Origin of the sequence: Treponema denticola (genome assembly GCF_024181405.1) — a bacterium.
GTDB classification, from domain to species: domain Bacteria; phylum Spirochaetota; class Spirochaetia; order Treponematales; family Treponemataceae; genus Treponema_B; species Treponema_B denticola_D.
This window is the reverse complement of sequence record NZ_CP051302.1, coordinates 1-461,373: the sequence shown is the minus strand read 5'-3', so window position 1 is coordinate 461,373 and position 461,373 is coordinate 1. Positions and strand designations below refer to the sequence as shown.

General features: G+C 38.1%; 418 protein-coding genes, 5 tRNA genes, 7 pseudogenes and 1 riboswitch (1 of these 431 only partly in view). Of the genes and pseudogenes, 157 read left to right on the top strand and 273 right to left on the bottom strand.

Annotated elements, in window-relative coordinates; translation table 11 throughout:
* From HGJ18_RS02135 to HGJ18_RS02115, 5 genes are all read right to left on the bottom strand, one after another.
* A protein-coding gene (locus HGJ18_RS02135; protein ID WP_002670521.1) for an LptF/LptG family permease crosses the window boundary here: on the bottom strand, positions 1-716 show its 5' portion. 418 nt of this gene lie to the left of the window's left edge; the window shows 716 of its 1,134 coding nt (coding positions 1-716); it begins with the start codon at positions 714-716; the stop codon falls past the left edge of the window.
* 18 nt (positions 717-734) lie between these two features.
* Positions 735-1,169 (bottom strand): dUTP diphosphatase, encoded by a 435-nt coding sequence (dut, locus tag HGJ18_RS02130; RefSeq protein ID WP_253697460.1) that lies wholly within the window; start codon positions 1,167-1,169, stop codon positions 735-737.
* Between the two features lie 71 nt (positions 1,170-1,240).
* Positions 1,241-3,337 (bottom strand): polyribonucleotide nucleotidyltransferase, encoded by a 2,097-nt coding sequence (gene pnp, locus HGJ18_RS02125; protein ID WP_253698306.1) that lies wholly within the window; start codon positions 3,335-3,337, stop codon positions 1,241-1,243.
* Between the two features lie 116 nt (positions 3,338-3,453).
* A complete protein-coding gene (gene rpsO, locus HGJ18_RS02120) occupies positions 3,454-3,723 on the bottom strand; it encodes a 30S ribosomal protein S15 (RefSeq protein ID WP_002670516.1) in 270 nt (89 codons plus the stop codon).
* Positions 3,724-3,726: 3 nt separating this feature from the next.
* Positions 3,727-4,590, bottom strand: coding sequence for an FAD synthetase family protein (locus HGJ18_RS02115; RefSeq protein WP_366793564.1), 864 nt, complete (start codon positions 4,588-4,590; stop codon positions 3,727-3,729).
* Positions 4,591-4,735: 145 nt separating this feature from the next.
* Here HGJ18_RS02115 and HGJ18_RS02110 point away from each other — a divergent pair, with 145 nt between their 5' ends.
* Positions 4,736-6,307 (top strand): NAD-dependent epimerase/dehydratase family protein, encoded by a 1,572-nt coding sequence (locus tag HGJ18_RS02110; RefSeq protein ID WP_253697458.1) that lies wholly within the window; start codon positions 4,736-4,738, stop codon positions 6,305-6,307.
* Between the two features lie 34 nt (positions 6,308-6,341).
* On the opposite strand, the gene HGJ18_RS02105 is transcribed toward HGJ18_RS02110, so the two are convergent.
* The 10 genes from HGJ18_RS02105 to glmS form a co-directional block, all read right to left on the bottom strand.
* Positions 6,342-7,274: a magnesium transporter CorA family protein gene (locus tag HGJ18_RS02105; protein WP_253697457.1), complete on the bottom strand. Its 933-nt coding sequence runs from the start codon at positions 7,272-7,274 to the stop codon at positions 6,342-6,344.
* A gap of 80 nt (positions 7,275-7,354) precedes the next feature.
* Positions 7,355-8,701, bottom strand: coding sequence for a CCA tRNA nucleotidyltransferase (locus tag HGJ18_RS02100; protein WP_253697455.1), 1,347 nt, complete (start codon positions 8,699-8,701; stop codon positions 7,355-7,357).
* Positions 8,702-8,752: 51 nt separating this feature from the next.
* Entirely contained in the window at positions 8,753-9,628 is an 876-nt protein-coding gene (locus HGJ18_RS02095; RefSeq protein ID WP_253697454.1) for an Rpn family recombination-promoting nuclease/putative transposase, read from the bottom strand.
* A gap of 191 nt (positions 9,629-9,819) precedes the next feature.
* A complete protein-coding gene (locus HGJ18_RS02090; protein ID WP_366793311.1) occupies positions 9,820-10,668 on the bottom strand; it encodes a hypothetical protein in 849 nt (282 codons plus the stop codon).
* Between the two features lie 98 nt (positions 10,669-10,766).
* A complete protein-coding gene (locus HGJ18_RS02085; protein WP_002670499.1) occupies positions 10,767-11,207 on the bottom strand; it encodes an Hsp20/alpha crystallin family protein in 441 nt (146 codons plus the stop codon).
* 272 nt (positions 11,208-11,479) lie between these two features.
* A complete protein-coding gene (rnc, locus tag HGJ18_RS02080) occupies positions 11,480-12,220 on the bottom strand; it encodes a ribonuclease III (RefSeq protein WP_253697452.1) in 741 nt (246 codons plus the stop codon).
* Positions 12,221-12,243: 23 nt separating this feature from the next.
* Entirely contained in the window at positions 12,244-12,480 is a 237-nt protein-coding gene (acpP, locus tag HGJ18_RS02075; RefSeq protein ID WP_002670497.1) for an acyl carrier protein, read from the bottom strand.
* 12 nt (positions 12,481-12,492) lie between these two features.
* Positions 12,493-12,681, bottom strand: a complete 189-nt coding sequence (gene rpmF, locus HGJ18_RS02070) for a 50S ribosomal protein L32 (protein ID WP_002670496.1) — start codon at positions 12,679-12,681, stop codon at positions 12,493-12,495.
* Positions 12,682-12,827: 146 nt separating this feature from the next.
* Positions 12,828-14,207 carry a methylaspartate mutase accessory protein GlmL gene (glmL, locus tag HGJ18_RS02065; RefSeq protein WP_002677491.1) on the bottom strand — a complete coding sequence of 460 codons (1,380 nt, stop codon included), beginning with the start codon at positions 14,205-14,207 and terminating at the stop codon, positions 12,828-12,830.
* A 32-nt stretch (positions 14,208-14,239) separates the two neighbouring features.
* Positions 14,240-14,659 (bottom strand): methylaspartate mutase subunit S, encoded by a 420-nt coding sequence (gene glmS / locus HGJ18_RS02060; protein WP_002670492.1) that lies wholly within the window; start codon positions 14,657-14,659, stop codon positions 14,240-14,242.
* Between the two features lie 127 nt (positions 14,660-14,786).
* Between glmS and HGJ18_RS02055 the strand changes: the two genes are divergently transcribed.
* From HGJ18_RS02055 to HGJ18_RS02040, 4 genes are read left to right on the top strand one after another with little or no spacing between them, the layout of a single operon-like run.
* Positions 14,787-15,035, top strand: coding sequence for a hypothetical protein (locus tag HGJ18_RS02055; RefSeq protein ID WP_002671854.1), 249 nt, complete (start codon positions 14,787-14,789; stop codon positions 15,033-15,035).
* Positions 15,025-15,999, top strand: coding sequence for a TRAP transporter TatT component family protein (locus tag HGJ18_RS02050; RefSeq protein WP_253697451.1), 975 nt, complete (start codon positions 15,025-15,027; stop codon positions 15,997-15,999). The genes HGJ18_RS02055 and HGJ18_RS02050 overlap by 11 nt, the downstream gene beginning before the upstream one ends.
* Positions 15,996-17,024: a TRAP transporter substrate-binding protein DctP gene (gene dctP / locus HGJ18_RS02045; protein WP_253697450.1), complete on the top strand. Its 1,029-nt coding sequence runs from the start codon at positions 15,996-15,998 to the stop codon at positions 17,022-17,024. Before HGJ18_RS02050 ends, dctP begins: the two co-directional genes overlap by 4 nt.
* Before the next feature lie 15 nt (positions 17,025-17,039).
* Positions 17,040-18,887: a TRAP transporter large permease subunit gene (locus tag HGJ18_RS02040; protein ID WP_253697449.1), complete on the top strand. Its 1,848-nt coding sequence runs from the start codon at positions 17,040-17,042 to the stop codon at positions 18,885-18,887.
* On the opposite strand, the gene HGJ18_RS02035 is transcribed toward HGJ18_RS02040, so the two are convergent.
* The 3 genes from HGJ18_RS02035 to HGJ18_RS02025 form a co-directional block, all read right to left on the bottom strand.
* The gene (locus tag HGJ18_RS02035) at positions 18,884-19,312 is read right to left on the bottom strand and encodes a hypothetical protein (RefSeq protein WP_253697448.1); all 429 of its coding nucleotides are present in this window, start codon (positions 19,310-19,312) and stop codon (positions 18,884-18,886) included. The two genes, HGJ18_RS02040 and HGJ18_RS02035, sit on opposite strands and share 4 nt — an antisense overlap.
* Positions 19,313-19,407: 95 nt before the next feature.
* On the bottom strand, positions 19,408-20,604 hold the full coding sequence (gene xseA, locus HGJ18_RS02030) for an exodeoxyribonuclease VII large subunit (protein WP_253697447.1): 1,197 nt from the start codon (positions 20,602-20,604) through the stop codon (positions 19,408-19,410).
* Position 20,605: 1 nt separating this feature from the next.
* Positions 20,606-23,011 carry a Lon protease family protein gene (locus HGJ18_RS02025; protein WP_253697445.1) on the bottom strand — a complete coding sequence of 802 codons (2,406 nt, stop codon included), beginning with the start codon at positions 23,009-23,011 and terminating at the stop codon, positions 20,606-20,608.
* A gap of 34 nt (positions 23,012-23,045) precedes the next feature.
* Here HGJ18_RS02025 and HGJ18_RS02020 point away from each other — a divergent pair, with 34 nt between their 5' ends.
* Positions 23,046-24,143: a hypothetical protein gene (locus HGJ18_RS02020; RefSeq protein ID WP_253697444.1), complete on the top strand. Its 1,098-nt coding sequence runs from the start codon at positions 23,046-23,048 to the stop codon at positions 24,141-24,143.
* A 56-nt stretch (positions 24,144-24,199) separates the two neighbouring features.
* On the top strand, positions 24,200-24,613 hold the full coding sequence (locus HGJ18_RS02015) for a bacteriohemerythrin (RefSeq protein WP_253697443.1): 414 nt from the start codon (positions 24,200-24,202) through the stop codon (positions 24,611-24,613).
* 80 nt (positions 24,614-24,693) lie between these two features.
* Here HGJ18_RS02015 and HGJ18_RS02010 read toward each other — a convergent pair whose 3' ends face one another.
* Genes HGJ18_RS02010 through uvrA form a run of 3 tightly spaced genes read right to left on the bottom strand, consistent with a single transcriptional unit; the run spans position 24,694 to position 33,313 of the window.
* A complete protein-coding gene (locus tag HGJ18_RS02010; RefSeq protein ID WP_253697442.1) occupies positions 24,694-27,168 on the bottom strand; it encodes a helix-hairpin-helix domain-containing protein in 2,475 nt (824 codons plus the stop codon).
* A 49-nt stretch (positions 27,169-27,217) separates the two neighbouring features.
* On the bottom strand, positions 27,218-30,439 hold the full coding sequence (locus HGJ18_RS02005) for an LPS-assembly protein LptD (protein WP_253697440.1): 3,222 nt from the start codon (positions 30,437-30,439) through the stop codon (positions 27,218-27,220).
* A 9-nt stretch (positions 30,440-30,448) separates the two neighbouring features.
* Positions 30,449-33,313 (bottom strand): excinuclease ABC subunit UvrA, encoded by a 2,865-nt coding sequence (gene uvrA / locus HGJ18_RS02000; RefSeq protein ID WP_253697439.1) that lies wholly within the window; start codon positions 33,311-33,313, stop codon positions 30,449-30,451.
* Positions 33,314-33,493: 180 nt separating this feature from the next.
* Here uvrA and HGJ18_RS01995 point away from each other — a divergent pair, with 180 nt between their 5' ends.
* Positions 33,494-35,587 (top strand): methyl-accepting chemotaxis protein, encoded by a 2,094-nt coding sequence (locus tag HGJ18_RS01995; protein WP_253697438.1) that lies wholly within the window; start codon positions 33,494-33,496, stop codon positions 35,585-35,587.
* A 271-nt stretch (positions 35,588-35,858) separates the two neighbouring features.
* On the opposite strand, the gene HGJ18_RS01990 is transcribed toward HGJ18_RS01995, so the two are convergent.
* Genes HGJ18_RS01990 through flgF form a run of 3 tightly spaced genes read right to left on the bottom strand, consistent with a single transcriptional unit; the run spans position 35,859 to position 38,159 of the window.
* Positions 35,859-36,479, bottom strand: a complete 621-nt coding sequence (locus HGJ18_RS01990) for a rod-binding protein (protein WP_253697437.1) — start codon at positions 36,477-36,479, stop codon at positions 35,859-35,861.
* 51 nt (positions 36,480-36,530) lie between these two features.
* A complete protein-coding gene (gene flgG, locus HGJ18_RS01985; protein ID WP_253697436.1) occupies positions 36,531-37,325 on the bottom strand; it encodes a flagellar basal-body rod protein FlgG in 795 nt (264 codons plus the stop codon).
* Positions 37,326-37,346: 21 nt separating this feature from the next.
* Entirely contained in the window at positions 37,347-38,159 is an 813-nt protein-coding gene (flgF, locus tag HGJ18_RS01980) for a flagellar basal-body rod protein FlgF (protein WP_253698305.1), read from the bottom strand.
* A 283-nt stretch (positions 38,160-38,442) separates the two neighbouring features.
* On the opposite strand from flgF, the gene HGJ18_RS01975 reads away from it, so the two are divergent.
* Positions 38,443-39,303: a flagellin N-terminal helical domain-containing protein gene (locus tag HGJ18_RS01975; RefSeq protein WP_002677466.1), complete on the top strand. Its 861-nt coding sequence runs from the start codon at positions 38,443-38,445 to the stop codon at positions 39,301-39,303.
* Positions 39,304-39,359: 56 nt separating this feature from the next.
* On the opposite strand, the gene HGJ18_RS01970 is transcribed toward HGJ18_RS01975, so the two are convergent.
* The 3 genes from HGJ18_RS01970 to HGJ18_RS01960 are packed head-to-tail and all read right to left on the bottom strand — an operon-like array spanning position 39,360 to position 41,847.
* Complete coding sequence (locus HGJ18_RS01970) at positions 39,360-40,064, bottom strand: orotate phosphoribosyltransferase (RefSeq protein ID WP_253697435.1); 705 nt, start codon at positions 40,062-40,064, stop codon at positions 39,360-39,362.
* A gap of 11 nt (positions 40,065-40,075) precedes the next feature.
* Positions 40,076-40,954 (bottom strand): NAD(P)-dependent oxidoreductase, encoded by an 879-nt coding sequence (locus HGJ18_RS01965; RefSeq protein ID WP_253697434.1) that lies wholly within the window; start codon positions 40,952-40,954, stop codon positions 40,076-40,078.
* A 56-nt stretch (positions 40,955-41,010) separates the two neighbouring features.
* The gene (locus tag HGJ18_RS01960; protein WP_253697433.1) at positions 41,011-41,847 is read right to left on the bottom strand and encodes a formate/nitrite transporter family protein; all 837 of its coding nucleotides are present in this window, start codon (positions 41,845-41,847) and stop codon (positions 41,011-41,013) included.
* A 139-nt stretch (positions 41,848-41,986) separates the two neighbouring features.
* A riboswitch (cobalamin riboswitch) is annotated at positions 41,987-42,173 on the top strand.
* 308 nt (positions 42,174-42,481) lie between these two features.
* Between HGJ18_RS01960 and HGJ18_RS01955 the strand changes: the two genes are divergently transcribed.
* Complete coding sequence (locus tag HGJ18_RS01955; protein WP_253697432.1) at positions 42,482-43,723, top strand: Glu/Leu/Phe/Val family dehydrogenase; 1,242 nt, start codon at positions 42,482-42,484, stop codon at positions 43,721-43,723.
* 73 nt (positions 43,724-43,796) lie between these two features.
* On the opposite strand, the gene HGJ18_RS01950 is transcribed toward HGJ18_RS01955, so the two are convergent.
* Positions 43,797-45,230 carry an MGH1-like glycoside hydrolase domain-containing protein gene (locus HGJ18_RS01950; protein WP_253697431.1) on the bottom strand — a complete coding sequence of 478 codons (1,434 nt, stop codon included), beginning with the start codon at positions 45,228-45,230 and terminating at the stop codon, positions 43,797-43,799.
* Positions 45,231-45,347: 117 nt separating this feature from the next.
* Positions 45,348-47,294, bottom strand: a complete 1,947-nt coding sequence (locus HGJ18_RS01945) for a hypothetical protein (protein ID WP_366793303.1) — start codon at positions 47,292-47,294, stop codon at positions 45,348-45,350.
* Between the two features lie 55 nt (positions 47,295-47,349).
* Here HGJ18_RS01945 and HGJ18_RS01940 point away from each other — a divergent pair, with 55 nt between their 5' ends.
* The 4 genes from HGJ18_RS01940 (at position 47,350) to rpmB (ending at position 49,888) form a co-directional block, all read left to right on the top strand.
* Positions 47,350-48,783, top strand: a complete 1,434-nt coding sequence (locus HGJ18_RS01940) for a tetratricopeptide repeat protein (RefSeq protein ID WP_253697429.1) — start codon at positions 47,350-47,352, stop codon at positions 48,781-48,783.
* 7 nt (positions 48,784-48,790) lie between these two features.
* The gene (locus tag HGJ18_RS01935; RefSeq protein WP_253697428.1) at positions 48,791-49,435 is read left to right on the top strand and encodes a 5-formyltetrahydrofolate cyclo-ligase; all 645 of its coding nucleotides are present in this window, start codon (positions 48,791-48,793) and stop codon (positions 49,433-49,435) included.
* Between the two features lie 129 nt (positions 49,436-49,564).
* Positions 49,565-49,637, top strand: a tRNA-Asn gene (locus HGJ18_RS01930).
* Between the two features lie 59 nt (positions 49,638-49,696).
* The gene (rpmB, locus tag HGJ18_RS01925) at positions 49,697-49,888 is read left to right on the top strand and encodes a 50S ribosomal protein L28 (RefSeq protein ID WP_253697427.1); all 192 of its coding nucleotides are present in this window, start codon (positions 49,697-49,699) and stop codon (positions 49,886-49,888) included.
* 78 nt (positions 49,889-49,966) lie between these two features.
* Here the strand turns inward: rpmB and HGJ18_RS01920 are convergent, their stop codons facing one another.
* The 10 genes from HGJ18_RS01920 to HGJ18_RS01875 all read right to left on the bottom strand — a co-directional run bounded on the left by HGJ18_RS01920 (position 49,967) and on the right by HGJ18_RS01875 (position 65,871).
* Complete coding sequence (locus HGJ18_RS01920; RefSeq protein WP_253697426.1) at positions 49,967-51,886, bottom strand: ABC transporter substrate-binding protein; 1,920 nt, start codon at positions 51,884-51,886, stop codon at positions 49,967-49,969.
* Between the two features lie 49 nt (positions 51,887-51,935).
* Positions 51,936-52,895, bottom strand: a complete 960-nt coding sequence (locus HGJ18_RS01915; protein WP_253697425.1) for an ABC transporter ATP-binding protein — start codon at positions 52,893-52,895, stop codon at positions 51,936-51,938.
* Positions 52,895-53,884: an ABC transporter ATP-binding protein gene (locus HGJ18_RS01910; protein WP_253697424.1), complete on the bottom strand. Its 990-nt coding sequence runs from the start codon at positions 53,882-53,884 to the stop codon at positions 52,895-52,897. The genes HGJ18_RS01915 and HGJ18_RS01910 overlap by 1 nt, the downstream gene beginning before the upstream one ends.
* Before the next feature lie 166 nt (positions 53,885-54,050).
* Positions 54,051-56,003 carry an extracellular solute-binding protein gene (locus tag HGJ18_RS01905; protein ID WP_253697423.1) on the bottom strand — a complete coding sequence of 651 codons (1,953 nt, stop codon included), beginning with the start codon at positions 56,001-56,003 and terminating at the stop codon, positions 54,051-54,053.
* Between the two features lie 54 nt (positions 56,004-56,057).
* Positions 56,058-57,548, bottom strand: coding sequence for an ABC transporter permease subunit (locus tag HGJ18_RS01900; protein ID WP_253697422.1), 1,491 nt, complete (start codon positions 57,546-57,548; stop codon positions 56,058-56,060).
* A 1-nt stretch (position 57,549) separates the two neighbouring features.
* The gene (locus tag HGJ18_RS01895; protein WP_253697421.1) at positions 57,550-58,572 is read right to left on the bottom strand and encodes an ABC transporter permease subunit; all 1,023 of its coding nucleotides are present in this window, start codon (positions 58,570-58,572) and stop codon (positions 57,550-57,552) included.
* Positions 58,573-58,895: 323 nt separating this feature from the next.
* Complete coding sequence (locus tag HGJ18_RS01890; protein ID WP_253697420.1) at positions 58,896-60,848, bottom strand: ABC transporter substrate-binding protein; 1,953 nt, start codon at positions 60,846-60,848, stop codon at positions 58,896-58,898.
* Between the two features lie 212 nt (positions 60,849-61,060).
* Positions 61,061-63,013 (bottom strand): ABC transporter substrate-binding protein, encoded by a 1,953-nt coding sequence (locus HGJ18_RS01885; RefSeq protein WP_253697419.1) that lies wholly within the window; start codon positions 63,011-63,013, stop codon positions 61,061-61,063.
* A 110-nt stretch (positions 63,014-63,123) separates the two neighbouring features.
* Entirely contained in the window at positions 63,124-64,887 is a 1,764-nt protein-coding gene (locus HGJ18_RS01880) for a dihydroorotate dehydrogenase (protein WP_253697418.1), read from the bottom strand.
* Positions 64,888-64,908: 21 nt separating this feature from the next.
* The gene (locus HGJ18_RS01875) at positions 64,909-65,871 is read right to left on the bottom strand and encodes a hypothetical protein (RefSeq protein ID WP_253697417.1); all 963 of its coding nucleotides are present in this window, start codon (positions 65,869-65,871) and stop codon (positions 64,909-64,911) included.
* Positions 65,872-66,016: 145 nt separating this feature from the next.
* Between HGJ18_RS01875 and asnS the strand changes: the two genes are divergently transcribed.
* From asnS to radC, 3 genes are read left to right on the top strand one after another with little or no spacing between them, the layout of a single operon-like run.
* Entirely contained in the window at positions 66,017-67,438 is a 1,422-nt protein-coding gene (gene asnS, locus HGJ18_RS01870) for an asparagine--tRNA ligase (RefSeq protein ID WP_253697416.1), read from the top strand.
* A gap of 33 nt (positions 67,439-67,471) precedes the next feature.
* Positions 67,472-68,908, top strand: a complete 1,437-nt coding sequence (locus HGJ18_RS01865) for a D-alanyl-D-alanine carboxypeptidase family protein (RefSeq protein ID WP_253697415.1) — start codon at positions 67,472-67,474, stop codon at positions 68,906-68,908.
* A gap of 55 nt (positions 68,909-68,963) precedes the next feature.
* Entirely contained in the window at positions 68,964-69,641 is a 678-nt protein-coding gene (radC, locus tag HGJ18_RS01860; protein WP_253697414.1) for a RadC family protein, read from the top strand.
* Positions 69,642-69,644: 3 nt separating this feature from the next.
* On the opposite strand, the gene HGJ18_RS01855 is transcribed toward radC, so the two are convergent.
* The 6 genes from HGJ18_RS01855 to HGJ18_RS01830 all read right to left on the bottom strand — a co-directional run bounded on the left by HGJ18_RS01855 (position 69,645) and on the right by HGJ18_RS01830 (position 76,113).
* A complete protein-coding gene (locus HGJ18_RS01855) occupies positions 69,645-70,499 on the bottom strand; it encodes a ComFC family protein (protein WP_253697413.1) in 855 nt (284 codons plus the stop codon).
* A gap of 74 nt (positions 70,500-70,573) precedes the next feature.
* Entirely contained in the window at positions 70,574-72,346 is a 1,773-nt protein-coding gene (gene argS, locus HGJ18_RS01850; protein ID WP_253697412.1) for an arginine--tRNA ligase, read from the bottom strand.
* A gap of 209 nt (positions 72,347-72,555) precedes the next feature.
* Positions 72,556-72,762 (bottom strand): hypothetical protein, encoded by a 207-nt coding sequence (locus HGJ18_RS01845; protein ID WP_002671933.1) that lies wholly within the window; start codon positions 72,760-72,762, stop codon positions 72,556-72,558.
* 267 nt (positions 72,763-73,029) lie between these two features.
* Positions 73,030-74,289: a S41 family peptidase gene (locus tag HGJ18_RS01840; protein ID WP_253697411.1), complete on the bottom strand. Its 1,260-nt coding sequence runs from the start codon at positions 74,287-74,289 to the stop codon at positions 73,030-73,032.
* A 57-nt stretch (positions 74,290-74,346) separates the two neighbouring features.
* Positions 74,347-74,562: a hypothetical protein gene (locus HGJ18_RS01835; protein WP_253697410.1), complete on the bottom strand. Its 216-nt coding sequence runs from the start codon at positions 74,560-74,562 to the stop codon at positions 74,347-74,349.
* Positions 74,563-74,784: 222 nt separating this feature from the next.
* On the bottom strand, positions 74,785-76,113 hold the full coding sequence (locus HGJ18_RS01830; protein WP_253697409.1) for a S41 family peptidase: 1,329 nt from the start codon (positions 76,111-76,113) through the stop codon (positions 74,785-74,787).
* Positions 76,114-76,448: 335 nt separating this feature from the next.
* On the opposite strand from HGJ18_RS01830, the gene efp reads away from it, so the two are divergent.
* Entirely contained in the window at positions 76,449-77,012 is a 564-nt protein-coding gene (gene efp, locus HGJ18_RS01825) for an elongation factor P (protein WP_002677419.1), read from the top strand.
* Positions 77,013-77,075: 63 nt separating this feature from the next.
* Here efp and HGJ18_RS01820 read toward each other — a convergent pair whose 3' ends face one another.
* Complete coding sequence (locus HGJ18_RS01820) at positions 77,076-77,324, bottom strand: hypothetical protein (RefSeq protein ID WP_495573978.1); 249 nt, start codon at positions 77,322-77,324, stop codon at positions 77,076-77,078.
* Positions 77,325-77,344: 20 nt separating this feature from the next.
* On the opposite strand from HGJ18_RS01820, the gene HGJ18_RS01815 reads away from it, so the two are divergent.
* Positions 77,345-78,175 (top strand): TatD family hydrolase, encoded by an 831-nt coding sequence (locus HGJ18_RS01815; protein WP_253697407.1) that lies wholly within the window; start codon positions 77,345-77,347, stop codon positions 78,173-78,175.
* A gap of 32 nt (positions 78,176-78,207) precedes the next feature.
* Entirely contained in the window at positions 78,208-79,005 is a 798-nt protein-coding gene (locus HGJ18_RS01810) for a TIGR00282 family metallophosphoesterase (protein WP_002693083.1), read from the top strand.
* A 35-nt stretch (positions 79,006-79,040) separates the two neighbouring features.
* Here the strand turns inward: HGJ18_RS01810 and HGJ18_RS01805 are convergent, their stop codons facing one another.
* The 16 genes from HGJ18_RS01805 to HGJ18_RS01730 form a co-directional block, all read right to left on the bottom strand.
* Positions 79,041-82,460 carry a hypothetical protein gene (locus tag HGJ18_RS01805; protein ID WP_253697406.1) on the bottom strand — a complete coding sequence of 1,140 codons (3,420 nt, stop codon included), beginning with the start codon at positions 82,458-82,460 and terminating at the stop codon, positions 79,041-79,043.
* Positions 82,457-83,644 (bottom strand): DNA polymerase IV, encoded by a 1,188-nt coding sequence (gene dinB / locus HGJ18_RS01800; RefSeq protein WP_253697405.1) that lies wholly within the window; start codon positions 83,642-83,644, stop codon positions 82,457-82,459. Before dinB ends, HGJ18_RS01805 begins: the two co-directional genes overlap by 4 nt.
* Position 83,645: 1 nt before the next feature.
* On the bottom strand, positions 83,646-85,595 hold the full coding sequence (locus HGJ18_RS01795; protein ID WP_253697404.1) for a chloride channel protein: 1,950 nt from the start codon (positions 85,593-85,595) through the stop codon (positions 83,646-83,648).
* An 11-nt stretch (positions 85,596-85,606) separates the two neighbouring features.
* The gene (locus HGJ18_RS01790; RefSeq protein WP_002671946.1) at positions 85,607-86,020 is read right to left on the bottom strand and encodes a J domain-containing protein; all 414 of its coding nucleotides are present in this window, start codon (positions 86,018-86,020) and stop codon (positions 85,607-85,609) included.
* A 3-nt stretch (positions 86,021-86,023) separates the two neighbouring features.
* Positions 86,024-87,163: an N-acetylneuraminate synthase family protein gene (locus HGJ18_RS01785; protein ID WP_253697403.1), complete on the bottom strand. Its 1,140-nt coding sequence runs from the start codon at positions 87,161-87,163 to the stop codon at positions 86,024-86,026.
* A 90-nt stretch (positions 87,164-87,253) separates the two neighbouring features.
* Positions 87,254-87,604: a NusG domain II-containing protein gene (locus HGJ18_RS01780; RefSeq protein ID WP_002670373.1), complete on the bottom strand. Its 351-nt coding sequence runs from the start codon at positions 87,602-87,604 to the stop codon at positions 87,254-87,256.
* Positions 87,588-88,499 (bottom strand): patatin-like phospholipase family protein, encoded by a 912-nt coding sequence (locus HGJ18_RS01775; protein WP_253697402.1) that lies wholly within the window; start codon positions 88,497-88,499, stop codon positions 87,588-87,590. Before HGJ18_RS01775 ends, HGJ18_RS01780 begins: the two co-directional genes overlap by 17 nt.
* A gap of 44 nt (positions 88,500-88,543) precedes the next feature.
* Positions 88,544-89,287: a glycerophosphodiester phosphodiesterase gene (locus HGJ18_RS01770; RefSeq protein ID WP_253697401.1), complete on the bottom strand. Its 744-nt coding sequence runs from the start codon at positions 89,285-89,287 to the stop codon at positions 88,544-88,546.
* 1 nt (position 89,288) lies between these two features.
* Positions 89,289-90,083, bottom strand: coding sequence for a TPM domain-containing protein (locus HGJ18_RS01765; protein ID WP_253697400.1), 795 nt, complete (start codon positions 90,081-90,083; stop codon positions 89,289-89,291).
* Between the two features lie 5 nt (positions 90,084-90,088).
* Positions 90,089-90,697 (bottom strand): LemA family protein, encoded by a 609-nt coding sequence (locus HGJ18_RS01760; RefSeq protein WP_253697399.1) that lies wholly within the window; start codon positions 90,695-90,697, stop codon positions 90,089-90,091.
* A 71-nt stretch (positions 90,698-90,768) separates the two neighbouring features.
* A complete protein-coding gene (locus tag HGJ18_RS01755; RefSeq protein ID WP_253697398.1) occupies positions 90,769-94,014 on the bottom strand; it encodes a leucine-rich repeat domain-containing protein in 3,246 nt (1,081 codons plus the stop codon).
* A 33-nt stretch (positions 94,015-94,047) separates the two neighbouring features.
* Complete coding sequence (locus HGJ18_RS01750) at positions 94,048-94,275, bottom strand: hypothetical protein (protein ID WP_253697397.1); 228 nt, start codon at positions 94,273-94,275, stop codon at positions 94,048-94,050.
* Between the two features lie 183 nt (positions 94,276-94,458).
* A complete protein-coding gene (locus tag HGJ18_RS01745) occupies positions 94,459-95,799 on the bottom strand; it encodes a glycine/betaine/sarcosine/D-proline family reductase selenoprotein B (protein ID WP_253697396.1) in 1,341 nt (446 codons plus the stop codon).
* Between the two features lie 32 nt (positions 95,800-95,831).
* Positions 95,832-96,242, bottom strand: coding sequence for a hypothetical protein (locus HGJ18_RS01740; RefSeq protein ID WP_253697395.1), 411 nt, complete (start codon positions 96,240-96,242; stop codon positions 95,832-95,834).
* Positions 96,243-96,253: 11 nt separating this feature from the next.
* A complete protein-coding gene (locus tag HGJ18_RS01735) occupies positions 96,254-97,357 on the bottom strand; it encodes a hypothetical protein (RefSeq protein ID WP_253697394.1) in 1,104 nt (367 codons plus the stop codon).
* Between the two features lie 42 nt (positions 97,358-97,399).
* Complete coding sequence (locus tag HGJ18_RS01730; RefSeq protein WP_253697393.1) at positions 97,400-97,570, bottom strand: hypothetical protein; 171 nt, start codon at positions 97,568-97,570, stop codon at positions 97,400-97,402.
* A 432-nt stretch (positions 97,571-98,002) separates the two neighbouring features.
* On the opposite strand from HGJ18_RS01730, the gene HGJ18_RS01725 reads away from it, so the two are divergent.
* Positions 98,003-98,677: an NYN domain-containing protein gene (locus HGJ18_RS01725; protein WP_253697392.1), complete on the top strand. Its 675-nt coding sequence runs from the start codon at positions 98,003-98,005 to the stop codon at positions 98,675-98,677.
* 26 nt (positions 98,678-98,703) lie between these two features.
* Here the strand turns inward: HGJ18_RS01725 and HGJ18_RS01720 are convergent, their stop codons facing one another.
* The 8 genes from HGJ18_RS01720 to eno all read right to left on the bottom strand — a co-directional run bounded on the left by HGJ18_RS01720 (position 98,704) and on the right by eno (position 106,745).
* Positions 98,704-99,540 (bottom strand): ABC transporter permease, encoded by an 837-nt coding sequence (locus HGJ18_RS01720; protein ID WP_253697391.1) that lies wholly within the window; start codon positions 99,538-99,540, stop codon positions 98,704-98,706.
* A complete protein-coding gene (locus tag HGJ18_RS01715; RefSeq protein ID WP_253697390.1) occupies positions 99,537-100,601 on the bottom strand; it encodes an ABC transporter permease in 1,065 nt (354 codons plus the stop codon). The genes HGJ18_RS01720 and HGJ18_RS01715 overlap by 4 nt, the downstream gene beginning before the upstream one ends.
* Complete coding sequence (locus tag HGJ18_RS01710; RefSeq protein WP_253697389.1) at positions 100,598-102,136, bottom strand: ATP-binding cassette domain-containing protein; 1,539 nt, start codon at positions 102,134-102,136, stop codon at positions 100,598-100,600. The genes HGJ18_RS01715 and HGJ18_RS01710 overlap by 4 nt, the downstream gene beginning before the upstream one ends.
* Positions 102,137-102,159: 23 nt before the next feature.
* Positions 102,160-103,197, bottom strand: a complete 1,038-nt coding sequence (locus tag HGJ18_RS01705; RefSeq protein ID WP_253697388.1) for a BMP family ABC transporter substrate-binding protein — start codon at positions 103,195-103,197, stop codon at positions 102,160-102,162.
* Between the two features lie 113 nt (positions 103,198-103,310).
* On the bottom strand, positions 103,311-104,033 hold the full coding sequence (locus HGJ18_RS01700; RefSeq protein WP_253697387.1) for an MORN repeat-containing protein: 723 nt from the start codon (positions 104,031-104,033) through the stop codon (positions 103,311-103,313).
* A 111-nt stretch (positions 104,034-104,144) separates the two neighbouring features.
* Positions 104,145-104,405: a DUF3997 domain-containing protein gene (locus HGJ18_RS01695; RefSeq protein WP_253697386.1), complete on the bottom strand. Its 261-nt coding sequence runs from the start codon at positions 104,403-104,405 to the stop codon at positions 104,145-104,147.
* A gap of 237 nt (positions 104,406-104,642) precedes the next feature.
* Positions 104,643-105,302, bottom strand: a complete 660-nt coding sequence (locus HGJ18_RS01690; RefSeq protein WP_253697385.1) for a hypothetical protein — start codon at positions 105,300-105,302, stop codon at positions 104,643-104,645.
* Between the two features lie 141 nt (positions 105,303-105,443).
* Positions 105,444-106,745, bottom strand: a complete 1,302-nt coding sequence (gene eno / locus HGJ18_RS01685; protein WP_002693062.1) for a phosphopyruvate hydratase — start codon at positions 106,743-106,745, stop codon at positions 105,444-105,446.
* A 222-nt stretch (positions 106,746-106,967) separates the two neighbouring features.
* Here eno and HGJ18_RS01680 point away from each other — a divergent pair, with 222 nt between their 5' ends.
* From HGJ18_RS01680 to HGJ18_RS01665, 4 genes are all read left to right on the top strand, one after another.
* Positions 106,968-107,846, top strand: coding sequence for an Rpn family recombination-promoting nuclease/putative transposase (locus HGJ18_RS01680; RefSeq protein ID WP_253697384.1), 879 nt, complete (start codon positions 106,968-106,970; stop codon positions 107,844-107,846).
* Positions 107,847-108,012: 166 nt separating this feature from the next.
* Entirely contained in the window at positions 108,013-110,091 is a 2,079-nt protein-coding gene (gene fusA, locus HGJ18_RS01675; protein ID WP_253697383.1) for an elongation factor G, read from the top strand.
* A gap of 77 nt (positions 110,092-110,168) precedes the next feature.
* Positions 110,169-111,158 carry an ankyrin repeat domain-containing protein gene (locus HGJ18_RS01670; protein WP_253697382.1) on the top strand — a complete coding sequence of 330 codons (990 nt, stop codon included), beginning with the start codon at positions 110,169-110,171 and terminating at the stop codon, positions 111,156-111,158.
* A gap of 41 nt (positions 111,159-111,199) precedes the next feature.
* Positions 111,200-112,795 carry a uracil phosphoribosyltransferase gene (locus HGJ18_RS01665; RefSeq protein WP_253697381.1) on the top strand — a complete coding sequence of 532 codons (1,596 nt, stop codon included), beginning with the start codon at positions 111,200-111,202 and terminating at the stop codon, positions 112,793-112,795.
* Here the strand turns inward: HGJ18_RS01665 and HGJ18_RS01660 are convergent.
* Positions 112,786-113,580 carry a radical SAM family protein gene (locus HGJ18_RS01660; RefSeq protein WP_253697380.1) on the bottom strand — a complete coding sequence of 265 codons (795 nt, stop codon included), beginning with the start codon at positions 113,578-113,580 and terminating at the stop codon, positions 112,786-112,788. The two genes, HGJ18_RS01665 and HGJ18_RS01660, sit on opposite strands and share 10 nt — an antisense overlap.
* 124 nt (positions 113,581-113,704) lie before the next feature.
* Positions 113,705-115,432 (bottom strand): AMP-dependent synthetase/ligase, encoded by a 1,728-nt coding sequence (locus HGJ18_RS01655; RefSeq protein ID WP_253697379.1) that lies wholly within the window; start codon positions 115,430-115,432, stop codon positions 113,705-113,707.
* 79 nt (positions 115,433-115,511) lie between these two features.
* Here HGJ18_RS01655 and HGJ18_RS01650 point away from each other — a divergent pair, with 79 nt between their 5' ends.
* The gene (locus HGJ18_RS01650) at positions 115,512-115,985 is read left to right on the top strand and encodes a C40 family peptidase (RefSeq protein ID WP_253697378.1); all 474 of its coding nucleotides are present in this window, start codon (positions 115,512-115,514) and stop codon (positions 115,983-115,985) included.
* Here the strand turns inward: HGJ18_RS01650 and HGJ18_RS01645 are convergent.
* Positions 115,982-116,395 carry a hypothetical protein gene (locus tag HGJ18_RS01645; RefSeq protein ID WP_253697377.1) on the bottom strand — a complete coding sequence of 138 codons (414 nt, stop codon included), beginning with the start codon at positions 116,393-116,395 and terminating at the stop codon, positions 115,982-115,984. The two genes, HGJ18_RS01650 and HGJ18_RS01645, sit on opposite strands and share 4 nt — an antisense overlap.
* A 1-nt stretch (position 116,396) precedes the next feature.
* Positions 116,397-117,329: a TraB/GumN family protein gene (locus tag HGJ18_RS01640; protein ID WP_253697376.1), complete on the bottom strand. Its 933-nt coding sequence runs from the start codon at positions 117,327-117,329 to the stop codon at positions 116,397-116,399.
* 95 nt (positions 117,330-117,424) lie between these two features.
* Here HGJ18_RS01640 and HGJ18_RS01635 point away from each other — a divergent pair, with 95 nt between their 5' ends.
* Positions 117,425-118,615, top strand: a complete 1,191-nt coding sequence (locus HGJ18_RS01635) for a THUMP domain-containing class I SAM-dependent RNA methyltransferase (RefSeq protein ID WP_253697375.1) — start codon at positions 117,425-117,427, stop codon at positions 118,613-118,615.
* A gap of 101 nt (positions 118,616-118,716) precedes the next feature.
* Here the strand turns inward: HGJ18_RS01635 and HGJ18_RS01630 are convergent, their stop codons facing one another.
* Positions 118,717-119,577 carry a sigma-70 family RNA polymerase sigma factor gene (locus HGJ18_RS01630; RefSeq protein ID WP_253697374.1) on the bottom strand — a complete coding sequence of 287 codons (861 nt, stop codon included), beginning with the start codon at positions 119,575-119,577 and terminating at the stop codon, positions 118,717-118,719.
* A 341-nt stretch (positions 119,578-119,918) separates the two neighbouring features.
* Between HGJ18_RS01630 and HGJ18_RS01625 the strand changes: the two genes are divergently transcribed.
* Complete coding sequence (locus HGJ18_RS01625; protein WP_002670325.1) at positions 119,919-120,185, top strand: co-chaperone GroES; 267 nt, start codon at positions 119,919-119,921, stop codon at positions 120,183-120,185.
* A 98-nt stretch (positions 120,186-120,283) separates the two neighbouring features.
* Here the strand turns inward: HGJ18_RS01625 and HGJ18_RS01620 are convergent, their stop codons facing one another.
* A complete protein-coding gene (locus tag HGJ18_RS01620) occupies positions 120,284-121,477 on the bottom strand; it encodes an acetate/propionate family kinase (protein WP_002671982.1) in 1,194 nt (397 codons plus the stop codon).
* A gap of 168 nt (positions 121,478-121,645) precedes the next feature.
* Between HGJ18_RS01620 and HGJ18_RS01615 the strand changes: the two genes are divergently transcribed.
* The 7 genes from HGJ18_RS01615 to HGJ18_RS01585 all read left to right on the top strand — a co-directional run bounded on the left by HGJ18_RS01615 (position 121,646) and on the right by HGJ18_RS01585 (position 130,408).
* Entirely contained in the window at positions 121,646-124,456 is a 2,811-nt protein-coding gene (locus HGJ18_RS01615; protein ID WP_253697373.1) for a CHASE2 domain-containing protein, read from the top strand.
* A 26-nt stretch (positions 124,457-124,482) separates the two neighbouring features.
* Positions 124,483-125,829 (top strand): MATE family efflux transporter, encoded by a 1,347-nt coding sequence (locus HGJ18_RS01610; RefSeq protein WP_253697372.1) that lies wholly within the window; start codon positions 124,483-124,485, stop codon positions 125,827-125,829.
* Positions 125,830-125,903: 74 nt separating this feature from the next.
* Positions 125,904-126,749 (top strand): YitT family protein, encoded by an 846-nt coding sequence (locus tag HGJ18_RS01605; protein WP_253697371.1) that lies wholly within the window; start codon positions 125,904-125,906, stop codon positions 126,747-126,749.
* A gap of 107 nt (positions 126,750-126,856) precedes the next feature.
* Positions 126,857-127,873 (top strand): ornithine carbamoyltransferase, encoded by a 1,017-nt coding sequence (argF, locus tag HGJ18_RS01600; RefSeq protein ID WP_253697370.1) that lies wholly within the window; start codon positions 126,857-126,859, stop codon positions 127,871-127,873.
* Positions 127,874-127,950: 77 nt separating this feature from the next.
* The gene (gene phnC / locus HGJ18_RS01595; RefSeq protein WP_253697369.1) at positions 127,951-128,721 is read left to right on the top strand and encodes a phosphonate ABC transporter ATP-binding protein; all 771 of its coding nucleotides are present in this window, start codon (positions 127,951-127,953) and stop codon (positions 128,719-128,721) included.
* The gene (locus tag HGJ18_RS01590) at positions 128,718-129,587 is read left to right on the top strand and encodes an ABC transporter permease subunit (protein WP_253697368.1); all 870 of its coding nucleotides are present in this window, start codon (positions 128,718-128,720) and stop codon (positions 129,585-129,587) included. The genes phnC and HGJ18_RS01590 overlap by 4 nt, the downstream gene beginning before the upstream one ends.
* On the top strand, positions 129,584-130,408 hold the full coding sequence (locus HGJ18_RS01585; RefSeq protein ID WP_253697367.1) for a PhnE/PtxC family ABC transporter permease: 825 nt from the start codon (positions 129,584-129,586) through the stop codon (positions 130,406-130,408). The genes HGJ18_RS01590 and HGJ18_RS01585 overlap by 4 nt, the downstream gene beginning before the upstream one ends.
* A 69-nt stretch (positions 130,409-130,477) precedes the next feature.
* Here HGJ18_RS01585 and pepT read toward each other — a convergent pair whose 3' ends face one another.
* Positions 130,478-131,683 carry a peptidase T gene (gene pepT, locus HGJ18_RS01580; protein WP_253697366.1) on the bottom strand — a complete coding sequence of 402 codons (1,206 nt, stop codon included), beginning with the start codon at positions 131,681-131,683 and terminating at the stop codon, positions 130,478-130,480.
* Between the two features lie 229 nt (positions 131,684-131,912).
* On the opposite strand from pepT, the gene HGJ18_RS01575 reads away from it, so the two are divergent.
* From HGJ18_RS01575 to HGJ18_RS01565, 3 genes are all read left to right on the top strand, one after another.
* Positions 131,913-133,706 (top strand): ABC transporter ATP-binding protein, encoded by a 1,794-nt coding sequence (locus HGJ18_RS01575; protein WP_253697365.1) that lies wholly within the window; start codon positions 131,913-131,915, stop codon positions 133,704-133,706.
* A complete protein-coding gene (locus HGJ18_RS01570; RefSeq protein WP_253697364.1) occupies positions 133,696-135,435 on the top strand; it encodes an ABC transporter ATP-binding protein in 1,740 nt (579 codons plus the stop codon). The genes HGJ18_RS01575 and HGJ18_RS01570 overlap by 11 nt, the downstream gene beginning before the upstream one ends.
* Positions 135,436-135,551: 116 nt before the next feature.
* Positions 135,552-136,493, top strand: a complete 942-nt coding sequence (locus HGJ18_RS01565) for a helix-turn-helix domain-containing protein (protein ID WP_253697363.1) — start codon at positions 135,552-135,554, stop codon at positions 136,491-136,493.
* Positions 136,494-136,536: 43 nt separating this feature from the next.
* Here the strand turns inward: HGJ18_RS01565 and HGJ18_RS01560 are convergent, their stop codons facing one another.
* The 15 genes from HGJ18_RS01560 to cobT all read right to left on the bottom strand — a co-directional run bounded on the left by HGJ18_RS01560 (position 136,537) and on the right by cobT (position 152,204).
* Positions 136,537-138,282 carry an ABC transporter ATP-binding protein gene (locus tag HGJ18_RS01560; protein ID WP_253697362.1) on the bottom strand — a complete coding sequence of 582 codons (1,746 nt, stop codon included), beginning with the start codon at positions 138,280-138,282 and terminating at the stop codon, positions 136,537-136,539.
* Entirely contained in the window at positions 138,276-140,036 is a 1,761-nt protein-coding gene (locus HGJ18_RS01555) for an ABC transporter ATP-binding protein (protein WP_253697361.1), read from the bottom strand. The genes HGJ18_RS01560 and HGJ18_RS01555 overlap by 7 nt, the downstream gene beginning before the upstream one ends.
* A gap of 13 nt (positions 140,037-140,049) precedes the next feature.
* The gene (locus HGJ18_RS01550; RefSeq protein WP_253697360.1) at positions 140,050-140,646 is read right to left on the bottom strand and encodes an MptD family putative ECF transporter S component; all 597 of its coding nucleotides are present in this window, start codon (positions 140,644-140,646) and stop codon (positions 140,050-140,052) included.
* A 4-nt stretch (positions 140,647-140,650) separates the two neighbouring features.
* Complete coding sequence (locus HGJ18_RS01545; RefSeq protein ID WP_253697359.1) at positions 140,651-142,126, bottom strand: ABC transporter ATP-binding protein; 1,476 nt, start codon at positions 142,124-142,126, stop codon at positions 140,651-140,653.
* Positions 142,127-142,141: 15 nt separating this feature from the next.
* Entirely contained in the window at positions 142,142-142,984 is an 843-nt protein-coding gene (locus tag HGJ18_RS01540) for an energy-coupling factor transporter transmembrane component T (protein ID WP_253697358.1), read from the bottom strand.
* A 214-nt stretch (positions 142,985-143,198) separates the two neighbouring features.
* Positions 143,199-145,187, bottom strand: coding sequence for an ATP-dependent helicase (locus tag HGJ18_RS01535; RefSeq protein ID WP_253697357.1), 1,989 nt, complete (start codon positions 145,185-145,187; stop codon positions 143,199-143,201).
* Positions 145,188-145,260: 73 nt separating this feature from the next.
* Positions 145,261-146,886: a hypothetical protein gene (locus HGJ18_RS01530; protein ID WP_253697356.1), complete on the bottom strand. Its 1,626-nt coding sequence runs from the start codon at positions 146,884-146,886 to the stop codon at positions 145,261-145,263.
* A gap of 154 nt (positions 146,887-147,040) precedes the next feature.
* A complete protein-coding gene (locus HGJ18_RS01525; protein WP_253697355.1) occupies positions 147,041-147,685 on the bottom strand; it encodes a P13 family porin in 645 nt (214 codons plus the stop codon).
* Between the two features lie 201 nt (positions 147,686-147,886).
* Positions 147,887-148,840: a TP0910 N-terminal domain-containing protein gene (locus HGJ18_RS01520; RefSeq protein ID WP_253697354.1), complete on the bottom strand. Its 954-nt coding sequence runs from the start codon at positions 148,838-148,840 to the stop codon at positions 147,887-147,889.
* Between the two features lie 36 nt (positions 148,841-148,876).
* Positions 148,877-149,236, bottom strand: a complete 360-nt coding sequence (gene rplS, locus HGJ18_RS01515) for a 50S ribosomal protein L19 (RefSeq protein ID WP_010692350.1) — start codon at positions 149,234-149,236, stop codon at positions 148,877-148,879.
* A complete protein-coding gene (gene trmD, locus HGJ18_RS01510; RefSeq protein ID WP_002685697.1) occupies positions 149,229-149,960 on the bottom strand; it encodes a tRNA (guanosine(37)-N1)-methyltransferase TrmD in 732 nt (243 codons plus the stop codon). Before trmD ends, rplS begins: the two co-directional genes overlap by 8 nt.
* The gene (gene rimM, locus HGJ18_RS01505) at positions 149,957-150,496 is read right to left on the bottom strand and encodes a ribosome maturation factor RimM (RefSeq protein ID WP_253697353.1); all 540 of its coding nucleotides are present in this window, start codon (positions 150,494-150,496) and stop codon (positions 149,957-149,959) included. Before rimM ends, trmD begins: the two co-directional genes overlap by 4 nt.
* A 2-nt stretch (positions 150,497-150,498) precedes the next feature.
* Positions 150,499-150,732: a KH domain-containing protein gene (locus tag HGJ18_RS01500; RefSeq protein WP_002670215.1), complete on the bottom strand. Its 234-nt coding sequence runs from the start codon at positions 150,730-150,732 to the stop codon at positions 150,499-150,501.
* 36 nt (positions 150,733-150,768) lie between these two features.
* Positions 150,769-151,014 (bottom strand): 30S ribosomal protein S16, encoded by a 246-nt coding sequence (gene rpsP / locus HGJ18_RS01495; protein ID WP_002670213.1) that lies wholly within the window; start codon positions 151,012-151,014, stop codon positions 150,769-150,771.
* A gap of 110 nt (positions 151,015-151,124) precedes the next feature.
* Positions 151,125-152,204 carry a nicotinate-nucleotide--dimethylbenzimidazole phosphoribosyltransferase gene (cobT, locus tag HGJ18_RS01490; protein WP_253697352.1) on the bottom strand — a complete coding sequence of 360 codons (1,080 nt, stop codon included), beginning with the start codon at positions 152,202-152,204 and terminating at the stop codon, positions 151,125-151,127.
* Between the two features lie 234 nt (positions 152,205-152,438).
* On the opposite strand from cobT, the gene HGJ18_RS01485 reads away from it, so the two are divergent.
* Complete coding sequence (locus HGJ18_RS01485) at positions 152,439-152,861, top strand: type II toxin-antitoxin system HicB family antitoxin (RefSeq protein WP_253697351.1); 423 nt, start codon at positions 152,439-152,441, stop codon at positions 152,859-152,861.
* Here HGJ18_RS01485 and HGJ18_RS12825 read toward each other — a convergent pair.
* The 8 genes from HGJ18_RS12825 to HGJ18_RS01450 form a co-directional block, all read right to left on the bottom strand.
* Complete coding sequence (locus HGJ18_RS12825) at positions 152,858-152,956, bottom strand: ATP-binding cassette domain-containing protein (RefSeq protein WP_080612193.1); 99 nt, start codon at positions 152,954-152,956, stop codon at positions 152,858-152,860. The genes HGJ18_RS01485 and HGJ18_RS12825 overlap by 4 nt on opposite strands.
* Positions 152,957-153,661, bottom strand: coding sequence for a pseudouridine synthase (locus tag HGJ18_RS01480; RefSeq protein ID WP_253697350.1), 705 nt, complete (start codon positions 153,659-153,661; stop codon positions 152,957-152,959). It lies immediately after the preceding gene.
* 34 nt (positions 153,662-153,695) lie between these two features.
* Positions 153,696-154,247, bottom strand: coding sequence for an SMC-Scp complex subunit ScpB (gene scpB / locus HGJ18_RS01475; protein WP_253697349.1), 552 nt, complete (start codon positions 154,245-154,247; stop codon positions 153,696-153,698).
* A complete protein-coding gene (locus tag HGJ18_RS01470; RefSeq protein ID WP_253697348.1) occupies positions 154,231-155,007 on the bottom strand; it encodes a segregation and condensation protein A in 777 nt (258 codons plus the stop codon). Before HGJ18_RS01470 ends, scpB begins: the two co-directional genes overlap by 17 nt.
* 121 nt (positions 155,008-155,128) lie before the next feature.
* Positions 155,129-156,373 carry a recombinase RecA gene (gene recA, locus HGJ18_RS01465; RefSeq protein WP_253697347.1) on the bottom strand — a complete coding sequence of 415 codons (1,245 nt, stop codon included), beginning with the start codon at positions 156,371-156,373 and terminating at the stop codon, positions 155,129-155,131.
* A gap of 240 nt (positions 156,374-156,613) precedes the next feature.
* Positions 156,614-158,512 (bottom strand): bifunctional metallophosphatase/5'-nucleotidase, encoded by a 1,899-nt coding sequence (locus tag HGJ18_RS01460; RefSeq protein WP_366793632.1) that lies wholly within the window; start codon positions 158,510-158,512, stop codon positions 156,614-156,616.
* 115 nt (positions 158,513-158,627) lie between these two features.
* Positions 158,628-159,740 carry a YibE/F family protein gene (locus HGJ18_RS01455; protein ID WP_253697345.1) on the bottom strand — a complete coding sequence of 371 codons (1,113 nt, stop codon included), beginning with the start codon at positions 159,738-159,740 and terminating at the stop codon, positions 158,628-158,630.
* A gap of 69 nt (positions 159,741-159,809) precedes the next feature.
* Complete coding sequence (locus HGJ18_RS01450; protein ID WP_253697344.1) at positions 159,810-160,817, bottom strand: NADH:flavin oxidoreductase; 1,008 nt, start codon at positions 160,815-160,817, stop codon at positions 159,810-159,812.
* A 161-nt stretch (positions 160,818-160,978) separates the two neighbouring features.
* Here HGJ18_RS01450 and HGJ18_RS01445 point away from each other — a divergent pair, with 161 nt between their 5' ends.
* Complete coding sequence (locus HGJ18_RS01445; RefSeq protein ID WP_253697343.1) at positions 160,979-162,214, top strand: cation:proton antiporter; 1,236 nt, start codon at positions 160,979-160,981, stop codon at positions 162,212-162,214.
* Positions 162,215-162,285: 71 nt separating this feature from the next.
* Here the strand turns inward: HGJ18_RS01445 and HGJ18_RS01440 are convergent, their stop codons facing one another.
* The 7 genes from HGJ18_RS01440 to HGJ18_RS01410 form a co-directional block, all read right to left on the bottom strand.
* A complete protein-coding gene (locus HGJ18_RS01440; protein WP_253697342.1) occupies positions 162,286-164,064 on the bottom strand; it encodes a hypothetical protein in 1,779 nt (592 codons plus the stop codon).
* On the bottom strand, positions 164,057-164,977 hold the full coding sequence (locus HGJ18_RS01435; protein ID WP_253697341.1) for a hypothetical protein: 921 nt from the start codon (positions 164,975-164,977) through the stop codon (positions 164,057-164,059). Before HGJ18_RS01435 ends, HGJ18_RS01440 begins: the two co-directional genes overlap by 8 nt.
* A gap of 94 nt (positions 164,978-165,071) precedes the next feature.
* Positions 165,072-165,464 carry a PUR family DNA/RNA-binding protein gene (locus tag HGJ18_RS01430; RefSeq protein ID WP_253697340.1) on the bottom strand — a complete coding sequence of 131 codons (393 nt, stop codon included), beginning with the start codon at positions 165,462-165,464 and terminating at the stop codon, positions 165,072-165,074.
* 29 nt (positions 165,465-165,493) lie between these two features.
* A complete protein-coding gene (locus HGJ18_RS01425; protein WP_253697339.1) occupies positions 165,494-167,347 on the bottom strand; it encodes a phosphoglucomutase in 1,854 nt (617 codons plus the stop codon).
* 34 nt (positions 167,348-167,381) lie between these two features.
* Entirely contained in the window at positions 167,382-168,065 is a 684-nt protein-coding gene (locus tag HGJ18_RS01420) for an MgtC/SapB family protein (protein WP_253697338.1), read from the bottom strand.
* Positions 168,066-168,104: 39 nt separating this feature from the next.
* Positions 168,105-168,186, bottom strand: a tRNA-Leu gene (locus HGJ18_RS01415).
* Positions 168,187-168,545: 359 nt separating this feature from the next.
* On the bottom strand, positions 168,546-169,400 hold the full coding sequence (locus HGJ18_RS01410; RefSeq protein ID WP_253697337.1) for an Rpn family recombination-promoting nuclease/putative transposase: 855 nt from the start codon (positions 169,398-169,400) through the stop codon (positions 168,546-168,548).
* A 142-nt stretch (positions 169,401-169,542) separates the two neighbouring features.
* Here HGJ18_RS01410 and tyrS point away from each other — a divergent pair, with 142 nt between their 5' ends.
* Complete coding sequence (gene tyrS / locus HGJ18_RS01405) at positions 169,543-170,763, top strand: tyrosine--tRNA ligase (protein ID WP_253697336.1); 1,221 nt, start codon at positions 169,543-169,545, stop codon at positions 170,761-170,763.
* A 67-nt stretch (positions 170,764-170,830) separates the two neighbouring features.
* On the opposite strand, the gene HGJ18_RS01400 is transcribed toward tyrS, so the two are convergent.
* The 10 genes from HGJ18_RS01400 to HGJ18_RS01355 form a co-directional block, all read right to left on the bottom strand.
* Positions 170,831-171,568 (bottom strand): 16S rRNA pseudouridine(516) synthase, encoded by a 738-nt coding sequence (locus HGJ18_RS01400; protein WP_253697335.1) that lies wholly within the window; start codon positions 171,566-171,568, stop codon positions 170,831-170,833.
* Positions 171,565-172,491, bottom strand: coding sequence for an alpha-hydroxy-acid oxidizing protein (locus HGJ18_RS01395; protein WP_253697334.1), 927 nt, complete (start codon positions 172,489-172,491; stop codon positions 171,565-171,567). Before HGJ18_RS01395 ends, HGJ18_RS01400 begins: the two co-directional genes overlap by 4 nt.
* Before the next feature lie 9 nt (positions 172,492-172,500).
* Positions 172,501-173,073: a hypothetical protein gene (locus tag HGJ18_RS01390; protein WP_253697333.1), complete on the bottom strand. Its 573-nt coding sequence runs from the start codon at positions 173,071-173,073 to the stop codon at positions 172,501-172,503.
* Positions 173,073-174,278, bottom strand: a complete 1,206-nt coding sequence (locus tag HGJ18_RS01385; protein WP_253697332.1) for an LIC_12708 family protein — start codon at positions 174,276-174,278, stop codon at positions 173,073-173,075. Before HGJ18_RS01385 ends, HGJ18_RS01390 begins: the two co-directional genes overlap by 1 nt.
* Positions 174,279-174,292: 14 nt before the next feature.
* Positions 174,293-175,480 (bottom strand): class II aldolase/adducin family protein, encoded by a 1,188-nt coding sequence (locus HGJ18_RS01380; protein ID WP_253697331.1) that lies wholly within the window; start codon positions 175,478-175,480, stop codon positions 174,293-174,295.
* 5 nt (positions 175,481-175,485) lie between these two features.
* Positions 175,486-176,055 (bottom strand): response regulator, encoded by a 570-nt coding sequence (locus tag HGJ18_RS01375; protein ID WP_253697330.1) that lies wholly within the window; start codon positions 176,053-176,055, stop codon positions 175,486-175,488.
* Between the two features lie 54 nt (positions 176,056-176,109).
* Positions 176,110-176,778: a recombination regulator RecX gene (recX, locus tag HGJ18_RS01370; protein ID WP_366793630.1), complete on the bottom strand. Its 669-nt coding sequence runs from the start codon at positions 176,776-176,778 to the stop codon at positions 176,110-176,112.
* Positions 176,744-177,133: a 30S ribosomal protein S9 gene (gene rpsI / locus HGJ18_RS01365; RefSeq protein ID WP_002670148.1), complete on the bottom strand. Its 390-nt coding sequence runs from the start codon at positions 177,131-177,133 to the stop codon at positions 176,744-176,746. Before rpsI ends, recX begins: the two co-directional genes overlap by 35 nt.
* A gap of 10 nt (positions 177,134-177,143) precedes the next feature.
* Positions 177,144-177,572 (bottom strand): 50S ribosomal protein L13, encoded by a 429-nt coding sequence (gene rplM, locus HGJ18_RS01360; RefSeq protein ID WP_253697328.1) that lies wholly within the window; start codon positions 177,570-177,572, stop codon positions 177,144-177,146.
* A gap of 98 nt (positions 177,573-177,670) precedes the next feature.
* Complete coding sequence (locus tag HGJ18_RS01355; protein WP_002670146.1) at positions 177,671-177,904, bottom strand: hypothetical protein; 234 nt, start codon at positions 177,902-177,904, stop codon at positions 177,671-177,673.
* 207 nt (positions 177,905-178,111) lie between these two features.
* On the opposite strand from HGJ18_RS01355, the pseudogene HGJ18_RS01350 reads away from it, so the two are divergent.
* Positions 178,112-180,278: pseudogene (locus HGJ18_RS01350) on the top strand (methyl-accepting chemotaxis protein).
* Positions 180,279-180,359: 81 nt separating this feature from the next.
* Here HGJ18_RS01350 and HGJ18_RS01345 read toward each other — a convergent pair.
* The 7 genes from HGJ18_RS01345 to cfpA form a co-directional block, all read right to left on the bottom strand.
* Entirely contained in the window at positions 180,360-181,073 is a 714-nt protein-coding gene (locus tag HGJ18_RS01345) for a queuosine precursor transporter (RefSeq protein ID WP_253697327.1), read from the bottom strand.
* A 57-nt stretch (positions 181,074-181,130) separates the two neighbouring features.
* A complete protein-coding gene (locus tag HGJ18_RS01340; RefSeq protein ID WP_253697326.1) occupies positions 181,131-181,817 on the bottom strand; it encodes a YkgJ family cysteine cluster protein in 687 nt (228 codons plus the stop codon).
* A 6-nt stretch (positions 181,818-181,823) separates the two neighbouring features.
* The gene (locus HGJ18_RS01335) at positions 181,824-183,995 is read right to left on the bottom strand and encodes a DUF4954 family protein (protein ID WP_253697325.1); all 2,172 of its coding nucleotides are present in this window, start codon (positions 183,993-183,995) and stop codon (positions 181,824-181,826) included.
* Between the two features lie 131 nt (positions 183,996-184,126).
* On the bottom strand, positions 184,127-184,801 hold the full coding sequence (locus tag HGJ18_RS01330) for a TIGR00266 family protein (RefSeq protein ID WP_253697323.1): 675 nt from the start codon (positions 184,799-184,801) through the stop codon (positions 184,127-184,129).
* A 107-nt stretch (positions 184,802-184,908) separates the two neighbouring features.
* Positions 184,909-187,710: a putative PEP-binding protein gene (locus HGJ18_RS01325; RefSeq protein WP_253697317.1), complete on the bottom strand. Its 2,802-nt coding sequence runs from the start codon at positions 187,708-187,710 to the stop codon at positions 184,909-184,911.
* A gap of 10 nt (positions 187,711-187,720) precedes the next feature.
* The gene (locus tag HGJ18_RS01320; protein WP_253697315.1) at positions 187,721-188,746 is read right to left on the bottom strand and encodes a hypothetical protein; all 1,026 of its coding nucleotides are present in this window, start codon (positions 188,744-188,746) and stop codon (positions 187,721-187,723) included.
* Positions 188,747-188,831: 85 nt separating this feature from the next.
* Positions 188,832-190,877: a cytoplasmic filament protein CfpA gene (cfpA, locus tag HGJ18_RS01315; RefSeq protein ID WP_253697313.1), complete on the bottom strand. Its 2,046-nt coding sequence runs from the start codon at positions 190,875-190,877 to the stop codon at positions 188,832-188,834.
* A gap of 167 nt (positions 190,878-191,044) precedes the next feature.
* Here cfpA and HGJ18_RS01310 point away from each other — a divergent pair, with 167 nt between their 5' ends.
* The 10 genes from HGJ18_RS01310 (at position 191,045) to mnmG (ending at position 201,762) form a co-directional block, all read left to right on the top strand.
* Positions 191,045-191,707 (top strand): vWA domain-containing protein, encoded by a 663-nt coding sequence (locus tag HGJ18_RS01310; RefSeq protein WP_253697312.1) that lies wholly within the window; start codon positions 191,045-191,047, stop codon positions 191,705-191,707.
* A 41-nt stretch (positions 191,708-191,748) separates the two neighbouring features.
* Complete coding sequence (locus HGJ18_RS01305) at positions 191,749-193,224, top strand: pallilysin-related adhesin (protein ID WP_253697311.1); 1,476 nt, start codon at positions 191,749-191,751, stop codon at positions 193,222-193,224.
* 76 nt (positions 193,225-193,300) lie between these two features.
* Positions 193,301-194,005: a rhodanese-like domain-containing protein gene (locus tag HGJ18_RS01300; protein WP_253697309.1), complete on the top strand. Its 705-nt coding sequence runs from the start codon at positions 193,301-193,303 to the stop codon at positions 194,003-194,005.
* Between the two features lie 82 nt (positions 194,006-194,087).
* A complete protein-coding gene (rsxC, locus tag HGJ18_RS01295) occupies positions 194,088-195,530 on the top strand; it encodes an electron transport complex subunit RsxC (protein ID WP_253697308.1) in 1,443 nt (480 codons plus the stop codon).
* Complete coding sequence (locus tag HGJ18_RS01290; RefSeq protein ID WP_253697307.1) at positions 195,530-196,546, top strand: RnfABCDGE type electron transport complex subunit D; 1,017 nt, start codon at positions 195,530-195,532, stop codon at positions 196,544-196,546. The genes rsxC and HGJ18_RS01290 overlap by 1 nt, the downstream gene beginning before the upstream one ends.
* The gene (locus HGJ18_RS01285) at positions 196,543-197,112 is read left to right on the top strand and encodes an RnfABCDGE type electron transport complex subunit G (RefSeq protein ID WP_253697306.1); all 570 of its coding nucleotides are present in this window, start codon (positions 196,543-196,545) and stop codon (positions 197,110-197,112) included. Before HGJ18_RS01290 ends, HGJ18_RS01285 begins: the two co-directional genes overlap by 4 nt.
* Positions 197,113-197,772, top strand: a complete 660-nt coding sequence (gene rsxE / locus HGJ18_RS01280; RefSeq protein ID WP_253697305.1) for an electron transport complex subunit RsxE — start codon at positions 197,113-197,115, stop codon at positions 197,770-197,772.
* Between the two features lie 3 nt (positions 197,773-197,775).
* The gene (locus HGJ18_RS01275; protein WP_002670118.1) at positions 197,776-198,348 is read left to right on the top strand and encodes an electron transport complex protein RnfA; all 573 of its coding nucleotides are present in this window, start codon (positions 197,776-197,778) and stop codon (positions 198,346-198,348) included.
* A gap of 219 nt (positions 198,349-198,567) precedes the next feature.
* Positions 198,568-199,860, top strand: coding sequence for a M18 family aminopeptidase (locus tag HGJ18_RS01270; RefSeq protein ID WP_253697304.1), 1,293 nt, complete (start codon positions 198,568-198,570; stop codon positions 199,858-199,860).
* Positions 199,861-199,875: 15 nt separating this feature from the next.
* Positions 199,876-201,762 (top strand): tRNA uridine-5-carboxymethylaminomethyl(34) synthesis enzyme MnmG, encoded by a 1,887-nt coding sequence (gene mnmG, locus HGJ18_RS01265; protein WP_253697303.1) that lies wholly within the window; start codon positions 199,876-199,878, stop codon positions 201,760-201,762.
* A 474-nt stretch (positions 201,763-202,236) separates the two neighbouring features.
* Here the strand turns inward: mnmG and HGJ18_RS01260 are convergent, their stop codons facing one another.
* Complete coding sequence (locus HGJ18_RS01260; RefSeq protein WP_002672132.1) at positions 202,237-202,413, bottom strand: YegP family protein; 177 nt, start codon at positions 202,411-202,413, stop codon at positions 202,237-202,239.
* Positions 202,414-202,456: 43 nt separating this feature from the next.
* Positions 202,457-204,055: a UDP-N-acetylmuramoyl-L-alanyl-D-glutamate--2,6-diaminopimelate ligase gene (locus tag HGJ18_RS01255; protein WP_253697301.1), complete on the bottom strand. Its 1,599-nt coding sequence runs from the start codon at positions 204,053-204,055 to the stop codon at positions 202,457-202,459.
* A 142-nt stretch (positions 204,056-204,197) separates the two neighbouring features.
* On the opposite strand from HGJ18_RS01255, the gene HGJ18_RS01250 reads away from it, so the two are divergent.
* Positions 204,198-204,875, top strand: coding sequence for a CAP domain-containing protein (locus HGJ18_RS01250; protein WP_253697298.1), 678 nt, complete (start codon positions 204,198-204,200; stop codon positions 204,873-204,875).
* Between the two features lie 3 nt (positions 204,876-204,878).
* Here HGJ18_RS01250 and fabZ read toward each other — a convergent pair whose 3' ends face one another.
* Positions 204,879-205,310 (bottom strand): 3-hydroxyacyl-ACP dehydratase FabZ, encoded by a 432-nt coding sequence (gene fabZ, locus HGJ18_RS01245; protein ID WP_253697296.1) that lies wholly within the window; start codon positions 205,308-205,310, stop codon positions 204,879-204,881.
* A gap of 270 nt (positions 205,311-205,580) precedes the next feature.
* On the opposite strand from fabZ, the gene HGJ18_RS01240 reads away from it, so the two are divergent.
* The 9 genes from HGJ18_RS01240 (at position 205,581) to HGJ18_RS01200 (ending at position 217,280) form a co-directional block, all read left to right on the top strand.
* On the top strand, positions 205,581-206,162 hold the full coding sequence (locus tag HGJ18_RS01240; protein WP_253697295.1) for an MptD family putative ECF transporter S component: 582 nt from the start codon (positions 205,581-205,583) through the stop codon (positions 206,160-206,162).
* A 10-nt stretch (positions 206,163-206,172) separates the two neighbouring features.
* Positions 206,173-206,877 (top strand): energy-coupling factor transporter transmembrane component T, encoded by a 705-nt coding sequence (locus HGJ18_RS01235; protein WP_253697292.1) that lies wholly within the window; start codon positions 206,173-206,175, stop codon positions 206,875-206,877.
* Entirely contained in the window at positions 206,877-208,493 is a 1,617-nt protein-coding gene (locus HGJ18_RS01230; RefSeq protein WP_253697289.1) for an ABC transporter ATP-binding protein, read from the top strand. Before HGJ18_RS01235 ends, HGJ18_RS01230 begins: the two co-directional genes overlap by 1 nt.
* Positions 208,494-208,551: 58 nt before the next feature.
* Positions 208,552-210,291: an ABC transporter ATP-binding protein gene (locus tag HGJ18_RS01225; RefSeq protein WP_253697286.1), complete on the top strand. Its 1,740-nt coding sequence runs from the start codon at positions 208,552-208,554 to the stop codon at positions 210,289-210,291.
* A gap of 17 nt (positions 210,292-210,308) precedes the next feature.
* A complete protein-coding gene (locus tag HGJ18_RS01220; RefSeq protein ID WP_253683449.1) occupies positions 210,309-210,890 on the top strand; it encodes an MptD family putative ECF transporter S component in 582 nt (193 codons plus the stop codon).
* A 39-nt stretch (positions 210,891-210,929) separates the two neighbouring features.
* Positions 210,930-212,792 (top strand): ABC transporter ATP-binding protein, encoded by a 1,863-nt coding sequence (locus tag HGJ18_RS01215; RefSeq protein WP_253697283.1) that lies wholly within the window; start codon positions 210,930-210,932, stop codon positions 212,790-212,792.
* 150 nt (positions 212,793-212,942) lie between these two features.
* Complete coding sequence (locus tag HGJ18_RS01210; protein ID WP_253697280.1) at positions 212,943-214,679, top strand: ABC transporter ATP-binding protein; 1,737 nt, start codon at positions 212,943-212,945, stop codon at positions 214,677-214,679.
* Between the two features lie 180 nt (positions 214,680-214,859).
* Positions 214,860-215,354, top strand: coding sequence for a methyltransferase family protein (locus HGJ18_RS01205; RefSeq protein ID WP_253697278.1), 495 nt, complete (start codon positions 214,860-214,862; stop codon positions 215,352-215,354).
* Positions 215,355-215,558: 204 nt separating this feature from the next.
* The gene (locus tag HGJ18_RS01200) at positions 215,559-217,280 is read left to right on the top strand and encodes an ABC transporter ATP-binding protein (protein WP_253697276.1); all 1,722 of its coding nucleotides are present in this window, start codon (positions 215,559-215,561) and stop codon (positions 217,278-217,280) included.
* 70 nt (positions 217,281-217,350) lie between these two features.
* Here HGJ18_RS01200 and HGJ18_RS01195 read toward each other — a convergent pair whose 3' ends face one another.
* Together HGJ18_RS01195 and HGJ18_RS01190 are read right to left on the bottom strand one after the other, a co-directional pair.
* Positions 217,351-218,937 carry an ABC transporter transmembrane domain-containing protein gene (locus HGJ18_RS01195; RefSeq protein ID WP_253697274.1) on the bottom strand — a complete coding sequence of 529 codons (1,587 nt, stop codon included), beginning with the start codon at positions 218,935-218,937 and terminating at the stop codon, positions 217,351-217,353.
* A complete protein-coding gene (locus tag HGJ18_RS01190; protein WP_253697273.1) occupies positions 218,921-220,534 on the bottom strand; it encodes an ABC transporter transmembrane domain-containing protein in 1,614 nt (537 codons plus the stop codon). Before HGJ18_RS01190 ends, HGJ18_RS01195 begins: the two co-directional genes overlap by 17 nt.
* A 145-nt stretch (positions 220,535-220,679) precedes the next feature.
* Between HGJ18_RS01190 and HGJ18_RS01185 the strand changes: the two genes are divergently transcribed.
* From HGJ18_RS01185 to HGJ18_RS01135, 11 genes are all read left to right on the top strand, one after another.
* On the top strand, positions 220,680-222,047 hold the full coding sequence (locus HGJ18_RS01185; protein WP_253697271.1) for an MATE family efflux transporter: 1,368 nt from the start codon (positions 220,680-220,682) through the stop codon (positions 222,045-222,047).
* Positions 222,048-222,203: 156 nt separating this feature from the next.
* Positions 222,204-224,042, top strand: a complete 1,839-nt coding sequence (locus HGJ18_RS01180; protein ID WP_253697269.1) for a methyl-accepting chemotaxis protein — start codon at positions 222,204-222,206, stop codon at positions 224,040-224,042.
* Positions 224,043-224,060: 18 nt separating this feature from the next.
* Positions 224,061-224,255 (top strand): hypothetical protein, encoded by a 195-nt coding sequence (locus HGJ18_RS01175; protein ID WP_253697267.1) that lies wholly within the window; start codon positions 224,061-224,063, stop codon positions 224,253-224,255.
* Complete coding sequence (locus HGJ18_RS01170) at positions 224,245-224,715, top strand: GNAT family N-acetyltransferase (RefSeq protein ID WP_253697265.1); 471 nt, start codon at positions 224,245-224,247, stop codon at positions 224,713-224,715. Before HGJ18_RS01175 ends, HGJ18_RS01170 begins: the two co-directional genes overlap by 11 nt.
* A gap of 516 nt (positions 224,716-225,231) precedes the next feature.
* Positions 225,232-226,131 carry a leucine-rich repeat domain-containing protein gene (locus HGJ18_RS01165; RefSeq protein WP_253697263.1) on the top strand — a complete coding sequence of 300 codons (900 nt, stop codon included), beginning with the start codon at positions 225,232-225,234 and terminating at the stop codon, positions 226,129-226,131.
* Between the two features lie 73 nt (positions 226,132-226,204).
* The gene (locus HGJ18_RS01160) at positions 226,205-226,468 is read left to right on the top strand and encodes a hypothetical protein (protein WP_253697262.1); all 264 of its coding nucleotides are present in this window, start codon (positions 226,205-226,207) and stop codon (positions 226,466-226,468) included.
* Between the two features lie 130 nt (positions 226,469-226,598).
* A complete protein-coding gene (locus HGJ18_RS01155) occupies positions 226,599-227,909 on the top strand; it encodes a hypothetical protein (RefSeq protein ID WP_253697261.1) in 1,311 nt (436 codons plus the stop codon).
* A 38-nt stretch (positions 227,910-227,947) separates the two neighbouring features.
* Positions 227,948-228,757: a hypothetical protein gene (locus HGJ18_RS01150; RefSeq protein ID WP_253697260.1), complete on the top strand. Its 810-nt coding sequence runs from the start codon at positions 227,948-227,950 to the stop codon at positions 228,755-228,757.
* A 28-nt stretch (positions 228,758-228,785) separates the two neighbouring features.
* Positions 228,786-230,282: a CsgG/HfaB family protein gene (locus HGJ18_RS01145; protein ID WP_253697259.1), complete on the top strand. Its 1,497-nt coding sequence runs from the start codon at positions 228,786-228,788 to the stop codon at positions 230,280-230,282.
* A gap of 3 nt (positions 230,283-230,285) precedes the next feature.
* Positions 230,286-231,284: a hypothetical protein gene (locus tag HGJ18_RS01140; protein ID WP_253697256.1), complete on the top strand. Its 999-nt coding sequence runs from the start codon at positions 230,286-230,288 to the stop codon at positions 231,282-231,284.
* A 25-nt stretch (positions 231,285-231,309) separates the two neighbouring features.
* Positions 231,310-232,332, top strand: coding sequence for a hypothetical protein (locus tag HGJ18_RS01135; RefSeq protein ID WP_253697254.1), 1,023 nt, complete (start codon positions 231,310-231,312; stop codon positions 232,330-232,332).
* Between the two features lie 120 nt (positions 232,333-232,452).
* Here the strand turns inward: HGJ18_RS01135 and HGJ18_RS01130 are convergent, their stop codons facing one another.
* The 7 genes from HGJ18_RS01130 to HGJ18_RS01100 form a co-directional block, all read right to left on the bottom strand.
* Positions 232,453-233,202 (bottom strand): DUF4469 domain-containing protein, encoded by a 750-nt coding sequence (locus HGJ18_RS01130; RefSeq protein WP_253697252.1) that lies wholly within the window; start codon positions 233,200-233,202, stop codon positions 232,453-232,455.
* A gap of 149 nt (positions 233,203-233,351) precedes the next feature.
* Positions 233,352-233,987 (bottom strand): ImmA/IrrE family metallo-endopeptidase, encoded by a 636-nt coding sequence (locus HGJ18_RS01125; protein ID WP_253697250.1) that lies wholly within the window; start codon positions 233,985-233,987, stop codon positions 233,352-233,354.
* A gap of 45 nt (positions 233,988-234,032) precedes the next feature.
* Entirely contained in the window at positions 234,033-234,398 is a 366-nt protein-coding gene (locus HGJ18_RS01120; RefSeq protein WP_253697248.1) for a helix-turn-helix domain-containing protein, read from the bottom strand.
* A gap of 457 nt (positions 234,399-234,855) precedes the next feature.
* Positions 234,856-235,509: a hypothetical protein gene (locus HGJ18_RS01115; RefSeq protein ID WP_253697246.1), complete on the bottom strand. Its 654-nt coding sequence runs from the start codon at positions 235,507-235,509 to the stop codon at positions 234,856-234,858.
* A gap of 238 nt (positions 235,510-235,747) precedes the next feature.
* Positions 235,748-237,169 (bottom strand): DUF8370 family protein, encoded by a 1,422-nt coding sequence (locus HGJ18_RS01110; RefSeq protein ID WP_253697240.1) that lies wholly within the window; start codon positions 237,167-237,169, stop codon positions 235,748-235,750.
* A 20-nt stretch (positions 237,170-237,189) separates the two neighbouring features.
* Positions 237,190-239,421, bottom strand: coding sequence for a S8 family peptidase (locus tag HGJ18_RS01105; protein ID WP_253697238.1), 2,232 nt, complete (start codon positions 239,419-239,421; stop codon positions 237,190-237,192).
* On the bottom strand, positions 239,421-240,461 hold the full coding sequence (locus tag HGJ18_RS01100; protein ID WP_253697236.1) for an ATP-binding protein: 1,041 nt from the start codon (positions 240,459-240,461) through the stop codon (positions 239,421-239,423). The genes HGJ18_RS01105 and HGJ18_RS01100 overlap by 1 nt, the downstream gene beginning before the upstream one ends.
* A gap of 143 nt (positions 240,462-240,604) precedes the next feature.
* On the opposite strand from HGJ18_RS01100, the gene HGJ18_RS01095 reads away from it, so the two are divergent.
* The 7 genes from HGJ18_RS01095 (at position 240,605) to HGJ18_RS01065 (ending at position 249,214) form a co-directional block, all read left to right on the top strand.
* On the top strand, positions 240,605-242,287 hold the full coding sequence (locus HGJ18_RS01095) for a site-specific DNA-methyltransferase (protein WP_253697234.1): 1,683 nt from the start codon (positions 240,605-240,607) through the stop codon (positions 242,285-242,287).
* Between the two features lie 57 nt (positions 242,288-242,344).
* Entirely contained in the window at positions 242,345-242,614 is a 270-nt protein-coding gene (locus tag HGJ18_RS01090) for a hypothetical protein (RefSeq protein ID WP_253697232.1), read from the top strand.
* Complete coding sequence (locus HGJ18_RS01085; protein ID WP_253697229.1) at positions 242,611-243,006, top strand: type II toxin-antitoxin system death-on-curing family toxin; 396 nt, start codon at positions 242,611-242,613, stop codon at positions 243,004-243,006. The genes HGJ18_RS01090 and HGJ18_RS01085 overlap by 4 nt, the downstream gene beginning before the upstream one ends.
* Before the next feature lie 4 nt (positions 243,007-243,010).
* A complete protein-coding gene (locus tag HGJ18_RS01080) occupies positions 243,011-243,628 on the top strand; it encodes a DEAD/DEAH box helicase family protein (protein ID WP_253697227.1) in 618 nt (205 codons plus the stop codon).
* A 23-nt stretch (positions 243,629-243,651) separates the two neighbouring features.
* A complete protein-coding gene (locus HGJ18_RS01075) occupies positions 243,652-245,712 on the top strand; it encodes a DEAD/DEAH box helicase (RefSeq protein ID WP_253697224.1) in 2,061 nt (686 codons plus the stop codon).
* Between the two features lie 390 nt (positions 245,713-246,102).
* Complete coding sequence (locus HGJ18_RS12775; protein WP_301338928.1) at positions 246,103-247,860, top strand: McrB family protein; 1,758 nt, start codon at positions 246,103-246,105, stop codon at positions 247,858-247,860.
* Positions 247,847-249,214 (top strand): McrC family protein, encoded by a 1,368-nt coding sequence (locus tag HGJ18_RS01065; RefSeq protein WP_253697222.1) that lies wholly within the window; start codon positions 247,847-247,849, stop codon positions 249,212-249,214. The genes HGJ18_RS12775 and HGJ18_RS01065 overlap by 14 nt, the downstream gene beginning before the upstream one ends.
* A gap of 58 nt (positions 249,215-249,272) precedes the next feature.
* Here HGJ18_RS01065 and HGJ18_RS01060 read toward each other — a convergent pair whose 3' ends face one another.
* Positions 249,273-250,751, bottom strand: a complete 1,479-nt coding sequence (locus HGJ18_RS01060; protein ID WP_253697220.1) for a hypothetical protein — start codon at positions 250,749-250,751, stop codon at positions 249,273-249,275.
* A gap of 259 nt (positions 250,752-251,010) precedes the next feature.
* Between HGJ18_RS01060 and HGJ18_RS01055 the strand changes: the two genes are divergently transcribed.
* From HGJ18_RS01055 to HGJ18_RS01040, 4 genes are all read left to right on the top strand, one after another.
* Positions 251,011-251,646 (top strand): SDR family oxidoreductase, encoded by a 636-nt coding sequence (locus HGJ18_RS01055; RefSeq protein WP_253697217.1) that lies wholly within the window; start codon positions 251,011-251,013, stop codon positions 251,644-251,646.
* 120 nt (positions 251,647-251,766) lie between these two features.
* On the top strand, positions 251,767-252,201 hold the full coding sequence (locus HGJ18_RS01050; RefSeq protein WP_253697215.1) for an Rrf2 family transcriptional regulator: 435 nt from the start codon (positions 251,767-251,769) through the stop codon (positions 252,199-252,201).
* Positions 252,202-252,238: 37 nt separating this feature from the next.
* A complete protein-coding gene (locus HGJ18_RS01045; protein ID WP_253697213.1) occupies positions 252,239-252,865 on the top strand; it encodes a class I SAM-dependent methyltransferase in 627 nt (208 codons plus the stop codon).
* A 2-nt stretch (positions 252,866-252,867) separates the two neighbouring features.
* Entirely contained in the window at positions 252,868-253,302 is a 435-nt protein-coding gene (locus HGJ18_RS01040; protein WP_253697211.1) for a GNAT family N-acetyltransferase, read from the top strand.
* A 14-nt stretch (positions 253,303-253,316) separates the two neighbouring features.
* On the opposite strand, the gene HGJ18_RS01035 is transcribed toward HGJ18_RS01040, so the two are convergent.
* Positions 253,317-254,096, bottom strand: coding sequence for a glycerophosphodiester phosphodiesterase (locus HGJ18_RS01035; protein ID WP_253697209.1), 780 nt, complete (start codon positions 254,094-254,096; stop codon positions 253,317-253,319).
* 101 nt (positions 254,097-254,197) lie between these two features.
* On the opposite strand from HGJ18_RS01035, the gene HGJ18_RS01030 reads away from it, so the two are divergent.
* A complete protein-coding gene (locus tag HGJ18_RS01030; RefSeq protein WP_253697207.1) occupies positions 254,198-255,523 on the top strand; it encodes an MFS transporter in 1,326 nt (441 codons plus the stop codon).
* 33 nt (positions 255,524-255,556) lie between these two features.
* Here the strand turns inward: HGJ18_RS01030 and HGJ18_RS01025 are convergent, their stop codons facing one another.
* Positions 255,557-255,841, bottom strand: coding sequence for an acylphosphatase (locus HGJ18_RS01025; RefSeq protein WP_253697206.1), 285 nt, complete (start codon positions 255,839-255,841; stop codon positions 255,557-255,559).
* The gene (locus tag HGJ18_RS01020; RefSeq protein ID WP_253697203.1) at positions 255,834-256,643 is read right to left on the bottom strand and encodes a PHP domain-containing protein; all 810 of its coding nucleotides are present in this window, start codon (positions 256,641-256,643) and stop codon (positions 255,834-255,836) included. The genes HGJ18_RS01025 and HGJ18_RS01020 overlap by 8 nt, the downstream gene beginning before the upstream one ends.
* Before the next feature lie 132 nt (positions 256,644-256,775).
* Here HGJ18_RS01020 and HGJ18_RS01015 point away from each other — a divergent pair, with 132 nt between their 5' ends.
* Positions 256,776-257,162 (top strand): YbgA family protein, encoded by a 387-nt coding sequence (locus HGJ18_RS01015; protein WP_002670048.1) that lies wholly within the window; start codon positions 256,776-256,778, stop codon positions 257,160-257,162.
* A gap of 1 nt (position 257,163) precedes the next feature.
* A pseudogene (locus HGJ18_RS12820) lies at positions 257,164-257,388 on the top strand (pyrimidine dimer DNA glycosylase/endonuclease V).
* 48 nt (positions 257,389-257,436) lie between these two features.
* Here the strand turns inward: HGJ18_RS12820 and HGJ18_RS01010 are convergent.
* The 29 genes from HGJ18_RS01010 to tuf all read right to left on the bottom strand — a co-directional run bounded on the left by HGJ18_RS01010 (position 257,437) and on the right by tuf (position 271,830).
* Positions 257,437-257,652 (bottom strand): hypothetical protein, encoded by a 216-nt coding sequence (locus tag HGJ18_RS01010; RefSeq protein WP_002672198.1) that lies wholly within the window; start codon positions 257,650-257,652, stop codon positions 257,437-257,439.
* Complete coding sequence (rplQ, locus tag HGJ18_RS01005; protein WP_002682042.1) at positions 257,636-258,175, bottom strand: 50S ribosomal protein L17; 540 nt, start codon at positions 258,173-258,175, stop codon at positions 257,636-257,638. Before rplQ ends, HGJ18_RS01010 begins: the two co-directional genes overlap by 17 nt.
* On the bottom strand, positions 258,165-259,220 hold the full coding sequence (locus tag HGJ18_RS01000) for a DNA-directed RNA polymerase subunit alpha (RefSeq protein WP_002670041.1): 1,056 nt from the start codon (positions 259,218-259,220) through the stop codon (positions 258,165-258,167). Before HGJ18_RS01000 ends, rplQ begins: the two co-directional genes overlap by 11 nt.
* A 10-nt stretch (positions 259,221-259,230) precedes the next feature.
* Positions 259,231-259,611, bottom strand: coding sequence for a 30S ribosomal protein S11 (gene rpsK / locus HGJ18_RS00995; protein ID WP_002670039.1), 381 nt, complete (start codon positions 259,609-259,611; stop codon positions 259,231-259,233).
* 23 nt (positions 259,612-259,634) lie between these two features.
* A complete protein-coding gene (gene rpsM / locus HGJ18_RS00990; protein WP_002670034.1) occupies positions 259,635-260,000 on the bottom strand; it encodes a 30S ribosomal protein S13 in 366 nt (121 codons plus the stop codon).
* 16 nt (positions 260,001-260,016) lie between these two features.
* Positions 260,017-260,130 carry a 50S ribosomal protein L36 gene (gene rpmJ / locus HGJ18_RS00985; protein WP_002672206.1) on the bottom strand — a complete coding sequence of 38 codons (114 nt, stop codon included), beginning with the start codon at positions 260,128-260,130 and terminating at the stop codon, positions 260,017-260,019.
* A 47-nt stretch (positions 260,131-260,177) separates the two neighbouring features.
* Positions 260,178-261,494 carry a preprotein translocase subunit SecY gene (gene secY, locus HGJ18_RS00980; RefSeq protein WP_253697201.1) on the bottom strand — a complete coding sequence of 439 codons (1,317 nt, stop codon included), beginning with the start codon at positions 261,492-261,494 and terminating at the stop codon, positions 260,178-260,180.
* A gap of 13 nt (positions 261,495-261,507) precedes the next feature.
* Positions 261,508-261,960: a 50S ribosomal protein L15 gene (rplO, locus tag HGJ18_RS00975; RefSeq protein ID WP_002670029.1), complete on the bottom strand. Its 453-nt coding sequence runs from the start codon at positions 261,958-261,960 to the stop codon at positions 261,508-261,510.
* Positions 261,960-262,145, bottom strand: a complete 186-nt coding sequence (gene rpmD, locus HGJ18_RS00970) for a 50S ribosomal protein L30 (RefSeq protein ID WP_002670028.1) — start codon at positions 262,143-262,145, stop codon at positions 261,960-261,962. The genes rplO and rpmD overlap by 1 nt, the downstream gene beginning before the upstream one ends.
* 4 nt (positions 262,146-262,149) lie before the next feature.
* Positions 262,150-262,671, bottom strand: coding sequence for a 30S ribosomal protein S5 (rpsE, locus tag HGJ18_RS00965; RefSeq protein WP_002670027.1), 522 nt, complete (start codon positions 262,669-262,671; stop codon positions 262,150-262,152).
* A gap of 8 nt (positions 262,672-262,679) precedes the next feature.
* Positions 262,680-263,042, bottom strand: coding sequence for a 50S ribosomal protein L18 (gene rplR, locus HGJ18_RS00960; protein WP_002670026.1), 363 nt, complete (start codon positions 263,040-263,042; stop codon positions 262,680-262,682).
* A 10-nt stretch (positions 263,043-263,052) separates the two neighbouring features.
* A complete protein-coding gene (gene rplF / locus HGJ18_RS00955) occupies positions 263,053-263,592 on the bottom strand; it encodes a 50S ribosomal protein L6 (RefSeq protein WP_002670023.1) in 540 nt (179 codons plus the stop codon).
* 10 nt (positions 263,593-263,602) lie between these two features.
* Positions 263,603-264,001: a 30S ribosomal protein S8 gene (gene rpsH / locus HGJ18_RS00950; protein ID WP_002670022.1), complete on the bottom strand. Its 399-nt coding sequence runs from the start codon at positions 263,999-264,001 to the stop codon at positions 263,603-263,605.
* A gap of 11 nt (positions 264,002-264,012) precedes the next feature.
* Entirely contained in the window at positions 264,013-264,198 is a 186-nt protein-coding gene (locus HGJ18_RS00945; protein WP_002670020.1) for a type Z 30S ribosomal protein S14, read from the bottom strand.
* A gap of 11 nt (positions 264,199-264,209) precedes the next feature.
* Positions 264,210-264,761 (bottom strand): 50S ribosomal protein L5, encoded by a 552-nt coding sequence (gene rplE / locus HGJ18_RS00940; protein WP_002670018.1) that lies wholly within the window; start codon positions 264,759-264,761, stop codon positions 264,210-264,212.
* Positions 264,761-265,075, bottom strand: a complete 315-nt coding sequence (gene rplX, locus HGJ18_RS00935; protein ID WP_002672211.1) for a 50S ribosomal protein L24 — start codon at positions 265,073-265,075, stop codon at positions 264,761-264,763. The genes rplE and rplX overlap by 1 nt, the downstream gene beginning before the upstream one ends.
* 9 nt (positions 265,076-265,084) lie before the next feature.
* A complete protein-coding gene (gene rplN, locus HGJ18_RS00930; protein WP_002670011.1) occupies positions 265,085-265,453 on the bottom strand; it encodes a 50S ribosomal protein L14 in 369 nt (122 codons plus the stop codon).
* An 18-nt stretch (positions 265,454-265,471) separates the two neighbouring features.
* Positions 265,472-265,744 carry a 30S ribosomal protein S17 gene (gene rpsQ, locus HGJ18_RS00925; protein ID WP_002670009.1) on the bottom strand — a complete coding sequence of 91 codons (273 nt, stop codon included), beginning with the start codon at positions 265,742-265,744 and terminating at the stop codon, positions 265,472-265,474.
* Between the two features lie 11 nt (positions 265,745-265,755).
* The gene (rpmC, locus tag HGJ18_RS00920; RefSeq protein ID WP_002670007.1) at positions 265,756-265,965 is read right to left on the bottom strand and encodes a 50S ribosomal protein L29; all 210 of its coding nucleotides are present in this window, start codon (positions 265,963-265,965) and stop codon (positions 265,756-265,758) included.
* Between the two features lie 12 nt (positions 265,966-265,977).
* Positions 265,978-266,397, bottom strand: coding sequence for a 50S ribosomal protein L16 (gene rplP, locus HGJ18_RS00915; protein ID WP_002670003.1), 420 nt, complete (start codon positions 266,395-266,397; stop codon positions 265,978-265,980).
* A gap of 2 nt (positions 266,398-266,399) precedes the next feature.
* Entirely contained in the window at positions 266,400-267,119 is a 720-nt protein-coding gene (rpsC, locus tag HGJ18_RS00910; RefSeq protein ID WP_002670002.1) for a 30S ribosomal protein S3, read from the bottom strand.
* A 2-nt stretch (positions 267,120-267,121) separates the two neighbouring features.
* Entirely contained in the window at positions 267,122-267,484 is a 363-nt protein-coding gene (gene rplV / locus HGJ18_RS00905; RefSeq protein ID WP_002670000.1) for a 50S ribosomal protein L22, read from the bottom strand.
* Positions 267,485-267,488: 4 nt separating this feature from the next.
* Positions 267,489-267,767, bottom strand: coding sequence for a 30S ribosomal protein S19 (gene rpsS, locus HGJ18_RS00900; protein ID WP_002669999.1), 279 nt, complete (start codon positions 267,765-267,767; stop codon positions 267,489-267,491).
* A gap of 12 nt (positions 267,768-267,779) precedes the next feature.
* Positions 267,780-268,610 carry a 50S ribosomal protein L2 gene (gene rplB, locus HGJ18_RS00895; protein WP_002669998.1) on the bottom strand — a complete coding sequence of 277 codons (831 nt, stop codon included), beginning with the start codon at positions 268,608-268,610 and terminating at the stop codon, positions 267,780-267,782.
* 33 nt (positions 268,611-268,643) lie between these two features.
* Positions 268,644-268,928 (bottom strand): 50S ribosomal protein L23, encoded by a 285-nt coding sequence (locus HGJ18_RS00890; protein ID WP_002672216.1) that lies wholly within the window; start codon positions 268,926-268,928, stop codon positions 268,644-268,646.
* Between the two features lie 2 nt (positions 268,929-268,930).
* Positions 268,931-269,566 carry a 50S ribosomal protein L4 gene (rplD, locus tag HGJ18_RS00885; RefSeq protein ID WP_002677140.1) on the bottom strand — a complete coding sequence of 212 codons (636 nt, stop codon included), beginning with the start codon at positions 269,564-269,566 and terminating at the stop codon, positions 268,931-268,933.
* 14 nt (positions 269,567-269,580) lie between these two features.
* Positions 269,581-270,207 carry a 50S ribosomal protein L3 gene (gene rplC, locus HGJ18_RS00880; RefSeq protein WP_253697199.1) on the bottom strand — a complete coding sequence of 209 codons (627 nt, stop codon included), beginning with the start codon at positions 270,205-270,207 and terminating at the stop codon, positions 269,581-269,583.
* Between the two features lie 62 nt (positions 270,208-270,269).
* Positions 270,270-270,578, bottom strand: a complete 309-nt coding sequence (rpsJ, locus tag HGJ18_RS00875; protein ID WP_002669994.1) for a 30S ribosomal protein S10 — start codon at positions 270,576-270,578, stop codon at positions 270,270-270,272.
* Positions 270,579-270,642: 64 nt separating this feature from the next.
* Complete coding sequence (gene tuf, locus HGJ18_RS00870) at positions 270,643-271,830, bottom strand: elongation factor Tu (RefSeq protein WP_253697197.1); 1,188 nt, start codon at positions 271,828-271,830, stop codon at positions 270,643-270,645.
* A 256-nt stretch (positions 271,831-272,086) separates the two neighbouring features.
* Here tuf and HGJ18_RS00865 point away from each other — a divergent pair, with 256 nt between their 5' ends.
* Both HGJ18_RS00865 and HGJ18_RS00860 read left to right on the top strand, forming a co-directional pair.
* Entirely contained in the window at positions 272,087-272,236 is a 150-nt protein-coding gene (locus tag HGJ18_RS00865) for a hypothetical protein (protein WP_155117328.1), read from the top strand.
* A 161-nt stretch (positions 272,237-272,397) separates the two neighbouring features.
* Positions 272,398-273,873, top strand: coding sequence for a Na+/H+ antiporter NhaC family protein (locus tag HGJ18_RS00860; protein WP_253697196.1), 1,476 nt, complete (start codon positions 272,398-272,400; stop codon positions 273,871-273,873).
* A 63-nt stretch (positions 273,874-273,936) separates the two neighbouring features.
* Here HGJ18_RS00860 and HGJ18_RS00855 read toward each other — a convergent pair whose 3' ends face one another.
* The 6 genes from HGJ18_RS00855 to trxB form a co-directional block, all read right to left on the bottom strand.
* Positions 273,937-274,542, bottom strand: a complete 606-nt coding sequence (locus HGJ18_RS00855) for a hypothetical protein (RefSeq protein ID WP_253697194.1) — start codon at positions 274,540-274,542, stop codon at positions 273,937-273,939.
* Entirely contained in the window at positions 274,526-275,164 is a 639-nt protein-coding gene (locus tag HGJ18_RS00850; protein ID WP_253697186.1) for a hypothetical protein, read from the bottom strand. The genes HGJ18_RS00855 and HGJ18_RS00850 overlap by 17 nt, the downstream gene beginning before the upstream one ends.
* A 17-nt stretch (positions 275,165-275,181) precedes the next feature.
* The gene (locus HGJ18_RS00845) at positions 275,182-276,990 is read right to left on the bottom strand and encodes a S1 family peptidase (RefSeq protein ID WP_253697184.1); all 1,809 of its coding nucleotides are present in this window, start codon (positions 276,988-276,990) and stop codon (positions 275,182-275,184) included.
* A 141-nt stretch (positions 276,991-277,131) separates the two neighbouring features.
* Entirely contained in the window at positions 277,132-277,605 is a 474-nt protein-coding gene (grdA, locus tag HGJ18_RS00840; RefSeq protein WP_253697182.1) for a glycine/sarcosine/betaine reductase complex selenoprotein A, read from the bottom strand.
* Between the two features lie 126 nt (positions 277,606-277,731).
* Positions 277,732-278,049 carry a thioredoxin TrxA gene (trxA, locus tag HGJ18_RS00835; RefSeq protein ID WP_253697178.1) on the bottom strand — a complete coding sequence of 106 codons (318 nt, stop codon included), beginning with the start codon at positions 278,047-278,049 and terminating at the stop codon, positions 277,732-277,734.
* A 19-nt stretch (positions 278,050-278,068) separates the two neighbouring features.
* Complete coding sequence (gene trxB / locus HGJ18_RS00830; protein WP_010694724.1) at positions 278,069-279,022, bottom strand: thioredoxin-disulfide reductase; 954 nt, start codon at positions 279,020-279,022, stop codon at positions 278,069-278,071.
* 191 nt (positions 279,023-279,213) lie between these two features.
* Here trxB and HGJ18_RS00825 point away from each other — a divergent pair, with 191 nt between their 5' ends.
* The 5 genes from HGJ18_RS00825 (at position 279,214) to holA (ending at position 285,181) form a co-directional block, all read left to right on the top strand.
* The gene (locus HGJ18_RS00825; RefSeq protein WP_253697176.1) at positions 279,214-280,530 is read left to right on the top strand and encodes a hypothetical protein; all 1,317 of its coding nucleotides are present in this window, start codon (positions 279,214-279,216) and stop codon (positions 280,528-280,530) included.
* An 18-nt stretch (positions 280,531-280,548) separates the two neighbouring features.
* On the top strand, positions 280,549-281,871 hold the full coding sequence (locus HGJ18_RS00820) for an aldehyde dehydrogenase family protein (protein ID WP_253697174.1): 1,323 nt from the start codon (positions 280,549-280,551) through the stop codon (positions 281,869-281,871).
* 60 nt (positions 281,872-281,931) lie between these two features.
* Entirely contained in the window at positions 281,932-282,588 is a 657-nt protein-coding gene (locus tag HGJ18_RS00815) for a hypothetical protein (protein ID WP_002685565.1), read from the top strand.
* Positions 282,589-282,691: 103 nt separating this feature from the next.
* Positions 282,692-284,092 (top strand): LPP20 family lipoprotein, encoded by a 1,401-nt coding sequence (locus tag HGJ18_RS00810; protein ID WP_253697172.1) that lies wholly within the window; start codon positions 282,692-282,694, stop codon positions 284,090-284,092.
* 72 nt (positions 284,093-284,164) lie between these two features.
* Entirely contained in the window at positions 284,165-285,181 is a 1,017-nt protein-coding gene (holA, locus tag HGJ18_RS00805; RefSeq protein WP_002677113.1) for a DNA polymerase III subunit delta, read from the top strand.
* A gap of 5 nt (positions 285,182-285,186) precedes the next feature.
* Here the strand turns inward: holA and HGJ18_RS00800 are convergent, their stop codons facing one another.
* From HGJ18_RS00800 to loaP, 20 genes and pseudogenes are all read right to left on the bottom strand, one after another.
* Positions 285,187-286,032 (bottom strand): FAD binding domain-containing protein, encoded by an 846-nt coding sequence (locus tag HGJ18_RS00800; protein WP_253697170.1) that lies wholly within the window; start codon positions 286,030-286,032, stop codon positions 285,187-285,189.
* Positions 286,033-286,037: 5 nt separating this feature from the next.
* Positions 286,038-286,517 carry a (2Fe-2S)-binding protein gene (locus tag HGJ18_RS00795; protein WP_253697168.1) on the bottom strand — a complete coding sequence of 160 codons (480 nt, stop codon included), beginning with the start codon at positions 286,515-286,517 and terminating at the stop codon, positions 286,038-286,040.
* Positions 286,507-288,594, bottom strand: coding sequence for a xanthine dehydrogenase family protein molybdopterin-binding subunit (locus tag HGJ18_RS00790; RefSeq protein ID WP_253697167.1), 2,088 nt, complete (start codon positions 288,592-288,594; stop codon positions 286,507-286,509). Before HGJ18_RS00790 ends, HGJ18_RS00795 begins: the two co-directional genes overlap by 11 nt.
* Before the next feature lie 3 nt (positions 288,595-288,597).
* Positions 288,598-289,773, bottom strand: coding sequence for a DegT/DnrJ/EryC1/StrS family aminotransferase (locus tag HGJ18_RS00785; RefSeq protein WP_253697159.1), 1,176 nt, complete (start codon positions 289,771-289,773; stop codon positions 288,598-288,600).
* Between the two features lie 103 nt (positions 289,774-289,876).
* Positions 289,877-291,133 carry a S41 family peptidase gene (locus HGJ18_RS00780; protein WP_253697157.1) on the bottom strand — a complete coding sequence of 419 codons (1,257 nt, stop codon included), beginning with the start codon at positions 291,131-291,133 and terminating at the stop codon, positions 289,877-289,879.
* A 57-nt stretch (positions 291,134-291,190) separates the two neighbouring features.
* A complete protein-coding gene (locus HGJ18_RS00775) occupies positions 291,191-291,406 on the bottom strand; it encodes a hypothetical protein (RefSeq protein ID WP_253697155.1) in 216 nt (71 codons plus the stop codon).
* A 455-nt stretch (positions 291,407-291,861) separates the two neighbouring features.
* Positions 291,862-293,130 carry a S41 family peptidase gene (locus tag HGJ18_RS00770; RefSeq protein ID WP_253697153.1) on the bottom strand — a complete coding sequence of 423 codons (1,269 nt, stop codon included), beginning with the start codon at positions 293,128-293,130 and terminating at the stop codon, positions 291,862-291,864.
* A 64-nt stretch (positions 293,131-293,194) separates the two neighbouring features.
* Positions 293,195-293,383 carry a hypothetical protein gene (locus tag HGJ18_RS00765; RefSeq protein WP_253680778.1) on the bottom strand — a complete coding sequence of 63 codons (189 nt, stop codon included), beginning with the start codon at positions 293,381-293,383 and terminating at the stop codon, positions 293,195-293,197.
* Between the two features lie 292 nt (positions 293,384-293,675).
* The gene (locus HGJ18_RS00760) at positions 293,676-294,467 is read right to left on the bottom strand and encodes a hypothetical protein (protein ID WP_253697145.1); all 792 of its coding nucleotides are present in this window, start codon (positions 294,465-294,467) and stop codon (positions 293,676-293,678) included.
* Positions 294,464-295,606: an HlyD family secretion protein gene (locus tag HGJ18_RS00755; RefSeq protein ID WP_253697143.1), complete on the bottom strand. Its 1,143-nt coding sequence runs from the start codon at positions 295,604-295,606 to the stop codon at positions 294,464-294,466. Before HGJ18_RS00755 ends, HGJ18_RS00760 begins: the two co-directional genes overlap by 4 nt.
* Positions 295,603-297,240, bottom strand: coding sequence for a peptidase domain-containing ABC transporter (locus tag HGJ18_RS00750; protein WP_253697141.1), 1,638 nt, complete (start codon positions 297,238-297,240; stop codon positions 295,603-295,605). Before HGJ18_RS00750 ends, HGJ18_RS00755 begins: the two co-directional genes overlap by 4 nt.
* A gap of 163 nt (positions 297,241-297,403) precedes the next feature.
* On the bottom strand, positions 297,404-297,757 hold the full coding sequence (locus tag HGJ18_RS00745; protein WP_253697139.1) for a cysteine peptidase family C39 domain-containing protein: 354 nt from the start codon (positions 297,755-297,757) through the stop codon (positions 297,404-297,406).
* Positions 297,758-297,759: 2 nt separating this feature from the next.
* On the bottom strand, positions 297,760-298,383 hold the full coding sequence (locus tag HGJ18_RS00740) for a hypothetical protein (protein WP_253697130.1): 624 nt from the start codon (positions 298,381-298,383) through the stop codon (positions 297,760-297,762).
* A gap of 13 nt (positions 298,384-298,396) precedes the next feature.
* Complete coding sequence (locus tag HGJ18_RS00735; protein ID WP_253697124.1) at positions 298,397-299,566, bottom strand: PDZ domain-containing protein; 1,170 nt, start codon at positions 299,564-299,566, stop codon at positions 298,397-298,399.
* A 93-nt stretch (positions 299,567-299,659) separates the two neighbouring features.
* Complete coding sequence (locus HGJ18_RS00730; protein WP_253697122.1) at positions 299,660-299,956, bottom strand: hypothetical protein; 297 nt, start codon at positions 299,954-299,956, stop codon at positions 299,660-299,662.
* A gap of 151 nt (positions 299,957-300,107) precedes the next feature.
* Positions 300,108-300,710 carry a hypothetical protein gene (locus HGJ18_RS00725; RefSeq protein ID WP_253697115.1) on the bottom strand — a complete coding sequence of 201 codons (603 nt, stop codon included), beginning with the start codon at positions 300,708-300,710 and terminating at the stop codon, positions 300,108-300,110.
* A gap of 22 nt (positions 300,711-300,732) precedes the next feature.
* The gene (locus HGJ18_RS00720) at positions 300,733-301,065 is read right to left on the bottom strand and encodes a hypothetical protein (RefSeq protein ID WP_253697114.1); all 333 of its coding nucleotides are present in this window, start codon (positions 301,063-301,065) and stop codon (positions 300,733-300,735) included.
* 309 nt (positions 301,066-301,374) lie between these two features.
* Positions 301,375-302,118: pseudogene (locus tag HGJ18_RS00715) on the bottom strand (S41 family peptidase); the annotation flags it as partial.
* A 177-nt stretch (positions 302,119-302,295) separates the two neighbouring features.
* Positions 302,296-303,783: a polysaccharide biosynthesis protein gene (locus HGJ18_RS00710; RefSeq protein WP_253697112.1), complete on the bottom strand. Its 1,488-nt coding sequence runs from the start codon at positions 303,781-303,783 to the stop codon at positions 302,296-302,298.
* Positions 303,780-304,307, bottom strand: coding sequence for an antiterminator LoaP (gene loaP / locus HGJ18_RS00705; RefSeq protein ID WP_253697111.1), 528 nt, complete (start codon positions 304,305-304,307; stop codon positions 303,780-303,782). Before loaP ends, HGJ18_RS00710 begins: the two co-directional genes overlap by 4 nt.
* A gap of 209 nt (positions 304,308-304,516) precedes the next feature.
* Between loaP and HGJ18_RS00700 the strand changes: the two genes are divergently transcribed.
* From HGJ18_RS00700 to msrB, 3 genes are read left to right on the top strand one after another with little or no spacing between them, the layout of a single operon-like run.
* Positions 304,517-305,287, top strand: a complete 771-nt coding sequence (locus tag HGJ18_RS00700; RefSeq protein ID WP_253697110.1) for a threonine/serine exporter family protein — start codon at positions 304,517-304,519, stop codon at positions 305,285-305,287.
* A complete protein-coding gene (locus HGJ18_RS00695) occupies positions 305,287-305,739 on the top strand; it encodes a threonine/serine exporter family protein (protein ID WP_253697109.1) in 453 nt (150 codons plus the stop codon). Before HGJ18_RS00700 ends, HGJ18_RS00695 begins: the two co-directional genes overlap by 1 nt.
* Before the next feature lie 2 nt (positions 305,740-305,741).
* On the top strand, positions 305,742-306,806 hold the full coding sequence (gene msrB, locus HGJ18_RS00690; RefSeq protein ID WP_253697108.1) for a peptide-methionine (R)-S-oxide reductase MsrB: 1,065 nt from the start codon (positions 305,742-305,744) through the stop codon (positions 306,804-306,806).
* Between the two features lie 15 nt (positions 306,807-306,821).
* Here the strand turns inward: msrB and HGJ18_RS00685 are convergent, their stop codons facing one another.
* Genes HGJ18_RS00685 through HGJ18_RS00675 form a run of 3 tightly spaced genes read right to left on the bottom strand, consistent with a single transcriptional unit; the run spans position 306,822 to position 310,817 of the window.
* Positions 306,822-307,337 (bottom strand): nitroreductase family protein, encoded by a 516-nt coding sequence (locus HGJ18_RS00685; RefSeq protein ID WP_253697107.1) that lies wholly within the window; start codon positions 307,335-307,337, stop codon positions 306,822-306,824.
* Between the two features lie 39 nt (positions 307,338-307,376).
* Positions 307,377-309,689, bottom strand: coding sequence for an MFS transporter (locus HGJ18_RS00680; RefSeq protein ID WP_253697106.1), 2,313 nt, complete (start codon positions 309,687-309,689; stop codon positions 307,377-307,379).
* Between the two features lie 15 nt (positions 309,690-309,704).
* A complete protein-coding gene (locus HGJ18_RS00675) occupies positions 309,705-310,817 on the bottom strand; it encodes a DNA adenine methylase (RefSeq protein WP_253697105.1) in 1,113 nt (370 codons plus the stop codon).
* A 200-nt stretch (positions 310,818-311,017) separates the two neighbouring features.
* On the opposite strand from HGJ18_RS00675, the gene HGJ18_RS00670 reads away from it, so the two are divergent.
* Positions 311,018-311,947, top strand: coding sequence for an SPFH domain-containing protein (locus tag HGJ18_RS00670; RefSeq protein ID WP_253697104.1), 930 nt, complete (start codon positions 311,018-311,020; stop codon positions 311,945-311,947).
* On the top strand, positions 311,940-312,857 hold the full coding sequence (locus HGJ18_RS00665; RefSeq protein WP_002677091.1) for an SPFH domain-containing protein: 918 nt from the start codon (positions 311,940-311,942) through the stop codon (positions 312,855-312,857). The genes HGJ18_RS00670 and HGJ18_RS00665 overlap by 8 nt, the downstream gene beginning before the upstream one ends.
* A gap of 35 nt (positions 312,858-312,892) precedes the next feature.
* On the opposite strand, the gene HGJ18_RS00660 is transcribed toward HGJ18_RS00665, so the two are convergent.
* Positions 312,893-313,258 (bottom strand): TIGR02328 family protein, encoded by a 366-nt coding sequence (locus HGJ18_RS00660; RefSeq protein ID WP_301338927.1) that lies wholly within the window; start codon positions 313,256-313,258, stop codon positions 312,893-312,895.
* A gap of 184 nt (positions 313,259-313,442) precedes the next feature.
* Here HGJ18_RS00660 and HGJ18_RS00655 point away from each other — a divergent pair, with 184 nt between their 5' ends.
* The 7 genes from HGJ18_RS00655 (at position 313,443) to HGJ18_RS12770 (ending at position 317,424) form a co-directional block, all read left to right on the top strand.
* Positions 313,443-313,667 carry an AbrB/MazE/SpoVT family DNA-binding domain-containing protein gene (locus HGJ18_RS00655; protein ID WP_002669948.1) on the top strand — a complete coding sequence of 75 codons (225 nt, stop codon included), beginning with the start codon at positions 313,443-313,445 and terminating at the stop codon, positions 313,665-313,667.
* Entirely contained in the window at positions 313,664-314,389 is a 726-nt protein-coding gene (locus HGJ18_RS00650; RefSeq protein ID WP_253697103.1) for an ABC transporter ATP-binding protein, read from the top strand. The genes HGJ18_RS00655 and HGJ18_RS00650 overlap by 4 nt, the downstream gene beginning before the upstream one ends.
* Entirely contained in the window at positions 314,386-315,135 is a 750-nt protein-coding gene (locus HGJ18_RS00645; protein WP_253697102.1) for an ABC transporter permease, read from the top strand. Before HGJ18_RS00650 ends, HGJ18_RS00645 begins: the two co-directional genes overlap by 4 nt.
* A 98-nt stretch (positions 315,136-315,233) precedes the next feature.
* A complete protein-coding gene (locus tag HGJ18_RS00640; RefSeq protein WP_253697101.1) occupies positions 315,234-316,301 on the top strand; it encodes a hypothetical protein in 1,068 nt (355 codons plus the stop codon).
* 78 nt (positions 316,302-316,379) lie between these two features.
* Positions 316,380-316,613 carry a hypothetical protein gene (locus HGJ18_RS00635; protein ID WP_253697100.1) on the top strand — a complete coding sequence of 78 codons (234 nt, stop codon included), beginning with the start codon at positions 316,380-316,382 and terminating at the stop codon, positions 316,611-316,613.
* Entirely contained in the window at positions 316,597-317,010 is a 414-nt protein-coding gene (locus tag HGJ18_RS00630) for a PIN domain-containing protein (RefSeq protein WP_253697099.1), read from the top strand. Before HGJ18_RS00635 ends, HGJ18_RS00630 begins: the two co-directional genes overlap by 17 nt.
* A gap of 132 nt (positions 317,011-317,142) precedes the next feature.
* Positions 317,143-317,424 carry a CC/Se motif family (seleno)protein gene (locus tag HGJ18_RS12770; RefSeq protein ID WP_301338926.1) on the top strand — a complete coding sequence of 94 codons (282 nt, stop codon included), beginning with the start codon at positions 317,143-317,145 and terminating at the stop codon, positions 317,422-317,424.
* 39 nt (positions 317,425-317,463) lie between these two features.
* Here the strand turns inward: HGJ18_RS12770 and HGJ18_RS00620 are convergent, their stop codons facing one another.
* The 10 genes from HGJ18_RS00620 to HGJ18_RS00575 all read right to left on the bottom strand — a co-directional run bounded on the left by HGJ18_RS00620 (position 317,464) and on the right by HGJ18_RS00575 (position 328,793).
* Positions 317,464-318,630: an ABC transporter permease gene (locus HGJ18_RS00620; RefSeq protein WP_253697097.1), complete on the bottom strand. Its 1,167-nt coding sequence runs from the start codon at positions 318,628-318,630 to the stop codon at positions 317,464-317,466.
* A complete protein-coding gene (locus HGJ18_RS00615; RefSeq protein WP_253697096.1) occupies positions 318,617-319,672 on the bottom strand; it encodes an ABC transporter permease in 1,056 nt (351 codons plus the stop codon). The genes HGJ18_RS00620 and HGJ18_RS00615 overlap by 14 nt, the downstream gene beginning before the upstream one ends.
* Complete coding sequence (locus tag HGJ18_RS00610) at positions 319,672-320,604, bottom strand: ABC transporter ATP-binding protein (protein WP_002672287.1); 933 nt, start codon at positions 320,602-320,604, stop codon at positions 319,672-319,674. The genes HGJ18_RS00615 and HGJ18_RS00610 overlap by 1 nt, the downstream gene beginning before the upstream one ends.
* Before the next feature lie 242 nt (positions 320,605-320,846).
* Positions 320,847-321,656 (bottom strand): bifunctional hydroxymethylpyrimidine kinase/phosphomethylpyrimidine kinase, encoded by an 810-nt coding sequence (gene thiD / locus HGJ18_RS00605; protein WP_002692777.1) that lies wholly within the window; start codon positions 321,654-321,656, stop codon positions 320,847-320,849.
* A gap of 234 nt (positions 321,657-321,890) precedes the next feature.
* Positions 321,891-323,477: an ABC transporter transmembrane domain-containing protein gene (locus HGJ18_RS00600; RefSeq protein WP_253697095.1), complete on the bottom strand. Its 1,587-nt coding sequence runs from the start codon at positions 323,475-323,477 to the stop codon at positions 321,891-321,893.
* A gap of 47 nt (positions 323,478-323,524) precedes the next feature.
* On the bottom strand, positions 323,525-324,625 hold the full coding sequence (gene mnmA, locus HGJ18_RS00595) for a tRNA 2-thiouridine(34) synthase MnmA (protein ID WP_253697094.1): 1,101 nt from the start codon (positions 324,623-324,625) through the stop codon (positions 323,525-323,527).
* Positions 324,626-324,630: 5 nt separating this feature from the next.
* Positions 324,631-325,833, bottom strand: coding sequence for an S-methyl-5-thioribose kinase (mtnK, locus tag HGJ18_RS00590; protein ID WP_253697093.1), 1,203 nt, complete (start codon positions 325,831-325,833; stop codon positions 324,631-324,633).
* A 12-nt stretch (positions 325,834-325,845) separates the two neighbouring features.
* Complete coding sequence (locus HGJ18_RS00585) at positions 325,846-327,348, bottom strand: hypothetical protein (RefSeq protein WP_253697092.1); 1,503 nt, start codon at positions 327,346-327,348, stop codon at positions 325,846-325,848.
* An 18-nt stretch (positions 327,349-327,366) separates the two neighbouring features.
* Positions 327,367-327,846, bottom strand: coding sequence for a phosphoribosylaminoimidazole carboxylase (purE, locus tag HGJ18_RS00580; RefSeq protein ID WP_253697091.1), 480 nt, complete (start codon positions 327,844-327,846; stop codon positions 327,367-327,369).
* Positions 327,843-328,793: a phosphoribosylaminoimidazolesuccinocarboxamide synthase gene (locus tag HGJ18_RS00575; protein WP_253697090.1), complete on the bottom strand. Its 951-nt coding sequence runs from the start codon at positions 328,791-328,793 to the stop codon at positions 327,843-327,845. Before HGJ18_RS00575 ends, purE begins: the two co-directional genes overlap by 4 nt.
* A gap of 156 nt (positions 328,794-328,949) precedes the next feature.
* On the opposite strand from HGJ18_RS00575, the gene HGJ18_RS00570 reads away from it, so the two are divergent.
* Positions 328,950-329,747, top strand: a complete 798-nt coding sequence (locus tag HGJ18_RS00570; RefSeq protein WP_253697089.1) for an SDR family NAD(P)-dependent oxidoreductase — start codon at positions 328,950-328,952, stop codon at positions 329,745-329,747.
* 80 nt (positions 329,748-329,827) lie between these two features.
* Here HGJ18_RS00570 and HGJ18_RS00565 read toward each other — a convergent pair whose 3' ends face one another.
* Positions 329,828-330,223, bottom strand: coding sequence for a single-stranded DNA-binding protein (locus HGJ18_RS00565; protein ID WP_253697088.1), 396 nt, complete (start codon positions 330,221-330,223; stop codon positions 329,828-329,830).
* A gap of 269 nt (positions 330,224-330,492) precedes the next feature.
* Here HGJ18_RS00565 and yajC point away from each other — a divergent pair, with 269 nt between their 5' ends.
* The 3 genes from yajC to secF are packed head-to-tail and all read left to right on the top strand — an operon-like array spanning position 330,493 to position 333,965.
* Positions 330,493-330,906 carry a preprotein translocase subunit YajC gene (yajC, locus tag HGJ18_RS00560; RefSeq protein ID WP_002672297.1) on the top strand — a complete coding sequence of 138 codons (414 nt, stop codon included), beginning with the start codon at positions 330,493-330,495 and terminating at the stop codon, positions 330,904-330,906.
* 52 nt (positions 330,907-330,958) lie between these two features.
* A complete protein-coding gene (gene secD, locus HGJ18_RS00555; RefSeq protein WP_253697087.1) occupies positions 330,959-332,722 on the top strand; it encodes a protein translocase subunit SecD in 1,764 nt (587 codons plus the stop codon).
* Position 332,723: 1 nt separating this feature from the next.
* Positions 332,724-333,965, top strand: coding sequence for a protein translocase subunit SecF (secF, locus tag HGJ18_RS00550; RefSeq protein ID WP_253697086.1), 1,242 nt, complete (start codon positions 332,724-332,726; stop codon positions 333,963-333,965).
* A 71-nt stretch (positions 333,966-334,036) separates the two neighbouring features.
* Here the strand turns inward: secF and HGJ18_RS00545 are convergent, their stop codons facing one another.
* The 11 genes from HGJ18_RS00545 to lon form a co-directional block, all read right to left on the bottom strand.
* Complete coding sequence (locus HGJ18_RS00545) at positions 334,037-335,185, bottom strand: aminotransferase class V-fold PLP-dependent enzyme (RefSeq protein ID WP_253697085.1); 1,149 nt, start codon at positions 335,183-335,185, stop codon at positions 334,037-334,039.
* A complete protein-coding gene (locus HGJ18_RS00540) occupies positions 335,172-335,516 on the bottom strand; it encodes a putative Se/S carrier protein (protein ID WP_253697084.1) in 345 nt (114 codons plus the stop codon). Before HGJ18_RS00540 ends, HGJ18_RS00545 begins: the two co-directional genes overlap by 14 nt.
* Before the next feature lie 40 nt (positions 335,517-335,556).
* Complete coding sequence (gene yedF, locus HGJ18_RS00535) at positions 335,557-336,150, bottom strand: sulfurtransferase-like selenium metabolism protein YedF (RefSeq protein WP_253697083.1); 594 nt, start codon at positions 336,148-336,150, stop codon at positions 335,557-335,559.
* Positions 336,151-336,248: 98 nt separating this feature from the next.
* Positions 336,249-336,668, bottom strand: coding sequence for an Rrf2 family transcriptional regulator (locus HGJ18_RS00530; RefSeq protein WP_253697082.1), 420 nt, complete (start codon positions 336,666-336,668; stop codon positions 336,249-336,251).
* Positions 336,669-336,676: 8 nt separating this feature from the next.
* On the bottom strand, positions 336,677-337,534 hold the full coding sequence (locus HGJ18_RS00525; protein ID WP_253697081.1) for an SIR2 family NAD-dependent protein deacylase: 858 nt from the start codon (positions 337,532-337,534) through the stop codon (positions 336,677-336,679).
* Entirely contained in the window at positions 337,518-338,339 is an 822-nt protein-coding gene (locus HGJ18_RS00520; RefSeq protein WP_253697080.1) for a protein-ADP-ribose hydrolase, read from the bottom strand. The genes HGJ18_RS00525 and HGJ18_RS00520 overlap by 17 nt, the downstream gene beginning before the upstream one ends.
* A 130-nt stretch (positions 338,340-338,469) precedes the next feature.
* The gene (locus HGJ18_RS00515; RefSeq protein WP_253697079.1) at positions 338,470-339,513 is read right to left on the bottom strand and encodes a DMT family transporter; all 1,044 of its coding nucleotides are present in this window, start codon (positions 339,511-339,513) and stop codon (positions 338,470-338,472) included.
* Between the two features lie 58 nt (positions 339,514-339,571).
* The gene (locus HGJ18_RS00510; RefSeq protein WP_253697078.1) at positions 339,572-340,396 is read right to left on the bottom strand and encodes a hypothetical protein; all 825 of its coding nucleotides are present in this window, start codon (positions 340,394-340,396) and stop codon (positions 339,572-339,574) included.
* 98 nt (positions 340,397-340,494) lie between these two features.
* Positions 340,495-340,794: a HigA family addiction module antitoxin gene (locus HGJ18_RS00505; RefSeq protein WP_253697077.1), complete on the bottom strand. Its 300-nt coding sequence runs from the start codon at positions 340,792-340,794 to the stop codon at positions 340,495-340,497.
* 13 nt (positions 340,795-340,807) lie between these two features.
* Positions 340,808-341,089: a type II toxin-antitoxin system RelE/ParE family toxin gene (locus HGJ18_RS00500; protein ID WP_253697076.1), complete on the bottom strand. Its 282-nt coding sequence runs from the start codon at positions 341,087-341,089 to the stop codon at positions 340,808-340,810.
* A 115-nt stretch (positions 341,090-341,204) separates the two neighbouring features.
* The gene (gene lon, locus HGJ18_RS00495) at positions 341,205-343,580 is read right to left on the bottom strand and encodes an endopeptidase La (protein WP_253697075.1); all 2,376 of its coding nucleotides are present in this window, start codon (positions 343,578-343,580) and stop codon (positions 341,205-341,207) included.
* A gap of 158 nt (positions 343,581-343,738) precedes the next feature.
* Here lon and HGJ18_RS00490 point away from each other — a divergent pair, with 158 nt between their 5' ends.
* Positions 343,739-344,653, top strand: a complete 915-nt coding sequence (locus tag HGJ18_RS00490; protein WP_253697074.1) for an Rpn family recombination-promoting nuclease/putative transposase — start codon at positions 343,739-343,741, stop codon at positions 344,651-344,653.
* Between the two features lie 65 nt (positions 344,654-344,718).
* Here HGJ18_RS00490 and sufD read toward each other — a convergent pair whose 3' ends face one another.
* The 3 genes from sufD to sufC are packed head-to-tail and all read right to left on the bottom strand — an operon-like array spanning position 344,719 to position 348,076.
* Positions 344,719-345,870: a Fe-S cluster assembly protein SufD gene (sufD, locus tag HGJ18_RS00485; protein ID WP_253697073.1), complete on the bottom strand. Its 1,152-nt coding sequence runs from the start codon at positions 345,868-345,870 to the stop codon at positions 344,719-344,721.
* Between the two features lie 2 nt (positions 345,871-345,872).
* Positions 345,873-347,339, bottom strand: coding sequence for a Fe-S cluster assembly protein SufB (gene sufB, locus HGJ18_RS00480; RefSeq protein ID WP_253697072.1), 1,467 nt, complete (start codon positions 347,337-347,339; stop codon positions 345,873-345,875).
* Entirely contained in the window at positions 347,336-348,076 is a 741-nt protein-coding gene (gene sufC, locus HGJ18_RS00475) for a Fe-S cluster assembly ATPase SufC (RefSeq protein WP_253698342.1), read from the bottom strand. Before sufC ends, sufB begins: the two co-directional genes overlap by 4 nt.
* A 192-nt stretch (positions 348,077-348,268) precedes the next feature.
* Here sufC and HGJ18_RS00470 point away from each other — a divergent pair, with 192 nt between their 5' ends.
* The 5 genes from HGJ18_RS00470 to HGJ18_RS00450 all read left to right on the top strand — a co-directional run bounded on the left by HGJ18_RS00470 (position 348,269) and on the right by HGJ18_RS00450 (position 355,009).
* Positions 348,269-349,435, top strand: a complete 1,167-nt coding sequence (locus HGJ18_RS00470) for a dicarboxylate/amino acid:cation symporter (RefSeq protein ID WP_301338943.1) — start codon at positions 348,269-348,271, stop codon at positions 349,433-349,435.
* A 133-nt stretch (positions 349,436-349,568) separates the two neighbouring features.
* Positions 349,569-350,342 carry a phosphatidylethanolamine N-methyltransferase family domain-containing protein gene (locus HGJ18_RS00465; RefSeq protein ID WP_002673495.1) on the top strand — a complete coding sequence of 258 codons (774 nt, stop codon included), beginning with the start codon at positions 349,569-349,571 and terminating at the stop codon, positions 350,340-350,342.
* Positions 350,343-350,360: 18 nt separating this feature from the next.
* The gene (locus HGJ18_RS00460) at positions 350,361-352,004 is read left to right on the top strand and encodes an outer membrane protein assembly factor BamB family protein (RefSeq protein WP_253697070.1); all 1,644 of its coding nucleotides are present in this window, start codon (positions 350,361-350,363) and stop codon (positions 352,002-352,004) included.
* Positions 352,005-352,024: 20 nt separating this feature from the next.
* Positions 352,025-353,692 (top strand): P83/100 family protein, encoded by a 1,668-nt coding sequence (locus HGJ18_RS00455; RefSeq protein WP_253697069.1) that lies wholly within the window; start codon positions 352,025-352,027, stop codon positions 353,690-353,692.
* A gap of 12 nt (positions 353,693-353,704) precedes the next feature.
* Positions 353,705-355,009, top strand: a complete 1,305-nt coding sequence (locus tag HGJ18_RS00450) for a 2-hydroxycarboxylate transporter family protein (RefSeq protein WP_253697068.1) — start codon at positions 353,705-353,707, stop codon at positions 355,007-355,009.
* Positions 355,010-355,080: 71 nt separating this feature from the next.
* Here HGJ18_RS00450 and HGJ18_RS00445 read toward each other — a convergent pair whose 3' ends face one another.
* On the bottom strand, positions 355,081-356,979 hold the full coding sequence (locus tag HGJ18_RS00445; RefSeq protein WP_253697067.1) for an MFS transporter: 1,899 nt from the start codon (positions 356,977-356,979) through the stop codon (positions 355,081-355,083).
* Positions 356,980-357,162: 183 nt separating this feature from the next.
* Between HGJ18_RS00445 and HGJ18_RS00440 the strand changes: the two are divergent.
* A pseudogene (locus tag HGJ18_RS00440) lies at positions 357,163-357,558 on the top strand (Rpn family recombination-promoting nuclease/putative transposase); the annotation flags it as partial.
* 108 nt (positions 357,559-357,666) lie between these two features.
* Here HGJ18_RS00440 and HGJ18_RS00435 read toward each other — a convergent pair.
* The 5 genes from HGJ18_RS00435 to HGJ18_RS00415 are packed head-to-tail and all read right to left on the bottom strand — an operon-like array spanning position 357,667 to position 361,389.
* On the bottom strand, positions 357,667-357,924 hold the full coding sequence (locus tag HGJ18_RS00435) for a helix-turn-helix domain-containing protein (protein WP_253697066.1): 258 nt from the start codon (positions 357,922-357,924) through the stop codon (positions 357,667-357,669).
* A complete protein-coding gene (locus HGJ18_RS00430; protein WP_010696348.1) occupies positions 357,863-358,219 on the bottom strand; it encodes a hypothetical protein in 357 nt (118 codons plus the stop codon). Before HGJ18_RS00430 ends, HGJ18_RS00435 begins: the two co-directional genes overlap by 62 nt.
* A 14-nt stretch (positions 358,220-358,233) precedes the next feature.
* Positions 358,234-358,653, bottom strand: a complete 420-nt coding sequence (locus HGJ18_RS00425; protein WP_253697065.1) for a hypothetical protein — start codon at positions 358,651-358,653, stop codon at positions 358,234-358,236.
* A 19-nt stretch (positions 358,654-358,672) separates the two neighbouring features.
* Positions 358,673-359,566 carry an AAA family ATPase gene (locus HGJ18_RS00420; RefSeq protein WP_253690128.1) on the bottom strand — a complete coding sequence of 298 codons (894 nt, stop codon included), beginning with the start codon at positions 359,564-359,566 and terminating at the stop codon, positions 358,673-358,675.
* Complete coding sequence (locus HGJ18_RS00415) at positions 359,557-361,389, bottom strand: Mu transposase C-terminal domain-containing protein (RefSeq protein ID WP_253697064.1); 1,833 nt, start codon at positions 361,387-361,389, stop codon at positions 359,557-359,559. The genes HGJ18_RS00420 and HGJ18_RS00415 overlap by 10 nt, the downstream gene beginning before the upstream one ends.
* Positions 361,390-361,466: 77 nt before the next feature.
* On the opposite strand from HGJ18_RS00415, the gene HGJ18_RS00410 reads away from it, so the two are divergent.
* Genes HGJ18_RS00410 through HGJ18_RS00380 form a run of 7 tightly spaced genes read left to right on the top strand, consistent with a single transcriptional unit; the run spans position 361,467 to position 369,427 of the window.
* The gene (locus tag HGJ18_RS00410; RefSeq protein WP_253697063.1) at positions 361,467-361,820 is read left to right on the top strand and encodes a hypothetical protein; all 354 of its coding nucleotides are present in this window, start codon (positions 361,467-361,469) and stop codon (positions 361,818-361,820) included.
* Positions 361,821-361,822: 2 nt separating this feature from the next.
* Positions 361,823-362,296 (top strand): DUF1833 family protein, encoded by a 474-nt coding sequence (locus tag HGJ18_RS00405; protein WP_253697062.1) that lies wholly within the window; start codon positions 361,823-361,825, stop codon positions 362,294-362,296.
* Entirely contained in the window at positions 362,296-362,724 is a 429-nt protein-coding gene (locus tag HGJ18_RS00400) for a C40 family peptidase (RefSeq protein ID WP_253697061.1), read from the top strand. Before HGJ18_RS00405 ends, HGJ18_RS00400 begins: the two co-directional genes overlap by 1 nt.
* The gene (locus HGJ18_RS00395) at positions 362,687-366,397 is read left to right on the top strand and encodes a glycine zipper family protein (protein ID WP_253697060.1); all 3,711 of its coding nucleotides are present in this window, start codon (positions 362,687-362,689) and stop codon (positions 366,395-366,397) included. Before HGJ18_RS00400 ends, HGJ18_RS00395 begins: the two co-directional genes overlap by 38 nt.
* A 13-nt stretch (positions 366,398-366,410) precedes the next feature.
* Entirely contained in the window at positions 366,411-367,514 is a 1,104-nt protein-coding gene (locus HGJ18_RS00390; protein ID WP_253697059.1) for a hypothetical protein, read from the top strand.
* 3 nt (positions 367,515-367,517) lie between these two features.
* The gene (locus HGJ18_RS00385; protein WP_253697058.1) at positions 367,518-368,687 is read left to right on the top strand and encodes a LamG domain-containing protein; all 1,170 of its coding nucleotides are present in this window, start codon (positions 367,518-367,520) and stop codon (positions 368,685-368,687) included.
* Positions 368,687-369,427: a hypothetical protein gene (locus HGJ18_RS00380; RefSeq protein WP_253697057.1), complete on the top strand. Its 741-nt coding sequence runs from the start codon at positions 368,687-368,689 to the stop codon at positions 369,425-369,427. Before HGJ18_RS00385 ends, HGJ18_RS00380 begins: the two co-directional genes overlap by 1 nt.
* Here the strand turns inward: HGJ18_RS00380 and HGJ18_RS00375 are convergent.
* A complete protein-coding gene (locus HGJ18_RS00375; protein WP_253697056.1) occupies positions 369,414-370,088 on the bottom strand; it encodes a hypothetical protein in 675 nt (224 codons plus the stop codon). The genes HGJ18_RS00380 and HGJ18_RS00375 overlap by 14 nt on opposite strands.
* A gap of 152 nt (positions 370,089-370,240) precedes the next feature.
* Between HGJ18_RS00375 and HGJ18_RS00370 the strand changes: the two are divergent.
* Positions 370,241-370,771 (top strand): annotated as a pseudogene (locus tag HGJ18_RS00370) (PD-(D/E)XK nuclease family transposase); the annotation flags it as partial.
* Between the two features lie 229 nt (positions 370,772-371,000).
* Here HGJ18_RS00370 and HGJ18_RS00365 read toward each other — a convergent pair.
* A complete protein-coding gene (locus HGJ18_RS00365; protein WP_253697055.1) occupies positions 371,001-380,084 on the bottom strand; it encodes an Ig-like domain-containing protein in 9,084 nt (3,027 codons plus the stop codon).
* 222 nt (positions 380,085-380,306) lie between these two features.
* On the opposite strand from HGJ18_RS00365, the gene HGJ18_RS00360 reads away from it, so the two are divergent.
* On the top strand, positions 380,307-381,554 hold the full coding sequence (locus HGJ18_RS00360; RefSeq protein ID WP_253697054.1) for a PcfB family protein: 1,248 nt from the start codon (positions 380,307-380,309) through the stop codon (positions 381,552-381,554).
* Between the two features lie 4 nt (positions 381,555-381,558).
* Here the strand turns inward: HGJ18_RS00360 and HGJ18_RS00355 are convergent, their stop codons facing one another.
* Positions 381,559-386,226, bottom strand: a complete 4,668-nt coding sequence (locus HGJ18_RS00355; RefSeq protein WP_253697053.1) for an Ig-like domain-containing protein — start codon at positions 386,224-386,226, stop codon at positions 381,559-381,561.
* Positions 386,227-386,441: 215 nt separating this feature from the next.
* Between HGJ18_RS00355 and HGJ18_RS00350 the strand changes: the two genes are divergently transcribed.
* The gene (locus HGJ18_RS00350; protein ID WP_253697052.1) at positions 386,442-387,806 is read left to right on the top strand and encodes an MATE family efflux transporter; all 1,365 of its coding nucleotides are present in this window, start codon (positions 386,442-386,444) and stop codon (positions 387,804-387,806) included.
* 66 nt (positions 387,807-387,872) lie between these two features.
* Complete coding sequence (locus HGJ18_RS00345) at positions 387,873-388,400, top strand: TDE2712 family protein (protein WP_002676187.1); 528 nt, start codon at positions 387,873-387,875, stop codon at positions 388,398-388,400.
* On the opposite strand, the gene HGJ18_RS00340 is transcribed toward HGJ18_RS00345, so the two are convergent.
* Positions 388,372-389,139 (bottom strand): TrmH family RNA methyltransferase, encoded by a 768-nt coding sequence (locus HGJ18_RS00340; RefSeq protein WP_253697051.1) that lies wholly within the window; start codon positions 389,137-389,139, stop codon positions 388,372-388,374. The two genes, HGJ18_RS00345 and HGJ18_RS00340, sit on opposite strands and share 29 nt — an antisense overlap.
* Positions 389,140-389,231: 92 nt before the next feature.
* Here HGJ18_RS00340 and HGJ18_RS00335 point away from each other — a divergent pair, with 92 nt between their 5' ends.
* Positions 389,232-389,888, top strand: coding sequence for an HAD family hydrolase (locus tag HGJ18_RS00335; RefSeq protein ID WP_253697050.1), 657 nt, complete (start codon positions 389,232-389,234; stop codon positions 389,886-389,888).
* Positions 389,889-389,907: 19 nt separating this feature from the next.
* On the opposite strand, the gene HGJ18_RS00330 is transcribed toward HGJ18_RS00335, so the two are convergent.
* The 4 genes from HGJ18_RS00330 to HGJ18_RS00315 all read right to left on the bottom strand — a co-directional run bounded on the left by HGJ18_RS00330 (position 389,908) and on the right by HGJ18_RS00315 (position 394,580).
* Complete coding sequence (locus tag HGJ18_RS00330) at positions 389,908-390,534, bottom strand: diacylglycerol/polyprenol kinase family protein (protein WP_253697049.1); 627 nt, start codon at positions 390,532-390,534, stop codon at positions 389,908-389,910.
* A gap of 4 nt (positions 390,535-390,538) precedes the next feature.
* Positions 390,539-391,897: a magnesium transporter gene (gene mgtE, locus HGJ18_RS00325; protein WP_253697048.1), complete on the bottom strand. Its 1,359-nt coding sequence runs from the start codon at positions 391,895-391,897 to the stop codon at positions 390,539-390,541.
* A gap of 73 nt (positions 391,898-391,970) precedes the next feature.
* On the bottom strand, positions 391,971-392,807 hold the full coding sequence (locus HGJ18_RS00320) for a 16S rRNA (uracil(1498)-N(3))-methyltransferase (protein WP_253697047.1): 837 nt from the start codon (positions 392,805-392,807) through the stop codon (positions 391,971-391,973).
* On the bottom strand, positions 392,808-394,580 hold the full coding sequence (locus tag HGJ18_RS00315) for a DNA repair helicase XPB (RefSeq protein WP_253697046.1): 1,773 nt from the start codon (positions 394,578-394,580) through the stop codon (positions 392,808-392,810).
* A 169-nt stretch (positions 394,581-394,749) separates the two neighbouring features.
* Between HGJ18_RS00315 and HGJ18_RS00310 the strand changes: the two genes are divergently transcribed.
* Together HGJ18_RS00310 and HGJ18_RS00305 are read left to right on the top strand one after the other, a co-directional pair.
* Complete coding sequence (locus HGJ18_RS00310; protein ID WP_253697045.1) at positions 394,750-395,070, top strand: type II toxin-antitoxin system Phd/YefM family antitoxin; 321 nt, start codon at positions 394,750-394,752, stop codon at positions 395,068-395,070.
* A 3-nt stretch (positions 395,071-395,073) separates the two neighbouring features.
* The gene (locus HGJ18_RS00305) at positions 395,074-395,388 is read left to right on the top strand and encodes a type II toxin-antitoxin system RelE family toxin (RefSeq protein ID WP_253697044.1); all 315 of its coding nucleotides are present in this window, start codon (positions 395,074-395,076) and stop codon (positions 395,386-395,388) included.
* Between the two features lie 5 nt (positions 395,389-395,393).
* Here the strand turns inward: HGJ18_RS00305 and HGJ18_RS00300 are convergent, their stop codons facing one another.
* The 6 genes from HGJ18_RS00300 to HGJ18_RS00275 all read right to left on the bottom strand — a co-directional run bounded on the left by HGJ18_RS00300 (position 395,394) and on the right by HGJ18_RS00275 (position 402,184).
* Entirely contained in the window at positions 395,394-396,602 is a 1,209-nt protein-coding gene (locus tag HGJ18_RS00300) for an FGGY-family carbohydrate kinase (protein WP_253697043.1), read from the bottom strand.
* A complete protein-coding gene (locus tag HGJ18_RS00295; protein WP_253697042.1) occupies positions 396,599-397,855 on the bottom strand; it encodes a ribose-phosphate pyrophosphokinase in 1,257 nt (418 codons plus the stop codon). The genes HGJ18_RS00300 and HGJ18_RS00295 overlap by 4 nt, the downstream gene beginning before the upstream one ends.
* A gap of 111 nt (positions 397,856-397,966) precedes the next feature.
* On the bottom strand, positions 397,967-398,935 hold the full coding sequence (locus HGJ18_RS00290) for a GGDEF domain-containing protein (RefSeq protein WP_253697041.1): 969 nt from the start codon (positions 398,933-398,935) through the stop codon (positions 397,967-397,969).
* Positions 398,928-399,896: a GGDEF domain-containing protein gene (locus HGJ18_RS00285; protein WP_253697040.1), complete on the bottom strand. Its 969-nt coding sequence runs from the start codon at positions 399,894-399,896 to the stop codon at positions 398,928-398,930. Before HGJ18_RS00285 ends, HGJ18_RS00290 begins: the two co-directional genes overlap by 8 nt.
* A gap of 81 nt (positions 399,897-399,977) precedes the next feature.
* Positions 399,978-401,072: a ribosome small subunit-dependent GTPase A gene (rsgA, locus tag HGJ18_RS00280; protein ID WP_253697039.1), complete on the bottom strand. Its 1,095-nt coding sequence runs from the start codon at positions 401,070-401,072 to the stop codon at positions 399,978-399,980.
* Positions 401,073-401,482: 410 nt separating this feature from the next.
* Positions 401,483-402,184 (bottom strand): lysoplasmalogenase, encoded by a 702-nt coding sequence (locus tag HGJ18_RS00275; protein WP_002667037.1) that lies wholly within the window; start codon positions 402,182-402,184, stop codon positions 401,483-401,485.
* A gap of 169 nt (positions 402,185-402,353) precedes the next feature.
* Between HGJ18_RS00275 and HGJ18_RS00270 the strand changes: the two genes are divergently transcribed.
* The 5 genes from HGJ18_RS00270 to HGJ18_RS00250 all read left to right on the top strand — a co-directional run bounded on the left by HGJ18_RS00270 (position 402,354) and on the right by HGJ18_RS00250 (position 408,396).
* Complete coding sequence (locus tag HGJ18_RS00270; protein ID WP_002667034.1) at positions 402,354-403,127, top strand: TatD family hydrolase; 774 nt, start codon at positions 402,354-402,356, stop codon at positions 403,125-403,127.
* A gap of 3 nt (positions 403,128-403,130) precedes the next feature.
* Positions 403,131-404,135, top strand: coding sequence for a tRNA dihydrouridine synthase DusB (dusB, locus tag HGJ18_RS00265; protein WP_253697038.1), 1,005 nt, complete (start codon positions 403,131-403,133; stop codon positions 404,133-404,135).
* A gap of 51 nt (positions 404,136-404,186) precedes the next feature.
* Positions 404,187-405,917 carry a M3 family oligoendopeptidase gene (locus HGJ18_RS00260; RefSeq protein ID WP_253697037.1) on the top strand — a complete coding sequence of 577 codons (1,731 nt, stop codon included), beginning with the start codon at positions 404,187-404,189 and terminating at the stop codon, positions 405,915-405,917.
* Between the two features lie 166 nt (positions 405,918-406,083).
* Positions 406,084-407,487 carry a restriction endonuclease subunit S gene (locus HGJ18_RS00255; protein ID WP_253697036.1) on the top strand — a complete coding sequence of 468 codons (1,404 nt, stop codon included), beginning with the start codon at positions 406,084-406,086 and terminating at the stop codon, positions 407,485-407,487.
* A 129-nt stretch (positions 407,488-407,616) separates the two neighbouring features.
* Positions 407,617-408,396 (top strand): tetratricopeptide repeat protein, encoded by a 780-nt coding sequence (locus HGJ18_RS00250; RefSeq protein ID WP_253697035.1) that lies wholly within the window; start codon positions 407,617-407,619, stop codon positions 408,394-408,396.
* Between the two features lie 158 nt (positions 408,397-408,554).
* Here HGJ18_RS00250 and HGJ18_RS00245 read toward each other — a convergent pair whose 3' ends face one another.
* Positions 408,555-409,364, bottom strand: coding sequence for a tyrosine-type recombinase/integrase (locus HGJ18_RS00245; RefSeq protein ID WP_253677988.1), 810 nt, complete (start codon positions 409,362-409,364; stop codon positions 408,555-408,557).
* A 60-nt stretch (positions 409,365-409,424) separates the two neighbouring features.
* Between HGJ18_RS00245 and HGJ18_RS00240 the strand changes: the two genes are divergently transcribed.
* Complete coding sequence (locus HGJ18_RS00240) at positions 409,425-410,018, top strand: restriction endonuclease subunit S (RefSeq protein WP_253697034.1); 594 nt, start codon at positions 409,425-409,427, stop codon at positions 410,016-410,018.
* Here HGJ18_RS00240 and HGJ18_RS00235 read toward each other — a convergent pair.
* The 4 genes from HGJ18_RS00235 to HGJ18_RS00220 are packed head-to-tail and all read right to left on the bottom strand — an operon-like array spanning position 409,989 to position 416,673.
* A complete protein-coding gene (locus tag HGJ18_RS00235; protein ID WP_253697033.1) occupies positions 409,989-411,584 on the bottom strand; it encodes a restriction endonuclease subunit S in 1,596 nt (531 codons plus the stop codon). The genes HGJ18_RS00240 and HGJ18_RS00235 overlap by 30 nt on opposite strands.
* A 27-nt stretch (positions 411,585-411,611) precedes the next feature.
* On the bottom strand, positions 411,612-412,427 hold the full coding sequence (locus tag HGJ18_RS00230; protein ID WP_253697032.1) for a Fic family protein: 816 nt from the start codon (positions 412,425-412,427) through the stop codon (positions 411,612-411,614).
* Complete coding sequence (locus tag HGJ18_RS00225; RefSeq protein ID WP_253697031.1) at positions 412,424-413,866, bottom strand: type I restriction-modification system subunit M; 1,443 nt, start codon at positions 413,864-413,866, stop codon at positions 412,424-412,426. Before HGJ18_RS00225 ends, HGJ18_RS00230 begins: the two co-directional genes overlap by 4 nt.
* 2 nt (positions 413,867-413,868) lie before the next feature.
* Positions 413,869-416,673 carry a type I restriction endonuclease subunit R gene (locus tag HGJ18_RS00220; protein ID WP_253697030.1) on the bottom strand — a complete coding sequence of 935 codons (2,805 nt, stop codon included), beginning with the start codon at positions 416,671-416,673 and terminating at the stop codon, positions 413,869-413,871.
* A 222-nt stretch (positions 416,674-416,895) separates the two neighbouring features.
* Between HGJ18_RS00220 and HGJ18_RS00215 the strand changes: the two genes are divergently transcribed.
* The 7 genes from HGJ18_RS00215 to HGJ18_RS00185 all read left to right on the top strand — a co-directional run bounded on the left by HGJ18_RS00215 (position 416,896) and on the right by HGJ18_RS00185 (position 421,555).
* The gene (locus HGJ18_RS00215; RefSeq protein ID WP_253697029.1) at positions 416,896-417,354 is read left to right on the top strand and encodes a GNAT family N-acetyltransferase; all 459 of its coding nucleotides are present in this window, start codon (positions 416,896-416,898) and stop codon (positions 417,352-417,354) included.
* A gap of 96 nt (positions 417,355-417,450) precedes the next feature.
* Positions 417,451-417,762: a type II toxin-antitoxin system RelB/DinJ family antitoxin gene (locus HGJ18_RS00210; RefSeq protein WP_002673438.1), complete on the top strand. Its 312-nt coding sequence runs from the start codon at positions 417,451-417,453 to the stop codon at positions 417,760-417,762.
* Positions 417,731-418,177, top strand: a complete 447-nt coding sequence (locus tag HGJ18_RS00205) for a putative toxin-antitoxin system toxin component, PIN family (RefSeq protein ID WP_253697028.1) — start codon at positions 417,731-417,733, stop codon at positions 418,175-418,177. The genes HGJ18_RS00210 and HGJ18_RS00205 overlap by 32 nt, the downstream gene beginning before the upstream one ends.
* A 20-nt stretch (positions 418,178-418,197) precedes the next feature.
* A complete protein-coding gene (gene hflX, locus HGJ18_RS00200) occupies positions 418,198-419,373 on the top strand; it encodes a GTPase HflX (protein ID WP_253697027.1) in 1,176 nt (391 codons plus the stop codon).
* Between the two features lie 65 nt (positions 419,374-419,438).
* Positions 419,439-419,511, top strand: a tRNA-Ala gene (locus HGJ18_RS00195).
* A 55-nt stretch (positions 419,512-419,566) separates the two neighbouring features.
* Entirely contained in the window at positions 419,567-421,279 is a 1,713-nt protein-coding gene (locus tag HGJ18_RS00190) for a DUF8510 domain-containing protein (RefSeq protein ID WP_002667010.1), read from the top strand.
* A gap of 3 nt (positions 421,280-421,282) precedes the next feature.
* Positions 421,283-421,555: a glutaredoxin domain-containing protein gene (locus HGJ18_RS00185; RefSeq protein WP_253697026.1), complete on the top strand. Its 273-nt coding sequence runs from the start codon at positions 421,283-421,285 to the stop codon at positions 421,553-421,555.
* A gap of 116 nt (positions 421,556-421,671) precedes the next feature.
* Here the strand turns inward: HGJ18_RS00185 and HGJ18_RS00180 are convergent, their stop codons facing one another.
* The 3 genes from HGJ18_RS00180 to HGJ18_RS00170 all read right to left on the bottom strand — a co-directional run bounded on the left by HGJ18_RS00180 (position 421,672) and on the right by HGJ18_RS00170 (position 425,680).
* Positions 421,672-422,763 (bottom strand): peptidoglycan DD-metalloendopeptidase family protein, encoded by a 1,092-nt coding sequence (locus tag HGJ18_RS00180; protein ID WP_253697025.1) that lies wholly within the window; start codon positions 422,761-422,763, stop codon positions 421,672-421,674.
* Between the two features lie 160 nt (positions 422,764-422,923).
* Positions 422,924-423,943, bottom strand: coding sequence for an ornithine cyclodeaminase (gene ocd, locus HGJ18_RS00175; RefSeq protein ID WP_002667007.1), 1,020 nt, complete (start codon positions 423,941-423,943; stop codon positions 422,924-422,926).
* Positions 423,944-424,060: 117 nt separating this feature from the next.
* Positions 424,061-425,680, bottom strand: coding sequence for a peptide ABC transporter substrate-binding protein (locus HGJ18_RS00170; protein WP_253697024.1), 1,620 nt, complete (start codon positions 425,678-425,680; stop codon positions 424,061-424,063).
* 139 nt (positions 425,681-425,819) lie between these two features.
* Here HGJ18_RS00170 and HGJ18_RS00165 point away from each other — a divergent pair, with 139 nt between their 5' ends.
* From HGJ18_RS00165 to HGJ18_RS12910, 3 genes and pseudogenes are all read left to right on the top strand, one after another.
* On the top strand, positions 425,820-426,398 hold the full coding sequence (locus HGJ18_RS00165) for a histidine phosphatase family protein (protein WP_253697023.1): 579 nt from the start codon (positions 425,820-425,822) through the stop codon (positions 426,396-426,398).
* Between the two features lie 146 nt (positions 426,399-426,544).
* A pseudogene (locus HGJ18_RS12915) lies at positions 426,545-426,676 on the top strand (BrnT family toxin); the annotation flags it as partial.
* Between the two features lie 50 nt (positions 426,677-426,726).
* Positions 426,727-426,837 (top strand): annotated as a pseudogene (locus HGJ18_RS12910) (antitoxin); the annotation flags it as partial.
* Positions 426,838-426,888: 51 nt separating this feature from the next.
* On the opposite strand, the gene fliP reads toward HGJ18_RS12910, so the two are convergent.
* The 11 genes from fliP to HGJ18_RS00105 are packed head-to-tail and all read right to left on the bottom strand — an operon-like array spanning position 426,889 to position 436,269.
* Positions 426,889-427,704 carry a flagellar type III secretion system pore protein FliP gene (gene fliP / locus HGJ18_RS00155; protein ID WP_253697022.1) on the bottom strand — a complete coding sequence of 272 codons (816 nt, stop codon included), beginning with the start codon at positions 427,702-427,704 and terminating at the stop codon, positions 426,889-426,891.
* Complete coding sequence (fliO, locus tag HGJ18_RS00150; RefSeq protein ID WP_010693139.1) at positions 427,701-428,360, bottom strand: flagellar biosynthetic protein FliO; 660 nt, start codon at positions 428,358-428,360, stop codon at positions 427,701-427,703. Before fliO ends, fliP begins: the two co-directional genes overlap by 4 nt.
* A gap of 27 nt (positions 428,361-428,387) precedes the next feature.
* Positions 428,388-429,596, bottom strand: a complete 1,209-nt coding sequence (gene fliN, locus HGJ18_RS00145; protein WP_253697021.1) for a flagellar motor switch protein FliN — start codon at positions 429,594-429,596, stop codon at positions 428,388-428,390.
* A complete protein-coding gene (fliM, locus tag HGJ18_RS00140; RefSeq protein ID WP_002666990.1) occupies positions 429,589-430,623 on the bottom strand; it encodes a flagellar motor switch protein FliM in 1,035 nt (344 codons plus the stop codon). The genes fliN and fliM overlap by 8 nt, the downstream gene beginning before the upstream one ends.
* Positions 430,624-430,637: 14 nt before the next feature.
* Positions 430,638-431,183, bottom strand: coding sequence for a flagellar basal body-associated FliL family protein (locus HGJ18_RS00135; RefSeq protein WP_253697020.1), 546 nt, complete (start codon positions 431,181-431,183; stop codon positions 430,638-430,640).
* Positions 431,184-431,225: 42 nt separating this feature from the next.
* Positions 431,226-431,945 (bottom strand): flagellar motor protein MotB, encoded by a 720-nt coding sequence (gene motB, locus HGJ18_RS00130; RefSeq protein ID WP_253697019.1) that lies wholly within the window; start codon positions 431,943-431,945, stop codon positions 431,226-431,228.
* Between the two features lies 1 nt (position 431,946).
* Complete coding sequence (locus HGJ18_RS00125; RefSeq protein WP_253697018.1) at positions 431,947-432,726, bottom strand: motility protein A; 780 nt, start codon at positions 432,724-432,726, stop codon at positions 431,947-431,949.
* 21 nt (positions 432,727-432,747) lie between these two features.
* Entirely contained in the window at positions 432,748-432,945 is a 198-nt protein-coding gene (locus tag HGJ18_RS00120; RefSeq protein WP_044978474.1) for a flagellar FlbD family protein, read from the bottom strand.
* 25 nt (positions 432,946-432,970) lie between these two features.
* Entirely contained in the window at positions 432,971-434,362 is a 1,392-nt protein-coding gene (gene flgE / locus HGJ18_RS00115) for a flagellar hook protein FlgE (RefSeq protein ID WP_253697017.1), read from the bottom strand.
* A gap of 12 nt (positions 434,363-434,374) precedes the next feature.
* Positions 434,375-434,884: a flagellar hook assembly protein FlgD gene (flgD, locus tag HGJ18_RS00110; protein ID WP_253697016.1), complete on the bottom strand. Its 510-nt coding sequence runs from the start codon at positions 434,882-434,884 to the stop codon at positions 434,375-434,377.
* 11 nt (positions 434,885-434,895) lie between these two features.
* Positions 434,896-436,269, bottom strand: a complete 1,374-nt coding sequence (locus HGJ18_RS00105) for a flagellar hook-length control protein FliK (protein ID WP_253697015.1) — start codon at positions 436,267-436,269, stop codon at positions 434,896-434,898.
* A gap of 217 nt (positions 436,270-436,486) precedes the next feature.
* On the opposite strand from HGJ18_RS00105, the gene HGJ18_RS00100 reads away from it, so the two are divergent.
* Both HGJ18_RS00100 and HGJ18_RS00095 read left to right on the top strand, forming a co-directional pair.
* A complete protein-coding gene (locus tag HGJ18_RS00100; protein ID WP_253695307.1) occupies positions 436,487-437,611 on the top strand; it encodes an ISAs1 family transposase in 1,125 nt (374 codons plus the stop codon).
* Positions 437,612-437,796: 185 nt separating this feature from the next.
* On the top strand, positions 437,797-439,791 hold the full coding sequence (locus tag HGJ18_RS00095) for a hypothetical protein (protein ID WP_253697014.1): 1,995 nt from the start codon (positions 437,797-437,799) through the stop codon (positions 439,789-439,791).
* A gap of 110 nt (positions 439,792-439,901) precedes the next feature.
* Here the strand turns inward: HGJ18_RS00095 and HGJ18_RS00090 are convergent, their stop codons facing one another.
* On the bottom strand, positions 439,902-440,816 hold the full coding sequence (locus HGJ18_RS00090; protein ID WP_253697013.1) for an Rpn family recombination-promoting nuclease/putative transposase: 915 nt from the start codon (positions 440,814-440,816) through the stop codon (positions 439,902-439,904).
* 246 nt (positions 440,817-441,062) lie between these two features.
* Complete coding sequence (locus HGJ18_RS00085) at positions 441,063-442,133, bottom strand: DUF2871 family protein (protein WP_253697012.1); 1,071 nt, start codon at positions 442,131-442,133, stop codon at positions 441,063-441,065.
* A 199-nt stretch (positions 442,134-442,332) separates the two neighbouring features.
* Here HGJ18_RS00085 and HGJ18_RS00080 point away from each other — a divergent pair, with 199 nt between their 5' ends.
* Positions 442,333-443,187, top strand: a complete 855-nt coding sequence (locus HGJ18_RS00080; RefSeq protein ID WP_253697011.1) for a DUF4300 family protein — start codon at positions 442,333-442,335, stop codon at positions 443,185-443,187.
* 4 nt (positions 443,188-443,191) lie between these two features.
* On the opposite strand, the gene HGJ18_RS00075 is transcribed toward HGJ18_RS00080, so the two are convergent.
* Positions 443,192-443,821, bottom strand: coding sequence for a TetR/AcrR family transcriptional regulator (locus HGJ18_RS00075; RefSeq protein ID WP_253697010.1), 630 nt, complete (start codon positions 443,819-443,821; stop codon positions 443,192-443,194).
* 119 nt (positions 443,822-443,940) lie between these two features.
* On the opposite strand from HGJ18_RS00075, the gene pip reads away from it, so the two are divergent.
* The gene (gene pip / locus HGJ18_RS00070; protein WP_253697009.1) at positions 443,941-444,882 is read left to right on the top strand and encodes a prolyl aminopeptidase; all 942 of its coding nucleotides are present in this window, start codon (positions 443,941-443,943) and stop codon (positions 444,880-444,882) included.
* Positions 444,883-444,933: 51 nt separating this feature from the next.
* Complete coding sequence (locus HGJ18_RS00065; protein ID WP_253697008.1) at positions 444,934-445,950, top strand: alpha/beta hydrolase family protein; 1,017 nt, start codon at positions 444,934-444,936, stop codon at positions 445,948-445,950.
* 49 nt (positions 445,951-445,999) lie between these two features.
* On the opposite strand, the gene HGJ18_RS00060 is transcribed toward HGJ18_RS00065, so the two are convergent.
* From HGJ18_RS00060 to HGJ18_RS00045, 4 genes are all read right to left on the bottom strand, one after another.
* Entirely contained in the window at positions 446,000-446,233 is a 234-nt protein-coding gene (locus HGJ18_RS00060) for a PspC domain-containing protein (RefSeq protein ID WP_253697007.1), read from the bottom strand.
* A gap of 23 nt (positions 446,234-446,256) precedes the next feature.
* Positions 446,257-447,201: a hypothetical protein gene (locus HGJ18_RS00055; protein WP_253697006.1), complete on the bottom strand. Its 945-nt coding sequence runs from the start codon at positions 447,199-447,201 to the stop codon at positions 446,257-446,259.
* A 66-nt stretch (positions 447,202-447,267) separates the two neighbouring features.
* On the bottom strand, positions 447,268-449,097 hold the full coding sequence (locus tag HGJ18_RS00050; RefSeq protein ID WP_253697005.1) for an ABC transporter ATP-binding protein: 1,830 nt from the start codon (positions 449,095-449,097) through the stop codon (positions 447,268-447,270).
* Between the two features lie 17 nt (positions 449,098-449,114).
* On the bottom strand, positions 449,115-450,905 hold the full coding sequence (locus HGJ18_RS00045) for an ABC transporter ATP-binding protein (RefSeq protein ID WP_253697004.1): 1,791 nt from the start codon (positions 450,903-450,905) through the stop codon (positions 449,115-449,117).
* Positions 450,906-451,087: 182 nt separating this feature from the next.
* On the opposite strand from HGJ18_RS00045, the gene HGJ18_RS00040 reads away from it, so the two are divergent.
* The 4 genes from HGJ18_RS00040 to HGJ18_RS00025 all read left to right on the top strand — a co-directional run bounded on the left by HGJ18_RS00040 (position 451,088) and on the right by HGJ18_RS00025 (position 455,225).
* Positions 451,088-453,205, top strand: coding sequence for a methyl-accepting chemotaxis protein (locus HGJ18_RS00040; protein WP_253697003.1), 2,118 nt, complete (start codon positions 451,088-451,090; stop codon positions 453,203-453,205).
* A gap of 65 nt (positions 453,206-453,270) precedes the next feature.
* Positions 453,271-453,341, top strand: a tRNA-Gln gene (locus HGJ18_RS00035).
* An 18-nt stretch (positions 453,342-453,359) separates the two neighbouring features.
* Positions 453,360-453,431: transfer RNA gene (locus tag HGJ18_RS00030), tRNA-Glu, on the top strand.
* A gap of 84 nt (positions 453,432-453,515) precedes the next feature.
* Positions 453,516-455,225, top strand: a complete 1,710-nt coding sequence (locus HGJ18_RS00025) for a DUF5312 domain-containing protein (protein ID WP_253697002.1) — start codon at positions 453,516-453,518, stop codon at positions 455,223-455,225.
* 3 nt (positions 455,226-455,228) lie between these two features.
* On the opposite strand, the gene HGJ18_RS00020 is transcribed toward HGJ18_RS00025, so the two are convergent.
* Both HGJ18_RS00020 and dnaE read right to left on the bottom strand, forming a co-directional pair.
* Positions 455,229-455,810, bottom strand: a complete 582-nt coding sequence (locus HGJ18_RS00020) for a YggT family protein (RefSeq protein WP_253697001.1) — start codon at positions 455,808-455,810, stop codon at positions 455,229-455,231.
* 39 nt (positions 455,811-455,849) lie between these two features.
* Positions 455,850-459,299: a DNA polymerase III subunit alpha gene (dnaE, locus tag HGJ18_RS00015; RefSeq protein ID WP_253697000.1), complete on the bottom strand. Its 3,450-nt coding sequence runs from the start codon at positions 459,297-459,299 to the stop codon at positions 455,850-455,852.
* A 204-nt stretch (positions 459,300-459,503) separates the two neighbouring features.
* Between dnaE and HGJ18_RS00010 the strand changes: the two genes are divergently transcribed.
* Entirely contained in the window at positions 459,504-459,959 is a 456-nt protein-coding gene (locus HGJ18_RS00010; protein WP_253696999.1) for a hypothetical protein, read from the top strand.
* Positions 459,960-459,963: 4 nt separating this feature from the next.
* Here the strand turns inward: HGJ18_RS00010 and dnaA are convergent, their stop codons facing one another.
* A complete protein-coding gene (dnaA, locus tag HGJ18_RS00005; RefSeq protein ID WP_253696998.1) occupies positions 459,964-461,373 on the bottom strand; it encodes a chromosomal replication initiator protein DnaA in 1,410 nt (469 codons plus the stop codon).

The following is a 461,373-nucleotide window of genomic DNA, read 5'->3' as shown; positions in this document are numbered from 1 at the left end:
TAGGTTATACTTTCCCCATAGACAACATCAAATTTAGATCTATTGTTTAAATCCAAATTTAAAAGACGAGGATTGAGCATTTCAAGCTGCATGATAATCGATCTGTCGTTGGATTTTTTTACATCGGTTTGAGATGAAGATAAAAATCTTTTTGCCCCCCTCTGACTTGAATCGATTATTAAAAGATCATGGATTGAATTATCCTTTATCAAACCTGAAACAACTATCGAATTTTCATTACGCTTAACCGAATAAGACTCAAGTTCAAGAGCAGGAGTTGAAGAAGCAATATTGTAAAGCACCTCATTAAATTTTATCGTCCCGCGCGGAATCAAAATATCGTTTGTTATAAACGAACCTACTGAAACAAAAACACCGAGAGCAAAAACCGGAATCAAAATAAAAGAAGTCGAAATTCCTAGAGCATTCATCGAAATAAATTCATGGTCTGCCGAAAAGCGGCCCAAGCACATGAGGGTTCCGATTAAGGCTGCATATGGAGCTGTTGTAGCTATTATAAACGGAAGAGAATAAAACAAGAGCAATAAAACATCTTTTGTGGGAGCCTTTTTAGATAGGATTTCTTCTGCCATTAAAAGAATCTGATTTACAAAAAAAATAAAAAAGAAGAACAAAAAAGAAACTATAAAATATAAAAGGAGTTCTTTAAAAACATATACAAAGATTGTTTTATGATTAAACGACAGACCTCTCATAAACTACGCTCTTTTTAATCATGCTATTCCCGTAGAACCGTAGCCCCCTGCTCCGCGTTCGGTATTGGAAAGCTCATCCTTTTGAACAAAATCAGCCTGAATAGCTTGGGCAATAACGGCTTGGGCGATGCGGTCCCCATTTTCTATTTTAAAGTCTTCATTTCCGAGATTTATTAAAAGAACGGCGAGCTCTCCGCGGTAGTCCGAATCTACGGTGCCGGGAGTGTTTAAGACGGTAATTCCGTGTTTTAGGGCAAGCCCCGATCGGGGACGCACTTGAAGCTCAATTCCCTTAGGTAATTCAACCGAAAGACCTGTAGGAATTAAGCATCTTTGCATGGGTTTTAAGATAACGGGTTCTTCAATAAGGGCCCGCAAATCAGCTCCGGCAGATCCGCTCGTTTTGTATTCCGGTAAAAGGGCTCCTTCTTTTAACTTTGTAAAAACTTCCATTTACAATCTCCTAAAATCACCATGCGCAAAATTTAAAAGCATGGGCCGAACAAACGGCTCCATGCTCCTTTTTATTTGGAACGCTCTTCAAGAGCATCGACATAAGAAAGGTTGAGCCTTCCGAGTTTATCGATTTCCAAAAGTTTAACGGGTATTTCCTGTCCTTCTTTAAGCACATCCGAAACCTTTTCGACTCTGGAGCGTGAAAGTTTTGAAATATGGCAAAGGCCTTCTTTTCCGGGAAGGATTTCGACAAAGGCACCGAAGTCCATAATTTTTTTTACGGTTCCGTCATAGATCATTCCGACTTCGGGATCGCTTGTGATTCCCTTAACAATACTCTTTGCGCCTTTAATGTCCGAAGTTCCGTCCTTGCCGTAAATGGTTACGGTACCGTCGTTTTCGGTATTGATTGTTACATTATATTTATCGGAAATAGCTTTTACATTCTTTCCGCCGGGGCCGATTAGGGCACCTATCTTGTCTTCGGGTATTGTCATCATCTCAACCCTTGGAGCATATTGGGAAAGTTCCGCATTGGGAGCGGAAATACACTGATTCATTATGCCGAGGATGTGCATTCTTCCTTCTTTGGCCTGTGCAAGGGCATTTTTCATAATTTCAGGCGAAACACCTGCAATCTTTATGTCCATCTGGAAGCCCGTAATTCCATCGGCCGTACCTGCAACCTTAAAGTCCATATCGCCTAAGTGATCTTCTTCTCCAAGAATGTCTGAAAGAATGGCGTAGCGGTCATTTCCTTCGGTGATAAGCCCCATGGCAATACCGGCAACCGGCTTTTTCATGGGAACGCCTGCATGAAGCATAGAAAGGGTTCCCGAACATACGGTAGCCATCGAAGAAGAACCGTTTGATTCCAAGACCTCCGAAACAACACGGACCGTATAGGGGAATTTTTCCCTTTCGGGAACCATCGGATAAAGGGAGCGGTGTGCAAGGTTTCCGTGCCCGATTTCTCTTCGACCCGTTCCGAGCCTTCCGACCTCTCCTACAGAGAAGGGCGGGAAGTTATAGTGAAGAATAAAGTTTTCTCTTCTGTCGCCCTCGATGTCATCATATATCTGTTCGTCAAAGACTGTTCCTATCGTTACAACACCCAAGGACTGGGTTTCGCCTCGTGTAAAGACGGCCGAACCGTGGGGACGGGGAAGGACTCCGATTTCGCAAGTTATGGGACGAATGTCCTTAGTGCCTCTTCCGTCAACCCTCAAGCCCTTGTCCAAGATATTGGTTCTTAAAATATTATACTCCATCTCTTCAAAGAGGGCGTTAAAAAGTTTAAGCTGAATTTCATCTTCAAGCTGTTCGGCATATTTTTCGGCCAATTCTTTTTTTACCTTGTCCGATTCTTCGCGGCGCTCCATCTTTGTTGAAAGATAGAGGGTTTTGCTTAAACGTGGGAAGGCTTCGTCATAAATTGCCTGCTTATTTTCAAGCTCGGCTTCAAGGGGAACGAGGGGAAGTTTTTCTTTTCCGGCAAGTTCGCGTAAATCTTCCTGCATCTTGCAAAGAGCCTTGATCATTTCATGGGCTTTTTCCAAGGCTGTAAGCATGACCTCTTCGGAAACCTCGTTAGCACCGCCTTCGACCATCGTAATGCCCTCTTTTGTTCCGGCAACTACAATTTCCATATCGGCAGTTTCGATTTGACTAAATGTCGGGTTTATAATGTATTCGCCGTTTTTATAGGCAACACGGGCAGCTGCAACGGGGCCGTCAAAGGGGATATCCGAAATATGAACGGCTGCAGAGCTTGCGATAACTGCAAGGATGTCGGGCGGGTTTATCATATCCGTTGAAATACAGGTAGGAACCAACTGGATTTCACGTCCGAATTCTTTGTTAAATAAGGGGCGCATGGGCCTGTCTATAAGACGGGAAACAAGGATTTCCTTATCCTTTGGTCTACCCTCTCTTTTTATAAAGCCTCCGGGGATTTTTCCGGCTGCATAATATTTTTCGTTATAATCAACCGTTAGGGGGACATAGTCTAAACCTTCCTGAGCCTGTCCCGAGGCACAGATTGTAGCTAAAATTGCGGAACCGGCATATTCCGCATAAATAGAACCGTTGGCCTGTTTTGCCAAATAACCGGTTTCTAAAATTAAATCATGTTCGCCGATTTTATAAGTTACTCTTTTTCTCATCATTTTTTCTCTTTGAAAATTTCTTCTTTAAAATTACGTTAATTTTAAAACTCAATAAATAAAGATAAAGGCGCAAGGACAAGAATTCAGTCTTTCTGCCCCTGCACCTTATCAAACTACTTTCTAAGGTTAAGCTCTTTAAGAATAGTTCTATAACCTTCAATGTCTGTTCTGCGGTAGTATTTAAGCAAACTGCGTCTATGACCTACCATGCTGATCAAACCTCTTCGGCTGCCTGCATCTTTAGGATGCTCCTTGCAGTGATTTGTCAACTGGTTAATTTTTTCGGTCAATAAGGCAATCTGCACCTTTACATCGCCTGTGTCTTTTTCGCTTGCACCGAATTTCTTTACGATCGATGCTTTTTGTTCTTTAGTAACTGCCATTACTTACTCCTTACAAATAAATTCTATAGTGTCAAAATTATTAAGGTCTTTTAGATCAAAAGCTTTTGAATCCTTTTCAGGAAAACCCAAGAGCAGCCCGTCGTCATTTATAAGACAATGAGCTTCTTGTTCTTGTCTGTCTGTTTTTTGAACTAAGACCCTATATTTCCCGCTCTGCGGAAGAATCTGCGATATATATGCCTTGGGAGCAAAAATGGTGTTTTTGTCCTTTACCTCCCACGGCAAACTTACGAAATCAAATAAAAAAGGATAACCCAAAAGCTCTTTTGCAAGGGAAAAATCCCCTAAACGTACAGCCTCCCTGATAGCACTGGAGCTAATCTTAAGGGAACCTCGATTCACGGGATCGATGGAATCAAAGCAAAAGCCTTTCTGAGGGGCGATTTCTTTTAAATCGTCGACCCCCAATCCTCGGCGATATCCGCAGAAAAAATCACTGCCTACAGCCAAATACTTCATACGGATAGTCTTTATAAGAATATCAAAGAACGCAGTTCCTTCTATTTTAGCAAAACTTGCGGAAAAGTCAATAAGTACAATGAAATGAAAACCTAATTCCTGAAACTTTTTTAATCTTAGCCTGAGCGATGAAACATCGCCCGAATAAGCCTTATTTTTTACTGCTGCCGGCGAGCGGAAAAAAGTAACAAGCCCCGGAACAAGGGTATTTTCGGCTGCATAGGTCAACACCTGCCGTAAAAGCTTATCATGGCCTTTATGGGGGCCGTCAAAACCGCCCACACTAATCGCTGTTTCTTTTCCTTCGGGGAAAAAATCCGAACCCGTTAAAACGATCTGAGCTGCTTCAACAAGCTCTTCCCACGAAATTATCTTAAAATCATCCATTACTACAGAGCGGATTATATCTTTTTTTCTATTTTGTTTCAAGAGGAGGACTTATACTTATTCCCGCTTTTGGGCTTAGATTGGAGTTTGAATATTTTTCTTGATTCCTATTGCAAAAGTCAAAAAAGTTTTATACTATAGACATATGAAAAAGACTATTTTAATTACCGGAGCTTCAGGCTCCATGGGCTCTGAAGTTTTAAAACAAATTGCCGAAACCGGAAAACACGATATTACCGTAATTTTACGGGAAAAAAAAGCCAATATACGTTTAGCTAAATCTTTGCAAAAAAAATATCCTGATATTTTAAAAATTATTTTCGGAGACTTATCAATCTTTGCCGACTGCGAAAGAGCCGTCGAAAATGCCGATTATATAATCCATTGTGCTGCGATAATTCCTCCCGTAATAGACCATAATCCAGATGCAGGCTATAAATCAAACTTTTTAGGCACCTTAAATTTGATAAATGCCGTAAAAAAACAACCCCAAAAAGACAGAATAAAATTCATTCATATAGGAACTGTCGCCCAATACGGAAACAGAACCTTTAAACACCCATGGATAAGAACCGGGGACCCTTTAATAGGTTCTGCCTTTGACTTTTACGGGGCCACTAAGATTATGGCCGAGCGTGAAGTAATAGAATCGGGCTTAAAGTATTGGGTTTCTTTAAGGCAGTCGGGAGTTTTATACGATGATATTATGCTTAAAAACATGGATGACGGACTTATGTTCCACACAGGCTGGAATACTCCGATAGAATGGGCAACAGCCCGCACCTCAGGCCTCATGCTTAAAAACCTCATCGAAAAAGATACAGGCGGCACCTTGCCCGAAGATTTTTGGAAGAGGGTCTACAATATAGGAAACGGAAAAGAAGCACGGGTTACCGGTTATGAAACCCTAGACCGAGGCTTTAAACTTATGGGCAGATCGGCAAAGGAAATTTTTAAGCCCCACTGGAATGCGGCCCGCAACTTTCACTGCGGCTGGTTCTATGATTCCCGTATTTTAAATGATTATCTTGACTTTCAATATGAAGGCTTTGAGGACTTTTTTAAAAAACTCGATAAAAAGTTTTGGTATTTTAAGCTGGGAAAACCATTTCCGCGTCTTATCAGAAAATTTGCCATAGAACCTCTTTTAAAAACAAGCAATGCTCCTCTTTATTGGATTAAGCACAATTTTGAAGGCAGAATAAAGGCTTTTTTCGGCTCGAAAGAAGACTTTGAAAAAATCCCTCAAAACTGGAAAGAATACAAGCTTTTATCGGAAAACAAAAATCCGAAAACGGGAGAAATGCTGAACTATTCCGAATTAAAAGACGAAAAAAAAGCCGCTTCTTTTTTGCTGAATCACGGCTATGACGAATCCAAAAAAGAAAACGAACTCGATATAAGCGATGTACGTGAGGCTGCCCGTTTTAGAGGCGGCGAATGCTTAAGCACCGAAATGAAAAAGGGAGACCTCTACACTCCGCTTGAATGGAGCTGTTCTTACGGCCACAAATTTAAAGCGAGCCCCTTCCTCGTTCTAAAAACAGGGCACTGGTGTCCCGAATGTGCATGTCCCCCATGGAATTTTGATGAACAGACAAAGAATGTCCCTTTTTATGCACAAATTTGGTATGACGATCACAGCTCCGATGAAAACAATTTTTATGATAAGGACTGTTTTAGGGATATTTTAGCTTCTAATTCTGCAATCTCCTGAAACGGTTTTTATAAAAAGCCGCGGGCTGTCCGTTTTATATCAGTTTTTTCTTTTTAAACCAGCAAAGTCCTAAAACAACGATGGCAATACTCAGTATTATAACCGTAATATAGCCGTACTTCCATGAAAGCTCGGGCATGTGGGTAAAGTTCATACCGTACCAGCCCGCTACAAGAGTCAGAGGAAGAAAGATTGTAGTTACAACCGTAAAGATTTTCATAATCTTATTGAGGTGCAGGTCCAGCTGAGCTTGATAGGATTCCCGTAACTGATTTGAATACTCCCTTAAAATACGGATGTTTGCTCCATAACGCTCTACCCTTTTGGAAAGCAGATTTATGATTGTCAACTCTTCTTCGGTAAAAATTTCGTTTTCGTTTTCGGCCAGCTCCTGGCAAAAATCTTCCAATTGATCATAATAGCTAAATAGGGTTAAAAGCTCGTTGTTTATATTCGAAAGCTCCGATTCAAAGTTACTGTCTTCTTCTATTTTTTCCCAAACCCGCATTTCCAGCTCGGATATTTTTTTTCTAAAACGGTAATAGACGCCGGCATGGGACTTGATAAGCTCTTTAAAAAAACGGTTAAGAATACGCGGAATATTTCTTTCACGAACTATAGTTTGCTGTAAGGCAGCTTCAAAAGCTTTTTGAGCGGAGTAATCCTTGTCGATAATTTCTATGGCCAAAAAAAGATTTTTCGATATATAAAGCCCTATCGTATCGCGGTCTTTAAAAATGTTTTCCATTTCGACTATATTTATAACGCCGAAACTGTAGTCTTCCCAAACACCCAGGGTATTTTGTTGGGAAAAATCGCTGCATTGCTCGATAAAAAGAGGATCTAGGCCTAAAAGCCCTTGAAGCTCGATGAGTTCTTTAAATTTTATATAGCCCGCAACAGGTCCCGTTATTTTTTCGGTCCGAGGATCAATCGGTGTCAATTCTGCATCTAATTTTACAAACATAGCTTAGCCTATCATATTTTTTATATTATGGGAACCTCTAAAAACTTCAGTTTTTTGAGGTTTTCCTTAATATCAATAATTTAACTCAAATTGGAATTTATTGCAGCCGCAATTTTTAAAAGTTGGGCTTTGGTATTTTGTGAAGGGTCTTCAAGAACAGCTTCAAATAGCTTTTGTAAGATTATGCCGAGCTTAGGCCCTGCAGGAATTCCGATTTCCATCAGTTCTCTGCCGCCGACGGCCAGATCTTTTAAGCTAAGAGCAGAATCTTCGGCTATGACTTTTTCAAGCCTCTTTTTAAAGGCCGCCAAATTGCTTAAATCGGGAGCCTGTCCCGTCATGCCGAAACCGTCGGCCCTTCTTAAATCGAAGAGATTCGGAATATTTTCTACACCGGCTCTGACTATAAAGCGGCGGACGGCGGCATCGGTCCAATCTTCCGTATAATGAAACATGTGAAGCCCCACAAGATGAGAAACCTCTTCAATTTCCTTATTCGGGAATTTTAAACGCTGCATTATCTTTTTGGTAAGTTTTTCCGAAACCGCCTCATGCTTATAAAAGGTATAATCGCTGTATTCATTTTTTTCCCTAGTACTTACCTTTCCTATATCGTGGAAAAGGGCAGCCAATCTCACAATCAAATTATCTTGCGGAGCGGCATCACAGCTTAAAAAGCTGTGGTCAAGCACATCGAAGGAGTGCATTCCTTTTTGCTCGACCCCGCGGCAATCCGAAAGCTCGGGCAAAAAGATTTTTAAAAGCCCTGTATCCTCCAAGAGCCTTAAAGAAATTATGGGATGCTCACTTAAAAGCATTTTAACGAATTCGTCCCGAAACCTTTCTATCGAAACTTTTTTGCAAACTTCAATACTTAAAGGAATTGCTTTTAAGGTTTCTTCTTCTATCTTAAAGCCCAGCTGTGAAGCAAAGCGGATTGCCCTGATAGGCCTCAAACCGTCTTCTCCAAAGCGGTCAAGGGGAGAACCGACGGTCTTAATGGTTTTTGATTTTATTGATTTTACGCCCTCAAAAGGGTCTACAATGGAGCCGTCCTTTAAAGAAACTGCTATTGCATTCATAGTGAAGTCTCTGCGGCTCAAATCTTCTTCGATTGAACGGACGTAATTAATCTTCTGAGGCCTTCGGCCGTCGGAATAATCAGCCTCGCAGCGGAAGGTGGTACATTCTATTTTTTCGCCCTTGTAAAGAATAGTAACCGTACCGTGGGCTATCCCTGTAGGAATAGTCTTACGGAAAAGGGCTTGAACTTCCTTGGGTTCGGCATCGGTAGCTATATCGTAATCCTTGCACGGTTTTCCTAAAAACCAGTCCCGCACAGCTCCGCCCACAAGGTAGGCCGAAAAACCGGCATTGAAAAAAACGGAAGCGATTTCACTCATTTTTTTTGAAACAGGATAGCGCATAGGAATAAAGTTTACACAAAAATTTAGGACCTGTCTATAGGCGTTTTTAAGCTACAGCGCTTCTATTTTTTCTCGGCTCAAGCCTGTACCTTCAGCTATTTTATCAATATCAACACCAAGTCTCTTAAAAGAGACAGCCACTTCCACTTTTGCTTGATATAAGCCTTCGGCTCGGCCTTCTGCTAAACCGGCAGACCGGCCTTCGGCCAAGCCCTCTCTTCTAGCTTCACTGCGTTCATCTTCCACATACATCCGGTATTTTTCATCAGAGAGTTCTATTGCCATTCGCCTCTCTTCATCCGTTACCCTAAAGAGTGTTGCTTCTGCCATTTTTATACCCTCCTCTAATTTACACAATTCTTCCAACATTCCGCTTTTTTTGTCTTCTTCATAGTTGGCTAAAAATCTTATCCAAAAGTCTTTTAAGCTATACTCTTCCAATCTCTTTTTCATAGTATAAACTATTAGCTCGTTTAATTCAACATAAAGATATTGAATTATCGAGCTCTCAGACATCTTTACAAGCTCTGCGTTTTTAGGAACATCGCAGCCAAAAACGGAAAGACTTATAGCGTACAAAAAATCGTCTTCCCTGGGCTCCGTCTTTAAAAAGCGGGAAGCGAGGCGCATGAGGTACATTTGACTTCTGCGAGTATAGTTTGTTTTCCAAAACTGCTGCATTTCAAGGTCTACAATAAGGCCGTTGTCGGTTCTAATCAAAAAATCGAGGCGGTATGTTTCTCCCGAAGGCCTATCGCGGATAAGCTCGGTGTTTATGATTTCTGCCTTATTGATTTTACCGTAAGAATCTTCCAAAAAGGCGTTTAGAAAACTTATAAGAGCCTTGTTGCCTTCTTCGCCTTTGGAAAACATCAGCTTAAAAACCCAATCGGTTTTGGGGTTTAAAATAGTTTGTTCATTTGACATAACTTTTCTCCTTAAAACAGCAAATTATCCTTGCCTGTCTTCACATAATTATAGGGTTATAAGCTGAATAAATAGTAAAATTTTGAAAAAAAATTGTTTATTTTATAGCGACGGGATTATAGAAAAGTTTTTAAGAACTTAAATTTTTACATTTTATTTATTTTTTTTGAAACAGGATAGCGCATAGGAATTCACTCATACATCGAAGGAACTAAAAGGTTAAATTCCAAGATTGTCTTAGCACCGGATATTGTGATTCTATATATACCCCTTTTCAACCTTTTGGTAAAATTTACTTTGGAAAGATCTATGTTTTTTATACAAGAGACATCATCTACATAGATTTTTTTTCCTCCGTATTCGGGAAAAATTTGAATGAACTTTTTCTGAAAAACATCTTTATCGATTTTTTTGATCTGAAAAACCGGAATCGAAAGGATTAGATTTTCTTTTTGAAACAACAAGATGTTTAGATCCAAATTTGCAGCAGAATATTTGCGTATTTCGGAAGCCTCATTTAAAAGACTTCGAGAGCCTTTTTTTAGGCTTTTTTCCAAAAGACCGCCTTTTTTATTCTCCAAAAGGACAGCCCTATGCTCAATAAAAAGAGAAATTAAAAGATGGTTTGATTCGGAATTTACTCCTGCGGGTGAAAAAAACGGGATCGGCTTTTTTGTCAGTGCCTCTTGAGAGGCCGATTCCAAATAGCCTTCAGCCTGAGTCTTATAAAATTCTTCGATAACCGCATTCGGAAGGATATTTTTTACGGTTTCAGAAAAAACTTGAGGAGGCAGAATCGATGAGCATAAAACAAAGAGGTATGACAGGTTTCCGTCGGTTTGAATATAGGCGTCAATAACCACAGCTCTGGCTTCTACGCAGGCCAAAGAAATCCTCATACGCAATACAGCGCCTTGCTCGCTCATAAAATTCTCTTGTACGGCAAAAAATTTTAGGCCGTAAAGAAATTCCCTGCGCAACAGCGAATTGGTTAAAACCGAGGAGTTGGAATTTTCATATTGTCTATATACGGAAACCATCGATAATTTTATCGGCAGTTTTTACACAAAGCATTATAAAAAAACTGCGCCCTGCCCTAAGGCAAGACGCAGGTAAGCTGGTGAACAGAGGTAGTTTTTTATGCAGTTTTGATTTCTATTTGTTTTGGCTGGGTATCAGGTTTTCTCGGAATATTTACAACCAAAACACCGTTTTCAAATTTTGCAGAAACTTCATCGGAGTTTATATCCTCAGGCAAGGTAAAACGCCTCATAAAATGCCTTGAACTTCGCTCCTTTATAATGTACTCTGCTCCCTTATCTTCCTTTTCTTCTTTTTTGGAAGATGAGATTGTCATAAGCCTATCTTTTAAGCTGATTTCAACATCTTTTTCGCTGTAACCCGGAAGATCTACTTCCATAACATAGGCTTTTTCGGTTTCGCGGATATCGACACTCGGCATTCCGCAGCTTGCATTCTTGATCGGAGCAAAAACTCCAAAATTGGGACCCAAGCTCCTATCAAGGGCATCAAATACGCTGTCCGTAAAAGACGGACTAAAAAGACTTAAACTATTCATAAAGCACCTCCTGCTTATAAGTTACTATTTCAAGCTCAATGAGCGGCTCTGTGAGTCGGCTCTTTAAGCTGTCACTTATATACAAGCAATTTATATGCCAATCTATAAAAAAAGAGGCGGTTTTTGACACAATTTTATAATTTTATATTGGATATAGAATTATAAAATCGAAATAATTAAAATAAACAGATTTTTGATTTTTAAACACAGAAATATATAAGTAAAATCGTAACAAAAAGCACTATTGTGCCAAAATTTCATTTTAAATAGAGTTATTTTGACACAGTAGACTCTGAACACAGGTTTTCATAGGCCACTTTTGCTACAGACTGTTCAGCTTCTTTTTTTGTTTTACCTGAAAGAGGTCCATAAACCTTACCGTTTATTGAAACCGAGAACCAAAAAGTACGGTCATGGTCGGGTCCGCTAGCCTTTTTAAGCTCATACTTGGGAACCGTTTTAAATTTCTTTTGTACCAATTCCTGAAGGAGGGATTTATAGTCGCTTATAAACTTCTTTTCCAGGACTGAATGGATGGTAGATTCCAAAAGTTTTAGAACAAATTTTTGAGCTGTTTTAAAACCCGAATCAAGATAGTAGGCACCGATAACGGCTTCAAGGGCATCGGCAAGGATGGCCTTTTTCTCTCTTCCGCCGGACATTTCTTCACCCCTTCCTAAAACCAAGTAATTACTTATATTCAGTTTAGAAGCAGTCTTTGAAAGAGCATCTTCGGAAACAGCGGAAGCCTTTATCTTTGCTAGCTCTCCCTCCGGCCTGTCTTCAAAAGACTTATAAAGATAGGAAGCAGCGACAAGTCCGAGTACGGAGTCCCCCAAAAACTCGAGGCGTTCATTATTTGCGTGGAAATTATTATGTTCGTTGGAAAAAGATCTGTGATGGAAAGCAAGATCAAGCAAGCGTAAATCTTTAAACTTCAATCCCGCTTGCTTTTGGAACTCAAGGAGCTCCTGCTTCCTCTTGGGCTCAAGACCGCTTTTTATCGGAAACAAAGAGCTGCTCCTTAAAACAAAACTTATTTTTGCTGCGATTTGATAAATTCATAGGCGTCGCGGACAGTTTCAAACTCATTAGCTTTTTCGTCCGGGATCTTAATACCCATATCTTCTTCGAGAGCATAAACAAGTTCATAGGTGTCAAGACTATCGGCACCTAAATCTTGTCGGAATGAAGAATCCAATGTAACCTTGTCTTCATCGATTTCCAACTTTGCTGCAATTAATTGCTGAATCTTTTTGAATAAATCATCCATAAACTATCTCCTTTAGTCTAATTTATCGGGGTTAATAACCTGCTTGCCTTTATAAAACCCGCATTTGGGGCATACATGATGAGGCATAATCAAATTACCGCATCCGGAACACTCAACAAGATTTGGCGCTTGTAAACGCATATTAACACCGCGTCGGCGTCTTGTTCTAGCTTTTGATGTATTCGCTCTTGGTACAGCCATACTCAATCCTCCACTACAAAATATCTAAAATTAAAAAAGCGTATCTGCCGCACCATTATGCGGCCTTACCATACATTTAAGGGTTCATACTACACTAAAATGCATAAAAAGTCAATACAAAATTGAAAAGATGATAAAATATTGGTTTATACCAGATGTTTTTTCATTATCCTTATAGCCATATCGGGATCTTCGGTGGCCAAAAGTCCCATAGCCGATAGTATATACTCCTTATCAAGAAGGAACTGGGGATTTTTAGGTTTTAAGCTAAAAGGATCATCCTCGCGGAATTTGCAGGCCTCCATAATTTCCTTATAATTGGGATTATAAACCAAAATTCCGCCCGTCCCTATTATATAACTCAGCCGGGTTAAATCCTTTCCTTCTTGCTGAAAGCTGGCACCGCAGCCCGTATAGACAGGTGTCAAAACCCCTACGTGACGGCCCATAGAAACATCGGCACAAACCTTGGCAACGGCACAATCAAAGGCAAGGTCTTTTGCGTTTTCAGAAATAAAATCGGTGTGCTCATTTCTTTTTTTAACTTCTTCTTCAATATTGTACTTATACTCTTTTGAAAGATAATGGCGAAGCCCATGGGGACCTTGAACATCAGCAACTGTCGGAAGGGAGTAGCGCATACCGAGGTCGCCTTCCACTGTGCGCTTTAAAAAAGCTTCAGGGAGACCGTACAAAAAGACAGAGCCTTGAGTCGGATCTCCTTCAGCAGCAGAATGAACGTCGGTTGTAGCCCCGCCTATGTCCAAGATAACGAGATCTCCTAAACCGGCTTCATTGTCAGTACCCTCAGACAGGGTTTGGGCTGCCTTTAGGACGGCAGCAGGAGTCGGCATCAGGATATTATCTATATTGTTTTCTACATGGGTCATACCCTTTGCATGCACAATATTATTCATAAAGATGCTGCGGATTGTTTCGCGGGCACTTTCAACATTGAGCTTGTTTATCTTCGGCATTACGTTCTCGGCCAGATGAAAATCTACCTTATCTTTGAAGATTTCGATTATTTCGTCTTCGGCGCTCTTGTTTCCTGCAACAACGACAGGAACCCGTACTCCGTAATCGGCAAGCATCTTTGCATTGTGGATTATACAGCGCGAATCGCCGCCGTTTGTACCTCCGGCCAATAGGATTATATCCGCATTTGAGTTTACGATCGCTTCAGCTTCACTCTTGTTGAGATTGTGGCTGTAAGTGTGAATTACCTTGGCTCCGGCACCTAGGGCCGCCCGTTTTGCTGCCTCGCTTGTAAGTTCAGGCACAAGGCCGATGGCAATTATCTTTAAGCCCCCTGCTGCGGAGGAGCAGGCAAGGCTTTTTACCACCGTATAATCCGTTCCGGTTTTTTTGTGCAGAAGCTCAAGGGCATTATTATAGCCTATCATAACATCGGTTTCAACAGTCGTATAGGCCTTTGCCGTACCGATTATGTCTTCTTTTTCGATATCCACAAGGGTTATCTTTGTGTTCGTGCTTCCAAAGTCAACAAATAAATAACAGTTCATTTTAAGTAAATCTTAAAGTTCGATCTTAAACCCTATGCATGATCCGGAAAGTCGGCATGTAAATCTTTAATAGTCGTTTCAACCGGTGTTCCCGGCGGATAAACGTGATCAAAACCCATTGCGGTAAAACGTTTATGTACCTCATCAAAATTTTGTTTTCCTACAACTATGTTTCCGCCGACAAAAAGCTTAATACCTTTTAAGCCTGCTTCATCGCATTTTTCGCGTAAACCTTTACAGTCCAGCTCTCCTTGACCGTAAAGAGAAGATACTAAAATCGCATCCGCATTCGTTTCAAGGGCAGCATTTATAAAGTCTTCTTGGGGACTCAAAACGCCTATATTGGTTACTTCAAAACCGGCTTCGGTTAAAGAGTAATCCAAAATTTTATTACCGACAGCATGACAATCAGAGCCTATTACGCCCAGTACAAGTTTAATTTTTCTTGCCATATTCCGCCTCCTAAAAAATTTATCGTGTTGAGGCCTAGTCTATTCTTAAAATGAAGATGTGTCAAGTACACTAAAAAGGCAAAGAGTACTTCTTGTAAAAAGTATCAAAATCGAGTATATTGTCTCTATGTCAGAAACCACAGACTGGGAAATAAAAAAATTTAACGAACTCTTTGATGACGAAATAAGGGTTTTGACCAGAAGAAGGGAAAATTCCAAAGATTGCTCCATCGAAGACCTGCAAGGCACCTTAGATGCTCTATATATATTGGAAGGAAACAATATTGGCGGCCGCAGCAAGGTACATGAAATAGCTCTTTCCGCTTCAATTGCAGCCTACGAAAAATTTATAGAGGACTGGAAAAATGAAAAATAAGATTATCTTTACCCTCGTCATTATTATCGGCCTGATTTTTTCTTCTTGTTCGATAAAAAAAATGGCCTATAATTCGGCAGCCAATGCAATGGCTCCTCTTCCCGAAAAAAAAATAAAACCGGATCCAGATGCCCCGAATCCCATTACGGCTTTAACCGGAGAAGATGATGTAGAACTAGTCGGAGAGGTTTTTCCCGTTATTTTAAAGCTCTATGAGGGAATGCATATTGCAGACCCTGCACATAGGGGGCTTGCCATAATGACAGGCGAACTTTATATAATGTATTCGAATGTATTTGTAGAAGGTCCTGCCAATTATCTTTCAGATAACGAGTACGATAAAAAAGACAAGGCTTTTAATAGAGCTAAAAAGTTTTATAAAAGAGGTTATAACAAAATTCTTTCAGCCTTGGACACGGCCTATCCGGGATTTACCGAAGCTATAAACTCCGATAATGAGGAAAAAATAGAAACAATGCTTAAAAAATGCAAGCCCTATGACACGGAAGCTCTGCATTGGGCAGGCGCAGGTATTTTAGCTGCATTTTCCCTTGATCCCTTGGATGTTCAATGTTTACAAACAGTTCAAGGAGCAAGGCTTATGCTCGAAAAGGTTTGCAGCCTTGATCCCGGCTATTCTGACGGGGCAACATGGGAAATTTTAACAAAATTCTATGCATCCGCACCAGACAGCCTGGGCGGTAATATTGAAAAGGCCGAAAAGGCCTATAAAAAAACTCTTGAGCTCTCTCAAGGAAAAAGTCCTTCAATATATGTAACCTATGCCCTCTCTTTTTGTGTACCTAAGCAGGACAGTAAGGGATTTGATGAAGCAATAGAAAAAGCTTTGGCAGTCAATCCCGAATCTGATCCGGATAATAAGCTGGTCATCAGCATTTCACAAAGATATGCGGAATGGCTAAAAGAAAATAAAGACATGTTTATATTGGGAGATATAGAATGAAGAAAAAATTATTGTTTGCTTTTTTTGTACTTGTAATGGTTTCAGGCATCTTTGCTCAACAGAAGATTGTTTTAAAGATTGCAAGCAGTGCCCCGGCTAGGACTCCTTGGGATATTGAATTAAAAAAGCTGGCCCAAGAGTGGAACAAGATAACAAAGGGTCTTGTAAGCGTCAGGTTTATGGATATGACTGTGCTCGGAGGAGAAAAAGCAGGGGTTGTAAAGATGAAGCCTTCACGTCCCGGACAAAGGCCGCAAATAGACGGAGCCATATTAAGTCCGGTAGGCTTAAATGAACTTGCACCTAATGCTAAAATTTTCACCCTTTCCCTCCCCTTCTTAATACAGAATCAAGAAGAACTTGATCTGGTTTTAAGCGAATACGGATATGCCTTTGAAAACGAAATACAAAAAAACGGATGCAAGCTTATAACATGGTCCAATGTAGGATGGCTTTCATTTTATACAAAGGATTCATATTCAACCCTTAACGAATTAAAAAAGATAAAAATGCTATGCTCAAACGACACAAAGGACTTTACCGATGTGCTAAAAATTTCAGGTTTTAATGTACTACCCGTAGACCCTGCAAAATTCACTCAAGAATTAAAGGCTTCGGCAGGAGCAAGGAGCTTCGCATCGGTTTCTATTCTTGCTTATACGCTAAGGCTGTACAAGGACGTATCCTACATGCTTGATGCCCGTATATGCCCTATAATGGCAGGCTTTGTTATGTCGGATGAATCTTGGGCACTTATCCCTGATCAGTATAAACCTGCAATGCTGGAAGCAATGAATAAAACAACAAAAAATCTAAATGCAGCCCTTGAGGATATGGAAAGGGAATATGTGAAAGAAATGAAGCAAGGCGGTATAAAAATAATAAGCCTTAACTCTCAACAAAAAAAGGAATGGACAAAAGAATTCCAGGAAGATATGAAAAGAGTTCAAAAAACACTTCCTAATATCATCAATGCGGAAATATACGAAAAAATAACAAAACAACTTGAAGCATACCGAAAATAAGTATATTATATTGAAATGAAAAAGTTGGTTAATGGTTTTATTTTAGCTCTTGCGGCAGTACTTATTGTACTGCCTTTTGTAAGCCATATACTTGCAAGTTTAGGTGGAAATAGTTTAGAGTATGAGCGGTTGATTGTTCAGCTGGCCTTTGTTTTTGCCTGTCTTGCAGGTCTTATCACAACAATAGAAAAAAAACAACTGAATATAGAAGTTTTTACTTCCAAATTGAATAAAAAGTATCAATCAATTATACATGGTACTTTATCCTGTGTAGATATAGCAGTCCTTACAGCGGTATTTTTCTCCGTATTTCCAAACTACAATATGCTCTCTTCAGAAGATCATGTTTTGTATATTCCGATAAAAATTTTCTTCTCAGCACTCCCTCCGATGTACCTGATAATGCTTGCATTGGAAATAAAGAGAAACAAGTGCATAGTTTCAAGCATAGCAGGTATTTTAATAGGACTTCTAATAAGTACGGGCTCTATTTTGGGACTCTTAAATTTGGTATTCGGTTCATGGTACCCTGAAATAAACGATTCGGGTCTTGCAGTTCTTTTAAGCGGTATTTCCGCTTCCGTGCAAATTTTTTCTGAAAATGCTATTTGGCTGATTGTATTAATTTTTACCGTATTCAGCCTTTTCGGTATGCCGCTTTATATTGTACTCTCAGGTCTGGCATATTTTGCCTTTATGACCACCGGAGGCTATGTAGAGAGCATCCCCATGGAAACCTATAATATCTTAACGGATACCTCCATAGCTGCAATCCCGCTGTTTACGATTGCAGGCTATCTTTTGGCAGTAGGAAGTGCCGGAAAAAGGCTCTTGGATTTTGTCAAAAGCTCTGTCGGCTGTATAAGAGGCGGGGTTGTAATTTCAGCAGTATTGGTTGCAACTTTTTTTACAACCTTCACGGGAGCATCTGGAGTAACCATATTAGCCTTGGGAGGGATTTTAAGCGTAATTTTGACAGGCTCGGGCTATTCGGAAGATGATTCGGAAGCCCTTATAACGGCATCAGGTTCCATAGGTCTCTTATTGCCTCCAAGTTTGGCTGTTATAGTCTATGGAGCAACTAACTTTATGACCGTAAACATATTTGACCTTTTTAAGGGGTCTGTCCTTCCGGGAGTTCTATTGGCCTTGTCGATGATGACCATAGGAATCATAAAGGATAAAAAATCAAAAAGAATCAGGTTTTCAAGGGAGGCTCTTGCTCAAAGTTTTAAAGCAGGTCTTTTAGAGCTTCTTCTTCCCATGTTAATAGTGATTGTATATTTTGGAGGCTATTTTACCCTTTTTGAAACCGCAGCCTTTACGGTTTTATATTCGTTTGTGCTGGAAGTTTTAATAAGAAAGGACTTGAGCATAAAAAAAGCTATCGATGTTATTTTGCAAAGTATACCGGTCGCAGGAGGGGTGCTCGTAATAATAGGAGCCGCAAAGGGGCTTGCCCTCTTTTTAGTTTATGCAGGAATTCCCCAAATGCTTTCGGACCTTGCAATCACCTTTGTAGGCTCAAAGGTTTTATTTTTACTGCTGTTAAACATTGTGCTGTTGATAGTAGGCTGTATCATGGATTTATATTCGGCTATCCTGGTAGTATCGCCCCTTATAATTCCTGTTGCCGAAAGCTTCGGTATACATCCGGTACATACCGGAGTAATATTTTTAACTAACCTGGCTCTCGGCTTTTTGACACCGCCTATCGGAATGAACCTTTTTATAGCAAGTTATACATTTAAAAAGCCAGTAATAAAAATAGTAAAGAGCATATTGCCCTATCTGGCAGTTCAATTTGTTATATTGCTTTTAATTACGTACATTCCGTGGTTCAGCACTGTTTTTGTAGATTAAACCCGGCTCTTATATTTTACGGCTATTATTGCACCCAAAATCATCAAGTGTCTTGAAAGCTGAGAAAGATAATTTAACACGGACATTGTGCTTGTAAAGATATTGCCGTTGATAGGGCCGATAATATCGATTAAGACAATATTTACAATCCATAAGATCATAAAAACAAGCAAAATTACATTGGTTAAACGAATCTCTCTGGAAAAAAACTCTACAATCAAAAATACGCCGGCAATAAGTTCGGCTACAGCCAATGTGATTATAATAATCGTTGTTATTGTCTGGCTTCTAAAGACGGCATCCAAAAGAGCAATAGTCTGGCCTAATTCTCCTGCAGTTGAGCGGATTAAACCTAAAACACCTGCAACAATCAAAAAGAAAGCCAAAGCAATCTGAAGCACAACAAGACCTACAGTTCTTTTCATAAGAACCTCCCATAAAGTAAAAAATAGGATCTGTAAAACAGTCCTTCTTATTGTATCGGAATAAGGGGCTGCTTGCTATAGAGCAAAATCCGATTTTAACCGCTTGCCCTTTTTACCTCAGCCTCTATAGTTCCCTTTGAAGGCTGAATTAACAGAGTCTCTCCTTCTTTAACTTGGGAAAAGGAGCGGATAGTTTTACCTGTTTGGGCATTGCGGACAATGGAGTATCCCCTATCCAAAATACCCTGAGGGTTTGCCCCTTCCAAAATCTTGTTTAAAACTAAAAGTCTTTGCCTAAGATCCTTACATCGCTCCTGCATACCGGATAGGATTTCTTCCTTTGCATTGTCGAATCTTGCAAGAAGGGGCTGCTGAATGTTTCTAAAGCGCAGTTCCAAGGAATCGGGCTTAAAATTATTTAACATGAGCCTTATTTTTTCGATGCGGTTTTCAATATTTTGTGTAAGGTCTTCCCGATTTACGGCTATGGAGTACATAATATCGTTTAAGATTGGAGCGGCCAGCTCTGCAGCGGCGGATGGGGTGGGAGCCCTCATGTCGGCTGCAAAATCGGAGAGAGCCCAATCTATTTCGTGGCCTACAGCCGAAATCACAGGAGTTTTGCAGGCAGCTATTGCCCTGACAAGATCTTCATCCGAAAATGGAAGGAGGTCTTCCAAAGAGCCGCCTCCCCTTCCTATTATGATAAGGTCGCCTAAGTTTTTTTCGTCGGCAATTTTTAACTGTCTGATTAAGACAGGTGCAGCCTCTTCCCCCTGAACGATTGCAGGAAGAACAACTATGCCTATTTTTTCGTTCCGTCTTTTTACTACATTTATAATATCCCGAACGGCAGCTCCCGTGGGACTTGTAATTACGGCAATTCGTTTCGGAAAATAAGGCAAAGGTTTCTTTCTTTCAGAATCAAAAAGCCCCTCTGCGGCAAGTTTTTTCTTGCGTTCTTCCAGCATTTTTAAGATATTTCCCTCGCCTGCAAGGCTCATCTCTTCTATTATAATCTGATAGGAACCGCGCTGCTCATATACCGAAATTGCCCCTTCAGCTTTTACGGTCATCCCGTCCTTGGGCACAAAGCTTAAAGAGCGGGTCTTTCCCTTAAACATTACAGCTTGAATCGAGGCCTTTTCATCTTTTAAAGTAAAATAAAGATGTCCCGCGGCCGAAGGACGGAAGTTGGAAATTTCTCCTTCAATCGAGACATATCCGAAGCCTGATTCCAAAAGCTCTTTTATCTGTAAAGTAATTTCATAAACGGAATAAGTTTGTGCCATCTTAATCTTTCCTCAAAGAAATCTCGTTAACCTTTTTGTAAAACTCTTCAAGTCTTTGAGAAATCATCCATGTGTAAACTTCTTCTTGAAGACCCGATAAAAGTTTTATACCCTCACCTATAGTCTTGATTGTCCAAATATTAAACTTACCTTCATTTACGGCTTTCTTAACCTCCTTAGATAAAAACAAATTGTTTTTATTGCTGACCGGAATCATAACGCCCTGAGTTCCGGTAAAGCCCAGTATTTTACACGTATTAAAAAAGCCTTCTATCTTTTCGGTTATGCCGCCGACAGGCTGCACCATACCGTGCTGGTTTAAACTTCCCGTAACGGCTATATCCTGCCTCATTTCAAAACCGCCTATTGCAGAAATAAGGGCCAAGAATTCGGCACAGGAAGCGGAGTCTCCGTCAATGTAGCTGTAGGACTGCTCAAAACAAATACTTGCAGAAATTGAAAGAGGAATATCCTTCGAAAATTTTTCCCGTAAAAGAGAGGTTATTATAAGGTGTGCCTTATCGTAGATTTCGCCCGAAAGGCCGGCTTCTCTTTCTATATTTATAATTCCGCCTGTACCTGGCGAAGCTTGGGCCGTAACAGAAACCGGTACACCGAAGGAATGATAACCCCGTTCCTCTACAGCGAGGCCGTTTATTTTTGCAAGTTTTCTGCCCGATACATCTATCAGTATTTCTCCCAAATGAACCATCTCGGCAAATTTTTCTTCAGGCAGCGAATGAAGATAACGTCTTTTTTCGATTGTGCCGTTTAATACGGCTGCACAAATGGTATCCTTTTTTTGCTGTTTTGCATTAAAATCGGCTTCGATGATAAGGTCGGAAATTTTAGTAAATTGAGCCGTAAGCAGATGGCGGGAACCGGCAAGCTCCGAAGCATAGGAAATTAAGCGGCTGTATCCCGAATCATCGAAGTTAAGAGCTTTTTTTTCTTTACAAAGATACTCGGTCAAATGAATCAGGGAAGCTATATTTTTATCGTTTTTTTGCATAACCGAATCGAATTCCGCACAAACTTTAAAGAGTTTATAAAAGTCCGGATCTTCCTGATAAAGAATATCGTAGGTGTATTCTCCTCCGATTATGATTATCTTAAAATTTGCAGGAAGAGCTTCGGGCTTAAAAACACTAGGACTATGGTTCCCGGAAGGAGGTATCTGCACTTCGATTTTTCCCGACTGCAAAACTCTTTTTAAATAAGACCACGAATCGTCCTCTTCAAGTAAATCGTGTAAACGCACTATAAGATACCCGCCGAAGGCTCTGTGGACTGCCCCCTCTCTTATGCGTAGGTGTCCGTTAATTTCGGGAGCATCCGAATCGGAATGAGATTCGATCGTGCCGAACAAATTTGTAAAACTCGGCAGGTTTTCATTTATTACATAATTTTTATCCTTATTGTTTTCGCAAATAAGATTGATAAGATAGCGCCCGAAAAAATTTTTCTTTATTCTCGAAGATTTAAATTCTGAACTATAGATATTCATTCTGCTGATTAGATCTTCTTCGGCCTTTTTTAAGAATAAAAGAATCGTTTTATTATCTTCAATTTGTTTCGGGTTATCGGATTTTGCTGTATAGGAATCTACCAGCTTTCTTAAAGGATCGAGGGCTTCTTTAATTATCGGCATAACGGAATCTTTTTGATGCTTTATCAGTTTTTCATCCATTTCAATTCTTTTATCCCGCAAAATAGAAAAAAGCTCGGACATTTCATCGAGAGATGCATAGTATTTTTCTCGTAAGGCTGCGAGTTCTTGTTCACTGAATTTTTTCCGGGCAGCCTTGGATTGAAGCTCGCTAAAGGATATTTCCTTTCCCTTTATGATAGGAATTAAATCCAATGATTGGTTGTTTTCATCCTTTATCTGCAATACCTTAAAACCGGCATGAAGCATCTTGGATTCAAATTCCATCAAAAGAAGATTTTCTTCATTGTCGGTTTTAGTAACAATTTTTTTCTGCTCGGCTAAAAAGCCCTCCGACTTTAAAAGGGCCAGAGTCTGTGTATGAATATGCCCTACGGCTTTTTTTATCTTTTTGCGGAAAAGCCTTCCTTCACCGGCAGGGAAAAAAAGGGCTATGGGTTCAATCGGGCGGCTAAAGTTGTAAGCATAGGCTATATCTTGAAGTTTTGCAAAATTTGGTTTATAATTCTGCAAGAGAGATGATATAACGGTTCTTCGGCCTGTTCCGGGTGCACCCATAACAAAAATGTTATAGCCTTCACCCTCGATACCGAGGCCCAGTTCAATAGCCTTAAGAGCACGGTCTTGACCTACTATGGTTGAATCGGCTCCGTTATTTTTTAATTCCCGAATCTTGGATTCGGGAAAAGAAAATTCCAGTTCATCAAGGTTTAATTTTTCTGCAGCACCGTCTGTCATGTAAGCTCCTTAAAATCGTACTTGTGAGGATTCTATGTCTGATTTTTTTGTCAGCGAAATACTTGTTTTAATTTTGTTGATTTTACCCTTAATTCGTCCGTTCTCAAAAGCTCTTAAAACAGCTGACGCAATTCCGCTTTTACCCCTTGCCTCTTTAATCGTCTTAATTCTTTCAATCATCGGCCAAGGTCTAATCTTTTCGCTAATCCCCACAGCACTGATAGTAATAATCTGTATTATAACAGAATTTTCAAGATTTGTAATGTTTTTAAGGCAAGTTCCTAATAATTTTTACACAATTCCTTCGATTTTGTTAAGAATTTTCGTCCTTATCCTGCTGAGCGGAGCTTTTTTTGCAGCTTTTTATTTTTCGCCTGAAAGAGAATATCCCGTTTTTACATCTCTTGCCGAAAAAGAGAGGGTTTCTTTTATTGCCGATGAAAAAGAAAAAACGGCCGGAGTTTACTATAAACCGGAAACTTGCCGGAACGAAAGAGAAGCAATTATAATAGTTCCGCCATTTCCAAATGAAGATGCCGGAACCTTCGACCGCTATCTTTTAAATGAAGGGTATAAGATTGCAAGCCTATCCCTTCCTAAAAAGACGGGATATAAATACAAGCTGAAAAATTCCGAAATCTTTTTTTCCGTTTTTGATTCCGTGTTTAATACAAAGACAGCAGAGGCATCAAAAAACGCCGATAATGAAAACTTAGGTACAAGTCTATCCTCTCTTATTCGATTTTTTTGGGATACGGAACTCTTTTTAATAGGAGAAGGAGATCAAGTTCAAGACCTTTTAGACTACTATAACAAAAATCCGAATGCCTTTTCGGGTGCTTTTTTTATAATTTCCGAAGGCTCTCCTCTTCCTCATGGCTTAAAGGAAGGTACATACACTGTTTTAAACGAAAAAGATTTAAAGTTTTCGGAAAACATCGCCCTTTTTCCTATTTGTTTTTTTATTCAATCAGAGGAAAGTTTAACCGGCTTCGGAGACATAAGAGGAAACGACATTTTTGCAAGCCTCTTACTCGGATCTTCAAGAGATTTAGGCAGGCAGGACCGAGTCAACACAATAAAGGCCTTTGAAAAATGGTTAAACTTAAGGGCAAGCCGTACAATAAAGTAATTTAAATTTTACTTATAAAGATATAATGACGATAATTTTTCTTGAGGTGGTTTTTTATGGATGATTTTGTTTCATGGGATGCAAGTTATGATTTAGGAGTAGAGCATGTAGATAAACAGCATAGGCATTTAGTTGAGCTTATAAATAATTTATACCGTGCGTGTTTAGGCGAAAAAGGAGCTTTAGACGAAACGTTCCGCAATGTGATGAAGGACCTTGTCGATTACGTAATGATTCATTTTAAGGATGAAGAAAAACTGATGGCCGAAATTAATTATCCTAACATACAGGAACATAAACAACATCATGAAGATTTTGTACGGGAGATACTGCATTCCGTAAGAGATTATCAAAACGGAAAACAATTCGTTGCAAACACCTTTGTGCGTTTTTTAAGGGATTGGCTTTTTAATCATATCTTAATTTCGGATAAAGAATGGGCAAAATTCTATTTTGCAAATAAAAAGTAAACCGTTTTAATCTTTCTTTGAAGCCTTTGAGGTTAAATCAAAAAACCGCCTAAGCAAATTGCGCTTGGCGGCTTTTTGATTTACTTTTTGCCCTGCAATAATATTGCAAAGGGATTGTACTTTGTACCGTCATCATCTTTGCGGGAGCGGGGTTCACCCACCTTTCTATCGCCTCGATGTGCAGGAGATCTTTCTCCTCTTGCAGCGGGGCTTCTTTCTCCTCTTTCGGAAAGCTCCTTGCCTCCCTGTACCGTCGGAGATCCTGCAGCGGTTTTAACCGTAAGCGTTTTGCCGTCCTTGGTTTTGACTACAAGTTTTTTTACCTCAGCCTTTTGCTTTGCGGTAAGACGGGATGCACCCCGGGCTTTGCCATCGGCACCGCCTTCTCCCGTTTTTCGGCTTAAAGAAATTCGGCGGCGGTCTTCGTCAAGTGAAATGATTTTACACTCTACAATGTCGCCTACCTTTACGGCCTCAAGCGGATCCGAGATAAAAGAATCGCTCATCTCCGAGATATGTAAAAGAGCCGTTTCTTTAATTCCCAAATCGACAAAGGCTCCGAAGTCTACTACATTTTTGATTTTTCCCTTTACGGTCATTCCGACTTTTAGGTCTTCAAATTGAAGAACACCTTGCTGCATGATGGGCTTAGGACAATCTTCGCGCGGATCACGGTTAGGCTTTTTTAATTCTTCGATAATATCGTTTATGGTTTGATCTCCGATATTGTACTTGGTTTTTATTTCGCTTCGGAGTTCGCCTGAGACTTCTTCATTTTTATGAATTACATCGTAAATGATTTTTCCGGTTTCATAGTTTTCGGGATGAACCCAAGAATTGTCCAAGGGGTTCGAGCTTTCGGGGATTTTTAAAAAGCCGGCACACTGCTCAAAGGACTTAGGCCCCATTCCGCTCACTTTTTTTAATTGCTCCCTGTCGGTAAAAATCCCTTCGGCTTCACGGCGGGCTACAATTTTTTTTGCAAGAGAGGAGCTTACACCCGAAACGTATTTTAACAAAGAGGCACTTGCAGTGTTTAAGTTTACGCCTACATTATTTACTACGGAACCTACAACAGCATCAAGCTCTTCGCTTAATTTTTTTTGGTTTAAGTCGTGCTGGTATAAACCGACACCTATGGATTTTGGATCAATCTTTACAAGCTCTGCAAGAGGGTCCTGCAATCTTCTTCCGATAGAAATCGCCCCTCTTATCGTTAAATCCAAATCGGGGAATTCTTCGCGAGCGACATCGCCTGCAGAATAAACTGAAGCTCCGTCTTCATCGACTACCGTAAACAATACATCGGGACAAGATTCTTTTATAACGGCGGAAACTATTTCCTGAACCTCGTGGGAGCCCGTACCGTTCCCGACAGCGATCAGCTGAACATTGTATTTTTTTACGGCTTCCAATACCAAGAATTTTGCTTCTTCGGCCTTATGCTGATAAATCACAAAAGAGCCTAGGTATTTTCCTGTTTCATCGAGAGCGGCACATTTAGTTCCCGTTCTTATACCGGGGTCAACTCCTAAAACCCTTGTACCCTTGATGGGCCGGGTCATCAAAAGATGCTTTAAGTTTTCGCTGAAAATATTTATACCGTGCTCGTCAGCCGTGTCGGCAAGGTCGCTTCTGATTTCGCGTAAAACGGCAGGAGCAAGCAAACGAACAAGTCCGTCGGCTATAGCTTCCTTATGGTAGTCGTTATTTAGTGTATACTTATTTTGCAAAAGAGAAATTGCATCTTCGATGCTTACATCTATTTTTACTTCCAAAACCCCTTCCCTTTCTCCTCGGTTAATCGCAAGCACGCGGTGGGGTTTTATTTCGTTTAAGTTTTCGGAATAGTCCCAGTACATCTGATAAACTGAAGTCTTTGCAGCCTCCTCATCGCCGAGTCCCTTGACCTCAAACTTTCCGGTTTTTATAAAATAATCATGAACGGCTTTGCGGTTTTCGGTATCTTGAGAAATTTCTTCGGCAATTATATCGGCCGCACCTTGGAGGGCATCCTCGACTGTGGGAACATTTAGCTCTTCAGTTTCGGCATCGGTTACAATAAATTCTTTAGCCTTTTCTTCAAGGGGAGCGGCTTCAAGCTCTTTCATCAAATCGGCTAAAGCCTGCAGGCCTCTTTCAACAGCAAGCATACCACGGGTCTTCTTTTTCTTTTTAAAGGGAAGCCAAATGTCTTCAAGCTCGGTAAGAGTTCCGGCCTTCATTATATTTTCATAAAGAGAATCAGTTAATTTTCCGGCAGCAAAAATACCCCGCACAATTTCGAGGCGGCGGGTTTCCAAATTTGTATAAGATTTAAACAGGCGGTCCGAATCTCTGACTTGAACTTCATCAAGAGAGCCGTGCATTTCTTTTCGATAACGGGAAATAAAGGGGATGGTGCATCCCTCATTGACCAAACTTATAACTGCAGAGACTTGAGCAACTTTTATGTTAAGTTCTTCTGCAATCTTCTTCATAATATCGGCCTCGTTTACACTGAGGCCTTCGATAAATTCATTTGTAAATTCCATAATGCTGTGAGTATATACCATAAAAAAAAGAAAATCAAGGGCTTAAAATCAGGTATCGGATTTAAGCCATTTACTTTATTTCGCCGCTTGTTACCGAAAAAACATTGTCTTCTTTTTTTGTCTGAACCTTTATATCTCCTATCGGATTCCACTGAACAAAAAATGTTACGGTAGGCACAAGTTCATAATATTTTCTTGACGCACCCGTACGCAACACAGGTTTTACGGAATATGAAAATTTCATTAGCCAATCTTTTAAATAGTGGGTCAAATCAAGGCTAAGAGATTTTAATTTAAATCCTGACTGCAATCTTGCATTTTCATCCCAAAAATAGAAAGAAGAAATCAGGTCCTTAAAAATATTTTTTTCACCGGGGATAACAATCGGAAGATTAAGCGAGTCTTGAAAATATCTTGCAATAACATCATTGCGGGAAACAGCACTAAAACTTATATCCAAAAATTCGTGTATTTTAAAAACGAGTTTAGGAGAAAATGAAAATGAAGAATCCGTTACTCTTATCAAATTAAAATTAAGAGACGAATTAAATGAAAATTCCAATTTAATTCTGTTTTTCCAAGCATAAATTTCAATAGGTTGTGATGAGTTGGAAAAATTTATATCCAACGATCTCGGAATAAATTTTTTATAAGGTAAAGCTGTCCACCCCGTACCCAAAATTAATTTATAAGGATTCTCATAATTCATTGCATAAACTGCCGACATATATTTCCATGAAAAAGAAGCGGCATATCTCTCACTTCGTTTTTCTTCAATATTATAAACATAGGATTGACTTAACGAAATATTATAAGGCAACGAAAAACTTAAACCGATATTGAACGGATCCCAAAACCATTTTTTTGCATTATTTTCTTTTTCAAATAGTCTTGTAGAAATATTAAGTTTGCCGTAAGGAAAAGCAAAGCTCCCGGCAAAGGAATAGGCTTCCAAAAGAGGATTTAAATTCATGGAGGAGGTAATCAATTGGATATAATTTTTTAAATTGATTCCAAAACCAGCAGATGCAACATGAGTTTTAATATATTCCTTGTCCCATTTTACAGGAACAGTTTTCCATTCAGGATTGTCAACTGTTCCGATAAATTTATTTTGAAGAAGGGTTTCCGAAATAGACCATTCAACAAAGGTTGGTTTAAATAAATCGTTGGAAATAAACGGGCTAAATTTTAAACTGTTCGAATTATTTATGCTATAAACATTTAATTTATAATTATTTAACTGAAGCCTATCAAGCTCCGTATTGTCCTTATGCCATATATGTTTTTGATTATTGCCGTTTAATTCAATTGAATTTGATAGATTTAAAAAACCTTGATTATACGAAAGACGGCTGTCAATTTTAGCCTGTCCGCTTAATTTATAATAGGATGAATAAAAATCGGACCAGTTAATGTCAAAAGGCTTTTTCCAATCTTCATGATTAAAAACTATATCTTGAGATGCAAAGCCGTTTAGTTTATAGGTTAAATCATAGTTTATTAAATTCGAAAAACGATTGCTTTTTACACCGTCAATTTTATATTCAGGAAACAGGTCAACGGAAAAAGCAGGAGCTTCATTCGTTGCTTTATCGTTTTTATCCTTGCCTGACTCTTCTTCAAAAGGATTTTTAATACCTGTTATGTTTTGTGTTTGTTTTCTTTCTTTTTTTTGAGACAGCATAGACGTTGAAAAAATAGTACCGCCAAGGCCGGCTCTTAATTCCGGTAAAATATTTTTAGGGTAATAAAATAATCTGTCCGGAGCATATAAAGCATCGTTTCCGCTAAGGCTTTCATTTTTCTTTGATTCAAAATTAAGCTTCCCTGAAAAAGTCTCAAGAGACATATAACTTATCCAAGGTTTTAATACGGAAAAACTCGGATTAATCGAACCGTCTACCTTCCATGAATAAAAATTTTCCAATACAGTGTCTTCGGCAGCTGCCAACTTTTCCTTGTTTAAAAAATATTTAAACCAGTTCATATCTTCGCTTCTGCCCATAAAATCTTTTTTAAAAAAAGGATCCGAAATAAACGGAAATAAAACCGAAACATTGAACGGGCTTTTTGTCATACTCATATTAAAGCTGAAATTATATCTGAAGGGTACGATTGCACCGAAAAGGTTTGCCTTATTTATAGCTTTTTCTTTACCGGGATCTCCATATTGGCTAAACAGAAGGCCGGTTCTCGGATACAGGGTATAAGAAAAACCTAAAAATCCATGAAAATCAATTTGTTTTACATATCCTTTTTTGGGAGTAAATTTTCCTTCAATGCCGGTCAGATACCCGAGCCCCGAATAAGCATCCGCTATCAGTTTTAAATACGAACCTCCGGTATCGGAAGCCGGCTCATCCAATTTTTTAAAAAACAAACCTTCCAGTTTTTGTTTTTTTACCGTGTCGCTTTGCATAAAATTGGAAAACGAAGTCGCCTCATCGCTTTTAGGTGCAGGCTTACGCCCCAGAATATAGGTTGTAGTTTGCACAAAGGCACCTTCCCTATTTTTAAAACCGAAGACAGGATGAAAAAGCATCTCATCAGCCGGATAATAAAAAAAAGGAAAGTACATGATGGGTACAACTCCGACAGATAAAAAACCGTTAAAAAAAGCCATTTCGTTTCCGGGTAAAATCCAAAGGCGGCTTGCCCGAATAGACCACAAGGGGTATTCTTCTTTACTTGTCGTAAGCAGGGCATCCTTAAAAGTTATGGCACCGCTTTCATTTCTTCCGGCAAGGCCGGTATGAATTCTAAAAGGGTCTTGATTTTTTTTTGCAGGAGCCTGCGATATAATTCCGTCAACAAAGACTCCTTCCAGTTTTTGAATATTAAAAATAAGAGCATCCCCTCTAAAACTCTCACCTTCATCGGATCCGATCTTTCGGGTATAAACAACATTTCCGATTGCAGTCAAGGTTTCACGGGTCTTGTTATGAATTATTTTATCGGCAGTAATTGTCGAAACGGAAGTTTCATCCGAAACGGAAATTGAAACAAAGCCTGTAAAAATAATCAATTCATCTTTTTTTATATTCTTTTCTTTTGAAGAATCTGTTTCGGGTTTATTTCCAAGTTCGGAATTTTCAGCCTTATCTATATCGTCTTTAGAATCTGCGTTTGGAAGCTCGGTTATAGGAGCAGACGGAACCTTTACATACTCGGTAAGTTCTGCAGAGTTAATAGTAACCTTTATTTTCTTTCCGGTTTTTTCATCAGCCTGTAAAATATTTACCGAAAAGAGAAATACAAAAAAGATTAAACCCTGCAAAGCTTTTTTCATTATTCCGTCTTACCTGACTCTTTCAAGCATTTCCTTTATATAATATCCGGTATAGGATTTTTTTATCTTTGCTACTTCTTCAGGTGTTCCCTCGGCTATGATTTGTCCTCCGTTGGTTCCGCCTTCGGGGCCAAGGTCAATAATCTTATCGGCCTGTAAGATAACGTCAAGGTTGTGTTCAATCATAATGACGGTGTTTCCCTGATCTATGAGCCGGTGAATAACCTGCATAAGCTGCTTGACATCCGCAAAGTGTAAGCCCGTTGTAGGCTCGTCCAAAATGTAGAGGGTCTTGCCTGTAGATCGTTTGGCAAGTTCGTTTGCAAGTTTTACCCGCTGGGCTTCTCCGCCCGAAAGGGTAAGAGCCGATTGGCCTAACTTTATATAACCCAAACCGACCGATAAGAGGGTTTGAAGTTTTCGGGCAATGTGGGGAATGGGAGCAAAAAATTCCGAAGCTTCCTCGATGGTCATATCCAAAACATCGGCAATGTTTTTTCCCTTATAGCGGACATCGAGGGTCTCTTTGTTAAACCGTTTCCCTCGGCAAACATCGCAGGCTATATAAACATCCGGCAAAAAGTTCATCTCGATTGTGAGGGTTCCATCACCCTGACAATGCTCGCACCTTCCGCCCCTTACATTAAACGAAAAGCGGCCGGGCTTATAACCTCTCGCCTTCGATTCGGGAAGGCTTGCAAACAAGTCCCTTATCCCGGTAAAAACGCCTACATAGGTTGCAGGGTTTGAGCGTGGTGTTCTCCCGATGGGGCTTTGATCGATATTGATAACCTTGTCTATGTGCTCAAGGCCGCTCAGCTTTTTATAGGCCCCTTCAGGAATAGAAGAACGCATAATCTTGTTTGAAACTGCCGGATACAGAACATCGGTTAAAAGGGTTGATTTTCCCGAGCCAGAAACTCCGGTAATACAGGTAAAGGCTCCCAAAGGAATTTTTATAGAAACATCTTTTAGATTATGCTCGCTCACCCCTGAAAGCTCCAAAGCATTTCCGTTCCCCTTCCGCCTTTCTTTAGGAATATCCATTTTAAGCGTACCTGCAAGATATTGACCCGTTAAACTGTTTTTTACTTTTGCAACTTCCTCGGGCGTACCTTGGGCAGTTATGTTTCCCCCGTGAACGCCTGCACCCGGACCGAGGTCGACAATGTAGTCGGCCGTGCGGAGGGTTTGCTCGTCATGTTCTACAACGATGAGGGTGTTCCCCAAATTACGCAAGTACAAAAGAGTATCAATCAGCCTTTGGTTATCCCTTTGATGAAGCCCTATCGAAGGTTCGTCCAAAATATAGAGAACACCTATCAAGCTTGAACCTATCTGGGTCGCAAGCCTGATGCGTTGGGCCTCGCCGCCTGAAAGGGTTGCAGCCTTTCTTTCTAAGGTTAGGTAGTCAAGGCCGACGTTTTTCATAAATTCCAAGCGGGCCTTAATTTCTTTTAAAATCTGGAAGGCTATGTGTTCTTCCGTTTCAGTCAGCTTCAATTTTTCAAAAAACTCGATAGAATCCCCGACGGAAAGGCAGGTAAGGTCATGAATGTTTTTATTGCCCACCGTTACGGCCAGCACTTCGGGTTTAAGCCTCATTCCTCCGCAGGTTTTGCAGGGCTTTATCGACATAAACTTTTCATAATATTCTCTGATAGAAGCCGAGTAGGATTCGTTATATTTCCGGTTCATGTCGGCCATTATCCCCGGCCAAGGGCGGTTATAAGAATATTTACCCGTTCCGCTTTTGGCCGTATAAGAAAACTGAATCTTCGTATCGCCCGACCCATCCCAAATGATAGTCTGGATTTTTTTGGGAAGCTTATTCAAGGGTGTATCAAGAGAAAAATCGAATTGGGCAGCGAGGGCTTCAAAGCGAACCCTGTTCCATTCTGATTCGGGATTATACGGAACGAAAACGCCCTCATTAAACGAAAGACTCTTATCGGGGGCTATCAGGTCTTGGTCAAAGTGCTGAGTCATTCCGAGTCCCGTACATTCGGGGCAGGCCCCTATCGGGTTATTAAAAGAAAAAAGGCGGGGCTGCAATTCGGGCATCGAAATGCCGCAATCAGAACAGGCATTTTTTTGCGAAAAGAAAACCTCGGTTACGGGAGAATCCTTACCGTCCTGCCTAGTAGCAAGCAGGGTTCCGCCTGAACTTTCCAAGGCTGTTTCGACGGACTCGGAAAGGCGTTTCCGCACATCTTTCGACAGCTGAATTCTGTCTACGATTATTTCGATTGTGTGTTTTTTTTGTTTATCGAGCTTTACCCCGTCTTCGAGGTTTACAAGGAGGCCGTCTATACGGGCACGCACAAAACCTGAGGCTATTGCATCACTTACTATCTTTTGGTGTTCTCCCTTTTTTCCCTTTATAATTGGAGCGAGAATCTGAACGCGGGTTCCTTCCGGCCAGCTCATAATCGTATCTATAATTTGGTCAACCGTCTGCTCCTTAATTTCTTTTCCGCAAGAAGGACAGTGGGCATGTCCCGTACGGGCAAAAAGGAGACGATAGTAGTCATAAATTTCGGTTACCGTCCCGACCGTGGAGCGGGGGTTTCGGTGCGTCGTTTTTTGTTCTATAGAAATAGCAGGCGAAAGCCCCTCGATGTAATCCACATCGGGCTTATCCATTCTGCCTAAAAACTGACGGGCATAAGCCGAAAGGGACTCTACATAACGGCGCTGCCCCTCGGCAAAAATGGTGTCAAAGGCGAGGGAGCTTTTTCCCGATCCTGAAAGGCCGGATATAACGATGAGCTTATCGCGGGGAAGCTCCACATCAATGTTCTTTAAATTATGTTCACGGGCACCTTTTACGATGAGTTTATTTAGGTGTCCGCCTTGATTTTTATTGTCCATAAGGCAAGCATTATACACAAAAAATGAGGTTTTGTGAATAAGTATCACATACTTAGAATTTTTAAAAATTTATACTAAGCACCGTGTAACTATTAAAACTTTTAAGTATTTATGTTGATACTTCATACATATTTTACAACTCACACATTCAAAATTATTTTACTTGAAGGAGAAACCTATATGAAAAAAAGGGGATCAATAAGAAATAAGCTATTGATTATAGTCGGTGCTTTGATTTTTACGGCAGGCTTTACGCTGGGGGTTTTGGGAGTACGCACGGCGCGGAAAACCGTATCTGAAAAGGTGGTAACTCATCTAAAAGATAAGGCAACCGACACGGCAGAAATTATTAATGGAAGGGTTACGGCTTTTTTCCAATTTTTGGAGGGAATAGCCCGTATGCCTATCTTAACCGATAAAAGTCTTTCACATTCTGAAAAAGCAGCCATATTGGACAAAGAAGTCGCTTTTAATGAAAGATTGGAGGAGCTTAATCTGTATAATGTTTCAGAAATAAGCACTGCAAATGACGACCAATTTATATCGATAAAGAATAGTACCTGGTTTAAATCCGCTGCAAGCGGCAAACGGTTTGCATCCGAGCCCATTTTATCCCATTCGCTTAATAAACTCGTTTTCGTCTTTGCGGTTCCCGTGTACGGCAAAGATAGGGATGTTGTTGCCGTATTAAACTGTACAATCGGCGCAGAGCATCTATCCAACGATATTGAGGATATTATAGTCGGAGAAACAGGATATTGCTATATTTTAGGTATGACCGGAACAACAATAGCACACAAAAAGTTTGAATTGGTCAATTCTCAGGATAATATTTTAAATAATGCAAGATCAAATAAAGACTTTGCCTCTTTAGCAAAATTTACGCAACAAGCTTTAAGCGGCACAAAAAGTGAAGTAGGATTTTATGAGTACAAGGGAGAATCATGTATAGCCTCTTATGCAAAGATTGGCAACACGGATTGGACTGTCATTATAAGAGCACCTATAAAACAGTTTATGGGAAGTATTGATACTCTGCGCAACAAAATGCTGTTTATAGGCTTTACTATTTTAGCAGTAAGTTTGGTTATACTCTTTATTGTTTGCTATAATATGCTAAAACCCATAAATGTTGTGGTGTCCGCACTCAAGGATATCGCCCAAGGAGAAGGCGATCTGACGGTCCGTCTGCCTTTGGTCGGAAATAATGAGGTAACCAACTTATCGGAATACTTTAATCAGACAATCGAAAAAATCGGAACATCAATTAAAATAGTCGGGGAAAGCAGCGACGAGATGACAAACACAGGTTCGGAACTTGTAAGCAATATGACGGAAACAGCCAGTGCCGTACATGAGATTAGCGCAAATATCGACGGAGTAAAAAAACAGGCTCTTACCCAGGCTGCCAGTGTCAGCGAAACGGCAACTACCATAGGAGATATTATCCGAACAATAAAAAATCTTAACGGAAGTATTGAAAATCAGGCAGCAAGTGTTGCAGAGTCTTCTTCGGCGATTGAACAAATGGTAAGTAATATTACTTCAATTACACAAACTTTGGATAAAACAAACGATGTTATAAAAACTCTTGCGGCTGCCACTGCCGACGGAAAAGAAACTGTTGTCGGAGCAAACAGTGTAACACAACGCATAGCTGAAGAATCGGGCGGTCTTTTAGAAGCCAGCAATGTTATTCAGCATATTGCAAGTCAGACAAACCTATTGGCTATGAATGCAGCTATTGAAGCCGCCCATGCAGGCGAGGCAGGAAAGGGCTTTGCCGTTGTAGCCGATGAAATACGCAAGCTGGCAGAAGAATCCAGTACTCAGGGAAAAACCATTACCTCAACCCTTAAAATACTTTCGGGAGAAATTGAAATGCTTTCGAATGCTGCAAAGACAACAGAGGATAAGTTTAACACTATCTTCAACTTGTCCGAGCAGGTAAAAACAATGAGCCAAAATGTAATGAATGCCATGCGGGAACAAGAAAACGGCAGCCGTGAAGTACTCACCGCAATCCGTGACATAAACATAGTAACAAACCAAGTAAATGACGGCTCTGCCGAGATGCTAAAAGGCGGCGAAAATGTTGCAATTGAAATGCAAAAGCTTGATGCTCTGACACGCGTTATAACTGACAGCATGAACGAAATGGCTGCAGGTGCAGTTCAGATAAGCAATGCAGTACAGGATGTAAGCGAGATTACCCAAAAGAATAAACGCAGCATAGACAGCCTATCTACCGAGGTCGGAAAATTTAAGGTATAAAACTAATTTAACCGCAAGGAACACAAAGGACACAAAGAATTTTTTAATGCTTTCATAATAACGCATTACTTCTGACTAGCTTAATTTTTAAATTTAACCCAAAACTTTTATTGTCATCTCGACTAAAAAGTAAGCTAGAAATTATATAACAATGCGGGTTCTTAGTGATTGCAAGCCGGCGTAGCAATCCAAGCCCTAAGCGGTTCTTTTGAAGATAGGAGGGGTTATAGGGGAGGTCACAACCAACGAAGTTTCGAGGTCAAGAAATCTTTTATCCGAAAAAGTGTCTTTCCTCCCCTACACCTGAAAGTTCCAGATAGATTTGATCGGCGAGGCCGAAGCCTGCGTTTTTGGTCATGCTGCGGCCGAGCTCATCATACATCATGTCTTGGTACATCTTGCCCGCAAAAGATTCGTCTCCTGCAAGAGTTTTTCCCGTCAAGGTATTCCGCATAGAGTCGAGCATTATTTTTACAAAGTAGGATTCAAACTCAAGAGCCTGCTCATAAAGCTTACTCGTCCTGTCAATCGAATATTTTGAATGAACCGTTTCGCCGGATTTTCCGAAGGAGGAGGCCATGCCCTGAACCTCCCTGTGAGTGTCGGCCGGAACGGGGTTTTCTATCTTCATGGATTTTAAAATATCGCCCGGGAGGCGGGTATCAAAGAGGACTTCTGAGGAGCCTGTTTTTAAGCCTGAGACGGAAGCAGAACTTTCGCCTTGAATATTGGAAATAATAGAAGACGCTCTTTCAGAACCTCGCAGAGCTTCAAGCATTTGAGTAAAATTTTGTTGAGATTTTGCCGATGCAGGGACTTCACTTTTATTTATCAAAGAATTTTTTACCTCTTCCCTGCCCGCTTGATTTGTTCCTATTTTGTTTACTTCCATTTCTTTCCTCCCAAGCCTTAACTAAAAATTATCTTTAAGAATTAACTAAAACTATCGCTTTAAACTTACCGCAGTGCCAAGCATATTGTCGCTTGTCTGGATAGCCTTAGAATTAAACTCGTAAGCTCTTTGAGCCACAATCATATTTACCATTTCGCTTACGGTTGAAACGTTTGACATTTCCAAAAACTTGTGCTCGGTTCTTCCGAAGCCGGTAAACCCGGGACGCCCCGGAATAGCCGTGCCTGATGCAGGAGTCTGCCTAAAAAGGTTAGAACCCTCGGCTGAAAGACCTGCGTTGTTCTGGAAGCGGTAAAGCTCTATCTGGCCTACTTCGATCGGATCGTCTATATCGCCGACCTTAACGGTAACCCGGCCGTCCCTGCTGACTGCAATCGTATTTTCACGATAGCCTTCGGGAAAAATAATTTCGGGCAAAACGCGTAAACCGTTTGAGGTTACAAGCTGGCGGTCTCTATCAATCTTAAAAGAGCCGTCCCTTGTATAAGCATAGGTTCCGTCATATTGAAGAACCCTAAAAAAACCTTCACCTTGAATAGCTATATCGCTTGTTACACCCGTATTTTGCAATGAGCCTTGTTCAAATATTCTCTGGGTAGCGGCAAGCCTTGCACCGTGTCCCATCTGAACTCCTACCGGAGTAATCGTATCCTCTGTAGCAGGTGTACCCGCGGTTTTTACCGTCTGATAGATGAGGTCTTCAAATTCCGCTCTCTGCTTTTTAAAACCGCTTGTATTTACGTTTGCCAAGTTGTTTGCAACCGTGTCGATGTTTGCCTGTTGAGTGTTCATGCCTGTTGCGGCCGTCCATAAACTTCTAACCATAACTTAACCTACCTTTTAACCTTATTTTTTAACTGCTTCGTTCCATAGTTTGGCCATCATTGTATCTTCGGCCTGAATGGATTTTTGATTGGCCTCATAGGCCCTGTTTACTTCTATCATCCTAACCATTTCGTTTACGACATTTACATTGGAAGCTTCGATAAAGCCCTGCACTACAACGGGACGGGACGGGCCCTCGGCAGCAATAGCTTTTCCCGAAAGAGGTGTATCCAAATAAAAGCTTGATCCGTTTTTGCTTAAGTATCTGTCATTTTCAAATTCCACTATTTTTAAGCGGTCCAGATAAGAGGAATCGCTTTCGGGCTCGGTGATTGGGCGTACGTAGATTTGTCCGTCTTGGTTGATCTTATATTCCATGTCCTGTAAAAAGATGCGGCCGTTTTCTCCCATAACGGGATAGCCTTCCTTAGTCATAAGGTAGCCTTCAACACCAATCATAAAATTTCCGTTTCGGGTATACTTTTCTCCATAAGGAGTTTCAACGGCAAAAAAGCCCTGTCCTTCCAAGGCTAAATCGGCCGGAGAGCTTGTCTGTTTTAAAGAGCCTTGCTCAAACTCGGTAAAAATCTCGTTAGTTTCAACGCCGAGCCCCAGTTTTCCTATAATGGGAGCTATGTCCGATGAGCCGAAGGGATTTTTTATTACGCCGTCATCATTCAGCCTTCTTAAAAGCAATTCGGGAAAAGACTTTTGAATGGAAACATCTCTTTTAAAACTGGTCGTATCCAAGTTAGCCAAATTGTTTGAAATAACATCCAACTGACGCTGTTGAGCAAGCATTCCGCTCGCCGCAGTATACCAACCTCTTACCATATAACCACCTCTTATATGATTTTCGGCATTGTAAAATTTTTTTTTAGAAAAAGAAATATAAAATTTTTGCAAAATTTCGTTAATCAAAAACACTCCGCACGAATAAAAAATCCTAACTTTTTTCTTAAGTCTTTTTTTAGTTCTCCGATAAATGAATTAAGCACAGCTTAAATTTTAATGTGCTTCCGTCTTCTGCGGAATGACAGAGGATCCGGAAATGACATATCGGCAGGGATGCCGCGGGAATTTTAAAATTGCCGAAAATCACCAAAGGAGTAGGAATATGATCATTAATCACAACATGAGCGCTATGTTTTCACAGAGGACATTGGGTCACACCAATTTGATGAACCAAAAAAACATAGAAAAACTTTCTTCAGGTTTACGCATTAACCGAGCGGGCGATGATGCATCCGGTTTGGCCGTATCAGAAAAAATGAGAAGCCAAATCCGCGGTTTGAATCAAGCAAGTGCCAACGCGCAAAACGGCATTTCTTTTATTCAAGTTGCAGAAGCTTTCCTTCAGGAAACTACAGATGTTATCCAGAGAATCCGCGAACTCAGCGTTCAGTCTTCCAACGGTATTTACTCGGCAGAAGACAGATTGTACATTCAGGTTGAAGTATCTCAGCTCATCGCTGAAGTAGACCGAATTGCAAGCCACGCACAGTTTAACGGTATGAATATGCTTACCGGAAGATTCGCTCAAGAAACCGGAGAAAATACCGTAACTGCTTCTATGTGGTTCCACATCGGTGCCAACATGGATCAGAGAACTCGAGCTTACATTGGAACAATGACAGCTAAGGCTCTCGGCGTTCGCAATGTCGGAGATGAATCGATTATGACAATCGATACACCCGAAACAGCTAACCGCGCTATCGGTACCCTTGATGAAGCCATCAAGAAGATCAACAAGCAAAGAGCCGACCTTGGTGCATACCAGAACAGACTCGAACTCACTGTTGTAGGTATCAATATCGCAGCAGAAAACCTCCAAGCCTCCGAATCACGAATCCGTGACGTAGATATGGCTAAGGAGATGGTAGATTATACCAAAAACCAGATTCTCACACAGTCCGGTACAGCAATGCTTGCACAGGCAAATCAGGCAACTCAGAGTGTCATGACCTTGTTAAGGTAAGCTGTAAACAGTTTGACGGAAAAGCGGTTCTTTTTAGAACCGCTTTTTTTTATTTTTTAGACCTTGGGAAAACCATGTTTTTCGCCCCAACCGAAGGGATCGAGCCTCCATTCGGCAAGGCTCTTTTTATTTTCTTCGCTTATATAGTTTTGCTTTACGGCCTCATCCAGCATAATATCATAGTTTAAAATAGTAACCGGAATACAGGTAGGATTCAGTTCGAAAAAGGCTTTTTCGGCTTCTGCAAATCCGTAAGAAAAGATAGCAAAACAAAATGGAACCTTTCCGTTTGCATTACGCACGGCCTCAACAGCCTTGATGGAGCTTCCCCCCGTCGAAATTAAATCTTCAACAACAAGAACATCGGCACCTTTATAATCCGCATTGGCACCTAAACCCTCAATCTGATTTTTTAGGCCGTGATCTTTTCCGCCTGAGCGTACATAGGAAACGCTTTTTTGCAAGAGGTCACCCAAACTTACGGAATGAGGGATTCCTGCCGTTGCTGTTCCTGCAAGCCATTCGGGGTCAAAGTCAACCGCTTTTAAAAGCTCTGCGAAGGCTTCGGCTATAGTACGGCGCATCTCAGGCAGGGCTAAAAAACGGCGGTTGTCGTTATAAATGGGCATACGGTAGCCTGATGCCCAAGTAAATGGATCATTGGGAGAAAGCTTTAAGGCTCCCAACTCAAAAGCCGTTTTAGCCAAAAGCGGCCCATATTTTTTTTGAACCTCTGCAATTTTCTTTTCATCTTTGTACATAAGAGCTTCCTTTAAATAGTTTTATAGTACTCGTAGATGGCCTGTGTTCCTTTTTCGGCATAGCCTTCTTCATTCATCTTGCTAAAGAAATTTTGTGCAAGTTCCAAAACGGGAATGTGCAGTTTGAGTTCTTTTGCAACATTTAAGGTTATGTTTAAATCCTTTAAAAAGTGCTTAATATAAAAACCGGGAGCAAAATCTTTTTGAAGCATCTTAGGCCCGTTGTTTAAAATCTGCCAACTTCCTGCAGCACCGCCCCCGATAGCCGAAAGCATTTTTTGAGGGTCAAGGCCTGCGGCCTCTGCATAACAGACAGCTTCGACCGTACCGAAAAGGTTTGCGGCGACGGCTATTTGGTTTGCCATCTTAGTGTGCTGCCCTGCCCCTGCACCGCCTTGAAGAGCCCAAGTTTTTCCCATGCAGGCAAAAAAAGGTTCAAGCTCTTTAAAGGCTTTTTCATCTCCGCCTGCCATAATCGAAAGGGTGCCGTTTTTAGCTCCTATATCTCCGCCTGAAACGGGAGCGTCTACAGAAAAACATTCTTTTTTCTTTGCCTCATCATAAATCTTTTTTGCCAAAATCGGACTTGAGGTCGTCATATCGGCAAAAATCGTTCCGGGCTTTGCGGTTTTTAATAAGCCCTTTTCTCCGAAATATGTTTCTTCAACATCTTGCGGATAGCCGACAATCGTAAAAATGATTTTACAATTGGGAGCAAGGCTTGCCGGATCATCATACCAAACAGCCCCCTTTGAAAGAATCTCTTCGGCGGATTTTTTTGTACGCGTAAAAACATGCATCTTAGCACCGGCCGCTCTTAATCTTTCGGCCATGCTCTTTCCCATAACTCCAAGGCCTATAAAGCCCACATCGCAATTTTCAACATTCATAATTTAAATTCTCCTTATAAAATTTTTTGCAGGAAGCGGCAGCTTCCGAAAAAAAGTTATTTTTTCTTATAACAAATCCAATAAAACATTCCGACAAAAAAGGCTCCGCCTATTATGTTTCCGAGAGTAACGGGCATTAAATTCTTTATAAAAAAATTAGCCCAATTTATATTTGAAAGAGCCTCGGCAGAAAGGCCTGAAGCGGCAGCATAGGCCGGAACGCTTTTCGAGAAAATCCCCGCAGGGATATAGTACATGTTTGCAACACTGTGCTCAAAACCGGAAGTTATAAAAAGCCAAATCGGGAAAAAGGCGGCAAGCATTTTTCCGGTCATATCCTTAGCGCCATAGCAGAGCCAGACCGCAAGGCAGACCAGCCAATTACACATAATTCCTAAAAAAACAGCCTGCACAAAAGAAAGCGAAACCTTGCCGTAAGCAATTTTTATTGTAATCCCGCCCAAAAGACTTGCACCGCTTGAAAGCTGTCCGCTTTTTACGATTAAAAAAGCAATAAAAATAGAACCTATAAGGTTCCCGATATAAACGGCAAGCCAGTTTTTAAGCATTGCAGTAAGACTTACTTTCTTTTCTAAAACGGCTGCAATTATCAGGTTATTGCCCGTAAAAAGTTCGGCTCCGGCAAGGAGCACCAAGATAAGCCCTACAGGAAAGATAAGCCCTGCAACGAATTTTCCAAGGCCGTAAGTTTCAGGCTTGGCAAAAAGTCCGCAGGCCGCCATATTTGAGCCTTCCGAAGCAAAGGCAATAAAAACCCCTGCCAAAAATCCTAAACAAAGCAGCTTCCACACCGGAGTTGAAGCCTTTGCAATACCCTTTTGCACCGTAACTTCCAAAATCTCGGCCGGATCACAATACATTTTTTCAGACATACACGCCTCCCTAATACCACTATAGCCTGATTATATCATAGAATAGAGTATTTTTCAATTATCAATGTGTTGAATCTAGATTGGAATACCGATTTTGGTATCTTGACTTATTTTTTATAAAAGTATAGAATTACGATTAAATAACGGTTTCGGTCTTGGTGCTCCTTTTAGCTAAGGAGTGAAAAGGGAATCAGGTGAAAGTCCTGAGCAGTCCGGCTGACGTAAGTGAGAGAGTTGGTTTTCAAAATGCCACTGGTTTATTCCGGGAAGGCGAAAATCAATGATGACCTCCGAGCCGTAAGACCTGCCAATGACTATGAGGGTAAAATACAGGTTTTGCCCGTGCCGCACTCTGCTTGGACTCATGAGTTGCAGCAAAATTTATCGTGTTAATCATATTTATTTCCTCTATTGCTCCTTGAGCTGTTTGAAGATTTTGTCAAGTTTTCTTCATTTTGGCTTTGAGTACATCCGATTGATACCCTTGGGTGTACATTTTGAGGAAATCTAAATCCCTTTGCGGACCGAAATCGTTTTTCTTTTTTAGCTCAAAATTCGAATTTTTCCCCCTATAACTTTTAAAAATACAGATTTTAATGTATAATCATCATAAACTATTTTTAAGAAGGATTTTATGGCGAGTACATATGAAAAACTTTTAACCACAATAACGGAAGCCGCAAAAACGGCTAATCTGGAAGAGGACGATTACATATCCCTCTTAAGCCCTGAAAGAGAGATGCATGTTTCAATACCCGTAAAAATGGACAACGGAAAAATCAAGGTTTTTAGCGGATACAGGGTTCAGCATTCTACACTAAGAGGCCCTGCAAAGGGAGGAATAAGATTTCACCAAGATGTAAATATCGATGAGGTACGATCCCTCTCTGCATGGATGACCTTTAAATGTGCAGTTGCCGACATTCCCTATGGAGGCGGAAAAGGAGGCATTTGCGTAAATCCTTCAAATCTTTCAGAAACGGAACTTGAAAAGCTGACAAGAGGCTACACAAGGCGGATTGCATCTTTTATAGGCCCTAAAACGGATATACCGGCCCCGGATGTCGGAACAAATGCAAAGGTTATGTCTTGGATAGTAGACAGCTACAGTGAATATGCAGGAGAATTTACTCCCGCAGTTGTTACGGGAAAACCTCTTCCTCTCGGCGGGTCTAAAGGACGAGTAGAAGCCACAGGCCGGGGAGTTCTTTTTGCAACGAGGGAAATTTTAAAGAAACTTAATAAAAACTTAAAATACCAAAGCGTAGTTATTCAAGGTCTTGGAAATGTCGGCGGCGTTACTGCAGATCTTTTTTATAAAGAGGAAGCCAAGATAATTGCCTTAAGCGATACAAGCAGTGCAATATACAATGAAAAAGGCTTAAATATTCCTCAAATACTCAAACATAAGAAGGAAGGAAAAAAACTGAATTCTTTTGAAGGCGATTTTACAAGACTCTCCAATAAAGAACTATTGGAACTTAAAGCCGATATTTTGATTCCGGCTGCCCTCGAAAATCAAATTACCGAAAAAAATGCATCAAATATTAAGGCCTATATAATCATCGAAGCAGCAAACGGCCCCGTCACCCCTGAAGCCGATAAAATCCTCGAAAAAAAGAATATTATAACGGTGCCCGATGTTCTTGCAAATTCGGGAGGCGTAATCGTTTCATACTTTGAATGGGTGCAAAACCTGCAAGGCTTTTATTGGACGGAAGAAGAAGTCAACAAGCGCCTTGAAGATAAGATGATTGAAGCCTTCAAACTGGTATGGAACGTAAAAGAAACCTATAAGGTCAGCATGAGAAAGGCCGCCTATATTAAGGCCTTAAAAGAACTTGTAGAAACTCAAAAAGTAAAGGGAATTAACTAAACCGTCAATAAACAAAAAGCAGCCTCGACATTTTAAGGCTGCTTTTTTAATTTAAAATCGAAACAAATTCAATTTAAAGTTTATCTATCAGCATTGAACACTTACCCGACGGAATCGGCAAGGTCTTCTTCTTTTCGTTTAGGATATTTATGGTAAAATAATAGAGCTTTTCGCTTTCCATATGTATTTCCCATCCCCTCTGGCTCTTGGACGAAAGAATAGTGATCAGGTTCCTTTTAAGGCTTAAATTTTCGATACCCATGACTTCAAGATTGGGAACAGTCCAGTTGACAGTCTTACGCGGAAGACTTATCGAAAGACCTATAACGTTTTCTATCATCAGGCTGATTGTAGAAAGGCCTACGCTCAAAAGGTATTGTTTACGCGGAAAGGCAGGTTTTCCCTTCCATTGGGCGGGGCCTTCTTTGACAGGAGAATAGGCCTCCCATAAAAAGCCCTGTTTTTTTGAGTTTCCTGCGGGCGAAAGGGTTTCAAGCACATAGTAAAGGTGCCTTATAACGCACTCTCTCGCTATCTCCCAGCGGTTATATTTTTCCAAGCCCTTTACGACAACAAAGTTCAAAATAGGGAAGACGCTGCCGCAGGCACCGTTTCCGTTTTCGTCATATTCAGGCTCATTTGCAGCAAGACTGGGAAAGGGATGATCAACCCCGAAAGTTTTAGGATTGGATAGGTGTTCTACCAGACGGGCAGCCTTATCCTCATTGGGAATCTCGGCAAGCATTGGCCAAAAACCGGCAAGGGTCTTCTTCTTTATCTGCTTACCCTCAGCATCGAGATCATAATAAAAGCCGTCTTCTTCATTCCACATCATGGAATTAATTCTGGTTTTTATCGTAAAATACAACCTCTTATACTGAAAATCTATTTCTTTGTCGTTTAGTATATCTCCCAAGGCAGACATATAAAGGGCATTTACCGCAAGGGCCGAATTAAAATCGGTTAAAAAAACGGACTCTTTTCGGGGCGTATTAGGCATATTGACTGTTTCAAGGGGGCTTTTGTACAGACCGTTATCCGACTTAAACATTTTGTCAATCCAGTCCATGTACTTAATCAAAACAGGCATAATATCCTTTACACGTTTTTTGTTTCCCGTCTTATGATAAATATTGTACTCAGCCCATGCAAATAGGGGCATACCCAGCCCTTCCGGATTATCCCTCTTTAAAACAGGTTCCTTTGTATCAAAATCATATCTATTGCGTATGGCTCCGTTTTCTTCCTGCCTGTCATAAAAAAAGTCGAGAGCAGAATTCGGTGTATAATTCTTATTGGAATAAACAAAGAAAAAAGAAGAAAATATAGTTTCATATTGATTCAAAAAATTGCCGTCCGCTTCGGGATAAATAAAAAAGCCCTCGGTACCCTGTTTGCCGTCGCCCGCCGAATGCCAAAAATCATGAACCCAAGCCCATGTTCTATCATAAATGTCCACGAAATCTTGATCGTAAAAATGAACGCGCGGAAAATCTCTTTTATTCACCTTAACTCCTTATTTTTTTGCAAGACAATATATAGTATATCATATTTTTACAAAAAAGGGTAGTTTTTTAGCAATATTTATAAAAAAAGTTTTAAATCTGAAAAAACTCTCGTTTAATTAATTACCGGCATTGGAAGTTTCTTCTTTTTCCTCGGCGGAACCTGAATTTTCAGCCGGAGTACCATCTTCAGTACCGATTCCGCTTTCAGCACCCTCTTGAACTGAAGGCATCACAGGGATCGGTTCAGGCGGGCGGCCTAAAAAGAGAACAATATCTTCATCATCCTTTTTATGCTTCATTTTTAACAAAAGAGTACGGGTTCTTTCATCATAAACATAGCCTGAAGAATTATATATCTCAAATCTGGGATCCGTTCTAAAATCGATTTCATGGATTTGTATCCTATAAAATGGACGGATACCCCTTATAATCATGTAATGAGTATCTCCTGCCTTAGCCGAAATTCTAAAACCGAATATTTTTGCATCGTTTTTAAGCACATTTATATCGCGTGCAGATGTCCAAGCCCAAATACCGGGCTCGGCCTTTAAAGCCAAGGACTCTTCATGGGGATAGTAGGGGTTATCCTTAACAGCGGCAGGGTACAGTTTTTCGGCATGGAGAATCAAGGCATCATTAGCCATAAGCCCTAACTTCTTTGCTTTATCGCCTTGAATATCGAAGGAAGCAGGTAAACTTGAAGAATTTCCTCCAAGAGAAAAGATGGAAGAATACAGTGCCTGACCTACAGCCTTCCATGTCCCCTTATCGGGATATGAACTTCCATAACGGATTAAAATAGAAGCAGCTCTCAGAGTTTTTTCGGTATCTATGGTCTTTTTATCGGAAGAAATATACAGTCCCTCATCTATAGAAATCAGAGAATCTTTTAATACCGTCTCACATTGTTCGGAATTTTTCATAAAAAGATTTTGTTTATTAGGAAAATAAAAAGCGTAATCCATTGCAGCTTCCAAAAAGCCTGCGGCAAGAAAAGAGTTTAAATCCTCTTGCTTTGCATTAGAAGCTATCTTTTCCAAGGCAGAAATTAAATTTGCCCTTGAGTTGTTTATCAAAAACGGAATAAGGGCTTCCCTCTCAAATACGGAAATTTCAGCCCTTGCTATGCCCGATTCAATACCGGATAAGAGCTTTCTTTGGTAAGCAGCAAGGCTGTTATCGTTTTGTGCAAGATTACCGTAAAATGTAGACGATATATAGCTGCGTTTTTCCTTAGACAAAAGAGAAGACGGAGCAGAGACAAGAGCCTTTGCGTATTCGCCGTTAAAGGCTTTTTCGGCTATATATGCCGTCAAAAGCTCTTCATTATAATTTCTTGACGAGATCACGCTTGAAAAATAATCCAAAGCCTTTTCTCGAAATAATTGCTTCGTTTTGCCGTATTCTTCGTCACTTGCAATAGGGATACGGCTGATAGAATCAAAGTCTAAACTTTCAGATTGAATATAGGTTTCATACAGGGCTGTTTTTTTTGAACTTGAAAGAATAAGGTGGGGAAGTTCCGATGTATCATCGGAATTTCCAAAACCGTAACCGCCTCTGAAAATAAACCGATCTTTTCCATACCTTAAAAATATTTGTTCATCCTGCCTTTCAAGACGGGCCGATTGAGTCAATTTCCAAGGAAAATAAACGGTTTCTATCTCTGACGGCATAGAAACGGAAATTCTTACCGTTTCAACTGTTTCCGAAATGTATGAGGTAAAGTCTATCAAAACATCGTTAGAACAGATAACACTAAAGGAATCTTCGGTTCTTTTGTACTCCAAAACCTTCAGGCTAAGCTCTTCGTTATTGCTCGTTTTTGCAGTAATGGGAGTCTGATCCGTAATGTAAAAATCCAAACCGTTTGCAACTATATGGAGAGGTAAAAGAGGCGTTCTGTTTCCTGTTTCATCAACCTCATCCCGTCCGGAAACGGACATGGCTCCTATTGTATAATAAAAAGTCTTACCTATGGTAAACTGAATGACAAAAATGCCGAAAATAATTAGTATATACAATATAGTTAATGCAATCATCCTACTTGATTTGTGCTTCATAATGTTATAGTTTATATAAACTAAGGAATAATTGCAATACTTATAAGGAGTTATTATGAAAATAACCAAGCAAATTTTTATTTATTTTAGTTTTTTGATGGCTGCCGCCCTCTTTTTTTCATGCAAAACAACTGAAAAGGCCGTAAAATCCCCTGAGATTGAAGAGACAAAAAAAACCGAAAAACCCGGCAAAAAAAGTCCGAGAGAAGAATTTAATGATAAACTTACTCAACTTTCTAAAAAGGGAGATTTAGAGGGCATTTTAAAATTGATAGATGAATCGGACCCTGAACTTACCAAAGATTTTAAGATACAATATCTAAAACTTTCCATACTCATTTCTATGAGGAAAACAAAGGAAGCGGAAACTTTTGCAAATGAACTTTCCAAGGCCTATCCGAATAATACCGACATTCTTTATGCCCAAGTTATGCTGGCCCAAGCCGAAAACAATCTACAAAAGAAAGATCAATATTTGAAAAAAATATTGGCAATAAACCCTAAAGATTCAAGGGCCTTAACCGAACAGGGTTTGGATTTTTACTCTGCCAAAAGATACAATGATGCCAGAAGAAAATTTATAGAAGCTTATAAGGCTGATCCTAAATGTACTGAAGCCCTTATAGGCCTGGGACGCATAAACTATCTTGAAGGAAAACTTGACCAAGCAGAAGCAAATCTAACGGCAGTTTTGGAGCAAGAACCGAATAACAGCACAGCCCTTGCAGAACTTGCCCGTATAAAGTCGGAAACAAACAGAATGTATCAAGCTCTTCAAGATATAAATAAGGCGGCAGAACTTGAGCCTAATAACCCCGGTCATTGGAATGATATAGGCTCTTATAATCTTACAATAGGCAGAAAAGAAGAAGCAAAAAAAGCTTATGACAAGGTTATAGAGCTTACGCCCGATTCCTACGTAGCCTATATCTACCGTGCCGGCATAAACGATGAACTCGGCTACAAAGAAGACGCCCTCGCTGATTACATAAAGGTATGCAACCTTTATCCGCCTTATTATTTTGCACTGGAAGGAGCCGGTATCTTGCTTTGGGAAAAAGAAGACTGGCTAAATGCAGGAACTGCATTTTTAAAAGCCTTAAACAAGGCTCCGGCCTCTTATCAATATGCGCTTTTGTATACAATAAGCCTCTATAAACAAAATAAAAACGTGGATGCAAAAAAATTTATGCAAAACTATCTAAAATCAATCAATCGTACCGAAAAAGAAAACGAATACTTTTTATGCCGCCTTTTTATAGATTTTTCAGGAGATAGTGAGCTTATAAACAGGGCAACAGCAGAAACCGACATGGTAAAAAAAGGGAGACTGTTTTTTTATCTCGGAGAATTTTACAATCTGACCAAAAAATACACTCTTGCAGAAAAGTGCTATGTTCAAGTAATGTCGATAGAAAATCCTGCCTTTTTTGAATACCGTTTTGCAAAAAAAGCCATGGATGAATTTAACTCAAGCACCGGGAAATAGGCTAAAAATGCTTAAAGAAGAAAAAGCCAAGGTACGAAAACTCATAAAAGAATATTTTAAAAGCCCTAAAGTTAAAAGCCTGATACAAAAAGCCGAAGAGCTTCAAAATACCGAAGAATATTGTAAGAATTTTTTAAATAAAATACCGAAATACAGCGAAGCCAAAACCGTTTTTGCTTATCATCCCATAAAAGAGGAATTCCCTACATTGGGGCTTTTAAGGCAGGCAGCAGAGGACAAAAAGACTATAGGCCTCCCCCTCGTTTTAGGTAAGGATTTGGTATTCAAAAAAATGGAATTTAGAAACGGTAAGATAGAGCCCGTTCAAATCGGAACCTTCGGTATTATGGAGCCTGCCGAAGACGCCTTAAACCTCTTTCCTCAAACACAAGAAGAAAAAAACTTTCCTTTGGAGCTTCCCCTCTTGATTTTGGTTCCCGGAAGGGCCTTTTCAAAAAAAGGAGAGCGGATGGGTAGAGGAGGAGGTTTTTATGATCGGTTCTTTGAAAAGCTTTTTAAAAGCATAAAAAAGGAAGAAGTCTGCCTTGCAGGTCTTTGTTTTTCGGGACAAATTTTAGACACAATCCCCATGGGAGAATTTGACCATCCTGTAGACCTTGTCGTAACGGAAGCGGAGGTTTATTCGTGCTGAGGTTAATTTTAATCAGAACAAATAGCTCTGCTTAAAATAAAATTTGATAAAATTATAAAAAATACGGTTTTTCTATTGACATTTTATAAGAAATAGTGTAATATCCTAAAACTTCCTAATTGGAAACATTCCCCTGTAGCTCAGTAGGCAGAGCAAGTGGCTGTTAACCACTGGGTCCGTGGTTCGAACCCGCGCGGGGGAGCTATTCGAATGACGGCTGGCCTTTCCAAGGTCAGCTGATTTTTTAAAGGTAGGTGCGATATGTCAAGAGTATGTGAAATTTGCGGAAAAGGCTCTTTGTCAGGAAATTCGGTAAGTAAGTCCAAAATTCACACAAGAAGAGTTTGGAAGCCCAATCTAGTGAATGTAAAAACAGAAATCGGCGGCAGAACTCTAACCATTAAAATGTGTTCTCGATGCTTAAAAAGCGATTACGTTACAAAGAAAGTTTAGTTTTTTCTTAATTTACTCCTTTTTATTTACATTTCGAGTCCGCCTTTCGGCAGACTCGATTTTTTTTTGCCTTGAAATTTACCTGTATCTTTCACTTAAAAAATAAGCTCTCATTTGAAGGATTTTATTTTCATCTTTTGCTTTTAGACACTCTTTTTCTATATCGCCGTCAAACCACATATAACCGAACATGGGGTCATCGAGGTATTTTTGATACTTCATATTAAGCCATGCGGGGAAGCAAATCCACTTCCAAGCCATAACATCTATTGTATCCTTGTAAAATGAAGGAATCATAAGGGCATCCTCATCTACAATTTTTTCAATCTGTCGATTTACGGCAGCTTTTTCTACATAGGATAAAGAGCCTTTTTCATATTTTTCTAAAAGAATGTCCATTTCAGGATTTGAATAGCCGAAAAAATTATTAAAACTCTTTGATTTAGCAAATGAAGAATGCAAAAGGGTATAATTATCAGGGAGGCGGTAAGAATTAAGACTACCCCACCAAGCTTGGAAGTCTCTGCTTTCAATCTTATCAAAGAGTTTACCCCCTATTTGCCTAAATTCAAGCTTAAGGCCTGCAAGCAGGGCCTGAGCATATAGAAGCCCGAAAGCTTCATATAATGAGGGATCGTCATATAGAATAACAAAACTCAATTCTTTTCCTTGAGAATTTACCAAGATACCTGAAGAGTTTACCCTATCATATCCGGCCATTGAAAAAAGCTCACGGGCTTTTTTAGGATCAAAAGACGGTTTTTTTATATCCGGATTATTAAATTCAGCACTGCCCCATGTTTGACCTGAACCGATTGTGTGAAGCCTGACTCTTTTATCGGCATAGACCCTGCTGATCATCCCATCGATATCAACCGCATAATAAAGCCCCTTTCTTACAAATAGATTATCGAGGGGAGGAGCCTGTGTATTAAAAAATAGGCCCGCCGGCCCTTGTACCGGAACATGACGGCCCCGCCAAAGGTTTATAAAACCGTTTTGTACATCTGCAGAGGCCTCGGCCTTGGCCCATTCTCCCGGATCGTCTATATGAATTACATCGAATAGACCTCGGGCAAATTTTGTAAAAGCAGGTCTTTTATCGCCGGTAATTATCCTATAAAAAATCTCATCAAAATTAGCAATAGCCTTAAAATGAGGATAGGTTTGGGCCCACCAATTTCCAACTTTAGCAAAATGGAGCCCGTTATTATAGTCATACTTTTTAAGAATATAAGGTCCTGTAGTAGGTTCAACCGTACGGTTATACTTTGCAACCCAGTCATCAGGAATTTGCCCCTTATAAAAGTGTTTTGCTATGGGCTTAAAATTACTTATATCTAAAAGTTCCTGTTCAGTATAAATTTGATTATCTAAAACATGTACGGATAAACAAAAGTCATTAATCTTTTTTACTTCAAGATTATTATGCTTTCTGTTTTTTGCAGGATCAACGATTTTTTTGGATTTACAAAATTTGTCAGCAAAGATCCAATCGTCAGCCGTACAAGGCTCGCCGTCCGACCAGAAAATATTTTCGTTGAGCTTATAGTATACCGTCTTAGAAGAAATATCGACAGCCCAAAATACGGCGGAACAGGGCATAAATTCAAAGGTTTCAAATGAGGTCCATAAAAGAGGCATTTGAGTATTAAAAAGCTTTTCACAAAGCTCATCGGCACCCGGCCCCATATAGCGGAAAGTATTCGGTATATCGCCTAAAAACCCATAAAAAATACCGCCTTTTTTTAAGGCCTTAGAAGAAAGGTCTTTAGGATAGGATGTATACCATTTCAAATCGGAAGGAGTTCCGTCAATTCTGAGGTCTTTAACTAAGACGGCCGGAGCTGAAAAATCAGGAAGATTTTCCATTTCATCCTTTAAAATTTTATCGTAAGCATCGGAAGCCGGCTGATCAAGATAAGATACGGTTTTAGAACCGCATGAAGCAAAAAAAAGAGTGCATAAAGCACAAATAAAAAAAAACTTAATTTTCAATTTTTATTACCAAAAATTAAAGGTGCCGTAAAAACGGCACCTCTTATAATTATACCAGATGGCAGGCACACATATGCCCTTCTTCAACTTCTCTAAGCACAGGTTTTTCAACCGCGCACTTATCAATTTTCTTTGAGCAGTTTAAATGGAAAGGACAACCCGTAGGAAGATGAATCGGTGAAGGTATTTCACCTGTAAAAGGAATTCTTCTGCGTCTGTTATCGGGATCAGTATCGGGAATAGCCGCTATCAGGGCCTGAGTATAAGGATGTAAGGGATCTTTATAAATATCCACCGAAGGAGCCATCTCCATAATAGAGCCCAAATACATAACTGCAACCCTATCCGACATGTGCTTAACGACATTTAGGCCGTGCGAAATAAACAAAAGGGTTAGATTTCTTTCTTTTTGCATATCCAATAGGAGGTTTAATACCTGCGATTGAACCGAAACATCTAGAGCACTTACAGGTTCATCGCATACAACGACTTCAGGATCCAAAACAAGGGCTCTGGCTATAGCAATACGCTGACGCTGGCCCCCTGAAAATTCGTGGGGATATCGGTAATAAGCATCTTCCGGAAGACCTACATATTTTAAAAGCCCCATAACCTTTTCTTTTCTTTCGTGCGGAGCCATTTTTGTCTGAATAAGAAGAGGTTCTTCAATGATATAACCGACATTCATTCTGGAATTCATGGAGTCGGCAGGATCTTGGAAAATCATCTGAACATTTCGGCGTACATCCCTCAACTTTCTCTCAGGCAAACTTTCGATGCTCTTGCCTTTATAAAGGACTTTACCTGAAGTGGGCTTATAAAGACGCATCATAGCTCGGCAAAGAGTACTCTTTCCGCAGCCTGTTTCGCCTACAAGACCGAGGGTTTCTCCGGGGTATACTTTTATATTTACCCCGTTTAAGGCATGAACAACATTTTTAGTATATTTTCCCTGAGAAAATTCTTGAACTAAGTCTACTGCTTCAAAAATAGGTTGTCTTTCGGCCATTAGTCTAACTCCTTTGCCCTAAAGCATCTGATAAAATGTCCGGGTTCAAATTCCTCAAGTTGAGGCGTATTTGATCGGCAATAATCGGTTGCATAAGAACATCTTTCTGCAAATCGGCAGGTAGCAGGATAGGCCCTTGGAGAAGGTACTGCACCTTTAATATATGGTAGATGCGTCTTCGGCTCAGAATTCATCTTGGGCATGGACGCAATTAATCCTCTTGTGTAAGGATGACGAGGGTTTTTAAAAATAGTATTAACATCGGCGGTTTCCACAATTTGTCCGGCATACATAACCGCAACATCATCACTGACTTCTGCAACAACACCCATATCATGCGTGATGTACAGAACACTCATATTATTTTTTTCTTGTAAGGCCTTTATTAGGGCCAAGATTTGGGCTTGAACGGTAACGTCCAAGGCCGTTGTAGGTTCATCTGCAATAAGCAGTTTAGGATGGCCTGCAAGCGCCATAGCAATCATAACACGCTGTCTCATTCCGCCCGAAAGCTGAAAAGGATAGTTTTTTAAACGCTGTTCTGCCGACGGCATTTCTACATCTTTTAAAACCTTCAAAACGTGTGTTTGTCTTTCGTCCTTTGCTATTTCCGGACGGTGAAGTTCAAAGACTTCTCCAATTTGCTTTTCAACAATGTGCACAGGGTTTAAAGCCGTCATAGGTTCTTGGAAGATCATCGCAATCTCTGCACCGCGTTTTTTATACATCTCTTCGATGGGCAGATCCAAAATATTTTGACCCTCAAAAAGAATTTTTCCATTGGTAACAATTCCGTATGGTTGAGGTAAAATACGCATAACCGAAGAAGCTGTTACACTTTTTCCGCAGCCTGACTCCCCTACAAGGGATAAAGTCTTTCCTCGTTCCAATTTTAACGATACTCTGTCTATTACCTCTACAGGAGCCCCTGCACCGCTTTTAAAAGCAACGGAAAGGTCCTCAATCGTGAGAAGGTTTTCTCCACTCATAAATACAACTCCGAATTCCGGCGCAGGGGACAATCCCCCGCACCTCAAGATTAACTTTGATTTGGAGGTTTTAAGCTGCAGCTTTAGGCCTGCTTTCCGGCCTCCAAACCTTATTGATTTTTATAATCCTATAACAAAAAGGTCATAGGATTATAAAACTTACAAATTATTCCGAGATATAGCGGGTTGAAGGAGTCCATACACGGGGTTCAAAGGTTTTGCCTTCAGCTTTTGCCTTAAGAACCTCTTGACGGATATCTTCATCAATCCACATATAACCCCAGTACTCTAAGAAGTCGGCCTCAACATCGAGCTTTCTGTTACCCCATGAAGGCATTCTTATCCACTTCCAAACACCGCTTCTCAAGAAGTCGAGGTAGTAATGGGGAAGAACTAAGGCTTCTTCGTGTACAAGGCGTTCAATCTTCTTGTTGTTTTCAGCTTTTGCTTCCAAGGGCGGTCCCGACTCTTCAAATTCAAGGAGTTTTTCCATCTCTTCGCTCCACCAGCCGAAAGAGTTGTTTGTACTTACCTTTTCGGCATTAGCTTTTGAGAAGTACTGCCAATATGAGGGCTCATAACCTGTGCTCATACCGCCCCACCAAGCCTGATGTTTTTTGTTAAGAACAGTATTAAAAGCTCCGCTTTCCATCATCTTAAGCTCAATTTCTACACCGGCTTTTTTAGCCTGTTCTTTAAGAATTGACAATCGCTCTGTGTGGTGAGGCCATGAATACAAAAGCTCAAAGGAAACTCTTTCACCCTTCGAATTCTGTAAGATTCCGTCAGAACCTACAACAGTGTAGCCTGCTTCACCGAGCATTTTTCTTGCCGTATCGGGATTAAAGTCAGGCTTTCTAATTGTGTGGTCATTAAAATCTACACCACCCCATACCTGGCCTAAACCGATGTTGTGATTTCGCTTATATTCGCCATAGAGGGCCTGATCGATCATACCCTGAATGTCGATGGCATAGTACATAGCCTGTCTAACTTTCTTGTTGCTGAACAAGGGGAACTTGGTATTAAAGAAGATACCTTGCATACCCTGTAGGGGGAGATAGTTTACAACCCAGCGGTCTACATAACCTTTGGTAATGTTTTCGTTTGTTGCACATCTTCTCCATGTTGCAGGAATATTCATAGCAAAGAAGTCGAGTTCTCCGTTCCAGAAGTAGTTTTCAACCATGTCCTGTCCGCCGGTGATAACCTTGTATTCGACTGTATCGATATTACAGCGGTTTTTCCAGTGCGGATAAACATTACCCCACCAGTCCTTAACTTTTTCAACGATGAGCATTTCACCCTGAACACTCTTATCAGGATTTACGACATAAGGACCTGTTGTAGGCTCAACTTTCCAGTTATATTCGTTGTACCAGCCTTTTTTAACTTCTCCGTTATGGAAGTGCTTGGGCCGGGGATTAAAGTTAGTAACATCTACAAGAGATACCTTGGGTAACTGGTCCGATTCCAAGTACTTAACGGAAACACAGTAGTCGTTAATTTTTTTAACTTCGAGTTTGCTGTAGTAGTTATTGTACCAAGGAGCCTCGAGGTTGGGAGAACAGAAAGATTCCCAGGCAAAGACAAAGTCATCTGCCGTACATGGAACACCGTCAGACCATTTTGCCTTTTCATTGAGTTTGTAGTAAACAGTCTGATTATCGGCACCGAATGCCCAGTGAGTTGCAGCATAGGGCATGTACTCCTGTGTTTCAGGGTTTGTACTTAGGAATACGGCGTGGGGCCACATTAAACCTCTTGTACCTGTGTTTGATTCGGGACCGACGTACCTAAATGTCGTAGGATACTCGCCCAAAGAAAGATGCAATGTTCCGCCCTTCTTTGTATCTTTTGATGATAAGTCCTTAGGATTGCTTGTAATCCAAACTACTTCCTCAGGCATACCTGAAACCTTGAGGTTCTTGTCCTCTACGGGCGGTGAAGTAAAATCGGGTACACCGGCCGCAGTTTCCTCTGCCATAATTGCTTCAGCCTTAGCGATGGGGCCCTTTGCAGCAGCTCCGCCGTCAGCTCCTGTACCGCCGCAAGCGATGATTCCGAGAGCAACTGAAACCAAAAGAATTAACATAGTTAATCTTTTCAATGTTTTCATAAAATTCCTCCTAATAAAGAATTATCTTATTTTTTATATAATTAACCTAAAAGGCTATTTATATACCGTAAATCTGCGCGGGTCAAAGGCATCCCGCAAGCCCTCACCTATAAAGGTGATCATAACCAAAACAAGTACAAAACCTGCCACAGCCGAAGAAAGAATCCACGGAGCTTCCAAGTATGTAGAAGTTCCGACGCTTAAAAGTTCTCCCCAACTCGGTGTAGGAGGCTGTAAACCGTAACCTAAATAGTCAAGAGAGGTTAAAGCCCCTATATTTCCAGATATTACAAAGGGTAAAGATGTAACGATTAGAACTATAACGTTGGGCAAAATATGCACGGTAATTATACGCCATACACTGGCTCCCATCGACTTTGCAGCCAAAATATAGTCTCTTTCTCTTTCTCTGTATGTCATAGCCCTCATATCCCAAGTTTTTCCTGTCCAGCTGAAAGCTATATTTATTAAAACAAACATGGTAAATGTAGGCTTAAATATTGAAGCTAAGATCATAACCATGTAAAGATAGGGTATGCGCTCCCATATTTCTATAAATCTTTGGAAAATAGTATCAAAGGTACCTCCAAAGTAGCCCATTGCAATACCGATAATAGTTCCGATAAAGTAGGTTGTTGCAGCTACCAGCAAAGCAAAAGACATAGCAATTCTGTACCCGTAAATAAGACGGGCAAATATATCACGCCCGATTCGGTCGGTACCCAAAATATGACGAGTCTTAAAAGAAGGAGAAAGCGGATGGAACATCTGTCCTTTATCGCCTTTTGCAAAACGTATAGTTAAAATCTTTCCGTTTCCAAGGTCAAGTCTGTTATCTTTTGAACCTACCTTATGCCAAATATAGTCCGAAGCATTTACAGATTCATTCGGATGAGAGCGGCCGACAGAAATACCGACCCAATTTCTTGAAGCTGAAGGAAAGTCTGATAAGGGCTGTTTGGATGAGGCAGAATCGGCAAATTTAATCCAAGTATAGTCTTTTTCTGCCATTTTTATTCCGTTTATAACACCTACCGGTATCCACTTATAATCTGCCGGATCATCCATAGGCAGATTATCCTTAGATGTAATTGCAATACCCATACTGGGGGTTCCATCGAAAGTAAGAGCCAAAGGGGCAATAGCTGTATCAGCCTCATAAGGGTTGTATGGAATAAAGGGAAGAAGAACCCAGCCTCTTTTTTCGGCCTTAACATGTTTTTTAAACTCTCTGTAATTTAATTCAAGTTCATTTTCGACTCTGAAACCGAAATCTTCGGCCAAAAGCATTTTACTATAGGTTGGAAAATAGAGTTTACCGTCAACCCACATCATAATGGGCCTGTTTGAAATAAATAACTCGGCAATAAGGGATAGGAGATATAAGACTCCGATAAAAATAAGGGCAAATTTTGCCTTTTTAATTTCTCCAAAGCGTTCAAAACGCTTTTTCATAAGGGGATCCATTCTAAATCTGTTTCTAAATGCTCCCCAATATTCTTTTACAGTATCTAAAAAAGTTTTTGATTTTACATCATCGCTCATACTATTCACCTAACCTTATTCGGGGATCTACCACCGAAAGAATAAAATCGCTTAAAATATTACCTATTAAGCTCAAAAGAGAGGTCATTACCAAGGAACCCAATACTACCGGATAATCTCTATCAACAATTGCTCTAAATGAAAGAAGTCCCATACCGTTTATATTGAATATCTTCTCAATTAGGAAAGCTCCTGAAAAGAAAATGGTTATAAGACCGCCCAATCCGGCAGCAATAGGGATAATACTGTTTCTAAAGGCATGCTTCCACATAGCATCTTTAAATGTTCTACCCTTTGCAACAGCGGTTTTAATATAATCTGCAGCCATATTTTCCATGAGGTTGTTTTTCATAACCATAGTTGTAACTGCAAAAGAACCTATAACATAGGCTATCATGGGTAAGAACATGTGCCAAACATTGTCTATGACTTTTTGGAAAAAATTCATATCCATGTAACTTCGTGAATAAAGGCCGCCTGAGGGGAACCAAGGAATAGTAAATGCAAAAATTTGCAATAAGATAATAGCAACTATGTAGCCCGGGAGAGCGTAACCTATAAATATAAACACCGAGGAAACGTTATCAAAAAGACTCCGGTGTTTTAGGGCTTTTTTTATACCCAGTGGAATACATATTGAATAAATCAAAATAACCGAAATAATACCGAACCTCAAAGAGATCGGAAATTTACTTACAATCATCTGAAATACCGGATCGTTATATTTTGTAGAACGCCCCATATCTCCCCTTAAAAGGCTTCCCATCCATTCGAGATAAGCGATCGGCCAAGGTTTGTCAAAACCGTAAAAGGCTGCAAGTTCAGCCAAAGCTTCAGCATTAAGGGGCTGAGAGTCCTGTCTGCTTGTTTTTCCTGTTTTGCCTTCTTGGGCCATCATTCTCTGCATAATAGCCCTTTCAATCGGACCTCCGGGAACGATGCGGGTTACTGCAAAGACCACCAATGTTATACCTATAAAAGTCGGAATAATCAAAAGCAATCTTCGTACGAAATAGTTATTCATCATAAAGCTCCATAAAACCAAGATACTAATACTACACAGCCGAACCAAATTATATCAGGTTGATTATCTATAAGAGGGAAAGGACGTGCATACTTAGATGTTTGGGATTTTAACATAATGTAAAAAAAAAGTCTAGAGTCTCGGTAAATTTCTATAGTATAATTTACAGTAAACGGCAGGTAATAAACTACAGAAATTTAATCAAAACACCATTTAGCAGATCAAGATGTTTCCGGAAGAGCATTCCCCGTAAATAGCCTGCCTGCACATCATGTTAATTTTCAAGATTCGGTGCAGGGGAAATCCCCGCACCTTAAGATTAATTATTCAGAAACATAGCGGGTTGAAGGAGTCCATACACGGGGTTCAAAGATTTTGCCGTCGGCTTTTGCCTTAAGAACCTCTTGGCGGATATCGTCATCAATCCACATATAACCCCAATAATACATGAAGTCGGCATCAATATCGAGCTTCCTGTTACCCCAGGAAGGCATTCTTATCCACTTCCAAGCACCGCATCTCACAAAATCGGTGTAGTAGTTAGGTACAATCAATGCTTCTTCATGAACAAGGCGCTCAATCTTCTTGTTGTTTTCAGCCTTTTCTTCCAAGGGCGGTCCTGACTCTTCAAATGCAAGAAGTTTTTCCATCTCTTCACTCCACCATCCGAAAAAGTTGGTTGTATCTACCGTTTCGGCATTAGCCTTTGAGAAGAGTTCCCAATATGAAGGCTCATAATCCGTGCTCAAACCGCCCCACCAAGCCTGGTGTTTTTTATTAAGAACGGTATTAAAAGCACCGCTTTCCATCATCTTAAGCTCAATTTCTACACCGGCTTTTTTAGCCTGTTCTTTAAGAATCGACAAGCGCTCTGTGAGACTCGGCCTTGAATACAAAAGTTCAAAAGATACTCTTTCACCCTTCGAATTCTGTAAAATTCCGTCAGAACCTACAACAGTGTAACCGGCTTCGCCGAGCATTTTTCTTGCCGTATCGGGATTAAAATCGGGTTTTCGGATTGAATGGTCATTAAAATCTATACCTCCCCATACATTGCCTAAACCGATATTATGACTTCTCTTAAATTCTCCATAAAGAGCCTGATCGATCATACCCTGAATGTCGATAGCATAATACATAGCCTGCCGAACTTTCTTATTGCTGAACAAGGGGTACTGGGTATTAAAAAAGATACCCTGAATACCCTTCAAGGGTAAATAGTTAGCAACCCAGCGGTCTACATAACCTTTGGTAATGTTTTCATTTGCAGCACATCTTCTCCATGTTGCAGGAATGTTCATATCAAAAAAGTCGAGTTCTCCGTTCCAGAAATACTTTTCAATTATGTCCTGTCCTCCGGTAATAACCTTATATTCTATTGTATCAATATTACAGCGGTTTTTCCAGTTAGGATATTCATGTCCCCACCAGTTTTTAACTTTTTCAACAACCAGCATTTCGCCCTGGACGCATTTATCGGCATTTACAACATAAGGACCTGTTGTAGGCTCAATCTTCCAGTTATATTCGTTGTACCAGCCATTTTTAACTTCGCCGTTATAAAAGTGCTTAGGTCTGGGACTAAAGTTTGCCTTACCAATAAGAGATACTTGAGGCAGTTTGTCTGATTCCAAGTACTTAACGGAAACACAGTAATCATTAATTTTTTTAACCTTAAATTTATCGTAATAATTATTACACCAAGGGTCATCGAGATCGCGGGAACATAGAGACTCCCAAGCAAAGACAAAGTCATCTGCCGTACAGGGAACTCCGTCAGACCACTTCATATGCTCATTAAGTTTGTAGTAAACAGTCTGATTATCTGCACCTAATGCCCAGTGAGTTGCAGCATAAGGCATAAATTCCTGTGTTTCAGGGTTTACTTCTAAAAAGGCTGCATGAGGGTTCATTAAATATGTTGTACTCAAGTTTGATTCAGGCCCTACATATCTAAATGTTGTGGGATATTCATCTAAAGAAAGATGAAAGGTTCCGCCCTTCTTTGTATCTTTTGACGATAAGTCTTTCGGATTACTTGTAATCCAAACTACTTCCTCAGGCATACCTGAAACCTTGAGGTTCTTATCCTCTACAGGCGGTGAAGTAAAATCGGGTACACCGGCTGCAGTTTCCTCTGCCATAATTGCTTCAGCCTTAGCGATGGGCCCCTTTGCAGCAGCGCCGCTACCGGCTCCGGTACCGCCGCAAGCGATAATTCCGAGAGCAACTGAAACCAAAAGAATTAACATAGTTAATCTTTTCAATGTTTTCATAGAATTTCTCCTAATAAAGAGTTATATTAGCTTTTTATATACTTAACATAAAAAAGGATAAAGTTCAAGAAGAGTTATTTATATTTTTAATTATTTATTAAATTAATTTGGAGGCTTTAAGCTAAGGTTTTAGCCCAGCTTTCCGGCCTCCAAACCTTATTGATTTTTATAGTTCTATAACAAGAATGTCATAGAACTATAAAACTTACAAATTATTCCGAGATATAGCGGGTTGAAGGAGTCCATACACGGGGTTCAAAGGTTTTGCCGTCGGCTTTTGCCTTAAAAACCTCTTGACGGATATCTTCATCAATCCACATATAACCCCAGTAATCTAAGAAGTCGGCATCAACATCGAGCTTTCTGTTACCCCATGAAGGCATTCTTAACCACTTCCAAACACCGCCTCTCGTAAAGTCTAGGTAGTAGTGAGGTATAACCAATGCTTCTTCATGCACAAGGCGCTCAATCTTCTTGTTGTTTTCAGCTTTTGCTTCCAAGGGCGGTCCTGACTCTTCAAATTCAAGGAGTTTTTCCATCTCTTCGCTCCACCAGCCGAAAGAGTTGTTTGTACTTACCTTTTCGGCATTAGCCTTTGAGAAGAATTCCCAATATGAGGGCTCATACCATGTGCTCAGGCCGCCCCACCAGGCCTGATGTTTTTTGTTAAGAACAGTATTGAAAGCACCGCTTTCCATCATCTTAAGCTCAATTTCTACACCGGCTTTTTTAGCCTGTTCTTTAAGAATTGACAATCGCTCCGTATGGCTGGGCCATGAATACAAAAGCTCAAAGGAAACTCTTTCACCCTTCGAATTCTGTAAGATTCCGTCAGAACCTACAACAGTGTAACCGGCTTCGCCGAGCATTTTTCTTGCTGTCTCGGGATTAAAATCGGGTTTTCGGATTGAATGGTCGTTAAAATCTACACCGCCCCATACCTGTCCTAAACCTATGTTGTGGTATCTCTTATATTCGCCATAGAGGGCCTGATCGATCATACCCTGAATGTCGACGGCATAGTACATAGCCTGTCTAACTTTCTTGCTGCTGAACAAGGGGAACTTGGTATTAAAGAAGATACCTTGAACACCCTGTAAGGGAAGATAGTTTACAACCCAGCGGTCTACATAACCTTTGGTAATGTTTTCGTTTGTTGCACATCTTCTCCATGTTGCAGGAATATTCATATAAAAGTAGTCAAGCTCTCCGTTCCAGAAGTAGTTTTCAATCATGTCCTGTCCGCCGGTGATAACCTTGTATTCGATTGTCTCAATGTTACAGCGGTTATTCCAATGAGGATATTCATGCCCCCACCAGTTTTTAACTTTTTCAACAACTACCATTTCACCCTGAACGCATTTATCGGGATTTACGACATAAGGACCTGTCGTAGGCTCAATCTTCCAGTTATATTCGTTGTACCAGCCTTTTTTAACTTCTCCGTTATGGAAGTGTTTGGGTCGGGGATTAAAGTTAGTAGCATCTACAAGAGATACCTTGGGTAACTGGTCCGATTCCAAGTACTTAACGGAAATACAATAGTCGTTAATTTTTTTAACTTCACGTTTGCTGTAGTAGTTATTGTACCAAGGTTCCTCAATGTTGGGGGAACAGAAAGATTCCCAGGCAAAGACAAAATCATCTGCCGTACAGGGAACACCGTCAGACCACTTCATATGCTCGTTAAGTTTGTAGTAAACAGTCTGATTGTCGGCACCGAATGCCCAGTGAGTTGCAGCATATGGCATAAATTCCTGTGTTTCAGGGTTTACACTTAGGCATACTGCGTGGGGCCATACCAGGCCTCTTGTGGATGTGTTCGATTCGGGACCAACGTACCTAAATGTCGTAGGATACTCACCCAAAGAAAGATGCAATGTTCCTCCCTTTTTTGTACCTTTCGACGATAAGTCTTTCGGATAACTTGTAATCCAAACTACTTCCTCAGGCATACCTGAAACCTTGAGGTTCTTGTCCTCTACGGGCGGTGAAGTAAAATCGGGTACACCGGCCGCAGTTTCCTCTGCCATAATTGCTTCAGCCTTAGCGATGGGGCCCTTTGCAGCAGCTCCGCCGTCAGCTCCGGTACCGCCGCAAGCGATGATTCCGAGAGCAACCGAAACCAAAAGAATTAACATAGTTAATCTTTTTAGCGTTTTCATAGAATTCCTCCTAATAAAGAATTATCTTATTTTTTTATATAATTAACCTAAAAGGCTATTTATATACCGTAAATCTTGCGCGGGTTAAAGGCTCCCCCTCAAGACTTCGTCTAAATTTGGTCAAGACCGACAAAGGTTCCCTTTTTGCAGGTCAAGATATTTCCGCAAGAACATTCGCCGCAAATACCTACCCCGCACATAGTGTTCATCTCTAATGACATAAAAATCTGATTTTTACGCACACCCAATTTTAAAAGAATTTCGGAAGCCCGCCGCATAAAAATCATGGGCCCGACCAGATAGGCTGTAAAAAAGTCAGGCTTACCCATATTTTCGGCTTTTTCTTGAATCGGGAGACCGGTATTTCCTTCAATATTGTCTTTTTGGAATTGATTCAGCACCCTTCCGATAACGCCTTTATCGACAACTTTTTTATAGGCACCGCATTCAATAAGAATTTTTTCGATACCGTTGGGCTCCTTCTTTTTAATTTCTTCGGAAGTTCCTATGTATGTAGAAATTAAGGCTCCTTGCTTTTTTAGGCGTTTTGCAAGGGCAGGAAGGACAGCAATACCCGTTCCGCCTGCAATTAAAAGAGCATTTTCGGTTTTAGGAGGCTTTATTCCTTTGCCGTAAAGCCCCCTCATATAGATTGTATCCCCTTCTTTTAGCTCAAAAAGGGCCTCGGTAAAGGGGCCGCGTTTTTTTATGATAAGACTTATAGGATCGGCTTCAGCAAGGGAAAAAGGCTTTTCCCCGACTTCCGGAATCCATAAGAAGACAAACTGCCCTGCTTCGAATTTACACTTTCCGTTTAGGGTAATTATAATGATATCTTCGCTTTCTTTTTCGATTTTGACGATGGTCTTAGCTTCATATTTCAAGGCTCTTGTTTTACGCAAAAAGGAAGAAGTTTTGTCGGTTTCTTTGCCGCGTATGCAGTTTAGAGTATCCGAGGCAAGGTTTTGAAAAAAAGGCTTTAAATCGTCTTGTTCAAGCATACCGCAGGCAGAGCCTATGCCTATTATATCGGCACCGGCCCTAACGAGTTCGGCAGCTTGAGAGCCCGTCATAACGCCTCCCATTCCGATTATAGGAATTTCTTCTCCTACAGCCTTCCGTATTTGCCCTATACATTCCAAAGCCCTTGGAAAAACCCATGAGCCGCTCATACCGCCCTTTCCGCCCAGTTTATTTTGTAAGATGGGCTTTCCCGAATGGGGCTCAATGTAAACCTTGGGGCCTACGGTGTTGATAGCCGTTATGCCGTCTGCGCCTGCTTCGATTACGGCGGAAGCTATGGCTCCTATATCTTCTACATTTGGGGTAAGTTTTACAAAAATCGGCACGGCACAATCGGGTAGGGCTTTTTTTATCGTTTTTATGTACTCCGAGGCAATCGTAGGGTCGCAGCCTATGGAAGCACCGAAGCCGGCCGAAGCATGGGGACATGAAAAGTTAAGCTCAAAGCAGTCGGCTAATTCTTCAAAGCCCTTCACAAGGCTGATAAAATCTTCAGGGTTTGAGGCCGAAAGGGAAACATTTAAAATAGAATCGGTTTTCCATGAGGAGCGGAGCTCTTTAAGTTCTTTTACGGCCTGTTCCATTCCGCAATTACGAAGACCGACGGAATTACCGAAACAGCCCAATTCGGGCTCGCAAAGGATGGGCTCCCGGTTTCCCGGATTGGGAAGCACCTGAAAGCTCTTTGTGGTTACAAGACCGAAGCCAAGCTCATCGGCACAGAACCTTATTAAATTAGGTTTTGTAGAAAGAACGCCGGAAACGGTTGCAAGGACAGGAGCAGACCTTCCTTCCCTGGCTGCAAGCCCTGCATTTTTAATTTTTTGTATTATTTCAGCCTTATTTTTCATTCCCATTTCCTGCCGATTTTCTTATCTATTGATATTCATATAAAAAACGATACCGACCTGATAAAATTTAACTTGAGTTTTTTTATCGGTATCAATAATCTTCGTTTGGTAAAAACTACCCTCAACCTCATTTTTATAAACCGGATAAGTATACCATTGGGCTAAAAGCATTATATTATAATCTTTTTTAATATTAAAATTAATGATGGGGCCGAAGGTGGTTAGGAATAGATCTTCACCCCATTTTTTATTATCCAGTCCTTTGGGAGAAGCAAACAGTTTTTTTTCTACATCTATTTTCATTGCAATTAAATCTAAAAATAACGGCATTTTGTACCCTATTACATAGGAACTCATGTATCGCCAACCATTGCGGTTTTCTCCGGAATCGGCTTGATAAAGCCATGAAGTTTCGGAATTTACTCCGCTCATAGCCTTATAAAGAGCATACTGATCCGTTTTAAAAATAACATGGCTCCAATCATGGGGTATGACGGCTCCTAGGTCAAACTGAAAAGTTCCTCCTAATGTAAATGAATATACAGCTTTACTAAAATTTATAGGGATCTTGTTTGTCTTTCCTCCCTTATCCTCGTTAATAGCCGTACCTAATAACTTATCTGAAAGTTTCCAACCTGATCCGACACGGGACTCGGTATAAAATTCCAAAAAAGCAATAGGCGTCCAAACAATGCCGAATTTTCCTTCAAAACTTATGGGACTCAATTCCGCCCCGATTTTAAAGTTGATATTATTATCTTTTGTCAAAGGATTATCAAACTGCATAAGCGGAACTTTAAAATTCTGAGTTACGCCTACCAAGGCTTGAGGCGGCCATGTAACAATAGCATTTATGGTTGTAGTATAGGCAAGTTTTTTATTACTATGATGTTCTGAAGAATGGCTTTTATGTTCCTCTTCATGGGCAGTCAAAGGTAAAAATAAAAACGAACACAAAGCGATACCGATAAAAAGTTTTTTCATAAAATGTAACTCCTATTTTTTAATCTTAAAGTTTTATGATTTTATCACATAGCAAGTATAGGGTCAAGATATTTTATAAAATCTTATCAATCCATTTTTAAAGACTTGCTTGACAGAATCGGAATTTACCATATAATATATCTATATGATACATTTAATTAAAGATATTTTAACCTCCGAACCTAAAGGCCAGGCAATCGATGTTTACGGCTGGGTTCGCACAAAGCGGGAAACCAAGAATTTGGTTTTTATCGAGATCAATGACGGCTCTTGTTTTGCCTCCATTCAGGCAACATTTGACAGGGATAAGGGTCTCGATAATAATACTGAAGCGCTCTTAAAAAAAGCCGGTACCGGGGTTTCGGTAAAGGCATCGGGCAATCTCGTTCCCTCCCCTGCGGCAGGACAAAGAGTTGAGCTTCAGGCCAATAATATCCATATCTTCGGTGATGCTGATCAGGAAAAATATCCTTTACAAAAAAAGCGTCATAGCATGGAATTTTTAAGGGACGTAGCTCACTTGAGGGCTCGTACCAATACCTTCGGAGCTGTTGCCCGTATGAGAAGCCAGATGGCCTATGCAATCCACACTTTTTTTCAGGAAAGAGGTTTTCAATATGTGCATACTCCGATTATTACCGGCTCGGACTGCGAGGGTGCAGGCGAAATGTTCCATGTTACAACCTTCGATATAGAAGAAACAGTAAAAAAAGCTTTAAGAGAAAAAAAGGATCCCGATTCTTTTAAAATAGATTATTCTCAAGATTTTTTCGGCAAGCAGGCTAACCTGACCGTTTCAGGCCAGCTTGAAGGAGAAACCTATGCGACGGCTCTTTCGCGCATTTACACTTTCGGCCCGACTTTTAGAGCGGAAAACTCGAACACAAGCCGCCACCTTGCAGAATTTTGGATGGTTGAGCCCGAAATGTCCTTTTTTACCATAAAAGAAAACATGGAGCTGGCAGAAGACTTTATCGTCTATCTTTTAAAATGGGCCTTGGAAAAATGCAAAGAAGATCTGGAATTTTTTGATTCAAGAATCAAAAAAGGGCTTATCGAGATGCTCAACAATGTTGTAAACACGCCCTTTACTCGTCTTACTTACACGGAGGCTATAGCCGAGCTTGAAAAGCACATTGACCGCTTTGAATTTAAACCCTACTGGGGCTGCGACCTCCAGAGCGAACATGAAAGGTTTTTAACCGAGGAAGTGTATAAGGGACCGGTAATAGTTACAAACTATCCCAAGGAAATTAAGTCCTTCTATATGAAGGTGAACGAGGACGGAAAAACGGTGCGGGCAATGGACGTGCTTGTACCGGGCTTGGGCGAAATAATCGGGGGCTCGGAAAGGGAAGAAAACCTCGATATTTTGCAGGGCAGAATTAAGGAATTAGGTTTAAGGGAAGAAGACTATTGGTGGTACCTTGACCTCCGCCGATACGGTACGGTTCCTCATTCTGGATTCGGGCTCGGGTTTGAGCGGCTTCTCCTCTATGTTACGGGTATGGGAAACATAAGGGACGTAATTCCCTTCCCCAGAGCACCAAAATTAGCCGAGTTCTAATTTTTTAGTAAAAAAATTTAAGACTTAAAAAAAATGAAGCACAGCACAAACGGAATTATAAAATTTATTTTTGTTCTATTTGGGGCTGTGCTTTTTTGTGTATTGAGCCTTGCAGGCTTTATTTTTTTCCATGTTTCGGAATTAAAAAAAGCTCAGCCTCTTGAGGTTTCACAAAAAGAAAAAACGGCAGCTCTTAAAACCTTTTACAGCCGGAATAAGATTAATAACGAGTTTCCGCCCCTTAATTCCATAGAAAATTTTTTGCCCGTAAAATCATCTTCTTCTGAGATTACCCCCTCGGCCCAAAAAATAGAATTACCTAAAATCGATGCCGAGTCCTACATTCTTATTCACGCAAACACCGGCACAATTTTAGCCGAATCCAATGCCGATAAAATAATCCCTCCGGCTTCCCTTACAAAGCTGGTAACAATTTATACCATGCTTCAAAAACCTGAATTTAAAGATTTGAAAAAGGTCGTTTTTCCGCCTAAGGAAGCTTGGGCAATTTTTCTTCCAAAAGGAGCGGCGTGGATGGGCTTGGGAGAAAATCAAAGTTTAAGTATAGAAGAGCTGATAAGGGGAATGGCGGTTTGCTCGGGGAATGATGCGGCCCTTGCAGCTGCCCTGCTTACGGAAGGAAATCTTAAAAAGTTTACGCTTAAAATGAACGAGGCCGTTAAAACGATGGGCTTAAAATCCACCCGCTTTGAGGATTCTTCGGGCTTAAGCGAAAAAAATCAAACCACGGCAAGGGACTTTGCCTTATTTTCCCTCCATTACTTAAAACAATATCCTGAAAACTTAAAAAAGTTTCATTCGGTAAATGAGATAAGCTATCCCCAAAAACACAATATTCTTATCAAAAAAAGCTCCGAAGGTTTAAAGGAGTTTCAAATTAAGCCTGCCACCAATACCCTCCTAAAAAAAATAGAAGGCTGTGACGGTTTAAAAACGGGTTTTATTTACGAGTCCGGTTTTAATATTTCGCTTACGGCTCAAAAAAACGGAGAGCGTTTTATTGCGGTCATCCTCGGCGGTCACGGCAAAAACTTTACCGAAGGAATTTTTAAGCGGGAGCAAAATTCCATCAAGCTTATGAATTTTGCATTCGACAATTTTAAAAGTTTTGACATAAGGGAGCACAACAAAATTAAAAGAAGTGTAAGAGTCCTAAGTGCAAACCTAAATGTAAAAACTTCCGCCTTTATACCTCTCCTCGCCGATAAGGACTTTTCGCAAGACTATCTTACGGTTTTTAAAAATGATGAGAGGCATATAGAACAAGTTATAATTTTACCTGATACAATAGCGGCGCCTCTTTTTGCAGGTCAGCAAATCGGCCGTATAGAATATAGAATTAAAGATTCAGACATTGTGCTAAAAACCATTCCTCTTATCTGCCCGCTAGATATAAAAGAAGGTTCATCTTTTAGAAAATTTATGGACGGCTTTTACCAAAAGTTTTAATCGATAGTTTTATAAAAAGTAGTAAATCTTTCAAATAATACATACAACATAATTGATGATAGACTATAAAAATTCGTCCAATACGGACAAACCCGATATGAGGGAAAGGCTTTTAGAGTACGGGCCTCAAAACTTAAGCGACTCCGATTTGGTGGCCATTCTTTTACGGACAGGCATTAAGGACAAACCTGTAAAAGAATTGGCCGATGATATTATTCTGCACATAGATAGAGCAAGGCCTGAAAAAATCGAGGGCTATCTGCGTTCTATCCGCGGGATGGGAGATTCAAAGATTTCAACGATTCTTGCTGCCATGGAATTGGGAAGGAGGTATTATGACAACAAGAACCGCACGATTTCACACCCGACCGATGTAGTTCCGCTTTTACAGCACTATGCAGATAGGGATAGGGAGCATTTTATCTGCGTCTCGTTAAACGGAGCAAACGAAATTATTGCAACCCGTGTTGTGAGCGTCGGCACTATCAATAGAACAATCGTGCATCCTCGTGAAGTGTATTCAGACCCCTTAAAAGACAGGGCTGCTGCAATAATTGCGGCTCATAATCATCCTTCGGGAAATTTGGAACCCTCAAGCGAAGATATGGAATTGACAAGACGCCTTTACGAGGCCGGGAAAATTTTAGGTGTCAAACTTTTGGATCACATAATCTTAGTCCCTAACGGAAATTTTTTCAGCTTTGTACAAAGCGGAACGAGGTTCGATATTTAAAAGCTAATCAAAAAAGAGGCAGAGGCCGATCACTTCTTTGCAGCCTCCCTCTTTTAATGCCGCCGCACAAAAGTTAAGGGTTGCTCCCGTAGTCATAACATCGTCTAAGATTATGAGCTTTTCCGGTAAGGCGGTTTTTAAATCTTCCGATTTTGAAAAGGATTTTTGCTCTTTTAAAAAAATCTTCCCTTTTAGATTGCTTGCCCGTTTTTCACGGGAAAGGCTTTTTTGGGAAGCCCCGTCCTTTCGTTTTAAACAACGCAATATTGGAAGATTATAAATCCATTCCAAATAAAGGGACAAATCTTCTATTTGATCCCAGCCCTTGCTTTTAATCTTTTTAGGACGGGGCGGAACCGGCACCATCGGAAAGTTTTGAAGTTCAGGAAGTCCTTCGATAAAGGAAGCAATAGCAGAAGCATAAATTTCCGCAAAGCCCCTCATGTTTTGATTCTTCCATAAGCGTAAAAGCTCTCCTCCCCTGCCCTTGTAAGGATAAATGGTGTAAACCCTTTTCACAAAATCGGATTGAACTGAAATCGGTTTTGCACAATCTTCCTTTTCGGTCTTTTCCCTTTCTTCTGTTTTTAGTTTTTCTTTTTCTTTTAATTTAGCCCTGCACCCCGTGCAAAACTCTTTTTCGGAAATCAAAATTTTTCCGCAAGATGAACAAAACTTTTCAGGATTTTGAAGCCGGAATAGAACAGGCTCGGTAATTTCTTTTTGTAAACATTTGCTGCACAGCGGAATACCCGTTCCGGTTTCTTCCCCGCAAAAGAAACAAACTTGCGGACAAATTATACGAGCATAAATATTCCGCAGATAAGTCAAAGCTCTTAGTTTAATTCTTTTTATCATGATAATACTCCTATTAGTATTATCATAATTTTATAAATCGTTTAGTAATTTTTAAAAAATAATTTATAAAAAGTTTACATTATTTCCATAAAAGGAATGAGTACCAAGTTCATTGCATTTTGAAGCACTATCCTTGTAGCCCTTGCCAATTCCATTCTTGTATAAGAAAGGTCGGCATCATCGCCTGAAAGAATGGGGCAATCGCGATAGAAGCGGCTGAATGCCTTTGAAAGCTCATAAAGATAGGCCGTAAGGGCACTCGGGTCTTTACGCAAAGCAGAGCGTTCAACCTGTTCGGGGAAGTCCTCTAAGGTCTTTAACAGTTCCCATTCGGATTCATTTGTCAAAAGGGAAGCATTGAGTTTTCCGTTCTTTAACTTTTCTTTGCCTTCGGCTGTTTCGGCCTTTCTTAAAATGGAAGAAATTCTGGCACCCATGTATTGAAGATAGGGGCCTGTATTCCCGGTAAAGGAAAGGGACTCTTTAGGATTAAAAAGCATATCCTTTTTAGGGCTTACCTGCAAAAGAAAATAATGCAGGGCTCCTACGGCAATGTTCTCGGCTGCAACTGCGGCATCACCCACTTCTTTTTCTCTTCCGTTTTCTTCAATCTTTTTTAAGGCTTCATCTTGAAGAGAATTGATAAGGTCATCGGCATCCACAACCGTACCTTCGCGGCTTTTCATTTTTCCTTCAGGCAGGTTTACCATTCCGTAAGAAAGATGATAGAGGTCGTCGGCCCATTCGAAGCCGAGCTGTTTTAAAACATAAAAAAGCACCTTAAAGTGATATTCCTGTTCGTTTCCTACAACATAGATCATCTGATTAAAGGGCCAATCCTTGTGGCGGGAAATTGCCGTGCCTATGTCCTGTGTCATATAAAGAGAAGTTCCATCGCTTCTAAGCAATACTTTTTTGTCTAGCTTGATGGGAGCGAGATCAACCCAAACGGAACCGTCCTCTTCTTTATAAAAAACTCCGGCCTCCAAACCTTTTAATATCTGATCCTTTCCTTTTAAATAGGTTTCACTTTCAAAATAAAGCTTATCGAAAGAAATGCCCGTTCTCTTGTAGGTTTCCTTAATACCGTTTATTGCCCAACCGTTCATCTTTTTCCAAAGCCCGATTAGTTCCTTGTTTTCTCCGGCTTCCCAATCCAAAAGCATCTGCTTAGCTTCGGCCTCTGCCTTTTCGGGATTTTCCTGACTGTATTTATGGAAAGCAACATACATGTCCCCGACAAAGCGGTCGGACTTTATATTTTCGCTTTCGGGAGTTTTTCCTTCGCCGAATTTTTGATAGGCTATCATGGACTTACAGATATGAACGCCTCGATCGTTTATAATGTTTACCTTAAAAACATCGGCCCCGCAAAATTTTAAAATACGTGAAATACTTTCACCCAAGGCATCATTACGCAGATGGCCAAGGTGAAGGGGCTTATTTGTATTCGGGCTCGAAAACTCAATCATAATTCTTTTACCGGAAAGAGAAGAAGTTTTTCCGTAGTTTTCTTTTTCCTTTAGAACCTTATCCAAAACATTCGAGGCTAAATCCCCTTTGGCAAGAAATACATTTAAATAAGGGCCGATCGCCTTAGGCATTCCGTATTTTTTTATATCCTCGTTTTCTAAAAGACGGGCACAAACATCGGAAGCAATCTTTGCAGGAGAGGATTTAAAGCTCTTTGCAAAGGTAAAAAGAGGAAAGGCCACATCCCCCATCTCGGGATTAGGAGGAGTTTCTATATTTATCTGTTCAGGTAAAATCTTATCGCATGTTTCGGGAGCTATCCCGTTTAAGGTGTCGGCAATAATTTTTTGCCACATAGTTTTAATATCTTCCATAATAGGCGGATTATAACAGATTTTTTGAAAGTTTTCAATCGGGCTTGAGCGGTTAAATTAATCATCAATCAAATAAACCGCAGCGAGCGCCAAGCGTTGAGCTAACGCTCAACTTCACAAAGGGATATTAAAAGTCTGGCTATAAAACATCCTAAAAATTCTTTGCGTCCTTAGCGGGCTCCGCGGTTAAATTAAGCAGTAAAAAAAAATCAACGGTCGTTTTTTTTATTATTTATTTTTTCAACGGCAAAAGCATAAAGAGGCCCGCCAATCAACAAAACTATGGGAATGGCTAGCAAATACCAGTCATATCCATAAAGTTTTTGCACACGAAGATAATGAATAAGACTTAGTATTATTATAAATGATAGTGACCATAATAAGCCTTTCTTAACATATAAAAAATATTTTTTCATATAACCCCCTTCTTGCAAGTATTTTTTAAAAACCATACTAAAATTTTAAGAATTATGCAATAAGACTAATTTTTCTCGGTTAAATTAATCATCGATCAAATAAACCGCAGCGCACGCCAAGCGTTGAGCTAACGCTCAACTTCACAAAGGGATAATTTAAGAATTGATTATAAAAACATCCTAAAAAATTCTTTGCGTCCTTTGCGAGCTTTGCAGTTAAATTAAACAGATAAAAACTTTTGCTCCATCAAAAGTTTGTCCTCTCCCCTAATTTGTCTTTTCCCCTAATTTTCTTATTTCTTCCAAACATGTCTCTAAAGCATCTTTACCTGGAAGATTATAAATATCGGGAACTGTACCTACTTCATCTTGGCAATAACCTTCAGTGTTTAGTCCGTAAACATAATCAAAAAAGAATATTAATCCGCTATTGGGTAAAACGAAGTGCATGGGGTAAAGCCCATTCATTCCTGCCCCACCTGTATTCTCTCCTACCAACACAGCAAAACCTATTCTTTTACAAGCACTTGCTAATTTATCGCTTGCAGAATAACATCCGTTATTTATAAGAAGCCAGAACTTTTTATCTTTACGAGGTTTATATCCCATAATCGGTCTTAAAGCAGCATATTCGGTTATAGCGTAAGCTTTATCATTTTTAATAGTTCCGCAATTTTGAATATTAGGTATATTTGATTTTTCTATAGACTCAATACTCTGATGGCGTGAACACATAAAATCCAAGTAAGGCTTTGTGTATTTGTTTTCATTATATAACACATAGCGCTTATAATAAGTATTTTCTTTTAAATGGGGTTCTATAAGAAGTAGAGCATCTTCATAAGCTCCACCGCCATTATCCCTTATATCTATTATTATATGTTTATAACCGGATGTTTCGAGAAAAAATTTATCTATTGTATCAAGATATTTTTTTCTTTGACCTATACCTGTAATTAAAAATGAATTTACCTTTATATAAGCTATTTTTTTATCTTCAATTATTTTTTGTGAAACATAAATTTCAGTCGGAGAATCTTTTGCAGGATACACAGAATGTCTAAGATTTAGTCCGGATTGTTTTGCAAAATTAGAATAAAAATTATGTACCAAAGAACGGTAATCATCAAAAAGTTTTGATGAAAAATTGCCGTCAAAATATGTAGAATAAGATACATTATTAGGGTATAAATGTCCAAAATATTTATCTGATGTAATAGCTCTGCAAAGCAGGTTATAAAACTCGTAATAATCTTTTTCGGTATAAACCTTTTCTAAATTAGAAAAGGAAGTTTCTTTTAAGTATTTTAAATCGACACCTTGTCTTTCACACACTTCAGTAAAAGGATAACCTATATAAATAAAATCCCAAAAATATTCATAATCAGTCTTCATTTTTTCAAAAGAAATAAACCGTTTCGGTTCTTCTTTTTTCTTCGATAATATTATAGCCGAAATAAAAAAAGCTGCTAAACAAGAATATAGTAAAAACTTAATAATGAATTTTTTATTAAAAGTTATTTTCATATTCACATCCTTAATGCTTGAGGTAAGAATATATAACCCCAAGCATAGAAACTTTAATTATCGGTTACCGGCATTTCCATTATTAGTATCATGACCTCCGCCGCCTTTCTTAGGATGGCCGGGACGCTTCGGATATCCCATTATACGATATTGTCCTGCATCATCAGGAGCAGGACCGGGCTTAACTCCCGGAGGTGTAGGGCTTCCTCCCTCAACCATTACCATCTCTGTTTCAGACACAGGCTGAAACCCTTTTCTTAATAAATTGTTCATGTAAACTCCTTTGTCTAGGCTCCTACACCTTAGCCTCAAATAAATTTTAGGCTAAGGTAGCATACTTTATTTAGTTTTAATAACCGCGGCGAACGCAAAGGAAAAAGATTACTAAGAAAAACAGTAGGTTTGTCTTAATGATAATCCATACCTCTAAATCAGGGGAGAAGAAAAACTTTTGCTCCATCAAAAGTTTGTCCTCTCCCCTAAATTTTTTATCTATCAATTCCTTTTTAGCTGACTTTCAATTAAATGTATTTCAGCTAAACAAGTCTCTAAAGCATCCTTATCGGGGAGATTTTTTATATGAGGAGATGTTCCCGTCTCACTGTTACATGAACCGTCAGGATTAAATCCGTAGCCCATATCGCTTTGAATGAGCATGTGACTCTGGGGAAGTTTTAAGTAAAGGCGATTTGGTAAAAGATTGAGACCCTCGCCTCCAGTGTTAGCACCGACTACTGTAGCAAAATTTATATAGGCATCATTTTTATATCTTGCAAAATACGCAAACTGATCTCCAGCAGAAATAGTATCAGGCCCTATCAATATCCATACTCTGCCTTGGAAATTTATTCTTTCTTCAGAAGGCCTTATAGTACGGACATAATCAATATATGAATCAAATTCTTTTCTATCTTCCTTATTTAAATTAGCAAAATCACTATCATCTATATTGTCCTTTGTTCCGAAAGGTTTTTCAAAAAAATTATCTTCAAGTATTTTATAAAATTTATTTTTACTGTTATAAGCAATTCGAATAAAATATTCAATAGGCTCTTTAATAAGAGGAGCAACTATATACTTGCGCCATAGATAGGAATGACCGCCTGAATTTTCACGCAAATCTATAATAAGATGTTTATATCCTTCAAAGGCTTTTAATATACCGGTTAAATTTTGGATATAAGCATCATGAGCTCCATAGGGTGAAAAACTTTTTACATTGAGATAAGCTATTGCTTTATCTTCAATTATTCGGCTTTCAAGCATTGCGGCATTTGCCTCGTCAAAGCTGCGTTTATCTACAGGTATCTCGACTCCATATTTTTTTTCTAAGCCTCCGAGCTTATCTTGTTTTAGAGATTGAACCATATTCATTACAGCTTTTTCATAAAAACGGTTTACTTCATCATCCGTATCGTAAATACGTGTGTTTTGAACTTTTCTTGTTTTAGTATCTGTTTGATTAGGGTCATAAATGCTTAGATGCCCTATCTGTCTATTGCCTGTTATTCTATTAAACATACCGAGATAAAATAAACAATACTCATATTCATTTCTAGGTTCGTTAAGACGATTCAAATACTCTTCCTTAATGGTTTTTAAATCGACCCCGGCTCTGATACATACATTTTTAAAAGGATAACCGTTTTCAACGAAGTCCCAAACATAGTCAAAATCATCTTGCATCTTTTGTTTAGGCATAAAAGTACCTTTATATAAAGCATATTCTTTTTGATACGGAATATAATAAATAAAGATAATACAAGCTGAAATTCCGGCAAGAAGTAAAACTGTTATGAGTGTAAATAATGTTCTTTTATTCATATAAAGCCTTTTTTTTATAGACTGCTAGACCTATAAGCAAATAAATTCAATATTATTTTCTATAAAAAAGTATAGCATACTTTATTTATTTGTCAACTAATGTTTATAAATATGTTTTATTTATTTTTAATAAACCGCAAGGAACGCAAAGAACCGCAAAGACTATTAAAGGTTTGGCTATAAAAATATCCTAAAAATTCGTTGCGTCCTTTGCAATCTATGCAGTTAAAGCTGAGAGCTAAAAGATAAATTAACGAAAAATTTTTAAAATCAAGACTCTTGCATAAAAACATCAAAAATGCTAAAATATCGCACAATTTTAAATGAGGTGAAAAATGATTAGAGGCGGAGATATAGCTAAGGGCACGGTTTTGCTCAATAAGGGAACTCCCTATTTAGTTGTTGAGAGGGAATTTGTCAACCCCGGAAAGGGCGCGGCCTTTGCCCGTGTTAAAATGAAAAATCTGAGAGACGGTTCTGTTTTGATGCAGACTATCAAAACGGCAGACACCGTTGAAGATGCGGTAGTAGATACACACAAGAGTCAGTATCAATACAAGGACGGCGACCAGTTTATGTTCATGGATACGGAGAGTTTTGAATCCATTTCCGTACCCGCCGAAACAATAGGCGACAAGGAACATTATCTAAGAGAAGGCGATGAATACGATATTCTCATCTGGGAAAACGAACCTATCGATGTAAGGATTCCCACAAAGATGATTTTTATTGTAGAGCAAAGCGAAAACTATATAAAGGGAGATACCGTTTCGGGAGCAACAAAACCCATAGTTACCGAAACAGGTCTTGTAGTTCGTGTTCCCCTATTTATTAAACAGGGCGAAAAAATACTTGTAAACACCGAAACTAACGAATATCAGGAAAGAGTTAACAGCTAACCTTTACGGAAAAGGACGGTAATTACGAGACTAAGCCATAATTACCGTCTTATTAAATGAAGCCTAAGCTACGACGGAAGCTGCTTCCGAAAGCTCGTGAATGTAGCCTGTGCGGATGCACATATCAAAAAGATCTTTTTCTATAAAATCTTCACTTACCTTTTGATAACCCTCTTTATCCATACAAATACGCAGGATGTATCCGGCATCGGTTTCTTGCAAAATAGAACAATATGAGGCATCGCCTTGAGTAGTTTTTATCGAATATAATTTCATACTTTCCCTCCGTATAGTACTATTTTCGGTATACAAAATAATACCTTTAGTATATAATGACTCCCATGTATACCGATGCCCACGTTCATATTTTAGATACGATAGAAGAAATAAATTCTCAAAATATAGAAAATCCGATTTTAAAAACCTTTGATAAGGAGATATTTTTTTGTGCTTCTGCAAATGAAGCCGGCCGTTTTGAAATTCAAGAAAAAATATGCAGAGAAAATTCCGAACATTTTATCCTTTCTTTCGGCATACACCCTCAATGCCCGATAGAAGACGAAATACCATATTTAGAAAAACTTTTAACCGAAAAAAGAATAGCAGCTATTGGAGAATGCGGTTTTGACCTCTTTGACGAACATTATAAAAGCACATTAGAAGCTCAAAAAAAAGTATGGAAGGCCCAACTGGGTTTTGCCCAAAAATCTAATCTCCCCATAGTTGTACACTGCCGAAAAGGAATGCACCTCATATTCGATGATGTAAAAACTCTAAACAAAATAAATGCGGTTATCTTCCACGGATGGGCAGGCTCCGTAACGGAAGCAAGGTCATTTCTAAAAAAAGGAGTAAATGCCTATTTTTGTATCGGTAAGGGCTTGCTCCGAGGACAAAAAGCTCAGCTTGAAACGGCGGCAACTTTAGAAAAGGATAGAATCTTAACCGAAACCGACGCCCCATACATGAGTCTAAAAGAAGAAAAATTTTCACTTCCTACGGATATAAAAAAAGTGTTTTCGGTTTTTACAAAATTAAGGTCACAAACCGAGGGACTTTCAAACTATGATGGAAAAACTTATAAAAATTATGCGGAAGAATTAAAAGATTCAATCTTTGAAAATTTTAAAAAAGCATATAGTATCCGTTTTGACGGCAATTGATTTTTTTTTAATCTTATTCTAAAATAAACCTTATGAAACAATTTATAAGAATTTTTATGGGCGGAGATGTTTGCGGCAACTTAGGTCTTGAAACTTTGCAAAAACATTTGCCCTTGATAATAAAAAAAGAAAAAATAGATTTTTGTGTGGTAAACGGAGAAAACACGGCCCACGGTGTAGGAATAAAAGACGATCAAACGGAAGCCTTTTTTAATGCAGGCGTTGATATTATAACCGGTGGAAATCATACTCTGGAAAGGTTTGAAATCCGTATGAATTTCGGCAAAGACAAAAGAGTTTTGCGGCCTCATAATTTTCCATTTGCGCAAGGTTCAGGTCTCGCCATTATCGAAAAAAACGGAATCAAATACAGCGTAATAAATCTTCAAGGAAGAGAAAACATGAGAGCTATCGACTGTCCATTCCAGTCCATTGATTTTCTTTTCTCTTCACAAAATGAAAATAATTTATCCGAGTCGATTAACATCATAGACTTTCATGCAGAATCCACAATGGAAAAAGAAGCTCTGGCCTTCTACGTTGACGGCAGGGTTTCTGTTTTTGCAGGAACTCATACTCATACCCAAACGGCGGACGAAAGAATCTTACCGAACGGCACAGCCTATATTACCGACCTCGGAATGATCGGCGCCAAGGAGTCCGTAATCGGAGGAAGTCCTTTTACCGCGATTACAAGAACAAAGAGTCAGGTACCTCAGCGTGTAGAAGTGCTTGAAGACGGAGTTGCAATATTTTGCGGTCTAATCGCAGAAATAGACATCGAAACAAAAAAAGCCGTTTCGATAAAAAGAATCCAAATCAGCTCATAGAGCATCATAGGTACGTTAAACAAATACTGAAACTTTTAAAAATCTACTTTTCCTGAAATTCCTGCATTTATGTTGAGTAAAAAAGAATTCGATGTTGTAGAAGCCCCTTCCAATTCTGCAAATATTTTTATCTCGCCATGAGAACCTATCTTTGTAGATTGTAAATGCTTAAAAGAAAACTTATAGTTAAGTTTTGGTAAACTCTTATTTTGCGAGAACTCCACAGAAAGTCTTTCTTCCCTGCTGTCGGACAGAGGTATTTTTGAAAAAGTTTCTATTATCAAACGGGGAAGAGATGTTCCACCTTTGTAAGAAAAAATCAAGCTGAATTTTTCTTTCCATTCATCCGTTAAAAATTTTTGCATACCTATTTTTGAAGCCGTATATAAAAATTCGTTTTCAAAACCCAATCTATTATTTGAGTTAAAGAAAAAATAAAGACTATGATTTGAATTAAAGTTAAATTTAAAAAAGTCTTTTCCAAACGAAAAGCCGAATTTATAAAGCCGGTTTAATTCATCTTCATCATAAAAATCGAACCAACTAAAATAACCGTATTTACCTGAAATATTTAAAGCCGTATACCTAAAAGAAAAATCAAGTCCGTATATATTGCTTTGTCCGGAATTTAATTGAGAAGACTGTACTAATCTTGATACAGCCGTACCGAATTCCAAGGGAGTATATACATCTTTAATAGTCCCGCTTATCAACCTTGAAAGGTTAAACCCGTAAGAATTAAAGAAGCTGTAAAATAAGTTTTTATTCTCGGTTTGAATCTGACTGTTTATTTTTTGGTCAAACATATCATAAAAAAACGGTTTTGAAAAAAGCCAATATTGTTCGCCTAGGCCTGTAAACAAAGAATTCAAATCTAAGGCATAGGATTCAAGTTTTTCAGCTTCTATAGCTTTTTTCTCTTTTGTAACTTTCCTTTTTATAATCGGTGAAAAAAACATTTTGCCGGTATTAAATGGTATGGAAATTTCAATACCCGTTTCATCACCGGATTCTTTTTGCTTTTTATTTTGAAAATTCGTTTTTGAAAAAGCTTCAAAATTTAAACCCGATAACCTGATACCTGTTTTATCTTCTTCATTTGCAAAATAATTAAATAAAAATTTTATATCTGCGGTTCTGTTTTCGGCATTTTTTTCACCCGGCGAATACATATCGATTAAGCTTTTTTTCCATGCCTCATCATAAGATAAAGATGAAGGATTAAAAATAGTTTTATATTTTTGTCCCACGGAAAAATTTATCTGAGTATATATTGTTCCGAATTTTGCCTGAGGAATAATAGGTGCAATTGATGTAAATATTTTTTGAGACGTATAGTCTTTATTGTAATCAATAGCGGTAATATAATTTACATCTATATATTTTTGAAAATCTATTTTACATTCACGCCTTAATATAGAATCATATATGTTAACAAAAAAATCTTCTGAAGCACTAAAAAAATAAATCGGTATTATTACGGAATGACCGTAACTTTCAATAATATTCAATCCCGATTTTTTTGATAAAAAGTCAGCCTTTAAAGATATCAAGCCTGCCAATTTTATCTTCCAAATATCAAGAGCGGCATTAGTTTTTGTATGAAGATTTAAAGATGTTTTATTGCTTATAAAATTTTCTTCAAAATTAAACAAAAGATTAGAAAAAATAGGCACATCATTTTTAGAATATAAAGACCCGGCAAAACTATAATTAAAATATGCTTTGTTTTGAAAAGAGTAAATTTGTTCTCTTGCCTTTTTATTACGATCAACATCGGCTTCAAAGCCTACGGCTGTTCCCGTTTTTATTTTTTGATTTTGATAATCTATACCGCTTGAAAGTTTATATATATCAATAGGATTAGTTTTATTCGTATTTTCCCAATCGCCGGAACCTGCAAAAAAGATATTCAAACCTTTAACCGGCTTCCAATGTGCTCCTGCTGCAAACCTTGTAGTACCGGAATCCGAATATGTCAAACCTTCCTTCCATTGAATTTCTATAATATCATTTGAAAAAACAGGTTCATTTATTGTCAAAGTATGATTAGATTCATTATAAGAAAAGTTAAATATCCTTATTTTATTTTTTAAAACACGAATACTTCCCGGAATAGCCGTATCCGGCAAAATAAAACCCGCCGTTGGCGTATAATTTTTACATAATATTTGTAAACTTAGATCGGTCTCATCGGAATTGTCAGGAAGATATATCTTATAATCCGTCTTGCGGAAAGGAAACATTTGTTGAGGATTAATAAAATCATAATCCTTACTTGAATCCAAAACCTGAACAAATTGTAACTTTTGAAAACCGCTTAAAAAATTATCGGTTGTTTCTATATTCGCAGTAAAATCATTATTGACGCTCTGATTATGCGTATCAACAACGGATATGGAGGAATCGCCTTTGACTTGAGGTTCATTATACCGCGATGCAATTTCAAAGGGCGAAAATTTTTTCTCTTTTAAAATCAAACAATCTTTACCAAAAATAGTTTTTTTATAACCGATAACATTATAAAGAATAGAAGAAACCACTTCAGTTACCGCAGGAATAGAGCCCAAGATTGAAAAATAGGTTTTGACATTATCTAAATGCTTATTTGCAGGATTGTTCATATCAGCAGGATTGCTCTCTAAATCAAAATAATTTATAGCCACTCCTTCGGGGTAAGATTTTTTTAACGATAAAACTTTTAAACGAGGGTCAATCGAAAATTCATCAGGACTTAACGGCCGCCATTGTGCTCCTGCAAAATCTTTAACAAAAACCAAGACGGGTTTTCCATATAGGCTATCTACAGGTATATAAAAATGTCTCGCTCTTTGCCAAGCATTAATCGAAATTTTATTTTCTATAACTTCCGTACTGCCGTAATATGTTTTTGAATTATATTCGGAGCTTTCATATCGAAGCATAGCATCGGCATTCCATTTATCCCCTGCAAAAGTCCCCATGATACCGGGACTTATGAACTTACCGCCTCCCGTATTTATATACCCATAATTAAACGGAAATTTTATATTACTATTACCTGCACGAATATGTTTTATAGGAGAATCTTCTTTTCCAAAATAACCTAAAGCTAAAGTACTTTTTTTATAATCGTCTTTATAAAGAGTTTCAAAATAAAATGCATTGTTCAATAACAGCAATAACGATAAATTGGCTTTTTGTTTAAATACGCCTTGAAAAGAATTTACTTTTGCATAACCGTCAAAAAATTCAAAGCTTGAAAGTCCTAAAAATTCAAGATCCCAAAATCCGTCCAAAAAAAGAACAGTATTTTCTTTATCGAAATTTTTAAAATATTGACCGGCCTTATTTTCTCCTGTTCTATTCTTAATTAAATCAATACCAAAATCTACATTTGGGTTTTCATCATTTTCAAAACCGTGTGCAAAGCTTAACAAAAAAATACAGAACGCAATTGAAAATATTTTTTTCATTCAAGGCCATCCTTATCTTTTTTTAAAAGACGCGCAGGCTTTAAAATATTCTTTCCCTCTTTTTTTGTAAGGGCATACATAGTTTCTTCAATCTTTCTTTTTTTTATATTTTTTTTGCTGTAAAATAATTCTGTTTGTGCTTCGGGAAGATCTGATTCAATATTCATAATGCATAAGCCCAGCAGCCTTATGGGCGTTTTATTATCGAATTTTTTGTAAAAAAGCTCTCTTGCCCGCTCAAACAAATCCTGAGTATCGTTAACAACCGCTCCTGTCAATTGAACTGAAACAGTAGTAAAATCATTATAGCGTATTTTTACTGAAACGGTTTTCCCTTTTACCTTCTCATCAAATATTCTATACATAAGCTCAGATGCAAGATAAAACATAACATCATCTATCTCAGCATGAGAAAATAAATCATGCTCAAAAGTTCGCTCCGTACTTATCGAATGAGATTTGACATCGTCGCTAAAAACATCATAAAGCTCCCCCCGTACAGCCCGGAACAAAAAACTGCCGGATGCATTTCCTAAAATACTCTGTAAAAGATGTTCGCTTGAACTAAAAATTTGGGGTACGGTAGTCAAACCTGCAGCAATAAGTCTTTCTCTGGTCTTTCCCCCTACTCCCCATACATCTTTTAAGGGAAGACTTTTCATAAAATCAATTTCTTCACCGGCAGGCACAATAAAAAGTCCGTCAGGCTTTGAGCGTCCGGATGCTATTTTTGCAATATATTTATTTTGAGCACAACCCACAGAAACGGTTAAACCCGTTTCTTCCTTTATAGTCTTTTTTAATAGAAGTGCGGAATTTTTAGGCATGCCGAATATTTTTTCCATTCCCGTCATATTTAAAAATGCTTCATCTACGGAAATTTGTTTTATTTCGGGAGTAAAATCTTTAAAAATAGACATAACTTCTTTTGATTTTTCATGATACCGATCCATGCGGCCTCTTAAAAATATACCGCTTGGACAAAGTTTTCTAGCCTGTAAAATAGGCATCGCTGAATGAACTCCAAATTTTCTGGCCTCATAGGAACAAGTTGAAACAACACCTCTTTCAGATTGGCCGCCGACAATTACAGGTTTACCCATATACTCCGGATTATCAAGCTGTTCAACGGAAGCGAAAAAGGCATCGATATCAACATGAAAAAAAACTTTTTCTGTCGCCATCTTAAGACTCCGCTTTGGGCAGCAAATCAAATTCTTTTATAACATGAAAAATGATTTTTTTATTCTTTAAATTATCGTTTAAAAATTCAAAATCAGGATTTAGCGGATTGTCATAAAACCATGCAAGAATTTGTACATGCAATACGGCATTTTTCTCTCCCGAAAATTTTATAGAAAAAGGTTCCGTCAAGTTAATAGGCGAAATAAATTCCGCATTCTTTCCTTCATTTGATTTTTTAAAATCCATATTTGCTTCATAAACCGGGAATCCGGCACTGCGGCTTATAATAACCTGTATAACTGCTGCTTTAATAAGCGGATTTATATTCACTTCGCCTATAATACGCTCAAGATAATTTTGTGTACGGGCCTGAACTTTTATAAAATCTTCTTCCTTAATATCTGATAATCGATAAAGCTCGTTATCGTCATCTATTATTTCGGTTTCATTTTTTATATCGGAAATAAAAGAGATATATTGATGACCATTTTCAATATTATATAAAACAAATTCCTTTTTATTTTTCGGGTGCAAAAATGACGGATAAGTTAAAATCAAACCAATAAAAACGAAGGTAATCAATGTTATTGATCCTATAATCTTGTGGTACATATATTTTATCCCCGGCCGTTCTTTTTTTAACTGCATAAATAACCGTATAAACATTAACATATATGGGAGGATAAACATTGCAGCCAACGTATTATTTGCATAAAATAAAATATCAATAAGATTGTCTTTAATAAATAACACATCCTCAAAATAATAAACCAACAATAAGATATTTAAAATAAGGAAGAGTATTTGAGCGAATAGTCTTTTAAAATGATAAGAAAAAAAAGATAAAATATAAATTTCCAATACTATAATTGCCAATGATAAATCTACTCGCGAAAAAATAAATATATTAAAAAAACAAGCGATACTTGCCAAGTACCCATAGATAAAAATATTATTGGGCAGTTTTAAATATCTGTTTACATATGCAAATAAAGAAACTATTATAATGGAAAATAATATTTTTAATAAAATAGCCGTGACAGGCAGAAATTTAATAGAATCTTGAAAACCGAATTTAATAGAAAATAAAAGGGTTGTAAGATATTCCCCCATGTATAGGGCAAATAAACTAATTATAAAAAAGAAAACAGGAACTCGCCACAACAACAGAAGATCCCTTATATTCTTTTCTCTTCTTTTGTCGAATAAGAAACTGAATATAAAAATATAAAAAAGGCCTAATAAAGTTACTCCTATTACTAAAAGCACTAATATTTTTTCACTTATAACTCTAAGACCAAAAAAATTTTTTATATTATAGTGTTTATCCCATTCCGATGAAATCCCTTGGGTGTAAGTATTTATTAAAGAGAGTAAAACAGGGCGTATATCGGCTCCATAAGATATTTTTATCGCAGGGATATCTTCTTTTAAATACTCTGCCAACATATTATCACTGATGATACCAAGACGATAAAGGATAATATTATTATATTTAAAACCGACGGGAATATTCTGCTTTTGTAAAATAGCCTGTAAATCTTTTAACATCCATGGAGGTGAAGTCTTTTTTACAGCCCCTACACTTAATACGGCTCTATCGGAAGGACCATCCGATAAAACGAACACAAGGCGTGATTTACTTTCATTTATTTTTGAAATAAGTTTTTTTGTGTTTTGAGATTCTATTATATTGATACTTTCAGGCAGATCAGGAAAATCATTATCGGTAATTGCAATTATAACACTTATTTGGAGAGGTAATTCCTTTAGCTCTTTTGCAAAATTTTCTAAAAGTTCTGTAGAAAAGGTTGACTCATTATTTTGGTTCCTTGCAGCAGTAAAAACAATTATGTCTTCACTTTTAGGTCCCAGCTCATAAATAGTATTTTCGGAATACACAGTCTGCAAGAAAAAAAATAATAAAATTAAAAAAAAAGCCCTTTTCAATTTGTAAACCCTTATGAGTTTAAGTCTTTTTCGGATAAAATCTTTCCTGTCTTAAACCAAGTTTCTATTTTACGATAAGAATTATTTATGCGTCTTATTATCATATTTGCTTCAGCCTGCTTTGCAGGCGAGCTTTGAACATCAGGATGATGCTTTTTTATTAAACGCTTCCATGATCTTTTACATTCATCAAGAGGCACTCCCGATAAAACATTTAAAACGGCAAAATCTTCTATAAGTTCAGGAGGAACAGGAATTCTTAAAGCCTCTTTATTTACTTTAGGCGGCGGCCGCCTCTCCATCCGTCCTCCAATTGTACGGTAGCGTCCGGTTGATCTTTGAGCAGCCGCTTCAAAAGGATCGTCATCAGAGGTAAGAGCATCCCGTAAAATATTCCCCATATCATTATAATAGTTTTTACTCATATCTTATTTCCTTGTAAGAAAATCTTCCATTAATAAGCCTTCACCGGACTTAACGGCTCTTTGTAAAACGGCTCCAATAAAACTATCGAACATCTCAGGAGCCTCCCCCGGCGATAAAATTTTTTCCGTTCTTAAAACGGCAATATCCTTATCGGTCATTACATCTCCCTTTTTTAAATCGTGAAGATAATGAATAGATCTGTTTGTACGGCCGTAGTTTTTAGTTTCAGCCGGACTCAATTTTTTTTCTCCCGATCCTATAACTTCGTTTATAAGCTCAAGGGAATAGTTTAATTTTGTTAAGCCCTCTATAATTTCATCATAAGTTTTTTTAGAAAAGGAATTTAAGGCGGAGCACATTTTTTTAAACATATCAGGTTCTAAAGCAACAGGATCATCCAAGCCTTCTTCTTTACGGGAAAGACAGATATGTTTTTCTATTATAAAACCGCCTGCTGCGAGCGTTAAGACCGGAACTAAAATCGGATCTAAAGAATGATCGCTTACTCCGCATGAAATACCGAAGATACGGCTCAAGTTTTTTATTACCGAAACATTGTATTCCTTTTCGGGTGCGGGATAAGATGTAATACAGTGAAGCAAAGCCAGAGGCAAATCCTTATTTTCAGAACGTAAAAAACTGACAGCCTTTTCAATATCTTTTAAAATGGAAACCCCGCTCGATAAAATCATAGGGATATTAAAACCAGCGCAGTATTTTAAAAGCTGTACATAATTAAGTTCTGGTGAAGCTATTTTTATAAAATCGGGTTTTAATGCGGCAAGTTCTTCAGCAGATCTAAGCCCGAAGGGGCTGGCCGAAAACAAAAGTTTTTTTGATCGGCTGTATTCGGCAAGCTCTTTGTAAAAACTTATAGGAAGTTCCAAACTTTTAAAACGATCATATAGAGGAATTTTTCCCGTAGGCAAATCAACATAGCCCGTATTCGGATGAAGAATTTCATCGGCATAAACAATTTGAAATTTTACAGCCTTTGCTCCAGCTTCCGCAGCCGCATCTATTAAATTCATTGCTTTTTGAATAGATCCGTTATGACTTGTTCCTATTTCGGCAATCGTAAGAGGATTTTCTACTGAAAAAATTTCCGAACCGAGTTTAAAGTATCCGTATTTCCCGCACATAATATGGAAAATATTACATCAAATCTTAAAAAAAAACAAGGGAGCCGATATGCTAAAATGCCGGCATATTAAAAAAACATTAAGAAAGCTTTATTTTTTCTCGACGGATAAAAATACCTTATTCGGCAGGCAGGCATTCCAATCACCGTGATTTTTTAATTTCGGAGCCGTTATACAGGTTTTATTCGAGCAAGTTGAGCTGACAACAAAGGCTTCATTGTTTTCAATTCTTATACTTACAGGCCCTGTTTCACCCTCAACAACAAAAGATATATCCGTATCCATAGGGTATATCCAATCTCCTTTTGGTGTCCGCACCGATAGATAAAGAGTAGAGCTGTCTGCCGAATATATAAAAAGAGCTGTCGAAGTTATAAATACAATAATTACAGCAAGTATTATAACATCAAGAAGCCTAATTCTTTTAAAAAACTTTTTCATTTTTCAGCCTTTTAGCAGTTTTTTTGGTCATGCGCCTACGGTTCAAAAAGCCGGAAAGTCCTTTTTGGAAAAATTCAAGAAGCTCTTTTTTATTATTCATAGTTATGGAATATCCCATTTGAATTTGTGAGAGCGGATCCGAAAAGTCATGAGAAACTGTGTCGGTATCAATATCAAGGATATGGGTTGGAGTATTGCATACACTATAATCGGATCTTATCGCAGCCACTTCCAAACATCTTGTTAAAACTGAAATTGAAGAATCCAGATCATCATTATTTATCGTCTTAAAAGTCCCAAGCGTTACAGCCAAGATATTTTTAAAACCTTTCTCCTTGGCAATCCAAACAGGCGTATTGTTTTTTACACAACCGTCTACAAAAAGTTTTCCGTTATAATTAAACGGAGCAAAAAAACCGGGATAGGAGTATGAAGCTCTCATCGCATCAGCCAAAAAGCCCTTATCAAAAACTACTTCATTCCCTTCACATAAATCGGTTGCATTACAATAGAAAGGAATCTTAAGCTGATCAAAGGTTTGATAACAGGAAAGTTTTTTAAAAAGAGTTAAGCTCCTTTCACCGGAGTCTGCTCCCTGATGAGAAATTAAATTGTTTAAACTTGCACCTATTTGTAAAAACCTTGTCAGCTTAGTCAGCCCAAAACCCAAATGCGATACATCAAGATAATCGGTCAATTCAAAATTTTTTGAAAAGAAAGAAATCATCTCATCTACGGTCATGCCTGAAGCATAGAGCCCGCCGATAATTGCTCCAATGGAACATCCGACAATACAATCAGGAAGCGGATATTCCAATTCTTCAAGAGCTTTAAACATTCCAATATAGGCAAGGCCCTTTGCGCCTCCGCCCGATAAAACCAATGCCCATTTCATAATATAATTATATCTATATTTTAAAATTTATACTAGAGGAACCTTTATAATAAAGCGGCAATCTTATCGGGATAGTCCGTTATAATCGAATCCAAACCTGTGCTTAAAACTTGGGTATAGTCCGTTTGGATTGAGCCGAACCAAGCATTGACCCTAAGATCTTCATTATGAAGCTCATCTACGAATTCTTTTGTAAGCCTATATGCAGGGGGATGATAACATTCTACGCCGTACTTCTTTAAATACGCGGCCGGGTGCAAATCCCAAGAATCAACCAAAAAGCCGCATACAAGAGAAGAATCTATCTTTTTCATTCTCAAAACACTTTCATGATTAAAAGAAGAAATTATACATTTGTCTTGCAGATTATATTTCTTTAAAAGAGCATATACCTTTTCTTCTATTCCAGGATATTCAAAGACACCTGTCTTTAATTCGATGTTGGAAATAATATCCTTATTCTTTATAAAATCAAAATACTCTTCAAGAGAAGGAATCTTTTCATCCAAATGTTTTATTCCGCTTGCAGCTTCCGAACTTTTAAAATTTGCTGCGGCATTTATCTTTTTTAAATCTGCAAAGGAAAAATCTTTTACAAGACCTGAAGCATTACAGGTTCTATCCAATGATTCATCATGAATAATAACGGGTACACCGTCGGAAGAAAGATGAACATCAAACTCTATACCGTCAACACCCAAGTCCGCTGCTTTAGAAAAAGCAAGCATCGTGTTTTCGGGATACTTACTTCTGAAACCTCTGTGAGCAAAATTAAGAACCTTACTCATACTACCAACCTCCCGAGGCACCGCCTCCGCCGAAGCTGCCGCCTCCTCCTGAAAATCCTCCGCCCGAAAAACCGCGGCCTGACGATCTTCCCATCGAACCGCCGAAAAAGGAACCTCTTGAAGATGATCTTCCGTTAAAAGAACGCCCCGCTCTGCCGCTTCGGGAAAGCAAGTAGAATATCCAAAAAAGCCCGCCAGGAGAAAATTTTGAAATCATAAGATAGACAAAAAGAAAAAACAATAAGGCTTGTGGGAATCCGCCTTCATCATCTTCATCTGAGACAGCGATTTCTTTTAATAGGCTTTCGTCTTCTGAGGCATAAGCCGCCATGGCCTTAATTCCGTCATAGATTCCTTCACCGTAATTACCCGAACGGAATTGAGGAGCGATAAAGTTTCGGATTATTTGACCGCTTCTGGAATCGGTTAGATTTTCTTCAAGACCGTAACCTACTTCAATACGAAGCTTTTTATCCTTAACTGCAACCACCAAAAGAGCGCCTGAGTCTTTTTCTTTATCACCCAACTTCCATTCTTCGGCAACCTGCATAGAATAATCTTCGATAGATTCGCCTTCTAAGGACGGAATTATCAGAACCGCTATTTGCACTTTAGACTTTCGATCCAAATCCAAAAGAAAATTTTCTATTTTTTCGAATTCACTCCTCGAAAGAATTCCGGCCTTATCAACTACAGGGCCGGAAAGCAAAGGAACGGCTAAGCCGAAAGAATTAAAATTATAAAAGATAAAAAAACATAAAACAATTATCTTTTCTAAGATTTTATCTTTTTGCATACTCTTTAAAAGTTGACTTTAGGAGCGGTCGATGCTTGATCATCAGCCTTAAAATAAGCCTTTTCTCTAAAGCCGTTCATGTTTGCAATGATGGAACGCGGGAATTGTCTTATATAAACATTGTATGATTGAACGGCTTCGTTATATCTTTTACGTTCAACGGCAATACGGTTTTCCGTTCCTTCAAGCTGGGTTTGTAAATCCATAAAATTTTGATTTGCCTTCAATTCAGGGTAGTTTTCGGTGATAACCAACAAACGCTGTAAGGCTGATCCAAGTTCACTTTGGGCCTGTTGAAATTTTGCAAAGGATTCCGGATTATTTAAAATCTCATCGGAAACCTGCATAACCCCGCCGGCCTTTGACCTTGCTTCTGCGATATCCGTAAATACCTTAGATTCATGGCTTGCATAGCCTTTTACAGTATTTACCAAATTAGGAATTAAATCAAAACGTCTTTGATAAACATTTTCTACCTGACTCCATGCAGACTTTACACCTTCTTCTGCTTTAACAATAGAATTATATGTTCCTACAAAAAAATTATATAAGCTGAAAGCCAAAACAAGAACAACAGCCACAATAATCAATCCGATTTTTAAACCCTTACTCATAACGCCTCCATAAATGCTAAAATAAGTTATATTTAATTTAACAAATTACAAATAAAAAAACAAGAGCTTAATCAGACATCTTCATATAAAGTCCATTTTTCCTTTTCATGCATGTATGAGCAATTGCAGTCATAAACATTCCAGCCTTTTAGATTTGCGGATTTTACCTGCTCCGTTGTACATAGGTTTTCATTTTCGGAAGAAGGCTTAGCACTGTTTTTGATTATAAGCGAGCCTTTAAGTTCGGCAGACGAAACTGCATCTGCCTCGTTAAATGCCGAGTTTCGGTTTGTCTCTTTGTTTACCGAAACATCGGGTAAGGATGAAATAAGGGCATCCATTTTACTGCCTCTTATGCCGTTAGCATAGCAAAAAACAAGATTCAAAAACTTATTATTTTTTATATTAAGCCTATCAAGTCCCGTACGGCTGTAAGATAATTCCGTTAAAACCTTATTTTTACTTATATCAAGACTTGTAAGCTTATTTTCATCACAATATAATTCAATTAAATTCAGATTTTTACTTACATCAAGTTTTGTAAGTTTATTTCCATGACAATACAATTTAGTTAAAGCCTCGTTTTTGCTTACATCAAGTTCGGTAAGCTGATTTTCATCACAATATAATTCAATTAAATTCAGATTTTTACTTACATCCAGTTTTGTAAGTTTATTTTCATGACAATATAATGTTATTAAAGCTTCATTTTTGCCTATATCAAGTTCGGTAAGCTGATTTTCATTGCAACCGATGATCAGCAAGTTCATATTACTTGTTAGATCTAGTTCTTTCAATCTATTGTTAAAACAAGCTAAATGAATTAAATCTATATTATTACAAATTATAAGCTCTTCTATTTTATTATCACTACAGACTAATTCTTTTAACCTTACATTCTCACATAAATTAAGAGAATTTAATAAGTTATTCTCACACCAAAATTCAGTCAAAGAAATTAAATTAGAAATATTTAAGTTTTTTATTTTATTTTCACCACAACGTAAAATTTCTAATTTCTTATTTTTACTTACACTAAGTTTAGTTAATTGATTTTGCACACAATTTAGTTTAGTTAGATGTTTATTTTTGCTTATATCAAGCTTAGTAAGCTGATTTTGACCGCAATATAATTCAGTTAAAGCTATATTTTTACTTACATCAAGTTCTGTGAGCTGATTATCCCAACAAATTAATTCGGTCAGAGATTTATTTTTGCTTACATCAAGCTTACTTAACTTATTTTTGGTACAATACAATTTTAATAAATCAGTATTTTTACTTATATCCAGTTCAGTCAGCTGATTTTCATGACATCCTAATTCAGTCAATGCAATATTTTTCCTTACATCAAGTAAGGTAAGCTGATTTTGACTACAACCCAATTTTAGTAAATCGATATTTTCACTTACATCAAGTTCTGTGAGCTGATTATCCCAACAACCTAATTCTGTCAGGGATTTATTTTTGCTTACATCAAGACTCGTAACTTGATTTTGATTACAATATAATTTAGTCAAAACCAGATTTTTACTTACATCAAGTTCCGTGAGCTGATTATCCCAACAAATTAATTCGGTCAGAGATTTATTTTTGCTTACATCAAGCTCTTTAAGTTTATTTTGACTGCAATATAATTCAGTTAGAGCTATATTTTTGCATATATCAAGACTTGTAAGTTGATTTTGAATGCAACATAATTTTATCAGAGACATATTTTTACTTACATCCACTTCAGTCAGCTGATTTGCATCACAGTATAATTCAGTTAAAGCTATATTTTCACTTACATCAAGTTTGGTAAATTGATTTTCACTGCAATCCAATTTAATTAAAGCTGAATTTTCACTTATATCAATACAGCTAAGTTGATTTTCCCAACAATATAATTCAGTCAAAGCAATATTTTTACTTACATCCAACTTGTAAATAGGATTTTCAATACAAAATAATCTCTTTAAGTTTTTATTCTTACTTACATCAAGAAATTCAAGTTTATTTTTATTACATTCTAAGATTTCTAATTTTTTATTTTCATTTAAATTAAGCTCGTTTATTTCATTTTTATAGCAGTATAATTCAGTCAATGCAATATTTTTGCTTATATCAAGCGCAGTAAGCTGATTACCACAACAACCTAATTCAGTCAATACCTTATTTTTATTTACATTAAGCTTCTTCAATTGATTTTCACTGCAATCCAATTTAATTAAAGCTGAATTTTCACTTATATTAATACAGCTAAGTTGATTTTCCCAACAGTACAATTCAGTCAAAGCTTTATTTTTGCTCACATCCACTTCAGCCAGCTGATTTTCACTACAATCCAATTTGATTAAAGCTGAATTTTCACTTATATCAATACAGCTTAGTTGATTTTTCCAACAGTATAATTCAGCCAAAGCTTTATTTTTACTTAGGTCAAGTTCTGTCAGCTGATTTTCACTACAAGATAATCTTTCTAACTCTTTATTTTTACTTACATCAAGAAATTCAAGCTTATTTTTATTACATTTTAAGATTTCTAATTTTTTATTTTCATTTAAGTTAAGTTCGTTTATTTCATTTTTATAGCAATACAATTCAGTCAATGCAATATTTTTGCTTACATCAAGTTTAGTAAGTTTATTTTCATTGCAATATAATTCAGTTAAAGCTATATTTTTACTTACATCAATCTTGCTAAGCGGGTTACCCCAAGCGTATAATTCAGTCAAAGCAATATTTTTACTTACATCAAGTTCTGTGAGGTGATTTTGGCTGCAATATAATTTTGTTAGAGCAGTATTTTTACTTACATCAAGTTCCGTAAGCTGATTTTCATCACAGCCTAACTCAGTCAATGCAGTATTTTTACTTAGATCAAGCTTTATAAGATTATTTGTTCTAAAACTTAACCAAAGCAGTTTTTTATTTTTACTTAAATCGATGGTTTCAAATTCATTAAACTCCAAAAAAAGCTTAGTTAAAAATAAATTTTTTCTTAAATCAAGCTCTTTAAGTTTATTTTGATTACAGTTCAAAAAAGTTAAAGAAGTACAGCCTTGGGTATTTAGGGCTTGGATTTCATTATTTCCACAATAAAATTCGGTTATTTTACCTGTAAATATGACTATATTTTTTTCGGGATGTAAAATGATTTCTTCATCATTTGATATTTCTTTTTCGGCACAGCCTTCTACCTGTATTTTACTTTTATCGTCTGTTATTGCCTTAATTTTTATTTCTTTTTTACCTAATGGTAAAACAATAGAAATCCCGTTTTTAACTAAAGGAGCAGATAAGATATTTTTATCTTCAATTACGATTTTCTTCATAGATACTCTCTTTTTAAAATAAACTTAATTCATCTATTGTAAGGCATGTTTACCTGTCGGGGAAGCCTTGCATCTTTCTCCATAGCTTGTAATAAGTTTTCCGGCTATGATTCTAGGTTTTTCGCCGCAATACACACAGACAGAACCGTCGGATAAGGCTACGTGTTTTCCCGTTTGACTTGCCTTACAAACGCCCCCGTAGGAACTGATTAATTTTTCTCCCGAAGAGCGGATATCCTGTCCGCAAAATCTACATTTCATAAATCTTCTCCCATAAAAACTTTTTGCAGCAAATATCAATTTGCAAAAAAAGTTTTTCCCGTGTTTTTGCAACGAAGTGAAAAAGCACATATAATAAAGCGACGTTTGCCGAAAGGCAAACTCGGCAGATAAACAGTGAGGCTGTATTTCTGCCGAACTGTTTATCATACCTCCTTTATGTTTTTACAACAAATCTATCAACTCTTTTTTCTTTGCCTTGTACTCATCCTCATCTAAAATACCTTTATCAAAGAGTTCTTTTAGTTTCTTTAAGCGGGAAGATATGTCATCTACATCATTTGATTCATTTTTATATTCTATTTGTAAATTATCTTCTTCAAAGTCTTCTTGAAAGGCTTTTTCAGAACTCCATCTATTAACTACAATAGAATTTATAGAATCAGTAAAATCAAATGTTTCTATGATGCGATTCATAGAGGCTGTAAATTTTGCTTCAATTTCATCATACTCTGTATTATTACCAAAAATACCTCGGACACCATCAGCTATACAGTCAACCCATCCTGTTTCAGGATTTGAAATTATATTTTTTGCACTATGAGACAATCCTTTTACCAGACCATCAACAACCATGCTTGCACCTGAACCAACAAATTCTTTAATAAAATTTTTAGCAGGCTCTTTTAATGCTTCTAAAGCAGCTAAAACTTCATTTATATCATTTTGCAGAGCCTCTTCAAGCCAATTTACTTCTCTATTAATAAGCCACTTATCAAGACTTGAATCTTTTAATTCGATTATTAATGCTTCTCTATATTTTTTCTCATACCATTCTTCAATAACTTTAAACTTCTTAGAAATTTTTTTTATAAAACTTCCATCGGTAAAAATTTCTAAAGCCGCATAAGCTTTTGATTTATCACCATCCAACAAACTATCATTAAAACTTTCATAAGCATTAGACAGTATATCAAAAACTTCGTTTAGATGTACATCTAATTCATCCCGCCATGAAGCTAGGAATTCTTCAACTTTATTCTTATCACCGGCATTATCTATATTATCATCTTGTAAAATTACTAATCTATTGGATAAAATATATTTTACTTTATTAGCTATTTCAGGAATTGCATATCTCATACTTGCAGCACTATTGCCTGTTTTTACTATGTGCATAAAATGTTTAAATTCATCATACAACGGATTTTCTTCACATAAATCACTAATGACAGAAATTTTCATCCTATGAGCAAGTTTTGAAATTTTTCCACAGGCTATTCCATAGGAAATATTATTAAGAGAAGGTCCTGCTATAAAAACATCCGGATTTATATTGGTAAAAATATTCTCAATAAATTCTAAACACTCATTTTCATTTTTACTAAAATAATCATCACCACAAATAATTGTTTTTATAATTTTACCGGTATCACCAATGGCTGTTTGAATTCCAATACCCGGGCCTATAGCTCCATCAACAACTTCAATTTTATAATCAGCCCTATCTTCTCCACCTTTACCGGCAAAAAATTGATTTACATAATGAATAATAATTTTACTCATTTTATTCTCCTTATATATAAGTTTTATGTATTTTATTCCGTACCGGAACTTTTTTTATAGCCTTGAGATTTTAAAAGCTCTAAATAACTATGATTCGGATAAAATTCGCTAAGCTCATCAAAGGCTTTTTGAAAATATATTTTACTTTCAGTATTTTTACCCAGTTTTGCTAAACAGTCCGCATATAGATAAAGATCAATTCCGTCTATCCATCCCTTATTAATTGCAATTTCAAATTTCGATAATGAAAGATCATATTTCTTTACATTATATGCGGTATGTCCGGCTCGCAATGTAACCGATACCTTGGGCTTGAGTTTTGTTTGTTCTCTTATTTTTAGTGTTTTTGAATCAGGCGGGATTAAATAATCTTTTGTCTTAGTGTATAAACCGCACGAAGTAAACAATATACTGCAAAGTAAAAATAATATAATTTTTTTCATCTTAATCTCCTTTAATATCTATACATTTTAGCAAGTTCAATAAAATATTGATCATTTACATTATACATCCATTCGGCCTGTAAAATTTGATACTTTTGATAGGCTCTATCACTTAACTCTGTAATACCTTTAAATCCCATGCCGGATAATCCTATCAAGAAAACTATAATCAATAATTTAATTAAAAAATGTAAATTCAAAAAACCGAAGTGAAAATTAAATAATGGGTAAAATAAAGCAGATTCACCAAATGATTCCAACCAGCCGTCACCTGCAATCCAATTAAAAACAACAAAAAGTGTAAACAAGGATAATAAAATTGATGCACCTATCAATGTATATTTAAGCATCATATTCTCTTTAAAATCGGGAAGAGGTTTTAGAACAGGACTATCGGGATCAAGCTCTTTTAATTTTTTACTTCTGTCATCAGCACGGATAATAAGTTCATCTTTATAGCGTAGGATTAATTCACCTAAAAGAGCTTGATTACCATATATAGAATGATATTTATGAAGTTTATCGGATAAATTGAGTAAAAATTTATAAAATTCATCCTCATATTGCTCAATCCGTTGCGATTTTCCAAACCAATCTATAACCTTTGAGAAAAAACCGCCTACATTACTCATTAAATTTTCAAACATTTCAATTCCTAAGTCTGAAGACAATAGAACCGATCCTGTTTTTATTTTTAACAGAGCCGACGACGATTCTGCTACAAGATTACAAGCATTTTTTAAGAGCTCCTGCCCTGTCTTGCTCCATTTGTCTTCTTCCCAATGCAGTTTTGCTTCCATAAAAAAGACCATACTGTTGGTCATAATTGCAGCACTGCGTTGATACTCTTCTTTTTCTTCAGTACTTTTAGCTTTCTCTACGGCTTTTTTTAAAGAATCAAGCATTAGATCATAAACACTGCAAGATAAGCTTGGACTATTAATTGCGTTTAAAACTTGAAGCTGGGCATTTAGAGCATAAGCCAAAGCCGTATCACTGTTTTCATTTTCTTTTACCTCAGCTAAAAATCCTGACAATTGCTGAATTGTGCTTATGTTTCTACTTTGTAAATCGGCATCAAATTGTTCAGCATTTTGTGATAATTCATTATCCATATCATTACCTCATAAGTTATATATTGTTAATTAAAAAAAATACTATTGCTTTGCACAAGCAACAATTTTATACTTTTTTGTACTTGTCGGAATATGGGTTGCTAAAAATTTTTGTTTAGCTTCCATTACGGAATTTGCACTTACAGTTGTATTTGCAGTTCCGATAATCTTTCCGTTTTGAATAGTTTGTACTACCAATCTGTACGAATTCATTGTTCCACCTCCATATATTGACGGTATCTATTTTCAAGTTTTTTTTGAGAAAAAATAAAATATGTATTGTAGGTATTAAAGAGGATGATTGATTGATTGATTGAGCAAAAAGCGTGCCAAGTAAATATACAAAGCGGCATAGGGCTTTATAGAATTGTACCAAGAGAATCCATTACTATAAGACACAATATGCACGTTCATAAAAGTATACTACCATAAGAACATAAAAAAAACAAGTGCGGATTTGAATTTTTTGTACTTTTTTAATATTTTATCCTTACAAAAGAACTAAGAATGCAGATTTTTCAGCCACTGCCTTGACAAAAAGCAAATATTATAGTATTATAATAATAGCTAAACGCAACGCCCTTTCTTTCTTGAGGGGTAACAGACCGCTCATGTAGCGGTCTTTTTTTATGGATGGAAGACAAAATGCCTGATAAAAAACGTATTACTTTTTATGTTGATGGTTTTAATTTTTACTATGGTTTAAGAAGATCTGAAACAGCCGATAAAAAATGGGGAAATGCATATTGGATTAATATCGTAAAATTATTTCAAGGCTTTATATCCAATGATGAAGTTATTGAAAAAGTTATTTATTTTACCGCTACACCTTTGAATTCGCAGAAAAGCAGCAGACAAAGTGCCTTCTTAAATGCAAATAAGATACTAAATACTAAACAATTTGAGATTGTACGGGGTAAATATCTTGAGAAACATATACAATGTCCTTACTGTAACAGTGATATATCAAAACCTGAAGAAAAGAAAACGGATGTAAATATATCCATACGGATGATTAGCGATTGCATAAACAAAAGCACTGATTCATTAGCATTAGTAAGTGCAGATAGTGATTTAATACCTCCGCTTGAATTAATCAAGGAAAATTTTCCATCTATGAAAATAAAAGTACTATTTCCGCCATCAAATTATAGTAATGATATTGCACATCTGCTTGCAGCATGGAATAAGAAACCTATTTTAATGAAAAAAAGCTACAAACGATTTGAAAATTCTATTATGAATGATTGTATAAATATAAATTCAAAAAAATATGAAATTCCCAAAGAATGGAAATCAAAGCAAACTAAATTTTTATAATATATCCCTTGTTATACGGTACTTATTTATTTTTTTCTAACGGAAGGTGCTGCAATAAAAAATATAAGGGCTGTAATGTAAGGAACAGACAATAAAATTCCTGATGGAATTTTAACGGTACCCTGCATGATATTTACAGCGTATTCAGCTGAAGAAAAAAGCAAGACAGCGAGAGTGCATAAAAGAGGATTTTTATTTCCTAAAAAAATTGCGGCTAAGGCAGTCCATCCTCTTCCCGCACTTATATTCGGAGTATAGGCGGCAAGACGGAACACAAGAGTCGATCCTGCACAGGCTGCAAAAAAACCTGCGATGGTCCATGAAAATATTTTATAATTATTGGGATTTATTCCGTGAGCAATTAATACGTCGGGAGCTTCACCTGAATATTTTAAACTGATTCCTTTGGAGCTGTATTTTAACAGCACAAAGATTACAATGGCCAAAATTAAGCCTGCAAAAAACGGATTAAGGTTATTTACGGGAACAAGATGGGAGGATTCTTTAAAGTCTTCAAAGGAAAGCACTCCGCCTTTTTTTAAAAAGAGTTCCGATGCCCAAGGCACAAAGCCGGCTGCAAAGAGGTTTAAAGAAAGGCCGGTTAAAAAAGAGTTTGCCCTTGTTTTAACGGTAAACAATGCAAGCAAATAAAGAATAAAAGAAGTTAAAAGAACGGAAACTATAAAACCCAAAAAGGGATTGCCGCTTATTATTGTTATAAGAGCACAAAAAAATGCAGACAAGATAACGGCGCCTTCCATAAAAACGGCAAGGGAACCTGCATGTTCGGTAAGGAGGGCACCTAAAACCAAAAACAAAAGAGGAGCCGACATTTTTAAGATAACCAATGCTGCTTCAATCATATTCCCTTCCTTTTTAAAAGAAGCGTCTTTATCCGTGAAATATTTTTACTTAATCCTAAAGTAAAACGTAGGCTCAACAGGTTTGCAGAAATAAAAAGAAAAACTACGGCCTGTAAAAATACAGCCGTATCAAAAACCAATGAGCCGGACATTACTGCGGCATCGGAAGCGCTTTGTATCCATGAGTATAAGAAGGCGGCAGGAATAATTGCAAAGAAACTATTTTTTGCAATTAAGGCTATCGCAAGGGCAGCCCATCCCATTCCTGAAGAAAAAGAAAGATGACAAATATACCAAGTTCCTGTAATTGCAAAAAATCCGGTTAAGCCGTGAAGCCCTGCAGAAATACCCATTCCTGCAAGAGGCGGAGCATAAACCGAAAAGCCTGCAAACTTGGAAAACTCAGGAGCCGTTCCCGAAAGCCGCAAGCGGTAACCCCACTTTGTTTTAGCAAAAAAAAGAATAAAAAACAAAACCAAAATAATCGAAAACACAAAAGAAATATTTAATGATGATGGAGGTAAAAAACTTTTAAGTTCAAAGCTTTCTGCTATTGGAGGCAGGGCAAGTAAATTTCCCGATGTATCCCGCAGAGGATTGCCGATAAGATAGTTTACAACAGGCAATATAGCTGCAGAAATTAAAAAAGAAGTTAAAAGCTCATCGGCATTAAATTTAATTTTTAAAAATCCTGAAACAAGACCGATTAAGCCCGAAGCAAAAAAAACAATTAAGCCCGTAAGGATAAGTTGTATTACGGGCTCCGTCCAAGTATTTTGTAAAAGTATTCCGGTTAAAAGCCCAGCAAAATATATTTGGCCCTCCCCGCCCAAATTAAAACAGCCGCACTTAAAAGCAAATAAAGAACCTGAAGCAGCAAACAACAAAAGAGAAGTTTTGTTCAGCATGTTTCCAAAATACCAAACGGAAGAAAAAGGTTTTAAAAAAAATTCGGATAAGGCTTCTTTAGGATTTTGTGAACCCAGAGAAATAAAGATAATTATTACCAGAGTGCCGAGAAAAAACGCAGCTCCCGAACTTAAAAATTTATACCTTCTCAATTTTCTTTTCCTAAAAAATAAACGGCATCAAAAGCGTTTTTATAAGAAGCCGTATCAAATTCTTTTGTTAATATTATAATGGTTCTACCCTGCTCGGCAAGAGCCCTAAATTTATTCATAAGAAGTTCCGTGCTCAAAAGATCCAAACCCCATGCAGGTTCTGCAGCTATTATGATTTCAGGATTTTCAGCAAGACAGCGTGCCAATATCAGACGCTGGAGCTGTCCGCCTGAAAGCGTACCCGCTAAACGGTTTTTATCGGCAGCTATATTTTCAGTCTTCAATAACGATAAAATAAATTCATCGGATTTTTTTTTATCAAAAAAATTATTTTTAAAGCGGTAACAATTTAAAACTTCTTCAATTGAAAGATTTGCATCAGCACCGCGTAAATTTCTATCCGAGGGAATAAAACCTATTTTATTTTTTAAAAGAAGAGATGGAGTAATTTTTTCGCAGCTAAAAACTTTTTTTTCTGTCCCAGGATTTTCAATTACAATGCTTCCGGTATAGTATCTTTTATTTATATCGTTACTCTTACCCATAGCCATTCCTGAAAGAATATCCTCCAAGTATTCGATAACGCTGTTGGGAAAGCCTACAAGTCCGGTAATCTTTCCTCGTTCGGCTTTAACCTGAAATTTTTTTATTTCGGAACCGAATCCCGAATTAAAAGAAATACAAAATTCAAAACCGTAATCCGATTTTTTTTCTTCCATATTTTTATCATGGGACTTTTCTTTTTTGCCCTTTAAAAATTTATCTCCTGAAAATATTTGTTTTTTTATAAAAAGCTCGGCTTCATCATCGGTTCCCAAATCTTCAGTTAAAAAGGAGCCCTGCATCTTTCCGTTTTTTAAAACCGAAATCCTATCTGCAAAGTTTAGGGCTTCTTCGACCTTATGAGTAATTAAAATAACGCCTATTTTTTCTTCCGTACATGTTTTTTTTAATACCGAAAAAAAAGTTTGCCGCTCTTTATCCGTAAAAACGGAAGCAGGTTCATCTAAAATTAAAAATTGCGGATTAGTATAAAGAGCCGAAAACATTGCAGTATAAAATCTTTTATCTGCAGATAGATTTTTTATCTTGGCATTTAAATTCAAATCCAAATTCCATTTGGATTTTAAAGTTTCTATTTTTTGTTTTTCGGAATGAAGATTTATAAGCGATAAAAATCTTTTGTGTTTTGTTCCTATCATTATGTTTTCAAAAACGCTTGCATTTGCGGCAAGGCGTGGGCGCTGATGAACAATCGCAACGCCGGCATTTAAAGCATCATTCGGGGAATTAAAATTAAAAACCTTATTCGCTATTTTTATTGAACCCTTTGTCGGAGAAAGAAGCCCCGAAAAAATATTTACCAAAGTAGATTTTCCGGCTCCGTTTTCTCCGAGAAGGGCATGAATTTCGGAAGTGTAAAATTCTATGTTCACATTAGTTAAAGCGGCATTTTTATAGACCTCGCCGGTTTGATTATTTTCCGTTTCATAGATCTTATAAATGCCGCTTAACTCAGCCCTAGTCTTTTTCACTTCACAAAATCCGATTTTAAAATTTATTTTACCGACAAGTCCAAAGAACCGTCAACTATTTTCTTTAACATCTCATCTTGTTGTTTTCTGATTTCTTCGGGAACTGTTTGAATATAAATCTCATCATCCGAAACAAAATTTACATAACCTTCTTTGATACCTAGGGTAGAAGCTGTTCCTTCCTGTAATTTCCCGTCGATGAAGTTTAAAATTTGCTCGTAGGCAAGTTTTTTTTGCTTCATTTCGGAACTTGAAATCACATAGCCTTTCGCTTTTGCATAACCGTTATCGTCAAACCATGAAACATAAAAGCCCAACTCCTTGGCAGCCGCAAGAACACCTTGATTTGCACCGCCCGAAATAGGCATAATTACATCCGCTCCGTTTTTATACATTGCACGGGCAAGCTCGGCTCCCTTTGCTGCATCATACCAGTTTCCTACAATTTTAAAATCGACTGTAAATTCGGGATCGACGGCCTTAGCTCCTTCAATAAAAGCAGGCAAAATTATATTCATCATTGCAGGGTATTCTTGTCCTGCTATAAGTCCGATTTTCTTTTCGGGATTTGCAAATTCCATCTTGCTTAAACTTACCAAGGCAGAAATATGTCCCGCTATATAAGCCTGCTCTCTTTGATTGTATCTAAAGGTAGTAATCATAGGATTTCCTTCAGAGTATGCATCCAAGAGTAAAAATTTTTGATTGGGGAATTGTTTGGAAATAGGAGCTGCGATGCCGGGCATAGCGGGATTGGAAGAAACAATCAAATCATATTTTCCGTCCACGGCCAGAGAAGTAAGTTTTGTTCCCCATTCCGCCTGATTGGTTCCGGCTTCCAAAATCTTCAAGCTTACTTTTTTGCCGTTTCCGATTGCAGAAGCAACAGCTTCTTCTACGCCGGAAGACAACATATCATAGACAGGACTTTCAGCCCTGACACCGGGAACAAAAACCGCAATAGCGATTTCTTTTTCTTTTTGCAGATTTTCAGTTTTTGCACATGAAAAAACAGCTAAAAGAAAAGAAGCAAATAAAATAAAATTAATAATCTTTCTCATGGCTGACAATATAGCAAAAAAAAAAGGAGAATTCAAGATGGGAAGATTATTTTTATAATACGCATTTATGCTAATAAAACTTTTTCATACTCCTCAACTCTATTTTAAATTAATTATTTGCTTCTCTTTTTAATCTTGATTATAAAAACAATATTTAAAATAAATGAAATCAAAAGCAAAGTTGTTGTTATATCCAATAGTACGGAACTCATTTTAGTTTTCCAAATATATTTATAAGGCAAGTCTCCATTTGAAAATTTTCCCTGATATATTTTACCGTTTTGTTTTGTTAAAGTTCCAAAACCGTCAAATTTACCATTCACAAAATTACCAATATAACTATCTCCATTTGAAAATTTATAAACACCTTGGCCTTCAAGTTTTGTATTTATAAAATTACCTGAACATACAGCCCCGTCATTATATATTATTTTACCTTTCCCATTTAAAAAACCGTTTTTAAAGACACCTTCAAAAATATTTCCTACTGACGTTTTTAATATACCATTTCCTTCATATATACCAGCATTAACTTCCCCCTCATATGAAGATCCATCACTGTACAAAATAAAGGCTTTGCCGGTTTGTATTCCATTAAAATAATCGCCTTTGTAAGTATATGCATTTGTTGTCATTTCACCATAACCATGAAACAATCCATTTTGATATTCTCCTTCATACTTATCTCCATTTGACCATATCCGAACCGCCTTACCTGAAAATAAGCCATCTTTTAAATTACCATGATAAATTGAACCATCAGGTAGTAAAACGTCAACAGCAAATAAAGCTGCATTTAAAATAAACAATATAATCATTATAATATTTTTTTTCATTGTATATTCTCCTCATATATAATAACATTGTAGTATAGATTATTTAATAATTCTTAACCACGCAAATATAAAGAACCTTATAAACCCCATTTCAACAAATTTAATTTAATCTTAAATTTTCCGGTACATAAAACTCATCACACAGCCTAATAAACTGACTATATTCCAATGGGCCGAAAACTTTTTTCTCTTTTTTTTAATAATCCAATAATACTCCGAATCCAAGCCTTTAGAATATTTATAGCCCTCATTATAAGTATAATTGAACTCTTTATACCGTCTAGGTTTTTGTTTTGCAACTATAAAATTATCATCATACTGATACATAAGAACTTCGGGCGGGATGTCAGGTAAATTCAAATAATCACTCATAATAGCAAGTAATTCTTCATTATAATGAAAACCATATCCTAGTTCAATAATATTATTGCCCTCAAAAAAAGAAAACATTGAAATAACAATAAAACATATAATGAAAATATAAATTAATACTTTTACAATACTACACATCTTTTTTCGTTTTCTAATAAAAAGAACAAGAAATACAGATATAATACATCCAACAATAAATAAATCATAATATCCGGTACTCATTATTTTTCCCTCTTATTAAAATTGACTAGTCCAAAGCCAAATATATTTGTTATCGATTTTACTTTGCACAATATAACCATTATGCTTATTTTTAGTTCCCAAATTTACTAAAGAGTCAGTATAATCCAAATAATCTTTCTCCTCAATTTTATTTAATATTTTATCGAGAGTTTCATTACTGCCGTATATAGTTTCTTGTTTATATAAGATATTATCTTTTGAAAAAATAGTACAGTCTTTCTTTAAGTCCGAATCAAAATATGTCATCAAATAAGCTGCAACATCATCTTTTGCATCAACAATAAATTTATCATCATACTCAGTAAAGTTCTTTACATCAAAAATAAACACTTCTATCTTATCTTTTCGCCCTTCAGTAACAGGTTCATAAATCTGTAAACACAAAGGCATTTCATATTCATAACCTACATAACTATAATTATGAGGAATATAAATATGATTATTCTTTTGAGGCGTTAAATTGAATTCTTTTATATCGGAATGATTATTATCTACAAACAGCAATTTTATTTTATCAAAATTCTGTGAAGAACTGTAATTTCTCCATATAATTTCTCTTTTACTACAAGCCGAAAAAAAGAGAGCTACAATAATCAAGCATATCAGCAATCCAACGATATTCTTTTTTCTTTGATGATAAATCTTTGTTTTCATATATTTTTTAAAATTTTCATATTTTTTTTGGGGGAAATGTAGAACATGAAACCATCATTATCGATAAAAATATACAATCCCCATATAATAAAAATCCGGCAAGGCTTTGATAAACCATGCCGGTTAAAAGTTTGTACCCTTTTATTTTTTTATCAGGTTTGCAAAGGTTGCCATACCTGCATAGCGGGCGTTGTAGCCTAGCTCATCTTCAATCCTCATAAGCTGGTTATATTTTGCGATGCGGTCGCTGCGGCTCATTGAACCGGTTTTAATTTGTCCGGTCTCAAGGGCAACGGCCAAGTCTGCAATAAAGGCATCTTCGGTCTCGCCTGAGCGGTGCGAAATAACGGCAGTGTAACCGGCCTTTTGAGCCATTCTTACGGCATCGATTGTTTCGGTAACGGTTCCGATTTGGTTGAGCTTTATCAAAATAGAATTGCAGGCGCCTTCTTCAATACCGCGGGCAAGCCGTTTTGTGTTTGTTACAAAAAAGTCGTCACCCACAATCTGAATCTGATTTCCCAATTCCTTTGTCATCTTTGCATAGCCTTCCCAATCGTTTTGATCGAGCGGGTCTTCAATAGAAACAATCGGATATTTGCTTATCCAGTCCTTAAAAAGGTCAACCATCTCATCGGCATTTAAAATTTTAGAAGGCGCCGACTTCCAGAACTTGTAGCCCTTTCTGTCGCCTGCATCAAAGAGCTCCGAAGAAGCGCAGTCCAAAGCTATCACCACATCCTTTCCGGGTTTGTAGCCTGCCTTTTCGATAGCCTTCATTATATAATCCAAAGCTTGAACATTTTCGATATTGGGAGCAAAACCGCCCTCATCGCCTACAGCCGTAACATGACCTTCCTTCTTTAGAATATCCTTTAAGGCATGGAAAACTTCGGCTGTCATTCTTATGCCTTCACGGATTGACGGAGCTCCTACGGGCATAATCATATACTCCTGAAAATCTATTTTGTTGTCGGAATGGCGGCCGCCGTTTATGATATTAGCCATGGGAACGGGCATCTGCATTGCATGAACGCCTCCCAAATAGCGGTAAAGCGGTAAACCTAAACTGTCGGCAGCGGCACGGGCTACAGCCATGGAAACACCGAGCATAGCATTTGCTCCGAGCTTGGATTTATTTTCGGTGCCGTCAAGATTTATAAGCATATTATCTATTTCGGCCTGATCCAAAGCATCGGCCCCGTCAAGTTCTTCAGCAATAACCGTATTAACTTGGTCAACAGCCTTTAAAACACCCTTTCCCAAATAGCGGCTCTTATCGCCGTCCCTCATTTCCAAAGCTTCATATTCTCCCGTAGAAGCTCCCGAAGGAACACAGGCCCGGCCGTAGCTAAAATCGCTTAACTGAACCTCAACTTCTACAGTAGGATTTCCCCGCGAATCCAAAATCTCGCGGCCTTCAATATAAATAATATCAGACATATTAACCCCCTTAAGATAAGCCGATATTTAATTCTACTCTTATTCCAAAATAAAATCAAGGTCGAAAATGTTTATTCAAATCCAAGTTTTTTACACACAATTCATGATATCCCTCACCGTTTTCAAAAGAAAAGGGGGTGAAAATCCGAGGTCAAATAAAAAAAATATTCTCTTACAAAATTGCTGCAAGTGTGATATAATACAACCAATGAGGAAACAGTTATGAGTACTTCAAACAGAAAATACAAAGATTCAGTATTTGTAGACCTTTTTAGTGAAGACGAAAGGGCTAAGGAGAATTTTTTATCTCTTTACAATGCTTTGCATGGTACAAATCTACCGATGTCTTGTCCTGTAGAAAATATAAGGCTCGATAATGTTATGTATATGAACATAATAAACGATGTTTCCTGCCTTGTAGATGGTAAAATTATTATTCTTGCTGAACACCAGTCTACAATAAACGAGAATATGCCTTTGCGTTTTTTAGAATATATAGCAAGGCTCTATGAAAAACTGCAAGCACCTACAGACAGGTATTTAAAAAAGCTATCTAAAATACCTACGCCTGAGTTCTATGTCTTTTATAACGGCAAGGAAGACTACCCTGAAACTACAGCTCTAAAATTATCTGATGCCTTTATTACAAAACCTGAACAAGCGCCGTTGGAACTGACAGTACAGGTTTTAAACATCAATACGGATAAGGCAAACAAAATTCTAACGGCGTGTAAACCGCTCGAAGAATACAGCCTATTCGTAGAAGAGGTAAGAAAGCAAACACAACTCGACCCTGAAAATGGTTTTACCAATGCAATAAAAATATGTATAGAAAAAGGGATCTTAAAAGAATACTTAATGAGAAAATCACGGGAGGTAATAAACATGTTAGTAGCAGAATATGATTATGATACGGACATTGCAGTACAAAGAGAAGAAAGTCTAAGAATTGGTATAGAACAAGGAATACGGCAAGGCTTTTCTGATGGAGCGTACCAAAAAGCCATCGAAACAGCTAAGGCTTTTAAGCAGTTTGGATTTGATATTGATAAAATAGCTGAAGGAACCGGCTTAAGCCGTGAAGAAATCGAAAAACTGTAACAAAGTGCAAATGTCAAAGTATGAGGTTCAAATGCTGTGGGCATTTTTTGCAATTTTATATTCTTAACCTTGCAATTTTTAAAAATATAGTGTATCCTTATTCTGTGATCAAACTTATTCTGTGATCAAATTTAAGCTTTTAGGCTTTATATAAAAAGGAGTTTTTATGGGATTTACAACGGATAAAATCAGAACCATCGCCGTTGCCGGACACGGACAATCGGGCAAAACCAGTCTTGTGGAACACTTGCTCTATGTTTCTGGCCTTATCGCTAAGGCAGAATCGGTAGACTCGGGAAAGACCGTGACGGACTACAGTCAGGAAGAAATCGATCGAAAAATATCTATTTACTCAACCTTAGTTAATTTACAAAAAGACGATAAGCTCATAAATATTTGGGACACTCCCGGAGCTTCTGATTTTATCGGTGAGGTAATAGCTGCTTTCCGCTCATCCGAAGCAGCCCTCATAGTTTTGGACGGAAGATCGGGCGTACAAATTGAAACAATCAAGTACTGGCGCGACCTTGACAGAAGAAACAAGCCCCGCTTGGTTTTTGCAAACAAGATGGATGAAGGCAGAGCCGACTTCGATAACTGTATAGCCGATGTTAAAAAGCAGTTTCAAGTAGATGTCTTCCCTGTAAGCTTTCCCATGGGAACAGGAGATAATTTTAAGGGTGTTGTAGACGTTCTTCACGGCAAGGCCTATAAAATCGAAGATGGAAAAGAAGTAGAAACGGAAATCCCTGCCGAATATCAGGACAAATACAAGGATGCTCTGGAGGTTTTGGCCGGAGCTGCCGCCGAAGGCGATGAAGAACTACTCGTAAAATTTATAGATGAAGGAGAGCTTTCTCCTGAAGAAATAAGCCGAGGTCTTACCCTCGCCATGGCCGATAATAGAATTGTTCCTCTTTTTGCAGGCTCTGCAATAAATAATTCAGGCCTTAATTCTCTTTTACGCTTTATAAGCGAAATTCTTCCCTCACCTGAAGGAGCCCTGGAAAGAGGAGTTACAAAGGAAGGAGAAGAAATCTCAGTTAAACTGGACTCTTCAGCTCCTCTTTCGGCCATTGTAGTAAAAACCTCCAACGACCAATTTTCAGGCAGACTTTCCTATGTAAAAGTTATTACGGGAACTCTCTCAGCCGATTCAGAGATCTACAATCTTAGAGAAGAAAAAAAGGAAAGGGTCGGTAAAATTTATAAGACCCTGGGTAAAAAGCTTACGGAAGTAAAAGAGCTTTCAGCAGGCGATATAGGAGTTTTGGTAAAGCTTACCAGCACAAAGACGAACGATACCTTAGCTGCATCAGCCGATATAATACCATTTGTAAGGCTTAGAACTCCCGAACCCATCTATTCGTTGGCTGTTTCCGCAATCGACAAAAAGAATGACGATAAGGTCAGCGAACAGCTTTTTAAGGCATGCGAAGAAGACATGACCCTCTCCTTTGCTTTTAATGCCGAAACAAAGCAAAACGTTCTATCAGGCATGGGCGATTTACATACGAGCATAGTTTTGGATAAGGTTAAAAATCAATCAAAGATAGAAATTCAAACCTCCATTCCCCGAATTGCCTATAGAGAAACGATTCAGCGCAAATCCCAAGCCGAATACACGCATAAAAAGCAGTCGGGCGGCCACGGGCAATTCGGCAGGGTTGTTTTGGCAATCGAACCCCTCCCCAGAGGCGAAAAATACAAATTTACCAATGCGGTTTTCGGAGGAGCTATCTCCAAGGGCTACATACCCGGTGTTGAAAAGGGCGTTATTGAGGCTATGGAAAAAGGCGTTTCTGCAGGCTATCCCGTAGTCGATGTTGCCGTAACCGTTCTCGACGGTAAAGAACACCCCGTAGACTCATCGGAAATGGCCTTTAAGATTGCAGCTCGAAATGCCTTTAAGGATGCAATGCGAAATGCAGGCCCCATCCTCCTTGAGCCCATTATGAACCTGACCGTCTTTGTTGAGACCTCATATCTCGGAGATATAATGAGCGATCTTTCTTCACGTCGAGGAAGAATCCTAGGCCAGTCCTCGCCCGCAAGCGGCATTGAAGAAATCAGAGCTCAGGTTCCCCACAAGGAGCTTTTGCGCTATGCAATAGACCTCCGCTCGATGACAAGCGGTACGGGTTCTTTTGAAATGTCCTTTGATCACTATGATCCGATTTCAGGTAAGATTGCCGACGAGATAATAGCCGAAGCCAAGGCCTTCATGGAAGAACAAGAAGAATAGATACGTAAAAAGCTATAGGAACCTTCTAAAAATAAAATTTTATGAGGTTCCTATAGTATCTCCCTATGAGCTGTAAAATGATTATTAATGACTACAAAAATTCAGCAGTGATTCCCGATACTTCTGCCCTGTTAAAAAATATAAACATTATAGATAATTTGTTGTCTGACTTTTCATGTGTAATAATAACACAAACAATAATTGATGAGCTAAATTATCAAAAAGATAAGAAAAAAAATAATGAGGCATGGCTTGCTATGCAGCGCATTGAAAATTTAAAAGACAAAATATATATTCATAATGACCGTAACTTTACAGGTATCAATGATGAAAAAATCATCTTATTTGCAAAAAAATATTCAAAAGAACAAAGACATAATGTTTACATACTTCATGATGATATTGGTTTTTCTTTAAAATATGAAAAATCTCTACTATTAAGAGATTATATCGGTTATCAATACATCAAAAAAAACGATTATAACGAAATCGAAAAAATAGATTCTTTATTTTTGGAAGATTGGAACAATTATCCTGCTATCGAAAATATCGATGACTATTTATCCGGAGGATATACCTTACTTATCAGCTGCATAAGAAGTAAAAATATATTAAAATATAAAAAATTGGAATTTCTGATAAAAAAATGTAAGGCAAATGTTAACAAAACGGATAATTATAAATACTTTTTAACACCGTTAAGCCACTGTATTCAAGTTAATGATTTTAAATCATTTTGCCGGTTATTAGACAATAACGCAGACTACAATAAAGGAAGTGTAAAAGAAACACAAAAAAATTATATTAAATGTAGAAACGAAGGTAATACACCTTTAATGATTGCTTGTTGGCATAATAGAACAAAATTTGTAAAGAGGCTATGTGAATACCACGATATTGGTTTAAATCAACAAGATAGTAACGGTTTTACACCTCTATTTAAATGTGCAATAAAGAAAAACTATGATCTATATAACTATCTCCTATCATTACCCAGAACGGATAAATATATTAGAGATAGAAATAATCATTGTGCTGATTGGTGGTTAACACATACTAATATTTAGAAAAATTATCATCAATAAAATAATCAAATTGGAGTATTAATATGAAAATTGCTTTGTACGGTTTACCATGTGCCGGAAAATCAACATTATTGGAAACAGCCTCCGGTTTTATCAAAACTATAAGCGGATACAAATTATTGCAAAACATACAAGGGGATATTTTCGAAAAGCGCAGAACTCTTTTAAATCAATTAAGTCAAGAAACCGAATTTCTTATTGACGGACATTATCAATTTATAACCGAAAAAGGTAAAGAAACGGTTTTTACTTTTGAAGATAAAGTATTTGATGTTTTTATGTACTTATATCAAAAACCTGAACTTATCTACGAAAGAATGAAAGAATCCGAAAAAAATCAAAAATATATTCCCCAAAATATCAGTACAATTATAGAATGGCAGCTTGAAGAAATAAATTCACTTCGTGAAATATGTCATAGAGCAGATAAGGATTTCTATGTTATTGATGATTATGAAACAAATTATAAAAACTTTACTCCTTTTTTAAAAGATATTCTCAACGGATATAGCAATGTTAATTTTGCAAGAACAATTTTCGAATCAATAAACATAGTATCGGATTCAATAAATATATTTGACGGAGACAAAACACTTATACCATATGATTCATCAAAATATTTACTGAACTTTACCACAAATATTTTTGATAATAATATATATACCGGTTATCAATTTTGGCTTCAAGATAAATATATAAAACCCTTCTTACAATCGGCAGATTTACAAAATATAAAAAAAATAGAATATACAAGTTTAAAGGAACAATGTATAGAAAACAAAAGTATTATTTTATCGTCAGGTATACCTGAAATATGGGAAGACAATTTGGGAAAGGAATTAGGAGTAAAAACATTTGCCGGTAAATACATATCGGCTGACACAAAATATTTTGTTGTAAAATTCCTAAAGAAAAAATATAATGTAACAGCCTATGGAGACAGTAAAAATGATCTATATATGCTTAAAGAAGCCGATAAAGGTTTTTTAATTATAAATGAGCACTTGAGCAGAAGCCTATCATATTCGGAAATTGAAAATTTGAATATTATTAACTTACAAAATAATTTACATATTTTAGATCAGGATAAATCTATAAACAGCGATGAGATTGATGAAATAAATTCGTTAATCAAAATTACAAAATCCGACTCAGGAATTATCGGAAATCGTTTAGCAGAAGCTCATTTTCAACTGGGAAAAAAATTATGTAGATATTTACAAAAATATAAACCTGAAGAAACAACAATTCTAAGCATAGAAAGAAGCGGAAGATTTCTTGCAGACGGCTTGTATATGTCGTTTAATGCAAAATTTGAATCATATAATTCTTCCCATGATATGCCTAAAATAGAGACAGATAATATTATCTTAGTCGATGGAGTAATAAATAACGGAAAAACAATAATCGATATTATAAAAAAGATAGAACATAACTCAAAAGTTAAAAGGATAATTATTTTGACAAATGTTATTAATAAAGAAGCAGTATCTCTTTTTAAGGCATATAAACTTATTGCCGTTAGAATATCCGAAAATAAATATACAGGCAGAAAGGTAAAAGTCCAATCCGGTAATATAGGACCGGATACTTCAGATAGACTATTTAATCAGCTGTAACTATTTAGATAATCTATAGCAGTATTCATCATAGCCTGAATTGAAATAGTATTAGGCTGATGACCTCCTTGTACTTTTCCTAATTTCATAGATGGAACACAAGTTTGACATGATGATAAACATTCATCTCTTGTTAAATAATTTATAATATCCGAGGATTTTGTATTATCGGTTAATAACAATCCGTCAAAATCATTTTGCAGCTTTGCAGCACGGGAACAAATAAATAATCGGGAACGTTCTAATGTTGCACAATGCATTTTATACCAACATTCTTTGTAGAATGTTTGGGCTCTATCTTTTGGAACAAAATAATTTCCCGTAGTTTTATCCCAAAGCTTTTCTATTCTGAATTCAAGCTTCACATCAGGAGCATTTTTTATTACAAAATTTTTCCATGCATAGATAAAGACTTCATCCTTTATATATACACTTATCGAAAGCTTATTTATTGATTTTAAAGTATTTAGTGTAAGCCCTTGAGGATATAATCCATTAGAGACAACTTCTATATTTTTAATATTTCCTAGTTTTGAAAATGTACAAGCCGCTTTTTCCAAATACAAAGATGTAAGAGTAGGCTCTCCTCCAAGAATTGCAAGACTAAGAATTTCAATTTTTTCCTTTTCAAGAATTTTTAAACTATTTAGATGTTCGCCGATTATATCATCTGTCATAGCAGCCTTAGGTTGATTGGGAGTAAAGAAGCCGCACTCTCTACAACGCAAATTACATACCGAATTTATAGATAATTCCAGTTCCCGAATAGTATAAGAATATGACATTTATTCAATATACAAAAAGAAAAGAAAAATAACAAGATATTTAAGATATAATAAAAAATTCCCCGAGCTTTTCGGGGAATTTTTTATGTCTTAAAAACTTAATCCAAGAAGTTTTTACCAATACCTACTTCTTAAAACGCTTTACTTTTTTGGTAGTAGTCATTTCCAAGGGTTCGGACAGATAGGTTGTCTTTGTAATCCGCTGATAAGGTAAAAGCTTTTTATTTACGGTTTCGATAATGGCATCGATTTCTTTTTGAACGGCTGCATCGCCTTCGCTTGTGCCGCGCGTCATATTAAGCTTTTTGTAAAGTTCATCGGCAGGATAAACAAGGGCTTCGACTTCTTCGCCTTCTTCAGCCTGATAACCTGCAGCGGTAATCTGTTCAATTTCATTATAATAAAGCTGGAACATATTTTCGATTTCTTCGGGGAAGACGTTTTTTCCTCCGGCGGTAACTATGAGGTTCTTAGCCCTTCCGCAGAGGTAGAGATAACCCTCATCGTCAAGCCAGCCGAGGTCTCCCGTCTTTAACCAGCCGTCGGGAGAAAGAACTTCGGCTGTTTCTTCGGGCATATTGTAATAGCCCTGCATAACCATCGGCCCCTTTACGGCAACCTCACCTATTCCCTTTTCATCAGGATCGAGAATCTTCATTTCCATACAAGAAATAAAGTACTGTCCGACACTGGCGATTTTAAAGCGTTCTTTCGGATTAAGAGCAATAATGGGAGAGGTTTCGGTCAAACCGTAACCTTGAACAAAGTCGATACCGAATTCGTTATAAGCCCTGCATACGTTGGGCGCAAGGGGGCCGCCTCCGCATATGGCGATACGGACATTTCCTAAACTGGCCTTATCCAAAATACCGTGAAAGAGCTTGCTTCCGATATTAGCCTTAAAGACCTTTTTAAAGAAGTAAGAAATACCCATCAAGGCCTTGATAATACCGAAAACTACAATACCTTTTGCCTTAATGCCCTTAAAAATACCTGCAAGAAGCTTGTTAAACAAGAGAGGAACGCCCAAAAGCATTGTGATTTTTCCTGCCTTAAGCTCGGCAAGCATTTTTGATACGGCAAGGGTCTTACCGAATACCAATTCGGCACCTACCGAAAGGGCTTCGATAAATACGGCAAGCATCGTATAAGAGTGATGAAGCGGTAAAAGAGCATAGAATACGTCCGTATGGTAAATGTTAAGGTTGGACTGGGCTATATAGCAGTCCGAAACAAAGTTTTTGTGACTGAGCATAACCCCCTTGGGATTTCCTGTAGTTCCTGAGGTAAAAAGAATTGCAGCCGTATCGTTTTCTTGGGCCTTTGCAAGCTCAGGATTTCCGGAAGGCTTTAGATTATAAACATAAATTTCAGGATGTTTTTTACTTAATGAATAAAGGGAGCCTATGTAGCTTTCGGTTTTTGCTTTTTCTGCAAAAAAGTCGAATTTTTCTTCATCCACAAAAAATAATTTAGGTTTCGCCGTTTTTAAAAGAGTTTCAATCTCTTCATTATGAAGACCATAATCTATCGGAATTATTATTCCTCCTGCAAAAAGTGCTGCCAAATATACGACAGCCCATTCCGGAGAGTTTTTGCCCGAAACGGCAACATGAGTTCCCTTCGTAACACCGTTTTCGGTCATCCAATAAGCCAAGTCTTTTACTACTTTTAGACTTTCCGAATAAGAAAGGGTAATACGATCCGGTTCAAAGACCGTAAAACAATTCCTGTCAGGGTACCGCTCCGCAGTAATTTCAAACATTTCGGGGAGGGTCGGCCACTCGCCTTTAAATTTTGATCCTCTCCATTCATCTAAAAATGCCCAGGGCTTTTTATTAAGATTTGCCATAAGATCTTCCTTTTATAAATAAATTTAGCTAAATTCTCTTATAGTTAGACCCGATAAGAGATAGGAGGTTGCAGAATTTATGAAAAAAATATTTATTTTTGTTCTTTTAAGCTTTTTTTTAAACGGATGTATGACTTTTGGAGCTCAGCCGCCCGAATCTCCGCGTCTCGATTTTATAAATGCTGCATATAAATACCTAAAAACTCCATATAAATATGCAGGCACTACTAAGGCCGGAATGGATTGTTCAGGTTTTGTATATAGGGCAGCTCTTGACGCTCTCGAAATTAGCGTCCCCAGAAGCACAAAGGGGCTTGCAGACTTTGCTAAACGGATTTCAGACAAAGAAGTTCAACCCGGCGATCTTTTATTTTTCTATACTGTGGGAAACAAGGTATCACATGTAGGAATTTACATAGGGAACGGGGAATTCATCCATTCCGCTTCGCAGGGTAAACATACAGGCGTAATAATTTCTTCCCTTGATGAAAAATATTGGAAAAACACATACCGTTTTGCAGGCCGCATTTTGGATCCTGAAGATATTTTTTAGATATCAAAAACATCCAAGATTATTATAAGCTGCATTCCTTTACGCGGCTCAATATTTATATTAAAGGCTTGTATCAGAGATTTAGGTTTTGTTTTAAATTTTTTTATTATTGAAAACTCTTCCTTTGCCAAAAGCCTTCCCTTAGGCCGCCTATATTCCGAAAAATCATAGACAACCTTGGTTATTACACGGCCCTCAATAACTTGAACCACAATCTTACCGTCTTCATTTGTAAGATATTTTTCTTGAGTGCCGTCCGAAAAAAAGACCGTGCATGGAAGGTCCTTAAAAGAGATTTGAGCCTTGTCGGTAAGCTGGATATAAGCTCCTTCAATTTTAGGCTGAATTTGCTTTGTCTTGCATGACAAAACGCAAAGCATTAAAACTACAAAAACAAGCAACTTTTTCATTCTATTCCAAAATTCCTTTTGTTCTCATCAGCTCAAATACGCTGTCCTTTCCTAAAAAGTGAGCAAGACCTGCAAATACAAAGGTTGTTCCGCCTTTATTAAGATATTCTTCAAATTTGCCAGCCCAAACAATATTTCGATCTTTTAAAAGAGCATCTTTAGATATACCGTCGCTCATATCCAAAAGAGAACCTATGAAATCTTTTAATTCCTCGCTATTGTTTTCCAAATAAAGTTTTTTTAGCTTTGTAAGCAGGTCAATAGTTTTATCCGTATTTTGTAATTCTTTTATAGTTTCTTTAAGAGCCTTTAACTGTTCTTCAAAAGTTCCTGAAGATAAGAGATCCAGCTGTTCTTCAATGCTTTCAAGGGCTTCAATTTTTTTCTTACCGGCACGGTTTAAAAGATGCATATCTATACCGTTTTGAGGATCTAATCCGGCCTTTGTATACAGTACTTGATTTAAAGCGATTGTAAGAATCCATGGATTAAATTTAAATAGAGGAGCAGCAACGGTTCCCAATTCTTGTATAACAACGTTTATTTCATCTTCGGACAAAAAATTAGATAAATCTTTTTCGGGACTAATATTAAAATGTTGAAGCATCCTAATTTGTAATTTTTCCTGCAAGGTTTCCATTTCTTTTTTTCCGCCTAATTCACTGACCAGTCTATCGGCCCTATCAAAGGCTTCCAGTATCTTATCTTCCAACGGATAAAAATCCTTGTCTGCAACATGGATTGTACCCAAAACATAGATTGAAGCATCTCCTTTTTTTATTTCCCAAAACATCCTTTCAGGATGTTTTATTAAAACGGCTTTCGATTCGCCGTCAGCCTGCGAATTTGAATCCTTTGTTTTACAAGAGACTAAAAAAGAAAAAATAAGCAAAAAAGCCAAAGCGGCTGTCAAGATTTTTTTAAGGTTCTTCATATATTCTCCAATTTAATTTAGATTATTTTATAACGATTATTTTATAATTTACAGTATATAAAAAATTTTAAAAAAATGCTATACTGTAAACAATTATGAATGATTTTATTGCACTATGCGCCGTAGGTGCAGAACCTGTACTTACAAGGGAATTAAAAATTTTAGGTTTTAAGCCTTACAATAGGTTACCAGGAAGGGTATTTTTTACTTCAGCCGAAACCGAGCCTCTTTTAGCTTTTTTTAAGGCAAATTATTTTTTACGCACAGCCGACAGGGTTTTTATGCTTATAAATACCGCAAAGGCCGAAAATTTTGATGCTCTATTTGATTTGGTCTTTTCGATAGACTGGCATAACTATTTTCCGCGTGATGCCCGAATTACAATCGACAAGGTGCGTACCTATAAGTCCAAGCTTTCTTCGGAACATGCTGTTCAATCTATCGTCCACAAGGCTGTCTGCGACAAGTTGTGCAAAAAATGGAATATGCATTCCCTGCCCGAAACAGGAACCCGCTTTATGATCCGCATTTACATAGAAAACAACAATGTCTATGTCTGTCTGGACTTATCGGGGGAACCTCTTTATAGAAGGGGCTATCGTTTAAGCGGAGGAGCCGCCCCCATGAGGGAAACATTGGCAGCCGTACTAATTCAGCTCATGCAATGGAAAAGAAAGATTCCCCTCCACGATGCTTTTTGCGGCTCCGGGACTATCCCGATTGAAGCCGCCTGGTATGCCTATAATATTCCGCCCGGGATTGCCCGTCACTTTGCCTTTGAAAACTTTATTTGTTTTGAAAAAGAAAAAATAGAAGCCGTTTTAAAGGAAGAAAAAGAAAGGGCTGCCTCGGAGGTACGCACCGACTGTCTTGCAAGGATAACGGGCTCGGATATTTCGGAAGAAGCCGTCTCTCTTTCAAAGGCCAATGCCGAAAGGGCATGCATCATCGCAGGAAGGGAACTTCATGCAGCAGGCATTACCCATCACATAGAGCGTCCCGACTTTATTCAATCGGACTTTTCGGAACTGGAAGCCCCATACGACAGCGGCATCCTTTTATCGAATCCGCCCTACGGCGAAAGGCTCGGAAGCGAGGAAGAAGCCTTTGAGCTTTATAAACGAATGGCCGAAATACCTCAGCATTTCCCGGACTGGAAGCTGGGCTTTATCACAAGCAAAAAAGAATTCGAAAAAATATTCTGCAAGCAAAATAAGGATGCCGTCTTAAAAAAACACAGCCTGCGCGGCGGCAACATGGAAACCGTCTTGTACATTACTGAGTAAAAAATCCGGTTTAGTTTACAAAAAAGGGCTGCTTTTCAGCAGCCCTAAGTTAATCGCATGGAACCAATTTTTATATAAATCGTTTACGCAACGTAAATCGTTTACGCAACGTAAACGGCAAGCTTTTGTTTTTCGGCAGGCTTTTTAAGCTGCTGCAAGGCCTTTTTTTCAATCTGGCGTATTCTTTCTTTTGTAAGATTAAAGATAAGCCCTACTTCTTTTAACGAAAGAGGAGCATAACCGCCAAGCCCAAAACGATAACGGATTATTTCCGCTTCCCTATCGTCAAGGTTTTTCAGAAGCTCGTTTACTTCATCTCTAAGGCTCATATCCATTGCGTAGTCTTCAGGCATCTGATGAGTTTCGTCCTGTAAAAAGTCGTTTACACTGGAGCTTCCGGGCTCATCAAAAACGGAAGCATCTATGGAAATAGGCTCTCTGGCAGCATTCATAATTGTGTGAACCATAGAATTATCCATATTTAAGATACCTGCAATCTCATTGAGTTCCTTGGTTTCGTTTCCCGAAAAGTCGATTTCTTTTTTAGCCTTTTCTATTTGAACAAGCTCGTTCGCCCTGTTTAAGGGAAGGCGTATCATCCTTGATTTTTCGCAAATAGCTTTTAAGATAGATTGTTTAATCCACCAAACAGCGTAAGAAATAAATTTATAACCCTTTGAAACATCAAATCTTTCGGCGGCATTCATCAAGCCTATATTGCCCTCACTAATAAGATCCATAAGGGGAAGACCCTGGTTTTGATATTTTTTTGCTACATTTACAACAAAGCGTAGGTTTGAATTTACCAACATGTTTTTGGCATCTTCATCTCCTTTTTCGGCTAGTTTAGCATATTTTATTTCTTCTTCAGCTGTTAAAAGCGGTATCTGATTGATTTCTTTTAAATAAGTAGCCAACGAGTTCATTTCTGCGTCATAATTATTTTTTGTCCTGTTATACATAACTTAACTCCTTGTATAAAATTGGGAAGTCTTTTTGGCCTCCGGTATATACAAGCAAAAACTATGCTAAAAACCGAATATTCAAAAAAAATATTTTTAAAACATCAAAAAAAAGGTACTTAAAACTATAAGTTTATATTCGATATAGACTTATAAAATTCAACATCCGGCACCAAAAATGAGCAAAACCTATTGCCTTTTTAGCTCTTTTTTCTTATATTTTATGGTATTCGGGACTTATGTATTGAAATGACACAACCCGAAATAAAACACAAAAAAGAGTGCCAAAAAGGCACAAATACTGCTTTTTGTGTTCTTTTAATTTTTCAGGAGGTCTTTTGATGAAAGTTAAACCCTTAGGAGACAGAGTTTTAGTAAAACCGGATGCCGTAGAAACAAAAACTGCCGGCGGAATCATCATTCCCGACACAGCTCAAGAAAAAACACAAAGAGGTGTTGTTGTAGCTGTAGGTGACGACAAAGAAAAGATTAAGGTTTCAGTCGGTCAAAAAGTTATTCACGACAAATATGCCGGAACTCAAATTCAAATCGACGGTGTAGATCATTTGATTTTAAAATCAAATGATTTGGTTGCTGTTGTAGAATAAGGTTTAGCGTTTTTATCTTACAGATAAAAGCTGATTAGAAAAGGCGGGGCTTTAAACAAGCCCCGCCTTTTTTTGTCTTTAGTTAGTTTTAAAGAACTTTATTTTACCAAAGCCATCGTATCCTTAGCAATCATAAGCTCTTCATTTGTAGGAATAATAAGAACCTTGACCTTTGATGAGGCCTTGCTTGCATCAGTAAGTTTTCCTCTTACCTTGTTTTTCTCGGAATCGAGTTCAACACCGAGGAATTCCAAACCGTGACAGATTTTTTCTCTAAGCTCGATAGAGTTTTCACCTATACCGGCTGTAAATACCAGAGCATCCACTCCGCCGAGCTGTGCGGCATAAGAAGCTATGTATTTTCTAACTCTGTTGCAGAATACATCTAAGGCAAGCTGAGCCCTCTTGTTTCCTTCTTTTGCAGCGGTTTCAATATCACGGAAGTCGCTGCTTACACCGGAAATACCAAAAACGCCGGATTTTTTGTTTAAAACATTGCTCATTTCATCGGCTGAAAGTTTTTCCTTGTTCATTATAAAGGGAAGAATTGCAGGGTCCAGGTCTCCTGAGCGGGTTCCCATGACTAAACCTTCAAGGGGGGTAAGTCCCATCGAGGTATCTACACATTTCCCGCCCTTGATAGCGGCCAAGCTGGAACCGTTTCCTAAGTGGCAGGTAATAACCTTAAAATCGGCCGAATTATTTTTGAGGGTTTCGGAGGCTTTTTCAGAAACAAAGCGGTGCGATGTTCCGTGGAAACCGTAGCGGCGTATCTTATATTTTTCGTAATATTCGTAGGGAAGAGCATAGATATAGTTTTCTGCCGGCATTGTTTGATGGAAGGCCGTATCAAAAACCGCAACCATCGGAGTTTTCGGCATAAGAGCCTTACAAGCCTCGATTCCCATAATATTTGCAGGGTTATGTAAGGGAGCAAGGTCGATACATTCTTTGATACCGGCCATTACCCTGTCATCCAAAAGAACGGACTTATTGAATTCTTCTCCGCCGTGAACTACCCTGTGACCTACAGCCGTAATCTCATCCATGGATTTTACAACACCGTGATTTTTATCGATTAGGGCTTCCAAAACAAGCTGAATGGCTTTTTTGTGGTCATTCATTTTTTCTTCAATTAGAACGGCATCCATTCCTTTTTTTTCATGCTTAATACGCGAACCTTCAATACCGATTCTTTCGACAAGGCCTTTTACCAAAACATCTTCGTTAGTCATATCAATGAGCTGATACTTTAAAGAAGAGCTTCCGCAGTTGATAACCAATATCTTCATTATATATCTCCTTAAAAATGTGAAGTAATCTTACTTGGTATCATACCCTAAAATATAAGAAAAGTCTATCGATATAAAGGCTTGTTTTTTAATAATTTTTAGATTATAATTGAACTTGCCGGTTTTATGTAAACAAAGGAAATATGATAAACAGCTCGGGAGAAATTCATGGTCGAAAAAGAAAAAAATAAATCTGCATTTGTAGGATTTTTACAAAAGAATCTTAATTTTATAATAGCAATAGCCGTATTTTTAATTTTTACTGCCTTTAGTTTTATTAAATTGGGAAGAAATATAGAAAACCAAGTCTACGATGCCATGCTAAAACTTAAGCCCGAAATCAAGGAAAAAAGCGAAATTCTTCTTTTAAATGTCGATGACTTTTCTATAGAACAAATCGGCTCTTGGCCATGGTCAAGGGATGTCTTGGCCGATGTTTTAATCCGCTTAAAAGAATCAGGCGGTAAGGCGGCGGTTTTCGATATTGAGTACCTGTCTGCAGGAAGGGCGGGTGCAAATAATGCCTATGTAGAACATGATCTGCCCAAAGAATATGCAGCCGTACGTCAGGAATTAGGAGAATATATAAAAGAGTTTTCGGATGCAGTAGCAAGCAAAAACATACCGCTTTCGGAGGTAAAAACAATAGGACAGGATATGTCCAAGTATTTTGAATCACGGATTGATGAACTTTCCGATTCAATTAAAAACAATGTATTTAGAGATAATGATGCCTACATGGGAGCCGCAGTAGGCTTTTTTGAAAATGCTTTTTTAACCATAAACGCAGTAAATATAAACATAGGCGGCGAAACAAAGGAACTAAAAGACTTTGCCTATAATAATTTTTTGTTTACCAATGTAGAAGATAAAACAGGGCTTTTTAAAAAGGAAACCCTAGCAAACCGTAAGGCCGCAAATGAAGAATACGGAATGGCTCCGGCGATTATGTCCATACTACAGTACGCAAAAGGAGCAGGTTTTCCGAATGTGGTTATAGATGAGGACGGGGTACGCCGCCGCATTTCTCTTTTAACCGAATACGAAGGAAGGTACATAGGCCAGCTGGTCTTTACCCCCATTCTTCACATCCTTGAACCCGAAAAAATTATCCGGTCGGGAAGGAAACTGATTTTAAAAAATGCCAAAGACCCTTCCGATTTGGAAAAAAGAAAAGACCTTACAATTCCTCTGGATGAAGAAGGCAACCTTTTAATAAACTGGCTAAAAAAACGCTTTGCCGACACTGAAAATCCGGAAAATGGCAGCTTTAAAAGCTTATCGGTTTATGCCCTAACCTACGCCGACATAATGGAAAAGAATTTAATTTCCATTTTAGAAGCCATAAAAGATCTACAAATCAGAACTGCAGAAGGCTACCTTTCTTATCACAATGCGGTTACTTCTTTAGAAAGTGAATACGCAAGGCTTGACCAGTGGAAGAGAGAACTTCTGAATAAGGACAAGCAGGACTTTAAAGAATACTTTGCGGCACGTAATTCCTTTTTTGATAATTACAGCAAATTTTTAAGCGGGAACTTCGATAAAGAAATACACAGCCTTTTTGCAAAAATAAAAGAACAAAGCGGCTCAAACCAATATGATGACATAGATGCCTATGTTACCGAACTTTTTAAAAATGCAAAAGAAGAATATAAAAACTATTCGGAACACATTAACTATATAAACGGCTTTTGCAACAACGCATTTGCAATTATAGGATACAGCGGCGTAGGCACTTCCGATTTAGGCGTAAACCCTTTTTGGAAATCTTATCCCAATGTAGGTACCCATGCCAATATTTATAACACAATTATGAATGAGGACTTTATAAGACCTCTTCCAAAATGGGTTTCAATAATACTTGCCTTTGTAATAGCAATATTTACAGCCTTTATGATGAAAAAGATAGAAAGAGGATTTATAAAGGTTCTTCTTGGAATCGTTTTATTGAGCTTAACTCTTTCTATAGGAATTCTTTTATTCGTATTCGGAAAAATATACTTACAGCTATTTCTTCCGGTTGTAACGGTAGTTATAAGCTTTATAGTTATCCTCTTACTAAACTTTATTTTTAGCGAAAAAGAAAAGGGCTTTTTAAGAAAGGCCTTCGGTGTTTATCTTTCGGACGATGTCGTAAACGAAATTATTGCCGACCCCGACAAGCTCACTCTCGGAGGAGAACAAAAAAGAATTACGGCTCTGTTTACCGATATAAAATCTTTTTCTACCCTTTCGGAAAAAATTACGCCCGAACACTTGGTTTCGGTTTTAAACGTATACCTCACACAAATGAGCGATTTAATTCTACAAGAAAAAGGCACGATTGACAAATACATAGGAGACGCTATCGTTTCTTTTTTTGGAGCACCGACGGATTTGCCCGACCATGCATACAGGGCATGTCTTGCGGCCATCAGAATGAAACAGGCAGAAGCCGAACTCAATAAACAGCTTTATGATGCAGGCGATATTCCAATGCCCATCTTTACACGCATAGGAATAAATACCGGAGAAATGGTTGTCGGAAACATGGGTACCGAAAAAAAAATGAACTACACAATTATGGGAAATGACGTAAACCTTGCAGCCCGCCTTGAAGGCGTAAACAAAAAATACGGCACATGGATTTTGGCTTCCGAATCTACATGGAGCGAAACAAATGATGCCTTCCTTGGACGCCGCCTCGACCGCGTAAGGGTTGTGGGTATCAATACCCCTGTTCAGCTTTACAATGTTATGGCAGTCAGATCCGAAGCCCCTGCGGAAATGGTACAGCTTGTAGGCATATTTGAAAACGCAATAGATTTTTACCGGCAACGAGAATATCAAAAAGCCCTTAATCTTTTTAACAAATGTTTGGAAGTCTCTCCCGATGACGAGCCTTCAAAGATGTATGTTGAAAGAATGAAGATGCTTCTTGCAGATACTGAAACGGCAGCAACACACAGCGACATAGTAAACATGACAAGTAAATAAATCTCTTAATTTATAAGGACAATAATATGAAAAACTTAACTCAAGGAAATGAGCTAAAGCAAATAACGCTTTTTTCCTTACCGATGCTATTAGGTAATATCTTTCAGCAATTATATAATGTTGTTGACAGCATTGTAGTCGGAAAAAGCATAGGCGATCATGCTCTTGCTGCCGTAGGTATTTCTTTCCCTGTATGGTTTATTTTTATATCCCTTGTCATAGGTTTTACTATGGCTTGTAATATTTTAATAGCTCAATTTGTCGGAGCAAAAAAAGAAGAAGAAATAAGTAAGGTAATTCAAACAAGTATATTAATACTATTTTGGGCAGGGCTTATCGCTACGGCTATAGGCATTGTTTTTGCGCCTTATATCTTAAAAATAATGAACACACCTTCCGATGTCTTTGAGGAAGCCCTTATCTATTTAAGACTCATCTTTACAGGAATTATTTTTTTATTTATATATAATGCCTTTACTGCAATGCTGAGAGGATTTGGGGATTCAATGACACCCCTTTATGCCCTAATCATCTCTACAATAATAAATATAGGTCTTGACTGTCTTTTTGTAATAGTATTCAAATGGGGTATTGCGGGAGCTGCAATAGCAACCATAATAGCCCAATTTATTTCTTGTTTTTGGCTTATATTTTATTGTCGAATAAAATATAAGGATTTCAGAGTAAACTTTTTTAAATTAAAATTCGATAAAACTATTTGTATTCAGTCCATCAAAATGGGCTTTCCATCAGGAATACAGCAAGCCTTGGTCGGAGGAGGTTTTATGGCCCTTCTTTCGATTGTAAATACCTTCGGTACACAAACGGCAGCAGCCTATTCAGCCGCAGGTAAACTTGACGGCTTTATTGTAATGCCAGCCCTAAATATAGGCGTTGCCCTTTCATCCTTTACAGGCCAAAACATAGGAGCCGGAAGATTAGACAGAGTAAAAAAAGGTTTGCGGGCTTCATTATTTTTAGGACTCGGAATTACAATTACGGCTACTACGGCAATAGTTATTTTCGGTAAGGCAGTTATGTTCCTTTTTGTAAATAATCCGGAAGTAATTGAATTGGGCGCAAGATACTTAATAATAGTTGCACCTGCATATTTTTTTAATACAATAACATTTACTCTAAACGGAGTTATACGAGGAGCAGGAGAAACGGTTTTTCCGATGATTTCAACATTATTGGCTATGTGGGTGTTTAGAGTACCGGCAGCAGCTGTTCTGTCTCGATATTTAGGCTCGGATGGGATCTGGCTTGCCGTTTCGGTTGGATCAGCTGCAGGCTTTCTTTTAACACTCTTTTACTATTGTTCAGGAAAATGGAAAAAAAAGGCAACCGAAATTCTTAACTTAAAAAAATAAGCAAATGATCTAAATTGTAATTGTTTACTTTTTCAAATTCAAATAAATTCTATTTTTGTTATAAGGGAAAAAAAATGAAAGAAAAATTATTAAGTTTTTTTTACATTGTTTGCGGAGTTTTGATGATAGCATCAGGTATTCATTTTTTCTTGTTGCCTTCAAAATTATCCTTGGGCGGGGCCACAGGAATGGCCTTGGTATTGTCAAAATACCTTCCGCTTTCTACAGGAGCCTTACTTGTTGTAGTAAACATTTTTCTGTTTGCTCTCGGCTTTTTAATCATCGGAAACAAATTCGGTCTTAAAACGGTTTGTGCGAGCCTTGGGCTTTCAGGAGCCGTATGGCTTTTGGAAATCTTTGTTCCATTGCAGGGGCCGATTGTAAACGACAAATTCTTACAGCTGGTAATTGCCGTCATACTCTACGGGGGAGGCGTAGGCATAGTTTTAAATCAGTATGCATCAACCGGAGGAAGCGATATCTTTGCAATGATACTACAAAAATATTTCGGCCTCGACTTGGGAAAGGGCTGCTTAATTACGGACTTTACCATTACAGTTTTTGCGGGCTTTGCTTACGGAACCGAAATAGCCTTGTTTTCGTTGGTGGGCGTAATAATAAACGGACTTGTCATAGACTCTACAATCGACGGTCTAAATGTAAGCAAATACTGCGTTATAAATACGGATAAGCCCGATGAGCTTTGCCGCTTTATGGTGGAACTAGGCCGTTCGGCAAACGTATATAAGGCAACGGGAGCTTACACAAGAGCCGAACGCTCGGTCATTCAAACCGTTATGAGCCGCAGGGACTTTGTAAAGGTAAAAAGCTATCTTGCCGCAAACGACCCGGAAGCCTTTATGGTTGTAACAAACGCCCACTCCGTATTCGGCTGGCATTGGAGAAGGATAGGAGAATAACCACAGCTTAAAACAAAAAAAGTACAATCTTAAAAGGTACTGGATTATTTTTGCAAAAGCTGATATATTGTTCCCATTCATCAATAGCATCTTAAGGAGTTAAAACTATGCTTAAAGAAATTCGCGGAAAGAGCGCAAAAAACTTGCGCGGAAGAAGCTTTCTAAAATTGTTGGATTTTACTACAGACGAAATCCGCTATTTACTTGACCTTTCAAAAAATTTTAAAGACATGAAAAGGGCCGGAATTCCTCACAGATACCTAGAAGGAAAAAACATCGTTCTTCTTTTTGAAAAAACCTCTACAAGAACACGATGCTCTTTTGAAGTTGCAGGTTATGACCTTGGAATGGGCGTTACCTACCTTGATCCCAATTCTTCACAGATGGGACATAAAGAATCTATCGAAGACACAGCCCGTGTTTTAGGAAGAATGTATGACGGTATCGAGTACAGAGGCTTCAGCCAAGAGCTTGTAGAAACATTGGCCGAATATTCCGGTGTTCCCGTATGGAACGGATTAACCGACCTTTTCCACCCGACTCAAATGCTTGCAGACCTTCTTACAATCGAAGAAAAATTCGGTTATTTAAAGGGGCTTAAATTTACATACATGGGAGATGCCCGAAACAACGTAGCCAACTCCCTCATGATAGCCTGCGTGAAAATGGGAATGCACTTTACAGCGTGTTCGCCCAAGCACCTCTTCCCCACTGAAGACTTGGCAGCCGAAGCAAAGAAAATCGCAGCCCAAACAGGCGGAAGCGTAACCCTTACCGAAAATGTAAACGAAGGCACAAAGGGTGCTCATGTTCTTTATACCGACATTTGGGTATCTATGGGAGAACCCGACAGCGTATGGGAAGAACGCATTAAGCTCTTAAAGCCCTATCAGGTAAACAAGGCTGCTATGGACAATGCAGACAAGGATGCAATCTTCTTGCACTGCCTCCCCTCCTTCCATGACCTAAAGACAACTAAGGGTCAGGAGATTCACAAAAAGTTCGGTCTTCCCGAAATGGAAGTTACAAACGAGGTTTTTGAATCTCATAAATCCGTTGTTTTTGATGAAGCCGAAAACCGCATGCATACAATCAAGGCTGTTATGTATGCCACAATGTGCTAATCTTTTTTATATTTGCTAACCTGAGACTCTTTCTAAAAACTTTAGGAAGAGTCTTTAATTTTTTGGAGGGAAGCCTTGTGATTCTTGAACTTAAAAATATTTCAAAAACTTATCCTTCGGGACGAAGGGCCTTACAAAGCATTTCTTTTAAAATAGAAGAAGGAGAAATCCTTGCAATAATAGGCCTATCGGGAGCCGGAAAATCTACAATGCTTAGATGTATAAACCGCTTGGTTGAGCCGGATGAAGGAGAAGTTATTTTTTTAGGAGAAAAAATAAACAAGCTTAAAGGAAAAAAATTAAGACAATACCGCTCAAAGATAGGAATGATTTTTCAAAATTATAATCTGGTCGAGCGTCTTAATGCCGTCGAAAATGTTTTGCACGGCTGCCTCGGCTCAATTCCTTCTTACCGCGGAGCCCTAGGCCTTTATACCGAAGAAGAAAAAGAAAAAGCTTTTTCTCTTTTACAAACCGTAGGCATGGAAGAATTTGCCTTTCAAAGATGCAGCGAATTAAGCGGCGGTCAAAAACAAAGAATAGGAATTGCAAGAGCCTTAATGCAAAACCCGAAGCTTTTATTATGCGATGAGCCCATAGCCTCCCTTGACCCCCAGTCGGCAGAAACGGTTTTAAATTATATCAAAGAATTCGCAGTAAACAAAAACATTGCCTGCCTTATAAGTTTACACCAAATGGAAGCTGCAAAAAAATATGCCGACAGAATCATCGCTCTCAATAACGGGAAAATAGTTTTTGACGGAAGACCCGATTCCTTAAACGATGAAGTCTTGCACAAAGAAATTTTTACAAATGTTTCTATGGACAGCGGAGAAAAAACTCTATGAAGTTTGATTTAAAAATTTACTCTGATGACAAAAAAAAGAAAAGACATTATCATAAAAAAGAAACTTCATACTCTTGGGAAAAAAAACAAATCTTTTTTGCGAAGAAAAAACTAAAGGCAAGTATTATTCTTTTAAGTCTTATTTTAATATATTATTTTGCATCAAATATAACCGGCTTTAAAGACCTTAAAGCAGTTTTTAAATTTCCCCTTGCAATAGCTTGGCTTATAAAAAACTTTATACCCGACAATGAAAGTTTAAAACATATCCCGATTATAATAAAAACCTTAGGCGAAACCTGTGTAATAGCAGCCTCGGCAACTACCGCTGCGGCTTTTTTTGCCCTTATCTTAGCCCTCCTCGGTTCTCAAACCACAGGAATAAATAAACCCTTTCAAATAATCCTTACCCTTATAGCTTCGTTTTTAAGAAACATTCCGCTGGTGGCATGGGCAATGCTTTTATTATTTTCGTTTAAACAAAATAATTTTACCGGTTTTTTAGCTCTCTTTATAATTACCTTGGGTCATCTGGTAAGAGCTTTTAAGGAAATGATAGAAGAAACAAGCGAAGAATCTTTTACGGCGTTACGGGCTGCGGGCGTTCCATATTTTTCTGCCCTCTTTACTGCCGTATTCCCAAGTATAGCACCCGGCCTTGTTTCGTGGCTCTTATACACGGTTGAAACAAATGTGAGGGACTCGGCTCTAATAGGAATTTTAACGGGAACGGGAATAGGTTTTTTATTTAACCTTTATTTTAAAAGTTTCCGTTATAACAGTGCGGGCTTAATTATTCTATGCCTTGTAATCATAGTTTTACTCATCGATATTCTTTCAAATAAAATAAGGCGGATTCTTTTATGATTGAGCGAGCAAACAAAATTAAAAAAATAAAAATAAGAAGATTCTCAAAGCAAAGAGTATTAATTTTATTTGTTCTTATTTTTTTATCAAGCCTTACACTTATAAGCTTATTTAAAATGGAAAAGCCCGACTATGGAATTCAAAAGGCTTTTTTGCAATTTACGGAATATTCAAAAGATTTATTTTTTTACCCTAAGCTGTCGCAAAAATATTCTTATGCGGACATATTTTTTTCTCTTTTGGTAAGTTTAAGCCTTGCCCTTTTAACTACCGTTTTCGGAGTGGTGCTTGCTTTCTTTTTAGGGATAGCCGCCTCGGAAAATCTTTCAAACAAGTATCTTGTAAAAATTATAAGAACGGCAATGTCCCTTATCCGCTCCGTGCCTACAATTATTTGGGTTTTAATATTTTCGGTAGTTGCAAACATAGGAGCAGAGGCCGCCGTCCTAGGCATGAGCTTCCACAGCACAGCCTATCTCGTAAAAGGTTTTTCGGAAAGCTTTGACGGCATAGACAAAAAAACGATTGAGGCCTTAAAAGCCTGCGGGGCAAGCTATATCGAAATTATAAGTCAGGCAGTTCTCCCCGCTTCGATAAACAATCTAATCTCGTGGAGCTTTTTTAGATTTGAAATTAACTTCGGAAATGCTGTTGCCGTAGGAGCTGCGGCAGGAGCCGGCGGAATAGGTTACGAGCTTTTTATGGCAGGCTCTTTAAACTTTAATATGAGTGAAGTCGGCTTTATATCCTATCTTATTTTCGGAACGGCAATTATTTTGGAAATATCTTCGACAAGGATAAGAAACAGAATTAGGCATTAGACTTTTAAATTTAACGAGACAGAAAGAATCAAAATAATTCTTACTGCCCCGTTAGCATTGAAGCAAAAACTATTTTGCGTTATTTTCGACAATTTTTACTACAAGTTCAATTCCCTTTTTGATTGATTTTGTGGGGATGAGCTCGAAGCGGCCGTGAAAATTATAACCGCCTGCAAAAAGGTTCGGACAGGGAAGCCCCATAAAAGAAAGGCGGGCTCCGTCAGTACCTCCCCTAACAGGAACTATATGGGGTTCAATACCGACATCAGTCATAGATTTTTTTGCAAGCTCAATTATTTCCATGTGCGGTTCGATTTTTTCTTTCATGTTGTAATAGGAATCTTTTATTTCCATCTTGATTATGTTGCCGTATTTTTTATTTAAAAAATCGACCGCAGCCTTCATAAGTTCTTTTTTGTGAAGGAAGCTTTCCATAAAGTGATCGCGGATAATGTAAGACATCTTTGTAAAATCAACGCTTCCTTCAATCGAGGTTAAATGAATAAAGCCCTCATAGCCTTCAGTGTATTCCGGCTTTTGTTCTTCGGGAAGCATATTCTCCAATTCTCTCGCAGCGGAAAGAGAATTAACCATCATATTCTTTGCAGAACCCGGGTGCACATTCTTTCCTTGAATTTCTATCTTAACGCTTGCGGCATTAAAGTTTTCGTATTCGAGTTCACCCAAGGGGCCGCCGTCTACGGTATAGGCAAAGTCCGCTCCGAATTTTTTTACATCAAAAAGATCGGCGCCTCTTCCGATTTCTTCATCGGGAGTAAAACCGATTTTTATTTCGCCGTGTTTAATTTCGGGATGAGCCAAAAGATATTCTATAGCACCCATGATGATTGTAATACCGGCCTTATCGTCTGCACCCAAGAGGGTCGTTCCGTCGGTTGTAATAATCTCCTGACCTTCAAGCTCTTTTAAGAAGGGAAAATCTTTGACGGTCATGGTGTACTCATCATTGAGTTTAATATCCCCGCCCTTGTACACAAAAACTTTCGGATTTACGCACTTGCCGTCCAAATCGGGAGCCGTGTCCATGTGGGCTATAAAACCGATTGCAGGAACCTTTTTATCGGTGTTTGCAGGAATGGCCGAATAAACATAACCGTGCTCATCCTGCTCGGCCTTTAAGCCCATCTCGGTCAATTCTTTTACAAGGTATTTTCCCAGCTCAAGCTGTCCGGGAGTACTGGGACAACATTCATTTTCTTCGTTGGACTTAGTGTCCATCGAAATGTATTTTTGAAATCTTTTAAGATAATCCATAATATCTCCTGTAAAAATGTTATAGTTTACGATGAACAGCCTAGCACTTTTAAGGGCTTGTGTAAAGTGGGGAGAAGTAGAACAATGTGTATGTCTTGGAGAATTCTGAGGTAAATGTATAAAATTCCTTTTAATAAAAAATATCTAAACTATTGACAATATTGGTTCCGATATATTATACTCTTTTGTAAGATTAAGTTTACAATATTTTAGAGACATCGGAGTAGTTATGTTTAAGATACAAAAGGAAGCCGAAGAGATTTTTAAATCTATCAGGCTTAAAAGAATGTTTGGAGGTTTCTTTTTACTTTCGGATGAGTTTTTGACGGTCGTGCCGGGATACTACATAGGTCTTGCCGTAGATGAATTAAAAAATGCTACTATGACACAAAGTGCCCTTATTGCGTATGTGGTAAAAATAATTTTTTTCACCTGTATGGGATATTTTTTTTCTTCCATGTTTATGTTCTTTATTCACAATTCTGGAAACAGGGCGGCTTATCTTTTTAGAAAAAAAATAATTTCGTCGGTTTTAAAAAAGACTCCGCCGTTTTTTAAAAAATATACTTCAGGCGATATTTTGGCTCGCACCTCAAATGATGTCACGGCCGTAGAAAATTATTTTGCTAACGGTTTTATAATGCTGATGGATTCCTTTGCCTATCCCGGAGCTGCAATTTTTATGATGTCGGTTTTAATTTCATGGAAGTTAACCCTTGCAGTTGTCCTCCCAATACCGCTTATAACTATTATTTATTTTTCGTTAGGTAAAGCAATAAAAGATAGAACGGGTAAAACCTATGCGGAATTTTCCAAGGTCAACCAAGGTATTTTGGAGCTCGCTGAAGGAATAAAACTTATACGCTGTTACGTGAATGAGCAAGTCAGGTTAAAAAAACTTTCTTCCATTGTTAAAAATTATTTTTCGGTTCTTTATGCACAAGTTAAACTAACCTCTATTTTGCAGCCATGTACAGCCTTTATTACAAATCTTTGTATCATAATAGCTTTTTGCTACGGCGGTTACCTTGTACACATAGGAGAAATTACTTCAGGGAATCTTGTTTCATTTTTTGTTTTTGTCGGAATGATTGCATGGAGCGGAATGGCAAGCGGCTTTTACTTACAAATTCAAAAGTCGGCAGATGCAGCTATCGACAGAATAAATGCTCTTATAAGAGATAACAACGAATTTCCGTCCATGGGAAACAAAGAAAAAATCGAAAGAATAGAAAAAATTTCTTTTAAAAATTTCAGCTTTGCATATTCCGATTCCGAAAAGAAAGTTTTACAGGATATTTCCTTTGAAATTTCACAGGGAGAAATTTTAGGAATTACCGGAAAAACCGGTTCGGGTAAAACAAGTTTGATAAAACAATTTTTCAGCCTCTATCCTCAAAATGAAAATATCTTCATAAATAATATTCCCTTAAAAAATTGCGATATTTTTTCTTTTAGAAACAAGACCGCTTATGTAAGTCAGCGTCCTCAACTTTTATCGGGAATCGTTTGTGAAAACTTATGCTTTTATGAAAAGGAAATTGAAAAAGAAAAAATATTAAAGGTTTTGGAAGCGGCTGATGTAAAAAGCGACATTGAAAAACTTACAAACGGGATCGATACAAAAATAGGAGAAAAAGGTGTTATGCTTTCAGGAGGGCAAAGGCAGCGAATTGCCCTTGCCCGTGCTCTTCTTAAAGAACCGGAAGTTTTGATTTTGGATGATGCCATTTCTGCCGTCGATGCGGACACTGAAGTTAAGATAATCGAAAACCTAAAAAAATCTTCTTCATTTAATATCTGCATTATATCGGCACACCGTCTTTCGGCTGTTCAGCATGCAGACAAAATAATTGTGCTGGATGACGGTAAAATTATTCAGCAAGGAACGCACGAAAAACTTATAAAGGAAGGCGGCTGGTATGCGGAGCAGTTTGAATACCAGCACAGCCATTCTGCGGAACTTATGCAAGCTGAAGATGCTGACCTACAAATTGACGGAGGAAAAAAAGATGAAAGATAAGACCAATAAACTCAAAGTAAATTATAGATTTTTTCTCTCATATTTAAAATACTGCAAGGCTTATGTGTTAGCAGCCTTTGTTGCAGTAGGAATTTTTATTGCATCTTCAGCCTATCTTCCTACAATTACGGCAAGCGTTATAAATGCCGATCTTGTAAATATGCCCGGCTTAAAAGATTTTTTAATTAAACATGCCCTTTTGTTTTTGGGTACTGCTTTTTTATTTTTTTTATCGATGTATGTAAAAACATTGCTTTTTAGAAAAATTGCAAATACCGTCTGTGAACATATTCAAATGGATATGGCCGGTCATCTTTTAAATTTAAAGATGAAACATTTTGATGAAATGACTTCGGGAAATATAATGAGCCGTTTTTCTTCCGATGTAAATGCAGTAGGCGATTTATACTTTTTGGTTTTGGGCGAGGTATTTAGTGTAATTTTATTATGCATAGTTTTATATATCCGTTTGGCATTTATGAGCCCCTATCTTTTTGGGGCTAGTTTTGCCTATCTGCCGGTTGTTTATTTTCTTGCTCGGTATTATTTAAAAAAGAGCGACAAGCCGACACGGGATTATAGAAATTCAATCGGAGAATTAAACGGATTTTTTAACGAAAGTATTAATTCTATTGAAAGCGTGCAAGCTTTTTGTGCAGAGGAAAAAATAGAAAAAGAATTCGATAAATTTAATCTTCCGGCATATACTTCAAAACGAAAAATGGTTTTACTCTCGGGGCTTTTTTCTTGGAATATTATTGCAAGAATTAGAACCTTAATTTACGCCGCCCTTTTGGGAGTGTTCGGTTATCTGTATTTTCAGGGAGCTCATTTTCTTGTCGGTACTCTTGTAATCGCTATAAGTTATAACAAGGAAATAACAGATGTCTTTTTAAAATTATTTATGCAGATAAATATTTACAAAAATGCCTTTGTTGCGGCGGGAAGAGTCTCGGAGATAATCAATTTTGAACATGAAAGAACAAACGGTACTCCTCATTCTCCCTTGGGTGATATAAAATTTTCAAACACTAAATTTGAATACAAAGAAGGTATTCCAATTTTAAAAGGACTTGATTTTAATGCGGAAGACGGGATGACCATAGCCTTTGTCGGAAAGACCGGCTGCGGAAAATCTACGATTATGAATTTGATTTTAGGTTTTTATGAAAATTCCGGCGGTAAGGTTTTAATTGACGGACAGGATATACGCTCTCTTGAATTAAAAACCCTGCGTTCCAAGATTGCAGTGGTCTTGCAGGAACCCTATCTTTTTAGCGGAACAATTTTTGACAACATAAGTTTAAACGATCCTTTTATAAATAGAGAATCTTGCGAAAAAGCTTTAAAGGCTGTAGGCGGCACAAATCTTATAGAACGTTCGAAAAAAGGTTTGGATGCCGAAGTGAGCGAAAACGGAAAAAATTTTTCGGAAGGAGAGAGGCAGATTATCTGTTTTGCCCGTGCCATGGTGAGGGATCCTAAAATTCTGATCTTAGATGAGGCTACGGCAAACATTGACACCGAAACCGAAAAACTTATAAATGCAGGTATCGAAGTTTTAAAGAAAGGACGCACAACACTTATAATCGCGCACCGTCTTTCTACAGTAAAAAATGCCGATATAATAAACGTAATCGATGACGGCAAATTATTGGAATCGGGCACTCACGAAGAACTTATTGCCCTAAATTCCAAATATGCCGAATGGTATAGACTGCAAAAGTAGGAATAAATTTTCTGAAAATGTAAGCCATAGCTTAAAATTTATTTTTATTGTATACTAGGGCATTTCTAAAAACTAAAGTTTTTAGAAATGCTCACTAATGATTGGAGTGTTAAATTATGCAAAAAAGTTATTACGCTTTTTTAAACCATACTAATTCTGATATCGTAAAAAAAGATAATCCGTATCCGCATTTTAAAACCTATGCATTTTCTTCCGAAATAGGAAAAGGCTATTCTGCTATTTATGATGTAGGCTCTTATGCACATATTTGTATTGCCGATCATCTTTACTATGAGGATTTTAAATATACGGTACCATCGGATGAAGGTATTTATCTTCAGCAATATGATTCTATTGCCTCCGACAAAAAATATCCTGCAGGAAGGGTATATGCCGGAATGCAATACATTCAACATTACACTAAAGTCAAAGCTATTCAGTATGTTATAAAAAAGGAAACCCCTGCATGTATTATCGGGCTTCAATTAAACCCTGAATATTACGGTGCATATTTAAAAAACACTTTCGGCATTACGGAAGAAAATTTTTGCACAAAAATTTCTCTTTTGCCGAAAGAAAACTATATTCCTGAAATTTCTTTTATATTGAATCAGATACGGAAATTCTCGGGAACCGAAGCGAGTGCAAAACTTTTTTTTAAAAGTAAAGTTGATGAAATAGCCGCCCTTCTTTTACGAAGAACCGAAAACGTACAAAAAACGGAACACTCCGTTTTTTCAGCCGATCATGCAGCTATTATGCAAACGATTGAGTTCATAAATAAAAACTTACACAAAAGACTTCCGCTTGAAACGCTTGCAAAAATGTCGTATATGAGTCCTTCAAAATTTAAATATGTTTTTAAAGCCGTTACCGGTTTCCCGCTTACCGATTATCTTGTTAATAAAAAAATGGAAAAAGCCTGCTCTCTGCTTTTAAATACTAATATGTATGTTGCAAACATCGCCCAAAGCCTCGGCTACCGCAGCACCGGCTATTTTTCCGGCTGCTTTGAAAAGTACACAGGTATGCTTCCAAATGAATATAGAAAGAGGTGAAAGGTTAGTTTTCTTCGATGTATTTACAAACAAAAAACTGCCGTCAGTTCTTGGAATCTTCCCACAATTTTCTATATAAACCTTCTTCTTTTATCAGCTCCTCATGCCTGCCGCACTGAACAATGTGCCCGTTTTCGAGAACAAGAATTTGGCCGGCGTTGCGGAGACTTGTCAGCTTGTGGGCAATCATGATGACGGTTTTATCTTTGAGCAATTCCTGTAAGGCTGCTTGTATTTTGGCTTCGTTTTCGGAATCGACATTGGCGGTAACCTCGTCCAATAGTACAATCGGAGCATTTTTAAGAAAAGCACGGGCAATCGAAATGCGCTGTTTTTCTCCGCCCGAAAGCCGCAAGCCCGCCTCTCCGATAACCGTGTCGTAGCCCTTTTCACTTTGCATAATAAAATCGGTGCAGCCCGCACGCTCAGCCGCCTGATACACTTCCTCCAAAGAAGCGTCTTCCCGGCCGAGTTTGATATTATTTAATATCGTGTCGTTAAACAAAAATACATCCTGAAACACAAAGCTGATATTGTGCAAAAGGTTTTCGTAATTGAGTTCTTTAATATCGGTGCCGCCGATACTGATTTGCCCCTTCTGTATATCCCAAAAACGGGCAAGCAGATTCACAATAGTCGTCTTGCCGCTTCCCGAAAGACCTGCAAGAGCGGTTACCGTTTTTTCGGGAACTGAAAAGCTGATATTGTGCAGCACCTCTCTTTCGGTGTAGGCAAAAGAAACATCTTCAAATTGAATATCGAATGCGTGCTGTTTTTGAGGATCGAGCAGCAGATTCCCTGAAAGGTTTTGCATTTCCGGAACCGCTTTGATGGCATTCATACGGTCGATTGACTGCTGAGTCATTTTAGAAAAGATACTGAAAATCCCCATCGCTTCAATACCGCTGAATAAACTGAAAGAGGCGGTCATCAGCAAAAAGATTTGTGCAAAAGAAAGTGTTCCCCGTAAAAAAAGCAGGGCGGAAGAAAAAACTATTCCCGCCGTAACAAGCCGTAAGCAAAACTGAAAAAGAGAGACGACAGGAATATGAGCGAGTTCCGCGCGGACAGAAAAATCCCGTAAATTCTTTACCACTTCAGCCGTTTTTGAAAACCGCTTTTCCGCCATGTTGTATATTTTAAGCACATGGATCCCGTTGATAAATTCAACAATATCGGCGGTAACTTTTCCGATAAAGTCCTGCCGGTTTATTTTTAACTTGTCTTGCAATGTAGATAATTTTCTGTACATGTACCATACCGGAATAAACAAAAAAACGGTGAGCAAAAAGATGCGGTAATCGAAGACAAGCAAGACAGTAAGTCCGATAGCAAAAACAGGAATGCCCACGGCGATTTTTTCGATAACGACCATGCCTTCAATTTCCAAAAACGCCGCATCGGAAGTAATGGTCGAAACCAAGTCGCCCGTGTTTTTTTCATTGAGAAAGCCGAGCGATACCTTGCGTAATCGTGTCCCTAAGTTTTTACGCTCGCGGCACATTGCCTTATAACCTGCCCCGCCGCGGAAATAGAGCGTAAAGTAACGCAGTACAATTCTGATAAACACCGCTGCCGCCATAATGCCGATGTACCGGTACATAGTACGGACATCAAGCGTTCCCGAAGCGGCGGGATTAAAAAGCGGTACGGCGTTTACGATTTTAAAGGCGATGATAAAAGGTATCATAATAAAAAAGCCGTCGATAAAGCTTAAGACAACGGAAAAAATAATTTCCTTTTTTTGATTTTGCATAAGGGCCAAAAAAGCCCGCACCGTTTTTAGCATACATTTCCTCCCTGTCCTTGATAAAGCCGTTTATACACTACCGAATTTTTTAAAAGTTCCGTATGTGTACCTTGAGCCTCTACCCGTCCATTTTCCATAACGATGATTGAATCACTTTCTTTGACGGTGGAAAGGTTGTGGTCTATCGTGATAACGGTTTTATTTTTACACAGTTCCTGTAATGAAAGCTGAAGCTGCCGGCGGTTTTCCGCATCGGTGTGAGTAGTCGCTTCGTCTAATATAAGCACCGGTGAATTCCGCAAAATTGCACGGGCAATGATAATGCGCTGCCGCTGCCCGCCGGACAGTTTTGTTCCTTCATTGCCCGCATAAGTGTTCCAGCCTTTTTCAAGCCGTTCAATAAAATCCGAACACTGTGCAAGACGGGCAGCTTCTTTTACTTCTTCATCGGAGGCGGCGGGCTTCCCCATTCGAATATTTTCCAAAATACTCATATTGAATAAAAAAGTGTCCTGCGTAACATAGTTGACATGTTCCATTAATTGCGCAAGAGACATATCTTTGTAATTGATTCCGCCGATTGTAATGGAACCCTTTGAAACATCCCAAAAGCGGGCAATCAAATTGGCTATTGTTGACTTACCCGAACCGGAGTGCCCGACAATCGCCGTCTTTTTCCCCTCTTTAAAAGTGAGCGATACATCGTGAAGCACATTTCCCTCAGGAGCATTGTTCTCATTGCCGGTTTTATCGGCAGCCGTAATTTCATTGTATGAAAAGCACACATTATGAAACACAATTTGGTTATTCGGAATATGCAGAGCAGCTGCTGCGGCAGTTTCTTCCAATTCGGGAGCGGACAGCACTTCTTCAATCAGCTTTTTACCGTTTCTTATGTGATAAAAGTTGTCCATAAATTCGGTGAACTTTAAAAGCGAAACTCCCAAGCCCTCTGCAATGATGACGGCAAAAAGATAGAGCGGCGCTTCAATCAAACCGGAAGTAAAAAGCAGTCCGCCGACTGAAAGCACGCTCACCGTAATCGACGACAAAAGTACAAAGGCCGGAGCGCTTACAAAATACATTTTATTGTAGAGCTTTAAGGTTGACTTTTCGTAATTGTCGATGGAATCTTCAAACTGAGAATAGGCCCTTGCTTCGGTGCCGAATATTTTAATTTCTTTATTTCCGCGGATATATTCGATAACCCTGCCGTTCATGTTTTCGAGGGCGGCATAATAGGTGTTTGCAAAATCGTTCATAATGCCGATATACATCGGAAGATAAAAAATCAAGGTTGCTGCAGCAGGTACCAAAACGGCAAGAGCAAGCCGCCAATCGGCTGCAAAAAGTATCGCAGTAATGCTCAAAGGAATGAGGATATTCGAGGTGGTTTCAGGCAGTGCGTGTGCAAGCGGAAATTCAAGCCGTTCAATACTATCGATGAGCATTCCGTGAAAATAGCCGGCGCCCTTGTTCCGCGTAAAACCCAGCGGCATCTTTATCATCTTTTCGGTAAGGGCAAGCCTTATTTTTTCCAAAACGGAAAAGGCTGTCTTGTGCGAAATCGCCGTCGATATGCTGTGCAGCACCAGTTGAAAAGCAAAGGCTGCAATGATAACGCCTACATAAGCCGACACTTCGGCAACGGAAGTTCCGCCTTTTGCCAAACGCATAAGAAGACGGTGCACCGTGATATACGGCACCATACCGCAGCCGACACCCAGTACCGCAAGACTTACGGACGCCGTATACGCGGGAATATTCGGCACAATAAAATCTTTAAATCTCATGGTTTCCGTTCCTCTACTCCATATCCTTAAAATGGCGTTTTAAGATGAGCTTTCCGATATAGACGCCTGCAATACCGAAAACGATAGCGGATACTATGCCGATAACGGCGAAGGTTCCGGTAAAATATTTCACATATTCAAGTATCTCTTCCCGGCTCATTCCCATTTCCTGCCACTTTGCCAATTCCCGTTCCAAAAAGAAAAGGAAAGGGAACACGCCTCCGGTAAAATATGCAGCCTGCGTAAGTCCGTGACCGATACCGACCGAAAGCGTTTTGAACCTTGTTTTTGTAATAATCACATCGGCTATCAAACCTCCAATTACAACAAAAATCAGACAGTTAATACTTCCCATTCCGGTCAGCGTAAAAAGCGCAACGCCCAAACCGACAAGCAGCGTCAACACGCCGAATCTCCGCACAGTCTTTACAACAAAAAGAACAATAGGCCCCATCAAAAGCCCCGTCATACCGGGCGCAAACACATGCATAACGGGGATAGTAACGGCTGTCAGCATTCCGACCCCATAAATAACGGCTGCATAAATTGCGGCCATTAAACCGATTAAAACAAAGTGACTGATTTTCCAGTGATTGGTTTTTGTTCCCATACCTTTATAACCTCTCTTTAAAAATATATTCCAACTGCATCGAGCCGTTCAATTGAAAATCTTCGGCTATCCGTCCGTCTTCCAAAAGAACCGCTCTATTGCAGGTGTTTAAAATGAATTCATAATCATGCGTGATAATAACGGAGGCGTTTGTCTTGCCCGTTATCGAATCGATTAACGCACAGACATTTTGCATACTGCCGTAATCCAAACCGCTTGTCGGTTCGTCAAAAATAGTGAGCCGCTTCTTTTGTAAAAATGATGCGGCGACTACCAAGCGCTGTTTTTGCCCCATCGACAGTGTTGTCGGGTGTTGTTCTTGCAAATCCGAAAGACCGAGCTTTGTAAGCACTGTTTGTATTCGGTTTTCTTTGTCGGGCAGCGCTTCGTTACCGAGCAGTAAATCATCATATACGCTGCACCCGAAAAGCTGAAACTCAACATTTTGCATCACATACCTGGCGGTCTTACTGCGCACCCTTGCAGGGAATGCTCTTCCGTCCAGCAAAACAGTACCGCTCTGTTCCTTTTTTAATCCGCACAGGATTTTCCCCAGCGTTGTTTTTCCGCATCCGTTTTTACCGATTAAAGCAATCTTGTCTCCGGGATATATTGAAAGATGTATTCCTTTTAAAACCTCAATGTTTTTCCGATATCCAAAATGAATATCGTGCAGTACAACCAACGCTTCGCTTTTCTTCTGAGGCTTTTGACTGTACGGAATATCGATGGTGTTTTGAAATAAATGCAAGCCGCGAAGTCCTCGTTTGTGCAACTCATCATTACCGATAGTGCGTAACGAATCTTTTTCATATTCCCGTACTATTGATCCGTTTTCCATTACGATGAGCCGGTCGCAGAGTTCCGCCAAATAATGCAGCCGATGTTCGATGATGAGTATCGTGTAACCTTTTGATTTTAGCTGTGCAAGTATTTGTGTAAGCAATTCTATGGATTGATAATCGAGATTGGAAGACGGCTCGTCCATCAGTACAACGCGTGTGTCCAACATTAAAACCGAAGCGATTGCAATTTTTTGTTTTTCACCTCCGGAGAGTTCCGAAAGCTTTCTATTCAAAAGCGGTTCCAGCGATAGCAGTTTTGTAACATGGTGCAGCCGCTCTTGTATTTCTTCTTTTTCTATACCGTAATTTTCGCACGGATATACAAGGTCGGAAAGTACATCGGTTGTAAAAAACTGGCTTTCGGGATTTTGAAAAACGGATGCCGCAATGTTCGATATATCGCATATACGCATCGACGAAAAATCAGTGCCGTTTAATGTAAGCGTTCCGGTTATTTTTCCTTCATAAAAACGGGGACACAGCCCATTCACACAACGAAACAGGGTCGTTTTTCCGCAGCCGCTTTTTCCGGTAATAACAACCAGTTCTCCTTTTTTTACGGACAGAGATACGTGTTGAATTGCCTGTGCTGCAGCATCGTTATATTTGTAGCTTACATCATTCAAGTTGATCATACGCGAGGCTCTCATTCAAAATAATTTTGCGTACATACTTGCCGTCAACACTGTGATTGCAGCAAGCGAAAACACGGCATCTATCGGACGAAGTTTGACATCAAAGTACGATGTTTTTTTACCGGTGTTTTCAATACCCTTAACCAAGGCCGCACAGGAAAGTTCTTCCGCAGTCTTTAGGCTTTTAAACAACATCGGCACGATTATAAATTCCATCGTCCGTATCGGATGAAGCATAGCCGTACATTTTGAAGTGTATAGACCTTTCAGTTTCATCGCATCGATGATAATCAGAAAATCATCTTTTATTGCAGGAAAATAACGGAACATTACCGCTATGCTGAGGATAACGCCTCGCGGCAGCCGCATACGGTCGAGCGCCATTGTAATTTCCGAAATATTTTTTTGCTTTTGAATTACCGTTCCCAACAGCATAAAGGGAATAATCCGCTGCACGATAAAAGCAACTATTCCGATAACGGAAAAGACCGCGGATTGAAACACCGGAAAATGCACATGCAAAATCAGTTGATAATAGGAAAAAAGCACTGCAAACAAAACAGTGTAGCACAATAAGACACCGTATAATAGACCTGTTCGATAACTTGCATTATCGAACAGGTCGACGAGTTCTAAATCGTGCAAATAGCACGATTTAGAACATCGCATTTTAAGGCAGCCTGTTCTGAAACTGAAGTTTCCGAACAGGTTTAATTCCGTTATGACCGGCACTGCCGCCGCAACGATAAAAGAGCAGAGCGTTACCTCCGCCTTCCCGGAAATCAGCATAAAAACCATAATCAACATATCTAAAAAAAGAAGCGTTCTAACATCAACAGCGGTTTTAATCTTTTGCATATAGTAAAACTTTCCCTTATTTGTATGAAGATTTTACAACATCGATAGGTTTTTGTCTTAAAAACAGCTAAAAGATTGGCTAAGATTGACGGCTTTTGGCTTGAATTTTCATCGTTTCTTATACAAAAGTTTCTGCTTATAAAAATGTTCCCAGCTTACCGAAAAAATATGTTGTGATTATATCGCAGACCGGAGCCACGTAGATTGTTCTCCCCTACATCGAAAACTTTTTTTTCATTTGGCTGAAGATATCGGCGATGCGTTCTTCTTCGGCTTGGGCATCGGGCTCGTGGTATTCGACGAGGTCTGCAGGAATCTCATCCAAAAAAGGAGATGGAGCACATTCGGTTATGCCGCCCTGTTTCCGTCTTTGCCTGCAGCTTGTGATAAAAAGTTTTTGCTGGGCTCTGGTGATAGCCACATAGAAAAGGCGGCGCTCTTCTTCGACATCTCCGTCATTTTCTTCGACACTCCTTGCGTGGGGAATAAGACCGTCTTCCGCTCCCGCAATAAAAACCACAGGAAACTCCAAGCCCTTTGAAGAATGAATGGTCATAATGTTTACTTCGCCTTTTTCTTCTTCAGTATCATCGCGGGTTAAAAGGGTAATGCGGTTAAGATAATCGTAAAGGCTTCCGTCCCAATTGTCGGGATTGTTTTCCCAATCGTCCATCGAGTGCAAAAAACTTTCGATATTCATTATTTTAAATTGAGCAGCCTTTTCGCTTTTTTGGTATTCGGCGATAAGGTATTCGTTATAGGCGATGTCATCCAAAAGTTTTCTTACCTTTTGAGCAAGCCCCTTCCCCGAAAGAAGCTGGGTGCGGTGTGCGCTTATAAGTTCGGCAAATTCTTTTAAATCTTCAATGCTTTTTCCCCTCATATCCTCAGGCGGGTTTTCAAGAAGAAGACGGATTGCAGTCCGCATTGAACAAGAATTTTCCATTGCAAGAGCGGAAAGGGTTTCAAGAGTTTTTTTGCCTATGCCTCGCCTCGGCGTGTTGATAATGCGCAGGAGGTTTACATCATCGTCGGGATTTGCAACAACGCGCAGATAGCTTATAAGATCTTTTATTTCCTTCCGCTGAAAAAAACTTGTCCCTCCCGACATTCTATACGGAATGTTTACTTCCAAAAAGGATTCTTCCAATGGGCGGCTTAAACTGTTGGCACGGATTAAAACTCCGAAGTCGGAATACTTAAAACCTTCTCTTTGCTTTAAGCTTAAAATCATGTCCGAAATAAAATCGGCTTCCGCTGCCTCGTTTTCGGGAATAAAAATTTCGATGGGGCGGCCCGAATCTTTTTCTGACCAAAGAGCTTTTACCTTGCGGTTTACGTTATGAGAAATTACACCGTTTGCAGCAGCCAAAATTGTCCCTGTGGAACGGTAGTTTTGTTCAAGTTTTATTTCAATCATTTCGGGAAAGTCTTTTTCAAAGTTGCGGATATTTTCAAAACTGGCACCCCGCCAAGAATAAATAGATTGATCGTCATCGCCTACTACGCAGATATTTTTGTCGGCGATGAGCTTCATAAAATTATATTGCTGTGTGCTTGTATCCTGAAATTCGTCAACCATTATATATCGGTATCTTTCGCGGTACTCCGCCAAGACTTCGGGATGTTCTTTAAATATTTTTATGGGAAGCATTATAAGGTCGTCAAAGTCTACTGCATTATAAAGTTTAAGCCCATCCTGATATTCTTTATAAAGAGCCTTGTACGAATCATGTTCGTTTGTCCAATCCTTTCTTCCCATTTTGATATTGGAAAAAAGAATACCTACCTTGTAAACATCCAAGGCATCTGCCGAGAATTTAAGTTCTCTTCCGCATTCTTTAATCAGCTGGTTGCGGTCGGTCTCGTCATAAATACTGAAATTACTTCTCCAGCCTATTTTGTCTATATGAGAACGCAGAACCTTAACTCCAAAAGCGTGAAAGGTGCTGACAGTCAGGTTTTGAAGTTTTTTGCCGGTAAGCTCTTTTATTCGATCTGCCATTTCCTTGGCAGCCTTGTTGGTAAAAGTAAGAGCCAAAATCTGAGACTGAGGAATTCCCTTGTCGAGCATGTGTGCAATTCTAAAAGTGATAACGCGTGTTTTCCCCGAACCGGCTCCCGCTATTATAAGCACGGGCCCGTTAATCGTAGTAACGGCTTTAAACTGTTCGGGATTAAGACCTTCAGTAAATTCATTCATAGGAGGGGTGAGTATACCAAAAAACAGGAAATTTGGCAAGAAGCGGTAGGTTAAACAGTTTTATCTATCTTTGCTAAAACTTAAGCCCCTTAATCCAATCTGCTATAATCGGTTCCAAGGTTTTTATGTCGAAGCCTAGTTTTAATACTTGAACCCTCTGTTCTGAGATACCCCAATTTTGGTAGGGGTTATCGTAGTTTTGATCAAAGAAATCGTAGATATAGTTCTCGGCATCGTTTTGCTCATTACCGAACATGGAAATCTTTTGAACGGCGGACTTTTCGAGCACCTTCCTGATTGAAGGTCTTATCCCTTCAAAAAAAAGACCTTTATGAATTTGATATTTATCTCCCCTCATAGTCTTAATCATTTCCGATATTGAACCTGAAGGATTCATCTCAAGTTTAGGCCTTTCAAAATAAGCCTCCGATTTTGATTCTTCTTTTGGAACTTCTACAAGGTTTTCTTTTTTTATGCTATCGTTTTTAAGTTCTTCATTTTTAAGTTTGTTTTTTTCAAGCTTAGGCTTTTTAAGTTTATCCGTTTTTTTGTCGGGTAAAGACCCTTTGTTTTGTGATTTATTTTCTAAATTTAATTCTTCCGTTTTAGCTTTCTTTGTTTCAAAAACAGCATCTTTTTGAATAAGATCTACATTTTCAGCTTTTTTACCGGAAGTCTTTTTTTCTTTTTTCGGTTTTACTTTTTTTTCTAAAACAGCCTCTGCATCGGAATTTCCATCAATAAGTTCTTCTTTCTTTTTTACAGGTTCTATCGAAACTTTTACCCTAGCCCATTCCCTTTGAAGATAAAGATCGCCGCTTATGCTGTAGTAATAACCGTTTACCAAATTCAATAGGACGGCCTGTAAAATTTCTTCATCCCTCCAGCTTCTAAATCTTCCGATTTTTACGGCCTGAAAAATATTAAAGTTATTGGTCCTGTATTTCCGGCTATACAATAAAACGATATTTTCAAATCCGCCGTCAGCATAAACAGGCCAATACTTTAAAGTGTAAGCAATAACTTGATCTTCAACCCGTTTAATATCGGGAGAAATAATTATTGAATCTACTTGCTCTTTTGTAAAAATAATCTTAGAAAAGTCAAGGGTAGCGGGAGGTCTGTAGGCAGCCCGTTCTCTTTTTTGGCGGGATAATATTTCATCCTGTTCATCTCTATAAGCCTTTACCGATGAAAGGGTATCGGTAACATAGAGGCGGATAAGCTCTGCCGATTTTTTCATTGCAGCCTGTTTAAACCCTATGATGTCGGCATAGCGTGCATATTTTTCGGTAAATGAAATAGAAGCAAATCTATCGGAAGAAACAGCCGATACTATTTTTTCGCATTCTTGAATAACATTGTAAACATCATTTGTATCGAGGTTGGCTATCTTTTCGGTAATAAACCCTATAACCTGCTTAATCTGCATTATAGTTTTTTGAGCAAGGCTGATTAAATTTGCAGTCAACAATTCCTGAAATCTATGCGACCTTCGTCTATACGAAGACATCAGTTCATACCGCATAGAATCATCCGGATATTTACGCTTTAATTTTCCATTGTATAATAAAAGGGCTTCATTTAGACGCCCTGTTTTTCTCAGTTCAAAATACCTTTCAATATCAAGATCATCCGAGAGGCTCACCTGAGGATATTCTTGTTTTAAGACTTGTTTTTCAAGTTCCGTTATTTCCATAAAAAGCCGCCGATTTTAGGTAAAATCATAATACAATAATATAGCAAAAAAAGGAAAAAAACAAGAGCAAAACAGGATAAAAGAAATTTGGGAGATTTTAAATCAGCAAGAGTTCAAGCCTGCACGCCGGAACAATACTTTATACCAAAATAATCTAAAACCTTATATTCAAAGCAAGCCCCATTCCTTCAGGAGTAAGGATAGGTATCGGAGTAAATGAAATCTTAGGTGCTTTTTTTATTAACACATCATTTAAGGTTTGATTGTACCTTTTTACATATAAGCTCGCTGTAATTAACGAAGTAATACGATTAACAAGCATAATACTTCCGGCTGAATACATCACATAACTGAATAACTTCAATCTCCTGTCAATAGCGGCTATAGATGTCGGCGGGTCTGAACTAGTAGTGGAAAATAGATCTGCCAAATTGATAAATTGTATAGTAAGCATCGATAATACCGATAAACCGTCAATAGCGGTATGAATGCCTCCGCCCAGCATATCGCCGCAAGCAAAATTACCGCTGCCGAACCCGACAAACCCATTTAACAAAAGAGGCACAGCCAAGTCTTTTTGGTATTTTTTTTGAATCAATAAAATTTGCTCATTATTTAATTTTTGAGAATATTCAGAGATTAAATCTTTGTTTTTAAAAAGGTTTTTAGTTATAAGCTGATTCACAGTTAAATAATAAGAAAAACTTTCATCATCTTCCTTAGTTTGTTTCACATTATCTTCGGAATACAAAGAAAAACCTATGAGCAAAAGCACTGTAAACATAAACATCTTTTTCATAACTTTACCTCCGGTTATAGTATAATTCTAAGCCAACCCTAAGATTTTGTCAAGCCTACGAAAATAAATCTGACAAAAATACGATCAAAAAAGTTATCCCTAGAATAATTTTATATTGACTATATAATTTCAAGAAATCTAGGCGATTTTAAATCGGCAAGAGTTCAAGTCTTTACACCGGAACAATTTTTTATAAAAGAATCAAACTCTTACATCGACTGAAAGAGGAGGTTCGTATTTTGACGGCTCTCCATAGCGGACAAAAACGGAGGCGGTATCCGAATCGAAAAATCCTGCTTCCGTTAGGCAGGAAGTAAAAAGTTTTTCCAAATCCGTTTTTTCTTTTTGGGAAAGCTCGATGTCTTCACGCATAAATGTAAACTCTTTATCCTGCAAAGAAAAAATCCAAGATTCGTCTTCGCCGGAACTTTTAAAATTGCATCGAAGTACCAGAGACTTAAGTTCTTTTAAACTTATATCCAATAGAAGAGCCAATGAGCCTGAGGCCTTGGAAGAATCAAATTCTCTGTCAAAGGGAAGGATTATCCAATGAAGGCCATCACCTTTTAAGTGATTTATCATCTCCAAAACTTCATCATCATTTTTTTCACTGTCGCCTCCGAAAATGGCTTCATAGATTTGCGAAAAAAGCTCATCAGAAAGTTCAATGCCCTTGCTTTCGATAAGAGAGGCGGCAAAGGCGCTTTTTTCCTTTTCTTTTAAAGAAGTTCGGCCTGATGCCTTACCTGCCGTTTTTTTGTGCAAAAAGTTAAAAATGCGGTTTATCGATTTTTCATCAAGGCGGCTTTCTATCGCCGTAAAAAAGGCAAGAATACTTGAAGTCAATTCGTTTTGCGGAAGTCCAAGTTTAGAAAAGATGTCCTTTGAAGAAGAAGCGTCATCTCCTTTTTCGGGAATGAGAAGAACTCTATCAGAGTCGATGACAACTCTCATTTTCAGACTGTCACCTTCCTTTAGGCTTCCTGAAACATTACCCTCAAAAATATTTCCGTTAAAAAAAATACGGGCTGCCCCGTCCGTCTTTAAGCTTAAAATTTTAGCGTTTACAATATCGCCGTTTTTTAAGCTCATCGAACCTGAGGCAGCCCGTCTTGAGGCGGTAAAAAAAACTTTTGTACCGTCCGTATAAATCACAAATTTTTTGCCGATTTAAAAGTTTAAACTCAAAGTTTACGAGTCTTTTTTGGTGATAAGGGTCTTAATCTTAGCGGCCTTACCTACCTTATCCCTGATATAGTAAAGTTTAGCTCGGCGTACTTTTCCGGGTCGTACAACTTCAACCTTAGCAATTCGAGGTGAATGAAGGGGGAAAACTCGTTCAACCCCTACACCGTAAGAATTTTTTCGTACGGTAAATGTTCTTCCGATTCCGGAATTTTTAAAACAGATTACCAAGCCTTCATAAACCTGAATTCGCTCGGTCTTTCCTTCAACGATTTTAAAGTGAACTTTAACCGTATCTCCTACACGGAAAACGGGAGGGTTTTCAGCCTTTTGCTGAGCTTCAATTTTCATAATCAGATCACTCATTTTCAAACTCCTTAAGTATTTTTTCTGCTTCCTTTGTCCACATCCCGCAATTTCTTGCCTTTTCGATAAGGTCGGGCCTCGTTTTAAGCGTTTTTTCGATACGCTTTTTTAGCCTCCACTTATGGATATTTAGATGGTGTCCTGAAAGGAGCACTTCGGGAACCTCTTTTCCCTTAAAATTTCTTGGTCTTGTATATTGCGGGTACTCAAGCAAAAATCCCGAAAAACTTTCTTCTTCAAGCGACTCGCCGGAAATAACTCCGTCTATCAGGCGGTAAACCGCATCGATTATCACTAGGGCTGCAAGCTCGCCTGAGGACATAACATAGTCGCCGACCGAGATTTCATCATCAACATACTCGTCAATAATTCTCTGATCGATTCCTTCATATCTTCCGCAGACAAAGACGAGAGCCTCTTCTGACGAAAGCTCTTTTGCCAGCTCTTGGTTAAAAGGCTTCCCTGACGGGGTAACATAGATTACCCGTTTTGAAGAAGCATTAACCGAGTCCAATGCGAGGCTCAAAGGTTCCGGCAAAAGTAACATTCCGGCCCCTCCGCCGTAAACGATGTCATCGCATGAGCGGTGCTTGTCAAAAGCAAAGTCTCTGATGTTTACCAAGTTGCAGCTAATAATTCCCTTTTCTACAGCCTTGGCCATAATCGAAGTTTTAAAAAAAGCTTCGGGTATTTCGGGGAATAAGGTCAGCACATCGAATCTCATTCAAGAATCCAGCGGTGCATGAGCTCCACGGTTTTGGCTTTTAAGTCGATTTTTCCGATAAATTCCTTGTTAAATGGGACATAAAAGCTCGATTCCGCAGCAGCCTCGGAGGTTTTGCCGGCTATTTCTAAGAGGTAACCGCCTCCGCCTTCTGCTACACTTGTTATTTTTCCAACAAGAGTTCCTTCGCATACAAGATTACAATTACAAAGATCATGGACATAAACCTCGCCCTCATCAAGGGGGGCAGCCTTGTCCCTAGGAATAAACAATTCCGAACCCGTCAAACACTTGGCGGCTTCGGGGTTGTCTATCCCCTTAAATTTTACAAGAGCATCGGCCTTTCTTAAATTAACTTCTTCAATTTCAAACCAGCCGTCTTTATATTTTTGCTCTCTTAATTTTTCCTTAAGAATACTTAAAAAAACTCTGTCAAAACCTAAAAAATGCCCGTATTCCCCGGAAAAACTTTCAACTTTTACAAATCCTTCGACCCCGAAGGTGCCGCGGATTCGTCCTGTTGCAAGCAAATCCATTATTAGTCTACAATTTCAAGCGAATAACGCTTTCCCGACTTTCCTGCACTTGCGCTCAGCAAGGTTCTGATCGACTTTGCGATTCTTCCCTGCTTTCCGATTACCTTGCCGATGTCGCCTGAGGCTACTTTAAGCTCAATGACCGTTCCTTTTTCGTTTTCACTTTCCGATACCGTTACGGCGGAAGGATCGTCAACGAGGGATTTGGCAATGTATTCTATTAAATCTTTTTGCATTTTGTTTTCCTTTTCACCTGTCAAGTGATTTTACACTTATAGAGTGAATTCTTTTTTATTAAGTAAGCGTCTAACTGTGTCGGTAGGCTGTGCACCTTTTCCCAACCAGTTTCTAACCTTATCGGCATCAAAAGAAATCTGTTTTTCTGCCGTTTCGATCGGATGATAAATGCCGACTTCATCGATGGTTTTGCCGTTTCGGGGTTCTCTTACATCCTGAACAACAATTCGATAATAAGGGCGTTTTTTAGTTCCGAGTCTTTTTAGTCTGATTTTTACCACGTAAACCTCCCGGGATTAACCCAAAATTTCAATATAAAACCCGTGTTTTAATTAAAATACGAGTAAGAACTCATAATACTATAAAGAAGAGAATTAGTCAATAGGGAATTTTAAGGATTCTGTTTCCTGATATCCACTAAATCGGCTCCGTCTATCATGGTTTCGGTAAATTTTCCCATATTCTGCATGGTGAAGACTGCCCCTTCAAGCATCTTAAATAAGAGAGGACAGCCGCTTCCTTCTCCCAAACGCATTTTCATACTTAAGACTGGCTCGATTCCAAGCTCAGAAGTACATATCTTAGCTCCCCTTTCTTCCGACTTATGAGAAGCAAAAAGATAACCCCTTATAAGAGGATTCAAATTTACGGCACAGAGGGCTGCAAGGCTCGAAATATAGCCGTCGATTACGGCAGGAATTCCGCGGGCGGCAAGACCTATGTAACAGCCGCACATTGCCGCAATATCAAAGCCCCCGACTTTGTAAATACAATCGATTGAATCGCCTTTTTTGGGGGCGTTTATTTCGATAGCTTTTTTTACGGTCTTAATCTTGAGCTCATACATAGCCTCTGTCGTAGAAGCCCCGCGCCCTACAGTCAGCTCAGGCTCTACCCCGCAAAGGCCTGAAAGCACAGCCGCCGTTGTGGTAGTATTACAAATCCCCAGCTCCCCTATTCCTGCAATATCGAAGCCCTCATCAGCTATTTCAAAGGCCGCCTCTATTCCGGTTTCAATCATGCGGATACAGTCTTCCCTGCTCATCGCAGGGCCTTGGGCTATGTTTTCCGTACCGAATTTTATCTTTTTATTGATGACATCTTTCCGTGCACTTGTTTTTATCATTCCGACATCGTAAACCCTGATACCGCTTTCTGCCCATCTTGAAATTGTTCCTAAACCTGTTTTTCCTGTGTGCATAATCTCGGCAAGCAAAAAGGTGGTTATCTGGGGCTGGGAGGTAATTTTTTCTGCATAAACTCCGTTATCCGCACAAAAGACAGCCGTTATTTTTTTATCGATTTTTACATTGTCAAAGCCCTTGATTTTTGCAAGTCTGACCGTCATCTCTTCAAGAGCCCCCAAAGAGCCTGGCGGATGAGCAAGGCTGTCCCAAAAAAGCTTGGCCTTTTTTCCTTCTTCTTCCGAAACGGGTTTAATCGAATTCAATGTGTTTTCTAAAATATTCATAAAGGTCTATCTCGTATATCCATAATAAATTTATCTGTTTTTTCTTGAAGATTTTACATATATTATTGCGTAAAATCAAGTAATCATCGGGCAAAAAAAATACTTGACAATACCAAATATATTTGGTATTATAAACTATGCCGTTAAGCGGAAAAGATATGCTCCGCCTTTATAAAAAAGCTGGATGGAAAGTGATTTCACAAAAAGGTTCTCATGTCAAAAGGGAGGTACACAATGAAATATCATTTTCTGGTACACAAAGAAGAAAACGGTTTTTGGGCAGAATGTATTGAGCTTTCAGGCTGCCTTACTCAAGCAGAAACAGCCGAAGAACTAAAATCAGCCTGTTTTGAAGCTCTTAATCTATATCTCGAAGAACCTCAATCCTCACACATTGTTTTCCCTTTGCCGCAGGACATAACTACCTGCAGTAAGAACATACTGGAAATTCCCATAGAGCCCGAAATAGCTCTTGCCGTTTTATTACGCCATAACCGCTCAATACTAAATCTAACACAAAAACAAGTATCTGAAAAACTCGGAATGAAAAATGTATACAGCTATCAGCGTTTGGAAAAAAAATCAAATCCGTCTTTACAAATGATAAAAAAAATAACCTCAATTTTTCCTGCAATAAAACTTGAAATGCTTTTTTAGTTTTTATCTATGCCTGCAATTATATTTAAAAGACTCGATTTTCCGCAGCCCGATGGCCCCAAAATAAAACTTATTTTTCCGGAATAAAAGCACAACTACCCCAATAGTCCTTTAATCTCTTCATGAGTTAAGGGGCGGTGTTTGCCGGAGGGAAGGTCTGCCAGGTGCACGCAGCCTATTCTGACCCGTGTCAGTTTTTTTATTTTAATATTGAAGAATTTTAAGACTCGGCGGATTTCGCGGTTTTTGCCTTCAATTAAAACTATGCGCATTTTGTTTTTTGCTATACGTTCTGCCGAAAGAGCCTTATAAAAAACACCTTCGATACGCACCCCTCTTAAAAATTTTTGGAGGACCTCATCAGGGTATTCAAAAACGGTTATTACCTCATATTCTTTTTCGATTTCGGAAGAAGGATGCTCAACCTTTGCAGAAAAATCTCCGTCATTTGTAAAAAGAATGGCTCCGCCGGAAAGCATATCCAAGCGACCTACATTGTAAAGCCTTTCGGTATAGGTATCCTTTAAAAGGGAGGCGGCGATGGGTCTATCTTTTTCATCAGCCAATGAGCAAACATAGCCTTCAGGTTTATTCAACAGAATATACCGTTTTTCGGCCTCGGGGAAAATTTGTTTTCCGTCAAGACAGATTTTTTCTCTACCCGAAACTTTTGTACCGAGTTCGGTTGCTATTTTACCGTCAACGCTTACCCTTCCGTTTAAGATGAGATTTTCAGAGGCTCTTCTTGAAGCAACTCCGCAGCGGGCTAAATAAACTTGAAGTCTTATTTCGTCTATCATAAAAACTAAAAGATTCTCTTAATCGAAGGTTCTCTTATCGAGCAAGCTCGAACCGTTCTCTTTCGGTTTCATCGAGTTTGGGAAGATCTGCAATGCTGTTAAGTCTGAATATTTTTAAAAATTCCTTTGTGGTACCGAACATTGCAGGCTTACCGGGGACATCTTTTTTGCCGACTTCTTTTATAAGGTCCTTTTCAATAAGGAGGCGAATCATATTGTCGGCGGAAACGCCGCGGATAGCTTCGATTTCGGCCCTTGTTACCGGCTGGGAATAAGCGATTATAGAAAGGGTTTCCATTGCGGCACGGGAAAGCCGGCCTTCATTTTTTTTGCCGTAACGGTCTTTTAAATGTTCCCACAAATCTTTTTTAGGCATTATCACCCAGCCGCCCATCATTTTAGCAAGTTCGATTCCGCTTTGGGGAGAAGCATAGGATTCCTGCAAGGCCTTGATGGCATCGCTCACTATTTCGGGCGAAAGCCCTGAAATTTTACAAAGAGCTTCATCGGTTAAAGGGTCTCCTTCCAAATAGAGGATAGCTTCAATCAAGGAGATTTCTTTTTCCAAATTATAATTCTGAACCATTATCCTGCTCCCATGGGCGTATTTTTATATCGCCGAACATTCTGTTTTGCCAGATGCTTGCCATTTTAAATTTAACGGCTTCCAAAATTGCCATAAAGGCACAGACCACATCCATTAAATTCCCCTTGCGCACAATCAAGTCGGTAAACATACACTCACCCTTTTTTTCTAAAAATTCGTTCATAAGGGTAATCTTCTCGTTTACCGAAACTTCTTCATAAAGGTCTAAGATGTGTTCGGCCTTATAATTGGACATAAGCTGAGAAAAGGTTTTTAAAAGATCCCAAGTATCTACCCGCTCCCAAAGTTCTTCTTCTCCAAAAGGCAGGGCGTGCTGAATCTTTTTTCTTTCAAAAAACCATTCCGCTTCGCTTTCTTTTTTTTCCATCAATTCGGAAAGTTTTTTATACTTTTGATATTCGATGAGCTTATCGACCAGCTCGGAACGCGGGTCTTCGATGTCTTCATCATCAACCGAAACCTCAACCGGCAAAAGCATTCTGCTTTTTATATAAATTAAATTAGCGGCCATCGAATAAAAATCGACAAGGTTATCCAAATCGGGTTCAATTGCATAATCAAGGTATTCCAGATATTGTTCGGTTATTTCTGCAATCGGAATATCGTAGATATTTACCTCGTTTTTATTTATCAAAAAAAGAAGAAGATCCAATGGGCCTTCAAAGTTATGCACCTTAAATTCCGTATTGGAATAGCCTACTTCCTGTGTATCAATATGACTTAAAGTTTGTGTACTCATAATGCCGCTCCTCTTTTATTGTTCGGCATTTTTTTTAAAAACTCAAGTTTTTAGGCGGTTTTAAGCGATGCCGTCTGCACCGCTTAAAATAAATCTTCCTATAATCTTTTTCTTTTAAAACTTAAAAAAGACTGTCGTCCGCCGGAAGGCCTACAACTTCAGCTTTTTTTGTCTTTGAAGCGGTAGGTTTTTCTTCGGCAGTATCATCTGCTTCTTCTTTTTTGGCTTTGGAAGCTGAGTCCTTTGAGCCGTCTTCTTTTTTAAGAGCTTCTACAGCCTTTTCTTGAGCTTCTTTTTGTTCTTTTGTTTTTTCTACAAAACTTGAAACATAAGGTCTGCCCGGGAAAAGTTTTTCTCTCAATTCTTTTTCAATCTTTTGAGCTATGTCGATGTTTTCTTCTAAGAATTTTACGGCATTGGGTCTTCCTTGGCCGATTTTATCGTCTCCGTAAGAATACCATGAGCCGCTCTTGCCTATTATTTCTTGTTTGACAGCAGAATCCAAGAGGCTTCCATAGGGACAAACACCTTTCCCGAAAAGGATTTCCATTTCTACCTTTCTAAAGGGAGGAGCAACCTTGTTTTTTACAACCTTTACACGTATTTTATTTCCCCATGCTTCATCCTCGTCCTTACCGAGAGTTTCAATTTTCCGTACATCCAATCTGACGGAGGCGTAAAATTTAAGGGCATTTCCTCCCGTGGTTGTTTCGGGGCTTCCGAACATAACGCCTATCTTCATTCGGATTTGGTTGATAAAGATTATCATACAGTTGGACTTGCCTATAATGGCAGTAAGTTTTCTCAAGGCTTGGCTCATCAAGCGGGCCTGTAAACCCATGTGAGAGTCTCCCATTTCTCCGGCAATTTCTGCTTGAGGTGTTAGGGCTGCTACCGAGTCAATTACTATTATGTCAACTGCTCCGGAGCGTACAAGACTTTCTGCTATTTCAAGGGCCTGTTCACCCGTGTCGGGTTGGGAAACCCAAAGCTCATCAATATTTACTCCCAAGGCTTTTGCATATTGAGGATCCAAGGCATGTTCGGCATCGATAAAGGCGGCTATGCCTCCCTGCTTTTGTGCCTCGGCGACGGCATGAAGAGCTATAGTAGTCTTACCCGAAGATTCGGGGCCGAATATTTCGATAATTCTGCCGCGGGGATAACCGCCGATTCCCAGAGCTTCATCCAAAAGGATGCTTCCCGAAGGAATAATTTCTATGTTTCCGATAGCGGAATTATTCCCCAGCTTCATCAAAGAGCCTTGCCCGAATTGTTTTTCGATTTGAAGGCGGGCCGCCTCCAGAGCCTTTAACTTATCATCCGGGTTTGCAACTGCCGGTACTTCGTTTTTTGCTTTTGCCACAATATTCTCCTATAAAAAATTTTCTTATTCTACTAATATTGTATAAATAAAAAAGATTCTTTCTCCTTTTTTTAAAAAAAAGTTTTAATTTTTTGACCAAATGCGGCCAACATGAAGAACCGCTAAAGGATTATTTATTATATAGAATTTTTAGGCAAAAAGCAAGAAGCCTTTATTGTTTTGCAGCAGAAAAAAAGCTCCGGCCGCCCAAAAGACAGCCGGAACTTTAAATAAGTTTATTTATTTTAATTCATAGATATTTATGGATTTTACATTCGGGGTTCTTCCATCCTCCGATTTAGGAATCTGTATCTCGCCCGATCTAATCTTGTTTAAGATTTCTTCCTTGCCCTTGACATCGGGATCAAAGCCTATAATCTTCCAGTTATTGTTTGTTACAGGCTTAATAACACCCTTTGAAACTTCCTTAACATATTTTACTATCAAGTCTCTTATACGTCCTGCATCCTGCATTTTCATATAGGAGTCGTAATAAACATCTTTTTCGCTTATAAGGCCAAGTTTTGTCAAAGTTCCGAAACGGTAGTTATTTACAGCCAACTTATAGGTCTTTTTCGGATCGATGGGCTTTCCTTTTATCTTTGCATTTTTAATCCTGTTTTCAGGTGCTTGAGAGATATCAATATCATAGGTCAGACCCTCAAACATATCGTAATTATAGCTTCGGATCTTAGGATCAAAAGAAATTGTTACATCACCCTTTTTGGTAGTATTATAATAGGAAGCTGACCATTCCATATATTTTAAAAGGTTCTCACCGGTTATATTTACTCCCATCAAGGTATTTGCATACTTATAAATAAAGGCTACATCTTTTTTCTTAAAAAGGCCTGCCTTTAAATTCATATCCGAACGGAAGGCCGCAGCAGACGATACATCGGCCTTGGTATAATACAGCTGAACGGTATTTATAAGGTCTATTAGGGCAGTATCCTCCAACTGTATTGTAGGCATTGTAGTAACCTTATCCTCGCCCGTAATATAATCGACACGCTTTATAAAATCCTCGGTTATATTCCCTATTACGGTATTTGCATCGCTTAAAGAAGTTTGATGAACAAATTTGAATTCTTCTTCCATCGGTTTATTAGGCAGAACATTTTTTGTTTCTCTGTTCTCAGCCCTTACCGAAACAACCTTCCACTTGTCCTTTTCTCTTTTAACTTTTATCTCTCCGACAGCCAAGGCCCAACCATAGGCACCGGGCTCTATTATCCATGTCTTATCTCCGTCCGCGCCGTCAACTATACTTGCATACCTTGCATGTTCATGGCCTCCGAAAATTATATCGAATTCGGGGATTTGTTTGGCAATTTCGATAACTCCGCCGGCAGAACCATATTCGGCATTTCGGCCTAAGTGAAAGGCGCCAACCAAAACATCATACTGCCCTTTTAAAGAATCAACGGTACGGCGGGCAGCATCCAAGGGTTCTTCAAATGTCAGCCCTTTGAAGTGAGAAGGCGAAGAAGATTCCCACATCGGAATATGGGGCGGAATAAGACCTACAACAGCGACCCTAACCCCTTCAACTTCCAATAACTGGTAAGGCAGTACAAAAAAGCTCTTATCCTTTTCATTCCTGATATTTGCACTCAAAACTGCCCCATTAAAATTGCGGATATTACGTGCAAGAAATTCTTTTTCAAAATTGAATTCGTGATTACCTAAAACCCAAATATCATAGTTCATGTAGTTCAAAGCCTGAATCATTGGATGGGTTTCCAAATCGTTAAAAAGCTCGGCATTGTTATCCTGAACGGTATCGCCTACATCAATGAGAACAGTGTTTGGATTTTCCTTTCTTAGCTCTTGAGCCAAGGTAAATGTTTTTGAAAAACCCGCACCCGGTACCTCTTCACAAACGGCATATTCAAAAGGATAAAGTCTGCCGTGAACATCTCCGGTTACACCGAAGGTCAAGGTTACATTGTCCTTTCCCGCTTCACCCTTTCTAATTACTGCATGAGTTAACTTAACCTCATCCGACTGCTTGCCTGTTGCAAGCATTTCCCTCTTTGACCTTATACCGCTCTCTTTTACACGGGTCTCCAAACACGAGGTAAAAGAAAAAATAACAAAGACGGAAATCAAAATACACGTCAATCGTTTTTTCATAGGTTCTCCTCCCATAAAAACTTTTTTCGAGAAGTCTTGCTTTTGCAAAACTACATACAACCACGATAAACAGCGGGGATAAATTTCTACCGAACTGTTTATCATGCCTCCCTGCTTATTTACGCGGAAGCACTGCCGCAAAAAATGCCGTACATGGAACAGATGTTATTATACCCATACTGCCGGCAAGCCCTTGTACAATATGTATTACAATTTTTGGTATATTTGTAAATTGCCTTAAACTCATGCCATATCCCCATATCATCATTATCAGGGGTAGAGATGTCCCTGCAAAGGCCAGAATAAGAGTATTACTCATAGTGCCGGTTATATCCTTTCCTACATTTAGGCCTGATTTAAATAATTTCTTTTTTTCGATTGTAGGATCTATTGTTAATATTTCGTGCATTGAAGAGGAGACGGACATACTTACATCCATTACAGCCCCAAGAGAAGCAATTAAAATAGAAATAAAAAGAAGCCCGTTTAATTTTAGATTATAATCAGGGGCAATATTCAAAAGCTGTTCTCCTCCTTCCATATTCACACCCGAAAGATTTGCCGTATAGGAAACTATTATCGAAATAAGCCCTGCTATACTTATTCCGCAAATGGTACCGAGTATTGCCGCATAGGTCTTACGGGAAAAACCGCTTACCAAAATAAAACTTACGAAAGTGACTACCGAAACAAGTAAAATGGAAATAGGAATAGGCTCAAAGCCCGCAAATAGAGCAGGAACTAAAAGGCTCACAATAACTGTACATGTAAAGACCAAACCCAGTAAAGACTTAAAGCCCTGCCTTTTGCCGAGAAAAATTAAAGAAAAAGCAAAGAGCAAGACTAAGATATAAATATGGGTATCCCGTTTTTGATTGTACAACCAAATACTTTCTTTTCCGTCTTGAACCCTGATTGTAAAGACAGCCTTTAAATTCTTATAGGCCCTTGTATTATGCAGAGCACTTAAAGTGTTATATGTTTCATAAACATTATTTTTTTTACTGCCATCCAAAATTTTCACTGAAATTTTTTGTATTCCTCGATAACGTCCGCTAACTATGGGATCCTCAGTAAGATCTTCTTCTAGGACATCTTGAACCACTCCTACAGCAAACTCCTGACTAAACATAGGCCTTTGCCCTAAGCTGTCCCGAATTTGAGGCATAAATATAAATAAAAGGATAGTAATTAAAAATATAATTACCGCAAAGATTTTATCGCGCATACTCCGATAAAATTATACTATGGGTATGTACATCTGTCAATGATTAATAATTTATTCTCAATAATTTATTTAGCCTTCCAATTTTTGTTTTGCCTTTTTAGGCCAGTCGGAATCATTTAGAAGAGCCCGTCCTACACCGATTAGATCGGCTTTTTCTTCCTGTAGAATTTTTTCGGCAGCTTCAGGACTTACAATTCCTCCCGTAAGAATTACAGGTACCTCTACTTTTTCCTTTACGGCTTGAGTTATGCGGCTGAACCATCCTTCTTCTTCAAGTTCGGGATTGGTATATCCGCAAAAACCTCCCGAAATATCAAGTAAGTCAACTCCGACTTTCTTAAAAAGAAGGCAAGCTTCTACGGAATCTTCAAGGGAGCTTCCTCCGGAAATATAATCACAGGCCCCCAAACGGACTCCAAGTAAGAAATCAGGGCCGGTTATTTTACGAATGGCCTCTATAATTTCTATATGAAGTCTTGTTCTGCCTTCAATAGAAGATCCGTTGTATTTGTCTGTGCGTTTATTCATAATAGGTGAAAAAAACTGGTTCAATAAATAGCCGTGGGCCGAATGTATTTCCACGCCGTCAAGGCCGGCTTCTTTTGCACGCCTTGCAGCCTGAACAAAATCGTTTATAACCTTATTTATATCTTCCTGCGTCATCGCACGAGGCAGTTCATAATCAGAAGCTTTACGCGGAATCATAACGGAACTTGAACTTAATACATCATATCCTGTTATTTTATGTCTTGCAGCAGCACCTGCATGGGAAATCTGGGCTATTACCTTCGCTCCGTTTTTATGTAAAACGGAAGCCAGTTTTTTAAAACCTTTTATTGTAGAATCATCCGAAATAGAAAGCTGACCGGCACTGGCCTTTCCTTGGGGACTCACATAAGAGTGTTCTATTATTACAAGCCCTATATAAGAACCTTTCGTTTTTTCATCATAATAATCGCAAAGGGCTTGGCTCACAATTCCGCCTTCGTCTGCCTTTTCGGAAGCCATAGGAGGCATTACCAATTTTGTGTTAAGCTCTATATTTTTAATTTTAAAACTAGAAAACAATAAAGACATTTTAAAGCCTCCCTAAAATTATATTCGGTATTCTATCATAGTTTTCAAAGAATTGTAAGGTCCCTTATTACATGACGTAAAAATTTAATTCAAGTATAATAAGTCTAATAAAACGGCCCTCTTGTATTCCATGGAGGTATGCCGTATACTTATTAATTGATATGAATATATTGGATTTTATTTATAATATAGTTGCAGACCTTGATTTACCCACTACAATCCTCATCTCGTTTGCATTGATACTGATAAGCGGTTTTTTTGTAACACGTTTTACAAAAAAGATACAGCTGCCTAAGGTTAGCGGTTATATTTTGGCTGGAATTATTATAGGCCCAAGCGGGCTGCATCTTATTCACAGGCGGTTTATTATAAATTTGGACGTTATTTCCATTATTGCGCTCAGTTTTATCGCTTTTGATATGGGGCGGTATTTTAAACGCAGCAACGATAAAAAAGAGATACGGAATATCGTATTTATTACTCTGTGCGAATCGCTGCTTGCGGGTTTGCTGGTTACACTCTCCATGCTTTTCGTATTTAAAATGGAACTTTCTTTTTCTTTTTTGCTTGGTGCAATCGCAACTGCTACAGCTCCGGCAAGTACCATCATGACGATAAAAGAATACAACGGCAAAGGGCGCTTTGTCGATTTATTGTTACGGATTACCGCTTTTGACGATGTCGTATGTCTTTTTGTATTCAGTATAATGGTTACAGTGGTTAATGCGCAGGAAAGCAATGGTTTCAATATTATGAGTATTATAAAACCGATCGGACTAAATACTGCGGTGCTGATTTTAGGCTATTTTACTGCTCTGTGTATGGAATTTATGATAACTGAAAAAAGAAGTTTTGATAATAGATTGATATTGGCAGTCGCATTTCTGTTTTTTATTTCGGGAGTGTGCTCGTATTATAAGGTGAGTCCGCTTCTTGCCTGTATGGTGTGCGGAGCCGTTTATTATAACCGTACAAACGATAAAAAATTATTTGAGCAAATGAACAGTTTTTCTCCGCCGGTTATGAGTAGTTTTTTTATTATTTCCGGTATGAATATGGATTTAAGTATCATTGTGACTGCAGGCATCATAGGCGTTGCTTATTTTGTCATCCGTATTATAGGAAAATATATCGGAGCCTTTGCATCATGTAAAATGTTATCAATCGATAAAAAGATTACAAACAATATGGGGTTTGCCTTAATGCCGCAAGCCGGTGTTGCGATAGGCCTTGCTTTTATGGGAAAAATGCTGTTACCTGAGAAAGAAGGTTTGATTTTATTTAATATCATACTGGCATCATCGGTATTATACGAACTCTTGGGACCGGTAACTGCAAAAATTGCCTTAATACGTGCCGGAGCAATCGATCCTAAACAACTTAAACAGAAGACATAACTTCGGCTGCCGGCATACCTCAAGCTTTACAAAAGCTATTTGAAAAACGCAAAGCAAACTTATCAGACATTTTACTCCGAACGCTGATAAAGAAGCGTAATAATCAGAAAAATAAGGGCTATGACAGGCAAACCAAAAACTATAAGAGATACATAACGCGGTGTCAAACAAACAAAAAAGGCGATTTGAAGTTTAAAAACATATCTAAGAGTTTCCATTAAGATGTAAGACAAAAACGGACAAAGGGGTGAAAATAAAAATAAGCGTTTATTTAACCGCCTGCCCGGCGAAACTCTAAACCGCCAAGCCAATATAAGCACAAGTAAAGAAACTATCAATAATAAAAGGGGTTCAGTCAAGCGGTATAGCACCTCGCTCAAATAGGCTTCTTTTTTTAAACCGTACTTTTCGGCTATCAAACTAAAATAGTACAAATCCGATATCGTCATAGCCGAAGGTCCGCTCACAGACTTTTCAACTAAAATAAAATCGGTCATGGTCATGGGAAGCAAAATATTATGAGCATTTTCCCTTGGGAGTTCTCCGGACAAAACCTTGGGATAAACATTTTTTTCTTCAGAATATCTATCAACCGAGCAAATCTGAAGCATTAACCTGTTTTTTCCTTCATCGTCTACAACTTCTATAAGTTTTGCATAAGGAATAATTATAGACCATTTTTCGGTATTGGATATTCCTAAACGTGTATATAAAACATTCATAAGATATATTTCATTACGTAAAGTGGAACTTCCATGAGAGATTCCGTGTATTTTTATTACGGCACACTCATGGCTATGCTCTCCGACAGTAAAACTTATGTCCCCCCGCATTATAAAGTTGGGAATATTTTTAAGCTCATCGGTAAAAAAGACTTTTTTTTCAAGCTCAACCCTAGATAGATTTAAAAACCATTCAACCTCAGGATCTTTTTTATCGGGATTTGAAGCCCGCATAGACGAGTCAATTTGCAAAAAGGAATAATAAGCCTTTATATAATCTCCTCTCTGTAAAGCTTCATAGGCTGCCTTTTTACTTTTATATAAGGCAATGGAGGGAGCATCTTTATATGAAGCCAAACCTTTTTCGACCTCGGCCCAAGCCCGCACCGCAAGATTTTCGGCATCAATTTTTAAAGGATTCCCATCCTGAAAAGTTTGCATAGCAAGTTTTGCATAATAGTGAGCCGTATAAAAATCGAATGCTAAAGCTGCTCTTTCCGCTCTTTTTAAGGCCGCCTCGGCAGTCATGCTTATATTATCTTCCTCTGAAATATTTTTCCTTAAAGCGGAATCGGTCTTATCAAGCGAAAGTTTTTCTCCGGCAATCTTAATCATCTCGTTTAGTTTCATGGCATCTTCCGACTGGGGCCATATGCTTAAAGCCCTTCCGATATGATCTCCGGCCTGGCTATAATCATTCCTGTCATAGGCTTCTTTTGCAAGTTTAGTATATTCTTTATGTGTAAGAGCTTGATAAACGGATCGCGATTGGTATTCCATTAAAATAGGCTTAACGGCTTCGGCCAAAACCACATAGAAAGATAAAATAACAAGAGAAAAAATAAAAAAATGCTGAATAAAGCGAATCATAGCGGATGACCGCCTCTGCATTTTTGCAGGTCCGAATTTTCCGAAAATGATAGGATAAGCAAAAATTAATGAAGACGTATAGATAAAGGGAAAATAAAAAATAAACAATAATATCGATTCACGAATCTTCCATGAAAATAAAGATACCGGCAGAACGGTTTCTTTTATAGGCATAAAAAAAACATAAGCAAAGGAAGCGACCAGACCAAGTAAAAAGTGAACAAAAAAGTAAGGAAAAAATTTTGAAATTTTATGCATCAATATCCCCCTCGCTAAAGTCCCCTAAGCTATCGGGAATAAAGGTATCAAATTCTTCGTTTATTTTCTCACCTTTTTTAGGCTTAACCGGTTTCGGCATTTTAATTTTAGGAGCCTTAGGTTTCTTCACTTTAGAGACCTTTATTTTTTGTTTTTTAGGCATTTTTTTTGCACGCCTTACAAGCAGCAATATCGATGTATAAATAAAAAACACTAAGGCTGAAAGACAAAACAAAATAGGCCTTATCCAAAACCTCAGGACTTCAAAAGGAAGTACTTCCTCTATACTCAGGATAAAGTCCTCAGTCCGTATATAAGTATAAGCATAAAGTATTAAGATTAATAAAAGCGGTAAAAAAGTAAAATTAACTATTTTCCATTCCGTTATTGTTGTAAATATCCAAAGAGAAAATATAAGCAAAAAAATCGAACCCGAAAAAATAAGGTAGGATGTGTAAGAATCTTTATACTGTTCATATATATCATGAACAAAGGGGCGGACTATGTTGCCTGCTGCCTGAACAAAGGCAGGCTGTTCTATAAAAGTTTCCAGGTGTTTATCGTCAATTAAAACCTTTTCTTTTAAGTTAAAGGTCTGATTTATTTTTTCTCCTTGAGAGTACACGAGAGGAATAATTAAGGCAAAAAATAAAGCAAATGTTATAACCAAGGCTAAAAAAGACAGGCCCCGCTTTTCGGAATGTCTCATCATAAAAACATAGACTGCGAATATCGAAATAATACAGGCTATGGGAAGTATCAGATAAAGGCAATGTAAAAAGGAAGAGAAAAACATGCCCGATACATCTCCATACATCAGCGACTGCCAAATTCCAACCGATATAGAAAATGCTAAAACAGCTAAAATAAAATTTGAGATAAACACTAAAGGTACAAGCAGCCAATTTTTCATATAATGTTTATTTTATCATAAAACAGGCTATATAACAAGGTGCAAACAACTCAAATACAAAATTACAGACCAACTTTCTGTTAGCTTAACAGCCTCAGCGGGGCTTCTTTTTTATTATTTTTTTTACCCTTGATTTTTCCCCGTCCTTCTTTTCAGTACTTTGACCCTTGGAAGCACGAGGCTTTGCAGGCTTATCGCTTTTTTCGGCAGTCTTTTTTGCATCGCTAACCTTCTTCGCCTTAGCCTTTGCTTTTTCCTTTCTGTTTTTTTCGATAAATTCTATACATTTATCCAGCCCCTGCAAAAAAGGCCTCATTTCATCTTCAAATACGACAACGGCATGGCGGTCAAAGCCAAGCCCCTCAGAAACCTTGCTTTCGACAACCTGTAAAAAAACGTCACCCTTTGTATTTTCTTTAACATTAAAAAAATAAGTCCGGTTTTCCGCCGAAACCTGAGTTGTAAAAAGTTCACCTCTAATTCCCATAATTTTCTCCAATAATAATTCTTTTTAAACTATGCGCCTAAATCGGCACGCCTTACCATTTCACCCTGCCATTCAACCAAGTATTTTTCATCTTCAAGCGACAAGCCCTTTATATCGGCCATTATTCTGAATATGGGTTCCGTTCCAGAACCCCTCATCCAGATAAAACCTAAAGGCTCATCTTTTGAATTATAAAACTGAATTTTAAGGCCGCCCTTACCCGAAACGGAAAAGTCTTTAAGGTCTTCAGTCTGCTTTGTTCCGTTATTTGAAAAACTGCGGAATCTTACAATACCGAACCTGCTTTTAAGTTCATCTTTCTTTTTAGCCCATTCTTCTTCAAATATTTTTTGATACCTGCCTTTTAGAATTCCGTGATCCATTGTATTGATTTTTAAAATAGCTCTTTGTTCTCCGGTGGGAGTTGTTGTATATTGAGGCAAGGTTTTTAGAATATCGGTCAAGGTAAAATCGGGTTTATATTTATCCATTTGTTTTGACTTTTCGCACCAAATATGAAAAAGACCTTTTTTCATAAATTCCGTCTTTATTAAAAGGAGTTTTAAAATTGCAAAAATGGTATTTATCGGATCCCTTACCTTTGCAGGGTGAGTAATGTTTCCTCCGTTCGACCCCTCTCCTAAAATTCGGACATCATAATTTTTTTCCCGCAATTCGGCGGCTAAATTAACTACATTAGCCTCGCCTACTTCAGCCCTAAAAACTTCAGCGCCAAAACAGGCTGCCGCTTCTTCAATCCGCAAAGAAGTAGGGCCGTTTACAACAATAGCAGGCTTCTTATTACCTCTTTTACAATAGAAAGAATAAGCCGTCTCCGCAATCACCGAAAGAGCAAATACCTCTTGAGCCTCAAGAGGAACAGCCTTATTAAGCTCTTCATTCCAATAGATTATGTTTCCGCGGTCTCCGTCACAATCGGGCATATAACCTAAAAAGCAGTTTTTATCCAACGGACTTGCATCCGGATCCAAGTGAAGATGTTCCATTTTTTTTGCACAAAAATCCAGATTAGCTCCTTCAGGCAATATCCCGTGTACGATATTTCCGGGTACTTCGTTTATACCGATTAATGCTATTTCATTGTCCGTAAAAAACTGCCTGTCAATGGATGCAGCTCTTGCACTTCCGTTAAAATCGGCAACTATAGAAATAGGATGATCTTCTTTTTTTGCAGCAGTAGCCGTTTTTTTTAGTTTATCAAAAAATTTGTTTTGTCTTTTGGGGTCAGCCGAATTTGTAATTACAGCCTTAGAATAACTATAATAAGCATCCAATGCTTCTTTTTTTACATATACTGTCTGCATTTTTATATCTTGCAATTTTTTTAAATCATAATCATGCAGGAATTTTAAAGCAGTATCTTCGGCATCATCGGCTGTAAGTCTTTCTTTAAACATGTTGATTAAGGTTTTAGCTTGATCTCCGTCAAGAACGCCCCCTGATTCCAAGCCGAATTTAAGACCGTTATGTCCTATCGGGTTATGACTGGCGGAAATATAGGCAAAGGCTGCACCTATCGATCTTGAATAAGCCATGATTTCGGGAGCAGCCGTACAGCCTATAACCTTTAAATCATAAGAAGTTGAAATAAGAGTTTTTATAAACACTTCTTTGATAGCAACGCCTGTAGGCCGGCTGTCCCTGCCGATTACTATCGTCTTTATTTTAGGAAAATTTGTCTTTAAAAATTCAGCGAAGGCCAAGGCTGCATGGCACAATAATATGGAATCTTCATATTTTATGTCGGGGCTTTCGTCTTCCTCTTTGCCTGAGTCGGCAAAAACCTTTCTCCATCCTGAGGCGGATAATATCATTTTTGATAATTCGGCATTTATACTTATGCTGTTGTTTGTGTCTTTCAATTAACAATACCTCTTGTTTTACCTTAAGAATTTTTTAGGTTATTTTTTCTCGGAGTACTATTGTATCTACTTCTTCTATTTTTTGAAAGTCTTCGGTCATCTTGGAAATATCCAGCCTCTTAGGAACATTTATAAAAAGAACGACCTTAGAATGTTCCTTGGACGATTTTGACGAGCGGACATTTGTGGATACAATGGATGCAGAGTAATCCGATAAAACATTTATTATCTCCGTCATTGGAGGTTTATTTCCGTGAAAATATATTTCTAAAAATTTATTTTGCCTTACAGGGAAAATTTTAAGTTCAAGCCTATTGATAAGTGAAAGAGTTACTAAAGAAATAACGGTCATCACTATTCCGGCCGTATACAGCCCGCTTCCTATAGCCAAGCCTATTCCTGCAATTACCCATATCGAAGCTGCTGTTGTGAGCCCTTTTACGTTGGCTCCTATCTTTAAAATAGCTCCGGCACCTAAAAAACCCATACCCGAAACAACCTGAGCGGCGATTCTGGCCGTATCGCCCTTGCCGCTGACTTGAGGAAGCCAGATGGATATCAGCATCATCCCGCATGCGCCCACGCAAATTAGGATATGAGTACGTAAACCCGCCACCTGTCTTTTACCGGAACGCTCCATCCCTATACAACAACCGGCTAAAAAACTTAAAAGTAAACGAATAATAATTATTTTGTCTGTTAAAGCTCCGGCATCCATAAAAAATCCTTATGACGGTCATTGTAGGTTTTGAAGTTTTGCCCTGAGGGGGACTTGAACCCCCATGCCGTTAAGCACTAGTACCTGAAACTAGCGTGTCTACCAATTCCACCATCGGGGCAAACAAAGGTTTATTATAGCAAAAAAGGCGGAGAGTGTCAATTATATTGAATTTAATATCATGCTCTGAAACATTATAATTATTTGCATATTTTATATATGGCAATTTTTCGCAATATACTTCAAAAACAATAAGCCATATAAATACAAAATATAAAATATTTTTTTTCATTTTATCACACCAATAATTATTCTTTTTGGCTTAACCCTCCGTCCGAAAAAGGTAATTAAACCCAGCAAATAAAGGTTAAGTTTTGGTTTTAATCTTTTTCTAATACATCTATTAAGCGGTGGAAAGACAATCCAACAGAACGGCTTTGCCTTGAAGCTGCATTGGTTGTAGTCCATTCCCAAAATTTATTATAGTTTCTTTATCTCTTCTTTGCTAAGACCGGTCATTTGTATGATAAAGTCAATTTCACAATTTGCTTTTTTCATAAGTTTTGCCGTTTCAAGTCTTGCTTGATAAGCACCTTTATCAACACCTTGCCGATACCCTTCACTTATACATGATGCCCTGTCATGTTCATATTTCATACGGGAATCATAAAGCCATTTATCTCTAGGACTCATTTCCATTATGTTTATTGTTGTATTTGCCTTTCTCATCATAGGGGATTCTTGTTCCAGCATACTACGTACCTCCTCATCATCAGTTTCAATAAATTTTAGCCAGTTTAATAAGCGTTTAGCTTTATTATCCTTGTATTGAGATTCTTTTAACAGCTTTGCTTTTTCAAGGTTTAGTATATGAATCTCAAGTTTTGAAACTAAAGGCTCTTTTGTGTCTTGTTCTAAAACAAGATACTTGTTGTGCAAACGCTTATTTTTATCAAAGCCTTTTCCTATCAAGTTTATTGTAATACACTTTGGCAGTTTTGTATAGTCTTGACCTTGTTTTATATTTTCGTTGTACATTTTAGACCAATAATACAAGGTTCTTTCAGGAAAATCAAAATGCCAACTGTTTTGAATTTCAATATCGACAAAGGTTCCATCTTTTAGCCTTAACTTGATGTCCAAAACACCGAGCTTTTCACTTAAAAGCTCCTTATGAAACTCCTTATCCAAGAGCTCCAAACCTGCGATATCCTCAGGCGGAATGTCCAAGATACACTCCAGCAAGTCCTGTAGAACATCTTTGTTTTCCTCTACTCCGAAGACTCGTTTAAAAGCATAGTCGTTGCGGAGAGTAATTTTAAATAGTTTTTCCATATCAAACTCCATGACAAATTATTTACAAAGAGAAATTTTTTCCCCTTTCATAATTATTATAGAAATTGTTTGCAATAAATAGTAAAATTTTAATCCTAATAAATCTGTTGACCTAAGCTAAAAATTATTGTATAGTCAAAACATGAACAAAGCATTAAAAATATTACAGGAGAGGGGCTTTATCCAGCAATGTACAGATTTGAAAGCCCTTTCCGATAGAATGGACAAGGGGCAAATCGCCTTTTACACAGGAACCGACCCGACAGGGCCCAGCTTGCACATAGGGCATATGGTTCCGATTTTTGCCTTAAAGCATTTATGCCGTGAAGGGCACAAGGGAGTTGTTTTAGTCGGCGGAGGCACTTCGCGAATAGGCGACCCGTCGGGCAAAACAGAAATGCGTAAGATGCTTTCTTACGATGAACTCGATAAAAATGCGGCCTCAATTCAAAAACAGATTGAAAAATTTTTAGCGGAAGATATTAATAATGTACGCTTTGTCAACAACAAGGATTGGCTTGCCGATTTAAACTACATCGATTTTTTACGCGATATAGGTTCTCACTTTTCAGTCAACAAAATGCTCAGTTTTGAAGCCTACAAAAAAAGAATGGAAACGGGGCTTTCCTTTTTGGAATTCAATTATCAGCTTTTGCAAAGCTACGACTTTTTAATGCTCAATCAAAACTACAATGTCGAACTCCAGATAGGCGGTGATGACCAGTGGGGAAACATGGTTGCAGGAAGCGACCTTATCCGCAGAAAGGGAGGCGGCGAGGTTTTTGCCCTCACCTTCTCTCTGGTTACAAGAGCCGACGGACAAAAAATGGGAAAGAGCGAAAAAGGAGCTTTGTTCTTGGATCCTGCCCTTCTTTCTCCCTACGATTTTTTTCAATATTGGAGAAACACAGCCGATGCCGATGTCGAAAAGTTTATGCTGCTTTTTACATTCCTTCCTATAGAAGAAATAAAATCGGTTTGTGCAGGAGACATAAACAAGGCTAAAGAAAGATTAGCCTTTGAAGTTACAGCTCTTATTCACGGAAAAGAAGAAGCGGAAAAAGCCTTGGAAGGAGCAAGGGCGGCTTTTTCGGGCGGAGGAAATAAGGATGCCATGCCCACGGCAAATTTGAGTCTTTCAAAATTAAATGAGGGTATCGGAGTTCTTGACCTCTTTGCCGAAGCAGGACTTGCCTCCACCAAAAGCGATGCCCGCCGTCTTGTCGAGCAGGGAGGAGCCTTTATAAACGAAGAAAAAATTTCGGACATCAAGGCTCTAATTGGAAAAGAAAAACTTGACAAGGACAAGGAGATGATTTTGCGTGCCGGTAAAAAACGATTTATGAGGATAATTTTCAGCTAAAAGGATTACTCTCTAAAAACCGATGTTTTTAGAGACTCTATAAAATCCGATGCTTTTAGCGAGACCCTCAATAATCTCTGAGCGAATCTATCTCTTCGGCGGAAAGCTCGCGGTATTCTCCGACCTTCAAGTTCTCATCTAAAACTATTGAACCGACCGCAATACGGCGCAGGTAACAAAGTTCGTTCCCTGCGCTTAAGCACATTTTTTTTACTTGATGGAATTTCCCTTCGGTTATGTGCATTAAAAATCCGCTTCTAAAAGAACCGGTTTTGTTTTCACATTTTTCGAATTTTGCAGGGAGACACTTATATCCGTTTTTTAGCATAATCCCTTTTTCAAACTCTTTGCAGTAAATTTTAAACTCTTCATCGGAGGGCTCTCGGCTTAATTCCAGATAATAAGTCTTTATCGTTCCCGACTTAGGCGAGGTAATCTTGTGGGTAATCTCGCCGTCATCGGTAATAATCAAAAGGCCTTCGGTGTCTATATCCAGCCGGCCGATGGGGAACAGCTTCATCCTGTCAAAGGGAGCTTTTATATAATCCATTACGGTTTTATGTATGGGATCGCTTGTCGAAGTTACACAGCCTTGAGGCTTATTAAACATAAGATAAACATTTGTCCTCAACACAAGAGGCTCCCCGTCTATAGTTATTTTATTTAGGTCAGTGTCCAAAATAAAAGAAGGCGAAACAATACGCACCCCGTCCACGCAGCAGTTTTTTTTGCGTATCATTTTTTTTACATCACTTCGGGAGCCTAAACCGCTGAGGGCCAATATTCTATCTAAACGGGTTTTCAAGGTTTTTCAAAGCTCCTTAAAGGGCTGCTCCCTAAGGAGCCGCAAGCTTCTTTATTTAAATCTTTACCTAAAATAGAATCGATAAAATTTTTTATGCCGTTCTCCTTGTCTCTAAGGAGGGCGGTAATACAGGGACGGCCTATTAAAACTTCTTCAATACCTAAAGAAGAAGCGGCCATAAAATCTTCTCTTTTCCGTAAGCCGCCGTCAGCCCAAACTTCGCCTGAATATTTTTTTATCTCTTTTAAATGAGAGTGAGCAAATGCGGCAACGCTCCCCCTATCGGTTTCGATACGGCCGCCGTGATTTGAAATTATGGCAATGTCGGGTTTTAGCTCCTTCACAACTTCAATATCATAGGAGGTAAAAATACCCTTCACAGCAAAGGGGAGCTTTGCATATTTTTTTAAATCAGCCAAATCTTTTGCAGTCTTTTTTTCAAGGTGAACAAGATTCCGCATAGTTACAATATTATAAGCATCCGTATCTACCCCGATAATTTCCGCCGCCTCCATTGAGGCCTCAATTCTTTCAAAAAGCTTCATCTGCGGATATGGTTTTAAAAAGACCGCTCCCTTTTTTTTAACATCCCTTAAGGCTTCGATCCCTGAAAAAAGTTTTAAGTCGGGATAGCCGTCCCCAATGCTTAAAGCCAAGCCGGCCTTAACCGATGCCCCTATAAGGTCAAAATAAAATTGCCTTTCGTCTTCATAGCCGACATTTTCTACGGCTCCCGTCATAGGAGCAAGACGGAGCCTCGGCAGAGGATAGGAATCAGATGTATAATAATTTTTCCACTCGGCACAGTTTAAAATAAAATTAGCACTTTCAAAGACTCCGCCCATTCCGGGAAGCTCTCCTATGCAGGCTTTTCCGTTACATTCCTTACATAATCGGCACTTATATTTTTTGTTCACACTCATTTTATTTTCTCATTTTATTTTTGACGATAAAACCAAAAGTTTTTCTTTAATATAAATTTCGGCTTGAACTTTTTTTGCATTTCCGGATTCATTTTGAGAAGAAAACCTAAGCTCTCCTCCCGTATAAATACCGGTCTGCAGCGAAGACGATAATTTGTTTCCGTTATCATCCAAAAAAATAAAGTTTACTCTTACCAAGGCTCCGTCTTTTTCTTCACTCTCTTTTAAGCTTTCTAAAAATTTAGTATTTTCACTCAAACGCAAATTTGCCAAGGCCCTATCCTGATAAATAAAGGACTTTAGCTCAGTTTTTATTCCATAAATCCTGCCGCTATTTCTGTCGGAACGGGTAATAAAAAAGGCTATGTTAATACTTACAAGAACAACTATAACAAAAAACACCGACCTTAAGCCCCGGTTTTCGGTTACACTTTTTATAAAACTTCTTTTTCTTACAAAATCCGGATCGTGTAATTGCCTGACCTTTTCTGAGGCATTTTTAATTCTATCTTCTCTATTATAGCGGGTAAAAACTTCACGCGGAGAAGAATCCCTTTTTTCGAATAGATCATCATCACTCATTATTTATCCCCGATAATTTTATCGGCACGCCACCATACAATTAAGGCCTTGTCGTCTCGGGCAAGAATGGCCGAAATAATTCCCTTAGAGGAAACATGGAAGGTATTGTAAAATGTTTCATCACTTGAAACAATCAAATCTTTTTTATATTTTTTTTGAGATTTTAAATTCATCATTTCAAGTGCATAACCTTTAGTGGTAGGAGTCAATAAGTAACACCAATTACTTTCCGTAATGCCCATTATCTCATAAACCTTTTTAAAAGTAAAAGTTTCGGTTCCCGATGTTTCAATTTCCTCATAAGCATCTATATCCATTTTTTTATCATACTTACCGGTTTTAATATTTAAAAAATACAAACAGCTTTTATCGTAACTTACCCCAAGGTTTGCCCTAGTTGCAGCATCCTTTTCTTCAAGATAATAATCAATTTTAATATATAAATAAAGATCATTAAAGTCGGGAATTATCTTATCTATCGAAGAAAATATTTTATTAGAACTTTCATATGGATTAGGTACTGCATTAAAAAAGATAGGTATCTTATACAGCAAGTCTCCCTTCCTGTTATACCAATAAATTTTTAAACTCGTCTGTGTTCGGCAAACGACTATTATATCGTTGGAAGAATTTGTATGAATCCCCTCAATAGACGGAAAAGGCGTTCCGCCAAAACCTTCCTGTCCCAGATAATCTATAAAAGTTCCGTTTTCGTCGAAATGCAGGATTATATCCCTTAAGGCCAAATTTTCCTCATGATCGTACTCGATTCTTTCATCCAAAACGGAATCTACAACAAAGAGATGCTTGGAAGAGTTTACGGTTAAAAGAGCAGGATGATTAAAGGGATATTTTATGGCTCCTCTTGTAGTTGCCTTAACATCCTGAGAATCGTTTTGCATAAAGGAAGGCTCCATGTTTGACTCGGGGTTATAAAAAAAGGTAAGTAAGTCCCCGAATGAAGAAAGCTTTAAAATTTTTTGGCCGCCCGAATTAACTATGTAGAATATACCTTCTTTCATCAAAATCTGTGTATCAGGACGTGAATAAGTACTGTTTAAATTAAAAAGATTGAGCTCGTTTTCAAAAAGCCCGTAATTAAGGGTAAACTTTTCTTCTCTCTCAAGCTCTAAAGACGTTTCGCGTCTACAGCCGAATAAAAGGCCGACAAAAACCACAAGCAATATTTTTTTTATATTTTTCATCTTAATTTAATCCCCTAAATTTGTAAATTCATTTTGGAATATCCTCCGATATAGCCTCTTCTCATTCTTTGAGCACTCCTACGGCTTATCGGAAAATAATTTTTAAATTTCCATGAAAGAACAAGGGCCAAAAGATTTTTTTCCAAGATTTCTTTTAAGGCGCCGATATCATTCTTATCGGAAACACAACAAAGGGCTCCGCTTTCATTTACCAAAACGCAAGAGCGGTTTTTTAAAGCATCTACAATTTCCGCACTCATTTCTTCAGCCCGGTTTTCAAAAAATGGAAACAAAAAAACGTTTTCGCCGGCAATCTGAGCAAAATCATCCAAAAAAGCCGGTATGCAGTTATCTATGTTCATTTTTTTTGAAACAAAAAGAGCTGCCGGCAGAGAGCTTTGCTCTATAAAATTAATATCCGGATAGGTACCATATATATGTCTATGTAAATCGGCTTGAAAATCAAAAAGGCCTTCAGTTATATTTCCGGATTTTATATCCATCTTACAAATGGTAATATCGGTATTTTTATCGTAAACAGTACATGAATCTCCTTCACGGCAGCTTGCATAAAAATTAATCAAAGGCTGAAAGGCCTTTCTTTCATATCGCCGGTAAGCAAGGGCCAGGGCCGGAACTTCAACAAAAATCAAATTACGGCAAAGGTCTTCCAGAGCCTCGGCTTGCCTAAAGGCCTCTTCTGCATCTGTGCCGAAACAGACAGCCCCATGTTGAGCCATTATTATTGCTCCGGCAGGTTTTGTTAAACATTTTACAATATGGCGGGCTATTTTTTTTGTGCCCGCAGGAGCATACCTTGCAACAGGTACGGCTTCTCCTAAGACGGAACGAAGCTCCTCATTTTCAACAGGTATGGAAGAAAAGCAACCCGAAACGGCAGAGGCAAATTTTTGATGTGTATGGATTATAAACTTTATATTTTCATCGGCCTTGTAAAGGCTTGCATGAACAAAACGCTCTGAAGAGGGTTTGACTGGTCTGGAACTTTCAGGCCTATTTATTTTAAGAACAACTATATGTTCAGGCTTTAAATTCTCATAACCATAGCCGGAAGGGGTAATAGCAAAAGTATCGGCATCTATACGGGCGCTTACATTTCCCCATGTACGTACCGTCAGACCGGACTTTAAAAGCCTCTTTCCCGTCTCTATTATGATACTTTTTGCTTCATCAAGGGTCATCAGCTCTAGCTCACAACCTCATTGATCTCTCTTAATATAGCAGTAAAATCTATGGGCTTCCTAAAGAAAGAGTCGACACCCAAATCTTTCATCTGCTTTTCTAAAGATTCGTCATCCAGTCCTGTAATAACGATTATATAAGGCTGCCCAAAAAAAGGATCGGTTTTTATTTTTTTGCATATTTCCTTGCCGTTGACTCCGGGAAGGTCTATATCCAAAATCACAAAGCCCGGTTTATGCTTTACAAGTTGAGTTCCTGCATCAAAGCCGTCAAGGGATTTGTATACAGTCAAGTTAGGAAGATTTTTGTTTAAAAATGAAGATATAGCCTCATTTAAAACCGCATCATCATCTATAACTATGATAGAATTCCAATGAGCATCATCCAATGAATCCTGCAGCTCAGGGGGAATCTTCATTCCTCTTTCTTTTATAAAGAGGAGCAGATCTTCATAATACACCCTATATTGGCCGCCCGGCGTATTAAAAGCTTTTAAATAGCCGTTTCTAATCCAGTTAATGGCAGTCTGATTTACGACTCCGCAGATGTTAGCGACCTCAAGGGCGGAGTACATTTTAACTCGTCTTCTACTTTCGCTTTTACCCATAGTATAACAATTAAACAAACCTCAAAAAGAGTCGGTTATGTTTTCAAGTTCCTCCAAACATATATTCACAGTGCTAACGGAAAAACCCAGTCTATACATTTTACGCATCAACCGAGGCTTATCCACCCCATTTATCAGTTGTTTTTTCAAAGCTTCTCGGCAAATATCTTCTTCCGAATGCTCCGAAAAAAACTCATTAAGCACATCTTGCACAATTTTAAAGCTTACTCCTCTTTGAGCAAGCTCGGAGGCCAATCTATTACGGCCTTCTTTTTTACTTATAACTCTGGTATTAAGCCAAGCTTCGGCAAACCGCTCATCATCAAGCAAACCTATCCCCATAAGATAGTCGAGTGCCGGATTAATCTCAAAAGCTAAAAAGCCTTTTTTTCTGAGCTTCAATTCCAACTGAAAACGGGAATGCTCAGCTCTGTATAAATAGGCTGAAGCAGTACACTCAGCCTCATAAATTCTTACAGCATTAAGCAGTGCCTCAAGCGATTCATCGCTTATAGGACAACCGCACTCACCAACAAGGCCGTCAAAATCATCTTCATCAAAATAATCAGGCCGTGTTACAAAAGACACCCCTTCAGAATTGATGATTTTCACCAAATCTGAAGAAGTGCTGCATATATCCGCAATAGAAAAAGGATTAACGTTTGCTGAACTGGAATCTTCGTCTTGCACCGCGCTGACCGAATTTTTTTCGTTCAACCATTCGTGAATCACGTGTAAGCAATCCGTTAGCCTTTAAGGATGCATGATTTGATGCATCGACTTGGGCTAAAGCTCTTGCAATTCCGTGAGAGCACGCACCGGCTTGGCCTGTAAGACCTCCGCCTCGTACAGTGATTATAATATCATACTTAGATTCACCCGCAGTAACCATTAATGGTTCTTTTGCTTTTTGGACTTGTTCCGGAGTGGCAAAGTACTCGTTAATGTCCTTATCATTGACCATTAACTGACCTTTTCCATCCCGAATGTATACTCGCGCCACTGAAGTTTTTCGTCGGCCTGTTCCCATTCCAATATTTTTCACTTTACGCTCCTTATACTTCAACCGTTATGGGGTTCTGTGCTTGGTGAGGATGTTCGGGGCCTGCATAGACCTTAACATTCGTTAAAAGCTTTCTTCCAAGGGGTCCCTTAGGAAGCATACCTTTAATTGCAATCATCAAGGGCTCAGCCGGTTTTTTAGCTATTAAGCCGTTAAAGTTGATGGACTTTAAACCGCCTACATAACCGGAGTGAGTATAGTACATCTTATCCTTAGCCTTATTTCCTGTTACGGCTACTTTTTCGGCATTAATAATAACGACATAATCACCGATTTCCTGATGAGGTGCAAAACCTACCTTGTGCTTTCCTCTCAGCATAGCTGCAGTCTTAGCAGCAACGCGTCCAAGCGGCTTCCCGGCGGCATCAATAACGTACCAAGAGCGCGGCGCTTCATGTTCTTTTAAAAAAATAGTTTTCATTTAATGTATACCTTCTACAAACAATATATGCAGATAATGTGGGTTCTGATATTATAACTAAATATGGAATAAGTGTCAATAACTTAAGATGATGACAATTATTCGGCTTTATTTTCGGCAGCCTTCATAGCTGCTTCTTCTTTTCTTGCATCTTGCTTGTCTTTAATATCGGCAATTCCTATAAATACGGAAATAAGGCCGACAAAAGCTGCAAAAATAGGTAAACCGCCTCTTAAAAATAAGAGAATATCCTGTCCCCAAGCCAAGCCCATGGGGAGGGCTGCAATAACCGTAAAAGCGATTAAAACGATACCGATAATAAGTGCTAGCATTTAAAGCCTCCTAGTATGAATTTATTATTACATATTTAAACACTTTCGTCAACCGGAGTGTTCGTACTCAAAAAATAAGCGAAATAAGGTTTTTAGAGATAGCCTATAAATCTTTAAAAATTTAAAATATAAATCTTGCATTATTTATAATACTGATGTAAACTATTTATAAGACATAATATAAAGTGTATTTTTAGGAGGAAAAAAATGAAGGATAAAGAATTGGTTGTTGCAAACCCCACCGCAAAAAAAGAATTAGTTATGAGAAAGAGTGTCTCGGAAGATAAGATTTTTTCAATAGGCAAAAAACTTCTTATTCTTTTTGCCGCAATCATTGTTATCTCCGTATCGACACAGGGAATAATAGGAGCCGTTATGTCAAAAAAGGCAATCCTTGAAAAGGTAGAAACACATTTGAAGGACAAGGCCAAAGACACTGCCGATCTGATAGATTCAATGGTCAACTCTTTTTTGAATTTTGTTTCGAGTGCTTCCAGAGCATCCGAATTAAGAGATATAAATGCGTCCTACTCAGACAAGATATCCTATTTAAAAAAAGAAGCGGCTTTTAATCCCAGAATATCGGAGTTTTCTATAACGGATATAAACGGAAATTGTCACACACTTGACGGACGAATATTTGATGTAAATGATAGAGAATGGTTTAAAAGAGCTTTATCAGGAGAACAATTCGTAAGCGGAGCCCTATGGTTCAAAGGCCGACGGAACGCTGGTGAATACCATCTCAGTTCCCATATACGACTATGAAAATAGAATCATAGGTGTACTCGCAGCGGATACACCCGGAACAAAGCTTTCAGAAGACATAGATCATATCACAGTAGGAAGAAGCGGATATTGTTTTATCTTAGGCAAAACAGGAAATGCCATAGCCCACCGCAACAGGGATCTGGTTCTGAATCAAGACAATTTTCAAGAAAAGGCCAAAACAGACCCTACATTGGTATCAATTGCAAACTTTGCAAAACAAGCCATGCAGTCAAAAAAAACATCTGTAGGTTACTATACTTTTAACGGAGACCAAAATATCGGTTCATATGCTATTATGCAGTCAACAGGCTGGATAGTAGTAATAAGGGCTCCTGTCAACGATTTTTTGGATACCGTAGCAAGTCTGCAATACATGATGGTTGTAACAGGTTTTACTCTTTTGGGTGTTGCCTTAGTATCGACATTTGTTGTAACACGCAGAATGATCTTGCCACTGCAAAAAGTTGTTCTGGCTTTAAAGGATATTTCTCAAGGAGAAGGCGATTTAACGGTAAGGCTGCCTGTAACAAGCAATGATGAAGTTACACTCTTGTCAAAATATTTTAACCAGACTATTGAAAAGATAGGCAATTCCATTAAATCTGTAGGAACAAATACAAACACCATGCAGTTTATCGGAGATGAACTTGCAAGCAATATGACCGAAACGGCAAGCGCCGTAGAAGAGATCAACTCAAATATCGATAACATAAAAGATCAGGCCTTAACTCAGGCTGCAAGCGTAACCGAAACGGCAGCAACAGTTGAGGAAATCATACGCACAATAAAACAGCTTAACAACAGTATAGAAACACAGGCAGCAAGCGTTGCCGAATCCTCTTCATCTATTGAACAAATGGTTGCAAATATTGCATCGATTACACAAACATTGGGTAAGAGCGATAATATCATAAGGGAACTGGCCGATGCTACAGCAGAGGGAAAAGGCAAGGTTTCTACGGCAAGTGAGGTAACCCAAAAAATAGCCGAAGAATCGGGAAGTTTGATGGAGGCTTCCAATGTTATACAGCATATTGCAAGCCAAACAAACCTCTTGGCGATGAATGCGGCAATTGAGGCGGCACACGCAGGAGAAGCCGGAAAAGGTTTTGCGGTAGTAGCTGACGAAATAAGGAAGCTTGCAGAAGAATCAAGTGCACAAGGAAAGACCATTACCTCTACCCTTAAAAATCTTTCGGGAGAGATAGAGCTCTTAGCTGAATCGGCTAGAACAGTTGAAGGAAAATTTAACTCAATTTTCACCCTTGCAGAAAACGTAAAAGAGATGAGTAACACTGTCATGGAAGCAATGAGCGAACAGGAAAACGGCAGTAAAGAAGTCTTAACTGCAATCCGAAATATCAACACTGTAACGCAGGAGGTCAAACAAGGTTCATCAGAGATGCTAAAAGGAGGAGAAGGTATAGCTCAGGAAATGAGTAAACTTGATGAGCTTACCCGTACAATTACAGATCGTATGAATGAAATGGCCTCAGGAGCATTACAAATAAATAATGCAGTTCAAGAAGTTCAAGGTATAACCCAAAAGAATAAAGAAAGCATAGAAGGCTTGGCTGATGAGGTAATGAAATTTAAGGTTTAACATAAAATTAAAAATCATCAAGTAAGAAAGTTATGAGTTTAACCCATCCTTAAAAAATTAAGGGTGGGTATTTTTTTTAACCTATTTTCCCGGAAGGGGATTATAACTTACATTGTAGTCATAAATATCTATCTTTTCATGTTTTTTTACAAAGGCAACTATCTTGTAAGTGAGAGGCGTAAATATAACTTCGATAAAAGTTTTAAAAAGATAGTTTGAAAAAGCCATTATAATAAGAATATCTATGCTGTAAAGGCCTAAAAAAGAAATAGCAACAAAAACGGCACTGTCCAAAAATTCTCCAACCAATGTCGAGCTTATAGTTCTAAGCCATAAGTACTTGCCCTTTGTTATTACTTTTAACTTAGACAAAACAACCGAGTTGGAATACTCTCCAATAAAATAACCGAAAAGGCTGCCGGCGCAAATGCGGGGCATCTGTAAAAGAATGTTATCAAAGTCTTTTTGAAATAGCCACTCTGCCTCGGCAGGAAGAACACTTATAAGCCAGATATTCAGGCTCATAATAAGAAGCATAAAAAAGCCGGTCCAAATAACCTTTCTTGAAGCCTTATAACCATAGACTTCAGCCAAAACATCTCCAAAAATATAAGAAAAAGGAAAAAGAAGAGTACCTCCGTCAAAAACGAAGGGCCCAAGCTGTACCATCTTTGCCGCAAGAATATTCGACAAAACCAAAATGCCTACAAAGAGTCCGGAAATTACCGGCAAGAAATTCGTTTTCTTAATGGAGTCCGTTTCAGGGGCTCCTTGATTTAACTGTGAATTTTCCATGACCGCGATACTAACACAAAGAGTAAAAAAAGGGAATAAGGTTCCAGCCGATTTATTTTAAGAAGCCAGAGGCGGAGTTTCAGGATCCGTATCAGGCTCAAATTCCGGATTGTTGGAATATCTTTCAAGCATGAGAATTTTAGAAATTGCAGCAGGTAAAGCCTCCCGAAGCGGAAGGGTATGGGATGCCCTTTCAGTCATAAAACACAATATCCGTGAAGAAAAATCGCTCATAACCGGAGGCAGTGTACCAAAAACATTGAGCAAATCTTCTTGTGAGTATTGTTTAATGGTTGAAGCAGAAAGATTTTTATCCATGGAAACCAGATATTTGCACGGACGCCAGCGCACGGTTCGGTCTTTGCCGTGATCTCCGGAATAACCGAAAAGACGGCATATTAAACAACGGCCGTCATATACGGTACAATGATAAGGATTATCTATATCGAATAGGAGGCATCCGTTTTTTTTATCTAAAACATTTTCATTAAAACGGCCTTCCAGTATTTGCAAGGCCCGTTCTCTTTGATGAAAGAGAAGCCAAGATGCAAGATAAAGAGCCTCAACCTCATAAACATCCGGTTCAAAATGAACACAGCAGGCTCCGCACCCGTCTATACACTTAATAGGACATTTTGACATCCACTCCTTCTCGGCTTCTTCAATTTCTTTATAGACCTTGTCCAAGAGCAAAATCATTTCGGCTGTTTTTGTTCCTTTAAAACTTTCAACTTCTTTTTCCATTTTTATCTAAGCCTTATGCCTTTCAAAAAGTTTAAGATAATATTCCGTATCTTTTTTTGCTTCAATAATTAAGGCGTTATCTTCTACGCTTCCCAAAACAGCTTTTCTTTCTTCAGAATTCCGGTAAGTTATATCCCTAAAATGATTATTATAATCCTTATTTTTTGTATAGAATATTTGTTCTTCAATATATTTTCTTATTGTTGCAGCTTTTTCCAAGAGTCTATTCCAAAGGGCCGCATCTATCTTTTCAACCTTCATAAGCTCGCAAAGAACAGCATAAGCATTTTCAGCCTTATCATGGCAATAAGAATCATGGGCATAATCATAAGATTTATGAATATCTTGCCAAGTGTTAAGTTTACCTGCCTTTATGTCTTCTTTAATTGAATTGAGTTTTTTTTCGGGGATTAACTGACCGCCCATATTTACCCAGTTAAAATCAAAATCACTTGAAAGTTTAAACTCTTCAATACTCATTCCAATCTTATCCAAACCCTTATCAAAATACTCGGCTAAAGTTGTAACCCCATACCATATCAGCATATCTTGATAAGCCGCATAAGATTCTACCGCCTTGATTATCTTTACCCTGCGTTTAGACCTTTCGATATTTTCACCCTTTACAAAAAGATTCTTTGCCTCATCTTTTTTATCTTTTAAAATTGTGTCAATGCTTAAAGCTTTGTTCCCTGCCTCAATCCAAGCTGCGCATATCCATTTTTCAAGAAGAGTGCGGGCATGTAAAATTTCGGCAGCTGTATCGGGAGCAAGATAGGCGGTTTCAATGTGCTGGGTCTTTGTTATTCTCTTATCCCGTTTTAAGAATTTTTTATTGTTGCGTTCAAGAGCGTACATATTGTACATCCAATAATAGGCCGGCATAATTTCAAGCCTATCCTCATGCGGATCATTTAAAACCAAACTAAAAGGAAAAGGAATATCAAGCTCTGCCGGATAATTTGCCTTTGCCAAAATAACAAATGAAGCAAAACGGCAATTATGTTTTAAAGTTGAAGAAAGTCCGGGCCAAAAACCGCGGCCGGCGATAATCTCGCCATCGTTTCCTCTTGTGTTGTGATTGGAACCTACAGTAGCCCCTGCAGCCATATTGGACTGCCCCTGAATCATCGCTGCAACCAAAAAAGAATTATTGTGATGCTGCTCATGGTACGGGAAGATAAGAGCATTGAGAACTTCACAGCAGGAAATGGTAGAGTTATCTCCAACTATGGAATGAATAAGCCGTGTACCATATTTTAATTCGCAGTTATTGCCGAGAACAAAGCGGACAGCCTTTACTCCATAAAACACTCTGGAGCCCAAGCCTATTATACCGTTTACAAGCTCTACACCCTCCCCTATCTGCGAAGGCTCTTCAGCCGTTGATTTTACGGTTAAGTTTTTAAGCTTATTTGCTCCCTTCACATATACCGAAGAACCGAAATTAACGTCCTTTATGATACGGCAGCTCTTTATTGCGGAATCGGAACCAACCTCACCGTAATAACCTCTTTTTGAGTCTTTAGAATTTTGAGTTATTTCTTCACACTTTTTTATAAGCTTGTCATCATCCCTATACCTTGCCCATAAAAATGCATCAGCCGTAATCATATCATAAAAGGGATAAACCTCCCTTCCGCCGGCCTCATTGACCGTGTCTATCGTTACCCTAACCTGTTCATCTTCTCCGTCTTTTACTAAACCTTCGCCGAATTTTGAATGGTTGGTCGTACACATCTCATCAATGCGGCTCAAGATAACCCTGTCGCCTATTATATAATGTGAAAGATAGGCACAATAATGAATTGCACAGTTTTCCCCTATATCGCAGGAAATAATCTTGCTGTTTGTAATCCCGACCGGAACCGTAAAATCATGATATTTTAAGTAAAAATTTTGAGTTGAAGCAATTCGAACCAAACCGGCAAAAAGACTGTTTGTTATTAAATCGGTGTCAAAGGGATCTTCAACCAAGACCATCGACCAATCGGTACTGGAATTTCCGTTTTTTATCAGACGCTCAATTTCATCCGAATTCAATTGACGGTATTTACGATTTTGGTGATTAGTTTGATTAAATCTTATATAATACTCGTCTTTATCATCAGGTAAATATTTACCATCAATAAAATCATAGCCGAAATCTTCGGCTTTTATTATTTGCATTTTAGCCATAGGATTCTCCAAATTAAGCGTTTGTAAAAACACAAAGATTAAGTTAACGTTACAAAATAACTATAAGGACATCTCTCGGCAAAGCCGATGAGCATTTCTCACCGGCTAATAAAAATGGGCTTTAAAGCCGGTTATTTTCCATGTGGTAAAAACGGAATCAAAGATTGAGCAACCGCATGAATAGGCATTGTCTGTATAATTATTTTTCCGGGACCGGTAACTTTTGTGTTAAATAACCCCTCTCCGCCGAAAAGGATATTTTTTACACCCTTTATCATCTCTACTTCCATCTTACAGGTTTCTTCCATTGCTGCAAGATATCCCGTATCCAAAAGCATTGTTTCACCGGCACCTAAAGTATATTCTATCGCAGAACCGTCAATCTCAAGAAAGACCGTTCCGTTGCCTGAAAGTTTTTGCATTATAAAGCCTTCACCGCCGAAAAAGCCGGCACCCAGTTTTTTCTGAAAGTAAATCGAAAGATCGACTCCTTCAGTTGAAGCTAAAAAAGCGGTTTTTTGTGCAATCAGGGACGAGCCCGAAGTGATTTCAAATGCTTTTATAGCACCGGGGAACCTTGAGGCAAAAGATATTTCCCCGTCGGTATTTGCCGTATATTTATTTAAAAATAAACTTTCTCCCGAAAACATCCTTCCGAGAGCTTTACCGACTCCGCCGGCAGATGTTTCCATAGAAATCCCTGAACTCATCCATGCCATTCCGCCGGATTGAGTTATCATCTTTTCTCCTGCTCTAAGTTTACAAGCAACGGCGGGAAAAGCATCTCCAATAATTTTATATTCCATAAAAAAACTCCTTAAAAAAGATTAAGATAAGAATACCTGCAAAAAACTTATGTTTTTTGCAGGCTGTCATAAACCTCTAAAACGGCTCCAAGCGGAGCCGTATAAAACTACTTGGATTTTTTTGCAGTCTTCTTCTTGGCAGAAGAAGCTTTTTTAGCTGATGCAGGCTTTGCCTTTACAGCTTTTGCCGATTCATTTTTTTCTGCCGATTTAGGTGCTGCCGAAGAAGGCTTTCGCGAAACAAGAGCTTTTGGCTCAAGCTTTATCCCTGCTTTTTCCGCATTCTCCAGTTCAGCCTGTGCAATCGAAAGGAGGGCAATAGGTACGGAATATGACGAACATGAAACATAATCCAGTCCGGCATCCATACAGAAGCGTACGTTTTCGGGACGGGCACCGTGTTCTCCGCAAAGACCGAGATGCAAATCGGGGCGGGTAAGTTTTCCGCGCTGAATTGCAATTTCGATTAAGTCCCTTACCCTGCTGTCAAGCACGGCAAATGGGTTTCCGTCGATAAGGTCGTACATGGTGTAGTCCGGCATAAAGCTGTTAAAGTCATCGCGTGAAAGGCCTAAAGTAGTCTGAGTCAGGTCATTTGTTCCAAAAGAGAAGAACTGTGCATACTTTGCAATTTCATCGGCACTTAGGGCAGAAGCCGGAAGCTCGATCATAGTTCCAACCTTGTAATCAAGGTCTCCGCCTTTTACGGCAGCTTTAACCTCGTCGGCAATAGCATCAATACCTAAATAGGTATGACCCTCAATCTTCTTTCCGTAAATAATTTGCTTTAACTCTCTAAAGTTCATTATAAGAGGAATCATAATTTCAGGTTTTACATCTACTTTTTCTTTTTTAAGCTTGTATGCGGCTTCAAAAATAGCCCTTATCTGCATAGCATAAATTTCAGGATAGCTTATGGCAATTCGGCATCCCCTGTGACCAAGCATAGGGTTGATTTCGGAAAGTTTTTCGATTTCCGCAGTTAAATCCTTTTTGCTTACTTTCTTCTTTTGAGCCGTCAAGTATTTTACAAAGCCGTCAAGCTCAAGATCATTATGAGGCAGGAATTCGTGGAGAGGAGCATCCAACAATCGGATAGTAACTTCTTTGCCGTTCATAGTCTTAAAGATTCCGTAGAAATCTTCCGTTTGTACTTTTTGAAGTTTATCAAGCACCTTTTTTCTTTCGGCTTCGCTTGGAGCTAAAATCATTTCGCGGAAGGTATTTATTCTCTTTTCATTAAAGAACATGTGTTCGGTTCGGCAAAGACCTATACCCTCAGCACCGAAATCCAAAGCAAGCTGAGCATCACGAGGACTGTCGGCATTGGCTCTTACATGGAAATTGGACAGGAAGCTTTTTGCAAGGCCTATAAAGTCCAAAAGACCTGATGTTTCGGGATCAGGTTCAATCAGTTTTGCTTCACCGAAATAAACCGTAGAATCTCCGTAATAAGGGACATTGAGCGTAATATAATCGCCTTCATTGATTGTAACACCTTCAATAACGGCCTTGTTTCCGCTTATTTTCATATCGGGGCGTACAAGAGATATTTTACCGTACTGTCGGGCAACAACGGAAGCATGGGCCGAATAGCCTCCTTCGTTCGATATAACACCTGTAGAAACCTCTATGCCCTTTACGTCTCCTGCATAGGTTGCAGGCATACATAGAATGCATCTTGTGTCCAGCCCCTGAAGTTTTGCAGCTCTTTGAGCTTCGATAAGGGAATCGGCAGTAAAATAGACTCTGCCCACTGCGGCTCCCGGAGCACCGGCTATACCGCCCTTTGATGATTTCATACCCTTTGTACTCATGATGTCTATAACGGGGTGAAGAATCTCATTCAACTGACCGGGCTTAACAGCTCGAACAACGTACTCGGCATCTACTATTTTTCTGTTGTATAAATCCAACAAAATCTGAACCATTGAGATGGTGCTCTTAGCTTCAACCGATTTTTGTTCGATAAGCCAGAGTCTTCCGGCCTCGATTGTAAAGCGGATATTGCGGATATCCTTTGTATAATCTTCAAGCTGCCATGCAATCTGCTGGAGGTGCTTTAGGTATTCGGGCTTGATGGAGTTTATATCCTTACCTTCGGCATTTACCTCATTGAATTTTTCGGCAAAGAACTGACCTTGTAATTTCTTTTCACCGTTTACAATATTTCGGCTAAAGAAAGAACCGGAATATGAGTCTTTACTGTAATTTCCATAAACCATGGGCTGAATCAAAAGAGCCACATCATGATCCGTATCTTCTTCAAGGGTTAAAAGACGGGCGATAAGATGGATTGACTCTTCAAGCTGGACTTTGCAATCATCAAAAAAGTGTTTTGGTAAGAACTTGGAATATTTATCCATGATAGCACCGGGTTTTAACCCGATTTTACCCATCTTCATTGATTCTTTTATTTCATGCAAGGCCTTTTCCAAATCTTTAACTTTCTGTTCATTTTTCTCTAATTCTTCGATTTTTAGCACAACGGTTAAAATTCCATTAAGCAAAAACAGAACTTCATTTGCAGCAAAATCTTCGCCTACATTCTCTTGAAATCCTATTACCGTATCTTTGGTAAGACCGAAGTTGTGAAGAGTGGGATAGCTTGTAATAAGCATATTGGGCGAAATAACTAATTTTAAAAGCAATGGAGAATCAGTGTCGCCGTATGTTTTTTTTACTTCTGACCCGAATTTGCTTAAATAGGAAGATATCTCGGAATATATCTTTACATCGCCCAGATCCTGTACCACAGAAGCATCAATTATAATACCCGGCAAGATTGGAAGCTTTAGTTCTGCAAATTCGTTTGCCTGTCTTCCTCGGATACCCAATAAATTCTTGTCAACTTTTTTACTGACAGTCTCTTTACTATTAAAAAAGTGTATATTGTTTGAAATTTTCATTTTTTACTCCTTAAAATAGATTTAATACGGTATCCGGAGATCCGCGCAAAAATGCTTCAAACATGGGACTGGCTCCCTGCCTAAAATATTTTGACAACTTTGAAAGGTCATTAATTTCTGCTGCAGAAACGGCAAATTGGATTGTACTTCCGTGTTTAACCTTTCCCCACTTAAATAAGGTATTTATATCTACAATACGCTCTCCGTCATAGTATACCATAACTTCGGCATCTTGGTATTTTGCAGTATAACTTCGTATAATTCTCTTCCATGCTTCAACATTTCCGTTATGGAATAATTCGTTCGAAACAGGAACAGAAACAAGCTGCGACATCTTTTTAGGTCCTGTGGACACGGCAGATGGGCGCTCCAAATGTGAGGGAACGGAACTTGCCTGAACCTTAACAGGAGCTGCAGCAGCCTTAATTTTTTTAACAGTTTTTTTGGTAACAGTCTTTTTAACTTTTACAGGAGCAGCTTTTTTGGGTTCAACATATATAAAAGGCCCTGCTTTTACGGATGCAGGAACCGAGCAAGCCTTCTTTTCAAATAGTTTATGAATAGCAGAAATAACGGAATCGGCAAGACCGGCATCAACAGATCCCCTGTCTTGTTTTCCGACAAATATTAGGAGAAGCTCATTTTTTCTAAATCCCTGAATAACTTGGGCAGCAGCAGGATTTTTCGGGTTTATAACGATAAAACCCAAATCCGGATGATCATAGCCGAAAACCAAATCAATACCGGTCCATTTGGCAACCTCAGCGACAAAAGAGGAGGCGTCATCCAAAATAAATTTCAAATTTTCAGATACAACTCTATAATTCCATTTATCAAGCAGGGAAACCGAAAGAATGGATCTAACCTGCTCCGGCTTTATTGTCTGTTCTCTTATCATAAGATTTATCTTGTCCGCAATATTTTCTTTGGGATCACAATCCTCCAAAATTTCTATAACAGACTGAATATGTTTAACGGAAACATTAAAATCAGTCTTTTTAGCAAGCGGAACAAAAAAATTAGTCATATTAACCATAATTACTCCTTTTTTAAGCAAAAGCCCCCGAAACGGGGTTGTTCCAGGGGCTTAATTTTGAATCAGTTAAGCTCTAAAATCCTAATTAAATTTCTTTAATTCCTGACTTAGCCTTTCGTCGGCCTCGTCCTGCATCAACAGAGCCTGTCTTTTTTGCCTTAGCGGCACTCTTTTTGGGTCCTCTGCGTTTAGCCGGAGCGCTTACAGACTCGGCTGCAGGAGCCTCAATGGCAGGAGTGCTGTTCAGCATATCGATAAACTGAGAGCGGCCTGCAGCTCCACTGGCTTTGGGATCATCATCAACAGTTGCGAAACTCTGTGCGATATCGGCGCGGACTGTGGATCGTCGGCGGCTGAACGAAGCAAATGCTGCGTCAGCAAAGCCTTTTGATACACCGTGCAAGAATTCGTTGAGCACGTTGGCCATTCCGTCCAATGTAGCCTTCTTTCTCTTGATAGATGTAATATCGATATCAAGCAAGAGACCGGGCTGGATATGGAAAGGATTGATTAAATAATCGAATTTGTTGAATTCTGCTTCTAAGAACGAAAGTCTGTCTTCGATAACGCGTCTTTCGATAGGATATTGATAATCATAGAGATCCTTCATCCTGCGGCGCATAATGATGAGCTTCTTGCGGAGCTTATCTTTTTCGTAGACATAGGTTCTGTTCATCTTTTCAACTTCAGTTTCCGGAGCTTTAACAAAGGAGATTTCATCCCAAACCTTAGCGGTATCTTCGTATACGGGTTCACCGGACTGATCCTTGTACTTTCGTTTGATGAATTTCTTGTAATTTGCAGCCAAATCGTTAAAGTCTGTGATTTTGGTCATAAACTTGGATTTGTCGTATGTAGCGCGTACTACATCCCACAAGTGCTGAATTTCAGTTTCAAAAGAGCTCATCATTACTTCATAAGCCTGTCTTTCCGAAATTAATTGAGCATTGTCGTAGTACTTGAGGCGGATTTGATACCTTTCATCAGGAAGGTTAGCGATATCCGTATCATCATATTCGCGCAAGATAAGCTCGCGGGCATTCTTTAAGTTTTCGATATACTGATATCCCATCTTTGAAGTGTCAAGGATTGAAGTAATCGAGTTGATAGCCGTGTTAAATCCGCGGTTTCTGATGTTTTCAAGGTCGATGATCTTTTTGATGTTTTCTCTGATGTTGAGCTGATCAAATGTTTCAGGATCGATTTCAGCTCTTAAGTTGTTGATTCTTTCCATGAGCTGCTTGGATACTACATCATATCTCTTGCTCTTGGGATTCTCAACATCATCATCAGTGATATCTTTTACCTTATCGATTTTTGCAAAAACGATTTCACCGTCAGACAATTCATCCAATCCCTGATCAATTCTCTTGTCCTTTATCTTCTCAATTTCCTTGTCAATTACATCCATATAGTGATTTGACAAGAGGTCTTTGATAAGATATTCGACTGTTGATTGATACTGGAAGATCGGGCTGATAAGTTCCGTATCAAGAATGTTTACGGAAAGCTTAACATCGGTTACAGTCTTTGGTTTGTAAAGGTTGTCTTTAAATGCACACTTTACGATTGAGTATGCGTTTTCACCTCGAACGAAGGCTCCTACGTCCGTCTTCTGCCTTAACAATGAGTTTGTTAAGGTTTCCAAATCATTAACACCGCGTTGTACGTGGCCCTGTAAGTGTCCGTACATGTTTACAATCGATTTTTCGATTTCGCCTGTGTTAAACTTGTCAGCACCGCCGACTGCATCAAGAAGGTTTGCGATTTCTTTCGGAGTATAGCGGTCTAAAACCTTCATTTCTTCCCGATCGATAAATCCTCGTACCTTTTTGAGCATTTCATCTTCAGCCGTTACCATGTATCGGTTGAACATGTTCTGGTAGTTCTGGTTAAAGTAGTTATACAACTTTTCCTTAACGCCGCCCATTACGTCTAATCTTTCAAGAACTTCTTTGGGAAGCTTTGTGGTCAAGTGGTGTAACACTTTATTTGTTTCTTCTTCAATCAGCTGATTAACTTCTTTCTGCTGATCTCGATAGTCTTGAGCTAACGAGTTCCTAGAACCGACAGCACTGGGCTTCTCGGGATGGAATACATTCGGGCTCTGTGGTAGATCTAAATTTGCCATTCCTAACTCTCCTTACTTTTAGCAATTTTGTTTAATTACAATATATATCACTATTATATAATTATAAACATATTTTGCATAATGTAAAGAGTTTTTATTTAAAGTTGATGATTTTTTTTCAAATATGTTATATAATAGTGTGTATAAAGCATAAAAAAGGAGTATTTATGAAAATTAAAAAACTTATTTTTATATTTTTACTGTTAGCGGGAGTTTTATTTAATTTAAATGCAGGTGAGAGGACAATGCCTGTTGATATGATTATTATGATTGACAAGTCATTATCTATGCAGGATCCGGGCAAATTCGACAGCCTAAAGCGATGGGTTCTTGATGAATTGATAGACCAAATTATCATCACCGGCGATTGGATAAGCATTTATCAGTTTTATGAAAGTCCCGAACATTTGGTTTCAATTGAAATAAAAAGCAAAGAAGACACCGACAAGATAATCAAAACGGTAAATAAAATAAGCCCGAACGGAAGATTTACCGATGTAGGAAGAGCTCTGGATAAAATACAGGAAGCCATAAACCAAAGAGGCGAAAACGGAAGGTATAAGGTTCTTTTTATGTTGACTGATCTGGAACAAGATGCTCCTATAACCTCAAAATACAGCGGTAAACAAAAAAAGTTTTCAAGTCCTTATTTAGTTGAGTCAAGAATTATAAAACACGATAATTGGTATGAAATTACTGTTGATATGGGACTTGATGAGAGGGTTGTAAAAACAAGCAAGGCTCTTTTTTCCGATATAATAAAAAATAACGATAAAGAAAGGGTTCAATCCGACGAAAATACAGCCTTAATCAAAAAAGATAATCCGTAATCATACGTAACCATAATTACGAATAAGGATTTAAACAAAGTATGTTCAAACAGATAATGTATGTTATTTCGGTTCTTATTGTTTTGGTTTTGTTAAGCTTTTTAATTTATTTAAAGTTTATACGGTCAAATACAAAAGGTGAAGAAAAAATTGTTACACAAACAATAATTCCCATAGTTTCTTCACAAATCGATAATGAAAATAAAAAAAACGAAAATTATTCCGCGAATACTGAAACAAGAATATTCTTGGAGTTATCCAATGATGAAACCTTTGTTGATGCTATTTCGGATGATTTAAATGAAGACGGTGTAGAAGACCAAATTATTGCCGTAAAAAAACTATTGGATCCTTTTTTATACCTGATTATTTCAATTCAAAACCCGATAACTCAAAAATGGGAGAGGGTTGAAGAAATAAGAACAACGATCACACAACCTAAGTCTCTTACGTTCTACATTATGAATTTAACGCAAGACCCCAAATCCCTTATTTATTCCGGAATGACATCGGATAACAGGCAGGTCTTATCCATACATACTATCAAAAAGGACAAAGGCGGAAATGTTGAGCTTGCCCAAATAGCCGACTTACATGCGGATATGCAGATTCAAATCAAAGAAATTGAAACTCAAGACGAAACCCCTGTTAGTCTATCTTCATATCGTATATACACTTACGACTCCGATCCATCGGCTCCCAATACTCTAAACCAAATTGAAACCGAATATACATGGAATTCAAAAACAAAAAAATATGAAGGAGGTTTAAAAAAGACAATTCCGGGTGAAAAAATAGAAGTTCAGCTTTTAAGAAAACTTCAAAGCGGAAATATGGAATCCTTTATAGACTTTTTGTCCGGACTATGGTTTCAAGAAGAAGGGAATAAAGAAACAGGCAGAAGTGTTTATTTTGATAAAAACGACAGTCATATTATTTTTAATTTAGACAATGTTGAAGAAATCTATGAAATAAAAACAACCTTTCCTCGAAGGTACGGTTTATTTTTTACAACAAACAATAAGTCGATTCCGAATATAATAAGAAGAGTCGAAATTGAAATTAAGGGACTTGATGAAATACAGATACGTGTAATAGAAGACGTTTTAAGAATTAAATTCGGAACTGCCTCTCTTTGGAACGGAAAGTATAAAAAAAACACAAATTTACTTTTAAATAACACAAACGAAAAAGAAAATAATGCGGAAAAAGCAAAAAGAATTTTATCAAAATCGTCAAATCAGTGGAAATCGGCAAATAACGTTTTTTTAAATCTTTCAGGAAATTCTTATACTCTTCAACAATCTGAAGATATTGAAAAAGGTTATTTTAACATATTGGAAATAAACGAAAAAATCGTAATGCAGATGAAATCCGAAAAAGATACAACTAAATTTTATCTGCTTGAAATAAGCGAAAAGAAAAATATACAGCGGATGGTTCTAACAAAAATTAAGTTGAGTATAAACGATGCAATACCTACAGGAGATGAACCCATTGTCTTTGAAAGAGAATAAGCATCATCCTTTTGACAGTGGGAGTAAAAATCATTATAATAAATTCAGAGTATTTAAGTTTTTTGGAGATTAAATTATGAAAATAAGGTTTTTGCTTTTTATAGTTTTAATTGTGAATATATCGTTAATTTCGTGCGGTATAGAAGTAGAAGTTGAAGATGTTAAAGGCTCAAGACTTGAATATTTAAATTCCGATTCAAATAAAGATTCTATATTGGTAATTGATGTCAGGCCCTATGATAAATATAAGCAAGGTCATCTTTTACACGCTATAAATATACCTACAAACCAAATAAAAAAACGCCTAAGAGAAATAACCGATTGGAAAGACAAACCGGTATATGTATATGCCGAAACTAACGATGAAAGTTTTAAAGCAGCAGAGATATTGGTAGGAAACAGATTTTCTCAAATTTATAACGCAGAAGGAGTTAATCAATATAATTATAAAACCGTCACTTATAACTCTGTAAGGGGAATAGTTTTTGAAGAGATGCTAAAAGACCCCGATGCTTTAATCCTTGACTGCAGAACCAAATCGTTTTATGACATAGGACACATAGAAGGAGCCATATCGTTCCCCATATTTGAAATAGAAAATAATCTTAATAAAATACCGGACAAAAATAAAAAATTGCTTTTATATTGTAATGTAGGTACGGCATCTTCAAGAGCAGCCTATGAACTGTCGAATCTGGGCTACACGGAAATTTACAGCTCTATTGACGGAGTTGCCGAATATCCTTTTAAGCTTGTAAGAGAAGAAGAAGATAAAAATTAATTTTATATAAGGTGCAAAATGTATTGCCCTAAAATGATTTTATCCTCTTGAAAGTTTCATTACTTATGTATAAAATACAGGTATGGGTATAAAATCATTTAAAGGCGGAGTGCATCCGCCCGAGCGAAAGGCGGTCTCACCTAGCGACAGCGTCATTAGGGTATTACCGTCAAATAAATCAGTTTGGATTCCTATTACGCAGGGAGGCATGCCTAATACACCTCTTGTAAGCGTAGGGGATTTAGTTGCCAGAGGGCAAAAGATAGCCGAAACCGATAAATTTATGTCGGCTCCAGTCCATTCCTCCGTTTCAGGAAAGGTAAAAAAGATTGAACCTCATCTTGTAACCGGAAATACGGAAAATCTTTGTTTTTTAATCGAAATCGATGAAGAAAATAGGGAAGAATTTATGCCTCCCATTGATCCTTTTACATGCACAAAGGAAGAAGCTCTTAAAAGAGTACGGGATGCAGGCATTACGGGCATGGGAGGAGCATCATTTCCTACTCATGTAAAATTAAGCCCTCCTCCCGATGCAAAAATCGAGTATGTAATTGCAAACGGAGCGGAATGTGAACCCTATCTTTGCACGGATGCCGCAACCATATTCAGCGATTCGGATAGCATTGTTGACGGACTCGCCATCACTATGAGGATAGTAGGCGCAAAACAAGGAATCATAGCCCTTGAAGACAATAAAAAAGATTTGGTTCCGGTTTTGGAAAAGGCTATTTCAAAAATCAAAGCAAATCCGATTGCCGCAGGTGCCTACGATATAAGCGTTCAGCTTTGTAAAACAAAATATCCGCAGGGCGGAGAAAAAACTCTTACGGATGCAGTCGTAAACAGGGAAATCCCTTCAGGAGGCCTTCCCTTCCAGATAGGCTGCGTTATCCAAAACGTAGGAACCTTAAAAGCGATCTCCGAAGCCTTCCGTTTGGGTAAACCCCTTATCGACAGAGCCTTAACCATAGGTGGCGGGGCCTGTGAAAAGCCCTTAAACGTAATAGCCCCTATAGGAACCTGCGTCGGGGACCTTATTCCAAGCGTAGTTTCCCTTAAACCGGGAGTCGTAAAAATAATCTCAGGCGGCCCGATGATGGGCTTTGCCATGAAAAATGCAGACTTCCCTATTCAAAAAAATACCTCAGGTGTACTTTTTTTGACAAAGGAAGAAATTTCCTTAGAAGAAGAAAGCCCATGTATAGGTTGCGGTAAGTGTATTGACGTATGCAGCTGTCACCTTTCTCCCGTTTTAATCGTTAGAGCATTAAATGCCGGAAATACCGAAGAAGCTATCCGCTGCGGTCTTTTAGACTGTGTAGAATGCGGAACCTGCGCTTATACCTGCCCTGCCCGCATTAAACTCGTTCAAAGAGTTAAGATTGGTAAGCAGATAGCAAGGGAAGAAAAGCAAAAAAGAGATGCCAAAGCTGCAGCGAAGGCCGCAGCAGCAGAAAAAAAAGCAGCTGAAGCTCAAAAACAAGAGCCTGAGGCTAAAAAAACCGAAGAAGGAGGCAAATAATGGCAGAATCCGATAAAAACGAAATTTTTATGTCTCCGGCTCCCCATGTTGTAACACCGGTCAAGACTCAAACCTTAATGCTGGATGTAATTATAGCCCTGCTGCCTTTAACAGCCTATGGAATCTATCTTTTTTCAATCCCTGCCTTGATTAGAATCGTAGTTTCGGTTCTTTGCTGTGTAGGTTTTGAAAGCTTATTTAGAAAAATATGCAAGCTGGATGTAAGAGTAAAAGACCTTTCAGCCGTTATTACAGGCCTTCTGCTTGCCCTTGTATGTCCGCCGAATCTTCCGATATGGATGCTTATTTTAGGCTGTTTTTTTGCAATAGTTGTAGGCAAGGAATTTTTCGGAGGGCTTGGAGCAAACGTATTTAACCCTGCCTTGGTAGGAAGAGCCTTTATGTTTGTAAGCTTTTCGGGAGCAATGACCAGCTGGATACAGCCCGGAAACTCAATCTTTGATGCGGTGAGCACGGCAACACCTCTAAAGCTCATAAACGCAAAAGAAGGAATCGCAATGAGTGCTTCGGAAATAGCAAAGAGTTTAAACTTGAGTTCAAGCACTGACCTTTATACTCAGCTTATTTTAGGAAACCATGCAGGCTGTATAGGCGAAACAAGCATACTCCTGATTCTTTTAGGTTTTGCGTATCTTCTCTTTAAAAAAGTTATCGACTGGAGAACGCCCATTACTATGATGGCAACAGCCGTTGCAATTACCGCAATCGGAGGTATAAATCCTATTTTAACCTTGACTTCGGGAGGTTTAGCCTTCGGAGCCGTCTTTATGGCAACCGATTATGTAACAAGCCCCGTAACTCCAAAAGGTAAACTTCTTTTCGGTGCAGGCTGCGGCCTTATAACCGGCCTTATCCGCTTATTTTCAGGTATGCCCGAAGGTGTTATGTACAGTATTCTTATAATGAATGCCGTAGTGCCGTTTTTAAACAAAATTATACCCGTAAAATACGGCTATGTAAAACCGCCCAAAAAGAACAAGGAGGCTGCAAAATGAAACAGATGATAAAGTTAGCCCTTACCCTTTCAGCCTATGCGGTCATAGCGTGTTTAGCCCTTGCGGCAGTTTACAGCTTTACAGCCCCGCGGATTGCTGAAGTAAAGGCGGAAAAAACAAACAGGGCATTAAAGGCCGTTTTTCCTGAAGCTGAAGACTTTAAAGAAATAAGTGCGGAAATTCCCGAAGGCTTAAATAAAACCAAGTTTTTAAATGCTTATACGGCAGTAAAAAGCGGAAAAATAGTAGGCCTTACCATAACAGCTAAGGGGCCCACCTATGCAAGTGCAACCATATTGATAGCCATAGACCTAAACAAGACAATACGCAAGATAGAATTCTTAGAGCTTACCGATACACCCAGCTTAGGAAGCAAGGCTGCAGAAGAACCATTTGCGGGACAATTTAACGGAAAGGCACTTGATTCAGCCTTTGAGGTAAAGGCCGATATAAATGCAATCGGAGGAGCTACAATAACATCAAAAGGTGTTGCTGCAATTTTAAAAGATGCCTCCGTTACGGCAATAGAATATATGGCCAAAAATAACTTGGAGGAGGGAAAATAAATGAAAAACTTAAATATTTTCACAAACGGAATTATCCGAAGCAATCCCCTTTTGGTTTTAATGATAGGCCTCTGTTCTTCTCTGGCAGTTACAACAAATGTCCTAAACGGCCTTGGAATGGGACTTGCGATGACCTTTGTTATCGTTATGAGCGAGTTGATAATAAGTATTTTTAGAAAACTAATCCCTCAGGACATAAGAATTCCGGTTTTTATCATAGTAATAGCCTCCTTTACGACTATTGTAGACCTATTGATGCAGGCCTATACCCCTGCCCTATCGGATGCAATGGGGCTTTTTATTAAGCTGATCGTTGTAAACTGTATTATTATGGGAAGAGTCGAATCCTTTGCTTCAAAAGAAAGCCCCGGAAAATCCGTTTTAGACGCTCTGGGAATGGGAGTCGGTTATACGATAGTTCTTGTGCTTATTTCGGCTATAAGAGAAATATTAGGTTCGGGAGCCTTGGCAGGAAACGTCTTTATACCCGAAGCCTATCATATACGCTTTTTTGCAAATGCACCCGGCGGCTTTTTTGTATTCGGTATTATGATTTCGATAAACCTCTTTGCAAAAAAGCTTTTAGAAAGACCTAAGAAAAAAATTCAAAGTTCGCCTGCTCCGCAAACCGAGCCGGAAGCTAAAAAAGAGGAGGAGTAAAAAATGCCCGAAACACTTAGTATTTTTCTTTCTGCAATCCTTGTAAAAAACGTAGTTTTAATGCGCTTTTTAGCCCTTTGCCCCTTTATAGGAATGTCCTCCGACGTAAAAAAATCGGTAGGCATGGGCTGGGCCGTACTCTTCGTTACTCTTTTGGCCACAGCCGTAACCTATCCCATATACAATTACGTATTGATAGGAAATCTCGAATTCCTTCAGACCCTTATCTTTATCTTGGTAATTGCAAGCTTGGTTCAGTTGGTAGAATTCTATCTAAAAAAAGCGGCTCCTGCCCTTTACAGCTCGATGGGGGTTTATTTGGCCCTGATTACGACAAACTGTGCAATCCTTGCAGTTACAATCGATGCCATTGATGAAGGCTATACCTTTGTACAAGCCCTTGTTCATGCTGCAGGTTCAGCTTTCGGCTTTATGATTTCGCTCCTGCTCTTAGCAGGCTTAAGACAAAGAATAGATAATGCCCCTGTTCCGAAATTCTTAAAAGGAACGCCCATTCTCTTTATTGCTGCAGCCCTTCTATCCATGGCATTTGAAGGTTTCAAAGGACTGATTTAAAAGATCAAAGTTCAAATGTCGAGGAACAAATTACAATTTCCTCGGCATTTGACACTTGATTCCCCATATTGTAGTGTATTTTTTAGAGGACGGAAAGTCTATTACCTTAATCACACATCCGTATATTCCTAAGAATTAGGCTAAAATTTAAGTACGATATTGCCTTGAATTCCATATTCTGATATAATCTTCAATACATCAGAATAAGGAGCTTAGAATATGAAAAAAGCGGAAGCATTGATGAAGTTCATCGACAAGAGCCCATCGGTTTACCATGCAATAAAAAATGCAGGCGAATTTTTAGAAGCAAAGGGCTTTGTTCATTTAAAAAGAGAAGACAGCTTTGAGTTAAAACCTCAAGGAAGATATTTTGTAACAAATAACGGGAGTGCTTTAATAGCATGGCAGATGCCCAAGTCCGGCAATGCCGAAAACGGTTTTAGGATCGTAGGAAGCCACAGCGATTCTCCTACTTTCCGAATAAAGCCTAATCCCGAAATTAAGGTAAACAATCACTATCTAAAACTAAACACCGAAGGCTACGGAGGAGTAATTCTTTCAACATGGTTTGATAGGCCCCTTTCGGCTGCAGGAAGGGTTATCATAAAAACCGATGACCTTTTAAAACCGGAAGTAAAACTTATCAACTTCGATAAAAACCTTTTGACAATTCCGAGCCTTGCCATTCACATGAATAGGGAAATAAATGACGGCTATAAATTCAACAAACAAAAAGACACCCTCCCCCTAATCGCTTTAATAAACGAAAAACTTGAAGAAAAAGGCTTTTTGATGAACCTTATAGCCGAAGAAGCCGGAGTAACGGTTGATAAGATTTTGGACTTTGACCTCTACCTCTATGACAGACAGCCCGGCTGCTTTATCGGAGCAAACAACGAGTTTTTCTCCGTAGGAAGAATAGACAACCTTGGAATGGCCTGTGCCTCCATCGATGCCCTAGGCGATGCCCTCCCTTCAAATTTTGTGCAGGTTGCCGCTATTTTTGACAATGAAGAAGTCGGCTCAAGGACAGCTCAAGGCGCGGGCAGCCCCTTCCTCCACGATACCTTGCAAAGAATAATTGTAAGCGCCTCAAAGGGAAATGCTTTTGAAGAATTGCAAAAAGCCTTGGCAAAGTCCTTTTTAATCTCTGCGGATCAGGCTCATGCCCTTCATCCCAACTATACAGAAAAAAATGATATTACAAACTTCCCGCTTATGAACAAGGGACCCGCAATTAAGGTAGCAGCTTCCATGAGCTATACTACCGACGGTATATCGGCTGCAATCTTTAGGGATATCTGTGCAAGGGCGAAGGTTCCATGTCAAAACTTCGTAAACCGCTCCGATATGGCCGGTGGCTCGACGATAGGCCCGATTTCCGTTTCTAACCTCAACATAAAGAGTGTCGATATAGGAAACCCCATATTGGGTATGCATTCGGTGCGGGAATTGGGGGGCACCGAAGATCAGGAATATATTACAAAGGCCTTTGCAGAATTTTACAAATAAGAGTTTTACAAGAAAATGTATAGATTTTCCGATTATGATGTAATAGTCGTAGGAGCAGGACATGCAGGCATTGAAGCCGCCCTAGCTTCCGCCAGAATGGGGGAAGCTGTCCTCTTGATTACCCAGACTCTCGACAGCGCGGGCCGCCTTTCATGCAACCCTTCGATAGGAGGCATCTCCAAGGGAAACATAGTCCGCGAGATAGATGCCCTCGGCGGCGAAATGGGGAAGCTCGCAGATGCCTCGATGATTCAGTACAGGCTTTTAAACAAGAGCCGAGGGCCGGCAGTTCAAGCGCCAAGGGTTCAAGCCGACAAATTCCTTTATTCTCAGCTGGCAAAGCACGCAATAGAGCTTGAAAAGAACCTCCATGTTTTTCAGGACACTGTTATCGATATAGTTTCTTCAAACACAAATGAATCGGGCTATGTAGAAAAGGGAAGTGTTCAGTATGTAAAGACGGAAAGAGGTAGGGAATTTTCGGCTAAGGCGGTAGTCCTTGCAACCGGCACCTTTATGGAAGGCAAGATTTACATAGGCGAATACGAATCTCCCGACGGAAGGCTCGGTGAAAGAGCAGCCATAGGTCTCGGCCCCGCCCTTGCAAAGAAGGGCTTTACCGTGGGCAGGCTTAAAACTGGAACGCCCATGCGTATCCTCCGCCGCTCCTTCGATTCTTCCCTTACCGAAGAGCAGGAAGCCGATGAGATTATGCGTCCCTTTTCTTTTTCAAATGCGGAAATACACAGGCCCTATGCAAAATGCTATATAACTCATACCAATCGGGAAACCCACAATATAATAAGGGAGAACCTTCATAGGGCAGCCCTTTTTTCGGGCAAAATCACAGGGACGGGAGCCCGCTACTGCCCCTCCATCGAAGATAAGATTAAAAAATTCCCCGAACGGGACCGCCACCATGTCTACATAGAACCGGAAGGTTTAAACACGGAAGAGCTTTATATAAACGGGCTTTCTTCCTCGCTTCCAGAAGACGTGCAGGACAGAATGATAAGAACCATTCCCTGCTTTAAGGATGTAATAATTACCCGTCCCGCCTATGCCGTAGACTATGCCTATGTTTCGCCGATCCAGCTTTCATCGGATCTTCAGACACGGAGGATTGAAGGCCTCTTTTTGGCAGGGCAGATAAACGGAACCTCGGGTTATGAAGAAGCCGGAGGTCAGGGCATAATCGCCGGTATAAACGCAGCCCTTTTTTCGCGCTCTCTAAAATTTAAGGACGAAAAATATGTTCCATTTGTGCTAAAGAGGGATGAGGCCTACATAGGCGTTATGATCGACGACCTTGTAACTCAGGGAGTGGATGAGCCTTACCGAATGTTTACGGCCCGTGCAGAGTACCGACTGAACCTGAGGCATGACACAGCCGATGAAAGGCTTACGGAAAGGGCTTATCAAATAGGACTTCAAACCAAGGAGGCATCAAACCGCCTAAAGGAAAAACTTTTAACCAGAGAAAAAATAATATCGCTATGGAAGGATATAAAGATTACGAGGGATCTCATTGCAAAAAATCCCGAACTTAAAAACCATATCGGGAAGAGCCTTGCCGATGCCCTCCATGACCCTCAAGTTTCCCTTGAATGTATATGCTCAATAGATGAAAATTCCAAGGATTACAGCGCAGAACTTTTAGAATCGGCCGAGCTTGAAATAAGGTATGAACACTATATAGCCGTTCAAAACAGGAAGATAGCCAAGGTGAAACGTATGGAAAACACTAAAATTCCGGCCGACTTTGACTATGATGCAGTTTCGGGCCTTTCTACCGAATCACGCGCCCGCCTAAAAGAAGTACGCCCCGAAACCATAGGGCAAGCAAGCAGGATTAGGGGGATTAGGCCTTCGGATATTATGTTACTATCCATACTCTTATAAATAATTTAGGGGAAAGGACAAACCCCCGTTCAGAGCAGGGGTTTTTCCCTTCCCCTATAACCCCATCCCTTTTTACCTTGAAGCTACGCTGGTTGTACTCGCGCTGCTTAGGGCTCTGCCCTAAGAACCCGGACTATTGTGCAATGTTTAAATACGTTCTTTAGTTAAGTATTAAAAACAAATGATTTAAGCAAATTTAAAGGTTGGGATATGCAAAGTAGTATAAAAATATATTCTGCAAAAAGCACGACTGCGGGTGTTTTTTGTTCGTGCCTTGTATCTGCCTCGCCTATTTACAAGAGGCTGATTCAAAACTGCCAAAAGGCTTGCCGCCCTTTGGAATCTGGCGTTGTTACGAACTTTTTGGTTTATTCTTTAGACAAGGTAAAAAAAAATGGATTGGGATAAATTTAAAGGGGCTGCCGTAAATAGCCTAACTTTTAAGACAGCCCGTGGGATTAAAAATCAGTCGTTTTAAACTTCAACAACTGCAGCATCAGGTGCATTTTTGCGTACGGATTCTATGCCGCTTAAACAACCGGCTTTTGATTCATAAGCTTCACCTACAGCAATTACTTCACCGTTTCCTGCTTTTAATCTAAAGCGGAATTTGTTTGATTTGTCTTTGTAAATTTCAAATTTTCCTGCCATAATAAACTCCTTATAATTATGTTACTATTATTGTATCCAATATTTACGGATTTGTACAGTCTGCGCCGATTAATAATTTTCTTGCCGTTGTTTCTTCATCGTAGGGCATGGTTCTATCTTTAAAGATGATGGAGTTTTCATGTCCCTTTCCCAAAAGGAGGACTGCATCGTTTTTACCTGCAAGACTGAAGGCTTTTTTGATTGCAGAGGGACGGTCTGGTATTATAAAGAGTTCTTCTCCGCGTTTTTTTTCGGGACAGCCTGCGGCTATCATTTCCAAAAGTTCAACGGAGTCCTCTCCGCGAGGGTCTTCGTCTGCAAGAATTACAATATCGGAATATAGGGCTGCAATCCTTCCCTGTTCGGGTCTCTTTTTTACGTCTCTTTCTCCGCCTGAACCGAAAAGACTTATAACCTTCCCTCCCGATTTTTTTATGCGTTCTTTTATTGAAGGAAAAATTGTCATAAAGGAAGAAGGCGTGTGAGCATAATCGATAAGCACTTCAAAATCCTGTCCCTCATCTATCAGCATCATTCTTCCCTTTACAGGTTTTACAAGAGGAAGTTTTTCGATTATGCACGCGATATCAAGCCCCGTAATTCTTTGTACTGCCAAGACCGAGGCGAGAATATTTTTTACATTAAAGATTCCTGCGAGTTTTAATTCGCACCCATATTCTTTTTTATCTGAAAAATCACAAAGCGTAAATTTAATTCCGCTTGAGGACTCTTCAATATCCTTTGCAAAAAGGCCTTTATATTCTTCAATCTTTTTTAGGTCTTTAAGCTCGGTACTAAAAGGGTAGACATTTTTTTGAGTTGCTTCCATAAAATAAGGGGCGGACGGGTCTTCATAATTTACTATTCCGAATATGGGGAATCCTTTTCCCGGATTTTTATCCAAAGCCCTAAAAAGATTGGCCTTATCATATCGGTACTGCTCGATGGTTCCGTGAAATTCCAAGTGCTCCTGAGTTACGTTCATAAAAACACCTGCATCAAAGATCACATCTTCAAGACGGGAAGTCCTAGGGGAAAGACCGTGCGACGAGGCTTCAACTACAGCATAGCCGCAGCCTGAATCTCTCATTTGAGCCAGACGCAGCTGAACGACATTAGATTCGGGAGTGGTCTGATGTTCCGGGTTCGGAATTACATTTCCGTCTATGGAATATTCGACGGTAGAAAAAAAACCGGCCTTTTTTCCGCAAAGGTTTAAAAGCTGAAAGATAAAAGAAACAGTGCTGCTCTTCCCTTCGGTTCCGGTAACGCCTATTAGGCCTAATGTCCTTGAGGGCTCATCATAAAGAAGGGCAGAAACCTTGGACATGGTTTTGCGTACATCATTCACCTGAACATAACAAATTTCATCACAAGAATGATTATTTAAATCTCCCTCATAGAAAACACAAACGGCTCCGTTTTCGATTGCAGAATTTATAAATTTTTTTCCGTCGGTATGAATTCCGGGAAGAGCAAAAAAGGCGTCTCCTTTTTTTAAGCCCGTCTTATCATCATAGCTGTAAGGCCGAACCTTACGCGAATCATACTCCGTAGAATTTATAAGAGATTTATCGTTTCCAAAACAATTTACAACTTCAATAGCCTTGATGCATTCCGCAATCGATTTTGTATATTCCATATTAAAAAGTATAATTGATAAAATAAAAATTATCAAGTAATATTGATGGGCATATTGATATTAAGATATAATCCATGCTACAATTATTTGTTTAATTCACTACGTTAAATCATACTTAATTCAATTCTGCGGAGGTAAGGATATGAAAAACAAGTTATTTGCACTTTGGCTCTTTGCAATCTTTATTTTGTTAAGTTCATGCGAAAGTCTTTCTTCGCCGGCATCCAAGCATGTCCCTTCAAATGATAATGCAGCACAAAGCCCTATCATAAGAGATATTCTAATTGAACTTAATAGGGTAAGACGCAATCCTAAAAAATATGCCGAAGAAGAAATTAAACCACGACTGAAATATTTTGACGGAAAACTCTATAAAGCTCCGGGACAAATTCCTATATTAACAAATGAGGGGGCATCGGCAGTAAAAGAATGTATCAATGTTCTGATGAAGACGAATCCCATGGATTTTTTAGAACTAGAAAAAGGCCTGTGTCTTGCGGCCCAGTGGCTTGCCGATGACCAGGCTAATACGGGAAAAACAGGTCATTACGGCAGCGACGGATCTTCTCCCTTTGACCGTATGAACCGTTATGGAAAGGTGCTTATAACTGCCGGAGAAAACTGTGCATACGGCCCTAAGACAGGGAGAGAAATTGTAGCTCAGCTTTTAATCGACGATGGAGTGGCAGATCGCGGACACCGCATAAATATCCTCAAAACTGAATTTAAGAAGGTAGGTATCGGTTATAACGATGAAGGCAAAGCCCCCTACGGTGCCGCAAGCGTTATGGACTTTGCAGGGGGCTATGTTTCAAAATAGGCTTTAAGCTTCCTTACCGACGAGGCACATCCATTCAGCTTCGGCGGCAAGGGTGTCTCCTACATAGGCCTTTCCCGCCTGTTTAATCATTCGGGGAGATACGCGTAAATTTGTAACTTCCATTCTAACCTTGTCGCCGGGCTTAACCTGAGAGCGGAATTTAACCTTATCGACTGTAGCCAAAAAGAATAAAGAGCCTTCTTCAAAAATCTTTTGAAAACTCAAAGCAGCTCCTCCGGCTTGCGCCATTGTTTCTACAAGGATAACCCCCGGCACAACAGGGTATTCGGGGAAGTGTCCCTTAAAAAAGAATTCGTCTTGGGTAAAGATGTGTTCACTCACACTCCCGTTTTCGTCTGCACTGATAATCTCGTCCACAAATAAAAAAGGCTTTCTGTGGGGGATTAAGCTTTCAATATCTTTTGTAACACTCATATATTTCTCCTTATCTTCCATAAAAATAATATCTTAATATGGCAATCAATATTTGTAATACCTCAATTTTACACAAAATACCAAGATTAAACAAGGACTACAAGAAAACGGCCGTACAGCTTACCGGTTATAATCGGCATACGCCCCGAAAAAAGTTACCGATAGTTGACTAAAGTTTTATTTTTTGTATAATGTTAGTCGTTGATGACAGTCCCGTCACTTTAAGCGGCGGCTGTATTTTCCGGTAATAAGAAAATAAGGAGATTGTTTATGAACAACAAATTGGCTTTAAAGGATTTAATCAATATCGGTATTTTTTCCGTTATTTATTTTGTAGGACTTTTTGTAATAGGTATGCCCCTAGGTTTTTTGGTTATAACCTATTTGGCACTCCCCTTTACCGTAAGTTTGATTTTAGGAATTGCGGTGATGTTTTTGCTTGCAAAGGTGCAAAAGCCATTCGGCCTTTTTATCTTTGCAGCAATTCCCGGATGTCTTATGACGCTTATGGGACACACACCGGTAGTTGCAATCCACAGTCTAATCGTTGCAGCCCTTGCAGAAATCGTACGAAAAGTACTCGGCTATAATACCGCAAAAGGCAGTATCGCAGGATATTCAATAATGTCCCTATGGCTTTGCGGAGCATTTTGGCAAATCTTCCTTTTAAAAGATCAATATTTTGCTCTAACCGAAAAAATGTTTGGAACTGATTATGCAAGAGAATTAACAAATCTTCCATGGTGGATTATGCCTATACTTTATATTACAACATTTTTAGGCGGACTCCTCGGCGGGCTTTTGGGTAAAAAGGTTTTAAAGAAACACTTTGAAAAAGCAGGTCTTCTGTAAAAAAAATTTAATGGAAAAACGAGCAATATTGATCCTTGATCCGCGGACAAAAATATTTTTAGTTCTGGCAATGGGAGCATCTATCACAATTCTTGTTCCCATATATGTAGAAATTTTAAGTGCCGCTCTTTTAGCCTTTTTATTTGTGATGAACAGACAAGTTAAATCGGCAATAAAATTGATGGCGGTCTTTTTATTTCTTGCAGGACTTACCTATCTGCCTCAAGATATTCCCGGCGTTACAAGTATTGTAATGCCGGTAGGTTTTATGGTCCGCAGATTTATGATGCCCATTGTTGCCGGAAACTATTTAATTTCTTCAACGCCTGTCGGTCTTTTGATGAACGCTCTTGAAAAATTAAAACTGCCGTTTTCGGTTGTGATTACCATTGCAGTTATGTTCAGATTTTTTCCGACACTTAAAGAAGAATACGGGCATATTAAAAATGCAATGAAGATGAGGGGAATCGGTCTTAATGCGGTAAATGTAATCAGTAAACCTATTTTGACACTTGAATATATGATGGTTCCCCTCCTTTCATCCGCTTCAAGAATCGGAGATGAACTTGCTGCTGCGGGACACACCAAGGGCGTAGACGCTCCGGCAAAAAAAGTACGCTATAAAACCTCCCGCTTTACGGCGGCCGATGCTTTTATTTTTCTTTACATAATAGCGGTCTTTATCGCTGCAGGAATAACGAGGATACATGCATAATGGAAACGGCAGTCAATCTTCAAAACCTCTGTTTTAATTATCAAGCTTATGAAAATACGGATAAAACAGACACAAAAAACTTATCCGCACTAAACGATATTTCCATTTCGATAAAAAAAGGAGAATGTATTTTACTTACAGGAATTTCAGGCTGCGGAAAAACAAGCGTGCTGCGTACAATAAACGGCCTGATTCCAAACTATTATGAAGGAAAACTTTTAGGTTCAATTGAAGTTCTAGGAGAATCGATAAAAGAAAAACCTATTTACGATATTTCAAAAAAAGTTTCTACGGTTTTCCAAAACCCCAAATCCCAATTTTTTAATTTGGATACCACTTCGGAAATTCTTTTCTTTCTTGAAAATATGGGAACGCCTTTTGAAAAGATGCATCAAAGGCTCAACTTTATTTCGGAATTTTTGAATATTAAACATCTGCTTGACCGGAATATTTTTAATCTCTCAGGCGGAGAAAAACAGATGATTGCTATAGCCTCTGCTCTTGCGGCCGATACGGATATTATTGTTATGGATGAGCCGACTTCCAATTTGGACTTATATTATATAGAAAAAATAGCTGAGGTTATTAGTCTTTTAAAAAAGTCGGGTAAAACTTTAATCATAAGTGAACACCGCCTGTATTTTTTAAATGAACTTATAGATCGGGCTTTTTTAATAAAAGAAGGTAAGGTTGAAAAAGAATTTTCCCAACAAGAATTTCTTGCTCTTTCGGAAGAAAATAGAAAAAAACTCTTGCTTCGTCCCATAACAATGAACAAAAATGTTTTTAACCGTTTGGAAGATTCGGATTATATACAGATGCAAACCTCGGAAACAATCTGTAAGAATAAAGAATATAAAAATACGGAAGACACAAAATCGGCTCATCTGACTGTAGAAAATTTATTCTATCGTTTTAAAAAAGAAAAAGATGATTTTCTCCGTGTACAAAATTTAAAAATGGAATTCGGCAAGGTTATCGCTCTTACCGGAAAAAACGGTCAAGGCAAAAGCACTTTTGCCCAATGTCTTACCGGCTTACTCAAAGCAAAAAAAGATTCCGTTTTATTAAACGGAAAAAAGATTAATGCCGAACGGCGGCTTGAGCTTTCGTACATGGTATTGCAGGATGTAGGCTATCAGCTTTTTACCGAAAGCGTTGAAGATGAAATAGCTCTCGGTAAAAATAAAAAGATTAAACCCGAGCAAGACACCAAAGATAAAAACAAGGAAAAAAGAGTTCCAGATGTTGAAGCTATTTTAAAGGCGATGAATTTGACGGAGCTAAAAGATAAGCATCCACTAAGTTTATCGGGAGGACAAAAACAACGAGTTTCGATAGGAGCTGCTATCAGTTCAGGTGCGCGTATCATCATCATGGATGAGCCGACCTCAGGAATGGATTACTTTCACATGAAAGAAACAGCCAAGTTAATTAATTCGATACGTTCGCATAAAACTCTTATTTTAATTATCAGTCACGACTTTGAATTTTTAAGTCTGGTTACAGACGAAATAATTTTAATGGAAAAAGGAGCTGTGATTTCTCATTCGGAATTTACAAAAGAAAAAGCCGAAGAGGTTTTTAATTATTTGAAAGATGGAGTACTTAATTAGGAGTTAATTCAATTCCTAATTATGAATTAAAAATTATGAATTAGTTATAGGGGGAATTATGTTAAAGAATTATTTTGCGCTGTCAGACAAGGGAGCGCGGGATCTAAACAAGGCAGTAGTTGTTACTACCTTCGGGAATTTGTTTTTGATTGTTCCGTTGGGACTTTCATTTTATGCACTGCAGGAACTTTTAAAGCCCATTCAAGGCGGTTCCCTTGCAGCTTTTAATCCGTGGATTTATCTAGGGATTTGTGTACTGATCATTATTGTGCTTTTTTTAATTGAAAAACTCAAGTACCGCAAAACCTATACAACCTGTTACGACGAATCGGCTAATGTGCGTATTTCCCTTGCAGAAAGTATCAGGAAGCTGCCCCTCTCGTATTTCGGAAAAAAGGACTTATCGGATTTGACGGCAACGCTTTTAAACGATGTTGCTACAATGGAACATGCACTCAGTCACACGGCATCCGAGTTGTTTGGAGCGGCAATTTCAATTATTGTATCGGCGGCAATGCTTGCTCTTTTTGATTGGCGAATGACGATTGCTCTTTTCAGCTGTTCCGTTTTCGGATTTTTGCTTGTATACTCATCACGCAAACAAGCCCGCCGTTATGCAATTAGAATTAACACAGTACTGCTCGGCGTTTACAATTCCATTCAGCAAATGCTCGACAATATCAAGGTGCTTAAATCCTCCGACAAAAAAGAAAGCTATGTACAAAAGGTAAAAGACGATATTGCACACAGCACAAAGGAAGCGGTTAAGGCCGAATTATTTGTCGGCTCGACTATGATAGGTTCCATCATAATTATCCGCTTCGGATTTCCGTTGGTTATTGCAGTCGGAGCGGTTTTATATGCACAAGGAAGTCTCCCGCTTTTTACTTACCTCGTCTTTTTACTGATTGCCGGAAGAATTTTTGAACCCCTTACCGCAGTTTTTATGCTGCTCGGCGAGTTTTTCCACGCACGCACGGCAGTCGAACGCCAAATGGAAATCATAAACTACCCCAAGCAGAAAGGAAGCGAAACTTTTAACCCCAAGGGCTACGATATTCAATATGACAATGTTTCGTTTTCATACAATGATAATGCAAGCCGCGATACGGTAAGCAATATCAGCTTTACTGCCAAACAGGGAGAAATCACTGCCCTCGTCGGACATTCAGGCTGCGGCAAGTCAACAATTACCCGTCTTGCAGCCCGCTTTTGGGATGCTGCTTCCGGCACGGTGAGTGTGGGCGGCACGGATGTTTCTACCGTAGACCCTGAAACCCTTTTGACCGCTTTTTCAATCGTCTTTCAAGATGTAGTGCTTTTTAATGACACAGTCTACAATAATATCCTTGTCGGAAATAAAGACGCTGCAAGGGAGCAGGTTCTTGCCGCTGCAAAGGCTGCAAGGTGCACCGACTTTATCGAAAAACTGCCGCAAGGTTATGACACGGTAATCGGCGAGAACGGTTATACCCTTTCAGGCGGAGAAAGACAGAGGCTTTCTATAGCCCGTGCTCTTTTAAAAGATGCACCTATAATTCTCCTCGATGAAGCGACGGCAGCCCTCGACCCCGAAAACGAAACCTTAATTCAAGAAGCATTGAGCAAGCTCGTTAAAAATAAGACAGTTATAGTCATAGCTCACCGTTTAAGAACAATCGAGAATGCCGATAAAATCGTTGTTCTCAAAGACGGAGCGATAGAAGAAATAGGTACACATGAAGAGTTGATGAAAGGAAAGTCATCGTATCCAATGATGTATAAGCTGCAAAAAGAAAGCGAAAGCTGGAGTGCTTGATTTTTAAGGAGGTTGTTATGAACAACAAATTGGTTTTAAAGGATTTGATAAATATCGCCATTTTTTCCGTTATTTATTTTGTTGGGTTGACTGTAATTGGAACTCCCCTTGGTTTTTTGGTGCTGACTTTTTTAGCGGTTCCTTTTGCCGTCAGTGTAATGTTGGGAATCTCAGTACTGTTTTTACTTGCCAAGGTGCAAAAGCCTTTTGCACTTTTTATTTTCGTCGCTATTCCTGGCTGTTTGATGACGCTAATGGGACACACTCCGGTCGTTGCAATCCATTCGCTTATAGTTGCCGCCATTGCGGAAATTGTACGTAAGGTGCTCGGTTATAATACCGCAAAGGGAAACATAGTAAGCTATGCTGTTATGTCGTTAGCATTGTGCGGAGGCTTTTGGCAAATTTTTATTTTAAAAGAGCAATATTTTGCTCTCACCGAAAAAATGATGGGAACCGCCTATGCCGCTGAATTAACGGGATTGCCTATCTGGATTATGCCGATTCTCTACGCGACCTCTTTTGCAGGCGGATTACTCGGCGGGCTTTTGGGTAAAAAGTTCTTAAAGAAACACTTTGAAAAAACAGGGTTGGTTTAAGTAATTAAGAATTAAAAATTATTTTAGAGGATGTACATAATGAATAAAAATGAAGAGAAAAAGAAGGCTAAAAAGGAAAAACAGGCGGGGGTCGTAAGCCGCATTCTATCTTATGCGGGGAAGCATAAACCCTTTATCTATGTGTCGCTTTTTTTATCGAGCTTGAGTACGGTTGCACTGCTTATTCCGTATGCAGTTGTGTTTTATGTTATGCGCGATATTATTTCAGCTTATATGTCGGGTGTGCCGATCGATATAAACCGGATGATTTTTTACGGAGCGGCGGCTCTTATTTCTGCTGCAGCAGGTTTCCTTTTGTACTTCGGTGCTCTTATATGTTCGCATATTACCGCATTCAATTTAATGGGGAATATGAATATGCGCTTGGCGGAAACATTTGCCCGCCTTCCCGTCGGCTGGCACACATCACATGCAAGCGGTTCTGTGCGAAAGGTATTTGAAAAAAATGTCCATTCGCTTGAAGGGCTTATTGCACACATGCTGCCCGATGTCGTACAAAATATAGTTAGTCCGATTGCCGTTTTGTTTTTACTTTTCTTTTTTGATTGGCGGTTCGGCCTTATTTCATTTTTGACACTTGTTATCGCCTTTGTTCTTCAAGGTGTGATGATGGCAAAGGGCAAAAAAATGGGATTTATGGAAAGCTATGAAAACTCACTTGAAAAAATGAACAGTGCCGGTACGGAATATATCCGCGGTATTTCGGTTATTAAAACTTTTAATCAATCGGTACACCGCTTTAAGGATTTTTACAGTTCGATTATAAACTACCGCGATAATGTTTTAAAGTATACCGTTGCTTGGGAAAACGGCTTTGCAGTTTTTCTTGCTCTATTAAAAGCGGGCTTTATCTTTTTGGTTCCCGCCGCATTTATCTTTGCCGGAACGGCAGGAGATGGCGAGCCTTATGCAAAGTTTTTGTACGGCTTTATTTTTTATCTTTCTCTTTCGCCTGTTTTATTTAATATGATGATAAAAATCGTGTACGGTTCAACTTTAAATCTTCAAGGAGGAGATGCTCTCAACCGCATTGAAGCTATCTTAAATGAAAAGCCTGCCCCCGAACCGGAACATTCGGTTATGCCGAAAAAATTCGATATTGAGTTTAAGGATGTTGTATTTTCTTATAAAGAAGAAGGAACACAAGAGACACAAACCGCCGAACAGTCTTTTAAAAAGGCTATAAGCGGCATATCGCTTAAACTTCCCGAACATTCGTTGACCGCCCTTGTCGGACCTTCGGGCGGCGGAAAAACCACCCTCGTCAATTTACTCGGACGCTTTTGGGAAACCGATTCCGGAGAAATTACCATCGGCGGCATAAATATCAAAGATATCAAAACAGATGACCTTATGCATCTTATCAGCTTTGTGTTTCAGGAAAATAAACTTTTTAATGAAAGCATTTTTGAAAATATCCGCTACGGTAAAAAAGATGCAACACGCGAAGAAGTCCTTGCAGTACTGCAAAAAGCAGAGTGCATGGATATTATCGAAAAGCTGCCTGACGGAATAGACACGGTATACGGTACTAAGGGAATATACCTTTCCGGAGGAGAAGCACAGAGGCTTGCGATTGCCCGCTCCCTTTTGCATGATGCTCCGATTATTGTTCTCGATGAGGCCACCAGCTTTGCCGATGCAGAAAACGAGCATAAAATCAAAAAAACATTAAGTCAATTACTTAAAGACAAAACGGTAATAATGATTGCTCATCGTCTTTCTTCAATTGTCAATGCAGATCAAATCTGCGTTATCAATGAAGGCAAAATTGAAGAGGCCGGAACTCATGCAGAGCTTTTAGCAAAGACCGGCATGTATAACAACATGTGGAACAACTTCCAATCGGGCATAAGCTGGAAACTTGCAGCGGAGGAATAATTGGTACACAACCTTTTGAAAATAGGTGGAGCAGATGCTAGGAGCAAGCAAAAAACACCCGCAGGCGTACTTTTTGTACGTCGAGGACTGTTTTTTGTGAAGCGACAACGCAGATGCCCACCTATTTTCAAAAGATATAAGGAGGTCTGAATGGACACATACAAAAGATTATTGAAATATACGCCGGAAAAAAAACACTGCGTGTATATTTCCATTATTTGCTCCGCTTTAGGCGTTGCTTGCCAAATGGGAGCATTTTGGTACTTATGGAAGTTTTTGTACGCCTTTTTGGTTACAAAAAGCGTTACGGACGGATCGTTTTATGCAACGGTGATTGTCGCTCTTATGCTCGGTTACTCGGTTGTGTATTTCGCGTCCCTATGGGCATCGCATGTCTTGGGTTTCCGTCTTGAATCGAATTTACGAAAAGAGGCAATCAAACATTTGATGAATGCATCCTTTGCTTTTTTCGATATAAACAATTCGGGAAAGATTCGCAAAATCATCGACGACAACGCGCAGGAAACGCACATGATTGTCGCTCACCTTATTCCCGACAATGTAGCCGCCCTTCTTACTCCGATTTTAATGTTCGTCATTGTTTTTATGGTAGACATAAAACTAGGTATCTTGCTTAGCATTATCGCGATAATCGGCGGTGTGCAGATGATGTTTATGATGGGCAATAAGAACTTTATGCAGAAATACATGGCAGCCTTGGAAAGGATGAACAGCGAAGCGGTGGAGTACGTACGCGGTATGCAGGTTGTAAAAATCTTTAATAGCACGGTAGAATCCTTCAAATCGTTTTACACGGCAATTATCGACTATTCCGATTTGGCATACAAGTACACGCTCAGCTGCCGAAGCCCTTATGTTATGTTTCAAGTGCTATTCAATTTGTTTGCCGCCTTCACAATTCCTGCAGCAATTTATTATATGAATAAGGGTGCGGACGGAAATCTCATCATCGCAAAAATAGTATTTTATGTATGTTTTACAGGAATTCTCTTTGCTTCTTTTATGCGTGTTATGTATGTCGGCATGTACAACTTTCAGGCAAAGAGCGTTGTAGACAAACTGGAAAATCTTTTTACCGAAATGAGTAAGGATAACATAACCCACGGAACGGAAGAAAAATTCGACAACTTCGGTATTGAATTTAAAAATGTTTCGTTCGGCTACAATGAAGAAAAGATTTTGAAAAACGTGAGTTTTAAACTTGAACCGAATAAAACCTACGCCCTTGTCGGCTCATCAGGAGGAGGAAAATCTACAATAGCAAAACTTATCTCAGGTTTTTATAGAATAAATGAAGGCGAAATTCTAATCGGCGGAAAAAATATTGCCTCGTACTCCAAAAACGCCTTAATGAAAAATATCGCCTTTGTGTTCCAAACATCTAAACTTTTTAAAACCAGTATTTTTGAAAATGTGAAAATGGGAAATAAAAACGCAAGCGACAAAGATGTCATGAACGCACTCCGCCTTGCCAGATGTGAAGACATCTTGGATAAGTTTAAAGATAGAGAACACACTTTAATCGGTTCAAAAGGAGTGCATTTATCCGGCGGAGAAATTCAACGTGTTGCAATCGCCAGAGCCATTTTAAAAAATGCCGACATCATCATCTTGGACGAAGCTTCAGCCGCTGCCGACCCCGAAAACGAATATGAAATTCAGCAGGCCTTTTCCAATCTGATGAAAAACAAAACGGTAATCATGATTGCTCACCGCTTAAGCTCGATTAAAAATGTCGATGAAATTTTGGTTGTCGAAGACGGAAACATAATCGAACGCGGCAGCGACAAAGAGCTTATGGAAAAAGGCGGAAAGTACAGCAAACTGCAGAAACTGTATTCGCAAGCAAATGAATGGCGCTTTTGAAAATATGCGGGCATCTGCGTTGTCGCTTAATAAAAAACAATCCTCGACGTACAGCAAGTACGCCTGCGGGTGTTTTTTATACGCTCCTAGCATCTGCTCCGCCTATTTTCAAAAGACTTGGCAGTGACGTAAATCGAAATTACTTAAGTTAATTACAAATTAAATTGGAGGATTGAAGTTATGAGTGAACAAAAAAATCATTTGCCGCTTATCGGTGTGGGGCCTATCTATGTTGGGCCTACCATAGCCGTTACAGTTGCAAGTATTATTCTGACTAAGCTCAAAATTATTCCGCCTACGGTAAGCGAATTTGACTTGGTATTCCGTATTGCAGGGATTCTGTTAATTGCAGCAGGTATATATCTTTGGTGTTCGGCGGTATTTATATCACGAATTGACAGCAAAATAAAAACGAATACACTAGTTACTGATGGAATATATGCCCATGTCCGCAATCCGATTTATTCTGCCTGTTTATTTATTTGTTCGGGAACACTTTTGCTAGTCTGCAATTTATATCTGCTTATTCTGCCGCCCGTATACTGGCTTTACCTGACCATATTTATAAAACTTACGGAAGAAAAATGGCTTTTAAATCTATACGGCAAAGACTTCGAAGACTATTGCAAACGAGTAAACCGCTGTATTCCGTCAATACGGGCAAGGAAAAATTAATGTGAAACGGGTAATTAAGTCAAATGATAAGATGCAAAATTCAAATGAACCTTTGCAATTAGTAAATCGGATGTTGAAGTCTGCGGCTAAATAGCACTTCAACCTAAAAATAAACCCAATCCTAGCAATAAAAGTCGGGGTTCTTAGGGGCAGAGCCCCTAAGCGGTTCTTTTGAAGATAGGAGGGGTCATAGGGGAGATCTATATGAAACGAAAATTACAAAAATTATTTGCAGTTACCGAGCAAGGTGCTCGGGATTTGGTTACGGCTTCGGTATGGTCGGTGTTTTCTAACATCGCCTATATCCTGCCGATGTTTTTGATTATGTTTTTTTTGCAGGGCTATTTTGAAGGCTCGCTTAAAACGGCTTACTTTTATACAGGCCTTATTGCTGCCATTGCGGTGGTAATGTACATTCTTTTACATGTAAATTACAACACACTATACACGGTAACTTTTAAAGAATGTAAGGAACTGCGAATCGAAATTGCTAACCGTCTAAAAAAATTGCCTCTTGCATATTTTTCCAAGCACGATATTTCAGATTTGTCGCAAGCCGTTATGGCGGATGTTGCAACTCTTGAACATGCGTTGAGTCACGCCATTCCGCAAACAATAGGACTGGTAATTTATCTTGTAATTATCGGCACAATGATGATTATAGCCCATCCTGCACTCGGACTTTGTGTCTTTGCGCCGATAGTAGTCAGTTTTATCTTGCTCATTTTATCAAAGAAGATTCAAGTACGGGAAACCACAAGAGACTTCCACAAACAAAGACAGCGTTCCGAATTTTTCCAAGAAGCGATTGAGCTTCAACAGGAAATTAAAAGCTACGGCCGCACGGATACGGTTGCAGAAAAATTAAACCGCAATGTCGATGAGGCTGAAAAACTTCACCTATCGGTTGAAGCCCATCAAGCGATTCCGCTCAATATTGCACTTGCAGCACTAAAATTTTCTGTCGGGATAACGGTCTTTTTCGGTTTAAAAATGTACTTAGCCGGAACAGCCTCTCTTCTGTACTTTATAGGCTATGTCATTGCAGCTTCACGCATTATCGACGCAGTTGCAGCTGTCGAAGCAAACCTTGCAGAGATTATGTACATCGATTCACGCGTTAAGCGTATCAATGAGCTGCGCGAAACCGAAGTACAGGAAGGCTCTCCTGCAAACTTACAAAAATACGGCATCGAATTTAAAGATGTTGAGTTTTCTTATAATGACGGGCAAAAAATTATCGACGGCATTTCTTTTACCGCCGAGCAAAATCAGGTTACAGCTCTTGTCGGTCCTTCAGGCTGCGGAAAGACAACCGTGCTCCGTTTGGCTTCTCGCCTTTACGATTACAATAAGGGGCAGATTCTTATCGACGGAAAGGATATTGCAAAAATCGACACGGACAGTCTTTTTGAAAAGATTTCGATTGTATTCCAAGATGTAGGTTTATTCAATACATCGATTATGGAAAATATCCGTGTCGGAAATAAAAATGCAAGTGATGAGGAAGTAAAGGAAGCCGCCCGCCTTGCAAACTGTACCGAGTTTATCGAAGCTCTGCCCGAAAGCTGGAATACCTTTGTAGGAGAAAACGGCAGCCGTCTTTCAGGCGGAGAACGCCAGCGGCTTTCGATAGCCCGCGCATTCTTAAAAAATGCGCCCATCATTATCTTGGACGAAATCAGCGCGTCGCTTGATGTCGAAAACGAAATGAAAATTCAGGAAAGCTTAAATAAACTTATCAAGAACAAAACAGTTATCATCATTTCGCACAGATTAAAGTCCATCGAAAATGCGGATAAAATTATCGTCATGAACGAAGGCAAAATAGAAGCTGAAGGCAAACACTCGGATCTTTTGCAAAAATCCGAATTGTACAAAAACATGATTGATAAGTCTACAGCCACGGAAAAGTGGGTTTATTAGTTTAATTAGTTAATATTTAATTCGTAATGGATAATTACAATAAGACTGTAATTATCCATTACTCCAACCATCAAGCTCCTATCTTCCAGAGGGAAGCGGCTTTTTCTTTGATCCTCTCGTTAAGCTGATGGGTTACGATAAAAACTTTTTTATCATCTAGACTTAAAATAAGGTCTTCGACTCTTTCTATATTTTGAGCATCTATATTTGCAAAGGGTTCGTCGAAAATTACGACAGGCGTATCCCTCAAGAGGGTACGCACAAAGCTTAACCGCTTTAACTCGCCGCCTGAAAATTTGTTTTCGATGTGGGTAAAGTCCATATTTAAGGCTTCTGTATTTGCGAATTTTTCCAAGCCTAATTTTTCCATTAAGCCGAATATTTTTTCTTCTGCAATATCTTCGCCTAATGTTAAATTGTTTTTTAAGGTATCATCAAAGAAAACGGCTTCTTGGGCTAAAAACGAAATAAGGTCTGACCTGTTTTTTATGGAATGAATATTTTTTCCATCCAATACTATGTTTCCGCCTTTAGGCTTTAATAGACCTAAAAGAATTTTCATCGCAGTAGATTTTCCGCTTCCGCTTTCTCCGTAAATGATATGTATTCCCTTATCGGTAAATTTTTTATTTACATTTTGAAGAACAGGCAGCTCGCTATAAGAATAACTTACATCATTAAACAATATATCGCCCGAAGAAATTTCAGCTTCAATCTTTTCTTCTTCCGTTTCCTTAACTATCAAGGTCTTATAACCTTCAAGGGTAACCTTACTCATAATAAAGCGGTTCACATACATAGAGATATAATAAACTTGAGACCTTAGCTGTACAACCAAGCCGTTAGCCATCATAAACTCCGCTATGCTTAATTCATTTTTATTAATCATATAAACGCCGTAAAAAGCAACTGCAATTATACTTAATTGAGATGCAAAAAATGAAAGACTCTGTGATGCATCATTTGCTGCTGAAACCGAAAATTGTTTTTTTGCCAGCTTTTCTACCGATTTATTTAAGAGGTTTTGAAAATGGCCTTCGCTTCCGTAATTTTTTATTACCTCAAAACCTTTTAACCAATCGGAAAATTCTCCCATGTGCTCATTTACACTTTTTATGGATTCGGATTGAGTTTTATCCAAGAGTTTTTTAAAAACTTGAGGAATAATCGAAGTAATAAAAATAAAAAAGAGTCCCGCAATAGCCAATTTTATATTAACATATAAAAATAAGGCAGAAGCAAAAACCGTTTCCATAAGAATCTGTCCCATTCCATAGAAGGATTGATAGTATATCCCTTCGAGAGAAGGAAGCTGCTGTTGATAATAAGAAATTTTCTTCCCTTCTTCAATATTATAGAATTCTTCATAGTCGGCTTTTACCCAAGAATGGAAAAGACCTTGCCGTAAAAGTTTTAAACGGTTTGTTTTAAATCTTCCGAAAAAATAGGAATAAAGACCGTGCGCTCCTCCCCTCACCAGTATTGCAACAAAATATGCAGATACAAAGATAATTATTTTTTCGATATCCTTGCTTACGGCAGCATCGGCTATTTTTCCGCTTAACCATGAAAAAGCCGTAACGGCGGCTGCCGAAAAAATTAAAAATAGAAGAGCAAAAAATATAAACGATTTTTCAAGATTAGACAGCTTCTTCATATAATCTCCTTTCGGTTGTATCAAATTTATAAATTCGATCAAACATTTTTTTTGTTTCTGCATCTGCAATGTGCGAAATAATTATTACGGTAGAATCCTTTATACCGAAAATTATTTTTTTTACCCGTTCAATATTTTCATTATCTATATTGGCAAGAGGTTCATCGAATATCATTATCGGGCGTTTATGCAAAACAGCTCTTGCAATACTTATGCGCTTTTTTTCTCCGCCTGAAAAACCGTAAGTTTCCCCTATGACGGTTTCTTTTAAATATTTATCTTGCGTGTACTTATTTAAACCTAAGGAATCAAGAACCTCTTTCACCCTTTCTTCGCTTATGTCTTTATCTAAAAACAAATTATCCACGAGATTCATTTTAAAGATATAGGCTTCTTGCTGCTGAATCGAAATTATATCGGCAATATTTTTTATTTTTTTCGGAGCAGCTCCGCCTATTGTAAGCGAACCGGAATCCGGAGCATACATTCCCAAAAGGAGCCGCATTATCGTAGACTTTCCTGAACCCGATTCTCCTAGGATCAAAATTTTTTCGTTTTGCTTAAATGTAAAATCGGTATTATTTAAAACCTTCTTTTCATTATATGAAAACGATAAGCCTACAGCATCAATGTTAAATTCGTTTAAGTTTCCTATTTCGCCTGTTTCCGTTTTAGCATCTATAAATTCAATCATTGCATCACGGACAGGACGGGAAGAAAAGAAAGTCTTTAATAAATTCGCTGTCCAATACATTGGTCTGGACAGAATTCCGATTAGGCTCATTATGGTATAAAATTCTCCGATAGAAAAAACACCTTTATAAACATAATATGCACAATAAGCCGTCATAAGCAAATTAACGATAGCCGATACAAAAAAACTTACCCCTATTTCAAGACAACTTACATTTATGGCATCCATTTGTTTTTTTCTTAAAAATTCGTTTATCTTATCGTATCTGAAAATTATATATTGTTCACAAGAAAAAACTTTTATAATATCAATTCCTTTTAACCAAGTTCTCACGGCTGAAAAATGTTTTTCGACGGCCTCCATCTTTTCCTTTGAAACCTTAGCCAAAATCTTTTTTAAAACAGTCGGAACAATAAGAGGAATCATTAATAAGAGAACGGTAACAATGGCCGCCTGTATATTTATTGTCAAAAGGGTTATTACCGTTACCGAGAATATCAAGGCATTGTCGGTCAAAGCCATCCAAACATAAAAATACTGGCTGCTTATAACATCTATCTTATCCGTATAATCGGCACTTATTTTTCCTTCAGGGATGTTGATATACTCTCCCATCGTTTTTTTAAGAAGGGCATCAAAATAAGTTTTCCGTAAATCGGCCTCGGCAGTTACCACGAGTTTCGATTTTACAAGACTGTAAAGATAAGAAAATAAAGAAGCAAAGATCATCGCTCCTAAACACAATAACATCAAGGTAAAAAGTGAATAAGCGGTTTTCCCTAAGGCCGTATCAAGAAGCTGCCCCTTCCATAGTTGAAGCTTCATCGTAAAAAACAAATCGATTCCGCTTAAAACAAAAAAAAGCACAAAATATACTTTTCGTTTTATGATAAACCTAAACAATTAAGGCCTCCTTTAGTAAGAATAAGCTAACATTTAGAATTATAACAGCTTACCTGACTATTGTCAAGAATTGATTTGAGAATAGAAAAAACTATTGACAAAGACAGCTAAATTCCGCATTATATGATTTAGGATTTTTTTCAATATGGAAAATGAAAAGCAAAAAGAATTTATTTTAAACGGAAACTTGTGGAAGGTTATTTTTGATCTTTCATGGCCTGCCGTTATTGCAATGATTTTACAGGGAGCAAACAATGTACTGGACGGAATCTTTGTCGGACATTTTGCCGAAGAAGGAGCTTTTGCGGGTATCTCGGTAGCCCTGCCTCCAATCATAATAATAATAGGTTTAGGTATTCTCATAGGCTCGGGAGCCGGAACTTTGTTAAGTATTGCAATCGGTGCAGAAGATAAAAATATTCAAAAAAAGATTTTAGGCAATGTCAATTTTTTGACACTTATAATAAGTGTAATCGTAATGACTTTAGGATTTCTTTTTTCGGAACAAACTCTTTTTTTAATGGGCGGAAGAGGCAATGCCCTAATACATGGAGGCGAATACTACCGCACCATTTTATGGGGCACTCCGATTTGGATATATGCCATTGCTCTTAATAACCTCATCCGTTCCGAAGGAAAAATGAAAACCGCAGCGGCAATTATGGGGATAAGCCTGATTGTAAATGGATGTGCAAATTATACACTCATGGTGATTTTTAATTTCGGCATAAAAGGTGCCGCCATAGGAACAAATATCGGTATGGCGGTACAAGCTATCATCATTACCCTTTATTTTGCAAAAAAGAATCCTGATTCTCCGGTTTCAGTATTTACAATCAGAATGGACGGAGAAATTATATCTAAGATTATTTCGATGGGATTGGCAAGTTTTATAATGCAGTTTATGGGAACTATTCAAATGCTTTTAGTTTTAAATGTATTAAACCACTACGGCTCACAGGACGACATTGCCTTTTACGGAATCATTACCCGCATTTTTTCATTTATACTACAGCCGATAGGAGGCTTCATGATTGCCCTCTCTCCCATGATAGGAATAAATTTCGGAGCAGATAAAACGGAACGTCTTATTTCAGCCTTTAAGAGATTTGTATTTGCAGCCCTTGTTTTGATAGCTCCATTATGGATTTTAATACTTATCTTCCCTCAAACATCGGTTTCCTTGATGATGAAAAATCCGCACTTGAGCATTCAAAATATTTCCTATTTTAGGATTTACATGGCTCTTCTTCCGGTTATGCCCCTAGTCTTCTTTGCCCTAGCTTTTTTTCCTGCCGTCAACAAAGGAAAAATCAGCTCAATATTAGGGATTTTACAGCAAATCGTGTTTTATATTCCGGTAATGTTGATTCTTCCTATATTTACCGGTATTGCAGGGATTTATTATGGTACATTTCTAATTGAAATATTGAGTGCAATACCCATATCTATTTTGATAATACGGGAATTCAAGCTTTTGAGATCAGGCATAACAAAATGGCAAAAAAATTGAAAATCTACCTATTTTCAAGTAACTTACCTATTTAAAATTTATTTATATGGTAACCTAACAAAACTACTGAATCATGCTCTTTTTTCCCAATAAAATTTCACAATTATGCATTTTACAGTAAAGTTAAACGTCTCAAAGATATAGAAGGAGTATGCTATGCACAAAAATAATGGAGACACTTATAGTCCGCCTAAAAACATATTGATATTTGATTTATTAACCAACTTGGCATGGATCTTATCGACCATTTTAACCAACCGCATTGTAGGAAGCTCAGGAAACATTATGAATATTCTCAGCACTAAAACTTTTGCAGTTATAATGCTCAGCTCAACTTTTGGGCCCATCCTAAGGTACAAGTTTTTAATTCCTGCAATAATACGGCACAGGAAAGACCCGATAAAAGCGCAAAAATATATTTCGTTATATGTAAAAATTGCATTTGCCATTCCGCTGATGATTGCTGTTTTCGGACCGTTTTTTACTTCAGTGGAATCCGGTCTAATTTCTCAAACAAGAACATTCATTTCATATATGAGTATAACTATGGGGAATATGTTCTTAATGGGAACATTCTTCGGTTCTTTTATGATAAGAGCATTGGAAAAATGGGCAGCCTTTTTACCCTTTGAAGAAAAGCATTTAGACCTTTCGATGACACGAAGAACTGCGCTTGTAAGTATTTTAAGTATTCTTTCAATTGCCTTCTTTACAATAGCTCCTTTAGTTAGGACACAAAGCGATGATATTTATATGCAGCTTTTAACAAAGGTTCTTCCGCTTTTTAGCTATGGAATGAGTCTTTCAATAATAAATATAGTTCTTATAACCAAGTCGACCAAAAAGAAAATCTCAAGCCTTCAGGCTGCAATAAAAAATTTATCTTTAGGAAATTATAATCAAGATTTTCTTATGGCTGATTCGAGAGATGAGGCAGCTCTTTTAATAAAAGATTTTAATATACTTTTAGATTTTAATAAAAAATTTTTTAATGATGTAAAAACCTCAGGTCAGACCTCACAGGATATTGCCCATAACCTTTTATCGAATATGACAACAGCTTCAAATGTAGTGGATCAAATTACGGGGAATATTTCTTCAATAAATAACAGCATTCAAAACCAATCTTCAGGAGTTTTACAAACTCAATCCACGTTGGAACAAATTGCAAAAAATATTGAACAGCTTGACAAAAATATTATAAACCAATCTTCTGCCGTAACTGAATCTGTTTCTGCTATTGAAGAGATGACGGCAAATATAAAGTCAATTACCTCTGTTTTAAAAAATAACTTAGGTTCTATGGAAGAATTAAATATCGCAGCCGAAAAGGGAAGAAAATCAATTTCGGAAACAAACGAATTTGTTAAATCCCTAAGCGAAAAATCCGAAGGTCTTTTAGAAACTACTTCGGTCATACAAAACATAGCAAGTCAAACAAACCTACTGGCCATGAATGCAGCCATTGAAGCCGCTCACGCAGGAGAAGCGGGAAAAGGATTTGCTGTTGTTGCTGATGAAATAAGAAAACTCGCCGAAGAGTCCGGTACTCAGGGCAAGGTAATAACAACCGTTTTAACGGAATTAAAAAATCAGATAGAAGAAGTAACCAAATCTTCCTCAATGGGCGAAACACAGTTTACGGAAGTGATGCGTATTCTTAACCTTGTCAATAACAGAAACAGCGAAATAATGAATGCTATGAATGAGCAGGACTCGGGCAGTTCTCAAATACTTAGAGCAGTAAAAAATATTATGCAGATAACTTCTGAAGTAAGAAGCGGGTCTGAAGAAATGCTTATAGGAAACACCGAAGCAGGAAAAGAAATGACGAGGCTTGTAGACATTTCTAAGAGCATAAGCAGTAATATGAATGAGATCAATCAAAAATCGGAACTTATTGCAAGCGAGATAGACAGAGCTATGAACATGACCGAAGAAAACAAGCAGGCTGTTTCTAAAATATTTTCATATCTGGATAAACTGGTTATATAAAGTTTTGCCGACTGAGGAATGAAAGTTGACCAAACAATTTATTTTAACCAACGAACAAAGAAAATATCTGGGCTTACATCTTTTTATCCCGCAGCCGGCGGCAGCTTAAATAATCCGGCAAACAAAAAAGATAAGAATGCAATTTTCAAAGCCTTCGGTTTGGACGGCGATCTTGATTATGAAGGAAACTTAAAACTGTCACATGAAAACTAATCACCCTGCTCCCTATAACATTGAATTTAAAGAGATTACTCCCGATAATTGGAGAATAATCAATTCTCTTTCCATAAAAGAAGAACAAAAAAATTTCGCAGCCTCAAATGTTACAATCCTTGCAAGAGCCTTTGTTTACAGAAAAGAAAATGCGAAAGTTTTTGCCGTATATTATTCGGATAAACCCATAGGGCTTATAATGCAGAGAGATTGGATTGATGGTGAAAAAATTGTCTGCATCATGGATCAATTTATGATAGATAAAAACAGTCAAGGAAGGGGTTTTGGAAAAGCAGCTTTACAAAAATGGCTTTCAATGATAGAAGCCGAAAAAAAATATTCATGTATTCAGCTTTGCTATGTTGAAGGCGATATAGCAGCAAAACACCTCTATGAAAATTTCGGCTTTTATGAAATCGACAAAGACGACGATGAGATTATAATGCAGAAGGATTTATAAATAAAAATTAATTTACACAATACTTATTCACACTGATTGACAGAATAGATATTTTATGCTAAGGTCAATTTATGATAGATTTTTTGAGTTTATATTTTTTTAAAAATTTCTCATTAAATGCTTTAGATAAGGTAGAAAAACGCAGTGGTCTTATAAGCAAAACACTGTGCCATTTTTACCCCCCCCCGTGTGTCAAAACGACATAGTTTATAAACTAAGTCAAAATCTTTTATATCATTATTTTTTTCTCTTTTGTAATAAACGCATAAGACGATTGGCTTCTTTTGTCTTGTGCGTTTTTTTATATATTTACAGCTTTGAAATTAAATCAATATTTTTGTTTTACAATTTAACAGGGCGGTTTAGCTTAGGTTTTTACGGTCAATCTGTACGGAATGACAGCCGGCTTTTCTTTTCAAAATCCGTCTGTGCGGAACCTTTTCGGTTATGGGTTGGGCGGGGAAATAGAAAGATATAGTTGCAATAAAAAAAATATTGCAAAAAGGAAGGTTAAAAATGAAACATAAAAGAATAGTTTCAATGATTGGAATGGTGGTCTTATTATTTGGTACAGTTGCTTGTTCTAAAAATAATAAAGTTGCATTATCAAAGGCCTTAGAAAAAAACGATATTGCTGCTGTAGAGAAAATATTTTCCACTATTGATAAAGATAGTCTTAATAAATTGACTACTGAAAACCCGTCTTCTATTGGAGATTTTTCTTATGAGCTGAATAAAGACAACACAGGAGTCGTAATAACAGGCTATAATGGTCCTGGAGGTTTGGTTATTATACCTTCAGAGATTGAAGGATATCCTGTTAAACGAATAGATAGAGAAGCTTTCAAAAAAAATAATTGGATAACTTCTGTAATAATTCCACTTAGTGTTGAAAGTTTAGGAGGTGAATGTTTTTATAAGTGTGATAATCTTACATCTGTTTTAATACCTGGCAGTGTGTCAATTATAGAAGTTCAAGCTTTTTTTGGATGTGATAGTTTATCTGTTGTAAAAATTATGCCTGGTGTTAAAAAAATAGGCGGAGAAAGTTTTGCACGATGTAACAGCCTTGTAAGCATTGTACTTCCAGAATCGACTGAAGGAATTTATCAGGCTGTTTTTCAAGAATGTGAAAATTTACTTGAAATTCATCTTGCAGATACGATTGAATATATTAAACAAAATGCGTTTTTAGGGTGCACAAATTTGCAAACTGCTAATATCCCAAAAAACATAAAAAATTTTGAGGGCGGTTGTTTTAAAGACTGCTCAGAATTATGTAATCTTTCAATACCAGAACAAATAGGAAAAACAGATGTTTTTAAGAATAGCACTTCAGCTTTTAGAGGATGTAAAAAACTACCGATTACAACAAGAAAACGGTTACAAGAACTTGGTTACAGCGGTCAGTTTTAAAATTTATTTTTAAAGCTATAATTATTTTCAAAATTGACTGGCAAAATAAAAATAAGAATTAAGGGGGGTATTTATGCAGAATTTTAATCAAAAACAAGAAGCTGAATTATTGGTTTTAGAAGATATTACTTTTTCCAGCAATCCACAAGGCATGGGCGTATATAGCTTTTTAGCAAATATAGAGTTCCCTGGTAAATCTCTTATGGAGAAGCAAACAATATCAATTATAAAAGAAATGGTATCTGAAAAAAAAATCGCAACTATAAAAAAGGGAGTAAAAATAAAAGCACTTATCTCAAAGTCTGATGCTTCATATTTTGTTTATAAAATATTATAAAACATAGTTATGCAAATAGTTTAGAGTAATACCGTTTATTCTAAACCATTTGACTTTATCATAAATATTGAGTCATCGATACAACAATTAAACAAAGCAATGTTAAGCATTGCTAAAAGGAAGGTTAAAAATGAAAAAAATTATAGGAATTATGTTTGTATTTTCAGTCAGTTTAAATTTACTATGGGGAATTATACTCCCAGATGGAACTGATGCCATTATCAATTATGTGGATAAATATGATAATGGTTCAATTCGGCGTATAGAGCTCTCGGAAGATACCGAACTAAAAACAAAGTCCGGTAAACTCATATTCAAATCAGATAAAATGATAGAGTTTTATAAAAATGGATTCATAAAAAGCGGAGAATTAAAAAATGGAAACACTATAGAATTTTATGAAAACGGCATGATGAAACAAATTGAACTTGTAAACAATCTAGAGTTGAAAACTAAAACTGGTTTACTAATATTTGAAGGTGATGCACACAATAAAAATAAAGTAGAATTCTATGAAGACGAAATAGTAAAGACCGGATGGTTAAAAGACAATCAAATAATAAAAACTAGTATTGGAGATATTAAAACTGATGGAAGAATTAATTTTTATGAAAATGGCAGTATATCATCAGTCAAAATTAAAACAAAAGAAATCAATACTCCTATAGGAAAAATAGAAGCCACAAAGCTTTTTTTCGATAAGAAAGGGTTATTATCAAGTTGCGAAATATTATCAAAGAATGTATCCGCCGGTAAGCACTTCGGACTTGAATTTTTTTCAAATTTTACAGTATATGATAAAATAGGATTTTATGAAAATGGAAAAATAAAGAATTTATTTCTAAAATCCAATGATTGGATAAAAACAAATATAGGTAAAATTAAAACCACAAAAGAAGGAGGTTTGTTTGAAGTATATGAAAATGGAAATTTAAAAAAGGCATCTATACAAACACAGATATTCGATACTCCTTTAGGACTCATTCCTTCAGGTAATATAACTTTATATGAATCCGGAAAATTTGAATCAATATTTATGGCAGATGATAAAATAGAATTACCGGAACAGTATTTCATGTATACAGAAGTAAATGAAGATGGATTTGGTCAATCAGAGAGAGTAATACCTGAATGCACATCAATAAATTTTTATGAAAATGGAATAATTAAATTGGCAGAAATTTATTATTCACGCAGCTTTTCAATATGGAATATCAATGCCAATAAGACTTATGCCCTTATAGAGCCATGGTTTTATGAAAATGGTAAACCTCTGGGAGGTAGAATTAAGTATCATTTAAATACTCCTTATTACATTATCTTTAGTCAAGATGGAGAATTTTGGGGCAGAGCCGTCATAGATGAAGTAACAGGTATTTTAAGAAAAGCTACTCAAGATGAATTACAGGAATTTAATTCAGAAACAGAACCCTACTATTAATTTATCTTAAAATTTTTTTATCTATGGAGGTATAAGACATGTCTGATTTTAGTGATAGTATTGCTTTTTCTGACTTAACACTTACAAGTAAACTAATACTACTTTTAGGTTGGTTAATAAAAAGTACGATTTTATTCTGTATCTTTTTTGCTTTAGTGGTTTTAAAGCAAAAAATGATTGTAAACGGAAATTCTCTGTCTGATATTGCACTCGGCATAGCTTTTGTAGTCGTTGCTTATAGTATGATCTTTTTGATTTTTTACATTATCACAGAGCATATTATAAAAAACATGATTATTGGAATGATTATTTCTATAATAGGAGCTGTGCTGGCAATTATTTTTCCTCCATTGGGAATCATAATCGCTATTATTGGAATCATATCTATGATTTCAAAAATAATTTCCGTTATAAAAATGATACCTATGCTTTTATTGGGTATTTTATTTGCCGCCTTACTTTTTGCAGATATTTTAATTCTAGAATTTAATCTATATGATCTTTTTGATTTTATGTATGGAACTATAAAAGTATCTATTTTTGGATTCAATTTTACTTTTTCAAAAATAATGTTGGGGTATATAAGCCTTTCAGCACTAACTTCACTTGTCCTGGCGTTTAAGTATAGTCTAAAAAATGCAATGATGCGTCAAGTAGTCATTTTTATGGCGATACCGATAACAGCTTTAATTGTTTGGCTTGCACATACATTAATTTCAAATGCATTTTATCAGCCGTACGAAGTGCAACAAGTGGATATGCATAAAGGAGAGATTTTTATCAAAAGCTACCCAAGAAGTAATGGTACTATAGTTTCTGGTTATTGGAGACACTTACCACATAAATAAATATGCTATAACTAAAGGAGAAAATTTTATGAAAAGATTTCTTGTGCTTCAAATACTCATGGTAAGTATTACAATATCGGCAGTACTTTTGTTTAATAGCTGTGTTTTATTGGATGCACTTTTGAGTGATACACAAACATCTAATGAAAAAACAACCGGTAATACAAATAAAGATTTCAGTCTGACAATGATTGAAGATCCTCTTGATAAAAAAAGCCGTAAAAATAAAGAAGATAAAGTTATTAATCACAAAAATACAAAATATAAAGATAAAACTATCGCAATCCTTGCTCCTCAATTTGAAAAAGCACCTAAAAATGACATTTGGATGTCTCAATTTTTACAAGATTCGCTTACAGGACAATTTGCAAGACTTTCTGATATGAAGGTATTGGATCGAAAGAATGAAAGTGTAATTATTGCCGAGCAAAAACTTTCTGAAAGCGGGCATTATTCTTTTGATAATGCAGCAGCTTTCGGACAACTTACAAATGCTGAATATGTTTTAACCGGAACAATACAAAAACTGCCTACTCTTTATTCGTTAACCTTCCGTGTAAATGATATTTCAACCAATGAAATAAAGGCCTCTTTTAACGGTCAATATGCACCGATTGACATCGAAAACGGAAAAGCTATTTCGGAAATTATTCAAGATTTGTTTACCGGGCTTGAAATTCCGCTTAGTGAAACAGAGCTAAAAAGCATTACAAAGAATAAATCGGAAACATCAAATATAAAAAAATTGGCTCAAGGTATGGCAGCCGAAAAAAACGGAGACCTTGTCACTGCACTTTCTTTTCTTTCCACTCCTTATACATCAGGCAATATAGAAGCAGCTACCGTCATATCCGAAATATTATCAGTTTCTACGCCCACAAATATTAGAGAGCGAGCAAATTATTACAAAGAACAAATAGCAAAATGGAATAAAATATGGAAAGATTTAGAAAAATATATGAATAGAAATTACCCAATAATTATATATGATTTTTCTAAAATGAGTGATAAAATAAATAGCCGTAAAAATACGGTAGACATAACATTGAAAGCAGGAATAAAACTTGTTCCAAACAGAAAAGCTCTTGTAGTATTTAATACTATATGGGATGAATGGAAACAAATAAAAGCTAATAAAGAAAACTACGAATGGGTACGAAATGTTAGTGAATATCATGATTACGAAATGAGTTTTCATATACAACTAGGTTTATATAATAAATACGGTGAATTATTAGGTAATATTTGGTATGGAAGTTGGAAAAATATACATAATCTTCAAAATATGCATTATAAAGATGTGCGGTTTGAAAATCAGGCAATACCTCCTCAGTTTAGATTATTTAATAATGCAGAATTTTATCAAGTAATTTTTTCTGATATCCAAATAGATGACAAATTTACTGAAATATTAATACCACGTATTATAGACTTTCAATTTTTTGAGAATCATAAAAGACATTCTAACATGTCAGGAATTTTTTCTCTTGAAGAATGGGAAGCATATCTTGAAGAACAGGAATAAAGCATGAAAAAAACTTTTAAAAATATTGTTATATTTTTAATATCGTGCATCCTTTGTTCATGTGCTTCTAATCAAAAAGTTAAAACTGCAAGTTTAATGGAAGATGAACTTTTTTCTTCCGCTTATATTGCAGCACGAGGGTATGGGGAAACTGAAGATGCATCTTGTCAAAATGCTATTGCTGCTCTTTCACGATATTTTTCTTCTCAAATAAAAATTGAAACTGCTCAAAAAACTATTGTTCAAGAAAGCGGCAGTCAAAGCCGTCTTGAAGATATTACAAGGGTGCTGTCGGATACGGAACTTTTTGCCGTTCATTATACAAAACCGAAATTCAATAAAACGGCAAAACAATATGAGGTAATTTCTTACATCAACCGTGCTGAAGCTCTGAAAATATACGAACCTAAAATAAAAGAAGCGGTAAAACCGTTTTTAACTATTTATTCACAGGCAGAAATACAAAGAGATTTATTTAAAAAAGCTATTTTTTATTTACAGGTAAAAAGTATATTACAAAATAATTCGGCATTAAAAGTTCTGCAATTCTTACATGTTTTATCTCCTGATGAAGCGGAAAATTATGCGGATGTAGAAGATAAAATCATTACCCTTAATGCAAAAATAAAGGAAATACAAGCAAAGTGTACGGTTTCGGTTAGTTTAACCGGAGCGATCCCGGAACAAATAAAAACTTCGATAGAAGAGGTTCTTCTAAATTTAGGATTCTCTCTCAGTAATAAGAACACACAAGCAGCATATATTTGTAAAACCAAGTTAACTGAAAATAAAAGCGAATTGCAAGCAGGTGTATTTTTTACGCCGGACTTGAGTATAGATATTGTATCTCAACAAAACGATGAGCTTGTGTTTTCTTATAAAAAAAGCTTTGTCAGGATGGGAGCCAGCACCGAAGTTATGGCAAAAAAACGCATGGAACATAACATTTGTTCTGAAATAAAAATGTCATTACCGCCTGCCCTTAAAAAGGCCGGTGAATGAAATATGTAAATTTTAGGAGGGTGATATGAAAAGGAATATCATCATAATAAGTACAGCAGCCGTACTTATGATTTTTACAGGTTGTGTATCTTTACCGGAAAAAGAGAATAAAACTTCGGCAAAGCAATACAACGAATCAGGTGTTAAAGTTGAAGCTAACAAGACCTATGTTAGAGATTGGTCGGGACGCTCTCTTGGAACTGAAGCCAGACCTGAGTGGTTGATGGAAGCATTTCAAAATAACTATGATAAGGCTAGGGCTAAATTCGGTATTTCGGATAACGATATTGTAAAGGTATCTATGGTAAGTGCAAGTGATGTTAGAGGAGCACAAATGTATGCCGATATGAATTATGCCAGATTAGTAGCTACAGAGCTTCAAAGAAGCATTTGTGTAACAGCAGCGGAAAAAGCACGTAATGGAGATATATCCGAAAAAACAAGACAAGCTATTGAAGAAGTTACAACCTCGCAGTCTCAAGTCGAAATATCGGGGCATGAAAAAAAAGCCGAATTCTATCACATAGTCGATGAAGAGGATGCTCTAAGCGGTAAGATTACACGCAAGTGTATTGTATATCAAGTTTATGTAATCCCGGAAAAAACATGGGTAAGAACCAGTGCCTTTTATTTAAGAAAGGTCCTAGGCGATATACCAGAAGATTTAAGTCCTGAACAAGAAGATGTTAAGGACTTAGTAAAAACAATGATGGAGGATGCACGCCATCCGACTGTTATGAGCCAGCAAGAAAAAGCATTTGAACTTGAAGCTAAACGCCGTATGCTCACAGTTCAGGAAAATCTTGCACCTGAACAACAAAAAGCACAAGCTAAACAAGAATTACTCAAAATTGCTCAAGAAGGAAATACCGAGCGTACAAAAATAAAAGCAGATGCAAAAACAAAACAAGTAGAAGCAAATGCAGATGCAAGAACAACTGCTTATCTATCAGGTAATAAAATAGTTCAAACCGCAGCTTTTGTTACTCCTGAAGATGCAAATAGAATTGAAGCTGAAGAATTAGCCATGTCAATTTTATTCCCGTAATGATTTAACTTACCCTATTTGTTAAAAACAAAAAATCCGGCTAATCCTTTTGCAGATTAGCCGGAAGAGTTTAACAGTTAAAAGATTAAGGCGGAACAGCAAACAGCTTTTCCGCCAAACCTACACCGCTTTTAGATAAAAATCCGTTTCCGTAGTGCGGAGATCCTTGACGGTTATCTGTCCCGACGAGAATTGTGTGCAAATACGGATGGCGTATTGTTTATCCTTTTCAAGTTCGGGAGGAACAAAAAATTCTACCAACGATGGAGTGTTGGTAAAAATGTGTTCTTCTTTTACCTTTATAGGCTCCGAACCGTCTTGAGGCACACAGTATATACCGCAGTCTTCCAATGTACCGAGGATGCGAATTCGGTTTCCCGAAACTCTAAGCGATTTTCCGCAAGTAATAATTTCATTGTCTTTTTGACTGAATAAATCTCTTACCGCATCGATTTGAGGATCGTGCTGAGACTGTACTACAAGCGAAACCGAAAGCTTTTTTAAGCTTTTGTTTACTTCAGCAGAAGGAGTAAACCGCAGGCACAGAGGCGGAACATCGGCAGGTGTCGGGTTTTTGCCCTTCACTATACCGTCAGCGGCAAGATAAAAAGTACCTATGCCAAGCACATTTACAGCCTTTCCTTGTCTAAGCTGCCTCATAATTTCTTCATGCAGCAGCTGTGCACTATGCTGTACCAAATGTGCCGATATGCCCGTATCCCGCTCATCAATCAAGCTTATAAGATTTTCAAGACTGAGCGTCTTATTACTGCGGTGTACCCGCCCATAAAATGATTCTCCCGTTTTATCAAAACGGTTCTTGTACAACATCATACTTACCCGGTGTTCAGGTATTTGAAAATTCATCATAGAATTTCCTCCTTAAAAATTGAAATAGAGAACGATGAGCTATAAAATTTCTTAATACAGCTCTTGACTTTATTTTTAAGGAGTGCTACCATGTTCTTATGCTTAAAAGAGATGGTAACATCCTTAAAAAATGAGCTCAAAGCCGAATGCTATGCTGCCGGTTTTGAGCTCATTTTGTGCTTGAACAGCACTGTCTTGATAATAAAAACTATTTTCGCTATACCCTCCTTATATTCTTTTTGTACCGATACGGCATCCTGCTCACTTAGGCCGCATTCGGCGGATAATTCTGCAGAACTCATATTTTGAACAAGACCGCAGACCGACAATAAAAACCTAGCCAGCATATCTGCAATTGCTTCAGGGTCTTCATACTTTGAGCAGACCTCCCCATCCTGCAATTCACTGACGGGTATTTTCAAAATACCGTGCAATATGTAGTGAGCAAGTTCATGTGCCAAGGTCATCCTATCCTGAAAGTTACCTGTACAGGCACCATCATACACATCGGAAGGCACAACAATGGAGTGAACCGCTTCATTACTCTGCGGAATAATCTCGGTAAAAGCCTGAATATTCTTGTCTTTTACTTCGCTGATAAACTCGTCCTTTTCAAGCACAATAAATTGAAAATGTTCATCAAACTTTTGCAGTTTCAGCTCTATAAGAGCCGGGACATTTACATACATTGTGTCCGTTTTCAAAATGCAGTGTACAATTACGGCGATTATCAATAAGTCGGCCTCACTGATGCACACCGTTTTTAGTCTTTTTATCTTTTTCAATAAAATTTCTCCTTCTATCGGACAGAAGTATGCTGTTCCGATAATTTAGGGTTTCTGCATCATACTTTGCAGTTTTTTACACTTTTCAGTGTCAAAGTTTTTTAATAATCGTGCAAAAACGAGAGCCGTTTCTGCCTGATATTCTTTCATCTCATTAAAATTGAGCTTTAGTTCACTTGCGGATTTATATTCGGCTTCCTTTAACTCGTTATATTCCGCCTCACTAAGCCCCAATTTTTCCTTTACTTTGTCGGAAAGGTTTTGAGGTATCGCCCTCTTACCTATCTCTATTGCAGATAAGTACGCCGGTGATAATTCCCAATCTAACTTCTCCGACAGTGCTTTAAGCGTAAGCTCATGTTCTACACGAAGCTTCCTTAAAGCCTTACCATACAATGTAACTACTCCCATAAATCGTCTCCCCATGTTTATATAATACACAAAATAAAGAATAAAGTCAACAAATTTTACAAAAAATTCTACAAATTTTGTAGAATTTATACTAATTTTATTTAAAAAATGTATAACTTCGGCAGCATACATACCGCTGCCTCGTTAACCGCCGAGTTTGCATAAAGCAAACTCGCTTTAGTGTGTGCCGTTTCTCGCTTTCTCAAAACGGCGGAATTCATCAAGCCTCAACTTTTGATAAAGTCTGCGGTTGATGAATTTATGGGATCATTTTTGAGGTATTTCACGAGGGTGCCTAGTGTAGTGCTGAAACATGTCATCTATTACGGCTGTAATAGGGCATCGATTCTAGCCGTAATAGGTGTCCTATTGCAGCACTAATAGAGCATCGATTGTAAGCAGTAAGAGAGCGAGTGGAATGGGGGGAGGATAATATCATCAGTTAAGCAAGTATCTGCTACAGATTCCTAAAAGATGTTTTTTTGTCGAAACCGTGATTAACTATCTTTTCGGAATCTGTTAAACCCTTTGATTCACAGTTCTTATCATTTTTAAGTGAAAATAAGTAGGTTTCCATACCATAATAAATTTGTTCGGGAGGAATAAGAGAAGGAATGCCGATATTTTTTAAAATATAAAACTCATCCGATAAACCCATATTTTCAATAACTAGTTCTGAAAGTTTGACATTTTCAAGCCTTTTTTTATTTATTGCAGTAACAAGGATATCTATATTCTCAACTGAAACTATATCCAAAATTTTTCCTCTATAATCAAAATCTTCAAAGGTTTTTATAAGTTCCATTTTATAAGATTTTAAAATACAGTTCCGAAAATCAGATTCATCAACTTCCAATTTTAGACCGATCAAAAATAACTTAACTCCTGCACGGACCGCAAAAAATTTATTGTATTCTACCGGTTCTTCTTCCCAAAGCCACCAATATCGGCGGTAATATTTATGATTTTTGACATGTTCACTTAAAATATTAAAAAAATCTTCATTCCGTAAAGGAATAGAACCTCGTCTATCAAATGTTACTCCATCATCACTATCCGGCTGATGAGCCAAATAATCATAATAATCTTTGTTTTTATCTATAATTCGCAAATGAAACAACCTCTTATAAACAATATTATAGTAAGGTTTATTTTATATTTATTAGTATACACAAAGTAAGAAATGTATCAAGAATGTAAAGTCAAAAAATATTACTTGGTGTTTTTCCTGTTTTTCTCGGCATAAAATAATTCTTTTAATAAATTAACATTGATATTGGGCAAAGCACCGAATTTATCTGCATTATATAGTTTTTTACGGGAAGTTTCTTTTATTTATGAAATACTTATTACAATTTATAGACACTAGCACTTGATTTTATAATACCATCTATAATAATTAACTCACAATTCGTTATTCCATTATTTTGTAACTCATTATGGTGTTTAATCAAATCGTCTAACCTTTTATCATTAAATCCTGTATCAATCACTAAATAAATGGCTTTTGTGGTTTTCTCAGCTTTTTTATATTCTTCAATTTGTGTATTATAACCATGTAATAGCTGGTTATTTTTGCTCAGCTTTATTTCAACTACAACTTTCAGCTGATTGCCAATACTTAATTTGAAATCAACTGCACCTCTTCCAGAATTTGTTTCAGGACTTATATCTACATTATTTGCCTTACAATAAGAATCAGCAATTCCATAAAACAAACGTTGTGCTATTCTTTCTTTGCGAGGTTTACCATTTGCATATAGTATCTCTGTCAGCCCATTATTTTCGATTAAATATTTAAAGCGATTACAAATTTGTATTACCATATCAAATAAATCTTCTTTTGTTTGAATATTGGTATTTTTGAATTTTAATGGTACAAGCTGAGTAATATTTTTTGCGGCTTGATACCATGAAGCCTCTCCTAGAGGATCAGTTTCAAAATCATAAGTATCAAGATGAAAATTTTGATAATCGTCTACTAAACTATATATAAGACTAGGATCATTAAGTATGATTTTACGTGCACTCTTTTTCTTTTCAGAAATACTCATATCATACCATTCTTTGCCAATCTGCTTATTAATTTCATCACGAACCCTGCGATTTATTTCACACACCCTTGCTATATCTCCCCAGTCAGATGCAATAGGTAATTTATGCAATATTTCTTTAGGAAGAAAATATAAGAGCTTATGGTTAAAAGGATTAATTATCAAGCCATTTTGAAATCTCATATTCTTTCTTGTTTCAGGCGTTATCCCAATGTTTTTTAAAACCCTCAATTTATAGTTTTTCAAATAAGCCCTAATTGTACGTGCAATAAAATCACTGATTCTATCCGGACCGATAGTATCATCAAATAATCCTACAAGTTCAAATATCTCAGGTTCCTGTATACCTGCATTAATAATCTTTTGTGCAGCTCTTAATATCTTTAACTTCAATTCTTTACCTGATCCAGAACCTGCAGTACCACTCTTGGAATAACCAAGGCATACTTCTTCAAATTCTGTCATTAATAAAAGATTTTCAGCTTTACGCCAAAAAGGGTCATCTTCTGATTGCGACACACTCAATAATTTTTTTATTTTCCTAAAGGTTTCTAGGATTGCATTATATGCACCATCCAGTTCAGGAGTAATGCTATCTTTGATACGAACAAAGTTAACAAACATAAGAGAATCAAGATCAAGAATCGTATCAAAACAACCTTCCGTATCCAGTACTTCTTTTGGAACATTTAAATAATCACTTAATGACGTAGGCACTTTCTTTCTCCTTGTTGATTTTATTCTTCGAATTGAATATCTACTTCTGCTTGATTATAAATATCAATATGCTGTTGAACATTAACTCTGCTAACAAGCCAATTATTTACAATACAATTTTTTATAAATTCATCAATTCTATTGACACCATTAATTTCTTTCAATGTTATTATAAGTCCAAACTTAACTTTTTCCTTTTTATTTTTATTTATACGCTCTTTCAGTTTTATACTTATTCCCCAAAATGGATTAGTGTATCTAGTACGAGCTTTATTCCGAGTAGAAATTTTTTCACATATAATTCTCGTATTATCCCACTTACGAAAATCTTTTCTAGCTTCTTTTTCATTTGTAAACTCATTACTTTTTTCTGAACTTTGTGTATTACTATTTATAGTTTTGATTCCTTTTCCTGCATTTTGTATTCGTCCAAAGTAAAGATCAAGTTCAGTATTAGTATAATCAACTCCTTGATTTCTATCACAGTTTGAAAAATAACACAGTACCGCTTTTGCAACATAAGGATAAGCATCCTTAACCAAGGGAACCGGAAATCTATAATTATACATATCATAAGTGTCTGATGTATCATAGATCATACATTTTATTTCATCATTTTTTGTTTGAACAATATCTTGAATATGTTTAGGAACAACCCCAAAGCCCATATAGTCAATATCTATTTTTTTTTCGCGCCAGTTTGCCGCTGAATCTATAATAAGAGCCTTAGCAAGTTCTCTATTTACACCAAGCATATGGATAAGATAAGCTAACTTTCGGGCAATCCAAGGAGCAGCAAATGAAGAACCGACTACAGACGTATCTCCTTTATTTGTATATGCTTGCATAGGTTCATCTTTATCACCACCATAATAACATACATCCGGCTTTGCAAAAAAAGAAAGCACAGGCCCTTTCCTTGAATATGATGCAGGCTGATTATTAAAGTCAACAGCGTTGACAACTAAAGAATTTATTGAATCGGCCGGAGCTCCTATATATTTAATTTTTCTATCAGAAACATTTTTATTTGTACCAGCGATAACAAAAATCACATCATTTTCGTATTGAATTTTATCAAGAATAGCAGCTTCCGGTGAAATAAAATTTTTACTAATTTCCATTGCCGAACCCAATGAGAGGTTCCATACTTTTATATCTTTATTAGCAATTACTATTTCCTTTATAGCACGAAGAATTGAAAATGAGCTAAATGCTTTTGCAATTGTAACTCCAAAATGCCTTACTTTAAATCTTCCACATCCATCATCCAAACTTGGGTTTAATGCAGGTCCATCTACTATAATAGAAGTAACGGCTGTTCCGTGTTGCATATCCTCTTCTTTTATAGGTATTTCGGTAGGTAGCATATTTTGATATTCGACCCAATCTGAGAAATAAACAGAGGAATCAAAAAGAGTATCTATAACACCTATAATAGGCTCATTTGAAGGAGGCGGTATAGTTCTTTTTGTAACTGTTTTAGGACTTATACTAGGTTGTGCAATATTCCTCATATCGGACACAGTCATAGCAATCAAAAAAGGAGCCTTTGCATATAAAATTTTATATTGATCAGGACTAAGCAGTAGAGTGGTGTTATCTATAGACTTTTCTTTTATATATGTTATACCTATATTTTCTAATAATATATCTACAGGTATTCCTGTATCATAAATTGTTATCAATGAATCAGATGCTATATCAGCTTGTAAATTTACATTTTTATGATCTTCTACACCAAAATGCTCTATATAAAATGAATCAACAATCATTGAAACAAATTTCGTTTTGCTCATTGTTTTTGATTTATCAATCTTTTCTATTCCTTTATTTATATTATCTATCAGAACATAACTAAAAATAGTCCATCCTTTTTTGATAGAAATATTTATACAAGTTTCAAGACCATCAATAGCTTCCCTTATTTCCTTCAAACTAAAGCAATATGTGATAATGTGTTTTTGTATACCCTTATTTTCAAATTTTGCACCGATAATTGAAGCATTCGGATGCGGCAATATAACCTGTATACGATTACTCTTTGCAAGAATTCTATCGTGATATACGGTTAAAATTTTTTTATCGAGAATTTTATCGTTTTTCCAATAGTCATAAACATACTCAAGCTCTCTTTTTAAAAGCTTTAAATGTTCAAGATAAACGGTTTTTCCTTTTGGAATATTTTTAAACCCGGGAGACTTTCCTCCTCTTTGTTCAAAATGACCTTTTAACATTAATATATCATTCATTATTCTTTACCCCTTAATTCTCTTGATACAGAACTTTTAGGTATATCTGTGAGTATTTCAATTTCCCTAACCGTAAAACCTTTTTCCTGTAAAATTTTAGGTTCAGGAACATCATCACCGTAGCAGTTTTTATATAAGCGTTTAAAATAATCAAATTCATCCGAAGGATTACTAAAGGCTAGCGAAGTTTTTATAATATTTTTTAACACTCCCGGATAAGGAAGACTAGGCATCAATTCAATGATTTTTCTAAACAGCCTTTTGTTTTTTCCCATTGATTTGAATTGGGTAAGATAATAATCAAGTAGCATTTCAGCAATATCATATAAATCATCTTTTGTATATCTATCAAAATCAATTACTGAATCAAAGCGTCTAACTAAAGCTTTATCAAAATTGTTATATAAATTTGTTGTAGCAACAAGCACAACCTTATTATTTAAATTATCGAATCCTTTTAAAATTGAAGATGTAGCTCTTCCCATTTCACGCAAATCATTGGAGTTAGTCCTATCCAAAGCGATAGCATCAATTTCATCAAATAGAATCATTATGTTATCAGGGCATATAAGATTATTTATTTCTTCAAAAATATTTGCAATATTTTTTGATGTTTGTCCAAGCTTGCTATCAATAAGAGAATCAAAATTAACAGCATATAGTTCACGCCCTAAAAGTCTTGCAAATTGTTTTACGGTTTCAGTTTTACCGGTTCCAGGCGGTCCTTGAAATAAAAATTTATTTACACCGATATTATAGCCAACGGCATTTACTGCACCAACAAGATCATTTTTTATATCTTCAGGTAACGGAAGAGGATCATTGTTAAATAACACTTTTACAAAAAAATCCGATTTACTTTCAATCATTTGCGGAATAAATGTATTTGCATTGGAAAGAAGAGCCATAACATATTCTGCAAGCTGAAAATCACCATTTTTATCAAAATCATGTGCAATATCGTAAGCCTCTGCCCTAAAGGCAGCATCATTGTGTTCAGTATAGTATTTGATTAGATTAATGACATTCTTTTTTTTCATCACAATCTCCTTATCTTAGGACAGATTATAATATAATTTGCAATAATTGTCAATACTAGGACAACTATATTTATATTGGGACATATATACAATATATTTATACCCTCCTCCCCCTTTTCCCGCTTTTATGCTATACTATCGACATGTCCCAAAAACTTGAACTAACGTGGTACGGCAAGGATAAGCCTATAAAGCCGGAACCGCGTATCTTAATCAAAGACGATAAAAACTCAAATCTCGGAAAAGACGGCACAGCCGAAAACCTCCTTATTCACGGAGACAACCTTCTTGCACTCAAAGCTCTGGAACAAACATATACCGGCAAGGTAAAATGCATCTATATCGACCCGCCCTACAATACGGGAGCAGCCTTTGAACACTATGACGACAACCTTGAGCACAGCACATGGCTCAGCTTGATGTATGATAGATTAATAATATTAAAAAAACTCTTATCAGAAGATGGCATTCTATGTTGCCAAATAGATGATTCTGAAGGCTTTTATTTAAAAATTATGCTTGATGAAATTTTTGGTAGGTCAAACTACCTCATTACATTATATATTCAAGTAAGATATTCAAATAAAACTCTAGCAGAAGATAGTGATTATCAAAAAGTTATTGAACAATGTCATGTGTATGCAAAGAATAAAAAATATGTAAATTTAAATCGTCCAACTGAAATGTATAATCTTGATAAATTTAAATGGGAAATAATAGAAAAAGAGAAAGGGGAGGTTATCAATATTGGTAATAAAAAAGTAGAAATATTAAAGCAAAATCAATATGAAATAAAAGAAATAAAACCAAATATCAATGGACTAAAAGAAACATGGGCTACAGGTTCGTTAGCTCGTGTAAAAGCGAGTGCCGGGGAATTCTTTGAACTGTATTTATCAAAAAGAAAAGAACTTGATGGATTGGGCTGCTTGTATAAGGTGTATGATATTGGAGAAGATGGCTTAGGATTCAGATACATCAGCGGACCTAAAAAAGAGACAGCAAAAAAAGGAAAATTTTATTCAGGGGTACCATTAAAAAGAAGGATAGAATTAGAAAAAGGAGTTAGCATCAAACATCTACCAGTTCCTAATTTCTATGATTTTTCCGGTCAATTTGGAAATTGTAGATTAGAAGGTTCAGTTAGTTTCAAAGCTGGGAAAAAACCAGAAACACTGTTATATCAAATATTAAAATATTATACCTCTCCCAATGACATCGTGCTTGACTCCTTTCTCGGTTCGGGAACAACCGCTGCCGTTGCTCATAAAATGGGACGGCGATGGATCGGTATCGAAATGGGCGAACACGCCTATACCCATTGTAAGGTCCGGCTCGATAAGGTTATTTCGGGCGAAGACCAAGGCGGCATTTCAAGAGACGTAAACTGGCATGGAGGCGGAGGCTATACCTTCTATACGCTGGCCCCTTCCCTTATCAACATCGATTCTTTCGGACAGCCGGTCATTAATGAAGAATACAGTCCCGATATGCTCAGTGCCGCCGTTGCCCTGCACGAAGGCTTTACCTATAAGCCCGATGATAGCCTTTTTTGGAAGCAGTCCGTTTCAAGCGAAAAATCATTTTTATTCGTTACTACCCGCCATGTAACCGCCGCGTACCTGCAATCCATTCACAACACCATGCAGGAAGAAGAATATCTTACCATCGCCTGTACCTCATTTGATTCCACAGCGGCAAAAGCATATACAAATATCACAGTCAAAAAAATCCCCCAAATGCTGCTTGAAAAATGCGAATTCGGCAAAACCGGCTACAGCCTCAATATTGTGCACCCTCCTGTATATGAAGAAGATGATGAGTGATAGGCAGTTCAAATAAATCGCAAAATGTGATATAATGGGAATAGGATGGAGGTATGTATGAATGAAGTAATGTTACATCAATATAATTTACTTTCAAAAGAATTGCAGCAGGAAGTACAGCACTATATTGAATATTTATTTCTAAAAAATAAAAAGCTGAGTAAAAAAACAGATGAAGAGAACGCAAAAGAAACTCAAGCAGATAAATTATCGGATACTTCATTATTTGGAACAAAAGCTGAAATTGTTTCGGACAAAAAACTTTTTGAAGTTTCCAATAATCTTATACATAAAAATCTTGACGCATATAAGGAACTTGCACAGTGATTTTCTTTACACAACAACAGGTTAAAGAAATGCACCGTAGCCTTATCAGTACAACCGGCGGAACAGACGGCATAAGAGATGAAGGACTTCTCGATTCAGCATTACAATCTCCATTCCAAACATTCAATAGAAAAGAACTATATTTTGACATTATTGACAAAGCGGCGCAGCTTTGCTATGCACTCATTAAAAATCATCCGTTTATTGACGGCAATAAAAGAATAGGAGTTCATGTAATGCTTGTGTTTCTTGAACTCAATAATAAAAAAATGACATATACTCAAAACGAATTAGTAGATTTAGGCTTAGGAATTGAATCAGGCAATATCACTAGTGAGAAAATCAAAAAATGGATTTCATTACATACCGAAAACAAGGAAGAAAAGGAATAGACCGATGATTAACCGTTTTCCCGAATACACAACTGACTACATTGCAGGAATAATGAGCCTCAGAAAACCTCAAAAAGAATCTCTTGAAATACTTGCAAAAATAGTCAATTCGGTAAAACCCGATAAACAAAGCGATAAACAAGCTGCCCTCAAAGCGGTACATAACAGCTATCCTACCTGCAGCGATTTTGAAAGAGATTTTATTTCGCTTACCTTTGCTCTTGCAACAGGAGTCGGTAAAACCCGTTTGATGGGAGCCTTCATTGCCTACCTTTATACAAACTACGGCATCAAAAACTTTTTTGTAACGGCACCCAACACCACCATCTACTCAAAATTAAAACAAGACCTTGGAATGCCTCATACCGAAAAATATGTTTTTAAAGGACTCGGCTGTTTTTCTTCTCCTCCGGTCATCATTGCAGATGAAGACTACCGCTATAAAAATCTTGAACTCTTCGGCTCCGATATCCGCATCTTTATTTTTAACATAGATAAATTCAACAAAGAGCGGGCAAAAATGCGGAGCCTTTCCGAATATCTTGGTACCTCTTTTTTTGAAAGTCTTGCTTCTATGAACGACCTTGTACTGATAATGGACGAGTCTCACCACAATCGCTGAATGAACTTAAGCCGATTTTAGGCTTGGAGCTTACGGCGACACCTTACACAAAATCGGGAACAAAGCAGATCAACTTTAAAAATGTTGTGTATGAATATCCGCTTTCAAAAGCGATTGCAGACGGCTACACTCGTACCCCCTTTGCAGTAACCCGTCAGGATATTCAATTTTTCAATTTCGGAGAAGAAGAAATTGACAAGGTTATGCTCAATGACGGTATTCTCTGTCATGAACGGGCAAAACTGAAACTTGAACAGTATGCCCAAAACACCGGTAAGCGGAAAGTAAAACCTTTCATGCTTATTGTCTGTAAAGATACGGCCCATGCCGAAAAGGTTCAAAACTACCTCGGTTCGGATTTTTTTAAGGACGGAGCTTACAAGGGAAAAATCATTACAGTACATTCAAATCAAAGAGGCAGCGAAAGCGAAGAGAACATGAAGCTATTGCTTGAAGTCGAAAAATACGAAAATCCTATTGAAATTGTTATTCATGTAAATATGCTCAAAGAAGGCTGGGACGTTAATAACCTCTATACAATCGTTCCCTTGCGGCAAGCAGCTTCAAGAATATTAAGGGAACAAATGGTCGGCCGCGGTTTACGCCTTCCCTACGGCGAGCGGACAGGCAATAAAGAAATTGACATGGTAATGCTTACCGCTCACGATAAATTTGCCGAACTTTTAGAAGAAGCACAAAAAGGCGATTCCATCTTTAAAGCCGAAAATATCATAAAGGCGGAAGACATTACTCAGGAAAATCTTAGGTACACTCAAGTATCCATTCAATTCGATGAAGATGCGGAATTGGAAAAAGCCTATCGGATAACAGGAATGCAAAAAAACGAAGCACATGCCGCATTGTTCAAAGACACCCGAACACTCATACAAAAAACGGTAGGGACATACATTCGCCGGCAAACCGGCACGGATATAAAGTTGAGTTTCTCAAGCGGCCAAAAAACGGAAATCACACAGACCATTAAAAGGGAACTTTCATCGGATAAAGATTTAAGTGCAATCTATACAGAGAATGTAGACCCGCTTGCTTCGTGGATTAGCGAAACCGTTTCCGAATATTGCGAAACACTTTCTTCAAAATACATACCCATTCCGCATATTACTGTTACCGATTCGGGCTTACCGGAATATCATTTTGCGGATTTTGATCTTGACCTTGAACCCTTTAATCATACGGTAACGGGTGAAGATATCCTTATACAAAATTTGGAAGATCAGGGGGACAGGCTTCATATCAAAGGTTCCGCCATTGACTTTGATGCTTACAACCCGCTTGCAGAGATTATGAACTGCCTATGCGAAAAATCTGAAATTGATTATCGGCGTTCTGCAGCACTATTACAGAAGCTGGTTACTCAAGTTTGTTCTCATTACAGAAATAAATATTCCGAAAACGGTATGAGAAATATCGTAATGATGAATAAAAAAGATATTGCCGATAAAATTCACTCACAGCTTATGAAGCATTTTTATTGTGAAGAATCTTTCCTTGAAGAAAAAGTTTCGTTAGTACAGCCCTATAATCTTGAACAAGCCTACAACTACTCGACTGCTTCCCGTTTCTTTGATTCTTACGATAAAGACATACAATCAGTTGTATTTACCGGTATAAAAAAAGGAGTATTCGAGGAAGCAAAGTTCGACAGCAAACCCGAACTCATTCTCGCCCGTATCATGGAACAAGATCAGACGGTTCAAAAATGGCTTCGTCCTGCAAAAAAAGAATTCAACCTGCAATATAATGGAGGAAAGCATTACGAACCTGATTTTGTAGCTGAAACATCTTCTTGCATTTATTTGATTGAAGTAAAAGGAGAAGACAAACAGGACACACCCGATGTCATTGCAAAGAAAAATCGGGCAGTCCGCTACTGCAAAACCGTTTCCGAATGGAGTACCGCACATAAAGGTAAACCATGGAAACATCTTTTTATTCCATCAATGCAGATAAGTCCATCAGCCTCTTTTACCCGCCTTGCAAAAACCTATACTATCGAAACGGAGTCTAGCGATATCTACAAAACCGATCCCGGATATGGGACACAGATTGCTGCAGATAGATAAAATCTTCAATTTTTTCCTGCCGATTTTTCTTATATAATAGTCAGCATAATTGTTTTTTAAGGAGCAAAAATTGATTAATAATGCCGGTAATATTTACAATGCTTATGACGGAGAAAATAATGCAGAGCTTTTAATCCGCCTATCCGCAGATGAAGACTTTGACATTTTGTCTTATATTGAATTGCAAAAAAGGCACATCTGTAGCTTATGTCAATATTTTCCATAATAGCCGTAATTTTCAATCAAGAATTTAACGAAGTCAAAGAGTTCTGTGTGGATAAAAATTTACCCCTTGACGAAATAAAATATTGATTATATAATGATGTGTGTAGATATAGCAAGTTATTCTTTCGCATAAAGAAATTGAATTAGAATAAGGAAGAATTAAAAATGAACTATTGGAAATTGGGAGACCAGTGGGGCGAAAGAGATAACTCAGATGTACCTCATAATTATCCGCTATTACGTGAGAAAGAAATTGTGATTTGCAGCGGCAATAATATGAAAGAAGGAGATTACGTTGCAATATGCCAAGGATTTACCGTTATTGCTCTTGCTGTAATAACGGCTCCACCATTTTCTGTTACTGATAGAAATGATCTAAAAACCGATTTCGATAAATATAAAATACTATATGATAAAACAAATAAAATAGCACCAGCACTGATATATGAGTTAGCTCAGCATGAACAGTTTAACTATGAAACGCAACAAGGAATATGCCAAATTCAAAAATGTAATACACAAAACATAATAAATCATTTGATCAATAAAAAGAGGAAAGATATGAATTTACAAAAAATCTCTGACTTACTTAAAACAAAAAAGAATATCATAATGCAAGGTGCACCTGGTACAGGAAAAACATACACTACAGCTAAAATTGCTCTCTCGCTAATAGGAGAAAAAATAGATTATTCCAATCATTATAAAGTAATGGAAACATATCAAAAATATGTTGATGAAGGACAAATTGCCTTTGTCACATTCCATCAATCAATGGATTATGAAGATTTTATTGAAGGATTAAAACCTCAAATTTTAAAAGATGAACAAGATAATCCGAACGGTATTAATTATATTGTTGAAGAAGGTATATTTAAAACGATATGTAAGTCAGCAATTGAAAACTATTCTAATAGTAAAAAAACGCCAGAACAGTTAAACAATGATACAATGATTAAAAATATCCGCACATATCTTAATGAATTGGATATATTTGAAAGACTTTATGATTCCATAATTAGAGATATAAAAAATGGCAGCATTACAAATTATCAATTTGCCAATAGTAAAAACATCCCCATTACTTGGGATGAAGATCGAAAAAGAATTGTCTTTAGAGAACAAGCTGCTAGAACAGAAAAAAAAGAAAATATTAAACTTTTGTTTGAGTATTTTATTAGTAATAATATTAGCGATATATCATCATATAATAAAGATCAATGGTTTAAATTAATTTCAAACTTAACTGCTGGAAATACAAAAACCATTGATTATATAGAATACGGATGGATAATAACTGAATTAATTACTCGTTTTAATAAAAACAAATATAAAGATGATTTACAAAATAACCATAATGAAGCAACTGATACAGTCATGAAAAAAAATTATATTCTCATCATTGATGAAATTAACCGAGGCAATATCTCAAAAATATTCGGAGAATTGATTACCTTACTGGAATCAGATAAAAGGTTAGAAGCAACACATCCGATAACATTACAGCTTCCATATTCAAAAGAAAAATTTGCAGTCCCTCCCAATGTGTATATTATAGGCACAATGAATACTACTGACCGTAGCACAGGATCAATCGATTATGCTCTCCGTAGACGTTTTGCCTTTATTACCCTCAAATCGGATAAACACACTATCGAAGATTTTTATGACAACAATAGAAGTAATAAAAACAATATTCTAAAAAATAAAGCACTCGAAATGTTTAATAAAATAGAAACTTTTATTAAAGAGCATAAATCAGAATTGGATTTTGATGATTTAATGCCGGGTCATAGTTATTTTATGGCAACCACGGAAGAAGAATTACAACAAAAAATAGAATATGAAGTAGAACCGCTATTACAAGAATACTATAAAGACGGCTTACTTTTAAAATCATTCAATTTAAATGAAGCAAACTAAAGTCTTATATTTTAAAGAACATCAAACTCCTCATCAAGAATCGGAAGATGAAAAAATATTATTTCAGGAGGTACGAGAGCTTACTCAAAAAGAAAATTCTGAGATTAAATTTTTAGGAAATCCTAATATAGATGAAGAGCCTGCCTATCTAGGTATTAATCGAAGCATAACGGCAAGCTACTATATCGGAACCTGTTGGTTAGTAGAAAATAAAATAGCGGCTGCAGTTAGTCCGAAAATCCAAGAGCTTGATTATTTGGCAATGCTTGATGCAGCCTTTTCAATTGGAAGCAGCAATGAAATAGCATATTTTTCAACTTGTTACGGTATTGATTTTGATAAACCTTTAATCAAACTTAATCAAGAAATGTCAAACTATCTTACACCGCTTCTAATTACACAGTTTGTTGCATTAGTTGAAAAAATTGTACACAAGGGCTTAAAAAAAGGATATGTATACAAAGAAGAAAATCTTACCGGTAAAATAAAGGGGCGAATATCAATTTCAAAAAATATTAAGGAAAATATTTGTAAAAAACGGCTTCATAGGAATATTTGTGTCTTCCAGGAATTTACTCCTGATATTCCGGAAAATCGGTTGTTAAAAAAAGCTTTTCTCTTTTGCAAAAAAATACTTGCACATAATAAAAGCCTTCAAGCTCATTCTATAGGCAAAAAATTACAAGAAAGGCTTACACGTATATTAACTAGCTTTGAATCTGTTTCCGATTATATTGATACTACCGAGATAAAACATTTCCGTACAAACACCTTATTTTTTCATTACAATTCTGCCTTAAAATTAGCCAAAATAATTTTACGACGTTATGATTATGCTATCAGTAATACAGTAAAATCAGAACAGGAAACACTGCCCTATTGGATTGATATGTCCCGCCTATATGAATTATATGTATATAAAACGCTTGTTGATAGATATGGATTAGACACTATCTGTTTTCAGGTAAAAGGACACGGAAAAACCGCAGTAGATTTTATCAAAAAAGATGAACAGCTGATTATCGATGCAAAATATAAACCCCGCTATCGTGATTCAAATGCAAAAATGCTTGAAGATATACGCCAAATAAGCGGTTATGCCAGAGATAAAAAAATACTTAAAGCACTTGGAGTTAATTTAGATGAAAACACAGAAATAAAATGTCTCATCATTTATCCGGAACCTCAAAAACTCAATTCAGAGATTTCTGAAAATAATGAAGAGAATGATGAAGACTGTACAACATTTGAATCTAAAAATAATCAAAGTATAGTTGAGCAAGCCGCTAATATTACATGGTTCAGAAACTTTTATAAAATAAGAATTCCATTACCCACCATAAACTCAATTTAACTTTTTACTTTACTTATACTAAAAAACTGTCGTTTTTCAACTTGTAATATACAAAGACTTACCTCCGCTCTATGTATTGAAGATTTTTAATTACATCACATAGCTCCTTACCGCTTGAACTAAGACGGCCGTTACTGTTAATCAAATTAATAGAATTATTCTCAGTCATTAATTCAGGGAAGAATTTTTTATATTGTCCCGCTTCATATAAGAAACCGGGATCAAAATCAGCCGGTTTTGCTTCAGGAGCTCCGCCATAATATCTCACTATAAACTTTTTAGAGAATTTTTTTGTTTCATTGCTAAAATAACGCAGTTCAGTTTTTCTCCATGTTCTAATATCATATAAGACAAAATCGTTCTGAGCATAAACGGTAACAAGCTGACTTTGTTCCGTTACCGTACCACTATATACGATTCCGTTTATAGTCTTCGATACATCTTTGTTTACCGTATTTACAGGTCCATATGTTTCTTTCACCTTTCCATAACTTTCATAAGGCATTAGCACCAAATCAGCATCTCTGATATCGAGAAAATTAAAAATAGAATTTATTCCGCCTTTGATAAAATTCACTTTAATAATTTCAGGTCCCAAATTTGAAGAAGTAAATTCTGAATTTATCGCCCTACGTATTCTATCTCCATCATTATAATTATCACCCGGCAGCACAATAGTAAGTCTGAGGATAAGTCTTTGGTCCACTTCTGCAAGTTCTTTTGAGGCTATACCCGGAATTATTTTTTCTGCTTTTTGAAAATAGGCTTTTGCATGGCGAAAGGCTGTATAATTGTTCAACCGTAGATTATAACGCCCCTCTTCGATATAAAGATAAGCAGCCTTTTCTTTTGCAAGACGACTTTTTTCCAAAGAGCCCCTATATCCCGAAATCCATGAATTTGCAAGTATATAGTATTCGGAGGCTTGAAGAAGATTATCCGGTTTATTAGTATAAGCAAGAGTTTCGGCCGCATTATAAGCCGTCTCTGCACCCAGTAAATTTATCTCATCATCCAAATGGCGCGAGTATTTTTTTGCACGCTTTAAATTATCCAATACTTTAGAAATATTTTTAGGATCGTTTCCCTGCATTTGTACAATACGCAAGGCCTCATTATAAAGAGCTTCCGTTGCCCTTGTATAAGAAATATCCTTTAGCCCGCTGTAATCTCGAGCTTCAAAAACAACGATTTCTTTCTTTCCAACTAGACCTTCGGGGTACATCATTTGAAGAGTAGAAACGCGACTATAAAGCAGCATCCAATCGGAAATATTATCTGCAATATCGGCATAGTATATATCGTTTCTCTCAGCCTTACCGATCATATCCATAATAGAGCGCTCAGCCTTAGCGGACTCGGCTTTATATACTCTTATGTAGCCGTCAGATACATTGCCTGCAATAAGAAGGTCGGCAGCGGATACAGCCCTTTGAACCGGAGTTGAACCGTGAATATACATACTCGCACAGCCTGTCAATAAAGCAAACAGGCTCACCAAAATTAAAAATAAAGAAAATAGTTTAGTAGTTTTCATATATACATTATAGTAAAAAAATGAGGATTAGTATACTACCATTGAAAATCGGACATCCGTGTCCGATTTTCAACTTCGACATACCCGTGTAATTCATAATTTGTAAATAAAAAAAGAACTATATATAAATCTCAAATAAAATCTATAAAAGAATTTAGAAAATTTTGGTTGTAACCATTGACATTACATCTAAAAAAGCTTATACTATAGATGTAACAATAATAGTTACAACTATAGTATTAAAACATTGGAGGTTCTAATGAAAAAGATTGCAATTATTGGAGCAAATGGAAAACAAGGTCATTGTCTTACAAATGAAGCTGTAATGAGGGGCTTTGATGTAACGGCCATCATCCGTCAGCCTTGTGCTAAAAACGAAAAGGCAAAGGTTCTACAAAAAGATTTATTTGATCTAAAACCTGAAGATTTGGCAGGTTTTGATGCGGTTATCGATGCTTTTGGAGCGTGGACACCTGAAACCTTTGACAGGCACATCACTTCGTTACGGCATTTATGTGATTGCGTAAAAAATACTAAAATCCGGCTTTTAATAGTCGGAGGAGCGGGTTGCCTCTACACAGATAAGGAGCACAAAACAATCTTACTTAATGCGCCCAATTTCCCTGAAGAATTCCGTCCTCTAGCACAGGCAGAAACGAATGCATTTCTTGAATTAAAGGAAAGAAAAGATGTTTTGTGGACTTATTTATCGCCGCCCTTAGATTTTAAAGCAGAAGGTAAACGTACCGGAACATATAAACTTGCAGGTAAAGATCTCCCATTCAACTCGAATGGAGAGAGCACAATAAGCTATGCCGATTACGCCATCGCTATGATTGATGAAGTAGAAAATGGAAAATTCATTCAAGATAATTTTTCGGTTGTAAGTTTATAAAATAACGATTCAATAGCCGTCCTATTGTGAGTATCTAAAAACATCAATTTTTAGAAATGACCTATTGTATCTTATATAGTTTTAGTATAAGATGAAAAAGATATTCGGTTAGGACGGCTTATGCAAATAGGAACAAAATTCTCGGTTTCAATTCATATCCTACTCTGTGTTGAATTCTTTAAAGATAAGTGCAAGGTAACGAGCGATTTTCTTGCTGAAAGTGTAAAGACAAATCCTGTAGTTATACGCAAACTTATGAGTGCATTAAAAAATGCAGGCCTCATAGAGATTACTCAGGGAACAGGCGGTATTGCATTAAAAAAAAAGGCAGCTAAAATCAGCTTCCTCGATATCTTTAATGCAGTAGAATCAATAAAGGACGGAAGACTATTTAAAATACATGACACACCGCCGAATGAATGTCCTGTTGCACAAAAAATAAATCTCTTGCTTGACGGCTATTTTTTGGATGCTCAAACCACCCTCGAAAAAAAATTAAATTCATTTACGCTACAAAGTATTTTAAACAAGATTAAAGACATCCAAATATCTTAATTGAGGCAAGTAACAGTTAATTTTAAGGAGAAACAAGATGTTGGACAGTAAAGGCTTTGACCTATGGTCAGATAATTACGACACACAAGTAGAAATATCAGATGAAGAAAATGTTTATCCCTTTGCCGGCTATAAAAAAGTTCTAGGTACGGTATACGAAAAGGTTCGCAAGCAAAATTCTAAAAATATTTTGGACATAGGATTCGGCACAGGTATTTTAGCAAAAAAACTTTATGACGACGGATATAATATTTACGGAATAGACTTTTCAAATGAGATGCTAAAAAAGGCAAAACAAAAAATGCCTAATGCGGAACTTTTACAATTTGATTTTACCGATGGTCTCCCTAAGGAATTTAAGCAAAAACAATTCGATGTTATACTCAGTACCTATGCAATTCATCACATAGATGACGAAGCAAAAAAATTATATATTCTGAAGCTGTTAAAATCCTTAAACCCAAAGGGTATTCTTATCTTCGGCGATGTTGCATTTGAAACGGAAAAAGATATGGAAGCCGCAAGAAAAAAAGACTATGAAGAGTGGGATGATGAAGAATATTATTTAATTGCCGAAAGATTTAATTTATGGTTCCCGCATCTAAAAACGGATTTTATAAAAATATCTTATTGTTCCGGTGTATTTACAATTTATAAGGAATAAAAATGCAAACCTGGATTAAATATAGAATACCTAAAAAACTTTTAGATAATAAAAATAAAAACATTAAAATCGAAGAATTTAGTGAGTCTGAACACAAAGATATTATTCCTCAAATATATGCCGATGCCTTTTGCGATAAGGCATGGGAAAGTGATTGGTATAAAATAGATCTTTTTAATCCCGCCTCTTGTTTTATTGCAAAATATAATGAAGAGCATGCAGGTTTTATTATTTCTTTTATAAAAGAAAATTCGGCTTATATCAGTGTTATTGCGGTTCTAAAAAAATATCAAAAATGCGGAATCGGAATATCTCTTATAAATAGAGTTATAAACTATTTTAAAAATCAAGATTTTGAAATTTATCTTGATGTCGAATCAAAAAATAAAACGGCAATAAATTGGTACAACAAACGCGGATTTATTCAAATTATTTAGGAAAAATGGAAGTCTTAATCTTGGTTTAAATCCTGAGGGCGATTGGATATAATCCCCGTTACTCCTTTTTTAATAAGGACCTCGGCTTTTTCTTTATCGTCAACTGTCCAACACCAAGATTCTTTATCTTTCTTTTTCGTAAAGCATTTATAAGAAGGCTTTAAAATATCCGGCCTACAAAATAAAAGCCCCCTGCCCTTTTTTAAAAAAAAGAGATTATCGGGATGATTATCATAGATTAAGGCTGTAGGAATATCGGAACATATCTTTGAAAAATATCTTATAGCAAATGGATTAAAAGAAGAAACCAAAAACCTCTGAGGATTTTCGGGTAAAACTTTTAAAATATCCTTTAAAACCTGATAAGTTTTTTCTACAACTCCCTTATATTTTAAGTTATCTATTTTTATTTCTATATCGACATAGATATCGGAGCCTAGAAGTTTTAGGACATCATAAAGTAAAGGAAGTTTTTCACCTTCATATTCTTTTGAAAACCAAATACCGAAGTCATATTTTTGTAATTCTTCCCAAGATAAATCTTCAACTTTTAGATCAGGAGCTTCAATAATCTTTCCGTTTTCATAAATTCTTCCTGTACGCTTAATTGAGGAATCATGAATAACCGCAAGTTCTCCGGTTTTGGTTAAATGCACATCCAGCTCCACTCCGGGGATTCCCAGCTCTACAGCCTTTTTAAATGAGGCAATCGTATTTTCAGGAGCTAAACTTGAAACTCCTCGATGACCAAAAAGAAGAGGTCTTTTTGCATTAGGCAAAATTTTTTTATGCATATTCCTTTTCCTCATAAATTAAATAATCTTTATTTTTACTATAGCTATTATAGCAAATATAGTTTATACTGTTAAGGTATTAAATAAATATTGGAGAAGCTATGAAACAAAAAGAAGGATTTAGAAAATACCTTCCGATAACTTTTTTAATCGGAGCAGGTTTTTTTACGATGGGACTCATGGATCCATTGTATGACAGTTATGTAACGATTTTTTTAAGCCGTTATATTCCTTTTAAATGGCTTGTCGGAATATTGATGTCTATCGATAATGTTCTGGCAATATTATTAATCCCCATCGTTTCGGCATGGTCGGATAGAACCCGTACAAAAATAGGAAGACGAATGCCGTGGATTATAATTCTGCTTCCATTGTCGGCAATTACTTTTAGCTTTATTCCATATGCAGCAAAAAATTCTTTGGCGGCATTGATAATTATTCTTGCCCTTCTGAATTTATTTAAGCAATCGGTGCGGGGTCCAGTAATTGCTTTAATGCCGGACATTGTTCCTGCCGAATTCCGCTCTCAAGGGAACGGAGTTATAAATACCATGGGAAACATTGCCGCAATAGTAGGAACCTTATTTTTAGCCCGCCTAATGGATGTAGATACTGTCCTTCCAATTATAGGGCATACAAAGGATGTCCTTTCATTTCCGGCAGCGGGTCTTTTGGTCATCCTTGCAACCCTAATGCTCTTTTTCTTTGTAAAAGAAAAAAATGCGCCCCTACACGATTCTTCTGAAAATGAAGAAGAAAAAGTGCCGTTTCTACAGGCAATGAAAACCGTATTGGCAGGCAGAAAAATCGAAGACGAGGAAAAACCCGATAAGAGCGCCTTATTTGTTCTTGTTTCTCTTTTCTTATGGTTCCTAGGCTATCAGGGAATGCTGCCATACATCGCCGAGTACAGTATAAAACATTTCGGCGTATCGACAGGACAGGGAGCATTTGCCGCAGGAATGGTAGGAATAGCCTCAGCCCTATCAGCCATTCCAATGGGATATGCTGCAAGTAAGTGGGGACGAAAAAGAATGATAAGAATCGCATTGGTAGTTGTTGCGAGTTTGTGTTTGGCTCAATTTTTCTTAACCGAAATTGCAGGTATACTAGGTCTTGCCGGAGGACAATTAAAATACCTATTTTGGGGCTTAATGTTTGTGTTCGGTATTTTTTGGATCTGTATAATAGCCAACTCCTTCCCCATGCTTTGGCAGATGGCTGGCTTTTCGCACATAGGACTTTACACAGGCTTATACTATACCTTTTCTCAAGGAGCGGCAATAATAGCCCCCTTCCTTGCAGGTCTTATAATCGACTTTGCAGGACACAGAGCTGTCTTTGTATACTGTGCATGTTTTTTTCTCCTCGCATGGCTTATGATGGGAAAGGTTACCAGAGGGGAAAAACACGATAAGGTAGAATAATTTTTTAAACTTTATAGGGCAGTTTTAGTTTTGTTATACTTCAATCCGAAAGTCTGTATAACCTCTAGCCCTTACCTCTTCGGAATTAAGGCCTTCAACACGGGCATAAGGATGCTCGTGCTTGAGAGCATAAAGGAATTCTCCCAAAGTATCGGTATCGGCTTCGGCAATAATTTCGACAGAGTAATCGGCAAGGTTTCGAACCCGGCCCTTTACATTGAGGCTCTTTGCAAGAGAACGGGTCCAATACCTGAATCCCACACCTTGAACCCTTCCTTTAACTATAATATGAAGAGCTCTCAAAGCCTCCTTAGCCATTGATACTCCGGAAACCTAGGGCTTCGGCAGTATCCATAGGCTTAATCCCCATACTCTCCGCAAAAGCTATTGCATTCCTGCAGCCCAAAATAGTATGCTCGGGGAAATGAGCATCAGAATTACAGATAATCCTTGCCCCCATATCTGAAGCAAGTTCCCAAAATTGCCTAACCGGATAAATAAACTCATCGCGTCCGGCACGTAAAATTCTTCTTTTAAAAGTACCGTAGCCGTTTATTTCTATAGGCACATCAAGATCAATTGCCGCCTGAATTAAGGCCCTTGAACAGGCCAGATGGTCTGAATCTATATTTGAAACATCAGCTAAAAAAAGATCGGGATGGGCTAAAAAATTATAAAGACCTGATGCCATCCCTTCAATCGTAAAATCAATGTAACCGAAAAGCTCCTTTTTTGTAAGGGTCGGCGCATATTCCAAGCGGCCGTCTACATCATACCAGTGAGAACCTAAAACCAAAAAATCGGACTTCAGTTCCTCCCTCAAAAAATCCTTGTACCAGCTCTTATAGCGGGGATGCCATTCGCACTCAAAACCGAAATATACGGGAAAAGGCGCATCAATGGCAGCTTCTTCTACCATGCTCTTATAGAGATTTACCTCATATTCCCCCATACGGCAATAATCCCACGAAGAATCGGGATAGGGACAATGGTCTGAAAAACCTAAGGCTGAACAGCCGGCCTTAATCGCTTCTTTTACATAATCGATCGGCTTCCCTTCAGCATGTTTACACAAATAAGTATGGGTGTGAAAATTGCTTATCAAATTATTCGTTTTCATCGGCCTTAATTTTATTTATTATAGAAGCCTTTGTCAATCGGCGAAACTATATACAAAAATATGGAATTTTGTGAAAAAATGCTTGAAAAAAAATGAATCCCATGCTACAGTTAAGCTTTAAAGATAAGATTAATGAATGATAATAAAAAAATCAGCCAAAAGCTCTGGGCGCAAAACAAGTATTTGGTTTTAAGCAAGTCTCAAAAAATTTATAAGGATATAAGAGAGCTTTTAAAAAAAGAAGACATAGCCCCTGATGAAGTGCAGCTCCTAATTGATCAAGCCATTAAACTTGAAGAAAACCCAAAAGAAGTAATCAATTCCCTTCAGCACATATGGGGCTATTTTAAAAATTGCGCAGAAAAAAACGCAAAAGAAAAATTTTTAAATATGATTGAGCTATATAAATATGGAAAAATAAATAAAAAAGAAATTTTAATCTATCTTTTAACCTTGCTAAAAAAATATCCTAATAAATATTTAGAAGACTCAAATATTTTTAAGGAAGAGGAAAATTAACATGAGACTATGGCATCAAAACCTGATAAACAGATTACCCGCACAACAGCTATTAGAGCAGCACAGAGAATAATGTGCATTGCGAGGAAACGGCCGGGGCAAAAAAAGTCCTCCATACGGCGAACTAAAGAAAATCAAAAAGACAAGTCCTATTTACAAGGAGCATGATGAAAAATATATGCAGGAATGTATTACTAATCTCCGTGAAAAAAATATAGAGATATAAAAAACGCCCGCATCCAAGGCGGGCGTTGTGCAAAAAAGGCTTAAAAATTTATTCGGCTGATGCTTCAGCGGGTTTTTCTGCAGGGGCTTCTGCAGCCTTTTTATTCTTAATGTTTGCTCTGCATATTTTGCAGATCTTTGTTTTTGCACCGTTAATCTCTTGTTCGTACAAAACTTTGATTCCGGTTTTGTTACATACGGGGCATACCCCGCGTCCGCGGTTTTGCTCTGCGCGGATTCCCTTACCTCTATGAGCCTTTGACACGGTTGTACCTCCGATTTGATGAACTATCTACTACCTGATCGGTATTTTTTTTGTGTTCTGATTCACCCTTTGACGATTTAAAACCTGCTTCTTTCTTGGAAGTCTTTTTGTCATCGGATTTTTTTGAATCATCTTTTTTCTTTGTATCCTTTTCCTTTTTTTCAAAGTCATAGTCTACAAGTTCCAAGATAGCAACATCAGCTGCATCGCCTTCACGGAAGCCGATTTTTAAGATACGGGTGTAACCGCCGTTTCTGTCTTTCATTCTAGGACCGATATCGCTGAATAGTTTTTTTACAATATCATCATCCCAGATATACTTTGCAGCATGACGCCTGTTGTTGAATGTATCAACCTTTGAGCGTGTAATCAATTTTTCCGCAGTTCGGCGTACTTCCATCGCTTTTTGTTTTGTTGTCGTAATCCGCTCGTACTTAAATAGCGATGTAACCATATTTCGGTGCAAAGCACGGCGATGTGCAGTTGTACGCGAAAGCGGATTAAAGCCGTTCTTATGCTTCATCTGTTTCTTCCTTCTGTCTTGATACTTTTATCGTATTTTTTAGATGACTGTAATCAGTCATACCCAAGCGCAAATTGTATTCCGCCAATTTAGCATGAATTTCATTTAAAGTCATTCTGCCGACATTGCGCATACTTTCGATCTCATCTTCCGACTTCTGAGCCAGTTCGCCGAGAGTTTTAATACCGGCCGAGTCCAAGCAGTTTTTAGCCCGAACGGAAAAATCGAGAGTATTAATCGAAGTTGCTAAAAGCTGTTTAATTACCGCTTCTTCATTATCATCTTCATCTTCACCGAGATAATCATTTTCATTAAAATTAATAAAGATGGAAAAATGATCTTTTGCAATTTTTGCAGCTTCGCCCAAAACATCTTCAGGTCTGACCGTACTGTCAGTCCAAATTTCAAGAATGAGCTTATCGTAATCGTTTCTTTGTCCTACTCTGCAAGGTTCAATAGCATAGCTTACTTTTAAAACAGGACCGTAGATTGCGTCCATCGGAATAGTTCCGACAATTTCAATGTATTTTTCATTAACTTCTGCCGGTACATAACCTCGACCGAAATCTACTTGAACATCAAACGAAACATTAGCACCCTTCATAAGTTCCATAACATGAAAAGGTTCGCCTAAAATTTCAAGCTGTCCTTCAACGGCAAAATCTTTGCTGGTTATCGACGCAGGCCCCTTAAATTCAAAATGAAAGTCACCTTGTTCCGACTCATCCGATAAACGGAGGCGGATCTGCTTTAGTTTATTCAAAATTTCCAGCGTATCTTCGGAGACGTTCGGAATATTTTCAAACTCACTTGAAATTGTGTGGGGTACACCGTCGGCATCATGCGATGTTATAAGCACTGCCGATATGGCATAACCTTGAATTGAGGACAATAAAATTCTCCTCAAACAATTTCCGATTGTTGTTCCAAAACCGGTCTCAAAAGGGGATGCCGTAAACTTACCATAGCTTTCGGTTGATTCTTGCTGAGCAAATTCCAAGCCTTTCGGCTTCTTAAATCCTTTTAAAAGATTTTTACGGGCCATTCACGTCTCCTTATATTCGGCGCGTCTTCTTGGGACGGCAGCCGTTGTGCGGAATGGGAGTTACATCGCTGATTGAGCGAACCTTTAATCCCATTGTTCCAAGCGTTCTGATAGCCGATTCACGGCCGACTCCGGGACCTTTTACAAAAACATGAACTTCATGCAAGCCGTAGGGCTGGCACTTTTGTACAGCTGTTTCCGCAACGGTTTGAGCCGCAAAGGGTGTCGATTTTTTGGCACCGGCAAAGCCTAAGCCGCCTGAAGATGCCCATGAAAGAACATTTCCCTTTAAGTCGGTTATCGTAATAATTGTGTTATTAAAGGTTGCTTGAATATAAACATTGCCTTCATATATGCTTTTCTTTTCTTTTCTTTTCTTTACAGTAGCCATGTTTTAATTACCTCCAACCACGATTATTTCTTCTTACCGGCAACGGTCTTCTTCTTACCCTTGCGTGTTCTGGCATTTGTCCTAGTTCTCTGTCCGCGTACCGGGAGACCCTTTCTGTGTCTTTGACCGCGGTAGCATCCGATATCCTGAAGACGCTTGATATTTAAAGCCACTTCGGTTCGAAGGCGGCCTTCTACCTTGTATTCTCTGTCAATCACTTCACGGATTGCAGCTAACTCGGCTTCATCCAAATCATTCATTTTTTTCATCGGATCAACCTTTGTAGCTTCACAAATTTTGTTTGCCGATGAAGTCGAAATTCCATAAATGTATGTTAATGAAACATTAACATGTTTGTTAGGGAGGTCAACTCCCGCAATACGAGCCATTATCCAGTGTCCTCCGTTAACCTTGTCTTTGTTTATGCTTAGGATTTGTACAGATTATCCGTACTATTCCGTTGCGCTTAATAACCTTACATTTATCACAAATAGGTTTTACACTTGTTCTAACCTTCATATTCACTCCTTCAAAGAATGTATTCTATATCATTCTTAAAAAAAATTCTATAGGTTCCTTGATCTTATCTTGCCTTTTTTAAGCAAGCCGTCATGATGGTGCATTTTAAGCAAAGCTTCAACCTGGCTCATTGTATCCAAGTCAACACCAACCAAAATAAGCAATGAAGTTCCTCCCATCAACATAGAAATATTTCTGGGGAAACTAAATGCCCATTGAATTACAGTAGGAAGTACTGCAATCGCAGCCAAATAAAGCGAACCGGGCAATATCAATCTGTTTAAAATTTTCTGTAAATATTCTTCAGTTTTGTCGGTTCTAATTCCCGGAATCGATCCGCCGTTTTCCCTTATTTGTTTTGCTATTTCCGTTGGATTAAGTGCAACCTGTGTGTAAAAGTAAGCAAAGAAAATAATCAAAACAACATACAGAACGTTATACCCCCAGCCGTCCGAGCGCAAAAATCTTGCAACTGAAGCCAACCAAGAAACATTCGAGCCCCACATCTGCGAAAGCATGAGGGGAAAGGTTAAAAACGATGAAGCAAAAATGATGGGAATAACACCCGAGGGGTTAATCTTAAACGGAATATAGGTATTCTGTCCGCCATACATTTTTCGGCCGATAACGCGCTTTGCATAATGAACCGGTATTTTGCGCTGGCCTTGTTGTTCGTAAACAACCAAGGCTATAATTCCTACAAACATCGCAAAAGCAATAATTACAAAAACAAGGTTTAATTCGTTATTGCTTACAAGCTTGATCAATTCCCAAACAGCCTGAGGAAGACGGGCAACGATACCTGCAAAAATCAACATTGAAATACCGTTTCCGATACCTCTTGAAGTTATCTGTTCACCCATCCAAACGGTAATCATAGTACCTGTCGTTACCGTAACCATTGTAATAAACAAGTGCAAAACAGGACTTGAAATTACAACAGCACCGGGTATTGCTCTGGCCCATGTACCTACAGCGGAAGATTGAAGAAGGGCAACAAAGACGGTAACTATTCTTGTCCAAACCTGAATCTTTTTGCGTCCTCCGTCTTCTTCCGCTATTTTTTTAAGGCGCGGGAAAATAATCATGGCAAGCTGCATCAATATCTGAGTCGAAATATAGGGCATTACACCGAGCATAAATACCGAAAAGTTCGAAAACGCTCCTCCGACAAAGAAGTCCATGTGATCTGCAAAAGCATTTCCCTGGCCTTGTCGGAAATACATCGTAAGAGCCCCAGGATCGATACCGGGGATGGTGAGTACCGACCCTAAGCGGAAAACTGCTAAAACTATGATCGTAAAGAAAATACGGCTTCGTAAATCCTTTATTTTGAACATATTTGCAAATACATTATTAGCCATTTTTTACCGCCTTTTATGCTTCAGACTGAACTATTGTTCCGCCTGCCTTTTCTATTTTTTCCTTAGCCGATGCCGAAATTCTATCGACATCAACCGTCAATTTTTTTGTTATATCTCCCGTTCCCAAAACTTTAACATAAAGAGAACCTTTTCGGAGAAGACCTTTTTGCATTAAGGATTCTTTGTTGACGGTCTCGCCGTCGCTGTACTTTGTTTCGAGCATGGCAAGGTTTACAACATAGAATTCCTTTTTAAAAGGATAGTTTGAAAATCCTTTTTTTGCAACACGGCGATACAAGGGCATCTGACCGCCTTCAAAGCCGGCATAAACCTTGCCGCCTGAACGGGCTTGCTGACCCTTATGTCCCTTTCCGGAAGTTTTTCCCCAACCGGAAGAAGAACCGCGTCCTACAATCTTCTTTTTATGAGTTGCTCCTGCAGGAACAGTTAAATTAAATTCGGACATTAGTTTAACTCCTTAACTTCAACCAAGTGAGCAACGCGTTTTACCATACCTAATACGGCAGGATTTGCATCATGCTCAACTGTGGAATTAAGCTTTTTTAATCCCAAAGAGCGGATAGTCGAACAAACCGGCTGCTTTTGACCGATTGTACTTTTTACTAATTTTACACTAATTCTCTTTGCCATTTACTTACCCCCATACATCCAAAAGGGTTTTTCCGCGGCTCTTAGCAATTTTTTTGCCGTCCATCAAAAGACTTGCGGCATCAAAGGTTGCCTTAACTACGTTTACTGCGGAGCTTGATCCCAATGACTTTGAAAGCAAGTCGGTTGCACCGGCAGCTTCCATAATAGCACGGATTGTGCCGCCTGCGATAATTCCCGTACCGGAACAAGCAGGGCGCAAAAGAACCGACGAACCCTTGAACTTGCCTTGAACCTCATGAGGAATTGTACCGTTTTTAAGCGGAAAGGTTACCATGTTGGCTTTTGCCTTTTCGATACTCTTTCGAATAGCATCGCTTACGTCATTTGCCTTACCGAAACCGTATCCTACTCGTCCTTTTTGATCGCCGACAACAGTTAGAGCAGAAAAGGAGAACCTGCGTCCGCCCTTTACAACCTTAGCTGTTCGGTTCAATTTAACAAGCTTTTCAACATATTCTTTATCGGTATGCTGGTTATCCCGTTTTGATTCTTTTTGATGACTCATAACCTCTCCTAAAACTTAATTCCTGTTTTTCTTGCACCGTCGGCAACGGCCTTTACAACACCGTGGTAAAGATATCCGTTCCTGTCAAAAACAACAGTGTCAATATTTTTTTCCTTGAGGCGCTTGCCGATTTCTTCACCGACCTTTGCCCCAGATTCAACATTAACCTTAAGCGATCGAAGAGCTTCTTCCATTGTAGAAACGGCAGCCAATGTCTTGCCCTCTACATCGTCAATAACCTGAACCGAAATGCGCTTATTGCTTCGGAATACGGTCATGCGCGGACGTTCTGCAGTACCGAAAATAGACTTTCGAATGTGCATCTTTCGCTTAAATCTTTTTCTATCTTTATCATTACGTTTTTTGTCCATAATACTACCCTTACTTTACACCGGACTTACCGACTTTTCGTTTGATGATTTCGTCTTCGTAACGAATTCCCTTGCCCTTATAGGGTTCAGGGCCTCTCAACTTTCGTACCTGTGAAGCAAACTGTCCGACCGCTTCTTTTGAAGCTCCCGAAATAATAACTTTCAGCTGGTCAACCTTTACTTCAATTCCTTCGGGAATAATAACGGAAAAGTCGTTTGAATAACCCAAAGCCATTACAAGGAGTTTGCCTTGAACTTCGGCTCTGTAACCTACACCATTGATTACCAAGGTCTTTGTAAAGCCTGTGCTTACACCGGTTACCATGTTGTTAAGAAGGCTTCGGTATAAACCGTGATAAGCCCTTGTCTGAAGTTCATCATCTTTTCTTGTTACAAGAACATGATCGCCTTCAATCTTAAAATCAACAGCTTCAGTGTGATAATCTTGTGAAAGTTTTCCCTTGGGGCCTTCAACGGTAAAGATACCGTTTGCAACGTTCACTTTTACACCTGCAGGAATAGCAACAGGCATTTTTCCAACTCTTGACATATTGCTCCTCCTACCAAACCTTGCAAATAAGCTCGCCGCCTACTTGGCTTTCGCCGGCTGCTTTTCCGGTAATGATACCCTTTGAAGTCGATACAATAAGAGTACCGTAGCCGTTAAAAACCCTCGGTAAGCTCTTATAACCTAAATATACTCGGCGGCCGGGTGTGGAAACTCTTTCGATTCCGTGAATAACCGAAGATTCTTTATCATCATATTTTAAGAATACGCGGATATTGCCGGCACCTTCCTGGGTCATTTTTTTAAAGTTTTTAATATACCCTTCCGATTTAAGAATACTGATAATTTCCCACTTCATCTTTGAAGAAGGAACATCAACCGATTCGTGACCGGCTGAAGCAGCATTTCTAATTTTAGTAAGCATATCTGCTATTGGATCTGAAACACTCATTATCGTTCCTCCTACCAACTTGACTTTGTAACGCCGGGGATTTGCCCTTCGCTTGCCAATTTTCTAAAACAAACACGGCACATTTTGAACTTTCGCAGATAACCTCTGGGGCGTCCGCAAACCTTGCATCTGTTATACTGCCGTGTCGGATACTTCGCTTTTCTGTTAGCTTGATTAATTTTTGCAACTGTAGCCATGAAATCCTCTCTTACTTCCTAAAGGGCATACCAAACTTTGCAAGAAGCGATCTTGCCTCTTGATCAGTCTCGGCAGAAGTTACTACGTTCACATTCAATCCTGAAATGCGTTCGATTTTATCGAAGTCGATTTCGGGGAAAATGATCTGCTCGGTAATACCCACTGAATAGTTTCCGCGACCGTCAAAACCGTTCGGGTTAACTCCGCGGAAATCCTTAACACGCGGCAAAGCAACATTGATAAAGCGGTCTAGGAATTCATACATTCTAGCACCGCGCAAAGTTACCATTGCCCCAATCTCATTTCCCTCACGAAGTTTAAAGTTTGCTATACTCTTTCTTGCCTTTGTTTTCACAGCTTTTTGACCGGTGATTGTTTCAAGGTCAGTTACTGCAGCATCAAGTAGTTTCCTATTCGTGAGAGCTACACCAACGCCCATGCTTACTACGACTTTTTTAAGCCGAGGAATTTGCATAACGGAACTGTAGTTAAATTCCTTTTTAAGCTCGGGCATGATTTGTTCTGTATAGACTTTCTTAAGCCGAGGTACGTAATTACTCATTATAACGCTTCTCCACACTTACGGCAAATTCTTATTTTTTTGCCGTCCTTTATTTCGTATGCAATACGGGTTTTTCCGCATTTTTTGCATATAACCATAACATTGGATGCAGATATCGGAGCTTCAATTTCTACAATTCCGCCCTGATCCTGCTGGCTTCTTTTGCGCATGGCTTTTTTTATCATATTAAGCCCGCCGACGATAACCTTGTTATCCTCCTGCAAGACCTTTACGACTTCGCCCCGCTTGCCCCTTTCCTTGCCTGCAATAATTTCAACACTATCATTGCGGCGAATCTTCATCTTTCCTGCCATAAACTCTCCTTAAAGAACTTCCGGAGCAAGAGAAACTATCTTCATGAAATCGTGATCACGAAGCTCTCTGGCTACAGGGCCGAAAATACGTTTTCCCTTAGGGTTTTTATTATCGTCAACAATTACGCAAGCGTTATCGTCAAAGCGAATATAAGTTCCGTCGGGACGGCGGTATTCTTTTGAAACACGCACAATAACGGCTTTTTCTACCGTACCTTTTTTAATAACCGATGTGGGCAAGGCTTCTTTTACTGCCACAACGATTATATCCCCAATACCTGCGTATCTGCGTTTTGATCCGCCGATAACCTTAATACATTCGACGAGTTTAGCGCCTGAGTTATCGGCAACGTTTAATCTTGTTTCAACCTGTATCATTTACCTTAACTCCTTGCCTTACTTAGCCCGCTCAATAACTTCAGTAAGCATCCAAGCCTTATCCTTACTGATGGGCTTATGCTCTACAATTCTTACGGTATCGCCGATGTGAGCCGTATTCTCTTCATCGTGAGCCTTGTATTTTTTACTGCTCGATACGTATTTTTTGTAAAGCTTATGAAGCTTTTTGGTTCGGACTTCAACGACGATGGTTTTATTCATCTTGTCGCTTGTTACGATTCCGACAAACTCGCGCTTCCCGATTTTTTTTGTATTTTCTGTTGTTTCCACGGGTTAAGCTCCTAATTTGCACCTTCTCCGGCCAATTCTTTTTGGCGGATAAAGGTATTTAACATCGCTATTTCACGACGCATACTTCTCTTTTCAAGCGGGTTGTCCAAATGGCCTACCACAGCTTGAAATCTCAAATCCATGTATTTTTGCTTTAGATCATTGCGTTTTGAAACAAGTTCCTTATATGACATTTCTCTGTACTTTGACTTATTTTTCATTTTAAACGCTCCTTAGTCGGCCTGAATCTGCTCGGCAAACCTTGTCTTAAATGGAAGCTTGCTTCCTGCCAAGGTCATAGCTTGTTCGGCCAAATTCTTATCAACACCGGCTAATTCAAAAATAATAGTTCCGGGTTTTACAACCGCTACCCAGTATTCGGGGGCGCCTTTTCCGCCGCCCATTCGAACTTCAGCGGGTTTCTTTGAATAGGGTTTATCCGGAAAAACTCGAATCCACAATTTTCCGCCTCGCTTAATCTTACGATTTAAAGCAACACGGGCAGCTTCAATTTGTCTGTTTGTAAGCAAAAAAGGCTCAAGAGAAACTAAGGCGTAATCGCCGAAATCGATGTTGTTGCATCGTGTAGCTTCGCCCTTGATTCTACCGCGCTGAACCTTTCTATGTTTTACACGTTTGGGACTGAATGCCATAATTATTGCCTCCCTGCTTGAGCGGGCTTTTCAGTGCGGGGTCTTCTTTGCTTTTTGAGCAAGGCTCCTGCATCTTCTTTTTGTTCTCCGCCAAACATCATTCCGCTGTAAAGCCATACCTTAACACCTATCTTTCCATAGGTTGTATCCGCTTCAGCAAAACCGTAGTCTATATCTGCCCGAAGTGTGTGAAGAGGAACGCGTCCTTCCTTCATTTCTTCGGTTCGCGACATTTCAGCACCGCCTAAGCGTCCTGAAATTCTAATCTTTATACCTTGAGCACCGGACCTCATCGTATTAAAACAAGCCTGCTTTAATACCTTTCGGAAAGAAGCTCTTCCGGCAAGCTGGCGTGCAACGTTTTGAGCAACTAAAGCAGCCCTTAATTCGGCTCTCTTTACTTCCTTAATTTTGATTTGCACTTTTTTGCCGAGCTTTTTCTGTATAATAGCTCCGATATTTTCGATATTGGCACCTTTTACACCGATTATAACGCCGGGACGAGCCGTGTGAATCATAATCGTAATCCTCTGGGGATGACGGATGATTTCAACTTCGGCAATGTCGGCATTTTTACATTCAGGAATTTCCTGAATCATAGCTCGAATCTTTAAATCCTCAAGCAACAAGTCGGCATAATTTCGGGGGCCTGCATACCAGCGAGACGACCAAGTTTTGTTTATACCAAGTCTTAATCCTGTAGGGTTTACTTTCTGTCCCATATCTACTCTCCTGCTCTCTCGTCAACGACAACTGTGATATGACACATTCGCTTTAAGAGAATGTCCGCACGGCCCTTGCCGCGACACCAAATTCTTTTTAGCCTGGGCCCTTCGTCAATCATAATTTCCTTAACAAAGAGCATATCTTCATCAAGCTGCTTATTTTTGTAAAGAGCATTTGAGGCAGCCGATTTCATAGTCTGAGAAATTAAGACGGCTCCTTTTTGAGGCATATTTTCCAAAATAGCCATTGCTTCCGGATAAGGCTTGTTCTTTACGACGTTTGCCACCGGTCTTACCTTGGTAGGTGATGCAATAAGAAATTTCGTTGTTGCTCGATATCCTGTTCTTTCAGTCATCTTCATTCACCTATTTTCCAACCTTCTTGTCAGAGTTTGCATGTTTGCGGAATGTGCGCGTAGGAGCAAACTCTCCAAGCTTATGTCCAACAAGATTCTCGGTTATATAAACCGGAATCCACGTCTTGCCGTTATGTACCGAAATAGTGTTACCGACCATTTCAGGTATAATTGTAGAACAGCGGGAATAAGTCTTAATCGGTTTCTTCTTACCCGATCTGTTCATCTCGTTTACATTCTTAAAAAGACTCTTTGCAATAAAAGGTCCTTTTTTAACTGATCTTGACACTTGTGCAGCCCCCTAATTCTTCTTCTTTCGTCTTGAGACAATGAAGCTATCCGAAGGATTGCGCTTCTTGCGGGTCTTATAACCCTTACAAGGCTGTCCCCAAGGAGTAACGGGATGTCGTCCCTTTCCTCGTCCTTCACCACCGCCGAGGGGGTGATCAATCGGGTTCATAGCCATACCGCGAACGGTGGGTCTGATTCCAAGCCATCTTGATCGACCGGCTTTGCCAAGACTTGTATTCATGTGATCTTCATTGCCGACTTCGCCTATTGTTGCATAACATTTTTTGTTTACTAAGCGAGTTTCTCCGGAAGGCAATCTTATGGTAACATATTCGCCTTCTTTTGCAGCAACCAATGCGCCGGCACCTGCCGAACGCGCCATTTGTCCGCCTCTTCCGATCGTAAGCTCAATATTATGCACGGTAAAGCCGACGGGAATTGCTTCCAAAGGAAGAGCATTTGCAACATCCAATGTAGCCATTTCGCCGCTCATAATCTTTTGACCGATTTTTAAGCCTTTGGGAGCGATGATGTATCGTTTTTCTCCGTCAGCGTAAAAAATCAATGCAATATTTGCACTGCGGTTAGGATCATACTCGATTGTCCTTACAGTGCCCGGAATACCATATTTGTTTCGCTTAAAATCGATTTGTCGGTATTTCTGTTTATGTCCGCCGCCTTGGCCTCGAACTGAAATGCGTCCTCTTGAATCGCGTCCTGCTCTGTTCTTTTTGCCTGTAGTCAAAGACTTTTCAGGCTTTTGAGCTGTAATTTCATCTTTTCGCAAATCAATTCGTCCGCGCAATCCTGGCGTCATCGGCTTATATTCTTTTAGAGCCATTTTGCTATCCCCTTAGCATAAGCACATTAAGGCTTACGCACCTTCAAAAATCTTAATTGTCTCGCCCTTAGCAAGCTTTACGGTTGCCTTTTTCCAAGATGAAGTTTTACCTTCCTTGTAGCGGAGACGCTTAGTCTTTCCTCGAACATTAACAACAGTACAATCGGTAACTTTTACATTGAACAATCTTCGTACTGCTTCCTTTATCTGAATCTTGGTAGCCTTAGGCGCTACTTTGAAAACATATTTGCCCTGCTCGCGAAGTTCTGTGCTTTTTTCCGTAAGAACAGGCGCGATAAGTATATCATTGTATTCCATTATTATTCGGCCTCCTTACATCCGTAAAATTCAGAAAGATTTTTTGCGGCAGATTCAAGCATAATAACTTTTCGGCCGTAGAATAAATCGTGAGCTCGAAGGCGGTTATATGCCAAGAATGAAAGATGCGGAATATTGCGGCCTGCTCTTTTTACCAAAGAATCATCATCCTTTAGAATAATAACAGCACGCTCACCCTTTGCAAAGTTATTTAAAATCTTTACAAGGTCGCGGGTTTTTCCGCTTTCTACCGTAAAATCTTCTACAACCACTAACCTGTCGTTTTGAGCTTTAAGGCTCAAAATTGACTTCATAGCCAATCTTTTTGCTTTTTTAGGCATAGAATAGCTGAAATCTCTCGGTTTAGGTCCAAAAATAGTTCCTCCTCCGACTAAAAGAGGAGATTTTTTATCACCGCGTCGTGCACGTCCTGTACCTTTTTGGCTGTAAGGCTTGGAATTTGAACCGTGAACCTCAGCTCTGCCCTTTGTACAAGCCGTTCCGACTCGTTTATTGGCTAGTTCATTATTGATGGCGTAGTAAATAACATCATCATTTACGGGAAGACCGAACACCTTGTCATCAAGATTAATTGTCCTCAATTCTTTACCATCGACTGAATAGACTTTCTTTTCCATGTCTTCTACCGTCCTTATTTAGCCCGCTTTACTGCGGATTTTAAGAATACAGTTGCATCCTTTTTACCCGGAACAGAACCGCGAACCATTATAACACCTAATTCAGGATCAATCTTTACGATTTGCAAATTTTGAACGGTAACCTTGTCAAAACCCATCCTTCCGGGCATTGTCGTATTTTTAAAAGAACGACCCGGAGTTGTACAGTGTCCCGTCGAACCTGCTTCACGGTGGAACTTAGAACCATGGCTTGCTCTACCGCCTCCATAGCCCCATCGCTTCATAACACCCTGAAAACCTTTACCTTTTGAAATTGCCGTAATATCTAAAAACGGAACCTTTTCAAAAACCTCTACACCGAGCTTATCACCTACTGCGACTTCTTTGTCAAAATCACGGAATTCCTTTAAAAGTTTTAAAGGCTTGAGGTCTCCGCTGAACTGTCCTGCATAGGGTTTGCTGGTGTGCTTTTCTTTGAGTTCACCCAAACCGAGCACTACTGAAGAGTATCCGAACTTTTCCTTGTCCTTTAGTGCAACAACGGTATTGGGTTCTACCTGAATAACCGTAACCGGCATAAGATGACCGACTTCATTGAAGATTTGGGTCATGCCGATTTTTTTTCCAATCAGTCCAATCATTTAAATTCTCCTAAGGTACGCACCCCTGATTAAAGGCCGTCTACCATTGATTTGATTAAATCTTATTGTTTAATTTCTACATCAACACCGGCTGAAAGCTCCAATGCCAATAAAGCATTCATAACTTCTGCCGAAGGTTCGATAATATCGATTAACCTTTTGTGTGTCCGCATTTCAAACTGCTCACGCGACTTTTTATTTACGTGAGGCGAGCGAAGCACCGTAAACTTGTTAATCCGAGTAGGAAGCGGAATAGGACCGCAAACCTTTGCACCTGCTTTTTGAACAGCCTGTACAATAGCCTTTGAACTCTGATCAACCAACTCTACATCGAATCCGCGAAGCTTTACGCGAATCTTTTCCTTTGTCATCATTTCCTCCGAAGAGATGCAAACGGCACTTACAAAAAGCGCAAGCGCCGTTTTTTTGCATCATTTATTCGATAATGTTAGTTACCTGACCCGAAGCAATAGTTCGTCCGCCTTCGCGAATAGCGAGTTTAAGACCTTGATCCATAGCTATGGGGTGAATAAGTTCACCGATAATCTTTGTATTATCGCCGGGCTTAACCATGTCTGTTCCTTCAGGAAGGTTTACAGTTCCGGTAATGTCGGTTGTTCTAAAATAGAACTGAGGTCTGTAACCTGAGAAGAAGGGACTGTGTCGTCCGCCTTCCTCTTTTGAAAGAACGTAAATCTGAGCTTCAAATTTGGTATGAGGATGAATTGAACCGGGCTTGGCAAGAACCTGTCCGCGTTCAACTTCTTTCTTTTCAATACCTCTCAAGAGAAGACCTACGTTATCTCCTGCTTCACCCTGATCAAGAAGTTTGTTGAACATTTCGATACCGGTAACAACGGTTTTCTTTGTGGGCTTAATACCTACAATTTCAACTTCTTCGTTCATCTTGATAACACCGCGTTCGATTCTTCCTGTAACAACGGTACCGCGGCCCTGAATTGTAAAGATATCTTCAATGGGGAGAAGGAAGGGTTTATCCGAATCGCGGACAGGATCCTTGAAGTATTCATCCATTGTTTTAAGAAGCTCCTCAATGCAAGCCGTATCTTCAGCAGTTGCACCCTCTTGAAGAGCCTTAAAAGCAGAACCCTTGATAATGGGTGTGTCTTCGGGGAAACCGTAAGATGTCAAGGTCTCTCTAACTTCTTCTTCTACCAATTCTACAAGTTCGGGATCATCAACAAGGTCAACCTTATTAAGGAAGACGATGATTGAAGGTACACCTACCTGACGGGCAAGAAGCAAGTGTTCTTTTGTCTGAGGCATAACCGAGTCCGGAGCAGAAACTACAAGAATAGCACCGTCCATCTGAGCAGCACCTGTGATCATGTTTTTAACATAGTCAGCGTGGCCGGGGCAGTCGATGTGTGCATAGTGTCTCTTATCGGACTGATATTCCAAGTGTCGGGTATTGATAGTAATACCGCGCTCTTTTTCTTCCGGAGCATTGTCGATCTCGTCATATTTTAGAAGCTTATCACCATACTTCTTTGCACAATACGTAGTGATCGCTGCCGAAAGAGTGGTCTTACCATGGTCAACGTGACCGATGGTACCAACATTCATGTGAACTTTCGTTCTGTTAAATTTTTCCTTTGCCATGAGATCCTCCTAAAAGACGTAGGCAAGTCTAATATTTCCCGCATTAAAAATGACGAGATTAAAAAGTTAACCGGTCTTTCGTAACCGAAAAACAAGCTTAACTAAAGAAACAAACCGGAGAAACATAAGACAGTGATTAAAATCAGATAAGATTTAAGCATTTTCTTTATTTCAAAGAAAAAAGCTTTTTATCCACCGCCCATAGGTTTTCGGACAGCATTCGGACCCACCTGATCACCTGTAAACCGTAACTCCGATGACTGGTTTGGCATCCTGCGAAGTTTTAAAGATTTCTTTCCTCATTTGCTTAAACAAGGACGGCATCCGCCTGCCTAAAAGGCTTTACGGCAATGCAAAACTTCTAAAGAATACCGATTTAAAGCCCTTTTTAGGCCCTAAATCATAATTTCAATATCAGCGTTCCTTATACCATAAAGAATAAAAAATGTCAATATCTTTTAGCCAAACTTTCAATAATTTATGTTAATATCTTTATTCCCAAACCTATACACTTTTTTTTACGAATATGATACACTGGCACCCTTATTTCACATAAAAGGAGACTTTATGCGCGCTTTTTTTAAGCTCTCTCCGGTCTTATTACTTGCAGGTTTGATGATGATTTCAAACATAGAATCTTTTTCAAATGCCTTGGGATTTAAGCTGGACATTTTAATCATAGCCCCTATAGCCGTAATCTATGCTTCCATAGTCGCTATGATAACCGAAAAATTCAAATTCAACGATATTTTAAACTCCGCCGTAGACAATGTTAAGGAAATGCAGCTGGTATTTTTTATCCTTATGTTTGCCTATGCGATGGCCGATGCCTTTATGTCTACAGGAGTCGGAGCTTCTATTATAACTTTAAGCTTAAACATAGGCATTTCCGCCAGAACAGTAGCCCTTGTCGCCTTTTTGGTTTCCTCCGTATTGTCGGTTGCCACAGGAACCTCATGGGGAACCTTTGCAGCCTGTGCTCCTATCTTTTTGTGGATGACCCATATTTTAAACGGGAACTTGGTTTTAAGCATTGCAGCCATTGCAGGCGGCTCATGCTTCGGCGATAACCTCGGTCTTATCTCGGACACAACGGTCGTAAGCTCAGGCATTCACAGGGTTGAAGTTACTCACCGTATGAAAAATCAAGGGCTTTGGTCTCTGGTATGCTTGATTATAGCCGGAGCCTTATTTTTAATTGCAGGCTTAAGCCTCCCAGGAGATGCCGTAAGTCCGCAAAAAGCCATCGAAGCCATTCCTCAAGAGGTTTGGGCAAAATTGGCTGAAGAAAAGCCGGTCGCAGTTGACCTCCTCCATCAGGTACAGCACGGAGTTCCCGTTTACATGGTAATTCCGCTCATTCTGGTTATAGGAATTGCCTTAAAAGGCTACTCTACCCTTCTTTGCCTTGGAGCAGGTATAATTTCATGCTTTATCTTAGGCCGCTTTGCAGGAACGGTTTCAGGCCTTCTTGCCTTTTTTGACATAGTGTATAACGGCTTTGTAGGAGCAGGTTCGTGGGTTATCATAATGATGATGTGGGTAGCAGCCTTCGGTGGAATCATGTCGAAGATGGATGCCTTTAGACCTCTATCAAACCTTGCCGTAAAACTTTCCCGAAACGTAAGACAGCTGATGTTCTGGAACGGTATCATCTCTTTATTAGGAAACGCAGCCCTTGCCGACGAGATGGCTCAAATAGTTACCGTCGGCCCGATTATCCGAGACATCACGGAAGAAAATGTAGAAGGCGATGAAAAGGATCTTTATTCCTTAAAATTGAGAAACGCAACCTTCTCCTCAGCCCTCGGCATCTTCGGTTCCCAGCTGATTCCTTGGCATGTTTATTTAAGCTTTTTTATAGGCATCGCCGGTACGGTATATCCTCTTTATCAATTCAGTCAAACCCAGATAATAAAGTATAACTTTATGGCACATATCTCGGTCATAACCATTCTATTATTTACCCTGTTCGGTATCGACAGAATCTTCCCCAAATTCGGCATCGCAAGCGAACCGAAAGTAAGGTTAAAGAAAAAATAAGAGCAAACAAAAAAAGCTGCACTGAGGGTAAAACACAGTGCAGCTTTTTTAAACTGTTAAAAGTTATTTCTTATCAATAGCGGTCATGGCAGCACGGATAAGTTCCGCTTTCTCGCCGTACCGCTTTTTTATTATGGGTACGACTACATCATAGTTATCACGTTTTTTTGCATCAACAATTTCATAATCCATACCGCCCTTTCGCTTGTACTCCAAGTGCCCCAAATAATAATATTTAAAATCAGGCTGTACTTTTATTTTTACGGCAAAAGGTAAAAAGAAACGAAAAGCTGTTCCCTTAAAAAAGTTATATGTGCAAAAATTTAAAACTATCTCACCGGACCTGGGAACAGGCACTTTTACTGAAATAATATCTTCAGCATCCGCTACAGCAGTAGGTTTATCAAGTTCATCGTTTCCTTCACAATATAAGGATATAGAATCTCCGGGATCATTGCTGACAGGCCTGCCGGTCTCATTGATTATTAAATCAGACATGGGCATCGAGGGAATACTCAGATACTCCTTAAAAAACTCTCTATTAACTGATGGTCTAATCTCCACCGAGAAAACCAAAACAACCTCATTTCTTCCGGGTTTGGAATAATTTTGTGCAAAAGCCGCACAACTTAACAAAAAAATAAATATTATACTAATTGCTTTTTTCATTTTTAAGCTCCTCAATTCTTTTATTTATGACTGTTTCCCAAGAAGTTCCTTTGTAATATTCCTTAATACCTTCTAAAGCAGAAAGTTCATTTTTAACAGAATCTTTTGCCGTATCTTTTTTATAACCCGATCTTGTACGGATATAAGAACCTATGTATTGCAGGCCCGGTTTTTTACATGAAAACCACAGAGTGCTTGATTCGGGCCAGCCTAAAAACGGCCAAAACTGATAGACTGTTGTGTGGGTATAATTTCCGTAAAACCTCATTATAGAATATCTTGAAAACATAAGTCTCAAATTTACTCCGGGCTCCATCGGATAAAAAGACATAACCGAACCTTGAAAATAAATAGGTAAAAAGATTAACGGTTCTTTTTCAGGATTCATCTGAATATACTCCTGATAATCTTTAGCGGTATTATTAACCGGTAAATGCAATGGGGCTTCTTCAACATCCATATGACCGAACATCAAGGTATGCGTTTCAGGCGGTCCGAATTCTTTTTTGTTCAACGTCTTTCCATTAACATAGCCTCCGACACTGGAGCATGACGAAAAGAGAACCAAGGATAAAGTCAAACACAAAAAAATATATTTTTTGTTTAGTTTAGATTTTATCATAAATACCTCCGTAAAATTTAAAATGAATATCCAATACTTACACCAAATCCGTGTAATAGCTTTTTATCTTTGTTAACCTTTGCATATCTGCCGACATAAGCAGTTCCAATCATAAGTTTTTTACCATTGATATCAAAAACAAATCTTATACCCGGAGAAATTTTTGCATGAAGGCTAATAAAATCGGAATTAAGAATAGGAGTTCCAAATCCAACTCCTGCTTGTAAATAAGGCATTATAGTAACCTTATCAGTTATAGACATGGGAAGATTAGGTTCAACAAATGCTAAAAATGAACTTGAAATTGAATCAAGCACACTAAAAAGGCTTGAATCTTTATGGGAAATATTAGAGAGTTTAGGGCGTTGATTTATATTTAGCATACCGCCAATACCAAAAAACCTAAAATTCAATATCATGCCAATCGTTCCTCCTGAAGAAAAACCATAAGGAGTGAAAAGGCCGTTATATTCAGCAAAGTACATGCGGTTATACGGTGATGCAAAAAGGATTGTTGAAGAGTATCCCGATTTTTTTTCTCTGCTTTTTTTCTTTTCCTGTTTATTTTTGGAAGCGTCAACAACTTTTTCATCGGTAAGTTCATTATTTAGTGAAAAATCGGCTATTTTCCAATTTTTATTTTCGACTATCCAACGTAAATATAACTTATCTGCGTTATTATTTTTTAATACTATGTATTTTCCACCGGCATTTTTTGAATCGGATATGTTTTCTACCGAAGAAAATGTTTTATAATCGTTTATATCTTTTTCAAGATTATATGCAACCGCAAATTTTAACGAATCGATAGGAAAAGAAAATATTATTCTTTCTATCAGAGCATCACGTACATAAGAAGGCCCCCTCAGAAGAGTATTCTTCATCGTATCCGGTCCATTTTTTTTGGCATAGTCGGAGCTTATAAGAGAGGCAAGAGTATAAATGCGCCTTAGTCTATCTTCAACTTCTTTTTCATCGGAAAGAGTTTCCTTAGGATACGAAGCTTGTTCTAAAAAGACTGACTCAGCTTTTTTTAACATTTTTTCGGTTTCAGCAGCATTTAAATTAGAAAAACCCAATTTAAAAAAGGAATTTACCGTAGAAAAAGGTATTGCAAAATTTGTAGTTTCCCGTTTGCGGGCTTTTGCCTTATTCACACCGATTACTTCATATCCTTCTGCACCATTTTTGGATGTTATCAAAAGAGGCCCGCCTGAATTTCCTGCATCTATCGGAGCCGAATGCTGTAAAAAAAAGCTGTCTTTTGGATAGAGCGGATCGTCAAATTTTACTTTTTTATTAGTTAATGTTCCTTTTCCTAATTGCCATGAAGGCTTACCGCCTAATCCCGGATAACCTGCAGACCATACATCTATACCCTCACTCAAAGCACCTTGATAAAGGCTCAAACCTTTTTTTATACCTGCATCTGCCGGAATCTCGGCAATAGCAAGGTCATCTTCGGCACTGTTGGCAATAATCTTACAGTTTTCAACTTTTTTTACGATTTTACCATCCGAATCCATCATTTCTACAGAAACAGAATCGGCATATGCACAAACATGATTGTTTGTAACAACATAGCTTTTTCCATTAAAGATATAAATAAAACCCGATCCGAATGAGTTGTCTTTTTCAACTCTTAGCTTAAATACTTCTGCAAAATCTGCATAGCCCAGATCTTCTAAGGTATCTGCAGCTTCATTTACACAATCAACAACATCTTCCTTGTAGTTAGGCCTTACAATGCAAACATAATCTCTCAAATCAGCAAAACACAAAAAATTTAAAACAAAAAAACAAAGGAATATAAATACCTTTTTCACACTTAATCTCCTACAAAACAAAAAAAGCGGTGCAGCGGCAAAAATGCTCCATTTTAAAGAATGGTGTCATTCTTGTATTACCGCACCGCCGACTAACACGAAAGAAGCCTACGGTGTAAAACGCATAAGCTCCGAAAGGCATTACAGGAATTTGCAGCCTTTATTTCGGTATTCCGAAACTTCCGCGATAATAGCATCGACGTCCATAACCATTTCCATCATGCTTACCTGCTCTTCATAGACCGCAGGGTCTATTTGGCTCTTAATTTCCGGTTCTGCCACGTGATAGCATAAGAGTCCCAACGAGACTCCAGCCAACGGACCTGCAAAAGTCGGGTCGCCTACTGTAACAGTTTCGCAGGCTAAACCTGAAGATTCGGCTTCTGCACCGCCCAAAAGAACGATTACGTTCTCAGGACCGTATTTTTCAGCTAAATCCTTGACTCGCTTTTGGTTTTCCAAGTCCATTGCTCCTGCGCTTGTTCAGACAAAGCATTCGGTTGCAGCATATACAACCTCAGCACCTGCCGATTCTGCACAGAGCTTAATAGCCTCCCCGGGAACGCCGTCTCGGTCACCAATGATGATGACTTTTTTGGTTTTCAAATCAACCATAGCATCCTCCTAGGATAAAATTTATTAGGGCAGGATAGCCTGCCCACGGTCTATTAAACCGTATCTTTAAAAAGCCGTTAAAAAAACTTATCGTCTTTTTTCCAGCTTAAAAGATTAAAACTTAAATTAGATATATTTTTTTACCATATCTTCGATTTGATTAATGGTCAAATCGCTTCCGGTAACGCCGTCTTTTCTTTCACCGTCAACATAAATGAGCATTGTAGGAAGACCTAAAACCTGCTCTTTCATGGCAACGCGTCTTGCACCGTCAATATTGAATGAGCAAAACTTTGCTTTTCCGGCATGGCGTTCTGCCATTGCGTGAACATCCGGCATTAATTGTTTACAGGGAACGCATCCGTCCGACCAAAAATCTACAAAGGTTACGCCCTTTGACTGATGAACTTCTTGTTCAAAATTTTCTTTTGTCAATTCAATCATTTTAGTTTCTCCTATAGGTTTATTTTTTCATAGCCATTTTGGCTTTGATATCGTCGATATAGTGGCCTGCCCAGATACCGGCAAGAGCACCGTCGGCTGCAGCCGTAACAACCTGACGTGATTCTTTTTGAATAACGTCGCCTACGCCGTAAATACCGGGTACGTTTGTTTCCATTTTTCCGTTTGTTAGGATGTAGCCGTTTTCATCAAGGTTTACCAAGCCCTGAATAAAGGCTGTCTGAGGATTGTGTCCGATAAATACGAATACGCCTTCGGTATCGAATTTGGAGGTTTCGCCTGTCTTTGTATCTTTTAAGATAACGCTGTCTACAAGGCCGTCTCCGCAAACTTCTTCAACAACTGCATTCCACTTAAAGGCCATTTTGGGGTTGGCAAAAGCCTTTTCCTGAATGGATTTTGCAGCTCTAAGCTCGTCACGTCGGTGAACGATAGTTACCTTGTCGGCAAATTTTGTAAGATACATAGCTTCTTCAACAGCAGAGTCTCCGCCGCCGATAACTACGATTTCGCACTCTTCAAAGAAAGCACCGTCGCATGTTGCGCAGTATGAAACACCCTTGCCCCAGTGCTCTTTTTCGCCCTTACAGCCGAGCTCTCTGGCACTTGCACCCGTTGCAACAACAACAGCCAAGCATTCATACTTTACGCCGTCACTTCCGTGAACAATACGTGTAGGTGAATTGGGAACAAGTTCGATTTTTTCGGCTCTTGCTCTTTTGAATTCAACGCCGAATTTTTCGGCATGTTTTTTAAAGGCTTCGGTCAGAGCAGGACCTGAAGATTCGGGGAAACCGGGGTAGTTTTCGATTTCTTCAGTGATATAGCACTGTCCGCCTTGATTGGGCTTTTCTTCAAGAATAACCGTCTTTAACTTTGAACGGGCTGCATAGATTCCTGCGGCCATACCGCCGGGACCGCCTCCAATTATAACCAAATCATATTTTTCTGACATAAAGTCCTCCTAAATATCTCTGGTTAAATATATCAGTTTTTAGCATTTTAATCAAGATGTACATCTAAACTATGGAAGAACTTAGATAGATTCAAATTTCTTTCACTTGAAAAGACCCGATAAATCGTATATATTAGCAATGAGATACTAATAATAAACTAAGGAGAAAGGCAAAAATCCCCTTAAAAGAAATGAATAAAAAACTTTTTTTTATCATTTTAATCGTATTTTTTTTCTCAAGGCCTTTTTATGCTCAAAAAGTCAGCGAAAAAAAGGATATTGCCGTCTTTGCAACATCTTATTACGGTCGGCATATTTCAAGCGATTTCATTGAGATGATTGATGAAGCGGTTATGAATGTTTTTTTTAACCTTGAACGTTTTAATATAATAGGCTTGGAATACAGACTTGCCTCAACAGATGTAGACATATTTATTGAGCTTATAAACCGCTCGCGAGAAGAAAACACAGAACTGCCCGAATCCGTTTTAATGGGCCTGGAAGCCTTTACAAAAGCAGACTGGGAAAAAACGGTCAATTCTTATTATGTGGTGATGCCTATAATTACAGATTATTCAGTTTCGATGGAACGATATGATGATTTGTTTTGGGGAGAAACGGACGGATATAGGGTAGAAATTGCTTTGGAATTCTACATATATTCTTCAAAAGAAGATTTAAGAGAAAAAATCGATATAAAAATAAGCTCTATTGACAGAACCTATGAGAAAGCATTCAACACGGCACTTAAAAGTCTATCGAAAAATTTAGATCTTGAGCTGCGTAAGATCGAAGCATTTACCATAAAAACAGGTATAATCAAGGCAGAAAAAGGCTCCGTCCACTTTGAACTCGGGAAAAAAATGGGAGTAAAACTTGGAGATGAATATGTTGTTTTAAGTGAAGACGGAAGAAGAGAAATAGGCTTAATTGTTGTTACCGAAACGGAAAGTGATTTTTCGAAAGGATTAATACTTTATTCGAAAAAGCCATTAAATTTAGGTGATGCTATTAAAGAGGTCCCTCACGGGCCTTTCGAATACAGAACTTATGCTCTGGGCGAGTTCGGCCTTTTCTTTGCCAAAAGAGGTTTATATGACGGAGGCGGAACATTCGGCATTAATGTTTCGGGAACGAGAGGCTTTTACCGCTTTAGGCCCTGCTTCGGATTCGAGATGACATTTGACTCTCAAAGTCCTAAAATCCTTTCTATAGGAGCACCTATAACCATATTCGGAGGTGCAGAAATAGGAAATACATATCTTAGGCGTTTACAAATCTTGCCTACAATTCAATTTTATTATACAATGATTGTAACCGATTCTAAAAAAAGTATTCCGATTCCTGCAGGAGCCGGACTTAAAGCCTTTGTACATACAAGTTTTCTTGTAACAAAGAATTTTAAAATAGGAGGCGACGTGGGCATAAAAACGGGAGCAGCCTTTTATAACGGGATAGGTGGAATCCTAAGATTTACCGCCGGAATCGGCTTTACAATAAAATTTTAATTTTTATGGGAGAATATAATGAAAAAGATTTTACTTTTTTTGTTTTTAACTGCACCGATTCTATTTTTTTCCTGTGCAAGCCTTGAAGATGCCTTAGACGTAAAGAAGCCTACTTATAAGGAAACAAAAGAATATATTTCAATGGGAGAGGCTTCTTCCTTTTTACAGGCTATAAATAAGGCAAAAGTGGGAGCGATCAGGCAAGGAGTCATAGATATCATCGGTTCAGAAGCTGAAAAAAACAACTATGAACGAATTGAAGAAGAACTTTACAATACCGAATATCCGAATAAATATGTAGTAAACGAAAAAATGGACGTACTACAAAAATCAAAAAACGGAGGAGTATACATAATTAAAATTAAAATCCCCGTAAAAATGAATGAAGTTTCAGCAGCTCTTTCTAAAGCAGGTATTTTTTATCAAAAACATTCAAGCGATAAAACTATGGATGATATAGTTTTCGGAAACGGACAATCACAAGGAAATCCTCAAGTTTCACAAAAACCTAAGGATGCAGACCTTATTTTAAAAGAAGCCCAAGCTTCTGCCGAAGGCAAAAAAAATCTTCAATTTTTAAATAATTATATCGAAAACATGACCTACATGGTTTTTGATGCCGAAGAATCAGACTCCGACAGATTTTTACTTAAAGCCGCAGTAGAAACGGGAAATGCCTTTCTTTTAAAGCAGGGATATAGAGCTGTAGACTCAAAAGAGGTCGAAAAGCTAAAAAAAGATAATGCCCTCATTTACCAAGAAAGCACCGATGAAGGAATGTCGGTCATTCAGTTGATAGCTCAAAAGTTAAATGCCGATGTATATATGGAAATTGATGCGGTAACCGAAGGCGGTTATGAAACAAGCGGCTACTACGGTTCGGCCAAAATCACCTTAAAAATATTCAATCCGTCTACAGGAGAATTACTCGGTTCTGTTCCATACACAAGCCAAAAAACTTTCAGCCGAGTAAGCAGCTATGATGCTCAGTCTAACGCAATTCAATCCGCAGTAAACAAGGCTCTGCCCATGGCTGTCGATCAAGCTAAGATTCTTTTAGCCAAAGCCTATTCCCGCGGAATACGCTATGAAATTATCATAAACGAAACACCTGACAGCAAGAGCATGGCACGTTTTAGAAAGGCTTTAAGCCAAAACCTCAATGATATAAAAACCTTATATCAATCATCTGCTCAAACAAAATATGCAGTTTCATTTTTCGGAACTATTGATGACCTTGAAGCCGCTATTTACGAGATTGCAGATTCGGTTCCGGGTTTTGAAAATATAAAATTGGTAATGCTAAGGGGTAAGACCTTAACATTTAAATCGGGCTTTTAAATTGGACGTAGATTACGCCCAATTTTAAAAATATATTTGCATTATTTTAGGAGGCAAGATATGAAAAAAGCAATTAAGATTATGTTCCTTGCAGCAGTCGCAGTTATAGCCTTAGCAGGCTGTGCAAACAAATTAAAGCCACTTGGAACAGTATCGAGCAAGGTTAAAAAACCTGAAATGCTCGACCACAAAAACCTTAAATGGGATAAGCCTGTTCCCGGCTGGGTTGCAGAAGAACCAAATGTCATCGAAAAAACTGATGACTATAAGGGTAAGGATGTTTATCTTTTTAAATTTGAGTCGCCCAGATCAAAGAGCTTGGAGGGAGCCGAGCTATGGACAAGAGATTTTTCGGTCCCTTCCGAAATGGCCAGAATGGTTAAGGTAAGAGTAGAAAGCAAGGCAGCTGCTGCCGCTGCAGGCGATAAGGATAAGATTGAAGGTTATCTTGAAGATATAGTCAAAACGATTACCTCCACAAAACTTTCCGGCTTTAAAAAAGAAACCGATTATTGGGTTCAGATGAGATACTTTGATGCCGATGGAAATCCTGATGGAGATGACTATACCTATTTAGTTTTATACAGCATCTCCAAAAAAACATTGGATAAACTCATCCAAAACGCAATCAGCGGAGCAGATGAAGATAAGCCTAAGACCGAAGAAGAGAGAACTGTACGTCAAAGAGTAAAAGAAGCTCTTTCAGAAGGTCTGTAAATCTTTTAAAAATACGGAAGAAAGAAAGGCCTTTATTAAAAGCTATAAAATTTCTTTCTTCCGTTTATCGCTTAAAAATCATCTATCAATAAAAACAAAGACTATGCAGAAAAAAAAACAACCATTAAAAAAAATACTTTTACTGATTTTAACTTTAATCTTATTCTCATGTGAAAGTTATAAAAACAAACCTGAGGAACAGGTGCCTGCTTGGATAGAAAAGGTGCCGGCAAGCGATGCAAATTACGAATACTTTACAGCCTCAGGAACAAATAAAAATTTCACTCTCGCAGAGGCGGATGCAAAAAATAATCTTATAAACGAAATCATACGGTATTTAGGAGTTTCAATAAAAACCGAAACGACAACAACAGCCTTAGGCTCCGTCGAAAACCTTGAAAAAATATTAAAATCGGAAATTTCTCAGTCTTCGGCTGCTAATATAGAAAAATTAAAAATCAAAAACCGCTATACCCAAAAAAACAAAGACAGCCTTACCGTTTATCTTTTGGCCGAATACGATAAAAATGAACTCCGTAAAGAAAGAAACCGCTTATTAAAAATTGCGGAAGAAAAAATTTTATCTGTAAGCGAGCCCGAAAAAAAAGCTGATGAATTTTTTAAGAGTAAAAAATATTATTCTGCGGCCATTTATTATACTAAGGCTGCCTCTGCCGCATTGAGTTCCGGCATAGAAAACGGGGATATAAAATTTAAGCAAAATATTTCAAATACAAAAGAAAGTTTAAAAAAGATTAAGCTTAATTTGCAAGAAGACAGCCTTGAAAATCCATCAAACAAATTTTTAATTCCTATCAATATAGGAACCTTAGAGGAGAGAGTCCCCTTATTAGTCAGCTACAAAACAAAAATAAAAAATAATACTTCCATAATAATTGAAGGCATTGAAACGGATCAAAACGGAACCGCAAATTTTATTTTACATGATGAAAAAATTGAAAGCGAAGGACGCATAAGAATAGAGTTGGATATTTCCGAAATAAAACAGATACTCGGCTCTAAAGATTTTGATGAATATCAAGAAGCCGTTAAGGAGCTTCAGCAAATTGTTTTCAAACAGGTGATCAATTTTGAATTCACAAAACCGGAAAATAAAATAAAAAAGGAAAAAGAACAAAAAGGAACCGTTTCACTTTTTATTGAACAAACTGATAGTAAAAACTCAATCGTTAGAGAAAAACTCTCCGATATTTTAAAAGATATGAATTTTAAAACCATATTCGCAAAAAACGAAAACCAGTCCGCAGATTTTATTATTTATGCAAGGATAGAAACTGATGAAGCTTCAAAAGCTGCCGACGGATTTTTGGTAAGGATTAATGCAGATATAGAAATAAAAAACCTGAACACACAAGAAATTCTTTATAAAAAAAATATAAGCAAAAGAGGCGCCGGTTTTACCGAAAAAGAAGCCCACAGATCGGCTTCAATTGCTATAGCAAAGGCAATAGCCTTAGCCTTTAGCAGAATCGTCGACGAATAATAGAGCAGCTGACAAAGTTCTATATTTATTGTATACTTATATTCATAAACATGTTTTTTTAAGGAGAAACAATTGACGAGTCCTGTTTGGCTTTTTATGGGTCCTGAAATCGGAGAAAGAAATACAGCCGTTGACACGGTATTAAAAACCCTTTCAAAACAATACGGTGATATTGAAACACATACCGTCTATGCAGGAGATACGGGCATGGGAGATATAATTTCTCTCCTGCAAAACGCATCTCTTTTTTCTTCTGCAAAACTTCTTATATTAAAATCCGCAGAGCTTATAAAAAAGAAAGAGGATATAGACCTGCTTACCGACTGGATTCAATCGGTTTCAAAAAAAGAAAATACAAGCGATTCTTTTTTAATTTTAATTTCCGATGAAACATCAATTGCAAAAAAAATAAGCGATACCGTTCCTAAAACTCAGCAAAAAATATTTTGGGAGCTTTTTGAAAATAAAAAACAAGAATGGGTGCGTTCATTTCTTTTTAGGGAGGGCATTGAGATTGAAGATGAGGCAGTCGATGAGCTTTTGGAATTGGTAGAAAATAATACCGATGCTTTAAAAACAGCCTGTTCTCATTTAGTGCTCTATTTTCAAAAAGGTTCACATATAGACCAAGAGAATATCGAAAAACTTTTTGCACACAATAAAGAAGAAACACCCTTCAGCCTTTTTAATGCCTTAACAATGGGAAGCCTTGAAACAGCCTTGTCCATAAGCCAAAAGATAATACTTTCAAAAAATTCTTCGCCGGTTCAGATTATTGCAGGCTTAAGCTACTGCTTTAGACGCTTACAGGACTGGCATAAAATACATAGAGATAATGAATACTTGGATGATTTTGCTTTAAAGCGTTTCGGTTTTTCGGGAAAAACCGCATTAGCACAATACAAAAGAGCTGCAAAACTATGGAATGAGGTTCAGTGCGTAAAAATAATCGCTCTTTTATCGGAAACGGATTTAGAGTTACGATCCTTAGGCACAGGTCTTCAAAATATAGTTATGGATATGTGCTTATATGAAATAGCTTGCAAGTCCGGAAATAAAATAGAAAAATATACCGCAGATAATATTTAAAAGTCTTAGGTTAGGTTGTATAAATTATCCTCAAGTAAATTATAAAAACAAGAATTGTGAAACTCCGAAGAAAATTGTTCAGGAGTAAAAATCTGTTTTGCTTTTTGCATAATCACCGGAACATCAGATTGAGAAAGAGGCAGAGTTCTTCCTAAAAGCAAGTTATCAAATTCCTTATTTCTTATAAGCTCATCCGATGCAAAAAACAATCTCATATCGGATAATATATTTTTTTGAATGAGAATTAAAAATAAAAATGAAGCCGTATCACTTCCTATATATCCCGGAGTGCCTAGCCTTGTATAAAAACTTTTTGTCCATGTCTCGTTGGGAATTCTAATTCGGCTGATAATATATTTTTCTTCTCTCCTTTCGGCATAGCTTTTATCAATGTATTTTGCAAACGGCACCCATTCAATATTTTCGGCTGTTCTAATTTCCAACTTTGCATCAAGAGCGAGCATCGGCAAAAAAGTCCCTGAAAGCGGATTTGCCGTTGCTATGTTGCCGCCTATCGTTGCAAGAGAGCGTATGGCATTGTTTGCTATCTTCTCGATAGAATAATATAAGGAAAGAGGAATATTTTTTTTACCCAAATCCAAAATTTCATTTAATGTAACGGCAGCACCGAATTCGAAATAGCGCTCGGTTTTTGAAATAACTTTTAATTCAGGTAAAAAATTTAAATCCAAAATATGTTCAGGCAAATAGATCATCTCATCAGTCTGATGATTTAAAAAACCTGTTGCACCGGCAATAGGTTTTATATTTGAAATATTTTTTAAGATAGTCTGCATTTCCTGCATGTAGCGGGCTCTATAGACAATGCTATTTTTAGTCAATTCAGTCATAAGTTCTATTTTCTCCGTTGATTTTTGCTTATTTTTTCAATAGCCGAAAATAAATCTTCAAAGCTTGTACACCGGCACATTGTACTCGAATAATATTTTCTTATACTGTCTTCGGCATCAGGAGTATCAATATCTATATTGGAATTTAAAATTGCATATGTAAAAAATATTTTTCCTGCATCGCAAAAGCCGCACATTTCAACACCGGCTTGATCAAAGCCTGCTGCAATTATTTTATATTCTTCGGTTGTTTTAAAATATTCCAAGGTTATTATATTTTTTCCTTCAACATTAAAAACGGGAATAAAACATGCAGGCACGGGTTTATCGTTCATTAAAACAGTACACGACCCGCACTGACCGCTTAAGCATGAACTTTTTAAGCTTAAAAGATTAAACTCTCTTCTTAGAACCGATAAAAGTCTTTCATTTGCAGGAGCATCAATCTGAACTGCGGTTTTATTTAAATTAAAACTAATCTTCATCTACAGCCTCACTTTTTGTAACGGCATTAAAAATATCTTCAGTAAAAACAGGTAAAAAATCGATACGCTTATGGTTAATCATAATTTGGTTCAGTGCAGAAATATACGCTGCAGGTACAAGGCTCTCGGCCAACTCTCCCAAACCTCGAGTTTTTAATTCGCTGTCTAAAACAAAATCTCTTATGGGCGGAATAGCTCCTGTTGCAATTATTTTATAATTGGAAGGGAGCAAATTATTTTCCCTAATGTCTTCTACAGAAATATTTGAAACTGCATTTGCAATTGTCTTATGAATATTTCTATGCACCATTTTTTTTGAATATATTTTTCCGGGATCACAAGCAAACCAAATACCTCTTACAATAATTTGATAGGTACTAGGATCAAGTTCAAGTTCAATAACACAGGCACCAGGAGTTTCAGAAATAAAAGGATTGCCCATTAAAGTTTCGTTATCCCAATCTTTAGAACGCGGCAGTTTGTAGGTTTTACTTACGGTAATTGGAAGAGGTTTTCTAAATCTTTGATTTTTTATTCCCGTACAGCATTTTTCAATAAGGTCGGGCAAGATACTTATACCGCAAGAGGCAGTTGCAGCACCGGTAGGAATCATCTCATCGGTTGAAGCGCCTAAAAAAATAATTTGGTTGTCTTCAACTTCCAATTCTTTTGCAATCTGTTTTTTTAAAATACGCTTTAATCCCTCCGAGGTAGGTTCTGCCTTAATCAATACCTTATCGTCTTTCGTTAAAGTTATTTCTGCACTATAATTCATTCCCGATTTTACAAGAATATGTAAACCGTTATATTGACAACCTACGGAAACTCCTATACCTCTCCAGTTTCCGTCATAACGATTTTTACGTCCCTTATTCATTAACCTATAAGCATAAAATTTTCTATAAAAATCGCTGGTGTTACAAACAGCCTTTAAGATATTTTCAAAAACAAAATCTTCTTCTTTTTTTATTCCCGTAATTGTTTTTTGACCTACTTTCAAATTATTTTGAAGTCTAAATTGAATCGGACATAAATCCAGTTGCTCTACTATTTCGCTTATATGTTTTTCCAACGCAGAGCTTACATAAGAATCGCCCCAACCGGAAAATAGACCCGTCAACCCTTTTTCAGTCTTTATTGCAACAGCACTAATCATATAAACAGGCAAATGATAAATACCGGCAGCAGTTACCACCATTTGCTTAAGCATTTGAGTTATAAAAGGATTAAATGAACCGGCGTCCACAATTATCGAAACATCCATAGCCGTAATTTTTCCCAATTCGGAAACGGATGTTTTATGTTGAATCATAACAATGGGAGTCTTTATTGTATATAAAAAATCTTCTTGACGTGAAAATTCAATTACTATATTTTTTTTTGTCAAAAAAGATGCGACAGAAACTTGTGCAGCAAGTAGAGCAGGAAACCAAATTCTTCCGTCAAGGGATTCGGCTTCTGCATGTGAAACTACATTTATCTTTTCTTTAGGTACATCCAAAACATTACAAACAGAAGTTAAAACCTGATAGGGCCATTGAGTTGCAAGATGAATTTCAAGTCTGTCATCAACCCAGTTTGTTTTAACGCAAGCTGTTTCCGCATGATAATGATATCTTTGCTTAAAAGAAAAAGTAGAATAAACTACTTGTGAACTTTTTTCAAAAACTTCTTCAGCGTTTCCCGAACTTAAACTTTCCCGAGAGACTATAGGATAGTCAAAATAATTTTTTTCTTCTTCTTCAAAAGTAAATTGAGCTTTGGGGCGTGAAAGATACTGGGTTTTGATTTGAAAAAGACTTGACAGCTCTAAAAGCTTTTTTTTATCGGGGCCCGTCAAAATCCCTACAGCTTGGCCTGCATATTCTATTTTTTCATCGGCAAAAACAGGCACTTCTGTTTTTAAAAAGCTGATTGAATTTTTCCCCACAATATCCTCTGCAGAAAAAAAAGAAAAACCTGCAGGCAAATCAGGAATTTCTATATCTATAATTTTAGCATCTACATCAGAAGAACGTATAAGACATGCCCATTCCTGATTTTTAAATTCCAAATCTGAAACAAAAGTTTTATCCATAAATTAACGCCTATTCAATTTTGCAAGTTTAATTACCGTTTCGATAACATAATCGGAATCGTCTTCACTCATTGAAGGATAAAAGGGCAAACTCAAACTTTGCAAATATTTTTTATTCGATTCCGGAAAATCGGAACTATTTAAACCGTATCTTTCTTTTATATAAGACATTTCAAAATGAGGTATAAAGTGCATCGAAATACCCAAACCTCTTTCTTGTAAGGCTTGACCAAACTCGTCTCTTCCTATTTTTAAAGCTTCAAGGTTAAGCCGCAAAATATAAAGATGCCAAGCATTTCCTTCTCCATTAGGAGGAAGAATAAAAGAATCGTTCCCTGCAAATGCTGCATTATATTTTTGGGCAATTTTTTTACGCTGCTCAAAAAAAGTTTGAGCCTTTTTAAGCTGTACTCTTCCTATTGCAGAAAGAATATCGGGCAGGTTACATTTCCAGCCCTCAGCCGTAACATCGTACTTCCATGAAGCATTTGTGTCGGTGTACCTGTCCCAGATTGTGCGGTTTATACCATGAGAACGCATAAGTTTTACACGCTCTGCAATTTTTTCATCATTGGTGCAAATCATTCCGCCCTCACCTGTCGTAATCGTCTTTGTTGCATAAAAAGAAAAAACGCCGCAGGTTCCGAAAGTTCCGGCATAACCTTCTTTAGTCTTTGAAGGAAAAGCATGAGCCGCATCTTCTATCACGGCAACGGAATATTTTTTTGCAAGGTCATTTATCGCCTTCATATTACAAACATTTCCCGCAATATGAATCGGAACAATGGCCTTTACACTCTTATCTTTTTTTAATATAGTTTCGATTTTTTCGGGGTCTATACTGTAAGAATCTTTTTCGATATCGGCATAAACTACATCGCCGCCTAAGTGCAGGGCAGAGGTTGCAGTCGAAATAAAGGTATAGGGACTTGTCAAGATTTTGGTTCCGCTCTTTATACCGCAGGCATCCATTGCAAGCATGAGCCCGCTTGAAGCCGAGTTGACGGCAAGGGCAGTCTTACTTCCCGTAAAGGCAGCAAATTCTTTTTCAAACTCAAGGGTTTCCTTCCCCGTAGTAAGCCACCCTGAGCGGAGCACCCTCATCAAGGCTTTTTCTTCTTCTTCAGAAAAGGAAGGAGTAAAAAAAGGAATTGTTTTTTTAGCCTGAACATCTTGCATATATCTTAGTCCTTTGCCGCATAAAATCAACAGCAAAGTATACTAAAATTTTACGAATTATGCAATAAGATAGATTTTGAGGTTAAATTAAACGGTGAGAAAACTAGTTTTTCCGCTCTAAATTTTTTATAGTTTCCAAGCAGGTTTCTAAGGCATCTTTACCGGGGAGATTATAAATATCGGGAGCGGTACCTACTTCATCTTGGCAATAACCTTCAGTGTTTAGTCCGTAAACATAATCAAAAAAGAATATTAATCCGCTATTGGGTAAAACGAAGTGCATGGGGTAAAGCCCATTCATTCCTGCCCCACCTGTATTCTCTCCTACCAACACAGCAAAACCTATTCTTTTACAAGCACTTGCTAATTTATCGCTTGCAGAATAACATCCGTTATTTATAAGAAGCCAGAACTTTTTATCTTTACGAGGTTTATATCCCATAATCGGTCTTAAAGCAGCATATTCGATTATAGCGTAAGCTTTATCATTTTTAATAGTTCCGCAATTTTGAATATTAGGTATATTTGATTTTTCTATAGACTCAATACTCTGATGGCGTGAACACATAAAATCCAAGTAAGGCTTTGTGTATTTGTTTTCATTATATAACACATAGCGCTTATAATAAGTATTTTCTTTTAAATGGGGTTCTATAAGAAGTAGAGCATCTTCATAAGCTCCACCGCCATTATCCCTTATATCTATTATTATATGTTTATAACCGGATGTTTCGAGAAAAAATTTATCTATTGTATCAAGATATTTTTTTCTTTGATCTATACCTGTAATTAAAAATGAATTTACCTTTATATAAGCTATTTTTTTATCTTCAATTATTTTTTGTGAAACATAAATTTCAGTCGGAGAATCTTTTGCAGGATACACAGAATGTCTAATATTTAGTCCGGATTGTTTTGCAAAATTAGAATAAAAATTATGTACCAAAGAACGGTAATCATCAAAAAGTTTTGATGAAAAATTGCCGTCAAAATATGTAGAATAAGATACATTATTAGGGTATAAATGTCCAAAATATTTATCTGATGTAATAGCTCTGCAAAGCAGGTTATAAAACTCGTAATAATCTTTTTCGGTATAAACCTTTTCTAAATTAGAAAAGGAAGTTTCTTTTAAGTATTTTAAATCGACACCCTGTCTTTCACACACTTCAGTAAAAGGATAACCTGTATAAATAAAATCCCAAAAATATTCATAATCAGTCTTCATTTTTTCAAAAGAAATAAACCGTTTCGGTTCTTCTTTTTTCTTCGATAATATTATAGCCGAAATAAAAAAAGCTGCTAAACAAGAATATAGTAAAAACTTAATAATGAATTTTTTATTAAAAGTTATTTTCATATTCACATCCTTAATGCTTGAGGTAAGAATATATAACCCCAAGCATAGAAACTTTAATTAGCGGTTACCGGCATTTCCATTATTAGTATCACGACCTCCGCCGCCTTTCTTAGGATGGCCGGGACGCTTCGGATATCTCATTATAGGATATTGACCTGCATCGTCAGGAGCAGGACCATGTTCAACTCCCGGAGGTGTAGGGCTTCCGCCCTCAACCATTACCATCTCCGTTTCAGACACAGGCTGAAACCCATTGTTCAATAAATCTTTCATAAAACAACTATTTTATTTAGGCTCCTACACCTAAACTCAAATTTAGTATTATGGTAAGTATAGCATACTTTATTTATTCGTCAAGTGATGTTTACAAATATTTTATCTATTTTTAATAAACCGCAGCGAACGCCAAGACCGCAAAGAGTGTATTAAGGAATTGTTATAAAGACATCCCCTAAAAATTCTTTGCTCCCTTAGCGTACTCCAGGGAAAAGATTATTAAGAAAAACCGCAGGTTTGTCTTAATGATAATCCATACCTCTAAATCAGGGGAGATTTTTAAGAGGGGGAGCTAAAAAATGTACATCCTGTACATTTTTTAGCTTTCGAGTTTTAGACTTACGTCTAAAACATCATAAGATTAAATCAGCGAACATCCTGTTCGCGCCCCCTCTTAAATGGCGTTTTGAAAAGATGAGGGGTTATAGGGGAGAAGAAAAACTTTTGCTCCATCAAAAGTTTGTCTTTTCCCCTAACTTTCTTATTTCTTCCAAACAGGTCTCTAAGGCATCCTTACCGGGGAGATTATAAATATCGGGAGCAGTTCCCACTTCGTCTGTGCAATAGCCATCGTCGGTTAGACCATATATAAAATCAAACTTTATCAATAAACCGCTGTTGGGAAGAACGATGTACATAGGCCATAAACCGTTATTTCCGGCTCCTTTTGTATTAGTACCAATAACTGTAGCAAAACCCGTTTTTTTACACACATAAGTAAAACGATCTGCTGCTGAATATACATCACCACTTACTAAAAGCCAAAACTTTTTATCTTCACAAGGCTTATAATCTAAAATATAAGAAGGTTCAATCACATCTTCCAATTTATAAGCCTTATCATTTTTTACAGTGCCGCAATTTTCTATATTCGGAACTTCATGTTTTTCTATCTTTTTTATATCTCTATAATCTTTAAAAAACATTTCCAAATAAGGGTTCGTATATTTATTTTCGTTATAAAGACCATAAGAAACTATTGTCAGATTTTCCTTTATATTGGGAGATATTATTGCTTCATAGTTATCGGTGTACCCGCCTCCGTTATTTTGTATATCTATAATAATATGCTTGTAATCGGCAGTTTCAATAAAAAAATCTTTTAAATCTCTAAGGTATTGAAGTTCTATCTCCCGACTTACTATCAAAAATGAATCCAATTTTACATAAGCTATTTTACCAGGTTCTATTATCCGTTTTAAAAACCCCGTATAAATATCACAGGAATAACAAGGAAACTCATCATTAAAAAAATCGCAATAGAATATATTTTTCTCAATTTCAGTACTTGATCTTCCACCTATCAGTTTAGAATAAAAGCCGTCTATAAGTAAAATCCTAGTAATAAACGGACCTCCTATCATTGATGTCTTAAATACATATTTGTAATCATATTTATCCACAGCATATAAATGGCCGATTGATTTTCCTATCGTTATTTGTCTGCACAGTCTATCATAAAAGGCAAGATAAGCATTTTCAGAGGCCAGACCCGATAAGGACTCATAATTTTTTATTTTCATTTTCTTTAAATCGGCACCATTACGCTCACATACTTCACTAAAGGGATAGCCTTTATAAATAAAATCCCAAAAATATTCATAATCGGATAGCATTTTTTTATAAGAAATAAATCTGACTTCATCGCCATTTGTATAATCCGAACATGCAAAAAAAATTATAAAAATAAATATTAAAATAAATAAAAATTGTTTTTTCATATCGATAACTCCTCCTTTCAATTAAAATATAGAATTGTAAGGAGGAGGCCTAAAATTAGAGTTACTATCTCATCACAAGCCAATTTACATCACCACATCCGCCTCCATTAGAAGGAGGTGGTGGAGGTGTCGGTCTTTGAGCTCCAGGATTATCACCATCTATTACCATATCTGAAGCACCTCCTCCCCCCTCAACCATCAGCATCTCTCTTTCAGACACTATCTGAAATCCATTGTTCAATAAATCTTTCATAAAACGACTCCTTCGTTTAGGTTTTTACACCTAAACTCAAATATTTTTAGTCTTTTAAAAAGACCCTAATTTAATCTTAACATACTTTTGTAATATGTCAAGTGTTTTTTTTTACATAAATTTGCAATTTTTTTAAAATATTTCAAAAATCAGATCTTTAAGTTTTTTCAATTTTAAAAGTTTTTGTCGAGAAGGGGTTACAGTGTATTCCAACAAACTAAGGTTTGTTATAACTCCATCTTTATAAAGCTTTTTATATTCTTCATTTAATTCAAGATAAAGATTTAAATTTTCAGAAAGAATATTCGTAATTATAATTTAAAACAAACTCTTCTTTCAATCTATTTAAAGAATTCAGATTTAAGCCATATTCTTGCTTTGCCTCAATCATTTTTTGTTTTATCTGTAATAAGGCGTCTAGTTTTAATCTTTCTTTTTTAAATTCTATTTCGGCTGTAGAGTACTGTTCAGCTGCATAAAGATATTTGTTTTTTAAATATGCCGATTCGGCATTTAAAACTTCAATATTTAAAGCCGATTTTAAAAATGTTTTAATAAAATCTGCGTAGAGTGTAAATCTTTTTTCTTTAACCGATTTTTTTAAAAAACTTATTTTTTTTGCTTCATTTACAAAGCTGAAACTATATTTAGTTATGGGTTGACTAAATTGAATTGTAAAAGATGGAATTTGTTTAAATTCCTTACTTTGTAATAGATATTCATAATTAAAATTAAATGAAAATAAAATATTTCCGGCTGAGGGTAAAGCTTGATTTAGCACTAAAGAATACTTACCGTTAAAAACATCAATATATTTTGTCTTAATTAAAGAATTCGCACCACTAAGCTCTACAGGAATATTTTTCCACGCAAATAACTTTGGAAAATCAAAAGAAAGAGAGGGAATCCATTTTGTTTTTTCTTTATATTCTAAAAGCTCTATTTTTTTAAATTCTATATCATTTAAGGAAGCAGACAAAGAATATGAAAGCCGCTCGTTAAAAAAAGCATCCCAATCACGGCTCTCAGTAAAAATTAAACACGGGAAAATCAAAAACAACAATATTAAACCAATACGTTTCATTTAACAAAATCCAGTTTTTCTAAAATAAATTTTATAATTGTTTTACGTTTTATTATAATATGGGCTTCGGTACTCATTCCGGGCTTTAACTTAACTTCCTTTTGCTCATTATTTTTTAAAGAAGAAGAAAGGATATCGGCATCGACTAAAAAAAATGAGGAAGTATTTTGATTATTAAAGCTATCATTGGAAATATTTGTAATTATCCCCTTTAATACACCGTATTCGGAAGGCGGAAGTGCCGTAAATTTTAAATTTACTTCCATACCGATTTTTAATTCGGCTATATCCTTATCGGATATTATCAACTCGGCTTTTAATTCTTCTATCATATCCGGAATGATACGGAGTATTTCCGTACCTGAAAATATATAGTCTCCTTCATTTATTCTAATTAATTCTTCTACTGTGCCGTTAAGAGGGGATATTATTTTACTTTCGTATATTTCTTTATTAAGACGGGTTAAAGTTTTTTTAGCAGACTCAAGTTTTTGTGTAAGAAGATTTTTTTCACTTTCTATGTTTATTATTTCTTGAGCACTAAAAGTTTTATAATCCAATTCTGCAATTTTAAATTTATCAAAAAGTGAACTTAACGATTTTTTTGTTTTCATTGAAGAAGGTAATTCTTTTTCATGAGCATATTCTTCTTTTGCTTCTTCATAAAAGATTCTTAACTTTTCTTTTTTTGCAAAATATATTTCGGCTCTGGCCTTAGCTATGGCTTGTTCCAAAGGAACATTATTTTTATCCGAATGAACAGCCTTTTCGTATGAAAGAAGATTATTAATCTCTTTATTTAACCGGTGTATTTCGTTTTCGGTATTAGTCTTATCTTCTTCAATATCGGCTGTTTCTAAAATCAAAAGAATATCCCCTTTCTTTATTCTAGAACCGGATTTAAATTTCTTTGATTTTACGGTACCTGAATAAGCAGCCTTACCTATTGAAGTATTTGTTTTTAATCGTAAGATTCCAGATGCTTTTACCGTCTGATCCATTTCTGCAAAACATATCCATAAAAGAGTAATTATAAAGATGGATAAAATTATATAGATAAAGAAGGTATAAACCACCGGGAGTCTGTACTCAAAAAAAAGAATTCTGTTTTTAATCGTTTCCAAATCCCTTACTTTCATAGGACATCTCCATTCCATAACTTATAGTACAATCCTTTTTTTTCTAAAAGAGATGAGTGATTTCCTTCTTCGGCAATTACGCCGTTTTGCATTACAAAAATTTTATCGCAATTTTTTACGGTTGTAAGTCTATGCGCAATCATAATAGTGGTTATTTTTTTTGTTTTTATGTTTTCGATTATACCGTGAATTTGTTTTTCGGATATTGTATCAAGATTACTTGTAGCTTCATCAAAAATTAAAAGGTCAGGATCCGATATAAGGGCACGGGCAAGAGCTATGCGTTGTCTTTCTCCGCCTGAAAGACTTGCACCTCTTTCTGCAAGGACCGTATTATATCTTTCGGGCAGGTTTTTGACAAAAGAGTGCACTCCCGTTTCCATAGAGACCCTTATAATATCTTCAATAGAAGCATTGTCATCATGAATAGAAATATTTTCTGCAATAGTTCCGGAAAATAAAAAGATGTCTTGAGGCACATAACCTATTTTTGCACGCAGAGTCTTTGTATCTATATCTTCAATATTATGTCCATCAATTTTTATTGAGCCTGATTCAGGCGAATAAAATTTTAAAAGCAGTTTAATAAGGCTTGTTTTTCCTGAGCCTGATGCTCCGACAAAGCCTATACTTTCTCCTGCATTTATATTTATAGATATTTTATTTAAAACAGGCTTACGTGTTCCATATCTAAAAATCAGGTCTTTGATTTCGATATTGCCTAAAATTTTTTCAGGTTTTATCCAATACCCTTCATCTGCTATTTCTTTTTTTAAATCGAAAATTTCCCCCAAACGGCTTCCTGCAACAAAGGCTTCCTGTAAACTAGGCTGCAACGTTAAAAGCCTCTGTAAAGGACCTGTAAAAAAGCCCAAAAGAGCATTGAATGAGATAAGCTGTCCTACGGTAAATTGATCTTTTAAAATTAAATAAGTCCCTACAAAAAAAATAATGTTTGAACTCCAACCCGTTAAAATGGAATTTAAAAAAGACTGAATATTGCTTAAAACTCCAAGCCTATAGTTTATTTTTACGGCCTTTACCTCTCTTTTTTCATATTCATCATAAACTGAATCTTCTGCATTAAGAGCTTTTAATGAGGCCGCCCCTGAAACGGCTTCAACCAAGTATGACTGTACTTCGGATAATTGTCCCATAAGCTCACGGTAGGCCTTTGCAAATTTTTTTGAAAAAAGCCATATTATAATGGAAGATAAAGGCACGGTAATAAGACCTATCCAAAAAAGAAAGGGAGATTTAAAATAAAGTACCACGCCTGCAATAATTACCATACAAGAATCAATGACAACCGAAACGGCCGTTCCGGAAAGGGCAGAACGGACCTTTTGAGCATCATTTATGCGGGAAAGAATTTCGCCCGTTTTTCTTGTATCAAAAAATTTTATGGGCAGAGAAAACACATGCTTAAAATATGAAAAGATAAGATGGTAATCCATCTTTAACGAAAAAAACAAAATAATATGAGAACGTACCGCAGAAAGTCCTGACGAAAAAAGAGTTAAAATAATTATTCCTATAGAAAGACTTGTAAGAGACGTAAAAGCTTTTGAATAAACTACATCATCTATTATATATCTAAAATAAAGGGAACTTATAATACCGAAAAAAGTCAATAAAAAAGATGCTATTATAACTTGAATTATTTCGTGGATATAGGGTTTTAAAAGCGGAGCAAAGCGTTCAAAAAAACCTTTGGTATTATCCTGTATTTTAAACTCGGCTGAGGGACTAAGAAAAACAGTATACCCCGTCCATGCTTTTGCAAACTCGTCAATATCAATTTTTTTTCTTTTCCCCGGAAGGATCGTATATTGTAAGCTTTTTGTTTTTTATTTTTTTTACAACAACAAAATGAAAAAATTCTCTTTTTTCTTCACATTTTTTTATATGTACAATAAAGGGAAGGGGCAGGTCTTGAGTTAGGGCTTCCTTATCCCCTTTTAAAACTTGAACCGAAAAGCCCATAGCCTCACCCGCTTTTACAAGTCCCGCAAGATTTGTACCGTGTGTATCGGTTCCGGCAATTTCACGGATCGACGTTACAGAGTATTTTGCTTTATAATGGGATGCAACCATAGCAAGACAAGCCGCCCCGCAATCCGTCCCATCAAATTGCCTGATAAGTTTCATACCTATTTTTTTTCTTTTAACGCCTTTTCATAGTTAGGTTTAAAAATAAACAATGCAGACCCTATATCTATACCTATATCCAAAAAAAACATAGGCTCTTTTTTTGTAATTTCCGTGTATGTGTATTTAAAACCTGACCTTATACTTAAAAGTTTTGCTTTAAGTGAATATTTGTTTGCAGGAAAAATTGCAGACTCTGATGTAATAGCAAATTCCACCCCTGCATTAAATTGAAAACGGGAAATCAGTATAGGATCTATTATATGAAAGCTTGTAAAAAGATTTAAATTATATTTATCGGAAATACGATATAAGGTATTAAAAGCCAATTCGGTATTTATAAACGACATTACATAAACACTTTGTTTTGCATCTTTTACACCTTTTTGATTTGCAACAGTTGTTATATCAACATAAAATGGGCTTAAGGAAAAATTAAGACCCGTATCCCTATCATAAAAATAAAATTTGAACGCTGAAGCATTAAAATCAAAGGAAGCTTTGGGGGTATTTCTCTTAAAAAGGCCTCCAAGTTTAACATCTCCCAACGACCAATAGGGGATTATATCAACTGCGTATATTTGTAATGAAAATAAGATAAGACCTATCACAAATAATTTTTTCATATACAAACAAGCCTCACAACATCTTCTTGGGTTTTACCTTAACGTTTTTTTCTTTACCATTGGAATCGATGAAAGTAACCTTCAATAAGTTTTTCCCAAGCAGCAAAGTTCTGATAGAATCTATCGTATATGATAATACGGGTTTTGAATTTAGATGAGTTATCAATGTCCCTGCTCTAAGGCCTGCAATCCATGCAGGAGAATTTTCAAGTATTTCAAGTATTTCTAAATTTACACCATTAATATTTGCATTAATAATACCATTTACTTCCATATCTCCATTTATAAATAAACTAAAATATTCACTAGGCAAGTTTTGCTTATAATATAGCATAAAGTTATGTTCATTTCGTAAATCAATCAGCATATCAAATCGTGCCAAAAATTGAGTTCCAATAATACCTTCATTTTTTACTTCATCATGAGTATGCGTTTTAAATATCTTATCATTTAAAGCTATCCCCATAATCTCAACACTATTTTTACGCACTAGCTTAAAATCTCTATTGTAAGGGGCTGAATAAGCTTTTGAGATATATACCTTAACAGAATTTTCTCCATTATCCAACACAATATTTTGAGATAAACCGAATGAAAAAGAAGCTCCTGTATCGATCAAGGCTTTGTATCTATTTCCATTAATTTTTACAGGAATATACAGTCTTAAATCTTCATAAGTTTCAGATAGAATCGGTAACTTATTTTCATAATAATTAGGTATTTTATCATAAATACGTATAACTGAGTCGGTCATTGAAATTTCAAATATTTTTCCATGAAATATATCCATCCCCAAAATACCTGCTATACCCACAGAAAAATTGTTTATTATAAGCGGATTATTAGTAACGGTAAAATTATACCGGCCCGACAATGAGTTACCAGCAAGTGTTATATTTGACGATGAATACATATCCATAATCAAATCCATATTACCAATCCAAATATTTCTATTATTTTGGGAAACTGTAAACCCACTATAGTTAACCTCATTGTCAAAGATCATCGAGATATCTGAACCGGTATCAAAAGTAAAATAACCTTTTTTCTTCCCAAGCTCCGCATAAATAAAAATAGCCTGTCTTTCAGTATCATAATAAAAAGGAATTTCAATTACTTCCGAAGCAAGAGTTAAAAGATTTGCAAAAATAAAAAAAATAAGTAATAAATATTTCTTATACATTTCATCATCTCATTTCAAACTACTTAATCCAAATATCCCCCATGATAAAATAAACATCTATTTACTTATCCATGGGGGAATGTGTACAAGTATTTAGAACTTTATTTTAACTCCAAATGTTACGCTATCAAGATTACCACGACCAAAACCAAAATCTTGAGTATAGATACTGCCTTTTTTTGAACCTCGTTCATTGAAATCAAAAGATAAATCGAAATCGACATAATATTCTACAGATTTTCTTTTGTATGAAAAACCAAAAGGAGGTCTATAACCAAACCCTTCTTTTACGTTATCAGACAAATCTATGCCCCAGTTACGCCCACCATCAACCATTACCATCTCTGTTTCAGACACAGGCTGAAACCCTTTTCTTAATAAATTGTTCATGTAAATTCCTTTGTTTAGGTTCCTACACCTAAACTCAAATATTTTTAGTCTTTTAGAAAGATCTTAATTTAATCTTAACATACTTTTGTAATCTGTCAACAATTTTTACATAAATTTGTAATTTTTTTATTTTAATTTTTTCCCTGTATTACTAATTTTTATTAGCACTTTGACTTAAGCCATACAAGGGGAGTGAAAGTGTTATGCCTGCACTACAAAAAAAAGAAGGTTTAGCCGGATAGTCTAATCTGAAACCTGCCTTAGCTGAAAAAGCTTTAAAAATAAGTGGAAATTTCCAATCGCAAAATGGAGACATCTCTGCCATTATTGAAAATTCAAGACCGGACATAAATCTATATTTATAAGTATTAGATTCTGTAAGCCAATTTATTCTGACAAACGGCGCTAAGCGAAATATTTTATATAGATTATTAAATATGTTATATGAAAATTCAGCATTTATAAAAAACAGATTGGTTTTCTTTAATTGTTGATTTGATTCTATTTCTAAAGGCGAGAAAGAAAATGCTACCCCAGTGTCAGCATCTGATAGGTTTATATCAAATAAAGTTCCAGAGCCATATAGGATTTGTGAATCTTTTGAAAGACTTCCTGCAATGTTGATGTGTCCAAAATCCCACGAGGGAGCAAAATCGAAAGCAAAAAGCAAATCAGCACAGCAAAAAATATAAATCAATACACTCATAGATAATATTTTTTTTGTGATATTTTTTTTAGATTGAACAACTTTCATTTTCTTTCCTTAATTTAATAGTTCAATAACTAAAACCTACAGAAAATCTAATAGAGTGAACAGAAAAAGAAGCTCCCCCGCCTGAAACTTTAACAAATGAGCCGTTTCCAAATTCTAAATCCCAACCATTTCCTTTTCCACTAGAAAAAATTATACCTGAAGATAAAGTTGTATTCCCTGTTTTATAATTGATATCTGCAGACGCTCCGCTTGCAGAAAAACTAAAACCGTCTTTTTCTTCGAACTTAAACCCTTCCAGCCCCAATTTTTTATTAAGACTTCCTTCTCCACCCTCAACCATTACCATCTCCGTTTCAGACACAGGCTGAAACCCTTTTCTTAATAAATTGTTCATGTAAACTCCTTTGTTTAGGTTCCTACACCTAAACTCAAATAAATTTGGGGTCAAGGTAGCATACTTTATTTTTTTTGTCAAGCACTTTTTTTATAAATGTTTTTTTATATTTTTATTTATTTATTTTTAATAACCGCGGCGAACGCAACGGGAAAAGATTATTAAGAAAAACCGTAGGTTTGTCTTAATGATAATCCATACCTCTAACTTAGGGGAGATTTTTAAGAGGGGAGCTAAAAAATGTTTCCCTCTTAAATGGCGTTTTGAAAAGATGAGGGGTTATAGGGGAGAAGAAAAACTTTTGCTCCATCAAAAGTTTGTCCTCTCCCCTAAATTTTTTATAGTTTCCAAGCAGGTTCCAAGGGCACTTTTGCCCGGCAAATTATAAATATCAGGAGCAGTACCTGTTTCATCAGTACAATATCCATCTTCGGTTAAACCGTACATAAAATCAAACTTTATCAATAAACCGCTGTTGGGAAGAACGATGTACATAGGCCATAAACCGTTATTTCCGGCTCCTTTTGTATTAGTACCAATAACTGTAGCAAAACCGATCTTTTTACATACATCAGTAAAACGGTCTGCTGCAGAATATGAATCACTGCTTACTAAAAGCCAAAACTTTTTATCTTCACAAGGCTTACATCCCTTAATAGGACGAGAAAAAATTACTTTTTTTAATTTATAAGCCTTATCATTTTTTACAGTGCCGCAATTTTCTATATTTGGAACTTCATGTTTTTCTATCTTTTTTATATCTCTATAATCTTTAAAAAACATTTCCAAATAAGGGTTCGTATATTTATTTTCGTTATAAAGACCATAAGAAACTATTGTCAGATTTTCCTTTATATTGGGAGATATTATTGCTTCATAGTTATCGGTGTACCCGCCTTCGTTATTTTGTATATCTATAATAATATGCTTGTAATCGGCAGTTTCAATAAAAAAATCTTTTAAATCTCTGAGGTATTGATATTTTGTCTCTCGATTTACTATTAAAAATGAATCCAATTTTACATAAGCTATTTTACCAGGTTCTATTATCCGTTTTAAAAATCCTGTATAAATATCACAATAGAATGTATTCCTCTCAGCTTCAATACTTGATCTTCCACCTATAAATTTAGAATAAAAACCATCTATAAATTGACAACTTACTAATTTTCTGAAGAAATAAAACCTGATATTATATCATAGATAAACAATAAATCAGGCATTTTCTAATTACTCATTTTTATAAATTAACAAATTTTCTTCTTCCAAGACCTTGCGCATCTTTTCTTTGTTGCGGAAATCGTCTTTGTGTTCTTCACTATAAAAACAAAACGGATATAAGGTATTTAAAATTTCGTTTAAGTTTTTAGAATCGAATTCTTTTTTATCGCACAGGCGCATGATTTTTTCGTAATCAGTTTTTTCAAGATATTCGGTTGATGACCAAAGAGGTTCTTCCAAACGCTCCCCCTCTCTGGGGCCGATTATTTCTATCTTAATATCCTTCTCAGGTTCAAAACCCATGTAACTTATCAACTGCTTTGCCGTCTCATAAATATTGACGGGTTCTCCCATGTCGAGAAGATAGGACTCACCCGATTTGCCGACACCGCCTGTCTGCAATACCAGAGAGCAGGCTTCAGGAATTGTCATAAAGAAACGGATCATTTTTTTATCGGTTACGGTTACGGGCCCTCCGTTTTGTATCTGCTCCACAAAAAGCGGAAAGATAGAACCACGCGAGCCCAAAACATTTCCGAAGCGGACAAACATATAGGCCGAATCTTTTTTTTCTTTTACGGTTTCGGCAGCCTGCAATACCAATTTTTCGCTTAATAGTTTTGAAACACCGTAAACAGAAACAGGCTCAACAGCCTTATCGGTCGAAATTAAAACGAAGCGTTTTACTCCGAATTCGATACAGGCATCTAAAAGATTTTTTGTTCCAAAAACATTGTTTTCGATAACCGCAACAGGATTTTCTTCCATCAAAGGAACATGTTTATAAGCTGCCGTATGAAAAACTGCATCGCATTTTAATTGCTTAATGATGTAGCGCATGTATTCGCGGTCTTTTAACTCTCCTATAACCGGAACAATTGTCGCCTTGTCGCCGACACCGCCTGCCTGCAATATTTTAAGCTCTTTATAAATTTGATAAATGGAATTTTCTCCATGACCGAAAAGATAGAGGCGTTCGGCACCGCCCGATAAAAGCTGTCGGCAGAGTTCGCTTCCGATAGAACCTCCGGCGCCGGTAATTAGAACTCGCTTTCCGCGTAGATAAGCCAAACTCTTTTTTAAAGAAATGGTAACGGGGGTGCGTGTAAGTAAATCCTGAGGATCTATTTCGCGGGCTTGAACAAGATGCGCCGAACCGTCAATGATTTGCGAAATTGCGGGCAGAAGTTTTATTTTTGAAAAACCGGCCGATTTTAAAAGCTCATATATTTCACGCAAACGCTCGGAGCGCATACTGGGAATTGCAATCAGGGCTTCATCCCCTGCATCTATCCTTATCAGATGAACCGTTTCACTTATAGGCCCGAATACCGGGATCCCGTCAATCTTAGTTCCGATTTTTTTGGGGTCATCGTCTAAGAATGCTGCAACCTTACCGAATATTTTTTTTTCAGAAATTTCATGTGCAATCATAGTTCCGGCCAGACCTGCGCCTACTACATATATAGAAGCTTTCTGTTTAATAGGACGGTTCATCTTTTTTCTTCCTTATTTAGTATTTCAAATCCTAAGTCGATAGAAAAAGCTGTTTGACATATATCCAGACAAACGGTAGCTCTTCCCTTCCTCTTATTTACTCTTATAATATAACCTTCAAGACCGCTCAAAGGTCCTTCGATAACTTTTATTCTATCATTTTCATCAAATACAACCTGTGAAATTTTTGCAAGGCCTCCGAAAGAAATAAATTGATTAAGGATTTCAAAATCCCTTCCTTCTAAAAATTTCGGTTCTTGATTATTAGGTAAAAATCTATAAAAACCTTTACATCTTTTAAGATGCTGATACAGCTCTTTAGAAATTTCATCGGCACCTATAAACAAATATCCGGCAAAAACAGGCAACTGCTTTTCCGTTACCTTACCGGCCTTTCTTATCTTTAAAATCCTCTGAGGAAAAACTATAGAATAAGAAAGCCCATCAAATTTATTTTTAAATTCCGCATCTTCAATAAAATTCTTTTCTTTGCCTGTACTTACCTGAACTACATAATAATCCATACGCAAATAATTATATCATAAAACCTTCATTGAATCAACTTACCCAGACGCAGAGCGTCGGGGTATTAAATCCTCCGCACGAATAAAGTACTCGCCTTTAATTTACATTTTACCCTAATATAAAACCATTAAAAGAATTACTTGTTTTTTTAAATCTCCTGTGCTATATTCTTTCTAGAATGTAAAATCATTCTTAAATGAGGAAAATAATGGAAGAAGAAAAAAACTCGGCATTAATTTTTAGAATAGCCTTGGCGGCAGGAGAACTTCTAATAAAAAACGGAGCAGAGATGCATAGAACGGAAGAAACCATTTTAAGAATATGTGCCTCGCGAGGGATTACCGGTCTTGCCGTTTTTATAACTCCGACAGTAATATTAATAGGAAATGACAAGAAGGAAGGCTCAACTTATATTAAAAACATAAGAGTCAGAGGCAGCAATATACACAAAATTTCATTGGTCAACGAATTTTCAAGAAACTTTACTCAAGGTAAAATTTCTGAAAATGAAGCTCTTGAAATTTTAAAAAATATTGATGCAGAAAAAGGTTATCCGTATTGGCTTGTACTAACCACCTCCGGAATAGCCTGCGGACTCTTTTCTGTTTTGCTCGGCGGAACATTAAATGATTTTATAGTTACCTTTCTTGCCACCTTCGTAGCAGTTTTCTCAAATGATAAAATTGCACAGTTTTCAAAAACAGTATTTTTAGGAAATTTTATAGCAGGCTTTTTTGTCGGTATAACAACCATTCTTTTTTATCATATAGGCTTTGTAAAAAATCTTGATATGATAATAGTCGGAGCCGTTCTATCCCTTGTGCCGGGAGTTGCCTTTACTTCAGGTATACGGGATTTTATTTTGGGAGACTTAGTTTCGGGAATTGCCCGAACCTGTGAAGCCGTACTCATAGCCGTTGCAATAGCCTTTGGTATAGGCTCTGTTCTTTTCGGCTATTCACTTTTGGGAGGGATATAATGCCGCTATATGTACATACAATTGCATCATTTATCGCAAGTTTTTGTTTTTGTTTTTTGTTTTCGGTTCCGAGAAAAAATATTTATTTAAGCGGTCTATGCGGAAGTGTCTCTTGGACAATCCTAATATTTTTTCAGAATATAGGCATAAATTATATATTTGCAACCTTGGCAGGAGCTATAGCCGTAGGCCTCTTGGCAGATTTATTTGCAGTGCTTCAAAAAACACCGGTCACATGTTTTATCGTTATAGGCATTATTCCCTTAGTTCCGGGATTTAAGGTTTATAAGACCATGCTTTTTTTTGTTACGGACAGATTGGAACAAGGGGTGAGCGAAGGCGTTCAAGCCGCTTTTATCGCAATAGCCATATCCGTAGGTTTAATTATTTCTGCATCAGCGACCCGCCTTATCAAATCCCTCAAAAGAAAGTTGCCGGGAAAAAAAGAATAGATATGAAAAATAAAAACATTTTAATACACTTGAGTTTTTTACTGATGATAGTTTTATTTCTATCATGTACAAAGGCTCAGGCAGAACAAAAATTAACCATTGGAGGAAAAGGAATGATTAAAGAAATATATTTTGCAGGCGGCTGCTTTTGGGGCGTTGAAGGATATTTTAGACAGATTCCCGGCGTAAAAGAAACTGACACAGGTTATGCAAACGGAAAAAGCGATTCTGCAAACTACAAGGGATTACATCAGAGCGATCACGCTGAAACTGTTAAGATAGTTTATGATTCTTCGGTAGTAAGTTTACAAGAATTATTGGCTCATTATTTTAGAATAATCGATCCTACATCTTTAAACAAACAGGGAAACGATGCAGGCCGTCAATACAGAACAGGTATTTATTATGTAGATGATTCTATGATTAAAGAAATAAATAGTTTTGTAAAGTTTATGCAAAAAAAATATTCGAGGCCCATTGTTGTTGAGGTAGAAAAACTTAAGCATTTTATCCTTGCCGAAGACTATCATCAAGACTATCTTCAAAAAAATCCGGGAGGATATTGCCACATAGACTTAACCCTTGCTTTAAAACCTCTTTATGATGAAAGTAAATTTAAAGTGCCGTCAAAAGAAGAATTAAAAAAATCCTTAAAACCGATACAGTTTTCGGTTACACAAGAAAAAGCAACGGAAAAACCCTTTACAAGCGAATATGATAAATTCGATGCTGAAGGAATTTATGTTGACATCACCACAGGAAAACCTCTTTTTTCTTCAGTAAATAAATATGATGCAGGCTGCGGCTGGCCATCATTTACAAAGGCTATTACAACACAGGCCCTTCAATATTTAGAGGACAAAAGTCACGGCATGAACAGAACTGAAGTCGTATCAAAAACAGGCGGAGCTCACTTAGGCCACGTCTTTGATGACGGCCCTGCCGATGCAGGCGGCTTACGATATTGCATTAACGGAGCATCCTTACGCTTTATCCCCTACGATAAAATGGAAGAAGAAGGTTACGGGGATTATCTTCCCTATGTAAAACCTACGGGGAATTTTTAAAACATCCTGTAAAAGTTAATTTATAAACTCCACAAGCTCGGTACGGGTTTTAGGTTCCGGGTGTTCTGCAGGATAACCGATAGCCGATATTCCGCAGACCACGTGGTTTTTAGGAATATTAAAAGAATCTAAAACCCGTCTTATCTCCGGTGAATTGCATTTTTCTCTCAACTGATTTATCCAAACAGAGCCCAAACCCAAAGAATGAGCCGCAAGATAGATGTTCTCAATTGCAACCGAAGAATCACAATAACCGAAGCGGTCATCTTCTTCAAAGCTGATGAGTATCAACGCATCGCAATCATAGATTCTATAATTCGGAATATCGAGTACGGAAGAAACAGCCTTTGCAAGTTCCTGTATCTTTTCCCGGTTATGCACAACAGTAAATTTCCTCATCTGTCTGTTTTTTCCTGTCGGAGAAGCCTTGGCACATTCTACAATTGTTTTAAGCTTTTCGTCTTCGACCCTCTCAGCCGTAAACTTACGCACACTCACACGCGTGAGCATGTTCTTAATAACCTCATTCATATCCTACCTCCATAAGAATTTATCTCATAAAAATATCTTTTAAATTTCAGCCAACTTAGGTTCCATAAAAATAGACACAGCCCAATAGCATAAGAAAAATCTAAAGGATTTGTTTGTAACCATATCGACATCCATTATAACACTTAAAAGCAAAGCAGAATTTACTCCTAAAAATTTTTCTGCTAAATCCAAAAACCATTTTATAAATTCGGTATCATTTGAAGCCTCGCTTATAAATGTTAAAATTATCTTTTTAAATTCGAGATCCGATTTTTTTCTTTTTGCAAAAGCTTCATCGAGCATGTCTGTAAAAATTGCCCCCGTATCCCGTGCCTCATTTTTAAATCTATCATAAGCAAAATAAAATCCGCCTTCAACCTTCATCATTGACGCCAAACTTAAATAAGCCTCATCTTCTACCAAGGAAGGAAGCCCTTCCCTGCGGAGTAAGTCGATTATAAACGGAATGGAATTTACCGATCTATAAGTTTCCATGGCTTTAATTCCCGAAAGCAATATTTTAGGATTTTTTGTTTCGGATAAGATTTGCGAAATTTTAAATTGAGAAGCCTCATCTTTAAGATGAGCAAGAGCAATCATTGCCTCTCCCGACAAAATATAATCTTTACTTTCAATGGCTTTCCGCAAAGGTTCAACAGCTTGATGCACATTAAAATGAGCAAGAGTTTTTGCAGCAAGAGCGGCCGTAGTAAATTCTCCCCTATTCAATTCTTCTAAAAGAGTTTCCTTATTTTTTGCAGAAAGTTTTTCTAAAGAATTTAAAGCCTCCATTGCAGAACACCTGATAGAAAAACGCGGAGACCTCATATACTGATTTAACTTATCGGCAGATTCTTGAGAAGCCGTTGCCGTAAGCTCGTGCAAAATTTTTTCTTCGGTCTGGAGACTCTCACTTGAATCAAGTTTATATAAAAGATTTAAAGCCTTCATATCACGCGGAGAAAAAATAACTGCAAGAGCATCTTTTACAAGCCGGCCTCCAAGGTTCAAAAGCCTAATCTGAAAAATCATTCCAAAGAGAATACAGGCTATAACGCCCGAGAAAAACATACGGTACATACTTAAATCGGAAAAGCCTGAAGTTTGAAGCATATCCAAAATACGGCCTCCCAGGATTGAACCCAAGGCTCCCGTAATACCCATCACAAAAAAATTGAGCATACTTAAATCCATCAAGGACTTTGACGGCACTATCCCGAAAAAGTAAGCTTGCGATGCATCCATTTGAGCGGAAAAACCCATATTTGTTATCATTGAAAACACAATCAAAAAGATAAAGGCAATCAAGTACATTTCTCTGGCAGGTGCTATAATTGCAGGGATCAAGGCTGCCGCACTAAGAGCAGTAAAAATAACATACATCGGTTTTGCTCCCATCCTGTCTATCAAGAGGCGCATTAAAAGTCCCACCAAAAGAGAACCCATGGTTGAAGCAAGAGAAAAGATTATTACCAAATTATCGGGGATAGAATAAACGGCCTTACCGTAAACAATTATAAAGGGACGGGCTAAACTTATTCCGAATTGAATTATAAAAAACGAAAAAATATAGAGCTTAAAATTTTTATCGCCAAAGGCTTCTTTTGAAGCCGAAAAAAAAGAACCCTTTTGAAGATTTTGATTTCCCCTCTTTAGCTTTCTTATTTCCTTTCGGCTTTTTCCTTCTGCCCTAGCCTCGTTAACAGCTTCCATTCTTCTTTCAAAATCGGGATCCGGAAGTTTAAGCAAAAGGGCAGATGCAGCAAATCCCGTAATAATTCCTATTATTGCAGTTATGTTGTATGTAGAAACTATATCGATTCCAAACCTTGGAGAAAACCATAAAAAGACGGTTAAAAATATTATGGCTGCGAGTGCTGCCGCATTGTTTGTCAATGATATTTTAACTATATAAGAATTCCGATCCTTGCCGGGAGCCAAAAGACTTATGACAGGATTGTTTGCAACTATGCCGGCTCCTCTAAAAAAATTAAAAAGAGCTACCGCAAGTAAAAGCATAAAGATGGCAGCTTCATTTTCGCCCCTAAAATAAAAGAATGGAATAAACAAGATTGGTAAAAGCGAGGCGTTGCGCAAAAACCAAGTATAGGCAAAGGTCTTTACGATAGTAAAACGCCGCGCCATAAGCTTTCCTAAAGGAATTGTAAAATAGCACATGTACATGAAGGCTGTAAGCAAACCTATAACGGTGCTGTTGGCTTTTAAAGCAAGAGCATAAAGAGTAATTGTGTTTCCGGTAACGAGAGCAAACGAAAATGAATTGATTCCATTGTATGCATTAAAAACGCTGCGTCCCTGTTTGATTCTAAAGTTCGATAATTGTTCTTCCATCAATGCTATTTTAATCTATTTTTTTAAAACAAACAAGTATTCAGAAACATGAATATTTCTCTTGTTAAGATTTCGGCTTCCCCGAAAAGTATTATATTTTATTTCGACGGTTTTTAATTCTCCGTATTTCTGTAACATGTTTTTCATCTCTTCAAAAGAAATAAAACCTTCCGAATTATAAGAGATAACGGCATAGCTTGCATCAAGAGAATAGATAATTTCTTCCATCGATTTTAGAGCAAGATAAGGCTTATTAAAAACAGAGCGCTTCCATCCTTGGGTAATTCCGCTGACGGGGCTTATGGGAACATCAAGCTTATTTTTAAGAATCAAATTAAGCATAAAATAATTTGAGCCGTAGGGGTGTTGATTATAGGGGGGATCGATATAAACGATATCAGCATTCTTTATTTCTTTTGAAAGAATAACTGCATCCTTAGTAAAAACTTCAAGCTCGGAATTAAAATTACTAAAGACAGGTTCTTTTAATTCTACCTCTCCTAAAATTCTTGTTAGAGCATTTTTTCCGCTAGCCCCGAAACAGCCTACCCCCGTATTCTTATCCTTATAAAAGCCTTTAAATACACCGCTCGTATTTACGTGAATCGAAGCTTCGGTAATTAATGGAGCTAAAAAAAACTTTTTTAAATTTTCTTCTCTAACAATTTTATCGATAAGATTTCTGTATGTGTCGATTAAAAGAGCATTTTTATGTGTATAAAAAACTCTTTCTCCTTTTTCGATTTTGTTGTCGTCCTTGGGAGCATAGTTTTCGGTAATTATGCCGGGGATTTTTTTATTTAAAGAAGAAGATATAATTTCATCTCTTAATTCATTACAAAGTTTTTTAGGATATTCTTCTTTGTTTGTAAGATAACAGGAGTTTATTATATAAGAATAATTTTCCAAATCATTAACGATTATTTTTGAAGCATATTTTTTTAACATGCGGGCAACTATGCCGGAACCCGAAAAAAGATCCGCACAGATAAGTTTTTCCTTGTTTAAGTACTTCGAAATAAGCTTCACCTCTTCTTCTATTTTATCTATCAAAGATCTTTTATTTCCGAGGTATGTAATTATCTGTGTGGTAAGAAAGTCCTTATTTTCTTCTCGCTGCTCTTTCATCGATTTAATGCTTCCTTAAACTAAAGAAAGCTCATACTACTATAAAGATAAGAAACTTACAATAAGATAAAAAAATTTGATATAAGCAAATTCATCATGTAAAAACTATAGACAAATCTTACAAAACAAGTTACAATCAATTATAAGTTATTAAAATATCAATTTTATTAACCTAAAAATCAAATGAGGAGGTTGCTCTGATGATAGCTTTATATGTTGCTCTGGTCGTAGCGGTTATTATTTTATTTTCGATAGCTGTTGTAGTTCCGGAACAGGAAAGTTATGTTATTGAAAGGCTTGGAAAATATTCGCGGACTCTTACTGCGGGTTTCCATATCTTAACCCCATTTATAGACAGGATTGCTTATAAGCAAAATCTAAAGGAAGAAGCCTTGGACGTAGATCCTCAAGTTTGTATCACGGCCGATAACGTTCAGGTACAGGTTGACGGAATTCTTTATCTAAAAATATTCGATCCGGTTAAGGCAAGCTACGGAATCGATAATTACCGCTATGCAGTCGCACAGCTTGCAAAGACAACTATGCGAAGCGAAATAGGAAAGCTGGAACTTGACAAAACCTTTTGCGGAAGAGAAGGCTTAAACGACAATATAGTAAAGGCCCTCGATGAAGCCTCCGACAACTGGGGCATAAAGGTTACCCGCTACGAAATACGGGATATCACACCAACTCGCACAATCCTCGAAGCCATGGAAAGACAGATGAGGGCCGAACGCGAAAAGCGGGCTAATATTCTTTCGAGTGAAGGAAAACAGCAGTCCCGAATAAATATTTCTTTGGGTAAAAAGAAAGAAGCTATAAACAAGGCTATGGGCGAAAAGCAGCGAAGGATAAATCTTGCCGAAGGCCGCTCAAAGGCTATCGAGATAACGAGTAATGCAACAGCCGAAGGTTTGCGTTTAATTGCAGATGCACTTTCCCAGCCGGGAGGAAGAACGGCTATGGGTATCCGTCTTGCAGAAAACTATATTCAAAGGTTCGAGCATATTATTAAAAAATCAAATGTTTCGGTTTACCCCGAAAACATTGCAGGCCTTGCAGCCTTTAGCGATATTATTAAAAATGCAGGAAAAGAAGTGAAGGTTATAAAGGGAGGTCAAAATGCTTAATTTTATAATCCCGATTGTTATTGCGGCAATCATTGCCATAGTTTTTATTGTGGCTCTTTTTAGAAGCATTCGAATTGTTCCGCATAAGGTTGCCCTGATTGTAGAACGCTTAGGCAAGTATCACACAACCTTGGATGCCGGTTTTCATATTCTATTTCCGTTTTTGGATAGAGTAAAGTATAAGCAAAATCTAAAAGAACAGGCCATAGATGTTCCCGCTCAAGACTGTTTTACCAAGGACAACGTTCAGGTACGCATTGACGGAATCCTCTATCTTCAAGTCTTTGATCCGATTAAGGCAAGCTACGGTATACGCGATTACCGCTATGCAACTATCTTGCTTGCACAGACGACCATGCGTTCCGTAGTAGGACAGCTGGATTTGGACGACACATTTGAAGCAAGGGAACAGATAAACGCTCAGGTTGTAAAAGCCGTAGATGAAGCTTCGGATCCTTGGGGCGTAAAAGTTACCCGCTATGAAATTCAAAACATAAGAGTTTCCGATTCTATTATGGATGCCATGGAAAACCAGATGAAGGCTGAAAGAGAAAAGCGTGCAGAAATAGCTCACTCGGTCGGAGAGATGGAAACGGTTATCAATCTTTCAAGGGCGGCTTATGAAGAGGCCGTAAACATAAGCGAAGGTGAAAAAGAAAGAATGATAAACGAAGCGGAAGGTCAGGCCCGCGAAATTGTTGCCGTTGCCGAAGCCACTGCCGACGGTATCAAAAAAATTGCCGCTTCTACCCAAATTCAAGGCGGTATGGAAGCTGCAAAGCTCACCGTTTCGCAAGAATGGATAAACGCTTTAAGCTCTATAGATGAAAATACAAAGATAATTATGTCCGCAGATTTTACAGACATAAAGAAAATGACCATCGACATGGCCGAAGAAATAATCCAATAGTTTTTATGCACTGCAAAACTTTTGCAGTGCATTTTTTATTCCAGCTTAATTCCCTTGTCTTTTAAATTCTCGACACACTCAAGATAATAGTTATCATCGTGTTCGGCATAGATGGGCTTCCCTACTTTAACAGCCTTCAAATTATCATAGCACGGACAGGTCTTGCCGCGGTAGTTCTTGTCCATCCATTCAGGGCTCACTATGTAACCTCGCCGCTGCATCTCTTCCATAATGAGCCGGTGGTATCGATAGAGCATATAGGGCGAACTGCGAAAAACATAGTCGACTGTCGCATGCCGCCTGCCCCAGCCGTTTCCTCGCAAGGCACAGCACTCCCTATGTTGCCCCAGAAGCTGTTGCCGCGGCAGTTTGCCGATCATGTCTTCATGCCATAGTCTCATATTTCCCCATCCTTCAAAGTAATATCAAGTTTGATATTAATCATCAAAAGAGAATATATCATTAGGAGTTCATAGTCAAGTTCTTTATTAAATTTATCCGATAGTTTATTGACATGAAAAGTAAATTATGTTATATTTATACTATAAATCATACAAATCATACTTTATGTTTGGAGGTGAGAAAATGGGTTATCCAAAAGGAAAATATGCGTGGACGGTTAAGGTTGGAGAGAAAGGGCAGTTTGTTATACCTAAAGAAGCCCGTGATGTTTTCAACATTAATCCCGGTGATACCTTGATTGTTTTGGGAGATATAAATCAAGGCATCGCCATTCCGCCTAAAAATATGTTTGCAAGTATTATCGACAATATTTTCGGAGGTAATGTACCAAAGGAGGACGAAGAATGAGTGCCATTGTAACTGCACAGCTTACAAAAAAATACGGCGGTATAACTGCTGTAGATAATCTTAATTTAACTGTTGAGCAAGGTGAATTATTTGCCTTACTCGGTGTGAACGGAGCCGGAAAAACCACAACAATTAAAATGCTTTCTTGTCTAATAAAACCCACGAGCGGTGATGCCTTGTTGCTTGGCAACAGTATTATTTCAGCATCCCATGCAATAAAGAAAAAAATAAATATTTCTCCTCAGGAAACGGCGGTAGCCGCTAATCTGTCGGTTCTAGAGAACTTGGAACTTATTGCGGGAATCTACGGACAAGACAGTAAAACAGCAAAGAAAAACGCTTACGAGATAGCTCAAAAATTCAAATTGGAAAATGAATTGAACAAAAAAGCAAAACACTTATCGGGAGGTATGCAGAGGCGCCTTTCTATTGCAATGGCACTGATTTCAGATCCGCAGATTTTATTTCTCGATGAACCTACCCTAGGACTTGATGTATTGGCTCGCCGTGAGTTATGGGCATCCATCAAAGAATTAAAAGGAAAAGTGACAATTATACTCACAACTCATTATATGGATGAAGTTGAAACGCTGTCCGACCGTGTCGGAATAATGTCAAAAGGCAAGTTAAAAGCAATAGGTACGGTACAGGAATTAACTACGCAAACAGATACTGTCAAGCTGGAGGACGCTTTTGTTATACTTTCCGGAGGTGTGTTATGAGGATACTTTTATTTGCAAGAAGAAATACAAAAGAAGTTTTGCGAGACCCCATAAATCTCTTTTTCGGTTTGGGATTTCCTATCATATTGTTGATTCTTCTATCCATTATTAATAATGCCATTCCGCCTGAAGCCGAAAATCCTATGTTTGAAATAAGAGATCTTGCTCCCGGCTTAGCGATGTTTGGGAGTGTATTTATGGCATTATTTTCCGGTATGCTGCTATCAAAAGACCGTACTTCATCTTTCTTAATGCGCCTGTTTACTTCTCCTATGACTTCCGTAGATTTTATTTTGGGCTACACTTTGCCTATGCTGGCTATGACAATAGTACAGGCTGCGATAACCTTATTGGCGGCAGGAGCTTTTGGTCTTGAAATAACTATTCACTTCCTGTTTGCGGTGATTGTGACAGCTTTAACCTCTCTACTGTTCGTGGGAACAGGACTGCTCTTCGGCAGTCTTATGAATGATAAAGCAGTCGGAGGAGTTTGCGGAGCCTTGTTAACAAATGTCGCCGGATGGTTATCCGGAGTATTTATTCCGATTGATTTAATAGGCGGAGCTTTTAAAAAAATAACAAATATCCTGCCATTTTATCATAGTGCGGAAGCAATAAAGTCGACCTTAAGCGGTAATTTCGGTCATGCCTTTTCTCATCTGACTGTTGTAATGATCTATACACTAGTCATCTTCGTTCTTGCTATTATTGTCTTTCAACGTAAAATGAACGGTGAGAAAGTATAAAATAAAATAGTTTATTGACATGAAAACTAAATTATCTTATATTTGTATTATAAATGGTACAAATTATACTTTAAAGATGGATTATCCAAAAGGAAAATATGTTTAATCTAAGAAAAGTTTATTTTATTCTTTTTACAGTAATTTTTATATCTTCTTGTTCAAAACGAAATCCCGAATTTACGGGAAAATATTTAACCTACACAAATACGGAAGCAGGTTATGAAATCGATTATCCTTCAGAAATTTTAAAACCTATAGACGGCTCTCCTGCAGAACAAGTATTTACGAGCAATGACGGAGAGGTAACCTTATCGGTTTCAGTTTCGGACTTAAAAGATTCCGGCCCCGAGTTTATTTTTAAAACTGCTGACCTTTACGAAAAAAAAGAAGCGGAAAAATTTACAATAAGCGATAAAAATATGGGCCGTGACGGTTTTATTTTAAAAGGCTATTCAAAGGACAAGATGTTTTTTTGTCAGGCCCTTGCTATAAATGAAAAGTTTTATACGATCAGATTTGAATATAACAAAAAAGAATATGATACATATAGGGATATTTTAACTCATATAATAGATTCTTTTGAACTGACTTCGGCATCAGTTTCCCAAGAAGGAAGTGAAGACGAAAAATCTTATGATGAAGGAACGCTCATCTCCTTTGCTTTTTCTTTTTTATCGAATGTGTATTGGGAAAATAACTTTAATCTTCTTTTAAAAAATTCAAGCCCAAAATTAGCCGATTTTGTTCACCCTGATTACGGCATAAGGCGTTTTTATAATCCCGGTGCGGCTTCCCTTCTTTTTTCGGCTGAGGATGGTTTCGGCTTTGATGAAAGCGCCGATTTTTCTACCAAACCCTCGGCCAATAAATTCGGAGGCTCCATCCCCTTTTACAATCGAATGCCGGACGGCGGATTTTGTGAAGAGTCGAAAGATAAAGACGGCGTATATTGTGCCATTGTCAAAGAAATCCCCGAGGCCGTAGATCCTGCAAGTTTTGAAGGTGATGAAATAAAGAACTTAAAAATAGACTTACCAAAAAACTATAAGGCAATCTTAAAAATAGTTGTCTTAGACGGAGGCTTTATAAAAAAGACCTTTTACTTTTTCGATATTGCCGATAATTGGTTTTTGCTCTTTGTAGATGACTGTGATTGTTCGGCTTAAGGGTATAAAGATTTAAAAAAGGACTGTAAATTTTTCTTTAAAAATGATATAATAATCATGACATGGAGGGGTAAGTATATGCTGGAAACTGTAAAAGGTTATTACAATGGAACTCAAATAGTTTTAGATTCTCCTGTAAAACTCCGGCAAGGTCAGGAGGTGGTTATAACTTATAGAGTTTTTAAGTCTAATTTAAGACAAACGTCTAAAATAAATCTTATAAAATCTCTAGTCGGTGCAATTCCCGATACAGGAAAATCCCTTGATGATTACAGGAAAGAGAGATTAAAAAAATATGAAAGTCCTAATTGATACAAATGTCATACTGGATGTGTTATTAAATAGAGCTTCATTTGTACAAGATGCTATTGCTGTATTAGAACTTACATGTGGGAATATTCAGGCATATGTTTCTGCATCGGCGATTACGGATATTTACTATATAGCTTATAAAGAATTGAGGGACAAAATCAGAGTTAAAAACCTTATAAAAACTCTTCTACAGATTATAACAGTGGCAGATATTTCCGATAAGGAAATTATGTCAGCAATCGACTCAGATTGGGCTGATTTTGAAGATTCTTTACAAAATGCAGTAGCTGAATCGCATGATTGTAGTATGATTATTACCAGAAATATATCTGATTTTAATGGTTCGAATTTACAAATAATTTCTCCAAAAGACTTTATAGTCCAATTTACTCATTAATCATATCAAAAAACTTTCTTAAAAGTCTTGACTTTCATTCAAAAAGTTTTTATCTTAGGTTTGTAAGAGCCTTAAAACAATTCATAGAGGTATTGATAAAGGCAGACTGCAATTATTTTTTGGAGGCCCAACATGAATGTTAGAGTTGAAGATTCTGCGAGAGATAAAATCAAAGAAAAAAATGCAACCTCGGTTTATTGTGCACTTCAAATGTGTGCATCTTGAGGCGGTACGAGATTAGAACCGACCGTGTATGTCGGCGTGCCCAATAATATCGGTAATTTCGATAAATTGGAAGACAACGGAATTACCGTTTACGTTAAAAAGGGAACCCCCTCTGTTAACGGAACTTTAACTATTACCGTCGGAACATTTTTATGGTTCGAAAAGCTGATGGTTGAAGGAATGATTTAAACAAGAAAGCCGATAAGATAAAAATCTTACCGGCTTTTTTTATTGCTGAGCAAATTCTATCTTGCTTTGAGACCTTCCTAATTTTGAAAAGTAGGTTCCTACCGTAAAATAGAGAAATAGAAATAAAAAGAGCATTCCTATATTTTTCCAATCAATCGATAAATTAACTTGAGTAAATTCGTTTGCCCTTATGTAATAATAGGTCGGGAAAAGGCGGGAGATATTTACAATAAAATCGGGAAGCAATTCTTGTTCAACAAAGATACCCGAAATAAAGGCCATCGAAAGAGGCAGAACCGTACCGAGTATACCCATAACAGAGCCTTTTTTTAAAAAAGAATTAAGCATAAAAGTTAAACTTAAAATAACAGCCGTGTACATTAAGGCATTAAATGTATATAATAAAAGAGGGATGTTTTCCAATCTCGTTATATTTGTAATAATAGCAAAACCTATCAATATTGAAAGAATAAAAATTACTATCGTTAATTGAGCCAAAAAGTTTTCACAAACAAAGCGAAAAGTCGATACCGGAGAAACATTATTCCGCATTTTTAAGCGTTCGTTATTTAACTCGAACATCGCCCAGCCTACAGAATTAAGAACAACAGAAAAAACTATCCATCCTAAAAAGTTAAAAAATATTTTAAACCAAATATTTACCGAAGTGTTCTTCTGAAAACTAATCTTATTCACCTTTGTGTTTACTTGAAGAGCTTTTTCGATTCTCTGAAAATCGAAATATCCTTGAGTCTTTTTTACACTTGCGGCAAAGGTTAAATATGTATTAAGCTGTAAATCCATATAAAAGCCCGATTTTTTTCTGTCATCTTTAAAAGTTATAAGGGCCTTTTTACCGCTCATTACATTTTCTTCCATATTTTTATTTATAATAATCCCAGCATGTATTCTTTGCAGAGAAATATCTTTTTTTAACTTGCGTAAAATTTCTTCATTGGTCTTACCTTTTTCGTCTATGATAATAACATCATGTTTTGACTTCAAATAAGAAATTAAATGCTTCGATAATTCTGAACCGTCTCTATCGATTATATTTACGGTTAAAGGTGTTTCTGCAAACTCGCTTACCTGAGAATTTTGAGACTTTAATGTCATAAAACTGATAAACAAAAAAATAACAACATAAATAATAGTACTTATTACTTTTGTACAAATTAATCTTAAAAAGTTTTTATAAACTATCATATTGCACCTTCCTTGAGTTAATAAATGAAAGAGATAAAAGAATTATGATACCTATTGTGTAGACAATAAAAAATAACGGTACTGCATTATATTCTCCCAAAATATTTATGTTATAAAGGTTGGTAGTAAAAAGAGCTATAGGATTTATTGTCCCTAAAATCGGTATTGTTTTTTCAATAGACATTTTTACCTCAGGCCCCATCATACCGGATAGAAAAGCTAAAAAAAGACTTGTAAAAACACATATCATATTTTTTGACAGAATATCTCCAATAGGCGTTGAGCCTATAAATAAGCCGAGAGCTGCTCCAAAAAAATTCGCATATATCAAGAGCAAAAGAGTAATTTTAAAATCGGCAATAAAAGATATCTTTAAAACAAAGAGCACAAAGGAAATATATATGAGATTGGCTGTAAGATTAAAGATAATATAAAATATAATTCCTGCAAGATAAGAATAAAAGCGTTTAATGGGAGTTGTACAAATTCTTGCTCCGATTTTTGAAATATTACCCTGTATTTTCACAGCTATCTCTATCGAGCCGAACATTGTATAAATCGAAACCATTGCCAAAAGAGAATAGAACAAGATAATGCTCAAACTCATTTTTTCGTTTTTACTTTCAATATAGTTTTTACCGTATTCAAAAGACTTCATTGGAATATTAAGGGCTTCGATTTGTTTCATTTGATCCAGCACGGTTTTTGTTATTGTCTGAGATAATCCGTCTTCGCTCAGCCTCAAAGATTGATCGGCTTCAACAAAGGCTTTTATTTTTTTTGTACGGAGCATCTCATTTGCTGATGCCTCATCTATTATTTTTGTATTGAACATTCCTGTAAATTTAAGCGGATAATAAACAGGATTGTCTTTTTCAATTCCGATTTCTATTTTACCGGTATCGGAATTACCTACGGCCGAAAATATTGTAAAGAACAGTCCAGCCATAAGGATAGGATATAAAAGCGTCCAAAACATTCCGTCTAAAGAATAAAACATGCCGATACTATAATATTTTATTTCGCGTAAAAAGAATTTCATCAGTCTCTTAACTCCTTTCCCGTAAGCTCCAAGAAAATATCGTTTAAGCTGGGTAACTCCGAATATAATTTGGTATAAGCCAAACTATTATTATTGATAAATAAAATAAGTTCGTTTAAGTTGTTAATCGAATTTTCAAAACTGATTAAAAACTCGTTTCCGTTTTTGGTAACTTCCAGAACATGAGGGATTTTTTTTAGTTCTTCTTGCAGGTTATCCTTAGTTTCGACAAATTCAACAACCATTTTTTCGCTTGTGCGGATCAGCTTGTGCAATTCTTCTAAGGTGCCGTTTGCTATATCTCGTCCCTCATCCATGATGATGATTCTATCGCAAAGCTCTTCCACTTCTTCAAGATAGTGGGTAGTATACACGATGGTACTTCCTCTTTTTGCCAGTTCCTTTATTCCTGAAAGAATGAAGTTTCGGCTTTGGGCATCGACGGCAACTGTGGGCTCATCCAAAAAAATCAGCTCAGGTTTATGTGCTATACCACATGCAATATTAAGCCGCCGCAGAAGGCCTCCCGAAAGTTTTTTTGCACGGAATGAAGCATAATTGTTTAAGCCTACAAAATCGATTGCTTCATCTACCAGCTTTTTTCTTTCTTGAGTATTGTTCACATAGAGACCGCAAAAATAATCTATGTTTTGTCTTACGGTAAAATCATAGAAAACCGAAACCTCTTGAGGAACAAGGCCTATCCTTTTTTTTATGTGCAGCGCGTTAGGTTTCATTTCTTCGCCGAAAATGATGATTTCACCCTTGCCGTGTTTTAAAAGGGAAAGCATACAGTTTATGGCTGTAGTTTTTCCGCATCCGTTAGGGCCTAAAAGGCCCAGAATCTCGCCTTCTTTAACTTCCATATTAAAGTGATCAAGTGCCGTTTTTTCATTGTACCGTTTTACAAGATTTTTCACCGTTAAAATCATAACTTCCTCCATAAGCGAATCTTTTATAGATAATTATACATTTTTTTTGGAATTTTAAAACTGAAAATTGTCATATTTTTTGGAGTTTAAATATGACATTTGTCATAAGGAAAAGTTTAAACTTTTTTTAAAGAAGGGTTAAAAATTAAAAATAGGTAATCAACAACCCCGGCGCAAGCGTCGGGGTATTAAAGCCTCCGCACGAATAAGCGGCTTACTCATTACCCATCAGGAATTACAAATTAATTAAAGCTCTTCCGCCATGCGGCAGGGTTGCCGGGGCCGACCCATTTATTAAGTTGGAATCCGTTTTGAAGGCTTAAAGTGATAAACTTTTTTGCTCTTCTTACGGCTTCATAAGGTTCAAGACCTATACCTAAGCCTGCGGCGATGGCTGCGGCCGTTGTGCAGCCTGCTCCATGTGTCCACCTTGTATCGATAAGCCCGCCTTCCACTTTTAAAAATTGCTTGCCGTCATAAAAAATATCTATAGCCGATTGTTCCTCATTCAACTTGGCACCGCCCTTTATAAAGACATAGGGAACGCCCATTCCGTGAATAATCTTACAGGCTTCTTTTATTTCTTCGATTGTAGAAGGTGTCGGCATTTTTGCAATCTGTCCCGCTTCAAAAAGATTCGGCGTAATAACTCTTGATAAAGGCAAAAGTTTTTTTATAATGAGATTATTAAGCTCGGGGTTTAAGGCAAGGTCTCCGCCCTTACATACCATAACAGGATCCAGTACATAATTTTCTACATTATATTTTTTTAAGTATTCGGCAGAAAGTTCAACTGCATAATTTGTTGCAAGCATTCCTGTTTTTGCAGCGTTAACGCCTATGCCCTTAAAAATTGTTTCAAGCTGGGCTCTTATGGTTTGCTCGTCGAGAGGAAAAACTTCATGTCCCCACTCTTTATCTGGATTCATCGTTGCAATTACCGTAACGGCAGCCATTCCGTATACACCGTACTCCTGAAATGTTTTTAAGTCGGCTTCCAAGCCGGCCCCTCCGGATGCATCCGATCCGGCAATTGTTGCAAGTTTTATCATAGTAAATCTCCTATAAAAACTTTTTGCAAGGATTATTAAATCCTGAAAAAAGTTTTTTCAAGCGGTTTGTTTACAAACCGCATACAATAATACGATGTTTTGTGCAATGCACAAAACTCGATAGATAAACAGTGCGGCCGAATTTCTGCCGAACTGTTTATCATATCTCCTATCTCCTAGTGAGTGGAATTATAACATTTTCTTTGAAGTTTGTCTTGAGGCTAAGAAATTCAATTATCCTTCTTTAAATTCAAAAACCTTATCGCAAAGAGCAAAAGATTTTTTGCGGTGAGTTATAAAAAGGATAATTGAATGAGGGAAAGCCTTACGCAATGCTTCGATAGACTGTGTTTCCCTTACTTCATCAAGACCCGAAAGAGCTTCATCTAATATTATAATTTTAGGTTCTTCTTTAAGGGCAAAAAACCTTAACAACACCACCCTTTGTTTTTGTCCCAACGAAATATTTGTTCCTTCAGTTTCCAAATTAGTTTCAAGCGAAAGGTTATCGCTTTCATCAAAAATAGAATCAAAGACTTCTTTTGTAATATGAGCATCTTCGGTAAGTTCGGCATTTTCTTTAACCGTACCTTGAAAAATTATAGACTTATCGTTTATATAAAAAATATTTCCGTTAAGAGAATCGGGGTTTAAGGTTTTGACATCCTTACCTCCGATATAAGCGGCAGCCGTTTCGGAATATAAAAGCCCTGAAAGAATTTTTAAGGCAGTACTTTTACCTAAACCTGATGGGGCGGAAATACCGTAAAGACCCGACGATGAAATATCTACATCGGTTTTAATGTTTATGTCCTTACTTTCAAAAGAATGTTTTATATCCTTTAATAAAATGGAATTAAAGTTTTCGGCTTTATTATGCCCTGCCAAATCGGCGGCAAATTCTTTTTTTATCTCATCAACCAGTTTCTTTTTTTCGTTAGAATTTAAAATTGCCATACGCAGGTCGGCAAGATTTTGTACCGGTTCAATAAAACGTCCTACATACATATAAAATGAAATTATAGTACCCAATGTAGTTTTTCCGTATTTCATTAGTATAAAACCGGCGACTAAATTTACAAGAGGTAAAGAGGTGTACAAAAATCCGTTTATATCCCGATAAAGCCGCTGATAAAATTCTTCCGATTTTTCCACCTTTAACATATCTCTTCTTACCTTTGTTAAGGATGTTTTTATTTTCTTTTCGGCAGAAAAAATTTTTATATCCGAAAAACCTTTTAAGGCTTCACCTAAATGCAAAAGAAATTTTTCGGAGGCTAAAGAACTTTCTTTCGAATACTTCATAATGTTTTTTCTTACAAAGCAGCCTATAAGATATATCAGCGGAATAAAAAGAGAAGTTAAAAGTAAGAGCTGCCAATTTAAATATAAAAGAACACAAACAGCCGCTACAAACATCATAATATTATCGACAAGCATTACAGGGCTTACCCCATAAAGAGAACCCAATTTATAAGGTTCATTGGCTATACGGTTTAAAAGTTTTTCATTATTAAATGTACCGGCTAAATTAGATTTTGCACTTAAAAACTCGTCAAGAAGAATTTCGGTTTCTGCAGCAGCAACAATATTTTCTGCCGTATTAAAATTATAGTTCCCAACAAAATTAAAAATTTTTTGAACGAAGATAATGATAAAACAAATTATTATGGTTCTAAATACTTCGGGTGAAAACCCCTTGTTTAAGTCATCTATTATTTTCCCTAAAAGCAATGGAATCGCAGCAGAAAACGCAATCGGAATAATTGAAAGTAAGACAATTTTAGCATGTAATTTAAAATAAGATTTTTTATACAACATAGACAACTCCTGTTATATTATATTATATAGTGCTGTCAAGCTCATTTTTAAAGTATTCCCACTCTATCAACCGATTCTATTATGCCGCCGCCGATGATATAATCACCGGTATAAAAAACAGCGGCTTGTCCTTCGGCGACGGCTTTTTCAGGCTCTATAAATTCTACCTTAAATTTTCCTGTAGGTTTAAACTCCTCATTTTTAAGCGGAATCAATTTTGCCTTTTTCTTTTGTTGGCGGTATCGTGTTTTTACCTCAATATCGATTTCTTTGTCTATTGTTTTTTTTGAGATTATATTTACCCTTGAGGCGATGAGGCTTTCGGCAAAGAGTTCTTCATCCTTGCCTACGGTAACCGTATTCGTCTTTGCATCTTTTTTTACAACATAGACGGGATAGCCCATCGCGATTGCAAGACCTCGTCTTTGACCTATGGTATAATATTGAAGTCCTTTGTGGCGGCCTATTTCATTTCCCCTTGTATCAACAAATTTTCCTTCTTTAAAAGAATCTGCAGCAAGGGCATTTATTACCTTCGTGTAATCGTCATCTGGAACAAAACAGATGTCTTGGCTGTCGGGACGGTGAGCATTTATAAGACCGGCATCTTCGGCTATGCTTCTCACTTTTTCTTTGGTAAAATCACCTAAAGGAAAAATAGAACGGGAAAGCTGTTCTTGAGTAAGAAGGGCTAAAAAATAGCTTTGGTCTTTTTGAACATCCTCAGCCTGTCTTAATAAAAATCTTTTTTCTCCCTCAATTTCGGTTTTTTCTATTTTTGCATAATGGCCTGTTGCAATTTTATCGAAGCCGTCCTTTAAGGCTTGTTCCAAAAAAAGACCGAATTTTATTTTGCTGTTACATATAAAGCAGGGATTCGGCGTTCTCCCTTGTTTGTACTCTTCTACAAAGTAGTCGATGATTTCAGCCTTAAAAGATTCCCTCATATCGTATACGATGTGTTTTATACCGAGCTTGTCTGCAACTTTTTTTGCATCTTCAATATCATCGGTCTGCTCTTTATAAACACCTGAAAGTTTAGGCAAGAGCTGCATCGTAACGCCTGTAACATCATAGCCTTGATCTATCAATAGTTTTGCCGCAACAGCGGAATCAACCCCTCCGCTCAAACCAACAAGCACCTTCATCAGGCTTAAAATCCTCTTAAAATTTTTTCTGGGTTTAAAATCATTGCACATCCCAGTTCAGCTAAATCCCTTTCAAGGGCAATACGGTTTTCGATTTTTTTTATGTTTGTAATTTCAGCTGTTTTTGCAGAACCGATTATCCTTCTATTTAACTCGGTGCCGCAAAAAGAAACGGCATCAATTTTTATTTTTTCGATGTAGTTGTCAATAAGAATTTCGTTTTGATAAATCGGATCTTTTATATTCTTAACAAGAAAATCTTTTGCAAACACATGGAAGAATTTAAATAGATTGTTTTTTGCGTCTTCAAGCCAAGATAAAAAGTCCGTCCTTTGTTTTTCTTCATCAATAAAAAGAGGCGAATATTTTGCATAGCCTTGAGCAAAAATAAAATGAGCAAGGACATTTCCAAGGTCATAGGCTATAGGGCCGTAAAAGGCGAATTCGGGATCGATTATTTTTATCTTCGTTTCTTCATTTTCATTTTTTACAAAGATAGAACCCGAATGTAGGTCCCCGTGAATAAGCCCTTGAGGATAGTTATTGAATTTTTCCTTTAAGATTGCAACCCTTGCAATGAGGTTTGAATCTTCATAAAACTTTTTTTTAAGCCAGTCAGCATTTTCGGGGAGCAAAATATTTCTTTGCCTTACATCCTTATAAGGATGAGTAAAAACCAAGTCTTCAGTAATCTTACAAAGATCGGGATTATAAAATTTGGCTGCTGCTTTAAATTTTTTTTGATAAGCTAAAACCAAATCCGTGGAAGGCAGGCTTGTATCGACGATAAACCGTGCAATCAGTTCTTCAATTCCGTAAAATATTTTTCCGGCCATTAATTCCATTCTTAAATTAGAATAAGAACCGATGTCCTCCATTATGATTGCAGCCATAACCGAATCGGCATAAATTATTTTCGGAGAAAAACCGGGAGCACATTCGTTATATAGTTTTAAAACTTCAGCTTCACGGATGCTCCTATCCGGATTTAAATATCCGTCGGGGCGCACCCTTGTTTGAACATCAGCTTGTTTTAAAATAAGAGATTTTTTTGTGTTCGTGTCAAAAATACGGTAGACATAGTTTATATTTCCGTCCCCTATTTCTTCGCAAACTAAATTTTCATTCGAATCAAAAAAATGTGTATGCTCAAAGACGTAATCGATTATATCATCGCCTTCCATTTTGTAATGGGAACTAAACCGCATTCTGCCTCCGTTTTAATAATGCAGTCCTATTCCGATAAAAATTTCGGAAACAGGTTTGCCGTCACGTTTTGCATAACCGTCTTTATTTTTTATTTCTTTTAAATCATGTCCGTAACTTATTCGTGCATAAATACTGCGCATTTTTATCGGATACATTATTATCTCAAAGCCGCCTGAATACCAGCCGTGTTTTGGATTGTAATAGGTATCGGTATTTTTATCATGAACCAAGGCCATATCAAAAAACGGAGTTATGTGCAGCTCAAAGCCGAAAAAGCGTGTCCATTCAACTCCGGTAATTTCTTCCCATTTAAAAACACCTATTTTTATAGGTACATCAAAGTTAAAACTAAAGGCAGTATCTGTAGAAATTCGGTTATTTAAAATACCCCGTAAGATTCTACCGCTTTTTTCTGAAGTTTTATTGAACAAGTTATAATAAAAATCGAACCTGCCGTATAAACCTACTCGGTCTAAAAAAGAATAAAAACCCTTCGTTTCCAAATTAAAAGAAACGTCTATATTACCTTTTTTATAGGTGTTATATCCATAGCTATTATCAAAACTTACCGTAAAGCCCTGTCTAAAATTATTTACCCAGTTTACCTTGCCCATTCCAAAACTATGTGACCAATTAATATTCAGACCTTTTTTTTCTTCATTGGTCATTTCTTTAAATTTCCAATTACCGTTTATACCAAAAGAAGGAGTCCATGTGATTGTGCCCAATGTTTGATTTTTATATATATCAAATACCAGAGATGTATAAAATCCGTTTTTAAGATAATAATCTTTTCCCGACGGAGAAGCAGAGACATTTATACCTTGAGTTATCCCAGCCGTTAAAGTGAGCCAATCAACACCTAACTTATATGAAGCACTTAAGCCTGTGCCGAAATCAAAGCCGAATTTTTTATCTTCATTTATACTAATTCCTGCATTAGTGTTCCAAAGAAATCTAACCGGATTAATATGGAAAGGTAATGCAAATCCGGCACCAAACTCGAAAGAAGATTTGCCGGCATTATTTCTGTTATATATTAAATCCATTGTAAGCGGTTCAAGCGAACCTAAAAAATTAAAATCTTTTAATTTAAGCTTAAACTGAAGACCACTGTTTGAATCAAAACTCGGATAAGGCAAGGCTATAATATTCCATGTATCTTTAACATATATTTTAAGCTTTACCGGAGTAATATTATTCTGAGGCTCCAAAAAATCGAAAGTAATTTCATAGCTTTCAATTGTTCTCATGTTATGGAATTCGGTATTAAGCTCTGCAATATATGCGTCGAATTCTTCACGTGAAAAAAATATCCGTTTTTTGTCTATAGGTATTTTAGTCGATAAAGGGCCGGCCTTAGTAAGACCTTTTATGCTGTATTCAACACTTTCAATCTTATAAGCCGGAGAATTTGGATTATCGGCTTCTGACTTTTCATCAGTATTTTGAGTATAAAGATTAATTACAAAAAAGCAGCATAGTGCAGCCATTAAAAAAAATCGTTTGTACATTTTATTCCGCCATAAATTCTATCTTTTTAATTTGGAATCGTCTTCAATTATTTTTTGAGCATTTGATTCCATATAAGATTTGACCGAATCCGCTATTTCTTTATCATAAAGTGAAAAAATTCTTGCAGCAAGGAGAGCCGCATTTTTAGGCTCCAGCACCAAGGCCGGAGAAATACCCGAGGGCATCCTAAGAGAAGAATAAATGTCTGCTCCTCCAAAGCTGTCGGATGGAGGAGGACAAGCAATTGTAGCCCCCTTTACAAAACCGTCCACAAAGCCGGAAAGAGCATTGCTTCTTCCTGCAATAGTAATATAAAGTTTCGGCCTATCAAGGGCTTCATATTCTTTTAGCATAGAAACAACATGCTCCGCAGTTTTATGGGCCGAGCCTATTCTTATAGCATACTCGATTCCAAAGCTCTTTAACTCCGAAGCTATTTTTTCTGCGTGGCCCATATCCGAAGATGAACCCATAAGTATTATTACAAGAGGTCTCACATTAAGCCTGCCTTTTTTAAGTTTTTTACTATGCGTTCTTCAGCCGGATATTCTCCCGGAACAAATTTCGATTTTGTCAATTTTTCGTAAGCCGTAATATAAAGCTGAATAGCCTCATTCCAAACCTTTTCATCGAGTTCGGGGATTTCTCCGTCGCCTCGGTAACCCTTTGCTGCATAGGCCATTCTTACAAATTCTTTATCGAAGTTTTCGGGTTCCTTCCCTTCTTTTAATCTTTGCTCGTAAGTATCGAGTTTCCAATAGCGTGAAGAATCGGGGGTATGAACCTCATCTATTAAAAGAATATTGTTATTTTTGTCTACACCGAATTCGTATTTTGTATCTACTAAAATCAAGCCCGCTTCTTTTGCACTTTTTTGGCCGCGCTCAAAAAGGGCAAGAGCTGCTTTTTGTACAAAGTCCCATTGTTCTTTTGACAGGTAACCTTGAGAAACAACCTCATCGCAGGTAAGTCTTTCGTCATGGCCTGTAGGGCCGCCCTTTGTGGTAGGGGTTATAATCGGCTTAGGAAGTGCCTGATTTTTTTTCAAGCCTTCAGGAAAATCATATCCGTATATATTTCTTTCACCTAAAGAATATCTGTACCAAAGAGCCGTAGACGTTACGCCTGTAATATAGCCCCTTACTATGACCTCTATCGGAAGAGGTTTTACTTCAGTTACGATAATGCAGTTAGGATCAGGACAAGAAATTATGTGGTTTTTGATTATATCCTTGGTATTTTCAAACCACCAAAGCGAAAGCTGGTTTAAAACCTGTCCTTTGTATGGAAGGGCTGTAAGAACCCTGTCAAAGGCAGAAATTCTGTCTGTGGTTACAATCAATCTTTTCCCTTCTTCGGGTGAGTACCAATCCCTTACCTTTCCGGTTTGTTTTGAAGGGAGAGGCAAATTAGATTCTCTAAAAGCAGCATTTCGTGAAATCATTTTAAACTCCTCAGGTCAATTTATATCGACCAAGTATATATGAAGATTTATAAATTTTCAAGTATTCACATATATTTCTAAATTTTCCGATAGAAGAAAAAAAGAATTTTGTCTATAATAATGAAGACTTCAATTTAGCTGAAACGGGGTATAATTATGAAAAAAATAGCGATAGTGGCGGGAGGCTCAAGCGGTATAGGTCTTGAAATTACAAAGGCCCTGGTTCTAAAAGATTATTTTGTTTACACCATGAGCCGCAGAGAATTTTTAAGTTCGCCTCAAGAAAAGAGTAAGCACATCAGCCTTGATATTACGGATGAAGAAAATCTTACAAAAGCCTTTTCCAATATTTGGGAAAAGGAAGGGCGGATTGATTTAGCCGTATGTGCATCGGGATTCGGTATTTCCGGTGCTGTGGAATTTACAAGCCTTGAAGAAGCAAAAAAACAAATGGATGTAAACTTTTTCGGAGCCTTTTTATTTATAAAGACAGCCGCCTCGTATATGCGCTCCCAATCTTTTGGAAAGATATTTGTAATCAGCTCTATAGCCGGAGAAATTGCCATTCCGTTTCAGGGTTTTTACTCGGCATCAAAGGCAGCCCTTGGCAAGCTCTTAGAAGCTTTTAGAGCGGAACTTCAGCCCTTCGGTGTGGACTGTGCCCTAATCATGCCCGGAGATGTTGCCACCCCCTTTACGGCTGCAAGAAATAAGTCGAATCTGGGAGATGATGTTTATAATGGAAGAATTTCAAAAAGTGTTTCTAAAATGGAAAAAGACGAGCAAAAGGGGATGAATCCTGAAAAGTTAGGAAAATTCGTCGCCTCCCTCGCTGAAAAGCGAAAAGTCGGATTTTTTTATCCTTACAACTGGACTTACTCCTTCTTGCTTCTTTTATATAGAATTTTACCTCGTCAATTAGGTCTTTTTATCGTAAAAAAACTATATGCCTAATAAAGATGCTATCAAGGCCCGATGAGTGAATAACCCGTAAAAAAGCTTTTACGTCTTAGGCCTTGACAGCAATTAATTATTTAAAATGCCATTACTTTTTCTTCAATAAGCACCTCCTCCTTTGCCTGTGTTTTTTCGCCTGCATTTTTAAAGATGGGCTTAAACTCTACATGTTCTGCAACAACCTTTACCTTGCTGTAGTTTTTTCCATCGGTACCGACCCATCTATCCTGCTTAATTCTGCCTACAACGCGGACTCCCCTGCCCTTAGCCCCGTTTTGCTCGCATAATTTTGCAAGACTTGCCCATGACTCTACATCAAAATAAGAAGTTTCCTGCACAAAGGCATCGTCTTTTTTGTAGTTTCTATTTGAAGCAATAGAAAAAGTACAGATGTCTGTTCCGTTTGCCGTAGTCTTTAAAACAGGTTCCCTAACCATGTTTCCTTCAATAATGAGTGAATTTAATGATTTCATTTTATACCTCCAAAAATCACAAAAATAACGTCACCTTGAACACTTGTTCAATAAGATTTCGAAAGATTGGGCCGGCGCCGCTCCCTTGCCTTCATCTAATTATAGGCTTATAAATGCAATTTTTAGTAAAATTTTTAAAAAAAAGTTTATAAAATTTTAAAAAAAAAGTTTTTTTTAAAAGCTTACCTCTTATTGACTGAATATGTAAAAATATGATATTGTATTTTCCTATATTTATATTTTAAATTACTTTAAAAAGGATGGGTTTTATGAATTTTATGCCTTTATTGCAAGGAACCGCTCCGGGCGGTTTCGGCTCCTTCGGTTTTTTAATACCGATGCTCTTGGTGTTCGTTATTTTTTATTTTTTGCTTATCCGCCCGCAGAAAAAGGAACAGCAAAAAACCGAAAAGATGATTTCTCAGCTTCAAAAGGGGGATAAGATCATCACTATCGGCGGTATTCACGGTGTTGTGAGCTCAACAAAAGAAAAGACAATTATCATAAAAGTTGATGACAACTGTAAGATTGAAATTAACCGTTCTGCAGTAGGGGCCGTTTTAAAAGATGAGCCTCCAAAGCCTGATTTCGGAGGAGAAGGCGAAAAGAAAAAATCTCTATTCGGAAAAAAGGCCGATGACTCCGCAAATGACGATACAGTTTCACAAAACGAGTCAAAATAAAACAATTTGCGGTTTTATTATTAAAACCGCAAAGGGAGATAGGAGATAAATAATGAGCAAAAGATTTAGGTTTATCGTTGTTCTTCTTGTCATCGCCTTGTGCTTTGTTTTCTTACACCCTACCCTTAAATGGTATTTTTGGACAAATCAAGAAGATAAGGCATTAGCCTTGGCATCAAGAGAAAAGATTAAAGATTATTCCGAAAACATGGCAAGAGCTGATGTTGATAAGCTTATAGAAATGGCTGCTTCGAACTCAACAGAGCCTCTTTCGGAAAAATATGCCCCTATTATTAAAGAAGCTAAGACCCGTAGAAAGGCCTTAGGTATGGAAATCCCTTCTAAATGGACGGCTCAAGATGTTGCTGCAAGCTTTAAGCTTTCATCAAAAGAAAAATTTATACCCATAGCCCAGTCTATTCTAGAAACTGCATATAGAGATTCCATTTTAGGCATAAAAAACTATCAAACAAATGCCGTTAAACTGGGTCTTGACTTATCGGGCGGTATGTTGGTTATTATCAAAGCCGACTTGGATGCTGCAATTTCTGCCGATGGAGCAAGCAGCGATACAATAGCCGACTCAAAGAAGGCTGCCATGACTTTGGCCATGGACACCCTCCGAAGCCGAATAGATAAATTCGGTCTTACAGACCCTGTAATTAGACGCCAAGGAGATGATAGAATCTACATTGAAATGCCGGGAGCAGCCGATGCAGATAAGATAAACTCCATTATCATGGGCCGAGGTATTTTAGCCTTCCATATAGTGGATGATGAAGCTACTCAGTCATTTAGAGAATATTACCGAAACAATCCGGGAAAAACCTTTGATGCCGATTACAATCTTTTAAACCCCGAAATTATTCCTGAAGACTGTATGGTACTAGGTGTATATCACAAAGATGCCTACGGTATAGATGAAAGAGACGATAGAGAACCCTTCCTTGTCGTAAAAAAACAGGCAGGTCTTGAAGGAAAACACCTCGTAAGTGTTGACACTTCGACAGATCAAAGATCCAATAACCCCCTCGTAAACTTTTCTCTTGATGCTGAAGGAGCAAAGATATTTGCAGAATTAACGGCAAACAATGTCGGAAAACGACTTGCCATAGTTTCGGACAACAAGATAAAGTCTGCCCCTAACCTCAAAGAGCCTATCACCGGAGGTTCGGGAAGCATAAGCGGAATGTCTGCAACAGAGGCAAACAACCTTAAAACCGTTTTACGGACTGCATGGCTAAATGTTCCTCTCCAGCTTGAAACACAGCAGGTTGTAGGAGCCAGCTTAGGAGACGAAAAAATTAATGAAGGTATTAAGGCCTTGCAGTGGGGCTTAATTGCAGTTTTGCTTTTTATGCTTGTATTCTATAAGGAAGCAGGAATCAATGCCTGTATTGCCCAAATTTTAAACCTTTATATCATGTTCAGTATTCTTTCAGCCTTCAATTTAACTCTTACCTTGCCCAGTATTGCGGGTATGATTTTAACCATAGGTATGGCTGTAGATGCTAACGTTGTTGTTTTCGAAAGAATAAAAGAAGAGCTAATTCTTGGTAAAACAAGGGAAGCCTCAATAAACGCCGGCTTTGAACATGCCTTTTCTGCAATTATGGACTCAAACATTACAACATTCATTGCAGCCTTCTTTTTATCAATTCTCGGAACCGGACCGATAAAGGGCTTTGCATACAGCTTAGCAATAGGTGTTGTTTCTTCAGTATTTACCGCTTTGTTTGTTTCAAGATTAATTTTTGACTTTGGAACTCAAACATTAAAATTGGAGAAGATTCATATCAGCTGGAGGAAGTTATAAAATGAAAAAAATAATCAGTTTTTCGAAATTTTTCGTTCCGTGCATTATTTTCAGTATAGGGCTTATAGCCTTCGGAGTTATAGGGTATTTTACCAAAGGAATAAATTTCGGTATTGACTTTCAGGCCGGTTTTATCGAAAAGGTAAAAATAGCCCCTACGGCAGTAGAACTTTCCTATGAAGGACCTTTAACGGTTTCCTTCTCTCAAGGTATATCCGACATTTCGATTACTACCACCTCTCTGGATGGAGAAAACAAATCTTATGTCTTTAAGTTTGCCGATAATCCGACTCTTAAAGACTTCGCTGACGGCCTTGCCTCTATTGATGGTTTAAAGGTAAAAGTTACCGCTTCGGGAAATGAGCTTCTTAAAAACTTGTTTTCCAACTCGGAATCTTCTTCCCGTCTTTCGGCTAATGTGTTTAGACTTCACCATTTGGAAAAAGGTCTTAAACCGATAAATACCGATGAGGTCCGCCATGCACTTTCTTCAATACCCTCAGTTTCGGTTCAACAACTGGGAACGCCTGAAGACAGGTATTTTCAGATAAGACTTGCCGATGACGGAAAATATGAAGACGCAAACAAAGAATTACGCTCGATTATAAACACTGCCTTAAATGCAGCCTACGGAATCGAAAACATTGCAGTTATAAGTACGGACTTTGTAGGTTCACGTTTTTCTTCTTCGTTGGCACAACAGGCAATATTGCTGGTAGGCGGCGCCTTGGTTTTAATCTTTGTTTATGCAATGTTCCGCTTTCAGTGGAATTTTTCGCTCGCAGCAATTATTGCTCTGCTTCACGATACGCTCGTAATGATTATGTTTATTTCGTGGACACAGATGGAATTTAATTCTACGACGATAGCCGCCATTCTTACGATTATAGGTTATTCCATAAACGACACAATAGTTATCTTTGACCGTATCCGCGAAAAGATTCATCTTGAACCTAAGCTGGAATGCAACGAAATTTTGGACAAAGCTTTGACTGAGGTATTTACCAGAACAATTATTACAACCCTTACGACTATGGTTGCAGTTATAGCGCTTTATTTGTTTACCACCGATTCGATGAAGGATTTTGCCTTAGCCCTAATTGTAGGTCTTATAAGCGGAACCTATTCGTCAATCTATATCGCGTCTTATTTTATCGCTCTTACCTCCAAGGGTAAAAAAGCCGGAGAGATGATTACCAGAGGCAAAAAAGCCCCGGGTGAGCTTTCAGGCGCGGTTATCTAACAAGATAGGATAAATCTCAGTAGGGAACTATTTTAAGCCAAGCGGCCGGTTGTAAAACTCGGCTGCTTTTTTTATGCGTTATGAGCTATTTTTTTTAAGGCTTCGGCAGCTTGTTTGATTTCTTCAAAGGTATTAAAAGAGGAAAAACTAAAACGGACTATGCCTTGTTCTTCGGTTCCGAGTGCCTTGTGTACCAAGGGAGCACAGTGAGCTCCCGGCCGGCTTGCTATGCCGAAGTCTTCATCGAGGAGGCGGCTTATTTCTCCCGAGGGAATATCTCCTATGTTTATACCTACAACAGCCCCTGTTTTTTCGCTCCAAGGATTTCCGTATATTTTAAGATTAGGAATAGTTTTTATTTCCTCTATAAAAAGCAATTTTAAATCGGCCAATTTCTTTTGAATGGAAGTAATTCCTGTTTCTAAAATATAGGAAGCCCCGGCATTTAAGCCCATAAAGGACGGAACATTCATGGTGCCTGCTTCAAAAATGTCGGGCATCTCGGAGGGGTGAGTTTTATCGAAAGAGTGAACTCCGCTTCCTCCCGAAAAGACGGGGGCAAACTCGAAATTTCCGTTTACGATAATACCGCCAGTACCCTGAGGCCCGTAAAGCCCCTTGTGTCCGGTAAAACAAAAAATACTTTGCCCGTATTTTGAAACATCTATAGGAATTGTACCCGCACTTTGAGAAGCATCGACGATTAAGATTAGACCGTATTTTTTGCATATGGAATGAACATAGTCCAAATCACAGATTGAGCCTATCACGTTTGAGCAGTGGTTTACGATAATGGCTTTGGTGTTTGATTTGATCTCTTTTTCTATGAGCTCATAACACAAAAAGCCGTCTTGGATAGGGATAATTGAAAGTTCGGCTCCCTCCTTTTCAAGCTGATAAAGGGGGCGCAAAACCGAGTTATGCTCAAGAACAGTAGTTATAATGTGAGTATTTTCTTTACCAGAAAAAAGGCTTTTTATGACGAGGTTTAAGGCAGATGTAGCATTTTGACAAAGGGCAACATTTAAGGGATTTTTTATATTAAAAAGCTTTGCCAAGGTTTGTCGTGTTTTAAAAAGCTCTGCGAGGGCTGCATGTGCCGTACTATGAGCTCCTCTCCCCGGATTCCCGAATTGATGTGAAGCAATTCCCTTAAACACCTCTTGAGCTACACTTTCCGGCTTTTGAAGGGAGGTTGCGCTATTGTCAAGATAGATCATATTTTTCCACAAACCTCTTATTTGTTTCTATTTTTAAAAGATAAATTCCCGTATAAGGAATTTCGGCCTCGCTTAAAAGGTGTGAAGCCATTTTTATGCCTTCTTCATTTACCCGTAAAACTAAACCGCAGCCCGCAGATATTTCAGGCGGAAGAGGAATAAGCCTCGCCTCAGTCAGGCCCTCACTTGCCGCAGAAGAAAAATCTCCCGAAGTTTCCAATGCTTCAGCATCGGAAACTTCACCTGAAGCTATAACTGCGTCAGCAGTTACAGCTTCAGCCGCTATCGCATGATGAGAAGACGAAAATGAAAAAACTCCGTAGGTTTTCAAATCTTTCTTCCGTTATTCTTTTTTGCTATACTTTGGCAAACTATGGGCGTACTACAAAGTGGGTGCGCATAATTTCGGTAATGCGGTACATATTTGTAGGGCTTCCTACCTTGAGCTTTTCTTTAAGACCGTAAAAGTCCAGACACAAGCCGCAAGACAGAACCTCGCAGCCTTGAGAAGCAAGAGCCTTTAAGTCGTTTACGGTTTTTTCGTTTTCGGTTGTAAGCTTTACACCCGAATTATAGCAGACAACGAACTTGGGAAGTACATCCTGTTCCGTGAGGGCATAGATAAAGCCTTCTAAAAGCTTTTTGCCGAAGCCTTCATCTCCAGAGCCCATCTGATCCGAATTTATCACAACAGCATATTCTCCGCTTGAAGTTTGAGGAACGGCAACAGGATTTAAATTTACACCGTCTTTAGCCTTTAAAAGAACGGAAAACTCTTTTTCACTGATTTTGTTTACTTCAACCCCTATGCCGAGCTGAGCCGCCATCTTTGAAAGGTTTTGAGTTGCAACCTCATTATCAACCTTGACCGAGATATTTTCTTTACCCGTATTTTCCCTGACAGCCTTTTTTGCCATAATAACGGGAATAGGACAAGCCTGTCCCATCGCATTTACTTCTATCATAACAACCTCACAATATATTAAATTTTTAGATATATTATCATAAATGCTTATAATTAGTCAATGATGAGAATTATTAACATTATTTTATTTTGTGAATGTTAGATATCTTTACTTAAATCGGCAATAGTTGTTTTGTTAAGCGAATCCTTCATTGCTTTTTGGGCATCATCCAATTTAGCATCAAGCACAAGATGAATTTTACTTCCCACAGGACATTTAGAATTCGGATTAGGATGAAAATTAAAAATATCCCTCTCTTCCTCTCCCTCATTGATTGCGTTGTAAACATCGAGAAGCGTTATTTTATCTGCTGCTTGAGCCAAGTGCGACCCGCCGACCCCTGCGGCAGTTTCCACAAGTCCCGCTTTTTGTAACTGAAGCAAAATTTTTCTTATGATAACGGCATTTACGCCTGTGCTTGCAGAAATAAAATCCGAAGTAACACGCATATCTTTTTCAAAATACCGGATACACAAAAGAGTATGTACCGCTGCCGTAAAACGAATACTTATTTTCATATTCCCAATTATACCATTTTCTTTAAGACTTCGCCAATATCGTCATTGATACAGATAGATTGCTCTTCTATTTTGAGCGGCACAACGGCTTCTCCAAAATTGATGCAAGCATAACCCGCATTCGGATTTTTTTCGGTCATCTGCCAAAACGGATACTTTATGATTCCGGGTGTGTTTCCGCCGACGCCGAGTTCAAAGAACAAAACTTTTCCGTCGCCTTCCTGTTCACCGTTTTTTATTATATTCCGAGTTTGCAAAAACTTTTCATATTGTTTTGATGCCTTGTACCAACCTTTATCCGTTACAAAAGTGTGGTCTGCCCTAAGATTCATGCTCATCGGCTTTCCGCAAACAGGACAACGGGGAACAAGTTCTGTCGGAACTTTCATTTCATTGCGAAATTCCCACATTGCTCGGATTTGTTTTTCGTTGTCATAAGTTTCCTCATGACACGGCTCGCTGCATTGAAACAATCCGTAGTCGCCCTGCGTGTAAAATAGCCGGTTCTTGTCAAAGCCGGCTTTTTGAAAGCAATGGTCTACATTTGTTGTGATCACAAAATAATCCTTGTCCTTCACAAGCGAAAACAAATCTTTATAAACCGGTTTTGGCGGATCCATATAGCGGTTTATCATAATATAACGGCTCCAATATGCCCAATGCTCTTCGAGAGATTCAAAAGGAGTGAACCCTCCGGAATACATATCATGAAAACCGTATTTTACCTCAAAATCCGAAAAATATTTTTCAAACCGTTCACCGGAATAAGTAAATCCTGCCGAAGTGGAAAGCCCGCTTCCGGCACCGATGACAATTGTTTCCGCTTCGGAAAGAACCTGTTTTAATTTCTCAATCTTCTCTGTCATACAAAAGCCTCTCATAAATTTCTTCATCTTTTTCAGTGAACACATTAAACACAACCTTCATCCCGCCGGTAGTTCCTGTCACGTTCGGGCTTGAACCTGATGTCTCATTTTTTTCTTTCCATTCCCTGACGGCAGCAACCGCAATTTGTGCCGCCTCCTCCTGCGGAAAACCGAAAACGCCTGTTGAAATACAGCAAAACGCTATTGATTTAAGGCCCTTATCATGCGCCAAATCAAGACAAGATTTATAACATGAAGAAAGCAAATCGCAATCAGTTTGAGTAGGATGTCCGTCCGCAATCGGACCTACAGTATGAAGCACAAACTTACACGGCAGATTAAACGCAGGTGTGATTTTTGCTTGTCCCGTCGGCTCCTCATGCCCTTGCTTTTTTATAATCGAATCGCAGGCGGCACGGAGCCTTATTCCTGCAAAGGTGTGTATGCAGTTGTCGATACAGGAGTGACAGGGCTGCCAGCAGCCTGTCATTCCGCTGTTCGCTGCGTTCACGATTGCGTCAACTTTGAGTGTAGTGATGTCGCCTCGCCAAATGTAAAGATCACCACAAGCCGGAACCAAATCCGCTATGTCGGTAATTCCGCGCAATTTAATTTCTTCCTGCAAATACTCATCTTCAATATGCAAAAACTCTTCACTCGCAGGAACGGCATGACGCACATTCACAAGTGAGCGAAGAAGATATTTTTGCTCTGTTTCACTTTCAGGAATCTGCACTCCTCTATATTGTGAATTTTCTGCGAGAAGATATTCAATCAAAAAACGCCTCCGCTCTGTCTGTGTCATAATTCACATTCCTCTCGGGCATCTCTTTTGCCCGGTGTCTTTGTAAGTTATTTGAACTGTTGTTCTAATTAACTTACAGCTATAATATACAATAAATCGCTTGTAATGTCAATAGAACTTTTGATTTTTTTTATTTTCTTGTCTCATTTTTCAATTCATTCTCTAATTCCTCAATGCTATGATGATGACCATGTTTTGAATCAGAAATAAAGTGATTATGTAAATGAGAATGGGATATTGTATGGGTATGCGTTATGCCGTTATGTGTATGTGTAAATGTATGCCTATGTCCGTGCAAATGTTTTCTAATTAATGTGTCATACACGGCAAAGGCTGTACCTATAATCATTACGAATAATGCCGATATATATTTAGTTGATATTTTTTCTTTTAATAATACAAAAGCCAAAAATGTTCCTATAAATGGTGCAATCGAATAATATGCACTTGTTTTAGCTGCACCCAAGTATTTTTGAGCACGAATGTATGTAAAAATACTTAATCCGTAGGATACAAATCCCAACAATAATGCGAAAGGAATATATTTAAGAGTAAAATCGATTTCACCGGAAACAAAAGCTACAATTATCGAACCAAATCCTGAACAAAGTCCTTTTATTGTTACAATCTGATATGTACTTTTATCTGACATTCTGCGGGTACAATTATTTTCCAATCCCCAGCAACTTGTTGCTCCAAGAACAAACAAAGAGCCTATGGAAAAATTTAATCCTTCAATATTTTCAAACGAAAGAATTATACTTGAAGCCGTAATAAAAAGAATTGCAAGCCATAATCTCCATGTCACTTTTTCCTTGAATATAATCAATGCAATTAATGCTGTAGCTACTATTTCAAAATTTCCAAGCAAAGATGCATTTGATGAAGTTCCGTATTTCACCCCAAGCATTAACAAAATTGGAGCTACAATATCAAGACCAATCATTCCCAAAGTGTACGGTAAATCAGTTTTACCAAGCCGTTCAGATTTTTGCTCTTTTTTAAAATTGAATAAATACAAAATTCCTACACCAAGTCCTGCTCCAATATAAAGAAGCCCGGCCATAAATACAGGTGAAATATTTTGAAGGAGCATTTTGGAGCAAGGAACATTTAATGCATAAAAAGCTGCTGCAGCAACTGCGTAAATAATTGCGATTATATTTTTATTCATCTTCAATTAAAACCTTCCTTAATTATTAGATTTATAGTTTTATATACTTCAGTTGATTTCATTTTTTATCCTTATATTCTATCATTTCTTTATTCAAAAATACATTTGCATAATATTCATATTCTCTTATTTCCGGATGTTTTTGAAAATCAATATATGGAGCTTTACAATAGGGACATCTAAAAGGATTGTAAAATTTAAATCTTCCATATCCTTTTTTTTCTAATTGAGAATCAATTCTTTTTACTGATTCTTCTGAAATATTTTTACATAACTGACCAGGCATATCTTTAATTGCATCATAAGGAACCATTAAAGTTTCGCTGCCATCATCTGAATAAAAATACTGGAAATAACCATTTCCTGCATGGTAACTATGAATATTAAAACTTTTTTTGCATTCATCGCAAATGCAGCATAATCTGAAATTTGAAGGAGTTATAAATCCCGAAAAATGTAAGCCTCTGCTGAATAATCCCATTCCCTTATTTTCCGGATTATCATTATTATATGCATTTAATAAAACCGGCTGAAATCTTATTCCGTCTATCTGATTAATTTTCTTTTCTGTTTTAAATGGACTATCATCAATTTCGCCATCGATCACCAGACCAAAATTATTTAAGATCCGGATGCATAAATGAAGAAATTTCAGACTTGAAAAATTACTTTTATTTCCGGATTCAATTATATAATTTGCTATACATTTATTATCTTTAAAAATTATTAATTCATTACTTACCGGTTCCATTGTTGTTTCCACATTAACAACTTCGAATAATTCTTTTGACGATATTTTTGAATTATTAATTTCTTTTTCTAATTCAGAGAAATCAATATTTATTTTATTTTTATTTATTGTAATTACTTTTTTTTCTAACATCTTTTCCCACTCCATGTGCCACAGTGAGGGTTGTTCATATACCTAACGCTTAAGTTGCATTTGCGGCTTGTCCGCAATGTCAGTGTTGAAGAAGAGTGTTATGCCATCTGCTTACAATTTGGAATTTTCTCTAAATCATTTACGAGTTTTAACTCTGCTTCCCTTAAATCCAATTCATTCTGCATATTAAGCCAGAACTTAGAAGTCGTCCCAAAATATTTAGAAAGTCTCAAAGCCATTTCAACAGTTATTTTTCTTTTTCCGTGAACTAAATCCAAAATTGAACTGGAAGAAACACCTAAATCTTTTGAAAGTCTATACGGAGTAATATTTAAAGGTTCGAGGAACTCTTCTAGTAAAATTTCACCAACTGTCGGTAATTCAAATCTTTTATCCATGACACACCTCCGTTTAGTGGTAATCCACAATCTGTACTTCATAAGCTTCATTGTTTAGAAACTTAAACTGTATTCTCCATTGACTATTTATTCTTATTGAACAATAGTCCTTTAAATCTCCAAGAAGATGTTCAAATCTATTTCCCGGAGGAATCCTTAGATCATCCTCTTTTTCCGCCGAATTAATTATCAATAATTTAGCAAAAGCTCTCTTATGTATTTCAGGCGGAAGCTTAGGTGATTTATTGCCTTTCCAGATTTTTTCTGTCTCTGAATCTGCAAACGATTTAATCATAATTATATCATCTGTTATTAAGATATATCTGTCAAGTAGCTATATCTAATAGATTTCATTTCCAAACCAAAACTATTTTACAGTTTATTTTTAAGTATACTTAAAATCCGCTCGTCTATCGTTTTTTCTTCGTCAGCGCACCCCTAAAGGCTATGTCCAAGACTTCTTCAACATGGCTTACGGGGTAGAACTTAATGCCCTTTTTAATGTATTCGGGGATTTCGTCCAAGTCTCTTGTGTTAGCCTGAGGAATGATGACTTCCTTTATTCCGTTGCGGCGGGCGGCGATTGTTTTTTCTTTTAGGCCGCCTATGGCAAGAACTTGTCCTGTAAGCGAAAGCTCTCCGGTCATGGCAAGTTTAGGCTTGATGGTTTTCCCTGAAAAAAGCGATAAAAGAGCTGTGGCCATAGTGATACCTGCGGATGGGCCGTCCTTGGGGGTAGCCCCTTCCGGCAGGTGAAGGTGTATTATATTTTTTTCGAACCAGTCCGGTTTTTTTATTTTTTGGTCTACGGAAAACATTCGAGTCCATGAAAGGGCTATGCCTGCGGATTCTTTCATAACGTTTCCGGCTTGGCCTGTGAGTTTAAAGCCGCCCTTTCCAAGCATAGATGCAGTTTCTATCAAAAGAGTATCTCCGCCCATAGATGTCCATGCAAGACCTATCGAGGTACCGGGGACGTCGGCCTTTTTAATATCATCATCGCGGAAGATAACCTTGCCAAGCATCTTTTCAATGTCGGCCTTTGTTACAGTCAGCTTTTCGTCTTCTTTTCTTTTACCGTTTACAATTTCGGTTGCAACCTTGCGGTGAATCTTATCCAGCTTCTTTTCAAAGTTGCGCACGCCGGCTTCCCTTGCGTAAGAGTTTGCAATATAAAGGAGCATATCCTGACTGTAGACTACCTGATTCTTTTTAAGACCATGCTTTTCAAGGCTTTTCGGAATAAGGTGTTTTTTTGCTATCTGAACCTTTTCGGAATCGATGTAGCCAGAAAGCTTTATCACCTCGGCCCTATCCAAGAGAGGGCGTGGAATGGAATCGAGGGTGTTTGCCGTGAGGATAAAAACTATGTTGGAAAGGTCGAAGGGCAAATCCAAATAGTGGTCTCTAAAGTTTATATTTTGCTCGGGGTCTAGAACTTCGAGGAGAGCACTTGAAGGGTCGCCCTGATAGCTTTGCCCCATCTTATCGACCTCGTCTATCATAAAAACGGGAGAATTGGTTTTTACTATCTTTAAGCCCTGAAGGATTTTACCGGGCATGGCTCCTATGTAGGTTCTTCGGTGCCCCTTTATTTCGGCCTCATCCCTCATGCCTCCGACCGAAAACCTAAAGAAGGGCTTAGACATAGCTCTGGCTATGGACATTCCGACGCTCGTTTTACCTACACCGGGCGGGCCCAACAAAAGAATGATCGAACCCTTGGTGTCCTTCTTTAATTTACGCACGGAAAGGTATTCTATTATTCGGGTTTTTACATCTTCAAGCCCGTAGTGATCCTTATTTAAAATCTTTTGAGCTTTTGCAATATCGTATTCTTCCGGCTCCGAATTTTTCCACGGAAGTGAAAGAATGGTTTCCAAATAATTGCGGGTAACTATGTATTCGGAAGAATAGGGGTCGAGCATCTTAAATTTTTCAAACTCTGAGTCCACAACCTCTTTTACTTCTCCGGTAAACTGAAACTCTTCTATCCTCTTTGCAAAATTTTCTTCTTCATTGGTCTTAGGATCCGTGGTCAGCCCCAATTCTTCTTTAATGGATTTAAGTTCTTCCCTTAAAAAATAATCGCGCTGATTTTTTTCGACACGCATATTAAGGTCATCCTGTATCTTGCGCTGAACCTGTAAAAGTTCTTGTTCTTTTTTAATGTGAACAAAAACTTCTTCCATTCTCTTTTTTACGTTTAAGGTTTCAAGAATCTTTTGCTGATCTTCTTTTTGAATGTTTAAGATACTTGCGATAAAGTCGGCTATTTTTCCGGGATGGTCAATATTGATCATATTGAGCCGCATCTCTTCGGAGAACAGGGGATTGTTTTCAGAAAGCTGCTTCATTTCGCTTATGAGGGCTCTGGTAAGAGCTTCCACCTCATGGCTTTTTTCTTCTTCATCATCCAGATATTGAACGGCTACGACTATGGGATTTGTATCGTTGACGGTTTTGCGTATCTTAAAGCGTTTTTGAGTGGCTATAAAAACGTTGAGCCCGCCGTCGGGCAGATTTATCTTACGCACGATTTTTGCGGCACAGCCCACCTTGTACAAGTCCTTGGCTTGAGGGTGTTCTATATTGTTTTTAAGAAGGGTAAGCCCTATAAAACCGTCGCCCGCATAGGCATCTTCGATTGACTTTATGTCTTCGGGGGCATTAATTAAAAGCGGCGTAAAAATGCCGGGAAAAATCGGCCTGCCGCTCAAAGGGACAATATTCAACTTTTGCGGCAGTAAGCTTTCTATCGGAACAATTTCTTTTTTATCACTCATTCTTTAAATATCTCAATAATTTAAAAAAAAGTCAATCGGAAAAGAGATTATTAAATGTCAATCTTTTTTTTCAAATTTTGCTATCTATTACAAACAATTTCTATAATAATTATGAAAGGGGGAATTTTTTAAAAAAAAATTATTAGCGAGGCTTAGTTATGGAAAAATTATTTAAAATAACTCTCCGCAACGACTACGCTTTTAAAAAAGTATTCGGAGTGGAAGAAAACAAGGACGTACTACAGGATTTACTGGAGTGTATCTTAGACATTCCGCCTGAGGATATCGCAGGTTTGGAACTTCTCGATAAGGAGTTTCATAAAGAGTTTTTAAGTGAAAAGCTAGGTATCTTGGATATCAAGTTAAGACTAAAAGATGGAACTTTTGTAGATATTGAAATTCAAAACAGTTGGTATTTTGATTTTCCTGAAAGGACCTTATATTATTGGTCTAAGATGTATAATGAGGGTATAAAACAAGGTCAAGACTATACAAAACTGCCAAAGTGTATTACAATAAACTTGATAGGAAAAGGCTTTAATAAAAATAAGCGTTTGCATAACAAATATCTTGTTTTAGAAAAAGATACAAAAGAGCCTTTAGTTTCAAAACTTGAAATTCATATATTGAACCTTGAAAAGGCAAGACTCTTAAAAGAAGGTCAATATAAAGATTATAAAGCTAAACGCTTATTAAATTGGCTTAAATTTATCGAAACTGATAATCCGGAGGTAAGAAAAATGTTAGAACAAGAATCACAGATGATGAGAAAGGCAAATGCGGCGATAGAAGTAATGGAAATGAGTCCTAGGGATAAATGGCTATATGAATCCCGCATGAAATATGAACACGACAAGGCTTCATGTATAAGTGAAGGCTATCGACAAGGCATTGAAGTAGGTATATTGCAAGGCGAACTAAAAGGGAGACAAGAAGGTATCCAACAAGGCTTTGCCGATGGGGCTCACCAAAACAAACTTGAAACTGCTAGAAACTTAACAGAAATGGGTTTTGCCGTGGAAGTTATCGCAAAAGCTACAGGATTAAGTATTGAAGAAATAAAGTCCTTATAAGAATCAGCCTTTTGGAACTTTTTATGTTGTTACACCGAAATAAAAATGTGCATGGACGCACATTTTTATTCCTTTATCTCATCTAAGCTTATCCTGAACTCCTCTAGGAGCTTTTCTCTTATCGTTTCATCGTCAATGCGGTTAAAAACCGGTTTAAAGGCGGCTTCGATTATAAGCTTTTTGGCGCTCAGCTCGTCAAAACCGCGGGTCATAAGATAGTAAAGCTTGTCCTTGTTTACCGCCTCAAAGCTCGCAGCGTGCTCTCCTATAACGTCATCCTCATCGCAAAAGATTGTCGGAATTGTAGCACCCACAGTAGTCTTATCGAGCATAATCGTGTTATCCGAAAACCTTGCAATAGATTTTGAGCAGCCTCTGTTTAAAAAGATATTGCCCCGGAACATCTTATGAGCCTTGTTCTTTAAGGCTCCCTTTGCGGTAATTGCACCGAGAGAATTTTTCCCGTTGATGATAAAATTTTGCTCCAAGTCGATGCGTCTGGTCTTATCTGCAAAGTAGAGGGGGTATATTTGAACCTCAGCCCATTCCTCAGGCATATAGGTAGAAGTTGAAGCCCCGTTTATCTTTGCCCCAAGCTGAATATCGTAAAGGGTAACTTGGGCCTTCTCCATCGCAAAGATTTTTACGGTTTCAAAGTTAATGCCGCAATGGCTCAAGTTTTGTACCTTTATAAATTCTACTTGAGAGTTTTTTTCGGCAACTATGCTTAGTATGCCGTTTCTAAAAATATCGGCCTTTGAGCAATCGTAGGCCTTTACATCATGATAAAAAAAGATCTTAGCCCTTGCCCCTTCTTCAATTACAATAAGATTTTGGTCATAAAGAACATTATTGGCCTGATCCATTGTAAAATTGATTAGAACATTCGCAGCCTGTTCATTATCCGCACACTTTTTTACTTTTAAGTAAATACCGGAATTTCTTTTATCCTTTACTTCTTGAACATAATTGTCTCCGAGGCCGCAATTTTTTTCGCGTTTTGTCTTCGTAAAATCAAAGAATTTTTCTATATCTTTTGAAGGGGCTGTTTTTAAAAATTGCTCAATCGGCATTTGTTCTATATTTTTAGCTTCGGCACATCCATCTGCCCGACCATCGACCCGGCTTCCGGCCTTGCAGGTTAAATTGCAAAAAGGCTTTGAAGGGATATCCGTTTTTGTGTAATCAAGCCGTTTAAAATAAGTTCTGTCACTCATATCTATCCTATAGTTCCTTCCAATTCGATTGTAATAAGATTGTTCAATTCAACGGCATATTCCAGAGGCAGCTCCTTGGAGATAGGTTCGACAAAGCCCTTGATGATAAGGGATTTTGCGGCGGCCTCATCCAAGCCTCTTTGCATAAGGTAGAACACCATTGATTCGCTTATCCTTCCGATTTTAGCCTCATGGCCTATATCTACATCATCGATATGGGATTCTATAATCGGAATCGTATCGGAGCGGGATTTATCGTCAAGCATTAGGGATTCGCATTCGGCCGCAGCCTTAGCTCCGGTTGCATTTGCTCCTATGTATAAAAGACCTCGGTAGTTTGCTTCCCCTCCGTTTTTTGCGATGGAACGGGAGCGCATTTCCGAAACGGTATTTTTTCCTATGTGAACGGTCTTTGTTCCCGTATCAAGGCACTGTCCTTCCGAAGCGAAAGTAACCCCTGTAAACTCCGAACGGGAGCGGTCGCCTTTTAAGATGCTCATAGGATAAAGCATGGTAACCCTTGAACCGAACGAACCCGAAACCCATTCAATAGCTCCGTCTTCTTCGACTATGGCCCTTTTGGTGTTTAAGTTATATAGGTTTCGCGACCAGTTTTCGATTGTTGAGTAACGCAGGGTTGCTTTTTTTCCTACATAGAGCTCTACGGCCCCTGCATGAAGGGCGTTCTTATAGTATTTTGGAGCACTGCATCCTTCAATAAAATGAAGGTAGGCCCCTTCTTCTACAATTATAAGAGTATGCTCAAACTGTCCCGACTGTTGGGCATTTAGTCTAAAATAGGATTGAAGCGGAAGTTCAACCCTTACTCCCTTGGGAACATACACAAAGGAACCTCCCGACCAAACGGCACCGTGGAGGGCTGCAAATTTATGGTCATTCGGCTTTATAAGCTGCATAAAATGCTTTTTTACTATATCTTCGTACTTGTGGACGGCCGTTTCCATATCCAAGTAGACTACGCCCTGTTTTTCTAAGTCTTCTTTTAGGCTGTGGTAAACGACTTCGGAATCGTACTGGGCACCCACTCCTGCGAGGGAACTGCGTTCCGCTTCCGGTATACCCAGCCTGTCAAAGGTCTTTTTTATTTCTTCCGGAACATCGTCCCAAGTTTCGGCCAAGGGCTTTGTATCGGAAACAATGTAGTGGATTATCTCTTGAATATCCAAATCGGAAATATCGGCTCCCCAGTCCGGCATGGGTCGAGCATTAAAGTATGCGAGGGATTTAAGGCGCAAGTCCAGCATCCAACCGGGCTCATTTTTACGCGCGGATATTTTTTTTACGACTTCTTCGTTTAAACCGAGCCCAGTCGAATATTTATAATCGATGCTGTCCTTTATGTCATAGATTCCGCGTTCTATATCCGAAACAAATGTACGCTTTCTTTCTTGAAAGAGAGCGGCATCCTCCGGTGCTTTAGCTGTGTTTTGGTTTATGGCTTTACTCATAGGCTTTCTTTTATGTTTTCGTAACCGTTCTTTTCGATATATTCGACCAACTCAAGACGACCTGTTTTGACAATAGTGCCGTCAACAAGAATGTGTACAAAATCGGGCTTTATATAATCTAAAACCTTGTTATGATGGGTAATAATTAAAATTCCCATATCGGGGGTGCGTATTTTGGAAACGCCTTCAAAGACTATCTTTGTAGCATCAATATCCAGCCCTGAATCCGTTTCATCGAGAATTGCGAGCTTCGGGTTTAAAATAGCAAGCTGTAAGATTTCGTTTTTCTTTTTTTCTCCACCCGAAAAACCGACATTTAGGCTGCGGTTTGCGTATGCAGGATTGATTTTAAGCTGCTTCATTGTGTCCGATAAAAGCTTGTGAAATTTTATCATAGGAATTTTTTCACCCGTTACGGCTTCTTTTGAAGCACGCAAAAACTCTTCTACTTTTAGGCCCGGCACCTCTTCAGGTATCTGAAAAGAAAGAAATATACCTTTACGGGCTCTTTCGTAGACGGGAACCTCGTTTATAAGTTCATCTTCAAAATAAATCTTGCCCTTATCGATATTGTATCGAGGATTTCCTACTATGGCAGCCGCCAAGGTGGACTTTCCTGCTCCGTTTGGGCCCATGACCACATGAACCTCTCCCTTGTTTATACTCAAATTAAGGTTTTTAAGAATCTGCTTCTCGTCAACCGACATTTGAAGTCCCTGTATATCTAATAGTTTCATCATGACTCCTATAATCTCCTGTATAATATAACAATTTGAAAATTAATATTCAATAAGAAAGACGTATAAAAATTTTGAAGTCTTTTTAAACCTTATGGACAAATCGTTTTAAACCTGTTAGAATGTCCGAAGTGTAATTCTTATACCTAATAATAAAAATCTGAGGAGTTTTTTTATGGCAAAGGAAAAAAGATTGGGCTTTTACCCAAACTTGGTATCGGTATTGCGGCAGGTATTTTGCTCGGACTCTTTGTCCCGGCATCCGTTATGGCCGTTATCAACACGATTAAGGCAATCTTAGGTTCGGTTATCTTCTTTATCGTACCGCTGGTTATCCTCGGTTTTATTGCTCCTGCAATCTGCGGTTTAAAGCAAAATGCAGGAAAAATGTTGGGAACCTTTTTAGGTTTGTCCTATATATCCGCTGTCGGAGCTTCAATTTTCTCCGCTATTGCAGGATATATTTTGATTCCCTTCCTGCATGTACCCAGCTCTATGAGTGCCTTGGCAGACATCCCGAAAACAGCCTTCGTTTTATCTATTCCGCCTCTAATGCCGGTTATGACAGCCTTGGTAATGGCCATACTTGTAGGTATTTCGGTATTATGGACAAAGTCCGCAACTGTCGAGAAGGTTTTGGTAGAATTCCAAAGCATGGTTTTGGAAATCGTAAACCGCATAGTTGTTCCTCTTTTACCCTTCTTTATTGCAGCAACCTTTGCAGAGTTAGCTTATAGCGGAAGTTTAACAAAGCAGCTTCCCGTATTCTTAAAGGTTATTGTTGTCGTTTTAATCGGTCACTTTATCTGGCTCACCATCCTTTACCTTATCGGAGGAGCAGTTTCAAAGAAAAATCCATTAGACGTTATCAAACACTACGGCCCCGCTTATACTACAGCTGTAGGAACTATGTCCAGTGCCGCAACCCTTCCTGTAGCCTTACGCTGTGCTCATAAATCCGAAGCTCTGCCTTCCGAGGTTACAGACTTTGCAATTCCGCTTGGAGCCACAACCCACCTTTGCGGTTCGGTTTTAACGGAAACCTTCTTCTGTATGACTATAGCTCAAATGCTTTACGGTTCGCTTCCTTCTTTCGGAACAATGATTTTATTTTCATTCTTGTTCGGTGTATTTGCAGTAGGAGCTCCCGGTGTACCCGGCGGAACCGTTATGGCTTCATTGGGTCTTGTTTTGAGTGTTTTAGGCTTTGACAGCACAGGAACAGGCTTGCTTATAGCTATCTTTGCTCTTCAAGACAGCTTCGGTACTGCATGTAACGTAACAGGTGACGGAGCCTTGGCCTTGATACTCAGAGGTATTTTCTACAAACCTGACGGAACCTTAAAAAAACAGGCTTAACCTTTTTTTAGCTTACAAACCCTCTTCGATTTAAATCGGAGAGGGTTTTAATTTAAGCCGATCCGATAACTCTTCCCGGCCTTAATACTCCCTCTCTTGACGCTAATACATAGATAATTTATACTCAATATATATGGAAAGACTGATATTTATATTTAATATTACGCAGATTGTCTTATTCGGCGTAGGCTTAATTTGTTTTATAGTACTATTTTTTGTTCCCGCCGGATACGGTAAAATGATAAATAAAAAATGGGGCTTTTCTTTTAACAATAAAATTGCATGGTTTTTAATGGAAGTTCCTACACTTATCACTATGATTGTCCTAATGTGTGTATGGGCTAAACCTGAAAATTTTGTGAGAATTATAATAGGCCTTTTTTTTGTGCTGCATTATGCTCAGAGAGTTTTTATATTTCCTTTTTTACTTAAGGGAAAAAGTAAGATGCCCATTCTCATCGTTTTGATGGGAATCACATTTAACACGATAAATGCCTTTTTAATAGGTGCATGGCTTTTTTACCTTTCCCCCAAGACCATGTACCCTATCTCGTGGCTCTATGATCCCCGTTTTATAATCGGAGCTCTTGTTTTTTTACTCGGGATGGCTATAAACATAGACTCGGACAAGTATATACGCTCCTTACGAAAGCCGGGAGATACTGCACACTATTTTCCTCATAAACGGATGTACAAATATGTATCCAGCGCCAATTATTTCGGTGAAATATTGGAATGGTTCGGCTTTGCCCTCCTATCATGGAGCTTTGTAGGCCTTTTGTTTGCATTTTGGACCTGTGCCAACCTCGTTCCAAGGGCCTATACTATAAATAAAAGATACAGGGAAGAATTTCCTGAAGAATTTGCAGCCTTAAAACCTAAGAGGGTATTTCCTTTTATATTTTAACGGAATGCGGGCGAAATTATGAAAAAAAAAGGCTTAGGTTTTCTTTTAATTATTTTTTCCTTTTTTTCTTTTAAAGCAACGGCGCAAACCCTTGACGCTCATTGGACCTTGGTTTTTGCCGGCAAGAACATAACGGTTCCCGTTTTTTGGAACGGAAATATTTATACGGCAGGAGACGACAAGGCCTTAAACTGCATTACCTCTCAAGGAACGTTTTTATGGCGAAGAAATACGGGTGAATTCCCAAGCGAGTTTTTATCGGTTTCTCAAGCCGGAATAGTGTTTATGGTTACTGCAAAGGGAAATATCGAAGCTTTTTCTTCTCAAGGAATGCCCCTTTGGACTTATCCGTTAAAGAAAAAACCGATTTTTCCCGTACACACCGCACGGGACGGCCGCATTTTTATAATCCAAGATAATAACATAATTTGCCTCACCTCGGGAGGCAAACTAAAGTGGGAATTACCCCTTGTTTCCGCCCCCGTATTTCAACCTGCAGAAACAGGTTCCAGAGATATAGTTTTGATTTTAAAATCGGGAGATTTCTTGCGTGTTTCTATCTTCGGTTCGATTGTAGAGCAATACAGACTTAAAAAGACCGTTTCGGCTATAGGAGAGGCTCCTGAAGGGTATATACTTGCTTGTACGGACGGCTCAATTTCATACTATAAAACAGGCGGAGGTTCGGAAGCTCTTTGGCAAACTACCGAACCCGAAATCTGTAAAAATGTTTTTTATAAGGGCGGAAAAGTCCTCTATATGTTTGAAAGCGGTAAAGTTGTTTTTAAGGATCTAAAAACAAATGAACTTATATGGGAAGAAAAAACTTCGGGCAATTTTTCGAGTGGAGTACATTGCTACGCAATCGGCAACGAATTCAATATTACCGCAAAAGGATTCGGCTGCCTTATTACAGACACAGGACGCATCAAATGGGAAAAAAAGATACCTGAAACCAATTTCTTCCCTATAATAACCGAAAACGGACTTTTGGTCGGAATAACAAACGAGATTTTAAATGCCTACAGGGTGGAAACAAAGCTTTTGCGAAAAGGGACAAAACGAAATGCTCCCGAAAATTTTTATTCCATAATACAAAAAGATGACAAGGGCAAGGAGGACTTTCCGTTTTTTGTTGAATATGCTACTACGGCAGAACTTTTAGATGTTATACAAAAAGAAATAGAAAACGGAACCGTAGGCGAAAAGGAACCTCGCTATGCCTTTCAATTAAAAACTATCTTGGAAAATAAGCGCAAAGCCTCGTATTTTTCGCAAGACTTTAATTCCTTTGATAGATCAAGGGCTGCAGAGCTCTTAGGAAGACTCGGTTCCTATGAATATAGGGATATTTTATTGGACGGGATATACAAAATAGACGACCCTGATGTACTTGCCGGAATTTTAAGAGGTTTGGAACATCTTGCCTACGATCCCGATGACCGCACAATGGAAGGCATCCGCTTTGTAATGGGAAAGGCAAAATACGATGACATAAACCTTATGGCGGCAGTTTGCGATTGTTTGGCCGCCTTGATGCGATTCGGCTCAAATGAAACGGCTTCTGTTGCAATTTCAAATATTTTTTACATTATTAAGGGCCCTTATTCCAATATTATTCAAAATTATGCAAGACAAAAAATCAAAAATATAGTAAAATAGGAAGAACGGAGGATTTACTTATGAGAAGGCTATTAGTTTTTTCGTTTTTTTTGATTATGGTAGTTTTTTCAGGATTTGCAATTGAAGTTGATAAGCCTGAAATTGATTCTGTAAAAAATAAGACTATAGAATTTATTAACTACACGGGACCTCATGATGTGGTAGATAGTGCCGACACAATTCGGGGAATAGGCTCGAATCTTGCAGGAGCCGTAAAATCAGGCCGTGCAGGCGATATCAATAGATATTCGGTTATTCACTGTGTCGACCCAGCAGTAAAAGAAGGCCTTGATGCAGATATTTTCATTATCGGAAAAAGTGCCGGTGTTGATCATATTAATAACGTAAGGCTTATAATTGCAGGATATTTGAAGGCAGCTTACGGATATTCCGATAAGGATGCGGCAACTCTTGCACACTTTGTTACAATCTATAATGCCGTTTATCGCAAAAACATGGACTTTTTTAACCAAAAGTACAAGCAGGTTGTTACAAAGAATTTGACAAAAGAAAAAGCCGGTTTAGCTTTGAGTTACGATGAATGGCCCGGACAAACCCAAATAGTTATTCCGCTGACAGACCAAAAATATGCAGGCACTATAAGCTCTGTAGACACTACTTCAATCTCGGATAAAAAGGTTGTCGAAAAAATGCGTGAAGATAAGGGTAAAGACCTTGAAAAACGCAAGGAAATGGTTGACCTAAAAGAAAGAGAAAGCGAGGAAGCCGCTAAACGTGCAGAGGTTGCAAAAAAAGAAGCCGATGTAAAACAAAAAGAAGCGGATAAGCAAAAGAAGGAGGCCGATACAAAGCAAAAAGCCGCTGAAAAGCAAAAGAAAGAAACAGAGCAAAAGCAAAAAGAGGCTAAAAAAGCTGAAGAGAAGGCAGCAACAACAGGCAAACCTGAAGATAAAAAAGTAGCTGAAGAAAAGAAAAAAGAAGCTGAAAAGTCCCAAAAAGAAACCGAAAAGAAGACCGAAGAAGCTAAAAAGGCTAAGGACGCCGCCGATGAGAAGCAAAAAAAAGCGGATGAGGCCAAAAAAGAAGTAAAAGAAGAAGAAAAGATGGCTGAAAAAAAGACTGAAGAAGCTCAAACGGACAGAAAAGACATTGCTTCCGATACACAGAAAATCATAGAAGAAAAGAAGGCAGAGAAAAAGGCTGAGGGAGATGCAGCAATAGCCTCATCAATTCCCGGCTATGGTTTGAAGGTTGTAGACGATTCAAAAATGCTTTCGGAACTTGTTCTTTTAGACCTTAAAACGGAAGAGGAGCTTAGAACTTCAGGAATCAATACAATCAGAGGAAGAAATCTGCACATTGTAGGAAAAAACCTTATGGCCATCGCAGGCACCAAGTCCGGTAATGCGGTTATAGCTTTGGTTCTTATCGACGCAAAATCCCTTGAAATTGTTAAACAAAGTCAAGAAAATATTGCAGCTGAAAGTGTTTTGGTCAAAAACGGAAACGATTATTATGCAGTAATCGATAGTAACGGAAAATACCTAATTGGACGCTATAACGATAAACTTGAACTTCAAGCTAAGTCGGCGGTCGAAGTACTACCCTATACGCCTATAACGGTAGGTGATAAGGGATTATTGGTTCAAGACAGCAAAAACGCTATCAGATTACTAAAGTTAACCGATTTAACGAATATAGTTATTTCTGAAGAGGAGAAAAAATAAGGAGTTTATTTTATGGTAAACGAAAAGAAAAAGTATCAAATTTTTGGCATGCCGCTCACACTTTTCGGCATTATTTCGGCAGTTGTAATTGCTGCAACGTGGTGGAACAAGCTGCCCGGCGGAATGATAGGAGCCCTTCTCTTGATGATGGTACTTGGTGAAGTACTAAACATTATCGGCGATAACACTCCTATAGTAAAAACATTCTTTGGAGGAGGGCCGATCGTAATTATCTTTGCATCCAGTGCCCTCGCTTATTATAATATTTTGCCCGAAGGAATTTTAAAAAATACTTCAACCTTTATGAAAAGCGGAGGCTTTTTAGACTTTTACATCGCAGCCCTTATCACAGGTTCTATCCTGGGAATGGACAGAAAGCTTTTAATTAAGGCTGCTATACGCTACTTCCCGTGCATTATAGGCTCCGTTGTGGCAGCATTGGTTTTGGTTGCAGTAGGAGCTCCTATTTTTGGAATGAAAGCAACGGAAGCTATAGCCTATATCGGTATTCCAATCATGGGCGGAGGAATGGGAGCAGGAGCCGTTCCGATCTCCCAAGTATTTTCATCTGCATTGAAAATCCCCACAGAGCAAATCTTGTCTAAGCTTGTACCGGCAGTAGCCCTAGGTAATGCCCTTGCAATAGTGGCCGGAGGTGTACTCGATAAACTCGGCAAAATGAAACCTTCTTGGACGGGAAACGGACAGCTTCTCGCAAGCGGAACATTTGAAGTTCCTAATGATGAGGAACTTCAAAGACATTTTTCTTTGCAGGAGTTCGGAATTGCTATCGTTATTGCAACAGCCTTCTTTACATGGGGAAATATAGTCTCTAACCTATTTAAACTTATCGGTGTAAATATTCACACCTATGCTTGGATGATTATAAGCGTTGCTGTTGTAAAGGCTGTAAATATCTTGCCCAAAAACTTTGAAAATGCTTGCGCTCTTTGGTATAAATTTGTTGCAAAAAACTTTACCGCAGCACTCTTGGTAGGTATAGGCATTGCATATACAAATCTCGGCGATATTATCGGAGCATTCAGCATTTCTTATGTTGTACTTGTACTCTTGGTTGTAATCGGTGCAATAATCGGTGCAGGACTCATAGGAAAACTTGTAGGCTTTTATCCGATTGAAGCTGCTATCACTGCAGGTCTTTGTATGGCAAACATGGGAGGAACGGGAGACGTTGCCGTTCTTACGGCTGCAAAGCGCATGGAACTCATGCCCTTTGCTCAAATCTCATCCCGCTTGGGAGGTGCATTTATAATCCTGCTTGCCTCGTTCTTAGTCCCGCTGTTCTTTGGCGGCTAAGAGTTAAGTTTTTATAAATCTAAAAGAAAACCTCCTGATTCTTAAAGGGCTCAGGAGGTTTTTTCTATGCCTTATGTTCTGCCGTAAGGTTCTCCTATTAAAAGCTCACAAATCTGTTTGGTTTTTTCGTCCGCATCTTCTTTTTTACCGCCTGCTTCTAATCTATTCAGTTCATCAAGAATTATTGTATGATTTTCAGGACTTACATTAAATTTAAGACCGAAGAAGATACCGAAAAGAATCATAAAAAGAGGCATTATTATAAAGGAAATCTTTACACCCTTTAAAGTACTCTCCTTTTGCTGCGGCTTTTGAACCTGCCCTATACCGGAATATTTAAAATCAATCTTATCCAAAAGCTTCTTCAAATCATAAAGGTCATCTTTTGTATAAAAATCCCGAGGTTCGATTTTTTTATAAACCTCTCCCGATTTTGTATAAGAAGATTCTACCAGAAATTTCTTATCAATTTCATTGAAGTCTTTTTTATCAAAAGAAGAAAGTAAATTTTCAAAAACATCTTGAGGGATCTCGTCAAAGTTATTTTTTCCTTCAAAGTATGAAAAAAGAGGATTAGCATTTTCATTCTTTTTTGCTTTTTTATACATGGAAGTAATAATTTCGTCTGTATCTCGGCTCATGTATTTTAGATGGAAATTCCCGTCTTCCCGCAGAGAATAATACTTATTTATATTTTCAAAGTTTTCATTATTTTTTACAGCCAAGTTTTGAGCTTCTTCAAATTGCTTTTGGGTCAACACCGAAGGTACGGGGTTTTTATAACCTATACCGCTTAAAACAAAGCCTATTGTAGTCATTATCACCAAGCCTAAAAAAAGTTTTCGGGTAAGAGTCATCGCAGCCGAATAGGTTCCGGCTCTGTTTTCTCCGCTCATAAGTTTGTCTATATCGGCCAAAAAGGGAAGAAGCTGATGAGGAATCAAATTGTTTGCCGAAATTCCGATACCCATAAGCACCATGTTCAATATCAAAAATACCGGATTTGTTTGAGGCGTATGGAAAGACATAAGGACTATGGAAACGGCAAAGATGATTAGGGCAGTAACATAGACGGGCTTATGCCCTTTTTTGTTTATTATGCGGTTATGAATGGGAAGGGTCGCCATCATTGTTAGTAAGAGGGCCCCTTGGGCTATTATAAAAACATTTCCTCGGTTTAAATAATCCACAATGTAGAACAAGACCAAAGACATAACTATATCCAAGGCTCCGTAGGAGCAGACATACATAGCAATATGAATTCTGCAAGACCTGCTTTTAAAAAGGGACAAGAAGTTTTTTATAAATTTAGCGTCCGATTTTTTTTGGCTCTTTTCTTCCGGCAATTCCCATGTTTCAAAATAAAGAGGAATCCATGGAAGGGCGAAGATAAGGGCAAAAACTATACTCATCACAAAGTAGCCCATCATACTGCCGTGAAAGGCATCGATAATGGGTTGCGCCAAAAGCCCTCCCAAAAGGGTGGCTATAAAAGAAAACATAAGGCGCGAGCCGTTAAGTTTATTCCTTTCGGTAAAATCCTTAGTTATCTCGGCTGATAGGGCCGCATAGGGTATGTAGGAAACGGTCGAAACGGTAAAAAATATAATGTAGGCTATCGTATAAAAGATGAATTTTCCGGCCTGACTTTCGATTCCTGTCGGAACCCAAATTATGATAAAGGAAAGAGCGATTGGAACAATTGATACCAAAAACCAGACTCTTCTTTTCCCGAAACGGTTTTGCGGAGTATTATCGGCAATGTAACCCATCATAGGATCCGATACGGCATCCCAAAACTTTCCGATTGCAGGTATAAGCCCGGCCAAAACAGGATGAAGCCCTATTACATTTACCAGATAGTACATTGCAAATGTAGTAACGATAAAAAAACAGCCTCCGCCGTATAAATCGGCAGCCCCATAGGCGAGATAAGTCCGCCAAGTCATCTTTCTTTGTTTGTTTAACATAAGGATTATTATACAATAGCTTTTAAGGGAATGCAAGCGTAATTTCTTACAAAATCATATGAAAAAAAAGTGAGAAAATCCCTATTTTATTAAAATTTTACTATTTATTACAAACAATTTCTATAATAATTATGAAAGGGAAAAAATTTTTCTTCTTTAAAAAATTATTAACGAGGCTTAATTATGAACAAACTATTTAAAATCACCCTCCGCAACGACTATGCCTTTAAGCGAGTATTCGGAGTTGAAGAAAACAAAGATGTATTACAGGACTTGCTCGAGTGTATCTTAGACATTCCGCCTGAAACCATCGCAGACTTGGAACTTCTCGATAAGGAGTTTCAGAAAGAACTTTTAAGTGAAAAATTAGGTATCTTGGACATCAAGTTAAAACTAAAAGATGGAACCTTTGTAGACATTGAAATTCAAAACAGTTGGCATTTTGATTTTCCTGAAAGAACCCTGTATTATTGGTCTAAAATGTACAACGAAAACATAAAACAAGGTCAAGACTATACAAAACTGCCAAAGTGTATTACAATAAACTTGATAGGAAAAGGTATCAATTCTAAAAAAAAATGAGTGGGAATTATAATCAATTTTGACTATTTTTGATGTGGTTTTTAGCGGGTTTTGGTGGGTTTTAACGATTTTTTAAGGGGCTTTTGGCCCCTTTTTTATTTGATTTTACATCAAAGGAATATCGGCTAGAGAGTGGGTTTTGATGTAGTTTATAAGGTCTTTTTTAAGGACTTCATGGTCGGAATTAACCGGAAGAAGGCCGCCTGAAATCATGCGCTGGATTGTAGGTTCAGAAACATTACAAACAAAGGCAGCTTCTTTTGAGCTTAGGATGGGCGGGCAGTTTGGGAGAATGTCGATTTTAATCTGCATTAATTCCGGGAAGGCTTCGATTTCTTCTAATGATTTCTTGTAGATATTCATTTAAATCCTCCTGTAAGGTGTCATCGTGATCGTCTAAAATAAAGCCTGCAAGGTCATACCAAGGGATGCGGTATACGCCTAAAAATAAGACGGCATCAAGACGGAATTGGTGGAGAATCGTCTGAAGCTCATCTCGGGAACAATGCAGGATTGCACATGTTTCTTTTAGAGAATAAAAATACTTTCCGGCGATACGGGCATTTTGAATTAAGCCTTTAACGGCGGTCTCCCTTTCTTGTTGGGAAAGAGCGGTTCTATATTCTCTTAAATTTTCAAACAATTCTCCTTTAGCCATATTCGTTTTCCTGTCTAATATTTCTTTTCTATAATGCTTAAGAATCCCATAACACGGCGAAGCTCTATCATGCTGCAATCTTCCAAGCATGATTTACCCATTTTGTTTAAATAACCTTGTAAGCGGTTTTTACTGTGATTACCGAGAACTGCATTTGCCTTAGCTCTTACAGCATTCAGGAAGCGTTGAGATTGCGGTGTGAAATTTTGAGAACTGCCTAAGGGGGCTTTTCCTTGCGCTATAAGAATTTTATTTAAGGCATCTATTACGGATTTAAACTGTTTTATGTTTTCAATCTTAGAAGCTGAATCTACTCCGGCATGGTCTAAAAGAATACCGATGTATTGTTCATCCGTGATTTTAGCCTTATTCTTTTGTAGATGAATAAGAGCCAACATTTTATTTCTGCTTGCTTTGTTTACTGATGTATTCATTTTTTTCCTCCTTTAATTTTTAACCTAATCGATTTATCATTTCTTCGGTAATGGTAGAAAGCCCCGAAGCATTGGCGATATTGACCAAGGCTCTTGCTTCGTTTGCAACCGTACGGAAACCACCTCGGGCTCTTTTTGATAATAGGTTTGCAGTTTTAAGATCAAGTGTTAGTCCTGCGGCCGAGCGGTAATAAGCTGCAATGTCGATTTCCTTTATTGGGTCAAAGACTACAATAGGATGACGCACTCGCGAGCGAAGACGAGGAACCTGATCGATTTTACTTTTTAAAGCTTCTTCTCCCACAAAGAGAAAGGGAAGATTACAGCGTTCGTTTATTCCTCGTAAAGTTTCAAGATGCTTGACCGGGCATTTATCGGCTTCATCAATGATTATAAGATGCCTCTGATAAAGGCAGGATTGCTCTAAAACAGTGATACACTTACTCATTGAATGAGGACGGGTGTTGGCCACTTCGTAACAGATGTCGCGCAGAAGCTGGGTGATGGAAGAGCCGTCAATGTAAAGGATGTAGACAGCGTTTGAGTTTTCGGAAACAAACCATTTTGAGGTAAAGGTTTTTCCTCTCTCAGCTGTTCCGATGACCATACCTAGACTTGAAGAAAGAGAACCTTCAGGATCGGCTAAGCTTGAAGCAAGGTTTTTGTAAGCTGAAACAGAGGGAGTCATAACAACTGCTTCAAAGTCGAGGCTGATACCCGTTTTTTCTTCTTCAATGTTTTCGGTATTGTAACCCGCTTCTTTAAGAAGGCTTAAGATTTCGCCTTCCTTTTCTTTCCAATTAGGATAATCTTTTGAGGCGACACGCGAAACAGTTGAGCGGTTAAGCCCTGTAATACGTGCAGCATCTCCGTGGGATAGATTGTTAAAGTTTAAAACTTCTTTTAGTGCCATTTTGTTTTCTCCTTTCGGGCTTCAAGCCCAAGATTGATTTTAGTTTCAAAAAAGAGCCTTTCATCTTCACTCATATTTTTTTCATATTTGAGTTTAAAGGCTTGATCGGCTTCACTTAAAACAGCCCCGTCCATAACCGCATCAAGAATTGCATCAAAGCGGTCGCGCTCTGATGAGTAAACACTTCGGCGGTTTTGAGAGGCGTTAATAACAATGGTAAGACGCTCCCCTACAGCTTGGGCAAAATCGGAATCGGTCAGCTCAGGATCCGGTAAAAACTTTGCTTCATTTTCGTTTGAGATTTTCTTTCCTTGTTCGAGATTTTTATAACGGCTTGAGGTAATAACCTTTCCGAAGCCCTTAATTGCTTTTGAATAGCTTTCCGAAACAGCCCGAATGTTAGAGTTCTTTTCTTCGATTGCAGCAGCAACGGCTTTTTCATCAAAGAAATCGATACGCTTTTCAGGCGTTAAAAAGATAGCTTCTCCGGTTACAGGATGAATGGCGTAAACTCCGGAAGAAGGATCATCGGGATCGAAGCGGACTTCGATTCTTTGACCTTGAAGCCCTGCAAGATTATTGCGGTTTTGACTTACCATTTCGGAAGTAAGGTTAGGCCCTACATAGTTAATACCCGATATTGTAATGCGGTTATTTCGGACTATGCGGTGGTCGGGTTCCATAAACAAGGCTTTGATATCTTCAAGCTTAATACGGCTAGGCTCCCAGCCTTCATCTTCAATTGCTTTCATCATTTCATCACGCGGGGAATGTTTCAGCGTAGAGTGAATGCGCTGCTCGTATGTTTCGAGAGCAAGGTTAGCTTGTTCTACAAATTCTTCATAGTGCAAAAGATAGCCGTTAGCTTCCTGCCAATTAAGACGGCGGGTTGCCTCTTCATCTTCTGCGGCCGAAGCTTTGATATTCCGGACATATCCCGGAAGGAAGCGGTCTAATAACAATTGCTCAAAAGTTGAAAAGAACCTTTCAATCGGTTTTGTCTTTGCGTTTTTTACACGGGCAAAGATACGCCTGTTTTTCTTATGCCAGACCTCGCAAGTGTCAGCCATGGCGATGACAGCCCCGGATTCATCTTCTAAAGCATAGTGTCCGTCTTCGGTTTTGAATAGCTCGGCCTCATCGGAGAACTTCATTCCAAAAGTTTGCAAGGCTTCAACAAGCCAATCAATTTTTTTAGCTGTTTCAGGTTTTCCGTTATCGTTGTAAGTGGAGCCGAATTTACCGAAGCGGATAAGCCCTTGCCGTAAGGCTCTTGCAACAGTACGGAAGTTATAAGGGCCTGCTTCAAAAGAAACACCATAAGGAAGGCGGGTACGCATATCAAGCCATGCGTAACATTCAGGCCTGAACTTTTTTCCTTTTGAATCTACTACCCAAAAATTGAAACGGTGCTGGTCGCCGACGACAACCTCAAAAGGTTTCAATGTCGATAAATCACGGGCAATGTAAAAGAGGTTATCAAGGGCTCGTCTGCCGCCTTGAGTGTAGTCAATCAAAAGGGTGCTTAAAGTTTTTAAGTGCTTGTATGCCGAAGGCTCGGAGCCTACAGCCCAGCCTTTTTCTAAAGCGACCTTACAGGTTTGATTGTAAGCATTGCGAACCGTGCAATAGCCGACATCTCTTTGAACGGCAAGGTAAAAAGCTTTTAAAAAGGAAAGAGCTTCATTGTCCCAAGCAAAGACCGATCTTCCCTGTTTGGGTTTTTCGACCGGGAGATAACCGTTCTCTCTTATCTCTTTTATGTATCGGCGGACAGTGGATACGGAAAGACCGAACCTGTCTGAAAGCTCTTCCTCTGCCATTCTTACAGTAAGCCCCGGACGGCGGGTTTGCCATGCTTAAAAAACAGATTCGGCTTAACGGTACAAGGAGTTTAAATATGGCAGAAATATCATGGCCTGAAGAGTTACCTGAAACATTACAGCTTGAAGGATTATCGGCATCTTACAGCGATCCGGTTATAAGAACAGAAATGGATGCAGGGCCTAAAAAAATGAGAAGGCGTTACACGGGAGCAACCAAAATAATTACAGGCAATATAACCGTTACAATCGAACAGCAAAAGATTCTCGAAGACTTTTACAGGCGTGTAATAGCTTACGGAACAAGAAGATTCAATATGAAGCACCCTCAAAGTTTACAGGTTAAAGAGTTTAGAATGATAGAGCCTATTAAAGAAGTTTCAAATGGAGCCGGGCTTTATGATATTACAATTACGCTGGAGGAGTTTTAAACATGACAAAACTTTCAAAAAGAGCCATAGAGGCCTTAAACAGAAACGAAACGGATGAGATCTTTTTATATTGCTTGGAAATAGAGGTTGAAGGAGAAGAGGCTTGGAGGTTTGTAAACAATAATGAAGATATTATCTCCAGCGGGAAGCGATATACGGCTTGCGGGTTTACCGTTTCTCTTCCTTCCCAAAAAAACGAAACGGGAAGCGAAACCTGCCGACTTGCAATAGACAATATAGACAGCCGTATAATGCAGTTTATTACAAAAGGAATCGGAAAAAAGATAACGGCAAGGATTATAATTATTTTGGCGGACACTCCCGACATTATAGAAAAAGGGCCTTTAAAGTTTATCTTGCGGAATGTATCTGTAGATAAGGCAACCGTTCAAGGCGACTTATACGATTTTTATTTGTTTGACAGAAATATTCCTGAAGGCCGTTTTACTCCTAAAGATTTTCCGGGACTTTTTTAATGCTTGCTCCTTGGGTAAAAAAATACATAGGCATTCCTTTTCTTTCAAACGGCAGAGACAAAACTTCTTGCGATTGTTACGGGCTTTTATATTTGATTTATAAATTTGAATTTGATACGGAGTTACCTCTTCTTTTATCCGATTATAAAAATGCTTGCGATGTAAAAGAAACAAAAGAAATTTTTAAAATAAATAAGCCTTTGATTGCAGGAGAAAAGCTTGATACTCCGGAGATAGGAGATGTGGTTTTACTTAACTATCAAGGCCTTCCTTCACACATAGGCATTTACGCAGGAGACGGGTTTATACTTCATACAACCGAAAAATCGGGGAGCGTTTTACAAAAATTAAGCTCACCCGAAATAAGGGGAAGAGTGGAGGGGTATTACCGTGTCAATAAAAATTATCGCAAAGGTTCATCCCTTTGATGCAAAAAAAAGAATTATAAAAGAAAGTGAACCGAAACCTTTATACTCACTTTATGAAGAACTTAATATAGGGTTGCCGATAGAACATGCACACTTTTTAATCGAAGATGAAATAATTAAAGATATAAATAAAACCCCTAATGACGGACAAACTGTTTATATTGCAGTACATCCGGGAGGCGCAGGATCAAGTCCTTCGAGTACTGGCAAAGGAATGGCTATAGGCGGAGCATTGGCAATCCTTGCAGGGATTTTAGTAACGGCTATTTCTTTGGGAAGTTTGACCGGAGTGGGTGTCGCTCTTATAGGAACGGGAATAGGAATGCTTGCAGGCGGAGCTGTCTTATTAAACTTGGATATTCCAAATTTAAAAGACAGAGAAAAACCTAAGCAAAACCCTTCCATAAGGGGAGCTAAAAATAGAGCCAATCAATTAGGGTTCATTCCTGTTGTTTTAGGAAGACATCTTATATATCCTGACATGGCTGCCAATCCTCATTTTGAAATTGAAGGAAACGATCAATATTTAATACAGCTTTTTTGTGCAGGTTATAACGATATAGAGATAGAAAAAGATTCCATTAAATTAGGGGACACTTTATTAAAAGAATATTCAGAAACAAAAAATATAGATAAAATTCTATCAGGAGAAGATTCTGCTGTCAAATTACAGATTTTAAAATCGGGAGAAGAGTGTTCATTTTATAAAAGGTCAGTAAAAGATGAAAATATAAACCAATTATTGAAACATTCTTTTGAAGATGGAAAAGACGGAAGTATAGTAAGAACAACGCCTTCAAAAACTACAAAGATAAATGTAGATATTTTCTTTTATTCAGGTCTTGGGAAATATAACGACAAAGAAGATATAGTGAGTGCTTCTGTAGAAGTTGCCTGTTATTATAAAAAAGAAAATGCTCCTGATTCGGAATATTCGTTATTAGGTTTTTTTAATGGCGATAAAAACTTAATCGAAGGAAAAGAATTAAAAACAAAAAGATTTCAAATAACAAAAGAGGGATTGTTTCCGGATAAATATACTTTAAAGTTTACCCGTATTACTCAAGACTCGGAAGACAATAAAATAGTTGATGCCGTTTATGTAGGAAGCGTTCGATCCTTCACAGATGACAGGCCAATCCGTTTTGAAAGACAAAAGAATTTGACAATAGTTGCACTTAAAATAAAGGCAACAGAACGCCTTAACGGCATAATAGATTCTTTAAACTTTATAGCTCAAACTAAAATCCCTGCACATAAAGGAAATGGAGAAGGCCCGGCTTCGTGGGAAGAGAAATTGACCTCAAATCCCGCAGCAATTTTAAAATATGTTTTGCAAGGAAAGATAAACTCTAATCCGGTCTCAAATGAAGACATAGATTGGGAAAGCTTTGAAAAATGGGCTTTATGGTGCGATGAAAAAAAATATTCTTGTAACGCAGTTCTTTCCGATAAGGCAACTCTTTCGGAATTGATTACGATGATAACGCATACTGCCAGAGCCGATGCCGTTAAAATAGACAGTAAGTTTTCGATTGTACAGGATGTCGAAAGATTAAGTCCCGTTCAGTTGTTTACTCCTCGAAATACGAAGTCTTATAGTCAAAGCCTTTTATTTGCAGATATTCCTGAAGCTATAGAATTTAATTTTATTGATGAGGCCTCAGGCTTTAAAGAAAATGAAAGGATTGTTTATGATACGCCTACAGGAGAGGCAGGAGAAACCGAAGCTTTAAAAAAGCAGCAAGAAACGCTTTGGGGTGTTACAAATGCAATGCAAGCTTTTAAGATAGGGCGGTATCAATATGCCTGTATGCACAACAGACCTCGTGTGCATAAAATTGATGTAGACCTTGAATTTTTAGTTTGCACTAAGGGAGACAGAATCCAATATGCGGGAGATACGGGGCTTATCGGGATAGCTTATGGACGGGTTAAGGGAGTAGAAACTTTAAACGGTTTAACTACGGCCGTTATATTGGATGAATATATTGAAGCAGAAAAAGGAAAGACTTATGCCTTACGTTTTAGAAAAAAAGACGGCCGCATATTGATTGCAGATACAAGACCTTTATCTGCAAGTTATACAAACAAAATAGAATTTGAACTCGCGTTAAACGAAAATGATACACCTCAAGAAGGGGATTTATTTACTTTCGGAACAAAACAAAAAGAATGCCTTGATTTAATAATTACTTCTATAGAGCCTACAGATGAATGGAATGCTTCGATCATTGCCGTAGACTATTCTCCCGAGATTTTTGGGATAGATGATCCTTCTTATGTTGTACCTCCTTTTGATAATAAAGTTACAAACATAGATGGAAGTATTTCCGATTCAGGAAGTGTAGAGCAATGGAAGTATTATTACACTTATAATGACAGAGAAGAAGAACCCTTAAGACCTAAAGGGGATGGAACAAAAGACGGTTGGCATCGTCTTCAAACTAAAAAAAGTATTTGGGTGTCCACAAAAAATGCGATCAATATAAATGAAGGTCAATGGACTGCACCTGTAAGACTTAAAGGTGAGAAAGGCGAGCAAGGTATTCCCGGAGAAGCCCTATCCTTCCCCACCGACATTGACATTTTAAGCCTTTTTAACTTTGACGAGACACCTCAAGCCCTACCCGCTCCCAATCCGTCGTTTACAGCTTGGAAATCTAAAATCATTGAATACGATTGCACAGATAAACAAGAAATCAAGATGACTTTTGAGGAAGCGTTAAATAATGTAATTATTTTATCGGGAGAATTAAAAAACGATTTTACATTAAAACTTTTCTTTGACAAGCAAAACGGCAATGGTGCTAAACAGTATTTGATAGTTTATAAATTGACGGGTAATTTTACTGTTACAATTCAAACCGTCGAACTCTCAACTAATAAAATCTCGCAAAATATAAACGCCGAAACATTCGGCCTCGGCTGCTATGCTGTCGTAGATTTTAGAGGCAATGTGTGGGCTTTTGAAGGGAATATTAAACAATCCCTAATTGATGAAATTTTGCAGCATACAGAAAATAAACTTAACAATAATGCCCAACAAACAATTACTAATTTAAAGAATGAAATAAATAATTTTTATCTTCAAGAAAAAAATAAAATGAATATGTTTATCCAACAAAAAATGGATGAAATAAAAAATTATCACAAAGATCGCTTTATTAAAGAGTCCGGAGCAATCGGAGAAATTCGATACTTCACAAGCAAAAAATATACTTATGGATATTTGTATGCAAACGGTTATTCTTTTATCCCGGAACTTTACCCCGAGTTTTATCAATTTTGGCTTGAGAATTTTGGGGATAAAAATAAGAAAAACTATCTAGGCTACGATGCTTTCGGTTATCCAAAATTGCCTGATCTGCGAGGTGTTGCCTTAAGAGCAGTCGACGACGGAAGCGGCCGAGGCGGTGCAGAATTGGCACTGGAGTATCAGGGAGATGCTATAAGAAATATAAAGGGAGAAGTATCTTTTGATTCCGGTAACATAATGCTAGGATCAAGCGGCCCTTTCTCTAGTCATTATACCGGAAGCTCAAGGTCTTGGTCATCGAATTCGTCTTGGGATAAGCAGGTATTACAATTTGACGCCTCCCGTGTAGTCCAAACAGCCGAAGACAATAGAGTTAAATCTTACGGGGTTTACCCGTTTATTAAAGTTATATAAGGATATGAAAAAAATGACAAATGAACAAGTAATTGAAGCCGTTAATCGGCTTACGGAAACCTACAATGAAATTAAAGCAAATCTTGCCGAAGTAAAAAGGCAAACTGCCATTTTACAACCGCTTTACAAAAACGGCCAAATAATTTGGGACGGCCGAGAAGACTTCCAGATGACAGATGAACCTCTTACTAATTTAATTGGTGTTGGAACAGGGGCTGTTTCTAAATACGGAAAATGGCAAGCTCAATATATGGTTAAATTTACAGAACATACTGTCATATCAAATTGTGAAACTCAAACGCCTACAAATTACATTGTTATAAAAGTAAAACTGCCTGAAAATAAAGACGGGGCCTTTTTTATAAAATATCCAATCGGAGATAATTGGTCTTACGGAATTATAACCGCATGGCTGTGTAATTCCGATAAAGGCATAAAAAAACTACTAGGTTCTCAAATTGCGGATAAACATACTGACTATGGAAAGAGTGTTGTATTTAATCCCAGAAATCAAGACGCATGGGACTCAAGATATTACCAATGGGTAGCTTTCAATTACAACAAAGAAGACATCATCAAAGATGATGAAGGCTATTCTTATATAGCATTGTCAAGCTCTGCTAGCACTTGGTATATCGGAGGCTGGGCGGTTGCAGAAAGAAACACGGGCTTTATGTGGGAGCCTACAAGAATCTTTGATTTAGAATTTTATAATCCTACAAGCAAAAGTACTCACAATTCACTATCGGCAGGTCTTACCCTGTCTTATTTTGCTGCGAATAAAAAACATACAAATGTAAGAATTCCCTATTCAAAGACAGGAAATTTAATAATAGGTATTTTGTGTTGGGCTGACCATTATACCCCGAATCCCAGCTTTACGGGATTCAAAACAAACGCCGAGTTTAATTTTGATAAAATTGTTTGCGGCAATTTTGCAAAAATAAAACAAAACTTACCCAATTATCAGTGGGGCTTCGTCCATGTTCCGGAAAATGAAGTCCTTCAAAACACGGTAGAGATTAACGGCCTTAAACTTTTGCAATTTAATATTGAAGTGCCGGAAAACGAAAGAGTATTTTATTTTGCCGGAATGTTCACAGAGACGGAGGTGTAAATCATGGAAGCAATCAACTACGCAAACGGCTCAAACATGACACTTCCCGCCGACGCTCAAATCGTTCAAGGCATCTCCGGCAATGCCGTTTATTTACCGGCTGGGGCAGGAACTATGCCGATTGCCGGAAACAGAAACGAGCTTACTATTTCTCTTTGGAGACAATGGGACGGAGTCGTAGACTCGGCAGCCTATAGGGGTGTTTTTTCAACAGCGAACATTGAAGCCTACTTTGACCAAGCAACAGACTTTTTAACAATCGAACTTGCAGGGGTTAAAACCGTAACCGACATTAAAGACGACCAAGATCAGACGCACTGGTGTTTTCTTTTTTCAAAAAACAGCTTTTTTAAAATCTACAAAAACGCAGAATTAAAAGCGGAACTTACCGCAGGCAATTACCCCGTAGACTTTTCCGAAGGCTTCACGCTGGGAGGAGGAAGAACGCACGCTACTTTTGACGAAGTTAGAATGTATAAGACGGTTGTAACCGAGCCCGAAATCAGGGGTTTATACCGTCTTGTAACGAAAGGCATGCAGGTGCAGCAGCTTGAAAATATCGTTACAGAAGCAACGCCTAAATATCTGGGTGTCGTCGAAACCGTCCCCGATACAAAAACAGTCATCATCACTAAAGGCGAGAAATTCGGATTTGTAGACGCAAACCCCGGCGATTGGGTTCTTTCGGGCAAAACTATAGGCGGCTGGAAGGTCGGCGTGTGCTATAAGTGGAGCGGTGCACAATGGTTAAATCTAGAGCCGGAAGTAAACTATGCAAAAGAGTATCAGTCGTGCTTAGTGCATATGTTCCAGATTGAGGAGCTTAAACAACAAACGGGGCATTTTGGGGCTTTGTTTGCACAAATGCTTGTCACTCAAGAAGCGTTTATAAAGAAGTTATCAGGTGATATTGCTTTTTTGAATAGCCTAATTGTAAAGAAATTACATATCGATACGGACAATACAACACATCAAGACTTTGAAGCATGGTTTGATGAGCTGAATGGGTTGAAGATTAGGAATAAGGGTGAGGAGATTTTTAGGGTTGATACAAATGGGAACATTTATATAAAAGGAGCCTCGGCAACATTGAATAAGTTAATAGCACCTACACTTGAACAAGACCCAATAGATACCGTCTTTGGAGAGATTTGGTTTAGAAAGGATATATAATGAATAAAGCAGAATATTTTACTACATGGACGAAACCTTTTCCACGTGATGTTAGTGCATTCGGGGAAGTATCATCAAATAATCGAACTATAACCTTTAATAAGGCGTTTTATATTTATGGAATTAAGTTTGCGGCAGAAGCTTTTTGCAAAGAAACGTGGGAACCATCTAGCAATGCTCCAACAGGGACATTTGGTACAATTAAATATCCAGATAAAACTTTAAAGGTAGATATAAAATTAACGTTATATAATGGCAAGACAGAATATACGAGCCCTATATACATTAACGTAAAAGGATACGATGGGTTTAGCGGTGGATATACTAAGAATGGAATAATAAAAACTGGATATAGAATAAAGAAGGTAGAAGTAATAGTACACGGTGAAGGAACCGAGTTTAGACAAGAAAACGGCGGTAATATAGAGGGATGGATTCCTGTTCCAGGAGGTAAGGTTTGGGGTATAATAGGTTTTTGGACTTGGGGCGTAACAACGACTACATTTGTTAATGTACAAACTTTGCATATCTATGAATATCCTTACATAGATAGCGGAATGAGAATTGCAGGAGTTAACGGAAAAGTTTATACTCCGGCTGAAACAGTTTTTCCATCCCCTCTTAGAATTTTTCATAAGAGGGTAAGAAATATAATGTTAGTTCCGTTGGGTTGTGATTATGCTTCTGTTTTTAAAATAAACACAAAAGGCGGAATACAGGCTATTACTACTTTGAGTTAAAAATAAAACCTATTCCAAAGTATGGCAAAAACTCAAAAGAAAAAAAGCCTTTAGCCCATTTTGATGTGCTGTTATTATGTAAATCTGATTTACTAGATTTTTTAATGTGTTTTGCAAAGCCAAAATTTAAGTTAGCTCCGGCATTAAGGTACACATTGTTATTGATATTATATTTATATCCCATATCAAAAAGTACACTAAGTTCTAGTTTCTGCATATACTCTTTTAGATCTGTCAAAACATAAGAGTTTTTATATTTAGAAAAAAACATACCAAAATTAAAACTTAATCCTACAGCATAATTAATATTAGATTTTTCCGATAAAATATGACGAAATCCAAGACCTGCACCTAATGATAATGGAATACCACTGTATTTCATATAATCATTTTCATTATCAGTTATATTAAAATAGGGCAACATCAAACCTACTTTTGTAAATAAACCGATATTCTGACTATTCCAGAAAGTATATGTTTTTATATTTATACCAGAGTGCCCAATATTAAAGTGTCTGCTTTCAGGACCACTATAAGAATCTATATCTTCTCCTTTAAAAAAAGAAACCCCATATTGATATTCAGCTGACAACCAAGTTTCGGCAGTATATGCCGAAATTATTATTAAAGTAAAGAATAAAATTATAAAATGTTTTTTCATATTTAACCCTAGCTCTATATCGGTAAATGATTGTTTTGCTTTAATGTGGCTCAGAAAAAGCCAGTTTTGGGTGTTTGTAATAGGCTAAAAGGCAAGTATAAAATAGTCATTTTTTTGTATAATTTGTGGGGCATAATAAGTTATAAATAATAAAAGGCTTTAATAAAAATAAGCGTTTGCACAATAAGTATCTTGTTCTTGAACAAGATACAAAAGAGCCTTTAGCTTCAAAACTTGAGATTCATATACTAAACCTTGCAAAAGCAAGACTGTTAGAGGGTTCCCAATTTAGAGATAAGAAAACAAAAAGCTTATTAAACTGGCTGAAATTTATCGAAACTGATAATCCGGAGGTGAGGAAAATGTTAGCACAAGAATCGACGATGATGAAAAAGGCAAATGATACTATTACAATAATGGAAATGAGTCCTAGAGATAAATGGCTTTATGATTCCCGTATGAAATATGAACATGATAGAGCTTCATGTATAAGCGAAGGTTATCGACAGGGAATAGTGCAGGGCGAAATAAAAGGAAGGCAAGAAGGTATCAGCCAAGGCTTTGCCGAAGGCTCTTACCAAAAAGCCATTGAAACGGCTAAACTGATGAAAGGCATGAACTATCCGATTAGCGATATTTGCACAGTATCGGGACTTTCCAAAGAAGAAATCGAGAACTTGTAAAAACGTCATACAAAGACTCCCCAAAAATTCCTTAGCGGCCTTAGCGTTCTCCGCGGTTAAATATCCCCAAAATTAACCGCAAGGTAGGCCAAGAGCACAAAGGTTAATTAGAAGCTATGTAAAAAGATTAAAAACCTCGACATTTTCCGCGGTTGCCCACATCACATAAAAAATCCCCTAAGGCCATTCAGACCTTAGGGGCAATTAATTTAGTTTTATCTTAAAAAATCTACTTCTTTTGCGCGGTTTCGATATACCCGTTCATCGATTGCTTTATCGCATAACCGAGTACGGGATTTGCAGTACCGTTGCCATACACCGTGCCGTTGTTAGTGTCCGAATTGCTATTGCCGGTTACAGAAGCCTTTATAACTCCGGAGTCAGTTGCAGTGTTAGTTTTCCATACACCGACATTGATATTGTCCTGCTGGACGCGGCTGGCAGTCGGCACAACCGAAATTTCCCACTTGCCGGTAAAGTAACCGCTGTCATCGGTACCCTCAGCAGAGCCGGATACGCCTGTTGCCGTGTCTACAAGATAGGCAAGTTTGGACCGTCCGGCAGAAGCCGAATAATAGCCGATATAAGGTACGGGTTTGCCGTTGGCACCATTTTCCGTATATGCAACATCCAAGCTGATATATGTTCCCGTTATACCGTAAGAGTCAACTGTAGACCGTTTAAATGACGTATCCGAATAGCTTGAAAGATACGCGTACTTTAAATCTGCCGCATCCGAGTCGAAGGCTGCAATGTGTATACCTCCATTTTTATCTACTGCTATTTTACAGTATTCACCCACATTCATCTTATCGAAAACATCCACAGGAACGCTCCAAGTTCCGTTACCGTTACCGCTTTGAGAAGCATGATTGGCAATTTGAGGATTCTTTTTATAGGTATACTTAAGCTTTTGGCTTGTTTCATCAAACCAGATTAAGACCGCCGTATCGTTTGCCGCATTAGACCCCTCTACAACTCCGAGCGAAAGGTAGGTACCTGGATTATTTCCGCTATCGGTGGTTGCACTGCCGTTCTTATACTTTCCTGCAACAATGCCGACATTAGCCTGATTGTATGGTGTTATCGCAGAAGCAGTTTCCTGATCTTTAAACTGACCGAAGTCAGCTTTATAATTTGAAGTCAGTGTTCCGGCTTTAAAACGTATCTGATCATTGAGACTATCGTAGTACGCAAGGTAGAGCCGGGGACTGCCTGATCCTGCCGCTGCAAGCGACGGGTGCTGAATTCTGGTTTTATCAAGAATATTACCTCCTGAACCATTCATATCGCCGATTTGTCCTATTGCTTCAAGCCGTAACGCATTATGCTGGATACCAGGCTTAACTCCATAGTTATTTGCATCGGAAAGAGATGAAGCAGGTCCCCACTTGCTGGTAAGGTATGTAAACTTTCCGGCGTGATTTGCACTGGAGTTTATGTCACGTCCTGCCACCACACCGTGTGCAGTTCCTGCCTTGTCATAGACAAAATCGACATTACCGAAGTCGTCATAGTTTTGATGCCATTTTGTATATGAATTGCCGGTTCCTTTACTCATACTGAAATAATCGGGGCCGTTTGCAAAGGCAAATCCGATAATACCGTTTGAAGGATTGATACGCATAACCGGTTCCGTTATAACACCTCGGTGAGGCTGAGCCGCCTTACTATTAAACTGCCATACATCCAGCTCTACATCGTCGGTAAGCTTATCGTTGTTTGCGATTTTTGTTCTCCTGTTGTACGGCTTATCGTTGTTGTTTTTATTGTTGATTGCGGAAATACTGTTCACTGTAGCTACAAGCTCACCGCTTTTTGCGTTAGCAGAAAGGGTCAATTTCCACACATTTACCTTACCCGTAACAGGCGTAAGATTTCCGGAGTTGACACCGCCGACCGTACAAGCAGCGCCGGCAAGATTAAACCCGTGTACGGTAATCGTTTCTTTATCTTCAACGGGATAGTGCCCCAGTGCCGTTCGCGCATATAAGTCGGGAGCATTTGTTCCGCCGAGTTTGGAAAGTCCGGTTGTAAGTCCGGTAATATACGGCACCACGTCCATGCGGTAGCGGTTTGTGAGCGCACCGTCCTTTGTCTGCGTTGTATCGGGAGCGCTGCCTATGGGAGTGTCGTATGTTGCCGCTGCATAATGCGTTGTTCCGTCAACACTCAGAGCACCCGTGGATGCAGAGGCACAGGTCGGAGTACCCTTGTTGTACGCAAGCACACGCACTTCGACGTCGGCTTTTGCAACACCGGTTATCTTTGACGTATCCCACGAGAATGTCCAGTTTACATCGTGCCCGCCTTTGCCGATCGTTTGGCCGGCTGTCGGACATTCAAATTTAAAACCGTTACTGCTCCACTTGTCCGTACCAGTCAGCGTTCCGCTTACATTGTTTGCTATCCTGTAATACGTAACGGAATCAACCTGTTTCGTTACAGTAAGCCCAGCGCTTGTAAAGACGCTTTCCATGCCCGGCACGCTTATATACAGCCCTTCGATAAAGCGGTCGTCATGTGCCGAACCACGCATAACGATTTGTCCCGACACTTTCGGATCTCCGTCCATAACGCCGGTATTGCTGCTAAAGGCTGCGGGTAACCCGCTTTCAACTTCGAGGTGTCCGTTGTCTTTACTGTTATCGTACAGACTGTTATCGCTTTCGCTATTCCAGTAGAACGGCTGTATCTTCGATGTCGGCGTAGCCGGCGTTTTACCTGCAAACTTCATTTTTACGTTTAAGGCCGCCTTTTGTCTGCCCGTTTGCCAGCCGGCTGTTGTAATTGCCGCAGCACCTTCCGTCGAATCCCAGAACGTAAATGCAAGATCCTTTGTACTTTCTGCCGGATCGCTTAATTTGAGAATATCGCCTAATTGCAGTGCTATCGTACCTTCAGCTATCGTATAGTCGGTTGTACCCGAACTTATAAACGCAGTCTTATTTACGCCTTCTCCGATTCCGGGCAGGTTATACTGATAGTAAATCGCACCGTTACCGCCGACGATTTCGGGCGTGATTTCCGTGTAGCCTCTGACAGTCATATCGGCCGTTAAATCGAGCGTTAAATCGGTTGCAAGCTCTACCGCTTTGCGGGAAGGATATTTATACTGCATTCTGCTCAAGTCGTATACCGCTTTGTCGCTCGGGGCGGTTCCTGCCCCGGTAAATCCCGTAAGCGATTTTATACCCGGTACGTTATCGCCGTTATCCGCATCATACTCAGACTTTGTTTTAGGTGCGCGGTACGCCGTAATCTTTTCACCGGCATCGATTGTTCCGTTACCGTTGTAGTCGGTTCCGAACGTAACGCCTGCAATGCGCGGACGGTTGTTGCTGACAAAGGCCGGTTTTGCGCTATCATACGCGTACGCGCTTACTTGAAGATGCGGGTCAGATTTGTCATCCGTGCTGTAACCTTGGAAAGTGGTATAATCAACGTTACCGACAACGCCCACGCTGTAGTTGCCCGCTTCGTCGAATGCTACATAGTGCAGTTCTATCGGACCGTCGGGAATATTCCTCGAGCAAATACTTGCTTCCCATGTCCATTCGGTACCGCTTTTCGAAACCGATTCGATCATGCGGTCGCCGTCATCGTTGATCAAGTGAGCGGGGGAATAATAACCGTCCGCTTCAAGGGATGACACACCGCCTTCCGCACTGAGGTGATCCACAACGAGCGCAAGCGCAACTTTTACCGTTGCACCCGGATTTGCGGCAAGTGCCGTATCGAGCGTTATGCCCGAAGCGGTTACCGATTGTATGCGGTATATGGCACCATTTACTTGCACAAGACCGCCCGTATGCACGTTTTCGTCCTTGGAAGAAAGTGTTAATAATTCGGGGGTACTGCTGTTCCACGATACGCCGCTGTATTCTTTCCAGTAGAGTCCCGAATCGTAGGAGATGTTACCACCGATAGTGAGTTTATTTTTCGGGTCGGTCTTTACGAGCATCGGATCGTAGACAAAGTTGCCGCCGATACGGCGCATAAAAAAGAATGCGAGGCGCTTAAAGCCGCTTTGTGCTTTGCCGCCAACGGCATCTTCCTTTACCTTTGAGCCGAACGTATAGAAGCTGTCGGACTGCGAAATGTCCGCTTTGATATTGTAGCCCGTTTCGGAAGGCATAAGCAATACCGGCGCTTTATTATCGTATTTTATCGTAAGGGTATACTTTGAGTTGTATTCCTGCGTTGTTGCATCATACGCTTCGATTTCGATCGGGCATTCGCCTACACCGCTCGCGGTATCAAGTTTGTATTTGAATGTCGCCGTGTTGCCCGTGTTCGTTACATTCCACAAGCCTGAGCTCGAAGATGCAGTACCGCCGGTTATAAGCGTATGTGTCGTACTGCTGTCTTTTATCGTCAGTTTTTTTATCGTGTCGGCGTCGGTTACGCTGCCGTAAATATACCACGTGTCTTTAACGCTGTAAGTAGCGCCTGAAGCGGTAGTTTGCTGCGCACTGTTAGCCGTCGAGAGATTTTCATTAGTCGATTTAACGAGCTGTATGCTTCCGAATACGGGATTGTTTTTATCGAACGTAACGTTAACGCTTTTCGGCAAACTCTTGTTATGCGAAGCGTCATATGCGTAGGCGGTAATTTTAACCTTGTTAGGAGTATCGCCGGACGGATTGAACTCCCCGTTGCCGTTTATCGGTAAGCTCCAGCTGCCGCCGGTGAGCGTAGCTACAATACCGTAGTCGGCCACCGTTTTACCGGAAGCGGGCGCACCTGTCCACGCGGCACCACCGCTTCCGCTTCCGCTCATGAGGCGTATATCATAGCCTTTGTTTTTCAAATTGGTAAGTTCTGCTGCTGTCGGAGCTCCCGCCGCTATCTGTGCATCGCCTGAAAGTATCTGCACGAATACCGCGGTCGGATTGTTATTGTCCGTAGCGTTTCCTGCAAGGCGGACGGTTCCGCCGAGTTTTGCGTTGTTCGCAGGATAGTCTATTGTTACAGACGGGCGATCGCCTTGCGGATCGTGCCATATCGGGAACTTATATTCTTTCGTATTGCCGTGTGCATCGGTTGCTTTTATCCATACATAGAGTCTGGTTATTTTCTCGTATCTAACGGCGGGCGGAATACCATCAATCTCGTTCTGCGTTGTAATGCCGAGATGAATGAGCCACTTGTTCAGCGTCCAGCTGTGCATACCCGTTGCCGCAGTATCCATGTCGTCGTCAAACATAATGTACCAGCGCGATGAAATATCCTTTACATCTTTATACGCGGTTTTGTCCGGATCAAAAGACGAAATCGTTCCATCGTGCTGTGTACCGTCCACATTACTATATTTGTACATATTATTCGAAGCGGTGTCGCTGTCGGGAGAAACCGTTTCGCTCACGGATACGGCAAACCACACCTTTGCCGTACTGTCGTCGATTTCGCCTGCCACACGCGTGGTGCCTTTTGTCGGAGATATTCCCGAACCTGTCTCGGTTGTAGGACTTGAGAATTTGACCTCCGGTGCCGTATTGTCAACCTTTGCATTACGAGAGATCGGAAACTTGTTGCCTGCCGTGTCGGTTGCAACAATGTCCAGCTGCATGGTACCGCTTCCCGTAGTACACGGAATAGCGTCGAATGTGTACAGTGTCCATCCGTCTGCCGTCGTCGAACCGGAAGTAACGTTGATATGAGTTTTACCCGTGCCGGAGGCAGCCGTCGTGTATGTGTGCTCCGGGACCTTTGTTCCGTTATCCCAAAGATTGGATACTTTAACGAATAAATTGCCTTCGTCTATACCGTTTGCATCCTTTGCCTCAAACTTGATGTAGAATTTTTCAGAGCCGCCTTTGGCAGGATCACCGGAATCGGTTTTACCGCCGAGCAACAGATCTTTCCCGTTGACTTTTTCAAAATCAGACGACCAATCCGTGCCGTTCCTGCTTATCTGCACGTTCCGCATTTCAGGTGCGTGCGTATCCACTTTAAGATAGAGCTTTGAATCCGGATGCGCTCCTTCGCCGAACGTATCCGTACCGTCAGTAAGTTTCGGAGCGTTTGTTGACGCCGTCGTCACCGAAATAAATTCGCCGGCTTTTGCATCCGTAACTTTAAACCATATCTTTGCAGGGCCGTCGGGAAGCGTTAAATTCCACGATCCGCCCGAAATCGGAATATCCGTCCAGTCTAAATCGTTGGGGCTGTTATCACCGATGAAGTATTTAAATGATTGTACCTCTCCGTCGTCGTCGGTGATGCTTCCGTAAATCGTATCGGCGCCTTTAAACCAGACGGGGTTTGTAGCCGTCATACCGGTAAGAGACAGGTTCGTAAATCTAATAACAGGCCGGTCGGCATTTTGGTCGACGGTTATGGTTCTTTCTTCAGCGCCTACGTTTCCGGCGGCGTCTTTTGCCGTAATCTTAAACGTCAGCTGTCTGCCGTTCGCCGTGCCGTCAGAATCGTAGGTACCGATGCCGCCCGCCGTCGGCACTGAGGTGTTATTCGTGTCGAGTGTAAATGTCCAAATACCGTCCGTAATCGGCGGTTCTGCATTGTATTTTGTCCATTCACTCGCACCCGATGCGGCTGTTTTAATAAGCACTTCGACTTTGTCTGCGATTTCCCTGCTGTCGAACGCGGTTCCCGAAACGGTGATCGTTTTATTTACCGTCGCGCTTGCTGACGGCGTATTGATTTTGACGGTCGGCGGTGTAATATCCTTCACCAAGGTAAAGAGCGGAAAGTCCGCCGTATTTCCCGCATTGTCCGTAAGGCGTACCGTTACGGCACCGTCCGCAAGACTCGCCTGCGGAATGGACGCCGTATATGTACCGCCGCTTTCCGTCGACGCAATGGCCGTAGACAGTACTGTATTTCCGATTTTAACGACTTCGGCGGACTTTAACCTGCTTCCTCCGGTCACATCGCTTGCCGTAAACGTAAATGTTACGCCGGTAGTAGTATTGTTTATAAGTTTTACGTCAACGGCCGCACCGCCGTCCACTCCGGTAAGCGCACAGGTATTGGGAGGCACCGTATCGATTTTTACCCTAATTACCTGTTCAGCTTTGTTTCCCGCCTTATCCAGCGCCGACACGGTAAGAGTTCCGTTCAATGAGCTGTCACATGAAAATGCAAAATTGCCGTTGCCGACATCATTCCAATTGGATGAGTTGCTCAATTTATATTGCAGTTTATCTATACCGCTTCCGCCGTCTTCGGCGAACGCTTTTACCTTCAGTGCTGTTGTGTTGTACCAGTTATCCGCCTGCGTCGGATCAATATACGGCAATTTGCCTGGCGTACCGTCAGTTTTCCATGTAGGTTCTGTCATATCGATCGTTAACTCAATCGACTGTGTATCGGAGGAAACTCCGTCTTTATTTTTTGCCGATAAAGTAAACGTCCATTTTCCGTCTTTTGTATCATCCGAAGGAATCGTAAGCTCGAATTTTACGTCGGCCGATTTTTTGTCCGAGGACGGGGTTTTTGTAATCGTCAAGTCGGAGGCGGTGTAGTCAGTCACGCCTCGCTTTGCCTTCGCAGTTATATTTGCCTGAATCGCGGCATCGGTGAGACCAAGCGAAACACCGTCGGAAACTTTTGCCGTTACCGTAAGCGTGTTGCCCGCCATCGCCTTGTTCACATACTTTCCGCCGACGTTCACGGCAGGTGAAGTGTTCACTTCCGCTTTAAAGTTTTTGATTTCCGGCACATTACCCGTTGGTTTTACGACACACACGTACGGACCGCCAATTTCGTCTTCTATCGCTATGCCGTTTATGTCTCTGCCCCATACGGCAAACCGGTAGAGCGTGTTAGGTGATAAACCGTAAGACGTTTCCGGCGCGACAGGCTTTGCCGTCATTGTATACGCCGCTTTATTCGATTGTCCTGTAATGTTCGCTATTTTAACCCATCCTGCGGGAAGGGAAGAAGGCGGTTCCGTGGATGTTGTCCAGTTGGCAGGCAACGGATGACTGCTACTATAATTGCCGTCCGTATCGGCCGGAACGGCGTAAATCGTAACCTTGTCGCCCGTATACTGTATCGGTACGTTGTCGGGTCCTGATGAAATAGTGATATTGAACGGGACTCCATCCGTACAGTAAAGGAAGCCGTTCGAATTATATGCTGACGAACCCGGGGGAGCCTTCTCATAGCCTGCCACAGAAAACGTCGGGTTCGCTTTCGGATTTATCGACAGCGTCGTCGCTTTTGTCGTGTCGGCAAGTGTCGTTTCCGTAGCGTTGTATTCGGCGGATGTTGCTCCGTTCAAAGCTGTTGTAATATCCGAAACGTGTGCGTCATATTTTGTCAACTTGCCGTTGAGAAAATCTTTGAGTTCAGCGACACTCATCGCATATTGAGCATCGTCTTTCATGAATGTAGTGCTGAAATCGTCCGTGTTAAGGTAGTAGTGCGTCGTTTCGTTCCCATTACCCGTTCCATTTGGATTGGCAGGGTCGTCGTACACACGCGCTCCGTCGGAAAGAAGCAGCGTCATATACACGAGTTCATCGTTTGCCGTACCGTTGTTTGTATAATCATTAAAATTGGTTTCACCGAATATCGTTTTATAGTTCTCAAGGAGTTTTATGTCTTCTTGTGTTGTAGGATTTTTAGAATACTTTGCAATAACGTATTTGTTGTTCTCCGCCATATGATCGATGCCTGTAAGCGTTATCTCGCCGATTTTCGAACCGTCAGCTTTTTTAAAAAAACACGCTTTCATTTCGGCGATTTTATTGCCGGTATCTTCCGCATAGTTGCCTGTTAGCGAAATCGTCCGTCCCGATTTATCAGGCGTAAAAGTAGTACCGTATGATGAAGGAGATGTCAAAATAAGAATCGGCGGCGTATTATCAATGGTAAAAGAACTTGCCGTTACATCGGAGTTTCTACCCGAAGCGTCGGTCGCATATGCGGTAACGCTGTAGTTTCCGTCAGGATAATCCCAGCCCGCATACGGACGATTCGGTACGTCTTGCTTTTCTTTGTTGAGCCTGATCGACCAAGATTTTTTATTGCCTGCCAAATCAGCATGAAACGGGCCGTATGAGGTATTCGTGCCGGTATTTCTTATACTTACCGTAACGGATGCCACGCTTGTGTCGTCGCTGCATGTTCCTGCAATGACAAAGGTATCCCTCACAACGGCATTTTTGGGAGGATAAGTAATAGCATTTGACGGAGGCGCCGTATCCACTGATGCGCCCAGTCCGACCTCGCATGAAAAGAACGACAGTATACATACCGCCGCAATAAGAGGTACTGTAATTAATAATCCGTACTTTTTTGAATATTTTGAAATTTTTGATTTTCTGCTTAAAAAATTCATATTAGTCTCCTTGTAAAGACAATTCTACCATACTGTTATCGGCAGAATTCCGTGATAAGTTTAATTAATCCGATTCGGATTAATTTTCTAAAACATCTATTTTCCGTGATATATAATATAATACAAAAAATAAAAATTCCAAATGAATTTCAATAAAAAGTTAAGATTATTATTTCAGCTTTTTCGCTTGGAATGAATCCGAAAATGTGCTATAGTATTTTTATGAAAGAAAAGAAATCGAAGGACGTCAAAAAACGTCCGCAAACGCTTTGCAAAATAGTGCTTATCTCCGTTATATTGGTACTGATTGCCGCCGCAGCCGGTATTTTCGGTGTAGTGCGATATAACGATAACAGGCGGCTGGATGTTGCGTATTACGGAATTTCCGAAAGTATTACAAACGCGATCGGCGGCGTACTTGAAAGCCCGGATAACGAAATACTGAAAAAAAACTACTCGCAGATACGGACTGTCAGGCTAACGGAAAAGGACATACGGGATATAAAACGGATCGCAAAAAAATACGATTTGCTTTTTACCTTGAACGGAAGATTTGCATCGGATGCAGCACAAAAATCCGTGCCGATTCCCGAAAGCGTGTACAATCTTTTTCCGGCATCCGTCAGGAAGGCGGGAAAAGTGAATAACACATACAAAATGCTTCCGCTGCTGCTTGACCACTATGAACTTGCCTGTTACCGCACGTATAGAAACGAAGCAGCTCTCGCTCTGCCTGAAACGTTTGCCGGCCTTGAATCATATTTGCAGACCATCAAAGCCTATGCCGATTATCCGCTCATCTGCGCCGGAAAAACGGATGCAACGCTGACAGCTTTTGTAAGCGCTATTACGGAATCGCTTGCAGGAAGCGAAGGCTATACTGACCTCATCAAAGCGGCGGCAAGTACAAACGGCTTATCCGGCCTGCTCAATGTACCGCTCGGAAACGGCATATCTTTTTCTTCCGTCCTCGGAACAATTAAGCGATGGCAGCACGAAGGGCTTATTCATCCGCACTGGTACAATGTTACGGAAAAAGATATCGAAAATTATATGGAAGAACATCGCCTCGGCGCAATTTTTATGCCCCTCTCCGAACATCGTGTAAAACCGCTCATCCTGATTAAATACTATGATGCCGTACAGTTTCCGCAAGGAAATGCAGCACGGCACGCACTCATAGCTCCCGCCATTGTAGGTATGGCATTCAAGAACAATGCATCGCAGATTTCCATGCTTGAACAACTCGCCCATACGGATGTCCAAACACTTCTCTCTCAGAATACAAAGCTTGCACCTGCGTCGAGCCGCGCGGAAGCCCATGATGTACAGGCTGATGACGTGCGGTTTTGGGCAGCATCGTGTACGGACGGACCTATACAGGAATTGGGACAGGCGGCATTTGCAACACAGGCACAAATAGCCGCCCTCGCGGAAGAAATACGCACATATATGGAAAACGCCGATTAAAACATCAGAATATATTCATACGGGCACCAAAGGACAGGTGCGGCATAATTGATCTTATCGACGCTGAATTTATGTCCGTCGGAATAAACCACAGCTGTCCTTCGGTAAAGAAAGAAAACGAACTGAAGTATTTTCGCTTATACAGTTTTACACGCGGGAATTCTAACTGAAACAAGCCTGCAGAAAGCACTTGCGGTTTTCCGCTTTGAGTTTCGCTGAACAGTGAAAACTGAGCCCCGAGAGCAACATTCAAATACAGCCACTGCCAATCGGGGCCAAAATAATAGCCGAACGGCAGTTCAAAAACGTTCGCCAAAAGCTTTAATGAACCTACGTGTCCGCCGTAACGGCGTTGCGATATATTTTTAGTTTTGTAAAAAGTATCAAATTGATTTTGTGTAAGCTGCCCGTAATGCAACTGTAGTTTTACGTTATCATCAAAAAAGCTCAATCCTATACCTATGTTCCACAACGTTGCGCCCCAAAAAGCGACTTCTACATGTAAGCCTTGAATAAATGTAGGTACTCCATAACTGTTCTTATCTCCCTTCCTTAAAAGAGCTTCTACACTAGACAGCTCTATATCATCAGAAGATAAGCCGCTAAACTCTATCGCTCCGTTGTATCGGCCTCCTTCTCCGGGCGATATCAATGTTACTTTTGGAGCCGTCTTATCTATATTTATTATTGTCCTGCAAACCGCTGTTTCTTTATTCTCCATAACGGCTCTTAACAATAAAAAGTGATTTCCTTGAGCCATATCATCTGTCTCAAGTCTATACTTCCAATTAGCAGCCGACTTAACCGGAGTAAAGGTTTTTCCGTTATCAAAACTGATTTCTACATACTTAATGCGCTTTGCCTTAAATGCTCTTTTATCCTCAGATGTAGCCCCCTTTGAAGATACCAGAGCCTTTTCTTCTTCGGATACCGTATAACCGGCTCTTCCTCTAAGGTAAGGTCTTTCTATCGCAAAGTCTCCCATCGCAAAGTTGTCTATGGTAATCCAAGGTCCTTCTGCCGTATAATTTATCTTATGTACCTCAGAATTAAGCGGACCGACACCTGCACGGTTTGCCCTTAACTCAAGACTATGTTCTCCATTTACAAGCTTTTCACTGTTTATCTTAAAACAAACATAGCCTGTTTTAGATACAGAGCTCCTTTCAACTTCTTTTCCGTCTATATATAAAGCGGCTTCTTCTACAGCATTATCTACTATCAGCCTTCCATATATATTGAACTCACCTCTTACCGTCTCGCCGTTTAGAGGATATAGCAGTTCTAACCTGTTTCTATCCTTTTTTCTATAAACATCAAAATTGACAGAGACTTCATTAGTATTATTTGCCTTATCTACTCCGCTTATTTCAAGATTATACCTTCCTTCAGGCAATGAGCTTATATCTATATCTTTTGAAAGGATTATATCTTTTTCAAGTTTTATCTCGGATAATTTTTGAGGCACAGCCTTTCCATCAAGGCTCTTTATTTTTAGCATTACTCCTTCAAGAGAAATATTATCATATACATGTCCCGACACAAAAAGATTGTTATCCAATTTGGATCCCGCCAGCGGATATTCCAGTTTTAATGCAGGAGGCGTATTGTCTATATTAATTGATGTAGAATATAAACATACCTGCTCATAATTATCCGTTGCCTTTACAAAAACTACATGAGTTCCGTCATTTATTATATGGGTGTTTATTCGGTACTGCCATTTTTCCCCGCCTTCTGCAAGGTTATACGTTACCCCGTTATCAAACGACAGTTCAACCTTTTTGATTCCGTTTTTATCCAATGCACTACCCGATATTACACCTACCCCTTGCACCGTGTCTGTTATTAGAGGATAAGACACTCCAACCTGAGGTACTTCTAAAGACACTCTTATCTTTCTGGTTACGGGTTGGCTTGTTACTCCGTAAATATCTTCGGCATACATGGTTATTTCATGTTCATTATCCGTAAGCTCGCTTAACAAGATAGGTATAGAAAAGCTGTTTTTTATATCCATCGACTTATAAGAGCCCTTATCTATTTTGTAGTAGATCTTGGCCGCTTCATCGTCATCATATACCATACCGGATATTTCAAAGTCGCTCGTTATAATCTCATTTTCATCCGGTAAATGTAAATCTACCCTTGGGGCATCTTCACTATTGTCTATCTCAAAATTATAACTGTTAAAACTTCGTGAATTCCCGGCAGGGTCGGTAAACTTAAACAGCATGTTCTTACTTAAAGGCTCTTTTGCACTGCCTATTATAAGATTAGGTAAGGAACCGTATTCAAAACTCTGCCATTCAGCACCCTTGCTTGCGCCTTTATACTCCGGCTTTACTCCGGCAAACCTATCGCTTACCTTAAAAGCTGCGTATATTGAACCGTTTACTTTTCCTCCGGCCTCAGGTAGCACCATAACAACCTCAGGGGCTTCGTTGTCCTTATAAAATACTCGTCTTTCATAGCTTTCCCTTCCGGCTATATCCGTTGCCTTTACTGTAACAACAATGGGGCCGTCTGCCTGTCCGCTTATATTTATCTTCTCGTTAAATGAATTAGATAATTTCACATAAGGGGATCCGCTTCCTAAGCTATATTCAACTTTTGTAATTCCAACCAAGTCCTCAGCCTTGCCTTTTAAGTTTATAGAAGTTGTTACAAAAGATGCTTCTTCATTCATGTCAAGACTGACTTTAGGTGCGGTCTTATCAAAAAGAATATCTACTAAAGGACTTGTAAAAACGCCGCCCTCACTGTCCGTTATCTTTACGCCGATTCCTTTATATATGCCTTCATCTTTTACTCTTAATCTTATTAACTCGCCTTCCCTTTCAGCTTCAATGTTCTTAGAGCCTATTACTTCTACATTTTCTATTACCATTCCATCCTTAGGCTGATAAACACCTGTCAGTGGTTTATCGTCTAATAAGACTATTTGATTATTCTCGTTTACATTAACTTTAGACCATACAAAATTTTCTTCGCCGCCTGATCCCGATGCACTTACAACTCGAATAATTAAAGTCTGCTTACTGATCTTATCGTTCATATCTGTCGCAGTAACAGAGACAGTATATATACCCGGCGCCGATTTTCCGCTTATATTTGTTTTTATCACATAATCGGCTTGACCTGTTTTTACAGGTAAAACGGATTCTTCTTCTCCATTAAAACCTGCACTTAAATACTTTAAACCGGAAGCTGCTTTTACATTCACTGAAGTCGAGCTCTTTGTTTGTGCAGTATATACTGGTATGATAGTTTCTCCGTTGTCAAAAGAAATTACAGGAGCCTTTCCTTCTACATTAAACTTTACGGTTAAAGGATCTCCTTTAATACCTTTTTTATTCACTGCATAGATAGTCAATGTATGAGCTCCTTCGCTCAATCCTCGTTCTATAACAGAAAATCCTGCACCAAAAGCATCTATCGCCTTTTCTTCACCCTTGTCTATTCTGTACCTTACCTCATTCGCACCATATAAGTCATAGATTGCTCCTGCGATATAGACATCTTCTGAAAATTTTCCATCAAGCACAGGGCTTAACATTTCGATTACAGGCTTTCCCTTATTTTGATCTATATAAAATGTCTTTTTTGCCCTTACTATGTTTCCTGCTATATCTTTTGCTGTTATTTCGACAACGGCAGTCTTAGCGCCGGTCTTACCAACATCAAACTCTTTTATCCAATAATTATTTCCGGGGGTAAGTTCAAATTCACCGCTTTCGTTGTTACACTTCCAAGATAAACTTGATAAACCAACTAAATCCGTAGCCTTTCCTGCTACGGAAAATACAGGTTCCGTCGGGTTATCCCCCTCGGGATATATAAACTCTACTAAAGGAGCCGTATTATCTATAAACAATAAAAATGTGTGAATGCCGATCATTCCTTGCTTATCTATTGCTTTAAACCAAATTACCTTAGGCCCGTCTTCTATTGTTTTTGTATTTAGTTTTAACGAAAAATTTGACTGCTTTGTTTTTTTGTTATAGGATAATTTTATTTCTTCAAAATTCTCTCCATTGTTCAATGAATACAGCAGCCTTTCTATACCGTTTCCGTCTTCTACTGTTCCGTCAATTGTTATCTTACCTGAAACAAGCTCTCCTACACTCTTATTTTCTATTGAAGTTATTGGCGATAAGCGGTTTATGTAAAAGCTGCTTTTTACGGACTTTCCCTTTACACCGTTAATATCTACACCCCAAGCTTCTATCGTGTGCGTTCCTTCTTCAAAATTTTCCGTGTTTATATAATATGACCAAAATTCTTTACCCTTGGCTCGGTAGATATTTTCTCCGCCGTCTATACGTAACTCTACATAGTCTACAGCGTCATCATCTACACATGTTCCTATTACGTTTATATTTCCGACTACTACAGCTTCACTTTTAGGATGACTTATGTTTACTATCGGTAAGTCGGAATTAGGGTCTATATACATATTAAAAGGCCCTACATAGCCCTCATTACCGGCTATATCTACAGCCTTTATCAATACATTATATTTTCCTTTTTTCTTTCCGGATATATCTATAGATTGCTGCCAACTTTCTTTATTGGTCATCTGTACACTATCTATATCTTTTGAACCTCCTGCATATAGCAGACTCACGGCACTAAACATAATCAATAAATAAATTGTTATTTTTTTCATTAAATACTCCTAAACTAATTCGGCAATTTAACCGATAAATTATCGGCTAAAACAGCTTAAATCTTTAATATATCTAGATTAAACTAAAAAAATGATAAAAATGGATATATCTACAACACAATATACACACAAAATGTCAATAATATCAAGTAATTTTTAATATTTTTATTATACATCTTCCCTATTTTTAAATAATAGGGTAAAATATAAAGAATATGAAGCTTAAATTTTTAGGACAAACCACAGCACAAAGGCGCGAGCTTATTTTAACCGCTTCACCTCTCAAAACCCTAATCATTCTTTCTTTACCGGCTCTAATGATGGCTATGCTGCAGGCTATGATGCCCTTTACGGATGGTCTTTTTATAAACAGGCTTACGGACCATGTAACAGCCAGTGCAGTAAGTTTTTCTCAACCCATTATATCCATTGTCTTAGCACTTGGACAGGGCTTAAGCGTTGGAGCTACGGCAATTATCGGGCAGCTTAACGGACGAGGTGATATTGATGAGAGTAGAAAAACGGCAACACAAATTTTCGTATTTGCTTTTTTGTTGGGATTGGTTTCAATTCCTCTCCTGTTTATAATAGGAACAATAATAAGCTATACACTCAAAAGCGAAATAGCCCCCTTGGTTTTTAGGTATATTTCTCTTTATTGCTTGGTAATGCCTCTCAGCTTCATGGAATCCATATACAACGGTATAAAAAATGCAAACGGCAAACCTGAAGCTCCTTTTTTTAGGATGATTATAATGCTTATAATCAAAATAATCGGAAACTTTATATTTTTATATCTTTTGAGAATGAAAATAGACGGCTGCGTACTAGCTTCTCTTTTAGCCAACCTCGTAGTAGCAGCGTGGATGTTCTATGATCTCTTTTTAAAAAAGAGCCCCGATAAACTTAGTTTAAAAAATTTTAAGTTTTCTTCTCCGACTCTCAAAGAGCTCTTGCATGTAGGTTTCCCTGCAATGCTTAATTATGCCTTTGTTTTTCTCGGCTTTTTTCTTATAAATAACGAAATGGAACCATACGGAGCCGTTATTTTAAACGGACAAAGTATCGCAAGCAATATTTCGACAATTTGTTTTAATATCCCCGGATGTTTTAGTGCTGCCGTTACAACTATGGTCAGCATGAACATAGGTTCCGGAAATCCTAAAAAAGCAAAAAGAGCCTGTCTTTTAGGCTGTATTACAAGTGCTATAAGCGGAGCGGTGCTGATTGCCATTATCGTGCCTTCTTCCGCCTATCTCGTATCGATGTTTAAGCCGGAAATACCCGAAATCGGCGACATTGCCGTTGCAGCCCTGCATATTTATACCTACTCGGTCATAGGTTTCGGCGTCTGTATGACAGTTCAAGGAGCCTTTATAGGTCTCGGCAAAACAAAGATTCCTCTTATGCTTGGAATTTTGCGAATTTGGCTTTTACGTTATATTTTCATTCTTGCAACCGAAAGATATCTCTCCTACTATTCGATATATTGGGGAAACCTTTTTTCAAACATCACTGCCGGCCTTGTTGCAATTATCTTGATATTGAACACAAAGTGGGTTTCGGGAATTAAAAAATAGGCCTCATTGAAAAAAAACGGCAATAGGTGTAAACTCTAAGCGGTTAAAAAATATGGAGGTCTCTTTATGAAAAATATAAAGATTGATTTTGACGTTTTGGAAATGATGATTTTCTTTTGGGAAAGCGTAGCCTCAAAGGATAAGATGGGAGACGATTACTTTATGAGTATAGCAGAAAAGCCTCAGATGGAAGTCGTTTACAATGACGACTTTTCGAAAGATTCCGTCCGCAGGGTTATGTCTGCAATTTCCAATAGGGAAAAACTGAACAACCGCACCTTGAGCGAAAGCCGCTTTTGGAATAACAATATGTGGATTTTGGAAGACTTACAGACTATGCACAATATGATGGCTCCGATTAAAACCTTAAACCTTGCAGAGCTTACGGAAAAATACAAGGCCTCGACAAAATTCGATGAGATCGAGCTCATCTTCATTCCTGCCCATGCAGAAGAATTTTATATTAAAGGAAATAAAATTTATATTAACTTTTTCAAACTTATTCCGAATTATGAAGACCCGAAAGACATTAAGATTGCGGGTCTCCCCTTAAAAGAATATGTAATTAAAAAGATCGAGGGTTTGTTGCACTAAGACTATGGCAAAAAAGGGTTGCGGCTTGGGCGACATTTAAGCTTTCCACATTGCCGCTTCCCTTTATTTTTACAAGGTGGGCACAAAGCTTTTTAGCTTCTTCGCTTATTCCCCTCTCTTCATTTCCTAAGACAATTACACAAGCCTCATCTTTTTCGACTAATCTTCCAAAGTCGGCTATTTCGTGGTGGGCTCTTAAGTCCGTGCCTATACAGGTAAGCCGTCCTCGGCACTGGCGCAAAAACCAAGCCGTCGATGAAACCTTAAAGATTTTTACAAATTCCATTCCGCCCTGCGCGACCCTATAAGCCGAGGTCGTAATCGAGGCCTGTTTATCTTCTTTTGTTAAAACTATATTTTCTATACCGAAAAAAGCGGCGCTTCTTATTATTGCTCCCAAATTGTTTGCATTTCCTATTTCATCGAGCATTAAAACGTGTTCTTTATTTTGAGCCCAAAGGTTTATTTCTTCATGCTCTAAAACAGGAATTTCAGGCTCAAAGATCATCGCAGTTACGCCCTGATGATGTACCGATTCCGAGAGCTTTTCCAATTCATCATCGGAAACTATTCTATATAACCTTTTATTGGAAGCCAAATACTTACAAACCTCGCCGAATTGCTTTGCTCTTTTTTCCGAAAAAAACAAACGGGAGATTTTTTCGGGATGATGTTTTGCCAAAGCAAGACAGCTTTCAAAGCCGCAAACCGGCAATTCTTTTTCAAATTTTTTACCCATGGGCTTATCATACACAAAAAGCAGAACATAGGGAAGTAGACTTTTAACTTTAGCTTGAATAGATTTTTGATTTTTGTTAGAATAGAGGCCTTATGAAAAAAGCATGTATTTTTGATTTGGATGGGACCTTAACCAACTCCCTTTATTCGATAGCTCATTTTTTAAATGCTGAAACGGCAAAATACGGTATACCGCCTGTAGATGCGGAAGAATTTAAAATCTTAACAGGCAACGGAGCAAGAAAACTTGTGCAAAGAGTTCTTGAACGTGCAGGAAAAAACGATAAGGCCTTAGAAGAAAAAATTCTTACGGAATATAATGCAGCCTATGATGCCGATCCCGTTTATCTGTGCGAGGCCTATCCGGGAATTAAAAAGCTTTTAGCGGATTTAATAAAAAACGGGATTTCGGTCAATGTGCTTTCAAATAAGCCTCATTCCACAACAGAAAAGGTTGTTAAGACAATCTTCGGCGAAAACACTTTTTCGTGTATCCTAGGTGCCCGGGACTCCGTCGCTCTAAAACCTGACCCTGCAGGTGTCTACGAAATTTTAAAAATGCTCAAGCTCGAAAAAAAAGATTTTCTTTATATAGGAGACACGGCAACGGATGTTCAAACCGGAAAAAATGCCGGCCTTTTTACAATCGGTGTTTTATGGGGTTTTAGAAAACGCCCTGAATTGGAACAAGCCGGAGCTGATGCAATAATCTCAAGTCCTGAAGAAATCCTAAAAATAGCCTTAGGCTAACATTTATATAGCCTCTGCCTCAGGCACCCAATATTAAGGCAGCCCCTGCACAGACAAGCGGTATCAGTATATTATCAAAGTCTTTTAAGGGCAGAGCTTCCGTTCCTGCTGCAATGGCTGCGATAAAAAAGCTTTTTATAAAACTCCTGCTTATTGCAATGGTAGAAATAAAAACTGCCATAAAGCAGGCTATACTTCCCGCTATGGTTTTATCCTTGGAAATATTTAGGTGCTGTCTTCCCCAAAATTTTCCGACAAGGCTTGCAAGACCATCGCCTAGGGCCAGTGCCATAATCCCTATACTTGCTTCCCTAAACGGGAAAATAAGAAGCGTGCTTATAACGCCTATCGAAAGAGTTACGGGGCCCAGCACAAATTTTCCCCTATCCCTCTCTCGTGCAGCAAAGCCCGTAATGCTTGAAACCATAAAAATTTGATAACCTTTTAATCTTAGAATTTCAAAGACTGTATAAAGACATGTTATTATGGATAAGGCTATAACTGTGGGATAAAAAAAATATCTTGCAAAGAGAGGAACAAGGGCTGCACAAAGATGAATAGTTTTGCGGAAGGTTTCCTTTATCAAATCTTCGACCCTTGCATTTTGAGAAAGTTTTTTATACCGCAGATTTCTTAAAAAACTCATAGGCTTAAAACATTCCTGCACACAAAACTGAAGCTATCTTAAAATAGATAATCAAACTTACGGTATCTACAATAGTTGTAATCAGGGGGCCGGCCATAATTGCAGGATCGAGTTTTAATTTTTTTGCCATAATGGGGAGAAGCCCGCCGGTAATCTTTGCTACAGTTACGGTTGCAACGAGGGTTGCACCCACAGTAAGGGCTATCATAGGATTTCTCCCCCCAAGGAAGACCGATTTTAAAAAACTGAAAAGGCCTAAGGTAAAGCCCACCAACACGGCAATGCCCAACTCCTTAAAAAAAACCTTTTTCCAATCCTTTAAGTCGATTTCTCCCGTAGCCAAACCTCGGATAATCAAGGTTGAAGATTGACTGCCGGAATTACCGCCTGTGTCCATCAACATAGGAATAAAGGCGGTCAAAATAGTCATTGAGGCAACCAAATGGGTGTAGCGTTCGATTATAGTTCCGGTAAATGTTTCGGATACCATTAGTAAAAGAAGCCAGCCTATTCGGTGTTTTGCAAGTTTAAAGATTCCCGTTTCAAGGTAGGTTTCTTCGTTAGGCTGCATAGCGGCCATCCTCTGAAAGTCTTCGGTAGCCTCCTGCTCCATAACATCCATTATGTCGTCGACGGTAATAATACCGATGAGGCGGTTTTCGTTATCGACAACGGGGAGAGCCAAAAAGCCGTATTTCTTAAAAGTGAAGGCAACCTTTTCCTGATCATCATGGGTGTTTACACATATATACTCTCTATTAAAAATCTGTTCAATCTTTTTATCCTCATCAGCAAGCACCAATTCTTTAAGAGAAATAAAACCTTCAAGGACTCTATTCTTATCGGTAACATAACACGTGTAAATGGTTTCACTTTCCAAGCCTATCTTGCGGATATAGTCAAGGGCCTGCTTTACCGTCATCCCTTTTTTTAAGCCTACATACTCTATGGTCATAAGACTTCCCGCCGAGTCCTTGGGATATTTTAAAAATTGGTTGATGAGCATCCGCTCTTCCTTGCCCGTATTTTTTAGGATTTTTTTGACGACATTTGCGGGCATTTCTTCAACAATGTCTACCATATCGTCTAAGAAGATTTCATCCAATATTGAAACAAGCTCCTTATCGGTAGCGGCGGCTATAAAACGGCTTTGCTGTTCTGTGGGTAAAAGGGTAAAAACTTCGGCTGCCATGCTTTTAGGCAGCATTCGGAACATAAGAATGGCATTTTGTGCAGACTCGGCTTCAAGGAATTCGGCTATATCGACTTCGTTTAACTCGGCCAATGTCCGCTGTACTTCAATATACCGTTTTTCGGATAATAAATATTTTATTTGTTCAAACTTGTTTTCTTTCAATTCCATGAGATACCCTCCGAACGATATTTTGGGGAGTATATCATATTTTTAAGAAAAAATATAGGGGCGGAAGATGACCCTATTCCCAAAAACCGTTGTTTGCAAGAAGAACGGACAAGGCGGAAGTAAGGGCTGTTTCGGTGCGCAAGATGCGCTTTCCCATAGAATAAGAAATAAAACCTTCGGAAAAAAAAGTATCCCTTTCGTTTTGAGTCCACCCTCTCTCGCTTCCGATTGCAATAAGAATGCTTTCACCCTTTGTCATTCTAAATGTTGAAAGGGAGGGAAAATCGCCTATGTCGAGGAGTACCTTGCTGCCTTTGAACGAGGCGGCCTTTAAATCTTTTAAGACTTCTTTTACCGAATTACAAAAAGAAAAGGCCGGCAGCAAGGTCTGGCCGGCTTGCGAGATACCGTCTAAAAGATATTTTTTTATTTCTTCGGGGCTTGAAAGATTCGATTTTAAATAGGAACGCTCTCCCAATTCCGTACCGCATAGTACGATTTCGGCAAAGCCCAAACTTGCCGCATCCCGAAGGATACGCCTCAACTGAATGGGGCGGGGAAAGCCCAGAATTATTTTTATGGGCGGAAGGGGCAGAGTTTCACTCTCAATTTTACCGGCAGCTGTGTTATCTAAGTTTTTATCGGGCTTATTCGGGCAAAAAGAAAAAAGGATTTTTTCTTCTGAAAGGTGATAGATAAGAGCTTCGCCTATTTTTCCGTTTATGATTCCGGCCTTAAAAACATCACCTTCTTTTAAGTGCAGAATCTTTTTTATGTGAAGATAGCGTTCATCATCTTTATAAAAGACAAAGCAGTTGTTTATGCTTTTATCGTTTTTGTAAAAAACACAGCCGCCGTTTATACAATCGGGATTTATACAATCGTCATCCGAAAACAAAACAATATTCATTTATTTATCCAATTCGGCTTCGGTAAGAATCGAGTAGTCGTAACCCTGCTCGGCTAAAAACTTTTGACGTTTTTCGGCAAAGCCCTCTTCTATAGTTTGGCGGGTTACAATGCTGTAAAAATGGGAATCACATTCTTTAGGTCTCAAGATTCGTCCCAAACGCTGAGCCTCTTCTTGCCGGCTTCCGAAAACGCCCGAAACCTGAATAGCCACGGAAGCATCAGGCAAATCAATCGCGAAATTTGCAACCTTAGAAACCACCAAAACGTTTATCTCTCCCTTTCTAAATGAATCATACAAAAGCTCCCGCTCGGCATTTGTATTTTTTCCCGTGATCAGGGGGGCATTTATTTCTTTTGCAATCGTTTCGAGCTGGGACAAGTACTGCCCGATTATAAGAATTTGATTTTCCTTGTGCTTGGTCAAAAGTTTTTTTACTATTTCGAGCTTTGCAGGGTTTTCGCTTGCGATGCGGTGTTTTTCGCGAGTGGTACCCACTGCGTACTCTATCTCTTTTGAAGGAGCAATGTTTACCCTGATTTCGGTACAATAAGCTTTTGCTATCCAGCCCTTTTGCTCAAGGTCCTTCCACGGCACATCAAAGCGCTTAGGCCCGACAAGGCTGAACACATCGCCCTCACAGCCGTCCTCTCTCACAAGGGTAGCAGTAAGCCCAAGCCTTCTTATAACTTGAAGCTCTGCCGTAATTCTAAAAACCGGAGCCGGTAATAGGTGAACCTCATCATAGATGATAAGCCCCCATGCTCTTTCCCTAAAAATCTTAAAATGAGGGAAGGCCGCATCGGTGTTGGGCCTCCAAGTAAGCACCTGATAAGTCGCTATCGTAACAGGCCTTATCTCCTTTACCTCGCCCGTGTATAAGCCTATATCTTCATCTTTTATGTTTGTCTTATCCAAAAGTTCCCGTCTCCACTGATAAACGGCAGCTACATTGGGAGTTAGAATAAGGGTACTTGTTTTAAGAAGGCTCATCGTAAGCATTCCGACTATGGTTTTTCCCGAGCCGCAGGGAAGAACAATTGTGCCGAAGCCGGTTCCTGCCGACTTATCGCCGACAAAGGAAGAGGCGGCATCCCGCTGATAATCCCTGATTTCAAATTCGGCACCGCTTGAAGTTTTTTCTTTTAAGGAAATATCCAAGGGCTCTCCGTCGCGGAGGGGTACCTCATCTTGCACGGGCCAGCCCTGTTTTAAAAGAGCCTGTTTTACGGTTCCCCTGTTTAAAAGGGAAATCAAAAAGGAGTTTTCCTCATCGGGGTCTTCTATTAAATATTTTAAAAGAATCTTGCTGCTTTTTAATTCCTTAAAAATAAGAGCATTTTCAGGCTTAAGTCGCAAAAATTCCGCATCGGGAGTTTCGAGATTTATTCCGCCGGCTTGATTTTCGCCGCTCTCTTCAATATCGGTCTTATTCTCAATTCCATTTTTTTCTTCTTGAGGCTTTTCAATGGGGAGGAGCTTTATTTTACCGTAGCGGCCCATCGTCTCTTTCATCCAAACCAAGATAGAGTCGGGAACCTTAAAGCGGGAAAAACCCGTGAGGGTTTTCATAATAGAATCGGCTGAAAGCCCGACACCTGCCGCATTCCAAAGCGAGAGGGGAGTCAGCCTGTAAGTGTGAAGATGTTCAGGCGACTTTTCAAGCTCCGCAAAGGGAATAAGAGCAAAGCGAGCCTCATTGGCTTCCGGGTCGTGAATATCCAAAAGAATGGAGCGGTCTCCTTGAATTATAAGCGGCTTAGATTCTTGCATAGCCTGACATTATACACTTTTAGAGGGGACAGTTCAAGTTAGGGGAAAGCAAAGTTCAAATGACAAGGCTATAGAGCAAAAGGAATTCATTCATATAAAACATAATAAATTTACTAATAAATTTGACAATAATTATATTTACATGTATAATAGGTTACGGAGGTTTTATATGAATGCATTAAGAACTGTTGATTTATTGGATTCAATTATTCCCATCAGTAGATTTAACAAGGGCGAAGCAAATAAGATTTTTTCTGAAGTAAAAAAAAATGGGGTTAGGATTGTCGTAAAAAACAATATTCCCGAATGTGTTTTAATAAGTCCTAAAGATTATCAGCAGATGATTGAGGAGTATGAAGACACCGTTCTTTTATCTGAAGCGGAAAAAAGAATGGCCAAAAAAACGAAGCCTATTTCTCACCAAGAACTTATGAAAAGATTAGGATTTACAAAAGAAGATTTGGATGATATTGATGCCGAGTTGGAGTAACCTGTGTGGAAAATAAAGTATCATCCTGATGCAGAAAAAGATTTAAAAAAATTAGATGACTCGGTAAAAAAAATTGTACTTAAAGGAATTATTAAAGTATCAGAAAATCCTCTTCCTAAAAATGAAGGCGGTTATGGAAAACCTTTAGGAAATAAGAGTAAAAATAATTTAACTAATTTATTAAAAATAAAATATAAAAAAATCGGAATTAGAGTTGTTTATAAACTATTTCGTACTAAAAATGAAATGTATATACTTGTGATTTCAGCAAGAGCAGAAAATGAAGTATACACTTTAGCAGGAAAGAGAAAGTTCTAACCCAATTACCACGCAATTACAGAGGCCGCCTCGCTTATCGAGCTATAGGTTTTAAGAGAAGTAAAAGTTATCGCGGCATTGCCCAAAAGCTCGGCATCGGCTATCTGCAGCACCTTGAATTCTCTGCCGGTTATTTCGGCTTTTAAGTCCCGCCAAAGTTTATTATTGGCCTGCCCTCCGGAGATTGTATATATGGGACGGAAGCCTGCGGCCTTTTCAAGTAAATCCATACCCGCTTTTACCTTAAAAGCAAGGGCTTCCATTATAGCTCTTCCTTCCGCTTCATTTTGTTTATGTGCGGTTTTAGTATTTATATTATGCACAAAAGCATCAAAGTCCATAAAATTGCCTCCGTGCTTTTTTATATACTCATAAAAAACATTCCCCGAATTTTCTATTAGGTAGGATATGTTCCAAAGGTTCGGAATCGGAGACGGAAGAAGGCGTAACCCCTTCAACTTGGAGCTCTCCGGAGGAGCTTTTACACAGATATTTATGCCCTCGCTTGACCCTGCCCTATCGCAGGCAGTTCCGGGTTTTAAGGTGTTTGTTCCGATGAGGGCAGCTATAAAATCGGGCGGCCCTGCAAAGACGGGAATGTTCCGGTATAGGCCGCAATCTTCTCCCAGCGGAACAAAGGGGGCAAGTTTATTTTTCGGTATGGATAAGGCTTTTAATTCTTCATCAGTCCAATAAGCGGGCACATAGCGTTTTTCGGGCAAAACCGTTACCCTCTTTTTTGTAAGTTTATAAATTAAATATTCGGGGCCCGATAAAATATATTTTGCAGATTTAAATATTTTGGGGTAAGAATTTCGGAAAAAATCCAGACGAGGTAAAAAGATGGATTTACCGTAAAGAGGATTTTTTTTCATGGAGTTTTCATTCGAATTTTCGTTAGAGTTTTTATTCAAGGTGTCGGAAGAAGCCTTGTTCCACAAAAGCAAAAAATCTCTTTCTGCAGAATCTTCGGATACGGCAACCAAGCTGGGGCCGTTTCCCGAAATACAAATGCCGCAAATCTTAATGCTTTTTTGTTCTGCAAAGTCGGAAAACTGTTTAAAAAGGTTTTCAAAAGAAATAAGCCATGTTTCGGCTTCAAGGTTTTGAGGAAAAAATAAACGGCCTTGCGTATAAACCTTTCCGTCTTCGGCTATAAGAGCGCCCTTCAGGGAAGACGTACCTATGTCAAAGACGGCTGCACAAAAAATCATTTTTTAGGTATTGCAGCGTTTTTTAGCAATTTTTCGATTATATCCCTGTTGTCGAGGAGGCTCGAAAGAGAGAGGTTCTCGTGAAGGCGCGTGATAACTTGAGCAAAGAGGCCCGATACATCGGTTTCAATATACCACTCTTTTTGTTTTAGCTCGGTATGATAAACGGCATTCGTACCTATAACCCTATAAAAAAGCCCCTTGGAATAAGCCTCATCAAATTGCTGAATGGCGTCTCCGGTAAAAAAGGGAAGACTTACGGCGGCTATAACTTTTTTTGCTCCCTTGCTCTTCAAGAATTCCATAGCCTTTAAAAGAGTACCGCCCGTTCCCAACATATCGTCTGCAATAAAGGCATTTTTTCCTTCTACATCGCCCAAAAGCTTAATGCTTATGATATTCGACTGCTTTGCATTTTGAGTGACAACGGAATAATCTCTTTCTTTATAAATCATGGCGAGAGGTTTTTGTAAGCCCGACGAATAGAACTTATTTCGGTCTACAGCCCCGGAGTCGGGAGAAACAACTACAAATTGTTCTTCCGAATCGGCACTTAAATCGAGTATTCTTGTAAGCTCCCTAATAATCTGATAACTTGCATGAAGATTTTGTAAGCGTGCAGAATGGAAGGAATTTTCAATTTCGCGGGAATGGATATCGAGGGTTATAATCTGCTCTACATCAAGGTCTTCGTAAATATGCCCAAGCAAGCTGGCAGTCAAGCCCTCTCTTCCCTTCTTTTTATGCTGGCGGCTGTAAGGATAAACCGGAAGAACTAAGGATATTCTCCCTGCCCCTGCATGGCGGACAGCATCTATGGTTACAATGAGAGACATGAGGTGATCGTTTACGGAAAATATCTCCTTGTTTTTTCCCTCATTGATGGTAATTTCCTGCTTGTTTTCAACATCCTGAAAAATATAGACATCTTTTCCGCGGACTGTCTCGAGGAGCTCGGTTTTAAACTCCCCATTCATAAAATATGTAAAACGGGCATCTACCTTGAACTTGGGTACGTGGATTTTATTTGTATCCTTGTTTACCGACATTCTGCCTGCAAATAAATCGCTATAAAAGTTAAACTTTTGAATCATATCCTCAGAGGAGGTGTTGTACCTCTTTGCTAACTTTTCGCTTTGCTGGTACAGCTTACGGGCATAGATATGCTTCAGATTCTTAATCGTTAAATTTGCAAACTCTTCGCCTCCCGGACAAGCAATGATTGCGAGGTTATTCGATTCAAGATAATTCATTTTGCCTCCAAAAAGAATATAAAAAATGTTAATTGGTTCACTTTATCACTTGTTGAGGAAAATTACAATAGGGGAAGATTCGGCTATTTTAACAATAATCTTAAACCGTGCCTATTTTTGATAAACAAAGACCCTGTTTCTGCCGCCCTCTTTGGCGGAATAGAGTGCTGTATCGGAAAATTTTAAGAGTTCAGGTGTAGTCATCTTTTCGTCATATATGGCAAGGCCGATTGAGCATGAAACCCGTAATTCGGGGTGTTCTTGAAAAGTCAGAGCATTAACTTCGGTACAGACTCTTTTGCACTGATGTTCGGCTCTTTCCAACATTCCTCTGATAATAAAGGAAAACTCATCCCCTCCGTACCGGATTAAAATATCGTCAGTATCAAAATTACGTTTAAAAACTTCGACAATGGCTAGCAGGACCTTGTCGCAAAAGACGGCTCCATAGTCTCTGTTAAGCTGACCAAAGTGATCGATATCCACCATAGCAAAACTTACACCGATGTGCTGACGGACACAGCGTTTAAGAAGGCTTTCAAATGATTCATCTAAATATCTTCTATTGTAAAGTCCAGTAAACTCGTCGGTAATGGCTCTTCTTTTTGCATCATCACCCCATCGGATTATCTGCGATAAAAGGCCGTCCGTCTTACTTAAACGTCCTCCTGTGATTTTAAGCATATTGTACAAAACCGTTGAAGCTATTTTCGGCTGGTCTATAATAAGGGAGGAAAAATCTTGAGATTTTAAAACAAGGCAGGAGGTGGATTCTACAGCCTTGCAGGTTGCCGAACGGTGCTCTTGTTCGAGCATAGCCATTTCACCGAAAAAATCTCCCGCTCCAAGACGGACAAGTTCAATTTCTTTCCCTTCGGATTTTACCGAAACGGAAATAGTACCTTTTACAATGATAAAAAGCTCATTGCCCGATTCACCTTCATAAACGAGAGCTTGGCCCGCTTCAAATTCGGAATAAAACATAGCTTCAGCCAAGACTTCTATTTCTTTTATTGAAAGATGAGCAAAAAGCCGTGCTTTTTGTAAAATTTCAAGCCATTTTTGTTTTGCGCTATTCATTTATATCCTCCTCAAAGAGAATTTGGGAGCCTCCGCGGGCTCGTCCGATAAGGGGCATTTCGGAGCATTGTTTTATAAATTCCGTTTTTTCAATCTTCGTATCGGGATATAATAAAACGCCTAAACTTATGCTCAACTTAAAAGGACTGTTTAATACCGGAGAAATATCTAAGTTTTCAAGCTCTGCCTTTATCTTTTCGGCTAAATTTGCAGCCCCATCCCTTCCCTGATCAGGCGTTAAAACGGCAAATTCGTTTCCCTGATAACGGATTAGAACGGAATCCGTATCTAAAAAATGGCTCAAGTGATTGCCTATAAATGTAAGACAGGCATCTCCCTTTTCGTGACCGTAGGTGTCGTTAATAGCCTTAAAATTATCGGGCTTCATCATAATAAGAGAAAAAGAGCCTTTCATAAAGTCCGCAATATTTTCTTCAAGATAGGCCTTATTTAAAAGTCCCGTAAGCTTATCTCCATAAACCTGCTTTTGCAGTTCCTGCATAATGGGAGAGTTTTCTTTTATTAAAGAGTTAGCCTTTCGAGTCCTACGAGAAACCATGACCAAAAACGATTTTAGCAGTTGAGCATAAGTTACGGGATTATCCTTAAAAACATCTTCCATGGGAATTCCGTCTTTAGGGAAAGAGAGGATGATAGAATTTTCATTGGCAGAAGCTATGGCTTTTTGTTCTTCCTGAGTAAGCATAGCTGTCTCACCGAACATTTCACCGCTTACAAATTCGGCCAGAACGGAATTATCTTCAGGGGATAAAATTATAACATTTCCTTCTACAATAATGTAAAATCGGTCACCACGTGTATCCTGCTTAAAAATAATATCGCCTTTTTGATAGCTGTCTATTCCTACCATATCGGCTATGTCTTTTAAGTAAACCTCATCCCATCCTGCAAAAAGAGGAGTATTACTTAAAGCTTGTATCTTCTGTCCATCACTAATCATTTATACCACCTAAAAGCATTATAGCATATTTTCGGTAAAATAAAAGTGCATATTTAAAAAATAGGGAAAGAAGTCAAAAACTTATTCATCAAGCAGGTCATCCAAATCTTTTTTAAAGGTTTGTTTTATGTTTTTCTTTTCTTTAAAGCGCCTTTTTGCCGACTTGGACTTTTCTTCCTTCTTTATTAAGAATTTTTCCTGCCGTTTTTCCCGTCTTATTTTTCTTCTATCCTCTTTTAATAATTGCAGATAAAGTTCATACCTGTTTTTATCCAGTAAACCCGTTTTAAGAGCCTCCAAAACAGCACAGCCCTTTTCGCATGTATGCGTACAGTCGCTAAAAAGACACTTGGATTTTAGCTCGGTAATATCGGCAAAAGAATTTTCTCCGCTGTCCGAATCCCAGATACCCAGAACCTTCATTCCGGGAGTATCCATTATAAGGCCCGCATCTTCTCCTAAAGAAATTATCTGCCTGTTCGTTGTAGTATGAACGCCCTTGTCTATCTTTTTATTTATTTCGCTTGTGCGTAAAATTTCTTTTCCGGTTAAGCTGTTTATGAGGCTTGATTTTCCGACACCGGAAGAACCGAGCAGCACCGAAGTCTTTCCCTTTTTAAAGTAATGCTTTATATTTTCTAAACTGTCAGGTTCAAAAATACTTATGCAATAGACTTTTAAATGAGGATAAATCTTTTCTATTAAATTTTCGGCATCCTCCCTTGTCTCGGATAAGTCCGCCTTAGTTAAAAACAAAACGGTTTCAATATTTTGCAAGGCAAAAATATATCTAGCCAAACGGTTTAAATTAAAATCCTCGTTTAAGGACATACATATAAAAGCCGTATCAATATTGGCAGCAATAATTTGTTCAAGCTCAATGCCTAACCTAGGATCCGTTCGCGAAATCTTATTTTTGCGCTCATATAAAAAATCTATAAGTGCAATCGAAGAATTTTCTTGAGATTCAAAACCGATCCAGTCTCCTACTGTAGGATAAGAACCGGATACCTCACATTCTTTTTTAAAGGAGCCTTTTAAGCGGGCTTCTTTTTCGCCATCTTTACATATTATTTTATAGGAAGTCCCGCCAAAAAAAATAATACGCCCAACCTCTTTTTCGATCTTTTTATCTTTAAAAAAATCTTCAAAGCCGAAATTTAAAATTGTTTCCATAATGTTTCCTTATATACAGAGAATTATTTTCTCCCGGAATCTACATCACAAAAAATTCGGATTTAAAAATCTTCAAACTTGAGCACAGATAAAAATCAAGCAAGTGAATTTAAGGTGAGAATTTTATAAAGAAAATTTATTTGATAAAATGCGGTCTATAAAGAACTTCCGGGAGTAAGGTCTTTACCGCTTGTTAAAAATAATACTGTAATCATAGAGCACCTCCCATAAGTTTTAAAATTTAGTAAAAAGACATTAAGCTAAAATAAAGATTTTGTCAAGCAGGTATTCTTACAAATAACAATACCAATTTGCTCAAAAAGGTCCTACTGTTGTAACTGAAAAAAAATAAGCGGCAGCGGATAAGAATCTTAACCATTGCCGCTTCTCAAGTTGAGAGTTTTAAACTCTTAAGCTCCGATAATTCCTATTGCTCCTAATACGATTAAAAGTTGGGCAAGAATATAGGTTTTCATAATAAGAAAGCGCATTCCGGCCTTGCCGCCCAAAAAGTATTTGGTTGCAACCATGGTATCCGATATGACAAAGAAAACACTTCCTATAGCAGCCAATATAAGCGCTAAAGACTGGGTTGCAAAGGCAAAAACTATAAAAAGCCAGCTCATCGATGAAATTATAAGGGCATAAACTATTACAATAGGTTTAAACCCTTTTAAATACTTTTTTGTTCTCATTACGGCATAGATAATCGAAATTAAAAAAATCACAGCCGTAACAATTCCGGGGATAAGGGGAATATTATCGACCTTAACACCGAGTATTGCAAAAACTATATAAGATATTTGCGTAATTGCAAAAAAGAATATACCAAGAGCGAAATTTTGTTTTTCCCAATCAAAAAGAAGAGCAACATCTCCCAAAAAGCTGAAAATCAAGGCAATTATTATTAAAACATTTAATACCGAAAACGTTTTAATACTTACAAAGCTGAAAGCCAAAAAGAATAAAAGAAGAGCCGGCATCAGCATAAATTTTGTCATATCCGCCCATTTTTGTCTTTGCTGAAAGCACTTGATTAAATGAATAATCGAAATAACTAAAAACAAGGCAAGAGCTGCGATACACAAAGGATCTAAACATTCATTATACATATATACCTCCAAAAATATACTTATACGATAATCATATACCGAAATCATCAAAAAAGCAAGATATTTTTAAAATTTAAGTTGACGATTAAGCATTTCTATGCTATCCTGTACAGAACGGTAATGTTACCTTAATTAATAGGTAAAAATTTAGTTTACATGGAAGAATAATATGCAGATTTTTGATACTCATGCTCATGTCGGGTTGATCTATTCCGATCCGATTGAGCAATTACGCGTTGTACAGGAAGCCCGACAAGGCTCTGTAACGAGAATAGTAAGTATATGTAACAGTCTCCACGACTTTTCCAAGGTGTATGAAACTCTTAGGTTTTCACCGGCGGTATACCATGCCGTAGGTGTATCTCCTTCTGAAGTTACATCTCCCGGAAAGGACTGGCAAAAAACAATAGAAGAAAGCTTAAAATTACCCAATGTAGTGGCCGTAGGAGAAATAGGCCTTGATTATTGCAAAAAATACGGAGATAAACGCTCCCAGATTGAGCTTTTTATCGCCCAGCTTGACATTGCCTCAAAGGCAGGTTTTCCGGTAATTATTCACAATAGGGAAGCCGGAAAGGATCTTCTTGATATATTAAAGGAAAGGATTCCCAAAGAAGGAGGCGTTTTACACTGCTATTCCGAAGACGATATTTATGCAAAAGAAGCTTTAAACCTTCCTTTATATTTCTCTTTTGCGGGAAATTTGACTTACCGCAATGCAAGAAATTTACATGATACTGTTTTAGCCCTTCCTCTTGACCGCATCGTTGTCGAATCCGAAAGCCCCTTTATGCCGCCTTCGGTATACCGAGGCCAAAGGAATATGCCAGCCAACACCATCGAAACCGTAAAGTTTATGGCTGAGATGCTTTCGATGGATATTGAAGAACTTGCCGATCAACTTTGGAAAAACAGCTGTAAGCTCTTCCGGCTGCCTGAATAAGACATGGAAGAATTGCTTTACAAGCCCGTCTCAATAGGCGGGCTTCTTTTATCGGGGAACATCTTTTTAGCCCCTGTTGCAGGCTACTCCGACAAGGCATTCCGTTCCATCTGCGTAGACTGCGGAGCGGATTTTACATACACCGAAATGGTATCATCGGAAGCCCTTGTGAGGGATTCCGATAAAACCGAAAGCCTCATAGGAAGGGCACCTAATGAAAAGGCCTATGCCGTACAGATTTTCGGCTCAAATCCCGAATACATGGCAAAAACAGCCGTCATAATCGCCGAAAAATATTCTCCCGAATGTATCGACATAAATTCGGGCTGTCCCATGGCAAAGATTACCAAAAACGGCGCCGGATCAGCCCTGATGACGGATATTCCTCTTTTGTACAGGATTGTAAAGACCGTAAACGATGCTATGACCCCTTATAAGATACCCGTAACCCTTAAAATACGCTCAGGCTTTACCGCAGACAAACTTAACTGGAAAGAAGCAGCCTCAGCCGCCATAGATGCCGGGGTCAAAATGCTCACCCTCCATCCCCGTACCCGCACACAGGTGTATTCGGGCAAGGCCGATTGGAACATTCTTGCAGAGCTGGTTCAATTCGCAAAGCCTTATCAAATTCCTATTTTCGGATCGGGAGATTTGCTTTCGCCTGAGGATGCTAAAAAAATGCTTGAAGAAACAGGATGCGCAGGCATAATGTTTGCCCGCGGAGCCATGGGAAACCCTTTTATTTTTACCCAAACAAGAGAGCTATTGACCAATGGAACATACGGCGAAATAAGCACGGAACAAAAAATCCGAACCGGCTTTAAAGAGCTTGTCTTTTTATGCGATGAAAAAGGAGAAGAAAAAGGCTGTCGCGAAATGCGTAAACGCTTTGCGGCCTACACTAAGGGCATACCCGACGGCTCTCGCCTTCGCCAAGAATTGGTACAAGCCTCAACAATAGCGGAGTATAAAACCATAATTCAAAATTATTTTCAATTGACATAAGGCTTATTCTTCTATATACTTAGTTTTGTAAAACTTTTTATGGGAGGACTTATGTCAAACACATCTACAGTAAAAACTTTGCCTTTGGTTCCGTTTAAGGAAATGCCTTATACGAGACCGGATATGAAGACTATTGAAAAGGGCTTTGCCGATGCCCTATCTAAATTTAAGGCAGCCGCTTCGGTAAAAGAACAAATCGAAGCTATCGATATGGTGCAGGCTATCAACCGTGAGTACAGCACCATGTCTTCTTTGGCCTCGGTCAGGCATACCATCGACACAAGGGATGAATTCTACGATAAAGAGAACGACTTTTATGATGAAGCAGGGCCTCTTTTTAGTAAGCTTTCAAACGAATTCGGTGCAGAAATGGTCAAGTCCAAATTCAGAGCCGAGCTCGAAAAGGAATTCGGTCATCAGGTCTTTGATTTAACCGATCTATCCTTAAAGGTATTCAGCCCCGAAATCATGGACGATCTCATGACCGAAAACAAACTGACCAGTAAATACAGTAAGCTCATAGCTTCTGCCCAGATCGAATTCCAAGGCGAAAAGCGAACCCTTTCCCAATTGAGTCCATTTATGCAGGACATGGACAGAGAAGTAAGAAAGGCGGCAGCAAAGGCCTACTACAGCTTTTTTGAAGAAAATGAAACCGAATTCGATTCTATCTATGATGAGCTTGTAAAGGTCCGTACAAAGATAGCCAAAAAGCTGGGCTACAAAAACTTTGTGCAGCTTGCCTATGACCGCCTTGGCAGAACCGAGTACAATGCCGAAATGGTCGCAAAATACCGCAAGCAGATTTACGAGCTTGTTGTTCCCATTGCCCAAAGCTTAAAAAAACGCCAAAGCAAGAGGTTAAAGCTCGATAAGGTTTATTATTACGACACCGGGCTTAAATACCTTACGGGAAATGCCGTTCCTCAAGGCGAGCCTGATTGGATTGTAGAACAGGCAAAGAAGATGTACAATGAGCTTTCGCCCGAAACAAGCGAGTTCTTTAAGATGATGACCGATTACGGACTCATGGACTTACTTTCAACCAAAGGAAAGGCAGGCGGCGGCTATTGTACGGGCTTCCCCTTGTACAAGGTTCCCTTTATCTTTGCAAACTTTAACAAAACCCAGCACGATGTCGAGGTTATGACCCATGAAGCAGGTCATGCCTTCCAAGCTTATCAGAGCCGAAATGCACGCCTTCTCGAATACGGATGGCCGACGCTTGAAGCTTGCGAAATTCACTCGATGAGTATGGAGTTTTTTACATGGCCATGGATGGAGCTGTTCTTTAAACACCAAACCGAAAAATTTAAGTTTACCCATCTTTCCGGAGCTTTCGAATTCCTCCCTTATGGAGCGACAGTCGATGAGTTCCAGCATTGGGTATATGAAAACCCCGAAGCAAGTCCTGCCGAAAGAAAGGCCGAATGGCATAAAATCGAATTAAAGTATAATCCTTCAATTGATTATGCCGATAATGACTACCTGAACCGAGGCGGCTTTTGGGTAAAGCAAGGACACATCTTTGCTTCTCCCTTCTATTACATAGATTACACATTGGCTCAAGTTTGCGCCTTACAGTTCTGGGTAAAAGCCAATGCCGACCGCAAAACGGCTTGGGAAGATTATTTGCGCCTTTGCAAGGCCGGCGGAAGCCTTCCATTCTTGGAGCTTTTAAAACTTGCAAACCTAAAAAATCCCTTTGAAGAAGGCTGCATCGCTTCGGTTGCCCCCGAATGTGAAAAATGGCTTAATTCGGTAGACGATTCAAAACTGTAGCAGTAAAAATGAAGCCCCAAACTTTCGCAGCATTTAATGCTTTGTACTAAATGCTGCGAAGCATCCAAAGCCGTTCCTATCGATAAATTAGTGGTTTTGTAAGACGGGCCATGTACCGAAACGAATATGACATAACAGACACTATGAGAAGTTCGCAGATGGCAGGGTGAAGGATATCGAGAACGAAATTCTCTTTACCGTGCCGGAGGGGTGGGCATGGGCTTCTCTATCGGAAATCGCGAATATTTATACCGGGAATAGTATTAATGAGAATGAAAAAAACAAAAAATACTCAAACGTTTCGGACGGATTGTTTTATATAGCAACAAAAGATATAGATTTTGAAGGAGTAATAAACTATGAAAATGGCATAAAAATTCCTTTTTCTGAATCTAAATTTAAAATTGCACCTGCACAATCATCACTAATTTGTATTGAGGGTGGTAGTGCAGGTAGAAAAATCGGTTTTATTAATAAAGAAGTTTGTTTTGTAAATAAACTTTGTTGTTTGCATTGTGAATTTATTGATAATCTATATTTATTCTATTATCTTCGAAGTTCCACATTTATTGATTTCTTCAATGTAAACAAAAGTGGTCTAATAGGTGGCGTTAGTTTGAATCTCTTAAAAAGGATTCCTCTTCCTCTCCCGCCCCTCTCCGAGCAGCAACGCATCGTCGCAAAAATTGAAACAATTTTTGCACAAATCGACCTGATGGAACAAAATAAAGCCGACTTACAGACAGCCATCAAGCAGGCGAAGAGCAAAATCCTCGATCTTGCAATCCGCGGAAAACTTGTTCCTCAAGATCCTGCCGACGAACCTGCAAGTGTTATGCTGGAAAAACTCCGTGCTGAAAAAGAGGCTAAAATCGCTTCCGGCGAGATAAAACGCGGCAAGAATGATTCGTATATTTATAAAAATTCTACTGATAATTGTTATTATCAAAAATATGCCGATGGCTGCGAGGAAAATATTTCCGATGAAATCCCGTTTGCTGTACCGGAAGGCTGGACTTGGTGTAGATTGGGGGAGATTTCTGAATTCTTATCCAGAGGGAAAACACCGGTTTATACAAAAGAAAGTCAATATCCGGTTTTGGCACAAAAATGTAATCAATGGGATGGTATACGATTAGACAAGGTTCTTTTTTTAGATCCAAATTCATTATCAAAATGGACTAATGAATATCATCTGCAACACGAAGATATTGTAATAAACTCTACGGGAACAGGTACTATTGGGAGAGTTGGTATCTTTGATATAGGAATTCTGGGAAAATATCCTTTTATTGTCCCTGACTCACATATATCCATTGTGAGATGTTATAAAGCATACATATATCAAAAGTATATATATGCTATTTTTACATCTGAGCATCTGCAAAATAAAATTAATAAGGCCGCAACCGGATCTACCAACCAAAAAGAACTCCCGAAAAACATTCTAATCGAATTCTTTCTTCCTCTCCCCCCACTCGCCGAACAAAAACGAATCGTTGCCAAAATTGAAGAACTGTTTGCTCAGCTTGATTTTATCACAACTGCGCTTGTCACAACTGCGCTTTGACATATACACGTAATACTGTTATAATACCAAATGGAAACAGAAAGGAGCCGTATTCAATACTCATAAATGACCAATGGCGTGTCTGTTTTAACGAAAAAAGCGATTACTTTTATTTGGGAGGACAAGCAAATGACTGATATCTTAGATTTCCCTGAGTTTCCATTTGAATTGGAACAGAATAATGAGCAAAAAGCTCAAGATATCGTTTATGATGCATGGGATTGTGATTCATCCGTACAAAGAAAACGATTAGCACAAAAAGCACTTGAACTTGATCCGAACTGTGCAGATGCATACTGCATTCTGGTAAGAGAGTATACATCATATAAAAAGAAAAATGAGTATTACAAAAAAGGAATAGAAGTATTTAGAAAAAAATATGGGGAGAAGTATTTTTCAGAAAATAGAGGAGATTTCTGGGAAATATTTGAAACAAGATCCTTTATGCGGCTTTCTGCAGGATACGGGCAATTATTATGGAATAATGAGAAAAAGGATGAAGCGATACAAATATATGAAGAGTTATTACAATTAAATCCGAATGATAATCAGGGCCTACGATACACTTTGATCAATTGGTTTATAGATCAAAATCAATTGGACAAAGTAACAGAATTACTAAAAAAATATCAAGAAGGAACTGCTTTTATGCTGTTTAGCGATCTATTACTTTCCATAAAAAATCGAGAAAGCGACACAAAAATCTTAAAAAAATACATAAAAGCCAAAAACGCAAATCCGTATGTAGTGAAATATTTACTCAAGGAAAATGAATTGCCTGAATATTTACCGGGCTATTATGGATTTGGTGATGAAGATGAGGCCGTAACATATTGCTTTGGTTCTATGGATGTATGGAGAAAAGATCAAGATACTATTAAAAAACTAAAAGAGATAAGCGATGAATAACATTCGCTTTCAAGCTAGCAACAGAGGAAATTCAGTTGCAGTAAGGAGTTTGTTATAAGAATTATTAATTGGAATTGCCGATATGGTTTTTCAAAAGATGGGCAGTTTAAAGTAAGAAAACCGTCCAGAAAATTAAAATTTTTGGACGGTTCTAATTTTTACCACGTTACAATGCTATCAACCAGTTCCCGCTGTTCGCTTGCGGTTCGACGTAAGTAAATACGCGTTGTTTCAATACTTTCATGTCCCATTAAATCGGCAAGAAGGGAAATATCATTGAACTTTTCAAGAAAATTCTTTGCATATCGGTGCCGGAATGAATGCGGATACACAACCTTTTCACTTATCCCGTACTTTCTGGCATAATTCTTTAACTGCTGAGCAATTCCGCGAGTAGTAATGTGCTTTTCAAAGCGATTTAGGAATAGATAGCCGGAGTCGCGTCCGATTGACTCCAGCCATTGCATGGCTTCTTCCTTCAAAATTTTTGGAATATAGAGCCGCCTGAGTTTTCCGCCCTTTGAATATAGATCAAAATATCCCAACTTAACATGCTCAACTTTTATCTGAATAAGCTCGCTGACTCGCGCCCCTGTCGCTGCGAGGAACCACACGACAAAATACCATTCTCGATTTCCATCTCTTTTAAGGCTTGATTTCAAAAATTGATAGTCGGCATTACTGATAACATTTTCTAGGAAGTTCTTCTGCTGAACTTTTACAAATTTTAACTGCAGCTGATCTTTATGTATAAACTGCAAATACTTGTTAATTCCCTGAATCCTTAAATTCACCGTTTTCGGTTTAAAGAACTCAATCAGATAGCCTTTGTATGCAAGCAGATTTTCCTTACTGACAGAATCATAATGTTCTGTGTAGTATTTAACTGTCCATAAATACGATGTAAGAGTATTCTGAGAAAGATTGCTTTTCTTCAAATACTCTTCAAAACTTGTGCCGTTTTCCATAACGACCTCCCAATAAACAAGATTAGCGATCTCTCGCTTACCAGAGAGTATACTTGTAATGTGCTTTCTTGTTATTATGAGAAGTTCGAGGGAAAAAGTGATGTTTGTATTGATAATGAAATTCCTTTTGAACTACCGGCAAACTGGCAATGGTGCAGGTTGGGGGAAGTGTGTGATTATGGTAAATGCGACAATATTGAAGTCTCTGAACTGAAACCAGATGATTGGATTCTCGATTTGGAAGATATTGAAAAAGATTCTGGAAAAATAATCACTTTTCATAGTTTTGCAGAACGAAGATCAGAAAGCACCAAACATATATTCCGTAAAGGAGACCTTTTATACAGTAAATTACGACCATATCTAAATAAAGTTGTAATTGCGCCAAAGGACGGCTTTTGTACTTCTGAAATTCTGCCATTAAACTTCAACGGAGTTCTATTAAATGAATTTGCGCAGAGACTTCTGATGTCATTCTTTTTTTTGTCAACGGTAAATATGCTGGTCTATGGCGTAAAAATGCCCCGCTTAGGAAGAGATGATGCAAAAAAAATATTCATCCCTATTCCTCCAATTTCAGAACAAAAAAGAATTGTTGCTAGAATTGAAGAAATATTTTATGTTTTAGATAATATTCAAAGCAATCTTGTCTAATTTTTTTATTAATCTATTGATAGTTCTACATATTTTTATCTGTTCATTTAACGGTGGAATTGGAATAAGAGTTTCTGCAATAAATTCTTTTCCAATCCTTTGTTGTCCTACAGCACCGGTAAAATTATTGATTCCTTCCTTTATGAAAGTATTTGTTTTTATAAACCAAAATACATATTCATTGAAAATATATTTATTGTTTGTTCGTAATATATGTAATTCTGTTGTTCCAGCCCCATATTTGTTCTTTAAGTTCTTAAAAATCACAGATTTTCTATTTTCAAAACAAGGTGTAATTTTTGCAATTCCAATATCATTATCCGCAAAATGACTAAATCCTGATTTTACATTTTCCCATCTTTGTAATTCATAGGTAAAATTATTATTAAATTCCGAATCAATTAAAGTCATTGGTACAAAAGAAATTTCTAAAGTATTATCCAATTTATTCTTAGGATTTATTTCACATATTGAAGAAATTTTTTGCCAGCACCAACCTTCCGGTAAATCAAACGGTATTTCGATCTGTTCCTCTGTCCCCTCGAACTTCTCATAATAACAATTATCAGTAGAATTTTTATAAATATACGAATCATTCTTACCGCGTTTTATCTCTCCGGCTGCAATTTTAGCTTCTTTTTCGGCACGCAATTTTTCCAGCATAACACTTGCAGGTTCGTCGGCAGGATCTTGAGGAACAAGTTTCCCGCGAATTGCAAAGTCAAGGATTTTGCTCTTCGCCTGCTTGATGGCCGTCTGTAAGTCGGCTTTGTTTGTTTCCAGAATATCTATCTGTGCAATGATTGTCTCTATTGCTGTAACGATGCGCTGTTGTTCTGCGAGAGGGGGAAGGGGAAATAAATATTTCTGAGCTTTATTTATCGTGATTGTATCAACAGTTGTTCCTTTGGATAACGAATACATTTGTTTCTGAATAAAACTGCTTTCACAACATAATTTTAAATATGTTGAATCTATAGATTTAAACTTTTTTGAAAAGCATATTACGCTTGCATCTTTGTAATAAAAACAATCAGACTCATTCACAATATAAATTTTACCAATGGTGCCGACAGCTGAAACCAGTAAATCTCCAACTTCCGGAACACCATATTTTTGTTTAATTTCTTTATATAATTCAGGAGTAATAAACAAGTCTTCTTTTACTTTTTCATTATTTGATAGTTGAGTAATTTCTCTCGCCCGATAAAATGGAATTCCTGATTTTTTCCAATCTTTTTGTAAAACACGCTTTGAAGATGATATTTCACAAACTTCCCCCAGTCTACACCACACCCACCCCTCCGGCACGGTAAAGGGAATTTCATCCTCGATATCCTTCACCCTGCCGTCTGCGAACTTCTCATAGTGTCTGTTATCATCACCGAAAAAAATATACGAATCATTTTTACCGCGTTTCAGTTCACCGGAAGCGATTTTTTTCTCTTTTTCAGCACGGATTTTTTCAAGGAGTATGGTTGCACTCTCATCGGCCGGGTCTTGACTTACAAGCTTTCCGTGAATGGCGAGGTCTAATATTTTTTGGCGTAATGCGTTTGTGTTCACGTTATAATCTCCCTGTAACTGCCATTATCAGCTGCCGTTCATTTCAAGCGAGGTTTTATATTCTTCTATCTGTTCGCTCAAATTCCGTATATGGTGCGAAAACATAAAATGTAAGAACTCCGCAGGATCATCCTTGTCTTGTGAAGAAGCGAGACTTTGAATATATTCCGCTCTGTTTTCTTTTTTGATTATTGCAGGAACTAGTCCCGTTTCATATTGGATAAAATTCATTAAGAGACGGCTCATCCGTCCATTCCCATCTGCCCAAGGATGAATTTGAACAAGTTTATAATGAGCAAGAAAGCTAAAAGCGTATTGATCTTCTATTCGTTTTTGCGCAATGCTTTCTCTTTCCGAATTGAGCCAACTGCAAAATTCTTCCAGTTTTTGCGGAAGCTTCTGCCACGCCATGTAGCTTTTTCCGCCTCGCCCTGCACTGACATTTAAAGGCTTGAGTTCTCCTTTTGAAGAAGAAAATGTTCCGCCGATTGTATTGTATACAGTGCCGGTGTTCTTCATTACGAGAGCCGAAAGTTCACAAAGGATTTCCGGTGTGATTTGCGTATGTTGTTTTGCAAGTTCAAAGCTTTTTTCGTATGCCGTTTTTAGGTCAAGGTTCATAAGCTGTTCGTGAATCGGCTTATTCGCACTTATCCCTTCGTCAAAAAGCAACTGATTTTCAATTTCCGTCACGGTAGAACCTTCTATTGCGGTTGAATGTGTAATAATTGAATATAAATAGAATTTATCGTAATCAAGCTGCTGAGAAATTTGCAGCTTGTTGTATTCGTTTATAACTTCTGAAAGTTTATTAAAGTTTTGTTCTTCATTCCGATTTATCATTCTTCAATTCCTTCAATCAGTTTGGAAAGTTCTGTAACAGCTGCGGCAATATTTGCACTTTTCTCTTGAATGGTCTGCATAAGTTCGGCAAGTGAATAGTCTACTGTATCGGAACCGTCTTTTATCCAAGAAATATCCAGACCGGTTTTATCCCGTGCAACCAGTTCATCGACGTGATATTTACGCCATCTGCCGTTCGGATTTTCGGGCGACCACGTTTCTTTGCGGTCTTCAACATGTCCTGCGCAGTAGCAGCTTACAAAGTCTTCAAGATCGGAACGTTTAAGCGGTTTCGTTGCAAGAGTGTGTTTAATCCCTGTCCGGTAATCGTAATACCATGTCTCTTGTGTCGGACTTCCTTTTTCAAAGAAAAGTACATTTGCTTTTACGCCGTTTGCATAAAAAATACCGGTCGGCAAACGAAGAATCGTATGAAGATTAAAATCTTTTAGAAGTTTTTTGCGGAGAATTTCTCCGGCACCATCTGCAAAAAGCACATTATCGGGAAGAACTATTCCGGCTCTTCCGCCATCCTTTAACATGACCATCATGTGCTGTAAAAAATTTAACTGGTTGTTGCTTGTCGTTACAATCAAATCGGAACGCATGGTCGAAATATCGACGCTTCCTGCAGGCCGAGCACCGAAAGGCGGATTTGCAAGAATTACATCTACAAGATGTTCGGGTTCGTGTTCCAAACTATCTTCACATTTAATCGGCGTGGTGTCCACTCCAATATCGTGAAGATAAAGATTCATAGAAGCCAACGTTACGACAAGAGGCGTAATGTCATTTCCCCTAAGAGCCTTCGTTTGTAAGAACTCCACTTTACTCTGTTCGTCGCTTTGTTTACGCATATAATCATAGGCAGCAAGCAAGAACCCTCCGGTTCCGCATGCCGGGTCGGCAACGGTCTCCGTGATTTTCGGCTGAACAACATCAACCATAGCATTAATCAAGGGGCGCGGTGTAAAGTACTGCCCTGCTCCGGATTTTTTATCCTGTCCGTTTTTTTCAAGAATACTTTCGTAAATTGCACCTTTTAGGTCTCCGTCCATACTGAACCAGTTTTCTTCATCAATCATTCCGATCAGTTTTTTAAGAAGAGCAGGTTTTGTAATTTTATTTTGTGCTTCCGTAAAAATTGCGCCGATAAGTCCGTCTGTTGCCTGTAAAACTTCCAGAATCTTTTCATATTTTGCAAGCTGATCTGGTCCATCCAGTTGAACGATATCTTTCCATTTACTTCCGTCAGGAAGTGCACTGCCTAAACCGTATGATTCTTTTTCAAAATCCATTTTTAGAAATAAGAGATATGTCAGCTGAATAATATAATCAGTAAATCCGATACCGGCTGCCGCAAGAACATCCGCCATGTTCCAAACTTTTTTTGTAAGCGCCTGTTCCGGTTTTGCCTGTGTTGCTTCTTTTTTTGCCATTTTTATGCTGCCTTTCCGTAGAATAAATATTTGGAGATTGTCTGCATTTCCGCGTTTAGTTTATCGGCCCCGAAGATTGGAACGGCTTTTACAAACAAATCATGCTTTGCATTGTTTAATTCAATGTTCGTGATACAGCCGTTTTGAACGATATATTCTGCAATCTGCCGCACAATTTCAATTTGTTCCGGCGTAAATTTACGCCAAGCCTGCCCGCAATAAAGGTTAAAATAGCTGCCGAATCGTCTTTTAAGGGACACAAGTTCATCGTCCAACTTATATCCGTATCTTACCAGTTGAATAAGATTGGTAAAAACGCCCAGTTCCGTTTCTCTGTTTAAAGGTTTTACTTTTCCGCTTTCTCCGTCCAGCGTTTGATAGCACGTCCATAAGAATTCCGGCTTGAACTGGTTATTATACGCAATCAGTTTCTTTTCCAAATCTTTAAGCATCGTATACGTGATGGCAACCTTTTCCTGATTATAAAGAATTCTTAATGCTTCAATTTCATCTTTATTGTCATCAAGATAGGTTTCAAATGTAGTGATATATTCTTTTGCCTGTTCTTTTGAAAATCCTGCATAAATTAAAGAGTCCTGTTTTTCAAAGGCAATTTTAATAAATCCTGCATTGATTTCCAAAAGTTTTTTGCGGGCTTTTACATTATTTATGAGCAGGGAAATCAAAATCTTTCTTTCCGTGTTCGGCTCATTAATATCTTTATATGGGGGTAAACTGCAAGATTCGGGTGCGATTGATTCAAAAATATTTACAGCCAATTGTTTTACGGTAATAGCGGCGAGTAAGTCATTAAGTTCGATAATATCTTCCGCTTCGGCTTTTTTATTTACGTTTGAAAGATAGCCTGCTAAAAGTTCTAAATTCTTATCGGATAAGTCTCCGTGTGCAAGATGTTCAAGCAGGTCTTTAAGCGGCAAGACTTTTTTTATATCGCCGCTTCCGCCCAGAGTCGGCATTGATTTTTCGTGTTCCGTTACGCCGACGGCATCCACAAGATAATAAAAGTCTTTTGAGGCCGCATTTGAGGTTACATTTCTTAGTTTATCGTCGGCAAACGTTCTGCATCCGCGTCCTTTCATCTGAGTGTAGAGAACTTCGGAATGTATATCGCGCATAAAAACAAGAATTTCCAAAGGTCTGATATCGGTGCCTGTTGCAACAAGGGTAACGGTAATTGCAATCCGAAAATCTTTATCATTTCTAAAATCGCTGATCAGTTGATTTGAATTTCCGGATTTACACGTAATCAACTGGGCATAATGTTCGGGGATTTCTCCGTTAGGAAATTCGTTTTTGAAAACCTTTTTGATTGCTTTCAATATGTCTTCTGCATGGTTTTCTGTTTTTGCAAAGAAAAGCGTTTTTGGAATCATAGTCCAATCTTTTTTTCTGTCCGGGTACAGAGACTCATAGATGGAATCTTTATATGCTTGAACAACCGTTTCGATTTGTGCCGGAATCACGACACTTCTATCTATATCCGTTTTGGTGAATTGCCGGTCTTCATGCTGCTTTTGAGTTTTTCTTTTACCGCTCCAGTTGGAAACTTTTTTGATTTTTTCACCGTCTTTAATGGTGCCGCCGCTTTCCGAGATTTCGGTTTTAATTCTATACACACGCGGAGGAACATTAACACCGTCGGCAATGGATTTTTCCAAAGTGTAATTTACTACTCGGTTTTTATTAAAAAACGCTTCAGCTTCCGGTGTCGGAGTTGCCGTCAGTCCGATGATTTTTGCATTATTAAAATAGGTAAGAACCTGCCGCCAATCTCCGTAAATCGAACGATGACATTCATCAATTATAATTACGTCAAAGAAATCCGGCGGTAAAAGTATGTTTCCGGTAAACTGAATTCGTTTCCCCGGTGCGTTTTCATCATTATCCGTTTCTTCGTCATCGCCGGCATCGTTTATTTCTTGCCCCGTGAGTACTGCAAAAAGCCGTTGGATCGTTGAAATGACGACACTTGCATTTCCTATTTTTTCAACGCTTTTAAGACGATGAACAATGTATTCATCGGAAAAAGGATTACCGGTTTCCGTAAGTTTATAGGTGCCGAACTCGCCTTCGGCTTGCTTCCCAAGATTGTTACGGTCTACAAGAAAAAGGACCCGCTTTGCGGATGTATAATTCAAAAGACGATATGCTGCGGTACAAGCAGTAAATGTTTTTCCGGCACCCGTAGCTAAAACGATAAGAGCTTTTTTGAATCCCTGCTTAAATGAAAGTTCCAGCTTCGTGATTGCTTCAAATTGACATTCTCTTAAACCTTTTGATCCTACAGACGGGACGGAAGGAAGTTTTGCATATTCCGAATCAATGTCGCCGCCTGCCAAATTAACAATATCTTTCGGAGTGAGCATTTTTTTAAGAAGTTTATAACTCGGTTTTTCGTCGTGCATATCCTTAAAGAGCAAAATCTCGCCGTTTGAAAGAAAAATAAACGGAAGCGGAGTTTTCCATGCCCGTATCCAATCGGGGAGAATATTTCCGTAATTTTGTGCTTGTTCTGCAACTTCAAGACCTAAATTATTCTCTTTTCTTTTTGCTTCAAGAACCCCTATAGCTTTTCCGTCAAGATAAAGAATGTAATCGGCTTCTTTATTACCTTTTAAGATATTTTCACGGACGGCTTGCGCATTTATCGCTTCGGGAACAAACTCATCCCGGTTGACTACCGTCCAGCCGGCATCTTCAAGATATGCATCTATATAAACACGCGCTTTTTGCTCAGGCAATAGGCTGTCATATCTGAAATTATGATTGTTCTTGTATTCCGTCATAAATATATCCTAATGTTCTCATATCCCAAAACTATAGGAACAATTATAGCACTATTTTAGTTATTTTAATAGTACCTTACAATGGTTAAAAGGCTGCCGCTGAATGGCTGCTGCATCTTTTAGTTTCGGGGATGTTTTAAAAGCTTATTACTTTTTCATCATTCTCTGCTAGACTTAAACTGCACTTTAAGGTAATATACCGGTAAAAAATAGGAGTTGTTTATGATAAAAATTATAAAAATAGAAAACAAAGACGAAAAAGCAAAAATTGTCGAAGAAGTTTTGACGGATTTACCGGAATGGTTCGGATTACCTGAAAGTACAAAAGAATATATCAATGATTCAAAAGAATTGGATTTATGGGCAGCGAAGGAAAATGATGAAATTATCGGGTTTATAACATTAACCGAATCAAGCCCTGATTGTGCTGATGTGCATTGTATGGGAGTAAAAAAAATATATCACAATAAGGGAATCGGCACATTATTATTTAATGAACTGAAAAAATTTGCTTCAACTAAATATGATTATATACAGGTAAAAACAGTAGATGAAGGTCATTATAAAGAATATGACCAAACAATAGCCTTTTATAAAAAACAAGGATTTAAAAAATTAGAAGTTTTTCCCACACTCTGGGATGAGTGGAATCCTTGTCTGATAATGATCCAAAAATTATAAAACATCAAAAGTATTATCAGATAATTTTAGTATTTTATCATTACATTGTACTTGCAAAAAAAATATTTTGTATTATAATATTATGAGGGGGTAAGTATGGCAAGTACATTAGTTCAAATTAGGGTTGATGAGAAACTGAAAGATGATGTGACTGCTGTTTATGAGCAGTTAGGATTAGACTTATCCACAGCCGTACGTATATTTTTTAAGCGTAGTGTTGCTGAAAATGGGATTCCTTTTAATATGAAACTGGAAAATACCAAACAAACTTTAATAAAAAAAGAAATCCCTCCGGATATTCTTTCAGCAATGCAGTCTATGTCTAAAAGTGCAGCAATTTATGGCGTTTCCGAAATGAGCATTGAGGAAATTAATAATGAAATCGATGCAGCACGAAAAGGAAAATAGAGTGCCGCTGTACGCCGTAATTGATACAAATGTTCTTGTTTCTGCATTTTTAAAAGAAAATTCTATTCCTCGTTTTGTGATTAACTATATGTATGCAGGCAAAATCATCCCAATTTATAATGAAGAAATTATAAGCGAATATTTTGCTGTGTTGTCCCGTCCAAAATTTTGCTTTCCTAAGGAAGCTGTCAATATTGCGGTTAATGCAATACAAAAAATAGGCTTAAAAATAGATGGGATAAATGTTTTAGATCCTATGCCTGACCCAAAAGACATTGTTTTTTATGCTGTTACACTAAGTGCTAGAAAAAATCTTGAAACTTATTTGATCACCGGTAATATAAAACACTTTCCTATGGAAACATTTGTTGTAACACCGCGTCAAATTTTAGATTTACTTGAGAAACCAATTTAATAATAAAGGAGCTTTACCGCATGTATATAACCGATAACGAAACAAAAAAGGCCTTACTTATTTTTACGGATATATTTTCAGGGCCGACCTCAAACTCTTATATAAGCCGCTCCTCCTTGCAGGAAAAAAGTGCGGAAGCCCTAAAAGAAATAGAAGAAAAGGAGCTGAAAAGTCTTGTTGAAACTATCTTTTTAAAACCCATATCCTCCCTCCGTTTTAGAATAGCAAAAGAAAACCCTGCAACTCTTGTAGGCTCGGGACAGCTTGAAAAAATTGCTCAAGCGATCGAAGAAGAAAGAGCCGATCTTGTTGTCTTTAACAGTGCGGTAAGCCCCCGCATTCAGCGAAACCTTGAAGCAGCCCTTAACACCTGCGTTATAGACCGCTCCGAGGTTATTATCCAAATATTTGCGGACAGGGCTCAAACGAGGGAGGCCGTCTTGCAGGCTGAACTCGCCCGTTTAGAATATTCTATGCCACGCCTTACCAGAAGATGGACTAGCCTTGCCCAACAAAGAGGCGGGGCAAAAGGAACAAGAGGAGCTTCCAGAGGTGCGGGCGAAAAAAAGCTGGAACTTGACAGAAGACGCTTAAAAACCGACATTGCCAAGCTCAAAAAAGAGGTGGAACGGGTAAGACTTCAAAGGAGTGAACAGCGTAAAACCCGCTTAAACGGGGATAAAAAAATAGGGGCTATCGTAGGCTACACAAATGCCGGAAAATCCTCCCTTTTAAAAAAACTTTCGGGAGCGGAAGTATTTACCGAAGACAAGCTTTTTGCCACCCTTGATGCCGAAACCAGAAAAGTTTTTTTACAAACGGGCGAAAAAAATATTCAAATTTTATTGACCGACACCGTAGGCTTTGTAAGTAATCTGCCTCACCAGCTGATTGATGCCTTCCACTCGACCTTGGAAGAAGCCGCCCTTGCAGATTTTTTAATCATAGTATGCGATGCAGCCCATCCTGCAATGCCTGAATGTCTTGAAGTAACAAAAAAGGTCTTAGACGAGCTTTCTTGCAGTGATAAACCTTCTATAATCGCAATAAACAAAATGGATGAAGTTTTTGATGAGGCTCAATTACTAAACTTAAAAGAGCGTTATCCCGAAGCCGTCGAGATTTCGGTTAAGACGGGACAGGGTCTTGAAGGTTTAAAGAAAAAAATAACCGATATAATTATTTTTGATAAATAACAAGATATTCTTAAAATACCCTTGACATACTATTCATTTTATTGATATAATCAGCACATGTTGATGGGGATATAGCTCAATTGGTAGAGCGCTTGCATGGCATGCAAGAGGTCAGGGGTTCAATTCCCCTTATCTCCAATGTTTAAAGTTATTAGTTTTCCGACTTATTGGTTTAATTAAGGTGGTTTAATCGGTGGATTCGACAACTGAAATAGATCTTGATGAACTTCTCAAAGATGTAGTAATGCCTTCTGGTGATACGTCAGTGCAGCCTCCTCCGGTTTCTTCCGGTTTTGACTTTGATGTCGGTCAAAGAGCTCCATTCCCCGATATTAAAGCCGGCGGTTTAAGCAGAGATACGATGTTTTCCATGGCTCCTGAAGCCAGAGGAGAAGCAAAGCGGGATCCGAGCGAACCGGATCTTACATTAACGCATTTTGAAAAAGTTGAAAAGTTTTTTTCCGATACCCCCCATACATTATTTGATACTGCAGAGTTTTACAAGGCTGTTCTAAAAGGTGAAGGCGAAAATGCCCAGCGTCTTCATACCTCCCTTACCAAATTTTTAACGACTACTGACCCTAAAGACCGAACCGTATTCAGACAGCAAGTCGAATCGGCCTATTGGAATCTTGTTTCCGACATGGTCATGAAAATAGCCTCAGGAAAATCTTCAAAAGAAAAACAATATGCAGTAAGATACGGACTTGTTCTCCCTACGCTTTTAACCACAGAACAAAAAGATATGTTTGCAAAAGTAATAGACGAAAATAAATATTGTGAGGCAGTCTATTATTTGGATGAGTGGTTCAGAGAAATCGGAATAGGAAAAATCAACCCTTCGGCAACAGACGAAGTTAAAATTTCAAAAAGAGACGATAATTCAAGATTTAATCAGCTTTTAGAAAAGGCAAAGGGGAAACTCCAAACTGCCGATAATTTGCTGAGAGCAAAATCGGAAGAAATCAGCCGCTATGAAGACTCAATAAAACAACAAATTGACAGCATGTTCTCTCATGATATGCTGGCAAATTTTTCCAATGTAAAATCGCCTTATTCGGAATCGCAAAAACAGCAAATCATGCAAATAAACGAAAGGCTGAAAAAACTGCTCAATTTCGACAAAGAATTACAAAACTGTATTTCAGATTATAAAGAAGCCGATGCAGATGTACGCAGCTTGAGGGAGAAGGCTGATGCTTCCGGAGGAATCACGACCAATATGTCCGGGGCCGAAGGAGAATTCGATACTGTTAAGCAGATGGCAAAAATGACCTGCGGACGCAAAGGTAATCATTTTCCAATCCTATCCCGTGAATATTTTAGAAGCTCTTCAAAAGAATTGGGAACTCGCGAGAACATTTTAAGAGAAATGAAATGGCTTGAAGATATAGACGTGCAAGCCTATTGCCGACAATATAAAAATCAATTAAACAGGATTCCTCCCTTTGTCATATTGGTTCCGACTTATGGAGATATAGGCTTTTGCTGGGAACCTTTTGACCGCTATAACAGGGTTACAAGTAGAGGCAGAATAGTAATCCCGATGTATCCTAAAAGCCTTAAAGTTTCCCTCTTAATGGCTACTGCAGATTTACGCTGGCAGGTTGCAAAGGAAAAAGCTTCCTACTATTGGATGGAAGAAGGCCTGACCGGCAATTATTATCAATGGTTCCAAAACCAAAAACTAAAAGGTGACATAAAAGAATATTTTATTCAGGATTATATAACTTGGATGATAAAAGAAAGCGAAGGCATTCAAAAATTAGACAAGGAAGTTAGAGAAGTATTTTGGAGGTACATGCCCTTTTCCGATCCAATTAAGGCAAAACTTAAGGACAGAGCCTTGGTATATCAAGAGCTTTGTCAAAGAGACTTAAATCGCCAGATGTCGGATGGGTACTAAACTATGAAAAAGCAATTATTTTTATTCGGTAGTAAATTATGCCCCGATTGCGGGCCTGCAAAGGAATATCTAGAAAGAAAAGGAGTAAAGTTCCGCTATTTTGACATTACTGAAGATTTGGGTTATCTAAAGTTTTTGTTAAAATATCGGGACGAGAGAGCTGAATTTGATCAGCTCAAAAAGGAGGGAAAGATCGGCATCCCATGCTTGATGGTTGGAGACGGTGAAGAGTTTGTATTCGACGTTGAAGAAGCAGACCTATCAAAATGGTCTTAATGCTAACCAACCTTCTTGCTCTAAGTCATGTATCTTAGCCGGTTGGTATTTAGGTTGATCCTAAATACAATCTTGCAGGACGTGTGAGGACACGTCCTGCTTTTTTTATGTAATTCTTACTTTAATACGGTTAATGGATTAATGAGTTTTCCGTCTTTATATACGGAAAAGTGGACATGAGGGCCCGTAGATCTTCCCGTATTTCCTACAGTTCCGATAATACCGCCCTGATTTAGAATTTGGCCTCTCCTTACCTTTATCGAATTCATATGCCCATACATTGACTGATAACCGCCCGAATGAGTAACTATAACATAATTACCATAAACGGCAGAATAACCTGTATAAGAAACCGTACCGTCGAGAGTCAGCTTAATAGGAGTTCCTGTAGGAGATGCAATATCGATACCTGTGTGAAAACTCTTCCTTCCGGTAAAAGGATCTCTTCTGTAGCCAAACGGCGAAGTAAGCCTTCCAATCACAGGATAAATAAAGAGCTCGCCCAAGGCCTTTTTAAGCTCAAAGGAGCTCATCATTGCTCCCGGAATAAAAAGCTTTTGTCCTACAGTTACCGTCTGATTTTCAAGATCATTTGCATCCAAGATTGCATTGATAGACAGGTTAAATTTACCGGCAATAGAGCTCAAGGAATCGCCCTTTACGGCCGTATAAATAAGCCCGTCAATCGAAGGAATAATTAGCTTTTGCCCTATCCTTAACTTCTTTGCACTGCTTATTCCGTTTACTGAAAGAAGGGTCCCTAAATTTTTAAGGCCGAATTTTTGAATAATACCGCTTACCGTATCTCCCTTTGAAACCATATATTCTTCAAAATCGACGGCAGTAATAAAATCCGGTACATCAGCAGGAGAAAAAGGGACACCTTCTGCAGTTTCCGAATGAGGAAGGTCATCCTCTTTTACAATCTCGGAAGAAGGCATGGTATATTGACGCATTGCATTTATAGATGAAGGCTCTTCCCAAAATGATATAGACCTTATTGATGAAAGCCCCCAATTAAGCTTTAAAATCGGGAAATAGAAAAATAGGAATCCTGCCGTGAGCATAGCAAAGAGCCCGAAAACAATCAAAGATTCATCCCTAGAGCTAAGTCTGCTCTTTTTTACGGTATTCGGCTTTCTATATCTATTATTATGATACGATCTATTGTTATGATGCACTGCATCCGAATAAGTTATGATATCCATATCCAGTATATCGGCATAAAAAAATTTGTTTTTAGGCTAAATTAAATCAACATACCCCGACGCAAGCGTCGGGGTATTAAACCCTCCGCACGAATAAGAAAAAGGCTTAAAACTTATAAAAGTTTTAAGCCTTTCGTTAGAAACTATAATGTGGTAAAGGTTATCTTAACATACCGTACAAGTTTTTCGGGTTCTTCAGAACGGGGACAAGTTCCTGAGGAATGCCGACATTTTCGTCCTTTGCTATATCGTACATCAAGCGAAGAATTGAAAAATCTTCAAGGGCAAAACCTACGGAATCAAAAATGGTAATTTCATCCGGCTTGCGGTTTATGGGTTTACCTGTTTTGATTACATTCCAAATTTCGGTAACTTTAAAGTTATCGTCCATATGCTGAATTTCGCCCTCGATTCGGCTCTGAGGTTCAAATTCTACATAAACGTCTCCCATAAAAAGAACCTTTGAATCAAGCTCGGTTTTTCCGGGACAGTCGCCGCCAACAGCGTTTATGTGCATACCGGGCTCAACCATATCGGGGGTAATGATAATGGCATTTTTCTTATCGGCCGTAATTGTCGTAATAATATCGACCCCCTTACAAGCCTCTTTTGTGCTGCTGCATTTGATAAGCTTTAAGCCCTTTACATCTTTAAGATTATCCATGAGTTTATCTGTTGCAGCAGGATCAACATCATAACAATAAATTTCTTCTACCCCCAAAATATGATGAAATCCAAGAGCTTGGAATTCGCTTTGACAGCCGTTCCCTATTAAGGCCATCTTTTTAGGGTTAGGTTTTGCAAGATACTTTGCAGCCATTACCGAGGTTGCGGCAGTTCTAACCGCCGTTGTCAAAGTCAATTCACTCAAAAGAAGAGGAAATCCTGTACAAACTTCAGCTAAAACTCCTATAGCCATAACGGTTAAAAAATTGTGCTTAGGGTTTTCGGGATGACCGTTTACGTATTTAAAAGAATAGGTTTTGGAGTCTCCTATCGGCATGAGCTCAATAACCCCTACGGGACTGTGGTGAGCCATCCTTGGAACCTTGTCAAAGTCATTCCATCTTTTATAATCTTCTTCCAAATAAGGAACAAGCCGTTTAATAACCGTTTCGGCACCGACAGATTTAAGATACTTTGCCATTGTAGGCAAATCAATATACTTCGTCTTCAACATAAGCCTCCATGTGTTGATTGTATACTACTATGCTAACGCATTTTATAGCTTTTGTCCATCAAAAAATGCCGAATTTTTAAAATAAGCTTTTAACCTTATTTTTAGCAGTAGGAGACGTCAATCCTCAATAAAGGCGTATTTTAGATTGTAGGTTCCCGGATAAAACTGTTTAACTCCTTTTAATTTTGTTTGCATAAAGATATTATAGGTTTGGTTTGCGTAAGGAGCAATACCGCATTCTTCTGCCAATAAAATCATTTCCGCTTTTTTAAAAAGTTCCAGCTTTTCGCTAAAATCGGAGCTTTTTTTTGCCCGCAGAACCAAATCGGTGTACTCATTATTTTCCCAGCCTATCGGGACAATTTTATTTCCGGGTAAAAAAAGGTCCAAATATCTGGCGGGTGTATCAATACCGCCGCCCCATGATTTAAAACCAACTTGATAGTCCAAGCTCTTATTCCGCTTTTTAAAGACCGTTCCCTCGATTTTATCAAGCTCTACATTTACTCCCAAAACATTTGAAAGCCTGTTTTGTAAATATTCATCAAATTTCGAGCTTTCATTTGACGGGAACATTATCGAAATTGTTATCTTTGAAGGGTCATCTCCAAACCCCAATTCTTTTAAACCCTCAATAAAATGAGCCTTAGGATCAGGAACTTTTTTTTTCAATTCTTGAATCGGCTCGCCTGCAAGGGTTCGGTAATTTTTACCTTCAAGCTCGGTGGCGATCGAAACAAAACCGTAGGCCGGTTTATAAATATCGTCAAACAGGTCGGTACAAATTTCTTTTCGATCAAGACTTGCCGAAAGAGCTTGGCGAATTTTTTTGTTTGAAAACAACTTGTCTTTTTGATTCATAAAAATATATTGAACACGGCTGTCAACTCCGTTTATTTCGGCAAAGCGGTTTTCTTTTTTCAGCTTGTTTATCCAGCTGATAGAATAAGCATTTGCAATATCGATGCTGCCGTTTAAAAGCTCCCCGAGGGCGGCATTTTCTTCATTTATTATTTTAAATGTAAGAGCATCTATTTTTACATTTTCGGCATTCCAAAATTTTTCGTTTTTAACAAGCTCAATCTTGCTGTTATGCACCCAGGTTTTTACTTTAAAAGCCCCGCTGCAAATTATTTTTTCGGCCTCACTGCCGTAGGATAGCCCGAATTCTTTTATAATATCTTCCCTTTGCGGAGGAATTTTTGCGGCAAATTCATGAAGATTTTTTATGGGATTTTCGGTTACGATTTGAAGAGTTTTTTCATCAAGAGCCTTGATTCCTATTTCGGAATAGTCCAGCTTACCCTTTAAAACATCTTGGGCATTTTTGATATAGTCATAATACATTGCCATAGGTGAGGCAGATTCGGCATTGATGATACGGCGAATACCGTAAACAAAGTCTTCAGCCATTATCTTTACGCCGTCAGACCAATAGGCTTCACGCAATTTAAAAGTCCACTCCGTATAATCTGCATTATGAGTCCAAGACTCGGCAAGGCCCGGAAGAATTTTTATCTCCCCATTATCTTCAGTTAAAATATCGGTCAAATTTTCGGTTATATAGTCCAATATTATAAAAGAGTACCTGTCTGAAGCCTTTGCGGCATCCAAAATACTCGGCTCCGCACCCAATGAAGCCGTAACGGCTTTAGGCTCACCAATTTTCTTATTGCCCCCGCAAGCAAAAAAAAGCAGCACCAATGCTGCCGACAAAAATAATTTTCTACCTTTCATATATAAACCTCGGCTGACAATATAACAAATTTTAAATAATTCTTCCAGCAGTCAATAGTATTTTTATAAGATACCTTGAAAAAAATAATTTGCCGGTGTATTATTTGGATAGACGGACGCTTCGCTCCAGGAGTTAAAATTGATAGTTATTTACTTTATTCGTCATGCTCAGTCTGATATCAGTATAAAAGAGAATAGAAATCGACCTTTAACAAATAAAGGAAAAAAAGATGCTGATAAATTAAAAAATATTTTTAGAGAAATTAATATTAATAGTATTATTTCAAGCCCGTATTTAAGAAGTATTCAGACGATGACGCCTCTATCAGAAATGAAAAATATCCAAATTGAATTATATGAGGATTTACGAGAAAAAAAGTCTAATGTTTGGTTTGATAGAATTGAAGAATTTCAAGAATATGTAAAAAAGCAATGGAGTGATTTTAATTATAGTATGAATCAAGATGAAACATTGAATGAAGTACAGCGTAGAAATATAAATGTATTATTTAATATATTAAACACAAAAACCGGAAAGACAGTTTTGATCGGAACGCATGGAACAGCATTATGTACAATTTTGAATTATTTTGATAAAAAATATGGGTATGAATATTTTTTAGAAATTGCCGGAAAAATGCCTCATATTGTAAAAATAACATTTGAGAATAATAAAGCAATAGAAATAAACGAAATACAAACATACAATCGGATTTAATAAAGTAAAAATATAAGAAAAGGTATCAGATCTTTTTATATCAATGATAGTTATGTTGTCAATGATAGTTATGTTTGACAAATGGCTTAAAATAGTTATAATATAATTATGAAAATAAGATTTGAATGGGATTTTGAAAAAGCGGAATAAATTTAAAAAAACATAAAGTTTCTTTTGAAAAAGCTGAAAGTGTTTTTTACGATCCCAATGCAATTTTAATATCAGATCCGGAACATTCGGATGAAGAGGACAGATTTATTATTTCAGGAGTAAGTAATAAATCAAAAATACTGGTTGTATGTCACTGCTACCGAGTGAATGATGAAGTTATAAGAATATGTCCGAAGAAACAGGAATGCCATATCAAAATATTATCAATTACTATTTGCTTGATTGTGTGAAAAACAAGAAGCATTTACAGGTTTCTTTTGCAAAATAAAACACACACACCCGCTTCAACGCTGACATTCGTTTTGTACGAAATGATTTTTTATAAAAACGATTCAAATAATTTACCGAAGAGGAGTCCCCAGCCGTCAACCATAACAAAAAGAATCAATTTAAACGGCATGGATATTTGGACGGGCGGAAGCATTATCATACCCATAGACATAAGAATACTGGCGACAATCATATCTATTATAATAAACGGAAGGTATAAAAATATTCCGATTTGAAAAGCTATTGTAAGCTCATGTAATATAAAGGCAGCTATTAAAATATGGGTCGGTACATCTGCAAGAGTATCGGGCTTTGGAAGTTTAGACATAGCCATAAAGGTGCGGATATGGGCCGGATTTTTTTGCATTTGCTTATACATAAAATACCGCATAGGTTTTTCCGCTTCCCTATAAGCTTCTTCTATTCCGATTTGTCCCTCACTCATAGGTTTATAAGCGTTATTATATATTTGGGTAAAGGTCGGCTGCATAATAAACAGGGTAAGAAAAAAGGCAATTCCGTTTAAAACCTGAGTCGGCGGCACTTGCTGAAGAGATAAGGCCCTTTTCACAAAGTCTAAAACAATACTTAAACGCAAAAAACTCGTCATCAATAACAAAAGACTTGGAGCTATCGAGATAAGCGTAATAAAAATTAAAAGCTGAACTGAAAAAGCAACATCCTTATTTGTCGAAGGTTCTCTTATCGAAAAATCGATAAAAGGAATTCTCCCAGCCTGCCTATTAGGATCGGCATCGGTTCTTCCGGCAGTAGTACCTTCGGGAAAGCTCGACTGAGAAAAAACTTGAACCGGAATAAAAAGAATCATACCGAAAAAAAACAGGATCAAAAGATTTCTTTTCATTCTCTTTCCTCCGGCACTTGAGCTTTAGCAGCCTTGTTTAACCTTTCACGTTGTGCTTCAAAAAAATCTACATCAATATCATTATTCTTTGAGCCTTTAAAAACTGAGGACAGCATAGAAGCAAAGTCTTGTTTGGGAGAAGAGCTGCGTCTTTCAGCATCCAAATTCATGGTATCGACAAGGGTTTTATCTTCCACCTCTCCTATCATATTTATTGAAGAATCGGTAACGCCTACAATGTACGCCTTTTCGCCCAAGGTAATAACATGAATACTTTTTCCTTGAGCAATGTTAATTGAAGCAACGCTTTTTAGGTAAGGACTATCCGAAGAAAAAGATAGTGAAGATTTTTTTAAAAATTTCAGCACAACATAGGCCAAAATACATACTATAATTAAAGATACAAGAACTTGTAACAGTCTGGAAATAGGAGATTGAGCTCTTTCTGCAACATTCAAATCAAAAGCATTTTCATTTCCGGCAGGTGCGGTATTCCCATCATTCCTTTCAATATTTCCTTTTGTACCTGCGTCCAATAGAATACCCGACTCTGAAGGCAAAGAATCCCCATCCGAAGAAGTTCCGTCATTTTCTGCAAACAAGGTCACCGAAAACAAAAAGAAAATAATAAAAAACAGCTTTTTCCCAAAGCTCATTAAAAGCCCCCCACCCGATTTTTAGGTTTATATATCCGAAATACGCTCAGCCGGAGATAAAATTTCGGTTATACGGACACCGAAACTTTCTTCTATAACTACAACCTCTCCCTTAGCTATAGGTTTGTGGTTTACAAGAACGTCTACAGGTTCACCGGCAAGTTTATCAAGCTCAATAATATGCCCCTCACCCATTCCGAGGATTTCTTTAATCATGCGCTTTGTTCGTCCTAGTTCTACGGTCATTTCCATGTAAACGTCCATGATAAGACCGATATTACCCTGCTCCTCCTGACTTACAAAACCCTGAAGGGGCGGAAATTGAACAGGCTGAACACTGGCGCCCATTCCCATTTGGGGCATCATGCCCATATTATTCATAGCCTGCATATTTCCTCCTTGCTGAGGCGAACCTTGGGGCATACCTGAACCGAACATTTGCTGTGCAGGGCCGCCTGTTTGCATAGAACCCATCTGCATACCGCCCATCATTCCATTGTTTTGCATTGCACCCATATTTTGCATACCTCCCATTGCAGCCATACCCTGAATTCCGGTATCGCCTCCCATTCCTTGCATTGAAGGATCAGGACCCGCAATCGTAGAGGTTATTTTATCGACAACATCCTCAGAAAGAATTTCCCACAGTTGATATGCAGAATCATCAATCTTCACATTATAAGTTATGCTTACAAAGTTACGCTGAGGTAATCTCATCATAGCCTTAGGAACATATGAAGATTCTGCCGGAGAAGATGCAACACCGGTAAGTCCGGCACGCTCAAGGTAACTAAGTTCCGTACCCACATATTGAGCTATTGTCTCACTTATAACTGAAAGGGCCATATCATCTATTTCTACGTTGTCTTCATGATTTACCAAACTGACTATTTTCTTTGCAAGCTCAGGGCTCATCATAAAGGCATGATCACCGCTCATAGCCCCGGAAAAATCAATGAGGGTAGCAACAGTCATTTCGGATACTTTTCTTAAAAAGGTCTCTCTATCGGAAAAATCAATAACCGGCTCCGAAATACTGACAGTTTTACCCGTCATAGACTCCAAATTCGAAGACAGACCCGGGATATTTTCTTTTGTAAATTGAAGTAAGGCTGTTTTTTTAAAACCGGCCAAATCATCGCCTGCACCTGCTGCAGGAGCCGATGCAATTCCGCCTCCTCCTACTCCCGATAACAAAGCATCTATTTCATCTTGAGAAATTGAACCATCACTCATACAACTCATCTCCTTCCGATGTTAATTCTTCGAATTCATCACCGCTAATATCTTCTATTTTTTCCAAAATCTGAACTGCTAATTTTTTACCCTTCACGCCGGGTTGGCAGGAGAATTTAGGCCTGCTTCCTACTGTAAGCTTAAAAGGATCCCCTACCCTTACGTTGGGTAAGCGTACAACATCTCCCGCTCTCAAGTTAAGAACATCCCTGATTGAAACATCCAAAGAGCCTACCTCGGCAACCATATCAACCTCAACAGTCGAAAGCTTATCCTTAATTGCCGCCGCATATTGTCCCGTCGAAGCCCTTCTAACCGAAGAAAACCAAAACTGTGTCGACAATTTTGATATAATCGGTTCAAGGGTAATGTAAGGAAGACAGATATTCATCATTCCTTCTTCTTCTCCAACCTTGGTTTCCAATGTTACCAAAAGTACCATTTCAGAGGGGGTTACAATCTGAACAAACTGAGGGTTTGTATCTATGTTTCCCAAACGGGGACGTAAATCGACTACAGTAGTCCAAGCTTCCCTCATATTTGCAAGGATACGGACTATAACGCCTTCCATAACGGAGCTTTCTATTTCGGTCAATTCCCTCTGAACTTTTGAACCCTGTCCCTTGCCACCGAACAAACGGTCTATAATCGAAAAGGTAACCGAGGGGTCTATCTCCAAAAGAGCGCTTGCCCTTAAAGGATCCATGTTTATAATCGCCAAGGTTGTCGGCGTAGGTATTGATCTTATAAATTCTTCATACGTAAGCTGTTCTACAGTTGCTACGTGAACATGAGCCATGCTTCGCAGCTGAGCGGAAAGAGAAGTGGTTGTAAGACGGGCAAAGGTTTCATGCATCATCTGTACCGTCCTCATCTGCTCCTTAGAAAATTTGTCGGGACGTTTAAAGTCGTAAATTTTTATTTTACGGGTGTCATTAACGGCACGAAAATCTTCTGTATCCGTATCTCCTGAGCTTATTGCGGTGAGAAGCTGATCTATTTCATCCTGCGAAAGAACTTCTGTCATGGCTCTCCTATCCTTTATTGTTCAACAATATCGTATTGCGTAAATTTAACATCCTTTATTTTATTTTTTGTAAGTACATTATCGTTTATTTCGTGTTTTATTTCAATCTTTATTTTTTCTTCCTGTCTTAATTCAGCCGTAGTCTTGCCTTTAAAATAAGAGCGTAAAAAGTCTATTATTTCGACCTTTCTTGCAGAAAGCTCTTGAGGTGTCGACTTATCATTGTTAGTATAGCCTAAGGCGACATCTACTATCAAGGTTGCAGGAATTCTATCTGCCGTATGTACCTTCAAAATACCAATTGCCTGATACCATTGCAAAACGTCCCTTGTTTCCCTGTACTCTTCAGAAACGGGGGATATTGAATGCGATGAGCCTTTTTTATCTCTTATGTTCATTGTAATAACTACAACGGTAACAATGAATATTAGAGCAACCAATACAATAGCAACCCATTTTATCAGCATGGGTATAAGACCTGTACCTCTTTTTTTGGTATCTACTGATGAAGCCATATTTTCCTGAATATCATCGTCATCCATTAAGTCATTATCAGCCATAATTTTCTCCTTACTATTATAATCGGCACATTTTTATTTTTACTAAAAGTGTGCATCATCAAGAATAATTATATCAACCCGCCTATTGTAGGCTCTTCCTTCTGCCGTATCATTTGAAAAGATAGGGCGAGTGTCTGCATAGCCTGCTACAGAAAATCTGGATTCTTGAGCTCCGAAGTCCGTAAGGCTGTGCAAAATATTTATTGCCCTTGCAGATGAAAGCTCCCAATTACTTTTCCATACATTCGGATCCGTTACGCCCGAATCGGTATGCCCTTCAACCCTAAATCTATGAGAAGCCAAATCTTGTGAAGATAAAAACTGTGCGAGATTTAAAAGCGTATCTCTGGATTCGGCAATATTAAGCTCTGCACTTCCGGGATAAAAGAAAACATCCGATGCCAGGCTGATTACTATCCCCCTCTCATCGCTTGTAACTGCAATTTTATTTGTTTTGATTTCGGGAGCAAAAAGCGAAACAGCCTTTTTTAAGGCACTTGCAAGCATCTTCCCTTTTTCCATTGAAGGCATTGAGCTTATGGTGTTTCCAAGGTCGGAAAGTCTGCCTGCAGAAACAGAAAGACCGCCTCCGGTCGGATCACCGCTTATTGATGCAGAAAGAGCCATGAGCTGAGTTACATCAACCTCAGACGGCTCGAAAAGCATGACGAAAAAACAAAGCATGAGAGTAACCATATCTGCATAAGTGGTAAGCCAGCCGCTTCCGGCGGCACTTGCACCGTGTTTCTTTTTCCTTGCCATTTTAATCCTTTAATACTTCCGCCTCAATTGATTTTCTATCGGAAGGCGTCAAATATGTAATAAGCCTTTGAGCCAAGATTCGAGGGTTATCTCCGGCTTGAATTCCAAGTACACCTTCTATAATCATTTCTTTGGACTTAACTTCCATATTGTTTTGGTACATAAGCTTTGTTGCTATAGGAACCAAAAGCCAGTTCTGCATAAGAGAACCGTAAAAGGTTGTAACAAGAGCCGTAGCCATGTTAGGACCGAGAGCACTTTTATCATCCAAGTTTAACAACATACCGATAAGACCGATAACCGTTCCCAACATACCGAAACCGGGAGCGAGGGTTGCCCAAGCGTTTACTAAGGATATCCATGTGTTATGGCGCTCTTCCATTTGATTAAGTTCGTTTTCCATAAGAGAACGGATAGCCTCTCCATCAATACCGTCAACTACATTTCGTAAACCGGAGCGCATAAATGGATCTTCAAAGTCTTCAATTTCTTCTTCCAAGGCAAGAAGACCTGCACGGCGGCTTTTTTCGGATAGGGCTACAAAACGCTGAACCAGAGCTTTTTCGCCGTAATCGGTTACCTTAAAAACTCTTGCAACAACTTTGAAAATTCCTATCGTATAGGATAAAGGATAGGTTAAAAAAAGACACATGTAGGAGCCGCCAATCGTAATTAACATTGAAGCCGGGTGAATAAGCCCTCCGGCCGAGCCGCCGAGGATTGCACCGAATGCAACAACTGCTATACCTCCGAATATTCCTATAAACGACGCTATATCCATATATACCCCTTTTTGCTTCTACTACAACTCATTTTTAAATATGCCGATTTTACGGCGGTAAGCGACTATAGAGTCCAAAATTTCTTCAGGCGTTTCCTTAATTACATAATATTTTCCTGAAAGCATCTGCAAAGTAACATCGGGATTACACTCTATCGTTTCAATTTGATGAGGGTTAATCCAATATTTTGTTCCATTTAGCCGCGTTACCTGTATCATAAAAAATACCCTATATTATACCATACTATCGTTTCAAGTTCAAGACCGTTTCAAGCATTGTATCAGAAGTTTGTATTGTTTTAGCACCTGCTTGAAAGCCTTTTTGAGTTACGATCATGTCTACAAATTGGTCTGTTAAATCTACATTACTCATTTCGAGGGTTCCGCCTATCAGATAACCCTTTCCGACAGTTCCCGATGTAGAAATATTAGCAACGCCTGAGTTATTGGACTGAACATAGGTATTTTGTCCCGCTTTTTCAAGGCCGCCTTGATTGGTAAAACTTGCCATAGCAATTTGCCCCAACTCCTGTCTTACACCATTTGAATAAACACCGGTTATCACACCGCTTTGGTCAATTCTAAAGTTTTCAAGATAACCCATTCCGTAACCGTCTTGCTGATAAGCTCTTGTACTGCTGTTCTCAGAAAACTGAGTAATGGTATTTTTTGAAGTTCCGATTTCGCCTAAGTTTACATCAAATGTATGTCTTGTAGGAGCTCCGGCTTCATCAGGGTTTGCACCCACTACATTGTATGAAATTTGAACCAAAACTTGTCCTGCGGGAGCTGTTACATTTCCTGCAGTGTCGGTAACGGAAGCAAGATGACCGTTATTGTCAAAACGGACTATGAAGCTGTTTTGAACGCCGTCTGTTGTTCCAATTCCTACAGTGGTAGCTGTAGCTTCCGCATTTGTCGGATCAACATTTACGGTTGCCTGCCAAGCATTTACTTCCCCGGGGACTCTGGCAAAATCGATTTGCAGCTCATGAGTTTCACCGAAGCTGTCATAAACCTTAAATTCTGTAGACCAAGTAGATTCCAAAATTTGAGCACGGTTTGCTCCTTCGGGCAATTCAGGCAGTCTCTTATCAAGGTTACAAGCGTAGTCTACACTTGTAGTTGCCTTTGCATCAAGTTTTTGACCTATAGGAATATTTAAATCTTCCGTCTGGCCCGAGGTATTGATTATCCTGAAACCGTCAGCTTCTTCAGCCATCCAACCCTGCACCCTCATTCCGTTTGCAGGGTTTACTAAAGTACCCTCTCTGTCTAAACCAAAAGCTCCAGCTCTTGTATAAAAAGATTTTTCTCCGTCTTTAAGAACAAAAAAACCGTTTCCCTGAATTGCAAGATCGGTGTTGACACCTGTTGTCTGCAAGGCTCCCTGTGTAAAGATTGTGTCAATGCTTGCAACCATCATACCCAAGCCGACTTCTTTGGGGTTTACACCGCCGAGCTCCTCGGTAGGACGAGCTGCACCGCTTAGCTGCTGTGAAATTAAGTCTTGGAAGTTTACTCTTCCTCTCTTAAAACCTGTTGTATTTACGTTGGCTACGTTATTTCCGATAACGTCCATTCTTGTTTGGTGATTTTGCATTCCGGTTACACCCGAAAATAATGATCTCATCATAATTATTGCCTCCTAATTGTTTTCTGCATAAACTGTTTTAACGGCAGACCAGTTGTACCAGTTTCCGTTTACCATAACTTCCGGATTTATACCGCGTGTTGCAGCCGAAATATAACCGGAAACCTGTGAAGACCCTAGGTCTAAATCCACTTTTTTGCCGACGGCGTTTACGGCCGATGAGCCTGTCATAAGCTCGTTTAAGGCGGCAAAGTTTTTGTTCATATTGGTCATCTGCTCAAGGGACGAAAATTGAGCCATTTGCCCTATAAATTGCGTATCTTCCATCGGAGATGTAGGATCTTGATGGGTGAGCTGGGCAATTAAAAGCTGAAGAAATTCGTCTTTTCCAAGCTGCTGTTTCGGAACTCTTGTTTCTGCAAAGTTCTGCTTATTTAAGGTGTCAACTTGCAGACCCAAAAGAGCCTTTTCTTCAGGACTCATTTCGGATTTAAAATTCTTCATCATTTCCGCCTGTTCAAGAGCGGTGGTTATCATACTGTTATTAACATTGTTTACCTGCATAAACTACCTCTTTAAGCTAAAATATCTACAGTCGGACCATAAACGTAACTGTAGGTACTCAAATTATCGGCCGTTTTTTCAAGCTGCCTTAAATCTTGTTCTTGATTTTTATAAACAAAATCTGAGAAAGATTCAAAACTTTCGGCAAATCCTTCTTGCCCCGAAAAACCCGACCAATCTAAATTAAATTCTGCAAATTCAAAACCGTTTTGTTTAAATTCTTCGGCCAAATTATCCAAATTTTTCTCAAAAGCTTCGTAGGCTTCTTTAGAGGCAACTGTTACTGTTCCCGTAACCCTTTTTCCCTCGCTCAGCTCCAAATTGATTTTTACGGCTCCCAGATTTTCAGGTCTTAGATGCAGCCTTATTTCTCCTGCATTATTGTCGCGGAGAACGATTTTTCCGGCTTGTACAAAGTCTGCTGAAGCATCCCTTATTTCTTGAGCCAGCATAGCAGAAAAAGTTTGACTTGTTTTTTGGGCTTCGCTTCCGTTTTGGGTATTTTGAAGATCTCCGCCCTGTGATGGATTTTGAGCCTTACCGCTAAAATCGATTACCATATCGACGGAATTGTCCGTCTCAACCCGAGATTCGGAAGCTGTTGTATGAATAGCAGCATCCGACTGAACGGAAGGCATTGAACGTAAGTCCTCTACGGAAATCTTCAGTTTAGGCTTGGAAACCGGTTTTTTGCTTAAATTTTCCTGCACCGCTTCACTCTGAGGAGATATCTTTTTTGATAAGTCCTTTTTATCGGCCTTTGATAAAAGCCCCAACTTTCCGGCTTGTTCTGTTTTCTCGTCATCAAAGGACTGTGCCTTTTTCTTTTCCGACTTGTCTAATTTTTTTAAAGCTTCATCAGAAAAAAGAGAAATAGTTTCATCTTCTTTTACGTCTTGCGGCAAAAAGTCCTTAATTTCATCACTAAAATCCTCATTGAGAATTTTAAGATTTAGCTCAAGAGCATCTTTTTGAGTCTTTTCAGCCTGCAAATGTTCTGAGTTCGGCTTTTGAGTTTCGGTCTTAGGCTTTTTTAGCAAATTCTTGGGCTCTTTTAAATAAGCTTCTTTGGAATTAAGCAGATTTTCAGCATCTATTTTCTTAGACTTATGGTCTTCAGATGATAGTTCCGTATTCTGCCTTCCTGCTTCCTTTTGAAGCGATGAATCCCTAATTTTGTCTTCTCTAAGACTAATATCTTCAAATCGGGCTTCATCAGTCTCCTTGCTTCCATCCTTGGCGGCGGCAATCATCTTTTTGATCATTGCCAGGAATGAATCTCCATTTCTTACAGGTTCCGCATCAGCTCTTTTAATGTCCCCAGAGTCTTCTCTTTCCGGCTCTTTTACCGGCAAAGCCTGCATACGAACATCAAGTGCTTGCATATGAACCTCCTATATGTTACTTCAATAAATTTTCGGCTTATTTTTAAGGCGGGTTTAGGAAAAAAGTCTATACAAGCTTTAAATTATATCACCCAATACTATTAGGGCTACAGGCTTGGATATTAAAGAAATCGAACAACTATAATTTAAACCGAAAATCAAAGCCTCTAAAAACGCACGGAAATCAATTTTGCTAAAAACTGCCGATAATAAAGGTATGGATTTAGAAAATATATTCGATTACTTTAACGACATCAAAATAATTAGCAATCACGACGGATATTTTTACAGCGTAAACGAAGCTTTAAAAATATTATTACTTGGTCTTCTTTGCGGGCGTAAAAACATTAGAGAGATACACGAATGGGCAACTGCTGACATTATAAAGGATAGGCTAAATAAAGAATTCGGCATAAAAAAGACACCTTGCTATTATTGGCTTACCTGTCTACTTAAATTGATAAACATAGACTCATTAAACGAATGTTTTATGAATATGGCTGAAGCTCTTATCAAAGAATACGGTACAGAAAAACCTCTTACAATAGCGATAGACGGAAAAACTATCCGTTCAACAGATAAAATGAGCAGCTATGAAAGTCCGCTGCACATAGTCTCTGCACAAGTTGCCGAATTTGGTATAACATTGGCACAAAAGTGTGTTAAAGGAAAGACAAATGAGATACCTACAGTTCAATCTCTTATAAAAACTCTTAATATAAAAGGACATATAATAGTTACAGATGCCTTAAATTGTCAAAAAGAAACTGCAAAAATCATAAAAGAAGGAAAAGGGGACTATTTATTGTCGGTAAAAGGGAACCAGCCTTTATTAAAAGCGGATATTGAAGAATATGTTCAAGATGAAATTTTAAGAAAACAAATGGACACGGCTTGTAAAAGTGAAAAAAATCGTGAAAGAGTTGAAAAGCGAACAGCCTTCTGCACAACTAATTTAGGTTGGATGGATAATACAGGTGAATGGGAGGGGTTAAGCTGTATTGGTGCTATTCATTCCGAATTTAAGAGTAAGAAAGGAAAGAGTGATGAATGGCATTATTATATTTCAAGCAGAAAACTTACAGCTCAAGAGCTATTGGATATCGCAAGGAAAGAATGGGTTGTAGAAACCATGCATTGGTTATTAGATGTTCATTTTAGAGAAGACTTTTGTCGGCTTTTAGATAAAAATCTACAACAAGCCTTGAACATAGGACGGAAAGTGGCGTTAAATTTGGTCTCGCGATACAAACAAAAAAATGCACCTAAATCTTCTTTGTCACACATTATGTTTAAAGCTCTCATGGATATATCTTTTATCAAAAAAATATTACAAAATTGATTTCCATGCTAAAAACGATTTTACACTAGACAATTTATAAAAAAGCGGTTAAAATGGTAAATATGTAGTAAAAAACAGATTTTAGATTTACTTACCACAAAATTTGGAGGATTAGTTTATGAGGAAAAAGTTTTTTTTGTTTACGGCTGTTTTAATTGCCGTATTTTTATCGGGCTGCAATCAAAATGTTGACACAGCTAAAAAAACCGAAAAGCCGTCCATCGTCCCCCCCGTCTATAGAGGACACAAAATACAAAATTAGTATAACCCAACCCGCAAACGGCAAAATTGAAGTAAGCCCCTCTCTTCCTGCCGACGGAAAGGTTGATAAAGGAAGCGAGTTTACCTTTACGCTTTCCGCAAACACAGGCCATAAGGTTAAAGAGCTTATTATAAACGGCATAACATATTCCGATGTTACAGATAGTACCATTACGAAGAAGGTAAAAATCGAAAAAAATACGGCAGTTTCCGCAGTAGTGGAAGCGGAAGCAAGCCAGCCGGCAGAACAAATAACTATTGGAAATTCGGTTATCAATGTTACTAAAGATGAGGGCGGTAATATAATTAAGGCAAGCGGAACTATCTTCTTAAATGAAATTGAAGAACTTGCACAAAAAAGCACTAATAATATAGTAATCAACACTGATGCTCTTACAATAAAATCATTTAAATCGGGAAATAAGGACTTCACCGCTTACACGATAAGTAAAGATGCATTAAAAAAAGCTGCAAAAGCATTAAGTGTTTTAAATATCGAGAATGCAGACAGCACCAAACAAAACATTACACTTGATGAAAATGCAAACATAAAAACTATCAGCGGCGATATTTCATTAAAAGACATTATGGAATGTACTAATGAAGAAACAACAGAAATAGCAAAATATATTGCCAACAATTTAAAAGAAAAAACAAATCCTGATTTTGATTCAGCAAACTTAAAAATAAATACTTTTTATAAAACGCGAAATGCCGAAAATATTGAATGGGAATATAGATCGACTCCTATTACTCCAAAATTTTTAAAAGAAACTAAACTTAATGCTCTTAATAAAGCTCTTTTGAACTTTAAAGATAGTAACGAAGTTATGCATGTAAAATTTGAAAGCTATCAGGGAGAAACAGAAGAACAAAAACAAAAAGATTATTTTGATATAACCGAATTCTATAATGAAATAGAAAACGGAAAGTTGAAAAATATTTCTGCTAGTGATATTAAAGGCTTTATTTTTTTAAGAGGTAAAAAAGAAAAAATAAACGGAAACGATAACTATCCAGAAATTAGTAAATTAGTAAAAATAAGTGAAAAATTAGGAAAAAAATTCACAGTAGGTTCGGTTGAACTTTCGGGAAATGTAGGCGAAATACTTCAAAAACTTATTAATAAAGAAATACTTGAAGAAAAAACAGGAAAAAGCATAAAATTTATTTATGATCAAAAACTTTGCACAACAGATTTTTATACAGGATATTTTGGAACAAAAAGCAATCCAAATTTATCAGCAGAACAGATTCAAGAATACTATAATCGTTCTGATATAATGCAACTAGATGATGTAATAATTACTGGATTGAATTCTGAAAATTATAAAGGAAATTTTACTGACAACATGTTAACCAATGTTAGCTTCAAAAATAGCGATTTATCAAAAATAAATTTTGAACATTGTAAAACAGGTGGTGGATATCTTAAATTTGAAAACACAATTTTACCTAAAACAATGAGAGAATCTGCAATTAATCATCTTATATTAAAAAATTCAAGGTTACCAAAGGATTTCTTTCAATTAGCATATTTTAGCAGTTCTCTAACTTCATTAAGAATATATAATAAAAATAAAGACGATTTTTTTGGTTCAGTAGAAACTGAAATATATGGAATAAATGGAAATCCACCTGAAAAATATATAGGACCAATAGAATTATGGAAAAATATTAAAGATGAAGAAGGAAATATAGTTAAGGAAAGACTTGAATTTATTTATAATAAAGATGGATATCCTCCAAGAAAGGTTTACTTTACAGAACAAGATTTAACAGATATAAATTTAAATTTAGATGAAATACCTTTTGAAGATTATGATCCGGAAAAAAATTACACGAATCATGCTTCAATTAAAAAGCCGCAATCTTTGTTCCTTGCTTTATTACAAAATCAAGGCAAGGCTCATGGTTAGTTGATTTGTGCGATTTTTTGAAAATATGCGGGCAATTACTGCTCGACGTATCAGAGCGGACAAGGATGTCCGTGGTTCTAAACAGCAGGCTATTTTCAAAAAGTCTATTTTTACAAGACCTCAATTTCTTCTTTGGAAAGCCCTGATACCGTGCAAATATCGCTAATCGGATAATTCATATCTTTCATCAGTTTTGCCGTTTCAAGAGCTTTTTGGTAAGAGCCGTCTGCAAAGCCTTGGTTGATACCTTGTTGGATACCTTGTTGGATACCTTGTTCAATGCCTTCGGCAAAGGCTACTTCTCTCTCTTCGGCTCGCTGTACGGCTATATCGGTTTCATAATCATATTCGGCTAGTAACATATTTAATACCTCCTTAGTCTTGCGTTTTAAATATTCACGCAAAATATTGTTTGATATACATTCTTCAACAGCTTTTTCAAAACCGTTTTGAGTATCTATTTCTTTCCATTTTCTTACCGTTTCTACAAATATACTGTATTCATACATTGTCTGACAGTTTTCTAATAAAGGATGGCGGTTTTGATGATTAATGTTTATTACTTTAACGGTCAATTCAAGAGAAGTATCTTCTGTCTTTTCTATAAAGGCATCTGATAGTTTTAATGTTTTATCACAGGGAAAGGTATCTTCTCCATTATAGAAAACATAAAACTCAGGTCTTGGAATGTGTAGGAGTTTACGGCTGTATTTTTCTTTTGATTCAAATAAAGTTTCATAAAGACGGCTGATGTATTCAAGGCAGCGTAAGGGCATGTTGGGATTTATGGTTGATTGATGCTCTGCAAGCACTATGATTTTATTGTCAACAAGATAAGACACATCATTATAAAATGACATATATAGAACCTGATCAAGCCTTATGTTTTTTAACTGCTCTGTATCTTTAAGTTCCGTTCCGTGCAAAGCGTTATATAGCGATAAAAAGTTTTCTTTTGCCTTTTCATCTTCTGAGAAAAGGTCGACGAACACCGAGTCTTTATAATTGCGCTTCTGCTTGCTCATTTTTCTACACCCTCTACTTTTATACTCCGCCACGGATGGCGGTAGTTCCGGCATTACGATGTTTTGAGCTTTGCTCAAAACTCGAAGATAAAAAATGTACAAGGACGTACATTTTTTATCAATTTTCTGTTTGACGTACTCATAGCTTTTTCCTCACTCATTGTATTATACCATATATTAGCAGGTTTTTAAAGAGGATTTTTGTTATTATCACTCAATAATATTTCAAAAGCCAGGCCGGCTTTTTTAATCTTCTCTTGTTTTAAGAATCATCAAAAATGTATATATAAGGCCGAGGGCTAAAAGAATGTGTCCTATTCCGGCTATACCTGAAAGGGCAGCATCTTGAGCCTTTGAAGTATAATTATTTCCTAAAATTGTAATAATGCCTCTTAAAAGCATGAGAACCACAGTAATAAGAACTCCCGTATTCCAAAAATGGTTAGCCCTTTTGACACAGGCAAGCTTTTTTTCGCTAAGCGCCGGGACCTGTTTAAATGCAAGATAGGAAACTAAGGAAAGCACAGCACCCAAAATCAAAACATGGGCATGCATCAGGCTTAGATATGAGGAGCCGTCAAAGGCATTGAATTTTGTAAATTCTCTAAAAAAGACGCCTGCAGCCAAACCTAAAACCAAGTAAACAAAAGAATTTTCCAAGATGCTTTTTAGGCTGAATTTGGGTATAAAATGCTTAAATCCTACATATACGATTCCCACATAAGCCACAGTCTTGGGCATCATAAGAGCCCCTACTACAGGCACGGTTTTTGAAAACAAGACAACCGGCAGATAGAATAAAAAGCTTAAAGCCGTTAATAGAGCCATGTGCTCCAAACCCGGGGTTTTTCTCGCCTTGTAAAAGAAGTAAATCAAAACTGCTCCAAGGGCTGCAAAGGGGATGTTTCGGATAATGCTCCAAGTATAACTTGCATCAGCCATACCCCACTCGTTTTGAGGCATAAGGGTAAGCACCAATCTTATCAGGGCTAAACCGTATATAAGAATATCTTTTGACTTGCTGCTTGTATTTGTTTTTACCTTATAGTAATGGTAGAACATAAGATAAAAAATAGTCATTGTAATGGAAGTTATTAAAACCCCGATTGAAAGGTAGAAAGCATTTGCCTCAAAACCGCCCTTGTGCCACATAGAAATTACACGCGGAAGGAGGTGAAAAGAATCCCCTGAACCTAAAAGAAGAGCCATAAGCCCGAACAGCTTTGCTGTTCTATCTTTTTGTAACAAAAGCTTTATGCTTAGGGCTATAACCAAAACCAAGTAACTCAAATCAAAAATAGATTCAACAATATACATAAAAACTCCTTAATGACATACTGTCATTATTTAGAACAATATAATGACACGCCGTCATTTTGTCAAGAGGTTTTTTAAATTTATTTTAAAAAATATTACGCAATATACTAAAAAACAAAAATATTATATACTCGCATAATATGCCGAACCAAAACTGGTTTTAAGAAGGGAAGCTTAAACCTACACTCAGGAGACAATAATGAAAAAAATATTAACAGTTCTTATGGTAATGCTCATTGTATCATGTCAAAAAAACAATGATACAAAAGAATGTCTTACAATTCAAAATGAGGTACAAGACGAAAAACCCTTATTTTCGAACATGAGCGACGATGAGAGTATAAAAGAAGTTCAAGCTGTTTTGAATTCGCATTTGAAAAATAAAAATGCGGAAGCCTTTATAAGAGGAGTTATCGACTATAATGAAACAATAGAAAAAACCGGCTTGACAAAGGGCTTTGAAAAAGAGCCGCCGGAATATGATGAGCAAAAAATAGACGAATTATGGAAATCTAAAAAAGGCAATTTTATCGGAACAAATTGCAGGATAAACGCCTTTATGCTTTTAAAGGATAATATTGAAATTAAAAAAGCCCCTATCGATGATGCTCTTTTATTTATGGATAATGAAGCTATCTCCGTAGGGAAAATATTTAATGATAACGATACTGAAAGGTTTAAACAATTATTTTCAAGGGTAAAAACCGAAAATACAAAGGATATCCTCATTCATGCCCAAAAGATGAAAGAACATTTTGCAAACACAAGATTCGATAAAAATGCAAAAATGCTTTCGGTTGTTCTGCATGATAACTTGGACGGAGACTTTCTTTTTGTAGGTCACACAGGCGTATTGCTGCAAAACAAGGACACATTCCTATTTGTAGAAAAACTTTCTTTTTCCGAACCCTTTCAAGCCGTAAAATTTGCCAAAAAAGAAGATTGCTATAATTACCTCTTTTTGAAATATAAATATTACCAAGACGAAGATACGGCAAAACCTTTTATCATGGAAAACAATGAGCTTATAGAATTAGAAGCGTATAAGGAATAAGAAGTTAATTCCCGCTCTTAAGTCCGTTTTTCATCCACATTGTTTGTTTTTGAAAGTGCTCTATAAATTCTTCCGGTTCCCAGTTTTCGATAAAGGAGCGGGATATAAGATTATGAACAATGGCCTTGGTGTATTCTATAAGTTCCTTTATATCTTCATAAGTTGAAAGGGAAAGAGAGCTTTTTTTTAGATTTGAAAAATATATCTTTTCCATTTCGGCAACCTTTTCGGTTTGAAGATATTTTTTTCTGTATTCAAGCCAAGCTTTATCCAAGTCGGGAGTCCAATAAAGAAAGCGGTTTCGATATAAATTGCGCTTTGACGGCTTATAAAGCTCCTTTGAAAGAACCTCGCCATATCTTAAAAGGGCATTAAAAAAATCGTTATCGTTTTCTATTAAAGCGCCCTGAAAAAGAGCATGGACATCCATATTTTCGGAACTTAAAATCGTAAAAAAACATTCTTCCAAATTTTCAAAATACTGATAGAAACTGCCGCGGGCAATGCCCAGGGTATTTACAATATCCGAAACACTTGCCTGAAAAAGGGGCTTCTCTTCAAATTCCTTTTTACATGTTTCGAGTATCCGTTGCTGTTTTTCTTGCGGTAAATTTAAAAAAGTTTTTTTAGGCATTTCTCTCAGTGTAATATAAAAGCAAAAATTATTCAAGTCAAAAAAAATCTATCATCATATGGTATCTTGAAATTCCGCAACAAAAAAGCTATCATAAGTTTTAGTATAAGAGGTAATCTATGAAAATTTTATATGAAAAAACACCGCTTTTTGATGAAGGCTTTTTAAAGGTCTCGGATATTCACAGTATTTATTATGCCCAATACGGTAACCCCAATGGTAAGCCCGTAGTTTTTTTACACGGAGGCCCCGGAGGCGGCTGCATTCCCGTTGCAAGCCAGTATTTTGATCCCAAATTTTACCGAATAGTTTTATTCGATCAGAGGGGAGCAGGAAAAAGTTTACCTCCTTGCGAGATGAAAGAAAACAAATCGGAAAATCTAATTGAAGATATAGAAAAATTACGGGAACATCTAAATATTAAAAAATGGATGGTCTTCGGCGGAAGCTGGGGAAGTACCCTCGCTCTAATATATGCAATCGCTCACCCCGATAAGGTTGTATCTATAATCCTACGAGGAATCTTTTTAGGAACGCAAGAAGAAATAGACTGGATTTACGAAGAAGGCGGAGCTTCCAAATTCTTCCCTGAAGATTTTGAAGCCTACCAAAATTTTATTCCGCTGGAAGAAAGAAGCTCCTTGGTAAGAGCGTATTCAAAACGCCTTTTTGGAGAAGATAAAAAACTTTCGCTTGAAGCTGCCCATAAGTGGAGCCGCTGGGAATCGGCCCTCGTGCGTCTCTTTCCGGCTGTCTATGATATGAGTGATGAAGAAGCCCTCGCTATGGCCAAGGCTGAATGTCATTACTTTTTACACAAGTGCTTTTTTAAGGATGATAATTATATCCTAAACAACTGCGATAAGATTAAAGACCTCCCCTGCACTATCATGCAAGGAAGGTACGATATGGACTGTCCGCCCTTCTCCGCTTATAAACTGCATAAAAAATTACCCAAATCGAATTTAAACATTGTCTTATTCGGAGGACACTCCAGCATGGAACCGGGACTGGTAGACGGCCTTGTAAGAGCTGCAGAAGACCATAAAAAATTCTTTTAATCGGTTTTTATTACAAAAACAGTAAGAAAATTTTAAACGCGGGAAAAAGTAATGAGAATCAAAAAAAACATTATTTTAGTATTAGTATTATTATTGAATACATCGTGTTTGCACTTCAATGCAAATAAAAGAAGTCAGGCTTTTCAAGGACCTTATGATCTAAAAGCTTATAATGACGAAAAACGTATAGGATTTAATCATGTCTATAAAGAATTAGTACAAGACAACCTTATAGATAAAAGTCTTTCCGACAATATAAATTTAAAAGGACAGATTACTGTTTACATTCCTAAAAAAGAAGGGAAATATCCTCTCATCTTAATCACTCATGGCTGGAATAATTCAAAATATGCCTTTTTATCTATAGGCCGTTACCTTGCCTCAAACGGTTATGCAGTTGCAGTTTTTACATCTAAAAAACAAGCACTTCCTAAAGATTGGCTTCCTGCTTTTTCTTCAGCCTACGAACTGATAAAAGAAAAAACAGAAGATCCGGAACACAGCCTATATGGACTAATCGATACGGAAAATATAGGCTTATTGGCTCATTCAATGGGAGGAGCAGCCTCACTGTATTACGCCAATTTTATGCCGCAAGTTAAAGCTGTTGCAGCAATTCATGCTTATAACGGGTCTTCCTATCTTATAGAAACTGTAGGAAGCGCCAATGAAGACCTAGGCGATACATTTTTGCAAATTAAGGGCGCCGTTCTGTTTTTAACCTCTGAAGCCGATATAACGGCCTACCCTGAAAAAACATACCGCTTTTTTAAAAATCTAAACAAAGAAAATCCTGCCTGCTTTTTATCATTTAAAGATGTAAAACATAATGGAGCCCTGGATATTTATAAAGCACCTTTTGTAGGGGGATATGACGAAAAAATATTCAAACGTTATACAGAATTAACGGTATCTTGGTTTGACACTTTCTTAAAAGGGAAAAAAGAAAAAATAGGATTATTTAAGAAGGAAGATATTCTTTTTAAGAACATTAAGGACTTTCTTTATACCGAAACACATAGAGAGCACGAAGCCTATCCAAGCTATGATTCGCGTAATTTAAAATAAAAAAGCTGCCTTTATCGGCAGCTTTTTGCTTTAACAGTTATAAATTCAATCAATCACGAGGGGCATATTCATAAGACTCATCATCATCATCCTTAACTTCCGTATCATAGGGCATAATAATAGCCGCTATTATGTAAACAATGATTCCTGAACCCACAACTAAGGCAAATATAATCCACAGGAGTCTTATCAAAACAGGGTCAACACCAAGATACTCGGCAAGGCCCGCACAAACTCCTAAAATTTTTTTATCCCTTGATGATTTGCATAATCTCTTTTTCATCTTTTCCTCGTAAACATGTAAATTTATTTAACTTCAGCCTTGGCACTTACGGTTCTGTTTCTCTCTTCCCAAGGAGAAGAAACCCTGTTTGTATCGGATACAACAAAGAAACAGGCGGTTATCTTATTAAACCAATCGGAATTGGAATCATCCTTGCGCAGAATATAGCGGCATTCCTTTCCATCCTTTGAAAAAGCTCTGCATCCGTTTACAGGCTTTCCCGATGCATCTATCATAGAACCGGAATCTTTATAGTATTTTTCTCCCGGCACATCAAACCAAAAATATCCGTTTTTTACGCGTTCATCATTTACCGAAAAGAAAATTTCTATCGAATCGGAATCCTTTGAAACCGATTTGATTACAGGAACCGAAAGAGCGGCTATCTCATTCTTTGACGAAGATTGAGGAACTATCATTTTGATATTTGCCGGAGCCGTTTCAGCAGAAGTAAGGTTTCCTTCTTCAGCCTTGGCTTCACCTGTTTTATCTTGAGCTTTCTTTTCAAAACCGGTAATATCCAGAACCTGCTCATACTTATTGCCGTTCCTATCTGTAAGAGTGAATTTCCACTTTCCGAGAGCAACGGAACCTGATCCTTCCCCGCATTGAAGGCGTTTTACGGATGCAATCTTAGCCTTGTCATCAATTTCGGTTATCTTTTCAAGCTGAGAAGAATTTAATATCCACATATCGACAGGGGATTCAACTAAAAGTTTTTGGACATAATTTGTATTAAAAGATCCTTCATAATTGATAAAAAAGCTTATAAACATCTCGCCATTGCCTTTAAGCGTTCCATTCCATATTGAAGGATCCAATCTTTCTATCATCCATGTAACCGAATTAACGGATATCTGTCCGGGCCCTGATGGAGCATCAGAAGCCTGCTTCGGAGTCGATTTACAGCCTAAAACAAGAGCCGTGCATAAAATTGCGATAAATATTTTCGAGTAGAGTTTTTGCATTTTCAATTCCTCCTCTTTCTATTATACACCTATAATTGCAAAAAGACAACAGCAATGAGGATAATTTTAACTATTTATGTTTAAGGACCTTTGCTCTTCACTGATAAATTGATGGGTATAAAGCTCATAATAATGGCCTTTTTGCTTCATCAGCTCATCATGATTACCGCATTCAATCATTTTTCCGCCTTCAACAACAATTATCTTATCTGCATTTCTTATTGTCGATAATCTATGAGCCACAACAAAGGAGGTGCGTCCCGACAATACGGTCGTAATGGCACTCTGAATTTTTTGTTCGGTTTCGGTATCTATCGAAGAAGTCGCTTCATCCAAAACAAAAAGACGCGGGTTTCTTACCAAGGTGCGGGCAAAAGAAACAAGCTGCTTTTGTCCTGTGGAAAGAAGGCTTCCGCCTTCTCCGACTTCCGTATCATAACCCTTTTCCATTTTAACTATAAAATCATGGGCATCTACCAACTTTGCAGCTTCGATAATTTCTTCATCGCTTGCATCCAATTTTCCGTACCTGATATTTTCTGCAATCGTTCCCGAAAAAAGATGTGGAGACTGAAGCACATAGCCCAGGTTTTCGTGAATCCAGCTTTCGGGCATATCCGTATAGTCTATACCGTCTACAAGGATGCGCCCGCTTTTGGGCTCATAAAACCTGCAAAAAAGATTGACAATGGTAGATTTTCCGGCTCCCGTAGCCCCGACCAAGGCTATAGTCTGTCCCGCTTCAACATCGAGGCTAAAACCGCTTAATACAGGTTCTCCCTCCTTGTACCAAAAGGAAACATCGTCAAATTTTACATTACCCTTAATAGGCGGCCGTTTTTCATCTGTGGGACAAATGGCTGTACCGTATTTTTTTATAACCTCATCCTTGTCCTTAATTTCAGACTCCTCTTCAAGAAGCCCGAAGATTCGCTCGGCTGCTGCCTGAGCCGAAATAAATTCGGCAAAGAGGTCGGCGGCTTCAGCTAAAGGAGCATTAAACTGAGTAACATAAGAAAAAAAGGCAACCAGCAAGCCCATCGTAATAGCCCCCGAAACAACCGAAATTCCTCCATACACAATCATAAGGGCGGTGCCGACAGCGCCGATTAATTGAACGGTCGGCATAAGAACAGACGAAATTAAGATACCCATGATAGATGCCTTTTTCATCTCCTCGGTTTTGGACAAGAATTCTTTTGCGTTAAGTTCTTCACGAACCAAGGTCTTGGTAGTCTTAGCACCCTGAATATCCTCATTGTAGGAGGCTGTCAATTGAGAATTTATTTTGCGCACCCGTCTTTGTGCTTTTAAGATTTTACCCCGCAGATAAATACTAAAAAACACAATTACGGGAAGGGTCAGTAAGCCTATGAGAGCAAGCCGAGGGCTGTCTCCAAGCATAGCAATTATTACAGCCATCATCATACAAAAACCCCAAAATAGGTCGGTTGCACCCCATGCGACAATGCCGGATAATTTATTTATATCGGAGGACATTCTTGACATAAGCCAGCCGACAGCATTTTTATCGTAAAAAGAAAGAGAAAGTGACTGCAATTTTGTAAAACACTTTGTTCTCAAGCGGTGGCACATTTTTATTTCCAAATGGCCTACAAATTTTATAAAGAAAAAAGTAGAGGCTGCAGAAATCAGCAAGAACACTACCGTAAAAATGATTGAAGCATTAAAATTGCTTAAATCCCGCCCCTTTACAAAGGTGTCTAGAACATATTTGGTCATCTTAGGCTGGACAACATCCAATGCTCCTGTCAGACCGCCCAAAAGAATGCCCGGAACCAGCAGCTCCTTAAAATAACCGAATTCTTTTAGAACCTTCTTCCATATCCCGCTTTTAAATTTCTCGTTACCTTTATCTATATCAAAATCTTCCATAATTTTATTTCCTTAAATTACGCTCTAGCTTGTACAGCACTTTGAATATCGTAAATTCTCTTATATAAACCTTCTTGAGCTATGAGCTCCTCATGGGTTCCCTCTTGGCTTATCTTTCCGTTTTCTAAAACGATTATATTATCCGCATCGCAAATAGTCGAAATTCTATGCGAAATTATAATCATAGTTTTGTTCCCCTTTTCTTCCTTTAATGCGGAACGGATGCTGATATCCGTTTGAGTATCCACCGCCGAAAGGGAATCATCAAAAATAATAACGGGAGAATCTTTTATTAAGGTTCTGGCAATTGCAAGCCTTTGTTTTTGCCCTCCCGACAAAGATACTCCACGCTCTCCGACCAATGTTTCATAGCCTTTTTCAAACTTATTTATTTCATCATCTAAAAAAGCGACCTTTGAGAAGTGACGGGCCGAAGAATCCGAAATACCGGGCACAGCCAATTTGATGTTTTCCATAATTGTTCTGCCGTATAAAAAAGGCTCCTGCAAAATAAGCCCCACCTGCGACCTTATCCAGCCCTTGTCTATCGTGTTTAATTCTTTTCCGTCTATTTTGATGGAACCGGAATCATATTCATAAAGACGGGCAAGTAAATGTACAAGGGAGCTTTTTCCCGAACCTGTAGGCCCTAAGATTGCAAGGGTCTGTCCGCTTTTAATACTAAAAGAAACATTGTCGAGTATCTTTTGATTTTGAGTTTCGGGATAAGAAAACGAAACGGAATCAAAAACTATGTTTCCGGTAATTTCGGGCTTTTCGTTTGTCGGAAAAATATCTTCAGGCGTTTCATTTAAAATAGCCTCAATACGGTTTGCCGAAACAAACGATTTACCGATATTGCTTATGATACGGCCTAAGCGTCGGACAGGCCAGATTAACATTCCCGTATAAGAAATAAAGGCGACCAAATCGCCTGCCGTTATCTCATTGCGGTAGGCCAGAAGGCTTCCGTAAAGGATTATCCCAAAAACTTGTGCAATCGAAAGAGAATCGGCAAAGGCCCAAAAGGCGGCAAAGCTGTTGTTGATCTTTAAATTCTGGTTGCGGTATCTTTCGCTCCGTTTAATAAATTTTTCTATTTCGTATTGATGGCGGGTAAAAGCCTTTACGACTCTTATGCCGGTTAAATTTTCCTGTATCGCAGTAGTCATTGAGGCTTCATATTCTGTTGCCTTTTTAAATTGACTCTGAATTCTTTTAAAAAATATAACCGACGAAAAAAATGTTAAAGGCATAATGCAAAAAGAGATAAGCATCAGGCTTATGTTTAATTGAGCCATCAGGTAAATAGTATAAATTATTAAAAACACGGCACTTATAGTGTCCATTATCTGAGAATACAGGGCCAAGCGGATGGTTTCAACATCAGAAGTACATCGCTGAATCAAATTTCCGGTTTCTGCCTTTGAATGATAAGAATAAGGAAGAAGCTGAATATGATTGTACAACCTGTTTCTAAGGGTCTTTATTGAGCGCTCGGTTGCAATACTGGCTATATTTATTCTGCCGAATGTAAAGAGGCCCCTTATAAGTGAAAAAGCAACTACCAAGGAGGCCATCACAATAAGACCGCTTGTTCCGGTTAAGTGATTTTTAAACAAGGCAACAAGCCGAGATATTAAACCTTTCGGCAAGGCAGCTCCGCCTATTACCGAGTCTATTGTGATTCGTATTAACTGGGGCTGCATGGCAACAATCACTTGCGAAAAAAGCGTAAAAATAAGGGCAAGCAGATAAAGCCGGCTTTGCCCTCTTGCATACGATAAAAGTCTTTTTAAATTTTGCATAGTTTGATACCCTAATTCCTAAACTCTTATTTTAGCACAAAAAAAATATTTATGCTATATAAATTCAAAACCAATTTTAATTAAGTCTTATAAAAACCATCTAAAATCAAAACTCTATTATTGATAATATATTCACTTTGTTATATAATCCGAATTCCAAATATTATAGGGGGAGTTCATATATGAATAAAAATGCAGTAAAAAAATCCAAAAAAAGGTTTTCAATACGCAATAAACTTGTTATTATTTTCGGTGTTCTAATTCTTGCAGCAGGTACAATTTTATCTTCAACAGCCATTATAATTGCAGAAAAAGCAGTTACGGAAAAGGTTGCTGACCAGCTGTCCGAAAAGGCTCAGGATACAGCCGCTCTTATAGACGAACGGATTAATAGTTTTTTTGTGTTCTTAGAAAGCCTTGCCAAAATGCCTATGTTAAAAGATGACTCTCTGTCTTATGCTCAAAAACTGGAAATACTTTCATCCGATATGTCGGATAATAAATATATAAATGTTTTCGGACTATGTACAGCTGATGGAATTGTTCTTGACTCTTTTGGAAGAAGTGCAAAAGTTTTAGACCGTAAATGGTATCAAAATACGATTAAGGGAAAAAAGTTCATTTCGGAGCCGGAAATTTCAAGGGGAACAAAAACTTTAGCCATGACCTTTGCCGTTCCCATATTCGATAAAAACAAATCGGTAACGGCAATCTTATTGGCGGATGTAGACGGATTTTGGCTTTCGGATATTATTGACGACATTAAGATAGGACAGACAGGTTACTGCTACATTGTAGGGCCCACAGGAAATATCATAGCATCACATGACAGAAAATATGTTACAGAAGAATGGAACTCGGTTAAAGAAGCCGAAAAAAATAAACTATTTCAAGATATAGCCGATATCGAAAAAAAATCCCTTACTCAAGATAAACCGGGTTTTGCAAAATACCGATGGACTGATGGTATGATGGTAGCAGGTTATGCCAAGATGCAGGGAACCGGCTGGGGAGTTATAACCAATGCCCCAATCGGAGAATTTATGGGGAAGGTAACAGCATTAAAACGGACGATGAATGTACTCCTAATATGCGTATTACTTGCTACTCTTGCTATTATATTTTTTATCTCCATAGGTTTGGTAAGGCCTGTAGCTGCGGTTGTTAAAGCTTTAAAAGAGATAGCTCAAGGAGACGGAGACCTTACAGTTAAGCTCCCTGTTACGGGAAACGATGAAGTAACAGACTTGTCGGAATATTTTAACCAAACAATATCGAAAATAGGGACATCATTAAAATCCGTAGGAGGCAGCTCCTTAATCATGCAAAACATAGGAGATGAACTTGCAAGTAACATGGAGGAAACTGCAAGTGCAATTCATCAAATCAGTGCAAACATTACAAGCGTAAAACAGCAGACAATTACTCAAGCTGCAAGCGTTAATGAAACGACAGCCACGGTTGAAGAAATCATACGTACAATAAGACAGCTGAATTCAAACATCGAAAATCAGGCAGCCAGCGTTGCAGAATCATCTTCGGCAATTGAAGAAATGGTTGCCAACATAGCATCCATAACTCAAACATTGGAAAAAACCGATGATGTCATAAAAACCCTTGCTTCAGCAACGGAAGACGGAAGAGAAACAATACAAAGAGCGAATACGGTAACAAAAAAAGTTGCAGAAGAATCGGGAAGTCTTATGGAAGCCTCAGGCGTTATTCAGCATATTGCAAGCCAAACAAATCTTTTAGCCATGAATGCGGCTATTGAAGCAGCTCATGCCGGAGAATCGGGAAAGGGATTTGCCGTAGTTGCAGACGAAATAAGGAAGCTGGCAGAAGAATCCAGTATGCAGGGTAAGAACATCACTTCAACACTTAAAATTTTAAGCGGAGAAATTGAAATGCTGGCCGATTCTGCAAAAACAGCCGAAGAGAAATTTAATACGATATTCGAAATATCGACTCAGGTAAAAAACATGAGCACCCGCTTAACGGAAGCAATGAAGGAACAGGAGAACGGAAGCCGTGAAGTCCTCCTCGCGATTCAAGAAATAAATAGGATTACAACAGAGGTAACAACCGGCTCGGAAGAAATGCTTGAAGGCGGTCAAAATGTTACAAAAGAAGTTGAAAGACTTGACGGGCTTACCCGTGTTATAACGGACAGCATGAATGAAATGGCTGTCGGAGCCGTAGAAATAAATAATGCAGTACAGGAAGTAAATGAAATTACCCAAAGAAATAAGCAAAGTATAGAAGTATTGGCAAATGAAGTTCGAAAATTTAAGGTTTAGGAAATTTAGCCCAAAAAACCTTATTGACATTTTTTTGATTTGATGATATATTCTTGTCCTGTTATTCCCTGGTTGTGTAATGGTAGCACCGCAGATTCTGGTTCTGCTTGTGGGGGTTCGAATCCTCCCTGGGGAATTTTTATATATCATCTTTGGTCCCTTCGTCTATCGGTTAGGACATGAGATTCTCAATCTTAAAAGACGGGTTCGATTCCCGTAGGGACCGATTTTCCCGTCTGTAAAAAAATATAGCAATAAGTAATCGAACACCCTATAGACTTTTTCAAAATTTACGATAATATATAGAGATATGGAAAGAAGTCTATCAACATTTGATCAATTAGTAAAGTCATTATCCACAGAAGAAACACAAAGCTTACTGGAAAGCATTCAGAACAGCATAGAAGAATTCAAAAGTGAGGCTCAACCGGAAGAAAAAGACAGCCTTTCAGAAAAGATAATAGAACACCAGCATGCAGGCATATCAAGTGAGCCTTTCTTGATCCGTTTATGGCTTTCCATACGGTCATTCTTCCGTTCAATACCTTTAAAAGTAATATATAATGAAGAACTCTTAAAAAGAATGGCAAAAAGCCTTAAAAGATCGGCCGGAGCTTATATCAATATAAATCAGAATATCTATACAGGCGTATTTTACACGGAATTAAAAAATTTACGAAAAACCCAATTATTTTTTACATCTCTTCTTTCTGCATATGATTCGGGAAAGGGCTCTTTCTATATGCTGGTAAGCTCCTTTGTTGCTCCTGCAACCTATGAAAAACTTATGAAAGAAACAAATCCTTTTTCAATTAAGATAGGCTCGGAAGTTTCCTCAAACATAAGGACAGGTTTTTTAAGAAAAATCGATTCGGTTTTTTCCAACTTAACCGACGACGAAAAAAGTGAAATGTACCTATGCGCTCAAGCCATAGAGTGGATGAAGTCCTTTTGCTCTCTGGCATTGGATAGAACCCTGCTAAGGTTTAATGTAATCTCGGATTCAAATGCTACCTGCCAAGCCCTTACGATACAGCCCGAAATGGAAGTCCTTTCTTCAATACTTTATTCCAAAAAAAATATACCTCATAATCTTCTGCAAGCCTTATTTTTAATGCATGCGCAAGAGACAATAATAGATGATGACAACAGAATGGTAAAAGAAGCGGATGAATTTATAAAAGATGCTATTGAAGCCCTCGGTGCAATAAGAATCTTTTTAAAACAAGTCCCCCTTCTCGATATTACCCGCTACATCAAAAAAGACATCAATTGGATGCCGTATAAACTGACAGGCGGCGAAGATTGGTTTATTTACTTTAAGCAGGCTTGGTATGAGCGCTTTAACCAAAAATGGTCAACTTGGTCATATGAACAAAAAAGGTTTAATATTAAGGTTCAAATGATTAATCTCTTAAAGGTAGGAGATTTGGAATCCATGAAATTTTGCCCATGGCGGAATTTATGGGTTGAATGCAAGTTCAAAAAAGAACTACCTTTTTTATTCCTAAAAACATTTTTTTATTCCTTTTACAGCGAAAAACTATCGGGAACCCTAAAAACAATCCTGGTAGAAGGCAATTTTTATCGGCATGAAAATTTAAACGAGTATACCACCTCATACAATGTACTCGAACACCGCAAAGGCGAATTTGAAAAGTTTGAAAACCGTTTATCACCCACAGGCGACATCGGTTCAACCTTTGCAAAAATACGCGCAGAAAAGACCGCAACTCTAAAAAATAAAAATCAAATTGAGGGCTTGATGCACACGATAGAGGCCGAAGCAAAGCAGCTTATAACTTCGAGTATTGAAGCTCTAAAATCGGTTGAAATGATTTTAACGGGAATTCTTGGAGGCGGAAAAACAAGTGCATATGCAACCATTACAAACTGGGCAATTATATCCGGAGTTAATAATGGTATTTTCCGCGAGGAAGTCGCCGCCGCAAAAGAACAAATACACACAGGCATAAACCTCCTCTCCTTGGCGGAAAAACTTGAGGCCGAAGCTCAATAAGCTTTATACAAACTTAAAGTATGTAAACATTACACTCAAGGATCCTATAAAAGCGCCCAATAAAAAGCGTATAAGAATTAAGATTATTAAGCATACGATTATCTGTTTTCTCAAGCTCATAAATTTTCCGCCGGATAGTCTGTGAACTCTCACAAAAACGGGAGACAAAAATCTGTCTAGCATATCGGCAAAATTACCTTGGCGGTAGTTTTCGGAAAAGTCAAGCACCAACCTGATTATCAATATGATAATAAAGAAATTGAGTAAAAAAGAAAAAAACGACCAAACTATACCTACAAGGGTTAATGCAAGTCTTAATAGCGAAAATGTTCTTGTCTCTGCAATCTGAAAAAGTAAACTAGAAAAAAGGGATAAAATCCCGATTGCCAAAATAGGCGAAAAATCTACCATTCCGATTTGAGTAAATTTAAATCTTCTAAACCAACTCAAGTAAGGCTCACAAATCTCATAAAGAAAACCGCCTCGTGAATTGGAGCCGAACCACGAAAGAAAAATATAAATAATACAAAGATAAGAATAAATCTTTACTGCAAAACCCAATGTACTAAAAAGTGAAGATATCATATAAACCTCTCTACCTATAGTTTAATTTAATCATTTTTTTTATTCAAGCCAAATTTGTTCAACCCCGAACTGCATATTTAATTCTTCAATAAATTCCGGAGTTGAAGGAATTCGAATTTGAGGAGAAGCCTTAATTATATAAGCCTTATCCTCATCCTTTACATGAATATAGACCTCGCAGTTCCCTGACCGTTCATACAAAAAATCTTTTAAGCCGGTCAATTCTTTTGCCGACGTTATATTTTCATCAAGCTCAATATGAACTTCGCTTAAAGCTTTTTGCTGTAATTTATCTATTTCCAAAACTTCATCTACCAAAAAGGAATGAGACTCCCCGTCACTGTTATCGATAGAGCCGGCAAAGCCGCAGACGGTTTCAGGTAAAAGAACCGCTCTATGTTTTTCCCAAGTCTTTGGGAAGAAAACCAAATCCAATGTTCCGTTTAAGTCTTCAAAGGTTCCGAAACCCATCATCGCACCTTTTTTTGTTTGATGCTGTCTGACTCCTGTAAGCATACCGACAAGAACATATCTCTTCTTTGAGGTAGCGCGTGCAAGATGCGAAATATCCAAGGTAGCGGAATTATCTATAATCTTTCGGTATTCATCCAGAGGGTGTCCTGAAATATAAAAGCCCATCAGCTCTTTTTCAAGCCTCAGTTTTTCTTTTTTGGGGAACTCTTCGATTTTTTCAAAAACAAAGTCCGAAAACTCTTTTATACCGGAGCCTTCAAAAAGACTCCCCTGCCCCGTACTTTCGTTTTCTTTTTTTTGGGAAGCATAAGCAACCGCCCCGTCCAAGTTTACCATCAGGGTAGAACGTTCCTGTCCCAAGCCGTCAAAACAGCCGGTCTTAATCATAACTTCAAGGTTCCGCTTATTTTGGGTATGCAAATCGTTCCTTTCCAAAAAGTCGATAAACGACTTATATCTGCCGTTCTTTTCGCGTTCTTCTACAAGTTCGTGGGCAGCCTGCATTCCGACACCCTTGATTCCCAAAAGGCCGAAAATAATATTTCCATCGGAGGAAACGCTAAAATACGGGTCGGACAAATTTACATGAGGGGGAAGAATCTTAAGGCCCATCTTTTCGGCTTCGGCAATGTATTCGGGAAGTTTGTCGGTAGAGGTAATTTCGTTGGTAAGGTTAGCCGCCATAAATTCTGCCGGAAAATGAGCTTTTAGGTAGGCGGTTTGAAAAGCTAAAACCGAATAGGCGGCTGCATGACTCTTGTTAAATCCATAGCCCGCAAAGGGGATAAGAATCTCAAAGATTCTATCGGCGTCTTCCCTGCTGAATCCCTTTTCTTGTGCTCCCTTAATAAATTTTTCTTTTTCGGTTTTCATAACCTCGATTTTTTTCTTTCCCATAGCACGGCGGAGTATATCGGCTTGGCCTAAAGAGTAGCCCGCTATTCTTTGGGCAACCTGCATAACCTGTTCCTGATAAACGATAACTCCATAGGTTTCGGAAAGAATATCTTCAAGACAAGGGTCGGGATATTTGATTTTAGAATTATCGAATTTTGACTCGATAAACTGGTTGATATAATCCATAGGCCCCGGACGGTACAAGGCGTTTAGAGCAATCAGATCTTCCATTTTGGAGGGCTTTGCACGCTTTAAAATATTTTGCATTCCCTGACTTTCAAACTGGAAAACTGCAGCCGCCAATCCTTCACTCAACATCTTAAAGGTAGCCACATCCGAATAATCAATATCGCCTATAGAAAATTTTTTCCATTCCCCTCCCCTCTTATGGATTAGGTCTTCGGTATGTTTTATAAGGGTTAAGGTTTTTAGTCCTAAAAAGTCCATCTTTACAAGACCGCAGTTTTCAATTAAGTCCATTGTAAATTGAGTTGCGACCTTTCCGGTTTTTGAATCCTTGTAAAGCGGAACATAGTCGGTTAAGGCTGTCTTACCTATAACGATACCAGCAGCATGAAGACTGGAATTACGGTTTCGGCCTTCAAGAGCTATGCTTATTTCAAAAAGCTCTTTGTATTGCGGGTCTTCGGCCATTTCTTTTAATTCTGGAACTACATCAACAGCGTATTTTAAGGTAACTTCTTTTATGCCGTCCGTTAAGGGTTTTGGGGGTATGAGTTTCGTAATGGCGTTTACATCGGCAAGCGGAATATTTAAAACCCGTCCCACATCTTTTACGACAGCCTTAGGCTTTAAGGTTCCGAAGGTGATGATTTGACCGACATTTTCGTCCCCGTATTTTTGACGCACATACTCTATTACCTCCTGCCGCCTTTCGAAGCAAAAGTCTACGTCGAAGTCGGGCATCGAAACCCGTTCAGGATTTAAAAAACGCTCAAATAGGAGGTTGTACTTTAGAGGGTCAATGTCGGTAATCCGCAAAGAGTATGCAAGGATTGAACCGGCTCCTGAACCGCGCCCCGGGCCTACGGGAACTCCGTTATTTTTTGCCCAGTTTATAAAATCCCAAACAATTAAAAAATAGCCGACAAAGTCCATCTTTATAACTATATCGAGCTCATAGTTAAGTCTATTTTTTATTTCATCGGTAATGACGGGATAACGTTTTTTTAAGCCTTCCTCAGCCAGATGCCTGATATAGTCTTCCTTTGAGCTAAAATCTTCAGGGATTTTGTATATCGGAAGAATGGGACCGGGTTGAGGTATTTCCAAATTGCACATTTCAGCAATACGGACAGTGTTTAAAATTGCTTCGGGATATTCGGGGAAGAGCGTAGCCATTTCCTCTCCCGACTTAAAATAAAATTCGCTTCCCTCAAACTGCATACGGTTGGTATCGGTTCTAAGTTTTTTCATTCCGATACACATTAAAATATCTTGCGCTACATAATCTTTTTGTTCTACATAATGAATATCGTTGGTCAAAACCAAAGGAACGCCGACCTTGCGGGCCATCTCGATTAAAAGTTTGGAAGCCTTTTTTTCTTCTTTTAGTCCATGGTCTTGAAGCTCGATAAAATAATTTTCGGCACCGAAAATTTCACGGTATTTTCGGACATGGGCTTCGGCCTTTTCTTTTTCGCCGTTTAATAAAAGAACAGGAAGCTCTCCTGCAAGACAGGCCGACAAGCATATAAGCCCTTCCGCATACTGTGCTAAAAGTTCATCATCTATACGCGGCTTATAATACATACCCTCAGTATATCCCTTAGAGCAAAGTACCATTAAATTGCGGTATCCTGTTTCATTCTTTGCCAAGAGGATAAGGTGATAGTATTTTTTCCCTCCCGGAGTTTCTTTTTTTTCAAACCGGCTTTCGGGAGCAACATAGAATTCGCAGCCGATTATAGGTTTTATATTTTTTTCTTTACAGGCATTATAAAAATTTATAGCCCCGAACATATTGCCGTGATCGGTCAATGCAAGGGCTGTCTGCCCCAGCTTTTCGGCCTTTGCCGCAAGAGCTTTGACCGAAGCGGCTCCGTCTAAAAGAGAAAAATCGGAATGAACATGAAGATGAACAAAATCGACAGCCATAAGGCTTTAAGACTACCACAAAAGGCCCTTTTTTTCAAGACTTGTATAAAGAAAAACACCCAAGCTATCAATTCGGAAGAAAACTGAAAGAAAAACCGGAAGATTTAAAACCTCTTGAAACTTCTTGATTCTTTAAAAATCAAGAAGAAATTTGACAGTGGAAAAAATATCTTAAAAATGGTATTCTATTGGGGAGTATTAAATATGGGTATAGATAAATTTATTTACTTAGGCGTTCTTGTAATATTCGGAGTTTTTTTTATTGGTAAGATGTTTAATCCGCCTTCAGGTCCTCACTATAAGTTGGAAGCAATTTCTTTTGCCGATAAAAAACTGCTGAAGGCAACAGACCTTGGTAAGCATATTTTCATATCAAAGGCAAAAAGTAAATTGATACTGCCTTGGGAGTTTGATTTATGGACACAAGCCGATTTGTTTGAAAATGGCTTTGTCTTAAAAAGATATAAAAAAGAAAAAGTTATATTTTTTTATGAATTAACAGCCATTGAACCTATGTTAATTAATTCTCTTTTTACAAAAGGTAAATACTTCGGATATAAGCTAAATAGTAAAGATGTCAGCACGACTATTTTAAAAAGTTCGAATTTATGTGATTTAGATATCTTTATCGGTAAACTTTGCTCATTATTCCAACAATAGATACCTATTTATTCGTATTTTCCTTTATCGTGTTTCTAAGTTCATGGATAATTTTTTCAAGACTTGGGTCGGCAGCAATTTGCTCTTCAATCTTGTTACAACCGTGCAAGATAGTCGTGTGGTCCCTGCCTCCGAAGTCGTTACCCAACTCGGTGGTAGAACACTCGGTCATTTCCCTGCAAAGGAACATGGCAATTTGGCGCGGAAACGAAAAGCTCTTGGTTCTTTTTTTACTTTTAATATCCGAAATCGAAATACTAAAATAATCGGCAACGGTTTTTTGAATGAGGTCTATGGTAACATTCCGTTGGCGGGTTGAACCGAAAATATCTCTTAAAAGATTTTTTGCCGTAGCCTCGTCCATTGTTTTTTTTGTAAGCTCCGTATAGGCGATAAGTTTTGTTAAGGCCGCTTCCAAGTCACGCACATTTGAAGAAACATTTTTTGCAACCATATCAATAAATTCATTCGGAATTTTTGTGCTGTGTTTTTCCATTTTCTTTAAAAGAATTGCATAGCGTATTTCATAGGCTGGAGTCTGTAAGTCTACATTTAAGCCGCGTTCAAACCTGGATTTTAAACGCTGTGAAAGATTTTTAAGCTCAGCGGGCGGGCGGTCGCATGTAAACACAATCTGCTTATTTTTTTCGTAGAGCTCATTAAAAGTATGAAAAAGCTCTTCTTGAGTTTCTACCTTTCCTTGAAAAAAGTGGATATCGTCTATGAGAAGGACATCAGCCTTTCGGTACTTACTTTTAAAAGCAGGCATCATCTTTTTTTGGACACATTCTACAAATTCGTTTGTAAAATTTTCTGCCGTAACATAAATAACTTTAAGCTTTGTCGTATCCCATATTTTATTTCCTATAGCCTGCATAAGATGGGTTTTTCCCAAGCCTACCCCTCCGTAAATCAAAAACGGATTATAAGCGCTTCCCGGATTTGTAGAAACGGCTATAGCGGCATTTACTCCAAAGTTATTATTCGGGCCTACGACAAAGTCCTCAAAATTATACTCAGGTCTTAAATCGGGATGCTGTCCCCTTCCTCCCTCAGTTTTTACGGATTTTTTCTTGGATTCCGCAGATGACGGCTTTGCGGCATCTTCTTTTTTATCGTTTCCTCCCTCATTTTCTGCTTTAGAAAGGTCTTCGGAAGTATTCGGTTTGATGATAAAATCTATAGATATTTTTTTTCCTGACAGCTCAAACAATTTTTTTTCGATACCGTTCTTATAATTATGAATCATCTGATCTCTAAAAAATTTCGACGGAACACTAAGATATACGGTATTTTCCGTAGATTTTTCATATTTGGACGGTAAAAACCACATAGAAAATATAGAAAAGGCTAATTCTTCCTTAAACTGCTTAACAGCTTCATCCCAAAAAATTTTATAATCCCATTCACTCAT

Coding starts and splice junctions, on each gene's coding strand:
- dut (WP_253697460.1), bottom strand. CDS start 1,169: ATGGAAGTTTTTACAAAGTTAAAAGAAGGAGCCCTTTTACCGGAATAC.
- pnp (WP_253698306.1), bottom strand. CDS start 3,337: ATGAGAAAAAGAGTAACTTATAAAATCGGCGAACATGATTTAATTTTA.
- rpsO (WP_002670516.1), bottom strand. CDS start 3,723: ATGGCAGTTACTAAAGAACAAAAAGCATCGATCGTAAAGAAATTCGGT.
- HGJ18_RS02115 (WP_366793564.1), bottom strand. CDS start 4,590: ATGGATGATTTTAAGATAATTTCGTGGGAAGAGCTTGTTGAAGCAGCT.
- HGJ18_RS02110 (WP_253697458.1), top strand. CDS start 4,736: ATGAAAAAGACTATTTTAATTACCGGAGCTTCAGGCTCCATGGGCTCT.
- HGJ18_RS02105 (WP_253697457.1), bottom strand. CDS start 7,274: ATGTTTGTAAAATTAGATGCAGAATTGACACCGATTGATCCTCGGACC.
- HGJ18_RS02100 (WP_253697455.1), bottom strand. CDS start 8,701: ATGCGCTATCCTGTTTCAAAAAAAATGAGTGAAATCGCTTCCGTTTTT.
- HGJ18_RS02095 (WP_253697454.1), bottom strand. CDS start 9,628: ATGTCAAATGAACAAACTATTTTAAACCCCAAAACCGATTGGGTTTTT.
- HGJ18_RS02090 (WP_366793311.1), bottom strand. CDS start 10,668: ATGGTTTCCGTATATAGACAATATGAAAATTCCAACTCCTCGGTTTTA.
- HGJ18_RS02085 (WP_002670499.1), bottom strand. CDS start 11,207: ATGAATAGTTTAAGTCTTTTTAGTCCGTCTTTTACGGACAGCGTATTT.
- acpP (WP_002670497.1), bottom strand. CDS start 12,480: ATGGATGATTTATTCAAAAAGATTCAGCAATTAATTGCAGCAAAGTTG.
- rpmF (WP_002670496.1), bottom strand. CDS start 12,681: ATGGCTGTACCAAGAGCGAATACATCAAAAGCTAGAACAAGACGCCGA.
- glmL (WP_002677491.1), bottom strand. CDS start 14,207: ATGAACTGTTATTTATTTGTTGACTTTGGAAGCACGAACACAAAGATA.
- glmS (WP_002670492.1), bottom strand. CDS start 14,659: ATGGCAAGAAAAATTAAACTTGTACTGGGCGTAATAGGCTCTGATTGT.
- HGJ18_RS02055 (WP_002671854.1), top strand. CDS start 14,787: ATGTCAGAAACCACAGACTGGGAAATAAAAAAATTTAACGAACTCTTT.
- HGJ18_RS02050 (WP_253697451.1), top strand. CDS start 15,025: ATGAAAAATAAGATTATCTTTACCCTCGTCATTATTATCGGCCTGATT.
- dctP (WP_253697450.1), top strand. CDS start 15,996: ATGAAGAAAAAATTATTGTTTGCTTTTTTTGTACTTGTAATGGTTTCA.
- HGJ18_RS02040 (WP_253697449.1), top strand. CDS start 17,040: ATGAAAAAGTTGGTTAATGGTTTTATTTTAGCTCTTGCGGCAGTACTT.
- HGJ18_RS02035 (WP_253697448.1), bottom strand. CDS start 19,312: ATGAAAAGAACTGTAGGTCTTGTTGTGCTTCAGATTGCTTTGGCTTTC.
- xseA (WP_253697447.1), bottom strand. CDS start 20,604: ATGGCACAAACTTATTCCGTTTATGAAATTACTTTACAGATAAAAGAG.
- HGJ18_RS02025 (WP_253697445.1), bottom strand. CDS start 23,011: ATGACAGACGGTGCTGCAGAAAAATTAAACCTTGATGAACTGGAATTT.
- HGJ18_RS02020 (WP_253697444.1), top strand. CDS start 23,046: ATGTCTGATTTTTTTGTCAGCGAAATACTTGTTTTAATTTTGTTGATT.
- HGJ18_RS02015 (WP_253697443.1), top strand. CDS start 24,200: ATGGATGATTTTGTTTCATGGGATGCAAGTTATGATTTAGGAGTAGAG.
- HGJ18_RS02010 (WP_253697442.1), bottom strand. CDS start 27,168: ATGGTATATACTCACAGCATTATGGAATTTACAAATGAATTTATCGAA.
- HGJ18_RS02005 (WP_253697440.1), bottom strand. CDS start 30,439: ATGAAAAAAGCTTTGCAGGGTTTAATCTTTTTTGTATTTCTCTTTTCG.
- uvrA (WP_253697439.1), bottom strand. CDS start 33,313: ATGGACAATAAAAATCAAGGCGGACACCTAAATAAACTCATCGTAAAA.
- HGJ18_RS01995 (WP_253697438.1), top strand. CDS start 33,494: ATGAAAAAAAGGGGATCAATAAGAAATAAGCTATTGATTATAGTCGGT.
- HGJ18_RS01990 (WP_253697437.1), bottom strand. CDS start 36,479: ATGGAAGTAAACAAAATAGGAACAAATCAAGCGGGCAGGGAAGAGGTA.
- flgG (WP_253697436.1), bottom strand. CDS start 37,325: ATGGTTAGAAGTTTATGGACGGCCGCAACAGGCATGAACACTCAACAG.
- flgF (WP_253698305.1), bottom strand. CDS start 38,159: ATGGTAAGAGGTTGGTATACTGCGGCGAGCGGAATGCTTGCTCAACAG.
- HGJ18_RS01975 (WP_002677466.1), top strand. CDS start 38,443: ATGATCATTAATCACAACATGAGCGCTATGTTTTCACAGAGGACATTG.
- HGJ18_RS01970 (WP_253697435.1), bottom strand. CDS start 40,064: ATGTACAAAGATGAAAAGAAAATTGCAGAGGTTCAAAAAAAATATGGG.
- HGJ18_RS01965 (WP_253697434.1), bottom strand. CDS start 40,954: ATGAATGTTGAAAATTGCGATGTGGGCTTTATAGGCCTTGGAGTTATG.
- HGJ18_RS01960 (WP_253697433.1), bottom strand. CDS start 41,847: ATGTCTGAAAAAATGTATTGTGATCCGGCCGAGATTTTGGAAGTTACG.
- HGJ18_RS01955 (WP_253697432.1), top strand. CDS start 42,482: ATGGCGAGTACATATGAAAAACTTTTAACCACAATAACGGAAGCCGCA.
- HGJ18_RS01945 (WP_366793303.1), bottom strand. CDS start 47,294: ATGAAGCACAAATCAAGTAGGATGATTGCATTAACTATATTGTATATA.
- HGJ18_RS01940 (WP_253697429.1), top strand. CDS start 47,350: ATGAAAATAACCAAGCAAATTTTTATTTATTTTAGTTTTTTGATGGCT.
- HGJ18_RS01935 (WP_253697428.1), top strand. CDS start 48,791: ATGCTTAAAGAAGAAAAAGCCAAGGTACGAAAACTCATAAAAGAATAT.
- rpmB (WP_253697427.1), top strand. CDS start 49,697: ATGTCAAGAGTATGTGAAATTTGCGGAAAAGGCTCTTTGTCAGGAAAT.
- HGJ18_RS01915 (WP_253697425.1), bottom strand. CDS start 52,895: ATGGCCGAAAGACAACCTATTTTTGAAGCAGTAGACTTAGTTCAAGAA.
- HGJ18_RS01910 (WP_253697424.1), bottom strand. CDS start 53,884: ATGAGTGGAGAAAACCTTCTCACGATTGAGGACCTTTCCGTTGCTTTT.
- HGJ18_RS01905 (WP_253697423.1), bottom strand. CDS start 56,003: ATGAAAACATTGAAAAGATTAACTATGTTAATTCTTTTGGTTTCAGTT.
- HGJ18_RS01900 (WP_253697422.1), bottom strand. CDS start 57,548: ATGAGCGATGATGTAAAATCAAAAACTTTTTTAGATACTGTAAAAGAA.
- HGJ18_RS01895 (WP_253697421.1), bottom strand. CDS start 58,572: ATGAATAACTATTTCGTACGAAGATTGCTTTTGATTATTCCGACTTTT.
- HGJ18_RS01890 (WP_253697420.1), bottom strand. CDS start 60,848: ATGAAAACATTGAAAAGATTAACTATGTTAATTCTTTTGGTTTCAGTT.
- HGJ18_RS01885 (WP_253697419.1), bottom strand. CDS start 63,013: ATGAAAACGCTAAAAAGATTAACTATGTTAATTCTTTTGGTTTCGGTT.
- HGJ18_RS01880 (WP_253697418.1), bottom strand. CDS start 64,887: ATGAAAAATAAGGCTGAAATAATACAAAAAATTAAAAATGCAGGGCTT.
- HGJ18_RS01875 (WP_253697417.1), bottom strand. CDS start 65,871: ATGAAAAAACTTTTTATCGGTATCGCTTTGTGTTCGTTTTTATTTTTA.
- asnS (WP_253697416.1), top strand. CDS start 66,017: ATGATACATTTAATTAAAGATATTTTAACCTCCGAACCTAAAGGCCAG.
- HGJ18_RS01865 (WP_253697415.1), top strand. CDS start 67,472: ATGAAGCACAGCACAAACGGAATTATAAAATTTATTTTTGTTCTATTT.
- radC (WP_253697414.1), top strand. CDS start 68,964: ATGATAGACTATAAAAATTCGTCCAATACGGACAAACCCGATATGAGG.
- HGJ18_RS01855 (WP_253697413.1), bottom strand. CDS start 70,499: ATGATAAAAAGAATTAAACTAAGAGCTTTGACTTATCTGCGGAATATT.
- argS (WP_253697412.1), bottom strand. CDS start 72,346: ATGGAAGATATTAAAACTATGTGGCAAAAAATTATTGCCGACACCTTA.
- HGJ18_RS01845 (WP_002671933.1), bottom strand. CDS start 72,762: ATGAAAAAATATTTTTTATATGTTAAGAAAGGCTTATTATGGTCACTA.
- HGJ18_RS01840 (WP_253697411.1), bottom strand. CDS start 74,289: ATGAAAATAACTTTTAATAAAAAATTCATTATTAAGTTTTTACTATAT.
- HGJ18_RS01835 (WP_253697410.1), bottom strand. CDS start 74,562: ATGAACAATTTATTAAGAAAAGGGTTTCAGCCTGTGTCTGAAACAGAG.
- HGJ18_RS01830 (WP_253697409.1), bottom strand. CDS start 76,113: ATGAATAAAAGAACATTATTTACACTCATAACAGTTTTACTTCTTGCC.
- efp (WP_002677419.1), top strand. CDS start 76,449: ATGATTAGAGGCGGAGATATAGCTAAGGGCACGGTTTTGCTCAATAAG.
- HGJ18_RS01815 (WP_253697407.1), top strand. CDS start 77,345: ATGACTCCCATGTATACCGATGCCCACGTTCATATTTTAGATACGATA.
- HGJ18_RS01810 (WP_002693083.1), top strand. CDS start 78,208: ATGAAACAATTTATAAGAATTTTTATGGGCGGAGATGTTTGCGGCAAC.
- HGJ18_RS01805 (WP_253697406.1), bottom strand. CDS start 82,460: ATGAAAAAAATATTTTCAATTGCGTTCTGTATTTTTTTGTTAAGCTTT.
- dinB (WP_253697405.1), bottom strand. CDS start 83,644: ATGGCGACAGAAAAAGTTTTTTTTCATGTTGATATCGATGCCTTTTTC.
- HGJ18_RS01790 (WP_002671946.1), bottom strand. CDS start 86,020: ATGAGTAAAAACTATTATAATGATATGGGGAATATTTTACGGGATGCT.
- HGJ18_RS01785 (WP_253697403.1), bottom strand. CDS start 87,163: ATGTGCGGGAAATACGGATACTTTAAACTCGGTTCGGAAATTTTTTCA.
- HGJ18_RS01780 (WP_002670373.1), bottom strand. CDS start 87,604: ATGAAAAAGTTTTTTAAAAGAATTAGGCTTCTTGATGTTATAATACTT.
- HGJ18_RS01775 (WP_253697402.1), bottom strand. CDS start 88,499: ATGAAATGGGCATTGGTTTTATCGGGCGGAGGCGCAAAGGGCCTTGCC.
- HGJ18_RS01770 (WP_253697401.1), bottom strand. CDS start 89,287: ATGAGTAAGGTTCTTAATTTTGCTCACAGAGGTTTCAGAAGTAAGTAT.
- HGJ18_RS01765 (WP_253697400.1), bottom strand. CDS start 90,083: ATGCAAAAAGATAAAATCTTAGAAAAGATAATTGTTTTATGTTTTTTT.
- HGJ18_RS01760 (WP_253697399.1), bottom strand. CDS start 90,697: ATGAGTAAGGGTTTAAAAATCGGATTGATTATTGTGGCTGTTGTTCTT.
- HGJ18_RS01755 (WP_253697398.1), bottom strand. CDS start 94,014: ATGAAGAAAATCGTAATTGAAGATAAAAATATCTTATCTGCTCCTTTA.
- HGJ18_RS01750 (WP_253697397.1), bottom strand. CDS start 94,275: ATGAAATGTAGATTTTGCGGACAGGATATCCGCTCTTCGGGAGAAAAA.
- HGJ18_RS01745 (WP_253697396.1), bottom strand. CDS start 95,799: ATGAGTAAAATTATTATTCATTATGTAAATCAATTTTTTGCCGGTAAA.
- HGJ18_RS01740 (WP_253697395.1), bottom strand. CDS start 96,242: ATGAAAAAAATTATATTATTTTTACTTTGCAGTATATTGTTTACTTCG.
- HGJ18_RS01735 (WP_253697394.1), bottom strand. CDS start 97,357: ATGGATAATGAATTATCACAAAATGCTGAACAATTTGATGCCGATTTA.
- HGJ18_RS01730 (WP_253697393.1), bottom strand. CDS start 97,570: ATGAATTCGTACAGATTGGTAGTACAAACTATTCAAAACGGAAAGATT.
- HGJ18_RS01725 (WP_253697392.1), top strand. CDS start 98,003: ATGCCTGATAAAAAACGTATTACTTTTTATGTTGATGGTTTTAATTTT.
- HGJ18_RS01720 (WP_253697391.1), bottom strand. CDS start 99,540: ATGATTGAAGCAGCATTGGTTATCTTAAAAATGTCGGCTCCTCTTTTG.
- HGJ18_RS01705 (WP_253697388.1), bottom strand. CDS start 103,197: ATGAGAAAGATTATTAATTTTATTTTATTTGCTTCTTTTCTTTTAGCT.
- HGJ18_RS01700 (WP_253697387.1), bottom strand. CDS start 104,033: ATGAAAAAAAATATTATAATGATTATATTGTTTATTTTAAATGCAGCT.
- HGJ18_RS01695 (WP_253697386.1), bottom strand. CDS start 104,405: ATGAGTGATTATTTGAATTTACCTGACATCCCGCCCGAAGTTCTTATG.
- HGJ18_RS01690 (WP_253697385.1), bottom strand. CDS start 105,302: ATGAAAACAAAGATTTATCATCAAAGAAAAAAGAATATCGTTGGATTG.
- eno (WP_002693062.1), bottom strand. CDS start 106,745: ATGTCTGATATTATTTATATTGAAGGCCGCGAGATTTTGGATTCGCGG.
- HGJ18_RS01680 (WP_253697384.1), top strand. CDS start 106,968: ATGAGTACTTCAAACAGAAAATACAAAGATTCAGTATTTGTAGACCTT.
- fusA (WP_253697383.1), top strand. CDS start 108,013: ATGGGATTTACAACGGATAAAATCAGAACCATCGCCGTTGCCGGACAC.
- HGJ18_RS01670 (WP_253697382.1), top strand. CDS start 110,169: ATGATTATTAATGACTACAAAAATTCAGCAGTGATTCCCGATACTTCT.
- HGJ18_RS01665 (WP_253697381.1), top strand. CDS start 111,200: ATGAAAATTGCTTTGTACGGTTTACCATGTGCCGGAAAATCAACATTA.
- HGJ18_RS01660 (WP_253697380.1), bottom strand. CDS start 113,580: ATGTCATATTCTTATACTATTCGGGAACTGGAATTATCTATAAATTCG.
- HGJ18_RS01655 (WP_253697379.1), bottom strand. CDS start 115,432: ATGGCAAATCTTAATAAAAAGCCCTGGGCATTTTTAGATGAATGGAGA.
- HGJ18_RS01650 (WP_253697378.1), top strand. CDS start 115,512: ATGAAAAAAATATTTATTTTTGTTCTTTTAAGCTTTTTTTTAAACGGA.
- HGJ18_RS01645 (WP_253697377.1), bottom strand. CDS start 116,395: ATGAAAAAGTTGCTTGTTTTTGTAGTTTTAATGCTTTGCGTTTTGTCA.
- HGJ18_RS01640 (WP_253697376.1), bottom strand. CDS start 117,329: ATGAAGAACCTTAAAAAAATCTTGACAGCCGCTTTGGCTTTTTTGCTT.
- HGJ18_RS01635 (WP_253697375.1), top strand. CDS start 117,425: ATGAATGATTTTATTGCACTATGCGCCGTAGGTGCAGAACCTGTACTT.
- HGJ18_RS01630 (WP_253697374.1), bottom strand. CDS start 119,577: ATGTATAACAGGACAAAAAATAATTATGACGCAGAAATGAACTCGTTG.
- HGJ18_RS01625 (WP_002670325.1), top strand. CDS start 119,919: ATGAAAGTTAAACCCTTAGGAGACAGAGTTTTAGTAAAACCGGATGCC.
- HGJ18_RS01620 (WP_002671982.1), bottom strand. CDS start 121,477: ATGAAGATATTGGTTATCAACTGCGGAAGCTCTTCTTTAAAGTATCAG.
- HGJ18_RS01615 (WP_253697373.1), top strand. CDS start 121,646: ATGGTCGAAAAAGAAAAAAATAAATCTGCATTTGTAGGATTTTTACAA.
- HGJ18_RS01610 (WP_253697372.1), top strand. CDS start 124,483: ATGAAAAACTTAACTCAAGGAAATGAGCTAAAGCAAATAACGCTTTTT.
- HGJ18_RS01605 (WP_253697371.1), top strand. CDS start 125,904: ATGAAAGAAAAATTATTAAGTTTTTTTTACATTGTTTGCGGAGTTTTG.
- argF (WP_253697370.1), top strand. CDS start 126,857: ATGCTTAAAGAAATTCGCGGAAAGAGCGCAAAAAACTTGCGCGGAAGA.
- HGJ18_RS01590 (WP_253697368.1), top strand. CDS start 128,718: ATGAAGTTTGATTTAAAAATTTACTCTGATGACAAAAAAAAGAAAAGA.
- HGJ18_RS01585 (WP_253697367.1), top strand. CDS start 129,584: ATGATTGAGCGAGCAAACAAAATTAAAAAAATAAAAATAAGAAGATTC.
- pepT (WP_253697366.1), bottom strand. CDS start 131,683: ATGGATTATCTTAAAAGATTTCAAAAATACATTTCGATGGACACTAAG.
- HGJ18_RS01575 (WP_253697365.1), top strand. CDS start 131,913: ATGTTTAAGATACAAAAGGAAGCCGAAGAGATTTTTAAATCTATCAGG.
- HGJ18_RS01570 (WP_253697364.1), top strand. CDS start 133,696: ATGAAAGATAAGACCAATAAACTCAAAGTAAATTATAGATTTTTTCTC.
- HGJ18_RS01565 (WP_253697363.1), top strand. CDS start 135,552: ATGCAAAAAAGTTATTACGCTTTTTTAAACCATACTAATTCTGATATC.
- HGJ18_RS01560 (WP_253697362.1), bottom strand. CDS start 138,282: ATGCTAAAAACGGTGCGGGCTTTTTTGGCCCTTATGCAAAATCAAAAA.
- HGJ18_RS01555 (WP_253697361.1), bottom strand. CDS start 140,036: ATGAGATTTAAAGATTTTATTGTGCCGAATATTCCCGCGTATACGGCG.
- HGJ18_RS01550 (WP_253697360.1), bottom strand. CDS start 140,646: ATGGGAACAAAAACCAATCACTGGAAAATCAGTCACTTTGTTTTAATC.
- HGJ18_RS01545 (WP_253697359.1), bottom strand. CDS start 142,126: ATGATCAACTTGAATGATGTAAGCTACAAATATAACGATGCTGCAGCA.
- HGJ18_RS01540 (WP_253697358.1), bottom strand. CDS start 142,984: ATGCAAAAGATTAAAACCGCTGTTGATGTTAGAACGCTTCTTTTTTTA.
- HGJ18_RS01535 (WP_253697357.1), bottom strand. CDS start 145,187: ATGAATGAATTTACTGAAGGTCTTAATCCCGAACAGTTTAAAGCCGTT.
- HGJ18_RS01530 (WP_253697356.1), bottom strand. CDS start 146,886: ATGGAAATAACGGAACTTGAAAAACAAGTCTTAAAACAAGAATATCCT.
- HGJ18_RS01525 (WP_253697355.1), bottom strand. CDS start 147,685: ATGAAAAAGATGTTTATGTTTACAGTGCTTTTGCTCATAGGTTTTTCT.
- rplS (WP_010692350.1), bottom strand. CDS start 149,236: ATGAGTGATCTGATTATGAAAATTGAAGCTCAGCAAAAGGCTGAAAAC.
- trmD (WP_002685697.1), bottom strand. CDS start 149,960: ATGAGATTCGATGTGCTGACCTTATTCCCCGAAATACCCGAAGCTTTT.
- rimM (WP_253697353.1), bottom strand. CDS start 150,496: ATGGATTTGCTTGCAACAGGACGAATCCGCGGCACCTTCGGGGTCGAA.
- HGJ18_RS01500 (WP_002670215.1), bottom strand. CDS start 150,732: ATGCAAAAAGATTTAATAGAATACATTGCCAAATCCCTCGTTGACGAT.
- cobT (WP_253697352.1), bottom strand. CDS start 152,204: ATGAATATTTTAGAAAACACATTGAATTCGATTAAACCCGTTTCGGAA.
- HGJ18_RS01485 (WP_253697351.1), top strand. CDS start 152,439: ATGAAATATCATTTTCTGGTACACAAAGAAGAAAACGGTTTTTGGGCA.
- HGJ18_RS01480 (WP_253697350.1), bottom strand. CDS start 153,661: ATGATAGACGAAATAAGACTTCAAGTTTATTTAGCCCGCTGCGGAGTT.
- scpB (WP_253697349.1), bottom strand. CDS start 154,247: ATGGTTCAGAATTATAATTTGGAAAAAGAAATCTCCTTGATTGAAGCT.
- HGJ18_RS01470 (WP_253697348.1), bottom strand. CDS start 155,007: ATGAGTACACAAACTTTAAGTCATATTGATACACAGGAAGTAGGCTAT.
- HGJ18_RS01460 (WP_366793632.1), bottom strand. CDS start 158,512: ATGAAAAAACGATTGACGTGTATTTTGATTTCCGTCTTTGTTATTTTT.
- HGJ18_RS01455 (WP_253697345.1), bottom strand. CDS start 159,740: ATGCGCGATAAAATCTTTGCGGTAATTATATTTTTAATTACTATCCTT.
- HGJ18_RS01450 (WP_253697344.1), bottom strand. CDS start 160,817: ATGTCTTTATTGTTTTCTAGTTTTAAAATTAAAAATATAGAGCTTAAC.
- HGJ18_RS01445 (WP_253697343.1), top strand. CDS start 160,979: ATGAATATATTGGATTTTATTTATAATATAGTTGCAGACCTTGATTTA.
- HGJ18_RS01440 (WP_253697342.1), bottom strand. CDS start 164,064: ATGCATAAAATTTCAAAATTTTTTCCTTACTTTTTTGTTCACTTTTTA.
- HGJ18_RS01435 (WP_253697341.1), bottom strand. CDS start 164,977: ATGAAAAATTGGCTGCTTGTACCTTTAGTGTTTATCTCAAATTTTATT.
- HGJ18_RS01430 (WP_253697340.1), bottom strand. CDS start 165,464: ATGGGAATTAGAGGTGAACTTTTTACAACTCAGGTTTCGGCGGAAAAC.
- HGJ18_RS01420 (WP_253697338.1), bottom strand. CDS start 168,065: ATGGATGCCGGAGCTTTAACAGACAAAATAATTATTATTCGTTTACTT.
- HGJ18_RS01410 (WP_253697337.1), bottom strand. CDS start 169,400: ATGGAAAAACTATTTAAAATTACTCTCCGCAACGACTATGCTTTTAAA.
- tyrS (WP_253697336.1), top strand. CDS start 169,543: ATGAACAAAGCATTAAAAATATTACAGGAGAGGGGCTTTATCCAGCAA.
- HGJ18_RS01395 (WP_253697334.1), bottom strand. CDS start 172,491: ATGAGTGTGAACAAAAAATATAAGTGCCGATTATGTAAGGAATGTAAC.
- HGJ18_RS01390 (WP_253697333.1), bottom strand. CDS start 173,073: ATGAGTGATGATGATCTATTCGAAAAAAGGGATTCTTCTCCGCGTGAA.
- HGJ18_RS01385 (WP_253697332.1), bottom strand. CDS start 174,278: ATGAAAAATATAAAAAAAATATTGCTTGTGGTTTTTGTCGGCCTTTTA.
- HGJ18_RS01380 (WP_253697331.1), bottom strand. CDS start 175,480: ATGACCCTTGATGAAGCAAAAAGTATCATAATAGAGACGGGAAAGAGG.
- HGJ18_RS01375 (WP_253697330.1), bottom strand. CDS start 176,055: ATGTACTCCGCCCTTGAGGTCGCTAACATCTGCGGAGTCGTAAATCAG.
- rplM (WP_253697328.1), bottom strand. CDS start 177,572: ATGAAAACTATTTTTTTAAAAGAACATGAAGCGCCGCGCTCTTGGTAC.
- HGJ18_RS01355 (WP_002670146.1), bottom strand. CDS start 177,904: ATGCTAGCACTTATTATCGGTATCGTTTTAATCGCTTTTACGGTTATT.
- HGJ18_RS01345 (WP_253697327.1), bottom strand. CDS start 181,073: ATGGAAAATTCACAGTTAAATCAAGGAGCCCCTGAAACGGACTCCATT.
- HGJ18_RS01340 (WP_253697326.1), bottom strand. CDS start 181,817: ATGGAAAAAGAAGTTGAAAGTTTTAAAGGAACAAAAACAGCCGAAATG.
- HGJ18_RS01335 (WP_253697325.1), bottom strand. CDS start 183,995: ATGGCTAAAATGCAAATAATAAAAGCCGAAGATTTCGGCTATGATTTT.
- HGJ18_RS01330 (WP_253697323.1), bottom strand. CDS start 184,801: ATGGAATATAAAATTATTGGAGATGCTTTTCCCGCCGTTGCTTGTAAA.
- HGJ18_RS01325 (WP_253697317.1), bottom strand. CDS start 187,710: ATGAAAATTTCAAACAATATACACTTTTTTAATAGTAAAGAGACTGTC.
- HGJ18_RS01320 (WP_253697315.1), bottom strand. CDS start 188,746: ATGGTTAATATGACTAATTTTTTTGTTCCGCTTGCTAAAAAGACTGAT.
- cfpA (WP_253697313.1), bottom strand. CDS start 190,877: ATGGCAAATTTAGATCTACCACAGAGCCCGAATGTATTCCATCCCGAG.
- HGJ18_RS01310 (WP_253697312.1), top strand. CDS start 191,045: ATGAAAATTAAAAAACTTATTTTTATATTTTTACTGTTAGCGGGAGTT.
- HGJ18_RS01305 (WP_253697311.1), top strand. CDS start 191,749: ATGTTCAAACAGATAATGTATGTTATTTCGGTTCTTATTGTTTTGGTT.
- HGJ18_RS01300 (WP_253697309.1), top strand. CDS start 193,301: ATGAAAATAAGGTTTTTGCTTTTTATAGTTTTAATTGTGAATATATCG.
- rsxC (WP_253697308.1), top strand. CDS start 194,088: ATGGGTATAAAATCATTTAAAGGCGGAGTGCATCCGCCCGAGCGAAAG.
- HGJ18_RS01290 (WP_253697307.1), top strand. CDS start 195,530: ATGGCAGAATCCGATAAAAACGAAATTTTTATGTCTCCGGCTCCCCAT.
- HGJ18_RS01285 (WP_253697306.1), top strand. CDS start 196,543: ATGAAACAGATGATAAAGTTAGCCCTTACCCTTTCAGCCTATGCGGTC.
- rsxE (WP_253697305.1), top strand. CDS start 197,113: ATGAAAAACTTAAATATTTTCACAAACGGAATTATCCGAAGCAATCCC.
- HGJ18_RS01275 (WP_002670118.1), top strand. CDS start 197,776: ATGCCCGAAACACTTAGTATTTTTCTTTCTGCAATCCTTGTAAAAAAC.
- HGJ18_RS01270 (WP_253697304.1), top strand. CDS start 198,568: ATGAAAAAAGCGGAAGCATTGATGAAGTTCATCGACAAGAGCCCATCG.
- mnmG (WP_253697303.1), top strand. CDS start 199,876: ATGTATAGATTTTCCGATTATGATGTAATAGTCGTAGGAGCAGGACAT.
- HGJ18_RS01260 (WP_002672132.1), bottom strand. CDS start 202,413: ATGGCAGGAAAATTTGAAATTTACAAAGACAAATCAAACAAATTCCGC.
- HGJ18_RS01255 (WP_253697301.1), bottom strand. CDS start 204,055: ATGGAATATACAAAATCGATTGCGGAATGCATCAAGGCTATTGAAGTT.
- HGJ18_RS01250 (WP_253697298.1), top strand. CDS start 204,198: ATGAAAAACAAGTTATTTGCACTTTGGCTCTTTGCAATCTTTATTTTG.
- fabZ (WP_253697296.1), bottom strand. CDS start 205,310: ATGAGTGTTACAAAAGATATTGAAAGCTTAATCCCCCACAGAAAGCCT.
- HGJ18_RS01240 (WP_253697295.1), top strand. CDS start 205,581: ATGAACAACAAATTGGCTTTAAAGGATTTAATCAATATCGGTATTTTT.
- HGJ18_RS01235 (WP_253697292.1), top strand. CDS start 206,173: ATGGAAAAACGAGCAATATTGATCCTTGATCCGCGGACAAAAATATTT.
- HGJ18_RS01230 (WP_253697289.1), top strand. CDS start 206,877: ATGGAAACGGCAGTCAATCTTCAAAACCTCTGTTTTAATTATCAAGCT.
- HGJ18_RS01225 (WP_253697286.1), top strand. CDS start 208,552: ATGTTAAAGAATTATTTTGCGCTGTCAGACAAGGGAGCGCGGGATCTA.
- HGJ18_RS01220 (WP_253683449.1), top strand. CDS start 210,309: ATGAACAACAAATTGGTTTTAAAGGATTTGATAAATATCGCCATTTTT.
- HGJ18_RS01215 (WP_253697283.1), top strand. CDS start 210,930: ATGAATAAAAATGAAGAGAAAAAGAAGGCTAAAAAGGAAAAACAGGCG.
- HGJ18_RS01210 (WP_253697280.1), top strand. CDS start 212,943: ATGGACACATACAAAAGATTATTGAAATATACGCCGGAAAAAAAACAC.
- HGJ18_RS01205 (WP_253697278.1), top strand. CDS start 214,860: ATGAGTGAACAAAAAAATCATTTGCCGCTTATCGGTGTGGGGCCTATC.
- HGJ18_RS01200 (WP_253697276.1), top strand. CDS start 215,559: ATGAAACGAAAATTACAAAAATTATTTGCAGTTACCGAGCAAGGTGCT.
- HGJ18_RS01195 (WP_253697274.1), bottom strand. CDS start 218,937: ATGAAGAAGCTGTCTAATCTTGAAAAATCGTTTATATTTTTTGCTCTT.
- HGJ18_RS01185 (WP_253697271.1), top strand. CDS start 220,680: ATGGAAAATGAAAAGCAAAAAGAATTTATTTTAAACGGAAACTTGTGG.
- HGJ18_RS01180 (WP_253697269.1), top strand. CDS start 222,204: ATGCACAAAAATAATGGAGACACTTATAGTCCGCCTAAAAACATATTG.
- HGJ18_RS01175 (WP_253697267.1), top strand. CDS start 224,061: ATGAAAGTTGACCAAACAATTTATTTTAACCAACGAACAAAGAAAATA.
- HGJ18_RS01170 (WP_253697265.1), top strand. CDS start 224,245: ATGAAAACTAATCACCCTGCTCCCTATAACATTGAATTTAAAGAGATT.
- HGJ18_RS01165 (WP_253697263.1), top strand. CDS start 225,232: ATGAAACATAAAAGAATAGTTTCAATGATTGGAATGGTGGTCTTATTA.
- HGJ18_RS01160 (WP_253697262.1), top strand. CDS start 226,205: ATGCAGAATTTTAATCAAAAACAAGAAGCTGAATTATTGGTTTTAGAA.
- HGJ18_RS01155 (WP_253697261.1), top strand. CDS start 226,599: ATGAAAAAAATTATAGGAATTATGTTTGTATTTTCAGTCAGTTTAAAT.
- HGJ18_RS01150 (WP_253697260.1), top strand. CDS start 227,948: ATGTCTGATTTTAGTGATAGTATTGCTTTTTCTGACTTAACACTTACA.
- HGJ18_RS01145 (WP_253697259.1), top strand. CDS start 228,786: ATGAAAAGATTTCTTGTGCTTCAAATACTCATGGTAAGTATTACAATA.
- HGJ18_RS01140 (WP_253697256.1), top strand. CDS start 230,286: ATGAAAAAAACTTTTAAAAATATTGTTATATTTTTAATATCGTGCATC.
- HGJ18_RS01135 (WP_253697254.1), top strand. CDS start 231,310: ATGAAAAGGAATATCATCATAATAAGTACAGCAGCCGTACTTATGATT.
- HGJ18_RS01130 (WP_253697252.1), bottom strand. CDS start 233,202: ATGATGAATTTTCAAATACCTGAACACCGGGTAAGTATGATGTTGTAC.
- HGJ18_RS01120 (WP_253697248.1), bottom strand. CDS start 234,398: ATGGGAGTAGTTACATTGTATGGTAAGGCTTTAAGGAAGCTTCGTGTA.
- HGJ18_RS01105 (WP_253697238.1), bottom strand. CDS start 239,421: ATGAATGATATATTAATGTTAAAAGGTCATTTTGAACAAAGAGGAGGA.
- HGJ18_RS01100 (WP_253697236.1), bottom strand. CDS start 240,461: ATGAAAAAAAAGAATGTCATTAATCTAATCAAATACTATACTGAACAC.
- HGJ18_RS01095 (WP_253697234.1), top strand. CDS start 240,605: ATGTCCCAAAAACTTGAACTAACGTGGTACGGCAAGGATAAGCCTATA.
- HGJ18_RS01090 (WP_253697232.1), top strand. CDS start 242,345: ATGAATGAAGTAATGTTACATCAATATAATTTACTTTCAAAAGAATTG.
- HGJ18_RS01080 (WP_253697227.1), top strand. CDS start 243,011: ATGATTAACCGTTTTCCCGAATACACAACTGACTACATTGCAGGAATA.
- HGJ18_RS12775 (WP_301338928.1), top strand. CDS start 246,103: ATGAACTATTGGAAATTGGGAGACCAGTGGGGCGAAAGAGATAACTCA.
- HGJ18_RS01065 (WP_253697222.1), top strand. CDS start 247,847: ATGAAGCAAACTAAAGTCTTATATTTTAAAGAACATCAAACTCCTCAT.
- HGJ18_RS01060 (WP_253697220.1), bottom strand. CDS start 250,751: ATGAAAACTACTAAACTATTTTCTTTATTTTTAATTTTGGTGAGCCTG.
- HGJ18_RS01055 (WP_253697217.1), top strand. CDS start 251,011: ATGAAAAAGATTGCAATTATTGGAGCAAATGGAAAACAAGGTCATTGT.
- HGJ18_RS01050 (WP_253697215.1), top strand. CDS start 251,767: ATGCAAATAGGAACAAAATTCTCGGTTTCAATTCATATCCTACTCTGT.
- HGJ18_RS01045 (WP_253697213.1), top strand. CDS start 252,239: ATGTTGGACAGTAAAGGCTTTGACCTATGGTCAGATAATTACGACACA.
- HGJ18_RS01040 (WP_253697211.1), top strand. CDS start 252,868: ATGCAAACCTGGATTAAATATAGAATACCTAAAAAACTTTTAGATAAT.
- HGJ18_RS01035 (WP_253697209.1), bottom strand. CDS start 254,096: ATGCATAAAAAAATTTTGCCTAATGCAAAAAGACCTCTTCTTTTTGGT.
- HGJ18_RS01030 (WP_253697207.1), top strand. CDS start 254,198: ATGAAACAAAAAGAAGGATTTAGAAAATACCTTCCGATAACTTTTTTA.
- HGJ18_RS01025 (WP_253697206.1), bottom strand. CDS start 255,841: ATGGCTAAGGAGGCTTTGAGAGCTCTTCATATTATAGTTAAAGGAAGG.
- HGJ18_RS01020 (WP_253697203.1), bottom strand. CDS start 256,643: ATGAAAACGAATAATTTGATAAGCAATTTTCACACCCATACTTATTTG.
- HGJ18_RS01015 (WP_002670048.1), top strand. CDS start 256,776: ATGAATGATAATAAAAAAATCAGCCAAAAGCTCTGGGCGCAAAACAAG.
- rplQ (WP_002682042.1), bottom strand. CDS start 258,175: ATGAAGCATAAGAACGGCTTTAATCCGCTTTCGCGTACAACTGCACAT.
- HGJ18_RS01000 (WP_002670041.1), bottom strand. CDS start 259,220: ATGGCCCGTAAAAATCTTTTAAAAGGATTTAAGAAGCCGAAAGGCTTG.
- rpsK (WP_002670039.1), bottom strand. CDS start 259,611: ATGGCTACTGTAAAGAAAAGAAAAGAAAAGAAAAGCATATATGAAGGC.
- rpsM (WP_002670034.1), bottom strand. CDS start 260,000: ATGGCTCGTATTGCGGGAGTTGACCTCCCTAACAAACATGTTAATGTT.
- rpmJ (WP_002672206.1), bottom strand. CDS start 260,130: ATGAAGGTTAGAACAAGTGTAAAACCTATTTGTGATAAATGTAAGGTT.
- secY (WP_253697201.1), bottom strand. CDS start 261,494: ATGGCTAATAATGTATTTGCAAATATGTTCAAAATAAAGGATTTACGA.
- rplO (WP_002670029.1), bottom strand. CDS start 261,960: ATGTCCGAATTTAATTTAACTGTTCCTGCAGGAGCAACTCATAAAAAG.
- rpmD (WP_002670028.1), bottom strand. CDS start 262,145: ATGGCAAAGAGAATTAGTGTAAAATTAGTAAAAAGTACAATCGGTCAA.
- rpsE (WP_002670027.1), bottom strand. CDS start 262,671: ATGAGTCATCAAAAAGAATCAAAACGGGATAACCAGCATACCGATAAA.
- rplR (WP_002670026.1), bottom strand. CDS start 263,042: ATGGACAAAAAACGTAATGATAAAGATAGAAAAAGATTTAAGCGAAAG.
- rplF (WP_002670023.1), bottom strand. CDS start 263,592: ATGTCAAGAGTTGGAAAAATGCCTGTTGCTATTCCTGCAGGTGTAAAA.
- rpsH (WP_002670022.1), bottom strand. CDS start 264,001: ATGAGTGTTTCAGATCCAATAGCAGATATGCTTACTAAAATTAGAAAT.
- HGJ18_RS00945 (WP_002670020.1), bottom strand. CDS start 264,198: ATGGCTACAGTTGCAAAAATTAATCAAGCTAACAGAAAAGCGAAGTAT.
- rplE (WP_002670018.1), bottom strand. CDS start 264,761: ATGAGTAATTACGTACCTCGGCTTAAGAAAGTCTATACAGAACAAATC.
- rplX (WP_002672211.1), bottom strand. CDS start 265,075: ATGGCAGGAAAGATGAAGATTCGCCGCAATGATAGTGTTGAAATTATT.
- rplN (WP_002670011.1), bottom strand. CDS start 265,453: ATGATACAGGTTGAAACAAGATTAAACGTTGCCGATAACTCAGGCGCT.
- rpmC (WP_002670007.1), bottom strand. CDS start 265,965: ATGAAAAATAAGTCAAAGTACAGAGAAATGTCATATAAGGAACTTGTT.
- rplP (WP_002670003.1), bottom strand. CDS start 266,397: ATGGCATTCAGTCCCAAACGTGTAAAACATAGAAAGGTTCAGCGCGGT.
- rpsC (WP_002670002.1), bottom strand. CDS start 267,119: ATGGGACAGAAAGTAAACCCTACAGGATTAAGACTTGGTATAAACAAA.
- rplV (WP_002670000.1), bottom strand. CDS start 267,484: ATGAAGATGACTGAAAGAACAGGATATCGAGCAACAACGAAATTTCTT.
- rplB (WP_002669998.1), bottom strand. CDS start 268,610: ATGGCTCTAAAAGAATATAAGCCGATGACGCCAGGATTGCGCGGACGA.
- HGJ18_RS00890 (WP_002672216.1), bottom strand. CDS start 268,928: ATGGAATACAATGATATACTTATCGCGCCTGTTCTTACGGAAAAAAGC.
- rplD (WP_002677140.1), bottom strand. CDS start 269,566: ATGGAAAAGAAAGTCTATTCAGTCGATGGTAAAGAATTGAGGACAATT.
- rplC (WP_253697199.1), bottom strand. CDS start 270,207: ATGATTGGACTGATTGGAAAAAAAATCGGCATGACCCAAATCTTCAAT.
- rpsJ (WP_002669994.1), bottom strand. CDS start 270,578: ATGACAAAGGAAAAGATTCGCGTAAAGCTTCGCGGATTCGATGTAGAG.
- tuf (WP_253697197.1), bottom strand. CDS start 271,830: ATGGCAAAGGAAAAATTTAACAGAACGAAAGTTCACATGAATGTTGGT.
- HGJ18_RS00865 (WP_155117328.1), top strand. CDS start 272,087: ATGACTGGTTTGGCATCCTGCGAAGTTTTAAAGATTTCTTTCCTCATT.
- HGJ18_RS00860 (WP_253697196.1), top strand. CDS start 272,398: ATGCGCGCTTTTTTTAAGCTCTCTCCGGTCTTATTACTTGCAGGTTTG.
- HGJ18_RS00855 (WP_253697194.1), bottom strand. CDS start 274,542: ATGAAAAAAGCAATTAGTATAATATTTATTTTTTTGTTAAGTTGTGCG.
- HGJ18_RS00850 (WP_253697186.1), bottom strand. CDS start 275,164: ATGATAAAATCTAAACTAAACAAAAAATATATTTTTTTGTGTTTGACT.
- trxA (WP_253697178.1), bottom strand. CDS start 278,049: ATGATTGAATTGACAAAAGAAAATTTTGAACAAGAAGTTCATCAGTCA.
- trxB (WP_010694724.1), bottom strand. CDS start 279,022: ATGTCAGAAAAATATGATTTGGTTATAATTGGAGGCGGTCCCGGCGGT.
- HGJ18_RS00825 (WP_253697176.1), top strand. CDS start 279,214: ATGAATAAAAAACTTTTTTTTATCATTTTAATCGTATTTTTTTTCTCA.
- HGJ18_RS00820 (WP_253697174.1), top strand. CDS start 280,549: ATGAAAAAGATTTTACTTTTTTTGTTTTTAACTGCACCGATTCTATTT.
- HGJ18_RS00815 (WP_002685565.1), top strand. CDS start 281,932: ATGAAAAAAGCAATTAAGATTATGTTCCTTGCAGCAGTCGCAGTTATA.
- HGJ18_RS00810 (WP_253697172.1), top strand. CDS start 282,692: ATGCAGAAAAAAAAACAACCATTAAAAAAAATACTTTTACTGATTTTA.
- HGJ18_RS00800 (WP_253697170.1), bottom strand. CDS start 286,032: ATGACTGAATTGACTAAAAATAGCATTGTCTATAGAGCCCGCTACATG.
- HGJ18_RS00795 (WP_253697168.1), bottom strand. CDS start 286,517: ATGAAGATTAGTTTTAATTTAAATAAAACCGCAGTTCAGATTGATGCT.
- HGJ18_RS00790 (WP_253697167.1), bottom strand. CDS start 288,594: ATGGATAAAACTTTTGTTTCAGATTTGGAATTTAAAAATCAGGAATGG.
- HGJ18_RS00785 (WP_253697159.1), bottom strand. CDS start 289,773: ATGCAAGATGTTCAGGCTAAAAAAACAATTCCTTTTTTTACTCCTTCC.
- HGJ18_RS00780 (WP_253697157.1), bottom strand. CDS start 291,133: ATGAAAATAACTTTTAATAAAAAATTCATTATTAAGTTTTTACTATAT.
- HGJ18_RS00775 (WP_253697155.1), bottom strand. CDS start 291,406: ATGAAAGATTTATTGAACAATGGGTTTCAGCCTGTGTCTGAAACGGAG.
- HGJ18_RS00770 (WP_253697153.1), bottom strand. CDS start 293,130: ATGAAAAAACAATTTTTATTTATTTTAATATTTATTTTTATAATTTTT.
- HGJ18_RS00765 (WP_253680778.1), bottom strand. CDS start 293,383: ATGAAAGATTTATTGAACAATGGATTTCAGATAGTGTCTGAAAGAGAG.
- HGJ18_RS00760 (WP_253697145.1), bottom strand. CDS start 294,467: ATGAAACGTATTGGTTTAATATTGTTGTTTTTGATTTTCCCGTGTTTA.
- HGJ18_RS00755 (WP_253697143.1), bottom strand. CDS start 295,606: ATGAAAGTAAGGGATTTGGAAACGATTAAAAACAGAATTCTTTTTTTT.
- HGJ18_RS00745 (WP_253697139.1), bottom strand. CDS start 297,757: ATGAAACTTATCAGGCAATTTGATGGGACGGATTGCGGGGCGGCTTGT.
- HGJ18_RS00740 (WP_253697130.1), bottom strand. CDS start 298,383: ATGAAAAAATTATTTGTGATAGGTCTTATCTTATTTTCATTACAAATA.
- HGJ18_RS00735 (WP_253697124.1), bottom strand. CDS start 299,566: ATGTATAAGAAATATTTATTACTTATTTTTTTTATTTTTGCAAATCTT.
- HGJ18_RS00730 (WP_253697122.1), bottom strand. CDS start 299,956: ATGAACAATTTATTAAGAAAAGGGTTTCAGCCTGTGTCTGAAACAGAG.
- HGJ18_RS00725 (WP_253697115.1), bottom strand. CDS start 300,710: ATGAAAGTTGTTCAATCTAAAAAAAATATCACAAAAAAAATATTATCT.
- HGJ18_RS00720 (WP_253697114.1), bottom strand. CDS start 301,065: ATGAACAATTTATTAAGAAAAGGGTTTCAGCCTGTGTCTGAAACGGAG.
- HGJ18_RS00710 (WP_253697112.1), bottom strand. CDS start 303,783: ATGAACCGTCCTATTAAACAGAAAGCTTCTATATATGTAGTAGGCGCA.
- loaP (WP_253697111.1), bottom strand. CDS start 304,307: ATGGATTATTATGTAGTTCAGGTAAGTACAGGCAAAGAAAAGAATTTT.
- HGJ18_RS00700 (WP_253697110.1), top strand. CDS start 304,517: ATGGAAGAAGAAAAAAACTCGGCATTAATTTTTAGAATAGCCTTGGCG.
- HGJ18_RS00695 (WP_253697109.1), top strand. CDS start 305,287: ATGCCGCTATATGTACATACAATTGCATCATTTATCGCAAGTTTTTGT.
- msrB (WP_253697108.1), top strand. CDS start 305,742: ATGAAAAATAAAAACATTTTAATACACTTGAGTTTTTTACTGATGATA.
- HGJ18_RS00685 (WP_253697107.1), bottom strand. CDS start 307,337: ATGAATGAGGTTATTAAGAACATGCTCACGCGTGTGAGTGTGCGTAAG.
- HGJ18_RS00680 (WP_253697106.1), bottom strand. CDS start 309,689: ATGGAAGAACAATTATCGAACTTTAGAATCAAACAGGGACGCAGCGTT.
- HGJ18_RS00675 (WP_253697105.1), bottom strand. CDS start 310,817: ATGAAAGAGCAGCGAGAAGAAAATAAGGACTTTCTTACCACACAGATA.
- HGJ18_RS00670 (WP_253697104.1), top strand. CDS start 311,018: ATGATAGCTTTATATGTTGCTCTGGTCGTAGCGGTTATTATTTTATTT.
- HGJ18_RS00665 (WP_002677091.1), top strand. CDS start 311,940: ATGCTTAATTTTATAATCCCGATTGTTATTGCGGCAATCATTGCCATA.
- HGJ18_RS00660 (WP_301338927.1), bottom strand. CDS start 313,258: ATGAGACTATGGCATGAAGACATGATCGGCAAACTGCCGCGGCAACAG.
- HGJ18_RS00655 (WP_002669948.1), top strand. CDS start 313,443: ATGGGTTATCCAAAAGGAAAATATGCGTGGACGGTTAAGGTTGGAGAG.
- HGJ18_RS00650 (WP_253697103.1), top strand. CDS start 313,664: ATGAGTGCCATTGTAACTGCACAGCTTACAAAAAAATACGGCGGTATA.
- HGJ18_RS00645 (WP_253697102.1), top strand. CDS start 314,386: ATGAGGATACTTTTATTTGCAAGAAGAAATACAAAAGAAGTTTTGCGA.
- HGJ18_RS00640 (WP_253697101.1), top strand. CDS start 315,234: ATGTTTAATCTAAGAAAAGTTTATTTTATTCTTTTTACAGTAATTTTT.
- HGJ18_RS00635 (WP_253697100.1), top strand. CDS start 316,380: ATGCTGGAAACTGTAAAAGGTTATTACAATGGAACTCAAATAGTTTTA.
- HGJ18_RS00630 (WP_253697099.1), top strand. CDS start 316,597: ATGAAAGTCCTAATTGATACAAATGTCATACTGGATGTGTTATTAAAT.
- HGJ18_RS00620 (WP_253697097.1), bottom strand. CDS start 318,630: ATGATAGTTTATAAAAACTTTTTAAGATTAATTTGTACAAAAGTAATA.
- HGJ18_RS00615 (WP_253697096.1), bottom strand. CDS start 319,672: ATGAAATTCTTTTTACGCGAAATAAAATATTATAGTATCGGCATGTTT.
- HGJ18_RS00610 (WP_002672287.1), bottom strand. CDS start 320,604: ATGATTTTAACGGTGAAAAATCTTGTAAAACGGTACAATGAAAAAACG.
- thiD (WP_002692777.1), bottom strand. CDS start 321,656: ATGATAAAACTTGCAACAATTGCCGGATCGGATGCATCCGGAGGGGCC.
- HGJ18_RS00600 (WP_253697095.1), bottom strand. CDS start 323,477: ATGTTGTATAAAAAATCTTATTTTAAATTACATGCTAAAATTGTCTTA.
- mnmA (WP_253697094.1), bottom strand. CDS start 324,625: ATGAAGGTGCTTGTTGGTTTGAGCGGAGGGGTTGATTCCGCTGTTGCG.
- mtnK (WP_253697093.1), bottom strand. CDS start 325,833: ATGCGGTTTAGTTCCCATTACAAAATGGAAGGCGATGATATAATCGAT.
- HGJ18_RS00585 (WP_253697092.1), bottom strand. CDS start 327,348: ATGTACAAACGATTTTTTTTAATGGCTGCACTATGCTGCTTTTTTGTA.
- HGJ18_RS00575 (WP_253697090.1), bottom strand. CDS start 328,793: ATGATTTCACGAAATGCTGCTTTTAGAGAATCTAATTTGCCTCTCCCT.
- HGJ18_RS00570 (WP_253697089.1), top strand. CDS start 328,950: ATGAAAAAAATAGCGATAGTGGCGGGAGGCTCAAGCGGTATAGGTCTT.
- HGJ18_RS00565 (WP_253697088.1), bottom strand. CDS start 330,223: ATGAAATCATTAAATTCACTCATTATTGAAGGAAACATGGTTAGGGAA.
- yajC (WP_002672297.1), top strand. CDS start 330,493: ATGAATTTTATGCCTTTATTGCAAGGAACCGCTCCGGGCGGTTTCGGC.
- secD (WP_253697087.1), top strand. CDS start 330,959: ATGAGCAAAAGATTTAGGTTTATCGTTGTTCTTCTTGTCATCGCCTTG.
- secF (WP_253697086.1), top strand. CDS start 332,724: ATGAAAAAAATAATCAGTTTTTCGAAATTTTTCGTTCCGTGCATTATT.
- HGJ18_RS00545 (WP_253697085.1), bottom strand. CDS start 335,185: ATGATCTATCTTGACAATAGCGCAACCTCCCTTCAAAAGCCGGAAAGT.
- yedF (WP_253697083.1), bottom strand. CDS start 336,150: ATGATAGAAGTAAATGCGATGGGACAGGCTTGTCCTATTCCCGTTATT.
- HGJ18_RS00530 (WP_253697082.1), bottom strand. CDS start 336,668: ATGAAAATAAGTATTCGTTTTACGGCAGCGGTACATACTCTTTTGTGT.
- HGJ18_RS00525 (WP_253697081.1), bottom strand. CDS start 337,534: ATGACAGAGAAGATTGAGAAATTAAAACAGGTTCTTTCCGAAGCGGAA.
- HGJ18_RS00520 (WP_253697080.1), bottom strand. CDS start 338,339: ATGACACAGACAGAGCGGAGGCGTTTTTTGATTGAATATCTTCTCGCA.
- HGJ18_RS00515 (WP_253697079.1), bottom strand. CDS start 339,513: ATGAATAAAAATATAATCGCAATTATTTACGCAGTTGCTGCAGCAGCT.
- HGJ18_RS00510 (WP_253697078.1), bottom strand. CDS start 340,396: ATGTTAGAAAAAAAAGTAATTACAATAAATAAAAATAAAATAAATATT.
- HGJ18_RS00505 (WP_253697077.1), bottom strand. CDS start 340,794: ATGGATAAAAGATTTGAATTACCGACAGTTGGTGAAATTTTACTAGAA.
- HGJ18_RS00500 (WP_253697076.1), bottom strand. CDS start 341,089: ATGATTAAATCGTTTGCAGATTCAGAGACAGAAAAAATCTGGAAAGGC.
- lon (WP_253697075.1), bottom strand. CDS start 343,580: ATGAGTGATAAAAAAGAAATTGTTCCGATAGAAAGCTTACTGCCGCAA.
- HGJ18_RS00490 (WP_253697074.1), top strand. CDS start 343,739: ATGGAAAAATTATTTAAAATAACTCTCCGCAACGACTACGCTTTTAAA.
- sufD (WP_253697073.1), bottom strand. CDS start 345,870: ATGAGTGACAGAACTTATTTTAAACGGCTTGATTACACAAAAACGGAT.
- sufB (WP_253697072.1), bottom strand. CDS start 347,339: ATGAGTAAAGCCATAAACCAAAACACAGCTAAAGCACCGGAGGATGCC.
- sufC (WP_253698342.1), bottom strand. CDS start 348,076: ATGAAACTATTAGATATACAGGGACTTCAAATGTCGGTTGACGAGAAG.
- HGJ18_RS00465 (WP_002673495.1), top strand. CDS start 349,569: ATGGAAAGACTGATATTTATATTTAATATTACGCAGATTGTCTTATTC.
- HGJ18_RS00460 (WP_253697070.1), top strand. CDS start 350,361: ATGAAAAAAAAAGGCTTAGGTTTTCTTTTAATTATTTTTTCCTTTTTT.
- HGJ18_RS00455 (WP_253697069.1), top strand. CDS start 352,025: ATGAGAAGGCTATTAGTTTTTTCGTTTTTTTTGATTATGGTAGTTTTT.
- HGJ18_RS00450 (WP_253697068.1), top strand. CDS start 353,705: ATGGTAAACGAAAAGAAAAAGTATCAAATTTTTGGCATGCCGCTCACA.
- HGJ18_RS00445 (WP_253697067.1), bottom strand. CDS start 356,979: ATGTTAAACAAACAAAGAAAGATGACTTGGCGGACTTATCTCGCCTAT.
- HGJ18_RS00435 (WP_253697066.1), bottom strand. CDS start 357,924: ATGAATATCTACAAGAAATCATTAGAAGAAATCGAAGCCTTCCCGGAA.
- HGJ18_RS00430 (WP_010696348.1), bottom strand. CDS start 358,219: ATGGCTAAAGGAGAATTGTTTGAAAATTTAAGAGAATATAGAACCGCT.
- HGJ18_RS00425 (WP_253697065.1), bottom strand. CDS start 358,653: ATGAATACATCAGTAAACAAAGCAAGCAGAAATAAAATGTTGGCTCTT.
- HGJ18_RS00420 (WP_253690128.1), bottom strand. CDS start 359,566: ATGGCACTAAAAGAAGTTTTAAACTTTAACAATCTATCCCACGGAGAT.
- HGJ18_RS00415 (WP_253697064.1), bottom strand. CDS start 361,389: ATGGCAGAGGAAGAGCTTTCAGACAGGTTCGGTCTTTCCGTATCCACT.
- HGJ18_RS00410 (WP_253697063.1), top strand. CDS start 361,467: ATGGCAGAAATATCATGGCCTGAAGAGTTACCTGAAACATTACAGCTT.
- HGJ18_RS00405 (WP_253697062.1), top strand. CDS start 361,823: ATGACAAAACTTTCAAAAAGAGCCATAGAGGCCTTAAACAGAAACGAA.
- HGJ18_RS00400 (WP_253697061.1), top strand. CDS start 362,296: ATGCTTGCTCCTTGGGTAAAAAAATACATAGGCATTCCTTTTCTTTCA.
- HGJ18_RS00390 (WP_253697059.1), top strand. CDS start 366,411: ATGACAAATGAACAAGTAATTGAAGCCGTTAATCGGCTTACGGAAACC.
- HGJ18_RS00385 (WP_253697058.1), top strand. CDS start 367,518: ATGGAAGCAATCAACTACGCAAACGGCTCAAACATGACACTTCCCGCC.
- HGJ18_RS00380 (WP_253697057.1), top strand. CDS start 368,687: ATGAATAAAGCAGAATATTTTACTACATGGACGAAACCTTTTCCACGT.
- HGJ18_RS00375 (WP_253697056.1), bottom strand. CDS start 370,088: ATGAAAAAACATTTTATAATTTTATTCTTTACTTTAATAATAATTTCG.
- HGJ18_RS00365 (WP_253697055.1), bottom strand. CDS start 380,084: ATGAATTTTTTAAGCAGAAAATCAAAAATTTCAAAATATTCAAAAAAG.
- HGJ18_RS00360 (WP_253697054.1), top strand. CDS start 380,307: ATGAAAGAAAAGAAATCGAAGGACGTCAAAAAACGTCCGCAAACGCTT.
- HGJ18_RS00355 (WP_253697053.1), bottom strand. CDS start 386,226: ATGAAAAAAATAACAATTTATTTATTGATTATGTTTAGTGCCGTGAGT.
- HGJ18_RS00350 (WP_253697052.1), top strand. CDS start 386,442: ATGAAGCTTAAATTTTTAGGACAAACCACAGCACAAAGGCGCGAGCTT.
- HGJ18_RS00345 (WP_002676187.1), top strand. CDS start 387,873: ATGAAAAATATAAAGATTGATTTTGACGTTTTGGAAATGATGATTTTC.
- HGJ18_RS00340 (WP_253697051.1), bottom strand. CDS start 389,139: ATGGGTAAAAAATTTGAAAAAGAATTGCCGGTTTGCGGCTTTGAAAGC.
- HGJ18_RS00335 (WP_253697050.1), top strand. CDS start 389,232: ATGAAAAAAGCATGTATTTTTGATTTGGATGGGACCTTAACCAACTCC.
- HGJ18_RS00330 (WP_253697049.1), bottom strand. CDS start 390,534: ATGAGTTTTTTAAGAAATCTGCGGTATAAAAAACTTTCTCAAAATGCA.
- mgtE (WP_253697048.1), bottom strand. CDS start 391,897: ATGGAATTGAAAGAAAACAAGTTTGAACAAATAAAATATTTATTATCC.
- HGJ18_RS00320 (WP_253697047.1), bottom strand. CDS start 392,807: ATGAATATTGTTTTGTTTTCGGATGACGATTGTATAAATCCCGATTGT.
- HGJ18_RS00315 (WP_253697046.1), bottom strand. CDS start 394,580: ATGCAAGAATCTAAGCCGCTTATAATTCAAGGAGACCGCTCCATTCTT.
- HGJ18_RS00310 (WP_253697045.1), top strand. CDS start 394,750: ATGAATGCATTAAGAACTGTTGATTTATTGGATTCAATTATTCCCATC.
- HGJ18_RS00300 (WP_253697043.1), bottom strand. CDS start 396,602: ATGATTTTTTGTGCAGCCGTCTTTGACATAGGTACGTCTTCCCTGAAG.
- HGJ18_RS00295 (WP_253697042.1), bottom strand. CDS start 397,855: ATGAATTATCTTGAATCGAATAACCTCGCAATCATTGCTTGTCCGGGA.
- HGJ18_RS00290 (WP_253697041.1), bottom strand. CDS start 398,935: ATGAATAGCGCAAAACAAAAATGGCTTGAAATTTTACAAAAAGCACGG.
- HGJ18_RS00285 (WP_253697040.1), bottom strand. CDS start 399,896: ATGATTAGTGATGGACAGAAGATACAAGCTTTAAGTAATACTCCTCTT.
- rsgA (WP_253697039.1), bottom strand. CDS start 401,072: ATGGAAACAATTTTAAATTTCGGCTTTGAAGATTTTTTTAAAGATAAA.
- HGJ18_RS00275 (WP_002667037.1), bottom strand. CDS start 402,184: ATGTATAATGAATGTTTAGATCCTTTGTGTATCGCAGCTCTTGCCTTG.
- HGJ18_RS00270 (WP_002667034.1), top strand. CDS start 402,354: ATGCAGATTTTTGATACTCATGCTCATGTCGGGTTGATCTATTCCGAT.
- dusB (WP_253697038.1), top strand. CDS start 403,131: ATGGAAGAATTGCTTTACAAGCCCGTCTCAATAGGCGGGCTTCTTTTA.
- HGJ18_RS00260 (WP_253697037.1), top strand. CDS start 404,187: ATGTCAAACACATCTACAGTAAAAACTTTGCCTTTGGTTCCGTTTAAG.
- HGJ18_RS00250 (WP_253697035.1), top strand. CDS start 407,617: ATGACTGATATCTTAGATTTCCCTGAGTTTCCATTTGAATTGGAACAG.
- HGJ18_RS00245 (WP_253677988.1), bottom strand. CDS start 409,364: ATGGAAAACGGCACAAGTTTTGAAGAGTATTTGAAGAAAAGCAATCTT.
- HGJ18_RS00230 (WP_253697032.1), bottom strand. CDS start 412,427: ATGATAAATCGGAATGAAGAACAAAACTTTAATAAACTTTCAGAAGTT.
- HGJ18_RS00225 (WP_253697031.1), bottom strand. CDS start 413,866: ATGGCAAAAAAAGAAGCAACACAGGCAAAACCGGAACAGGCGCTTACA.
- HGJ18_RS00220 (WP_253697030.1), bottom strand. CDS start 416,673: ATGACGGAATACAAGAACAATCATAATTTCAGATATGACAGCCTATTG.
- HGJ18_RS00215 (WP_253697029.1), top strand. CDS start 416,896: ATGATAAAAATTATAAAAATAGAAAACAAAGACGAAAAAGCAAAAATT.
- HGJ18_RS00210 (WP_002673438.1), top strand. CDS start 417,451: ATGGCAAGTACATTAGTTCAAATTAGGGTTGATGAGAAACTGAAAGAT.
- HGJ18_RS00205 (WP_253697028.1), top strand. CDS start 417,731: ATGAAATCGATGCAGCACGAAAAGGAAAATAGAGTGCCGCTGTACGCC.
- hflX (WP_253697027.1), top strand. CDS start 418,198: ATGTATATAACCGATAACGAAACAAAAAAGGCCTTACTTATTTTTACG.
- HGJ18_RS00185 (WP_253697026.1), top strand. CDS start 421,283: ATGAAAAAGCAATTATTTTTATTCGGTAGTAAATTATGCCCCGATTGC.
- HGJ18_RS00180 (WP_253697025.1), bottom strand. CDS start 422,763: ATGGATATCATAACTTATTCGGATGCAGTGCATCATAACAATAGATCG.
- ocd (WP_002667007.1), bottom strand. CDS start 423,943: ATGTTGAAGACGAAGTATATTGATTTGCCTACAATGGCAAAGTATCTT.
- HGJ18_RS00170 (WP_253697024.1), bottom strand. CDS start 425,680: ATGAAAGGTAGAAAATTATTTTTGTCGGCAGCATTGGTGCTGCTTTTT.
- fliP (WP_253697022.1), bottom strand. CDS start 427,704: ATGAAAAGAAATCTTTTGATCCTGTTTTTTTTCGGTATGATTCTTTTT.
- fliO (WP_010693139.1), bottom strand. CDS start 428,360: ATGAGCTTTGGGAAAAAGCTGTTTTTTATTATTTTCTTTTTGTTTTCG.
- fliN (WP_253697021.1), bottom strand. CDS start 429,596: ATGAGTGATGGTTCAATTTCTCAAGATGAAATAGATGCTTTGTTATCG.
- fliM (WP_002666990.1), bottom strand. CDS start 430,623: ATGACAGAAGTTCTTTCGCAGGATGAAATAGATCAGCTTCTCACCGCA.
- HGJ18_RS00135 (WP_253697020.1), bottom strand. CDS start 431,183: ATGGCTGATAATGACTTAATGGATGACGATGATATTCAGGAAAATATG.
- motB (WP_253697019.1), bottom strand. CDS start 431,945: ATGGCAAGGAAAAAGAAACACGGTGCAAGTGCCGCCGGAAGCGGCTGG.
- HGJ18_RS00125 (WP_253697018.1), bottom strand. CDS start 432,726: ATGGATATAGCGTCGTTTATAGGAATATTCGGAGGTATAGCAGTTGTT.
- HGJ18_RS00120 (WP_044978474.1), bottom strand. CDS start 432,945: ATGATACAGGTAACGCGGCTAAATGGAACAAAATATTGGATTAACCCT.
- flgE (WP_253697017.1), bottom strand. CDS start 434,362: ATGATGAGATCATTATTTTCGGGTGTAACCGGAATGCAAAATCACCAA.
- flgD (WP_253697016.1), bottom strand. CDS start 434,884: ATGCAGGTAAACAATGTTAATAACAGTATGATAACCACCGCTCTTGAA.
- HGJ18_RS00105 (WP_253697015.1), bottom strand. CDS start 436,269: ATGCAAGCACTTGATGTTCGTATGCAGGCTTTGCCGGTAAAAGAGCCG.
- HGJ18_RS00100 (WP_253695307.1), top strand. CDS start 436,487: ATGGATTTAGAAAATATATTCGATTACTTTAACGACATCAAAATAATT.
- HGJ18_RS00095 (WP_253697014.1), top strand. CDS start 437,797: ATGTTGACACAGCTAAAAAAACCGAAAAGCCGTCCATCGTCCCCCCCG.
- HGJ18_RS00090 (WP_253697013.1), bottom strand. CDS start 440,816: ATGAGCAAGCAGAAGCGCAATTATAAAGACTCGGTGTTCGTCGACCTT.
- HGJ18_RS00085 (WP_253697012.1), bottom strand. CDS start 442,133: ATGTATATTGTTGAATCTATTTTTGATTTGAGTTACTTGGTTTTGGTT.
- HGJ18_RS00080 (WP_253697011.1), top strand. CDS start 442,333: ATGAAAAAAATATTAACAGTTCTTATGGTAATGCTCATTGTATCATGT.
- HGJ18_RS00075 (WP_253697010.1), bottom strand. CDS start 443,821: ATGCCTAAAAAAACTTTTTTAAATTTACCGCAAGAAAAACAGCAACGG.
- pip (WP_253697009.1), top strand. CDS start 443,941: ATGAAAATTTTATATGAAAAAACACCGCTTTTTGATGAAGGCTTTTTA.
- HGJ18_RS00065 (WP_253697008.1), top strand. CDS start 444,934: ATGAGAATCAAAAAAAACATTATTTTAGTATTAGTATTATTATTGAAT.
- HGJ18_RS00060 (WP_253697007.1), bottom strand. CDS start 446,233: ATGAAAAAGAGATTATGCAAATCATCAAGGGATAAAAAAATTTTAGGA.
- HGJ18_RS00055 (WP_253697006.1), bottom strand. CDS start 447,201: ATGCAAAAACTCTACTCGAAAATATTTATCGCAATTTTATGCACGGCT.
- HGJ18_RS00050 (WP_253697005.1), bottom strand. CDS start 449,097: ATGGAAGATTTTGATATAGATAAAGGTAACGAGAAATTTAAAAGCGGG.
- HGJ18_RS00045 (WP_253697004.1), bottom strand. CDS start 450,905: ATGCAAAATTTAAAAAGACTTTTATCGTATGCAAGAGGGCAAAGCCGG.
- HGJ18_RS00040 (WP_253697003.1), top strand. CDS start 451,088: ATGAATAAAAATGCAGTAAAAAAATCCAAAAAAAGGTTTTCAATACGC.
- HGJ18_RS00025 (WP_253697002.1), top strand. CDS start 453,516: ATGGAAAGAAGTCTATCAACATTTGATCAATTAGTAAAGTCATTATCC.
- HGJ18_RS00020 (WP_253697001.1), bottom strand. CDS start 455,810: ATGATATCTTCACTTTTTAGTACATTGGGTTTTGCAGTAAAGATTTAT.
- dnaE (WP_253697000.1), bottom strand. CDS start 459,299: ATGGCTGTCGATTTTGTTCATCTTCATGTTCATTCCGATTTTTCTCTT.
- HGJ18_RS00010 (WP_253696999.1), top strand. CDS start 459,504: ATGGGTATAGATAAATTTATTTACTTAGGCGTTCTTGTAATATTCGGA.
- dnaA (WP_253696998.1), bottom strand. CDS start 461,373: ATGAGTGAATGGGATTATAAAATTTTTTGGGATGAAGCTGTTAAGCAG.